Annotated in this window: 411 protein-coding genes, 2 pseudogenes and 1 riboswitch (1 of these 414 running past the window's edge); of the genes and pseudogenes, 204 read left to right on the top strand and 209 right to left on the bottom strand. The window is 71.9% G+C overall.

What is annotated here, in order from left to right:
* The first annotated feature begins 22 nt into the window (after positions 1-22).
* The 4 genes from BLQ63_RS03465 to BLQ63_RS03450 all read left to right on the top strand — a co-directional run bounded on the left by BLQ63_RS03465 (position 23) and on the right by BLQ63_RS03450 (position 4828).
* Positions 23-1387, top strand: a complete 1365-nt coding sequence (locus tag BLQ63_RS03465) for an Hsp70 family protein (RefSeq protein WP_091028366.1) — start codon at positions 23-25, stop codon at positions 1385-1387.
* Positions 1388-1499: 112 nt separating this feature from the next.
* The gene (locus BLQ63_RS03460; protein WP_091028362.1) at positions 1500-1910 is read left to right on the top strand and encodes a VOC family protein; all 411 of its coding nucleotides are present in this window, start codon (positions 1500-1502) and stop codon (positions 1908-1910) included.
* A gap of 24 nt (positions 1911-1934) precedes the next feature.
* On the top strand, positions 1935-4301 hold the full coding sequence (locus BLQ63_RS03455) for an excinuclease ABC subunit UvrA (protein WP_091028358.1): 2367 nt from the start codon (positions 1935-1937) through the stop codon (positions 4299-4301).
* Between the two features lie 95 nt (positions 4302-4396).
* The gene (locus BLQ63_RS03450; RefSeq protein ID WP_091028355.1) at positions 4397-4828 is read left to right on the top strand and encodes a helix-turn-helix transcriptional regulator; all 432 of its coding nucleotides are present in this window, start codon (positions 4397-4399) and stop codon (positions 4826-4828) included.
* A gap of 4 nt (positions 4829-4832) precedes the next feature.
* Here the strand turns inward: BLQ63_RS03450 and BLQ63_RS03445 are convergent, their stop codons facing one another.
* Positions 4833-5402: a TetR/AcrR family transcriptional regulator gene (locus BLQ63_RS03445; RefSeq protein WP_091028352.1), complete on the bottom strand. Its 570-nt coding sequence runs from the start codon at positions 5400-5402 to the stop codon at positions 4833-4835.
* Between the two features lie 102 nt (positions 5403-5504).
* On the opposite strand from BLQ63_RS03445, the gene BLQ63_RS03440 reads away from it, so the two are divergent.
* Entirely contained in the window at positions 5505-6005 is a 501-nt protein-coding gene (locus BLQ63_RS03440) for an anthrone oxygenase family protein (RefSeq protein WP_091028348.1), read from the top strand.
* A 33-nt stretch (positions 6006-6038) separates the two neighbouring features.
* Here BLQ63_RS03440 and BLQ63_RS03435 read toward each other — a convergent pair whose 3' ends face one another.
* Complete coding sequence (locus BLQ63_RS03435) at positions 6039-8006, bottom strand: ATP-binding cassette domain-containing protein (RefSeq protein WP_091028344.1); 1968 nt, start codon at positions 8004-8006, stop codon at positions 6039-6041.
* 91 nt (positions 8007-8097) lie between these two features.
* Positions 8098-9282, bottom strand: a complete 1185-nt coding sequence (locus BLQ63_RS28225) for a hypothetical protein (protein WP_177154763.1) — start codon at positions 9280-9282, stop codon at positions 8098-8100.
* 204 nt (positions 9283-9486) lie between these two features.
* On the opposite strand from BLQ63_RS28225, the gene BLQ63_RS03425 reads away from it, so the two are divergent.
* From BLQ63_RS03425 to BLQ63_RS03405, 5 genes are all read left to right on the top strand, one after another.
* A complete protein-coding gene (locus BLQ63_RS03425) occupies positions 9487-10671 on the top strand; it encodes an LLM class flavin-dependent oxidoreductase (protein WP_091028337.1) in 1185 nt (394 codons plus the stop codon).
* A 2-nt stretch (positions 10672-10673) separates the two neighbouring features.
* Positions 10674-11162 carry a MarR family winged helix-turn-helix transcriptional regulator gene (locus tag BLQ63_RS03420; RefSeq protein WP_091028333.1) on the top strand — a complete coding sequence of 163 codons (489 nt, stop codon included), beginning with the start codon at positions 10674-10676 and terminating at the stop codon, positions 11160-11162.
* A complete protein-coding gene (locus BLQ63_RS03415; protein WP_091028329.1) occupies positions 11159-11866 on the top strand; it encodes a CE1759 family FMN reductase in 708 nt (235 codons plus the stop codon). The genes BLQ63_RS03420 and BLQ63_RS03415 overlap by 4 nt, the downstream gene beginning before the upstream one ends.
* A 126-nt stretch (positions 11867-11992) precedes the next feature.
* Positions 11993-12181, top strand: a complete 189-nt coding sequence (locus BLQ63_RS03410; RefSeq protein ID WP_091028326.1) for a hypothetical protein — start codon at positions 11993-11995, stop codon at positions 12179-12181.
* 33 nt (positions 12182-12214) lie between these two features.
* Positions 12215-13087, top strand: coding sequence for an alpha/beta fold hydrolase (locus tag BLQ63_RS03405; protein ID WP_091028323.1), 873 nt, complete (start codon positions 12215-12217; stop codon positions 13085-13087).
* Positions 13088-13124: 37 nt separating this feature from the next.
* Here BLQ63_RS03405 and BLQ63_RS03400 read toward each other — a convergent pair whose 3' ends face one another.
* Entirely contained in the window at positions 13125-14081 is a 957-nt protein-coding gene (locus tag BLQ63_RS03400) for an NAD(P)/FAD-dependent oxidoreductase (RefSeq protein ID WP_091028319.1), read from the bottom strand.
* 79 nt (positions 14082-14160) lie between these two features.
* Between BLQ63_RS03400 and BLQ63_RS03395 the strand changes: the two genes are divergently transcribed.
* Complete coding sequence (locus BLQ63_RS03395; protein ID WP_091028688.1) at positions 14161-14748, top strand: helix-turn-helix domain-containing protein; 588 nt, start codon at positions 14161-14163, stop codon at positions 14746-14748.
* 16 nt (positions 14749-14764) lie between these two features.
* Here BLQ63_RS03395 and BLQ63_RS03390 read toward each other — a convergent pair whose 3' ends face one another.
* From BLQ63_RS03390 to BLQ63_RS29540, 18 genes are all read right to left on the bottom strand, one after another.
* Positions 14765-15703 carry an SDR family NAD(P)-dependent oxidoreductase gene (locus BLQ63_RS03390; protein WP_091028316.1) on the bottom strand — a complete coding sequence of 313 codons (939 nt, stop codon included), beginning with the start codon at positions 15701-15703 and terminating at the stop codon, positions 14765-14767.
* Positions 15704-15781: 78 nt separating this feature from the next.
* Entirely contained in the window at positions 15782-16510 is a 729-nt protein-coding gene (locus tag BLQ63_RS03385; RefSeq protein WP_091028313.1) for an HAD family hydrolase, read from the bottom strand.
* A gap of 216 nt (positions 16511-16726) precedes the next feature.
* Positions 16727-17428: a hypothetical protein gene (locus tag BLQ63_RS03380; protein WP_091028309.1), complete on the bottom strand. Its 702-nt coding sequence runs from the start codon at positions 17426-17428 to the stop codon at positions 16727-16729.
* A 116-nt stretch (positions 17429-17544) separates the two neighbouring features.
* Positions 17545-18078, bottom strand: coding sequence for a rhodanese-like domain-containing protein (locus tag BLQ63_RS03375; RefSeq protein ID WP_091028306.1), 534 nt, complete (start codon positions 18076-18078; stop codon positions 17545-17547).
* A gap of 114 nt (positions 18079-18192) precedes the next feature.
* Positions 18193-19176, bottom strand: a complete 984-nt coding sequence (locus BLQ63_RS03370; RefSeq protein ID WP_091028303.1) for an ABC transporter substrate-binding protein — start codon at positions 19174-19176, stop codon at positions 18193-18195.
* Between the two features lie 32 nt (positions 19177-19208).
* The gene (locus tag BLQ63_RS03365; RefSeq protein WP_091028299.1) at positions 19209-21524 is read right to left on the bottom strand and encodes an arylsulfatase; all 2316 of its coding nucleotides are present in this window, start codon (positions 21522-21524) and stop codon (positions 19209-19211) included.
* A gap of 19 nt (positions 21525-21543) precedes the next feature.
* On the bottom strand, positions 21544-22284 hold the full coding sequence (locus tag BLQ63_RS03360) for an ABC transporter ATP-binding protein (protein WP_091028296.1): 741 nt from the start codon (positions 22282-22284) through the stop codon (positions 21544-21546).
* Entirely contained in the window at positions 22257-23078 is an 822-nt protein-coding gene (locus BLQ63_RS03355) for an ABC transporter permease (protein WP_218125032.1), read from the bottom strand. The genes BLQ63_RS03360 and BLQ63_RS03355 overlap by 28 nt, the downstream gene beginning before the upstream one ends.
* Positions 23079-23169: 91 nt before the next feature.
* Positions 23170-24057 carry an ABC transporter permease gene (locus BLQ63_RS03350; protein WP_091028289.1) on the bottom strand — a complete coding sequence of 296 codons (888 nt, stop codon included), beginning with the start codon at positions 24055-24057 and terminating at the stop codon, positions 23170-23172.
* Positions 24047-24838 carry an ABC transporter ATP-binding protein gene (locus BLQ63_RS03345; protein WP_091028286.1) on the bottom strand — a complete coding sequence of 264 codons (792 nt, stop codon included), beginning with the start codon at positions 24836-24838 and terminating at the stop codon, positions 24047-24049. Before BLQ63_RS03345 ends, BLQ63_RS03350 begins: the two co-directional genes overlap by 11 nt.
* Positions 24835-25914, bottom strand: coding sequence for an ABC transporter substrate-binding protein (locus BLQ63_RS03340; RefSeq protein WP_091028282.1), 1080 nt, complete (start codon positions 25912-25914; stop codon positions 24835-24837). Before BLQ63_RS03340 ends, BLQ63_RS03345 begins: the two co-directional genes overlap by 4 nt.
* A gap of 231 nt (positions 25915-26145) precedes the next feature.
* Positions 26146-27531: an LLM class flavin-dependent oxidoreductase gene (locus BLQ63_RS03335; protein WP_091028280.1), complete on the bottom strand. Its 1386-nt coding sequence runs from the start codon at positions 27529-27531 to the stop codon at positions 26146-26148.
* Positions 27528-28301, bottom strand: coding sequence for an ABC transporter ATP-binding protein (locus tag BLQ63_RS03330; protein ID WP_091028276.1), 774 nt, complete (start codon positions 28299-28301; stop codon positions 27528-27530). Before BLQ63_RS03330 ends, BLQ63_RS03335 begins: the two co-directional genes overlap by 4 nt.
* Positions 28277-29140, bottom strand: coding sequence for an ABC transporter permease (locus BLQ63_RS03325; protein ID WP_091028273.1), 864 nt, complete (start codon positions 29138-29140; stop codon positions 28277-28279). Before BLQ63_RS03325 ends, BLQ63_RS03330 begins: the two co-directional genes overlap by 25 nt.
* Positions 29137-30201, bottom strand: coding sequence for an ABC transporter substrate-binding protein (locus tag BLQ63_RS03320; RefSeq protein ID WP_091028271.1), 1065 nt, complete (start codon positions 30199-30201; stop codon positions 29137-29139). Before BLQ63_RS03320 ends, BLQ63_RS03325 begins: the two co-directional genes overlap by 4 nt.
* 35 nt (positions 30202-30236) lie before the next feature.
* The gene (locus tag BLQ63_RS03315) at positions 30237-30746 is read right to left on the bottom strand and encodes a flavin reductase family protein (protein WP_091028267.1); all 510 of its coding nucleotides are present in this window, start codon (positions 30744-30746) and stop codon (positions 30237-30239) included.
* Positions 30743-31282, bottom strand: a complete 540-nt coding sequence (locus tag BLQ63_RS03310) for an NADPH-dependent FMN reductase (RefSeq protein WP_218125031.1) — start codon at positions 31280-31282, stop codon at positions 30743-30745. Before BLQ63_RS03310 ends, BLQ63_RS03315 begins: the two co-directional genes overlap by 4 nt.
* A gap of 321 nt (positions 31283-31603) precedes the next feature.
* Positions 31604-32164, bottom strand: coding sequence for a winged helix-turn-helix domain-containing protein (locus BLQ63_RS29540; protein ID WP_091028263.1), 561 nt, complete (start codon positions 32162-32164; stop codon positions 31604-31606).
* A 297-nt stretch (positions 32165-32461) separates the two neighbouring features.
* Between BLQ63_RS29540 and BLQ63_RS03300 the strand changes: the two genes are divergently transcribed.
* From BLQ63_RS03300 to BLQ63_RS03290, 3 genes are all read left to right on the top strand, one after another.
* Positions 32462-32917 (top strand): RrF2 family transcriptional regulator, encoded by a 456-nt coding sequence (locus tag BLQ63_RS03300; protein WP_091028257.1) that lies wholly within the window; start codon positions 32462-32464, stop codon positions 32915-32917.
* A 77-nt stretch (positions 32918-32994) separates the two neighbouring features.
* Entirely contained in the window at positions 32995-34245 is a 1251-nt protein-coding gene (gene egtA / locus BLQ63_RS03295) for an ergothioneine biosynthesis glutamate--cysteine ligase EgtA (protein WP_091028254.1), read from the top strand.
* 107 nt (positions 34246-34352) lie between these two features.
* The gene (locus tag BLQ63_RS03290) at positions 34353-36791 is read left to right on the top strand and encodes a polysaccharide lyase 8 family protein (RefSeq protein WP_091028251.1); all 2439 of its coding nucleotides are present in this window, start codon (positions 34353-34355) and stop codon (positions 36789-36791) included.
* 25 nt (positions 36792-36816) lie between these two features.
* Here BLQ63_RS03290 and BLQ63_RS03285 read toward each other — a convergent pair whose 3' ends face one another.
* The 3 genes from BLQ63_RS03285 to BLQ63_RS03275 all read right to left on the bottom strand — a co-directional run bounded on the left by BLQ63_RS03285 (position 36817) and on the right by BLQ63_RS03275 (position 41305).
* On the bottom strand, positions 36817-37491 hold the full coding sequence (locus BLQ63_RS03285; RefSeq protein ID WP_091028249.1) for a response regulator: 675 nt from the start codon (positions 37489-37491) through the stop codon (positions 36817-36819).
* The gene (locus tag BLQ63_RS03280) at positions 37488-40034 is read right to left on the bottom strand and encodes a sensor histidine kinase (RefSeq protein ID WP_091028246.1); all 2547 of its coding nucleotides are present in this window, start codon (positions 40032-40034) and stop codon (positions 37488-37490) included. The genes BLQ63_RS03285 and BLQ63_RS03280 overlap by 4 nt, the downstream gene beginning before the upstream one ends.
* 89 nt (positions 40035-40123) lie before the next feature.
* Positions 40124-41305, bottom strand: a complete 1182-nt coding sequence (locus tag BLQ63_RS03275; RefSeq protein WP_091028244.1) for an ROK family transcriptional regulator — start codon at positions 41303-41305, stop codon at positions 40124-40126.
* Positions 41306-41571: 266 nt separating this feature from the next.
* Between BLQ63_RS03275 and BLQ63_RS03270 the strand changes: the two genes are divergently transcribed.
* From BLQ63_RS03270 to BLQ63_RS03255, 4 genes are all read left to right on the top strand, one after another.
* Complete coding sequence (locus BLQ63_RS03270) at positions 41572-42987, top strand: ABC transporter substrate-binding protein (RefSeq protein WP_091028241.1); 1416 nt, start codon at positions 41572-41574, stop codon at positions 42985-42987.
* Between the two features lie 140 nt (positions 42988-43127).
* Positions 43128-44108, top strand: a complete 981-nt coding sequence (locus tag BLQ63_RS03265; RefSeq protein ID WP_091028238.1) for a carbohydrate ABC transporter permease — start codon at positions 43128-43130, stop codon at positions 44106-44108.
* Positions 44105-45178, top strand: coding sequence for a carbohydrate ABC transporter permease (locus BLQ63_RS03260; RefSeq protein WP_218125030.1), 1074 nt, complete (start codon positions 44105-44107; stop codon positions 45176-45178). The genes BLQ63_RS03265 and BLQ63_RS03260 overlap by 4 nt, the downstream gene beginning before the upstream one ends.
* Before the next feature lie 67 nt (positions 45179-45245).
* Complete coding sequence (locus BLQ63_RS03255) at positions 45246-46604, top strand: GH1 family beta-glucosidase (RefSeq protein WP_091028234.1); 1359 nt, start codon at positions 45246-45248, stop codon at positions 46602-46604.
* A 10-nt stretch (positions 46605-46614) separates the two neighbouring features.
* Here BLQ63_RS03255 and BLQ63_RS03250 read toward each other — a convergent pair whose 3' ends face one another.
* Positions 46615-47664 carry a LacI family DNA-binding transcriptional regulator gene (locus tag BLQ63_RS03250; protein ID WP_091028230.1) on the bottom strand — a complete coding sequence of 350 codons (1050 nt, stop codon included), beginning with the start codon at positions 47662-47664 and terminating at the stop codon, positions 46615-46617.
* Positions 47665-47869: 205 nt separating this feature from the next.
* Between BLQ63_RS03250 and BLQ63_RS03245 the strand changes: the two genes are divergently transcribed.
* The 5 genes from BLQ63_RS03245 (at position 47870) to BLQ63_RS03225 (ending at position 54308) form a co-directional block, all read left to right on the top strand.
* Positions 47870-49522, top strand: coding sequence for a glycoside hydrolase family 13 protein (locus BLQ63_RS03245; RefSeq protein ID WP_091028226.1), 1653 nt, complete (start codon positions 47870-47872; stop codon positions 49520-49522).
* Between the two features lie 47 nt (positions 49523-49569).
* A complete protein-coding gene (locus tag BLQ63_RS03240) occupies positions 49570-50922 on the top strand; it encodes an ABC transporter substrate-binding protein (RefSeq protein ID WP_091028681.1) in 1353 nt (450 codons plus the stop codon).
* 12 nt (positions 50923-50934) lie between these two features.
* Positions 50935-51903, top strand: coding sequence for a carbohydrate ABC transporter permease (locus BLQ63_RS03235; protein ID WP_091028222.1), 969 nt, complete (start codon positions 50935-50937; stop codon positions 51901-51903).
* Complete coding sequence (locus tag BLQ63_RS03230) at positions 51903-52805, top strand: carbohydrate ABC transporter permease (RefSeq protein ID WP_091028218.1); 903 nt, start codon at positions 51903-51905, stop codon at positions 52803-52805. The genes BLQ63_RS03235 and BLQ63_RS03230 overlap by 1 nt, the downstream gene beginning before the upstream one ends.
* 297 nt (positions 52806-53102) lie before the next feature.
* Positions 53103-54308, top strand: coding sequence for a ricin-type beta-trefoil lectin domain protein (locus BLQ63_RS03225; RefSeq protein ID WP_091028214.1), 1206 nt, complete (start codon positions 53103-53105; stop codon positions 54306-54308).
* 82 nt (positions 54309-54390) lie between these two features.
* Here the strand turns inward: BLQ63_RS03225 and BLQ63_RS03220 are convergent, their stop codons facing one another.
* From BLQ63_RS03220 to kdpF, 4 genes are read right to left on the bottom strand one after another with little or no spacing between them, the layout of a single operon-like run.
* A complete protein-coding gene (locus tag BLQ63_RS03220; protein ID WP_091028210.1) occupies positions 54391-55311 on the bottom strand; it encodes a potassium-transporting ATPase subunit C in 921 nt (306 codons plus the stop codon).
* A complete protein-coding gene (kdpB, locus tag BLQ63_RS03215; RefSeq protein ID WP_245680827.1) occupies positions 55312-57441 on the bottom strand; it encodes a potassium-transporting ATPase subunit KdpB in 2130 nt (709 codons plus the stop codon).
* A 22-nt stretch (positions 57442-57463) separates the two neighbouring features.
* A complete protein-coding gene (gene kdpA, locus BLQ63_RS03210; RefSeq protein WP_091028201.1) occupies positions 57464-59125 on the bottom strand; it encodes a potassium-transporting ATPase subunit KdpA in 1662 nt (553 codons plus the stop codon).
* On the bottom strand, positions 59125-59214 hold the full coding sequence (kdpF, locus tag BLQ63_RS27615) for a K(+)-transporting ATPase subunit F (RefSeq protein ID WP_143014744.1): 90 nt from the start codon (positions 59212-59214) through the stop codon (positions 59125-59127). The genes kdpA and kdpF overlap by 1 nt, the downstream gene beginning before the upstream one ends.
* A 657-nt stretch (positions 59215-59871) precedes the next feature.
* Here kdpF and BLQ63_RS03200 point away from each other — a divergent pair.
* Complete coding sequence (locus tag BLQ63_RS03200) at positions 59872-60705, top strand: undecaprenyl-diphosphate phosphatase (RefSeq protein ID WP_091028678.1); 834 nt, start codon at positions 59872-59874, stop codon at positions 60703-60705.
* 63 nt (positions 60706-60768) lie between these two features.
* Here the strand turns inward: BLQ63_RS03200 and BLQ63_RS03195 are convergent, their stop codons facing one another.
* From BLQ63_RS03195 to BLQ63_RS03180, 4 genes are all read right to left on the bottom strand, one after another.
* On the bottom strand, positions 60769-61743 hold the full coding sequence (locus tag BLQ63_RS03195; RefSeq protein WP_091028193.1) for a DMT family transporter: 975 nt from the start codon (positions 61741-61743) through the stop codon (positions 60769-60771).
* A gap of 174 nt (positions 61744-61917) precedes the next feature.
* The gene (locus tag BLQ63_RS03190) at positions 61918-63078 is read right to left on the bottom strand and encodes a pyridoxal phosphate-dependent aminotransferase (protein ID WP_091028189.1); all 1161 of its coding nucleotides are present in this window, start codon (positions 63076-63078) and stop codon (positions 61918-61920) included.
* Between the two features lie 65 nt (positions 63079-63143).
* Positions 63144-63488, bottom strand: a complete 345-nt coding sequence (locus BLQ63_RS03185) for a YdeI/OmpD-associated family protein (protein WP_091028185.1) — start codon at positions 63486-63488, stop codon at positions 63144-63146.
* Complete coding sequence (locus BLQ63_RS03180; protein WP_091028182.1) at positions 63485-63889, bottom strand: VOC family protein; 405 nt, start codon at positions 63887-63889, stop codon at positions 63485-63487. The genes BLQ63_RS03185 and BLQ63_RS03180 overlap by 4 nt, the downstream gene beginning before the upstream one ends.
* An 85-nt stretch (positions 63890-63974) precedes the next feature.
* Here BLQ63_RS03180 and BLQ63_RS03175 point away from each other — a divergent pair, with 85 nt between their 5' ends.
* Complete coding sequence (locus tag BLQ63_RS03175; RefSeq protein ID WP_091028179.1) at positions 63975-64934, top strand: helix-turn-helix transcriptional regulator; 960 nt, start codon at positions 63975-63977, stop codon at positions 64932-64934.
* Position 64935: 1 nt separating this feature from the next.
* Here the strand turns inward: BLQ63_RS03175 and BLQ63_RS03170 are convergent, their stop codons facing one another.
* Positions 64936-65370, bottom strand: coding sequence for a hypothetical protein (locus tag BLQ63_RS03170; protein ID WP_143014743.1), 435 nt, complete (start codon positions 65368-65370; stop codon positions 64936-64938).
* A 201-nt stretch (positions 65371-65571) separates the two neighbouring features.
* On the opposite strand from BLQ63_RS03170, the gene BLQ63_RS03165 reads away from it, so the two are divergent.
* On the top strand, positions 65572-66429 hold the full coding sequence (locus BLQ63_RS03165; protein WP_091028174.1) for an NAD(P)H-binding protein: 858 nt from the start codon (positions 65572-65574) through the stop codon (positions 66427-66429).
* A gap of 21 nt (positions 66430-66450) precedes the next feature.
* Here BLQ63_RS03165 and BLQ63_RS03160 read toward each other — a convergent pair whose 3' ends face one another.
* Entirely contained in the window at positions 66451-66828 is a 378-nt protein-coding gene (locus BLQ63_RS03160) for a MerR family transcriptional regulator (protein WP_091028170.1), read from the bottom strand.
* Positions 66829-66893: 65 nt separating this feature from the next.
* Here BLQ63_RS03160 and BLQ63_RS03155 point away from each other — a divergent pair, with 65 nt between their 5' ends.
* Positions 66894-68099, top strand: coding sequence for an MFS transporter (locus BLQ63_RS03155; RefSeq protein ID WP_091028165.1), 1206 nt, complete (start codon positions 66894-66896; stop codon positions 68097-68099).
* 50 nt (positions 68100-68149) lie between these two features.
* Here the strand turns inward: BLQ63_RS03155 and BLQ63_RS03150 are convergent, their stop codons facing one another.
* A complete protein-coding gene (locus BLQ63_RS03150; RefSeq protein ID WP_143014742.1) occupies positions 68150-68785 on the bottom strand; it encodes a hypothetical protein in 636 nt (211 codons plus the stop codon).
* A 257-nt stretch (positions 68786-69042) separates the two neighbouring features.
* Here BLQ63_RS03150 and BLQ63_RS03145 point away from each other — a divergent pair, with 257 nt between their 5' ends.
* A complete protein-coding gene (locus BLQ63_RS03145; protein ID WP_091028158.1) occupies positions 69043-71478 on the top strand; it encodes a S8 family serine peptidase in 2436 nt (811 codons plus the stop codon).
* Here the strand turns inward: BLQ63_RS03145 and BLQ63_RS03140 are convergent.
* Genes BLQ63_RS03140 through BLQ63_RS03130 form a run of 3 tightly spaced genes read right to left on the bottom strand, consistent with a single transcriptional unit; the run spans position 71475 to position 73646 of the window.
* Positions 71475-71792 (bottom strand): hypothetical protein, encoded by a 318-nt coding sequence (locus BLQ63_RS03140; RefSeq protein WP_218125028.1) that lies wholly within the window; start codon positions 71790-71792, stop codon positions 71475-71477. The two genes, BLQ63_RS03145 and BLQ63_RS03140, sit on opposite strands and share 4 nt — an antisense overlap.
* Before the next feature lie 43 nt (positions 71793-71835).
* Positions 71836-72495: a response regulator transcription factor gene (locus tag BLQ63_RS03135; RefSeq protein WP_091028154.1), complete on the bottom strand. Its 660-nt coding sequence runs from the start codon at positions 72493-72495 to the stop codon at positions 71836-71838.
* Complete coding sequence (locus BLQ63_RS03130; RefSeq protein ID WP_143014741.1) at positions 72492-73646, bottom strand: sensor histidine kinase; 1155 nt, start codon at positions 73644-73646, stop codon at positions 72492-72494. The genes BLQ63_RS03135 and BLQ63_RS03130 overlap by 4 nt, the downstream gene beginning before the upstream one ends.
* 127 nt (positions 73647-73773) lie before the next feature.
* Here BLQ63_RS03130 and BLQ63_RS03125 point away from each other — a divergent pair, with 127 nt between their 5' ends.
* From BLQ63_RS03125 to BLQ63_RS03110, 4 genes are all read left to right on the top strand, one after another.
* Entirely contained in the window at positions 73774-74871 is a 1098-nt protein-coding gene (locus BLQ63_RS03125; protein WP_091028147.1) for a hypothetical protein, read from the top strand.
* Positions 74872-74954: 83 nt separating this feature from the next.
* Positions 74955-75488: a DEAD/DEAH box helicase family protein gene (locus tag BLQ63_RS03120; protein ID WP_091028145.1), complete on the top strand. Its 534-nt coding sequence runs from the start codon at positions 74955-74957 to the stop codon at positions 75486-75488.
* Between the two features lie 106 nt (positions 75489-75594).
* Positions 75595-76260: a hypothetical protein gene (locus BLQ63_RS03115; protein ID WP_091028138.1), complete on the top strand. Its 666-nt coding sequence runs from the start codon at positions 75595-75597 to the stop codon at positions 76258-76260.
* A gap of 29 nt (positions 76261-76289) precedes the next feature.
* Positions 76290-77144, top strand: a complete 855-nt coding sequence (locus BLQ63_RS03110; protein ID WP_091028132.1) for a serine hydrolase — start codon at positions 76290-76292, stop codon at positions 77142-77144.
* On the opposite strand, the gene BLQ63_RS29535 is transcribed toward BLQ63_RS03110, so the two are convergent.
* Complete coding sequence (locus BLQ63_RS29535) at positions 77138-77437, bottom strand: LysR family transcriptional regulator (protein ID WP_177154774.1); 300 nt, start codon at positions 77435-77437, stop codon at positions 77138-77140. The two genes, BLQ63_RS03110 and BLQ63_RS29535, sit on opposite strands and share 7 nt — an antisense overlap.
* Before the next feature lie 92 nt (positions 77438-77529).
* Here BLQ63_RS29535 and BLQ63_RS03100 point away from each other — a divergent pair, with 92 nt between their 5' ends.
* Both BLQ63_RS03100 and BLQ63_RS03095 read left to right on the top strand, forming a co-directional pair.
* On the top strand, positions 77530-78477 hold the full coding sequence (locus BLQ63_RS03100; RefSeq protein ID WP_091028125.1) for an MBL fold metallo-hydrolase: 948 nt from the start codon (positions 77530-77532) through the stop codon (positions 78475-78477).
* Entirely contained in the window at positions 78467-79300 is an 834-nt protein-coding gene (locus BLQ63_RS03095; RefSeq protein ID WP_091028123.1) for an MBL fold metallo-hydrolase, read from the top strand. The genes BLQ63_RS03100 and BLQ63_RS03095 overlap by 11 nt, the downstream gene beginning before the upstream one ends.
* A 29-nt stretch (positions 79301-79329) precedes the next feature.
* Here the strand turns inward: BLQ63_RS03095 and BLQ63_RS03090 are convergent, their stop codons facing one another.
* A complete protein-coding gene (locus BLQ63_RS03090) occupies positions 79330-80589 on the bottom strand; it encodes a sensor histidine kinase (RefSeq protein ID WP_091028118.1) in 1260 nt (419 codons plus the stop codon).
* A gap of 332 nt (positions 80590-80921) precedes the next feature.
* Between BLQ63_RS03090 and BLQ63_RS03085 the strand changes: the two genes are divergently transcribed.
* The 3 genes from BLQ63_RS03085 to BLQ63_RS03075 all read left to right on the top strand — a co-directional run bounded on the left by BLQ63_RS03085 (position 80922) and on the right by BLQ63_RS03075 (position 100018).
* Complete coding sequence (locus BLQ63_RS03085) at positions 80922-88637, top strand: SpvB/TcaC N-terminal domain-containing protein (RefSeq protein ID WP_342673905.1); 7716 nt, start codon at positions 80922-80924, stop codon at positions 88635-88637.
* Positions 88638-88718: 81 nt separating this feature from the next.
* Positions 88719-98345 carry a Tc toxin subunit A-related protein gene (locus BLQ63_RS03080; RefSeq protein WP_091028113.1) on the top strand — a complete coding sequence of 3209 codons (9627 nt, stop codon included), beginning with the start codon at positions 88719-88721 and terminating at the stop codon, positions 98343-98345.
* 449 nt (positions 98346-98794) lie between these two features.
* A complete protein-coding gene (locus BLQ63_RS03075) occupies positions 98795-100018 on the top strand; it encodes a sulfotransferase family protein (RefSeq protein ID WP_177154762.1) in 1224 nt (407 codons plus the stop codon).
* A 4-nt stretch (positions 100019-100022) separates the two neighbouring features.
* On the opposite strand, the gene BLQ63_RS03070 is transcribed toward BLQ63_RS03075, so the two are convergent.
* Positions 100023-101108: a winged helix DNA-binding domain-containing protein gene (locus BLQ63_RS03070; RefSeq protein ID WP_091028106.1), complete on the bottom strand. Its 1086-nt coding sequence runs from the start codon at positions 101106-101108 to the stop codon at positions 100023-100025.
* A gap of 146 nt (positions 101109-101254) precedes the next feature.
* Between BLQ63_RS03070 and BLQ63_RS03065 the strand changes: the two genes are divergently transcribed.
* On the top strand, positions 101255-101686 hold the full coding sequence (locus BLQ63_RS03065) for a DoxX family protein (protein WP_091028103.1): 432 nt from the start codon (positions 101255-101257) through the stop codon (positions 101684-101686).
* Between the two features lie 168 nt (positions 101687-101854).
* Here the strand turns inward: BLQ63_RS03065 and BLQ63_RS03060 are convergent, their stop codons facing one another.
* Positions 101855-103225, bottom strand: coding sequence for an HtaA domain-containing protein (locus tag BLQ63_RS03060; RefSeq protein ID WP_091028100.1), 1371 nt, complete (start codon positions 103223-103225; stop codon positions 101855-101857).
* The gene (locus tag BLQ63_RS03055) at positions 103222-104655 is read right to left on the bottom strand and encodes an HtaA domain-containing protein (RefSeq protein WP_091028095.1); all 1434 of its coding nucleotides are present in this window, start codon (positions 104653-104655) and stop codon (positions 103222-103224) included. Before BLQ63_RS03055 ends, BLQ63_RS03060 begins: the two co-directional genes overlap by 4 nt.
* Positions 104656-104757: 102 nt before the next feature.
* Here BLQ63_RS03055 and BLQ63_RS03050 point away from each other — a divergent pair, with 102 nt between their 5' ends.
* The 5 genes from BLQ63_RS03050 to leuE all read left to right on the top strand — a co-directional run bounded on the left by BLQ63_RS03050 (position 104758) and on the right by leuE (position 109778).
* Positions 104758-105786 (top strand): heme/hemin ABC transporter substrate-binding protein, encoded by a 1029-nt coding sequence (locus BLQ63_RS03050; protein ID WP_091028092.1) that lies wholly within the window; start codon positions 104758-104760, stop codon positions 105784-105786.
* 67 nt (positions 105787-105853) lie between these two features.
* Complete coding sequence (locus BLQ63_RS03045) at positions 105854-106948, top strand: FecCD family ABC transporter permease (RefSeq protein ID WP_091028090.1); 1095 nt, start codon at positions 105854-105856, stop codon at positions 106946-106948.
* Positions 106948-107811 carry a heme ABC transporter ATP-binding protein gene (locus BLQ63_RS03040; protein ID WP_091028087.1) on the top strand — a complete coding sequence of 288 codons (864 nt, stop codon included), beginning with the start codon at positions 106948-106950 and terminating at the stop codon, positions 107809-107811. Before BLQ63_RS03045 ends, BLQ63_RS03040 begins: the two co-directional genes overlap by 1 nt.
* Positions 107804-108862, top strand: a complete 1059-nt coding sequence (locus BLQ63_RS03035; protein ID WP_091028084.1) for an AI-2E family transporter — start codon at positions 107804-107806, stop codon at positions 108860-108862. Before BLQ63_RS03040 ends, BLQ63_RS03035 begins: the two co-directional genes overlap by 8 nt.
* Positions 108863-109127: 265 nt before the next feature.
* On the top strand, positions 109128-109778 hold the full coding sequence (gene leuE, locus BLQ63_RS03030) for a leucine efflux protein LeuE (protein WP_091028080.1): 651 nt from the start codon (positions 109128-109130) through the stop codon (positions 109776-109778).
* 7 nt (positions 109779-109785) lie between these two features.
* Here the strand turns inward: leuE and BLQ63_RS03025 are convergent, their stop codons facing one another.
* On the bottom strand, positions 109786-110469 hold the full coding sequence (locus BLQ63_RS03025; RefSeq protein ID WP_091028077.1) for a TetR/AcrR family transcriptional regulator: 684 nt from the start codon (positions 110467-110469) through the stop codon (positions 109786-109788).
* A gap of 125 nt (positions 110470-110594) precedes the next feature.
* On the opposite strand from BLQ63_RS03025, the gene BLQ63_RS03020 reads away from it, so the two are divergent.
* The 3 genes from BLQ63_RS03020 to BLQ63_RS03010 all read left to right on the top strand — a co-directional run bounded on the left by BLQ63_RS03020 (position 110595) and on the right by BLQ63_RS03010 (position 114572).
* A complete protein-coding gene (locus BLQ63_RS03020) occupies positions 110595-110966 on the top strand; it encodes a DoxX family protein (RefSeq protein ID WP_091028072.1) in 372 nt (123 codons plus the stop codon).
* 194 nt (positions 110967-111160) lie between these two features.
* Positions 111161-112228, top strand: a complete 1068-nt coding sequence (locus tag BLQ63_RS03015; RefSeq protein ID WP_091028069.1) for a patatin-like phospholipase family protein — start codon at positions 111161-111163, stop codon at positions 112226-112228.
* 25 nt (positions 112229-112253) lie between these two features.
* On the top strand, positions 112254-114572 hold the full coding sequence (locus BLQ63_RS03010) for a protein kinase domain-containing protein (RefSeq protein WP_091028066.1): 2319 nt from the start codon (positions 112254-112256) through the stop codon (positions 114570-114572).
* Between the two features lie 22 nt (positions 114573-114594).
* On the opposite strand, the gene BLQ63_RS03005 is transcribed toward BLQ63_RS03010, so the two are convergent.
* The 3 genes from BLQ63_RS03005 to BLQ63_RS02995 all read right to left on the bottom strand — a co-directional run bounded on the left by BLQ63_RS03005 (position 114595) and on the right by BLQ63_RS02995 (position 118947).
* On the bottom strand, positions 114595-115731 hold the full coding sequence (locus tag BLQ63_RS03005; protein ID WP_091028064.1) for a glycoside hydrolase family 53 protein: 1137 nt from the start codon (positions 115729-115731) through the stop codon (positions 114595-114597).
* Positions 115732-115818: 87 nt separating this feature from the next.
* The gene (locus BLQ63_RS03000) at positions 115819-116928 is read right to left on the bottom strand and encodes a glycoside hydrolase family 53 protein (protein ID WP_091028061.1); all 1110 of its coding nucleotides are present in this window, start codon (positions 116926-116928) and stop codon (positions 115819-115821) included.
* Positions 116929-116994: 66 nt separating this feature from the next.
* A complete protein-coding gene (locus tag BLQ63_RS02995) occupies positions 116995-118947 on the bottom strand; it encodes a beta-galactosidase (protein WP_091028058.1) in 1953 nt (650 codons plus the stop codon).
* Between the two features lie 264 nt (positions 118948-119211).
* On the opposite strand from BLQ63_RS02995, the gene BLQ63_RS02990 reads away from it, so the two are divergent.
* From BLQ63_RS02990 to BLQ63_RS02970, 5 genes are all read left to right on the top strand, one after another.
* Entirely contained in the window at positions 119212-120567 is a 1356-nt protein-coding gene (locus BLQ63_RS02990; RefSeq protein ID WP_091028055.1) for an extracellular solute-binding protein, read from the top strand.
* Between the two features lie 16 nt (positions 120568-120583).
* On the top strand, positions 120584-121957 hold the full coding sequence (locus tag BLQ63_RS02985) for a carbohydrate ABC transporter permease (protein WP_091028052.1): 1374 nt from the start codon (positions 120584-120586) through the stop codon (positions 121955-121957).
* A gap of 4 nt (positions 121958-121961) precedes the next feature.
* Positions 121962-122864: a sugar ABC transporter permease gene (locus BLQ63_RS02980; RefSeq protein ID WP_091028048.1), complete on the top strand. Its 903-nt coding sequence runs from the start codon at positions 121962-121964 to the stop codon at positions 122862-122864.
* 7 nt (positions 122865-122871) lie between these two features.
* Positions 122872-124014, top strand: coding sequence for a glycoside hydrolase family 53 protein (locus BLQ63_RS02975; RefSeq protein ID WP_091028044.1), 1143 nt, complete (start codon positions 122872-122874; stop codon positions 124012-124014).
* Positions 124015-124144: 130 nt separating this feature from the next.
* The gene (locus tag BLQ63_RS02970) at positions 124145-125146 is read left to right on the top strand and encodes a LacI family DNA-binding transcriptional regulator (protein WP_218125026.1); all 1002 of its coding nucleotides are present in this window, start codon (positions 124145-124147) and stop codon (positions 125144-125146) included.
* Between the two features lie 54 nt (positions 125147-125200).
* On the opposite strand, the gene BLQ63_RS02965 is transcribed toward BLQ63_RS02970, so the two are convergent.
* Entirely contained in the window at positions 125201-125650 is a 450-nt protein-coding gene (locus tag BLQ63_RS02965) for a hypothetical protein (RefSeq protein ID WP_091028041.1), read from the bottom strand.
* A gap of 260 nt (positions 125651-125910) precedes the next feature.
* Here BLQ63_RS02965 and BLQ63_RS02960 point away from each other — a divergent pair, with 260 nt between their 5' ends.
* Entirely contained in the window at positions 125911-126546 is a 636-nt protein-coding gene (locus BLQ63_RS02960) for a hypothetical protein (protein WP_091028038.1), read from the top strand.
* Positions 126547-126588: 42 nt separating this feature from the next.
* Here the strand turns inward: BLQ63_RS02960 and BLQ63_RS02955 are convergent, their stop codons facing one another.
* From BLQ63_RS02955 to macS, 5 genes are all read right to left on the bottom strand, one after another.
* A complete protein-coding gene (locus BLQ63_RS02955) occupies positions 126589-127170 on the bottom strand; it encodes a 3'-5' exonuclease (protein WP_177154761.1) in 582 nt (193 codons plus the stop codon).
* A 63-nt stretch (positions 127171-127233) separates the two neighbouring features.
* Entirely contained in the window at positions 127234-128076 is an 843-nt protein-coding gene (locus BLQ63_RS02950) for a DUF6999 family protein (protein WP_091028031.1), read from the bottom strand.
* Positions 128069-129910, bottom strand: a complete 1842-nt coding sequence (locus BLQ63_RS02945) for a 3-oxoacyl-[acyl-carrier-protein] synthase III C-terminal domain-containing protein (protein ID WP_091028029.1) — start codon at positions 129908-129910, stop codon at positions 128069-128071. Before BLQ63_RS02945 ends, BLQ63_RS02950 begins: the two co-directional genes overlap by 8 nt.
* Positions 129911-129993: 83 nt before the next feature.
* Positions 129994-130629: a response regulator gene (locus BLQ63_RS02940; RefSeq protein ID WP_091028026.1), complete on the bottom strand. Its 636-nt coding sequence runs from the start codon at positions 130627-130629 to the stop codon at positions 129994-129996.
* A 1-nt stretch (position 130630) separates the two neighbouring features.
* On the bottom strand, positions 130631-131743 hold the full coding sequence (gene macS / locus BLQ63_RS02935) for a MacS family sensor histidine kinase (protein WP_091028024.1): 1113 nt from the start codon (positions 131741-131743) through the stop codon (positions 130631-130633).
* A gap of 95 nt (positions 131744-131838) precedes the next feature.
* On the opposite strand from macS, the gene BLQ63_RS02930 reads away from it, so the two are divergent.
* Positions 131839-134358: an Hsp70 family protein gene (locus BLQ63_RS02930; protein ID WP_091028021.1), complete on the top strand. Its 2520-nt coding sequence runs from the start codon at positions 131839-131841 to the stop codon at positions 134356-134358.
* Between the two features lie 52 nt (positions 134359-134410).
* Here the strand turns inward: BLQ63_RS02930 and BLQ63_RS02925 are convergent, their stop codons facing one another.
* Entirely contained in the window at positions 134411-135001 is a 591-nt protein-coding gene (locus BLQ63_RS02925; protein WP_091028017.1) for a dihydrofolate reductase family protein, read from the bottom strand.
* Positions 135002-135104: 103 nt separating this feature from the next.
* Positions 135105-136016 carry a DUF4349 domain-containing protein gene (locus BLQ63_RS02920; protein WP_218125025.1) on the bottom strand — a complete coding sequence of 304 codons (912 nt, stop codon included), beginning with the start codon at positions 136014-136016 and terminating at the stop codon, positions 135105-135107.
* A gap of 250 nt (positions 136017-136266) precedes the next feature.
* Here BLQ63_RS02920 and def point away from each other — a divergent pair, with 250 nt between their 5' ends.
* From def to BLQ63_RS28220, 4 genes are all read left to right on the top strand, one after another.
* Positions 136267-136809 (top strand): peptide deformylase, encoded by a 543-nt coding sequence (def, locus tag BLQ63_RS02915; RefSeq protein ID WP_245680825.1) that lies wholly within the window; start codon positions 136267-136269, stop codon positions 136807-136809.
* 42 nt (positions 136810-136851) lie between these two features.
* Entirely contained in the window at positions 136852-137463 is a 612-nt protein-coding gene (locus BLQ63_RS02910; RefSeq protein WP_245680824.1) for a class I SAM-dependent methyltransferase, read from the top strand.
* A gap of 92 nt (positions 137464-137555) precedes the next feature.
* A complete protein-coding gene (locus BLQ63_RS02905; protein ID WP_091028007.1) occupies positions 137556-138092 on the top strand; it encodes a tetratricopeptide repeat protein in 537 nt (178 codons plus the stop codon).
* Between the two features lie 23 nt (positions 138093-138115).
* On the top strand, positions 138116-139282 hold the full coding sequence (locus tag BLQ63_RS28220) for an NUDIX domain-containing protein (RefSeq protein ID WP_218125024.1): 1167 nt from the start codon (positions 138116-138118) through the stop codon (positions 139280-139282).
* Between the two features lie 58 nt (positions 139283-139340).
* Here BLQ63_RS28220 and BLQ63_RS02895 read toward each other — a convergent pair whose 3' ends face one another.
* From BLQ63_RS02895 to BLQ63_RS02885, 3 genes are all read right to left on the bottom strand, one after another.
* Entirely contained in the window at positions 139341-139892 is a 552-nt protein-coding gene (locus BLQ63_RS02895; RefSeq protein WP_091028005.1) for a hypothetical protein, read from the bottom strand.
* Positions 139893-140109: 217 nt separating this feature from the next.
* Positions 140110-140898, bottom strand: coding sequence for an oxidoreductase (locus BLQ63_RS02890; RefSeq protein WP_091028003.1), 789 nt, complete (start codon positions 140896-140898; stop codon positions 140110-140112).
* Positions 140899-140980: 82 nt separating this feature from the next.
* Positions 140981-141571, bottom strand: a complete 591-nt coding sequence (locus BLQ63_RS02885; protein ID WP_091028001.1) for a TetR/AcrR family transcriptional regulator — start codon at positions 141569-141571, stop codon at positions 140981-140983.
* 169 nt (positions 141572-141740) lie between these two features.
* On the opposite strand from BLQ63_RS02885, the gene BLQ63_RS02880 reads away from it, so the two are divergent.
* The 4 genes from BLQ63_RS02880 (at position 141741) to BLQ63_RS02865 (ending at position 147203) form a co-directional block, all read left to right on the top strand.
* Positions 141741-142571, top strand: a complete 831-nt coding sequence (locus tag BLQ63_RS02880) for an HAD family hydrolase (RefSeq protein WP_177154759.1) — start codon at positions 141741-141743, stop codon at positions 142569-142571.
* Positions 142572-142777: 206 nt separating this feature from the next.
* Positions 142778-144769 (top strand): elongation factor G, encoded by a 1992-nt coding sequence (locus tag BLQ63_RS02875; RefSeq protein WP_091027997.1) that lies wholly within the window; start codon positions 142778-142780, stop codon positions 144767-144769.
* A 141-nt stretch (positions 144770-144910) separates the two neighbouring features.
* The gene (locus BLQ63_RS02870; protein WP_091027995.1) at positions 144911-146245 is read left to right on the top strand and encodes a M14 family zinc carboxypeptidase; all 1335 of its coding nucleotides are present in this window, start codon (positions 144911-144913) and stop codon (positions 146243-146245) included.
* Positions 146246-146372: 127 nt separating this feature from the next.
* The gene (locus tag BLQ63_RS02865) at positions 146373-147203 is read left to right on the top strand and encodes an HAD family hydrolase (RefSeq protein WP_177154758.1); all 831 of its coding nucleotides are present in this window, start codon (positions 146373-146375) and stop codon (positions 147201-147203) included.
* A 31-nt stretch (positions 147204-147234) separates the two neighbouring features.
* Here the strand turns inward: BLQ63_RS02865 and BLQ63_RS02860 are convergent, their stop codons facing one another.
* The gene (locus BLQ63_RS02860) at positions 147235-148017 is read right to left on the bottom strand and encodes a class I SAM-dependent methyltransferase (protein WP_177154757.1); all 783 of its coding nucleotides are present in this window, start codon (positions 148015-148017) and stop codon (positions 147235-147237) included.
* 229 nt (positions 148018-148246) lie between these two features.
* On the opposite strand from BLQ63_RS02860, the gene BLQ63_RS02855 reads away from it, so the two are divergent.
* The gene (locus tag BLQ63_RS02855; RefSeq protein WP_091027991.1) at positions 148247-148924 is read left to right on the top strand and encodes an NAD(P)H-binding protein; all 678 of its coding nucleotides are present in this window, start codon (positions 148247-148249) and stop codon (positions 148922-148924) included.
* A gap of 94 nt (positions 148925-149018) precedes the next feature.
* Positions 149019-149933, top strand: coding sequence for an aminoglycoside phosphotransferase family protein (locus BLQ63_RS02850; protein WP_177154756.1), 915 nt, complete (start codon positions 149019-149021; stop codon positions 149931-149933).
* A 142-nt stretch (positions 149934-150075) separates the two neighbouring features.
* On the opposite strand, the gene BLQ63_RS02845 is transcribed toward BLQ63_RS02850, so the two are convergent.
* Positions 150076-150324 carry an SCO4848 family membrane protein gene (locus tag BLQ63_RS02845; protein WP_091027987.1) on the bottom strand — a complete coding sequence of 83 codons (249 nt, stop codon included), beginning with the start codon at positions 150322-150324 and terminating at the stop codon, positions 150076-150078.
* A 229-nt stretch (positions 150325-150553) separates the two neighbouring features.
* On the opposite strand from BLQ63_RS02845, the gene BLQ63_RS02840 reads away from it, so the two are divergent.
* Positions 150554-150856 (top strand): hypothetical protein, encoded by a 303-nt coding sequence (locus tag BLQ63_RS02840; protein WP_091027985.1) that lies wholly within the window; start codon positions 150554-150556, stop codon positions 150854-150856.
* 27 nt (positions 150857-150883) lie between these two features.
* Here BLQ63_RS02840 and BLQ63_RS02835 read toward each other — a convergent pair whose 3' ends face one another.
* Positions 150884-151333: a MarR family winged helix-turn-helix transcriptional regulator gene (locus BLQ63_RS02835; RefSeq protein ID WP_091027984.1), complete on the bottom strand. Its 450-nt coding sequence runs from the start codon at positions 151331-151333 to the stop codon at positions 150884-150886.
* 142 nt (positions 151334-151475) lie between these two features.
* On the opposite strand from BLQ63_RS02835, the gene BLQ63_RS02830 reads away from it, so the two are divergent.
* A complete protein-coding gene (locus tag BLQ63_RS02830; protein WP_091027981.1) occupies positions 151476-152351 on the top strand; it encodes an NAD(P)-dependent oxidoreductase in 876 nt (291 codons plus the stop codon).
* 127 nt (positions 152352-152478) lie between these two features.
* Positions 152479-153558, top strand: a complete 1080-nt coding sequence (locus BLQ63_RS02825; RefSeq protein WP_091027979.1) for an NADH:flavin oxidoreductase/NADH oxidase — start codon at positions 152479-152481, stop codon at positions 153556-153558.
* Between the two features lie 107 nt (positions 153559-153665).
* Here BLQ63_RS02825 and BLQ63_RS02820 read toward each other — a convergent pair whose 3' ends face one another.
* On the bottom strand, positions 153666-154883 hold the full coding sequence (locus BLQ63_RS02820) for an ROK family protein (RefSeq protein WP_218125023.1): 1218 nt from the start codon (positions 154881-154883) through the stop codon (positions 153666-153668).
* A gap of 158 nt (positions 154884-155041) precedes the next feature.
* Between BLQ63_RS02820 and BLQ63_RS02815 the strand changes: the two genes are divergently transcribed.
* Positions 155042-156706 carry a glycoside hydrolase family 13 protein gene (locus tag BLQ63_RS02815; protein WP_091027977.1) on the top strand — a complete coding sequence of 555 codons (1665 nt, stop codon included), beginning with the start codon at positions 155042-155044 and terminating at the stop codon, positions 156704-156706.
* Between the two features lie 222 nt (positions 156707-156928).
* The gene (locus tag BLQ63_RS02810) at positions 156929-157267 is read left to right on the top strand and encodes a hypothetical protein (protein ID WP_143014739.1); all 339 of its coding nucleotides are present in this window, start codon (positions 156929-156931) and stop codon (positions 157265-157267) included.
* Between the two features lie 52 nt (positions 157268-157319).
* Here BLQ63_RS02810 and BLQ63_RS02805 read toward each other — a convergent pair whose 3' ends face one another.
* Positions 157320-159395 (bottom strand): MDR family MFS transporter, encoded by a 2076-nt coding sequence (locus tag BLQ63_RS02805; protein WP_091027971.1) that lies wholly within the window; start codon positions 159393-159395, stop codon positions 157320-157322.
* A gap of 106 nt (positions 159396-159501) precedes the next feature.
* Between BLQ63_RS02805 and BLQ63_RS02800 the strand changes: the two genes are divergently transcribed.
* Both BLQ63_RS02800 and BLQ63_RS02795 read left to right on the top strand, forming a co-directional pair.
* Positions 159502-161088 (top strand): cation:proton antiporter, encoded by a 1587-nt coding sequence (locus BLQ63_RS02800; protein ID WP_177154755.1) that lies wholly within the window; start codon positions 159502-159504, stop codon positions 161086-161088.
* A 72-nt stretch (positions 161089-161160) separates the two neighbouring features.
* Positions 161161-161904, top strand: a complete 744-nt coding sequence (locus BLQ63_RS02795) for a copper chaperone PCu(A)C domain-containing protein (RefSeq protein ID WP_091027964.1) — start codon at positions 161161-161163, stop codon at positions 161902-161904.
* A 55-nt stretch (positions 161905-161959) separates the two neighbouring features.
* Here the strand turns inward: BLQ63_RS02795 and BLQ63_RS02790 are convergent, their stop codons facing one another.
* Positions 161960-163126: a PP2C family protein-serine/threonine phosphatase gene (locus BLQ63_RS02790; RefSeq protein WP_091027960.1), complete on the bottom strand. Its 1167-nt coding sequence runs from the start codon at positions 163124-163126 to the stop codon at positions 161960-161962.
* A gap of 96 nt (positions 163127-163222) precedes the next feature.
* Positions 163223-163723 carry a DUF1269 domain-containing protein gene (locus BLQ63_RS02785; RefSeq protein WP_091027957.1) on the bottom strand — a complete coding sequence of 167 codons (501 nt, stop codon included), beginning with the start codon at positions 163721-163723 and terminating at the stop codon, positions 163223-163225.
* A gap of 256 nt (positions 163724-163979) precedes the next feature.
* On the opposite strand from BLQ63_RS02785, the gene BLQ63_RS02780 reads away from it, so the two are divergent.
* From BLQ63_RS02780 to BLQ63_RS02765, 4 genes are all read left to right on the top strand, one after another.
* On the top strand, positions 163980-164918 hold the full coding sequence (locus BLQ63_RS02780; protein ID WP_091027953.1) for a sulfite exporter TauE/SafE family protein: 939 nt from the start codon (positions 163980-163982) through the stop codon (positions 164916-164918).
* A gap of 156 nt (positions 164919-165074) precedes the next feature.
* The gene (locus tag BLQ63_RS02775; RefSeq protein ID WP_091027951.1) at positions 165075-167006 is read left to right on the top strand and encodes a hypothetical protein; all 1932 of its coding nucleotides are present in this window, start codon (positions 165075-165077) and stop codon (positions 167004-167006) included.
* Between the two features lie 96 nt (positions 167007-167102).
* Positions 167103-167291 carry a hypothetical protein gene (locus tag BLQ63_RS02770; RefSeq protein ID WP_091027947.1) on the top strand — a complete coding sequence of 63 codons (189 nt, stop codon included), beginning with the start codon at positions 167103-167105 and terminating at the stop codon, positions 167289-167291.
* A gap of 2 nt (positions 167292-167293) precedes the next feature.
* The gene (locus BLQ63_RS02765; protein ID WP_091027945.1) at positions 167294-167932 is read left to right on the top strand and encodes a class I SAM-dependent methyltransferase; all 639 of its coding nucleotides are present in this window, start codon (positions 167294-167296) and stop codon (positions 167930-167932) included.
* 80 nt (positions 167933-168012) lie between these two features.
* Here BLQ63_RS02765 and BLQ63_RS02760 read toward each other — a convergent pair whose 3' ends face one another.
* Positions 168013-168888, bottom strand: coding sequence for a hypothetical protein (locus tag BLQ63_RS02760; RefSeq protein WP_091027938.1), 876 nt, complete (start codon positions 168886-168888; stop codon positions 168013-168015).
* 70 nt (positions 168889-168958) lie between these two features.
* Positions 168959-169465: an O-acetyl-ADP-ribose deacetylase gene (locus tag BLQ63_RS02755; protein WP_091027936.1), complete on the bottom strand. Its 507-nt coding sequence runs from the start codon at positions 169463-169465 to the stop codon at positions 168959-168961.
* 166 nt (positions 169466-169631) lie between these two features.
* Between BLQ63_RS02755 and BLQ63_RS02750 the strand changes: the two genes are divergently transcribed.
* The 5 genes from BLQ63_RS02750 to BLQ63_RS02735 all read left to right on the top strand — a co-directional run bounded on the left by BLQ63_RS02750 (position 169632) and on the right by BLQ63_RS02735 (position 175075).
* Positions 169632-170837 (top strand): ROK family transcriptional regulator, encoded by a 1206-nt coding sequence (locus tag BLQ63_RS02750; protein ID WP_091027933.1) that lies wholly within the window; start codon positions 169632-169634, stop codon positions 170835-170837.
* A 338-nt stretch (positions 170838-171175) separates the two neighbouring features.
* Entirely contained in the window at positions 171176-172468 is a 1293-nt protein-coding gene (locus BLQ63_RS28215; protein WP_177154754.1) for an ABC transporter substrate-binding protein, read from the top strand.
* 9 nt (positions 172469-172477) lie between these two features.
* Positions 172478-173446: a carbohydrate ABC transporter permease gene (locus BLQ63_RS28210; RefSeq protein WP_218125022.1), complete on the top strand. Its 969-nt coding sequence runs from the start codon at positions 172478-172480 to the stop codon at positions 173444-173446.
* 5 nt (positions 173447-173451) lie between these two features.
* Positions 173452-174327, top strand: a complete 876-nt coding sequence (locus tag BLQ63_RS02740; RefSeq protein ID WP_091028657.1) for a carbohydrate ABC transporter permease — start codon at positions 173452-173454, stop codon at positions 174325-174327.
* A gap of 232 nt (positions 174328-174559) precedes the next feature.
* Positions 174560-175075 (top strand): adenine phosphoribosyltransferase, encoded by a 516-nt coding sequence (locus BLQ63_RS02735; protein ID WP_091027930.1) that lies wholly within the window; start codon positions 174560-174562, stop codon positions 175073-175075.
* Between the two features lie 4 nt (positions 175076-175079).
* Here the strand turns inward: BLQ63_RS02735 and BLQ63_RS02730 are convergent, their stop codons facing one another.
* Entirely contained in the window at positions 175080-175679 is a 600-nt protein-coding gene (locus tag BLQ63_RS02730; RefSeq protein WP_245680823.1) for a bifunctional 4-hydroxy-2-oxoglutarate aldolase/2-dehydro-3-deoxy-phosphogluconate aldolase, read from the bottom strand.
* A complete protein-coding gene (locus tag BLQ63_RS02725) occupies positions 175676-176590 on the bottom strand; it encodes a sugar kinase (RefSeq protein WP_091027927.1) in 915 nt (304 codons plus the stop codon). Before BLQ63_RS02725 ends, BLQ63_RS02730 begins: the two co-directional genes overlap by 4 nt.
* Positions 176591-176760: 170 nt before the next feature.
* Here BLQ63_RS02725 and BLQ63_RS02720 point away from each other — a divergent pair, with 170 nt between their 5' ends.
* From BLQ63_RS02720 to BLQ63_RS02710, 3 genes are all read left to right on the top strand, one after another.
* On the top strand, positions 176761-177165 hold the full coding sequence (locus BLQ63_RS02720) for a hypothetical protein (protein WP_091027923.1): 405 nt from the start codon (positions 176761-176763) through the stop codon (positions 177163-177165).
* A 363-nt stretch (positions 177166-177528) separates the two neighbouring features.
* Positions 177529-179433 (top strand): DEAD/DEAH box helicase, encoded by a 1905-nt coding sequence (locus BLQ63_RS02715; RefSeq protein ID WP_218125020.1) that lies wholly within the window; start codon positions 177529-177531, stop codon positions 179431-179433.
* Positions 179430-180002: an SWIM zinc finger family protein gene (locus BLQ63_RS02710; protein WP_091027921.1), complete on the top strand. Its 573-nt coding sequence runs from the start codon at positions 179430-179432 to the stop codon at positions 180000-180002. Before BLQ63_RS02715 ends, BLQ63_RS02710 begins: the two co-directional genes overlap by 4 nt.
* Positions 180003-180068: 66 nt before the next feature.
* On the opposite strand, the gene BLQ63_RS02705 is transcribed toward BLQ63_RS02710, so the two are convergent.
* Together BLQ63_RS02705 and BLQ63_RS02700 are read right to left on the bottom strand one after the other, a co-directional pair.
* Positions 180069-180761, bottom strand: coding sequence for a glycoside hydrolase family 11 protein (locus BLQ63_RS02705; protein ID WP_091027918.1), 693 nt, complete (start codon positions 180759-180761; stop codon positions 180069-180071).
* A gap of 479 nt (positions 180762-181240) precedes the next feature.
* Positions 181241-181891 (bottom strand): HAD-IA family hydrolase, encoded by a 651-nt coding sequence (locus BLQ63_RS02700; protein WP_177154753.1) that lies wholly within the window; start codon positions 181889-181891, stop codon positions 181241-181243.
* A gap of 151 nt (positions 181892-182042) precedes the next feature.
* On the opposite strand from BLQ63_RS02700, the gene BLQ63_RS02695 reads away from it, so the two are divergent.
* A complete protein-coding gene (locus BLQ63_RS02695) occupies positions 182043-182597 on the top strand; it encodes a GNAT family N-acetyltransferase (protein WP_091027915.1) in 555 nt (184 codons plus the stop codon).
* Positions 182598-182629: 32 nt separating this feature from the next.
* Positions 182630-183397 (top strand): class I SAM-dependent methyltransferase, encoded by a 768-nt coding sequence (locus tag BLQ63_RS02690; RefSeq protein ID WP_091027911.1) that lies wholly within the window; start codon positions 182630-182632, stop codon positions 183395-183397.
* Positions 183398-183453: 56 nt separating this feature from the next.
* Here BLQ63_RS02690 and BLQ63_RS02685 read toward each other — a convergent pair whose 3' ends face one another.
* The 5 genes from BLQ63_RS02685 to BLQ63_RS02665 form a co-directional block, all read right to left on the bottom strand.
* Positions 183454-184128, bottom strand: a complete 675-nt coding sequence (locus BLQ63_RS02685) for a response regulator (RefSeq protein WP_091027908.1) — start codon at positions 184126-184128, stop codon at positions 183454-183456.
* On the bottom strand, positions 184125-185333 hold the full coding sequence (locus BLQ63_RS02680; protein ID WP_091027902.1) for a sensor histidine kinase: 1209 nt from the start codon (positions 185331-185333) through the stop codon (positions 184125-184127). Before BLQ63_RS02680 ends, BLQ63_RS02685 begins: the two co-directional genes overlap by 4 nt.
* Positions 185334-185406: 73 nt before the next feature.
* Positions 185407-186228: an ABC transporter permease subunit gene (locus BLQ63_RS02675; RefSeq protein WP_091027896.1), complete on the bottom strand. Its 822-nt coding sequence runs from the start codon at positions 186226-186228 to the stop codon at positions 185407-185409.
* On the bottom strand, positions 186225-187145 hold the full coding sequence (locus BLQ63_RS02670; protein ID WP_091028642.1) for an ABC transporter ATP-binding protein: 921 nt from the start codon (positions 187143-187145) through the stop codon (positions 186225-186227). Before BLQ63_RS02670 ends, BLQ63_RS02675 begins: the two co-directional genes overlap by 4 nt.
* Before the next feature lie 124 nt (positions 187146-187269).
* Positions 187270-188865 carry a bifunctional 3'-5' exonuclease/DNA polymerase gene (locus tag BLQ63_RS02665; RefSeq protein ID WP_218125019.1) on the bottom strand — a complete coding sequence of 532 codons (1596 nt, stop codon included), beginning with the start codon at positions 188863-188865 and terminating at the stop codon, positions 187270-187272.
* Positions 188866-189101: 236 nt separating this feature from the next.
* On the opposite strand from BLQ63_RS02665, the gene BLQ63_RS28205 reads away from it, so the two are divergent.
* Positions 189102-189245 carry a GPGG-motif small membrane protein gene (locus BLQ63_RS28205; RefSeq protein ID WP_166659595.1) on the top strand — a complete coding sequence of 48 codons (144 nt, stop codon included), beginning with the start codon at positions 189102-189104 and terminating at the stop codon, positions 189243-189245.
* 173 nt (positions 189246-189418) lie between these two features.
* Here the strand turns inward: BLQ63_RS28205 and BLQ63_RS02660 are convergent, their stop codons facing one another.
* The 4 genes from BLQ63_RS02660 to BLQ63_RS02645 all read right to left on the bottom strand — a co-directional run bounded on the left by BLQ63_RS02660 (position 189419) and on the right by BLQ63_RS02645 (position 194286).
* Positions 189419-190705, bottom strand: a complete 1287-nt coding sequence (locus tag BLQ63_RS02660; RefSeq protein ID WP_091027890.1) for a M20 metallopeptidase family protein — start codon at positions 190703-190705, stop codon at positions 189419-189421.
* Between the two features lie 189 nt (positions 190706-190894).
* Positions 190895-191902, bottom strand: coding sequence for a LacI family DNA-binding transcriptional regulator (locus BLQ63_RS02655; protein ID WP_218125018.1), 1008 nt, complete (start codon positions 191900-191902; stop codon positions 190895-190897).
* 260 nt (positions 191903-192162) lie between these two features.
* Positions 192163-193605: a glycoside hydrolase family 16 protein gene (locus BLQ63_RS02650; protein ID WP_091027884.1), complete on the bottom strand. Its 1443-nt coding sequence runs from the start codon at positions 193603-193605 to the stop codon at positions 192163-192165.
* Positions 193606-193827: 222 nt separating this feature from the next.
* Positions 193828-194286 carry a hypothetical protein gene (locus tag BLQ63_RS02645; RefSeq protein WP_091027878.1) on the bottom strand — a complete coding sequence of 153 codons (459 nt, stop codon included), beginning with the start codon at positions 194284-194286 and terminating at the stop codon, positions 193828-193830.
* Positions 194287-194390: 104 nt separating this feature from the next.
* Here BLQ63_RS02645 and BLQ63_RS02640 point away from each other — a divergent pair, with 104 nt between their 5' ends.
* Positions 194391-195122: a M50 family metallopeptidase gene (locus BLQ63_RS02640; protein WP_218125017.1), complete on the top strand. Its 732-nt coding sequence runs from the start codon at positions 194391-194393 to the stop codon at positions 195120-195122.
* Here the strand turns inward: BLQ63_RS02640 and hrpB are convergent.
* From hrpB to msrB, 3 genes are all read right to left on the bottom strand, one after another.
* On the bottom strand, positions 195119-197671 hold the full coding sequence (gene hrpB / locus BLQ63_RS02635) for an ATP-dependent helicase HrpB (protein ID WP_218125016.1): 2553 nt from the start codon (positions 197669-197671) through the stop codon (positions 195119-195121). The genes BLQ63_RS02640 and hrpB overlap by 4 nt on opposite strands.
* 300 nt (positions 197672-197971) lie before the next feature.
* Positions 197972-199552: a serine/threonine-protein kinase gene (locus tag BLQ63_RS02630; RefSeq protein ID WP_143014738.1), complete on the bottom strand. Its 1581-nt coding sequence runs from the start codon at positions 199550-199552 to the stop codon at positions 197972-197974.
* A gap of 81 nt (positions 199553-199633) precedes the next feature.
* The gene (gene msrB / locus BLQ63_RS02625; RefSeq protein WP_091027869.1) at positions 199634-200050 is read right to left on the bottom strand and encodes a peptide-methionine (R)-S-oxide reductase MsrB; all 417 of its coding nucleotides are present in this window, start codon (positions 200048-200050) and stop codon (positions 199634-199636) included.
* Positions 200051-200111: 61 nt separating this feature from the next.
* Between msrB and BLQ63_RS02620 the strand changes: the two genes are divergently transcribed.
* From BLQ63_RS02620 to BLQ63_RS02605, 4 genes are all read left to right on the top strand, one after another.
* The gene (locus BLQ63_RS02620) at positions 200112-201140 is read left to right on the top strand and encodes a lactonase family protein (RefSeq protein WP_091027867.1); all 1029 of its coding nucleotides are present in this window, start codon (positions 200112-200114) and stop codon (positions 201138-201140) included.
* Between the two features lie 72 nt (positions 201141-201212).
* Positions 201213-201827: a TetR/AcrR family transcriptional regulator gene (locus tag BLQ63_RS02615; protein ID WP_091027864.1), complete on the top strand. Its 615-nt coding sequence runs from the start codon at positions 201213-201215 to the stop codon at positions 201825-201827.
* 165 nt (positions 201828-201992) lie between these two features.
* The gene (locus tag BLQ63_RS02610) at positions 201993-204233 is read left to right on the top strand and encodes an MMPL family transporter (protein ID WP_091027861.1); all 2241 of its coding nucleotides are present in this window, start codon (positions 201993-201995) and stop codon (positions 204231-204233) included.
* A gap of 70 nt (positions 204234-204303) precedes the next feature.
* Positions 204304-205053 (top strand): DedA family protein, encoded by a 750-nt coding sequence (locus BLQ63_RS02605; protein ID WP_091027857.1) that lies wholly within the window; start codon positions 204304-204306, stop codon positions 205051-205053.
* Between the two features lie 48 nt (positions 205054-205101).
* Here BLQ63_RS02605 and BLQ63_RS02600 read toward each other — a convergent pair whose 3' ends face one another.
* A complete protein-coding gene (locus tag BLQ63_RS02600; RefSeq protein ID WP_091027854.1) occupies positions 205102-206130 on the bottom strand; it encodes a pirin family protein in 1029 nt (342 codons plus the stop codon).
* Positions 206131-206227: 97 nt separating this feature from the next.
* Between BLQ63_RS02600 and BLQ63_RS02595 the strand changes: the two genes are divergently transcribed.
* The gene (locus BLQ63_RS02595; RefSeq protein WP_177154752.1) at positions 206228-206806 is read left to right on the top strand and encodes a MarR family winged helix-turn-helix transcriptional regulator; all 579 of its coding nucleotides are present in this window, start codon (positions 206228-206230) and stop codon (positions 206804-206806) included.
* A gap of 184 nt (positions 206807-206990) precedes the next feature.
* Positions 206991-207593, top strand: a complete 603-nt coding sequence (locus BLQ63_RS02590) for a response regulator transcription factor (RefSeq protein WP_143014737.1) — start codon at positions 206991-206993, stop codon at positions 207591-207593.
* On the opposite strand, the gene BLQ63_RS02585 is transcribed toward BLQ63_RS02590, so the two are convergent.
* The 4 genes from BLQ63_RS02585 to lanKC all read right to left on the bottom strand — a co-directional run bounded on the left by BLQ63_RS02585 (position 207572) and on the right by lanKC (position 214022).
* Complete coding sequence (locus tag BLQ63_RS02585; RefSeq protein WP_091027845.1) at positions 207572-209281, bottom strand: ATP-binding cassette domain-containing protein; 1710 nt, start codon at positions 209279-209281, stop codon at positions 207572-207574. The genes BLQ63_RS02590 and BLQ63_RS02585 overlap by 22 nt on opposite strands.
* Before the next feature lie 145 nt (positions 209282-209426).
* The gene (locus BLQ63_RS02580) at positions 209427-211106 is read right to left on the bottom strand and encodes an ATP-binding cassette domain-containing protein (protein WP_218125015.1); all 1680 of its coding nucleotides are present in this window, start codon (positions 211104-211106) and stop codon (positions 209427-209429) included.
* Between the two features lie 161 nt (positions 211107-211267).
* Positions 211268-211414, bottom strand: coding sequence for a SapB/AmfS family lanthipeptide (locus BLQ63_RS02575; protein ID WP_091027838.1), 147 nt, complete (start codon positions 211412-211414; stop codon positions 211268-211270).
* 22 nt (positions 211415-211436) lie between these two features.
* Positions 211437-214022 carry a class III lanthionine synthetase LanKC gene (gene lanKC, locus BLQ63_RS02570; RefSeq protein ID WP_091028631.1) on the bottom strand — a complete coding sequence of 862 codons (2586 nt, stop codon included), beginning with the start codon at positions 214020-214022 and terminating at the stop codon, positions 211437-211439.
* A 180-nt stretch (positions 214023-214202) separates the two neighbouring features.
* Between lanKC and BLQ63_RS02565 the strand changes: the two genes are divergently transcribed.
* The 11 genes from BLQ63_RS02565 to BLQ63_RS02515 all read left to right on the top strand — a co-directional run bounded on the left by BLQ63_RS02565 (position 214203) and on the right by BLQ63_RS02515 (position 228769).
* Positions 214203-215990 (top strand): CRISPR-associated endonuclease Cas3'', encoded by a 1788-nt coding sequence (locus BLQ63_RS02565; protein ID WP_091027835.1) that lies wholly within the window; start codon positions 214203-214205, stop codon positions 215988-215990.
* A gap of 90 nt (positions 215991-216080) precedes the next feature.
* Entirely contained in the window at positions 216081-217712 is a 1632-nt protein-coding gene (gene casA, locus BLQ63_RS02560; RefSeq protein WP_177154751.1) for a type I-E CRISPR-associated protein Cse1/CasA, read from the top strand.
* A complete protein-coding gene (casB, locus tag BLQ63_RS28200) occupies positions 217709-218266 on the top strand; it encodes a type I-E CRISPR-associated protein Cse2/CasB (RefSeq protein ID WP_177154750.1) in 558 nt (185 codons plus the stop codon). The genes casA and casB overlap by 4 nt, the downstream gene beginning before the upstream one ends.
* A gap of 11 nt (positions 218267-218277) precedes the next feature.
* A complete protein-coding gene (cas7e, locus tag BLQ63_RS02550) occupies positions 218278-219612 on the top strand; it encodes a type I-E CRISPR-associated protein Cas7/Cse4/CasC (protein WP_177154749.1) in 1335 nt (444 codons plus the stop codon).
* Positions 219609-220418, top strand: a complete 810-nt coding sequence (cas5e, locus tag BLQ63_RS02545) for a type I-E CRISPR-associated protein Cas5/CasD (protein WP_091027824.1) — start codon at positions 219609-219611, stop codon at positions 220416-220418. The genes cas7e and cas5e overlap by 4 nt, the downstream gene beginning before the upstream one ends.
* Positions 220384-221184 carry a type I-E CRISPR-associated protein Cas6/Cse3/CasE gene (gene cas6e / locus BLQ63_RS02540; protein ID WP_091027821.1) on the top strand — a complete coding sequence of 267 codons (801 nt, stop codon included), beginning with the start codon at positions 220384-220386 and terminating at the stop codon, positions 221182-221184. Before cas5e ends, cas6e begins: the two co-directional genes overlap by 35 nt.
* Positions 221185-223546: 2362 nt before the next feature.
* A complete protein-coding gene (locus BLQ63_RS02535) occupies positions 223547-225112 on the top strand; it encodes a DUF2264 domain-containing protein (RefSeq protein ID WP_177154748.1) in 1566 nt (521 codons plus the stop codon).
* A gap of 152 nt (positions 225113-225264) precedes the next feature.
* Entirely contained in the window at positions 225265-226149 is an 885-nt protein-coding gene (locus BLQ63_RS02530; protein ID WP_218125014.1) for a sigma-70 family RNA polymerase sigma factor, read from the top strand.
* Between the two features lie 25 nt (positions 226150-226174).
* Positions 226175-226840, top strand: coding sequence for an NAD(P)-dependent oxidoreductase (locus BLQ63_RS02525; RefSeq protein ID WP_091027816.1), 666 nt, complete (start codon positions 226175-226177; stop codon positions 226838-226840).
* Between the two features lie 19 nt (positions 226841-226859).
* Entirely contained in the window at positions 226860-227216 is a 357-nt protein-coding gene (locus BLQ63_RS02520) for a DoxX family protein (protein WP_091027811.1), read from the top strand.
* A gap of 86 nt (positions 227217-227302) precedes the next feature.
* The gene (locus BLQ63_RS02515) at positions 227303-228769 is read left to right on the top strand and encodes an amidase (RefSeq protein WP_091027807.1); all 1467 of its coding nucleotides are present in this window, start codon (positions 227303-227305) and stop codon (positions 228767-228769) included.
* 15 nt (positions 228770-228784) lie between these two features.
* Here the strand turns inward: BLQ63_RS02515 and BLQ63_RS02510 are convergent, their stop codons facing one another.
* The 4 genes from BLQ63_RS02510 to BLQ63_RS02495 all read right to left on the bottom strand — a co-directional run bounded on the left by BLQ63_RS02510 (position 228785) and on the right by BLQ63_RS02495 (position 232007).
* Positions 228785-229339: a dihydrofolate reductase family protein gene (locus tag BLQ63_RS02510; protein WP_091027803.1), complete on the bottom strand. Its 555-nt coding sequence runs from the start codon at positions 229337-229339 to the stop codon at positions 228785-228787.
* A gap of 38 nt (positions 229340-229377) precedes the next feature.
* Complete coding sequence (locus BLQ63_RS02505) at positions 229378-229821, bottom strand: hypothetical protein (RefSeq protein ID WP_091027800.1); 444 nt, start codon at positions 229819-229821, stop codon at positions 229378-229380.
* Between the two features lie 209 nt (positions 229822-230030).
* Positions 230031-230981: an aminoglycoside phosphotransferase family protein gene (locus BLQ63_RS02500; RefSeq protein WP_091027797.1), complete on the bottom strand. Its 951-nt coding sequence runs from the start codon at positions 230979-230981 to the stop codon at positions 230031-230033.
* A 105-nt stretch (positions 230982-231086) separates the two neighbouring features.
* On the bottom strand, positions 231087-232007 hold the full coding sequence (locus BLQ63_RS02495) for an alpha/beta fold hydrolase (RefSeq protein ID WP_091027793.1): 921 nt from the start codon (positions 232005-232007) through the stop codon (positions 231087-231089).
* Positions 232008-232089: 82 nt separating this feature from the next.
* Here BLQ63_RS02495 and BLQ63_RS02490 point away from each other — a divergent pair, with 82 nt between their 5' ends.
* The gene (locus tag BLQ63_RS02490; protein ID WP_091027791.1) at positions 232090-232758 is read left to right on the top strand and encodes a TetR/AcrR family transcriptional regulator; all 669 of its coding nucleotides are present in this window, start codon (positions 232090-232092) and stop codon (positions 232756-232758) included.
* Between the two features lie 229 nt (positions 232759-232987).
* Entirely contained in the window at positions 232988-233458 is a 471-nt protein-coding gene (locus BLQ63_RS02485) for a hypothetical protein (protein ID WP_091027788.1), read from the top strand.
* Here BLQ63_RS02485 and BLQ63_RS02480 read toward each other — a convergent pair.
* On the bottom strand, positions 233445-233780 hold the full coding sequence (locus tag BLQ63_RS02480; RefSeq protein ID WP_091027785.1) for a DUF397 domain-containing protein: 336 nt from the start codon (positions 233778-233780) through the stop codon (positions 233445-233447). The genes BLQ63_RS02485 and BLQ63_RS02480 overlap by 14 nt on opposite strands.
* Positions 233767-234597 (bottom strand): DUF5753 domain-containing protein, encoded by an 831-nt coding sequence (locus BLQ63_RS02475; RefSeq protein WP_143014734.1) that lies wholly within the window; start codon positions 234595-234597, stop codon positions 233767-233769. The genes BLQ63_RS02480 and BLQ63_RS02475 overlap by 14 nt, the downstream gene beginning before the upstream one ends.
* A 222-nt stretch (positions 234598-234819) precedes the next feature.
* Between BLQ63_RS02475 and BLQ63_RS02470 the strand changes: the two genes are divergently transcribed.
* Positions 234820-235176: a hypothetical protein gene (locus tag BLQ63_RS02470; protein WP_143014733.1), complete on the top strand. Its 357-nt coding sequence runs from the start codon at positions 234820-234822 to the stop codon at positions 235174-235176.
* The gene (locus BLQ63_RS02465; protein ID WP_091027774.1) at positions 235169-235474 is read left to right on the top strand and encodes a hypothetical protein; all 306 of its coding nucleotides are present in this window, start codon (positions 235169-235171) and stop codon (positions 235472-235474) included. Before BLQ63_RS02470 ends, BLQ63_RS02465 begins: the two co-directional genes overlap by 8 nt.
* A gap of 167 nt (positions 235475-235641) precedes the next feature.
* Here the strand turns inward: BLQ63_RS02465 and BLQ63_RS02460 are convergent, their stop codons facing one another.
* The 3 genes from BLQ63_RS02460 to BLQ63_RS02450 form a co-directional block, all read right to left on the bottom strand.
* On the bottom strand, positions 235642-236097 hold the full coding sequence (locus BLQ63_RS02460) for a hypothetical protein (protein ID WP_091027771.1): 456 nt from the start codon (positions 236095-236097) through the stop codon (positions 235642-235644).
* A 166-nt stretch (positions 236098-236263) separates the two neighbouring features.
* Positions 236264-236713 carry a hypothetical protein gene (locus BLQ63_RS02455; RefSeq protein ID WP_091028621.1) on the bottom strand — a complete coding sequence of 150 codons (450 nt, stop codon included), beginning with the start codon at positions 236711-236713 and terminating at the stop codon, positions 236264-236266.
* Between the two features lie 5 nt (positions 236714-236718).
* Positions 236719-237330: a TetR/AcrR family transcriptional regulator gene (locus tag BLQ63_RS02450; RefSeq protein ID WP_091027767.1), complete on the bottom strand. Its 612-nt coding sequence runs from the start codon at positions 237328-237330 to the stop codon at positions 236719-236721.
* 147 nt (positions 237331-237477) lie between these two features.
* On the opposite strand from BLQ63_RS02450, the gene BLQ63_RS02445 reads away from it, so the two are divergent.
* Positions 237478-238059, top strand: coding sequence for a hypothetical protein (locus BLQ63_RS02445; protein WP_143014732.1), 582 nt, complete (start codon positions 237478-237480; stop codon positions 238057-238059).
* A 6-nt stretch (positions 238060-238065) separates the two neighbouring features.
* On the opposite strand, the gene BLQ63_RS02440 is transcribed toward BLQ63_RS02445, so the two are convergent.
* Both BLQ63_RS02440 and BLQ63_RS02435 read right to left on the bottom strand, forming a co-directional pair.
* A complete protein-coding gene (locus tag BLQ63_RS02440) occupies positions 238066-238704 on the bottom strand; it encodes a hypothetical protein (protein ID WP_091027760.1) in 639 nt (212 codons plus the stop codon).
* A gap of 129 nt (positions 238705-238833) precedes the next feature.
* Positions 238834-239475, bottom strand: a complete 642-nt coding sequence (locus BLQ63_RS02435) for a TetR/AcrR family transcriptional regulator (protein WP_091027756.1) — start codon at positions 239473-239475, stop codon at positions 238834-238836.
* 85 nt (positions 239476-239560) lie between these two features.
* Here BLQ63_RS02435 and BLQ63_RS02430 point away from each other — a divergent pair, with 85 nt between their 5' ends.
* The 10 genes from BLQ63_RS02430 (at position 239561) to BLQ63_RS02385 (ending at position 253231) form a co-directional block, all read left to right on the top strand.
* Positions 239561-241069 (top strand): serine hydrolase domain-containing protein, encoded by a 1509-nt coding sequence (locus BLQ63_RS02430; RefSeq protein WP_091027754.1) that lies wholly within the window; start codon positions 239561-239563, stop codon positions 241067-241069.
* Positions 241070-241414: 345 nt separating this feature from the next.
* Positions 241415-242695 (top strand): urea ABC transporter substrate-binding protein, encoded by a 1281-nt coding sequence (gene urtA / locus BLQ63_RS02425; RefSeq protein ID WP_091027750.1) that lies wholly within the window; start codon positions 241415-241417, stop codon positions 242693-242695.
* A gap of 28 nt (positions 242696-242723) precedes the next feature.
* Positions 242724-243608, top strand: coding sequence for an urea ABC transporter permease subunit UrtB (gene urtB / locus BLQ63_RS02420; RefSeq protein ID WP_091027746.1), 885 nt, complete (start codon positions 242724-242726; stop codon positions 243606-243608).
* A 65-nt stretch (positions 243609-243673) separates the two neighbouring features.
* Positions 243674-244750 (top strand): urea ABC transporter permease subunit UrtC, encoded by a 1077-nt coding sequence (urtC, locus tag BLQ63_RS02415; protein ID WP_091027743.1) that lies wholly within the window; start codon positions 243674-243676, stop codon positions 244748-244750.
* 76 nt (positions 244751-244826) lie between these two features.
* The gene (urtD, locus tag BLQ63_RS02410; RefSeq protein ID WP_091027741.1) at positions 244827-245582 is read left to right on the top strand and encodes an urea ABC transporter ATP-binding protein UrtD; all 756 of its coding nucleotides are present in this window, start codon (positions 244827-244829) and stop codon (positions 245580-245582) included.
* Complete coding sequence (gene urtE, locus BLQ63_RS02405) at positions 245566-246258, top strand: urea ABC transporter ATP-binding subunit UrtE (protein WP_091027738.1); 693 nt, start codon at positions 245566-245568, stop codon at positions 246256-246258. Before urtD ends, urtE begins: the two co-directional genes overlap by 17 nt.
* Positions 246259-246316: 58 nt before the next feature.
* The gene (locus BLQ63_RS02400; protein WP_091027734.1) at positions 246317-247027 is read left to right on the top strand and encodes a GntR family transcriptional regulator; all 711 of its coding nucleotides are present in this window, start codon (positions 246317-246319) and stop codon (positions 247025-247027) included.
* Between the two features lie 31 nt (positions 247028-247058).
* Entirely contained in the window at positions 247059-250634 is a 3576-nt protein-coding gene (uca, locus tag BLQ63_RS02395) for an urea carboxylase (protein WP_091027729.1), read from the top strand.
* A 149-nt stretch (positions 250635-250783) separates the two neighbouring features.
* Positions 250784-252412 carry an allophanate hydrolase gene (atzF, locus tag BLQ63_RS02390; RefSeq protein ID WP_419774923.1) on the top strand — a complete coding sequence of 543 codons (1629 nt, stop codon included), beginning with the start codon at positions 250784-250786 and terminating at the stop codon, positions 252410-252412.
* Between the two features lie 66 nt (positions 252413-252478).
* Positions 252479-253231 carry a maleylpyruvate isomerase family mycothiol-dependent enzyme gene (locus tag BLQ63_RS02385; RefSeq protein WP_091027725.1) on the top strand — a complete coding sequence of 251 codons (753 nt, stop codon included), beginning with the start codon at positions 252479-252481 and terminating at the stop codon, positions 253229-253231.
* Positions 253232-253370: 139 nt separating this feature from the next.
* On the opposite strand, the gene BLQ63_RS02380 is transcribed toward BLQ63_RS02385, so the two are convergent.
* Together BLQ63_RS02380 and BLQ63_RS02375 are read right to left on the bottom strand one after the other, a co-directional pair.
* On the bottom strand, positions 253371-253964 hold the full coding sequence (locus BLQ63_RS02380; RefSeq protein WP_091027722.1) for a hypothetical protein: 594 nt from the start codon (positions 253962-253964) through the stop codon (positions 253371-253373).
* Positions 253961-254575 carry a DedA family protein gene (locus BLQ63_RS02375; RefSeq protein WP_091027718.1) on the bottom strand — a complete coding sequence of 205 codons (615 nt, stop codon included), beginning with the start codon at positions 254573-254575 and terminating at the stop codon, positions 253961-253963. The genes BLQ63_RS02380 and BLQ63_RS02375 overlap by 4 nt, the downstream gene beginning before the upstream one ends.
* A 108-nt stretch (positions 254576-254683) precedes the next feature.
* On the opposite strand from BLQ63_RS02375, the gene BLQ63_RS02370 reads away from it, so the two are divergent.
* From BLQ63_RS02370 to BLQ63_RS02360, 3 genes are all read left to right on the top strand, one after another.
* On the top strand, positions 254684-256156 hold the full coding sequence (locus BLQ63_RS02370) for a sensor histidine kinase (RefSeq protein WP_143014731.1): 1473 nt from the start codon (positions 254684-254686) through the stop codon (positions 256154-256156).
* Entirely contained in the window at positions 256149-256850 is a 702-nt protein-coding gene (locus tag BLQ63_RS02365) for a response regulator (protein WP_091027709.1), read from the top strand. The genes BLQ63_RS02370 and BLQ63_RS02365 overlap by 8 nt, the downstream gene beginning before the upstream one ends.
* Positions 256851-257091: 241 nt before the next feature.
* Positions 257092-258165: a 3-deoxy-7-phosphoheptulonate synthase gene (locus BLQ63_RS02360; protein ID WP_091027706.1), complete on the top strand. Its 1074-nt coding sequence runs from the start codon at positions 257092-257094 to the stop codon at positions 258163-258165.
* 43 nt (positions 258166-258208) lie between these two features.
* Here BLQ63_RS02360 and BLQ63_RS02355 read toward each other — a convergent pair whose 3' ends face one another.
* The 4 genes from BLQ63_RS02355 to BLQ63_RS02340 form a co-directional block, all read right to left on the bottom strand.
* Complete coding sequence (locus tag BLQ63_RS02355; protein ID WP_091027703.1) at positions 258209-258685, bottom strand: hypothetical protein; 477 nt, start codon at positions 258683-258685, stop codon at positions 258209-258211.
* 5 nt (positions 258686-258690) lie between these two features.
* Entirely contained in the window at positions 258691-259491 is an 801-nt protein-coding gene (locus BLQ63_RS27605; RefSeq protein ID WP_143014730.1) for a CdiA C-terminal domain-containing protein, read from the bottom strand.
* Between the two features lie 182 nt (positions 259492-259673).
* On the bottom strand, positions 259674-261179 hold the full coding sequence (gene arfA, locus BLQ63_RS02345) for an arabinosylfuranosidase ArfA (protein WP_091028614.1): 1506 nt from the start codon (positions 261177-261179) through the stop codon (positions 259674-259676).
* An 88-nt stretch (positions 261180-261267) separates the two neighbouring features.
* A complete protein-coding gene (locus tag BLQ63_RS02340; RefSeq protein ID WP_218125046.1) occupies positions 261268-262287 on the bottom strand; it encodes a LacI family DNA-binding transcriptional regulator in 1020 nt (339 codons plus the stop codon).
* 300 nt (positions 262288-262587) lie between these two features.
* Here BLQ63_RS02340 and BLQ63_RS02335 point away from each other — a divergent pair, with 300 nt between their 5' ends.
* From BLQ63_RS02335 to BLQ63_RS02250, 18 genes are all read left to right on the top strand, one after another.
* On the top strand, positions 262588-262956 hold the full coding sequence (locus BLQ63_RS02335) for an L-rhamnose mutarotase (RefSeq protein WP_218125012.1): 369 nt from the start codon (positions 262588-262590) through the stop codon (positions 262954-262956).
* Positions 262953-264122, top strand: coding sequence for an L-rhamnose isomerase (gene rhaI / locus BLQ63_RS02330; protein WP_091027688.1), 1170 nt, complete (start codon positions 262953-262955; stop codon positions 264120-264122). The genes BLQ63_RS02335 and rhaI overlap by 4 nt, the downstream gene beginning before the upstream one ends.
* Positions 264123-266156 carry a bifunctional aldolase/short-chain dehydrogenase gene (locus tag BLQ63_RS02325; protein ID WP_091027685.1) on the top strand — a complete coding sequence of 678 codons (2034 nt, stop codon included), beginning with the start codon at positions 264123-264125 and terminating at the stop codon, positions 266154-266156.
* On the top strand, positions 266153-267616 hold the full coding sequence (locus tag BLQ63_RS02320; RefSeq protein ID WP_218125011.1) for a rhamnulokinase: 1464 nt from the start codon (positions 266153-266155) through the stop codon (positions 267614-267616). The genes BLQ63_RS02325 and BLQ63_RS02320 overlap by 4 nt, the downstream gene beginning before the upstream one ends.
* Positions 267617-267673: 57 nt before the next feature.
* Positions 267674-268972 carry an ABC transporter substrate-binding protein gene (locus tag BLQ63_RS02315; RefSeq protein WP_091027675.1) on the top strand — a complete coding sequence of 433 codons (1299 nt, stop codon included), beginning with the start codon at positions 267674-267676 and terminating at the stop codon, positions 268970-268972.
* Between the two features lie 23 nt (positions 268973-268995).
* Positions 268996-269985: a carbohydrate ABC transporter permease gene (locus BLQ63_RS02310; RefSeq protein ID WP_218125010.1), complete on the top strand. Its 990-nt coding sequence runs from the start codon at positions 268996-268998 to the stop codon at positions 269983-269985.
* 67 nt (positions 269986-270052) lie between these two features.
* On the top strand, positions 270053-270937 hold the full coding sequence (locus BLQ63_RS02305; protein ID WP_091027672.1) for a carbohydrate ABC transporter permease: 885 nt from the start codon (positions 270053-270055) through the stop codon (positions 270935-270937).
* A 10-nt stretch (positions 270938-270947) separates the two neighbouring features.
* A complete protein-coding gene (locus BLQ63_RS02300; RefSeq protein WP_177154747.1) occupies positions 270948-271553 on the top strand; it encodes a DUF624 domain-containing protein in 606 nt (201 codons plus the stop codon).
* Between the two features lie 156 nt (positions 271554-271709).
* Positions 271710-272348 carry a hypothetical protein gene (locus tag BLQ63_RS02295; protein WP_091027666.1) on the top strand — a complete coding sequence of 213 codons (639 nt, stop codon included), beginning with the start codon at positions 271710-271712 and terminating at the stop codon, positions 272346-272348.
* A gap of 348 nt (positions 272349-272696) precedes the next feature.
* Positions 272697-273311 (top strand): CDP-alcohol phosphatidyltransferase family protein, encoded by a 615-nt coding sequence (locus BLQ63_RS02290; RefSeq protein WP_245680822.1) that lies wholly within the window; start codon positions 272697-272699, stop codon positions 273309-273311.
* A gap of 123 nt (positions 273312-273434) precedes the next feature.
* A complete protein-coding gene (gene gcvH / locus BLQ63_RS02285; protein ID WP_091027660.1) occupies positions 273435-273815 on the top strand; it encodes a glycine cleavage system protein GcvH in 381 nt (126 codons plus the stop codon).
* Positions 273816-273849: 34 nt separating this feature from the next.
* Positions 273850-274287, top strand: a complete 438-nt coding sequence (locus BLQ63_RS02280) for an FHA domain-containing protein (RefSeq protein ID WP_091027656.1) — start codon at positions 273850-273852, stop codon at positions 274285-274287.
* A 125-nt stretch (positions 274288-274412) separates the two neighbouring features.
* On the top strand, positions 274413-274883 hold the full coding sequence (locus BLQ63_RS02275) for a bifunctional nuclease family protein (RefSeq protein WP_091027652.1): 471 nt from the start codon (positions 274413-274415) through the stop codon (positions 274881-274883).
* 121 nt (positions 274884-275004) lie between these two features.
* Entirely contained in the window at positions 275005-275544 is a 540-nt protein-coding gene (locus BLQ63_RS02270; protein ID WP_091027648.1) for a MerR family transcriptional regulator, read from the top strand.
* Positions 275545-275565: 21 nt separating this feature from the next.
* A riboswitch (glycine riboswitch) is annotated at positions 275566-275666 on the top strand.
* Between the two features lie 76 nt (positions 275667-275742).
* Positions 275743-278562, top strand: coding sequence for an aminomethyl-transferring glycine dehydrogenase (gene gcvP / locus BLQ63_RS02265; RefSeq protein WP_091027645.1), 2820 nt, complete (start codon positions 275743-275745; stop codon positions 278560-278562).
* 90 nt (positions 278563-278652) lie between these two features.
* Entirely contained in the window at positions 278653-280317 is a 1665-nt protein-coding gene (locus BLQ63_RS02260) for a vWA domain-containing protein (protein WP_143014729.1), read from the top strand.
* Between the two features lie 84 nt (positions 280318-280401).
* Positions 280402-281538 (top strand): chorismate-binding protein, encoded by a 1137-nt coding sequence (locus BLQ63_RS02255; protein ID WP_091027640.1) that lies wholly within the window; start codon positions 280402-280404, stop codon positions 281536-281538.
* A 531-nt stretch (positions 281539-282069) separates the two neighbouring features.
* Entirely contained in the window at positions 282070-282450 is a 381-nt protein-coding gene (locus tag BLQ63_RS02250; protein WP_419774922.1) for an ankyrin repeat domain-containing protein, read from the top strand.
* A gap of 23 nt (positions 282451-282473) precedes the next feature.
* On the opposite strand, the gene BLQ63_RS02245 is transcribed toward BLQ63_RS02250, so the two are convergent.
* Positions 282474-283400 (bottom strand): LysR family transcriptional regulator, encoded by a 927-nt coding sequence (locus BLQ63_RS02245; protein WP_091028607.1) that lies wholly within the window; start codon positions 283398-283400, stop codon positions 282474-282476.
* 77 nt (positions 283401-283477) lie between these two features.
* Between BLQ63_RS02245 and BLQ63_RS02240 the strand changes: the two genes are divergently transcribed.
* From BLQ63_RS02240 to uppS, 4 genes are all read left to right on the top strand, one after another.
* Positions 283478-284215, top strand: a complete 738-nt coding sequence (locus BLQ63_RS02240; RefSeq protein WP_218125009.1) for a succinate dehydrogenase cytochrome b subunit — start codon at positions 283478-283480, stop codon at positions 284213-284215.
* 1 nt (position 284216) lies between these two features.
* Positions 284217-286154 carry a fumarate reductase/succinate dehydrogenase flavoprotein subunit gene (locus BLQ63_RS02235; protein ID WP_091027634.1) on the top strand — a complete coding sequence of 646 codons (1938 nt, stop codon included), beginning with the start codon at positions 284217-284219 and terminating at the stop codon, positions 286152-286154.
* Entirely contained in the window at positions 286151-286897 is a 747-nt protein-coding gene (locus BLQ63_RS02230) for a succinate dehydrogenase/fumarate reductase iron-sulfur subunit (protein WP_091027631.1), read from the top strand. Before BLQ63_RS02235 ends, BLQ63_RS02230 begins: the two co-directional genes overlap by 4 nt.
* A 227-nt stretch (positions 286898-287124) precedes the next feature.
* Positions 287125-287892, top strand: a complete 768-nt coding sequence (gene uppS / locus BLQ63_RS02225; RefSeq protein ID WP_091027628.1) for a polyprenyl diphosphate synthase — start codon at positions 287125-287127, stop codon at positions 287890-287892.
* On the opposite strand, the gene BLQ63_RS02220 is transcribed toward uppS, so the two are convergent.
* Entirely contained in the window at positions 287887-288459 is a 573-nt protein-coding gene (locus BLQ63_RS02220; RefSeq protein ID WP_143014728.1) for a hypothetical protein, read from the bottom strand. The two genes, uppS and BLQ63_RS02220, sit on opposite strands and share 6 nt — an antisense overlap.
* A gap of 349 nt (positions 288460-288808) precedes the next feature.
* On the opposite strand from BLQ63_RS02220, the gene BLQ63_RS02215 reads away from it, so the two are divergent.
* Entirely contained in the window at positions 288809-290203 is a 1395-nt protein-coding gene (locus tag BLQ63_RS02215) for a serine hydrolase domain-containing protein (RefSeq protein WP_177154743.1), read from the top strand.
* A 1-nt stretch (position 290204) separates the two neighbouring features.
* Here the strand turns inward: BLQ63_RS02215 and BLQ63_RS02210 are convergent, their stop codons facing one another.
* Positions 290205-290582: a cupin domain-containing protein gene (locus tag BLQ63_RS02210; protein ID WP_177154742.1), complete on the bottom strand. Its 378-nt coding sequence runs from the start codon at positions 290580-290582 to the stop codon at positions 290205-290207.
* Positions 290583-290641: 59 nt separating this feature from the next.
* Between BLQ63_RS02210 and BLQ63_RS02205 the strand changes: the two genes are divergently transcribed.
* Entirely contained in the window at positions 290642-291115 is a 474-nt protein-coding gene (locus BLQ63_RS02205; protein ID WP_177154770.1) for a MarR family winged helix-turn-helix transcriptional regulator, read from the top strand.
* 31 nt (positions 291116-291146) lie between these two features.
* On the opposite strand, the gene BLQ63_RS02200 is transcribed toward BLQ63_RS02205, so the two are convergent.
* From BLQ63_RS02200 to BLQ63_RS02155, 10 genes are all read right to left on the bottom strand, one after another.
* Positions 291147-291377, bottom strand: coding sequence for a hypothetical protein (locus BLQ63_RS02200; RefSeq protein ID WP_091027614.1), 231 nt, complete (start codon positions 291375-291377; stop codon positions 291147-291149).
* Entirely contained in the window at positions 291331-292698 is a 1368-nt protein-coding gene (locus BLQ63_RS02195; protein WP_091027610.1) for a hypothetical protein, read from the bottom strand. The genes BLQ63_RS02200 and BLQ63_RS02195 overlap by 47 nt, the downstream gene beginning before the upstream one ends.
* A 112-nt stretch (positions 292699-292810) precedes the next feature.
* Positions 292811-293935 (bottom strand): type III PLP-dependent enzyme domain-containing protein, encoded by a 1125-nt coding sequence (locus tag BLQ63_RS02190; protein ID WP_091027606.1) that lies wholly within the window; start codon positions 293933-293935, stop codon positions 292811-292813.
* Positions 293932-295446, bottom strand: coding sequence for an IucA/IucC family protein (locus BLQ63_RS02185; protein ID WP_143014727.1), 1515 nt, complete (start codon positions 295444-295446; stop codon positions 293932-293934). Before BLQ63_RS02185 ends, BLQ63_RS02190 begins: the two co-directional genes overlap by 4 nt.
* Complete coding sequence (locus tag BLQ63_RS02180) at positions 295443-296834, bottom strand: IucA/IucC family protein (protein WP_091027598.1); 1392 nt, start codon at positions 296832-296834, stop codon at positions 295443-295445. Before BLQ63_RS02180 ends, BLQ63_RS02185 begins: the two co-directional genes overlap by 4 nt.
* Positions 296835-296910: 76 nt before the next feature.
* Positions 296911-298176 (bottom strand): J domain-containing protein, encoded by a 1266-nt coding sequence (locus BLQ63_RS02175; RefSeq protein WP_177154741.1) that lies wholly within the window; start codon positions 298174-298176, stop codon positions 296911-296913.
* Positions 298177-298690: 514 nt separating this feature from the next.
* Positions 298691-299185 carry a hypothetical protein gene (locus BLQ63_RS02170; RefSeq protein ID WP_091027594.1) on the bottom strand — a complete coding sequence of 165 codons (495 nt, stop codon included), beginning with the start codon at positions 299183-299185 and terminating at the stop codon, positions 298691-298693.
* Complete coding sequence (locus BLQ63_RS02165; protein WP_091027592.1) at positions 299178-301088, bottom strand: GTPase; 1911 nt, start codon at positions 301086-301088, stop codon at positions 299178-299180. Before BLQ63_RS02165 ends, BLQ63_RS02170 begins: the two co-directional genes overlap by 8 nt.
* On the bottom strand, positions 301085-301663 hold the full coding sequence (locus tag BLQ63_RS28755) for a nucleotide exchange factor GrpE (protein ID WP_218125007.1): 579 nt from the start codon (positions 301661-301663) through the stop codon (positions 301085-301087). The genes BLQ63_RS02165 and BLQ63_RS28755 overlap by 4 nt, the downstream gene beginning before the upstream one ends.
* 35 nt (positions 301664-301698) lie before the next feature.
* Positions 301699-303189 carry a dynamin family protein gene (locus tag BLQ63_RS02155; protein WP_091027591.1) on the bottom strand — a complete coding sequence of 497 codons (1491 nt, stop codon included), beginning with the start codon at positions 303187-303189 and terminating at the stop codon, positions 301699-301701.
* 174 nt (positions 303190-303363) lie between these two features.
* Here BLQ63_RS02155 and BLQ63_RS29530 point away from each other — a divergent pair, with 174 nt between their 5' ends.
* Both BLQ63_RS29530 and BLQ63_RS02145 read left to right on the top strand, forming a co-directional pair.
* Positions 303364-305796, top strand: a complete 2433-nt coding sequence (locus tag BLQ63_RS29530) for a helix-turn-helix domain-containing protein (protein ID WP_218125006.1) — start codon at positions 303364-303366, stop codon at positions 305794-305796.
* The gene (locus BLQ63_RS02145) at positions 305796-306308 is read left to right on the top strand and encodes a hypothetical protein (RefSeq protein ID WP_091027588.1); all 513 of its coding nucleotides are present in this window, start codon (positions 305796-305798) and stop codon (positions 306306-306308) included. Before BLQ63_RS29530 ends, BLQ63_RS02145 begins: the two co-directional genes overlap by 1 nt.
* A 239-nt stretch (positions 306309-306547) precedes the next feature.
* Here the strand turns inward: BLQ63_RS02145 and BLQ63_RS02140 are convergent, their stop codons facing one another.
* A complete protein-coding gene (locus BLQ63_RS02140) occupies positions 306548-307252 on the bottom strand; it encodes a hypothetical protein (protein ID WP_091027586.1) in 705 nt (234 codons plus the stop codon).
* A 274-nt stretch (positions 307253-307526) separates the two neighbouring features.
* On the opposite strand from BLQ63_RS02140, the gene BLQ63_RS02135 reads away from it, so the two are divergent.
* A complete protein-coding gene (locus BLQ63_RS02135) occupies positions 307527-308666 on the top strand; it encodes a glycosyltransferase family 4 protein (RefSeq protein ID WP_091027584.1) in 1140 nt (379 codons plus the stop codon).
* Here BLQ63_RS02135 and BLQ63_RS02130 read toward each other — a convergent pair.
* Positions 308596-309111: a hypothetical protein gene (locus BLQ63_RS02130; RefSeq protein WP_091027582.1), complete on the bottom strand. Its 516-nt coding sequence runs from the start codon at positions 309109-309111 to the stop codon at positions 308596-308598. The two genes, BLQ63_RS02135 and BLQ63_RS02130, sit on opposite strands and share 71 nt — an antisense overlap.
* Positions 309112-309189: 78 nt before the next feature.
* Positions 309190-310389, bottom strand: a complete 1200-nt coding sequence (locus tag BLQ63_RS02125; protein ID WP_281187479.1) for a cation:proton antiporter — start codon at positions 310387-310389, stop codon at positions 309190-309192.
* Between the two features lie 166 nt (positions 310390-310555).
* Here BLQ63_RS02125 and trhA point away from each other — a divergent pair, with 166 nt between their 5' ends.
* Positions 310556-311212: a PAQR family membrane homeostasis protein TrhA gene (trhA, locus tag BLQ63_RS02120; RefSeq protein WP_091027579.1), complete on the top strand. Its 657-nt coding sequence runs from the start codon at positions 310556-310558 to the stop codon at positions 311210-311212.
* Between the two features lie 43 nt (positions 311213-311255).
* Complete coding sequence (locus BLQ63_RS02115) at positions 311256-311642, top strand: DnaJ family domain-containing protein (protein WP_091027577.1); 387 nt, start codon at positions 311256-311258, stop codon at positions 311640-311642.
* Between the two features lie 73 nt (positions 311643-311715).
* Here BLQ63_RS02115 and BLQ63_RS02110 read toward each other — a convergent pair whose 3' ends face one another.
* Positions 311716-312528, bottom strand: coding sequence for an SAM-dependent methyltransferase (locus tag BLQ63_RS02110; RefSeq protein WP_245680835.1), 813 nt, complete (start codon positions 312526-312528; stop codon positions 311716-311718).
* Here BLQ63_RS02110 and BLQ63_RS02105 point away from each other — a divergent pair.
* Both BLQ63_RS02105 and BLQ63_RS02100 read left to right on the top strand, forming a co-directional pair.
* Positions 312527-312826 (top strand): putative quinol monooxygenase, encoded by a 300-nt coding sequence (locus BLQ63_RS02105; RefSeq protein ID WP_091027575.1) that lies wholly within the window; start codon positions 312527-312529, stop codon positions 312824-312826. The two genes, BLQ63_RS02110 and BLQ63_RS02105, sit on opposite strands and share 2 nt — an antisense overlap.
* 29 nt (positions 312827-312855) lie before the next feature.
* Positions 312856-313440 carry a DinB family protein gene (locus BLQ63_RS02100; protein ID WP_091027573.1) on the top strand — a complete coding sequence of 195 codons (585 nt, stop codon included), beginning with the start codon at positions 312856-312858 and terminating at the stop codon, positions 313438-313440.
* 87 nt (positions 313441-313527) lie between these two features.
* Here BLQ63_RS02100 and BLQ63_RS28195 read toward each other — a convergent pair whose 3' ends face one another.
* A complete protein-coding gene (locus BLQ63_RS28195; RefSeq protein WP_177154740.1) occupies positions 313528-314619 on the bottom strand; it encodes a coiled-coil domain-containing protein in 1092 nt (363 codons plus the stop codon).
* Positions 314620-314988: 369 nt separating this feature from the next.
* Here BLQ63_RS28195 and BLQ63_RS02090 point away from each other — a divergent pair, with 369 nt between their 5' ends.
* The gene (locus BLQ63_RS02090) at positions 314989-315393 is read left to right on the top strand and encodes a VOC family protein (RefSeq protein WP_091027571.1); all 405 of its coding nucleotides are present in this window, start codon (positions 314989-314991) and stop codon (positions 315391-315393) included.
* Positions 315394-315458: 65 nt separating this feature from the next.
* On the opposite strand, the gene BLQ63_RS02085 is transcribed toward BLQ63_RS02090, so the two are convergent.
* The 6 genes from BLQ63_RS02085 to BLQ63_RS02060 all read right to left on the bottom strand — a co-directional run bounded on the left by BLQ63_RS02085 (position 315459) and on the right by BLQ63_RS02060 (position 319949).
* The gene (locus tag BLQ63_RS02085; RefSeq protein WP_091027569.1) at positions 315459-316451 is read right to left on the bottom strand and encodes an ABC transporter permease subunit; all 993 of its coding nucleotides are present in this window, start codon (positions 316449-316451) and stop codon (positions 315459-315461) included.
* On the bottom strand, positions 316448-317341 hold the full coding sequence (locus tag BLQ63_RS02080) for an ABC transporter ATP-binding protein (RefSeq protein ID WP_091027567.1): 894 nt from the start codon (positions 317339-317341) through the stop codon (positions 316448-316450). The genes BLQ63_RS02085 and BLQ63_RS02080 overlap by 4 nt, the downstream gene beginning before the upstream one ends.
* 4 nt (positions 317342-317345) lie before the next feature.
* A complete protein-coding gene (locus BLQ63_RS02075; RefSeq protein WP_091027566.1) occupies positions 317346-317726 on the bottom strand; it encodes a GntR family transcriptional regulator in 381 nt (126 codons plus the stop codon).
* Positions 317727-317818: 92 nt separating this feature from the next.
* Positions 317819-318040: a hypothetical protein gene (locus tag BLQ63_RS02070; protein ID WP_091027564.1), complete on the bottom strand. Its 222-nt coding sequence runs from the start codon at positions 318038-318040 to the stop codon at positions 317819-317821.
* Positions 318037-318630 carry a rhomboid family intramembrane serine protease gene (locus BLQ63_RS29525; RefSeq protein WP_091027563.1) on the bottom strand — a complete coding sequence of 198 codons (594 nt, stop codon included), beginning with the start codon at positions 318628-318630 and terminating at the stop codon, positions 318037-318039. Before BLQ63_RS29525 ends, BLQ63_RS02070 begins: the two co-directional genes overlap by 4 nt.
* A complete protein-coding gene (locus BLQ63_RS02060) occupies positions 318627-319949 on the bottom strand; it encodes an APC family permease (protein WP_091027558.1) in 1323 nt (440 codons plus the stop codon). The genes BLQ63_RS29525 and BLQ63_RS02060 overlap by 4 nt, the downstream gene beginning before the upstream one ends.
* A gap of 80 nt (positions 319950-320029) precedes the next feature.
* Here BLQ63_RS02060 and BLQ63_RS02055 point away from each other — a divergent pair, with 80 nt between their 5' ends.
* A complete protein-coding gene (locus BLQ63_RS02055) occupies positions 320030-320494 on the top strand; it encodes an Lrp/AsnC family transcriptional regulator (RefSeq protein WP_091027556.1) in 465 nt (154 codons plus the stop codon).
* 69 nt (positions 320495-320563) lie between these two features.
* Positions 320564-321226 (top strand): NAD(P)-dependent oxidoreductase, encoded by a 663-nt coding sequence (locus BLQ63_RS02050; protein ID WP_091027554.1) that lies wholly within the window; start codon positions 320564-320566, stop codon positions 321224-321226.
* Here the strand turns inward: BLQ63_RS02050 and BLQ63_RS02045 are convergent.
* Positions 321220-321684, bottom strand: a complete 465-nt coding sequence (locus tag BLQ63_RS02045; protein WP_091027553.1) for a MarR family winged helix-turn-helix transcriptional regulator — start codon at positions 321682-321684, stop codon at positions 321220-321222. The genes BLQ63_RS02050 and BLQ63_RS02045 overlap by 7 nt on opposite strands.
* A 136-nt stretch (positions 321685-321820) precedes the next feature.
* Between BLQ63_RS02045 and BLQ63_RS02040 the strand changes: the two genes are divergently transcribed.
* On the top strand, positions 321821-322312 hold the full coding sequence (locus BLQ63_RS02040) for an FKBP-type peptidyl-prolyl cis-trans isomerase (RefSeq protein WP_245680833.1): 492 nt from the start codon (positions 321821-321823) through the stop codon (positions 322310-322312).
* Positions 322313-322369: 57 nt separating this feature from the next.
* Here the strand turns inward: BLQ63_RS02040 and BLQ63_RS02035 are convergent, their stop codons facing one another.
* The 3 genes from BLQ63_RS02035 to BLQ63_RS02025 all read right to left on the bottom strand — a co-directional run bounded on the left by BLQ63_RS02035 (position 322370) and on the right by BLQ63_RS02025 (position 324397).
* Positions 322370-322648, bottom strand: a complete 279-nt coding sequence (locus BLQ63_RS02035) for a ubiquitin-like small modifier protein 1 (protein ID WP_245680821.1) — start codon at positions 322646-322648, stop codon at positions 322370-322372.
* Positions 322648-323796, bottom strand: coding sequence for a WD40/YVTN/BNR-like repeat-containing protein (locus tag BLQ63_RS02030; RefSeq protein ID WP_091027551.1), 1149 nt, complete (start codon positions 323794-323796; stop codon positions 322648-322650). Before BLQ63_RS02030 ends, BLQ63_RS02035 begins: the two co-directional genes overlap by 1 nt.
* An 82-nt stretch (positions 323797-323878) precedes the next feature.
* Positions 323879-324397, bottom strand: coding sequence for an AAA family ATPase (locus tag BLQ63_RS02025; RefSeq protein ID WP_091027549.1), 519 nt, complete (start codon positions 324395-324397; stop codon positions 323879-323881).
* A gap of 119 nt (positions 324398-324516) precedes the next feature.
* Between BLQ63_RS02025 and BLQ63_RS02020 the strand changes: the two genes are divergently transcribed.
* Together BLQ63_RS02020 and BLQ63_RS02015 are read left to right on the top strand one after the other, a co-directional pair.
* Positions 324517-325221: an HNH endonuclease family protein gene (locus tag BLQ63_RS02020; protein ID WP_091027547.1), complete on the top strand. Its 705-nt coding sequence runs from the start codon at positions 324517-324519 to the stop codon at positions 325219-325221.
* 192 nt (positions 325222-325413) lie between these two features.
* The gene (locus BLQ63_RS02015) at positions 325414-325914 is read left to right on the top strand and encodes a tetratricopeptide repeat protein (protein WP_091027545.1); all 501 of its coding nucleotides are present in this window, start codon (positions 325414-325416) and stop codon (positions 325912-325914) included.
* An 18-nt stretch (positions 325915-325932) separates the two neighbouring features.
* Here the strand turns inward: BLQ63_RS02015 and BLQ63_RS02010 are convergent, their stop codons facing one another.
* The 4 genes from BLQ63_RS02010 to BLQ63_RS01995 are packed head-to-tail and all read right to left on the bottom strand — an operon-like array spanning position 325933 to position 328544.
* The gene (locus BLQ63_RS02010; protein ID WP_091027542.1) at positions 325933-326802 is read right to left on the bottom strand and encodes an aminoglycoside phosphotransferase family protein; all 870 of its coding nucleotides are present in this window, start codon (positions 326800-326802) and stop codon (positions 325933-325935) included.
* Entirely contained in the window at positions 326795-327346 is a 552-nt protein-coding gene (locus tag BLQ63_RS02005; protein WP_091027541.1) for an AAA family ATPase, read from the bottom strand. Before BLQ63_RS02005 ends, BLQ63_RS02010 begins: the two co-directional genes overlap by 8 nt.
* A 12-nt stretch (positions 327347-327358) precedes the next feature.
* A complete protein-coding gene (locus BLQ63_RS02000; RefSeq protein ID WP_091027538.1) occupies positions 327359-328108 on the bottom strand; it encodes a nucleotidyltransferase domain-containing protein in 750 nt (249 codons plus the stop codon).
* Between the two features lie 58 nt (positions 328109-328166).
* A complete protein-coding gene (locus tag BLQ63_RS01995; protein ID WP_218125003.1) occupies positions 328167-328544 on the bottom strand; it encodes a MerR family transcriptional regulator in 378 nt (125 codons plus the stop codon).
* 132 nt (positions 328545-328676) lie between these two features.
* Here BLQ63_RS01995 and BLQ63_RS01990 point away from each other — a divergent pair, with 132 nt between their 5' ends.
* Positions 328677-329627: an aldo/keto reductase gene (locus tag BLQ63_RS01990; protein WP_245680820.1), complete on the top strand. Its 951-nt coding sequence runs from the start codon at positions 328677-328679 to the stop codon at positions 329625-329627.
* Positions 329628-329630: 3 nt separating this feature from the next.
* Here BLQ63_RS01990 and BLQ63_RS01985 read toward each other — a convergent pair whose 3' ends face one another.
* On the bottom strand, positions 329631-330050 hold the full coding sequence (locus tag BLQ63_RS01985) for a secondary thiamine-phosphate synthase enzyme YjbQ (RefSeq protein ID WP_091027535.1): 420 nt from the start codon (positions 330048-330050) through the stop codon (positions 329631-329633).
* A 167-nt stretch (positions 330051-330217) separates the two neighbouring features.
* Between BLQ63_RS01985 and BLQ63_RS01980 the strand changes: the two genes are divergently transcribed.
* Genes BLQ63_RS01980 through BLQ63_RS01970 form a run of 3 tightly spaced genes read left to right on the top strand, consistent with a single transcriptional unit; the run spans position 330218 to position 333218 of the window.
* Positions 330218-331192, top strand: a complete 975-nt coding sequence (locus tag BLQ63_RS01980; protein WP_091027533.1) for a tyrosine-type recombinase/integrase — start codon at positions 330218-330220, stop codon at positions 331190-331192.
* A 50-nt stretch (positions 331193-331242) separates the two neighbouring features.
* Positions 331243-332733 (top strand): DNA-3-methyladenine glycosylase 2 family protein, encoded by a 1491-nt coding sequence (locus BLQ63_RS01975; RefSeq protein WP_091027532.1) that lies wholly within the window; start codon positions 331243-331245, stop codon positions 332731-332733.
* Positions 332733-333218: a methylated-DNA--[protein]-cysteine S-methyltransferase gene (locus tag BLQ63_RS01970; RefSeq protein WP_091027530.1), complete on the top strand. Its 486-nt coding sequence runs from the start codon at positions 332733-332735 to the stop codon at positions 333216-333218. Before BLQ63_RS01975 ends, BLQ63_RS01970 begins: the two co-directional genes overlap by 1 nt.
* Before the next feature lie 51 nt (positions 333219-333269).
* Here BLQ63_RS01970 and BLQ63_RS28190 read toward each other — a convergent pair whose 3' ends face one another.
* The 5 genes from BLQ63_RS28190 to BLQ63_RS01945 are packed head-to-tail and all read right to left on the bottom strand — an operon-like array spanning position 333270 to position 338538.
* A complete protein-coding gene (locus tag BLQ63_RS28190; RefSeq protein WP_091027528.1) occupies positions 333270-333713 on the bottom strand; it encodes a hypothetical protein in 444 nt (147 codons plus the stop codon).
* A gap of 56 nt (positions 333714-333769) precedes the next feature.
* Entirely contained in the window at positions 333770-334402 is a 633-nt protein-coding gene (locus BLQ63_RS01960; RefSeq protein WP_091027526.1) for a maleylpyruvate isomerase N-terminal domain-containing protein, read from the bottom strand.
* Positions 334403-334416: 14 nt separating this feature from the next.
* Positions 334417-335379, bottom strand: a complete 963-nt coding sequence (locus tag BLQ63_RS01955) for a VldE C-terminal domain-containing protein (RefSeq protein WP_091027525.1) — start codon at positions 335377-335379, stop codon at positions 334417-334419.
* 54 nt (positions 335380-335433) lie between these two features.
* Complete coding sequence (locus tag BLQ63_RS01950; RefSeq protein ID WP_091027522.1) at positions 335434-336213, bottom strand: exodeoxyribonuclease III; 780 nt, start codon at positions 336211-336213, stop codon at positions 335434-335436.
* Between the two features lie 24 nt (positions 336214-336237).
* The gene (locus tag BLQ63_RS01945; protein WP_143014724.1) at positions 336238-338538 is read right to left on the bottom strand and encodes a hypothetical protein; all 2301 of its coding nucleotides are present in this window, start codon (positions 338536-338538) and stop codon (positions 336238-336240) included.
* A gap of 101 nt (positions 338539-338639) precedes the next feature.
* Here BLQ63_RS01945 and BLQ63_RS01940 point away from each other — a divergent pair, with 101 nt between their 5' ends.
* The 4 genes from BLQ63_RS01940 (at position 338640) to arfB (ending at position 343575) form a co-directional block, all read left to right on the top strand.
* Positions 338640-339455 carry an exodeoxyribonuclease III gene (locus BLQ63_RS01940; RefSeq protein ID WP_091027518.1) on the top strand — a complete coding sequence of 272 codons (816 nt, stop codon included), beginning with the start codon at positions 338640-338642 and terminating at the stop codon, positions 339453-339455.
* 46 nt (positions 339456-339501) lie between these two features.
* Positions 339502-342000: a DEAD/DEAH box helicase gene (locus BLQ63_RS01935; protein WP_091027516.1), complete on the top strand. Its 2499-nt coding sequence runs from the start codon at positions 339502-339504 to the stop codon at positions 341998-342000.
* Positions 342001-342104: 104 nt separating this feature from the next.
* Positions 342105-343145 (top strand): aminoglycoside phosphotransferase/kinase family protein, encoded by a 1041-nt coding sequence (locus tag BLQ63_RS01930; protein WP_091027515.1) that lies wholly within the window; start codon positions 342105-342107, stop codon positions 343143-343145.
* Between the two features lie 10 nt (positions 343146-343155).
* A complete protein-coding gene (gene arfB / locus BLQ63_RS01925; protein ID WP_091027513.1) occupies positions 343156-343575 on the top strand; it encodes an alternative ribosome rescue aminoacyl-tRNA hydrolase ArfB in 420 nt (139 codons plus the stop codon).
* Between the two features lie 10 nt (positions 343576-343585).
* Here the strand turns inward: arfB and BLQ63_RS01920 are convergent, their stop codons facing one another.
* From BLQ63_RS01920 to BLQ63_RS01895, 6 genes are all read right to left on the bottom strand, one after another.
* Complete coding sequence (locus BLQ63_RS01920) at positions 343586-344575, bottom strand: NAD(P)-dependent alcohol dehydrogenase (protein ID WP_091027511.1); 990 nt, start codon at positions 344573-344575, stop codon at positions 343586-343588.
* Positions 344576-344664: 89 nt separating this feature from the next.
* Positions 344665-345609 (bottom strand): glycoside hydrolase family 43 protein, encoded by a 945-nt coding sequence (locus BLQ63_RS01915; protein ID WP_218125001.1) that lies wholly within the window; start codon positions 345607-345609, stop codon positions 344665-344667.
* A gap of 13 nt (positions 345610-345622) precedes the next feature.
* Positions 345623-346276: an IMPACT family protein gene (locus tag BLQ63_RS01910; protein WP_218125000.1), complete on the bottom strand. Its 654-nt coding sequence runs from the start codon at positions 346274-346276 to the stop codon at positions 345623-345625.
* A gap of 19 nt (positions 346277-346295) precedes the next feature.
* A complete protein-coding gene (locus BLQ63_RS01905) occupies positions 346296-346943 on the bottom strand; it encodes a response regulator (RefSeq protein ID WP_091027500.1) in 648 nt (215 codons plus the stop codon).
* A 40-nt stretch (positions 346944-346983) separates the two neighbouring features.
* Entirely contained in the window at positions 346984-347400 is a 417-nt protein-coding gene (locus BLQ63_RS28185; RefSeq protein ID WP_091027498.1) for a CBU_0592 family membrane protein, read from the bottom strand.
* Between the two features lie 98 nt (positions 347401-347498).
* The gene (locus tag BLQ63_RS01895) at positions 347499-347651 is read right to left on the bottom strand and encodes a hypothetical protein (RefSeq protein WP_218124999.1); all 153 of its coding nucleotides are present in this window, start codon (positions 347649-347651) and stop codon (positions 347499-347501) included.
* A 238-nt stretch (positions 347652-347889) separates the two neighbouring features.
* Here BLQ63_RS01895 and BLQ63_RS01890 point away from each other — a divergent pair, with 238 nt between their 5' ends.
* From BLQ63_RS01890 to BLQ63_RS01875, 4 genes are all read left to right on the top strand, one after another.
* Entirely contained in the window at positions 347890-348822 is a 933-nt protein-coding gene (locus tag BLQ63_RS01890; protein ID WP_091027489.1) for a LysR family transcriptional regulator, read from the top strand.
* 99 nt (positions 348823-348921) lie between these two features.
* Complete coding sequence (locus BLQ63_RS01885; protein WP_091027487.1) at positions 348922-350268, top strand: UDP-N-acetylglucosamine 1-carboxyvinyltransferase; 1347 nt, start codon at positions 348922-348924, stop codon at positions 350266-350268.
* 47 nt (positions 350269-350315) lie between these two features.
* Complete coding sequence (locus BLQ63_RS01880; RefSeq protein WP_091027485.1) at positions 350316-350879, top strand: hypothetical protein; 564 nt, start codon at positions 350316-350318, stop codon at positions 350877-350879.
* Between the two features lie 182 nt (positions 350880-351061).
* Complete coding sequence (locus BLQ63_RS01875; protein WP_091027483.1) at positions 351062-351625, top strand: PadR family transcriptional regulator; 564 nt, start codon at positions 351062-351064, stop codon at positions 351623-351625.
* Between the two features lie 15 nt (positions 351626-351640).
* Here the strand turns inward: BLQ63_RS01875 and BLQ63_RS01870 are convergent, their stop codons facing one another.
* On the bottom strand, positions 351641-352153 hold the full coding sequence (locus BLQ63_RS01870) for a GNAT family N-acetyltransferase (RefSeq protein ID WP_091027482.1): 513 nt from the start codon (positions 352151-352153) through the stop codon (positions 351641-351643).
* Positions 352154-352284: 131 nt separating this feature from the next.
* On the opposite strand from BLQ63_RS01870, the gene BLQ63_RS01865 reads away from it, so the two are divergent.
* The 3 genes from BLQ63_RS01865 (at position 352285) to BLQ63_RS01855 (ending at position 357186) form a co-directional block, all read left to right on the top strand.
* Complete coding sequence (locus BLQ63_RS01865; protein ID WP_091027480.1) at positions 352285-354333, top strand: potassium transporter Kup; 2049 nt, start codon at positions 352285-352287, stop codon at positions 354331-354333.
* Positions 354334-354498: 165 nt separating this feature from the next.
* On the top strand, positions 354499-356028 hold the full coding sequence (locus tag BLQ63_RS29520) for an alpha-N-arabinofuranosidase (protein WP_091027479.1): 1530 nt from the start codon (positions 354499-354501) through the stop codon (positions 356026-356028).
* Between the two features lie 156 nt (positions 356029-356184).
* Complete coding sequence (locus BLQ63_RS01855; protein WP_218124997.1) at positions 356185-357186, top strand: LacI family DNA-binding transcriptional regulator; 1002 nt, start codon at positions 356185-356187, stop codon at positions 357184-357186.
* Here the strand turns inward: BLQ63_RS01855 and BLQ63_RS01850 are convergent, their stop codons facing one another.
* The 3 genes from BLQ63_RS01850 to BLQ63_RS01840 form a co-directional block, all read right to left on the bottom strand.
* A complete protein-coding gene (locus tag BLQ63_RS01850; RefSeq protein WP_091027475.1) occupies positions 357187-358179 on the bottom strand; it encodes a zinc-dependent alcohol dehydrogenase family protein in 993 nt (330 codons plus the stop codon).
* A gap of 143 nt (positions 358180-358322) precedes the next feature.
* Positions 358323-360389, bottom strand: coding sequence for a cellulase family glycosylhydrolase (locus BLQ63_RS01845; RefSeq protein ID WP_091027473.1), 2067 nt, complete (start codon positions 360387-360389; stop codon positions 358323-358325).
* A gap of 136 nt (positions 360390-360525) precedes the next feature.
* Positions 360526-361140 (bottom strand): LysE/ArgO family amino acid transporter, encoded by a 615-nt coding sequence (locus BLQ63_RS01840; RefSeq protein ID WP_218124996.1) that lies wholly within the window; start codon positions 361138-361140, stop codon positions 360526-360528.
* Positions 361141-361369: 229 nt separating this feature from the next.
* Here BLQ63_RS01840 and BLQ63_RS01835 point away from each other — a divergent pair, with 229 nt between their 5' ends.
* The 3 genes from BLQ63_RS01835 to BLQ63_RS01825 all read left to right on the top strand — a co-directional run bounded on the left by BLQ63_RS01835 (position 361370) and on the right by BLQ63_RS01825 (position 365080).
* Positions 361370-362971, top strand: a complete 1602-nt coding sequence (locus tag BLQ63_RS01835; protein WP_091027461.1) for a carbohydrate-binding protein — start codon at positions 361370-361372, stop codon at positions 362969-362971.
* Between the two features lie 289 nt (positions 362972-363260).
* Positions 363261-364349 carry a methyltransferase gene (locus tag BLQ63_RS01830; RefSeq protein ID WP_091027459.1) on the top strand — a complete coding sequence of 363 codons (1089 nt, stop codon included), beginning with the start codon at positions 363261-363263 and terminating at the stop codon, positions 364347-364349.
* Positions 364346-365080: a hypothetical protein gene (locus BLQ63_RS01825; RefSeq protein ID WP_091027458.1), complete on the top strand. Its 735-nt coding sequence runs from the start codon at positions 364346-364348 to the stop codon at positions 365078-365080. Before BLQ63_RS01830 ends, BLQ63_RS01825 begins: the two co-directional genes overlap by 4 nt.
* A gap of 41 nt (positions 365081-365121) precedes the next feature.
* Here BLQ63_RS01825 and BLQ63_RS01820 read toward each other — a convergent pair whose 3' ends face one another.
* The 3 genes from BLQ63_RS01820 to BLQ63_RS01810 form a co-directional block, all read right to left on the bottom strand.
* Positions 365122-366624: a pectinesterase family protein gene (locus BLQ63_RS01820; RefSeq protein WP_091027457.1), complete on the bottom strand. Its 1503-nt coding sequence runs from the start codon at positions 366622-366624 to the stop codon at positions 365122-365124.
* A gap of 162 nt (positions 366625-366786) precedes the next feature.
* Positions 366787-367644, bottom strand: coding sequence for a LamG domain-containing protein (locus BLQ63_RS01815; protein ID WP_218124995.1), 858 nt, complete (start codon positions 367642-367644; stop codon positions 366787-366789).
* A gap of 134 nt (positions 367645-367778) precedes the next feature.
* The gene (locus BLQ63_RS01810; protein WP_091027456.1) at positions 367779-368363 is read right to left on the bottom strand and encodes a hypothetical protein; all 585 of its coding nucleotides are present in this window, start codon (positions 368361-368363) and stop codon (positions 367779-367781) included.
* A gap of 135 nt (positions 368364-368498) precedes the next feature.
* On the opposite strand from BLQ63_RS01810, the gene BLQ63_RS01805 reads away from it, so the two are divergent.
* Entirely contained in the window at positions 368499-369461 is a 963-nt protein-coding gene (locus BLQ63_RS01805) for a GlxA family transcriptional regulator (protein ID WP_091028578.1), read from the top strand.
* Between the two features lie 12 nt (positions 369462-369473).
* On the opposite strand, the gene BLQ63_RS01800 is transcribed toward BLQ63_RS01805, so the two are convergent.
* Positions 369474-369803 (bottom strand): hypothetical protein, encoded by a 330-nt coding sequence (locus BLQ63_RS01800; RefSeq protein WP_091027454.1) that lies wholly within the window; start codon positions 369801-369803, stop codon positions 369474-369476.
* 144 nt (positions 369804-369947) lie between these two features.
* On the opposite strand from BLQ63_RS01800, the gene BLQ63_RS01795 reads away from it, so the two are divergent.
* A complete protein-coding gene (locus BLQ63_RS01795; protein WP_218124994.1) occupies positions 369948-371444 on the top strand; it encodes an ATP-binding protein in 1497 nt (498 codons plus the stop codon).
* Between the two features lie 91 nt (positions 371445-371535).
* On the opposite strand, the gene BLQ63_RS01790 is transcribed toward BLQ63_RS01795, so the two are convergent.
* From BLQ63_RS01790 to BLQ63_RS01770, 6 genes are all read right to left on the bottom strand, one after another.
* Positions 371536-372459 carry a GNAT family N-acetyltransferase gene (locus BLQ63_RS01790; RefSeq protein WP_091027439.1) on the bottom strand — a complete coding sequence of 308 codons (924 nt, stop codon included), beginning with the start codon at positions 372457-372459 and terminating at the stop codon, positions 371536-371538.
* A gap of 217 nt (positions 372460-372676) precedes the next feature.
* Positions 372677-373948, bottom strand: a complete 1272-nt coding sequence (locus tag BLQ63_RS01785; protein ID WP_091027438.1) for an MFS transporter — start codon at positions 373946-373948, stop codon at positions 372677-372679.
* A gap of 3 nt (positions 373949-373951) precedes the next feature.
* Positions 373952-375313, bottom strand: coding sequence for a GH1 family beta-glucosidase (locus BLQ63_RS01780; RefSeq protein WP_091027436.1), 1362 nt, complete (start codon positions 375311-375313; stop codon positions 373952-373954).
* 117 nt (positions 375314-375430) lie between these two features.
* Positions 375431-375604 (bottom strand): hypothetical protein, encoded by a 174-nt coding sequence (locus tag BLQ63_RS28180; protein WP_177154739.1) that lies wholly within the window; start codon positions 375602-375604, stop codon positions 375431-375433.
* Between the two features lie 10 nt (positions 375605-375614).
* Positions 375615-377498, bottom strand: coding sequence for a sugar phosphate isomerase/epimerase and 4-hydroxyphenylpyruvate domain-containing protein (locus tag BLQ63_RS01775; RefSeq protein ID WP_091027434.1), 1884 nt, complete (start codon positions 377496-377498; stop codon positions 375615-375617).
* Between the two features lie 4 nt (positions 377499-377502).
* The gene (locus BLQ63_RS01770; protein WP_091027431.1) at positions 377503-378387 is read right to left on the bottom strand and encodes a shikimate dehydrogenase; all 885 of its coding nucleotides are present in this window, start codon (positions 378385-378387) and stop codon (positions 377503-377505) included.
* A gap of 204 nt (positions 378388-378591) precedes the next feature.
* On the opposite strand from BLQ63_RS01770, the gene BLQ63_RS01765 reads away from it, so the two are divergent.
* The 5 genes from BLQ63_RS01765 (at position 378592) to BLQ63_RS01745 (ending at position 386533) form a co-directional block, all read left to right on the top strand.
* On the top strand, positions 378592-379260 hold the full coding sequence (locus BLQ63_RS01765) for a TetR/AcrR family transcriptional regulator (RefSeq protein WP_245680819.1): 669 nt from the start codon (positions 378592-378594) through the stop codon (positions 379258-379260).
* Between the two features lie 233 nt (positions 379261-379493).
* Entirely contained in the window at positions 379494-380843 is a 1350-nt protein-coding gene (locus BLQ63_RS01760) for an MFS transporter (RefSeq protein ID WP_091027430.1), read from the top strand.
* Positions 380844-381208: 365 nt separating this feature from the next.
* Positions 381209-381985 carry a hypothetical protein gene (locus BLQ63_RS01755; protein ID WP_091027429.1) on the top strand — a complete coding sequence of 259 codons (777 nt, stop codon included), beginning with the start codon at positions 381209-381211 and terminating at the stop codon, positions 381983-381985.
* Positions 381982-383370: a DNA polymerase Y family protein gene (locus BLQ63_RS01750; protein WP_091027428.1), complete on the top strand. Its 1389-nt coding sequence runs from the start codon at positions 381982-381984 to the stop codon at positions 383368-383370. The genes BLQ63_RS01755 and BLQ63_RS01750 overlap by 4 nt, the downstream gene beginning before the upstream one ends.
* Positions 383363-386533 (top strand): error-prone DNA polymerase, encoded by a 3171-nt coding sequence (locus tag BLQ63_RS01745; RefSeq protein ID WP_091027423.1) that lies wholly within the window; start codon positions 383363-383365, stop codon positions 386531-386533. The genes BLQ63_RS01750 and BLQ63_RS01745 overlap by 8 nt, the downstream gene beginning before the upstream one ends.
* A gap of 59 nt (positions 386534-386592) precedes the next feature.
* On the opposite strand, the gene BLQ63_RS01740 is transcribed toward BLQ63_RS01745, so the two are convergent.
* On the bottom strand, positions 386593-388110 hold the full coding sequence (locus BLQ63_RS01740) for an MDR family MFS transporter (protein WP_091027420.1): 1518 nt from the start codon (positions 388108-388110) through the stop codon (positions 386593-386595).
* 131 nt (positions 388111-388241) lie between these two features.
* On the opposite strand from BLQ63_RS01740, the gene BLQ63_RS01735 reads away from it, so the two are divergent.
* The 3 genes from BLQ63_RS01735 to BLQ63_RS01725 all read left to right on the top strand — a co-directional run bounded on the left by BLQ63_RS01735 (position 388242) and on the right by BLQ63_RS01725 (position 390821).
* Positions 388242-388844: a TetR/AcrR family transcriptional regulator gene (locus BLQ63_RS01735; RefSeq protein ID WP_091027418.1), complete on the top strand. Its 603-nt coding sequence runs from the start codon at positions 388242-388244 to the stop codon at positions 388842-388844.
* Between the two features lie 112 nt (positions 388845-388956).
* Positions 388957-390282, top strand: coding sequence for a chloride channel protein (locus BLQ63_RS01730; RefSeq protein WP_091027417.1), 1326 nt, complete (start codon positions 388957-388959; stop codon positions 390280-390282).
* 8 nt (positions 390283-390290) lie between these two features.
* Positions 390291-390821 (top strand): potassium channel family protein, encoded by a 531-nt coding sequence (locus BLQ63_RS01725; protein WP_218124992.1) that lies wholly within the window; start codon positions 390291-390293, stop codon positions 390819-390821.
* A gap of 57 nt (positions 390822-390878) precedes the next feature.
* Here the strand turns inward: BLQ63_RS01725 and BLQ63_RS01720 are convergent, their stop codons facing one another.
* From BLQ63_RS01720 to BLQ63_RS01705, 4 genes are all read right to left on the bottom strand, one after another.
* The gene (locus BLQ63_RS01720; RefSeq protein WP_091027416.1) at positions 390879-392033 is read right to left on the bottom strand and encodes a Cmx/CmrA family chloramphenicol efflux MFS transporter; all 1155 of its coding nucleotides are present in this window, start codon (positions 392031-392033) and stop codon (positions 390879-390881) included.
* Positions 392034-392458: 425 nt separating this feature from the next.
* Complete coding sequence (locus tag BLQ63_RS01715) at positions 392459-393505, bottom strand: type III polyketide synthase (RefSeq protein WP_218124991.1); 1047 nt, start codon at positions 393503-393505, stop codon at positions 392459-392461.
* The gene (locus BLQ63_RS01710; protein ID WP_091027415.1) at positions 393499-394686 is read right to left on the bottom strand and encodes an acyl-CoA dehydrogenase family protein; all 1188 of its coding nucleotides are present in this window, start codon (positions 394684-394686) and stop codon (positions 393499-393501) included. Before BLQ63_RS01710 ends, BLQ63_RS01715 begins: the two co-directional genes overlap by 7 nt.
* A gap of 121 nt (positions 394687-394807) precedes the next feature.
* On the bottom strand, positions 394808-395626 hold the full coding sequence (locus BLQ63_RS01705) for a UbiA family prenyltransferase (protein WP_218124990.1): 819 nt from the start codon (positions 395624-395626) through the stop codon (positions 394808-394810).
* A gap of 44 nt (positions 395627-395670) precedes the next feature.
* Here BLQ63_RS01705 and BLQ63_RS01700 point away from each other — a divergent pair, with 44 nt between their 5' ends.
* Complete coding sequence (locus BLQ63_RS01700) at positions 395671-396393, top strand: methyltransferase domain-containing protein (protein ID WP_091027413.1); 723 nt, start codon at positions 395671-395673, stop codon at positions 396391-396393.
* A gap of 53 nt (positions 396394-396446) precedes the next feature.
* Here BLQ63_RS01700 and BLQ63_RS01695 read toward each other — a convergent pair whose 3' ends face one another.
* Together BLQ63_RS01695 and BLQ63_RS01690 are read right to left on the bottom strand one after the other, a co-directional pair.
* Positions 396447-396710 (bottom strand): GlsB/YeaQ/YmgE family stress response membrane protein, encoded by a 264-nt coding sequence (locus BLQ63_RS01695; RefSeq protein WP_091027411.1) that lies wholly within the window; start codon positions 396708-396710, stop codon positions 396447-396449.
* A gap of 114 nt (positions 396711-396824) precedes the next feature.
* Positions 396825-398777: an Hsp70 family protein gene (locus BLQ63_RS01690; RefSeq protein WP_091027409.1), complete on the bottom strand. Its 1953-nt coding sequence runs from the start codon at positions 398775-398777 to the stop codon at positions 396825-396827.
* 189 nt (positions 398778-398966) lie between these two features.
* On the opposite strand from BLQ63_RS01690, the gene BLQ63_RS01685 reads away from it, so the two are divergent.
* The 3 genes from BLQ63_RS01685 to BLQ63_RS01675 are packed head-to-tail and all read left to right on the top strand — an operon-like array spanning position 398967 to position 402080.
* Positions 398967-400205 (top strand): MFS transporter, encoded by a 1239-nt coding sequence (locus BLQ63_RS01685; RefSeq protein WP_091027407.1) that lies wholly within the window; start codon positions 398967-398969, stop codon positions 400203-400205.
* Positions 400206-400255: 50 nt separating this feature from the next.
* Complete coding sequence (locus BLQ63_RS01680) at positions 400256-401149, top strand: DUF1838 family protein (RefSeq protein ID WP_091027405.1); 894 nt, start codon at positions 400256-400258, stop codon at positions 401147-401149.
* 40 nt (positions 401150-401189) lie between these two features.
* A complete protein-coding gene (locus tag BLQ63_RS01675) occupies positions 401190-402080 on the top strand; it encodes a phosphotransferase (protein WP_091027404.1) in 891 nt (296 codons plus the stop codon).
* A 15-nt stretch (positions 402081-402095) separates the two neighbouring features.
* Here BLQ63_RS01675 and BLQ63_RS01670 read toward each other — a convergent pair.
* Positions 402096-402998: pseudogene (locus tag BLQ63_RS01670) on the bottom strand (GlxA family transcriptional regulator); the annotation flags it as partial.
* A 19-nt stretch (positions 402999-403017) separates the two neighbouring features.
* Entirely contained in the window at positions 403018-403602 is a 585-nt protein-coding gene (locus tag BLQ63_RS01665) for a cysteine hydrolase family protein (protein WP_091027403.1), read from the bottom strand.
* Positions 403603-403738: 136 nt separating this feature from the next.
* Between BLQ63_RS01665 and BLQ63_RS01660 the strand changes: the two genes are divergently transcribed.
* Both BLQ63_RS01660 and BLQ63_RS01655 read left to right on the top strand, forming a co-directional pair.
* Complete coding sequence (locus BLQ63_RS01660) at positions 403739-404239, top strand: hypothetical protein (RefSeq protein WP_091027402.1); 501 nt, start codon at positions 403739-403741, stop codon at positions 404237-404239.
* A gap of 102 nt (positions 404240-404341) precedes the next feature.
* Positions 404342-405262, top strand: a complete 921-nt coding sequence (locus BLQ63_RS01655; RefSeq protein ID WP_091027401.1) for an ROK family protein — start codon at positions 404342-404344, stop codon at positions 405260-405262.
* A gap of 121 nt (positions 405263-405383) precedes the next feature.
* On the opposite strand, the gene BLQ63_RS01650 is transcribed toward BLQ63_RS01655, so the two are convergent.
* The gene (locus tag BLQ63_RS01650; RefSeq protein WP_091027400.1) at positions 405384-406118 is read right to left on the bottom strand and encodes a FadR/GntR family transcriptional regulator; all 735 of its coding nucleotides are present in this window, start codon (positions 406116-406118) and stop codon (positions 405384-405386) included.
* Between the two features lie 200 nt (positions 406119-406318).
* On the opposite strand from BLQ63_RS01650, the gene BLQ63_RS01645 reads away from it, so the two are divergent.
* The 10 genes from BLQ63_RS01645 to BLQ63_RS01600 all read left to right on the top strand — a co-directional run bounded on the left by BLQ63_RS01645 (position 406319) and on the right by BLQ63_RS01600 (position 416538).
* On the top strand, positions 406319-407689 hold the full coding sequence (locus BLQ63_RS01645; RefSeq protein WP_177154738.1) for an MFS transporter: 1371 nt from the start codon (positions 406319-406321) through the stop codon (positions 407687-407689).
* On the top strand, positions 407686-409413 hold the full coding sequence (locus tag BLQ63_RS01640; protein ID WP_091027398.1) for a dihydroxyacetone kinase family protein: 1728 nt from the start codon (positions 407686-407688) through the stop codon (positions 409411-409413). The genes BLQ63_RS01645 and BLQ63_RS01640 overlap by 4 nt, the downstream gene beginning before the upstream one ends.
* 1 nt (position 409414) lies before the next feature.
* Complete coding sequence (locus tag BLQ63_RS01635; protein ID WP_091027397.1) at positions 409415-409885, top strand: ribose-5-phosphate isomerase; 471 nt, start codon at positions 409415-409417, stop codon at positions 409883-409885.
* Positions 409885-410655, top strand: coding sequence for a triose-phosphate isomerase family protein (locus BLQ63_RS01630; protein ID WP_091028562.1), 771 nt, complete (start codon positions 409885-409887; stop codon positions 410653-410655). Before BLQ63_RS01635 ends, BLQ63_RS01630 begins: the two co-directional genes overlap by 1 nt.
* A complete protein-coding gene (locus BLQ63_RS01625; protein WP_091027396.1) occupies positions 410652-411446 on the top strand; it encodes a sugar phosphate isomerase/epimerase family protein in 795 nt (264 codons plus the stop codon). The genes BLQ63_RS01630 and BLQ63_RS01625 overlap by 4 nt, the downstream gene beginning before the upstream one ends.
* Positions 411443-412306, top strand: a complete 864-nt coding sequence (locus BLQ63_RS01620) for a phosphogluconate dehydrogenase C-terminal domain-containing protein (RefSeq protein WP_091027395.1) — start codon at positions 411443-411445, stop codon at positions 412304-412306. The genes BLQ63_RS01625 and BLQ63_RS01620 overlap by 4 nt, the downstream gene beginning before the upstream one ends.
* Before the next feature lie 102 nt (positions 412307-412408).
* A complete protein-coding gene (locus BLQ63_RS01615; RefSeq protein WP_091027394.1) occupies positions 412409-413143 on the top strand; it encodes a GntR family transcriptional regulator in 735 nt (244 codons plus the stop codon).
* Complete coding sequence (locus tag BLQ63_RS01610; protein ID WP_091027393.1) at positions 413140-414156, top strand: ADP-ribosylglycohydrolase family protein; 1017 nt, start codon at positions 413140-413142, stop codon at positions 414154-414156. The genes BLQ63_RS01615 and BLQ63_RS01610 overlap by 4 nt, the downstream gene beginning before the upstream one ends.
* Positions 414157-414196: 40 nt before the next feature.
* Positions 414197-415603: a purine-cytosine permease family protein gene (locus BLQ63_RS01605; RefSeq protein WP_091027392.1), complete on the top strand. Its 1407-nt coding sequence runs from the start codon at positions 414197-414199 to the stop codon at positions 415601-415603.
* The gene (locus BLQ63_RS01600; RefSeq protein WP_091027391.1) at positions 415600-416538 is read left to right on the top strand and encodes a PfkB family carbohydrate kinase; all 939 of its coding nucleotides are present in this window, start codon (positions 415600-415602) and stop codon (positions 416536-416538) included. The genes BLQ63_RS01605 and BLQ63_RS01600 overlap by 4 nt, the downstream gene beginning before the upstream one ends.
* Positions 416539-416606: 68 nt before the next feature.
* Here BLQ63_RS01600 and BLQ63_RS01595 read toward each other — a convergent pair whose 3' ends face one another.
* The 5 genes from BLQ63_RS01595 to BLQ63_RS01575 form a co-directional block, all read right to left on the bottom strand.
* The gene (locus BLQ63_RS01595) at positions 416607-418856 is read right to left on the bottom strand and encodes a heavy metal translocating P-type ATPase (protein WP_091027390.1); all 2250 of its coding nucleotides are present in this window, start codon (positions 418854-418856) and stop codon (positions 416607-416609) included.
* A gap of 29 nt (positions 418857-418885) precedes the next feature.
* Positions 418886-419908 (bottom strand): heavy metal-binding domain-containing protein, encoded by a 1023-nt coding sequence (locus tag BLQ63_RS01590; RefSeq protein ID WP_091027389.1) that lies wholly within the window; start codon positions 419906-419908, stop codon positions 418886-418888.
* Positions 419908-420129 (bottom strand): heavy-metal-associated domain-containing protein, encoded by a 222-nt coding sequence (locus BLQ63_RS01585; protein ID WP_091027388.1) that lies wholly within the window; start codon positions 420127-420129, stop codon positions 419908-419910. The genes BLQ63_RS01590 and BLQ63_RS01585 overlap by 1 nt, the downstream gene beginning before the upstream one ends.
* A 176-nt stretch (positions 420130-420305) precedes the next feature.
* Positions 420306-420662: a hypothetical protein gene (locus BLQ63_RS01580; RefSeq protein WP_091027387.1), complete on the bottom strand. Its 357-nt coding sequence runs from the start codon at positions 420660-420662 to the stop codon at positions 420306-420308.
* A 178-nt stretch (positions 420663-420840) separates the two neighbouring features.
* Entirely contained in the window at positions 420841-422535 is a 1695-nt protein-coding gene (locus tag BLQ63_RS01575) for a DUF2264 domain-containing protein (RefSeq protein ID WP_177154737.1), read from the bottom strand.
* A 189-nt stretch (positions 422536-422724) separates the two neighbouring features.
* Here BLQ63_RS01575 and BLQ63_RS01570 point away from each other — a divergent pair, with 189 nt between their 5' ends.
* Positions 422725-424242, top strand: a complete 1518-nt coding sequence (locus BLQ63_RS01570) for an alpha/beta fold hydrolase (protein ID WP_091027385.1) — start codon at positions 422725-422727, stop codon at positions 424240-424242.
* Positions 424243-424303: 61 nt separating this feature from the next.
* Here BLQ63_RS01570 and BLQ63_RS01565 read toward each other — a convergent pair whose 3' ends face one another.
* The 14 genes and pseudogenes from BLQ63_RS01565 to BLQ63_RS01500 form a co-directional block, all read right to left on the bottom strand.
* Positions 424304-425872 (bottom strand): phytoene desaturase family protein, encoded by a 1569-nt coding sequence (locus BLQ63_RS01565; RefSeq protein ID WP_091027384.1) that lies wholly within the window; start codon positions 425870-425872, stop codon positions 424304-424306.
* Positions 425873-425892: 20 nt separating this feature from the next.
* Positions 425893-426684, bottom strand: a complete 792-nt coding sequence (locus BLQ63_RS01560) for a DUF1684 domain-containing protein (RefSeq protein WP_091027383.1) — start codon at positions 426682-426684, stop codon at positions 425893-425895.
* Positions 426681-427778, bottom strand: a complete 1098-nt coding sequence (locus BLQ63_RS01555; protein WP_091027382.1) for an LLM class flavin-dependent oxidoreductase — start codon at positions 427776-427778, stop codon at positions 426681-426683. The genes BLQ63_RS01560 and BLQ63_RS01555 overlap by 4 nt, the downstream gene beginning before the upstream one ends.
* A 1-nt stretch (position 427779) precedes the next feature.
* Positions 427780-428802: an aldo/keto reductase gene (locus BLQ63_RS01550; RefSeq protein WP_091027381.1), complete on the bottom strand. Its 1023-nt coding sequence runs from the start codon at positions 428800-428802 to the stop codon at positions 427780-427782.
* A gap of 36 nt (positions 428803-428838) precedes the next feature.
* Positions 428839-430032 carry an acyl-CoA dehydrogenase family protein gene (locus BLQ63_RS01545; protein WP_091027380.1) on the bottom strand — a complete coding sequence of 398 codons (1194 nt, stop codon included), beginning with the start codon at positions 430030-430032 and terminating at the stop codon, positions 428839-428841.
* A 310-nt stretch (positions 430033-430342) separates the two neighbouring features.
* Positions 430343-431278, bottom strand: coding sequence for an LLM class flavin-dependent oxidoreductase (locus BLQ63_RS01540; RefSeq protein ID WP_091028559.1), 936 nt, complete (start codon positions 431276-431278; stop codon positions 430343-430345).
* Positions 431275-432666 carry an LLM class flavin-dependent oxidoreductase gene (locus BLQ63_RS01535; protein ID WP_218124988.1) on the bottom strand — a complete coding sequence of 464 codons (1392 nt, stop codon included), beginning with the start codon at positions 432664-432666 and terminating at the stop codon, positions 431275-431277. Before BLQ63_RS01535 ends, BLQ63_RS01540 begins: the two co-directional genes overlap by 4 nt.
* Positions 432667-432685: 19 nt before the next feature.
* Positions 432686-434371, bottom strand: a pseudogene (locus tag BLQ63_RS01530) (dipeptide ABC transporter ATP-binding protein); the annotation flags it as partial.
* Positions 434368-435207, bottom strand: coding sequence for an ABC transporter permease (locus BLQ63_RS01525; RefSeq protein ID WP_091027379.1), 840 nt, complete (start codon positions 435205-435207; stop codon positions 434368-434370). The gene BLQ63_RS01525 and the pseudogene BLQ63_RS01530, both read right to left, overlap by 4 nt.
* A 10-nt stretch (positions 435208-435217) precedes the next feature.
* Complete coding sequence (locus BLQ63_RS01520; RefSeq protein WP_091027378.1) at positions 435218-436168, bottom strand: ABC transporter permease; 951 nt, start codon at positions 436166-436168, stop codon at positions 435218-435220.
* A 57-nt stretch (positions 436169-436225) separates the two neighbouring features.
* The gene (locus tag BLQ63_RS01515; protein ID WP_091027377.1) at positions 436226-437944 is read right to left on the bottom strand and encodes an ABC transporter substrate-binding protein; all 1719 of its coding nucleotides are present in this window, start codon (positions 437942-437944) and stop codon (positions 436226-436228) included.
* Between the two features lie 225 nt (positions 437945-438169).
* Positions 438170-439216: an NAD(P)-dependent alcohol dehydrogenase gene (locus tag BLQ63_RS01510; RefSeq protein ID WP_091027376.1), complete on the bottom strand. Its 1047-nt coding sequence runs from the start codon at positions 439214-439216 to the stop codon at positions 438170-438172.
* 273 nt (positions 439217-439489) lie between these two features.
* Positions 439490-440989: a hypothetical protein gene (locus BLQ63_RS01505; protein ID WP_091027375.1), complete on the bottom strand. Its 1500-nt coding sequence runs from the start codon at positions 440987-440989 to the stop codon at positions 439490-439492.
* A gap of 14 nt (positions 440990-441003) precedes the next feature.
* Positions 441004-441516 carry a SigE family RNA polymerase sigma factor gene (locus tag BLQ63_RS01500; RefSeq protein ID WP_091027374.1) on the bottom strand — a complete coding sequence of 171 codons (513 nt, stop codon included), beginning with the start codon at positions 441514-441516 and terminating at the stop codon, positions 441004-441006.
* 210 nt (positions 441517-441726) lie between these two features.
* On the opposite strand from BLQ63_RS01500, the gene BLQ63_RS01495 reads away from it, so the two are divergent.
* Positions 441727-443571, top strand: a complete 1845-nt coding sequence (locus BLQ63_RS01495; RefSeq protein WP_143014723.1) for a hypothetical protein — start codon at positions 441727-441729, stop codon at positions 443569-443571.
* A 57-nt stretch (positions 443572-443628) separates the two neighbouring features.
* On the opposite strand, the gene BLQ63_RS01490 is transcribed toward BLQ63_RS01495, so the two are convergent.
* The 15 genes from BLQ63_RS01490 to BLQ63_RS01420 form a co-directional block, all read right to left on the bottom strand.
* Positions 443629-444936, bottom strand: a complete 1308-nt coding sequence (locus tag BLQ63_RS01490; protein ID WP_218124987.1) for a CocE/NonD family hydrolase — start codon at positions 444934-444936, stop codon at positions 443629-443631.
* Positions 444937-445021: 85 nt separating this feature from the next.
* Entirely contained in the window at positions 445022-445807 is a 786-nt protein-coding gene (locus BLQ63_RS01485) for an HpcH/HpaI aldolase/citrate lyase family protein (RefSeq protein ID WP_091027372.1), read from the bottom strand.
* Entirely contained in the window at positions 445804-446991 is a 1188-nt protein-coding gene (locus BLQ63_RS01480) for a CaiB/BaiF CoA transferase family protein (protein WP_091027371.1), read from the bottom strand. Before BLQ63_RS01480 ends, BLQ63_RS01485 begins: the two co-directional genes overlap by 4 nt.
* Positions 446988-449009, bottom strand: coding sequence for an SUMF1/EgtB/PvdO family nonheme iron enzyme (locus tag BLQ63_RS01475; RefSeq protein ID WP_091027370.1), 2022 nt, complete (start codon positions 449007-449009; stop codon positions 446988-446990). Before BLQ63_RS01475 ends, BLQ63_RS01480 begins: the two co-directional genes overlap by 4 nt.
* Entirely contained in the window at positions 449006-449944 is a 939-nt protein-coding gene (locus BLQ63_RS01470; protein WP_091027369.1) for a ribokinase, read from the bottom strand. The genes BLQ63_RS01475 and BLQ63_RS01470 overlap by 4 nt, the downstream gene beginning before the upstream one ends.
* Before the next feature lie 537 nt (positions 449945-450481).
* Positions 450482-451834: an ADP-ribosylglycohydrolase family protein gene (locus tag BLQ63_RS01465; protein WP_091027368.1), complete on the bottom strand. Its 1353-nt coding sequence runs from the start codon at positions 451832-451834 to the stop codon at positions 450482-450484.
* Positions 451831-452988 carry an ADP-ribosylglycohydrolase family protein gene (locus BLQ63_RS01460; protein WP_091027367.1) on the bottom strand — a complete coding sequence of 386 codons (1158 nt, stop codon included), beginning with the start codon at positions 452986-452988 and terminating at the stop codon, positions 451831-451833. The genes BLQ63_RS01465 and BLQ63_RS01460 overlap by 4 nt, the downstream gene beginning before the upstream one ends.
* Positions 452989-453083: 95 nt before the next feature.
* Positions 453084-454364 (bottom strand): ABC transporter substrate-binding protein, encoded by a 1281-nt coding sequence (locus BLQ63_RS01455; RefSeq protein WP_091027366.1) that lies wholly within the window; start codon positions 454362-454364, stop codon positions 453084-453086.
* Between the two features lie 33 nt (positions 454365-454397).
* Positions 454398-455243: a carbohydrate ABC transporter permease gene (locus BLQ63_RS01450; protein WP_091028553.1), complete on the bottom strand. Its 846-nt coding sequence runs from the start codon at positions 455241-455243 to the stop codon at positions 454398-454400.
* Positions 455244-455248: 5 nt separating this feature from the next.
* A complete protein-coding gene (locus BLQ63_RS01445) occupies positions 455249-456166 on the bottom strand; it encodes a carbohydrate ABC transporter permease (protein WP_091027365.1) in 918 nt (305 codons plus the stop codon).
* A complete protein-coding gene (locus BLQ63_RS01440) occupies positions 456163-457176 on the bottom strand; it encodes a LacI family DNA-binding transcriptional regulator (protein ID WP_091027364.1) in 1014 nt (337 codons plus the stop codon). The genes BLQ63_RS01445 and BLQ63_RS01440 overlap by 4 nt, the downstream gene beginning before the upstream one ends.
* A 182-nt stretch (positions 457177-457358) precedes the next feature.
* Positions 457359-458009 carry an HD domain-containing protein gene (locus tag BLQ63_RS28175; RefSeq protein ID WP_177154736.1) on the bottom strand — a complete coding sequence of 217 codons (651 nt, stop codon included), beginning with the start codon at positions 458007-458009 and terminating at the stop codon, positions 457359-457361.
* A 143-nt stretch (positions 458010-458152) separates the two neighbouring features.
* Positions 458153-459664, bottom strand: a complete 1512-nt coding sequence (locus tag BLQ63_RS01430) for a serine/threonine-protein kinase (protein ID WP_091027363.1) — start codon at positions 459662-459664, stop codon at positions 458153-458155.
* An 81-nt stretch (positions 459665-459745) separates the two neighbouring features.
* A complete protein-coding gene (locus tag BLQ63_RS01425) occupies positions 459746-461020 on the bottom strand; it encodes an MFS transporter (RefSeq protein WP_091027362.1) in 1275 nt (424 codons plus the stop codon).
* Positions 461017-461373, bottom strand: the end of a protein-coding gene (locus tag BLQ63_RS01420) for a substrate-binding periplasmic protein (RefSeq protein WP_091027361.1). The gene runs 468 nt beyond the window's last position; only the last 357 of its 825 coding nucleotides appear in the window; its start codon lies off the right edge, out of view; the stop codon is at positions 461017-461019. The genes BLQ63_RS01425 and BLQ63_RS01420 overlap by 4 nt, the downstream gene beginning before the upstream one ends.

Genomic DNA, 461373 nt, shown 5'->3' with positions numbered 1-461373 from the left:
GTCGCCGAGAGGGAGTTCTCACATGCACGTGCTTGGAATCGACTTCGGAACCTCGAACACCGTTGCGGTTCTGCGTTCGGCCGACGGACGCGTACGCCCCCTGCTGTTCGACGGCGCTCCGATCCTGCCCTCGGCGGTCTACTACAACTCCGACGGCCGCATGCTCGTCGGCCGCGACGCCGAGCGCAACGCCCGCATGGACCCGTCCCGGTTCGAACCGAACCCGAAGCGCCGCATCGACGACGGGTCCCTGTTCCTGGGCACCTCCGAGATCCCGGTGCCACAGGTCTTCGCGTACGTCCTCCAGCAGGTCGCCCTCGAGGCCCAGCGGCAGGCCGGCCAGATGCCCGGCCAGGTCCGGCTGACCCACCCCGCGCGCTGGGGCGAGCGCCGCCGCGCCATCCTCGTCGACTCCGCGCGCCTCGCGGGCCTGCCGACGCCCCAGCTCATCCCCGAGCCGGTCGCGGCCGCCTCCTACTTCACCTCCGTGCTCGGCACCGCCGTCCCGCCCGGACGCTCCCTGGCCATCTACGACCTCGGCGGCGGCACCTTCGACGCCACGGTCGTGCGCCGCACCCAGACCGGGTTCGAGGTCCTCGCCGAAGAGGGCGTCGGCGACATCGGCGGCCTCGACTTCGACCACGGCATCGTCGAGCACCTCGGCAAGACCTACGGCGCCTCGCACCCGGCCGACTGGCAGCGGCTCCTCACCCCCTCCGACGACCGCGACCGCCGCTACCGGCGGATGCTCTACGAGGACGTCCGCGGCGCCAAGGAGACGCTCTCGCGCACCGCGAGCGCCGACATCCACCTGCCCGCGCTGGAGGTCGACGCGCACCTCACGCGCGCCGAGTTCGAGGACATCTCGCGCCCGCCCCTGGAGCGGACCGTCGACTGCCTCCAGCGGGCCATCAGCGCCGCCCGCATGAACCCGGCCGACCTCGTGGGCATCTTCCTGGTCGGCGGCTCCTCCCGCATCCCGGCGATCTCCCAGCTCATCCACTCCAAGCTGGGCGTGCCGCCGCAGACGTTCGAGCAGCCCGAGACCGTCGTGGTCGAGGGCGCCGTCCGCGCCGCCTCGGGCCCGGCCCCGAACGAGCCGCCGATGACCCGCCCGACCTCGGGCGGACCGGTCTCGCCGGCCGGGCACATGTCGGCCCCGCGCCCGCCCGTGCAGGCCCCGCCGACCCAGGCGCCGCAGATGCTGCCGCCCCAGACGAACTACCAGGCCGCGCCGTCCCAGCAGCAGGGCTACCCGCAGCAGCAGCAGCGCCAGCAGCCCGGCGGCAAGCGCCCGCTGCACCAGGAGCCGGCGGTCCTGGTCACCGGCGCCGCGGTGATCATCCTGTTCGTGGTCTTCTTCGTGATCCTGTCGACGATCATCTAGCGCGGCGCGCCCCCCGCCGCGTCGCGCACGCTGCGGGGGAGCGTCCGGGCGGGCCCCGAAGCGATCAGGAATCGAGAAGCACGCGTCGGTGGCCCGTATTAAAGTTCCCACCATGAACATCAGCATCCACGCGACCTTCCTCCCGCACGACGATCCCGAGGCCTCGCTCGCGTTCTACCGCGACGTCCTCGGCTTCGAGGTCAGGAACGACGTCGGCTACGAGGGGATGCGGTGGATCACCGTCGGCCCCGGCGACCAGCCCGGCGTCAACGTGGTGCTCTACCCGCCCGGCTCCGACCCGGGCGTCAGCGACGACGAGCGCCGCACCATCACCGAGATGATGGCCAAGGGCACCTTCGCGAGCCTCGTCCTCTCCACCGCCGACGTCGACGCGGCCTTCGAGCAGATCGCAGGCGCGAACGCCGACGTCGTCCAGGAGCCGATCGACCAGCCCTACGGCGTCCGCGACTGCGCCTTCCGCGACCCCGCGGGCAACCAGATCCGCATCCAGCAGCAGCACTGAGCACCCCAGCGGCACGGAGACACGATGAGCAAGCCTAAGCGGCACGACGCCGACACCCACGACCTCATCCGGGTGCACGGCGCTCGCGAGAACAACCTCAAGGACGTCAGCGTCGAGATCCCCAAGCGCCGCCTGACGGTGTTCACCGGGGTCTCGGGATCGGGCAAGAGCTCGCTGGTGTTCGCGACGATCGCGGCCGAGTCCCAGCGGCTCATCAACGAGACCTACAGCGCGTTCCTCCAGGGCTTCATGCCCTCGCTCGGGCGGCCCGAGGTCGACCACCTCGAAGGGCTCACCACCGCGATCATCGTCGACCAGGAGCGGATGGGCGCCAACCCCCGCTCCACCGTCGGCACCGCCACCGACGCGAACGCGATGCTGCGCATCCTCTTCTCGAGACTCGGCACGCCGCACATCGGCTCGCCGAACGCCTACTCGTTCAACGTCCCCTCGGTGAAGGCCAGCGGCGCCATCACCATCGAGAAGGGCGGCAAGACCAAGGCCGAGAAGGCCACGTTCAACCAGCTCGGCGGCATGTGCCCGCGCTGCGAGGGCATGGGCCGCGTCCAGGACTTCGACCTCGCCGCGCTCTTCGACGGCGCGTTGTCGCTCGGCGAGGGCGCGATCACCATCCCCGGCTACTCCAACGACGGCTGGTTCGGCCGCATCTTCTCCGGCTCGGGCTACTTCGACATGGACAAGCCCGTGGGCAAGTTCAACAAGCGCGAGATGCACGACCTGCTCTACCGCGAGCCCACCAAGATCAAGGTGGAGGGCATCAACCTCACCTACGAGGGCCTCATCCCCAAGATCGAGAAGTCGATGCTGTCCAAGGACGTCGAGGCCATGCAGCCCCACATCCGCGCGTTCGTCGAGCGGGCCGTGACCTTCACGTCCTGCCCCGAATGCGAGGGCACCCGCCTCGCCCCCGAGGCCCGCTCCTCCAAGATCAAGGGCAAGAACATCGCCGACGTCTGCTCGATGCAGATCTCGGACCTCGCCGACTGGGTCCGCGACCTCGACGAGCCCTCCGTCGCCCCGCTCCTGGCCGGACTCCAGCACCTCCTGGACTCCTTCGCCGACATCGGCCTGGGCTACCTCTCGCTCGACCGGCCCGCCGGCACCCTCTCCGGCGGCGAGGCCCAGCGCACCAAGATGATCCGCCACCTCGGCTCCTCCCTCACCGACGTCACCTACGTCTTCGACGAACCCACGATCGGCCTGCACCCGCACGACATCGAACGGATGAACGACCTCCTGCTGCGCCTGCGCGACAAGGGCAACACGGTCCTGGTGGTCGAACACAAGCCCGAGGCCATCGCCATCGCCGACCACGTGGTCGACCTCGGCCCCGGCGCGGGCACCGCCGGCGGGACCGTCTGCTACGAAGGCGACCTCGCCGGGCTGCGCGCCAGCGACACCGTCACCGGCCGCCACCTCGACGACCGCGCCGCCATCAAGGAGACCGTGCGCAAGCCCACCGGGCGGCTCGAGATCCGCGGCGCCGCGGAGAACAACCTCCAGAACGTCGACGTCGACGTCCCCCTGGGCGTCCTCACCGTCGTCACCGGCGTGGCCGGCTCCGGCAAGAGCTCCCTCATCCACGGGTCCGTCGCCGGCGGCGACGGCGTCGTCTCCATCGACCAGGGCGCGATCCGCGGCTCCCGGCGCTCCAACCCGGCGACCTACACCGGCCTGCTCGACCCGATCCGCAAGGCCTTCGCCAAGGCCAACGGCGTCAAGCCCGCCCTGTTCAGCGCCAACTCCGAAGGCGCCTGCCCGACCTGCAAGGGCGCGGGCGTCATCTACACCGACCTGGGCGTCATGGCGACCGTCGAGTCCACCTGCGAGGAATGCGAGGGGAAGCGGTTCCAGGCCGCGGTCCTCGAATACACCCTCGGCGGACGCAACATCGCCGAAGTCCTCGCGATGCCGGTCGACGAGGCCGAGCGGTTCTTCTCAGCAGGGGACTCCCGCGTCCCGGCCGCCCACAAGATCCTCGACCGCCTCACCGACGTCGGACTCGGCTACATCACCCTCGGCCAGCCGCTCACCACCCTCTCCGGCGGCGAGCGCCAGCGGCTCAAGCTGGCCGTGCACATGGGCGAGAACGGCGGGACCTACGTCCTCGACGAGCCGACCACCGGCCTCCACCTCGCCGACGTCGAACAGCTCCTCGCGCTCCTCGACCGGCTCGTGGACTCCGGCAAGTCCGTCATCGTCATCGAGCACCACCAGGCGGTCATGGCGCACGCCGACTGGATCATCGACCTCGGCCCCGGCGCCGGCCACGACGGCGGCAGGATCGTCTTCGAGGGCACGCCCGCCGACCTCGTGTCCTCCCGCGCCACCCTCACCGGCGAGCACCTCGCCGACTACGTGGGCGCCTGACCTGTGCCGAGCGCCGGCGGCGAGGGCCCTCACGAGTCCGCACCGCCGGCGCTCGCCGCGCCCCCGTCCGCCGGAGGTATGCCATGATGGCGACTATGACCAGCGATCCCGTCGAGACCCAGCGCCTGCGCGACCTCGCGCTGCTGCGCCGCGTCCGCGACCGGATCGACCGCGAGTACGCCCAGCCGCTCGACGTCGAGGCGCTGGCGCGCGGCGTGCACCTGTCGGCCGGGCACCTTAGCCGCGAGTTCAAGCGCGCCTACGGCGAATCGCCGTACTCGTACCTGATGACGCGGCGCATCGAGCGCGCGATGTCGCTGCTGCGGCGCGGCGACCTGAGCGTCACCGAGGTCTGCTTCACCGTCGGCTGCCAGTCCCTGGGGACCTTCAGCACGCGCTTCACCGAGCTGGTCGGCGTGCCGCCGAGCGTCTACCGGGCCGACGCGCAGACGACCGCGGGCGTGCCCACCGTGGTGACCAAGTACGCGATCCGCCCGGTCCGCCGGAAGCCGACCCCGGCCGCCTGACCGCTCAGTCCCCGGGGACCACCCGCTCCACGAGCGCGGTGATGAGCGGGTCGACGGTCTCGGGCCCGAGGAAGTCCGGGAGCGTCAACCGCTCGACGATGAGCCCGGCCAGCGCGAGGTAGAGCAGCGTCATCGCCTGCTCGTCGCCGGGCAACCCGGCCTTGCGGTGGAGGTCGAGGTCCTTCTGGAAGTGGCCGCGGATCTGCCCGGTGAGCACCTCGCGCAGCTCGGGCCTGCGGGTCGACTCCAGGCGCAGCTCCAGCACGGCGAGATAGCCGGACGGGTAGGCGGTGATCCGCTCGACCATGGCGTGCATCGCCCTGTCGACGCTCTCGCGGGTGCGGGGGAGGTCCGCGGGCATCGGGGCCGTGTTCGGGTCGAGCTTCTCGAAGACGCGCTCGCCGGCCTGCACCAGGAGGGCGTCGCGGCTGGCGAAGTAGTTCGAGGCGGTGCCGATCGGCACGCCCGCCTGCTGGTCGACGGCGCGGAAGGTCAGTCCGCGCGCGCCTTGGGCCGCGAGCACTTCGATGGCGGCGTCGATCAGGGCCGTCCGGCGTTCAGGGTTCTGGCGCATCTCCCGCACTTCCTCGTTGACACCACTGCGAGTGTAGTGGTAAGTTCAAACCACTTCAATCATAGTACTTCAAACAGAGTAAGTCTCTGAAAGGCCGGTCCCGTGCAACTCCTCCAACTGCTCGCCCTCCTCGCCTCCCTCATCAGCGCCGGCATGATGGCCGGGCTCTTCACCGGGTTCTCCTACGCGGTCATGCCCGGCATCAAGATCCTCGACGACAAGGCCTGGGTCGCGACGATGCAGCAGATCAACAAGGTCATCATCAACGGCTGGTTCATGCCCGCGTTCCTGGGCTCGGTGCTCTTCACCGCCGCCGCCACCGCGCTGACCTGGGCCTCGTCGAACCGCGCGGCCCTGCCGTGGGCCGTCGTCGCGCTGGCGCTCGCCCTGGTCATGTTCATCGGCACCATGGCGGTCAACGTGCCGCTCAACGACCGACTCGCCGACGCGGGCGACCCGGACGCGATCGTGGACATCGCCGCCCTGCGCGAGCGCGTCGAGGCCAAGTGGATCGCCTGGAACACCGTCCGCGGCGTGGCCTCGCTCGGTTCGCTCCTGGCCCTCGGATGGGCCCTGTTCGTCCACGGCCGCGCCGCGGGGTGAGGCGACCGACCGGATCGGCTCCCGGCGCGGAACCTATTCGGCCACATACGATCGCGATTGCAGCTCGAACAGCTCGGCATAGGCGCCGCCCGCCGCGAGGAGGGCGGCGTGGCCGTCCAGTTCGGTGAGGCGGCCCTCCTCCAGGACCGCGATCTGGTCGGCGTGCACCACCCCTTGCAGGCGGTGCGAGATGATGACCGTCGTCGCCCGGCCCGAGCGGCCCCGCAAGGTCGCGAACAGGGCCGCCTCCGCCTTCGCGTCCAGGGCCGCCGACGGCTCGTCGCAGATGAGCAGGCCGCCCTCGTCGCGGTACAGGCCCCTGGCCGAGGCGAGGCGCTGCCACTGGCCGCCGCTGAGGTCGGTGCCCTCCTTGAACATCCGGTCGAGCAGCTGCCGGTAGCCGTTGTCGAAGCCGGTGATCATTTCGTGCGCGCCGGCGGCCTTCGCGGCCGATTCGATCCGGTCGCGGTCGACCGGTGCCGAGGCCCGCCCGAGCCGGATCGCGATCTCCGCGGTGAACGGCCACCGCATGACCTGCTGGGACACCATCGAGATGTGGGTGCGCCACAGCGCGGGGTCGACCTCGCCGATGTCGACGCCGTCCCACAGGATGCGGCCCGACGTGGGCCGGTACAGGCCCGCCAGCAGGTGCGCGAGGGTGGACTTCCCCGATCCGTTCTCGCCCACCAGCGCCGTGGTCTCGCCCCTGCGGACCGTCAGGCACACGTCGGTGAGGGCGTCGACGTCCTTGCCCGGGTAGCGGAACGAGACGCCCTCGACTTCGATCGTCTCGGGCGCTGGGAGCGCCGCGGTCCGCGCCTCGACCGGCGCGGGGGCCGTCAGGTGCGGCTGGTCGGCGATGCGCTCCTTCGCCATCTCCAGGAACTCGGCATGGTCGGAGACGTACAGCCCGTCGTCGTACGTCTGGTTCACGGCCACGAGCAGGTTCGCCATCGCGCCGCTGCCCTGCTGGAGCGCCACGACCGCCGCCGCGGCGATCCCCAGCGGGACCACGCCCTCGATGAGCATCCACAGCAGGACCGCGTACACGCCGGCGACGGCCACTCCCGAAGCGGTCTGGCCGACGGCCCTGGTGAGGGTCTGGCGGCGGATCACCTCGAAGTCGGCGCGGGTCTCGGCGTCGACCATCGCCGCGTGCTGGCCGCGCAGCCACGGGGCCGCCTCGTGCAGCCGCAGGTCGGCGGCCGAGTACCGGTCGGCCATGTGCATCTCCAGCATCCACAGGCGCCGCCGCCGCGACACCCGGGACCGGTTCGAGACGTACTGGAGCCGCGCCGACCGGACCGCCGCCCAGCCGGTCGGGAGCGCGGCGGCGAACAGCAGCGGCAGCAGCGCCGGGTGGATCACCGCGAGCGCCGCACCGACCGCGATGACGGTGACCAGGCCGGTCACCAGGTCCACGACGTCGGTCACGAGCATGACGACCGAGCGCATGCCGCGGTTGCGGGAGGCCTCGATGCGGTCGGCGAACGCGTCGTCGTCGAACGCCGACCGCGGGACCTGCGTCGTGAGCCGGAAGAATTCGGCCTCGGTCCTGTTGTGCACCAGCGGTTCCAGCCGCTGCTGCGCCCAACCCGCGACGAGGCCCAGGCCCGACCGCGTTCCGGCCGCGACCGCCAGGACGAGCAGCGCGGGCCCGGCGTCGACCACGCGGTCCCAGGTGGCGCCCGGGGCGAACAGGGCCATGGTCACGTCGGTGACCGCCAGGAGCGCGGTCGTGGTGGCGACGCCCGCGACCACGTTGAGCGCCAAGGCGGTCACCGTCATCGCCGGGGCCGCCGCCCACGCGACGCGGAACGCCTGGCCCATCAGGCCCGGCAGCCGCCTCGCCATCCGCCAGAACGAGGCGTTCTCGGCCTGCTCGGCGTGCGAGTACCACGCCAGGTCCTCCAGTTCGGGCAGCTCCTCCCGCTTCAGCCGCCCGCTCGTGCTCCGCTGCCGTGGTATGAACGCCCGCAATCGCCGCAAGTACCGCCGCATCCGCCCGCCTTCCGCTCCGGTCGTTCCCGCGGCATCATCGCAGGGAGGACCGACATGCCGCCACCGCTAAAACGCGGCGGCGCCGGCGGGGCTACCCCTGGAGGTAGTCCTGCGCGTCGTCGAGGTGCCCCTGCATCTTCTCCTGCCAGGCGACGATGTCGGTCTCCAGCGGCTGGTAGGCCTCGACCAGTATCGCGGCCCAGCCCTGCACGATCGCCTCGCGCAGTCCGCTCTCCCGGCCGCAGGCCGCGAAGTCGACCGCCATGGCGCGTTCGAGCTCCAGCACGCCCATGAAGTCTCCCGGGATCTCCTCAGGCGCCTCTGGGACTTCGAGCCCCTCCTCGCCGTACTGCTCGAAGTAGGCCGGGTCGTACATCGACCCGAAGTACTCCCACAGCGGCGGATAGAAGCTGTCGCCGAGTTCCCAGCCCTCGTAGCCGCTGTCGATGAGGCAGGTCTCGAAGGCCACGTCCTCGCCGTCGAGGCGCGCCAGCAGATTTCCGTAGTCCTCGAAGTCCTCGATCTCGGCTACGGGACTCGGCTCGTGCGTGGCCGTGTACGACTCGTCGTCCTCCTCCACGCCGTCGCCGTCGCTGTCGCCCTCGCCTCCGATGTCCACGGTGTAAGGCTCGCCGTAGATGGTCTCGACCATCTCCAGTTCGCAGCCGCCCATGGGCGCCGCGAAATCGGGCTCAGGGCCCTTCACATCGCTGGGGATCGCGGGCGACCCGGTGTAGGCCTCGATCCATTCCGACTGGTACTCCTCGCCTTCGGCGTCCCATTCGCTCTCGTCGGGCGCCTCGTAGTCCCCCTCGGGCATGTTGAAGGCCGCCCGCGCCTCGGGCGTGAGCAGCTCTTCGGCCAGCTCCTCGTTTCCGGGATTCCCGACGAACTCGGTCCAGACCCCGAACCCCCACTCCTCGGCGGCCTCCGGGGTCGGCACGGCCCGGACGGGCGCGTCGGTGAGAAAGCCCGCCGTCCCATAGGAGCTGAAGTCCGTCTCCTGGAAGACGGCGGGGTCGTGGACCTGGAACCCGGCGTCCTCCATGCAGCGCTTGGCGACCCGCAGCTCGATCGTGAGCAGCTCGTCCTCGATGGCCCAGCTCTCGTTGAGGATCTGGTAGAGCCGCTCCGCCTCGGCCACGGCGTCCGAGCCGGGCTCGGACGCCGCGCCGCCCTCCTCGGCGGCCCCGCCGCTGCAGGCGCCGGCCGCGAACACCGCGGAGATCGCCGCGACCGCGGCCGCGCCGCGCACTCGCCTAGTCCTGTATCGCACGCTCTGTGCCTCTTTCCGTCGTCCGGTGGTCGATGCGCTTGATACGTGCGCCGCGGACGAGCCGTTGTCAAAGCCGCGCCGGCAGTCGACGCCGGTGGGGCTCGTCACGGCCCCGCACGGGGAATAGGACCCGCCGAGGCATGGTTGAGGTAGATGCAAACGCATGAACTTTGAGCCGCCGCGGCGGGGAGAGCAGGAAATCCGATGCAGTTCGGGATCTTCTCAGTCAGTGACATCACGCGCGACCCCGTCTCGGGGAAGACCCCGAGCGAGGCCGAGCGGATCGACGCGATCCTCAAGATCGCCGTCAAGGCCGAAGAGGTCGGCCTGGACGCCTTCGCGATCGGCGAGCACCACAACCCGCCGTTCTTCTCCTCCTCCCCGACCACGCTGCTGGCCCACATCGCCGCCCTCACCGAGCGGCTCGTGCTCACCACCGCGACCACCCTCATCACCACCAACGACCCGGTGCGCATCGCCGAGGAGTACGCGATGCTCCAGCACCTCTCCAAGGGCCGCATGGACCTCATGCTCGGGCGCGGCAACACCGCGCCGGTCTACCCGTGGTTCGGCCAGGACATCCGCCAGGGCCTGGCGATCGCACTGGAGAACTACAACCTCCTGCACCGCCTGTGGCGCGAGGACGTCGTGGACTGGGAGGGCCAGTTCCGCACCGCGCTCCAGGGCTTCACCTCCACGCCCCGGCCGCTGGACGACGTGCCCCCGTTCGTGTGGCACGGCTCGATCCGCACGCCCGAGATCGCCGAGCAGGCCGCCTTCTACGGCAACGGGTTCTTCGCCAACCACATCTTCTGGCCCACCTCGCACTCCAAGCGCCTCATCGACTTCTACCGCCAGCGCTTCGAGCACTACGGGCACGGCACGAAGAAGCAGGCCATCGTCGGCGTCGGCGGCCAGGCCTACATCGCCAAGCGCTCGCAGGACGCGGTCAAGGAGTTCCGCCCCTACTTCGACGAGGCCCCCGTCTACGGCCACGGCCCGACCCTGGAGGAGTTCACCAAGGGCACCCCGCTCACCGTCGGCAGCCCGCAGGAGGTCATCGACAAGACCCTGACCTTCCACGACGCGTTCGGCGACTACCAGCGCCAGATGTTCCTCGTCGACCACGCGGGCATGCCGCTGAACATGGTCCTCGACCAGCTCGAACTGCTCGGCGGCGAAGTCGTCCCGGTGCTGCGCAAGGAGCTCGCCTCCCGGCGCGACCCCGAGTCGGCCGACGCCCCGACGCACGCCGGGCGCGTGGCGGCCAAGTACGGCGACGGCCCGGCCCGCCAACCGCGCCCGAACGCCAACCGCGGCGACAACGTCACGGGCGCCTCGCCCTACCAGGACAGCGACGCCTCCGCCGAGTACCCGGGCCTGGGCTAGCCATGACCCGCAGCAGGAGCCGCCGGGCGAACGAGGCGTGGGAGTCGCTGCTCACCGCGCACGCGTCGCTCATGAAGCGGTTCAACGCCGAACCGATCTGGGGCGAGGTGTCCATGCGCGAGTACGACGTGCTCTACACCCTGTCCAAACACGACGGTCCGATGCGGCTCTACGAACTCGGCCGGGGCGTGCTGCTCAGCCAGCCCGCCCTGTCGCGGCTCGTGGAGCGCCTCGCCGATCGGGGCCTGGTCGAGCGCGCCGCCGACCCGGCCGACGGGCGCGGCGTCCGGCTCGCGCTCACCGCGGCCGGGCGCGAGCAGCAGCGCCGCGTCGGCGGACGCCACGCCGTGGACGTCGCCCGCGCCGTCACCGCCGCCCTCACCGACGAGGAGATGCGCCAGCTCGAGGCCATCGGCCGCAAGCTCGCCGCGCAGGGCGAACCGTTTCCGCCCGCCCAGCCCCACCCGAACCGACAGGAGGCCACCCTGTGAACGACCAGCAGACTTCCGGCGCCGAGCCGTTCCGGCTCGTCGTCGTCAGCGGCGGCACCAGCGACCCGTCCTCGACGCGGATGCTCGCCGACCGCATCGCGAACCGCATCGGCGCCCGCGCCGAGGAGCGCGGCGAATCGGTGCGCACCGACGTCGTCGACCTGCGCTCCCTCGCCACCGAGATCACGACCGCCATCGTCTCGCAGCTCATGGGCCCCAAGATGACCCGCGCGATCGAACTGCTCGGCCGCGCCGACGCCGTGGTCGCCAGCGCCCCGGTCTACAAGGCCGCCCCCAGCGGCCTGTTCAGCTCGTTCTTCCACGTCCTCGACAACGACCTGCTCATCGCCAAGCCGGTGGTGCTGGCCGCGACCGCCGGGACCGCGCGGCACGCGCTGGTGGTGGACGAGCAGATGCGCTCGCTGTTCGCCTACCTGCGCACGATGACCGTGCCGACCTCGGTCTTCGCCGCGAGCGAGGACTGGAACTCGCGCGAGCTGGGGGAGCGGATCGACCGCGCCGCGATCGAGGCCCTGCTGCTCATGGAGTCCGGCTTCGCCGAGCAGGTCCGCAGCGAGTCGTGGAACCACTACCAGCACGAGTTCGGCAGCGCCGGAGGCACGGAGCTCGAGGTCGACCTGAGCACCGACCTGATGCGCCTGGCCACCGGCGGCTCGGCCCTGCCGCGCCAGCAGCGGGACTGACCGAATCCGGGCGAAGCGGCCGCGATCCCCCGGATCGCGGCCGCTTTCCGTGCGGGACCGGCGGCGGACCCCGGCGGCCGCCGCGCGGAGGTACCGTTGAGCGACAGGCGAACGAGGGAGGTCCCGTTGAGCGACCGTGATTTCATCAGCACCGGCGAGTTCGTCGTCTACCCGAACGAGGGCCCCGTCGAGGTCATCGAGACCGCCTTGATCGTTCCCGGCGACGACGATGCGGCGCCCGGCGAATCCGCGGAGCCCGGGCCCGAACGCATCTCACTGACCTGGAACGGGACCGACGACGACCCCGGCGAGTGAGCGCCGTTGCGCTGCGGGCCTTAGAATCGGCTGATGGCGACGGTGTCGGTCAACAGGGTCCGGATCGGCTACGACGAGGCCGGAGACGGGCCCGTCGTGGTCTTCGTCCACGGCGGCCTGCTCGACCGCCGCTCGTGGGACCACCAGTTCGCCGACCTCGCGAGCGACCACCGCGTCGTCCGCTACGACCACCGCGAGTACGGCGAATCCGAAAGCGGCACAGGCGATTTCGCCTACCACGAGGACCTGCTCGCGTTCATGGACGCGCTGCGGATCGAACGGGCGACCCTCGTGGGGAACTCGATGGGCGGCGGCCACGCCGTACAGGCGGCGCTGGTCGCACCGGACCGCGTCGAACGCCTGGTGCTGGTGGCCTCCGGCCTCGACGGGCACGCCTGGCCGCAGACCTTCGTGGAGCAGGCGATCGCCCGCGTCCGGAACTCGGTTCCCGACGAGCGGCGCGAGCGCTACCGCGTCGGGAACGGTACCGGCGTCCCCGAATTCGAGGCCGATCTCGCCGCCTACGTCGAAGCCCACCTCCGCTGGATGATCGCCGGGCCCGACCGCACCGAACACGATCTGCCCGAAGGGGTCTGGGTCCGGGCGAAGGACATGTTCCGCGGCTACGTGCGGCGCCGCTGGACCGAGCCGGGCCCGACCGAGCGGGAGCCGGCGGTCGCGACCGAGGACCTCCTCCAGGCGGTCCGCGCGCCCGCCCTCGTGGTCAACGGCCTCGCCGACGTGCCCGAACTCCAGGTGATCTCGGACCTGCTCACCGACCCCGCGTCCGGCATTCCCGGCGCGCGGCGCCTCGACCTGCCCGACACCGCGCACGCCCCGCAGATGGAGCGTCCCGCCGAGGTCACGGCCGCGATCCGGGCCTTCCTCAAGACGACGGCTTTGTAGGCGGGGACGCGGCGGCCCCGAGGCCGCCGCGCCGTCGTCACTTCGCCCGGTACGCCTCGATCGCCGCGGCCGTCTCCTCGGTGACCAGGTCCGCGTTGATCTGCGCCCCCGCCATCGCGCCCGCCGCCGCGGCGTTGCCGACCTGAGCCGCCAGGTCGGTCACGTTGCCCGCCGCCCACACGCCCTCGACGTCCGTGCGGCCGAAGGGGTCCGCATTGAGGTGCACGCCCATGCCGGACGCGTGCTCCACCGGGGTCAGTCCCAGGTCCTCCAGGAATCCGGCCCGGGCCTCCATCCGGGAGCCCGCCGCGAGCACCGCGCGCTCCACGAGCTCGCCGCTCGCGAGCCGCACGCCCGCGATGCGGTCGCCCTCGACCTCGACCCGCTCGATCACGCCGTCGACGATCCGGACGCCGCGCGCCTCCAGCTTCTCCAGCTCTTCGGCGCTCGGACGCGGCTGGTCGTGCGTGAACAGCACCAGGTCCGCGGTCCACTGCCGGAACAGCAGCGCCCCGTGCACCGACATCGGGCCCGTCGCCACGACGCCGATCGCCTGGTCGCGGACCTCCCAGCCGTGGCAGTACGGGCAGTGCACGACGTCCTTGCCCCAGCGCTCGCGCAGGCCCTCGATCTCGGGCAGCCGGTCCACCAGGCCGGTGGTCACGAGCAGCCTGCGGGCGGCGACCTCGCGCCCGTCCCCGATCGAGACGGTGAAGCCCTCCTCCGAGCGCTTCGCGCCGCCGACGGTTCCCGAGACGACGTGCCCGCCGTACTGGCGCACCTCCGCCCGCCCGAGTTCCAGCAGCTCAGAGGGCGGCATGCCCTCGCGGCCGAGCAGGCCGTGGACGCCCGCGGCGGGGGCGTTGCGCGGCTCGCCCGCGTCGATCACCGCGACGGAGCGCCGGGCCCGGGCGAGCATGAGCGCGCCGTTCAAACCGGCCGCGCCGCCGCCGATCACTACGACGTCGTATCGGTCCTTCAGTTCATCGGTCATATCGGTTACCTCCGCGTCGACCGTAGAACGAGGCCCGCGAAACTGGCAAACTTTCTTGCCGATATGGCAAAATATGACCATGGACGAGGACACGGACCAGACGCTCGACACGGTCGGGCCGCGGCTGCGGGCGCTGCGCAAGGAGCGGGACGCGACGCTCGCCGACCTCTCGGCCCGCACCGGGATCTCGGTGAGCACGCTCTCGCGCCTGGAGTCGGGCGCGCGCAAACCGACCCTGGAACTCCTGCTGCCGCTGGCGAAGGCCCACGGCGTGACCCTCGACGACCTCGTCGGCGCCCCGCCCACCGGCGACCCCCGCATCCACATGCGCCCGGTCACCCGCCACGGCATGATCCACCTGCCGCTCACCCGCCACCCCGGCGGCGTCCAGGCGTACAAGCTCATCATCCCGGCCGGCCCCCGGCAGGAGCCGAACCCGCAGACCCACGAGGGCTACGAGTGGATGTACGTCCTCAACGGACGGCTGCGGGTCGTCCTGGGGGAGCACGACTTCGTCATGAAGCCCGGCGAGGCCGCCGAGTTCGACACCCGCACGCCCCACTGGTTCGGGCGCGCGGGCGACGAGCCGGTCGAATTCCTCAGCCTCTTCGGCAGCCAGGGCGAACGGGCCCACTTGCGCGCCAAGCCCAAAGGCCGGAACTCATGACCCGTTCGCCGGTACCTCAGGCGAAGGCGCTCACTCCGGTGAGCTCGGCCGAATAGGCCCACAGCCGCTCGGCCTCGGCCGCGTCGACCGCGTACGCCCTGACGCCCGGCCCCTCGGCGGACACCTCGGCGATCTCGCAGTCCTCCAGGTAGACCCCGCCGAGCCCGTCGAGCTGCGGCGACGTGGCCGCCCAGGTCTGCGTGGCCGCGCCCTGCTCGGTGTTCTTGAAGTAGTCCGGCGGGTTGCCGTCCTCGTCCATCCAGCCCATCTCCCGCTGCTCGGCCTCGGGGATGTGGCGTTGCAGCGGGGTGAGGATCGCCCCGGGGTGCAGCGCGAACGCCCGCAGCCCGGAGGACTGCCCGAGCCGGTCGAGTTCGACGGCGAAGAGCACGTTCGCCGTCTTCGACTGGCCGTAAGCGAGCCAGCGGTCGTAGCCCTGCTCGAAGTGCGGGTCGTCCCAGCGGATCGGGGAGTTGCCGTGCCCGCCGGAGGAGACCGAGACGACGCGGGCGCCGTCGAGGACGGGCCGCAGGCGGTTGACCAGCGCGAAGTGGCCGAGGTGGTTGGTCGCGAACTGGAGCTCCCAGCCCGGGCCGGTGCGCGTCTCCGGGCAGGCCATGACCCCGGCGCTGTTGACGAGGACGTCGATGTGCTCGCCGGTGGCGAGCCAGCGGTCGGCGAAGGCGCGCACGCTGTCGAGGTCGGACAGGTCGAGGTCGTCCGCTTCGGCGCCGTCGATGCCGGCGAGGTTCGCGGCGGCCAGTTCGGGCCGCCGCGCCGGGACGACGACGCGGGCGCCCGCTCGCGCGAGGGCGCGCGTCGTCTCGAGGCCGATGCCCGAGTAGCCGCCCGTCACGACGGCCGTGCGTCCCTTGAGGTCGATGCCCTCGACGACTTCGGTTGCGGTGGAACGGGCGTTGAAGCCCGAGTTGATCGGGTGCTGGAGTTCGCTCATGACCCGAGGCTAGGACTTGGAGTGCACTCCAGGTCAAGTCTTCGTCCGAAGCGGTCCCGACTCGGTCGGGCCCGTGCCTCAGTCGAGGAAGCCGAGGACGTGCGCGAGGCCGCGCTCGCCGGTCCGGGCCTCGCCGGGGAGGATGTAGGCGCGCAGGCCGCAGGCGGCGCCGCCGCCGTCCTTGGCCGGGTTGTCGCCGACCATGAGGGTGCGGCGCGGGTCGACGCCGAGCTCGTCGCACGCGGCGCGGAACAGGACGGGGTCGGGCTTCTCGGTCCCGTACTGGTAGGAGACGACGCGCACGTCGATGAGGTCGGCGAGGCCGAAGTGCTCCATGTGGACGCCGACGTCCCAGGGGAAGTCGGAGACGATCCCGGTCTTGATCCCGCGGCGGCGCAGTTCGCGCAGGAGCGGCTCGGTGTCGGGGTAGGGCACCCACGCGTCGGGGGCCGCGATGAGGTCGTACGCGGCGCCCTCGGCGCCCTGGAGGTAGTCGACGTGGCGGAACCACTCGAACAGGGCGGTCCGGTGCTTCTCGGCCGACTCGTCGCGCCCGATCTGGGCCTGGGCGACCTCGGGGATGCGGTAGGCCTCGCCGAGCTGCTCGGCGGTCTTCTCCAGGAGTTCGCCGTCGAGCGGGCGGCCGGTGGCCGATTCGACGCGGCGCAGCCAGGTGGCGACGTCGATGAGCTTGAAGATGGTGTTGCTGAAGTCGAACAGGACCGCTTCGACCGGCGGGACCGGCTCGGCCTGCTCGGCCTCGGTCGGCCGGTAGGCGACGGTGGAGTCGAACAGGCTGTAGATCACGGCGGCCCTCTCGTTCAGCGGCTTGCGGTGGCGCCCCGCGGCGCCGCCGCAACCCTAACGTGACCCGTGTGAACAGGCGAGGAATACGGTCCGACCTCACAGCCGACGCGGCGTGAACGCCGCGGCCCGGCGGCCCGGACAGCGGTGCCCGACGGCCGCGACCCGTACACGACGCTCCACATCCAGTGCCGCAACGAGCACCGGTGACGGCCCTGTTCAGGCCGCGAGACGTCGACCGAGCCGGCCGAGTCCGGCGCTCACGGCATCGACGATCGTGCCGTCGTCGACGAGGAAGAGCCGGGCGGCGACGCCGCCGGAGAGGAACAGCACCGAGAGCAGCACGAAGCTCAGGCCTTCGGCGGCACTCGGATCGCCGAAGTCCGGGTCGACCCGGCCGAGCGGGTCGAAGACCACGATCCGGACCTCGCTCAGCTCCAGCTGCTCGTCGCGGTCGGTGTCGATCGACACCGGCTCCTGGCCGCGGCACAGGAGGTCGTGGGCGGTCATCGGCTCCTCCTCGCCGTCGATCGTCTTGACGAAGTCGTGCTTCGCGGTGACCACGCACTCGGTGTCGACGCCGTGGTGCACGAGGGCGAATCGCTCGAACGCCGGTACGAGCACGATGGCACCGACGATGATCGCGACGGGGAAGACGACGGCGGCCTTCCAGAGTCGACGCGACCGGCCGAGGAAGCACATCGCGATCGAGCCGATGACGGACACGGCCAAGGCGGCGACGGCGGCGAGGACGATGACGCCCGCCCATGCGGGCAGCGGGTCCCAGAAGTAGACGAGGCCGAAAACGGCCGCCGTAGCGGTCCCCGCGACGGCGGGAGGGAGGATCGAGAGGGCGGCCTCGCGGCGGAGGTCGAAGGGGGCGGCATCCGGTCTGCGGCGACGCTTGGTGTTGCGGGGCATAGGGGTTTCCGGTCTCAAGTCGTGCGGGCACCACGACGGCGGCTCGGGGAGGGACCCGGCCGTCGTCGGCGGAGTATGAGTTTAGACCGGAACCGGCCGGGTCGGTGTTCCCGTGGTCAGGCCGCGCGGCGGTTCCAAGGCAGGAACGCCAGCACCCGTGCCATGGCGCAGGTGTTCGACACGGCCGCGAAGACCAGGCCCGCGCCGATCAATGCGCCGAGCCACTTCAGCGGCTCCCACGCGAGGCTCAGCGCCACGAAGGCGATGACGAGGCTTCCCGCCGCCAACCGGACCTGGCGTTCCATGCCCCAGACCCTGCGCCCGGAGGACTCGACCGGGGCACCGGCCTGCTTCCAGGCGGTCAGGCCCCCTTCGAGGATGTGGACCGGCACGCCGCTCCCCTCGCCGAGGAGGTCCTTGGCCTGACCGGCGCGCACTCCGGAGGCGCACACCAGGACCACCGGGCTCCCGGCCTCGGCGAGCGCGCCCTGGGCGGCCCCGACCACGGACAGCGGGATGTTGCGCGAGCCCGCGACGCGCTCGGTCGCGAACTCGCCGGGCGTGCGGACGTCGACCAGGATCGCCTGGTGCTCCTCGACCAGCTGCCTGGCGGCCTCAGGGTCGACATAGGACTTCGATGCGACGGACATGATGACTCCTCAATGGATCTCTCGGGCGGTGGCGTCGGCGGCGGGGATCCCGCGAGCTGATCGGGAACCCCGCCGCCGACCGTCTATGGCGGTGACGCTTCGCGTCCCATGGCGCTACGCCTCGAAGGCGCCGCTGAAGGCGTCGTCGAACTGGTCGGCCGCGTCGAGTTCGCCGATGATGCCGAGCGCGGTGTACACGTCGACCTGGTCCTGCTGCTCGGCGATGACCTCCTCGGTGACCGGGCCGAGGGTGACGGGCGCGCGGTTCTCGGTGGTCTCGATGAGCCCGGTGTCCAGGCCGGTGAGCCCGGCGTAGATCTCGGACCATTCGCCGACGTTGTCGTAGCGCCACTGCTGGGCCCGGGCGTAGCGGTCGACGAAGTCGGTGAGCGCGTCGGTGTAGGCCTCGTCGTCGATGACGGCGGTGCGCGCCGACAGGAGGCTGTTGCCGGGGATGAATCCGGCGCCGGTGGCGATGAGCTCGGCGCCGGCGGCCTCGGCCTGGGTCCAGTAGATGCCGAGGGTCGCGACGGCGTCGACCTCCCCGTTGGTGAGCGCCGTGTTCGCGTCCACCACCGGCAGGTTGACCGGTTCGATGTCCTCGAGTGTGAGGCCGACCGATTCGAGGGCCTTGACCACGTGGTACTGCGTGATGGTGCCCTCCTGGAAGGACACCTTGCGGCCCTGGAGGTCCTCGACGGACGCGATGCCGGTGCCCGGCCCGGCGAGGATCGCGTTGCCCGAGGCCTCGGGGTCGGTCACCGTGGCGACGGCGATCGCCTTGAGGCCCACGCCGTTCGAGGCCGCGAAGATCAGCGGTGTGTCGGCGGTGAAGCCGACGTCCACGGCGTCGGCCCCCGCGGCCTCGATGTACTCGGGTCCGGCGTTGACGAACTGCTTCCATTCGATCGCGTAAGGCAGGTCCCGGTCGAGCCCGGCCGCCTTGAACAGCTCCTGGGTGACCGGGGCGGCGCCGAGCTCGCCGACCCGCAGGGTCGCCGAGCCTGCCGCGGCGCCGTCGCCGGTGCAGGCGGCCAGGCCGAGCGCGGCGAGCGGGGCGGCGGCGGTGACGCCGAGAAGGGTTCTGCGGGTGGTCATGTCGGTCGTGCCTTTCGGATCGGAGTGCAGGGTCAGTCGGCGGCCAGTTCGGCCTCGCGCTGGATCTCGCGGATCTCCTCGGGGCCGAACGCGAGCGGCCCCGGGGTGTAGGTGACGGCGGTCAGCTCGCCGTTGAACGGGAACAGGCCGCGGCGTTCGCGCAGGTCCCACAGGACCGGGCCGCGGGCGTCGCGGCCGATCGAGATGCCCGTCCACGGCGCCATGCCGACGAGCTGGAAGCGCCCGGGCAGCTCCGCGACGGGTGCGAGCGACGCGGCGTCGGCGCCGACCGAGACGGTGAAGTCCCAGCGCAGCCGCGGTGTCGCGGCGGCGTGGAGCCGGACCAGGCGCGTCCCGGCCGGGAGGTCGCCCGCGATCGTCGCGGGCCGTCCGAACTGGTTGAATCCGAAGTGGACCTGTCCGTCCTCGACGTAGAGGACGTAGCCGCCCTGGGGATCGCCGTGGGCCACCAGCACGCCGTCGCCGCCGTCGCCGGCCAGTTCCGCGTCCACGGTGAAGGACCGGTACTGGACGAGCTGCGCGGAGCGGTACCGCTCCAGGACCGGCGTGCCCGGCAGGATGCGGACCGGGCGCGACAGCCGCGCCTCGGAGGGCCGCCGCCTCGCGCCGAAGCCGTTCTGGAGCGGGAAGACCGTGTTGCGCCAGGCCGCCTCCTCCCACGCCGCGGCCAGTTCCTTCGCGGTCTCGGGGAACCGCGCCGCCACGTCGTGCAGCTCGGTCGGGTCCGTGCTCGTGTCGTACAGCTGCCACTCGCCGTCGGTGAACGGCGTCCCCGGCCGGTGGAGGGTGACGAGCTTCCAACCGTCCTTGTAGTAGCCGCGGTGGCCGCCGAACTCGGCGTACTGCTCGGTGTGCGGGCTCGCGAGGTCCTTCTTGCGCAGCACCTCCGCGAGGCTCACGCCGTCGCGCTCCTGGGCCTCGCGGCCGCCGCGGACCGCGGGCGCCTCGAGCCCGGCGAGGTCGAGCAGGGTCGCGAACACGTCGGTGACGTAGCCGTACTGGTGCCGCACCCCGTCGTCGTCCTCGTCGCGCCCGAGCCCGGCGGGCCAGGACACGAGGAACGGCACGCGCACCCCGCCCGCGAACGTCTGACCCTTGTAGAACCGGAACGGCGTGTTCGACGCCTGGCCCCAGCCTCTCGGGTAGTGCGTGCCGAGCCGCTCGGAGCCGATGAGCGCGGGGTCGTGGGCGACGTCGCGGTCCCAGTCGGAGGGCACGGGGTGGTGCACGAACTGCGAGAAGTAGGTCCGGGTCCCGACCGGCCCGCCCTCGGCGGTCCCGCCGTTGTCCGAAGTGAACACCACGATCGTGTCATCCAGTTCCCCCAGGGCCTCGACGGTGTCGAGGAGGCGCCCGATCGACTGGTCGACGTTGTCGACCATCGCCGCGTACACCTCCATGTAGCGGGCGTACCGGTCCTGCTCCTCCGCACTGAGCGAGTCCCATTCGGGGGCGTCGAACCCGGGCTCGGTGTTGCGCGGCGCGGCCTCGGTCCCCTCCGGGAAGATCCCCTCGGCCAGCTGCTTCGCGAAGCGCGCCTTGCGGACCGCGTCCCAGCCGTGCCCGTACTTTCCGCGGTACTTGGCGATGTCCTCGGCCTTGGCCTGGTGCGGGCCGTGCATCGCCACGTGCGCGAAGTACAGGAAGAACGGCTTGTCGCCGTCGTGCGCGCGCAGCGCCTTGATGTAGGAGACCGCCTGATCGGTGAGGTCGTCGGTCAGGTAGTACCCGTCCGGATACTCCTCCACTGTGGAGGCGTCGTTGTCGACGGTGATCTGGTTGGGGTGGAAGAACGAGTTCAGGCCCTCCAGGGACCCGTAGTAGCGGTCGAAGCCGCGCTGGAGCGGCCACGAGTCGCGGGTGCGCCCCGGCGCCAGGTTCGAATCGCGCGCCAGGTGCCATTTGCCGACCGCGTACGTCGCGTACCCGTTGGCGCGCAGCGCCTCCGGAAGGCTCAGCACGTCGTCGGCCAGCTCCAGGCGCAGCCCCGGGTAGCCCGGGTCCGAGTTCGCCACCGACCCGTACCCGGCCCGGTGCGGATTGAGCCCGGTCAGCAGCGCCGCGCGGGCGGGGGAGCAGACCGGCGTCGTGTGGTAGTTCGACAGCCGCACGCCCGTGGCGGCGAGGCGGTCCAGGTTCGGCGTGTCGATCTCGGACCCGAACGGCCCGATGTCGCTGTAGCCCATGTCGTCCAGCAGCACCACGATGATGTTCGGCGCCCCTGGGTTCGAGTGCTCGTCGGGCCACCACGGCGTCGACTCCGCGGAGGTGCGTCCGACGACGCCCTCGAAGCCCTCGTAACCGCGGGCGTGCTCGGGAATGCTCATGCTCTTGTGCCTGCCTTCGTCATCGTTCGGATTCGCCGACGCCCAGCTCGCCCAGGAGCCGGTCGCGCAGGTCCGCGAACTCCGGGGAGCGGCGCGGACGCTGCTCGGGCAGCTCGACGCGCGCGTCGAGCGAGATGCGGCCCTCGGTGAGCACCAGCACCCGGTCGGCCAGCACGATCGCCTCCTCGACGTCGTGCGTGACCAGCAGGACCGAGGGCCGGTGCACCGCGGTGAGCTTGCGCAGCAGCGCGTGCATCTTCAAGCGGGTCAAGGCGTCCAGGGCCCCGAACGGCTCGTCGAGCAGCAGCAGCTCCGGTTCGCGCACCAGCGCCCTCGCCAGCGCGGCCCGCTGGCCCTCGCCGCCCGAGAGCGTGTGCGGCCAGGCCTTCGCCTTGTCCGCCAGCCCGACCTCGTCCAAGGTCTCCAGGCCCTTCGCCCGGGCGGCCCTGCCGCGCTGGCCGAGCAGGACGTTGTCCAGGACCCGCTTCCACGGCAGCAGCCGCGCGTCCTGGAAGGCCACGGCGCGCCGCCGCGGGACGGCGGCCTCGCCGTCGAAGTCGGTGTCGAGCCCGGCGAGGACCCGCAGGAGCGTCGACTTGCCCGAGCCGGAGCGGCCCAGCAGCGCGACGAACTCGCCGGGGGCGATGCCGAGGTCCACACCCCGGAGCACGTGCTGCGCCCCGAAGGACTTGTCGAGTCCCCTGACCGCCACCGCGGTCGGGACCTCCAGGTCTACTGCGCTGCGAAGGTCCGTCGCCACGGCAGGACCCTCCCTTCGACGAGGCGGACGATCCGGTCCGAGACGAGGCCCAGGAGCCCGTAGACGACCAGGCCGACGACGATGACGTCGGTCTGCGCGAAGCTGCGGGCCTGGGTCATGAGGTAGCCGATGCCGCTGGTGGCGTTGATCTGCTCGGAGACGACCAGGACCAGCCAGGAGATGGCGGTGGCGAAGCGCAGGCCGGTGAAGAATCCCGGCAGGGCTCCGGGCAGGATCACCTTGCGCACCAAGGCGAAGCGGCCGAGCTCGACCGTGCGCGCCAGCTCCGCGAACCGCGGGTCCAGGCCCCGGATCGCGGCGTGCGTGTTCACGTACACCGGGAACGCGGTCGCGAAGACCACCAGGAAGACCTTCACCTCCTCGCCGATGCCGAACCACACGATCGCCAGGGGCACCAGGGCGAGCGCGGGAATGGCGCGGAGGATCTGCATGGGGCCGTCGATGAAGTCCTCGCCGAGGCGGAAGAGTCCGGCGACGACGGCCAGCACCGCGCCGAGCGTCACGCCGAGGGCGAGGCCGGTGGCGGCCCGGCCGAGGGACACCAGCAGGTGCTCCTGGAGGCGCCCGGCCTCGATGAGGTCGGCGCCGGCCGCGATCACCGTGGACGGCGCCGCGAGGGTCTGCTCCGGGACGAGCCCGGTCGCCGAGCCGATCTGCCACAGCGCGAGCAGGGCCACCGGTCCGATGAGGATGCGGAGCCGGTCGAGTCGCAGCCGCGCCGCGACCGCTCGAAAGTCTATCTGTCCTATGTTCTTAATAGGAATACTGGTCATGTGATGCCCCATGGGATTCGGGTGGGGATCCCCGCGCCGGCGAAGGTGCGACTGCGAACCGGCGCGGGGAAACTCTGGTGCGGTTGCGGGTCTAGCGCTCCTGGTTCAAACCCCAGGAACTGCGGATGCGGTTGTCGGCGGCCCTGAAGACCGAGTCCACCAGGATGCCGATGACCAGCACCGTGATGATCCAGGTCAGCACGCGGGCCGAGTCGTTGAACTCCCTGGCGCCCTGCATGAGCGCGCCCACCGAGCCCTGCCCGGCCACGATCACCAGCAGCTCGCCGGCCATGAGCGAGCGCCACGCGAACGCCCAGCCCTGCTTCAGGCCCGACACGAACGAGGGCAGCGTCGCGGGCAGGATCACGTGCCGGTACAGCTGGAGGCCCTTCATGCCCAGGACCGCGCCGACCCGCTTCCACGCCGGCGGCACGTAGTCGATCCCCGAGATGATCCCGTTGGCGATCGAGGGCACTGCACCCAGCACCACCACGAACAGGATCGCCGACTCCGAGATCTTGAACAGCAGGATCGCGAGCGGGAACCACATGATCGACGGCATCGTCTGGAGCCCGGTGATGAGCGACCCGATCGCCGCCCGCAGCGGCTTGAACCGCGCCACCGCGATGCCCAGCACCGAACCGACCAGCACCGACAGCGCGAACCCCGTCAGGGCCCGCTGCAAGGTGATGCCGATGGCCTGCAGGTAGTCCGGCGTCGCGGCGTACGCGGCCAGGTCCTGCCACACGGTCAGCGGCGAGGGCAGGACCCACGGCGCCTTCCACTCGCTCAGGAACAGGAGCTGCCAGGCGCCGATGACCAGCACCAGCGCCAGGATCTTCGGCCAGGTGCCCGCCCACAGCCGCGCGCCGAGGCGCCCCAGCCGCGTCTCGGTCACCGGGGTGCGCTCCAGCTCGTCGAGCCCCGACACCCACTTGCGGGAGGTGTCCTTCTCCTTCTTGGCCGCCTCAACCGGCATGGCGCGACACCTCCTCGCGCAGCGCGTCGGTGATCGAGGCCGCGAGGTTCGCGACCGGCGCCGAGTCGATCCGGCGGGGCCGGTCCATCTCGACGTCGTAGACGTTCAGGACGCGGCCCGGACGCGAGCTCAGCAGCACCACCCGGTCGCCCAGGCGCACCGCCTCGCGCACGTTGTGGGTCACGAACAGCACCGTCAGGGACCGCTCGCGCCAGATCCGCTCCAGCTCGTCGTGGAGGATGTCGCGGGTCATCGCGTCGAGCGCGCCGAAGGGCTCGTCCATGAGCAGCACCGAGGCGTCCTGCGCCAGCGCCCTGGCGAGCGCGACGCGCTGGCGCATGCCGCCCGACAGCTCGTGGGGCCGCTTGTGCGCGAACCCGGTGAGCCGCACCGTCTCCAACAGCTCCGCGGCCTTCTGGCGTCGTTCAGCCCGACCGACGCCCCTCACCCGCATGGCGATCTCGACGTTGCCCGCGACGGTGAGCCACGGGAACAGCGCCGACTCCTGGAACATCATGGCGACCGGCTGGTCGACGTGGTCGATCGAGCCGCCCGAGATGTCGTCGAGTCCGGCCACGAGCGAGAGCAGGGTGCTCTTGCCGCAGCCGGAGGCGCCGAGCAGGCAGGTGAAACTGCCGGGTTCGACGCTGAGCGAGACGCCGTCGAGTGCCGTGACGGCGCCCGGGCCCCGGCCGTAGCGCTTGACCACGTCGGTCAGCACCACGGCTCCGGGGGCCCGGGCGGTGTCGGCGACCCGCGCGGCGTGGCGGGTCTGGGTCATGCCAGGTCACCCGCCGAGACCTCGTCGTCGCCGCGGTCGGCGAGCACCTGGTTGAGGGCGTCGAGCGCGTAGATGCCCTTGAGGTCGACCTCTTCGAGCAGTCCGATCTCGACCGCGTGCTCCTTGCTGCCCTGGAGCGAGGACGCGATGGGGTCGGCGGTGAAGCTGAGGTTCTCGAAGGCCGCGGCGATCACGGCGTCGTCGAGGCGCTTGTCCGTCAGGGCCTCGATGCGGTCGTTGGAGACCGTCTGGGCCTCCTCGGGGTTCTCGGCGATGTAGTCCAGGGCGGCCAGGTGGCCTTCGAGGAACGCCTTGACCAGGGCCGGCTGCTCGTCGAGGAACGTCTTGGAGACGATGACGTGCGTGGTGACGAACTCGCCGCCCTCCCACAGCTCGCGCTCGTTGAGGAACTCGACCGCGCCGTGCTTGAGGATCAGGTCCGAGTAGCGCGGTTCGACGGCCCAGGCCGCCTCGACCGTGCCGTCGTCGAACGCGGCGGCGACCTCGGAGTTGTCGATCGGCGTGACGGAGACGTCGCCGCCGCCGTTCTCGTCGGTCGCGAAGCCCTGCTCCTGGAGCCAGTAGCGGGCCGCCACGTCCTGGGTGTTGCCCAGCTGCGGGGTCGCCAGGGCCTTGCCGCGGAGGTCTTCCACCTCGGTGATCTCGGGCTTGACCACGAGCCCGGCGCCGCCGGAGGTGGACCCGGCGATGATGTGGAGGGCCTGGCCGCCGGACTGGGCCCAGCCGTTGATGGCCGGGTTCGGTCCGATGTAGGAGATGTCGATGGCGTCGGCGAAGAGCGCCTCGATCGCGGAGGGGCCGGCGTTGAACACCGTCTCCTCGATCGTGACCTCTGCGGGCAGCGTGTCCTTGAAGACCTCGGCCTGGAGGCCTACGAGGGCGGGGGCGTGGGTGACGTTCCCGAAGTAGCCCAAGCGGATCGTGCCGCTGGCGGTCGAGCTGTCGGCGTCGGCGGCGGAGGAGGTGTCGTCGTCGCCGCAGGCGGCCAGCACCGGTGCGGCGGTGAGGGCCGCGCCCGCGGCTGCGATGACGCTGCGTCGTCTGACTGTGCTCATGGGAGTGGCTTTCTGCTTCGAGGGAAGTAATCCTAGTAGTTCGATTAATTCGACCAAACTGATGGGAATTCTAGGCACGCCCGAATGCTCCGAGCAAGCCTCATCTCATTTATTGGACGGTCGCGGTGCGTCCTGGCTCGCAAAACGCTTGCCGTCCCGCGAGCGTTCCGACTGGCGGGACGCAAACGGGGCGCACCGGTTGCATCACTGAAAAACCGGTACGCCCCGGGCTTATCTGGCGTGCGCGAGCACGCCCTTGACGGCCGCTTCGAGCGCCTCGCGCCGCCGCGGGTTCTCCGGCCGCGCCAGCCCGTAGTGGTCGCGCAGCGTCGTCCCGGTGTACTCGGTGCGGAAGCGCCCGCGCTCCTGGAGGATCGGCACCACCTGGTCCACGAAGGCCTCCAGCCCCGAGGGCAGCACGGCGGGCATGATGTTGAACCCGTCGGCCGCGAGGCCGTTCTCGTCGCCGTCGAACCACTCGAAGATCGCGTCGGCGACCTGCTCGGCGGTGCCGGAGAAGGTGCGGTGCCCGCGACCGCCGCCGAGGCGGCCGATGAGCTGGCGCACCGTCAGGCGCTCGCGCCGGGCGAGGTCCACGATGAGCGTGAAGCGGCTCTTGGCGCCCTCGATCTCGTCCTCGTGGGGCAGGTGCTCCGGCAGCTCCCGGTCCAGGTCCAGTTCGGACGGATCGAGCTTGAGCTGCTTCGCGAGGTTGTCGCGGGCGTACTCGGGGACGATGAGGCGGTCGAGTTCGGCCTCCAGCTCCAGCGCCTCGGCCTCGGTGTCGCCGAGCACCGGGACGATGCCGGGCAGGACGAGCACCCCGTCGGGGTCCCGCCCGGCCGCCTCGGCGCGCCGCTTGATGTCGGCGTAGAACGCCTGGGCCTCTTGGAGGGTCTGCTGCGCGGTGAAGATCGCCTCCGCGTGGAGCGCGGCGAACGCCTTGCCGTCCTCGGAGGACCCGGCCTGCACCAGCAGCGGGTGCCCCTGCGGCGACCGGGGCACGTTGAGCGCGCCCGCCACCTGGAAGTGCTCCCCGGAGTGGTCCGCCGGGTAGACGAGCCGCTCGTCGCCCCACCGCCCGGCCTCCTTGTCGCCCACGACGGCCGCGTCGTCCCACGAGTCCCACAGCTTCTTGGCGACCTGGAGGAACTCCTCGGCCCTGGCGTACCGCGCCGCGTGCGAGGGCAGCTCGTCCAGGTTGAAGTTCCGGGCCGCGTCGAGCGTGGCGGTGGTGACGATGTTCCAGCCCGCCCGGCCACCGGAGAGGTGGTCGATCGAGGCGAAGCGCCGCGCCAGGTTGTACGGCTCGTTGTAGGTCGTGGAAGCCGTGGCGATGAGTCCGATGTGCTCGGTCAGGGCCGCGATCGCGGCCAGGACCACCGTCGGCTCCAGCGAGCCCGAGGGACGGCGGCCGATGGCGCCCCACAGCGTCGGCGAGTCGGCGAAGAAGATCGAGTCGAGCCTGCCGCGCTCGGCGGTCTGCGCGAGCCGGATGTAGTGCGCGATCGACGTGGAGGAGTACTGGTCGGACTCGGGCAGTCGCCACGAGGCCTCGTGGTGGCCGGTGTTCATAAGGAACGCGTTGAGGTGCAACTGCCTCGGCTCGGTGCTCATGCGCCGGCCTCCTTGTCTTCGGTGCGGATCTCGGCCCCGCCGGCGAGGCCGAGCGCGGCGAGCAGGTCGGTGCGGATGGCCGCGAAGTGCGGGTCGGAGGGGTCGCGCCGGCCTTCGAGGTCGATGGTCCGCTCGGTCTCGACGTGCCCCTGGTCCAGCACGAGCACCCGGTCGGCCAGGACGATCGCCTCGTCGACGTCGTGGGTGACGAGCAGGACCGCGGGCTTGTGCCGCTCGTAGAGGGCCCGCAGCAGGCCGTGCATCTTGATGCGGGTCAACGCGTCCAGGGCGCCGAACGGCTCGTCGGCCAGGAGCAGTTCGGGTTCGCGCACCAGCGAGCGGGCCAGCGCCACGCGCTGCTGCTCGCCGCCGGACAGCTCCCGGGGCCAGGCCCGCTCGCGCCCGGCGAGCCCGACCTCCGCCAGCGCCTCCTTGCCGCGGGCCTTGGCCCCGGGCCCTTCGAGGCCCAGGACCACGTTGCGCAGGACCCGCTGCCACGGCAGCAGCCGCGAGTCCTGGAAGACCACCGAGACCTGCTCGGGCACGCTGATGTCGCCGGTGCCCGAGGCGTCCTGGTCGAGCCCGGCGAGCGCCCGCAGGAGCGTGGACTTGCCCGAGCCGGAGCGGCCCAGGAGCGCCACGAACTCGCCGGGCTCGATGTCGAGGTCGAGGCCCGACAGGACCGGCCGGTCGTCGGTGAAGGAGCGGTGAAGGTCGCGGATGCGCACCGCCGCGGTGGCAGTGGTCAGTCCTCCAGTGTGCGTCGCCATGTCAGGACCCTCCTTTGGATGACGCGGACGATGGTGTCGGAGATGAGCCCGAGCAGTGCGTAGAGGACCAGGCCGACGATGATGACGTCGGTCTGCCCGTAGGTCCCGGCCAGCAGCATCATGTAGCCGATGCCGCTGGTGGCGTTGACCTGTTCGACCACGACCAGCGACAGCCACGAGGAGGTCACGGCGAAGCGCATGCCCAGGAAGAACCCGGGGAGCGCGCCGGGCAGGACCACGCGGCCGACGAACGAGGCGGGCCGCAGCCGCAGCGTCTCGGAGAGCTCGGCGTAGCGCCCGTCGATGGAGCGCAGGCCGTTGTGGGTGTGGATGTAGATCGGGATGAGCACGCCGAGCGCGATCGTGATGATCTTCATGCGCTCGTCGATGCCGAACCACAGCAGCAGGAGCGGCAGCAGCGCGAGGTTGGGGATGGACCGCTTGATCTGCACCGGCCCGTCCACGACGGCCTCGCCCCAGCGGCTGAGCCCCGAGACGATCGCGAGCACCAGCCCGGCGAGCACGCCGAACGTCAGGCCGAGCGCGAAGCGCCGGGCCGACACCAGCAGGTCGGGGCCGAGCCGCCCGGTCTCCCACAGGTTCCACGCGGTCTCCACCACCGTCCACGGGGCCGTGAGGATCCGCGGGTCGATCCAGCCCTGCGCCGAACCCCAGACCCACACGCCCAGGAGCAGCAGCGGGCCGATGAGGTACCCGAACGGGATGGCCTTGCCCGGTCCCAGGCGCCGCTTGCCCCGCGGCCTGGAGGCGCGCCCGCTGGCGGCCTCGTCGTGCGGCGGCGCCGAGGCGCGGGCCGGCTCGGTCTCCACGGCGGTCATGACGCGCCCGCCTCGCCGTACTCGGCGATGCCCTCGGCCACCAGGGGCTCGAAGCGGCGGTCGTAGATCTCCTCGGCGTCGAAGACCTCGTTGCCGGTGCCCTCGGCGACGACCTCGATGGTCTCCTGGTGCCGTTCGATGGTCTCGTCCCAGGTCTCGGGGAAGTCCGGCTCGCCCTCGCGGTCGAACAGGTACTCGCCGTCCTCATAGGGCAGTCCCTCGTGGTCGACGTACCAGGCGTTGATCCACTCCTCGCGGTTCGCCCTCGTCCACAGCTTCGCGGCGCCCCACAGGCGCACGTACTGGGCGATCGCGGCGGCCTTGTCGGCGTCCTCCAGGACCTCGATGGGCGCGTAGAGGGTCCACGGGTCGTCGCGCAGGCCGTGCGGGATCGCGGTGGCCCCGTCCGAGGCGTACTTGTTGAGGTACGACTTCACCTGGGTGCCGCCGATCGGGGCGACGTCGACCTCGCCGCCGGCGAGGGCGTTGGAGTAGGTGTCGGCGGTGCTCGGCAGCTCCACCAGCTCCACGTCGTCCTGGCTCAATCCCGCCGCGTCCAGGACCCGCAGGATCAGCGCGCCCTGGGCCTGGCCGGGGGAGTACGCGATCTTCTTGCCCGCCAGGTCCTCCAGGCTCGCGACGTCCACGCCCGGGGCCACGCCGAGGTCGTAGATCGGGTGCTCCAGCGGGTCGATCCGGCCGGCCGCGGCCACGATCTTCACCGGGAGGTTCGTCCAGGTCGCGTGGATCGGCGGGATGTCGGCGACCGACGAGATGTCGAGCGACTTGGCGCGGAAGGCCTCCGCGGACTTCGGCCCGCCGGAGATGTTCGCCCACTCGTAGTCGAACGTCAACTGCCCCAGCAGACCTGACAGTTCGAAGGCGAGCTGCTGGGCCGGGTCGCCGATGACGAGCCTGGTGCCCTCGGGCACGGCCGTCGGCAGGTCGGCGTCGGCCGCGAGGACCGGGCCGCTCGGCTCCTCGGAGCACGCGGCGAGCGCCAGCGCGGCGACGGCGGGCGCGCCCGCGAGGAGTGTTCGTCGGGTTGCGTTGGATGACATGGGGACAGGCCTTTCGACAGGGGAGGAAGCAGCGGTCATTCGAGGGGAGCGGCGGCGCAGTAGCCGCCCGCGTGGTAGACCAGCGGCTCGTGGGAGCCGCCGGTCTCGGCGTCCACCACCAGGGCGAGGACCACGTGGTGGTCCCCGGCCTCGATGCGTTCGGTGACGACGGCCCGCAGGAACGCCGGGGCGTCGTCCAGCACCGGCTCGCCCGACTCCAGGCGCGACCACAGGGTCGGCGCGCCGAAGCGGTCGATGCCGCTGGTGGCGAAGCGGGTCGCGATCACGTGCTGTTCGGCCGACAGGAAGTTCACGGTCAGGCTCTGTGCGTCGCGGATCGTCGGCCACGCCGAGGAGGTCGAGGCGATCGCGAACGACACCAGCGGCGGGTCCAGGGACACCGAGGTGAGCGAGGTGGCGGTGAAGCCGGCCGGGCCGTCGCCGGCGTCGGCGCAGATCACCGTGACGCCCGCGGGGTGGGCCCGGAACAGGGCCCGGAACGACTCGGCGCCGACGCCGGGCTCGTAGTCGAGGCGGGCGCTCATACCGCCGCCCCGATCCGGCCGGGCGCGAGCGCGGCGGCGAGCGTCGGCAGGTGCGCGCCGGCCCAGGCGGTGACGTGCTCGTCGAGCTCGGCCAGTTCCTTCTCGCGCAAGGTGAGCGAGGGGACCGGGACGCTCGCGCCGAGCTCGGCCAGGACCGGCCGTAGCTGGAGGTCGGCGAGGAACCGGTGCTCCGCCGAGGCGGCGACCGTGACCGGCACGGCCACCGTCCCCTCGAGCGCCTTGGGCGGCAGCTGGTCCAGGAAGAGCTTGAGCAGGCCGGTGTAGCTGGCCTTGTACACCGGGGTGGCGATGACGAGCACGTCGCCGGCGCGGACCTGGCGCAGGGCGTGCTCGAACCCGTCGTGCGGGGGCTCGATCCCGTCCAGGTAGAGCTCGGCGAGGTCGATCGAGGTGGCGCGCGGCTCGGCGCCGAGGGCGTCGGCGATGGCCGCGGCCAGGGCCTCGGCGGTGGTGAGCGTGCGGGAGAGGCGCTTGGGATTGCCGACCACAGTGGTCACGGCGATGCTGTCGGTCACGATGGCGTCCTTCGTGGATGCGGAGGTGGGTAGCGTGCGTCGGCACGACCGGGGAGCGGGCGTGCGAAAGACGGACCCGATGGGGCCCAAGGTGATGTGGTGCTGTGCGGAGGGCACGGACGACGGTGTGCGGTCGGGCGCGCCGGTGGCCGCGAGCGGCACCGGGCGACCGACTAGCGCATTCGGCTCTGCTGGCCGGAACGACGCTGACAGAGGGCGCTGGCGGCGCGCATCTGATCGATTTCGCGCCGCCGCGTGAGGAAGGCGGCGGACGTCATGCCGACAACACTAACAGTATTCCTATAGAAATACTAGGAGTTCTTAGATGCTGAGAAGCCGGTCGTCGGCGGGCGAGGCCCCGGCGGTGCCGCGGTACTCCACGTCCCGGCTGCGCGTGAAGCGGTAGCCGACCCCGCGCACGGTCGCGACCAGCGCGTCGAACTCGGCGAGTTTGGCGCGCAGGCGCCGCACGTGGACGTCGACGGTGCGGCCCGGCAGCCCCGTGTCCGGTGCGTCCCAGACGTACTGGAGCAGTTCGGTCCGGGTGTGGACCATACCGGGGTAGCGCGCGAGGAACGCCAGGAGCTCGAACTCCAAGCGGGTCAAGGCGACCGCTTCGCCGTGGATGAGGACCTCGCGGCCGGGCACGTCGATGACGAGCGCGGGGCTGCGCTCGGGCGCGGCCGGCGCCTCGGCGAGCGCCGGGACGCCCTCGGCGGCCACCGCGACGCGGCCGCCGCCCTGGGCGAGCACGCCGAGCGCGGCGGTCAGGCGCCGCGCCAGGCGCGGGTCGTCGGTCGGGATCTCGACCGTGACGGTGATGGTCGCGGTGCCGGAGCGGCGGTGGACCGGGGGACGGGTGCGGGTCTGGACGGGAGTCATGGCAGCGCCTTCGCGTTCGGTGTCTGGTGGGATTCCGGAGTGGGCGGCGTGGTCGGATGCGCTGCCGAGCGCGTTCGATTGCCTTGTGGGCTCAGCGAACCGCGTCGGCACCGACGGCGTCGCCCGGGCGACACAGGGCCGAATCGCTGCGCGCGAAGTCGATGTGGCGCCGTCTGGTCCACCTCGGCATCGCTCGTTCGCAGGTGCGGTTCACCCCGAAAGCATATCCTATCTATCAAGTAGGATTCAAGGGCACGTATCCGCCAAGCCCCAGACTCATGAAGGGAGCCGGGCTCCATGCAGGTCTCCGCACGCGGCGAGTACGCCGTCCGCATCAGCGTCACCCTGGCCCACGGCCATCCGCGCACCATCTCCGCGAGCACCCTGGCCGCGGCGCAGGAGCTGCCGCGCAAGTTCGCCGAGGTGATCCTCGGCGACCTCCGCAGGGCCCATCTCGTCGACTCCGTGCGCGGGGTCGAGGGCGGCTACCGCCTCTCGCGCGCGCCCGAGGACATATCGGTGGGGGAGGTGCTGCGCGCCGTCGACGGCCCCCTGTCCGAGATCCGCGGGCGCCGTCCCGAGGAGACCAGTTACGAAGGCGCCGCTGTGAACCTGCCGCGGCTGTGGGTCGCGGCCCGCGCGGCCGTGCGCTCGGTCTTCGACGGCGTCTCCCTCGCCCAGGCCGCGACCGGCGAGTTCCCGCTCCGTGTCGCCGAATTGACAGCCGAGGAGGACGCCTGGATGCCGCGTTGAGCTTGCGCGCCGAGCACGCGGGCCGTAATATCTATATATCCTATTGATTAGATAGGAATATTGACTCGGAGGTCCGCATGCCCGACGCCTCGCTCCGCGACCGCACCGCCGTCCCCCTCACCGAGGACGCGGCCTTCGACCACATCGCCGCCGAAGGCTTCCGCCCCACCGCGCCCGCGCGCATCGGAGCCGAAGTCGAATGGCTGGTCACCGGCACCGCCGACCGCCGCCGCCGCATCGACCCCGAGTCGGTCAGGGCCGTCCTCGGCGTCCGGGACGCCCTGCCGCGATGTACCCGGCTCAGCTTCGAACCCGGCGGCGCCCTCGAACTGAGCACCCATCCCAGGGCCACCGTGCGCGAGTGCTTCGACGACCTCGAAGCCGACCGCGCCCGCGTCGCGGCGGCCCTCGGTCGCGAGGGCCTCGAACTCCTCGGCCTCGGCCTCGACCCGGTCCGCCTGCCCCGCAGGGTCCTGCGCAGCCCGCGCTACCAGGCCATGGAGGAGCTGTTCGACCAGGACGGCCGGGCCGGGCGCTGGATGATGGCCAACACCGCCTCCGTCCAGGTCTGCCTCGACACCGGGACCGACGGCCCCGGGCCCGGCGGCCTCGCCGAGCGCTGGGATCTCGCCCACCGCCTCGCCCCGGTCTTCATCGCCGCGTTCGCCAACTCCCCGCTGCGCCGCGGCGAGCCCGGCCTGTGGCGCTCGACCCGCCAGCACGTGTGGGCCGCGATCGACCACAGCCGCTCCCGCGCCGTGTCGCAGCGGCCCGACCCGCACGGGGACCCGCGCGCCGACTGGGCCCGGTACGCCCTCGACGCCCGCGTCATGGCCGTCCGCGGGCCCGGCCGCTGGACCGTCCCGCGCGGCCTGACGTTCCGCGCCTGGATCCGCGGCGCCGGCCCGCGCCCGCCCGTGCTCGACGACCTCGTCTACCACCTCTCGACCCTCTTCCCGCCCGTGCGGCCGCGCGGCGCCTACCTCGAACTGCGCATGATCGACGCCCAGCCCGGCCGCGACTGGGTCGCACCCGTCGCCGTCGCCAGGGCCCTCTTCGACGACCCGGCCGCGAACGCGGCCGCCCGAGAGGCCCTCGAACCCTTGTGGCGCAACGCGAGCACCCCCGACCTCTATCTCCGGGCCGCCACCGCGGCCCTCCACGACGCGCCGCTCGCCGAAGCGGCCGCGTCCTGCTTCACCGCCGCGCGGGACGCCCAGACCGACCCCGAGATCGCCGCCGTCGTGCACGAGTTCACCGAATCCTTCGTGACCCGCGGCCGCACCAGGGCCGACGACCTCGTCACCGGCGGGGCCCGCCGCGACTGACGGCGTCCCAGGGAGCCCCGCGTCACCGAGGCGCATTCATGTTCGGTCGCGCGCGTCGACCACGGCTACCATGAGCGCGACCCTGCCACCGCCTGATTTGGACACGGATGCCGCCTCGCACGACCGCCTTGACCCGGCGCCTGCTCATCGGCGGCGGCCTCGGACTGTCCGGAGCGGCCGTCGCCGCGGGCCTGCTCGCGATGAGCCGCGGGGAGACCAGCGGCACCCTGTCCCGCCCCGGCACCGGCGTCGCCTTCCCCTCCTTGATCGACCGCGCCCGCACGCTCATCACCGGCGGCGACGTCGACCCCGACGACGAGGACTACACCGCCTCCCTCACGTCCGTCTCCGCCGCGGCGGCCGGCTTCCTCGGCTCCATGGACCTCAGGGGAAGCCGCACGACCCTCTGGTCCGACCTCGGACCGGCCGCCGACCCCGCCGGCTTCAACACCGCCTACTCGCGGCTGTTCCGCCTCGCGCTGGCCTGGGCCACCCCCGGTGCCGACCAGTACGGGGACGAAGCGGTCGCCGGCGCCGTGACCGAGGCGCTCTCCTTCCTGTACCAGGAGGCCTTCAATGAGGACGCCGAGCAGTCCGGCAACTGGTACTGGTGGGAGATCGGCTCGCCCTGGTCGCTCATGCGCACCTGCGTGCTCCTGCGCGAGGAGATCCCCCCGGCGCACCTGAGGCACTACCTCGACACCGTCGACCGGTGGTGCCCCGACGCCTCCGTGCGCCTCACCGCCCCCGACGAGAGCGAGACCGGCGCGAACCGCGCCGACAAGGCCGCGATCCTCGCGCTGCGCGGCATCGTCGGCGAGGAGCCCGCCAAACTCCGCCTCGCCCGGGACGGCCTGTCCGACACCGAAGGCGACGGCGAGCACGGCCTGTTCCGCACCGTCGAGTCCGGCGACGGCTTCCACGCCGACGGCTCGTTCATCCAGCACGGCACCGTGGCCTACACCGGCGCCTACGGGACCACGCTCCTCGACTCGGCCGGGTTCGCGACCGCCCTGCTCGCCGGCTCGGTCGGCGAGGTCACCGACCCCGACCTGCCCGTCCTGCTCGACGCCGTGGAGCACGCCTTCGCGCCGTTCGTCGAAGACGGCCTCCTCATGGACTGCGTGCGCGGCCGCAGCATCGCCCGGCCCCGCCAGCAGGACTCCCACAGCGCCGTCGACCTCGTCGGCGCCGTGACGCAGCTGGCCGAGATCGCCCCGGACGACTACCGCAGCCGCTGGCACGCGCTCGTCAAAGGCTGGATCGAGCGCTCGGCGCAGGACCTGCCGTACTTCGAGACGGCCGGCGTCGCCGCCGTGCGGCGCGCCAAGACCGTGCTCGCCGACGACTCCCTCGAGGCCGCCCCCCGCCCCGACTACACGCGCGTGTTCGCCGGGATGGACCGCCTCGTGGTGCGCCGGCCCGGCTGGTCCTGGGCGCTGTCGATGTCCTCCAACCGCGTCGCGGCCTACGAGACGGGCAACGGCGAGAACCTGCGCGGCTGGTACACCGGCGACGGGATGGCGTACCTCTACCTGCCCGAGGACCCCGTGCAGTACAGCGACGCGTTCTGGCCCACCGCCGACCCCCACCGGCTGCCGGGCACCACCGTGGACACCCGCGCGCGAGAGCCCCGCGGCGCCGACGAGGACCCGTTCCACCTGCCCGCCAACGACGTCGCCGGCGGCGCGGTCCTGGGGGAGCGCCACGCCGTCGCCGCCATGGACCTCATCGCCGAAGGCTCCTCCCTGCGCGCCAAGAAATCCTGGTTCGTCGTCGGCGACGCGATCACCGCGCTCGGCGCCGGCATCACCGCCTACGACGGCCGTACCGTGCAGACCACGGTGGAGCACCGCAACCGGCACGGCGACGGCGACCGCCGCATCACCGTCGACGGCGTCGCCCCCTCCGGCGACGGCGACCTGACCACCGCGATCGAAGGCGCCCGCTGGGCCCACCTGCCCGGCGTGGCCGGGTACGTCTTCCCCTCGGGATCGACCGGCCTGACCGCCGCGCGCGAAGTGCGCACCGGGGCCTGGAACGACATCGAGCAGGGCGCCACGACCGGCGGCGGCGACCTCACGGCCCACACCCGCCGCTACGCCTCCCTCTGGTACGACCACGGCGTCTCGCCCGCCGACGCCGCCTACGCGTACACGCTGCTGCCCAAGGCGACCGAGGACGAGACCGCGGCCTGGGCCGAGGCGCCCGCCGTCGAAGTCCTCGCCAACACCACCACCGTGCAGGCGGTCGAGTCGCCGTCGGCCGGGCTGATCGCCGCCCACTTCTGGCAGGCCGGCGAGGCCGGGGGACTGGCCTGCGACGGGCCCGCCTCGGTGCTGGTCCGGCGCACCGGAGACGGCATCAACGTCTCGGTCGCCGACCCCGGCCGCACCGCCGAGACCGTCACCATCGAACTGCCTTACCCCGCAAGCGAACTGGTCGAATCCGACGACACCGTCACCGCCGAACCCGGCGACCGCCCGAAGCTGACGATCGCCGTCGGCGGCTCGCGCGGAGCCACCCACACCGCCCTGCTCCGCTGAAAGGGGTCATCGCCGCGACGCCGGCTCACGGCCGGAAGCGGTACCCCATGCCCGGCTCCGTCAGCAGATGCGCCGGCCGGGCCGGGTCCTCCTCCAGCTTCTTGCGCAACTGCGCCATGTACTGGCGCAGGTAGTTCGTCTCCCGGTCGTAGTTCGGGCCCCACACCCGGTGCAGCAGCTCGCGCTGGCCCACGAGCTTGCCCGGGTTGCGCAGCAGCACCTCCAGCAGCTGCCACTCCGTCGGCGTCAACCGGATCTCCTCGCCGCCCCGGTGCACCTCCCGCGCCGCCAGGTCCACAGTGGCGCCGCCGATCTCCGTCACCGGCGAGTCCGCCCCCGGGCCGCTGCGGCGCGTCGCCGCCCGCACCCTCGCCAGCAGCTCCCCGATGTCGAACGGCTTCGTCACGTAGTCGTCCGCGCCCGCGTCGAGCGCCGCGATCTTCTCCGCGCTCGCGGCCCGGCCCGACAAGACCAGGATCGGCGCCTTCGTCCAGCCCCGCAGCCCCGCGATCACCTCGGTGCCGTCCATGTCCGGCAGCCCCAGGTCCAGCACCACCAGGTCCGGGACGATCGCCGCCGCCGCCCTGAGCGCCTGCGCGCCGTCCGACGCCGTGCTCACCTCGTAGCCGTGCGCCGCCAGATTGATCCGCAGCGCCCGGGCGATCTGCGGCTCGTCGTCCACCACCAGCACCTTGATCACGCCTTCTCCTCCAGTTCCGCACCCGTTCGCGGCAGTGCCAGCACCATCGTCAGACCCCCGCCCGGCGTCGCCTCCGGATTCAGCGAACCGCCCATCGCCTCGGCCAGCCCCCGCGAGAGCGCCAGCCCCAGCCCCACCCCGGTGGTGTTGTCGCGATCCCCGAGACGCTGGAACGGCGTGAACATCGTCTCGCGGTCCTCATCGGGCACGCCCGGACCGCGGTCCACCACCCGCAGCTCCACCACCGGGCCGCGCGCCCCCGCCGTCACCCGCGGCGGCCGGCCCTCGGGGCTGAAGCGCAGCGCGTTCGCGATGACGTTCACCAGAATCCGCTGCAGCAGACCAGGATCGGCCGCGACCTCCGGCAGGTCCGGCGCCACGTCCAACCGCACGTCCGCCGCCGCCTCGCCGATCTCGTCGAGCGCGATCGGCACCGCCTCGTCCAGCGCGATCGGCACCGGGTTCGCGCCCAGCACCCCCGCCTGGAGCCGGCTCATGTCCAGCAGGTTGTCCACCAGCCCCGTCAACCGGGTCAGCGACAACTCGGCCGACTCCAGCAGCTCCGCCCGCTCCGCGGGCGTGAACAGCTCCCCGGTGGACCGCAGGCTCGTCACCGCCACCCGCACCGACGCCAGCGGCGTCCGCAGGTCGTGCGAGACCGCCGCCAGCAGCGCCGTCCGCATCTTGTCGGTGTCCGTCAGCCGCTGCACCGCCGCGGCCTGGCGCTCCAGCCGCTCCTGCTCCAGCGCCGCCGCCGCGTGCATCGCGAACGCCTGCGCGATGCGCCGGTCCGCCGCCCGCAGCGTGTGCCCCCGCAGCGCCAGCGCCAGGTCGTCGTTGATCGGCACGTCGTTCTCCGCAGCCCCCGGGCTCCCGCACGCCTCGCCCGCGCAGGCCACCGCCCGCCACACCTTCGCGTCGTGCCGCTCGGCCGGACCGGCCCCCGGCTCGGTCCGCTCCAGGAGCGTCACCGAGTCCAGCGCGAACGTCTCCCGCAGCTGCTCCAGCAGGTCCGCGAGGCGGTTGCCGCCGCGCAGCACGTTGCCCGCCAGCGTCGCCAGGGTCTGCGCCTCCGCGCTGGCCCGCGCCGCCAGCCGCGCCCGCGCCGCCGACACGTTCACCACGCTCGCCCCGCCCAGCGCGAGCGCCACGAAGATGACCAGCGCGATGAACTGCTCCTGGTCGTTGACCTTGAAGTGGTAGTACGGCTCGGTGAAGAAGTAGTTGAGCAGGAAGAACCCGATGAGCGCCGCCAGCAGCGCCGGCCACATGCCGCCGGTCAGCGTCAGGCCCATGACCGCCGTCAGGACGATGAGGATGATCGTCGTCAGCGACAGCTCCTCGTGGAACGGCTCCAGCGCCGCCACGAGCGCCGGGATCCCCACGAGCGCCAGGATCAGCCCGAGGCGGCGGCGCCCGGAGTCGATGACCCCGCGGCCCGAGCGGGTGCGCTTGACCGTGGCGACCCGCTCGTGGCTGACCAGGTGCACGTCGATCTTCCCCGACTGCGCCGTGGTCGTCACGCCGACGCCGCGCGAGAGCATCTGCGCGAACCGGCCCCGCCGGGAGGCCCCGAGCACCAGCTGGGTCGCGTTCACGCCCTGCGCGAACTCCAGCAGCGCCTCGGAGATCGAGTCGCCCACCACCTGGTGGTAGGACCCGCCGAGGTCTTCGACGAGGTTGCGCTGGCGGGCGAGGTTGCGGGCGGAGCGGGCGCTGGTGAGGCCGTCGCCCGAGGCGACGTAGACGGCCTTGAGGTCCGCGCCGCCGGAGCGGGCGGCGATGCGCGCGGCCCGGCGGATGAGCGTGTCGCCCTCGTCGCCGCCGGACAGCGCCACGACCACGCGCTCCTTGGACTCCCAGGTGGCGGTGATGTGCTGGTCCTCGCGGTACTGCTCCAGCTGGTCCTCGACCTTGTCGGCCAGCCACAGCAGCGCGATCTCGCGCAGCGCGGTCAGGTTGCCGACCCGGAAGTAGTTGGACAGGGCCGCGTCGACCTTCTCGGGCGGGTAGACGTTGCCGTGGACCATGCGCCGGCGCAGGGCCTCGGGGGTGATGTCGGCGAGTTCGACCTGGTCGGCGCGGCGCACGACCTCGTCGGGGACGGTCTCGCGCTGCGGCACGCCGGTGATCTGGGCGACGACGTCGTTGAGGGATTCGAGGTGCTGCACGTTGACCGTGGAGATGACGTCGATCCCGGCGTCGAGCAGCTCGTCGATGTCCTGCCAGCGCTTGTCGTTGCGCGAGCCGGGCACGTTGGTGTGCGCGAGCTCGTCCACCAGGGCGACCGCCGGCGCGCGCGCGATGACGGCGTCGACGTCGAACTCCTCGAACGCGGAGCCGCGGTACTCGATGGGGCGGCGCCGGACGACTTCGAGGTCGCCGACGAGGCCGGCCGTCGCGGGCCGCCCGTGGGTCTCGACGAAGCCGACCACGACGTCGGTGCCGCGCTCGGCCCGGCGGTGGGCCTCCTCGAGCGCGGCGAAGGTCTTGCCGACCCCGGGGGCGGCGCCGAGGTAGATCCGCAGTTGTCCACGTGGCACTGGACCATCATTCCCCGGTTTCGGGGCGGGGGCCGTCAAGAAATCGTCAAAGGTGACCTTCAGGACGCTCCGGGGTCGTCTCCCGCCCCCTAGGTGCGCAGGAACCGCTCGATGACGAGGGTCGCGGCGCCCTTGGCGACCGCGTCGGGTCCCAGGAGCCCGGGGGCGATCCGGGCGGTCGCGAACGGCTGGCCGAGCGAGTACCGCCCGGCGGCGGCCTTGATGTCGTCGAGCCTGCGGTGCGCGAGCAGGAGCCCGGCCCAGCCGCCGAGGACGATGAGTTCGGGGTTGAACAGGTTGAGCAGGTCGGCGAGGCCCGCGCCGAGGTATTCGACGGTCTCGTCGAGGACCGCGGCGGCCGCGGGGGAGCGGTCGTCGAGCAGCCGCTCCAGATCGGCCTCCTCGCCCTCGCCGGTGAGTTCGACGACGCCGGTCGCGGCGAGGTACCGGTCGAGGATGCCCTCGGCGCCCACATAGGCCTCCAGGCAGCCCTGGCCGCCGCACCGGCAGCGCCTCCCGGCGACGGCCATGGTGGTGTGGCCCCATTCGCCGGCGCTCGACCCGGCGCCCCGGTAGAGGGCGCCGCCGGCGACGATGCACGAGCCGACTCCGGAGCCGATGAGCGCGATGACGGCGTTGTCGGCCCCGCGCCCGGCGCCGAACCACATCTCGGCCTGGCCCATGGTCATCGCGCCGTTCTCGACGTGGACCGGCAGCGGGTCGAGGCGTTCCATGAGCATGCGGCCCAAGGGGACCGTGTCCCAGCCGAAGGCCTTGGCGTGGATGACGCCGTCGGGGCCGTACTCGACGATGCCGGGCATGCCGACGCCGACGCCGAGTACGGGGGCGCCTTCTGCCGCGGTCAGGACCTCCTTGACGCCCGCGACGATGTGCTCGATGACGGTGGCCGGGTCGTGGCGGCCGGGCGCGAGGGCGTAGCGGGCCTCGGCGCGCTCGGCGAGCTTGAGGTCCAGGAGTTCGACGCGCACCTGGGTCTCGCCGACGTCGACGCCGACGACCCGGGCGTGGCCGGGGTCGACCTCCAGGAGGATCTGCGGCCTGCCGCCGTCGGACTCGACCTTGCCGGCCTCGCGCAGCACCCCGTCGGCCAGCAGTTCGGCGGTCACGTTCGAGATCGTGGCGGTGCTGAGCTTCGTGGCGGGGGCCAGGTCGCGGCGGGTCAGGGGCCCGTCGAAGTAGAGGGCCCGCAGCAGGCGCATGCGGTTGCCGAGCTTGAGATCGCGCGTGGTCCTGTGCCTTGGGGCTTCCATCTGTCCACCAGCCGTTATCGCTCCGGGACCAGGCCGTTATGTCGGGGAGATTGACGGCATGAGTCCGAGTACTTAATCTAAGTCTTATCGGTAAGTCGTGTACGACTGCATCAGCCTACCTCCGGCCCACTCCTGGGGCCACACCGATTCGGCCACCGACGCGGCTCCGGCGCCCGCTTCCCGACCCCGACAAACCACAAAGGAACCTTCCCGATATCCCTCACGAGCTGCCGACCCTTGTCGGCGGCCGGACATAGGAGCATCCCATGAGGATCACACCTCCCCTCCGCGGACGCGGCTTCGCCGCCGCCCGCGCCATCGCCGTGGGCGGGGCCGCCGCCCTCCTCGCGACCGCCTGCCTGGACGGCGGCGGCGCCTCCAGCGCCTCCGACCGCGTCGAGATCCGCTGGTTCGTCGGGATGGGCGCGGGCTCCGACGCCCCCACCATCCCCGCCCAGGAGGCGATCGTCGAGGAGTTCAACGCCAGCCAGGACGAGATCGAACTGGTCCTGGAGATCGTGGACGCCGACCAGGCCCCCAATATCCTCTCCACCCAGATCTCCACCGGCGACGCCCCGGACATCGTGGGCCCCATGGGCATTCGCGGCCGCTCGACCTTCCCCGGCGCGTGGCTCGACCTCACCCCGCACATCGAGGAGAACGAGTACGACCTCACCGACTTCGACCCCGCCCTGGTCGACTTCTACCGGATCGAGGAAGAGGGCCAGATCGGCCTGCCGTTCGCGGTCTTCCCCTCCTTCATGTACATCAACCTCGACCTCTTCGACGAGGCCGGACTGCCCTACCCGCCCCAGGAGTACGGCGCGCCCTACATCGACGCCGAGGGCAACGAGAAGCCCTGGGACATCGCGACCATGACCGAGCTCGCCAAGCAGCTCACCGTCGACGCCGAAGGCAACGACGCCACCAGCCCCGACTTCGACGCGGGCAACATCGTCCAGTTCGGCTTCGGCAACGTCTTCGCCGACATCCGCGCCCAGTCCACCCTCTTCGGCGCCGGCAGCCTCGTGGACGCCGAGGGCAACGCCCAGATCCCCGAGCACTGGGCCGAGGCCCAGCAGTGGTACTACGACGGCATGTGGACCGACCACTTCATCCCCAACGGTCCCTACGGCGACTCCGACATGCTCAACGCCGGCTCGTGGTTCGAGTCCGGCAACCTCGGCATGGGCTACACCCACCTGTGGTACGCGACCTGCTGCATGGCCGGCTTCGAAGGCACCTGGGACACCGCGGTCGCCCCGGCCTACAACGGCGAGACCACCGCGAAGCTCCACGCCGACACGTTCTCCATCACCAAGGACACCGAGCACCCCGACGAGGCCTTCGAAGTCCTCACCCACCTCATCGGGGACGCCGCCGAAGAGCTGACCCAGACCTACGGCGGCATGCCCGCCCGCATCAGCCTCCAGGACGGCTACTTCGACCGCGTCGGCGACGCGAACTTCGAAGGCCAGGACATCAACTGGGACGTCGCCGTCGAAGGCATGTCCTACGTCGACAACCCCTCCCACGAGGGCGGCATGCCGAACTTCCTGGAGTCCGAGGCGGTCCTGGCCGAATACGCCACCCGCTTCAACCAGGAGGAGGGGCTCGACATCCCCACCGAACTCGCCTCGTTGCAGACGGACCTCCAAGCGGTCTTCGACGCCGCCGAATGAGGTAGCGCCCGACCAGGCCTGATCCTCCCGAAACACCAGTCAGGCCGACTCCCGCCGGGCGGGCGCCAGCGCCCGCCCGGCACTCCCTCACCGCCCTCTCCGCGGCGCCCCACGGCACCCCGAAAGGAACGTCCAACCCCATGTCGAACTTCACCGAGGCGGTGCTCGCCGCCCGCCGCAAGGGCGGGCGCGGCGGCCGGCCCGCCAGCCCGATGCAGCGCCGCGAGGCCCGCTGGGGCTACGCGTTCATCAGCCCCTGGATCATCGGCTTCATCCTCTTCTGGGCCGTGCCCATCGGCGCCTCACTCGTCTTCTCCACCCTCGACTTCCAGCTCACCGACCCCGGCGCGACCACCTTCGCCGGCGGCTCCAACTGGGAGCGGGCCCTGTCCGACCCCGACACGTGGACCGCGCTCGCGGCCACCTTCCGCTTCACCGTGCTGTTCCTGCCGCTGAGCCTCGTCGTCGCCCTCGGCCTGGCCCTGCTCCTGAACTCCAAGCACCTCAAGTTCACCGGCCTGTTCCGGCTCCTGTTCTTCATGCCCTCGATGATCCCGCTCGTCGCCGGCATCCTCATCTGGCAGCAGGTGCTCAACCCCCAGACCGGCTGGGTCAACCGGCTCATCGGCCTCTCCGGCGTCGACGCCACCGGCTCGGACGGCATCCGCTGGTTCGACAACCCCGTCCTGGTCCTGTTCGCCTTCAGCTTCATCGGCCTGTGGGGCATCGGCAACTCGATGATCGTCAACCTCGCCGGACTCCAGGGCATCCCCACCGAGCTGTACGAGGCCGCCGCCATCGACGGTGCCGGCTGGTGGCGGCGCCTGGGCAGCATCACCCTGCCCCTGCTCTCACCGGTCATGTTCTACAACCTGGTGATCGGCTCGGTGCTGGTCCTCCAGTACTTCGTCGTCCCGTGGGTCCTCTTCGGCGCCAGCGGCCGCCCCGGCGGCGCCAGCAAGTTCCTCCTCGTCCACTTCTACCAAGAGGCCTTCGTCTTCGGGAACATGGGCTACGGCGCGGCCCTGGCCTGGCTCATCTTCATCGTCGTAGCGATCCTCACCGGACTGCTGTTCGGCACCGCCCGCTACTGGGTCCATTACGGAACGGAGCGATCGTGACCACCGACGCCAAGTCCAGGAACACCGACGCCGCCCTGCGGCGCAAGCGGCGCAACCTGCTGCTCACCGGCTGCACCACCCTCGGCGCGCTCCTGCTCGCCGCGATCTTCCTCATGCCCCTCGGGTACGGGGCCGCCACCGCCCTCAAGGACAAGGACGGCGTCTCCGACCCCAACGCCTCCCTCCTCCCCGTCTCGGCCCTCACCTTCGCATATGAAGGGGAGGAGCTCGACGTCTACGCCGTGCCCATGCCCGACGGCGAGGTCCGCGAGCTCGCCCTCGTCGAACCCGGCCGCGAGTCGAGCGTCTTCGTCGACCCCGGCGACGCCGCCGCCGGCACGATCGACTGGGAAGGCCGCTGGCGCACCCTCGAACCGGTCACCGGACTCGCCCCCCAGTGGGGCAACTTCGAAGAGGCCTGGAGCACCATCGACTTCCTGCGCCTCATGGGCTGGACGCTCATGTACGCGCTGACCACGATGCTGTTCACCGTCGTGTCCTCCGCGGTGGTCGCCTACGGTTTCGCGCGCTTCCGCTTCCCGGGGCGCGGCATCCTCTTCGGACTCCTCATGGCGACGATCCTCCTGCCGCCCGCGGTCACCCTCGTCCCCAAGTACGCGGTGTTCCTCCAGATGGGCTGGGTCGGCACCTACCTGCCGCTCATCGTCCCGCAGCTGTTCGCCAACGCCTTCAACGTGTTCCTGCTGCGCCAGTACTTCATGACCATCCCCAGGGAGCTGGAGGAGGCCGCCCGCATCGACGGCGCCGGACCGATCCGCACCTTCCTGCGCGTGATCATCCCCCAGGCCCTCCCCGCCCTGACCGCGGTGAGCCTCTTCCACTTCTTCTACGCCTGGAACGACTTCTTCGAACCGCTGCTCTACCTGGCCGGGAACCGCGACATCGTCCCGATCGGCGTGGGCCTGAGCTACTTCAGCGGCGTCTACAACTCCGAGCCCCACCTCATCCTGGCCGCCTCGATCCTCGCGCTGGCCCTTCCGGTCGTGATCTTCCTCGCGGCCCAGCGGGTCTTCGTGCGGGGGATCGTCGTGACCGGCGTGGACAAGTAGCCGGCGCACCGAATCCGGCGGACCGGCCACCGGCCGCCCGAACCACCACAGCAAGGAGTACGACGCCATGACCGCCACCAGCCCGTTCCCGGAGGACTTCCTCTGGGGCGCTTCAACAGCGGCCTACCAGATCGAGGGCGCCGCCGACGAGGGCGGCCGCGGGCCGTCCATCTGGGACACCTTCTCGGCGACCCCGGGGAAGGTCCGCGACGGCGACACCGGCGCGGTCGCCTGCGACCACTACCACCGCTGGCGCGAGGACTTCGGCATCGCGGCCGAGCTGGGCCTGAAGGCCTACCGCCTGTCGGTCTCGTGGGCGCGCCTCCAGCCGCTCGGCCGCGGCGACCTCAATCCGGTCGCCGTCGCGTTCTACCGCGAGCAGCTGGCCGACCTGCGCGCCAAGGGCATCCGCTCGGCGGTGACCCTCTACCACTGGGACCTGCCGCAGGTGTTGGAGGACGAGGGCGGCTGGCCCGAGCGGGCGACGGCCGAGCGCTTCGCCGACTACGCGTCCCGCACCGCCGCGGCCCTGGGCGACCTCGTGGACGAGTGGATCCCGATCAACGAGGCGTGGTGCGCGGCCTTCCTCGGCTACCACGTGGGCGTCCACGCCCCCGGCCGCCGGGACCGCACCGCCGCCCTCCGCGCGGCCCACCACCTCAACCTCGCCCACGGGCTGGCGGTGGCCGCGATCCGCGAGATCGCGCCGAACTCGCGCGTCGGATCGGCGGTCATCATGACCGACATCGAGGCCGCCAGCGACAAGGCGGCCGACGTCGAGGCCGCGCGCCTGTCCGACGGCGGCGGCAACCGCCTGTTCCTCGACCCGCTCTTCCGCGGCGCCTACCCCGAGGACATGCTCCGCCACTTCGCGCCCACCGGCGCGTTCGACGCGGTGCTGCCGGGTGACATGGAGACCGTCGCCGCTCCCCTGGACTTCGTGGGCGTCAACCACTACCACCGCTTCGTCGTCGAGGCCGACCCGAACGACGCCCACCTCGGCAACCGGAGCCTGCCGCCCGAGAACCCGGTGACGGGCTTCGGCTGGGAGATCAACCCCGACAGCCTGCGCCGGGTCCTGGAGCGCGTCTCGGCCGAGTACACCGACCTGCCGGTGTACATCACCGAGAGCGGCGCGTCCTTCGAGGACGCGGTGGGCGCGGACGGCTCGGTGGACGATGCCGAGCGCGTCGACTACCTCGACGGCTACATGAAGGCCGCGGGTGCCGCCATCGACAAGGGCGTCGACCTGCGCGGCTACTTCGTGTGGTCCCTGCTCGACAACTTCGAGTGGGGCGAGGGCTACTCCAAGCGCTTCGGGCTCGTGCGCGTCGACTACGGCACGCAGCAGCGCACGCTCAAGCGCAGCGCCCACTGGTACCGGAACGTCATCGCCTCCAACGGCGCCTCCCTGACCTGGGGCTGAAGCACCCCGGTCACGCGGTCCCGGCCGCTCCCCCTCCTTGCCGGGCAGGGGGAGCGGCCGTACCGCGCTCGATGAGGCGCACGCCGAGCGTGGTGTGGTGCTCCGGCCGCGCCTTCCCCGCCAGGCGGTCCATAATGAGCCGCACCGTCTCCGCGGCCTTGTCCGGCAGGTCCTGCGCCACGGTGGTGAGCTTCGGGGTCACGTACACGGCCAGGTCCGAGTCGTCGTAGCCGATCACCGACACGTCCCCGGGCACCGACCTGCCTTCGGCCGCAAGGCCTTCGATGAGGCCTATGGCGAGGATGTCGGCCGTGGTGAACACCGCCGTCACGTCGGGCCGCTCGCGGGTGAGTCGCCGCCCGTAGGCCAGGCCGCCCGCGTGCGTGGTCTCCACATCGGCCACCAGCGACTGGTCGAACGCGATCCCGTTGGCCTCCAGGACGGTCCGGTAGCCCTCGAAGCGCTGGCGCACGACGCCCGTCGCAGAGAAGGCCGGCCCCGCGAACGCGATCCTCCGGTGCCCCAGGGCGACGAGGTGCGACACGGCCTGCTCGGCCCCGCCGAAGTCGTCCGAGCGGACGCCGAGCGCGAGCGGGTTCTCCGAATAGGAGTCCATCGCCACCAGGGCGACGTCGCCGACGACGCCCGCGGTGAGCCGGTCGATCTCGGGGTCGTTGAACCCCAGCAGGACCGCGCCGTCCAGCTGCCACGAGCGCAGCGCCTCGGTGATCTCGGCGCGGTGCGCGATGCCGCGCAGCATCAGGTGGTAGTCGAGCTGACGCAGCTCGCGTTCGAGCGTGCCGATTGCCTCGACGGTGTGGGGGCTGATGGTCAGGCTGGTCCGGTCCTCGGCGGGGACCAGGAGGCCCACCAGCCGCGAGGACTTCGCCGCGAGGCTCCGGGCCGAGGCGCTGGGCACGTAGCCGCGGTCCTTGACGATCCGCAGGATGCGCTCGCGGGTGGCCGCCGAGACCCGGGCCTGCTTCCCGTTGACGACATTGGACACGGTCATGAGACTGACGCCCGCCTCGGCGGCGATGTCCTTCAACGTGACGGCCAACAGGACCCCTCTCCAAGCGCGTCCGCCCATCGGGCAAACGCTGTCGCGACGGATGCCGGAAATCCGCCGTTGACAAGTGTGACATCCACGGTTTAAGCTTCCGAACTAGGTATAGCGCTAAACCTATCATGTGCTGGGGATTCACCATGTTCCGGCCCATACCAGCGTGGCCTTGCACAGCGAAACGACGAGGAACGGAGCGACATTGCACTCGGCACAGCGAACCGACAGCGCCGCCGAATGGTGGCGGAACGCGGTGATCTACCAGGTCTACCCGCGCAGTTTCGCGGACGCCGACGGCGACGGCACCGGCGACCTCGCGGGCGTCAGGCAGCACCTGCCCTACCTCGCCGAACTCGGCGTCGACGCGTTGTGGTTCACCCCCTGGTACCGCTCGCCGCAGGCCGACGGCGGCTACGACGTGGCCGACTACCGCATGATCGACCCCGCCTTCGGGACCCTCGAAGACGCGGAAGCGCTCATCGGCGACGCCCTCGCGCTCGGCATCCGCACCATCGTGGACGTCGTCCCCAACCACGTCTCGGATCAGCACGCCTGGTTCCAGGAAGCGCTCGCCGCCCCACCCGGCGATCCGGCCCGCGAGCGCTTCTGGTTCCGCGACGGCAAGGGCCCCGGCGGCGACGAGATGCCCACGCAGTGGACCTCCAGCTTCGCCGGGAACACGTGGACCCGGACCGAGGGCCCCGACGGCAAGCCCGGCCAGTGGTATCTCCACCTGTTCGCCCCCGAGCAGCCCGACCTCAACTGGAACCACCCCGACGTCGTCGCCGAGCACGAAGCGGTGCTCCGCTTCTGGTACGACCGCGGCGTCGCCGGCATCCGCATCGACTCCGCGGCCCTCATCGCCAAGGACCCCGAACTGCCCGAGGTCCAGGACCACCACGAGCCCGGCCGGCACCCCCACCTCGACCGCGACGAGCTCCACGACGTCTACCGCGGCTGGCGCAAGGTCGCCGACTCCTACGGGGACTCCAGGTTCCTCGTCGGCGAGGTCTGGCTGGCCGACACCGAGCGGTTCATGCTCTACCTGCGCGACGACGAGATGCACATGGCCTTCAACTTCGACTTCATGACCCGTCCCTGGGACGGGGCGTCGCTGGAGGAGTCCATCCGCACCACCATCGCCTCCCACGCCGGGGTGAGCGCCCCGCCCAGCTGGGTCCTCTCCAACCACGACGTGACCCGACCGGTCACCCGCTACGGCCGCGAGGACTCCTCGTTCGCGTTCCTCGCCAAGCGCTTCGGCACCCCCACCGACCTCGAACTCGGCGCCCGCCGCGCCCGCGCCGCGGCGCTGCTCACCGCGGCGCTCCCCGGCGTCCTCTACATCTACCAGGGCGACGAGCTCGGCCTGCCCGAAGTCGAGGACCTCCCCGAGGGCGTCCGCGAGGACCCGATGCACTTCCGCTCCGGCGGCGTCGACCCCGGCCGCGACGGCTGCCGGGTCCCCCTGCCCTGGACCGCGACCGGCCCGACCTTCGGGTTCAGCGGCGAGGCCGACACCGCCACGTGGCTGCCCCAGCCCCAGGACTGGGGCGCCCACGCCGCCGAGGCCCAGGAGTCCGACCCGGACTCCTTCCTCACCCTCTACCGCGAGGCGATCCGCCTGCGCCGCGGCGAACCCGCGCTGCGCGGCGACGCCTTCGCATGGGCCCAGACCGAATCCGGCGTCCTCGCCTTCCGGCGGGGCGAGGACGTCACCTGCGTCGTCAACTTCGCCGACGCGCCGGCGGACCTGCCCGCCCACACCGAGGTGCTGCTCGCCAGCGGCCCGCTCAAGGACGCCTCGGGCGGTGTCCGACTGCCGAAGGACACCGCGGTGTGGCTGCGGACCTGACCGCCGACCCCTCTCTCACCAGTAACCGCAACAAGGAGCAACCGATCATGACAACCTCTCGCGCAGCGGCCGCCGTCGCAGCGGCCGCCCTCACCGCCCTGGGCCTCGCCGCCTGCTCGGACGACGAACCCGACGACGGGCGCACCCACATCACCGTCACCATCGACGCCGGGCTCGAACAGGACGCCATCGACGCGTTCGACAAGCGCATCGAGCAGTTCGAGGAGGCCAACCCCGACATCGCCGTCGAGCGCCAGGAGTACACCTGGACCGCCGGGACCTTCACCGCCCAGCTCGCGGGCGGCACCCTCCCCGACGTCTTCGTCGTCCCCTTCACCGACGGACGCGGCCTCATCGAGCGCGGCCAGATCGCCGACATCGGCGACCTCACCGCCGAACTGCCCTACCGCGACTCGTACAACCCGAACATCGCCGCCGCCGGCGAGGACCCCGAAGGCGACATGTGGGCCATCCCCATCGCCGCCTACGGCCAAGGGCTGCACTACAACCGCACCCTCTTCGAGGCCGCCGGACTCGACCCCGACGCCCCGCCGACCACCTGGGCCGAGGTCCGCACCGCCGCCGACACCATCAGTGCCGAGACCGGCGAGGCCGGCTACGCGGTGATGACCAACGACAACACCGGCGGCTGGATCCTCACCACCGTCGTCAACGCCCTCGGCGGGCGCACCGACGACGGCGCCGGCACCGCCACCATCGACACGCCCGCCATGCGCCAGGCCCTGGAAGACCTCCAGGCCATGCGCTGGGAGGACGAGTCGATGGGCGACAACTTCCTCTACGACTGGGCCGGCATCAACCAGGACTTCGCCTCCGGCCGCATCGGCATGTACGTCTCCGGCGGCGGCAACTACGGGAACCTGTTCACCCAGAACGCCCTCAACCCCGACGACTACGGCCTCACCGTGCTCCCGCTGGCCGACGACCCGAACTCGGGCGTCCTCGGCGGCGGCACCCTCGCCGCCGTGAGCCCCGACGCCGAAGCCGACGAGGCGGCCGCCGCCGTCGAGTGGATCGACTTCTACTACATGGAGAAGCTCACCGTCCAGGAGGCCGCCGTCGCCGACGCCGAGGTCAAGGCCGAGACCGGCCAGCCCGTCGGCGCCCCGGAGCTCCCGGTGTTCGACAAGGCCACCTACGACGAGGTCCAGACCTGGATCGCCGAATACGTCAACGTGCCCGTCGAGCAGATGGCGCCCTACACCGGGCAGGTCTTCGACCAGCCCCTGCTCAACGAGCCGACCGTCGCCACCCAGGAGGTCTACGCCGTCCTCGACACGGTCGTCCAGACCGTGCTCACCGAAGAGGACGCCGACGTCGACGCCCTCCTGGAGACGGCGCAGACCGAAGCCCAGGCCGCGATCGACGCCGCCGCGTAGCGAAAGACCGACATGACCTCGATCGACACCCGCCCCGCCGGTGTCACCGGCGACCGGGCCAGGCCGCAGAACGCGGCCCGGCCCGGCCGCCGGGGCGGCCTGCTCGCCCGCGCCCGCGGCGGACTCCCCACACTGGTGTTCCTGGCGCCCATGCTCATCGTCTTCGGCGTGTTCTCCTGGCTCCCCATCGGACGCGCCGTCGTCATGAGCTTCCAGCGCACCAACCTCGTCGCCGACCCCGTCTTCGTCGGGGTCGCGAACTTCCAGCAGGTCTTCGCCGACCCGCAGCTGTGGACCGCCGTCCAGAACACCGGCTACTTCGCGCTCCTGGCGCTGCTCTTCGGCTACCCGATCCCGCTCGTGGCCGCCGTCCTCATGAGCGAGGTCCGCAAGATGCGCGGCCTGTTCAGCGCCCTCGCCTACCTCCCGGTCGTGGTGCCGCCCGTCGTCGCCGTCCTGCTGTGGAAGCTGTTCTACGACGCGGGCGAGGACGGCGTGTTCAACACGATCCTCGGCTGGGCCGGCCTCGGCCCCTTCGCATGGCTCCAGGACGCCGACATCGTCATGCCCTCGCTGGTGCTCGAGGCGACCTGGGCCGCCGCCGGCGGCACCGTCATCATCTACCTCGCCGCCCTCACCGGCGTCGACCCGAGCCTCTACGAGGCCGCCGAGATCGACGGCGGCGGCGTGTGGCGCAAGCTCTGGCACATCACGCTCCCGCAGATCCGCGGCATCCTGCTCATCACCTTCATCCTCCAGATCATCGGCACCGCGCAGGTCTTCCTCGAACCGTTCCTGTTCACCGACGGCGGACCGGCCAACCGGACCCTCACGCTGCTGCTGCTCATCTACCGGTACGCGTTTACCAACTCGCTCGGCGGCGACTACGGCGCCGCGGCCGCCCTGAGCCTCATGCTCGCCGTGGTCCTGACCGCCTTCTCCGTGCTGTACTTCCGTCTCACCCGATCCTGGAGCAGCTGATGGGATCCACTGGTCTGAAAAGCGCGGCCGACAGGGGCCTGCTCGCCCCCACCGACTGGAAGCGCCCCAGCGTCCGCTGGAGCACGCGCCTCGCCCACGGCGCGCTCCTGGCCGGCCTCGCCATCGCCGGACTCGGCCCGATGCTGTGGCTCGCCAAAGCGGCCGTCACGCCCACCCAGGACACGCTTCGCGAACCGATGGCGCTGTGGCCGAACGGCTTCGACTTCGCCAACCTCGCCGAGGCCTGGACCCGCGTCGAGATCGACAAGTACTTCCTCAACACGATCGCCCTCGCCGCCGGGTCCTGGGCCGTGCAGCTCCTCGTCGCCGCCACCGGCGGCTACGCGCTCGCGATCCTGCGCCCCCGCATCGGCAAGGTCATCTCCGGCGCGGTCCTCGCGACCCTGTTCGTGCCCAGCGTGGTCCTGCTCGTCCCGCTCTACCTCACGATCCTCGACCCGCCCGTGGTCGGCACCTCGATGCTCAACACCTTCTGGGCGGTCTGGCTCCCCGCCGGGGCCAACGCGTTCAACGTGCTGCTCATGCAGCGCTTCTTCGCGAACCTCCCCAGGGAGATATTCGAGGCGGCCAGAGTGGACGGCGCCGGACCCTACCGCGTGTTCTGGTCGATCGTGCTGCCCATGTCGCGCCCGATCATCGGCGTGGTCTCGGTCTTCGCCGTCATCGCCTCCTGGAAGGACTTCCTCTGGCCGATGCTGGTGCTGCCCGACCCGGAGCTCCAGCCGCTGTCGGTGCGCCTGCCGATCCTCCAGCAGTTCGTGGAACTGGACGTGTTCCTCGCGGCGCTGGCGATCTCCTCGCTCATCCCGATCGCGCTGTTCCTGATCTTCCAGCGCCTGTTCCTCAACGGAGCGAGCCTCGGCGGCGCCGTCAAGGGCTGATGGCGAAGGGCCGCACGGCACTGCGGCCTCCAGGGCCCGCCGGAGGACTCCCGATCCGGGAGTCCTCCGGCCGGTCCTCGCCCGAATTCATCCTATTGACAATGGTCTATCCCGGTGATAAAAAGATAAGACTATTTAGAGAGAGCGCTCTCTCGGTGTCCCGTCTTCATCGCCGAGCGTCACGCTCCCTCTCCCGCGGAACGAGAGGACGCCTCCGTGAGCACACCCCCAGACCCCGCAACGACCCGGCCGCGCCGCGGCCGGACCGTTCGCCTCCTCGCCCTGGCCGTCGCCGCGATGGCGGCCGCCGCGACCATCACCGTCAACCTCGACCGCGACGCCGACGCCCAGGACGTCGACGCCCAGGACGTGCAGGCCATGGCGCTGACCTGGAGCGACGAGTTCAACGCCGCCGCCGGCACCGGACCGAACTCGTCCAAGTGGCGCTTCGACACCGGCGGCGGAGGCTGGGGCAACAACGAGCACCAGTACTACACGAACTCCACGAGCAACGCCGCCCACGACGGCAACGGCAACATGGTCATCACCGCCCGCCGCGAGAACCCGTCCAACTACCAGTGCTGGTACGGCACCTGCACGTACACCTCGGCGCGCCTGCTCACCTCCGGCACCTTCACCCAGGCGTACGGACGGTTCGAGGCCCGCATCCAGATCCCGCGCGGCCAGGGCATCTGGCCCGCGTTCTGGATGCTCGGCGACGACCTCGGCTCGGTCGGCTGGCCGCAGAGCGGCGAGATCGACATCATGGAGAACGTCGGCTACGAGCCGAACACCGTCCACGGCACCCTCCACGGCCCCGGCTACTCCGGCGGCGCGGGCGTCGGCGGGGCCTACACGATCGGCGAGCCCTTCGCGAACGGCTTCCACACGTTCGCGGTCGACTGGTCGCCGAACTCGATCACCTGGTCGGTCGACGGCGTCAACTACCAGACCAAGTCCACCGCCGACATCGGCGGCAACGAGTGGGTCTTCGACCACCCGTTCTTCATGATCATGAACGTCGCGGTCGGCGGGAACTGGCCCGGCTACCCCGACGGCACCACGCAGTTCCCGCAGCAGATGAAGGTCGACTACGTCCGCGTCTACTCGGGGGCGACCAGCTCGGGCGGGACCATCACCGGCCTGGCCGGCAAGTGCCTCGACGTCGAAGGCTCCGGCACCGCCGACGGCACGCCGGCGCAGCTGTACCGCTGCAACGGCACCGCCGCCCAGCAGTGGACCTTCGCGAGTGACGGCTCCCTTCGCGCCCTGGGCAAGTGCCTGGACGTCGCCGGCGGCGGGACCGCCGACGGGACGGTGGTCCGCATGTGGACCTGCAACGGCTCCGCGGCCCAGAAGTGGGTCCTCTCCGGAGCGAACGACCTGGTGAACCCGCAGGCGAACAAGTGCCTCGACGTCCCATGGGCCAACTCCGCCGACGGGACGAACCTCCAGATCGTCACGTGCAGCGGCAACGCGGCGCAGAAGTGGTACCGGGCCTGATCCGGAAGAGATGAGGGCGGGGCGGACGCGACACGCATCGCGTCCGCCCCGATTTTCATGGGAGACCGGTCTTCTCGCGGCCCTACGCGAGCGGGTACGCCTCGTCGAGCGCGAGGTTCAACTCCACGACGTTCACCGCGGGCTCGCCCATGAAGCCGAGGAACCGGCCCGTGGTGTGCTCCTCGACCAGCGACTCGATCGCCCCGGCGTCCGCGCCCCGCTCGGCCGCGATCCGCTCGACCTGGAGGTCGGCGTACTCGGGGCTGATGTGCGGGTCCAGGCCCGAACCCGAGGCGGTCACCGCGTCGGCCGGGACGGCCGGCTCGCCGCTCCCGCCCTCGACCGGCGTGATGAGGGCCTTCGCGTAGTCCTCGCCGTACTCGGCGCATTCGACCTGCACGCCTTCGTATTCGGCGATGAACGGGGCCTCGACCGCGCCGCACGCCTCGTTGAGGCTCACCGCGCGCACGACCTCGCCCGTCGTGCCTTCGGAGTAGAACACCCCGAGGACCGCGCCGACGGCGCTTTCACCTGAGTCGGCGCAGTACGGCCTGGAGCCGTCCACGCCCTCGCGCTCGCCGACCGCGAACGACCGCTCGCACACCTGCGTGAGCAGGCTCTTGGCGGCGTTCTCGTCGCCGTCCCAGCCGAGTCCGGGGTCCGGCAGGACGTCGACCACGTTCTCGGGGCCCAGGTTCGAGGCGCCCGAGACGAGCGGGTCGTAGTCGCCGGCCTCGCCGGCGGCCATGGACGGGCGCGACTGGAAGTACGCCAGGAGCGCCTCGCCCTCGTCGTCGGTGAAGGACTGGCCCAGGAGCGAGGAGCCGACGACGGCGCCGTCCTCGGCGTAGACGAGCGATCCGTCGGCCCTGTCGTTCAGGCCGGGGAGTTGGGCGGCCGCGAGGACCGCCAGCGGGTAGAGGATGCCGGTGACCGCCGTCAGCACCAGCAGGGCCCGCAGGGCCGCGAGGTGCTGGGAGATCCAGCGAGGTAGACGTGCCATTTATCCGATCCCGGGAATGAGTGCGACCAGCAGGTCGATGAGTTTGATGCCGATGAACGGGGTGACGATCCCGCCGAGGCCGTAGACCAGCAGGTTCCTGCGCAGGAGCGCGGAGGCCGAGCCGGGCTTGTAGGCGACGCCCTTGAGCGCCAGCGGGACGAGCGCGATGATGACGAGCGCGTTGAAGATGATGGCCGAGATGATCGCCGACTCCGGGCTGTCGAGGCGCATGATGTTGAGCGCGTCGAGCCCGGGGTAGACCGCGGCGAAGATCGCCGGGATGATCGCGAAGTACTTGGCGATGTCGTTGGCGATGGAGAACGTCGTCAACGCCCCGCGGGTCATCAGGAGCTGCTTGCCGATGGCGACGATCTCGATGAGCTTGGTCGGGTCCGAGTCGAGGTCGACCATGTTCCCGGCCTCTTTGGCCGCCGAGGTGCCCGTGTTCATCGCGACGCCGACGTCGGCCGCCGCGAGGGCGGGCGCGTCGTTGGTGCCGTCGCCGGTCATGGCGACCATGCGCCCGGCGTCCTGCTCGCGCTTGATGAGGGCCATCTTGTCCTCGGGCTTGGCCTCGGCGAGGAAGTCGTCGACGCCGGCCTCGGCCGCGATGGCCTTCGCGGTGCGCGGGTTGTCGCCGGTGACCATGACGGTGCGGATGCCCATGGCGCGGAGCTTCGCGAAGCGCTCGGCCATGCCCTCCTTGACGACGTCCTTGAGGTAGATGACGCCCAGGACCCTCGCCTGCTCGCCCACCTGGTGTTCGGCCACGACCAGCGGCGTGCCGCCCTCGCGCGAGACCTGGTCCACCAGATCGTCGATGCGCGGGTTCGGGTCGCCGCCCTCGGTGCGGACCCACTCGATCACGGACGCCGCGGCGCCCTTGCGGATGCGGTGCACCGAGCCGTGCTCGTTCAGGTCCACACCGGACATGCGGGTCTGGGCGGTGAACTCGATCCACTCGGCGTGGGCCAGCTCGCCGCCGGTGCGCTCGCGCAGGCCGTAGGCCTCCTTGGCGTACACCACGATCGAGCGGCCCTCGGGGGTCTCGTCGGCGAGGCTGGAGAGCTGCGCGGCGTCCGCGAGCTCCTGCGCCTCGACGCCGGGAACGGCCAGGAACGAGCTCGCGCGGCGGTTGCCGTAGGTGACGGTGCCGGTCTTGTCCAGCAGCAGCGTGTCGACGTCGCCGGCGGCCTCGACGGCCCGCCCGGACATCGCCAGCACGTTGCGCTGCACGAGCCGGTCCATGCCCGCGATGCCGATGGCGCTCAGGAGCGCCCCGATGGTGGTCGGGATGAGGCACACCAGGAGCGAGACCATGACGATCCCGGTCACGCCGTTGCCGTCGAGCACCGCGGAGTCGGGCGCGGCGGCCATGTAGTCCTTGGCGAAGATCGCCGCGGGCTGCATGGTCACGACGGCCAGCAGGAAGATGATCGTCAGCGCCGCGAGCAGGATGTTCAGGGCGATCTCGTTGGGCGTCTTGCGACGCTCGGAGCCCTCGACGAGGGCGATCATGCGGTCCAGGAAGGACTTGCCGGGCTCCTGGGTGATCTTGACGACGACCCAGTCCGAGAGGACCTTGGTGCCGCCCATGACCGCGGACCGGTCGCCGCCGGATTCGCGGATGACGGGAGCGGACTCGCCGGTGATCGCCGACTCGTCCACACTCGCGATGCCGGTGACGACGTCGCCGTCCCCGGGGATGGTCTCGCCGGCCACGACCAGGACGTAGTCGCCGCGCTTCAACTCGGGCGCGGCGACCTCGACCGTCTCCACCTTCGGGGAGGCGATGTCGGGGTCCTGCACCGCGAGCTTGCGGGCGACGGTGTCGGTCTTGGCCTTGCGGAGGCTGTCGGCCTGGGCCTTGCCGCGGCCCTCGGCGATCGCCTCCGCGGCGTTGGCGAAGAGCACCGTGAGCCACAGCCAGACCGTGATGGTCCAGGCGAAGAGGGTCGGGTCGATGATCGCGAGGACGGTCGTGAAGACCGCCCCGATCTCGACGATGAACATGACAGGGTTGCGCCACATGACGCGGGGATCGAGCTTGCGGAAGGCCGCGGGCGTGGACTTGATCCATTGTTTCGGATCGAGCAGTCCGTTTCGGGTCTTCGGAGCCACAGTAGCCATTGAGGACATGTGCGGGAAACTCCTATTGCAGACCGTCGGCCAGCGGGCCGAGGGCGAGGACGGGCAGGAAGGTCAGCGCGACGAGAATGACGGTCACGCCGACGACCATGCCTACGAACAGCGGCTTGTGGGTGGGGAACGTGCCGGCGGTGGCCGGGACCGGCTTCTGCTTCGCCAGCGAGCCGGCGAGAGCGAGGACCAGGATGATCGGCAGGAACCGGCCGAACAGCATGCACAGCCCCAGCGCGGTGTTGAACCACGGCGTGTTCGCGCCGAAGCCGCCGAACGCGGAGCCGTTGTTGTTCGACGCGGAGGCGAAGGCGTACAGCATCTCCGAGAATCCGTGCGGGCCCGGGTCCTGCATGGAGTCCAGGTTGACCGGGAGGGCCAGCGAGGCGGCGACGCCCGAAAGGAGCAGCGCCGGGGTCACCAGGAAGTACAGGCTCGCGAGCTTGATCTCCCGGGCCCCGATCTTCTTGCCCAGGTACTCCGGGGTGCGCCCGACCATGAGCCCGGCGATGAACACGGTGATGGTGGCGAGCACGAGCATCCCGTAGAGGCCCGCGCCGACGCCGCCGGGTGCGACCTCGCCGAGCATCATGTTCAGGATCAGGACCCCGCCGCCGAACGACGTGTACGAGTCGTGGAACGAGTTCACCGAACCGGTCGAGGTCAGCGTGGTCGCGGCGGCGAAGAGCCCGGAGTCGGGCACGCCGAAGCGCACTTCCTTGCCTTCCATGGCGGCCGTGACCGCCTGCGGGACGGTGCCGTTCGCGAAGGACTCGAAACCGACGACCAGGCTCACCGAGACGAGCGCGATGATGCCCATGACGGCGGCGATGGCGTAGCCCTGGCGGTTCTGGCCGACCAGGCGCCCGAAGGTGCGCGGCAGCGAGAACGGGATCACCAGCAGCAGGTAGATGATGACGAAGTTCGTCCAGGTGGTCGGGTTCTCGAACGGGTGGGCCGCGTTCGCGTTGTAGTAGCCGCCGCCGTTCGTGCCGAGGTTCTTGATCGCCTCCTGGCCGGCGACGAGCCCGCCGGTGATGGTCTGGGTGTCCCCGGTGGAGGTGGTGGCGCTGGTGAAGTCGGTGAGGTTCTGGATCGCGCCCCCGGCGACCAGCACGATCGCGGCGACGAAGCTGATCGGCAGCAGCACCCACAGCGTGATGCGGGTGAGGTCGACCCAGAAGTTCCCGAGCTTGTCGGTGGCCTTGCGGGCGAAGCCTCGCACCAGGACCACGGCGACGGCGATGCCGACGGCGGCGGACACGAAGTTCTGCACGGCCAGTCCGGCGGCCTGGACGAAGACGCCCATGGTCGCCTCGCCGGAGTACGCCTGCCAGTTCGTGTTGGTCGTGAAGCTGACCGCGGTGTTCCAGGCCAGGCCCGGCTCGACCCCGGCGAAGCCGTTGCCGAACGGCAGCGAGCCCTGGACCCGCTGGAAGAGGTAGAGCACCGCGATGCTCACGGCCGAGAAGGCCAGCACGCTGCGGGCGTAGCCGACCCAGTTCTGCTCGGTGCCCGGGCGGGCGCCGATGAGGCGGTAGACGCCCCGCTCGACCTTGCGGTGGTGCTCGCGGGTCACGACCCGGTACATGTAGTCGCCGAGCGGCTTGTAGCTCGCGGCCAGCGCCGCGATCATCGCGGCGATGAAGACGACGCCTGCGGTGGTCTCGCTCATCAGAAGCGCTCCGGTTTCAGCAGCGCGATGACGAGGAAGACGCCGAGGAGGACGGCGAGGACGAGGCCGATGGCGTTGACGGCGCTCACAGCTTCTCCACCGCCTTGACGACGAGGGCGAGGACGATGAAACAGACCACCGTCAGTGCCAGATAGGCGAGATCGGGCATTGCTTCCTTCTTCTCTGCGTTCAGGGGGCGCGGCCCGTGGCCGCGCCGCCGGGTCGGGGGCGAGCACCCGGCGAATCCGAGTGAACGCCGAGCTGAGGCGGTTGCCTAGAGGACCTGACGGCTTCCCTACGCGGGCGGCGCCGTTCTTGACGGCCGTCTGACAACGATTCGCAAGAGCCTCGAAACACACCTAATCACTCAAATCACTGACAAGGCGGACTCCACGCTCGTACAGTGCGTTCATAACCGGGTTCGCTCCAGCGGGCCCGACGGCCGACCAGCTCAGTTCCTGCCATGCGACGCGATCTGGTCCCCGGTGGCGCCGACCGCGTTCGGGTCGGCGCCACCGGTCGTTCTCCACTCTCGACTCGACCCGGTCCCTCCGCGGACCCGGCACGTCTCACTCGCGGGTGTATGTGGGACGGTCACAGTCACGGATCTGGCAAGATGTCCCAGTCGCACTGGGTGCCACGAGACAACGGAAGCGACTCCTGACCGTCTAAGTGACGAAAGAAGCTCAAATGCACACTCCCCCCTGCCAGTCCCGTGCGCGGACGGAGGTCGCCCGATGGTCGACATGACCTGGTTCGAGGCCATCGTGCTCGGGATCGTCCAGGGCCTGACCGAGATGCTGCCGATCTCCTCCTCGGCGCACCTGCGCCTCACCTCGGCGCTGTTCTTCGAGGAGGACGCCGGCGCCTCCTTCACCGCGGTCACGCAGCTGGGCACCGAGACGGCGGTCCTGCTCTACTTCTGGAAGGACATCGTCCGCATCCTCGTCGCCTGGTGGAAGGGCCTGTTCGACAAGCGGCTGCGCGGCGAGACCGACTACCGGCTCGGCTGGTACGTCATCCTCGGAACCCTGCCGATCGTGTTCTTCGGGCTCGTCTTCAAGGACGCCATCCGCGAGGGCGCCCGCAACCTGTGGCTGGTCTCCTTCAGCCTCATCTTCTTCGGGCTCCTGCTCGCGCTGGCCGAACTCGTCGGCCGCAAGACCCGCTCCTGGGACGACTTCAGGCTCAAGGACGGCCTCATCCTCGGCTTCGCGCAGGCGGCCGCGCTCATCCCGGGCGTCTCGCGCTCGGGCGGCACCATCACCGCGGGCCTGTTCATCGGCCTCGACCGCTCGGTGGCGGCCAGATACTCGTTCCTACTGGCGATCCCGGCCGTCTTCGGCGCGGGCATCCTGAGCCTGGGCGACGTGTTCGACCCCGCCGCCGAAGGCTCGGTGCCCAGCGGCGCCCAGATGCTGGTGGCGACGATCATCGCGTTCTTCGTGGGCCTCGCGGCCGTGCACTGGATGCTCAAGTGGGTCGCGAAGCACAGCGTCTTCATCTTCGTCTGGTACCGCTGCATCCTCGGCGTCGCCGTGATCATCATGCTGGAGACGGGCTACCTCGCCGCCACCTGACCCCAACGCGCGCAAAGAGGGCCGGTCGTTCGACCGGCCCTCTTCCGCTGCGTCGGCGGCCCGCTACGTCCGGCGCGACTCGGCCGCGGCGAGCGACGCGATCGACCCGAGCAGGATCAGCGAACCCGCCCCGGTCGCGACCGTGAACGGCTCGCCGAGGAACGCGACCGCCAGGAACGCGGCCGTGACCGGCTCGATGAGCATCATGACCGAGGCCGTCGTCGCCCGCACCAGGGCGGTGCCCGCGAAGTAGAACGGGTACGCCAGCGCGGTGGTGAACGCCGCGAGGTAGGCCAGGATCAGCACCGTCCGCAACGCGCCGTCGCCCTGCGGCGCGAGCCCTTCGAGCCAGGCGGGCACCAGCAGCACGGCCGCGCCGATCCCGAAGGACCACATGGTGAGCGTGAACGGGTCCTCGCCGTCGCCGGAGCGCCCGGTGAGGCGGCCCAGGAGCGTCACCGCCGCGTACCCGGCGGCCGACACCAGCGAGAACGCGACGCCGGACGGCTCGACGACGCCGGGCGCGTTGCCGCCCACCAGGACGGCGAGTCCGGCGAGCGCCCCGGCCACGGCGACGAGCCCGCCGCGTCCGAGCCGCTCCCCGAGGAGGAGCCGGCTGCCGACGGCGGTGAGGATCGGACCGGACCCCAGCGTCAGCAGCGTGGCCGCCGCGACGCCGGTGGCCTCCACGGCCGCGAAGTAGGCGGTCTGGAAGACCGCCATGCCGACGCCCACGCAGATCAGCAGCGCGGCCCGGCGGGGGAGCGGCCTGGTCGAAGCGGCCTTCGCCGGTCGGTCCCGCCTCTTGCGCGGCCTGACCGCGGTGAAGGCCAGGAGCAGTGCGAGGCCGCCGAGGTGGCGCCAGAACGAGACGGCCGCGGGGCCGAGGTCCCCGGCGCGGTAGATGAGGTCGGCGGCGGCGCCGGTGGTGCCCCAGGCGAGCCCGGTGACGGTGAGGAAGGCGAGGCCGCGCCTGGCGGACCCGGCTGCGACCTCGCGCGCGGAGGGCGCGTCGAGGATCGGTCGGACGGTTGACATGAGTGCTCCAGAGGAGAGTCGAGGAAACAGTGCTCTCGTCTGCGGGCACGACCGTCACGCGCGCCGTCGTAAAGCGGCGCGCGGCAATGGAATCAGATGCCCGCCTTAAACGGCGGGCGGGGGAAGCTGCATGGTGGGCATGTGAAGCACCCTACCGTCCGCGGGCCCGTTCCCTCACATGCGTCCCAGCCCTCGGCGCAGCCGTTCGAGCCCGTCCTCGATGACCGCTTCGGGCTTGCAGAAGGTGAACCGGACTTCGGGGCGCGCCACCTGCCCGTCCGCGTAGAAGACCTGGTTCGGGACCGCGACGACGCCGCACTTCTCGGGCAGCGCGAGGCAAAACGCCATGCCGTCCTCGTAGCCGAACGCCTCGACGCCGGTGGTCACGAAGTAGGTGCCCTCGGGGCGGTGCACGGTGAAGCCCAGGTCCGCCAGGCCGTCGGCCAGCAGGTCGCGGCGGCGCTGGTAGCCCTCGAGCAGGTCGCGGTAGTACTCGTCCCCGGAGGCGAGCGCGGTGGCGATCCCGTACTGGAACGGCGTGCCCGACGCGAACGACAGGTACTGCTTCACGGCCTTGACCCGGTCGACCAGGTGCGCGGGCCCTGAGGCCCAGCCGATCTTCCAGCCCGTGAGCGAGAAGGTCTTCCCGCCCGAGCCGATGGTGACCGTCCGGTCCCACATGCCCGGCAGCGTCGCGAGCGGCACGTGCTCGCGGCCGTCGAACACCAGGTGCTCGTACACCTCGTCGGTCACCGCGACCAGGTCGTTCCCGACCGCGAGCGCCGCGACGGCCTCCAGCTCGGCGCGCGTGAACACGGTGCCGGTGGGGTTGTGCGGCGAGTTCACCAGGATCACGCGGGTTCGCGCGGTCACGGCCGCGCGGAGCCGTTCGCGGTCGGGCCGGTAGCCGGGCGCCTCCAGGCGCACCGGCACCAGGACGCCGCCGGCCATCTCGATGCACGCCTTGTAGGAGTCGTAGCACGGTTCGAACGCGATCACCTCGTCGCCGGGTTCGACCAGGGCCAGCATCGACGCCGCGATCGCCTCCGAGGCGCCGGCGGTGACCACGACGCCGTCGCCCGGGTCGGGCTCCAGTCCGTACCAGTGGCGCTGGTGCTCGCTGATCGCCTGGCGCAGTTCGGGAATGCCGGGCATCGGCGGGTACTGGTTGCGGCCCTCGCGCATGGCGGCCGCGGCCGCCTCGACGATGTGCGCGGGCCCGGACTCGTCGGGGAAGCCCTGCCCCAGGTTCACCGCGCCGTGCTCCTGCGCGAGCGCCGACATCAGCGTGAAGATCGTGGTCTGGGGCCGCCGGGCCTGGCCGGGTCCGTTCATGGTTCCTCCTCCGCGCGAACCCCGCCATCATCCCGGCAGCCCCCGCCCGGCCCGGGCCCGGCCCCTCAGGGCCACCGCCCGTCGTCCCGCGCCGCCGCGATCGCCGCGTGCCCGGGCGGGCGCATCCGCCCGGCCCCGACGAGCGCTTCGGCGATGCCCCGGTTGCGCGCCGACCACGGGCTGCGGGCCCGGCGCGGCGAGTACCGCTGGAGGAACGAGTCGCCGTCGAGCGCCTTGCGGTGCCCGTCGATCCACCCGAAGCACAGCGCCGACTCCAGCGCCGGGCCGATCCGCAGGCGCCCTGCCGGGGACGACTCCTTCCCGATCCGCAGCCAGGCCTCGCCCTCGCCGTGATGCTCCCGGAGCCAGGCCTCCCATGCGGCGGCGTCGGGGAAGTCGAGCACGGTCACGACGCCTCCCGCGCGGCGAGCACGTCCAGGTAGTGCTGGTTGTACATGAGGCCGAAGACGTTCCCGAACGGGTCCACGAAGGACGCGGTCACGAACCCGGGCCCGCGCACGGTCTTGGGCTCGTACTCCTCGGCTCCCAGGGCGGTCATCCGCTCGATCGCGGCGTCGAGGTCGTCCACGTGCCAGTTCGCGATCTCCCCGCCCGGCGCGGCGCCCATGTCGTGCGGCGCCCAGCTGCCCTTGACGATCCCCAGCTCATGCAGGTAGTCGCCGACGCGGAACTCGATGTACCCGTCCGCGACCTCGAAGTACGGCGGCAGGCCCAGGAGTTCGGTGTACCAGGCCTTGGCGGCCTCCAGGTCCTCGGCGAAGTAGGTGATGGTCGACAGTCCGCGAATCATGACGGCTCCTCGTTGCTCGTTGTCGATCCCAAGGTAGAGGCCATTGCGGAAGATTCGCTTCCGCAATAGGTGCGATGATTCGGGAATGTTGGAGACCTCCGCGCGGCTGCTGCGCGTCCTCGCCCTCTTGCAGGCGCAGCGCGAATGGACGGGCGCGGCGCTGGCCGAACGCCTGGACGTGACGACCCGGACCGTGCGCAGCGACGTCGACCGCCTGCGCCGCCTCGGATACCGGGTCGGTTCGACGCCCGGGGTCGCGGGCGGGTACCGCCTCGAAGCGGGGAACGCCGTGCCGCCCCTGCTGCTCGACGACGAGGAGGCGATCGCCGTCGCCGTGGGGCTGCGCGCGGCCGCCTCGGGCTCGGTGGCCGGGATCGAGGAGACCTCACTGCGGGCGCTGGTGAAGCTCGAGCAGACCATGCCCTCGCGCCTGCGCCGCCGCATCGACGTGCTGCGCTCGGCGACCGCCTCGGCCGCCGCGTCGGGACCGACCGTGCCCGCGGCGACCCTCACCGCTATCGCCGAGGCGATCCACCGCCGCGAGCAGCTGCGCTTCGACTACCTCGACCGGGCGGGGGAGGAGACGCGGCGGCGGGCCGAGCCGCACCGCCTGGTCTACACCGGACGGCGCTGGTACCTCCTCGCCTGGGACGTCGACCGCGGCGACTGGCGGACCTTCCGCGCCGACCGCATCGCGCCGCGGACCCCCAACGGCCCGGGGTTCGCCCCGAAGGACCCGCCCGAGGACGCGGTGGACCACGTCCTGCGGGGGATCGGCCGGGACGCCTGGAGGCACCGGGCGCGCATCCGGCTGCGGATGTCGGCCGAAGCCGCGGCCGAGGCGCTGCCGCCCGGCAGCGGCCTGCTCGAACCGGTGTCCGACGAGGAGTGCCTGCTGCGCACCGGCAGCGACTCCCTGCCGGACCTGGTGAACTACGTCAGCTCGCTCGACGTGCCCTTCACCGTCGAGAGCCCGCCGGAACTGCGCGACCTCCTGCGCCGCCTGGCCGAGCGCTACGCCGAAGCGGCCGGACCGCCGCCGTAGCTCAGCCGCCGGGGCAGCGGTTGTCGCCGCCGCTGCGCTCGATGCAGTAGCCGGGCCCCTCCTGCTCGACGGGCGCCTCGCCCTCCGGGAGGAACAGGTCCCGGACGCCGCTCTGCACGGCCAGCATGTACACGAGGAACAGCGCGACGACCGTGAAGACCGCCGCCGTCCTCCGGTGCCGGCCCAGCGCGGCGAGTGCGGCGATCGCGAGCGGGCCCGCGACGGCGACGATCGCGGCCGCGCGCATGTACCCGTCCGCCGCCGCCTGGTCGGCCGCGGTCGGCAGGTCCCCGGCGAAGCTCAGTCCCGCCTCCAGCCCGTGGCCGAAGAGGACCGGCACGGCGAACAGCCAGAGAACGGCCGCGAGCGCCACGAGGCCTCCGAAACGCCGGCGCCGCTCGGTCCGCTCCGACGGGTCCATTCCAGGGAACTCCATAGCGCCAGTGTCGCCGGTCGGTCAACCGCCGAACCGGGCGAATCGGGCCCGGTTCGTAGGGTCTCCACAACACCCGGACGACTTCCGGGGCGAATGCCCGGGATATTCCTCGCTTTCCTCCAAACGGTCGTAGACGATCGCGCATCCATCGTGGCGTCGCGGGGATGGGTTTCGAGTCCTTCATCGACTTGACTGGGGGACATGAGCATCGAAACCACCGGCACCATCCTCGTCACCGGCGCCACCGGCAAGGTCGGCCGCCGCCTCGTCCCGCTGCTGCAAGCGGCCGGGCACGACGTGCGCGCCGTCTCGCGCCGCACCCCGATCCCCTTCGACTGGCACGACGACTCGACCTGGGCCGCGGCCCTCGACGGCGTCGCCGCGGTCTACCTGATCCCGCCGGACGAGCCGTTCCCCGCCGACGCCTTCGCGGCCGCGGCCGCCGAGGCGGGCGTGCGCCGCCTGGTCTCCCAGTCGGGCCGGCGCATCCACGTCGTCACCGAGGCGGCGGGCGTCGGACCCGAAGCCGTCGGGATGCACGCCGCGCAGAACGCCGTGCAGGCCTCGGGCCTCGAATGGACCGTCTTGCAGGCCAACAACTTCAACCAGAACTTCAGCGAGGGCGACTACCGGGACGCGCTCCTGGCCGGAGACCTGGCGCTGCCCGTCGAAGGCGTCGTGGAGCCGTTCATCGACGTGGACGACATCGCCGCGGTCGCGGCCGCGGTCCTGACCGAGGACGGCCACCACGGCAGGGTCTACGAACTGAGCGGACCCGAGTCGCTGCCGTTCGCCGAGGCCATGGACGTCATCGCGAAGGCCTCCGGCAATGCCGTCGCCTTCCACACGGAGAGCCCCGAGGACCACGACGCCGCGATGCGGGCCATGGGCCTGCCCGCCGATCTCATCGCGTTCCTCAACGTCATGTTCCAGGTGATGCGCGAAGGCAAGATCGAGGACGTGGCCGACGGCGTCTCCCAGGTCCTCGGCCGCGAGCCGGTCGCCTTCGCCGACTGGGCCGCCCGCGCCGCCGCCGAAGGCGCCTGGTCCCGAGCGTGAGGGACCCGGCCGGGCCCGCGCTCAGTCGCGCGCGGGTTCGGCCGGACCGCGCACCCGGTCGAGGTACGCGGCTATCGCGTCGCGGTTCTTCAGCACGCACTCGGCCTTGCGGGTCATGCGGTCGCGCTGCTCCTCGAGCTGCGCGAGCAGCCCGGGGTCGGGCACGGGGAAGTGGATGTCCTCGCCTCCCGACAGGCACGGCAGGATCAGCTTGATGATCTTGATCGGGATGCCCGCCTCCAGCAGGTCCCGGACCCGGCCGACCCGCGCCACGTCGTCCTCGCCGAAATGGCGGTAGCCGTTCGGCGAGCGCTCGGCGGTGATGAGCCCGTGCTGCTCGTAGTAGCGCAGCAGCCGCGGCGACGCGCCGGTGCGCTCCGCCAGCTCGCCGATCCTCATGTGGGCCACCTCACCGCATTCGCCATGGACCTTGACATTAGTGTCAAGGTTCAACACTAGACCGCATGAGTCGAACGACCACCGCGACCACCGCGGACGCGCCCGCCCCGGCCCGCCTGCCCCTCTCCGGCCTCCTGGCGCTCTCCACGGCCGTGTTCATCACCGTCATCACCGAGGCCCTCCCCGCCGGCCTCCTCCCCGGGATGCGCGCCGACCTCGGCGTCAGCGCCTCCGCCATGGGCCAGGCCGTCACCGTCTACGCCGTCGGCACCGCGCTGACGGTGATCCCGCTGGCGACCCTCACCGCCGGATGGGGCCGCAGACCGGTGCTCCTGCTCGCCATGGGCGGCTTCCTCGCCGCCAACACCCTCACCGCCGTCTCCGACGACTACGCCCTGACCATGGCCGCGCGCTTCGTCGCCGGCACGGCCGCCGGACTCTCCTGGGCGATCATGGTCGGCTACGCCCGCCGCATGGCCCCGCCCGCCTTGCAGGGCAAGGCCATCGCCGTCGTCATGGCCGGCATCCCGCTCGCCCTCGCTCTCGGCGTCCCCGCCGGGACGTTCATGGGCGGCGCCATCGGGTGGAGGGCGTCCTTCGCGGTCATGTCCGCGCTCGCCCTCGCCGCGACGGCCTGGATCATCACCGTCGTCCCCGACTTCCCGGGCCGCCGCGCCGAGCACCGCACCCCGGTCCTGCGCGCGATCGCCCTCCCCGGCGTGCCCGCGATCCTGGCCGTCATCGCCCTCTACGTGATCGCCTACAACGTGCTCTACACCTATATCGCGACCTACCTCGAGCACCTCGGCATGGGCGGCGACATCGACACGGTCCTGCTGGTCTTCGGCGTCGCCTCGATCCTCGGCATCTGGGTCGTCGGCGCCCGCATCGACCGGCGGCTGCGCCACCTCGCCATCGCCGCCGCGGCCCTGGTCGCCCTGGCCGCCACCGGACTCGCCGTCCTGACCGACGACCCGCTCCTCGTCTACGCCGCGGTCGCCCTGTGGGGCCTGGGCCACGGCGGCGTCCCCACCCTCCTCCAGACCGCCGCCGGACTGGCCGGCGCGAAGGCCGCCGACGAGGTCCAGGCCGCCGTCGTGACCCTGTGGAACGCCGCCACCGCGGCCGGCGGCGCCCTCGGCGGCCTCCTCCTGGTCTGGCACGGCCCGATCGCGCTGCCCTGGACCGTGGCCGTCCTCGGCGTCCCGGTCCTCGTCCTGGTCGTCGCGGCCCGCCGCCGCGCCTTCCCGCTCGTCTACCGCACCGACTGACCCGCCGCGACCGCCGCCTGAACGGCGGACCGGGACGGCTCCAGAACCGCCTATCCGCGCCGGCGCCGCCTCGCCCACCACAGCAGCTGCAACGCCACGCCGATCAGGGGGATGCCGACGTACACGGCCGCGACCAGGTAGTCGTCGTTGAACGGGATGTCGGGGTGCTGCCCGGTCTCCGACCACAGCAGCCACTCGCGGAAGACCCCCAGCACCACGCAGGTGAGCGCCGCCGCGCCGTAGGCGATCCGCCTGGACGGCAGCGGGATCGCGGCCGCGACGAACGCGGCGGCCAGGAACAGGAACCAGACCAGGAGCTCGACCGGCGCCGTCTCCCCCGAGTTGTCGTAGCTGTAGGAGAACCCCGCGGCCCACATGGAGGCCGCGATGCACACGAGGAGCCCGGTCTCGGCGGTGACCGTGTCGCTCCTGCCGCGCGGCAGGAGCCACGACGCCAGGACGAGGGCGACCGCCGGCAGCGCCATGACCGCGAAGCCGACCACCGCCGCTGCGGTCCCCTCGCCTCCGCCGCCCATGCACAGCGTGGCGCCCCAGCTGAGGAACGCGACGTACCACGCGATCTGGCCGGCGGTCGGGCGCTCGGTCCTGAGGGCGAACACGACGGCGGCGACGGCCACGGCGAACACGGCGACCCGGGGCAGCGCCCATATCTCGAAAAGTTCCATGTCCACAGTCTGCGCACCCGCCGCCATCGCCCGACTACGGGCTTCGTGCCATCGTTGTCGCCCCTCCACGACAATGCGCGGCCGAACGCCCGATTCGCACCGAATCTTTCTCCGAACCCCACAAACGGTCACCGGCGCGTCGTCAACCGCTGACGCGTTGTACCGACGCGGGGCCGGTTCGCGCTTATCCTGAGGACACGGCCGCCTCCCAGCGCCCTCGCGAGACGACGGCCGCCCCTCCGGAAGAGAAGGCAGCCATGTCCAAACTCCTCGTCACGCTGCGGCGCTCCGACGACCGCGACGCGGTCCGCGACTCCGGCATGGAGATCCTCGCCGAGTACCCCGACTCACTCCTCGTCTCCGGCACCGGGCGCCAGGCGCTCGACCTCGCCGGGCGCGGCGTCGAGACCGCCCCGCTGCCCGAGCAGCCCGTCCAGACCGCCGGAGCGACCTTCGCGTTCGCCGCGGCCCTCGACGCCCAGGAAGCCGTCACCCTCGAACCCGAACCCGGCCGCACCGCCTACTACCTCGTCAAACTCATCGGACCGCCCACGGCCGCATGGCTCTCCGAACTCACCGACGCCGGCGCCGAGATCCACGGCAGCCTCTCGGGCTTCACGCTCCTCGTCGGCGTCCTCCCCGAACGGGTCGGCGCCGTCCGCGCCCTCTCGCGCGTCGAGGAGGTCACCCCCTACCGCCCCGCCATGAAGGTCTCCCCGAAACTCCAGCCCGCGCGCCGCCGCGAGCAGGGCGCCGACCAGCTCGCCGCCGTCGACGCCGCCGACTTCGAGGACGACGGCCTCCAGATGATCGAGGTCGCCGTCTTCCCCGGCGAGGACACCGCCGCGCTGGCCGAGCGCCTCCGCGCCGCGGGCGGCACCGTCCTGACGGTCCTGCCCAAGTCGCTCGTCGCGAGCGTCCCGCGCGCCGTCATCGCCGCACTCGCCGACGTCGAGGGCATCCAGTCGATCGGGCCGTACGCCTTCTCGCAGAGCAGCAACGACCGCGCCGCCACCGTCATGGGCGTCCCCGTCGACCACGTGTTCGCCGGGCTCACGCTCGCCGGCGCGGGCCAGATCGTCGCGATCGCCGACTCCGGCCTCGACAACGGCGACCCCGAGACCATCCACCCCGACGTGCGCGGCCGCATCGCCGGACTCACCTCCTGGCCCACGCGCAAAGTCCTGGCGCCGTTCACGAACGACCCGCCCGGCCACGACGACGGCCCCGCCGACATCGAATCCGGCCACGGCACCCACGTCGCCGGTTCGGTGCTCGGCTCCGGCGACGCCGCGCGCGACGCCGAGGCCGGGCCCGTCCCCACCGGCATCGCCCCCGAAGCCCAGGTCTTCTTCCAGGCGATCAGCCAGCGCATCCGCTGGAAGTCCCGCGCCGAACTCGCCGCCGCGGGCCTCCAGCCCTTCACGGCCCCCTGGCCGCCGCCCGAATCGGGCCTGTACGGCATCCCCGGCGACATCGGGGCGCTGTTCGCCGAGGCCTACGCGGCGGGCGCCCGCGTCCACACCAACTCCTGGGGCGCCTCGCTGGCGGGGGAGTACGGCCAGAACGCCCGCTCCGTCGACGAGTTCACGTGGAACCACCCCGACATGCTCGTGCTCTTCGCCGCCGGCAACGACGGCGAGGACACCGACGCCGACGGCCGGATCGACGCCGACTCCATGGGCTCGCCCGGGACCGCCAAGAACTGCCTCACCGTGGGCGCGACCGAGAACGACCGCCCCAGCGGCTCCGACCCCGCCCCCGGAATGGACCGCGATTGGAGCGACTGGAACTCCTACCCCAAGCTCGGCGCCGCCGGCCACGTCTCGGACGAACCCGACGGCATGGCCGCGTTCTCCTCCCGCGGGCCCACCGACGACCTGCGGATCAAACCCGACGTGGTCGCGCCCGGCACCAACGTCCTGTCCATGCTCTCCTCGGTGTACGACGGCGACGGCGAGCCCCTGTGGGGGCGCCTGCCCGAGGGCCACCCGCTGCGCGACCGCTACTGCTGGAGCGGCGGCACCAGCATGGCGACGCCGCTCGTCGCCGGCGCCGCGGCCCTGGTCCGCCAGCACCTCGCCGCCCTCGGACACGTCGAGGACGGCCGCCGCCCCTCCAGTGCGCTCCTCAAGGCGCTCTTGGTGAACGGCGCCGTCGCCATCCCCGGCCAGTACCCCGGTGAGGTCCCCGAAGGCCCCAACCCGGTCAGCGGCTTCGGCCGCATCGACGTCGCCCGCACCGTCGGCGCGGCCCCGGTGCACCGCACCCGCTTCGCCGACGCGCCGACCGAAGCGGTCGCGACCGGCGAGATCCGCCGCTACCGCATCGAGGCCGCCGACCCGGACCTGCCGCTCAAGATCACGCTCGTGTGGACGGACGCGCCCTCGCTCGAAGGCCTCGGCGGCCTCGTCAACGAGCTGTACCTGCAACTGGAGACGCCCTCGGGCGAGGTCGTGAACTGGGACGCCAACCCGGCCACCCGATCCACGAACAACGTCCAGCAGATCACCGTCGCCTCTCCTGAGGACGGCGTCTACACCGTCCGGGTGCGCGGCGTGTCGGTCACGCAGCACTCCCCGGGCGCGGCCCCCACCGGGGACCTGCGCCAGGACTTCGCGCTGGCCGCGTCCAACGCGATGGCCGAAGGAGTGGAGGACGGGGCGATCGCCGCGATGACCCCCGCCGACTAGGCGAGGCGGCGCATCGGCGGGCGGTCCAGGATCTCGACGTACACGATCCGCTCGTCGACCACGTCGAGGATGAGCATGCCCCGCTCGGGGTCGAGCACGACGTTGCGGTGCCCGGGCCCGTACGGGGCCCCCTCGGGGTGCTCGCTCGTGCGGATGCTCTGGCAGTAGTCGTCGCCGCAGCCGCACGCGGCGACGAGCCGGATGTCCCGCACGGCGATCGACAGCCACTGCTCGCCCGCGGACTCCAGCAGCCGGACCAGCTCGTCGACGAGGTCCGGATAGACCTCCCGCACGAGCGGGTACGCGTCCTCCATGAAGGCGAGCCTAAGGCGGCCGCACCGTGCGGGGCCGGGCGCCTCACCCGTGCGCCGGATTCGCAGGCATTTGCCCGGTCGACCAGGCCCAGGAGGCGACGCCGACCCGGTTGGGCACGCCGATCTTGCCGCGGATGTTCGCGAGGTGGTTCTTCACCGTTCCGGCGCTGATGAACAGCTCGGCGCCGATCTCGGCGTTGGTGAGCCCGTGCGCGACCAGCCGCGCGACCTCACGCTCCCTTTCGGACAACGCGGCGGCCGCGTTCGCGGCCGGTTCGGCCGGCATCATCCGGCGCAGCAGCTTCACCGTGATCTGCGGGCTGATGAGGGTGTCGCCGGACATGGCGGCCCGGATCGCCTCGATGAGCAGCGTCGGACCCGAGCGCTTGAGCAGGTAGCCGCAGGCGCCGTCGCGCAGCGCGGTGAAGACGTACTCGTCGAGGTCGAACGTGGTCACCACGATGACCCGCATCGGCTGGGCCGCTTCGGGTCCGGCGAGCGCCCGGGTCAGCTCGAGGCCGTCGAGGACGGGCATGCGGATGTCGGCGAGGACCACGTCGGGCCGCAGGTGCCGCGCCTGGTCCAGGGCACTGCGCCCGTCGGCCGCCTCGGCGACCACCGCCATGTCGGGCTGGGCGTCGAGGACCATGCGGAAGGCGTCACGGATGCCCTCCTGGTCGTCGGCGATGAGAATCCGGATCATGTGCTCGCTCCTTGCCCGAGGGGCAGTCTGACCGCCACCTGCCAGCCGCGCGGCTCGCGCGGTCCGGCCTCGACGATGCCGCCGAGGCGCTCCGCGCGCTCGGTGATGCCCGGCAGGCCCAGGCCCGCCGAGGCCCGCGACTTCGACCGCGGCGCACCGCGCCCGTCGTCGGCCACGGTCACCCGCAGCCAGCCGTCTTCCTCGGCCAGCACGATGGAGACCTTTGCGGCAGTGGGAGCATGGCGGCGCACATTGGTGAGCGCCTCCACCACGGCCCGGTACGCGACGGCGCCGTTCTCCCTGCCCGCCCCGCCCGGCAGCCGCCGGTCGACCACGACCGCGACGTCACCGGAGGCGGCGAACCGGCGCGCGAGCGCATCGATGTCGTCCAGTCCACCGACGGGATGGCGCGCGGTGTCCTGCTGGAGCGCGTGCACCGTGCGGTCCATCGACTCCAAGGCGCGGACGCCGGCCGTCTCGATCTGCTCCAGCAGCGTCGCCAGCTTCGGGTCGTCCCCGGCGAGGACCATCCTCCCCGCCTGGGCGCGCGCCACGATCTCGCTCACGTCATGGGCCACGAAGTCGTGGAGCTCCCCGGCGAGACTGAGCCGCTGGTCCTGGCGCGCCCGCTCCACGGTGCGCTCGCGCTCGGCCGCCGACCAGCGCAGATACCAGGCCGCCGCCCCGGCGACCAGCGCCGGGACCAGCCACAGGGCGCTCGCGGCCAGCAGCGACAGGAACGGCTCGCCGGTGAGCATGCGCTGCACGATCAGCGCCGTCGCCGTGCCCGCCGCCGCCGCGGACGCGATCGCGGCCCGAGGAGGCGACCACCGCACCGCCGCGTACACCAGGACCAGGAGCAGCGCGGGCTCCAGGAGAATCCACAGGCCGGTCGCCGCGTCCGGCTCCGTTCCCGGGTCGGCGATGGTCCGCAGCCACGCCGTCAACGCGATCGAGGCCGCGCCGGCGCCGATCGTCGCCGCCGGCGCCAGAGGCCCCGGCCGCGCCGGCCCGGTCGCGAGCACGACGGCGACCGCCAGGCCCGCGACGAGCGGGCCGATCATGAGCACGGCCGGATCGGCGGGCAGCCGCACCGCCCCGACGAGGAGCGCGAGCGTCCCCGCAGCCGCCACGAGCCGCAATCCGATCACACACCGAGCATAAGAGCGCCGCGCCGCGGACGTGATATGCCGTTCGGGCTAATCGATGCCCTCTCACACCGCAAAGCTCGCCGTTCGGCATATCGCCGCCCGGCCGCCCCGATTCCAGACTTGAACCATGAGAATCACATGGCACCAATGGATCGGCTATGCCACGGCCGTCTGGACCCTTGCATACGGCCTCCTCGGCCTCTACTGGACCTTCGGCGGCGGCGGCTTCCCCTTCGGCATCGGCGACGCCGAACTCATGGCCGAACGCGAGACGGCCCTCAAGTTCAACCTCCTCGGCGAGGCGACTCCCGAGACCGCCGGGCCGGTCATCGCCGCCCTCGGCCTCGCCGGGACCGCGGTCGCCGTCCTCATGGCCCGCGGCTACGCGAAGGGCCCGTTCCGGTGGCTCCTGCCGGCCTTCGCCTGGACGACGGCGATCGGGCTCACCGTGGCGATCCAGGATTACCGGACCCTCATCGTCGTCGCCTACACGCCGGTCATGCTCATCATGAAGCCCTTCACCGGCTGGGCCGACACCTTCGCCTGGGGCGACCTGTACCGCATGCCGCGACTGAACCTGCTGCTGTGCCTGCTCGCGGGCATCGCCTGGGCGCTCACGGCAGTCGCCTACCGGCGCAGGACGAGCGGCGGCTGCGAGCGCTGCGGGCGCGCCGACGACCGCCCGTCCTGGATCGACCGCGCAGGCAAGGCCGCCACCTGGACCGCCTTCGCGGCACCGCTGATCTACTGCGCGACCCGCTGGGCCTGGGCACTGGGCCTCAGCCTCGGCATCGACCCCGAGTTCTACCGCGAAGGCCAGGAGAGCGGCCTGTGGATCGCGGGTGCGGCGCTGGCGACTCTCGGCGGGCTCGGGGCCGTGCTCACCCTCGGGCTGATCCAGCGCTGGGGCGAGGTGTTCCCGCGCTGGATGATCGGCCTGCGCGGGAAGCGGGTGCCGCCGATGCTCGCCGTGGTCCCGGCGGTCCTGGTGTCGGTGCTGGTCATGTCGGCGGCGTGGATGTACGTGCGCGTCGTGGCCATCGACGGCGTCACCGCCGGCACCTGGCCCTTGACCCTGCCCGAGGTGTTCTGGGTCGTCTGGGGCGCGGCGCTGTTCGTCGCCGCCATCGCCTACCAGCGGCGCCGCCGGGGCGAGTGCGACGCCTGCGGCCGGGGCCGACCCGAGGCCCGCACCGGGTCGAAGCCCTCGGCACTCGCACGCTAGACCTTCCAGGGACCCACCACTTATGCAGTGGCCGAACCAGGTCGAGGCCGGTACGGTGGTGGGCCCCTGGACAGAGGAGCCCATTGAACGACGAGTGCGAAGTGCTCTTGATCGGCGGCAGATCCGGAGTCGGCAAGTCCACAGTGTCCTGGGAGGTGTCGAGCCGCCTCCGCGATCTCGGCGTCGCCCACTCCTTCCTCGAAGGCGACTTCCTCGACCAGGTGCACCCCGCACCCGAGGACGATCCGGCGCGGACGCGGATCACGGCCAGGAACCTGGCGGCGGTCTGGGGCAACTACCGCGAACTCGGCCAGACGCGCCTCGTCTACTGCAACACCGTCGCCGTCCTCGAACCCGACATGATCACGAAGGCCATGGGCGGCACCGTCACCCCCGTCGGCGTCCTCCTGACCGCCGGCGACGCCGCCGCCGAGGAACGCCTGCGCACCCGCGAGGTCGGCAGCTACCTGGAACCCCACCTCGAGCGCAGCGCGGGCCAAGCCCGCTACCTCGACGCCCACGCCCCCGACTGGGTTCACCGCGTCGCCACCGACGGCCGCACCGTCGCCGAGACCGCCGAAGCGGTCATCGCCCTGACCGGCTGGACCGCGCGGTGACCGACGGGCTCCGCGGGACCGGTCCCGGACGACCGGTGCGATCCTCGACCGAAGCCCGACCGTCGGGCCCCAGCCCCCGGCTGCCCGGTGCCGAAGGAGCCCGCCCATGCGCACCCGCCTGCTCGCGGCCGTCGCCTGCCTGTCCGCCCTCGCCGGCTGCGGCGGTGCCGAGGCCGAACCGCCCGACGTGATCGTCGAGTACTTCGACTCGAACGAAGTCGCGAACGACCCGTTCCCCACCGAGTCCTGCTGCGAGGACCGGCGGGCCCAGTTCGCCGCGATGGGCGGCCCCGACGCCGTCATCGGCGGCCTGCTCTCCGTCTACTCCTGCGAAGAGGACGGCGTCACCTCCTGCGAACTCGACGCCGCCCAGACCGAGACCGCGCGCGATTTCGCGGGCGACGACGGCGAACTCTTCGGCCGGCCGATCCTCGTCCAGTACGCCGACGGCGACCTCGAAGTGGTCGACCTGTACATCGTCCAGCGGTCCGACGGCGACACGCTCCTGATCGACCCGGACGGCCGGGGCTACGATGGCGGCCTGGACGACTTCCGATCCGGCAACGACCTCTTCGAGGCCGAGGACTGGATCGTCACGGCCGAGGACATCGCGGGCGTCGACGGCGGCGGCGGGTTCACCACCGTCAGCGCGAAGACCACGCCGGCCTGGGTCCCCTGGGCCATCGGCGCCGCGGCCGCCCTCGTCGCGCTGCTGCTGTGCCTGAAGATCATCGCCCGGCTGCGCGACCACCGGGAGCCGACCAGATCCTGACAGACCACGACCGGTGAGGCGGGCAGACCGTGATCGACGAGTTCTTCGAGCCGCTCGGGGCCCGCGCCTCCGCGCACCTGCGGGACCTCGGCGACGGCCGCGGCCTCGGCGTCCGCGAGCACGAACCGGTGATCCTCGTGTCCGTCGTCAAACTCTTCATCGCCTGGGAGTTCCGCCGCCAAGTCGAAGAAGGCCTGGTCGACCCCGCCGCCCTCGTGCGTGTCACCGCCGCCGACCGGCTCGGCGGCACCGGCACCGCGGGATTCCGCCACGACTCCCACATCAGCGTCTGGGACCTCGCCTCCCTCATGATGGAGGTCTCCGACAACACCGCCGCCGACCTCGTCGCCCGGCACATCGGCATCGGCTCGCTCCGCGGGCTCGCCGCCCGCGTCGGCCTCAAGGGCACCCGCCTCATCGGATCCCCCCGGGCCATCCTCGAAGAGGTCGCCCGCGACCTCGACGTCTCCGACCTCGAAGCCCTCGCCCACGTCCTCGCGAGCGGCTCCGTCTCCACCGAAGAGCTGCGCCGCACCAGCGCCTGGGACCCCGCCCGCACCAACGCCTCCACGCCCGCGGACCTCACCGCGTTCCTGCGCCACGTCTGGAACGGCCCTGCGCCGATCGCCGCCGACGTCAGGACCTGGATGGGCCGCCAGCTCACCGGCGGCAGGCTCTCGCGCCTCGCCCCCAGCGGCGTCGCCGTGTTCGGCCGGTCCGGGTCGCTGCCCGGCTGGCGCAACGAGATAGCCGTCTGGGAGTGGCCCGACGGGCGCCGCCACGCCATCGCGGTCTTCGCGCAGGTCACCCGCGACAACACCCGCGAAGTCGAACTCGCCATGAGCCGGGCCGCGCTGGCCCTCACCGACGCGTTCGGTCAGTAGAGCGAACTCCACGGCCGCGGCGGGTTCGCCGGGTCCGACTCGGCCGCCCGGAGCACCAGGCTGCGCAGCCGCTGATGCCGCTTCAGCAGCTCGGGCGCCTCCCGCATGAGCACGTGCCCGGCCGCCGTCAACGTCACCTGGCCCCCGCCGCGGTCGAACAGCTCCGCGCCGAGATCCTTCTCCAGGCGCCGGATCCGCTGACTCAGCGGCGGCTGCTCCATGCCGAGGCGCTCGGCGGCCCGGCCGAAGTGACGTTCTTCACCTACCGCCAGGAAACACTCCAAGTGCCGCATGATGTCCACGCGGCAACGATATCAACGCCCGCATCACCTCATAGCCGTGTTGATATTGGACGGAATCGACCGTTCCGGCTTGACTGTCGGGCATGACCAGAACGCCAGACCCGACACCCGCCGTGCGCCGCCGGGGCCTCCTCAAGGGCACCGGCGTCGCCGCCGTCGCGGCCACCGCCGCCGGCAGCGGCATCGCCGTCGCGCAGCAGGCCGACACGGCGGTGCGCCTGCGCTGGCTCGGCACGAACTCCTGGGAGTTCACCACCGAGACCGCGACCGTGCTCATCGACCCGTGGGTCAGCCGCTTCCCGACCGGGGCCTACACCCCGGAGGGGGCCGACCCCGAGACCGAGATCGAGGTCCACCAGGACGTCATCGACGAGCACCTGCCGAAGGCCGACACCATCCTCGTCACGCACGGGCACTGGGACCACATCGCCGACGTCCCCTACCTCGCCGAGAAGACCGGGGCGACGGTGCTCGGCACCGAGACGCACCTGAACCTGCTGCGCGCCATGGATGCTCCCGAGGAGCAGCTCTCGCAGGTCGGCGGCGGCGAGCTCTACCGGTTCGAGGGCGGCTACACCGTCGAGGTCTTCCGCGCCTCGCACTCCGCCGGCGGCGAGCACAAGCAGATCACCTTCGGCGGCACCCGCCCCGGCAAGGTCCCCAAGCGCCCCAAGAAGATCAAGGACCTCGTGGAGGGCGGCAGCCTCACGTACCTGATCGACTTCGGCACCGTCTCGTTCTTCAACGCCGGGTCGGCGAGCTTCCACGAGCGCGAGATCGACGGGATCCGCCCCACGGTGCTCTTCATCCAGCCCGGCGGCGGCTACACGCCCGACTACGTGGAGCGGCTGCTCGCCGCCACCGGATACCCGCCGTACGTGGTCGCGACCCACTGGGACGACTTCGACCGGCCGCTGACCGAGGGCGCCGAGATCGGCGCCGACTGGAAGCCCCTGCGCGACCGCGTGGCCGCCGCCAGCCCCGACTCCGAATTCCTGCTCATCGACCACCTGGAGCACCATGACTTCTGACGTGACCGTCCGCTGGCTGGGCACCAACGCCTGGGAGATCACCGGCGGCGGGGCCACCGTCCTGGTCGACCCGTACGTCTCCCGCACCTACACCGGCGCGACCAAGCCCGGCGAGTTCGATCCGGACACGCCGATCACCATCGACGAGACGGCGGTCGACGAGCACATCGGCGCCGCCGACTCGATCCTCATCACGCACGCCCACTTCGACCACATCGCCGACGTGCCGTACGTCGCCGAGAAGACCGGGGCGACGGTGCTCGGCACCGAGACGCACCTGAACCTGCTGCGCGCCATGGACGCTCCGGAAGCGCAGCTCTCGCAGGTCGGCGGCGGCGAGCTCTACCGGTTCGAGGGCTACACCGTGGAGGTCTTCCGCGCCTCCCACGGCGTCTCGGGGAAGCACAAGAGCCTGCTCTTCCCGGGCACGCGCCCCGGCGAGGCGCCGGAGCGGCCCGAGGCGATCAAGGACCTCGTGGAGGGCGGCAGCCTCGCCTACCTCGTGACCTTCGGATCGGTCTCGCTGTTCTTCAACGGGACGCCCGCGTTCCACGAGCGCGAGGTCGCCGGGATCCGCCCGACCGTGCTGTTCATGCAGGGGGCCAACCCGAACTACCCGGACTACGAGGAGCGGATGCTGGCCGCGACGGGCTTCCCGCCGTACGTGATCCCGACGCACTGGGACGACTACGAGGAGCCGCTCACCGACCCGGCGATCGACCTGTTCGGCGCGGCGGCGCTGGGGGAGCGGGTCGCCGAGGTCAGCCCGGACACGCAGTACGTGCTCCTGGACCACTTGGAGTCCTTCACCATCGAGGCCTGAACGGCCCGGTGCCGCGCGAGCGGCCCGCGTCAGGGCGCGGGCCGCCGCACCCGGAACTGAGCCGGGCGCTCGGCCCTGCGGCGCGGCTGGAGCGGGGCGCGGCGCCGCGGGGCGGGCGCCGCCGCGGTCGGCTTGGGGAGCGTGCCCTTGACGACGAAGCGGTCGTCCTCGTGCAGGTGCTCGACATTGCCACCGGCCTCGCCGAAGCGCCCGGCGAGCATCGAGAGGCCGTTGCCCGCCGCGCGCTCCGGCTTCGGGGCGCCGTCGTTGGTCACCGTCACGGTGATCTCGGCGTCGACCTCCACGATGGACACCCGGGCGGACGTGGGCTCGGCGTGGCGGATCAGGTTCGTGGTCGCCTCCCGGACCAGGAGGCCCAGCAGCTTCTCGGTGTCCTTGTCCAGGGTCGGGACCGCGTCGGGGACCGTGGCCTCGACCCCGGCCGACTTGAGGGTCCTCGCGGCGGCGTCGATCTCGTCGGACAGGGCCACCTTCCGGTAGCCGCCCACCACGGCCCGCATGTCCTTGAGCGTGTCCCGGGCCAGGTCCTCGATCGCCTGGACCTCGGCGGCGGCGCGTTCGGCGTCGGCCTCCATGAGGCGGCGGGCCACCTGCGCCTTCAGGGTGATCACGGTGAGGTTGCCGCCCTGGACGTCGTGCAGCTCCGCGGCGAAGCGCAGCCGCTCCTGCGCCACCGCGAGCTCGCCCGCGATCCCGCGGGCCTTCTCCAGCTCGCGCGCCACCTGGTAGTGCCACAGCTGGCAGACGATCCCGCCCCCGATGGACGGGACCAGGAGCACCGTCATGATCACCGACTCCCGGGCCATGAGCCCGGCCGCCGCCAGCCCGCTCGCCGCGGCCGTGACGGCGAGCATCCCGACGATCAGCGCGCGGGCCCGCCTGCCGGGCCTGGCCCAGAGGGCGGCCTCGGCCACGAGGAGTCCGGCCGGGGCGGCCCAGGCGTCGCCGATGGGGGTCGAGCGCGCCTCGGCGGCGACGCCCAGGACCAGCATGAGCACCGCGATGCCCCACAGGATCCGGCGGCGCCACCGGCTCTGGCCGTGCCAGTGGAGCGCCAGCGCGGCCGTGCACAGGACGACGGACACGGTGACCGCGCCCGCCGCGAGCGGCAGGGCGTCGGCCGGGATGTCCGACGCGGCCAGGAACGTGGCGGCGAGGAACAGCGTCACCGGGCCGGAGCCGATCACGGAGACGAACGTGTAGCGGCGCAGCCGGCGCAGGTCCCGCACGGGGGCCTCGGCGGTGCTCGATTCGCGGGTGGGGGACACCAGGAGATTCAATCATTCCGCGGGCCGGCGGAGGGTCCCGGATCTCGCCGGCCCGCACGCGGGGCGCCCCGCGATTCGTCGCCATTGCGCGACTCGCGGTAACAGTCCTATTCGGTGCATTCGTCGGTGCGGGCCCGGCATTCGGCGAATGCATCGGCATCGTACCGGTCGAGCTATGCCGGATTTGATCCGAATGCATTCACCGCGCCGCTCCATTCTCGCGCGGGATTCTAGCAAGATCCCCCTTTCCGCGGTGCACCCGGATTGGTCCTAAAGGGCCATTGTGCGACTGTTGCCGCAGGTCTACGCTCCGTAATCAGGCACTGGTCCGAGTGCCCACACCAGCCTCTTTCCGTCGCAAGGGAGCCGCGATCGTGGTCGAACAATGGGGTGGCGCCGATGCCGATCGCAATTCCGCCGGTTTCAACCGATCCGCATTCACCAATGGGTCCAGTGGTTCCAACGCCGCCCCGGGCGCCACTGCCGCACCCGCGCTCCCCACTGCGGGCAACCCGCCCGCGCGACTCGGCGAGACCTTTCAGACCAATCCGGTCACGGGTTCGGCCGCATTGTCGATCCCCCTGCCGTTCAGCGGCGGACGCGGCGCGCCCTCGCTCGCGGTGACCTATGACTCCTCGGGCCGCTCGGGCCTGTTCGGCTACGGCTGGGACCTGCCGGTGCCGCGAATCAGCCGTCGCACCGACCGCGGCGTCCCCCGCTACCGCGACGCCGAGGCCTCCGACGTCTTCCTCGCCGGCGGCGGCGAGGACCTCGTGCCCCTCGACGCGGACCCGGTCGTGCGCACGGTCGCCGGCGTCGCCTACCGCGTCGAGTGCTACCGGCCCCGGATCGACGACGGGGACACCCGCATCGAACGCTGGACCAGCACCGCCGACCGCGCCGACTGCAAGTGGCGCACCCTCTCCGGCGACAACGCCACCGCCTGGTTCGGCGAGACCCCCGCCAGCCGCATCGCGGACCCGGCCGACCCGACCCGGATCTTCGCGTGGCTCCTCAGCTTCAGCCACGACGACAAGGGCAACGCGGCGTCCTACGAGTACGCCGCCGAGGACTCGGTCGGCATCGACCCCGGCGCCGCCTGCGAGGCGAACCGGACCGACCTCGCCCGCACGGCCGGACGCCACCTCAAGCGCGTCCGCCACGGGAACGCCGCCCCGTACTACCCGGTCCTCGATCCCGAGGCCCCGCCGGTGCCCCGCCCCGAGTCGTGGCTCTTCACCCTCGTCGTCGACTACGGCGACCACGACCCCGCCGCACCCGGACTCGAACCCGACCGGCCCTGGACCGCCCGCCCCGACCCCTACGCCGACTGCCGCCCCGGCTTCGAAGTGCGCACCCACCGCCGCGGCGAACGCGCCCTCATGTTCCACGACCTGCCCGAACTCGGCGAGGAGCCCACACTCGTCCGTTCCGTCGAGTTCACCTACGCCCAAGCCGCCCACAGCGGCGACTCGCAGCTGACCGCCGCGCGCACCTGCGGCCATGCGCGCCAAGGCGACGGCTACCTCCGCGCCGAGACCCCGCCGCTGACCCTCCACTACGCCCCCGCCGAACTCGACCCCACCGTCCGGGACGTCCGCGCCGAGCACCTGCCCGCCGGACTCGACCTGACCGACCACACCTGGGTCGACCTCGACGGCGACGGCGTCGCCGGGGTCCTGGCCTCCCACCGCGGCGCCTGGTACTACATGCGCAACCGCAGTCCGCTGCTGCACGGCGACCCCGACGGCGTCGCGTTCGGCCCCGCCGAGCCCGTCTCGCCCCGTCCCGACACCGCCCGCACGACCATCGGCACCGACCTCCTCGTCGACCTCGCCGGGAAGGGCATGCCCGACCTGGTCCGCCTCCACGCGCCCGTCCCCGGATTCGCCGGACGCGACGAGGACGGCGCCTGGCGGGCCCTCGCCCCCTTCGAGCGGTTCCCCAACGTGGACGCCCGCGCCGCGCGCGTGCTCCTCGCCGACCTCACCGGCGACGGCCTCGCCGACCTCGTCCTCGCCGACGCCGCCGGCGAGCGCTGGTGCGAAGGACTGGGCCTCGAGGGCTTCGGCGAACCCCGACCCCTCGACGCCCCCGCATTCCCCGGTCCGGTCCTCCTCGACGCCTCCGCCACCGCCGCCGTCCAACTCGCCGACATGACCGGCGACGGCCTCCCCGACCTCGTCCGCATCGCCAACGGCGCCGTCGCCTACCGGCCCAACCTCGGCCACGGCCGATTCGGCCCGGCCGTCGCCATGGACCACGCGCCCCGGTTCGACGGCCCCGACCTGTTCGACCCCCGCCGCGTCCTCCTCGCCGACCTCGACGGCAACGGCAGGACCGACCTCGCCTACCTCGCCGCCGACGGTGTCCGCCTGTACGCCAACCGGAGCGGGAACGCGTGGGATGCGACCCGGCTCCTTCCCGGCGTGCCCGGCGGCGACAACCGCCGCTACGCCTCCGTCGTCGACCTGCGCGGCACCGGCACGGCCTGCCTCGTGTGGTCCACCGGCCTGCCCCACGGCACCGCCGCCGCCATGCGGTACATCGACCTGTTCGCCGCCGGGCGGCCCCACCTGCTCACCTCCCACGAGAACGGCACCGGCGGAGAGGTCCGCGTCGAATACAAGCCCTCGACCTTCTTCGCGCTGGCCGACGAGCAGGCCGGGCGGCCCTGGCCCTCGCGGCTGCCGTTCCCGGTCTCATGCGCCCACCGCGTGATCCGGACCGACCACATCAGAGCGACGGTCTTCACCGACACCACCAGCTATCACGACGGGTACTTCGATCCCGTCGAGCGGGAGTTCCGCGGCTTCGGGCGCGTCGAGACGATCGACACCGAGGCCTACGCGGTCCTGCCCGAAGGCGCGAACACGGCCGACGCCGACCTGCACCAGCCGCCCGTGCTCACCCGCACCTGGTTCCACACCGGTGCGGCGGCGGGCGCGGGGGAGCGGATGCTGCACGCGCGCCGCGACCAGTACTGGGAGAACCCGGCGGTGCCCGAGGCCGCCCTCCCCGAGCCGGGGACGCCCGCCGGCCTGAGCGACGAGGAGTACCGGCAGGCCTGCCGCGCCTTGAAGGGCGTCACGCTCCGCACCGAGGTCTACGGCCTGGACGAGACGCCCGAATCGGCGCTGCCGTACTCCGTCAGCGAATCCGCGTACGACGTCGTCCTGCGCCAACCCCTCGGGGACCGGCGGCACGCGGTCTTCCAGCTGCTGCCGACCGAGGCGGTGAGCTACGCCTACGACCGCCGCCCCGAGGACCCCCGCGTCTCCCACTCCCTCGTCCTGGAGACCGACGACCTCGGCCTGCCGCTGCGCACCGCCGCCGTCGCCTACGGCCGCGCCGTCGTCGACCTCGAACTGCCGCAGGTGATCCGCGACGCCCAGGCCCGGCCCCGCGGGGGCTACAGCGAGACCGAATACACCGCCGACGTCCTCGGCCCCGACACCAGGCGGCTGCGCCAGGTCTGCGAAACGCGCTCCTACGAACTGGCGGGCCTGCCCGCCGGACACCTCTCGAGATCCGAAGTGGACGCCATCGTGGCGGCGGCCGACCGCGCCCCCTATGAGACCGTGGACGAGGACGGCACCGTCCCCACTCCCGACGGCCCGGTGCTGCGCCTGATCGGACGCACTCAGTCGTTCTTCCGCTCCGACGACCTCGCCACCGCGCTCCCGCTCGGCGTCCACGAGAGCCTCGGCCTCGGCCACCACGGCAGGGGCCTCGTCCTCACCGACGGCCTCGTCGCCGGCTACTACGACGGCAGCGTCAGCGACGCCGAACTCCTCGCCGCCGGATACCAGCACTTCGATCAGGGCTGGTGGGCCCCTTCGGGAACCGTCCTCTACGCGAGCGACGCCGCCGACCACTTCTACCTGCCGGCCGGCGCGGCCGACCCGCTCGGCGTGACGGCGACGATCGCCCGCGACGCGCACGACCTCATGGTCGTCCTCGCCGTGGACGCCCTCGGCCGAGAGGTCCGCATCGAACCCGACTACCGGCTCCTGGCCCCCCGCGCCGTCACCGACCCCGCCGGGGTCCGCGCCGAGGCGGCCTTCGACGTCCTCGGCGCCACCGTCGCGACGGCCCTGGTCGGCAGGCCCGGCGAACCCGACATGGACACCCTCGACGACCCCACCGCCGAGACCGACTACGACCTCTTCGCCTGGATCAACGACGGCCTGCCGGTGTGGACGCGCACCCGCAGGCGCGAACGCCACGGCCCGTCCAACACCGCCTGGCAGGAGACGTACGCCTACTTCGACGGCGGCGGCGCGCCCGTCATGAACAAGAGCCGCGTCGCCCCCGGACCCGCGAAAGTCTGGGACCCCGACACCGACACCGTCTCCGAAGTGGAGGCCGACCCGCGCTGGGTCGGCAACGGCCGCACCGTCTTCAACAACAAGGGCCTGCCGGTCAAGCAGTACCAGCCGTACTTCTCGACCACCCACGGCTACGAGTCCGAGGCCGCGCTGGTCGAGACCGGCGTGACCGCGGTCCCCCGCTACGACCCGCTCGGCCGCGTCTTCCGCGTCGACTACCCCGACGGGACCCTGGCCCGCACCGAGACCGGCCCGTGGAAGTCCGTCGCCCACGACCCGGGCGACACCGTCCTGGACAGCGCCTGGTACGCCGAGCGCGGCAGCCCCGATCCGCTCGGGCCCGAACCGGCCGACCCGCAGGAGCGCGCGGCGTGGCTCACCGCGCAGCACGCCGAGACCCCGACCGCCCTCCACACGGACGTCCTGGGCCGCACCGTGCTCACCGTGGCCGACAACGGCGGCGGCGACCTGCGTTTCAGCCGCGGCGAATCCGACGCCTCCGGCGGCTTCGCCCGCGAGTTCGACACCCGCGGACGCGTGATCGGCGCCGGCGTCGCCGACCTCTCGGGCCGTGCCGTCCGCGGCGACTCGGCCGAGCGCGGCCGCCGCTGGAGCCTCACCGACATCGTCGGACGCCTGGTCCGCACCTGGGACGAGTACGGCCGGTCGTTCCGCGTCGCCTACGACGCCGTGCACCGCCCCGTCGCGACCTACGGCACCGAGCCGGGGGAGACCGAGACCATGCTCAGCCGCGTCGTCTACGGGGACGCGCATCCCGAAGCGGCCGAGCGGAACCTGACCGGGCGCACCCACATGGTCTTCGACTCCGGCGGCGCGGTCAGCTTCGACCGCTACGACCACCAGGGCAACCCGCTGCGGGTCCTGCGGCGGTTCTGCGCCGACTGGACCGCCGACCCCGACTGGTCGATCCTGGACGGGATCGAAGACCCCGAGCTGGTCATGGCCGCCGCCGCCCCGCTCCTCGAACCCCTTGCGGACCAGGTCGAGACCGGCGGCGCCTTCGACGCCCTGGGGCGCGCCACCACCGCCGTCCTCGCCGACGGCACCGTCATCACCCCCGCCTACGACGAGGCCAACCGGCTCGCCGAACTCGGCGCCCGGCTCGGCGGCACCGGGCCCGTCGCCACCTTCATGGCCGGGCAGGAGTACGACGCCCTCGGACGGCGCACCGTCGCCCGCTACGGCAACGGCCTCACCACGGACTACACCTACGATCCGCTGAACCTCAAGGTCACCGAGATCCGCACCGCCGCCGAGGGGTCGCCGGACGCCGCCCAGCACCTCCACTACGCCTACGAAGCGGCCGGGCACCTCGCCGAAGCCGAGGACACCGCCCAGCAGGCCCTGTTCTTCAACGGCGCGTTCGTCCCCGCCCGGATGCGCTTCCGCCACGACGCGCTCGGCCAACTGGTCCAGGCCTCCGGGCGCGAGCACGCCGGCATCCCCGCGGGCCAGCAGACCGGTCCCGCCGACGCCGTCGGCGCCCCGCTCCCGCACCCCAACGACACCGCCGCCGTCCGCCTCTACCGCCAGGAATACGAGTACGACGACCTCGGCAACCTCAAAGCCATGCGCCACATCGCGAACGGCGGCGCCTGGACCCGCCGCTACCGCTACGCGCACGACACCGACCCCCTCGACCGCCGCAACCGCCTCACCGCCACCAGCGTCCCCGCCGACGACCCCGACGGGCCCTACAGCCACGCCTACACCTACGACGACTACGGGAACCTCACCTCCGCCCCGCACCTCGCCCAGCTGCACTGGAACTGGAACGACCAGCTGCGCGAAGCCGACCTCGGCGGCGGAGGCACCGCCTACTACCGCCACACCGGCGGCGGCGGCCGCTCCCGCAAAGTCGTGCAGCACCTCGGCGGCCTGCGCACCGAACGGCGCTACCTCGGCGCCGTGGAGATCTACCGCGAGTGGATGAACGGCACCCTCCGCCTGGAGCGGCGCACCGTCCACCTCGCCGACGACGCCGGCCGGTTCGCGCAGGCGGACACGCTCGTCCTCGACACCGCCGGCGGCGACGGCGCGCCGCTGAACACACCCGTCGTCCGCTACCAGTACGGCAACCACATCGGTTCGGCCACATTGGAGACCGACGCCGGAGGCGCGGTCATCTCCTACGAGGAGTACCACCCCTACGGCTCCACGGCCTACCGCTCCGCCAGGCCCGGCACCGACCTCAGCCTCAAGCGCTACCGCTTCCACGGCAAGGAGCGCGACGACGAGACCGGCCTCTACGACTACGGCGCGCGCCTCTACGCGTCCTGGCTCGGCCGCTGGATCAGCGCCGACCCGATCGGGACGGGCGCGGGCCCGAACCTCTACGCCTACTGCTCCAACGACCCCTCCGGCCGGATCGACCCGAACGGCACCGACGACCATCCCCCCGCCGACGCGCGCCCCGTGGTCGTCCGGGAGACGCCGGTGACCGGCGCCGAGACCTTCGCGGAAGTCCAAGCGCTCGCCAACGGCATCCCCGGATACGAGTGGGACCCCAACGTCACCCCCCAGAACTACCAGAACTACTTCGTCAACGGCTCCTGGATGGTCGTCCGGCCGTCCGGCAGCACCGGAGAGGGCGACGGCGAAGGCGCCGAGGGAGCCGCGGGCGCGGAGGGCGCCACAGGGACCGGATCCGGGACCGGAACCGGAACCGGCGCCGCCGACAGCGGCGCCGGAGGCGACACCGAGACCGGCGAGGGCGACACCGGCGAGGGCGAGAGCTCCTCCTCGGGCCTGGGCACCGGCGCCTCAGGGCTCGGACGCGAGGGCTTCCGAGCCGGCCCCCCGGGGCCCACCCTCGAAGTCCCGGACAACTTCGACCCCGCCAAGATCAGGGCCTACAAGCAGCGCATCCAACTCGACCGCGGCGTGGGGATGCGCTCGGTCCGCCCCGGCGCCACCGGCAAAGGCGCGCGCACCGGGGACATCCGCGCCGCCAACGCGGGGCTCGCGGACGACTTCAACGTCCGCGGCGGCGGCCTGCGCTCCCGGGCGAACCAGGTCGACCACATGGTCGAACTCCAGCACATCATCCGGCGCGCGGGCGAGTTCGTCCGCCGGATCGACCACCGCTACTGGCCCCAGAGCATCAACGGCTCGCAGGGCACGAGCGCGAGGCACATCGACGACGCCGCCCGCGCCGCGGGAGCGCTCGAAGACGTTCCGGCCGGCGGCGTCGCGCGCACCGCCGACCTCACCCACTGGACCAACAGCCCCCGCCTGCGAACCGGGATGCGCTGGGGCGGCGGCGCGCTCATGTTCGCCGGACCCGCGCTGACCGCCTGGGGCGCATCGAGCATCGAGGACGACAGGGTCCGCAATGGCGCGTACGGCCTCGCCGCGACCGAGGCGCTCGCGGGAGCGAGCTACATCGGCGCCCGCGCCGCCCTCGCCAGACCGGCCCTGCACTCGCAGAACCTCGCCCGCTTCGCCGGGGTCGCCAGAGGCGTGGCCGGAGTCGCGGGCGGCGCGGCCCAAGCGCTCATCTCCGGCTACCTCGCCTACGAGGACTACCAGCGAGGGGACTGGACCTCCTTCGGGTTCAACGCGGCCGCCGCCGTCGGCGGGGTCGCGCTCGCCATCGGGTGCGTCGTCGGCTCGCCCGTGCTCATCGGGATCGGCATCGTCACGGGCGTCGCGGCCGGCGTCTACGGAGTGGGACGCATGTTCGAGTGGTGGTGACCGCGCCATCCATCAGGGAAGCGACCGCGCACGTCTTGCGAGATCCAATCAGGGACCGCCGCAGTACAGAAGGGACACAACATGAACCAGCCCAAGCGGCACATCGTTCAGAGGCTCTGGAGCCCCGAGGCCGTCCGCAAGCTCGTGCTGCCGGTCGAGACGACCGCGCCCCCGCCGCCCGGGACCGACCCCGACCTGACCACGGCGATCCGCCTGCCCCGCGAGGCCGAAGCGCCCACCGGCAAGCCCGTGGCCGCCCTCCAGGCCGCACTCGCCAAGCTGCGCCAGCAGATCGACCCCGGCGAAGTCGCCGCCTCCCGCTTCGGCCCCTCCACGAGGGACGCCGTGCGCCGCCTCCAGGCCACCGCCGGGCTCGTGCAGACCGGCGTGGTCACCCCCGAGACCGCCGGGCAGATCAAACGCGAACTGGAGCACCGCTACTTCACCGACGCGCCCCACCGGGCCGCCAAGATCCAGGGCCTCCTGACCTCCCTCGGCCACCGCATCGACGCCGACGAACTCGCCGGACGCAAAGTCGGCGCGACCACCGCCGCCGCACTCCAGCAGTTCCGCCAGCGCACCAAGACCCGCGGCGTCTCCTGGTGGGTCGACGAGGGCCTGTTCGAACGCCTCCGCTCCGAAGCGCTGAGCAACCGCCTCACCTCCCGCACCCAGTTCGGCAAGGCCCAGCGAACCCTCGTGCGCGCCTTGAAGATCGCGAGCCTCGACGTGCCCGTCAGCACCGAGGAGCTGAGCGCCCGCCGGCCCGGCCCCGGCACACTGGCGGCCCTGCGCGCCTTCCAGGCCAAGTACCGCCTCCCCGCCACGGGCCGCTTCGACCTCGCCACCATGGACAAGCTCGAGGCCGTCGCCGCCTCCAAACCGGTGCCCGCCAAACTCCTCAAGGTCAAGTCCCCCCTCGGCCTGACACCCCTCAAGCGCCAGACCAAGCTCAACATGCGCGGCGGCCACGTCGCCGCCGCCCAGCGCGCCCTCGCCGCCTTCGGACACGCCGTCCCGATGTCCGAGCACGGCGAGGCCCGCTACGGCAAGGCCACCCGCAAAGCCGTCCTCGCCTTCCAGGCCGACAAGGGACTGCCCGGCACCGGGCAGCTCGACGGGCCCACCCTCAAGGCCCTCAACGCCCAGATCCTTAGCGCCCAGCCCGCCGACAAGCGCCCCGCCCCGCGCCACCGCCTGCGCGGTTCCGTCCGCGACGAGCTGTGGCGCCCCGTCAAGGGCGCTCAAGTGCGCCTGAGCCTGCGCTCCCTCAAAGGCGAAGGCGAGCTCATCGCCACCCGCGTCACCGGCGAGACCGGCTTCTACGACATCCCCTACGAGCCGCCCCTGGACCCGGACACCGGCGCGGTCGCCAAACCCCTGCACCTCATCGCCACCTTCACCGGCCCCGACCAGACGCCCCTGGGCTCACGGGTCCTGTTCAACCCCACCCCGATCCAGTGGACCAACCAGACCATCGGCGACCGCCCCTACCGCGGCCCCTCCCTCTACGAGCGCCAGCGGGCCGCCCTCGACGCGATCCTCGGCGGCATGGGCGTGACCGACCTCGTCGAGGACGGCGACCGCAACGACGTCACCGTCGCCGCCCTCGAATCCGGCCTCACCCAGTACGAGGTGATGCGCCTGGTCCTGTCCGTCCGCGCCGCGAAGCACGTCGGCGACCCCGCCCTCGGCGCGGCCCTCTACTTCGGATTCCTCGCCCAGGGGCTCCCCTCGACCCTGCCCGAGGAACTGCTCACCGCCACCGACGAGTGGACCCGCATCGACGAGCTCACCGCGCTGGCCGCCTCCGGGATCCTCCTGCTCGGCCCCGAGCGCCAGGCGGCGGCCCTCGCCCGCGCCGCCGACGACAACCTCGTCCCCATCGCGCTCGTCCGCGACGAGGAGCACCTGCTGACCGTCCTCACCGGACGATCGGTCGGCGCGGTCCTCGACGCCCCGCCCCTCGGCGGCGACGCCTCCCTCAAGGTCCTCCTCGACTCCTCGAAACTCGAAGCGGGCCACTACGACACGGTCGCCTCCCTGCTGCTGCGGCACGGTGAGACCAACGAGGCCTTCTGGGCCGACCTCACCGGCGCCGCCGGGGACCTCGGCGGCGACGCGGTGGTCGCCGACGTGGCCGCCGCCATCGAGACCGCCGCGATCACCGCCGGGCACGCGCCCGCCGCGACGCACCTCAAGCAGCGCCTCGACGACCCCGACCTGGCCGGTCTCACCAGCCCGCGCCACCTCGCGGGCCTGTCCAGCGCCGAATGGGACGAGGTCGTCGCCGAGGCCGGCTTCCCCGCGGACACCCCCGGCGAGGACCCCGCCGAGCAGGCCGCCGTCTATGCGCGCCAACTGGAGTCGACCGCCGCCGCCCACTACCCGACCACCGCGCTCATCGCCGAGCTCGGCCGCACCGACGGCCACGGCCTCGTCCTGGTCGACCAGGCCGCCGCGTTCCTCGACGCCCACCCCGACCTCGAACTCAAGACCACCGGGCTCGACTCCTACGTCCACGCGCAGAGCCTCGCGATCGACGCCGACCTCCACGCCGAGATGCGCGTCCAGCAGCGGGCCGTGCGGCTCGCGCCCGACCACAAGGCCGCCGCCGCGCTCCTGACCGAGAAGCTCCACTCCTCCGCCCAGATCGCCACGCTCGACCGCGCCGAACTCGCCGCCAGGCTCTCGGGCCACGACGGGGTCGGCGACGCCGCGATCGGCTACATCTACTCCACCGCGCAGCTCTCCTACGCCCACATCCTGTCCCAGCTCGCCACGTTCCGGTCCGACACCGCCCCCGGCCAGTTCCAGGTCTTCTCGAACCAGACCATCACCCTCGCCGACGCCACCGGCGTCCTCGGCGACGTCCCCGACCTCGCCCTCCTGTTCGGCGGCCTCGACTACTGCGAGTGCAGCCACTGCGAATCGGTCTACGGGCCCTCCGCCTACCTCGCCGACCTGCTGCGCTTCCTCGGCACCCGGCCGGCCAAACCGGGCTCGGCGACGACCGTCCTCGAAGTCCTCCAGGCCCGGCGCCCCGACATCGACGACATCCTCCTCAACTGCCCCAACACGAACACGACCCTGCCCTACATCGACCTCGTCAACGAGCTGCTCGAACGCGCCGTCCCCGCCGGGGCCCCCGCCGCGCAGCCGCAGACCACCCGCACCACCGCCGAACTGCGCGCCGTCCCCGAACACCTCCGCGCGGCCGCCTACGAGACCGTGAAGGCCGCCCGCTTCCCCCTCCGCGGCGCCTTCAACGCCTGGCAGGAGGAGGCCCGGGTCATCCTCGCCCACCTCGGCGTCCCCCGCCACGAGCTCATGCGCCTCCTCGGCCCCGCCACCCCCGCCGCCCGCACCTCCGCCGCGGGCGAGTACTTCGGACTGTCCACACTCGATGTGCAGCTCGTCACGGTCGCCGCCCCCGCACCGGCCGCGCAGGACCAGATCTGGGGCCTGGACACCACCGAGGACGAAGTCGGCGTCCTGCCCTTCCTCCACCACGCCGGCATCGACTACACCGAGCTGCTCGACCTCCTCGACACCGAGTGGATCCACACCGGCGGCCCGATCGAACTCAGCCGCCCCGAAGGCACCTGCCGGCTCGAGGAGCAGTCCCTCACCGGACTCGACCCCACCCGCTACGACCGCCTCCACCGCTTCATCCGCCTGTGGCGCCACACCTCCTGGTCCCCGCGCCAACTCGACCGGCTCCTGCGCGCCCCCGGCCTCGCCGCCGGCGCCCTCGACGCCCAGGCCCTGCGCCGCCTCGCCGCCTTCGACGAACTCGCCGAGCGCCTGCGCCTGACCCCCGAGCAGGCCCTGGTCCTATACGCGCCCATCAGCACCGAACCGGGACCCGACGACACCCGCTCGCCCTACGCCGACCTGTTCGCCAACCCCAACCTCCTCGACCCCCTCGACCCCGCGTTCGCCCTCCCGCTGCCGGGCACCGAACCCATGGCCGCGCACCTCCCCGCGCTCGCCGCGGCCTGGCAGGTCGGGGACGCCGACCTCGCGCTCCTGCTCGCGCGCACCGGGCCCGACCTCACCGTCGCGGACCTGACCGTGCCGCTGCGGTACGTCACGCTCGCGAACGCCCTTCGCCTGCCCGTGAGCGAACTGCTCGCCCTCACCGACCTCACCGCCGACATCCCCGACCCGTTCGCCGAGCCCGGCGCCACCGGCCGGTTCGCCGACCGCCACGCCGAGGTCAAGGCCTCCGGCCTCACCGTGGGGGAGGTCGACTGGCTCCTCAACGACCGGCCCGACGCCCCGTTCGGCCAGCGCGCCGAGTCCATCGCCGAACAGCTCGGCGCCCTGCGCGAGTCCCTGCGGACCACCCCCGCCGAAGAGGTGAACGGGCAGATCGCGGCCACCGTCGCGGCCACGTTCTCCCTCCCGGACGAGCAGGCCGTCACGCTCCTGGACCTGCTGCGCCCCGCCGGGGCCCTGTGGGAGGTCTTCGCGAACCCCGACCTCATGGCCGCCGACGAGGAGGGCGCGTACGTCAACCTCCTCACCGAAGCCCTCTTCCCCGAGCTCTTCGAGGCCTGGCGGCTGCTGCACAAGTCCGCCTACCTGGTGCGGCGCATGCGAATCGACGCCCAGGACCTGCCGTGGCTGATGGAGCGCGCCGCCGAGTTCGGCTGGCTCCACCCGGGCTCGCTCCCCGTCAAGGCCGGCGACGCCGCGCTCCCGCTGGAGCTGTGGCGCGACCTCGCCTCCTGGCTCGGCCTGCGCTACCGCTACCCCAGGCCCGAGACCACCGGCTGGCCCGAGGTCTTCGACGCCGCCGCGGCGGGCGACCCCGTCGCGGACGTCCGCGACGCCGTCACGGCCCTGACCGGCTGGGCCGCAGCCGACCTCGCCGGCCTCGACGGCGACGACCCGGCCTTCTACACCGACGTGGACAACCTCGTCCGCGCCCGCGCGGCCGCCGACGCCCTGCGCCGCCTCGGCGTCCCCGCCGCCGACGCCCTCGAATGGGTCGACCGCGACGCCGACGCCGGGGGCGCCCAGCGCCTCGCGACCGAGCACCTGCGCCAGACCATGAAGGCCAAGTACGACACCGGCGCCTGGCTCGCGCTCATGCCCGACCTCCAGGACCCCCTGCGCGAGGCCCGCCGCGACGCCCTCACCGCCTACCTCGTCGAGCACTCCCTGCGCAACACCCCCGAGACGATCACCGCCGAGGGCCGCGAATGGGCGAACCCGAAGCACTGGAAGGACACCGCCGACCTCCAGCGCTGGTTCCTGCTCGACACCGAGATGATGCCCGTCCAGCAGACCTCGCGGATCAAGCAGGCCATCGGCGCCGTGCAGATGTTCGCCCAGCGCTGCCTGCTCAACCTCGAGCAGCCCCTGGTGCGCATCACCGCCGCCCAGACCGCCGACACCGCCTCCCTGGACTCGTGGAGCCAGTGGGAGTGGATGAGCGGCTACCGCCTCTGGGAGGCCAACCGGAAGGTCTTCCTCTACCCCGAGAACTGGATCGAGGCCGAACTGCGCGACGACAAGACCCCGTTCTTCAAGGAGATGGAGGACCAGCTCTCCCAAGGGGAGCTGACGGACGCGAACGCCGAGAAGGCCTACCGCGACTACCTGCGCAAGCTCGCCGAGGTCGCGCACATGAAGACCCTGGGGATCTACCACGAGCAGTCCGCTTCGTCCAACCGGCTCCACGTGGTCGCCCGCTCGGCCTCCCAGCCCGACCACTGCCACTACCGCAGCCTCGACGTGGCCTACGGGGAGTGGACCGGCTGGGAGCGCATCGACGTCGACATCGCCTCCGAGCAGGTCCAGCCCGTCGTCTACCGCGGCCGCCTCCACCTGTTCTGGCTCCAGTTCGAGGAGAAGACCCAGCAGCCCAAGCGCCAGCCCCCCGCGAAGCTCACCGACTCGCCCGCGACCACCTCCGATCCCTCCCGCACCCTGGAGATCGAACTGGCCTGGTCCGAGCGCACCCCCGACGGGTGGACCTCGCGGCGCACCAGCGGTGAGAAGCTCATCCACCCCTGGCAGCGCCCCCACTCCTCCTACACGCTCAAGCCGCGCCCGCGCGACAACCAGCTGTGGATGGACGTGTTCATCTCCTCCTCGCCGGAGTTCAACGACGCGCGCTTCTACGACGAGTTCTCCGACTCGCACGTGCGCCAGACCAAGCGCCACTACTCGATCCTGCACTGGCCGTGGCACTCCTCGTCGTTCGTGTTCACCGGCGAGGTCGTCGACCTCAAGATGAAGCCCATGTACGGCAACTACACGCGGCGCTCGGACGGGGAGCTGTTCTGGGCCGACTCGCACTGGCACGTGCAGACCAACTTCGGCGAGAAGGGCCGGGGCATCAAGGCCCTCACCACCGCCGAGCGCGCCCCGAAGCTGCGCAAGCCCGGGACGATGCGGTTCGCCAACGGCCGCCTCGCCGCGCAGGGCGCCGCGGTCGACGTCATGATCGGCTGGGAGGACACCAGGCACCTGCTCACCGCCGCCCGCATCCCCGCCGAGCTCGTCATGGCCCCGCACACCCGCCAGTACAACGACGACGCGGCCAGCCCGGTGATCTACCAGGACCGCCAGCGGGCCTACTGGCTCAAGCGCACCTCGCTCACCGTCACGGTCCCGTTCTGGTACTCGGGGAGCGGCGGTTCACAGCTGCTGCACGTCCCGATCACCACGATCGGGCACCGCTGGTACCCCTTCTGGCACCCGTACGCCGCGGACTTCCTCGCGGCCCTGGACACCAAGGGCGTCGACGGGCTCGTCACTCGCAAGCAGCAGAGCATCGCGCCGAACTCGGAGACCGCCTTCTCCTACGGCCCCGCCGCCGGCAACTGGATCGACCCGACCGCCCAGGGCGGCGTCGACTTCACCCGCGGCGGCGCGTACGCCGCCTACAACTGGGAGATCTTCTTCCACGCGCCCATGCTCATCGCCGCCAAGCTCACCGCCGAGCACCGCTTCGAGGAGGCGATGCGCTGGTACCACCGCATCTTCGACCCCACCAGCACCGACGGACCCGAAGCGCCGCAGCGCTACTGGATCACCCGGCCGTTCTTCGAGCACGACGGCGAGGACTACCGCCGGCAGCGCATCGAGTCGATCCTCGGCGACATCGGCGACCACCTGGAGGAGCTGCGGGCCTGGAAGAACCACCCGTTCTCCCCGCACACCGTCGCGCGCCACCGCCCGGTCGCCTACCAGAAGACGATCGTCATGAAGTACCTCGACAACCTCATCGGCTGGGCCGACCAGGAGTTCCGCCGCGACACCCTCGAGTCGATCAACCAGGCGGTGCTGCTGTACACCCTCGCCGCCGAACTCCTGGGCCGGCGCCCCGAGAAGGTCCCGCCCGCCGAGCGCGAGGACAAGAGCTACAGCCGGCTCACCGAGGACTCGGCGCTCGACCCGTTCGGCAACCAGGACGTGGCCGCGATCCTGGAGGGCTTCGCGCCGCCGCTCGACCTCACCGCCGAACCCGCCGAGCTCGAAGGCGAACCGCTGCCGCACCTGGAGGTCCAGTACTTCGGCATCCCGGTGAACGACAGGCTCCTCGGCTACTGGGACACCGTCGCCGACCGGCTGTTCAAGGTCCGCAACGGGATGAACATCGAAGGCGTGGTGCGCCGGCTCCCGCTCTTCGAGCCGCCCATCGACCCCGGGATGCTCGTCAAGGCCGCCGCCGCCGGCGCCGACCTCTCCAGCGTGCTGAGCCTGTTCACCGCCGTCGACACCCGCTACCGGTTCCCGGTGCTCGCCGCCCGCGCCGTCGAGCTGTGCGCGGAGCTGCGGGCCCTGGGCGAGAAGCTGCTGCGCATCCTGGAGAGCCGCGACGCCGAGGGGCTGGCGCTGCTGCGCGCGAGCCAGGAGGTCATCCTCAACCAGGCCATCGAGGCGGTGAGGGAACTCCAGGGGGAGGAGGCGGTCTCGTCCCGCGCCGCGCTCGAAGCGGGCCGGGAGTCCGTCAACACCCGCATCGCCCACCACGGGAGCATCCCGCGCATGAACGGCGAGGAGATCGCCGCGGTCGTCATGGAGAGCCTGGGCCTGGCCGGCAACGCCGTCAGCGCGGTCATGTCCGGCATCGCGGGCGGCACGAGCCTGATCCCCGACTTCAGCATCGGCATCGCCGGCGTCGGCGGCTCCCCGACGGTGAGCATGTCCATCGGCGGCTCCAACATCACGGGCTTCCTGTCCAACACCGCCGCGATGATCAACGGCTTCGCCGGGATGCTCCACACCGGCGCCGCCATGGCGCAGACGCAGGGCCGCTACACCCGCGAATTCGCCGACCACCAGTTCAACCGCGACCTGGCCCAGAACGACCTGTCGCAGCTGGAGGCCCAGATCCTGACCGCCGCGATCCGCGAGCGGATCGCGGCCGCCGAGCTGGAGAACCACCTCCAGATCATCGCCGACTCCGAGGCGGTCGAGGAGTACCTGCGCACCAAGTACACCAACCAGCAGCTGTACGACTGGATGCTCGCCCGGGTGTCCACGGTGTACTTCCAGGCCTACCAGATCGCCTTCGACACCGCGATGCTCGCCCAGCAGTCCTACCAGTTCGAGCTCGCCGAGCCGGACGCCTCGTTCATCCAGTTCGGGTACTGGGACTCCCTGCGCAAGGGCCTGCTCGCCCCCGAGCGGCTGACCAACGACATCCGCCGCATGGAATCGTCCTATATGGAGAAGAACCAGCGGAACCTGGAGATCGTCAAGCACGTCTCGCTCGCCCAGGTCGACCCGCTCGCCCTCCTCGCCCTCAAGCTCACCGGGCAGGCCCAGATCCAGCTGCCGGAGTGGATGTTCGACCTCGACTACCCCGGCCACATCCGCCGCCGCCTCAAGTCGGTGGCACTGTCGGTCCCGTGCGTCGTCGGCCCCTACACGTCGGTGAACTGCACGCTCTCGGTGACCAACAACGGGGTCCGGCTCGACGACTCGGTCGCAGGCGGCTACGGCGACCCGCTCGCCGGCGGCGACGCCCGCTTCTGGAAGAGCCCCGTGCCGACCCAGGCGATCGCCACCAGCCACGCCGTGAACGACCGCGGCATGTTCGAGCTGCGCTTCGACGACGACCGGTTCCTGCCGTTCGAGGGCGCCGGCGCCGTCAGCGAGTGGACCCTCTCGCTCCCCAAGGCGCACAACCAGTTCGATCTCGCCTCGATCACCGACGTGGTGCTCCACCTCGACTACACCGCCCGCGCGGGCGGGCCGGGCCTGATCGCCCTCGCCGAGGCCAACCTCGACGAGGTCCTGCCGACCTCGGGCGCGGCCCTGTTCGTCCTCGAGGAGCAGTTCGGCACCGCCTGGCACCGGATGCTCTTCCCCGACGGCGAGGGGGAGCAGGAGCTCGTGTTCGACCTGACGGCCGAGCACCTGCCGTTCTGGGCGAAGGTGCGGGCCGCGAGCGGACCGGTGACGGTCTCGGCCGCCGACCTCGTGCTCGACACCGTCCACACCGACGCGTTCACCGTCGACTGGCGCCTGCCCGGGCAGATGTCCGCCGCCGAGGCGCCCGGCGCGAACGACCCCGGTTTCGGCGGCGCCCCGCACTCCTCGATCGCGCCCACCCCGGCCCCGGCGATGCTGGGGGAGTGGCGCCTCCGACTGAAGCGGGCCGTGGCCGCCGATTACCGGTCGCTGCTGCCCGAAGATGTGCGCCGCGCCTACCTGTTGGTCCAATTCGACATCGGCTGAACAGCTGATTAACGAGATGCAAGGCCCGGACGCCTTGACCTACAAGCCGTCCGGGCCTTACACTTTGGGAGTCTCGGTGATACTTAAAGTTAGTGTATGTTGTGGACAAATAGTCTGTAGAAAGAAAAAGCGGTAGCAAAAGAAGGTCCTCGAGTCATTTATAAGGCTTTCGTCGTTTCGGTTCGTTGCGGTGGGGCCTTTTTTCTTGCCCGCGATTCGTCCCCGCCATCGACACCGGCCACGACTGCCCCTCGAACAACTCCGGCGCCCGCTCCCCAGATCCGGGGGAGCGGGCGCCGGCTTCGCCGCGCCCGTCGCCTTCGGCCCGTCCTGCGGCACAGGTGATGAAAAGGACGGTCAGACCTTCTCGCGCTGCGACAATTGCGCTACGGTACGTGGGACTCCCGCCCCCACTGGCGTCCGACGCCGACGGAGAGAGGACACCCCATATGCGCCGCACCACCACTCGCATGCGCCTCGTCAACGCGCTGACCGCCCCCGCCTCCCGCGCCAGACGCGATCCCGACAAGGTCTTCGACCGCCTCCTGGCCGCGCAGCGGTCCGATCCGGACGGCGCCGTGATCACCGAGGAGGACGAGCGCTCGCTGGAGCACCTGCGCGGCTTCCTCCACCACATCGCCGCGGTCGACTCCCTCAGCGGCGTCGGCTGGCTCTCGGTCCACGACATGGTCAAGACCCGCATCGGCAACCTGTTCCACGTGCGCCGCCTCCAGGCCCGGCATCCGGAGGCGCGCAACGAGCGGATCGAGGCGCCCGTCTTCGTGATCGGCCTGCCCCGCACCGCGACCACCCTGACCCACAAGATCCTCGCCAACGCCCAGGGCGGGCGCGGGCCCTACATGTGGGAGATGGACAACATCGGCCTCCCGCGGTCCGAAGCGGACGAGGAGCGGCTCCGCCGCCAGACGCAGCGCAAACTCGACCAGATCCTCACCCTCAGCCCCTCGTGGGGCCGCATCCACCCCGTGCGCGCCGACTGGGTCGAGGAGATCTACTTCCTGCTCAACCAGAGCCGCCTGCACAACACCATGGCGCCCATGCCGAAGTACATCGACTTCATGCGCGCCTACGACGCCCGGCCCGACTACCGGTTCGTGCGCGACGCGCTCCAGATCCTCCAGTACCGGCGCCCGACCCCGCGCTGGATGCTCAAGCATCCCGACTGCCTGGCGGAGACCGCCGCGATCCACCAGGTGTTCCCCGACGCGAAGTTCGTGTGGACCCACCGCGACCCGCACACCGTCATGGGCTCGATGTGCTCCATGGCCGAGTCCCTCGGCTACCTGCACAACCGGCCGAGCGCGGTCGACCCGCACCTGATCGGCCGGACCTGGCTCGAGATCCTGCCCGACATGGTCGAGCGGGCCCGCCGCGAGCGCATCAAGATGCCGCGCGAGGCCACGGTGGACGTGGCCTACCACGCGATGATGGCCGACCCGTTCCGCTACGTGCCGCAGCTGTTCGAGCAGCTCGACCTCAAGTGGACGGACCTCGACGAGCGCAATCTCGGCGACGCCCTCGACCGCCCGCGCGACCAGCGCGGCCACGAGTACTCCATGGTCCACTACGGACTGGACCCGGCCATGATCGACAAGGCCTTCGGCGACTACGGCCTGTTCGTGGACAACATGACCGCCAACATCAGGCGCTGACCGGTCACGGGGCCGCGTCCAGGCCCGCGAGCGCGACGCCCCGGAACGCCGCCAGGCGTTCGGCCTCGGCCTCGACGCGCTTGAGCTCGGCCGGCTTCCAGGTCCGCAGCGGTTCGACGGCGACGGTGAACCGCTTCCCGGACTTGCGCGGGCGCCACAGTCCCGCGATCGCCCCGTCGACGAGCACGGCGCCCGGCCTGCCGAGCACCGGCCACAGCCGCTTGGCGAGCGCCGGGTCGTCCACGAGCGTGCCGCGGTCCCGGGCCTGGAGGAACAGGTCGTACGGTCCGAGCAGTCGCGTCCCGGACGCGTCGGCGCCGCGCAGCGCCTCCTCGTCGGCGGCGAGGATCCAGCGCCGCTCGCCCGCGACGTCGACCTCGACCGCGTCCTCGGGCCAGTGCGCCTTGACCTCCTTGACCGGCGAGTCGACGTACTCGGCGACCTCCTTCACCGTGGCGGGCCCGCACAGGTGCAGGTAGGCGCGCACCGGGTCCAGTCGGTCGGGGAACGCATCGGCGGCCTCCAGGCCCGGCGCGGGCTCCAGCACCGGCGGCGAGGTGTGCGGGCGCAGCTCCAGTCCGGCGCGCATCGCGGCCAGGCGGAACGGCATCTCGTAGAGGTGCACGGCGTCGCAGGAGCGGCAGAACCGCTGGTACGGCTCGGGCATGACCTCGTGCAGGCGCCCTGACACCTCGCCCTTCGCCATCGGCCCGGTCACGATCGCCCGCATCTGCCCGGCGAGGGCGTCGAGCGCCTCGAGGACCGGTATCCCGGCGGCCTTGAGCGGCTTGGAGGCGTCGAAGATCCGCTTGGCGGCGTCGGCCTCCGACCACGGCGCCACCGTCGCGGCGACCTCGGCCGCCTCGGAGCGTCGGTAGGCGTGCGGGGCGCCGCGCAGCGTCCACAGCCACACCAGGTCGGCGTCCGCGGGCGCTTCGACGCCGCGGACCGCCAGCGCCCACAGCGCCCCGTCCGGGCCCGTCTCCTGGGCCCCGAGGTCGAGGACGGCGGTGTCGGCGAGATCCCCGCGTTCGCGGTCGAGCTGCTGCGCGCGCACGCGGTAGCGCGCGACCTGGAGGCGATCGATCATGCCTTGAAGATAACCGCGGCCACCGACGCCCGGGCCCGGTCGGCGCGGCCCGCCGCCGGGATTCCCGGCGCGCCGCGATGAATCCGCGGTGCGGGCCTCGTCTACACAGGCAAGAGCCCGAAACTCCTCGGAAGGTACGAACCACCATGAGCGCCAACGACTTCGCCCCTGAGACCGCTACCGCCCGCCGTCCCGGCCGCGCCCTGAACGTCACCCTCTGGGTCCTTCAGATTCTTCTTGCGATCTTCATCATCGCCGCCTCCGCCGCGCCGAAGCTGATCGGCCACGAGTCCGCCGCCGAGGGCTTCGACCTCATCGGCTGGGGCGACTGGTTCATGTACGCCATCGGTGCCGTCGAACTCGCCGGCGGCGTCGGCCTGCTCGTCCCGCGCCTGGCGGGCCCGGCCGCGATCGGCCTGAGCCTGCTCATGGTCGGCGCCGCGATCTTCAACGCCACCGTCCTCGACTACCCCGTGTACACGCCGCTGATCCTGCTGGTCCTGTTCGTCTTCATCGCCTGGGGACGCCGGGACCGGACGAGGCTCCTCTTCTCGCGGGGGTCCGCCGCGACCGCGTGAACCGCCCGATCGAGCAGGGCCGGCGGCATCGCCGCCAGCCCTTCGCGTGCCCGCCGCCGCATCGCCGACCCGGCCCGCGCGAGCGGGCCGACCCGTAACGCGGACAGGGAGAATGGAGGGGCCGCCCAGATTGCAGGCTGGGGCGGCCCCTCCGGTGGGGAGTGCTGTCTAGACGCCGTTCGCCAGTGCGCGGCGGCGGGCGAGGACCATGACCGCGACGCCCGCGACGAGCAGCGCCGCGGCGGCGGCCAGCACGTACGTCAGCGGCGAGCCGGTCACCGGCAGCTTCGGGGAGCCGGCGCCCGAGGTGTCGGCGGTGTTGTCGCCGCCGCCGTTGCCGCCGCCACCGGGGTTCCCGGTCGGTTCGCAGGCGGTGTCCGGCGCGTCGGCGAGCTCCACGGTGAAGCTGACGGGGTCGAGCGCGGTGCCCTCGGTGTAGAAGCCGCCGAAGAAGTCCACGCCGTCGGCCGCGACCGCGGCGCCCGCGCCGGCGACGCTGATCTGCCCGCCGCTGATCGCCAGTTCGGCGACGTCGACGTCCGCGATGCGCGTCTCGCCCGAGTAGAGGGCGAGTGCGCCGTCGGCGCTCTTGACGCTCAGGTCGGCGACGTCGAGGTCCATCTCGCCGCCGTGGCCGAAGAAGTTGACGCCGCCCTCGAAGGACGCGTCGAGCGCGCAGGTCTCGGCGGTGAAGGCGCCCGAGGCGTTCGGGAAGTGGAACGTCTCGTCGGAGTTCAGGGTGGCCGGGTCGACGACGGTGATCTCGCCGTCGGCGATGGGGCCCACCACGTAGTCGCGGTAGGACTCCTTGACGCCCCAGTCGGCGTCGCCGCCGGTGACCTCGTAGACCGTCGCCGGGGTGCCGGAGGGGTCCTCGCCGCCGGGGTCGTCGGAGGACGGGTCCTCGGAGGAGGGCTCCTCGCCGGGGTCGGTGTCGATCTCGACCGCGACGGTGACCGGGTCGAGCGCCTGTCCGGCCTCGTAGAAGCCGGCGAAGGCCTCGGCGCCGTCGGCGGTCAGGGTGACGGGGGCGTCGGTGAGGGTGGTGTACCCGTCGATCCAGGTCCAGGAGCCGCTCGCGTCGATGTCGCCGAAGTGGACGTCGTCGAAGAACACGCCGGAGGAGGTCACGTCGGCATAGAGCGCGCCGGTGTACGAGATCGTGTCGGTGACGGTCCGGACGTTCTCGATGAGCATGTCGAGTTGGCCGTGGTGGCCGGTGAAGTGGACGCCGCCGGTCGACTGCGCGTCGATCTCCTGGCCCGGCAGGTCGTTGACGCCGGTGACGCCTCCGAACGTGAAGGTGCCGTCGGTGTTCTGGACCGCGCCGTCTTCGACGGCGATGGCGCCGCCGGCGATCGGGCCGGTCACGTAGGACCGGAAGGACTCCTTGACGCCCCAGTCGATCGAGCCGTCGACGATGGGGTACTCGGTGGCGTCCTGCGCCTGGGCGGGAAGGGCGGCGAGGCCCGTGACCGCGCCGGCGCCCAGGGCGACCGCGGCGAGCGCCGCGAGGCGTCTGCGTGTGGGGGACTTCATGGGTGCTGTTGCTCCTTGTCGTTCTCCGGGCCCTCGGGGGAGGTCCCGGCGGGGCCGGCGCCGTCGGCGCCCTCCCCGTTCTCGATAGGGGTGTCCTCTTCGGAGGGTTCGGGCTCCGAACTCGCGTCCGAGCCGCCCTCGTCGGCAGTCTCGGTGGCGCGCTTGCGCTTGGCGCGCTGGATGATCGCGATGGTCGCGGCGGCGATGCCGAGGATCAGCGCGAGCACGGCCGGGAGGATCCAGACCAGCGGGTTCGTGCCCGTTTCGGCGGCGGCGGTGTCGGCGTCGACCTCCTCGGTCGCTTCGCTCGGGGACGGCTGCTCGGGCTCCGAGCCCAGGTCCGGGAGGGCCGGCAGCTCGGCCCCGGTGGCGATCGGGACCGCGATCGTCAACGGGTCCATGGGGTCCCCGGCCTGGTAGAACCCGCCGAAGACCGGCACGGCCGCTTCGGTGAGCACGGTCGGGACCGCTTCGGCCAGCAGCACGCCGCCCGCTTCGACCAGTTCGGCCTCGAAGGAGACCAGGTCCACGCGCGCCCCGGCGACCTCGGCGGACAGGACGCCGGCGCCGCCGGTCGCGGTCACGATCGGATCGGTCAGGTCCAGGTCCACATCGGTTCCGGTGAACCGGACGGTGCCCTGGTACGCGAGCGTGTAGTCCGCGGCGGTCGCGGTGCCCGCGCCCTCGGTGAACCGGAAGACCGCGCCGCCGTCGGCCGCGCCCGCCTCGACGGCCCACGCGCCCTGGGCGATGTCGCCCGAGACGTAGTCGCGCCACGAGGCCCGCACGCCCCAGTCGAGGATCGCGCCGCCCACCTGGTCGTCCGCGGTCTCGGCCGGCGCCGACTCGGTCGTCTCGGCCGGTTCTCGGGGCTCGGTCTCGGCCACGTCCGCGCTGAAGGACACGGGGTCGAGCTCCTGGCCCGCCTCGTAGTAGCCCGCGAACGCCTCGGCGCCGTTCGCGGTCAGGGTCGCCGAGGCGCCGCTGACCGCGAGGGTGGTGCCGGTGACCTCGAGCGAGGCGCCGCCGAGCGAGGCCATGTCGGTGCGGGATCCGTTGACGTAGACGTAGAGCGTGCCCGACGAGCCCGAGTACTCCACGGACGGATTCGCGAACGTCAGGTCGAGTTCGCCGTCGTGGCCCCAGAAGTAGACCCAGCCCTGGTAGTCGATCGCGGCGGTGCCGTCCTCGTAGGACCCGGAGGCGGAGTGGAACCGGTACGACCCGTCCACGGTGGACGCGCCGTCGCCGGTCTGCACTTCGCCCTGGGCGATCGGACCGGTGATGTAGGACCGGAACGACTCCTTGACGCCCCAGTCGAGCCGGCCGCCCGACAGGTCCTCGGCGCTCGCGGGAGCGGCCCACAGCAGGAGCGAGGCCGCCGTTGCGGCGACGAGCGCTCCCGACACCCGGGCGGTGGCTTGGGACATGGCGGGGGGACCTCCGTATGCAAGTTCAGTGGAGGTAAGGCTAACCTAAGTATCGCTCGATAAGCAAAGGGGGTGCTAACTTTTATTAGCCGAGCCTAACCTATGCTCGACCGGCCGCAATTCGCCTCGAACTGGAGAACGCCCGTGCGCAGACGCCGCCCCCGCTGGACCCCCGCCGTCGTCGCGGCGGCCGCACTTCTCGCCCTCTCCGCTTGCGGCGGAGGCGAAACCGACGGTGCGACGGTTGAAGCCGCCGTCGACCGCGTCGAGCCCGTCGCCGAGGACGTCGACCCGGCCCTGCCGGCCACCGTCACCGACGCCACCGGCGCCGAAGTCACGATCGCCTCGGCCGAGGCGATCGTGCCCCTGTCCGGCTCGCTCTCGGAGATCGTGTTCACCCTCGGCCTCGGCGACCGCGTCGTGGCCCGCGACATCACCGCCACCTTCGAGCAGGCCGCCGACCTCCCCGTCGTGAGCCACGGGCACGACATCTCCGCCGAAGGCGTCCTCTCCCTCCAGCCCGACCTGATCCTCGCCGAGACCGGCTCCGGCCCGCAGACCGCGCTCGACCAGATCGCCGCCGCCGGAGTGCCCATCGTGGTCTTCGACCCCGCCGACGGGATCGACTCGGCCTCGACGCGCATCGGCGCCGTCGCCGCGGCCCTCGGCGTCCAAGACCTCGGCGCCGAGCTCATCGAGCGCACCGAGGCGGGCATCGCCGCCGCGACCGAGGGCATGGACCTCTCCGACCCGCCCCGCGTGGCCTTCCTCTACCTGCGCGGATCGGCCTCGGTCTACATGATCGGCGCCCGCGACTCCGGCGCGACCTCGCTCATCGAGGCCGCGGGCGGCATCGACGCCGGCGCCGAAGCGCTCGAAGGCGACTTCCTCGAACTCACCCCCGAAGCGCTCGCGGCCGCCGCGCCCGACGTGATCCTGGTGATGGACAAGGGCCTCGACTCGGTCGGCGGCGTCGAAGGCCTGCTGGAGATCCCCGGCGTCGCCCAGACCCCGGCGGGGGAGCAGGAGCGGATCGCGCACCTGCCCGACGGCATCATGCTCAACTACGGCCCCCGCACCGGCGACGTCGTCGCCGACCTCGCCGAACAGCTCCACGGGACCGCCGAATGAGCCCCGGACGACCGCGGTCCGAGTACCGCGAACACCCTGCGGCGCCGCCGATCCGAGAGGACCCGGCATGACGGCCGCCGCCCCGCCGCAGGCCGCCTCGCAGCGGCCCGCCCCAGCACCCGCCCGCATCCGCCGCCCGGCCGTCCCGGCGATCCTCGCCGTCGTCCTCATCGGACTCCTCGCGCTCGGCGTGCTCGTCTCGGCCTCCAACGGCGCCTTCGCGATCCCCCTGGGCGACATCGTCGCCTCGATCGCCCACAAGCTCGGCCTCGGCGGCGCCCCCGTCGAAGGCACCGGCGAAGGCGTGCTGTGGAACATCCGCTTCCCCCGCGTCGTGCTCGGCCTCCTCGTCGGCGCGTGCCTCGCCTGCGCGGGCACCCTCATGCAGGGCATGTTCGGCAACCCGCTCGCCGAACCGGGCATCATCGGCGTCAGCTCCGGCGCGGCCGTCGGCGCGGTCGCCGCGATCGCCTTCGGCCTCACCTTCGCCGGCAACTGGACGATCTCCCTGTGCGCCTTCATCGCCGGACTCGCCACCGTCTCGGTCGTCTACCTCATGTCGCGCTCGGGCGGGCGCACCGAAGTGGTCACCCTGGTGCTCACCGGCGTGGCCGTGAACGGCCTGGCCGGGGCCCTCATCGGCCTGTTCATCTTCTACGCGGACAACGACGAGATCACCGCGATCACCTTCTGGCAGATGGGCAGCCTCTCGCAGGCGACCTGGCCGAAGATCCTCGCCGTCCTCCCCTTGGCCGCCGTCGGCCTCATGACCGCACCGCGCTACGCCCGCCGCCTCGACCTCCTCTCCCTGGGGGAGCGGTCCGCCCGCCACCTCGGCGTCGACGTCGAACGGCTGCGGCTCCACCTGATCGTGATCGTCGCCCTCCTCACCGGTGCGGCCGTGGCCGTCTCGGGCGTCATCGGCTTCATCGGCCTGGTCGTCCCGCATCTGCTGCGCATGGCCGCCGGACCCGGCCACCGGGCGCTCCTGCCGCTGTCCACCATGGGCGGCGCGGCCGTCATCGTCTGGGCCGACCTCGCCGCCCGCACCGTCGCCGCCCCCGCCGAGATCCCCCTCGGCATCCTCACCGCCCTCGTCGGCAGCCCGTTCTTCTTCTGGCTCCTGCGACGCACCCGACGACACCAAGGAGGCTGGGCCTGATGCGACTGCGCCGCCGCCACTCCGGCGATCCCGGACCCGTCCCCGACCTGCCCGCGGCGGTCTCGGGAGCCACCGTCCTCCTCGGCGGCACGGCGGTCTTGCGCGGCGTGGACCTCGACGTCCGCGCCGGGGAGGTCCTGGGCCTGGTCGGGCCCAACGGCGCCGGCAAGTCGACCCTCCTCGCCGCGCTCTCCGGCGACCAGGCCGCCGACGAAGGCCGCGTCTCGCTGTGGGGCCGACCCGTCGGCGAGTGGAGCACCGTCGACATCGCCCGCCGCCGCGCCGTCCTGCCGCAAGCGCATCGCGTCTCCTTCCCCTTCACCGTGCGCGACGTCGTCGAGATGGGCCGCGCCCCCTGGGCCGGAACCGCCCGGCGCGACGCCGACGACCGGCGCATCGCCGCCGCCCTCGCGCTCACCGAGGCCGAGCCCTTCGCGCAGCGCCCCTTCACCTCCCTCTCCGGCGGCGAGCAGGCCCGCGTCATGCTCGCCCGCGTCGTCGCCCAGGACGCCGGCCTGGTCCTGCTCGACGAGCCCACCGCCGCCCTCGACCTGCGCCACCAGGAGATGGTCGGACGGCTGTGCCGCTCACTGGCCGCCGAGGGCCGCGCCGTCGTGATCGTGCTCCACGACCTCGACCTCGCCGCCGCCTACTGCGACCGGACCGCGGTCCTCGCCGAGGGCCGCATCGTCGCCTGCGGACCGCCCGCCGACGTCTTCACCGCCGACCGGCTCACCGAGGTCTACCGCCAACCGGTCAAGGTGGACCTCGACCCCGACACCGGCAGCCCGCGCGTCACGCCGCTGCGGGGCGTGCCGAACCCCGGGCGCCGCAGCGGTCTGCTAGACATCTCCCATGGCTGACAAACCCGGACTGCCCCTGCGCAGAAGTCTCGCTGACACGCCGCCCCTCACCGCCGGCATATTCTTCGGCCTCGGACTCGCCGTCGTCACCGCGCTGGTCTGGGTGTTCCAGGAGCTCGGCACCGTGATCACCGTGCTGATCGTCTCCGCCTTCCTGGCGGTCGGCCTCGAACGCATCATCAGCTTGATGACCAAGCGCGGGATGCCGCGCTGGCTCGCCATGACCATCATGCTGGTCGGCACCGCCCTGGTCTTCTGCGGCGGCATCGCCGCGATCATCCCCTCCCTCGTCAACGAGGCCACCGACTTCGCCGCACAGGTCCCCGGCTACTACAACGACGCCATCAACAGCGACCTAGTCGAGCGTTTCGGCGGCCAGTCGGGCCTGCTCGAAAGCGCCGAAGGCGTCCTGACCCCCTCCAACATGACCCAGGCGCTCGGCGGCGTGGCCGGCGGCGTCGCCACCTTCTTCGGCGGCGTGGTCTGGACCGTCACCACGATCCTGCTGACGATCTTCATCCTCGCCTCCTACACCCAGCTGCGCCAGGGCGCCCTCCGCCTCTTCGCCGCCTCCCAGCGCGAGCAGACCGACCGCATCATCGAGGGCATCCTCCGCCAGATCGGCGCCTACCTCATCGGCGCGATCGCCATCGGCGTCTTCGCCGGCATCTGCTCGTGGATCTTCATGATCTTCGCCGACATCCCGTACGCGGGACTCCTGGCCGTCCTGGTCGCACTCCTGGACCTCATCCCGCAGATCGGCGCGACCATCGGCGCGGTCGTGGTCACCCTGGTCGCCCTCACGCAGTCGCCCATGACGGCCGTGGCCGCGGTGATCTTCTTCGTCGCCTACCAGCAGCTGGAGAACTGGGTCATCTACCCGACGGTGATGCGCAGTGCGGTGAAGGTCTCCAACCTCGCCGCCATCGTGGCGGTCCTGGTCGGCGGCACGCTGTTCGGCGTGATCGGCATCGTCCTGTCGGTCCCGGTCTACGCGGCGGTCCGCCTCATCGGCAAGGAGCTCGTCCTGCCGCGCCTCGACAACTCCTGACGCGAAGAAGGCCGGTGGCGCATACCCGCGCGCGCCACCGGCCCCGTCTCACCGCCCAGCATAGAGGGCCTCCGCCACGGGCACGGTCCGTCCGCGAGGACGTCGACGGCCGGCGTTCCGACCAGCGGGACGCCGGCCGAAACGGTTTGCCGGAGCGATCCGCGCGACCGTAGACTGGCAGCGTTTCGCCGCCTGAGAGCGACCCTCGCGTCCACCCCCGCGAACCCTCCCGGCGGCCGCATCCCCGCCCTGAGAGGACACGCCCGTGCTCGGCACCGTCGACCTGTGGACCTACGTCGCCGCCTCGGCCCTCATCATCCTGCTGCCGGGCCCCAACTCGCTGTACGTGCTCTCCGTGGCCTCCCGGCGCGGGCGCCGCGACGGCTTCAAGGCCGCGGCCGCCGTGTTCTGCGGCGACACGGTCATCATGGTCGCCACCGCCGCCGGACTCGCCTCGGTCTTCGCCACCTCGCCGCTCGTCTACAACCTCGTCCGCTGGGCCGGCGTCGCCTACCTCGCCTTCCTCGCGTTCGGCCTCATCCGCGGCGGCGTCAAGGCCTGGCGCGCCGCCCGCCGCGGTGACGCCCCCGAAGCGGCCCCGGCCCCCGCGTTCGCCGCGAACGAGCGGCCCTTCGCGCGCGCCTTCATCGCGAGCCTGCTCAACCCCAAGGCGATCCTGTTCTTCGTCTCGTTCTTCGTCCAGTTCGTGGACCCCGCCTACGCCTACCCGGTCCTCAGCTACGGCGTCCTCTTCGTGATCATCCAGGCCTTCTCGATGATCTACCTGACGACGCTCATCCTCGCCGGGGACGGCCTCGCCCAGACCTTCCGGCGCCGTCGCCGCCTCGCCGCAGTCGGGAACGGCCTCGTCGGCGCGGTCATGATCGGCTTCGCCGCCAAGCTCGCCACCGGCTGAGGCCGCCTCACGCCGACGCCGCGCCCGAGGCCCGGCGCCGCCGGACGATGCCGCGCAGCAGCCGCTTCGGACTCGGCGACGGCGGCAGGTCCCCGGACCCCTCGGCCGCGAACGCCCGGAGCATCTGGCCCACCAGCCGCCGCGAGGCCTCCGGCGCCGCGTCGCCCGCCGCGCCCAGCACGCCCGCGTTCGCCATCAGGAGGATCAGGAAGTCCTCCGGCGTGAAGTCCGCGCGCAGCCGCCCCGCGGCCTTGGCGCGGTCGATCAGCTCCAGGAACGCGTCGAACGCCTCCTGGCGCCGGCGCTCCAGGCCCTTCGCCGACCCGAAGTTCATCGTCAGCACCTCGGCGAAGCCCCGGTTCTCGGCCTGGAGCCCGCACACCGTCTCGATGTAGCCGCTGAACCCCTCCCAGGCGTCGGCCGCGCCGCGCGCCTCCACCGCCGCGGCCAGGTTCGCCTCCATGGCGTCCTCGAAGACCGCCGCCACCAGTTCGGACCGGTCGGGGAAGCGCCGGAACAGGGTCGCGATGCCGACCCCCGCGGTGCGGGCGATGTGGGCCATCGAGCCGCCGAGGCCCTCGCGCCGGTAGACCGCGCGGGCCGCCTCGACGATGCGCTCGCGGTTCTGTTCGGCGTCGCTGCGCAGGCGCCGGGCGCGCTCGCAGGAGGGGCTCTCCGGGCTCGGTTCCATCCCGCCATCCTAGCCAAGTGGAATGGGCTGTCCGGTTGTGTTGTTACACTCGACGTCCACAACCGGATAGGCGGCTCCACTTCGAGCCGCCGCCGACCCGCCCGTCTGTCAGGGAGACTGCCCCCGTGAACGTGTTCCTCTGGATCCTGCAAGGCCTGCTCGCCGCCGCCTTCCTCGCCGCCAGCGTGATGAAGTCGACCCAGCCCAAGGAGAAGCTTGCGCCCAACATGCCGTGGGTGAACGACTTCTCCTCCGGGACGGTCAAGCTCGTCGGCATCGTCGAGCTCGCCGCCGCCGTCGGCCTCATCCTGCCCGCCCTCACCGGCATCGCCGTGATCCTGACGCCGCTCGCCGCGGTCGGCCTCGTCGTGGTGATGATCCTGGCCGCGGTCTACCACGCCCGCAAGAAGGAGTACTCCGCGATCGGGATCAACGCGGTGCTGCTCGTCCTCGCCGCCATCGTCGCCTGGGGCCGCTTCGGCCCCTACGACTTCTAGGGAACGCGTCGGAGGGGCCCCCGGGCCCCGCCGCCGACCGCACTGTCCGATACCCGACACTTTGCACCGGCGAGGCGCCGTGACCAGGTAGGCAACCGATCGCCCTGCGGTGCACGGCGTTCGTGGACCGGCAGTGCAGGCCTCCGTAGGTAGCATGTGCACATTCCGCTACTGCTGCCAACCCCTCTGGTGAGATGCCCGTGCGCGACCTCTACGACCCGAACGCCGACGCCTACTGGAACGACGACCACCCCGTGCTCGAACTCATCCGGGCCCGGCGCACCGCCGGGACCGGCCCGGGCGAACACGGCGACGGACTCCGCCTCGGCCTGGCCGTCGAAGGCGGCGGGATGCGCGGCGTCATCTCCGCCGCGATGCTCACCGCGCTGGACGACGCCGGAATGCGCCCGGTGTTCGACGCCGTCTACAGCTGCTCGTCGGGCGCCGTCAACGCCTCCTACTTCACCGCCGGCGAGACCTGGTACCCGCTGACGATCTACTTCGACGACCTCTCCACCAAGCGGTTCGTCGACATGCGGCGCTTCCTCACCGGCCGGCCCGTCCTCAACCTCGAGTACGTGTTCGAGGAGGTCCTGGCCCGGGTCAAACCGCTCGACTACGAAGCGGTGCTCAAGAACCCGGTCTCCTTCCAGGTCGCGGTCACCCTCGTGGACGAACTGGAGACCCTCAGCGCCACCGGCTTCACCTCCGCGGACGACCTCAAGGAGGCCCTGCGCGCCAGCTGCTGGCTGCCGATGGCCGTCCCCGGCACCGGCACCTTCCGCGGAGCGCGCGCCGTCGACGGCGGCGTCCTCACCGCCCACCCCTACCTCCTGGCGCTCCAGGACGGCTGCACGCACGTGCTCTCCCTGAGCACCAAACCCCTGCGCCGGCCGCCGTCCAGGCCCTCCCAGGGCCGGCGGATCTCGGCGACCTACATGGAGCGCCTGCGCCCCGGACTCGGCAAGGGCTACATCGCCTCGCTCGACCGCTACCGCGGCCAGCGGCGCTGGCTCCAGGAGCGGATGGTCGACCCGGGCGAGGGCCCCCACGTCCTCGACCTCGCCCCGCTGCCGTGGATGCGCGAGGTCGACCGCCAGGAGCTCGCACTCGACAAGATCATGACCGGCGCCCGGCAGGCGCACGCGGTGATGGCCGCGGCGATCGAGGGCGTCCCGGCGGCGGACCTCCGCGACGGGCGGTTCGCCTCGCTGCCCCGGTTCGTGACCGTCAGGGAGAGCCGCACTGAACGCCAAGATTGAGTCGGTCACCGCCCTGGTCGGGGTGTTGACCGGCGCTGCCCGTGGCGGTCAGGAGCGGGAACTGTCCCGATGGGACCTCGAGGACTGGCGCGAGGCCCTGCTCGACATCCCGCTCGACGAGCAGGTCTACCGGGACCGGCTCCAGATCGACCGCCTCGACGAGATCGAGCGGCTGTGGAACTGGTGGTCCGACGAGGACCGCCCGCGCGACGACGTCACCGCGGCCACGGCCGGGTACCTCGGGTTCTTCCTGCTCACCCTCGTCGCCATGCACTGCTCCGACCAGGTGCGCTTCCAGGGGGCCGTCCCCCACAACGTCACCATCGCGGGCTGGGACCTGGACGACCTGTGCGGCCCGTTGGTCAAGGACCCCGCGGTGCGGCAGGTGATCGAGCGCCTCTACGCGCCCGCGGCCGCGGAGGGCGCGCCCGCCGCGGCGGGAGAGGAGGCGCCGGACCCGGTGGAGCACTGGGAGGACGTCGACTTCACGAGCCTGGAGTTCCACCGGACCGGGACGACCTCGATCATCCTCTCCGGATGGACGAAGCGGGAACTGGGCAACCGCAGGCTGAAGTTCGCGCTGAAGCTGCTGATCTTCCCCTACCAGGTGATCTCGGCGATCACCAGCGCCACCCGGGAGTACCGGGACCGCTACCGCCTCACCGTGGGCGAGGTCGGCGAGGTCTCGCACCTGGTGCCGGTGTGGGTGAGCCACGACAGCTGGGTCAAGATGGACTTCGTCGAGGGCTTCACCCTCGCCGAGGTCCTGGAGCGGGCGGCCGCGGCGAGCGGCCCGCCCCCCAAGCGCGAGATCCTGCGCCGCGTCGACCTGGAGCGCCTCGAACTGCTCGGCACCGCCCTGCTGGAGGCGATGGAGGAGCTGGAGCGGCACGACCGCCACCACGGCGACCTGTCGCCGTCGAACGTCATCGTCGAGCACCTCGACACCCGCGGCACGGTCCGGTTGCGGCTGATCGACCTCGGCGTCAACTACCTGTTCCGGCGCTCGGTCGGCGGCCTCCTCCAGGGCGACGCGGCCTACGTCGCCCCGGAGGTCCGCCTCGACGGCAAGAGCAGCCGCCTCTCGGACGTGTACTCCACTGGCATGCTGCTCACCGCGATCGCGGGCATCCCGCCGAACGCCGACGGCACGGTCCCCGACCAGTTCTACGCGGCCTCGGTCGGCCTCGCCCGGCTGATCGAGGACCTCACCGACGCCGACCCCGAACGCCGCCTGCTCGTCTCGGGCGTCAAGTCCGGCCCCCGGTGGATTCCCAGGATCAAGGAGCTCTTCGGCCGGGAGCTGGAAGTGGCCCAGGTCGCCAGCCGCACCGAGCGCGTCGAGGGGTTCCTCCAGGTGCTCAAGCGGCTGACCCCCGGCGAGGGCCAGGTCGCCCGGCAGCGGCAGATCATGGAGGTCCGGGCCAGGCAGGCGAAGGGCGACAGCAGGTCGTTCCACCTCCGGCAGTCCCGCTGGCTCAACCGCTGGGCGTGGGTCTCGTCGTGGTTCCTGTGGGCGACCTTCGCGCTCGTCGTCATGTGGTGGGCCCGCGACCTCGGGATCGACTGGCAGGCGAAGTTCGTCGAGATGCTCAACAACCTCCTGGGCCGCGACCAGGAGGGGATCGTGCTGCTCGACGACGTGCGCGCCGACGACTACCCGATCCCCGACCCGTGGGGGAACCTGGCGGTGCGGCTCATCGCGTTCACGTTCGTCCTCGCCGGCGCCAAGTGGTACCTCAACATCCTGGCCGAACTGTCGCCGCGCTCGCAGCTGCGGCGCCGCGGCAGGCGCCGGGCGCTCACGCTCACCTGCGAGATCGCGATCCGCGCGGCGGCGGTCCTGCCGTCGGTCTACGTCGCGGTCCCGACGCTCGTCCAGCGCGACTGGTGGCCGCTGTTCTCCGCCATCGGCATCACCACCCTCGCGGTCGTGAACGCCACGTGCCTGATGTTCGCCCGGGCCACCTTCCGCAGCGCCCGCGAGGAGCAGATGTCCACCGTCCCGGCGGGCGAGGTCTCCTCATTGGAGAAGTTCGCGCCCTGGGTGCCGACGAGCTGCATGTACGGCGCCTTCGTGTGGACGATCGGGACGCTGATCATGTTCGGCGTGCTCCAGGACGAGCTGCTGTACGCCTCCTCGGTGGCGTTCGTGAACATCGGGGTCTTCTACATCATCAAGTGCGGCACCGAGGCGCCGTACGTCCGCGTGGGACTGACCCGCGCGATCCTGGCCGCCGAACGCCTCGACCACCTCGAATCCCTGCACCGCAAGCAGATCCCGGTCGCGCGGGCGCCGGAGCGGGCGCCCGCCCGGAGCGAGTCCGGTCCTCGGACCGGTTGAACTCCGGGCGGGCGGCGCCGTGCTACAGGCGGCCCAGGGTCCGCAGGCCCGGCAGCGCCCTGCCGTCGAAGTCGAACAGGGCCTGGTTCTCCCAGCCGTTGCCGCTCGCGGGGTCGGCCGGGTCCCAGCCCGCGCCCTCGACGCCGGTCCAGGTCGCCTCCCACCAGAACACGCCCTTGCCCAGGCCGTCGGGCACGGCCCGCATCACCGCCGCGATCTGCTCGAGCCAGTACGTCTGGTTCTCGGGGCTCGAAGGGAACCCGGCGACCGGTTCGGGGTCGGTGATGATGTTCGCGAACCCGTCGGAGTCCTCGGTGGTGAACGGGTAGGCCGTCTCGACCAGGTACAGCGGCTTGCCGTAGCGGGTCGCGAGGTCGTTCAGGTTCGCCCCGAGCGCCGACAGCTCGCCGTGCCAGTACGGGTAGTACGAGGCCCCGACGGCCTCGAACGGGACGCCGTTCGCGACCGCGTTGTCGAAGAACCACCGGAACGCGCCGTTGTCGCCGCCCTCGGCCAGGTGCAGGATCGACTTGGCCGACGGCACCGTGTCGGCCACCGCCTCGCATCCGGCCGTGAGGAGTTCGGCCATCTGCTCCAATTGGTCCCAGCGCCCGTCGGGCCACAGCAGGCCGCCGTTGGTCTCGTTGCCGATCTGCACGAGGGTCGGCTTCACCCCGGCGCGCCGCAGCGCGGTCAGCACCTCCGCGGTGTGCTCGTACACCGCGGTCTTCAAGTCCGCGAACGACAGTGAGGCCCACGCGGCGGGCTTGTGCTGCTTGCCGGGGTCGGCCCAGGCGTCGGAGTAGTGGAAGTCGACCAGCAGGTCCATCCCGGCACGCTTGGCGCGCTTGCCGAGCGCGACGACCTGGTCCTTCGTGTTGTAGCCGTCGACCGGGTCGACCCACACCTTGGCGCGGATGCAGTTGACGCCGTTCTCGGCGAGGATCTCGACGGCGTCGCCCTTCCTGCCGTTCGCGCGGCGGTACACCGCGCCGTAGTCCTCGTTCTTGATCAGGCCCGAAATGTCCGCGCCGCGGACGAAGCGGTCCTTCCCGGGCCTGTCGCCGCGGCCGTCGACGACCTCGGCCAGTGCGGGGGTGGCCGCCGCCGCGGCGACGCCGAACGCGCCGGCCGCGATGAGTGCGTTTCTGCGCTTCATGTGTTCGCTTCCTTGATTCGAGGGGAGGGGGTTTCTGGGCCGGTCCCCTCTCGAGGAGACCGGCCCTTCCGGAGGGGAGCGATGCTCCTAAAGGGTCCCGAGCGTCTTCAGCGCGGGCGTGACCTTCCACGAGTAGTCGAACAGCGCCTGGTTCTCCCAGCCGTTGCCGCTGCTCGGGTCGGCCGGGTCCCAGCCGTTGCCTCTCACGGCGGTCCAGGTCGCCTCCCACCAGAACACGCCCGCGCCGCGGCCGTTCGGGACCGCCTTGACGACGTTCGCGACGGCCTTGAGCATGTTCGACTGGCCCGTGGTCGTGGCGGGGTAGCCGGACACCGGTGTGGACGACGAGACGATGTTGGCGAAGCCGTCGCCGTCGCCGGAGGTGAACGGGTAGGCGGTCTCGACCACGTACACCGGTTTGCCGTACCGGGACGCGATGTCGTTGAGGTTCGACTGGAGGCCCGAGAGCGATCCGTGCCAGTACGGGTAGTACGAGGCGCCGATCGCGTCGAACGGCACGCCGCGGCTGCGCATGGCGTCGAAGAACCACCGAAACACCGAGTTGTTGCCGCCCTCGGCCAGGTGCAGCATGACCTTGGCGCCGGGGGCCTTCGCGCGGACCGCGTCGGCGCCCGAGGTCATCAGCTGGCCGAGCTGGTCGAGCCTGTCGTATCGGCCGTCGGGCCACAGCATCCCGCCGTTGGTCTCGTTGCCGACCTGCACCATCTGCGGGGTCGCGCCCGCGGCGGCGAGCGCGCCGAGCACGTCCGCGGTGTGGTCGTAGACGGCCGTCCGCAGCTGCGAGAAGCCGTAGCCGCTCCAGGCCGCGGGCTTGGTCTGCTTGCCGGGGTCGGCCCAGGTGTCGGAGTAGTGGAAGTCGACGAGCACGTTGAGCCCCGCGGCCCGGGCGCGCCTGGCGACGTTGACGACGTGGGTCTTGTTGTTGTAGCCGTCGGCGGGGTTGACCCACACCTTCAGCCGGATCCAGTTGACGCCGCTCTTCTGGAGGATCCAGATCGGGTCCTCCCGGTAGCCGTCGGCCCACATGTAGGTGCCGCCGAGGGCCTCCGACTTGGCGAGGCTGGAGATGTCGGCGCCGCGCGCGAACGCGGTCTGCGCCGAGGCCGCGGTGCCGCTGCCGAGGACAGCGAGTGCCGGGGCGGCCACGGCGGCCGTGAGGGCGGTTCTTCTCTTCATTGAGACATCACTCCCTGATGGTGATTCTTAGGGGGCGGCCCCGCAGGGGCGCGGGGCCGCCGAAGGTCAGGCCAGGACGACGACCCCTCCGGCGGGGACCGCGACGCCGTCTTCATGGGCGTCGCCGGTGAGGACGTCGGTGCCCCGGAGGTCGGGGACGGTGGCGTCCTGATCGCCGTGGTTGATCAGGAAACTCAAGGAGCCGCGGCGCACGAGCTCGACGCGGTCGGGAAGGTTCGCGGGGCGCCGGACCCCGGCGGCGTCGAGGACGCCGGCGAGCAGTTCGCGCAGGCCCGTCTCGTGGTCCAGCGCGGTCGCGGCGTACCAGGCGCTGCCGGCGCCGACGCGGTGGCGGGTGAGGGCCGGGCGGCCGGCGTCGGGCCCGTCGGCGAAGGCCGCGACGGCCTCGGCGCCGTCGAGGCGCACGTGCTCGGACCAGATGCGGCCGGTCGCCCCCGAGGTGAGGGCGAGCCGGGCGCCCTCACGCACGGGGTGGAACTCCTCGACCCACAGGCCGAGGGTGTCGCGCAGCACCGAGGCGTGCCCTCCGGGGTGGACGGTGTCGTGTTCGTCGACGATCCCGGAGAAGTAGGAGACGAGCAGGTGCCCGCCGCCTTCGACGTAGCCGCGCAGGTTCTTCGCGGCCTCGGCCGTCAGGAGGTACGAGGAGGGGGCGACGACCGCCTTGTAGCGGCCGAGGTCGGCTTCGGGGTGGGCGAAGTCGACGGTGACGTGCTGCTTCCACAGCGACGAGTAGTAGGCCTCGACGCGTTCGCGGTACTCGAGTTCGACCGTGGGCCGCCATTCGAGCTCGAGGGCCCACCAGGACTCCCAGTCCCACAGGACCGCCACCTCCGCCGTCACGTCGGTGCCGACGACGGCGGCGAGCTTCTTCAGGTCGTCGCCGAGGGACACGACGTCGCGCCAGACCTGGGTGTCGGTGCCGCCGTGGGGGAGCATCGCGGAGTGGAACTTCTCGGCCCCGGCGCGGGAGGCGCGCCACTGGAAGAACATGAGGCCGTCGGCGCCGCGCGCGACGTGGGCGAGGGAGTTGCGGCGCATCTCGCCGGGGGTCTTGGCGATGTTGCGCGGCTGCCAGTTCACCGCGGAGGTGGAGTGCTCCATGATCATCCACGGGCCGCCCGCGACCGCGCGGGTGAGGTCGGCGCTCATGGACAGCTCGATCTCGTGCTCCTCGCGCTCGGCGATGAGGTAGTGGTTGTTGGAGACGACGTCCACTTCGGGCGCCCACCGGAAGTAGTCCATGTCCTTGCAGTTGGGGACCATGAAGTTCGTGGTCGCCGGGGCCGCCGAGTGGCGGGCGATGACGTCTCGCTGGAGCCGGTAGTTGCCGATGTGGGCGTCGTTGGAGAAGCGCATCCAGTCGAGCCGCAGCGCCGGGTTGACGCCGGGAGGGGCGGTCGCGGGGGCCTCGACCTCGTCGAAGCCGCGGTAGACCAGGCCCCAGAAGGCGGTGCCCCACGCCTCGTTGAGGCGGTCGACGTCGCCGTACTTGTCGGCGAGCCAGGCGCGGAAGGCCTCGGCGGAGACCTCGCAGTAGCACTGGACGTTGGCCCAGCCGTACTCGTTGTGCAGGTGCCACATCCGGACGGCGGGGTGCGATCCGTAGCGGGCGGCCAGCTGCTCCACGATGGACGCGCACGCCTCGGCGTACACGGGGTGGGAGGGGCACACGCCGTGGCGCGAGCCCGAGGCCAGTGCGCGGCCCTCGGCGTCCACGAGGCGGATCTCGGGGTGGGCCCGGCGCAGCCACGACGGCGGGGCCGAGGTGGGGGTGCCGAGGTCGACGCCGATGCCGCCCTCGTGCAGGAGCGCGATGACCGCGTCGAGCCCGCTCCAGTCGTACTCGCCGGGGGCGGGTTCGATGATGCCCCAGTTGAAGACCCCGAGGCTGACGAGGTTCACGCCCGCCTCGTTCATGAGGCGGACGTCCTCGCGCCAGACCTCCTCGGGCCACTGTTCGGGGTTGTAATCGCCTCCGTAGCGAATGGTCTGCACGCCGTCTCCTGTGAGGTTCCTTGCACAAATGCCTGTGAACGTGCACAGTACTCCACGAGCAGCACTCACGCAAGCTGAGGATCCAGCGCTCGCCGTTTCGAAATTGTGATCGTTTCATGAAGAATTATTGCCATGGAAGCGGACAATCGGTGTAAAACTTGGTTGCTAACTGAGGCCTGAGTCGCTAGATTCGTGTAAACGTTCACAGTCGGGTGGTGCCCATCACGACCCGACTCCCCTCATTCACCGAGACAAGGACTTGACATGCGCAGCAAAGGTGCTAACGCGGGACCCTCCATGAACCGGCGGAACCTCCTCGCCCTCGGCGGAGGCGTCGCCGCCGCCGGTACCCTCGCCGCCTGCGGCGGCCCCGAAGAGGAGACGGCCGAAGAAGGCGGCCTCGACTGGGACGCCGACGCACAGCAGTACGTCATCGAAGAGGAGATCGCCTCGGGCGAGGTCCCCCTCAAGCTCTGGTTCGAGAACGAAGACCTCGCCAACGCCCAGATCGCCGCGTTCAAGGAGGCGTTCAAGGACGTCTACCCCGACATCGCGTTCGAGTACGAGCTCGTCGCCCAGAACGACGCCGTCTCCGAGATGTCCCTCGCCGGCGAGGCCGGCAACGGCGGCGACGTCTTCATGAGCTTCTACGACCAGGTCGCCCGCGCGATCGAAGAGGGCACCGCCGCGCCCCTCGGCGAGTACGAGTCCGTCCTCAAGGACCGCATGGCCGAGAACTTCGTCAGCGCCGTCACCGGCGAGGACGGCCAGATGTACGCCGTCCCGGTCACCACCGAGTCGATCGCGCTCATGTACAACAAGACCCTCCTCAAGTCGATCACCGGCTCCGACGAGCCCGCGACCACCTGGGAGGACGTCCAGGCCGTCGCCGCCGACTACAACGACCCGGCGAGCAACCGGTGGACGATCCGCTGGGTCCCCGGCGAGATCTACTACTCCTACTCCGTGCTGTCCTCCATGGGCTGGCAGGCGTACCCGGGCGGCGACGTCAACGAGCCCGGCTTCGACGACCCGGCGCTGGCCGAGGCCCTCGAGTACTACAAGGGCCTGCGCGGCGTCTGGAACGTCCCCAGCGCCGACGCCACCCCCGAGACCGTCGAGGCCGAGTTCGCCGCCGGCAACACCCCCTACATCATCACCGGCCCCTGGGCCTTCAGCGCCTTCAACACCGGCGCCGCCGACAACGCCTTCGAGTACGGCGTCACGCCGATCCCGTCCGCCGCCTCCGGCGACCCGGCGTCCTCGTTCGCCGGCATGCACGTCATCGCCGTCTCGGCGTACACGAAGTACCCGGCCGCCGCGCGCGTCTTCGCGAACTTCCTCGCCTCCGACGCCGGCGCCGCCGCGCTCTACGCCACCACCGGCCAGATCCCGGCCCTCAACCCCGACCTGCTCACCGGCATCGCCGGGCTCGCCGAGGACCCGCACGTCGCCGGCATCGTGGCCCAGGGCGCGCAGGCCGACCTGTTCCCGCAGCTGCCCGAGTACTTCTGGTCCACCGCCAACGAGATGACCGTCGCCGTCTGGGACGACCTGTCGTCCGCATCGGACGCCGCCGCCGCGGCGGCCGCGGGCTACGACGAACTCGCCGGACTCTGAGGGAACGACGCCGCAGATGAGCACCGCTCAGCAGAGCAGCGGGCCACCCGCACCGGTGCCGGGCATTGCCTCGGCGCTGGTGTGGGGCTTCGGCCAGCTGATCAACCGCCAGGCCGGCAAGGCCGCCTTCTTCTTCGCCTTCTTCGCGGCCCTGATCGGCTGGGAGATGGGCACCGGCAACTACTACGCCGGCATGGAGTTCACGCCCCGGTCCAACGGCGGGTTCTTCGTCCGCGGACTGTGGGGCCTGTTCACGCTCGGGACCCAGCCGCGCCAGATGACCGTCACCGGCCTGACCGAGGGCGACAACTCGATCGTCCTCATGGCCAACGGCCTCATCAGTCTCCTGACCCTGGCCCTGCTGGCCATCGTCTGGATCTGGAGCATCCGCGACGCCCACTCCTACCGCAGGCGCCTGAACGCCGGAGCCGCCCCCGAGACCTCGCGCGCCTACTTCCGGCGCATCTGGGACGGCGCGTTCGCCTACATCGTGCTGTCGCCCGGCCTGATCCTGATCGTGTTCATGTCGGTCCTGCCGGTGCTCTTCGGCATCCTCGTCGCCTTCACCGACTACAACAGGGACAACCTCCCGCCGAAGAACCTCGTCCACTGGGTCGGCTTCGAGAACTTCGCGACCATCTTCGCCGTCCCCTCCTGGACCGCCACGTTCATCGGCGTCCTCGGCTGGACCTTCGTGTGGGCCATCATCGCCACCGCGACCACCTACGCCGCCGGATTCCTCCAAGCGGTCCTGCTCGCCAACAAGAAGGTCAGGTTCCCGCGTGTGTGGCGCTCGGTGTTCCTGCTGCCGTGGGCCGTCCCCGGCATCGTCTCCGCGCTGGTGTTCCGCTCGATGTTCAACGGACAGTTCGGGCCCGTCAGCCAGTGGCTGGTCGACATGGGCATCACCGACGAGCGCGTCTACTGGTTCACCGACCCCTCGCACCCGAACCTGGCCCGCGCCGTCGCGCTCCTGGTCAACCTGTGGCTCGGGTTCCCGTTCTTCATGGCCCTGGTCGGCGGAGTGCTCACCAACATCCCCGACAGCTACTACGAGGCCGCCCGCATGGACGGGGCCGGACCGCTCCAGCAGCTGCGGCACATCACCCTGCCGGTGGTCCACAAGACCGTCGCCCCGCTCCTGATCCTGGCGTTCGTGTCCAACTTCAACAACTTCGGGGTGATCTACTTCCTCACCCAGGGCGGCCCCGACAACGCCGACTACCGGTTCGCCGGCAGCACCGACCTACTCATCACCTGGCTGTTCAACCTCACGCTGGACAACCGGCTCTACAACATCGGCGCGGTCATGAGCATGTTGATCTTCGTCATCGTCGGCACCATCTCGGTAGTGAACCTCAACCGCTCCAAGGCGATTCGGGAGCTGTGAACCAATGAGCACACAACAGGCGCCCACCGCCGACCCGGCCCGCCGGGCCCGCGACGCCCGCAGGCGCCGCCACACCGCGCCCCGCGGCGAACGCATCGCCGCCGCGTTCCTCCACCTCGAACTCCTCGTCGTCGCCGTCATCGTCGTGTTCCCGCTGATGTGGATCGTCGGCGCGTCCTTCAGCCCGGGCACCGGCCTGGCCAACGCCAGCCCGATCCCGGCCGACGCGACGGTCGAGCACTACGTCTCGCTGTTCACCGAGACCGACTACGGCCGCTGGTACCTCAACTCGCTGTACGTCGCCACCCTCAACATGATCGGCTCGGTCGTGCTGTCGGCCCTGTGCGGCTACGTGTTCTCCCGCATCAGGTTCCGGGGCCGCAAGGCCGGGCTCCTGGGGATCCTCATCCTCCAGATGTTCCCGACCTTCCTCACCGCCATCGCGGTGTACATGCTGTTCCTCAACTTCGGGCTGCTCGACTCGCTCACCGGCCTGGCCCTGGTGAGCATCGCCGCCGCCCTGCCCTACAACACCTGGCTGATGAAGGGCTACACCGACGAACTGCCCGCGAGCCTCGACGAGGCCGCGGCGATCGACGGCGCGAGCCGCTGGACGGTCTTCGTCAAGATCATCCTGCCGCTCATGCGACCCATGCTCACCTTCGTGGCGATCACGCAGTTCACGATGCCGTGGATGGACTTCATCCTCCCCGCGCTGCTGCTCCAGAGCCCCGAGAAGCAGACCGTCGCACTCGGCCTGTTCGCGATGATCGAGGACGTCTACCAGAACGCGTTCACGACCTTCGCCGCCGGCGCGGTCATCCTCGCCGTCCCGATCACCATCCTCTACATCGTCCTCCAGCGCTACCTGGTGACCGGCGCGAGCGCCGGCGCCGAGAAAGGCTAGAACACTCATGCTGCCGCCCATCCGGGGTGCCGACGTCTCCATGACCGCCGAGATCGAAGAGCGCGGCGCGGTCTTCCGCTCGGGCGGAACCGAACGCGAACTGCTCGGCCTCCTCGCCGAGAACGGCGTCAACTGGATCCGCCTGCGCCTGTGGGTCGACCCGCGCGACGAGGACGGCAACCCGTACATGGGCGGCACCAACGACCTGGAGACCACGATCGCGCTGGCCCGCCGCGCCAAGGCCGCGGGCCAGCGCCTCCTGCTCGACCTGCACTACTCCGACTTCTGGACCGACCCGAAGAAGCAGTCCACCCCCAAGTCCTGGCGCCACCTCAAGGGCGCCGACCTTCAAGCGCGCGTGCACGACTGGACCGCCGAAGTCCTCGCCGCACTCGACGCGGCGGACGCGTACCCGGACATGGTGCAGGTCGGCAACGAGATCACCAACGGGATGCTCTGGCCCGAAGGCAGGACCCCGAAGTTCGACGACGGGGACCGGGCCTTCGAAGGCGAGGACGTGGCCGCGTTCGACCGCCTCGCCGGGCTGCTCAAGGCCGGCGCCGCCGCCGTCCGCGAGTCCGGGGACGCGACGGTGATGCTGCACCTCGACTTCGGCGGCGCGAACGAGCTGTACCGCGGCTGGTTCGACCAGGTGTCGGACACGTCCAGCGCCGCCCGCGGCGTGGACTTCGACGTCATCGGCCTGTCCTACTACCCGTACTGGCACGGCACCCTCAAGGACCTGGGCGAGAACCTCAACGACCTCGCCGGTCGCTACGGCAAGGACCTCCTGGTCGCCGAGACCGCCTACGCGTGGACCGGCGACGAGCCCGAGGGCCACCACCAGGTCTTCAAGCCCCCCATGGCCGAGACGGGCGGCTACGAGGCCTCGCCCGAGGGCCAGACGGCGTTCCTGCGCGACCTGTACGCCACGGTCGCCGCCGTTCCGGAGGGCCGCGGCCTGGGGATCGTCTACTGGGAGCCGGCATGGCTCCCGGTGCCGGGCACCACCTGGGCCTCGCGCGCCGGGATGGAGTACGGCGACGACGTCGTGGACGAGGCCGGCAACTCCTGGGCCAACCAGGCCCTCTTCGACTTCGACGGGAACGCCTTGCCGTCGCTGCGGGCGCTCGGCGGCGCCACCGGGTAGGAACCGCGCCGGGGCCGCCTCCCCCTTGGGCGGACCCGGCGCTCCCCGCCGCGCACGGGTCCGGGCGCTGGCCCGACCCGACTGGCGGCGGGGGCGATAATGAGTGAGACACAAGGGAGAACTGAGCATCTTGGCACGCAAACGACCGACGATCCACGACGTCGCCGAGGCCGCGGGGGTCTCGCGCGGCACGGTCTCGCGGGTCCTCAACGGCAAGTCGAACGTCTCGCTGTCGGCCGAGACGGCGGTCCGCCGGGCGGTCGCGGAGACCGGTTACGTCGTGAACCGGGCCGCGCGCAGCCTCGTGACCAGCCGCACGGGCTCGATCGTCATGGTGCTCTCCGAACCGCAGGAGCGCCTGTTCGAGGACCCGAACTTCTCGGTGCTCATGCGCGTGGCGACCAACCAGCTCGCCGACCGGGACATGTCCCTGGTGCTCATGATCGCCGGCGACGACGGCGGCCGCGAACGCGTCGCCCGCTACCTGCGCGGCGGCCACGCCGACGGCGCACTGCTCGCCTCCACGCACGCCGGCGACCCGCTGCTCGAGGAGATCGAGCGCGCGGGCATCCCGGCCGTCGCCTGCGGCGCGGTCCTCGGACGCGAATCGGTCATCCCGTACGCCGCCGCCGACGAGTACGGCGGCGCCCGCGTCATGACCGAATACCTCGTCGGGAAGGGCCGCCGCAAGATCGGCATGATCACCGGCCCGATGGACACCCCCGGCGGGTCCCTGCGCCTGGAGGGCTTCACGAGCGTGCTGGGCCGCAAGGCCGGCAAGCAGATGATCGTCCACGGCGACTACACGCAGGCCGGCGGCGAGACCGCGATGAAGCGGCTCCTCGCGGCCGTCCCCGACCTCGACGCGGTGTTCGTCGCCTCCGACCTCATGGCCGCCGGGGCGCTCCAGGCCCTGCACGACGCCGGGCGGCGCGTGCCCGCGGACGTGGCGGTCGGCGGCTTCGACGACTCGGCGATCGCCTCGGCGACCCGCCCGGCCCTGACCACCGTCCGCCAGCCCCTCGAGAAGGTGGCCGAGGAGACCGTCCGGCTCCTCATCGCCCTCCTCGAAGAAGCGGAGGTCGCACCCGTGATCCTCCCGACCGAGCTGGTCGTGCGCGACAGCGCCTGAGACCGGACGCGAAGGCGCCGTGGCCCCCACCGGGCGCCACGGCGCCGCACCTGCTCAACCGGCGCGCGACTCCGCCGGCTCGGGGACGTTCGCGGCCATCGCCGCCACGCACCCGGCCGCCAGGATCAGCAGGCCCGCCACCGCGACGATCTCGCCCGCGCCGTGGCCCGCCGACGGCAGGTCCTCGCTGATGACCAGGTCGCCGGCGTACAGCATCATCGTCCCGGCGAACCCGCCGAACGCCCAGGCCATCCGGGTCTCGTGGCAGCGCCACACGAAGAACAGCGCCGACCACAGCACCAGCAGCGGGATGAGCGTCAGCGACAGTCCGTAGACCCCCGCGTCCGCCCGGACGCCGTCGACCGATCCGAGGTGCCAGAAGTCGAGTCCGCCTCCGCCGGTGTCGACCCACGGCATGAACATCGAGCCGGCCACGAGCATCGAGCCGCCGAGAGCGGCCAGGCCGCCGGCGCGCGAGTACAAGGTCGAGGGCGTGCGCTCCATCTTCCACCTCCGGTTGTCGAACCGTTGAGGACTCAAGCGCACCACCGCCGCCGACCAGCGTCAACGTTCTTGACGCATTCTTGACATCGGAATGCTGAAGCGTCCAGAGGCGGCCGTGCGCCCCGGCCCCGCGAGACCGCGCGAAGCGCACCTGATTCTCCCGAGTTCCCGTGCCGCGCCGCCTCCGGCCATATAGTCCCTTGCGGACATCCAGTCGCGGCGGCGAACGACCGCCGCGCCGTACCAGGGAACGGAGCAGCATGACCATGACCGATGAGCGCAGCGCCACCGGCCGTACGACCGCACTTCGCCGCCGCACGCTCGCGGCGGCCGCAGCAGCGCCCCTCGCACTGCTCGCCGTCGGCGCCGTGCCGGCCGCGGCCGCGGAGGACCCGGCCAAGCCGGCGACCGACCGGCCGCAGACGATCAACGTCCCGATCGAAGCCGCCGGTGAGATCAGCATCGACGGCCGGACCTACGAGACCGGACCGCTCGAAGGGCAGGTCAACCTGCACCAGGAGCGGCAGAACGGCGCCTTCGCGTCGGACGGCGTCCTCTACAACCCGGTCGGCGAGGTCGGCGACCTCGGCCAGATCCGCGTCACCACCGTCGACCGGGAGAAGGCCCGGGCCGACAAGGACGACCCCGCCGCCTACCAGGAGATCGTGCTCTCGTTCGAGATCGAGCAGCTGGCGGGGGTCACGAGCGAAGGCCCGGTCGTGTTCGAGACCGCGCCCTTCGCGCTCGCTCCCGAAGAGGCCCTGGACGTCAAGGCGTTCCCGCCGGTGAACCAGCAGCTCAGCATTCCCGAGGGAGTCCACCTCGTGGAGCCGGGCACCGACTCGGCCGCCGGCCTGCTCGAAGCGTTCACGGTGACCGTCAACCCGTCCGAATAACGCGGAACACCCGGGCCGGGGGCACCCCGGCCCGGGTGCGGCTCAGCGCTTCCGGCAGCCCTCGTAGCCTTCACTGTGGAGGCGGCCCCAGCTCACCCGCGCCGAGGCCAGGAGCCCGTCGATCGACTCGACCCCGTGCTCGCGCCGCTCGGCCACCAGCACCTTCGCCGCCGCGCGCGCGTCGGCCTCGGCCCGGTGGTGGTCCCCGAAGACGATCCCGGCCGCCCGCGCCACCCGCGGCAGCGTGTACGAGTCCAACTGCCAGGTCTGCCGGGCGATGACCAGCGTGCACGCGTACCGCAGCGTCGGCGGGCGGATCCCCGCCGCGCTGTTCGCGCCGCGGATCACCGACGTGTCGAAGGCCGCGTTGTGCGCGACGACGGGGGAGTCGCCGATGAAGTCCCGCAGCTGCGACCACACCGCCGGCCACCGCGGGGCGCCCACCACGTCGGTGCGCCGGATCCCGTGGATCGCCGTGTTGCGCGCTTCGAACCGGTCGTGCCCGTCGGGCGGGCGGATCAGGGTCGCGTACGACTCCTTCTCCTCGTCACCGGAGAAGCGGACCACCGCGACCGAGCACGCGCTGGCCCTGCTGCCGTTGGCCGTCTCGAAGTCGATCGCCACCCATGAGTCCAACGGTCCGATCCCCTCTTCCGCCGTGCGACGCACGACGGTAGCACCGGGCGCTCACGCCGCCTCGCCCGCCGCCGCTCCCGCGGCGGCGGCCTCTGCCGCGAGCCTGCGCAGGTGCGCGTGCGCGTACTCGCAGACCACGGCGTGCCGGTAGACCGCGCGCGGCACGTCCGTGTTGGAGTCGGCCCGCACCGACAGGTCCCCGTTCTGCCAGCGCAGGAACGTCGGGTCGCCGGTGAGGTCGGCCAGGATCGCCAGGATCGAGTCGTCGAACCGCATCGAGTGGACGGCGCGCCGGTACTCGTCGGGGGTGAGGCACGCGGCGAACGGCAGGTTCATGAGGCACAGGGCCGTCTGGACGTCCAGCCGCATGAGCCGCCGCCGGCCCGGCTCGGGGTCCAGCGGCGGCATGTCGAGACCGGCGTAGTCGAGCGGGCCCGCCGGCGTCATGTCCAGGGCCGCGAGCACGACGTACACGTTGACGTCGTGCTCGATCACGGCCTTGTTCCCGAGCCCGGCGAGGTCGGTGGGGCGCAGCGCCACCGGGTCGATCGGGGTGGCGGTGTTGCGGACGATGAAGTTGAGCAGGTTCGTCTCGATCACGAAGTGCCTGATGAGCAGTTCGACCGCGAGCGGGGACACGAACCGGCGCAGGAACCAGATGCAGAGCCGGTCCATGAGCCGGTGCGTGGTCCACCGGATCGGCGTCAGGCGCTTGAGGACGACGATGACCACGGCGAGCACCCGCGACACGGGCCGGGCGACGGGGTAGAGCCAGGTGCGCGTCCACCGGCGCTGGTCGTCGGCGATCATGCGCACGGTCTCGCGGTCCAGCGGCACCGACGGGTCGGCGACCACGGCGTCCCACATGGGCGGGTCGTCGCGCAGCTCAGACATTGTCGAGTTCTTCCAGTTGGAGCGCGTACAGGCGGGCGACGATCTTGGCGGTCTTGACGATCGCGTCCGCGGCGGGCGCGTCGACGCGCGGGGAGGCGAGGATCGCCTGGAGCTTCGCGAAGTGGTCGTCGTCGGCCTCCCCGTGGTAGGCCAGGAAGCTGACCTGGTCGTCGCGCAGGTCCAGGAGCTTCTTGAACCGGGCGGCCCATCCGGCGGCCTTGCCGGTGCCCAGGCCCTCGATGATGAACATGGCCCCGAGCAGGCCGATCGGGTCGGGCTGGCTCGCGGTGTGGAACATGTACGCGGACAAGGCCTCCGAGCCGATGTTCTTCTCGCCGGCGCGGATGTCCTCGAGGGAGCCGCCGCAGGCCGCGTAGTTGCGCTCCAGCAGCATGAAGTCGCGGTGCTCCTCTTCGGCGTGGCCGATCGCGGCGCTGCGCAGGTCGAACAGGTCGACCGAGAAGTTGGAGGCGGCCCGGGAGATCCAGCGGGCGCCGTCGGCGACCTGCTGGCGCAGGTTGAACAGGAGCCGCCGGTAGTCCTCCATGGTGGCGGTGCCCTCTTCGAGGCGGGCCATGACCGGGACGGCGGCGAGGCGTTCCTCGAAGTCCTGCCACACCTCGTCCAGGCGCGCGAACACGCTCTCGGCGGGAGGCTCGGGCGCGGTGACCGGCTCCGGCGCGGGGGAGTACGTCGCGACGGGCGCGGCGGCGGACACGGAGCGTTCGGCGTCCACACAGGTCAGGTGCGCGAAGCCGAACTGGAAGCGCCCCGACTCGGGGACGGCCAGCAGGACCGTCTGGCCCGGTTCGAACCGCCCGGTCCGCCAGCACTCCTCCAGGGCGATGAAGATCGAGGCCGCGCCGGTGTTGCCGCGGGTCTCCAGGTTCGAGAACCACCGTCCGGTGTCGATGGACGCGCCGGTCTCGGCGAGGCGCTCGAACACGATGTCGCGGAAGGCGTTCGTCGAGTAGTGGCACAGGACGTGGTCGAGCCGCTTGAGGTCGATCAGGCCCTCTTTCGTCAGCGACTCGAACTCGCGCAGCCCCGCTTCGGCGAGCGCGCCGAGGGCGCTGGTGTCCTGGCGCAGCAGCATCATGCCGGCCTGTTCGGCCGCCGCGGCGCTGCCCATGTCCTGCCAGGTGCGCCCGGCCGCGGGGTCGGGCCCCTCGCCCATGCCCGCCCGCATGACCACGGCGTGCTCGTGGGCGAGCGAGACGGTGCGGACCCAGTCGACCCGCAGCGACGGCCGGTCGGGCCGGGGCTCGGCCTCGACCAGGACGGCGCCGGCGCCGTCGGAGAGCATCCACCGCAGGAAGTGCGCGTCGGCGTCCCCGCCGCCGTGGAACCTCGAGGCGCGCAGCCACCGGCTCGACAGCTCGGACCCGACCACGGCCGCGCGGCGCCGGTCGCCCAGGCGGACCTTCGCGACGGCCGCGTCCAGGGCCGCGAGGCTGGAAGCGCAGACGCCCGCGGCGGACAGGAGCTGCATCGGCCCGCCGCCGAGGCGCCCGTGGACCATCGACGCGAAGCCGGGCACGAGCAGGTCGCCCTGCGTGGTGGCGGTGGCGAGCATGTCGAGGTCGCGGGGGAGCGCGCCGCGGTCTTCCAGGACCGCCCGCAGCGCGGCGGCGGCGAGTTCCTCGTTGAGCTCGGTCGTGCGGCCCTGCGCGTCGAGCGCGTAGTGGCGCTCGGCGATGCCGTTGGCGGCGAGGATGCGGCGGCGGAGGCGGTCGCCGCGCTCGTCGACGCCGCCGAGGCGGGCCGCGATCTCGTCGTTGCCGACCGGGTCGCCGGGGAGGTACGCGCCGGCTGCGGTGATGTAGGCGTTCATGCCTCCATTGAGCAACGGGAAGGGTCCCGCGCGCAACGGCGGAACTACTCAAACCGCGGTGAGGAACTACTCATTCTCGCTGCTCAGTCGCCATCGATGCCCTGCTCGATGGCATACCGCACCAATTGGGCCCGATTGTGCAGCTGGAGTTTGGTGAGGATGTGCTGCACGTGGTTCTGCACCGTCCGCTGCGACAGGAACAGCCGCTCGGCGATCTCGCGGTAGTTGAGCCCCTTCGCGACCAGCCGCAGCACCTCGGTCTCCCGCTCCGACAGCTTCGGCTGCTCGGGTTCGTCCGCGTTCGCCAGGCGCCGGTACTCGCCGAGCACCAGGCCCGCCAGGCCCGGCGTGAAGACCGCGTCGCCCGCCGCCACCCGCTCCACCGCCTCGGAGAGCTCGGCGGCCGAGGCCGACTTCACCAGGTACCCGCGCGCCCCGGCCTTGATCGCCTCCAGCACATCGGAGGACTCGCCGCTGGCCGAGAGCACCAGGACCGCGGTGGGGCAGTCCTCGCCGAGGCTCTGGAGCACGGCCACCCCGGACAGGTCGGGCAGTTGCAGGTCGAGGATCGCCACGTCGGGCCGCAGGTCCCGGATCGCCTTGAGCGCCGCGCGCCCTTCGCCGAACGCGGCGAGCACCCGGTGCCCGGCCTCCTGGAGGTCCCGGCTGATCGCCTCGCGCCAGATCGGGTGGTCGTCGACCACGATGAGCGTCGCCATGTCAGCCCTCCTCGTTCGCGTTGCGCGGCAGGCGCAGTTCGATCTCGGTGCCCGCGCCGGGCGCCGAGACGACGGTCGCGGTGCCGCCGAGTTCCCTCATCCGTCCCTGGATCGACTGGGCCACACCGAGTCTGCCCTCGGCGGCGGCCTCGGCCAGCCGTCCGGGCGCCATGCCCGGGCCGTCGTCGCGGACCGTCACCTGCACCGCCTCGCCGTCGTCCTCCAGCAGCAGCCACACCCGCGTCCCCGCGGGGCAGTGCTCGCGCACATTGTCGATCGCGCTCGCCACGGCCGCCGCGACCTCGCGGGCGGTCGCGGTCGGCAGCGGCACCGGCGTGGCCGGGGCCGCGATCGTCACCGCCGGCCCGGCGTGCCGCCCGACCAGTTCACGCAGGTCGCGCCGCCCGTCGAGCGGGTGCCGGTAGGACTCGGAGACGATGAGCGCGCGCAGCGCCTCCTCCTGGCGGCCCGCCAGGCGCCCCAGTTCGGCGGCCTCGCCGCCGATCTCGTTGCCGCGCCGCTGGACCAGCGCGAGCACCTGGAGCACCGAGTCGTGGATGCCGCGGGCGAGGCGCTCGCGCTCGCGTGCGGCGGCGCTGCGCTCGGTCGCCCGGCGCGTGCGCTCCTCGGCCTCGACGCCGAGGCGCACCAGGTGCCCGAAGGTGAGGCCGGTCAGGACCAGCAGGGCCGCCTCGTTGACGGTGTTCTCGCTGATGCCGCCGCGAAAGACCATGCCGACCATGGCGATCACGCCGCCCGAGACCGCGCCGCTGCGCCGGCCCCACGCCGCGCCCCAACCGAGTACGGCCCCGGCCAGCCACGGCCCCAACGAGATCGGCACCGACCGGTCCGAGACCTCCAGCGCCCACGCCGAGGCCGCGACCGCCAGCGCCGTCACCGCGAGGTCCGCGTAGAGCACCCGCGGCTCGTACCCCCTTCGGGTGTACCGGTAGCTGACCGCACCGGTCCATCCGGCGAGCGCCGCGACCAGCAGGGCCGCCCAGACCGGATGCACCAGCGCGTCGAGCGAGATGACACCGAGCAGCACCGGATAGCCCAATGCGGCGAATCTGAACACCGCGACCGCGCGCCGCAACTGCGTCTGAATACCCACTGAGGAATTCTCGCAGCCGTCGCCGCCGCCCAAGGGCCCCAGTCGGAGGCGTCCCGCGGGCCCGGAAGCTGGAATCCGGTCACTAGAGTGGCGCCATGCCCTTCACCAACCCCCGGCCCGCCGCGATCAGCATCGATTTCGGTACCTCGCACACCGTCGCGACCATCCGCCGCGCCGACGGGCGGGTCCACCAGCAGCTGTTCGACGGCTCCCCGCAGCTGCCCTCCGCGGTGTTCATGGACGACGAGGGCGGCCCGGTCGTCGGCGCCGACGCGGTCCACTCCGGACGGCGCAAGCCCGACCGGTACGAGCCCAACCCCAAGCGGCGCATCGACGACGCCTCCATCCTCCTGGGCGAGACCGACATCCCCGTCACCAGCGTGATCGCCGCGGTCCTGTCCCGCGTCGCCCGCGAATGCGCCCACACCCTCGGCACCCTGGGCCCGGTCACCGTCACCGTGCCCGCCGCCTGGGGGCCCACGCGCCGCCACGTGGTCGCCGACGCCGCGACCGCGGCCGGACTCGGCGACGTCGACCTCGTCGCCGAACCGGTCGCCGCCGCGTCCTACTTCGTCGAGACCCTCGCCATCGACATCCCGCCCGGGTCCGGCGTGGTCGTCTACGACCTCGGCGGCGGCACCTTCGACGCGACCGTCCTGCGCCGGGCCACCACCGGTTTCGACGTCCTCGCCGTCGACGGCGCCCCCGACCTCGGCGGCCTCGACTTCGACCAGGCCCTCGCCGAACACCTCGCCGCGACGTTCCAGCCCGAGGACGAGCGCTGGGCCCGGCTCACCGCCCCCGAGACCCCGGCCGACCTGCGCCACCGGACCGCGTTCATGGACGAAGTCCGCCAGGCCAAGGAGCGCCTCTCCCGCTCGGCCTCGACCGAACTCACCATCCCCCTGCTCGACGCGGACGTCCACCTCACCCGCGACGAGGTCGAGCAGGTCTGCAAGCCGCTCGTGGAGCGCACCCTCCGCGTCACCCAGGGCGTCATCCGCGAATCCGGCCTCGCCAAGGAGCAGGTCGCCGCGCTGTTCCTCGTCGGCGCCGCCAGCCGGATGCCCCTGGTCGCCACCCTCCTGCACCGCGAACTCGGGATCGCCCCCGCCGCGATCGAGCAGCCAGAACTCGCCGTCTCCGAAGGCGGCCTGCTCGCCCAGCACACCGTCAGCACCCCTATCTCGGTGCCGAGCCCGGCCCTGCCGCCCCAGACCGCGCCCCCGCCGGCGGCGACCCCGGCCGCCGCTCCGGTCCCCGCCACGAACCAGACCATGCCGCTGCCGCACAACTCGGCGCCGCGCCCGCCCTCCCAGCCGACCCCGCAGGGCCTCGGGGCCATGCCCGGCCCGGTCACCCAGCCGCACATGGCGCCCCCGGTCCCGCCCGCCCACATGTCCGCGCCGACCGGCCCGTACCAGCAGCAGCCGCCGCCCGGGAAGGACGGCCCCTGGCTCAAGTCCAAACAGGGCATCACGGCCCTGTCGGTTGCCGCCGCGGTCGTGGTCCTCGCCCTCGCCGCGCTCGTGGCCTTCCAGTTCCTCCCGACCGGCGGCGACACCGGCGACATCACCGCCGACGGCAGCCAGACCGGGGACCCCGGCGACGACCCGAGCGCCGCCGACGACGAGGACGAGGAGGGCGACAGCGGCTCCGCGGCCTCCGGCGACGATGGCGCCTTCGTGCCCCTGTCCGAAGCCGTCCTCGGCGACCAGACCGCCGCCATGGACGCGGCCCACGTCGGCGCCGTCACCCAGGTGCGCACCGGCCAGGTCGACGGCGTCCCCGTCGCGGTCTCCGCCGGCGACGACAAGCTCGTCCGCGTCTGGGACCTCGAGACCGGCGCGGAGATCGGCGCCTTCCGCGGCCACAAGGACGTCATCGACCACCTCTCGGTCTTCGAGTACGAGGGCCGGTGGGTCGCCTTCTCGCGCGACGCCACCACCGAGGCCGTCTGGTACCTCGACGACCCCGAGAACCCGATCAACACCCGCGAGTCCACCTACGACACGATCTACTGGGCCGGCGTGCGGGACGACACGCCCGTCTACATCACCGACTACGAGGTCAAGCAGCTGTTCACCGGCGCGGTCCTCGGCGACGTGACCCTCGCCTACGGCGACTTCAACGTGCTGACCGGCATCGGCGGCGACCTGCACCAGGTAGGCGTCTCCGAGAACAGCGTCTTCGTGTCCGACCTCGCGACCGGCGAACCCGTCGGCGGCACGTTCGACCAGCTCACCATCGACGTCAGCGCCTTCACCGCCGGCACCGCCGCGGGCAGGGCCCTGGGGGTCACCGCGACCGGCGACGGCTCGATCCAGGCCTGGGACCTGACGACCGCCGAACCGTACGGCACCCCCGGCATGGAACTGCTCCAGCAGGTCTACGAGGTCGGGCTCACCGAACTCGACGGCAAGGCCGTCGCCGTGGTCCGCGGCAACCGGGGCATGAGCGTCTTCGACCTGGAGACCGGCGCCCAGATGGGCGAGGCCTTCGCGCCCCACACCGGCGCGGGAGAGGTGCTCACCGCCGCGATCGGCGCGGTCGACGGCCACCCGGTCGTCGTGATCGGCACCGGCGACGGCCTCGTCGAGGTCTGGAGCCTGTAAGCGCCGGACGGGCCGCGGCGGGACTCCCGCCGCGGCCCGCTCCGTATGCGCCTCAGGGCTTCTCGACCGGGTACATCAGGTGCAGGACCCGGTCGCCCTCGATCACCCGCGGATTCCCCAGCATCACCGGCACGTCCTCGAAACCGCCGAAGAACCGCTTCCCCGAACCGAACAGCACCGGCACCACGTTGCAGTGCAGCTCGTCGACCAGCCCGGCCCGGATCGCCTGGTCCCCGACCACTCCCGCCGACACCGACACGTCCGCGCCCTCGGCGAACGCCTTCGCCCGCGCCACCGCCTCCTCCACACCCTCGGTGACGAACGTGAACGGCGCCTTCCCGGCCCACGCCCACTCCTCCGGCGGCTCGTGCGTCACGACGAAGACGTGCTCGCCGGCGGGCGGCACGCCGCCCCAGCCGTCGGTGATGTCGAACAGGTGCCGCCCGCACACCATGGCCCGCGCCGGGGCGACCGCCGACTCCAGATAGTCCGCGCTGGCGGGCGTCACCCGGGACACGCGGCTCGGATCGCCCAGCACCACGGCCCGGTCGCCGTTGTTGTACCAGTCGAACAGCGGGCCGACGCCGTCGTGCCCGTCGGCGATGACACCGTCGCGTCCACGAAGACCTTGCCCATGCCGCACTCCTCATCCGCGGCCGCGTTCGCGGCCGTCGCGGATGAGGACTACCCGAAAGGCGCGGATTCATCGCTCCCACGGCTTTCGATCGCCGGCCCGACGGTCGCCGTCAGCGCCGCACGGGCGGCAGCGGCGAGCCCGCCGCCGGCGGCTCGGCCCCGGCCCGACCGGCGCGGCGCCTGCGCGCCCAGCGCATCGGCACGATGACGGCGGCGGCGCCGATCGCGGCGATCGGCAGGAACGGCAGCACCACGCCGAGTGCCACCGAGAGGCCCACCAGGAGCGCCACGGCGCCGGAGAAGCCGGCGGTCAGGCCGTCCCAGAAGCTGTCGGGCCCGGTGTAGCCCGCCTGCTCGCGAGGAGCGCTCGGGGTCGACACGGTGAAGTCGATGGTGGACAGGGCGACGCGGTCCTGCAGGTCCTCCAGCTGCGCCTCCAGCGAGGCCAGCTCGCCCTCGCGCCGGGCCAGTTCCGACTCCAGCTCCAGGATGGCGTCCACCGAGGCGGCGTCGGCGAGCAGCGCGCGGACGCGTTCGACGCTGGCGGTCTTGGAGGCGATGTGGGAGGCGAGGTCCACGGTGGCCTCGGTGACGTCCTCGGTGGTCACCGACCGCTGCGTCTCCTCCTCGGCGAGTGCGGCGAGGCCGTCCATGGCCTCGAGGAAGTGCTCGGAGGGGACGCGCAGCACCAGGTGCGCGGCGGCGTACTCGCCGCCGTCTCCGGCGCGGTCGCGCTGGTCGTCGGTGACGAAGCCGCCGAAGGACTCCGCCAGGTCCCAGGCCTCCTCGGCGACGCGCTCGGGATCGGCGTCGGTGACGCCGAGCGCGGCTTCGTAGATGACGGCGCGGTCGCCCGCGTCGAACTGCGCGTTCGCCGCGTCCTGCTCGCTGGCGGTGTCGGCGGCCTCGGGCTCGGCGAGGTCTTGGGCGACGCCGCCGCCGGCGTCCTCGCCGTCGGACGCGCACCCGAAGAGCAGCAGCGCGGCCGAGACGGCCACAATGGAGAGTGAATGAAGACGCACGGGTTGCCTCGCAAGGGGTCGTGAGGGGCCGGCGACCGGTCTTCGGCCGCTTCGTCCAATGCTCCGAGTCGCGGGTAACGACGCGGCTACGAGCCGCTATCGATCTAGGGCGCGCTTGGGAGTCCCCGGGGAGCGCGCCCTCGCGGGCACCGGCCCGGTTCGGGCGCCGCAGCGGTTGCGGCGGTTGCTGTTGCAATACAATTGCAACAAAGGGGCGGCGGGGTGCCGCGCGGAACCGAGGAGGGGCCAGTTGTCGGACGAGGCGGAAGCGACGAACCCGGGCGCGAGCGGCCGGGTGCACCCGATCGTGCAGTACGGCGATCCCGTGCTCCACCGGGCCTGCGCGCCGGTCGCGGCCTTCGACGCCGCGCTCGCGCGGCTCGTCGAGGACATGTTCGCCAGCATGTACGCCGCGAACGGGGTCGGCCTGGCGGCCAACCAGATCGGTGTCGACGCCCGGGTCTTCGTGCTCGACTGCGAGGACGCCGACGGGGTGCGCACCGTGGCCGCGGTCGTGAACCCGGTGCTCAGCCTGCCCGCCCCGCCGCGCGAACTCATGACCGGCGACGAGGGCTGCCTGTCGGTGCCCGGCTCGTACGAGGACACGGCCAGGTCGGCGACGGCCGTGGTCGAGGGCTTCGACGCCGCGGGCGAACCGGTCCGCATCGAGGGCACCGGCACGCTCGCGCGCTGCCTCCAGCACGAGTACGACCACCTCGAAGGCACGGTCTACGTGGACCGCCTGCCGCGCAAGGCCCGCAATCGGGCCCTCGCCGAGGCCGGCCTGCGCTGAGGGCCCGCCCCGATGTCGGACCCCGCGTGCATCATGGGCCCCATGGAATACGACGCCGTCAAGCAGGACCTGCGCCGCGCCTACGACGCCGAGGCGGACAAGCGCGAGCGGATGGACGACCGGTCGTGGAAGCCCGCCGAGCGGGCCCGCTTCGCCGCGCACCTGCGCGAGGGATCGCGCCTGCTGGAGATCGGTGCGGGCCACGGCGTCAGCGGCCGGTACTTCGCCGACGCGGGCCACATCGTCACCTGCGTCGACCTCTCGCCCGCGCTCGTCGGGCACTGCCTCGCCAAGGGCCTCGACGCGCACGTGATGGACTTCGCCGACCTCGCGTTCGCCGACGAGTCCTTCGACGCGGTCTTCGGCATGAACTGCCTGCTCCACGTCCCGCGCACCCACCTCGCGGGCGTCCTCGCCGAAGTCCGGCGCGTCCTCGTCCCCGGCGGGCGCTTCTACTGGGGCCAGTACGGCGGCCGGGACTCCGAGGGGGTCTGGGAGTCCGACGCGTGCGAGCCCAAGCGCTTCTTCTCGTTCCTCACCGCCGACCGCATCCGGTCGACCGCCGCCGGGCACTTCACCGTCCTCGACATGCACCGCGTCCCCCTGGACGGCTCGATCGAGGAGTACCAGGGGCTCATCCTCGAAAAGCCCTGACCGCCCGGGGCTGGGCAAGGACCGGTGCAGGGACATATCCTCGCGTGAGGCCTTCTCGCGGCCGCTCCTCGGTTGGGAATGAGGGACACGCCATGTCGGCAGCACTGCACCAGATCGCCGAGCTCATCGCCACCGGCAACGACGGCCGCATGTACGCGACCGAGCCGGACAAGCTCCGCCGCCTCGTCCACTTCGAACTCGCGCGCGAACCCCGGCTCTCGCAGTCCGAGCTGCGCCAGGCCGGGGTCGGCCTGATCGCCCTCGGCGACTACGGCCACGCGCAGCGCGTCCTCACTGAGGCCGTCGAGCGGGCCGCCACGGCGCGCGAGCGCGTCGCCGCCCTCGTCAACCTCGGCGACGCCCACCGCTACCCGGGCGATCTGGCGGCCGCCGAACCGCTCTACCAGCGGGCCATCGAGCTGGCCCAGGCCGAGTCGCCCGCCACCCTGCACTTCGCGCTGCAGCACTACGGCAAGCACCTCGTGGACGCGCGCCGGCCGCACCTCGCCGTGGACGTCCTCGCGGAGGTCCTGCGCATCCGCGAGCGGATCGGCGACCCGGCGCTCATCGCCTCGACGCGCGAGGCGCTGAGCGTCGCCCGCGCCGCGGTCGGGCAGCGTACGATCTGACCGCCGACGAGCAGAGGAGCGCCATGACGAATCCGCCCGCAGATCCCGACCACCGTGCGGCCGTAGGCCTCGCCCGACTGGTCGACGTCCTCCGCGCCGAGGCCGCCAACGGCCTGTACTGGGGTGCCGGACCCGACGAGGTCGCGCGGCTGCACCGGCTCCGGGAACTCTCCGCGGCCCTCCTCGCGGAGGTCGACCACCGCTCCGCCGAGGCGATCCTGGCGATCTTCGACCGCGACGCGAACCTGCGCACCCCCATGCCCGGCATCGAGTTCCGCGTCGACTGCGCCGACGGCGTCCGGCTCGTGCGCCGCGAGCGCCTGAATGACGCCGACGGGACGCTCGGCCGGCGCCTCGCGTCGACCGCCGCCCTCATCGGCACCGCGGCGCCGCAGGCGCCGGTGGCCATCGCCGACACCGACCTTGCGGGCCTGCCCTGCCCGCACACGTACCTGCTGGTCTACGAGCTGTCGACCGGTCTCGACGCCGCGGCGGCCGCGGCCGTGCTCCCTCCCGGGGAACCCGATCTCGACGGGGACCTGCCCGCCGTCGCGCCCGAATCCAGTGCAGCCGTGCCGGACCGCGAACCGCTCCCGGTCTCGCCCGCCGTCCGCGAGATCCTCGTCGCGATCGCCGGACTTGCCAAGGAATCCCTTGCGGCCGTGCAGAATCCATACGAGCGTGAACGCCAGCACCGCATCGCGGCCCTGTGCGAGCGCACCCGGCCGGCCGAGATCGACTATCCGACCGTCGACTGCGGGAACCTCGCCGCCCACTGCGTCTCCACGGGGGCCGACGCCGCGGTCTTCGACGACGAGGGGCGCCTGCTCGTCATCCGCCGCACCGACACCGGCCAGTGGGCCATGCCCGGCGGCGCGGCCGAGGTCGGCGAGCCCGTCGGCCTGGCCGCCGTCCGGGAGGCGGCCGAGGAGACCGGCCTCGACGTGGCGCTCACCGGCCTGTCCTGGGCGTTCGACAAGCGCGACACGAACCTCGGCGACAGCCGCATGCCCATGATCATGAGCTTCACCGCCCGCGGCATCGATCCGGCGCAGCCGATCCGGCTCGCCGAACTCGAAGCCTCGGACTCCCGCTGGGTCAACCGCGAGGAGGCCGGGCGGATGGACCTGTTCAGAGGCCATGAACTGCGCATCCCCGCGGCGTTCGACCACGACCGCGGCGAGCGCTGAGACGCGGCCGCCCGGAGCGGCGCCGCGCGCCGGTCCGGGCGGAGTCCGCCGCTACGGGTCAGAAGACCCAGGTCTGGCACGACTCCTGCAGGGCCGCTTCGGCCGTGGCCTCCTCGTCGGAGCCGATCGGCGCCGCGTAGTAGGCCTTCAGGTCGTCCAGGCAGGCCCGCATCGACTCGGCGTCGGCGGCCAGGGTCGCGTTCTCGTCGGCCTCCGCCTGCGCGGCCTCGACGTCCTCCTGGAGCTGCGCGATCTCGTCGTCGCGGTCGGTGAGCTTGGACTCGGCGTCGTCCAGGTCGCCGCTGGAGCGCAGCCACAGCGCCAGCGACAGGACCGCGCCGGCGAGGCTGATCACCATCGCGACCGCCAGGATCGGGATGAGCGGCGACCTCCGGGGCACCGGTGGCGGCGTCGGGAGCACCTGCGTGCCGTACGTCGGCTGCGGCGCACCGGGGTAGCCCTGGACCGGGGAGGTCTGCTGGGGCACGTACCCGGTCTCCATGGGCGGTTGGGGCGGCGGCTGCGACGAGTACGACGGCGGCACGCTCTGGGGCTGTTGCGGCTGCTCCGGCTGGCCGAAGTTGTAGTGCGGCGGCTGGTTGTAGGACATGATGGGCTCCTTCAACGGGCGGTGTCGTCGTCCAAGGTAGGACGGCGTTGCGAATCGGTCGGCGTTCCCAGTCTGACGAACCCGGATGGGACTCGGTTGCACACGTGATGCAACCGTGACACGGCGGACTGACATCCCGTTCCTCTCACACCCCGGCGGGGACCCCTCCCGGACACGGAGGCGGGCGCGGCGAATCGCCGCGCCCGCCTCCGATACCTTACGCGGCCTTGAGGGTTCCCCCGTCGATCACGTGATCGGCGCCGTGGATGTTCGCCGCCCGACCGGACAGCAGGAACGCCACCAGGTCCGCGACCTCCTCGGGCTCGCCGATGCGGCCCGAGGCGATCCCGAACTGGCCGGGCATGCCCTCCAGCAGGTCCGCGTGCGCCACCCCGAACGCCTCGGCGACCTTCGCGCCGAAGCCGTCCTCGGCGCGCCACAGCGACGAGCCGATGACCCCGGGCGACACCGTGTTCACCCGCACGCCCAGGGGCGCGACCTCCTCGCTGAGCCGCTTGGAGAACATCGTCAGCGCGGCCTTGGCCTCCGCGTAGGCGACCGGCGCGCCCGAGGGCGTGCGGCCGTTGATCGAGGAGAGGCTCACGATCGCGCCGCGGCGCTCGATGATCCCCGGCAGCGCCGCGTGCGTGGTCCAGACCGCGCTGAGCAGGTTGAGGTCGAGGATCGACTGCCACTGCTCGACCGGGATGTCGAGGAAGCCGCCGAGGGCCATCTTGTCGGCGTCGCCGCCGCCCACGTTGTTGACCAGCAGGTCGATGCCGCCGACCGCCTCGACGGCCTCGGTGACGATCCGGGTCGCGCCCTCGCGGGTCGAGAGGTCGGCGCTGACCACGGCCGCGGCGACCTTCTCCAGCTCGGGGGTGACGGTGCGGGCGGCGCCGACGACGCGCACCCCTTCGGCGGCGAGGGCCTGGGCGATCGCCAGGCCGATGCCGCGGCTGGCGCCGGTGACGAGTGCGGTCTTGCCGGTGAGTCCGAGTTCCATGGGAGTGCCCTTCGATCGATTATTCTTGAACTTGAGGTCAAAAATCGGAGCGGAAAAAACGCCCTCAGGCGAGGGCGGTGTGTCACCCGTGCGGCGGTAAGAACCCGGCCAGCGCGGTGTCGATGATCCCGCGCAGGGCCGGCCCGTCGTGGGTCTTGGCCATGACGCGCAGTCCGACGAGGGTGTTCATCAGGAAGTGGGCCTGGGCGTCCGGGTCGACCTCGGGTGCGACGTCGCCCTCGCGCTGGCCCTTGCGGAGCCGTTCGGCGAGCAGGCGGATCGTCTCGTCGGTCATTCGCGCGACGGCGCGGGTGGCCTCGTCGTCGCGACCGCCCAGTTCGAGTGCGGTGTTGGCCGCGAGACAGCCGCGCCGCGCCGGACTGGAGATGTCGGTCTCGACGAGGAACACCAGGTAGGCGCGGATGCGCTCCTTGGCGGTGCCCGGCTCGTTGAGGTATTCGTCGGTGAGTTCCGACCCGGCCGACCCGTACAGGTCGAGCGCCTTGCCGAACAGCTCGCGCTTGGAGCCGAACGCGTGGTACAGGCTCCCCTTGCCGACACCGGTGGCCTCGGCGAGGTCGGCGGGGGAGGTGCCCGCGTAACCGTTGGACCAGAACGCTTCCATCGCCCGTGCGACGGCGACGTCCGGTTCGAAGTTCTTCGGTCTGCCCATGGGACAACCCTACACCATTCTTGACCTAGAGGTCGACAATGGGGTCCTCTCGACGCCGCAATCACGAAACACATTGCCGCACAACATCATCGAACCGATCATGGACGCTTCTCCCAGCCTGCGGTGGTTGCGGTTGCCGGTGCTGGCGGAGGAAGGCAATACTGGAGCGGTGCTCAAACCCCTTGTGATCGCCTCTGATCTGGACGGGACCCTCCTCGCCCCCGGCGGGAACCTGTCGGATCGGACCCGTGAAGCCCTGGCCGCCGCCCGCGCCGGAGGCCTGGCCGTCGTAGCCGTCACCGCCCGCACCCCCTACGGCGTCGACATGCTGCCCGACCTCCTCCCGCACCTCGACGGCGCGGTCTGCGCCAACGGCGCCGTCGTCTACCAGCCCGCCACCGGCCGCATGCGCATCCTGCGCTCCATCCGGCTGGCCGCGGCGCGCAAGGCGGCCGCCCTGGTCGCCAAGCGCCTGCCCGACGCGATCTTCGCCGTCGAGACCGGTGACCGGATCGTCGGCGAAGACGCCTACCAGGCCCTCGTGGGCTCCTCGAACTGGGAGTTCGTCGACGGCCTCGACACCGTCTTCAAGCGCGCCCGGCGCGCGGTGAAGCTCAAGGTCTACTGCGCCGACCGCACCGGCGAGGAGATGGCCGAAGCCGTCGCGGACGTCGACCTCGGCGGCCTCACCATGTGCCACTGGGGCGACTTCGGCATGCTCGACTTCAACGCGCGCGGCGCCGACAAGGCCTCGGGCCTCGCCCACTGGTGCAAGGAGCGGCGCTTCGGCCCCGCCTCCGTGGTCGCCTTCGGCGACATGCCGAACGACGTCCCGATGCTCGCCTGGGCCGGCCGTTCCTACGCCATGGGCGACGCCCACCCCGAGGCGGTCGAGGCCGCCTCCGACCGGACCGCCACGAACGCCGAGGACGGCGTCGCCCAGGTCATCGAACGCCTCCTCGCCGAGGCCGAGGGCTCCGGCGCCACCGCCGCCGCCTGAGCGGCGGCCCTGCGAGCGCCCGGCCCCGCGGCCGGGCGCCGCTCCGCGCCCCCGCGAAAACCGATTGCGGCACCCGCCGCGCTCTGCTGGACTGGTCAGCGCACGCGGCACGTGAACCGTGCCTCCGACCGGCGAAAGGGCCACCATGCGTCAACAGCTCATGTTCATCGAGGAAGGCTTCCACGACGCAAAGGACATGACCGCTGTTGCGCACGCTCAATCTCGGGATCCTCGCCCATGTCGACGCCGGTAAGACCAGCCTGACCGAGCGGCTGCTCCAAGCCGCCGGGGTCATCGAGGAGGTCGGCAGCGTCGACGCGGGCAGCACCCGCACCGACACGCTCGACCTCGAACGCCGCCGCGGGATCACCATCAAATCGGCCGTGGTCTCCTTCGCGCTGGGCGACACCGCCGTCAACCTCATCGACACGCCCGGCCACCCCGACTTCATCGCCGAGGTCGAACGCGTCCTCGGCCTGCTCGACGGCGCGGTGCTCGTCGTCTCCGCCGTCGAGGGCGTCCAGGCCCAGACCCGGGTCCTGTTCCGCGCCCTGCGCCGCCTCGGCGTGCCGACACTGGTGTTCGTCAACAAGATCGACCGCTCCGGGGCCCGCGGCGCCCCGCTCCTGGCCGAACTCGCCGCCCGGCTCGACCCGGCGGTCATCGCCATGGACGCCCCCAGCGGCCTCGGCACTCCGGCCGCCTCCAGCGCCCCGCGCCCCCGCGACCGGCCCTACCTCGACGACCTCGTCGAGGCGCTGGCCGACCTGGACGAGGACCTCGTCCTCGACTACCTCGGCGCTCCCGCGGGCCTCGCGCCGGCGCTCGGGGGCCCGCGCCTGGACGCCGCCCTCGCCGCCCAGGTCGCCCGCGCCCGCGCGCACCCGGTCCACTTCGGCTCGGCGATCACCGGCGCCGGCGTCGAGGGTCTCATCGGCGGCATCCGGCGGTTCCTGCCCGGCTCGTCCGGCGACGCGGCCGGGCCGCTCTCGGGCACCGTGTTCAAGATCGAGCGCGGCCCGGCGGGTGAGCGGATCGCCTACGCCCGCCTGTTCTCCGGCTCGGTCGCCGTCCGCGACCGGATCGACGTCGGCGGCCGCGAAGCCAAGGTGACCGCACTCAGCGTCTTCGCGGACGGCGCCGACCGCCCCGGAGGGCGCGTCGAGGCCGGGCGGATCGCCCGGTTCTGGGGCCTGGGGGAGGTCCGCATCGGCGACCCGATCGGCCGCCCGCCCGGACGGCGCGTCGAGCGGTTCGCGCCGCCGACCCTGGAGACCGTGGTCGTCCCGGCCCGCGAGAGCGACCGCCCCGCGCTGCACGCCGCGCTCACCCAGCTCGCCGAGCAGGACCCGCTCATCGGCCTGCGCCAGGACGAGGAGCGCCGCGAACTGTCCGTCTCGCTCTACGGCGAGGTCCAGAAGGAGGTCATCGGCGCGACCCTCGCCGAGGAGCACGGGCTCGACGTCGCCTTCCGCGAGTCCACCGTCATCTGCGTCGAGCGCCCGATCGGCGCCGGCGCCGCGGCCGAGACCATCGCGAAGGCCCCGAACCCGTTCCTGGCCACCGTGGGCCTGCGGATAGAGCCGACCCCCGGGTCCGGCGTGGACTTCAGGCTCGGCGTCGAGCTCGGCTCGATGCCGCTCGCGTTCTTCAAGGCCGTCGAGGAGACCGTCCACGAGACCCTCGGCCAGGGACTGCACGGCTGGCAGGTCGAGGGCTGCGCGGTCACCATGACCCACTCGGGGTACTGGGCCCGACAGTCGAGCGCGCACGGCGGCTTCGACAAGGCCATGTCCAGCACCGCGGGGGACTTCCGCAGCCTCGTGCCGCTCGTGCTCGCCGAGGCGCTGCGCGAGGCCGGCACGGTCGTGTGCGAACCCCTGCACCGCTTCCGCATCGAACTGCCCGGCGCCGACCTCGGCGGCGTGCTCGCCGCCCTCGTGAAGCTGCGGGCCGTCCCCGGACCGCCCGAGCACCGCGGCGACCGCTGCGTGCTCGAAGGGACCGTCCCGGCCGCGGCCGTCCACGGACTCGGCCAGCGCCTCCCCGGCCTGACCAGCGGCGAGGGCGTCCTCGAGAGCGCCTTCGAACGCCACGAACCGGTGACCGGGCCGGTCCCGTCGCGGGCGCGAACGGACGCGAACCCGCTCGACCGCGAGGGGTATCTGCTGGCCCTGAGCCGCGCCGTGGGCCGCTGACGAGTCGATCCGCAATGGAATCCATTGTGTCCCAATACGTTGACGATTCGAGGGTTTGATGGCTAAATGTAGGATTAAGATCCCTTTAGCCCACCCCTTCGGTCGGCCGCACCCTTGGCGGGCCGAGAAAGGAACGGACACATGCACATGAAGCGAAGGCTCGCCACCGCGGGCATCGCGCTGGGACTCGTGGCGGCGGCCACCGGCGCCGCCACCCTCACCGCCCAGGCCGAACCCGCCGAACCCGCGGACTCCTCCGAGACCGTGACCTGGACCGTCGGCGACCTCACCGCCGACGAACTCGCCCGACTCGAGCAGCTCGGCTTCGACGTCGCCCACGAGCACGGCGGCGACGCCCACATCCTCGGCGACGAGGCCGTCGCCGAGGAGCTGCGCGCCCTGGGCCACGACCCCGAGTTCTTCGACACCGTGTACAAGGAGGTCGGCGCCACCGTCCAGCAGGAGGGCACCTACTACGGCGGGTACCGCACCGTCGACTCCTACGAGGCCGACCTCCAGGACGTCGCCGACGCCAACCCCGACCTCACCGTGCTCCACGACATCGGCGACTCCTGGCTCAAGACCGAAGGCCAAGGCGGCCATGACGTCTACGCGATCTGCGTGACCAAGCTCGCCGACGGCGACTGCCAGACCGCCCCCGACTCGACCAAGCCGCGGTTCTCGCTCATCGCCCAGATCCACGCCCGCGAGATCGCCACCGGCGAGATCGCCATGCGCTGGATCGACAAGCTCGTCGCCGGCTACGGCACCGACCCCGCGGTCACCGAACTGCTCGACACCACCGAGGTGTGGGTCGTGCCGATGGCCAACCCCGACGGCACCGACATCGTCGCCTCCGGCGGCGACGACCCGATCCTCCAGCGCAAGAACGCGAACGACTCCAACGGGAACTGCGGCGACAGCCTCGGCGTCGACCTCAACCGCAACTCGAGCTTCGAGTGGGGCGCCGACTCGACCAACCCGTGCGCGGAGACCTTCCAGGGGCCTTCGGCCGCATCCGAACCCGAGACGCAGGCCATCGAGGACTGGCTGCGGGCCCTGCACCCCGACCAGCGAGGCGAGAACCCCGACGACGCGGCCCCGGCCGACGCCCGCGACGTGTTCATCAGCTTGCACTCCTACGGGAACTACATCATCCTCCCGTGGGGCTACACCGACGACAAGGCGCCCAACGACGCCGCCCTGCGCGACCTGGGCGCCGCCATGGCCGAGTCCAACGGCTACTTCGTCGGCACCAACGACGACACCGTCGGCTACAGCACCAGCGGCACCACCGACGACTTCACCTACGGCGAGTTCGGCATCGCCAGCTACACCTTCGAGGTCGGCGAGGACTTCGGCGACTGCGGCGGGTTCTTCCCCGCCTACGAATGCGTCGACGACACCCTGTGGCCCGAGAACGAGGGCGCGCTCCTGACCGCGGCCCAGGCCGCCGCGGCGCCGTACGGCGGTTAACGGCGGTCCCGGCCGGAAGAAGCGGCCGGACCAAGGAACGGGTGCGGGGCCGGGGCCGAAAGGCGCTGGCCCTGCACCCGCGCGCAACCCGGTTGCCCCCGCACGCCCCGACCCCGATACTCATGTGGTGCCAGTGCCGAAGGTGATCGCCACCGACCTCGACGGAACCCTGCTCGACCGCCAGGGCCGACTCTCCGAACGCAACCAGAAGGCCCTCCAGGCCGCCCGCGAACACGGCCTCCTCACCGTCGCCGTGACCGCCCGCGCCCCCAGGTCCGTCTACCGGGTCCCCGGACTCGCCCCCGCCCTCGACGCCGCCCTCTGCTGCACCGGCGCGATCGTCTACGACACCGCCGCCAGGACCGCCGAGCTGCGCCACCCGATCCCGCTGCCGGTCGCCCGCGACCTCCACGACCGGCTCCGCGACGCCCTCCCCGGCGCCGTCTTCGCCGTCGAGACCGGCGACCGCCAGATCGCCCAGTCGCCCGACCTGCAGATCGGCGTCCACTACGCCGACCCCTGGACCTTCCTCGCACCCGGCGACGACCCCTTCGCCGTCCTCGACGCCGACACCGAAGGCGTCGCCGAGTTCATCGTCCGCGTCCCCGGGTCCACCGGCGAGGACATCGCGGCGCGCACCCGCCACATCGAGGCCCCCGGCGTGCGCCGGTGGCACTGGGGGAGCTTCCCCGAGCTCGAGTTCACCGCCGACGACGCCGCCAAGGGCACCGCGCTGGCGGCCTGGTGCGCCGAGCGCGGCATCGCCGCCGACGAGGTCGTCGCCTTCGGGGACATGCCGAACGACGTCTCGATGCTGGCCTGGGCCGGACGCTCCTTCGCGATGGCGGGCGCCCACGCCGAAGCCGTCGCGGTCGCGACCGACCGCACCGGCGAGGCCGCCGACGACGGCGTGGCCCGGGCGGTCGAGTCGATCCTCGAACTCGGACCGGCCTGGTGACGAAGGCCCGCCCCACGGCCTGACCGGCGCGTCAGCGGCAGCGGTAGAAGACCGTCGTCTTCGTGAAGTCGAACGTCGCGTGCTCGGCGAAGTGGCCGTCCAGTTCCCCGGCGGCCGCCTCCAGGAGCGCGTCGAAGGCCGCGTCCTCGCAGTCCGCCCACGAGCGCAGCGAAGCGAGGAAGGCCAGTACGGGACCCGGTTCGGGGACCGCGACGAGCCCTTTTCGCCTGAACTCCTCGACGGCGTCGAAGACCGCGTTCAGCGGCGCGGGAGCGCTCGCGGAGTCGAAGTTCTCGATGGCGGTGCCGAACGAGTAGGCGCCGGGCCCCACGGTCGCCCGCGCGGCCCGGTCCCACAGGGCCGCGACCTCGGCCATGTCGCCCGCGGCGTTGGTCGAGGCGAGGAGGGTCCCGCCGGGCTTGAGCACGCGCCGGAACTCGGCGACGGCCGCGGGGATGTCGGGCACGTGGTAGAGCATGTGCATCGCCAGGACCGCGTCGGCGCCGTCGTCGGGGTAGGGCAGGGCCTGCGCGTCGGCGACCATCGCGGGCGCCTCGACCTCGGTCAGCATCCCGGGGGACTTGTCGATCGCGACCACGGCGCACCCGGGATGCGCGGTGCGCAGGCGCCGCGTGTAGCGGCCGGTGCCGGCGCCGACGTCGAGCACGAGGCCCAGCCCGTCGTCCGGCAGCAGTTCGACGGCGAGGTCGACCGGATCGAACGCCGGCGACCGGTAGCGGTAGATGTCGATGCGGGACTTGAGGTTTCCGGTGCCGGTGTAGTTCGCCATCACGCGCTCGCCGTCGATCGCCATGCGTCTCCCCAAGGCGCCGTGCAGCGCCATAGCCTGGTGCGGTGGGCCTCTCGGCCCGCCGCGAACGGAGCCGCCCACGCTAGCGCACCCGTCCACAAGCGTCAAGAGACCGCTTTCCGCGCCCCGGTTCCCGTCCCCCGCCGCGCATCGCGCGAGCCCGCGTCCGCCGGTGCGGACGTCTGGCCGCAGAGCGGCCCGCGGGCGCGCCGTCCGGGTTATGGTGGGCCGTATGCATGTCGTCATCGCCGGAGGGCACGGACAGATCGCGCTGCGCCTCACCGAGATCCTGGCCGCCGAAGGGCATTCGGTCACCGGGCTCATCCGCAACCCCGACCACGCCGAGGACCTCACCGCGATCGGCGGGCGCCCCATCGTCCTCGACCTCGAGCAGGCCGACGCCGAACACCTCGCGGGGCTCCTCGCCTCCGAGATGTACGGCGAGGTCGACGCCGTCGTCTTCGCGGCGGGCGCCGGCCCCGGCAGCGGCGCCGCCCGGAAGGACACCGTCGACCGGGGCGCCGCGGTGCTCCTGGCCGAGGCCTCCGAGCGCGCCGGCGTGCGCCGCTTCCTCCAGATCTCCAGCATGGGCGCCGGACAGGCGGCCGATTCGGGCCGCGACGAGGTCTGGGCCGCCTACATCGACGCGAAGACCGCCGCCGAGGACGACCTGCGCGACAGGGACCTCGACTGGGTGATCCTGCGCCCCGGCCAGCTCACCGACGACCCGCCCACCGGGTCGGTCCTGCTCGGCGCGCCCCCGGTCGGGCGCGGCGCGGTCACCCGCTCCGATGTGGCCGCCGTGATCGCCGAACTCCTGTGCACCCCGGCCGTCGCGAAGGTCGTGCTCGAACTGCGCGGCGGCGACACGGCCGTGTCGGACGCCGTGGGCGCCTTGACAACCGACTGAATCCACCAGGGAATTCCAGACCGCTTGCCTCCCATGCGTATGCGGATTGCGTCGCCATAGGGCGGTGCTCGATACTGTACGGATGCGATTTGGTGTGGTTCCCTCCTCTGTCCGACGCGATGTCCTCACTTGGCACGGCGAGGCCGGGCGGACATGGCTCGACGCCCTCCCGCAGACGGTCTGGGCCCTGACGCGACAGTGGTCCCTGCGGATCGACGGCGCCCCCTTCGGCGGCGGCTCGCACTCCTACGTCGTCCCGGTCCGCCGCGACAACGGCGAGCGGGCGGTCCTCAAGGTCGTCTACGTCGACGAGGAGAACCGCGCCGAGCCCACCGCGCTGCGCGCCTACGCGGGCGACGGCGCGGTGCGCCTCCACGAGTACGACCCGGCGACCGGCGCGATGCTCATGGAGCACGCCGTCCCCGGCAACCGGCTCAAGTCGACCCGCTTCTTCGGGCACCGCACGCCCGAGGCGGCGTGGAAGCGCATCGGGATCGCGTGCGGGCTCTACCGGCGCCTGTGGCGGCCCGTCGAAGTGCCGCCCGGATTCCCCGAGCTGCCCAAGGCCACCGAGATGCTCGACGGCTGGCGCGCCCAGTTCGAGGACGCGACCGAGGAGACGCGCCGCCGCGTCGGCGACGACCGCCTGCGCCGCGCCCTCGAACGGTGCGACGCGCTCGCCGACCCGCCCGAGCTGGGCATCGGCAACCGCGACACCCACCTGGGCAACATCGTCTCGGCCGAACGGGAGCCGTGGCTGGTCATCGACCCCAAGCCCTACGCCGCCGAGCGCGCCTTCGACGGCGGCTACTTCCTGTTCAAGCAGCAGCTCCACGGCCCCCACAGCGGCACCGGCCTCCTGCGGGCCGTCGCCGAGGGCCTGGGCGCCGACGCCGACCGCGTCAAGTCCTGGGCGCTGCTGCGGTTCACCGACCACCTCGCCGACACCGAGACCGACAAGCACCGCGACGCCGCCGTGCAGGCGATGGAGGCGCTGGAGGCGGCCTGACGCCCCCGGCGGCACCGGCCGCGCGGCACCGGAGGTCTCCTGAGACACGACCGCCCCTCGAGTCCCGAACGGGTGAAAAGGCGCAGGTCGGATTTCCGACTCCCGGGCGAGTCGCCCAGTCGTCGAACCGTCCTTTCAGGAATCAGTCGCGGCCGGTGCCGCGGAGCGCGAGCAGGCCCCGCAGGCCGATCACGCCGATCGCGACGCCGAGCCCGAACGAGACCACCGCCAGTGTCAAGTGGACCCAGAAATAACCCGTCGGGTCCCCGGCGGCGTCGAACGCCAGCCCGCTGACGTCGGCGAACAGGTTCTTTACGAACGTCGACCAGACGAACACCGAGAACACGCCGAACGCGAGGAGGAACACCGAGACCGGGCGGCTGAGCTTCATGCCCCCAGTATCCGGCCCCCGCCCGCGGCCCGCGTTCCGGGCGCGCCGCGCCGGTCGCCGGTCACGCCGGGGCGCGACTCGCGCCCGCGGCGCTGTCGGCGCGCCGGTTGCGCCTACTATCCTGGGCATTGCAGACCCGGTGTCACTCTGTGCGGCACTTGCGTGCATACCGTGGTCTGCGATGATGGAGCCCGGATTGTCATCAATACATGGAATGGCTGGCCCGGATATGGACGGACCCGACGAAACCGCGATGCCCAGCGGATACCCCGACCCCGCGGTCCTGGGCTGGGTCAGGTCCGAGGACATCGAGTCCGCCGGGATCCACATCAGATTCACGGTCAATCCCGGCGACAAGATCGTCCAGATGTGGGAGCTGGTCGACGGCCGCCCCGCGCGCTGGCTCGGCAACGTCTACCGCGTCGACGCCCCGATCCCGAGCCTGTACCTCAACTACCACTACGAGAAGCGCTTCAAGCGCCTTCAGCGCGAAGCCCTCGCCCTGGCCGGCGCCAAGTTCTGGAAGTCCTGACCCGACCCGCCGCCGCGCCCGTCCTGCTCAGCGGTCGCCGATGCGCTCCAGCGCCTCGACCAGGGGCTTGAACTCGGGGTTCTGGCGCGCTTCGTCGAGCGCCTCGTGGAGGGCGCCGTCATGGGTCGGCCGGGCCGCGTCGAGCAGCCGGGCGCCCTCCTCGGTGACGTTCGTGTAGATGCCCCGCCGGTCGTCCTTGCAGATCGTGCGCGCCAGCAGGCCGCGGTCCTCCATGCGGGTGACCAGGCGCGTCGTGGCGCTCTGGCTCAGCACGATCGCCTCGGAGACCTGCCGCATCTGGAGGTGGCTCGTCTTGGTCTGGCGACTGAGGACGGTGAGCAGCGAGAACTCGCGGACGCTCAGGTCGTGCTCGGCCTCCAGCCTGCGCTCGACGTGGTCGGCGATGCGCTCGTGCAGTGCCGACAGCGCGCACCAGTGCTGCGCCAGTGCGGTCGTGGTGTCCGGGGTCGCGGTCACGGCGGTCCTCCTCGCTCTCGGAGATCCGGGCAAGCTTAGCGTACAGCGATATACCTAACACGACAATAACCATCGCTTGCAATTAGCCCGCGCTTGCAAGTAATGTGGGGTCGACCGTTCCGCACCGGCGAGAAGGAGCACCATGACCGAGAAGCTGACCGTGGCCGTCCTGGGCACCGGCATCATGGGCGCCGCGATGGCCCGCAACCTCGCCCGCGCCGGGCACGACGTGCGTGCCTGGAACCGCAGCCGCGGCAAGGCCGAACCCCTCGCCGCCGCCGGCGTCCGCATCGCCGACACCCCGGCCGCCGCCGTCGAGGGCGCCGACGCGATCGTGACCGTCCTCTACGACGGCCCCGCCGCACTCGAGGTCATGGCCCAGGCCGCACCCGCCCTGCGCCCGGGCGTGCGCTGGATCCAGTCCACGACCGCCGGGATCGAAGGGATCGCCGCGCTGGCCGCCTTCGCCGACGAGCACGGCCTGGTCTTCTTCGACGCGCCCGTGCTGGGCACCAAGGAGCCCGCCGAGGCCGGCGCGCTCACCGTGCTCGCCTCCGGCCCGAACGGCGACGCGACCGCGAACGCCGTCTTCGACGCGGTCGGCGCCAAGACCGTGTGGACCGGCCCGGACGGGGCCGACGGCAGCGCCTCGCGGCTCAAGCTCGTCGCCAACAGCTGGGTCCTGGCCTTGACCCACGGCATCGGCGAGGTCCTCGCCCTCGCCGAAGGCCTCCACGTGGACCCGCAGCGGTTCTTCGAACTCATCGACGGCGGCCCGCTCGACGCCGGGTACGCCCGCATCAAGGGCGGCCTCATCCTCGAAGGCCGCACCGACCAGGCGAGCTTCGGCCTCGACACCGCCGTGAAGGACGCCCGCCTCATCGTCGAGGCCGCCCGCGGCGCCGGCGTCCGGCTCGACCTGGCCGAGGCCGGAGCCGAGCGGTTCCGCCGCGCCGCGGCCCAGGGCCACGGCGGCGAGGACATGGCCGCCTCCTACTACGCGAGTTTCACGCAGTAGTCCGCAGCGGCCGCCGAAGCCCTGCTCAGGGTCATCGGATAGCGTCGCCGCACCCGCTCCGGCCGCGGCGACGCCGCCGCGGCCGACCACACCCACCGCAGTCCAGCGCCACCTCGAAGGAACCACCGTGACCAGCAACCTGTTCACCCCGCTCACCATCCGCGGCACCACCATCCCCAACCGGGCCTGGATGGCGCCGATGTGCCAGTACAGCGCCGACACCGAAGGGCCGGACACCGGCGCCCCGAACGACTGGCACGTCCAGCACTACGGCTCCCGCGCCGTCGGCGGCGCGGGCCTGATCCTCGTCGAGGCCACCGGCGTCACCGCCGAGGGGCGCATCAGCCCCGGCGACCTCGGCATCTGGAACGACGCCCAGGTCGCGGGCCACCGCCGCCTGACCGCGATCATGCGCGCCCACGGCACCGTCCCCGGCATCCAGCTCGCCCACGCCGGCCGCAAGGCCAGCACCGACCTCGAGTTCAACGGCGGCGCGTCCCTCAAGGACGGCGAAGGCGGCTGGAAGCCCGTGGGCCCCAGCGCGGTCGCCTTCAGCGACAAGCTCCAGGTCCCGCACGAGCTCACCGGCGAGGAGATCGAGGGCGTCGTCACCGCCTTCGCCGACGCGGCCCGCCGCGCCGTCGAAGCCGGATACGAGGTGGTCGAGATCCACTCCGCCCACGGCTACCTCCTCCACGAGTTCCTCTCGCCGATGTCCAACCGCCGCGAGGACGGGTACGGCGGCTCCTTCGACAACCGCACCCGCCTCGCCTTGGAGATCGTCGACGCCGTCCGCGCCGTCGTGGGGGAGCGGGCCCCGCTGATGTACCGCGTCTCGGCCACCGACTGGATCGAACCCGAAGGCTGGACCGCCGACGACAGCGTCCGCCTCGCCGCGCTCCTGCGCGAGCACGGCGTGGACCTCGTCGACGTGTCCTCCGGCGGCAACGTCCCGCGCGCCCCCATCCCGACCGCCCCCGGCTACCAGGTGCCCTTCGCCGCGAGGATCCGCCGCGAGACCGGGATGCCGACCGCCGCGGTCGGCCTCATCACCGAGGCCCGCCAGGCCGAGAAGATCCTCGCCGACGGCGAGGCCGACGCGGTCATGCTCGGGCGCGAACTCCTGCGCCGCCCGTACTGGCCGCACGAGGCCGCCGCCGAACTCGGCGACGAGCGCCCCCTCCCGGCCCCCTACGGCCGGGCCTGACCCACGGGACGTCCACGGGCTCCCGGCGCGGCCGACCGCCGTGAGCCCGTGGACACCTCATGGCGCACCGACGCCCCGGGACCCGCGTCCCGGGGCGTCGCTCTCGTTCAGACCGCCGCGCGCGGCGCCGGGACGAGCGCCATCGCGTTCGTCCGGACCAGCTCCACCGCCCTGGTGACCGCCCCGACGCACACCACGCCACCGCCCAGCGTCGACGCCGCCAGCTCCGGGGCCGGCGGGTGCGTCAGATCCCCGAGGCGTTCGGCCGCAAGGCGAAGCACCGGCGCGAGGGACGCGGCCACCGCGCCCGAGAAGACGATGCGCTCCACGTCGAGCAGGCCGCCCAGGACCGCGCAGATCCGCGCCAACCGCTCGGCCAGCCGCTCGACCAGCCCCAGCGCCACCGGGTCCCCCGCCTCCGCCGCCTTGAACACGACCTCGGCGCCGAGGCGCTCGGGCGCCGTCCGCATGAGCGGGCTCGTGTCCGCCGCCGTGCCCTCGGACCGGGCCGCGAGCGCCCACTGCCGCAGCAGCGCCCCGACGCCGTGCGTCGAGCCCACGCCCTCGACCAGCTTGAGCATCCGCAGCTCGCCGGCGCCGCCCCGGCGCCCGCGCACCAGGTGCCCGTCGACCACGTACCCCGCGCCGAACCGCTCCCCGGACACGAGCGTGACGTACGACGAGGCGCCCGCGCCGGCACCGACCGCGCCCTCGGCGAGCGCCGCCAGGTTCGCGTCGTTCTCGACCTCGGTGAGCCACCCGCGCTCGCGGAAATGCGCCGCGAAACCGGGGTTCATGCGCGACCAGAACTCGAACTCGCCTTCGGGGGAGTTGCCCTCGGCGTCGGTGGGGGCCGGCACGCCGACCGCGATGCACAGGACCGACGCGGTCGGCACGCCCGCCAGCGCGAGCGCCCGCTCGACGGTCGCGTCCGCGGCGGCCGTGCGTTGCACGGCGCCGTCGGGGTCGAGTTCGGTGTGAGTGCGGGCGAGTTCGCGCCCGCGCAGGTCCGCGACGGCGGCCGTGACGCAGTGCTCGCCCGCGTCGACGCCCACCACCGCCCCGGCGTCGGCGCGCAGCTCGTAGCGGCGGGCCGGGCGGCCCTTGCGGTACTCCCCGCCCGCGGCGCGCGCGTTCGGGAGCTCGGCGAACCAGCCCCGCTCCACGAACTCGTCGCACAGGGCGATCACCGTCGAGCGGGTCAGCCCGGTCGCGGCGATCACGTCGCTCGCGGTGAACGCCGACGCGTCCCACGCGCGGTCCAGCACGGTCGCCGCGTTCACTCCCCGCTGGGAGAACGCGGTCCTCTCATCGATCTCGGTCACGCCTCTTGACACCTCGCCTCCGGTGTATCAGTATGACGGTAGCGAATTGATTTTGAAATTAGATTTAATCATCGGATCAACGTGGCCGCAGCGCCGGGGCACACGACCCGCACTGCCGACCCGCCTGCGATCCGCCCACCGCAGAGAGGCACCCGCACATGACCGAGCCGATCACCGGCAACGGCACCGCGAAGGCCGCCGACGCCGCATGGTGGCGCCAGGCCGTCGTCTACCAGATCTACCCGCGCAGCTTCGCCGACGCGAACGGCGACGGCCTGGGCGACCTGCCGGGCATCACCTCCCGCGCCGACTACCTCGCCGACCTCGGCGTCGACGCCGTCTGGCTCAGCCCCTTCTACCCGTCCGCGCTCGCCGACGGCGGCTACGACGTGGACGACTACCGCGACGTGGACCCGCGACTGGGCACCCTGGACGACTTCGACGTCATGATCAAGGCCCTGCACGACAAGGGCATCAAGCTCATCGCCGACATCGTCCCCAACCACTCCTCGAACCGCCACGAGTGGTTCCGGGCGGCGCTGGCGGCCCCGAAGGGCTCGCCCGAGCGCGACCGGTACGTCTTCCGCGACGGCCTCGGCGAGCACGGCGAAGCGCCGCCCGCCGACTGGACCTGCATGTTCGGCGGGCCGGCCTGGACGGCCGTCGGCGACGGCCAGTGGTACCTGCACCTGTTCGCCCCCGAGCAGCCGGACCTCAACTGGCGGAGCGAAGAGGTGCGAGCGGACTTCCTGAAGACCCTGCGCTTCTGGTCCGACCGCGGCGTGGACGGCTTCCGCGTCGACGTCGCCCACGCCCTCGCCAAGCACCTGCCCCCGGACCTGCCCTCGGAGGCCGAGCTGGCCGCGATGGACCGCGCCACCGGCACCCACCTGCTGTGGGACCGCGACGAGGTCCACGACATCTACGCGGACTGGCGCCGGGTCTTCGACGAGTACGACCCGCCGCGCATCGCCGTCGCCGAGGCCTGGGTCGACCCGCCCGCCCGCCGCGCCCGCTACGCCAGCGCCGAGGGCCTGGGCCAGGCGTTCAACTTCGACCTCCTGGAGGCCGACTTCGCCGCGGACGCGTTCCGGCCCATCATCACCGACAACCTCGAGCAGGCCGCCGACTCGGGTTCGTCCACCACGTGGGTGTTCTCCAACCACGACGTGATCCGGCACGCGACCCGCTACGGCCTCCCGCCCAACGGCGACGAGCCGCGCAAGCACGGCCGCGCGTGGCTGCTCTCGGGCGGCACCGAACCCGAGCTCGACGTGGCCGCCGGCCTGCGCCGCGCCCGCGCCGCGACGCTGCTCATGCTGGCCCTGCCCGGCAGCGCCTACCTCTACCAGGGCGAAGAGCTCGGCCTCGGCGAGGTGGCGTCGATCCCGGACGCGGACCGCCAGGACCCGACGTTCTTCCGCAGCCCCGGTGTCGACGTGGGCCGCGACGGCTGCCGCGTGCCGATCCCGTGGGCGGCCGACGGCCCCTCCTTCGGGTTCGGCGACGGGGGCGCGCACCTGCCGCAGCCCGAATGGTTCGGGCGCTACGCGGCCGCGGTCCAGGCGGACGACCCGGCCTCGACGCTCGCGCTGTACCGCGAGGCCCTCGCGCTGCGCCGGGAGCTCCAGACCGCCGAGACGCTCGCCTGGATCCCCTCGGGCGCCGAGGTGCTGCACGTCCGCCGCGACAACGGGTGGGAGGCCGTGACCAACTTCGGCGCCGAACCGGTCGCGCTGCCGGAGGGCGACGTGCTCCTCTCGAGCGGCCCGCTGGACGGCAGGCAACTGCCGCCCGAGACCACGGTCTGGCTCCGCGCCTGAGCCGAGACTCCGCCCGCACCGCAAGCCGAAGGCGCCGGCCCTCGAACGAGGCCCGGCGCCTTCGGCGCTCCCCGGGGCCGGACCCGCCGCGCCCTGCGTGCACTGCGGGCTCACCGCACGAGCCGCCGCGTCGACCTGCGCCCGAACCCTTGCAGCCCTTACGAACGGTCGGCATGATCGCATCGTCCGTACTTCCGCGCGATGAGAAGGGGAGGACCACCGATGTCCTCGAAGACGCTTTACAGGATGGCCGTCGCGGTCGGCGCGGTCGGCGCGGCGCTGATCGTCGGCGCCGCCCCGGTCCAGGCCCACTCCGAGCCCGGTGCCGGGCACTCGGCCTCCCAGTCGGCTCTGTCCACCTTCACCGGAACGGTGGTGGCCACGGGCAACGGATGCCTGGAGCTGCGGACCGCGGACCGCGCCTACCCGCTGTTCGGCGCCGCCGCCTTCGGCTTCGTCGGACAGCGCGTCATCGTCGAAGGCACCCTCAGGCCCGTGATCGGCGTCATCCCCTGCGCCCGCGGGATGGTCCTCCTGGCCGAGGACGTCCGCCCGGCGTAGGCGCCTGCGCCACGGCGCCCGGGCTGCGGGCGGCGGCCGTATCGCCGAGCGCTCACGCGGCGCTCTCGACCTCGGTCGCCGCCTTCGGCTTCGGGTCCCCGTCCGCGAACGACTCCTGCTCGGCGATGTCCCTCGCCAGACGCTTGACCGCCCCGTTGAACACCGCCCGGTCCTGCGGATCGGTGATGTCCCAGTCGTCCAGGCGACGGTCCAGCCAGTGCTGCCAGGCCGTGATGAACCGCTCGAACTCCGCGATCCCACGCCCGGTCATCCGCAGCCGCCCCGACTCGACCTCCAGGTACCCGTCCTTGACCGCCTGCAAGAACACCGGCACCAGCACCTGCGGCGGCAGCCGGTGCGCCGCCGCGATCCGCGGCACCGTCGCCTCCGCGCCAGCGACCTGCCGCATGTAGACCTGCCGCAGCGCCCACGTCCCCGCCCGGTCGAGCGCCGACGCGCTCGCCGCCGACCGGTACACCTCGTCGTAGACCGTCCGGCGCTCGCGGTGCATCACGTCGGCGACCATGCGCGCCAACCGCTCCTGCGACGGCGCCGGGTCGGGGGCCGCGAAGCCCTCGCCCATGTCCGCGGCCCGGCCCCGTGCCGCGTCGTGGAGCGGGCGCTCCTTGAGGAACCACGCCACCAGGAACCCCAGCGCCGCGATCGGCACCGTCCAGAAGAACACGAAGTTGATCGAGTCCGCGTAGGCCTGCACGATCGGCGCGATCAACTCGTCCGGCAGCTCGTGCAGCGCACCGGGACTCGCCACCGCCGCCGGATCGATCCCCGTCTCGGCGTACGCCGCCGCCAGCAGCGGCGTCGAATGGTTGGTGAACAGCGTCCCGAAGATCGCCGTCCCGAACGTCGAGCCGACCGTCCTGAAGAACGTCACCCCCGAGGTCGCCGCGCCCAACTGCGCGTACGGGACCGTGTTCTGCACCGCGATCGTCAGCACCTGCATCGCCAGGCCCAGCCCGAGGCCGAAGACCAGCATGTACACCGACTCCAGCCAGACGCTCGTGCCCGAGCCCATCGTCGACATCAGGTACAGGCCCAGCGCCATCACCGCGGTGCCGCCGATCGGGAACGCCTTGTACCGCCCCGTCCTGCTCACCACCGAACCCGACAGGATCGAGGTGAACAGCATGCCCGCCACCATCGGCAGCGTCCGGTACCCCGACATCGTCGCCGAGTCCCCGTCCACGTACTGGAGATACGTCGGCAGGAACGTCATCGCACCGAGCATCGCGAAACCCACGATGAAGCTCAGGATCGAGCACACGGTGAACACCGGATTCGCGAACAGCCACATCGGCAGGATCGGCTCGGCCGCGCGCCGCTCCACGATCACGAACAGCGCCAGCGCGACCGCCGACCCGGCGAACATCCCCAGGATCGTCGGCGAGTCCCACGCGTAGTCGTCCCCGCCCCACTCCAGGGCGAGGATCAGCAGCGAGGTGCCGACCGCGACGAACACCAAGCCCATGTAGTCGATGACCGGCCGCACCGCCGACCGCACCTTCGGCACGAACGCCGCCGCCATCGCGATCATGACCACCGCGATCGGCACGTTCACGTAGAAGCACCACCGCCACGACAGGTGGTCGGTGAACAGGCCGCCCAGGGTCGGGCCGAGCACGGTCGTCACGCCGAACACCGCGCCCATCGCGCCCTGGTACTTGCCCCGCTCGCGCAACGGGATCACGTCGGCGATGAGCGCCATCGCCGTGACCATGAGCCCGCCCGCGCCCAGCCCCTGCACCGCGCGCGCGACGATCAGGAACACCATGTCGGTGCTGAACCCCGCCAGCGCCGAACCGCCCACGAACACGACCGCGCTGATCTGGAAGATCGACTTGCGCCCGAACATGTCGCCGAACTTGCCGACCACGGCCGACGCGATCGCCTCGGCGAGCAGGTACGACGTCACGACCCACGCCATGTGGCCCGCGCCGCCGAGGTCGGCCACGATCGTCGGCAGCGCCGTCGAGACGATCGTCTGGTCGAGCGCGGCCATGAGCATGCCGAGCAGGATCGTGGCGAACACGAGGTTGCGCCGGGACTTGCTCAGGACCGGCGGCGCGGGGTCGGCGACGTCCGGGGCCGCTGCGGTGTCGACAGTGCTCATAGGCGGAACGATAGCGGCAAAACGGTCATTCGGTGGCCGAGAGCGTCCGAACCGCACCGCCCTCCGCTTAGGATGGCCCCGACACCGCGGACCCCGGGGAGCGCGCATGGAACTGGTGGCGATCCTGTTCGCCCTCACCGTCGGCGGCCTGCTGCTCACCGCCGCCGCCGAGTGGATGCGCCTCCCCGCGCCGGTCCTCATCTGCCTCTACGGACTCGCGCTCGGACTCGTCCCCGGCATGCCCGTCCTCGAACTCGACCCCGAGCACCTGCTGCCGGTCCTGTTGCCGCCCTTGCTGTGGGCCGCGGCCCGCAAGTACTCCTGGCGCCACTTCGCCGCGAACTGGCGCCCGATCATCTTCCTCGCGGTCGTCCTCGTCTTCGTCACCGCCGCAGCGGTCGCCCTGGTCGCGGCCACGATCAGCCCGGCCCTGCCGGTCACCGCCGCCATCGTCCTCGGCGCGATCTGCGCCCCGCCCGACGCGGCCGCCGTCAGCGCCATCGCCGACCGGCTCGGCCTGCCCCGCCGACTGGTCACCATCCTCGAAGGCGAAGGCCTGTTCAACGACGTCACCGCACTGACCCTGTACAATGTCGCGGTCCTCGGCGTCGTCACCGGCTCGGTCTCGGCGATGTGGTCGGTCGGCCTGTTCGCCTACTCCGCGGCCTGCGCCGTCGTGATCGGACTCGCGGTCGGCTGGCTGCTCGTCAGACTCGGGTCCCTCGTGAACGACAGCCGCGTCAGCACCGCCCTCGGACTCACCGGCCCCTACATCGCCTACCTCCTGGCCGACGGCGTCAAGGCCTCCGGCGTCCTCGCCGTCATCTGCGCCGCCTTCTACCTCGTGGCCCGCTCGAACGACCCCGACGACTACGAGAGCCGCCTCGTCCAGGGCTCGGTGTGGGAGGTCTTCGAGACCGCCCTGAACGCCCTCACGTTCGCCCTGGTCGGCATGGAGCTCGTCGACATCATCCAGGCCGTCGGCGACGGCGTCGGCGACCTGCTGTGGAAGGCCCTCGCGGTGGCCGGCGCCGTGATCGGCGTCCGCGTCCTCTGGCTCGCCCTCGCGATCCTCCTGGGACGCACCGGCATCGGCTGGAAGCTGCTGGGGGAGCACCCCCGGCTCGCGGTCGTGACCGCCTGGGCCGGGATGCGCGGCGTCGTCACGATCGTGACCGCGCTGGCCCTGCCGATGACCACCGCCGACGGCTCGCCGTTCCCGGGGCGCGAGCAGATCCAGTTCCTGTCCGTGGTCGTGGTGATCGCGACCCTGCTCGCGCAGGGCCTGACGCTCCCGGGGCTCATCGAGTTCCTCGGCGTCAAGGCCGACACCGAGAAGGAGACCGAGACGCTGCGGTCGATCATGGGCGAGGCCGGCGCGGCCGCGACGAGCCGCCTGCGCGAACTGCGGCGGGAGGGCGAGGTCGACGACGAGGTCGCCGCGAGGCTCGAGCAGTGGTACGACCGCCGCGCCGCCCAGGTCACCTCGTTCGTCGAGGACCGCGAGGACCCCGAGACCGAGCGGATGGTCGAGAAGTTCGACGCGATGCAGCGCATCGAGGGCGAGATGCTGACGGCCTCGACCGCGAGACTGCTCCAGATGCGGTCCTCGCCCGGCAACGACCCCGCCCTCATCGACCGGGTCCTGGCCGCCCTCGACCACCGCGCGGTCGGACGGCGCCGGTCCGGATGAGCCGGCGCCGATTGCGCCCCGCCGGTATGTCGCGGCCGCCAGCGCCGCCCCCTCGCGCTTAAGGTGGCGCTTGTGGAGAGACGAGACGCGAGTGCCGAGGCGGGCCGCACCGGTGCGAGGAGCACCGCACGGGCCGCGGCGCGCTGGGCCGCGGCGCTGACGGCGGCGGGCCTGGCCCTGACCGGTTGCGGTGCGGGCCAGAACGCCCAGACCAGCGAGATGAAGCCGGCCATCGCCGGCGTGGACGTGAACGCGGGGTCGCTGGCCCTGCGCGACCTCCAGGTGGACTTCGGCGAGTCCGGAAGCTACCCGGAGGGCGGCGCGGCGCCGCTGCGGGTGTGGATCGCCAACGAGGGCGACCAGACCGTGGTCCTCGAGGCGGTCACCAGCCCCGACGCCGAGGCCGTCACCCTGGCCACCGAAGTGGTCGTGGCCGACCCGTCCGAGTCCCCCTCCGACGACGCGCCGGCCGGCGGGGACGAGTCAGCCTCGCCCGACGAGACCGCCTCCGAGACCCCCACCGGCGACGCCTCGCCGACCGCCGAAGCGACCGAGGGCGACGAGGGCTCCGCGGAACTCCTCGGCGAGCGCGTCTTCGCGATCGAGATCAAGCCGAAGTCCTACGTGCGCCTGGCCCCGGTCGGCGGCTCGTTCCTGATGCTCGAAGGCCTGAAGCAGGACGTGGGCCTCGGCTCGACCGTCGAGGTCGTCTTCACCTTCTCCGACGGCGCGACCGCGACCGCGCACCTGCCGGTGGGCCAGCCCGCGGTGGCCCCGTCCCGCTCGTACTACGGCGACCCGCACGAAGAGCACTAGCATCCGCACGACGGCGCCGCCCCGCCCGGGGCGGCGCCGTTCGCGTGTCGGCCCCTCACCGGTCCAGCGGCCCCGGGATCTGCATGATGAGGACGGTCAGGTCGTCGGTGCGCACGAACCCGCCGCCCTGGAAGTCGGCCTTGAGCTTGCGGTGCAGCGCGTCCGGGTCGCGGATGCCCGCCGCGACGTGCGCGTTGAGCATGGAGGTCAGCGGGAAGGTCTGCCCGTCGGCGTTGCGCGCCTCGATGATCCCGTCGCTGAAGGCCACGATGAGGTCGCCGGGCATGAGCGTCGCCTCCCGGACCCTGGCCTGCTCGAGCCCGTAGTCGAGGAGCCCGAGCGGCGGCATCGGCCTGGCACTGATCGGCGCCGCGCTGCCGCGCACCAGCAGCGGCGCGTGGTGTCCGCACAGGACGACGCGCACGGTGTCGTGGCGCGGCGTGATCTCGATGAGCGCGGCGGTCGCGAACGACTGCTCCCATTCGCCGCGGCCCCGGTTGTGCAGGCGCACCCGCCGCTCCATGCGGGCGGCCAGGACGCACAGGTCGGCATCGTCGAGCGCGCGCTCGCGGAAGGTCCCCAGGAGCGCGTCGGTGAGCTGCACGGTGCTCAGGTCGTGGCCCTGCACGTCGCCGACGACGGCCCTGACGCCGGCGTCGGTCTCCTGCACGTCGTAGAAGTCGCCGCCGACCAGGCCGGGGCTGTCCTCGGGGGTCCGGTAGGCCACGGCGACCCGCACGCCGCCGACGTGCGCGGGCAGGTCGGGGAGGATCGCCCCCTGGACGGTCTCGGCCACGAGCGTCATGTCGAGCAGGCGCATGACGATCCGGTTCCTGATCCAGGCGAGCACGGAGCAGACCAGGCCGACCGCCGCGATCGGCGGCAGGTCGCTGAAGACCGTCTCGGGCCAGGGGAGGAGCCCCAGGGCCCCGAGGCAGACGACCGCGAGGACGCCGACCGTGGCGAGCGCGGTCGCGACCGGACCGTTGACGAGCGCGGTGAACGCGGGCAGGAACACGAGCGCGTAGTTCGCGTACGGGATCAGGAGCGGGTCCAGGAACGCCAGCGGCACCGTGACCGCCAGCAGAATGAACGGCAGCAGCCGCAGGAGCAGGACCGAACCGGGGTGGCCGTTCGCGATGCGGCTCCAACCGGTCTCGGGCACCACATAGGACCGCATGTAGCCCTGCATGTCCTGCGCCACGCGCCCGGTCGCCTTCACGAGGCGAGCGTAAGCGGGCCGGGTGCTTCCGCGGCCCGGAAACGGCGAAAGCGGACGAGGGCCGCTCCCGTCCGCTTCCGTCTCGACCGCTCGCGGCTACGCGCCGCCGGTGTGGGCGTCGATGGCCTCGCGCAGGCGCTGCTCGTCCTCGGACGAGAGGTTCGTCTGGAGGAGCTTGCCCTGGTACTGGCCGCCGAGCTCGTCGAGGACCTTGTCCTCGGTCGCCGAGAGGACCAGCAGCACGAGTGCGGCGCTGCCCGGGTTGAGCTCGGCGCCGAGGTTCTTCATGAAGGAGTCGTCCACGCCGATGTCGGTCATGGCGCCCCCCGCGGCGCCGGCGGCCGCGCCCACGGCCATGCCGAGGAGCGGCGCGAAGAACAGCAGGCCGATGAGTCCGCCCCACAGGGCGCCGCCCGCGGCGCTGACGCCGGTCAGCGAGGTGGACTGGTGGAGCTTGACCTTGCCGTCCTGGCGGCGTTCGACGACGACGGCGTCGCCGAGCTTGATGAGCTCGCGCTTCTGCATGTCGGCGAGCTTGGCCAGGACCGTCTGCGCGGTGGGGACGTCCGGATAGGCCACGGCGATGAGTTGGCTCATGCGTCTTCCTCTCTGCGAGGCCGCCGGCGGCGGCGTCTCGCCCGATTGTGGGCCCCGCGGCGCCTCCACGTCCTGAATTCTGCGGTAAACCGCGGTTCGGGCGACCGGTCCCGGTTCGCCATGGTTCGTCGTCCCATCATCCGCCGCGGTTTCCCGCGTTCCGGGAACCGCGGTTGACGGCGGCGCCGCGGCAATCTATATTTCCCATAGATTTGGTAGAGTTATTCACCCGGATTCCGTCTCGGAAGGCTTCCTCGTGCGCACCCTCGTCCTCCTGGGCCTGGTCGGTCTGGCCGCCCAACTCGTCGACGGCAGCCTCGGCATGGCATACGGCGTCACCTCGACGACCCTCCTGCTCGCCATCGGCACCAACCCCGCCTCGGCCTCGGCCACCGTCCACCTGGCCGAGATCGGCACCACCCTCGCCTCCGGCGCCTCGCACTGGCGCTTCGGCAACGTCGACTGGAAGGTCGTCCTCAAGATCGGCATCCCGGGCGCGGTCGGCGCCTTCGCGGGCGCCACCTTCCTGTCCTGGCTCTCCACCGAGGTCGCCGCCCCGTTCATGTCCCTCGTCCTGCTCGCGCTCGGCGTCTACCTGCTCGTCCGCTTCACGCTGCGGGGCCTCGACAGCCGCAACCTCGGCAAGCCCCTGCGCAAGCGGTTCCTGACCCCCCTGGGCCTGGTCGGGGGCTTCCTCGACGCCTCGGGCGGCGGCGGCTGGGGACCGGTCGGCACGCCCGCGCTCCTGGCGAGCGGGCGCATCGAGCCGCGCAAGGTCATCGGCTCGATCGACACCTCCGAGTTCCTGGTGGCCGTCGCCGCCTCGCTCGGCTTCATCATCGGCATCGGCAGCGAGGGCGTCAACTTCGCCTGGGTCGGCGTCCTGTTCGCGGGCGGCCTCATCGCGGCGCCGATCGCCGCCTGGCTGGTCCGCCACATCCCGCCGCGCGTCCTCGGCTCGGCCGTCGGCGGCGTCATCATCCTGACCAACACGCGCACCCTGCTGCGCAGCGACTGGATCGCGGCCTCCGCGCCCGTCGCCTGGACCGTCTACATCGTCATCAGCGTCGTGTGGGTCGCGGCCGTCGTCTACTCGGTGCGCCGCCACCTCGCCGAGCGCGACGTCGGCGGGCCGGTCCTCGACAAGGCCAACAACCCCGCCCCGGCGGAGGAGCCCGCTCCCGAGACCACCTGAGCAAACCCGATTCGACAGGGCCCGCGGCGAGTTCGCCGCGGGCCCTTCGCATGTCCGCGATGGTCCGTCCCTATTGGATTTGGGGGACGACGGCGACGCCCGTCTCCAGTAGCATGTTGGCTCAACGCTGCCTTGTGCCGGACCGTTGGAGGCGCTGTGACCCAGTTCTACCAGGCATTGCTCCGCGACGGCGGCCAGCGGCTCGGCCCGCGGCTGCGGCGGTCGTTCGCCGCGTGGGCGGGCGTGTCCGACGACGGCTCGCCACGCCTCGACGTCGCGAAGGGCCGCAACCGCGTCGCCCTCGCCGACAACGAGGTCTGCGGCCGGTACCTCCTCGACGCCCCCGCCGCCGGCGGGCGCCTGCGCACCACCGCGACCTGGGCCGCGGCCCAAAGCGCCGCCAAGAGCTGGGTCCGCGTCACCGTCGAGGGCGACGCCGCCGAGGACGCCCCCGCCCGCGCCCCCGGGTTCGTGGCCGCCTTCCTCGCCACCGGGCGCGCCACCGACGGCGCCGTCCCGGTCGAGGCCGGCCCGCACCTGGTCGGCCCCGAGGAGGTCAAGGAGCTCACCGCCTGGCTCGCCAACCCCGACCGGGGCGTCCCGCTCATCGTCCTCACCGTCGACCGCACCGAACCCGGGCTCGTCACCGCCTGCGCCGACCACCTGTCCGCGGCCCTCGCGGGCGTCGCCGTCGTCGCGCGCCTCTACGACACCAGGACCCAGGACGAGCTCAACTCCTGGCTCGGCCCCGACCTCAGCGTCTTCGGCGGCGGCCTGCGCACCTACCTGCCGGGCGTGCGGCCCGGCGAGGAGACCTACGCGATGCGCCACCAGCCCCGCGGCGGCGGCGCCATCCGCGACCACGGGATACGCGCGCTCGGCGTCGTCATCGAAGGGGTCGCCGACCTCTCCGTGCACCGCCCGCTCCCGACCGACATACGCCAGGCCGAGCCGCGCGTCGCCCGCGTCCTGTCCGGCGCCCTCGCCCCCGAGGAGCTGCACGCCCCGCCGCCGAGCCCCGCCGCGATAGCCGTCCCCAGACCGCCGAGGGCGCCCAGACCGGCCGCACCCCCCAGGCCCGGGACCGCACCCCCGCCCGCACTGCCGACCCAGCCCGCCCCGCCCGCAGCGGAGACCCCCGAGCCCGAGCCCGCGCCGCCCGCCCCGGCCCCCGCCGCTCCCGAAACCGACGCCACCGCAGACGCCCCCGTCCCCGACGACCTCGCCGACCGCATCACCGCGCGGCTCGCCGACCGGCTCGACGACAGCGTCCTGGACGCCCTCGTCGACATGGCCCGCGGCGGCGACTCCGAGACCACCGGCCTCATCAAGACCATGTCCGCGCACCTCGACGCCCTCACCCGCGCCGTCGAGTCCTCCGGCCTCCTCGGCCCGGGCCCCCGCGGGCCCGGCCAGGAGCTCCGGCGGCTCCAGGAGCAGTACGACCAGCTCGAGTCCGACTACGTCGAACTCCAAGAGCACGAACGCAAGGCACAGGACCGCATCCGCTGGCTGGAGAGCCGCCTCGCCGAGCACGCCGACCCCGTCTACGGCGTCCAGGACGCCGACCTCGACGGGCCCTGGGAGGCCGAGAGCCTCATGGACGTCGTCCAGCGCGCCCGCAAGCAGCTGCGGCACCTCGACCTGCCCGACACCCTCGACACCGAGGTCTCCCGCCTCGACGTCATGTACCCGCGCCAGCGCCGCCGCTGGACCGGCAAGACCTGGGACGCCCTGCGCGCCCTCGACGCCTACGCCGAGGCCCGCGCCGAAGCCCGCTTCACCGGCGGCTTCTACGACTGGTGCACCCGGCCGCTGCACGGCGGGCCCATCATCACCCCGACCATGGTGTCCATGAAGGAGTCCGACTCGGTCTCGGGCAACCCCAAGTACTACCGGGCCCGGATCTTCCGCGTCCCCGCCGACATCGACGAGTCCGGCCGCGTCTTCATGCCCTCGCACATCAAACTCCAGGCCGTCGGCTCGCCCGCGCCCCGCATGCACTTCCTCGACGACGCCGGCGGCGCGACCGGCAAGATCTGGATCGGCTACCTCGGCGACCACCTGCCCAACACCCGCACGAACTGACCGGCCGGCCGCCGGGCGCGCCATCGCGCGCCGGACCGCGGACGGCGGACCGGGCGCGCCTCCCGTAGGCTCGGGGAGAACCCGGGAGGAGCGTCGATGGAATTCATGCGCCGCAACGCGCGCTGGATCGCCCTGGCGGCGATACTCGCGATCACGGCCCCGTTCCTCGCGCGGGGCCTCAACGCCCTGTTCGCGGTCGACACCTTCCTCGTGGCCGTGATCCTGTTGCTGGCCATCGTGATCGCCATCGTGATCCTGGCCCGGTCGCAGAACCCCGAGGAGTGAAGATGGGACGTAGGAGCCACCGCCTCTTCGCCCGCTGGTACCCCCAGGCCGCCGCCTCCCTTGAGGACCGCGGTCTCGGAGAGCAGCGGGCGCGGCTCCTGGCGGGCGTCGGCGGGCGCGTACTGGAAGTCGGCGCCGGACACGGAGCGAACTTCCCGCACTACCCCCAGGCCGTGACCGAACTGATCGCGGTCGAACCCGAAGAGCGACTTCGGGACCTCGCCCAGGAGAAGGCCGGGGACCTCGGCCTCAAGGCCACGGTCCTCGACGGCGAGGCCGAGCACCTGGCCTTCGAGAACGACTCGTTCGACGCGGTCGTGACCACGCTGGTGCTGTGCTCGGTCGCCGACCAGGACCGCGCGCTGGCCGAGATCCACCGGGTGCTCAAGCCCGGCGGCGAACTGGTCTGCCTGGAGCACGTGGCCTCGGCGAACCGGGCGATCCTGGTGGGGGAGAAGGTCTTCGACGCGGTGCTGTGGTCGCACGTGTTCGGCGGCTGCCACACCGCCAGGGACACCGGCGCGGCGATCGAGCGGGCCGGTTTCGACACCGAGGGCCTGGAGCCGCACCGGCTCCCGTACCTGCCGTTCCCGCTGAAGGTCAGCCCCCACCTGGTGGGCTCGGCCCGCAAACCCGCGTAGACGACGGTCCGGCCGCGCCTTCGCGGCGCGGCCGGACCGCGTTCGGCCCCTGGCCGCACACGACGCAGGCGCGGTTCCCGCTACGCGAGGCGCCCGTACGCCTTGAGGGTCCGCAGCGTCGCGAGCGTGAGGAAGCCGCCCCATTCGTGGACGACCACAGGGGTCCACATCTCGAAGTTGGGCGCCCAGCCGCCGTCCTTCTGCTGCGCATCGATGAGGACGTCCAGGTGCAGGTCGATCTCGTCGTCGCCGAACAGCCTGCGCGCCATCGACTCCGGCCCCGGCGCGAGGTCCAGCGGGGTGTGGACGTGCCCTTCGGCGTGCGGGTCGATCGCCGCCGCGGCCCGCAGCGACGGGCCGAGCCGCGCGAACTCGGCCTCGGCGCGCTCCCGGTCGGGGACGCGCTCGAGGAACGCCAGCACGCACATCGCGTCGTAGGCGCCGACTTCATCGAGTTCGGCGATCGTCCTCCAGCAGAACTCGGCCGCCGGGGCGATCCACGGGTGCTCCTCGCCGTGCGCGAGCAGCAGCCCGACGATCGGGGCGGTGGGGTTGAGCGCGGCCGGGGGCTTCTCGCCCTGGGGCTGCCACCAGGGTCCGCGCTCGTCGCCGACGACGCTCGGCAGCACCCACGGCACGCCGCCCTCGCCAGTGCTGTTGGCCTGGAGCCAGTCGCAGGCGGCCCGGACCGGCGAGAGGTCCCCGGGGCCGACGTCCTCGAGCATCCGGAACGCGACCTCGACGCCCTGCGGCTGGCTGCCCGCGCCCCGCAGGTCCGGCTCGATCGCGCTGCCGAAGCCGCCGTCCGCGTTCTGGTAGGCGAGCACGGCCGCGCGCACCGGCGCCGCGGGCCCGCCCTTGAACTCGCGCGCGAAGCGCAGCCGCTCGACCAGGCGGGCGTTGAGGACCAGGTACCGCTCGGCGGCGGCGAACGCGTCCTCGGTGAGCGTCTTCATGCGAACCCCTTCGTCCCGCGCGACCCCTCGGGCGCGCACAGGGTCCCGACCGTAGCCGAGGGGTCCGACATCACCCCGCGGCGCGCTCGAACGCCGCCAGGACCTCGTCGTTGAACAGGACGAACCTGATGTCCCCGACCGCGGTCGCGGTCGCCCGCACCGTCCTGACGGCGATGTCCGCGGCCGACTCGGCCGGCCAGCCGTAGACCCCGGCGGAGACGGCCGGGAACGCGATCGACGCGGCCCCCAGCTCGTCGGCGACCCGCAGCGACTCCCGGTAGCAGGAGGCCAGCAGCGCACTGCGGTCCTCCTCGGCGGAGTAGACCGGGCCGACGGTGTGGATGACCCAGCGGGCGTCCAGGCGCCCCGCGGTGGTCGCCACGGCCTGCCCGGTCGGCAGGCCCCGCCCGTAACGGCCGCGGCGCAGCTCCTGGCACGCGGCGAGGATCGCCCCGCCGCCCGCGCGGTGGATCGCCCCGTCCACGCCGCCCCCGCCCAGGAGCGAGGAGTTCGCGGCGTTGACGATCGCGTCCGCGCTCTGGTGGGTGATGTCGCCTTTGAGGATCGTGACGGCCATGCCCGCATTCAAGCACGCCCGCGATTCCGCCGGGCGCCGACGCATCGACGCGAGTGCATGACCGCTCCCCCAGGAGAGCGCATACACGCAGGTCACGGCCCCGTCCGAGAACGCACCCTTCATCTAACCCATTTACAAAGGGGCCCGGGCGTCGTAGCATGCAGCCATGAAGTCCACCTCGCGCGACATCCGCCTCCGCAACTGCTTCGCAGTGCTCCGGCACCTCATCGCGGACGCCCCCACCTCCCGGCAGATCCTCGCCCGCGAGACCGACCTCAGCGTCGCCACCGTCTCGAACCTGGTGACCGACCTGATCGAGCTCGGCGTCGTGGTGGAAGTCGGACGCGAGGACTCCGGAGGCGGACGGCCCCGGGCGCTGCTGGCGCCCAACGTCGGCGGCGGCGTCATGATCGGCGTCGACGTGGCCGAGACCTACGTCCACCTCGAGGTCTACGACCTGGCGCTGACGGTGGTCGACCGGGTGGACGAGCGCATGGAGCCCAGCGAGAACCGCCCCGACCAGGTCATCGAGCACATCGCCTCCGCCATGGACCAGGTGCGGTCGCGCCTGGGCGAGCGCGCGATCCTCGGCCTCGGCGTGAGCCTGCCGGGCCAGGTGGACGTGGCCTGGGGCGTCTCCGGCTTCGCCCCGAACTGGAACTGGCACGACGTGCCCTTCCGCAAGCTCCTCGGCGAGCGCCTGCGCCTGAGCGTCCCCATCTACCTCGACAACCCCCTCAAGACGATCACCGTGGGCGAGCTGTGGTTCGGCGACGGCCGCGGCGTCGAGCGCCTCGCCGTCCTCATCCTCGGCACCGGCGTCGGCGCCGGCCTCGCCTTCGGCGGCCAGCTGTACCGCGGCGCCACCAACTCGGCGGGGGAGTGGGGCCACACCACCATCAACCCCGGCGGACCCCAGTGCCGCTGCGGCGCCAAGGGATGCATCGAGGCCTATGTGGGCGCCCCCGCGATCCTGTGGCAGTGGTCCCAGCTCGACGGACGGGCCGGGGCCGCCTCGCAGACCGAGGCCATGGCCGCCCTCGCGGCGGCCTGGGAGGCCGGCGAGGTCTCGGCCGTGCGCACCGTCGAGACCGTCGCCGAGCACCTCGCCGCCGGCGTCGCCAACCTCCTCAACCTCGTCAACCCCGACCTGGTGGTCTTCGACGGCTGGGTCACCGGGGTCCTCGGCGACGCCCTCATCCCCGAGTTCGAGCGCCGCCTGCCCGCCCACGCCATGGAGGCCCCCCTCAAGGCCGCCCGGCTGCGCCGCAACAGGTACGACCGCAACATGGTCGCGCTCGGCGCCGCCGCGCTGGCCCTGGAAGGCCACCTCAACCGCCTCAACACGGTCGGCTCGCGCAGCCGCCGCTGACCGGCCCGGCCCCGACCGGACACGGCCCCAACCGCATACGAGCCCGATCGCGAACCGGGCGCCACAGCGGACCCTTCCGCCCCGCGCGCACACGCCGCCGGGGCGCGATGACCCCTGCACGCTGGCGGAACGCCTGTGGCGCATGGGATGAACGCTCCCAGTGGTGCCGAGCGCAAATCGTTACCACACTACTTACTCCAACCCATTGACAAAGTGACGTGCGATCGCAAGACTGAAAAGCGAATCGACACATGTCGAATTGCCGCAGCGACGTCGGCCAATGCCCCGACGCCGCACGGCAAACCCTTCCGACCTCTCGAAGTAGCGAGGAGCCAACCATGGTCGCCTTCCGCAACCACCGCCCTTCCCAGCTCTCCGCGCTGGCGCTGAACCGCCGCCGCATGCTCGCCCTCGGCGGCCTCGCCGCCGGAGCGGGCGCCCTCGGCGCCTGCGGCGGCAACACCGGCCGCGGCTCCGCCGACGGCGTCAACCTCTCGCAGTGGTACCACCAGTACGGCGAGCCCGGCACCCAACAGGCCGCCGAGAAGTACGCCGCCGCCTACGAGGACGCCACCGTCACCATCAACTGGATCCCCGGCGACTACGACACCGCCCTCTCCTCCGGCCTGCTCGCCGAGAAGCAGGGCGACTACCCGGACGTCTTCGAGGGCCACCTCAACCGGGCGATGGTCGAGAGCGGCCAGATCGTCCCGCTCGACGACATCCTCACGGACGTCCTCGACGACTACACCCCCGACGACCTGGCGCGCAACACGATCGACGGCAAGGTCTACGGCGTCCGCATGATCGACGACCCGCAGTTCCTGTACTACCGCCCCTCGCTCCTGGACGGCGCGGGCATCACGCCGCCGGCCACGTTCGAGGAGCTCATGGCGGCCGCCGCCGAACTGACCACCGGCGACGTCAAGGGCCTGTTCCTCGGCAACGACGACTCGGCCACCAAGCTGTTCCAGCCGATCGTCTTCTCCGCGGGCCAGACCCTCCTGACCGAGGACAACCAGATCGGCTTCGACAAGGACACCGTCATCGCCGGGGCCCTCCAGGCCAAGGAGCTGCACGAGTCCTCCTCGCTGCTCATCGGCGCGCCGACCGAGGCGTGGGACCCGTCCTCGATCATCCAGGAGCTGTGCGCGATCCAGTGGTGCGGCCTGTGGGCCCTGCCCCAGATCATCGAGGCGCACGGCGAGGACATCGCCGTCATCCCGTTCCCGGCCTTCGGCTCCGGCACGCCGACCGTGTTCAACGGCGGCTGGGACACCTTCGTCAACGCGGGCTCCGAGCACGTGGACGAGGCCAAGGCGTTCGTCAAGTGGCTGTGGGTCGACAACGAGGAGTTCATCCTCGACTGGAACCTGTCCTACGGCTTCCACATCCCGCCCCGCCTGTCGATGCGCGGCGGCGCCGAGCAGCTCGCCGACGGACCGGCCGCCGAGGCCGTGCGCATCTCCGAGGAGTTCGGCTGGGCCGAGAACCCCAACTGGACGCCCACCATGGAGACCGCGGTCGACGACATGATGACCCACATCGTCCTGGAGGGCAACGACCCCTCGACCGAGTTCGACAACGCCGTGGCGACGATCCAGGGCGAACTCGACGGCATCTTCGGCTAGGCGGCCGCCGTGGCAGTCTCAGCACCGGCCGCGGACACCGAACGGGCGGGCACCGGGGACCAGCGTCCCCGGCCCCGCCGCTCGGGCCGCCTGCGCACCTCGCTCGCCTTCTGGGCGTTCGTCGGGCCGTTCCTGGCCGGACTCATGGTCTTCACCCTCGTCCCGGTGGTCTGGAGCGCGTACCTGTCGCTGTTCGACGCGACCAACACCGTCACCCCGCTGCCCGAGGACTTCGTGGGCTTCGGCAACTACGCCGACATGCTCACCGACCGGGCGTTCCAGGACAGCCTGATCACGTTCTCGGTGTTCGCCGCGTTCATCGTGCCGCTCACCTTCGCGTGCTCGCTGGGCCTGGCGCTCATGCTCAACCAGCTCCGCTTCATGCGCGCGTTCTTCCGCTCGGTGTTCTTCCTGCCCTTCGCGTGCTCCTATGTGGTCGCCTCGCTGGTGTGGAAGATGTCGATCTTCAGCGGCGTGCGCTACGGCCTGATGAACTCGATCCTCGACCTGTTCGGGATCGAGGACGTCGCGTGGCTGTTCAGCCCCGACCCGCCGTGGTACTGGCTGGTCATCGTGTCCCTGCGCCTGTGGATCCAGTGCGGCTTCTACATGATCCTGTTCATCGCCGCGCTCCAGCAGATCCCCCAGCACCTCTACGAGGCCGCCTATGTGGACGGAGCGAAGCCCGGTCGGCAGACGTTCTGGCACATCACGCTGCCGCAGCTGCGCGCGACCGCGGTGGCGGTGCTCATGCTCATCCTCATCGCGGCCTATCAGGCCTTCGACGAGTTCGTGAACCTCATCGGGAACCAGGCGTACGCCAGGCCGCCGCTGGCCTACCTGTACTACACGGCCCTGGGCACGCAGCAGGACCTCGGCCGCGGTTCGGCCGGGGCCCTCATCCTGGCGCTGCTCATCGCGATCGTGACCCTCCTCCAGGGCAGGTTCCTCGGTTTCGGCAACAAGGAAGGTCGGTGAGCGGCATGGCGACCGCGACCCAGGTCAAGCGCCCGGCCGGGTACAAGCCCGGCGTCGGCACCAGGGGCGTCCGGACGGCGAATCTCGTCATCCTGTCCGTGCTGGCCGTGCTCTTCCTGATCCCGTTCTACCTCATCCTGCGCAACGCCCTCGCGACCGACGCCGAGATCACCGCGCCCGAGTGGATGTGGTTCCCCTCCTCGCCGAGCTGGGAGAACCTCCCGAACCTGTTCAACGACCCGGCGGTGCCGATGCTGCGGAGCCTCTTGAACTCCGCCATCGTCGCGGTCGCGACCACGGTCGGCACCCTGTTCCTGTGCACCACTGCGGGATACGGTCTCGCCCGCATTCCGTACCGCCACGCGGACAAGGTCTTCTACCTGGTCCTGGCGACGCTCATGATCCCCGGCGCGGTCACGTTCGTGCCGAGCTTCGTGATGGTCTCCAGCCTCGGGTGGATCTCCGACTTCCGCGGCCTGATCATCCCGACGCTGTTCAACGGCTTCGTGGCCTTCCTGTGCCGCCAGTACTTCCTGGGCTTCCCCAAGGAACTGGAGGAGGCCGCGCGCGTGGACGGGCTCGGCTACTGGGGCTCGTTCTGGCGGATCGTGGTCCCCAACTCCGGGAACTTCCTGGCCGCGATCGCCGTGATCACCTTCGTGGGGGCCTGGAACTCGTTCCTGTGGCCGCTGGTCATCGGCCGCTCGCCGGAGTCGTGGACGGTGCAGGTCGCGCTGTCGACGTTCCTGACCGCCCAGACCGTGAGCCTCTCGCAATTGTTCATGGCCGCACTCGTGGCGATCCTGCCATTGGTGTTCGTGTTCCTGTTCCTGCAGCGGTTCCTCGTCCAAGGCGTTGCGCAAACCGGACTAAAAGGCTGACCACAAGGATCGGACTCCCTCTAAAGGCGACAGCGGCCGATGCTAATGTGAGCCGCGCCTCGGATCGCCGGGGCGTCGCCGTCCAGGCACCCGACTTCATTCGATTCCCCGGTGCCCCCGGCCGTTCGCGGCCGGGGGCACCGTTGCGCGCGCACCGGGGCGGCCACGACGAAGCCCACAGCCGGCGCCGACACCGCCACTGCTCCACCCGCCGACCGCTAGTCTTGCCGCTGTGGACCTGACCGAATACGTGCCCGTCGTGCCCGACTTCCCCGAGCCGGGGGTCGGCTTCCGCGACATCACGCCGCTGCTGGCCGCCCCCGCGGCCTTCAAGGCCTCGATCGACCGGCTCCAGGAGGCCTGCGAGGCCTATCCGTACGACGCGATCGCCGCCTTCGACGCCCGCGGCTTCCTGTGGGCCGCGCCGCTGGCCGACCGCACGGGCAAGCCGCTGCTTCCGATCCGCAAGGCCGGGAAGCTCCCGCGCGAGGCGGCCGTGGAGTCCTACCGCGGCGAGTACGCCGAGGTCCGGGTCGAGCTGCACGCCGACGCGGTCCGCCAGGGCGACCGGGTGCTCCTGGTCGACGACGTCATCGCCACCGGCGAGTCCATGGCCGCCGGCGTGCGCCTGGTCGAAGGCCTCGGCGGCACCGTGGCCGCCTGCGCCGCGCTCCTGGAGATCGCCGCCCTCTCGGGCCGCGACCGCCTCGACGGCTACCCGGTCCTCTCGCTCCTCGGCAAGCTGTAGCCCCTCAGCCGAGCAGCTTCTCGATGTTCGCCGGGTCGGCCAGCGCCGAGCCCATGCCGATGACCGAGGCCCCGGCCTTGAGATAGGTGTCGACCGCGTCGGGGTCGATGCCGCCGGTCGCCACGAACCGCACGTCCGGGAACGGCCCGGCCATGGCCTTGAACCAGTCCGGGCCCAGCGCCGAGGCCGGGAAGACCTTCATCCACCGGCAGCCCAGGTCCCTCGCGAGGCCCACTTCGCTGGCGGTGGCGACGCCGGGCAGGTGCGGCATCCCGGCCGCGTGCGAGGCCTCCAGGACGGCGGGGTTCAGGCCCGGCGCGATCGTGTAGGCGGCGCCCGCGGCGGCGGCGCGCTCGACGTGCCCGAGGGAGACGACGGTGCCGGCGCCGACGGCGTGGCCGCGCGGCTCGGCCGCCTTGACGGCGGCGGCCAGGGCCGCCTCCTGGCCCGGCTGCCCGATCGGCACTTCGACCAGGTCCAGTCCGGCGTCCCAGAGCCGCTCGGACAGCTCGACCGTGTCGTCGGCGGGCAGTCCCCGCCAGATCGCCATGACGCGGTGTCCGTCGAAGAGGCGGTCGAAGTAGTCGCCTTGGTGCAGGGTCACTGGTCCTCCAGGAGGGCTCGGACGGTCTCGGGATCGGGCGGGGGCGCGAGGTCCCCGACGGTCTGGAGGGCCCCGGCGGCGAGCCGGTGGCCCAGGCGCATGGCGGCCGCGAGGGAGGCGCCCTGCAAGCGGCCGTAGAGGAATCCGGCCGCGAACGCGTCGCCGGCGCCGACCGGTTCGACGACCTCGACGGGCTCGGCGGGGGAGTAGCACCGCTCCTCGCCCTCGAACGCGGTGACGCCCTCGCCGCCGTCCTTGACCACGAGCACGCCCGCGTTCGGCAGGAGTTCTCGCACGTCGTCGGGGGTCTCGACGCCCCACAGGGTCTGGGCCTCGTCCAGGCCCACGAAGGCGATGTCGGCCAGGTCGGCCAGGCGCGCGAGCGCGGGCCCGGCCGCATCGACCGGCCACAGGGCGGGCCGGTAGTTGACGTCGAAGCTCACCAGCGCGGGGGCGAGCGCGCGGTCGGCCAGGAGCTCGTCCACGAGCGCCGCGCAGGTGTCGGACAGGACCGGGGTGATCCCCGACAGGTGCAGCAGGCGCGGCGGCGCGACCCGCGCGAGGTGCCCGGGCGCCATGGTGGAGGCGGCCGAGCCGCGCCGGTAGTAGTGGACGGTGGTGCCGTCGGGTCCGGGGTCCTTGAAGTAGACGCCGGTGGGCCGCTCGGGGTCGGTCCCGACGCCGGAGCAGTCGACGCCGGCGGCGGCCAGGACGTCGAGGATGCGCCGGCCGAACGGGTCGTCCCCGACCTTGCCGTACCAGGCGGTGTCCGCGCCCATGCCCGCGAGCGCGACCGCGACGTTCGACTCCGCCCCGGCCACGCCGGCCTGGAGGTCGACGGCGGTGCGGAGGGGGCCGGCGGCCGTGGGGGCGAGCACGATCATCGACTCGCCGAGGCACAGGACGTCCATGTGGCTCCTGATCCGTAGTGCTTCCGAGGGGGTGGGGACGTCTTAGCCTACCGATCGGAAAACGCATACACAAAACCGCCGCCGCCGCCGCATCGCGGCGAATCCGCACGCCCCTTCGCGGCACTGTCCCGCGTAGACTGGACAGTCAGGCCGACACCCTGGGGGCGGGCATGTTCGAGAGGCGGCTGCTCAAGCTCTTCGCCTGGACCATCGGCGTGCTCATCCTCCTGTGGATGCTCGCCGAGTGCCTCGGCGGCGCCGACGAGGCCGACCCGAGCCGCCAGGACCTCGACCGCGACACCGAGCAGTACGCCGCCGACTGCGACCGCGCCTGGGAGGCCCTCGACCGGGTGACCGAGGCGGACGGGCAGAACGTCGACGCGGTCGTGGACGAGATCGACGCGCTCGGCACCGAGATCGCCGACCAGACCCTCAAGTCCATGGTCGCCGGCTACGCCCAGGAGGCCCAGTCGATCGTGGCCGCCGAGCCCTCCGGCGAGGCCCTCGAGCAGGCCCGGTTCGACTTCCGCGACGCCGCCGCCCTGGACCTGTCGATGCGGTGCCCGATCCGCTGACCGGCCCGTCCGCGACGCGGACTCAGGTATTGACAGTGTTCAACATTACCGATAACTTCTACACGTTCGCGCATCCTTCTGTCCGAAGGATGCCCGGTCGACCTCATTGTGGAGGGTTCGCCGCGCCGCGCCGCCCATGGCGTCCGGGCCGGTACCGCTCCACTCGGACCTTGCTCTGGGGTTGACGGGGCGGGACCGACCGGAGGCGCACCACCGCGCGAAAACACGGTGATGCGGCCCGGAAGGCCCCGCCCCGTTTCGCAACGAATCGCCCGAAGAGGCACAGACCTTCTTTCTCCGTTTGGGTTCGGGCCCGCGCCTGTGGCAAAATGGCACGTCTGCCGTTGACCCGTAGGAGCCTCGTTGCCACCCAGCGAACTGCACGCCACCTTCTTGCCCGACCACGCCTCCCCGGCGGACGGTCGGCTGCTGTTCTTCGGCGGCGCGCACCCCCGGGCCGCGGTGGCCGAACTGGGCCTGCCGCCCGGCGACCCGGTGGACGCCGAGCTCTACCTCGACGGCGAGCTCCAGGAGGTCGAGGGCGTCGCCATGCCCGTCCGGCCCGTCCTCCCCGCCCTCACCCGCATCGCCTCGCGCCCCGACATCACCGAGTCGGTCGCGATCTGGGCCCGCATCGCCAACGCCGTCGACGACGACAAGTTCGACGACCTCGACCGCATCGCCGGCGAACTCCCCGCCGAAGGCCACTCGGTGCCGCACTCCGAAGGCCACGTGTGGACCGCGAAGGCCCTCGTCGGCGCGTTCGTCGAGTCCTTCACCGAGCTCCTGCGCTCCGACTCCGGGCTCAACCTGCGCCTGATCACCGCGCAGCACTCCGACCCGGGCCCGATCCGCGTCAACGCCGAACTGCGCCGCTACCAGGCCCACGGCATCGCCTGGCTCGAAGCGGCCGCGGAAGGCGGCGCCGGCGTCATCCTCGCCGACGACATGGGCCTGGGCAAGACCCTCCAGTCGATCGGCCTCCTCGTCCGCCGCGCCGGGAACGCCCCGCACCTGGTCGTGTGCCCGACCTCCCTGGTCGGCAACTGGCAGCGCGAGATCGCCCGCTTCGCCCCCCAGCTCACCGTCCACCTCCACCACGGGCCGAACCGCACCAGGCACCCCGCGCCGCTCCACGACGCCGACGTGATCGTCACCTCCTACTCGATCGCGCTGCGCGACGTCAAACTCCTGCGCAACATCGCCTTCGACACCATCGTCATCGACGAGGCCCAGGCGATCAAGAACCACCGCTCCCGCACCGCCGGAGCCGTCCGCGACCTCACCGGCCGCGTCCGCGTTGCCCTCACCGGCACGCCCGTGGAGAACCACCTGGCCGAGCTCTGGTCCATCTCCGAGTTCGTCAACCCGGGCCTGCTCGGCGGCCAGACCGACTTCAAGCGCCGCTTCGCCGACCCCATCGAGATCGGCCGCGACCCCGTGTCGGCCGCGACCCTCCGGGCCCGCATCGACCCGGTCGTGCTGCGCCGCATGAAAGAGGACGTCGCCGCCGACCTGCCCCCCAAGATCGAGGCCGTCGTCGCCTGCACCATGACCGACGAGCAGTCCGGCCTCTACAAGGAGGCCATCCGCGAGGCCTTCGACGAGGGCCTGGGAGACGGCATCACCCGCCGCGGCCGCGTCCTGAAGCTCCTGACCCGCCTCAAGCAGATCTGCAACCACCCCGCCCAGTACGTCGGCGAAGGCGACGGCGGACTCGCCGAGCGCTCCGGGAAGCTCGACCGCGTCACCGAGATGCTCGCCGAGGTCGTCGACGAGGGCGCCAAGGCCCTCATCTTCACCCAGTACCGCCAGATGGGCGAACTGCTCTCGCGCCACCTCCACGCCGAGCTGGGCGTCGCCGCGCCGTTCCTCCACGGCGGCCTCGACCAGCCCGCCCGCGACAAGCTCGTCGACGGCTTCCAGACCAGCGAGGGCCCCGACATCCTCCTGGTCTCCCTGCGCGCCGGCGGCACCGGCCTCAACCTCACCGGCGCCTCCCACGTCGTCCACTACGACCGTTGGTGGAACCCCGCCGTCGAGGACCAGGCCACCGACCGGGCCCACCGCATCGGCCAGACCCGCACCGTCCACGTCCACAAGCTCGTCACCGCCGGGTCCCTGGAGGAGCGCGTGGACGAACTGCTCGCCAGGAAGCGCGCCATCGCCGACGCCGTGGTCGGCTCCGGCGAGGACTGGCTCGGCGAACTCGACGACTCCCAGCTGCGCAAACTCATCGAACTCGACGACGCCGGAGGCCCCCTGTGAGCGACCCGTACGGCCGGACCTGGTGGGGCCGCAAATGGTGGCGCGCATTGGAGACCATCGGCCTCAACTACCCCGACCAGCGCATCGTCAAGGGCCGCACCCTCGCCGGGCACGCGGCCGTCACCGGACTGTCCATCGAGCCCGGCTCGGTGACCGGGCGCGTCTCCGACGGCAACGGGACCTTCGCCGCGGAGATCCGCATCCCCGTCTACAACTCCTCCGCCTGGGCCGCGGGGATGACCGCGTTGTCGCTCTCGCCCTCGTGCGTGGCCGGGCTCCTCGCCGGGCGGCTGCCCAAGCGCATCGACGACGTCCTCGCCGAGACCGGGATGCGCCTGCTGCCCAAGAAGTTCGTCACCGAGGACCACAACCGCATTACCACCTCCTGCCCGTGCGCCGACAACCGCGAGGTCTGCGCGCACATCATGGCGCTGGCGCTCGTCAGCGCCGCCAAGATGGACGACGACCCGTGGCTGGTCCTGCTCCTGCGCGGCGGCCCCACCCGCGACCTCGCCGGACGGCTGCGCGCGGCCCGGCTCGCGAGCATGGACGCCGCCCAGCCGGTCTGACCGGGACACGGCGAAGCCGGGCCGCCGCAGCGGCCCGGCTCGGACGCCCGTCTGTGGAGGCGGTCGTCAGCTCACGGTGATGTTCGAGCTCCCGCTGGACTGGTAGCCCTCGGTCGCCATGATCATGTAGTAGCTGAAGCTGCCGAGGTTCATGCCCGCCCGGGCCCACGCGTCGAAGTGCTCGCCGGTGTTGATGGTGCCGCTGCTGCGGAGGTTCTGGCGGACGCTCCAGTACTGCGGGAACGTCTTGGTCCCCTCCACCGACGGGGCGTTGTACCGCATGGAGTGGAGCAGGTTGTAGTTGCCGCTGCTGGTGCTGAGCGTGCCGCGGTTGGTGGCGCCGCTGCTGGGGTTGTACGGGCCGTGCGATTCGACGATGTAGTACTCCACCAGCGGGTTCGAGGTCCAGCCGTACAGGGCCAGGTAGCCGTTGCTGCCGTGGTTGACCCAGCCGTTGTAGTTCACGGTCCGGCGTCCGCCGTTGCGCCAGCCCTTGCCGCCGACCCAGTTGTTGGTGCCGTTCCACTGGGAGCTGTAGTTCCCTCCCGAGCCGAGGGTCATCGACACCGATCCCTGGGAGTCGGTCCAGAACGAGTAGTAGTAGCCGTTGTGCGTGCCCTCCTGGTTGGTGTTGATGACCTGCTGGGCGTTCGCGGTGCCGGGCGCCAGCAGCGCGGAGCCGCCCATCGCCAGGACGCTCGCGCCGCCGAGCAGGAGGCTTCTGCGGCTGAACGGGTTGACGGGTTTGTCGTCGGACATGATTCCTCCTTGAGCGGGCCGGCGGGTGGCCGACCGGTGCGGCGGGACCCGAGGGCCCGGCGGGCGGGGTCGCCCGCCGGCGTCGCGCGGCGCGGTGAGTTCGGTCGCCGTGCGGTCGACGCCCGGAAGACCAGGCCGCGCAAGGCGACTCGAATCGATGGACGTCGATGGCTACGACAGTGAAAGTATTATCGAACGCCATCGATTTGTCAAGAATTACCGGAAAGTTCTCGATAATCTCATTTGACCAAATTGGACTAACTGAAGCTGTTATGCCTGCATATAGGCTGTGTCCGAAGAGCAATCGGCGGGCCAGATCGATGAAGGTCGACTTCTCGGGCCCTCGTGCGAGGTCGGAGCGACCGAAACTTTCGGAAGACTTCCAGGTCGACATCCGGGCTTGGCGACGGCTCCCGGGCACGGCGAAACGGCCGGTCCGGCGCCGCATAAGCGGCGCCGGACCGGCCGTTCGCGAAGCCTTAGCCGACCGTGACCGTCAGGCGCGGTCCCTCCTGGTCGACGCGCACCGCCCGCATGTCCGCGGCGCGCGGCAGGTCCCGGGCCTCGGCACCCGCGTAGCCGCCGACGACCACCGTCGCCGCGCCGGCCGCGGCGGCCGAGACCAGGCCCGCAGGGGCGTCCTCGAAGGCGACCGCATCGGTCGCGTCGTAGCCGAGGGCCTTGGCCGCCATCAGGTACGGCTGCGGGTGCGGCTTCCCGTTCGTCACGTCGTCGGCCGCCACCAGCACCTTCGGCAGCGGCACCCCCACGGCCGCGAGGCGCCGCAGCGTCAGCGCCCGCGTCGCCGACGTCACCACCGCCCACCGCGACGGGTCGAGCGACCCCAGCAGCGCCGCCGCCCCCGGGATCTCGCTGATCCCGTCGGTGCGGTCGATCTCCTCGGCCTCGATCCGGTCGGTCTCCGCCCGCGCGTCCACCCCCGCGGGAGCGAACTGGGCCACGACCTCGATCGTCGGACGCCCGTGCGCCACCGCCAGGATCGCGGCCGCTTCCAGCCCGTGCCGGGCCGCGAACCGGGTCCACGCCCGCTCCACGGACGCCGTCGAGTCCACCAGCGTCCCGTCCATGTCGAACAGCAGCACCGAACCGGTGAGCATCGAACCGCCCATGCGTTCCTCCTCGAGTCGATCCGCAACGCTACCAACGGCAGATGTCCGCCACGCTACATTTCCCAGGCCCGTGCGCGAACGCACCGCACGTGCGATCCGGCGCGCCGAATAGCGGTTGCACCGAGCCGGTACGTCACTTAGCGTCGAAGCCGTGCCCGAACTCATCCTGCCGACCGCACGGCTCGGCCCCTCCTTCGCCGCGGCGATCCGCGAATTCCTCGCCGAGGGCCGCGGCGGCCCCGACGACCGCACACTCCTCGGCGACCTCATCCGACAGGCCGGACCACCGGAGGACACCGGCCCGTGGATCGCCCGGGTACTCGACTTCGAGCGCATGCTCACCGACGACCCGCCGGCCTCCTTCGTGCCCTGCACGACCTACTGGTGGACCGATGGCGACACCTACCTCGGCCGCATCAACCTGCGCCACCGGCTCAACGAGCACCTGCGCGAATACGGCGGCCACATCGGCTACGACATCCGCCCCACCGCCCGCAGGCGGGGCCACGCCACCGCCATGCTCGCCGCCGCGCTCCCGCACGCCGCGGCCCTCGGCATCGAGAAGGCGCTCATCACCTGCGACGACGACAACATCGCCTCCCGCAAGGTGATCGAAGCCAACAACGGGGTATTCGAAGACCAGCGCGGCACGAAACTGCGGTACCGGGTGCCGACCGCGCCCGGCGGAGGACCGCGGAGGGACTGACCGCGCGAGCACCGATCAGGTTGGGGGACAGGGTGGGACACAAGCGCGTCGACTACGACACGACACAGCACGCCGGATACGCCAAGGGCCGCAGGCTCCTGCCGGTCAGCCGCCGCACCTGGATGCGGGCCTTCCGCGAACTCTCCGGCGGCCGCCGCGTCACCGCCGCGGTCGACGTCGGCTCCGGCACCGGCCGCTTCACGCCCGTGCTGGCCGACGAGTTCGCCGCACCCGTCACCGGCGTCGAGCCCTCCGAGCGGATGCGGGAGGTCGCACTCGTCGAGTCCGCCCACCCGCTCGTCACCTACGTCCCCGGCCACGCCGCCGACCTGCCGATCGCGGACGGCGCCGCCGACCTGGCCCTGATGTTCCTCGTCTGGCACCACGTGCCCGACAAACCCGCCGCCGCAAGGGAACTCGCGCGCGTCCTCGCCCCCGGCACGCGGCTGCTCATCGCGACCACGTTCGCCGACCGGCCCAAAGACCTGCTCACCTACCGGTACTTCCCGCGCGCCCGCGAGATCGACCTGGAGGTCTTCCCGACCCTCGGCGACACCGCCGCACTGTTCGACGGCGCCGGATTCGACCGCGCCGCGCTCACCGAAGTCCACCACCGCTCGGCCGACAGCCTCGCCGAGTACACCCGGCGCCAGCGGATGCGGGCACTGTCGGTCTACGAGCATCTGAGCGACCGGGAGTACCGGGACGGCATGGCCGCCATGGAGGCCGACGCGGCCGCCGAGACCGAGCCGCGCCCCGTCGAATCCGGATGCGACCTGCTCGCCCTCACCCGCCGCTGACCAGGTCGCCTCCGGGAATCCCCGGAAAGCGGCCGCCCGGGATTCCGGAAGCCGCCCTAGCTCCCGTCGGGAGCGACCAGGCCCGTGTTGTAGGCGAAGATGACCGCCTGCACCCGGTCCCGCGCGCCGATCTTCGCCAGGATGCGGCCCACATGGGTCTTCACCGTCGACTCGGCCAGATGGAACCGCTCGGCGATCTCGGTGTTGTTCCAGCCCCGGCCGATCGCCGTGAGCACCTCGCGCTCCCGGTCGGTCAGCACCGCCAGCTGCTCGGCCGCCGCCGAGGCGTCCGCCTCGCCCTCGACCGGGAACTGGTCGGCGAACCGGTCCAGGAGCCGGCGCGTCAGCTTCGGCGCCACCACCGCGTCCCCGGCCGCGACGACCCGGATGCCCGTCAGCAGGTCCTCCGGCTGCGCGTCCTTGACCAGGAACCCGCTCGCCCCCGCCCGCAGCGCCGCGTACGCGTACTCGTCCAGGTCGAACGTCGTCAGCACCAGCACCCGGCTGCGCCCGCCCGCCGCGATGATCCGCCGCGTCGCCTCGATCCCGTCCACACCGGGCATGCGCACGTCCATCAGGACCACGTCCGGGCCCAGCTCCGTCGCCCGCCGCACCGCGTCCGCCCCGTTGTCGGCCTCACCGAGCACCACCAGGTCCGGCTGGCTCTCCACCAGCATGCGAAACCCCATGCGCTGCAAAGGATGGTCATCGACGATGAGCAAGGTGGTCACGTGCGTTCCTTCCCGTTCCTCGGCAGCCACAACGACACGCGCCAGCCGCCCAGGGCCTCAGGCCCGGCCACCATTGTGCCGCCGAACGCCGCCGCCCGCTCCGCCAGGCCCGCCAGACCCCGCGCCGTCCCCGCCGCGTCGACCCGGTCCCCGGTGTTGGACACCGTCACCGCCAGGCCGTTGTCGCGGTACTCGAGGGACGCCTCGGCCCGCTTGATGCCGCTCGCGTGCTTGAACACGTTCGTCAGCGACTCCTGGACCGTCCGGTACACCGCCAGCTGCTGGTTCTCCGACAGCTCCCAGTGCTCGCCCGAAGTCCGCACCGTCACCTGCAGGCCCGCCTCGCGCACCCGCTCGATGAGCACGTCCAGCTCGGCCAGGCCCGGCTGCGGCGCCAACTCGACGTCGTCGCCGTCCTCGGCCTTGAGCACCGACAGCACCCGCCGCAGCTCGCCCAGGGCCTCGCGGCTGGTCCGCCCGATCGCCTCCAGGGCCTCCTTCGCCTTCTGCGGCGACGCGGCCGCCGCATACGCGCCCCCGTCGGCCAGCGCGTTGATGACCGCCAGGTTGTGCCCGATGATGTCGTGCATCTCCCGCGCGATCCGGTTGCGCTCCTCGGCGACCGCCGCCTGCGCGGCCTGGTCGCGCGACGAGGTCAGGAACTCCCGCCGCGTGCGCACCAGCATCGCGATCGCGACGATGAATCCGAAGTAGATGATCGTGGGCGCGAAGAACGCCACGAAGCTCTCCGGCGTGTGGGGGTAGTTGACCAGCCAGTCCAGGACCGAGGGCACGATCGAGACCACCGACGCCCACCACAGCAGCCGCAGCGGGCGCCGCACCACCAGGTTGTACAGGACCACCGTGAACGCGATGGCCCCCGCGGCGCTGAGTATCCCCGAATCGACGTCGGTCAGGTTCAGCGGGATCACGACCGCGAGCGGCACCAGCTGGCTCAGCATGACCGCGAACGGGTAGCGGCGGCGCCAGACCGTCGGCACCATGTACGCCGCCGCCAGCACCACCTGCAGCACGGGGTACCGCATGTCGAGGCCGCCGGCGACCATGGCGACCAGGCCGCCGCAGAGGATGAACAGGTACAGGAAGGTCGGGAACAGATCCCAAAGCAGCGGATGCCGGGAGTCGAACTCCGACATCCGCTGCCACAGCCCGCGCTTGCGGGAGACGGTCACGGCATTCGCCACTAAGGGAACCTCACACGTCCCGGCGCCGGACACCTCCACATCAGTGGAGAGGACCGCGGCACTCGATCGACGATCATACGTCCCTGCGCTTGAGCAGCACGCCGGCCAGACCGTAGGCGACCACGAGCCAGATGCCCATCCACAGCCACGACTCGCCGACGCCCAGCGCCTGGCCGGCCGGGTCGACGTACGTGATCGTGTTCGACACGTTGCCCGGCGCGTACGGCGTCACGTCCTCGACCCATCCCCACGGCAGCAGCGTCGCCAGCTGCGGCAGGATCATGATGACGCCGATGTAGAAGCCGATCGAACCGGCCGAGTTGCGCAGGATCGCGCCGATCGCGACGGCCAGCAGCGTCAGGTAGACGATCATCGCGACGTACCCGAACAGGGCCCGCGTGACCCCTTCGTCGCCGAGCGAGACCCCGCCCAGCTCGGTGCCGTCCAGCAGCGCCTGCGAGATGAAGAACGTCGCGAACACCATGACGGTGAACAGGACCGCGACCACCGCGCCGAAGACGACGGCCTTCGACCACAGCACGCCCAGCCGCTTGGGAGCGGCCGACATCGTCGACCGGATCGAACCGGTCGAGTACTCGCCGGTGATCGTGAGGATGCCCAGCACGGCGACGAACACCGAGCTGAGCGCCACACCGGACATCGCGAACCCGACCGCGTTCTCGGCGCCGCCGATCTCCAGGTCGGCCGGCACGGTGCCGGAGACGAGCGCGCCCAGCCCGGCGGAGAACACCACCGCGCACAGCAGCACGATCCACGTCGAGCGCAGCGTCCAGAGCTTGGTCCACTCCGAGCGCAGCAGGCCCGTCGCGCTCAGCTTGTAGTTCGCCGGCGGCGCATACGCCGCGGGGCGTTCGGTCATCGCGGCGGCGGTCATCGGGTCGCCCCTTCCGTGGTCTGGCGGTACTCGACCGCGTCGGCGGTCAGCTGCATGAACGCGTCCTCGAGGGAGCCGCGGTCGGTCCGCAGCTCGTGCAGGACCAGGCCGTGGGCGGCGGCGGTCTGCCCCACCACGGCGGCCTCGGTCCCCGACACCTCCAGCACGCCCTTCTCGGGGCTGGCGATGGAGATGCCCGGGCCGGCCAGGTGCTCGGCCAGCCGCGCGGCGTCGGGCGAGACCACCCGCACGCGGGACTTCCCGTTGCCCGACACGAAGTCGTCCACCGTGGTGTCGGCCAGGAGCCGGCCCTGCCCGATCACGACGAGGTGCTCGGCGGTCTGCGCCAGCTCGCTCATCAGGTGCGAGGACAGGAACACGGTCCGCCCCTCGGCGGCCAGGCCCTTGAGCAGCACCCGGATCCACTTGACGCCGTCCGGGTCGAGGCCGTTGACCGGCTCGTCCAGGATCAGCACGGCCGGGTCGCCCAGCAGCGCCACGGCGATGCCCAGGCGCTGGCCCATGCCGAGGCTGAACCCGCCGACGCGCTTGCCGGCGACCTCGTGCAGGCCCACCAGGTCGATGACCTCCTGGACCCGCCGCTTGGGGATGCCGTGCGTGCGCGCCAGCGCCAGCAGGTGGTTGTGCGCGCTGCGCCCGGCGTGGACCGACTTGGCCTCCAGGAGCGCGCCGACCTCGGACAGCGGCGACTGGAACTCCGAGTAGTGCTTGCCGTTGACGCGGGCGAGTCCGCTCGTGGGGGCGTCCAGGCCCACGATGGCGCGCATGGTGGTGGACTTCCCGGCGCCGTTCGGCCCGAGGAACCCGGTCACGACGCCGGGCTTGACGTTGAACGTCAGATCGTCCACGGCGGTCTTCTTGCCGTAGCGCTTCGTCAGATGCTCGATCTCGATCATGATGACGACGGTACGGCGGCCGGAGCGGCCGTTCATCCGTTTCAAGAGCGAACTTTCGGGACGCGAGTGGTACCCGGGTACTACTACTTCCGGACTGCATGGCGGTGTGGCGCGGCGTTTCAGGCTACTTGGCGTCGGCGTAGCTGTCGATGATCTTGGGGCGCAGCGGGATGCGGACGGGCAGGTCCCCGAAGAGCGTGGCCGTGGCGCCCGCGGCGGCGCGTTCGATCGCGGCGGCGACCGCTTCGGCGTGCTCGGCCGGGCAGTGGACCATGACCTCGTCGTGCAGGAAGAACACCAGTTCGCCCAGGCCGCCGTCGTGGAGTTCGCGCCGCAGCAGCGCCAGCAGCACCAGGGCCCATTCGGCGGCGGTGCCCTGGACGATGAAGTTCCTGGTGAACCGGCCCCGCGAGGACGAGGTCTTCGTCCCGTCCTCGGAGTTGAGCGACCGCCACCACCGCTCAGAAGGGGCCGGGACGGTCCGGCCGAGCCAGGTGCGGACCAGGCCGCCCTTCTCGCCGGTGCGCGCGGCGGTCTCGACCCGGTCGAACGCGGCCGGGAAGCGGTCGCGCATGAGCTGCACGAGCTGCGCCGCGTCGCCGGCGGTGCCGCCGTACATGGCCGAGATGAGCGCGATCTTCGCCTTGGACCGCTCCCCGCCCAGGCGCGGGGCCAGCTCGGTGTACAGGTCGTCGGCGGCGGTCGCGGCGATCATGGCCTGGTCGCCGCTGATGGCCGCGAGCAGCCGCGGTTCGAGCTGGGCGGCGTCGGCCGCGACGAGCTTCCACCCCGGGTAGGCCCGGATGGCCTCGCGCACGGCGTGGGGGAGCTGGAGGGCGCCGCCGCCGTCCGAGCCCCAGCGGCCGGTGTCGGCGCCGCCGATGATGTACACCGGGTGGAACCGCCCCATGTCGCCTTCGGCGCCGTCGTCGTCGCCGACCCAGGCGTCGGCCCAGTTCCAGCCGAACCCGGTCCAGACCCGGGCGTGCTCGCGGTAGGTCTTCAGGGCCTCGACGGCCGGGTGGTCGATCGAGGAGAGCTCCCAGGAGTGGGTGGTCTTCACCTCGACGCCCGCGGCGTGGAAGGCGGCCAGGACCTGCTTGGTCGAGTCGGGGTTGAACTGGTGGCCGAAGGCCGCGGTCACCTTGTCGGCCAGGGCCTGGAGCTTCCTGGGGCGCATGCCCTTGGACGGGCGCGGGCCCAAGAGGTCGCGCAGGAGCCGGTCGTGGACGCCGCGGTCGAACGGGACGCCCGCGCGGCTCATCTCGGCCGCGACCAGGCCCCCGGCGGACTCGGCGGCGAGCAGGGTCGCGAGGCCGGGGAGTCCGGCCGCGCCGATGCGGCGGCGCTGGGCGAGCCAGTCGGCCTGGAGCCGGGTGAGGAGGGCGGGCCCGTCGACGGGCTCGGGCTCGCGTTCGAAGAGGGTGCCCGCGTCGGGGTCGGCGCTGACGACGTGGGCGGGCGGCTCGCGCCCCTCCACCCGGGCGAGGATGCGCTCGGAGAGCCGCAGGTCGCGGCACCGGTCGAGGCGGACCCCGGCTTCCAGCAGCGGCGGGTAGTCGCGTGCGGCCTCGGCCACGACCCAGCGGGGCGCTCCGGCGGGGTCGCCCTCGTACGCCGCGACGGCCGCCGCGAGGTCGCGGTGGTGCGCGGGGTCGCCGCCGGGCAGGGGCTTCGTCCAGCCCTCACCGCCCCGACCGGGCACCAATGCGACCTCCACGACCCAAGTGGAACACGCGGGTACGACATTCCCGCCCGTTCCGGGGCCCGCCGCACCCGATCCGGTCTCCCGCGGTCCGTTCACGCCCTGAAACCGCATTGCCGCCCCGTTGCGTGCGCGAACGCACGACACGCCGCCCGCCGCACGACCCGACGCGGTGTCGCCCACGGTCCTCTGTCTAGGACATCCGTGAAGACAGTAGACATACTTTTCGGCCGCACGGGTATACGTCTGCCATGGCATTGATTCTTTGGATCCTCGCGGTCATCCTCGTCGTCTACGGCATCTGGATGATCTTCCGAGGACAGCTGCTCCTGGGCATCGTCGTCATCATCGTCGGCCTGCTGGTCGGCCCCGGCGGGGTGAGCATCTTCACCTAGCCGGGCCGCTCACGGGACGGCCGCCGCGACAGCGGCGGCCCGTTTCGGAGAGCGGCCTCGACCAGGCGCGGGTGCCCCCCGCGCGAAGCATTCGGCCCGCCCGTGAGGGCCGGCCCGACACGACCCGCGGGAAGGCCCGCTCGCGCCGCGAGCGGGCCTTCCCCTCGTCCCGTTCAGGCCGCCGGCTCGATCCGCCCGGCGAGGTGGTCGACCGCGACGGTCGCGTGGAGCCTCGCCCCGATGGGCAGGACGGCGTCCTCGGCGTAGAACGCCGGATTGTGGTTGAAGACCATGCCGGGGCCGCCCGGGGCCGGTTCGACGCCCGTCGCCGTCAGCTCGACGCCCTGGCAGCCCAGGCCGACGTACAGGCCGCCGTACTTGTTGACGAACACCGAGACGTCGTCGTACCCGAGCCCCGGCTGCATGGTGATCAGGTGGTCCTCGCCCACCACGCGCTTGAGCGAGGGCAGTGCCGCCTGGACCCAGGCCGGCTCGTTGTGCACCGCCGGGACCTCGGCCGGGAAGTCCATCTCCATGGTCGTGCCGTGCGCCTGCGCGTAGCCGTCGGCCATGCGCCGCATCGCCTCCTTGAGGCCCGCCATGTCCGCTTCGACGGTGGAGCGGATCGTCCCCAGCAGGGTCACGCTCTCGCCGATGATGTTGAACCGGCCCACGTCCTCGACGTGGCCGATGGTCACCGTGAACGGGTCGGCCGCCGGGAACTGCCGGTACAACTGCCCGCAGCCGGAGATGATCTCCGCGGCCACCGGCAGCGGGTCGATCCCCTCCCACGGCGTCGAGCCGTGGACCTGCTTGCCGCGGATCAGGATCCGCACGGTGCACGAGGCCGCGTACTGGTTGCCCTCGTTGTAGGCGATGACCCCGACCGGCAGCGGGCCGACGTGGTGGCCGTAGACCATCGTGGGGGAGGGGTCCGCGAGCGCGCCCTCGGCCTCCATTCGGGCCGCTCCGCCGGCCTCGCCGATCGGCGGTCCCTCCTCGGCGGGCTGGAACACGAACAGGACCGTCCCCGGCAGGTCCGTCTTGAGCTGCGCGAGGACACTGGCGGCGCCCATGAGCATCGCGGTGTGGCAGTCGTGGCCGCACGCGTGCGCGACCGGGAACGGACCGCCCGGGTAGTCCTCGTCGACCACCGTCGAGGCGAAGTCGACCCCGGAGGTCTCCTTCACGGGGAGGGCGTCGAAGTCCGCGCGGAGCGCGATCACCCGGTCGCCCGGATTCGCGCCCTTGAGCACCCCGACCACGCCGTGCCCGGCGATGCCGGTGCGGACGTCGTCGAGTCCCAGGGATCGCAGGTGCGCGGTGATCTTCCGGGCGGTCTCGACCTCCCGGTTGGACAGCTCAGGATGTCGGTGCAGGTCGTGGCGCCAGTCCGTCATCCGGTCGCTCACCGCTGCGGTCAGCTCGTCGATCCGGTCGTAGATCGCGCTGTCGTTCATATCGGCTCCCCCGGTCGGCGCCCGGCGTGCCGGGCCGCACCACTCGACCGTACCGAGGCCGCGGAGGGTCCGGACGCTTTCAGTCGGGCGCCGGGCGCCCTCGCACCCGATCGGCGGGATCGGGCCCTCGTCCCGTTCGCCCGCTTCGGCACCGAGAAGGCCGCGGGCGGCCCGGGCGGACCCGCCCGCTCACGCCGATTCGCGGATCACCAGCTCGGTGGGCAGGACCTTCAGCGGTTCGACCTCCTGGCCCTCCAAGAGCCGCAGCATGGCCCGCGCCATGCTGCGGCCGATTTGGGCGATCGGCTGGCGCACCGTCGTCAGCGGCGGGTCGCAGAACAGGGCCAGGGCGATGTCGTCGAAGCCGATCACGGCCACGTCCTCGGGGACGCGCCGCCCGGCCTCCCGCAGCGCCTGGAGCGCGCCGTGGGCCATGAGGTCCGAGGCGACGAACACGGCGTCCAGGCCCGGCTCGTCGGCCAGCAGCTGGCGCATCGCCGCCTGCCCCGACTCGGCCGTGAAGTCGCCGACGGCGACGATCGCTCGCCGGTCCGCCGCCGCGAGCGCCTGGCGGTACCCGTCGAGGCGCTCCCGCCCGGCCACCATGTCCTGCGGGCCCGCCACCGTGGCGATCCGCGTGCGGCCCTGGGCGATCAAGTGCTCGATCGCGGCCCGCACGCCGCCGATGTGGTCCACGTCGATGCACGGCGCCGCCAGGTGCGGCAGCCCGTTGCACACCACCGGCACCCCGCGGCGCAGCATGAGCTCCGGCAGCAGGTCCGCGTCGTGCAGCGAGGCGAACATGACCCCGTCCACGTGCCCGCCCACGGCGTACCGCTCGGCGCGGAGTCGCGCCTCCGCGGAGCCGGTCGTCAAGAGCACCAGCAGTTTCCCGGCCGCGTCGAGTTCGCTCGCGACCCCGCGGATGACGCTGGGGAAGAACTGGTCGTCCGAGAAGACCCGGTTGGGCGACTCGGGCAGGATGAGCGCGACCGAGTCGGTCCGGTGCGTCACCAGCGACCGGGCCGCGGCGTGCGGCACGTAGCCGAGTTCGGCCGCGGCCGCCTCGACGGCCTCCCGCAGCTCCTCGGCCACCGTCGTCTGCCCGTTCACCACGCGCGACACCGTCGCCCGGGACACCCCGGCCCGCTCGGCGACCTCCTCCAGCGTCGGTCGACCCTGGCGGGGGCCCCTCACCGTTCCGCCCGGTCCCGCAACCGCTCGACGCATCTCGTCCGCCTCCGTAATCCTCGGCCGTCGGCCGCGCCCCGCATGACCGGGCGGATCTCGTACCCGCCCGAGAGCGCGGACACCGCCGGCAGAGGAAGCGTAGCCAGCACCGTCCCGTCCGTCACCGACGACCGGTCGGGGACGCCACCGCCGCCGAGCGGCGACCCGTCGTCACCGCTCGGCGAAAGGCGCCGCCGCGGGCGGCGCGAACGCCGCCCGCACCCCGGTCAGCGCCTGAACAGGAACTGGTCGACCGACACGAAGTCCTGCGACTGCCCCGAAGTGAACGTCAGGTACACGTCGTGGACGCCCGTCGTGGCCGCCACGTTCCCCGGCACGTCCCGCCACGAGGTCCACCCGCCGGTGTTCGCGACCGCGAACGAGCCGATCGGACTGGCCGTGGCCGAGCCGATGCGCACCTCCACCAGGCCGCTGACCCCGCCGCCGGCGCCCGAGGCCACCCGGGCCACGAAGTCCAGCGGCGCGCTCGAACCGAAGTTCACGTCGTCGAAGCGGACCCAGTCGCCGTTGCCCAGCGGCCCGATCGCACCCGACCCCGAAGGCAGGCCCGAGGAGGACCCGTCGAACGAGGTCGCCTCGATCGCCGCGTAAGCGTCGCGCTGGTCGCCCGGGGGGTCGGTCGGGTCGTCGGTGGTGGGCGGGTCGGTCGGCTCGCCGGTGCCGCCGCCCCCGGCGGTGTACACCCGCACGTAGTCCACGAGCATCGAGTGCCCCGGCTGCGTCGCCGCCGTCGGCGTGACCTGGCCCGAGACCCCGTCGGGGAAGGCCCCGCCCATCGCCAGGTTCAGCAGGACGAAGTACCCGGCGTGGTCGGTCATCTGCGCCCACGTGTCGGCGGGCAGGGCGCTCTCGTTCACGGTGTGGAACAACTGCCCGTCCGCGTACCAGCGCAGCTGGCCCGAGGCCCCCGACTCGTCCCACTCGAACGAGTAGGTGTGGAAGCCGCTGTGGCAGTCCCCGCCGCACTGGGTGGTGGCGCCGAGCCCGTTGAACTCGTTGCACGGCCCGCCGGGGGCGACGCCGCAGTGCAGGACGGCGTGGGTGTTGCTCTGGCCGTTGACGTTCTCCATGATGTCGAACTCGCCGACGCCCGGCCAGTTCCAGTAGTTCCCGCGGAACGGCGAGCCCAGGGCCCAGAACGCGGGCCAGTAGCCCAGGGCCGACTGCCCGGTCACCTGGGGCAGCTGGAGCCGCCCCTCGATGCGCAGCGTCCCGTCCTCGGGCGCCTTGAAGTCGGACTTGACGGTCTCGATGCGCGCGGAGGTCCACTGCCCGGCGCCGTCGCGCAGCGCGGTGATCTTGAGGTTCCCCGACCCGTCCGTGGAGACGTTCGCGGGGTTGTTCGTGTGGGCGGCGATCTCGCCGGTGCCCCAGTTGGCGGGCCCGCCGGGGTAGGCGTGCCCGAGGTCGATCTGCCAGTTCGCGGACGAGGGGAGCTGGCCCGCCGAGCCGTTGAACTCGTCGGACCAGACCAGGTTCCAGTCCTGGGCGGCCGAGACGTCCCCGGGTTCGGCGCCGGCGCTCACGATGGCGAGCCCGCCGGAGGCGATGAGCGCCGCGCCCGCCGAGACGGCGGCGAGCACGCGCACGAGCCGGCGCGGTGGCCGCCAGCGCAGCCGGGTGCGGTCGGAGGTCTGAACGTCAGCCATGACGACTCCTTTGCCGGGTAGTGAGAGACCGCTCTCTCGATGCTGATCTGCAATCAGGCTCGAGATGAGAGAGCGCTCTCTCAATTGGTCCAGACCTTCATTCCTACCGAACAAATCGGTACATGTCAATGGATCGTACGCAGAACTTATCGGCCGCCGCGCCCGAGCGGGCACGGCGGGGCCATGTAAGCCCTTGCGGCCCATGGTTATCGCTCACCCGCCTCAGCGGGGCCCGTCCTCGCCCTCGATCTGCGGGGGCGGCTGCCGCGCCTCGCGCGAGCGCCGCTGGAGCTCGTCCATGCGCGCCTGGCGCTCCTCCCGGAGCCGCTCCAGCCGGACCTGGCGGGCGCGCCGCTCCTCGGGGGAGTCGGTGCCGCCGAGCATCCGCTTCTCCAGCCACTCGATGTGCTCGGCGTGCGCGGCCGCGTTGATCGCCCGCACGTCCTGATAGGTGCCCCGCAGCGACTCCATCCGCTTGAGCGCGTCGTGGCACTGCGCCAGCAGGATCTCGATGTCGGCGTTCTCGGTCTCGTCGGCCCCGTCCCGGCGGGCCTCCAGCCACGCGATCCCCTCCCGCAGCCGCTCGCGGGCCTTGAGGTTGTGCATCGCCAGGTCCTCCACGAGCCTGTCGGTCATCTCGAGGAAGCTCAGATGCGGATCGGGGCGGTCGTCGGTGCCCATGGGGCGGTCCTTCCACGAGGAGGTGCCTCTTCCTCTCTACCATACGGCCGCGGCTAGGATCATCCTTCACCGCGCGTCCGATTCACCCCGAAACCCGAGGCCCAGTGGAACCCATCGAGACCGTCTTCGACACCCTCACCCAGACGCAGAGCGCCCCGCCGGTCTGGGTCATGCTCGTCTGCCTGGCCGCCGCGGCGGCCGCCGTGCTGTCGGCGCCGGTGTGGCGCTGGACCCGCGGCCTGGTCACGATCGCGCACGAGGGCGGCCACGCGCTCATGGCGGTCCTCATGCGCCGCCGCCTCACCGGCATCCGCCTCCACGCCGACACCTCGGGCCTGACGTTCTCGCGCGGGCGCCCCACCGGGTTCGGCGCGGCCATGACCCTCCTCGCCGGGTACCTCGCCCCGGCCGCGCTGGGCCTGCTCGCCGCGGCGCTCACCGGCGCGGGTCGGATCGTCCTGCTCCTGTGGATCACCTTGGTGCTCTTGGCGGTCATGCTCGTGTTCATCCGCAACTGGTACGGGGCCCTGGCGCTGATCGTGGTCGGCGCGGGCGTCTTCGCCGCGACCTGGTACGGCAACGCGATCGTCCAGACCGTCGCCGGCTACCTCGGGGCCTGGCTGCTCCTGCTCGGCGCGGTGAAGCCGGTGATGGAGCTCGGCTCGCGCCGGCGCGGCGGCCGCGGCTCGGGCCAGTCGGACGCCGACCAGCTCGCCGGGATCACGCCGCTGCCGGCCGGCTCGTGGATCTTCTTCTTCACGCTCGGCACGATCGCGGCCGCCGTCTGGGGCACGTTCATGCTCCTGCCGCTCAGCGAATGGCTCGACGCGCTTTAGCGCTTCGGCCGCGGCTTGACCCTCGCGGTCGCCGCGACCGAGTACGGGTCCTCGGGCCACGGGTGCCTGGGGTAGCGCCCGCGCATCTCCTTGCGCACCTGCTGGTACGGGCCCTCCCAGAACGAGCGCAGGTCCGCGGTGACCGCGAGCGGGCGCCCGGCGGGGCTGAGCAGGTGCAGCACGACCGGCACGCCCGCGATGCGCGGCCCGTCGTCCGCGCCGAACATCTCCTGGAGCTTGACGGCCAGGACAGGGGCCTCGCCCGAGTAGTCGACGCGGGCGCTGCGGCCGCTGGGCACCGCGAGCGACTCCGGCGCGGTCTCGTCGATCCCGGCCTGCCACGGCAGGAGGTTCCGCAGCGCCTGCCCGACCGGAATCCGCTCCACATCGGACCTGCGCTTGGACCGTGACCACCACGGCTCCAGCCAGTCGGTGCCCGAGGCCAGGGCCGCATCGGACACGTCGGCCCACGGCTCGCCGATCTGCCTGTGGCAGAACGCCATCCGATCGCGCAGCCGCCGCGACTCCTGCGACCAGGTCAGCAGGTCGAGCCCTTCGCGCCGCAGCCCCTCGGCGAGCGCCGCCGCCACCAGTGCCGGGTCGGGCCGGCCCAGCGGCTTGGACGACACCTCGATCGCTCCCAGCGACCGCACCGACCGAGCGCTGACGTCGCGCCGCTCGGCGTCCCACACGACGCGCTCGGACCACTCGTCGCCCACGAGTTCGCAGGCCAGCTCCCCGTCGATCGGCACGGCCGCCCTGATGACGGCCGCGGCCCGCCCGGGGGAGCGGTCGGCGTCGGCGATCGCGATCCACTCGCTGCCGCTCAATGCCGAGCCCTCGGCGGCGACCGCGCCGGTTCCGGCGACCGTGAGCCACTGGCGCGCGCTCGTCGCCCCGCCCGAGCGGTTCGCGGCGCTCGCCTTCGCCTGCACGGGGGCCGCGCCCCCTTGGCGTCTGGCGACGCGCTCGGGGAAGGCCAGGGCGATCACGGTGGCGGCGGCCTCGTCGTCGCCCACGTGCCGGCTCCGGTTCGGCACGCTGCGCCCGAGGCGCTTGACCTCGTTCTCCCACTGGCGGTCCCGGCTCTGGCGCAGTTGGCGCCACTGGGCGAGGAGGTCGTCGCCCCTCCCGCGCTTGTCGAGGCCGAGGAGCGCGGCGACCTCGGCGGCCTTGGCCGAGCCGACGCGTTCGGCGCCGTCCAGGAGCGCCCGCGCCAGGCGCGGGTGGAGGCCCACGGTGGCGAGGTGGCGGCCCCGGGCGGTGGCCGCGCCGTCCCCGTCGATCGCGCCGAGGGAGCGGAGCGTCGCCTCGGCGGCTTCGAGCGCGCCCGCGGGCGGGCGACCCGGCAGGACCAGGTCGTCCACGGGCGTGCCCCAGCAGGCGGCCTGGAGCCGGAAGGCGGTCAGGTCGGAGGTGGCGATGTCGGGTGCGGGCTGGGCGGTGCGGCGGGTGTGCTCGGCCTCGGTCCAGCAGCGCCAGACCGCGCCGGGGCCTTCGCGTCCGGCGCGGCCCGCGCGCTGGTCGGCGGCGGCGCGGGAGGCGAGCGTGGTGGTCAGGCCGGGCAGGCCCCGCGCGTGGTCGATGACGGGCCGGCGGGCGAGTCCGGCGTCGACCACGATGCGGACGCCGGGCACGGTGAGGCTCGACTCGGCGATGTCGGTGCTCAGCACGATCCGGCGCCGGCCCGGGGCGCTGGGGGCGAGGGCGCGGTCCTGCTCGGCCGACGACACCGAGCCGTGCAATTGATATATATCGACACCGAGGTGTTCGGCCCCTTGGTGGGCCAGCCGCTCGGCCACCCTGCGGATCTCGCCCGCGCCGGGAAGGAAGACCAGGACGTCGCCCTCGTCCTCATCGAGCGCCCGGTCGACGATGTGCGCGACGTGGGCGAGGAACCGGTGGTCGACGCGCATGCCGTCAGGGGCGGTGATGCGCTCTCGCGGCGGGGCCCAGTGCATCGCGACGGGGTGGCGCATCGGCTCGGAGGTGACGGCGGGGGCGGGGCGGTCGCCGTCCGCGAGGAGTGCGGTCCACAGGCCGATGTCGGCGGTCGCGGAGGCGGCGACGATCGCGAGTTCGGGGCGCAGGATCTGGCGGGTCTCGGCGAGGAACGCGAGGGCGGTGTCGGTCTCGAGGTGGCGTTCGTGGCATTCGTCGAGGACGACGAGGTCGACGCCGGGCAGCTCGGGGTCGGCCAGGAGCCGGTTGAGGAGGACGCCGGTGGTCACGACCTCGACGCGGGTGGCGGCGGAGCGGCGGGACTCGCCGCGGATCTGGTAGCCGACGCGCTCGCCGAGCTTGTCGCCGAGGATCGCGGCCATGCGGGTGGCGGCGGCGCGGGTGGCGAGGCGGCGGGGCTCGGCGACGAGGACGCGGCGCTGCGGGCCGGCGGTGCCGGGGTCGATGAGGCCGGCGAGGGCGAGCGGGGCGAGGGTGGTCTTGCCGGTGCCCGGCGGCGCGGCGAGCACGGCGGTCCCGGTCCGCTCGACGGCGTCGAGCAGCTCGGGCAGTGCGGCGCGGATCGGCAGTGCGGGCAGTTGCGGCATGCCGACCATTCTCGCCGAAGCGGCGGGATCGGGGGCGGCGGCCGCGGCGGGGGTGAACGTGAGCGGAGGTTCGCGGCAAATCGGGCGCACGAAGCGCCCCCGAATCAACGGTGCCCGGTGGGTGCGACAACCTGCGGGCGCCGCGGCCGGAACGGCCGTCGGAGCGGGCGTGTGGCAGGTCGCCGGTCGCCGGTCGCCGGTACGACCGCGGGCCGCGACCCGGGCCGGACCGTCATCGGTCTTCGGCTCGGACCGCGGCCCGCGTCTGTGTCGGTGCGGCGCAAGTGCGCTCTCCGGCGGTTACAGGCCGCAGCCTCCGCCGTCGTCCCAGTAGGACAGGGTGATCGGCTCGTCGGCGTAGTACGGGGCTCCCGTGTCGCCCTGCGGCGTCTGGGACTCGACCGTGCACGCCTCCGCGTCCTCGGGCACTTCCTCGCCCTCGGCGTTCGCGGTCTCCGTGCTCACATCGGTGAAGCCCTCGCCCTCGAGCTCCTCGATGGCGTCGAAGACCGAGTCGCCGGTGACGTCGGGGATCGAGATGACCTCCTCCTCGGTGGTCTCCTCGGACTCCTGCTCCTCGTCGTCCTGGCCCCCGCCCTCGTTGTTGTCCTCGCCCCCCGAGTCCTCTTCGGTGGTCTCCTCCTCGGTGGCCGCGGCCTCCTCGGAGGTCTCGGCGACGGACTCCCCGGTGGTCGCGTCGGCCGCCGTGTTCCGGCCGTCCTCGTCGTCGTTCCACGGCGACCACAGCAGGATCGCGATGAGCACCACCGCCAGGCCCGCCACGGTCACGAGGATCGGACCGGTCGGGCTGCGCTTGGGCTCCTCGGCGTCGCGCGGCGGCGGCAGGGACCGCTCGTTGGCGCCCCCGGTCCGGTACTGGCCCGTGCCCGCCCCGGCCCCGTACTGGCCGGTCACCGGGCTGCCGTACTCGTCGTGCTGGACCGGCTGCACCGAAGTGTGCGCGGCCACGCTGCCCGCGGCCATCCCCGCGGCGGCGGCGCCGGCCGCTCCCATCACCCGCGTCTGCGGCGACTGCGACGGCGGGGGAGAGGAGATGATCGCCGTCGTCCCGGCGCCCATGCCGCCCGCGCGGCACACCCGAGCCAGCTCGGCCGCCGAGGCGAACCGCTGGCGCGGGTCCTTCGCCAAGCAGCGCATGATGATCTGCGCGACCGGCCCCGGAACGTCAGGGGGCAGCGGCGGGGGCGGCATGGTGAGGTGCCCGGTGATCGCCGCGGTCGGCTCGTTCCCCGCGAACGGCGGCCGTCCCGCCAGGGCCTCGTAGCCGACGATGCCCAGCGAGTACACGTCGGTCGCACCGGTCAGCTGCGAGCCCTGGAGCTGCTCGGGGGACGCGTACGCGAGCGTGCCCATGACCGTGCCGGTCTCGGTCAGTCCGGCGCTCGCCTTGGACGCGGCGATGCCGAAGTCGACGATCTTCACACTGCCGTCGGTGTCGACCAGCAGGTTCCCCGGCTTGATGTCGCGGTGGATGATGTGGGCCTGGTGCGCCACGTCGAGCGCTTCGGCCGCGGAGGCCATGATCTTCAGCGTCTCGTTGGGGGACAGGCGACGCCGCTCCCGCAGCACATTGTCGAGCGCCTTCCCGCGCGCGAGCTCCATGATGAGGTAGGAGACGAGCCCCTCGGCGGCGTGCTCCTCGCCGTAGTCGTAGAGGCCGACGATCCCCGGCGACTGGAGCTGCGCGACCGCCTGCGCCTCCTGGTGGAACCGCGCCCGGAACCGGTCGTTGCCCGACAGTCCCGCGTGGAGGAGTTTGATGGCGACGACGCGGTTGAGCCGGGTGTCGGTGCCGCGCCACACCTCGCCCATGCCTCCTGCGGCGATGCGCTGCTCAAGGCGATAGCGGCCAGCGATCATGTTCCCGGGTTCCACCCTCGGCCTCACTTCGTTCTCGGGGAGAAGGGTCGAAGGTGAGCTTAGTGGGAGGGCGCGACCCTGCTACTCGGCGGCGTCGCCGCTCACGGGCTCCAGCGTCAGGCTGATCGAGTTGATGCAGAACCGGGCGTCCTCGGGGTTGTCCCAGCCCTCGCCGTAGAACACGTGGCCCAGGTGCGAATCGCAGTTCGCGCAGCGCACCTCGGTGCGCTTCATCCCGAGGCTGACGTCCTCCAGCAGCCGCACCTTCTCGCCGGCCATCGGCGTCCAGAACGAGGGCCAGCCGCAGTGCGAGTCGAACTTCGTGTCCGAGGCGAACAGCTCGGACCCGCAGGCCCGGCACCGGTAGACGCCGGTGCGCTTCTCGTCGACGTACTCGCCCTTCCACGGCGCCTCGGTGCCGCCCTCGCGCAGCACCCGGTACTCGTCGCGGGTGAGCTGCTCGCGCCACTGTTCGTCGCTCTTGCCATTCGGAGACATGGCACCAATAGTAAGAGCCCGAGGGCTCATCGTCCGCCGGGCGGGCGGCTAGGATCGGCCCATGCGGTACCTCCTTGGCGACTACACGACTGAAGGCGGCCCCGGTCTGGTCGTGGCCGGACCCGACGGGCTCGGCGACGCGGCGGCCGTGGTGAACCCCTCGTGGGTCCACGTCGGGCCCGAAGCGGTCTACACCCTCACCGAGACCGAGCCCGGCTTCGCCGCGGCCTGGCGCCTCGGCGCGGACTTCACGCTCGACCGCGTCGGCCAAGGCCAGTCCACCGGCGGCAACAACCCCTGCCACGCCACGGTCGACCCGAGCGGGCGCTGGCTCCTGGTCGCCAACTACGGCGCGAGCGACGGCGCCGGCGCGTCGGTCGCGGTGCTGCCCATCGGCGACGACGGGCAGCTCGGCCCGGCCGCCGACGTGTTCAAGCTCTCAGGGTCCGGTCCCGAGCCCGACCGCCAGTCCGGCCCGCACGCGCACCAGGTGGTGTGCCACAAGGGACGCGTCCTGGCCGTCGACCTCGGCAGCGACCGCGTCCACGCCTTCGACCTCGGCGAGGACGGCAAGCTCACCCCGGCCGCGACCACCGCGCTCGAACCCGGGTTCGGCCCGCGCCACCTGGCCTTCATCGGCGACCGCGCCGTCATCGCCGGCGAGCTGTCGAACGCCGTCGCCGTCGGCACGTTCGACGAGCGCTCGGCGACGTTCTCGTTCGGCCCCGCCGTGGCCCTGCCCGGCGACGGGGTCGCCGACTACGCGGCCCTGCCCGACATCGGCCTCGACGAGGGCGCGCCGCCCCCGGCCCCGGCCGCCGTCGTGGCCGACCCCGAGCGCGACCTGGTCTACATCACCGTCCGCGGCACCGACCAGCTCGTGGCCGTCGACCCGGCCGACGGCTCGCTCGTGCGCTCGGTTCCCGTGGGCGCGGCCTGGCCCCGCGACGCGGTGCTCACCGCCGACGGGACGCTGCTGGTGGCCTGCCAGCACACCGGCGCGGTCACCCGCGTCGACCCGACCGGGGAGACCGAACCGGTGATCGAGTGGTCCGTGCCCGGAGTCACTTGCGTGGCCCCCCTCTCCTGAAAAATGCATAGGCTGCAAAATTTCCGGTTGAGAATGTTGTAAACACCGGCAACCCCGATTAGGGTTGCCGTCATGACCGAACCGACCGGGCTCCGCGAACGCAAGAAGGCCGCCACCAAGGCGGCCCTCAGCGAAGCCGCGCTGCACCTGGCGGTCGCCAAGGGCGGACTCGACGTGGTCACCGCCGACGAGATCGCCGCCCACGCCGGCGTCTCGACCCGCACCTTCCACAACTACTTCACCTCCAAGGAAGCCGCGCTCCTCTACGACTTCCACGAGATCACCTCCAAGCTCCTCGCCGACCTCCGCGAGCGCGCCCAGCACCAGCCGATCTGGGACGCCCTCCGCGACGCCGCGATCGCCATGCACTTCGACGAGCGCTTCGACATCGAGATGATGCGCTGCCGCGAGCAGCTCGTCCACGCCTCGCCCGCGCTCATCAAGGAGCAGTCGGGCCAGTTCATGGAGCTGTTCGCCGAGGCGATCGACATCGTCGCCGCCTCCACCGGCTCGGGCCCCGACGACCTGCACCCGCGCCTGCTCCTCGGCGGCGCGCTGGTCACCATCAAGTCCTGCACCGAGCACTGGCTCGCCGACCCGACGGGCAGAGACCTCGCCGCGGTCATCACCGAGGGCTTCGCCGTCTTCGAACGCGGCATCACCCAGCCGCTCCCGTCCGGAGTCTGACCGACCCGGACCCCTTTTCCCACAACTGAACAGACGTACACCAGGAAACCCAGCGCCGTCAGCGTCGACGGCGGACACCACCCGACCGGACCCGCCGCACACCCACTGCGACCTTTCAGCGCAGGCTGGCGGGCCCGGCCAATCATCCGATTGGAGCACCCGACCGTGGCCACCTTCCTCTACCGTCTCGGCAGAGGGTCCTACCGCCTGCGATGGCTCGTCCTCGCCGTGTGGATCCTCATCGTCGGAGGCGTGGGCGCCGCAGCCGCCACCCTTCAGCAGGAGACGAACCCCGAGTTCGTACTCCCCGGCACCGAATCCCAGGAGGCCTTCGACCTCCTCGAAGAGCGCTTCCCCCAGGCGAACGCGGACGGCGGCAGCGCCCAGATCGTGTTCGAGTCCGAGAACGGGGAACCGCTCACCGCCGACTCCAACGCGGCCGTGATCGACGACCTCACCGCCGTCATGGAGGACTCGCCGGAGATCGCGAGCGTCACCAGCCCCTTCGCGACCGGCCCGAACGGCGAGCCGATCGGCATGCTCTCCGCCGAGGACCAGACCATCGGCGTCATGCAGGTGACCTACTCCGAACCGGGCATGGAGCTCGACGAGGAGACCATCACCTATCTCGAGGACGCGATCGCCGACACCGAGGACCAGGGCGTTCGCGTCGAGGTCAGCGGCGACGTGCTCCAGTCCATCCCCGAGACCGGCGCCACCGAGCTCATCGGCATCGGCGTGGCCCTCATCGTCCTGGTGGTCACCTTCGGCGCGCTCCTGGCCGCCGGACTGCCGATCATCACCGCGGTGCTCGGCGTCATGCTCACCACCGCCGGCATCCTCGCCGCGACCTCGTTCATGAACGTCAGCGAGTCGACCGGCACGCTCGCGTCGATGATCGGCCTCGCCGTCGGCATCGACTACGCGCTGTTCATCCTCTCGCGCTACCGCAACGAACTCGCCAAGGACGGGCGCGTCGAAGACCGGCAGGCCCGCTCCGAGGCCATGGGCCGCGCCGTCGGCACCGCCGGCTCGGCCGTGTTCTTCGCCGGCCTCACCGTCATCGTCGCGCTCCTGGGCCTGTCGGTCGTGAACATCCCGTTCCTCACCGAGATGGCCGTGGCCGCCGCCGTGACCGTCCTGATCGCCGTGCTCATCGCGGTGACCCTGCTGCCGGCCTTCGCCGGATTCGCCGGGAAGCGGATCTTCACCAAGCGCCAGCGCCGCCGCATCGACGAAGGCGTCCACAACGCCAAACCCAACGGCGGCAAGCGCTGGGGCGGGTTCGTCACCCGCCACCCGATCCTGGTCGCCCTCGTCGGCATCCTGGGCCTGGGCGCCCTGGCCTACCCGGCCACCGACCTCGAACTCGGCCTGCCCGACGGCGGCTCGATGTCCGAGGAATCGAGCCAGCGCCAGGCGTACGACCTCATCTCCGAGGGCTTCGGGGCGGGCTTCAACGGCCAGTTGATGATCGTCGGCGACCTCGAGGACGGCGTCGACCCGATCACGGCCGCGCAGAACATCACGACCGAACTGGGCGACATCGACGGCATCGCGGTGGTCGGCCAGGCCGTCCCGAACGAGGCCGGCGACACGGTGATGGTCACGGTCATCCCCGAGACCGCGCCCGCCGCCGAGGCCACCAACCAGCTGGTGCACGATATCCGCGGCGTCCTCGCCGACGACACCGACGCCGACTGGGCGGTGACCGGCGCGACCGCGCTGAACATCGACATCTCCGACAACCTCAACGACGCGCTGCTGCCGTACATGCTCATCGTCGTCGGGCTCGCCGCGCTGATCCTGCTGCTGGTGTTCCGCTCGATCCTGGTGCCGCTGACGGCGACCCTCGGGTTCATGCTGAGCGTGTTCGCCGCGCTGGGCGCCCTGGTGGCGGTCTTCCAGTGGGGTTGGGGCGCCGAGCTGTTCAACGTCGACCAGCCCGGACCGATCATGTCGATGATGCCGATCCTGATGATCGGCCTGGTCTTCGGACTCGCGATGGACTACCAGATCTTCCTGTTCACCCGCGTCCGCGAGGCCTATGTGCACGGCGCCGACCCCAAGCAGGCGATCGCCGAGGGCTACGGCCACTCGTCGCGCGTCGTGGTCGCCGCCGCGCTCATCATGATCAGCGTGTTCGCCGCGTTCATCTTCAGCCCGGAGTCGTTCATCGCCGCGATGGGCTTCGCGCTGGCCGCGGCGGTCATCTTCGACGCGTTCGTGGTCCGCATGGCGATCATCCCGGCGGTCATGGCCCTGCTGGGTCGCGCCGCCTGGTGGATCCCGAAGTGGCTGGACCGGATCCTGCCGAACGTGGACGTCGAGGGTGAGAAGCTCCAGCAGCACCTCGCCAAGGACGGCGCCGAGGACGAGCGCGAGCTCGTCGGAGCGTCCAAGTAGCCGATGCCGCAGGGGACCCGGACCGACCCCCGGTCCGGGTCCCCGAAGGTATCGGTGAACGGGGGACCCCATGGTCTTCTTCTGGGCGATGCTCATCCTGATCGGGATGGTGGTCGCTGACTTCTTCATCCCGATGCTGCCGAGTGCGACGCTGGTGACCGCGATGGTCGGCCTCGTGTTCGGCAACCCCCTCCTGGTCGGCGTGCTCATCATCGGCGCGGCCGGCTCTTCGTGGCTCGGCGAGTTCCTGGGCTACCGGGTGTTCCGCGCGGTGCGGGCCGGCATCCGCCGGCGCGGGCCGCACGTGGACGCCGCGACGGCGAGCCGCCTGGTGACGCGTACCGTGCTCAAGCTCGAAGGGCTGATACAGCGCACCGTCGTCGACCATCCCTATCGGACGACGATGGTCGCGCGGTTCCTGCCGGCCGGGCGGACCACGCTCGCGTGGGTCGCCGCGGGCGGCGGCCGTGCACCGTACGCGCGCATGGCGGCCCTCGGCGGGGCGCTGTGGGCGCTGTACACGGTCGGCCTCGGCCTGCTCATCGTGTGGATCGCCGGTCCGGGCTGGGAGTCGCTGATCGGCTCGGTCGTCACGGTCCTGGCCGTCGGCTTCGTGCTCGGCTGGTTCGCCAAGCGCTGGCAGCGCAACCGCGCCGCCGAGGGGACGCTCGCGGTGGTCGAACCGCTGGGTGCGACCGGTCCCGCGGCCGCGGAGGCCGGGACGGGAGGCCCCGACGCTCCGGACACCGTTCAGGCGGCCTTAACCGCTCTGAAGACGAAGGGGGCCCGACCGGTCGGTCGGGCCCCCTTCGCCGTGTAGAACGGTCGGGCCCGCCCCCACCGGGCGGGCCCGACCGGGCTCGTGCGCCTACAGCTGCTCGCAACCGCCCGGCACCTCGGGAACCCAGGGGTTCTCGGGGTCGGGGGCGAACTCGCGGCCCTGGCGTCCGGCCGGGATCTCGCCCATGCGGCCGGCCTGGAAGTCCTCGACGGCCTGGACGATCTCGGCCCGCGAGTTCATCACGAACGGGCCGTAGCGCGCCACGGGCTCGTTGATCGGCTCGCCGCCGAGCAGGAGCACTTCCATCGCGCCGGTCGAGTGCGGCTGCTCGGGTCCGGCCCCGACGGTGATGTAGTCGCCGCCGGAGGCGAACTGGACCAGTTGCGATTCCTTGAGCGGGCGCCGCTCGTCGCCGGCGTAGCCGTCGCCGTGGAGGGCGAACGCCATGGCCGAGAACGAGTGCTGCCAGGGGATCCGCACTTCCGCGCCCGGCGAGAGCGAGGCGTGGACGAGCGTGATCGGCGTGTAGGTGCGCCCGGGGCCGTCGTGCCCGGCGACCTGCCCGGCGATGACGCGCACGAGCGCGCCGCCGTCGTGGGAGGCCACCAGCGTCAGGCCCGGGCCGCGGATGTCCTGGTAGTTCGGCGGGTTCCACTTGGCGCGCTTGGGCAGGTTCACCCACAGCTGGACGCCGTCGAAGTCCCCGCCGGTCATGACGAGCTTCTCCGAGGGCAGCTCGTCGTGCAGCAGGCCCGAGCCGGCGGTCATCCACTGGGTGTCGCCGCCGCGGATCACGCCGCCTCCGCCGTGGGAGTCGGTGTGCACGAAGGTGCCGTCCATGAGGTAGGTGACGGTCTCGAAGCCGCGGTGCGGGTGCCAGGGCGCGCCCTTGGCCTCGTGCGGCTCGTAGGCGGCGACCATGTGGTCGAGCAGGAGGAACGGGTCGCCCGCGTCGGCGACGCTGGGCGTGGGGAAGGGCCTGCGGACGGGGAAGCCGCCGCCTTCGAGGGTGCGGATCGAGTCCGACACCTTGGCCGCCGCGCGGGGACGCGACTCCAGCGCGGGCGCGTCGAGGCGCGGCAGCGCGAGGATGTCGGGTGCGGTCACTGCGGGCATGGGAGGCCTCCTCCGGTCGTCCTGTCCGGCGTCACGCCGGAATCAGTTGGTCAGCCAACAATATCATTGGCCGACCAACTATTGCTACGCTCGGGGTATGGACGGCAGCCGCACCACCACCGGGGCACGCGAAAGCGACGCGCGCTACAGCGCCTTGAACGACAGTGCCGCGAGCGACGGCGCCTTGCGGGACAGCCCCTCCCGCAACGGCACCGCACTCGACGACGCCCCTTGCGACACCGCCTCGCGCGTCGGCGGGATCGGCCACGCCCTCTTCAGGGTCGGGCGCGCCCACCGGGTCGCCGCGGCCCGCCTCCTGCGCGAGATCGGCCTCTACCCGGGCCAGGAGATCATGCTCGGCCACCTCGCCGACCACGGCGAGACCCGCCAGTCGCGCCTGGTCGCCGAGATCGGCACCGACCCCTCCACCGTCACCAAGATGCTCCAGCGCCTCGAACGCGCCGGGTTCGTCGAGCGCCGACCCGACCCCGCCGACCGCCGCGTCTCGGTCGTCGCCCTCACCGCGCAGGGCCGCGACCTCCAAGGCCGCATCGAGGACTCCTGGCGCCGCCTCGACGCCATCACCTGCGACGGCTTCAGCGGCGCCGACCGCGAGCAGTTCGCCGTCCTGCTCGACCGCCTCGAACGCAACCTCGCCACGTGCCAGGAGGAATGAGGCCCACGATCATTCGACGGACCCCAAGATCATTTACCCCCGGTTTGTCAATGATCAGTCTTGTTCATATTGTTTAACGGCCTTTGGTACCGGTACCCTCGACAGGGTAGGGGGGCGACTACACAACCAGGCGAAGCGGTGGGGGCCTCGCCGGATGACCGTGCATCGCGATAGATGGGTAACGATGATCCGGGTTCTCCTCAAACACGACAAGAGCCTGTGGCGGACCGCGCTCGCGCGCGGCCTCGACAAGGCCCACGGCATCACAGTCGTCGCTGATCTCGACTGCGATGAGGACGTGATCGCGGCCGCTTCCAGAATGCGGCCGCACATACTCGTCCACGAGGCGGGCTTACTGCCCTCCGAGACCTTGACGGTGCTCTGCGAGGCGCTGCCGGAGACGGGCGTGCTGCTGCTCATCGACCCCGGACGCTCCGCCGGCGTCCTCCCCGACCTGACCTGGCTGGTGCCGCGCGTCGGCGTCATGACCACCGACGCGACCTTCGAGGGCTTCGTCGAGGCCATACACCGCCTCTCGCGCGGCGAGGCCGTCCTCGACGCCCGGGTCGCCGTGGCCGCACTGCGGGCCCGCGCCAACCCGCTCACCCCGCGCGAGCAGGAAGTGCTGGGCCTCATCCTCACCGGCGCGACCACACGCGACATCGCCGACAAGCTCTTCCTGGAGGTCGGAACGGTCCGCAACTACCTGTCGAACGCGATCCACAAGTCCGGCGCGCGCAGCCGCATCGACGCGGTCCGCATCGCTCAGGAGGCCGGCTGGATCTGAACCGGCTCCTCGCCCCAGTGCGCGAGGAACTCCCGGAACAGCTCCGACGCCTCCCGCAGGGACTCGCGGTCGCCCACGAGCGCGCTCTGGCCGTCCATCACCATGATCCGCTCGGCGCGCAGCGCCGACCCGGGCCGGTGCGCGATGACCACGAGCGCCCCGCGGGCGCGAAACGCCGCCTCGGCGCGACGTTCGGCCGCCGGGTCGAGGTGACTGGTGGCCTCGTCGAGGATCGCGATCGGCGCGGGTGACAGGTGCGCGCGGGCCAGTGCCACGAGCTGGCGCTCCCCGGCCGACAGCCGCCCCGGGTCCACTTCGGCGTCGAGCCCGCAGAGCCGATCCACCAGCGCCAGCGCTCCGACCGCCTCCGCCGAGGCCAGCACCGCCGCATCGTCGGCGTCGCGGCGTAGATACGCGAGGTTCGCGCGGACCGTACCGGTGAAGACGTAGGCCTCCTGCGGGATGAGCACCCGCCGCCGCGCCAGCTCCCTGGCCGAGAGCCCGGCGGCGTCGGCCCCGCCGTAGGCGACCGTCCCCGCGTCGGGCCGCAGCGTCCCGCACAGCAGCGCCGCGAGCGTGGACTTGCCGATCCCGCTGGGGCCGATGACCGCCAGATGGTCCCCGTCCATGACCGCCACGTCCAGATCCCGGACCGCAGGGGCGGCATGGGGGCCGTACGCGAACGTCAGACCCCGAGCCGACAGCACGGACCCCTCGCCGATCGATGCCGGCTTCGCCCCGCGCGCCGACGTGACCGGTTCGCGGGACAGGATGCGGCTCAAGGCGACGTACAGGCGCAGCCCGCTGCCGCCGAGCCCCGACACCAAGGCGGTCAGCGCGGGTTGGAGTCCGGTGAGCACATAGAACAGTGCGCCCGTGATCGCGCCGGCGCTCACGCCGCTGTCGGTCAGCGCGGGCGCGGCGGCCAGGATCGCCAGCAGCGGCAGCCAACCGCCGATCGCGAAGCACACCGACCGCAGCGCCGCCGCCCGCGCCAGCGCCCGCTCGGCGGCGGCCTGCGCCTCGATCGGCCGGGCCGCGAGCGAGGCGCCGTGCGCCTCGCCGCCGCAGGCCGCGAGGTCGCGGACCGCCCTGACGACCTCGCCGACCCGGTCGGTGAGCGCCGCATCGGCGACGGCGGCCTCGCGCTGGCGGTCGGCGGCGTATCCGAGCGTGCACGCGAACGCCAAGAGCCCCAGGCCGAACAGCGGCAGTACGAGGAGCGCGAGTCGTCCGTCGAGGGCGAGGAGCCCGATGGTGACGCCGACGGTGGCGACCAGGCAGCCGCGGATCGACAGGACCGCGCCCGCGTACGCGTCGCGGGCGATCTCGACCTGGCGGGTCAGCAGCGACAGCGCCCCGGCTTCGGGCCGCCCGGCGACGGCGGCGCCGACGGCGCGGCCGATCACGAGCCGCACGAGGCGGTCGCGGAACGGCTCGACCAGCGCGCCGAGCCCGGCGTAGACCTGCCGGGAGCCGACGGCGCCGACGGCGGCCGCGAGCAGGAGCCCGCCGAGCCAAGCGGCGCCGGTCCACGGGCGCCCGGCCAAGAACCCGTCGTCCACGGCCCGGGCGACCAGGAGCCCGAAGAGGGCGGTCGGCAGCGTCTCCAGGACCGACCAGGCGAGCAGGCGGGTGATCGCGCGGGGTCGCAGTCCCGATGCGGCATAACGCAGTTCACGTCTCACTGGGGGAGTCCCTCGCACTCTCGGATCGGCGGCCGGACGCGTGCAGGTCGGTTCGCGGCGTGCGGGCGGAGCCGGCGGGCCCCGCCCGGGCTCCACCGCGCCGGGCTCCCTGAGCGTCCGCGGCACGGCCGCGACCCTGCCGTGCTCATGAGGCGAACACCGCCCGGTAGTCCGGATCGGTCCACAGTGCTGCGTGCGCGCCGACGCCCCGCACCGTTCCCACCTCGAGCCAGACCACCAGATCCGCCCTCGCCGCCGCTGCGACATGGTGGGTCACGACCAGCCGGGTCCTCCCGCGCTCGGCCAACGCGTCCTCGATGAGCTGCTCACTGACCGCATCCAGACTCCCGGTCGCGTCGTCCAGCACCAGCACCCGCTCGGCCGGCCACGACCGCGCGAGCCCGATCCGCTGCGCCTCGCCGCCCGACATCGGCACGACCGCCAACTCCGTGTCGTACCCCTCCGGAAGCCGGACCGCGAACGCATGAGCGCCAAGCGCTCTCGCCGACGCCTCGACCTCAACGCGGCTCCGCCCCGGCCCCATCGCATCCGCCAGCGTCTCGCCCGCGAGCGCCGGCCGTTCGCTCGCGTGCCCGACCGCCCGCCGCAGCGCCTCCCGCGACAACTCCGGCAGCGGCACCCCGTCGAGCAGCACCACCCCACCCTCGGGATCGCGCAGCCGGGCCGCGACCTGCGCGAGCACCGACTTGCCCGACCCCGACGCCCCGACCACCGCCGCGACCGCGCCACCCGGCACGACGAACGACACCCCGTCGAGCAGTGGACCCGCGTCTCCCGCGACCGCGACTTCCCGGAATTCGAGTCGGCCGGCCTTGACCGATCGGCCGTTCAGCCCCCGCGTCTCCGACCCGCTCCCCGGGAGCTCCCGGCCCCCGAACGCCATGGGCGCCAGTTCATGCACCTCCGCGAGCCTCGCGACCGCCGCCCGCGCCCGGGCCGCCCCGGCGACCACGCCCGTCAGCGAGCCCAGCCCGGCGCCGATCATCGCGTACTGGCCCGCCGCCAGCAGTTCACCGGCGCTGATGCGCCCCAGGCTCAACATGAACCCGGCGGTGACCAGCACTCCGATCATCGCGAGCGGTCCGGCGATCGCGGCCCGCGCCCCGGCCGCCGACAGCGCCCGCCACGTCGCGCGCCCGTGCTCGGCCAAGGCCGGCAGGTCCCGCAGGATCCGCCGCGTCTCGGCACCCTTGGTGCCGGCCGCCGCGATCGTGCGCCCGCCCGCCAGCGCCTCCGACAACCGGGCCGCCATGCGGCCCTGCACCACCTGATAGTCCAATGCGGCCGCCGCGGTCTCCTTCGCGAACAGCCGCAGCACCATCCCGACCAGAGCGAGCCCGGCCAGGAACGCCACCGCGAGCGGCCAGTCCAGCCACGCCAGGAGCACCAGGCTCCCCAACGGCGGCACCAGGCCCGCGATGAGCGCGACCGCGCTGGGGCCCGCGTGCGCGGCGTCGGCGGCGCCCGCCGAGACCCGCGCGACCAGATCCCCCGAATCGAACCGGTCGGCCCGATGCGGCGCGCCCAGGACCCGGCGCACCAGCCCGGTCCGCAGCCACGCGGCGGCGTCGGCCGCGCACGCGGTCCCCGCGAAGGCGTCGACCAGGTCGCACGCCACGCCGAGCAGGATCAGGCCCGCGGCGACCGCGACCGGTACGCCCGCGCCGCGGCCGGCGACGATCGCGTCCACCGCCTGCGCCATCGCCAACGGCAGCGCCAGCATGCTCAGCGACCCGACCAGCGCCGACGCCCCGATGAGCGGCAGCCTGCCGCGGGAGCGCCGCACGACCGCCCCGAACGTCAACGCCTGCAACGCCTCGGCCCGCGCTCTCGCAGCGTTCGCCGCCTCGGCTCCCGCCGGCGCCCCCGCGGTCGCCGAGACCCCTGCTCCTTTGGCCATTCCGACTCCGTTCACGGATCGCGGCCCCGGACATCGGTGACTTGTCCGGGGCCGCGATCAGGCGACTAGTGGCAGAGCAGGATGCTCAGGCCGCTGGTGCCGCCGCAGAGGGCGGCGCTCAGGTTGCTCGGGCAGGAGTGGCCGCTGGAGCTGCTCCCGGTGTTGGACAGTTCGTCCTTGCCTTCCATGCCTTGCAGATCGAGGAGAGCCATGTCGTCTTCCTTTCGTCGTCGTTCACTCGGGTATTTCGTTCGCCCGCGCCGGTTGCGCGGGAGTCTGGGGTGCCCGTTCGGGCGTCAAGGGCAGGCCGACGGGCGCGGTGTGCATGGCCGCGCCGAGGGCGAGCAGGACGCCCGCACCGCCCGTGGCCAGGTCCATCGACAGGCGCAGCAACCCGGTCCCGGGGAAGGCCATGCCCTCCCCGAACGGCAGGGCGTGCCATGACAGCGCCCCGATCTGCCTGCGCACCAAGGGATCGGCGAGCGGGTGCGCGCTGCGCTGCGTCAAGTAGAGGAGGATTCCGGCGCGGCCGGTGAACAGGCCCGGCAGGATGTACATCGGCGAATGCGCCGCCAGGGCGACCCCTTCGGCCGCCGCGGCCAGGTCCGCATCGTCGCGGTAGGCGAGGAACCGGTCGAGCACCAGGCCGACGCCGACGCTCCCCGCGTCCAGGTACGGCATGGTCCGCCACCCCTCGTCGACCTCGACGGACCCGTTGTCGCGCACCACGGTCCGCCGCAGATCGGCCCGCAGCGCACTCGCGGCCGCGTCGAGATAGCCCTTGTCGCCGGTGGCGTCGTACGCCTCCATGAGCAGCAGCGCCCGCCCTGAACCGCCGCGCATCAGCCCGGCGAGGGGCTCGCGCCCGCCGCTGGTCTTCGCGGTGCCGGTCTCGGCCTCGAGCCGGTCGGCCACCAGCGCCGCGCACCGCAGGCCCGCCTCAGCGAGGCCCGACTCCCCGTGCGACCGTCCCAAATGGAGCAGATTCAAACCGATCCCGGCCAGGCCCCCGAACAGGTCCCCGCCCAAGGACTCCCAGTCCTCGCCGAGCACGATGTCCGCCACGTCCAGCGCCGCCTGCCCGTGCCCGAGCCGGTCGAGCGCGAACGCCGCGCCGTGCAGGCCGTCGTACAGCCCCAGGCGGGACCCGGGCGCGGGGTCGAGCGACCGCGTCCGCAGCCAGTCCTCGCCGACGTCGAACCGCCCGGCCCCGGTCGCCTCCAGCGCGTACAGCACGCCGGCCGCCCCGTACGCCAGTCCCAGCGCGCCCGACTCGAACTGCTGGACGTCGCCGGGGAAGAGCCGGTCCTCGCGCTCGGGGGTCGCGCTGGCGATGATCGCGGTGGCGATGGCGCTGCGCAGCGGCGGCCACGCCTCGGGCTCGGGTTCGGTCGTCGGCGCCTCGTAGTCGAACGGGGCGGGCGCGATCTGCTCCAGCGCGTCGTCGAGCCACCCCGCCGGGACGGGGAAGTGCGCCGTGATGATCTGCGCGAAGTGGCGGGCCTTCAAGCGGTGCAGCCCGAGCAGGTTCGTCATCGGCAGGAACAGGGCGAGCTTCATGCACGCGAGGGAGTACCGGTCGGCCGCGGCGCCGGTGACCGACCGGGGCGCGGCGAAGCCCTGGTTGCCCAGGCCCGCGCGCCGCTCGGCCCCGACCGGGCCGGCCACCTCGAAGTCGAGCAGGCTCGGCGACCCGTCGGGCCGCACGATCACGTTGAACAGGTGGAGGTCCCCGTAGGCGATGCCGCGGTCGTGGACGGCCGCCAGAATCGCGTCGAGGCGGTCATGGACACTGATGGCCCACTTGGTGAACGCCTCGTACTCCTCGGGCCCGGCGGTCGCGTCGATGAGCGGGTAGCGCGTGACCACCGCCTTCGACAGGACGTCGCCCTCGACGTACTCCATCGCCAGGAACCGGTGCTCGCCCAGCCAGAACAGGTCGAACACCTCCGGGATGCCCTCGATCCCCGCGAGCCGGACCAGCATCTCGTGCTCGCGCTCGACCCGCTGGACCGCGTCCTCGCCCCACGCGTCGAGCCCGGCGTGGGGGCGGCCCTCCTTCAGCACGACCTGCCGGCCGTCGCGATGGCGGGCCAGGTAGATGCCGCCGCCGTTGGAGAAGTGCAGGACCTTCTCGATCGCATAGGGGATGTCGGTGACGGTGACCTCGCCGCGCGCCTTCAGATGCGGCGCCAAGAACTCGGGCAGCTCGACCCATTCGGGCAGGTAGAAGACCGGGTCACGCCGGTCGGCGACGAGGTTCCCCTCCCCGTCCTCGAGCGCCGGCACCACGGCCCCGCTCGGGTCGGTCGTGAAGCGGTTCGTGAAGGCCCCGTAGCGCACGTGCAGCGGCCCGGTGCCCCAGCGCAGGTCGCTGAGGATGTACGGGCCCGCCGCGCCCTCCAGTTCGGCGCCCAGCTCGGTGAGGATCCGCTCGCACTCGGCGTCGTCGGCGGGATAGATCGTGACGAGCTTGCCGGAGAACCCCCGCGGCGCGTACTTCGACACCCGCGCCATGAACGCCGAGGGCGAGCGCAGGAACTTGAACTGGATGCCGCGCGGCACGCAGTACTCCCACACCGCCGCGAGGACCTCCTCTGCGCCGTCCAATGTGGCGGAAGAGTGGATCTTCCAACCCTGCAACGGCAGTGCGACGTCGTTGCGGCGGACCGTCAGCCAGTCGTCCTTCTCCGAGCACCGCCAACCCTCCGGGAGTTCGCGCCCCGCGACGGCGAACGAGGCGCCGGCCGTGGCCTCGGAGTGCATGGCGTCGTAGAACGACGGATCGGCCATGCAGAACGCCTCGTATCGATCTCCCACCAGCACTCCCCTTGCATCGCGGTCTTCGCTGCAATTCATCGTCCAAGAGTCGAGCGCTCCCAACCACCCTGCTTCGTCACCGATCGATCCGTGAATAACCCACGGTCCCGACCGGTCGTCCAGTCAGTTCCAGACCATTTGCGAGTTGCGTGAATGCGACTGGCGGGGTCCAATGTGCAGATGAGCGACGCCGCGACCGACCCCGCGAACACCGGCGGCACCAGCCTCCTCGAGATCGCGAGGGCGATGGCCGACGAACCCGAACGTCACCTGCTGCTCGCGCGACTTCAAGCAGTGCTCGGGAAGACGTTCAAGGCGTCGGGTGCCTTCCACCCGTACCCGCTGATCGTCCACCTCATCGACACCGCCCAGGTCGGGTCGCTGGTCTGGGACGCGTACCTTCCGCGCGGCCTCCGCGACGCCCTCGACCGCGCCAGCGCCGACCGAGGGCGGCAGTGCTTCATGTGGATCTGCGGGATGCACGACTGGGGCAAGGCCACGGTCGCGTTCAACCGGGGCGACGTCGGCGCCGTCGCCGCCCCCGAACTCGACGCCCAAGGCCTCCACGACGATCCGGCGGCCCCGCGCGGCAGCACGGACGTGCCCCATGCGGTGCTCACCAGGTTCCTGTTCAACCAGTACATCCGCGGTTCGGGCGACCCGTCGCTGCGCGGCGCCGACTGGCTGATCTACGTGCTCGAGGGCCACCACGGCGTGTTCTCCTCGCCCGCCCGCGACATCGCCCTCAACCCCGGAAGCGTCGGCGCGCCCGCCGGATGGGGCGCCTACCAGCGCGCCGTCCCGGAGGTCATGGCCCGGCTGACCGGGTTCGACTCGGCACTCGACGCCATGCCGCGCGGGCGGCTCACGACAGGGGAGCAGTACGCGCTGGCCGGATACGTGGCCGTGGCCGACAAGATCGCCAGCAGCCTGCTGGAGAACAAGATGATCTCGCAGAACCCTTGGCTCGCCGACCGCAACCTGGCCCTCGCCGAGCGCATCGATCACCTGACGCTGGCGGCGAACGAGCAGGCCGTCGACCGCATCTGGCACCTCAACGGCACCGACCGCTTCCCGGCCATGTGGACGAAGCTCACCGAGGGGCGCGGCCGGTCTGCACCTGACGCGCTGGCGGCCGCGGTTCGGGCACGCGACGAGCCCGCCCTGTTCCTGGTCGACGCGGCGCTCACCGCCGACTCGGTATGGGAGGCGGCGCGGACCTTGATCGAGCGCTTCGAGCTGGGCGGGTTCCACCTCGGCGTTCCCGACGAGCCGTCCCGCCTCACCTGGTCGAGCGCGATCGACGCGGAGCTGACCGCCGAGGGTCTCGACGGTTCGCTGGCGCCCTTGCTGTCGTACAAGGCGCAGCCGGCACTCGACGGCACCTGGTTCTACCAGTCCGCCGACCGCCGAACGCTCCTGCCGGCGACGGTCGACGTCAACCGGCAGCTGTGGGAGTCGGTGCAGCTCCCCGTCCCGAAGTCGCGGGAGAACCGGGACAAGGAAGCCAAGGGCTCGGTGGTGACGATCCAGTTCGCGGGCTTCGCGTCGAAGGCCATCGCCCTCACCGACGCTGCCGGATACTGCGCCTGCGAGCTGCGCTGCCTGGAGGAGGCGCTGATGTGGCTGGCGTCGGCCGGGGCGCCGGTGATCCTGGAAGTCGCCGGCCTGTCCCGTGAACACCGCCGCCGACTCGCGAGCGCGTACGCGAGAGGCATCGCCGAGACCTATCCCGTCGAGCTGCCCGCGAACTTCGACGGCCCCGCCGAGGTCACCGCCGTCTACGCCGTGGACGGCAGGCTCCGGATCGACACGACCGGAACGGCGACCGCCGCACCCCTGCGAACCCCCAAGGGCTGCACGGACGAGTGCCCGGGCGACGAGATCGAGTCGCGCCTCCTGAGCAGGCCCGGCCGAGGGTCCGGCGCCTGGCCGGTTCGAACACTCAAAGGCTTGTTCGAGCCGTAACCCAGAGTGACACCCGGGTCTCGATGCGCTCTGCTGCGGCATATGATGATTCCTCTCCTCAACCCCTAAGGACTGTCCAGATTGTTTAATTTGGCTGATTCCGCGTGGATTCCCGCTGTCCTCCAGAACGGCGAACACCGCGTGCGCGACAAGCTCTCGCTGCGGGACGCGCTGGTCCGCTCCGACCGCGTTCTCCGGCTCGACCTGCCGCTGGAGACCATGCTCCCCGCGCTCCTGCGGCACCTGTTCCTGCCCGTGGTCATGCGCGCGTCGGGCGCGCCGAAGGACGAACTCGACTGGGTCGCGCGATTTGAGGCCGGGCCGGAGACGAGCGGTCTCGCCGCAGCCGTTGACGGGTACCTCAAGCAATGGCATGAGCAGTTCGACCTGTTCGATCCCGAGCGGCCGTTCGCCCAGCTCGGAGCCGGGCGCCTGCCCGCCGCCGACCGGGCCGAGGGCCTGACGAAGCTCGTGACCACCCTGGCGACCGGCAACAACGTCCCGCTCTTCACCTCCACGGTCGAGGGCCAGGGCTACACGATGACGCCCGGCGACGCGGCGCTGTGGCTGATCCATACCTTGTGCTGGGACACCGGGGGACCGAAGCCGAGCCCGAAGGACGGCGTCGGCGCCGGACCCCTCGGCATCCTCGGTGTGGCAATCCCCGAGGGCCGCAACCTCTTCGAGACGATCATGCTCAACCTGCCGATCCTCGGCGGCGGGCTCGAACCCGACGACCTGCCCCACTGGGAGCTGCCGCCGCGCGCCTACGAAGGGCGCGTCAGGACCGACCTGCGACCGGGGCATCGCGTGCGGCTGTTCACGCAGCTGTCCCGAAGCATCCGCCTCGTCCCCGACGACGCGGACGATCCCCGGACCGTCGTGGGCGCGCTCGTCTTCCCCGGCATCGAATACTCGACCGTCCCCGAGTACGAGCCGCACACGGTGTGGGCCCGGAAGGGCAAGAAGGGGGAAGCGGGCACCTTCGTGGCGAAGCGACACCCCCACGACCACGGCACCTGGTGGGGGCTCCAATCGCTGCTCGCCCTCCCGCGAAAACTCGCCGTCTCGAAGAAGTTCGCCGACGACGAGGAGAGCGAACGCCTCGCCAGGCAGCTCCAAACCGTCGCCGAACTGGCGAAACTGCACCTCCCGATCGACTTCCCCCTGACGGTGAGCGTCTACGGCGCGAAGTACACCTCGCCTCCGGGCCGGTGCGAGGGCATCTTCCACGACCGCATCCCCGTGCCGGTCGCCGCGCTCATGACCGAGCGCGACTGGCCCGAACGCAACGCGATCGCCGCCGCCGCAGGACAGATCCACGACATGGCGAAGGCCCTCGACCAGGCCTGGGACCACTTGCGCAAGGCCGCCGGAGGCGACGGCGGCGGCGACAAGGGCCTCGACCCGACCGACCTCCTCCTCGACAGGATCGACCCGCTCGCGCGCCGGTACCTCCGCGCACTCCAGATCTGCCGCGGCGACGGCGAAGCAGTGCGGCTCGCGTCCTGGAACTGGGAACGCGGCCTGCGCGGCCACGCCCTGGACGTGTTCGAAGAACTCCTCGCGATCGTGGGACCCCGCGCCGTAGCGGGGCGAACCGTCACCGAGGAGAAGACCACGCGCGAATACAGCGCCGCCGCGGCCGAGACCGCGATCTGGGCCGCGGCCAAGACGCACCTGCGCCTCCAATCGGAGCACCCCGAAGGGACCACCACGTGAGCGACGACCGCGACACCGGCAAGTTCTGGAACCGCTTCGACCCCGACGCCTTCGAAGCCTCGGCGAAGACCGCCGCCTTGCGACGCGGCGCCGGCCACGAGCCCGGCGGCATCCCGGCCATGTGGGACTTCTACACCACCTGGGACCTGACCAAGGGCGGCGACGCGGCCGGCCGCTTCCGCGCCGAACACGAGACGTTGGTGCTCTTCGGCATCCACCAGCAGTCGACGGGCGCCAGGATGCACCGGCGCGGTATGGACGTCGGCCGGGCCGCAGCCCGGCTCCTGGCACAGGAATCGGTCGGGAAACAGGGCCTGGACGCCCTGATGAACCGGATCGGCGGCTCCACCAGCCAGACCGAACTCGTCGGCCACCTCCGCCGACTCGTGACGATGCTCAAGAACCACCGCATCGGCCTCGACTACGACCGCGTCTACGCCGCGGTCTGGGCCTGGGACGACCCCTCGCGCCGCGACGGACTGTGCCGCAACTGGGGCCGCCAGTACAAGCAGCCCGTCGACACCCCCTCCGAACCTTCCGCACCCGAACAATGAAAGGCCGCGATGTGACGAACCGTCTGTTCCTCGACCTCCACGTCCTCCAGACCATGCCGCCCTCCAATCTCAACCGCGACGACTCCGGCAGCCCCAAGGACGCCGTGTACGGCGGGGTGCGACGCGCACGCGTCTCCTCCCAGTCCTGGAAGCGGGCGACCCGCCGCCACCTCCTCGCCGAGGTGCGACCCGAGGACCGCTCGATGCGGACCGAACGGCTCCAGGACGCGATCGCCGAGAAGCTGTGCCTCGGTCACGAAGGGGACGAGGAGCACGCGGCGACCGCCGCGGTCCTGGCCCGCGGGGCCGTCGCGACCCTGACCGACAAGTGGAAGGCGTCCAACCGTACGCGCACCGCCTACACGTTCTTCCTGCAACGCAGCGGTGTCGAAGAGATCGCGGCAAAGTTGGCGCCGCGCTGGCCCGAGCTGGCGGAGACGGCGCGGGACGCCCGAACCGCGAGCGAACGCGAACTCCTCGAGGCGAAGCGCAAGAAGCTGAAGAACGAGAAGAAGGACCCCAAGGCCGTCGCCGACGCGACGCTCACCGCCGCGGAGCTCGCCAAGGCCGCCGACGCGGCCACCGCGGCGCTGGCGGAGGCCCTTGCGCCAGACGGACTGTGGGACTTCCTCGTCGGCCGGCCCTACCCGCCCGAGATCGCGCTGTTCGGCCGCATGGTCGCCGACCGGACCGAGTTCAATGTGGACGGATCGGTGCAGGTCGCGCACGCGCTGTCGACCCACGACACGAAGGTCGAGTTCGACTACTTCACCACCGTCGACGACTTCCGCACCGGCGGCAACGGCGACGTACTCGACTCGGGCCCCTCCAAAGGCGGACCCGCGACGATGCTCGGCACCGTCGAGTTCAACGCCGCCACGTACTACCGGTTCGCCACGATCGCGGTGCACCAGCTCTTCGACAACCTCGGCGCGGCCGAGGCCTCCGTGGACCCGACCGCGAAGGTCGCGAAGGACTTCATCAGGTCGTTCGCTCTGTCGATCCCCTCGGGACACCAGAACACGTTCGGCCACTCCACGCGCCCGCACCTGCTCGTGGTCTCGGCCCGGTCCGACGCCCCGGTCAACCTCGTGACCGCCTTCGAGCGGCCGATCTGGGAGACCGACGGCAGGGCGGCGGCCTCCATGGTCCGCCTCGCCGAAGAGCACGACGACGTCGAGGCCAACTGGGGCAGCCCCGCCGGGAAGGTCCTCGCGACCTACATCGAGCGGGGCGACAAGGCCCGCGGCCGGCTGGCCGAGTCGTTCGGCGCATCGGTCCCGCTGCCGGACCTGCTCGACCAGATCGAGGCGTACACGGCCGCGACGCTGCGCGGGGCGCCATGAGCGTCAGCGTCCTGCTGCTGCGCCTCGCCGGCCCGATGCAGTCGTGGGGCGACCGCCCGGCCATGGACACCCGCATGACCGGACGAGTGCCGACCAAGTCCGGCGTGATCGGCCTCCTAGGGGCCGCGTTGGGCTTGGAACGGGGCGCCGACCTGGAGAAGCTGCGCGAGCTGCGGATGGGCGTGCGCGTGGACCGGCGCGGCCGGCTGCTGCGCGACTTCCACACCGCGTCCAACTACGAATGGATCGGCCCGAAGGCATTGCAGCCCAAGAACCTCCCGAGATCCGAAGTCAACGCTGCGGGGATGCAGCAACTGCGAACCGGCAAGACCCCGATGACGACCGTCCAGACCTGGCGCTACTACCTCCAGGACGCCTCGTTCCTCGTGGGGCTGGAAGGCGAGCGGGAGTTCTTGGGCCGCTTGGACGAGGCGGTGCGGCGGCCGTGGTTCCCGCTGGCACTGGGCCGACGCTCGTGCCCGCCGGCTGGGCGGGTCTCGCTCGGGGTGAAGGAGGGCGAGTCGCTGGTCGGTGTGCTCCGGTCGGAGCCGTGGGCTCCGAGAACGAGGAAGGAGCGGTCCGAGGGGGACGAGATCGAGCTGGAGTTCGTGTGGGAGGACGAGGACGGCGAGGAACTGGTCCGTGATGTACCGGTGAGCTTCGCGCCGACGGAACGGGCGTGGAGGGAACGCGCGGTGACGCGAGATTCATTGCCGGTCAAGGTGGCCGGCAGTTCGGCGGCGGTGCCGGGGCCGCCCGCGAGCACTGTAGATGCTGAGCACGACCCGCTTTGGTGGACGGAGTGAGACGATGCCGTTTATTTCAAGACTGCCGCTCGACGTGGCTAGGCCTAGGACGCGGGAGCTGCTGCGCAACCCGCAGGAAATGAAGAACGAGGTACTCGGGGCGATTGACAGTGGAGGTGGGAAGGAGCGGTTCCTGTGGCGGGTCGATGTGGAACCGGGGAACCGGTTGGCGCTCTTCGCGGTGACGGAGAGGACCCGGCCGGAGTGGGGCGGGTTGTGGGAGGCGTGCGGCCGGGAGGAAGAGGCTGCGAGGTTGGCGGTGCGCGACTACGAGCCGATGTTGGACATGTTGGAGGCGGGCCAGGAGTACGCGTTCAAACTGACCGCGAGTCCGACGTATAGCGAACCGAGCCCGAGGGGGCCGGGTGTCGAGCCGGGCGCGGAGGCGGGAGCCGAGGGGGAGAAGCGGCAGCGGGGAACGCGGAGGCCGATCAAGAGCCGGGGAGAGCAGATGAACTGGCTGGTGAGGCGGAGCGCGGGCGCGGGCTTCAGGGTCGGGGAGGTCGAGTTGCCCAGTGGGTTCCTTGATGAGGAGCCGCAGAAGGTGCCTGATGTGTTGTTGTCGGGCACGGAAGTGAAGAGCTTCAAGAAGGCTGCGCTGGCGAAGCCGGGTGCGATGTCGACGGTGACGATTCGGAAGGTGACCTACACGGGGAGGCTGGTAGTGGAAGACGAAAAGCTGGTGAGGCAAGTACTCGTTTGCGGCCTGGGTTCCGCAAAGGCCTACGGTGCCGGGCTCATGACCCTGGCTCGTATGAGCCGGTGAGCGACAGAAACGGAATCTCGGAGAGGCAAAGCAGCAGTTCACGAAGGTAAGCCCCGCGCCCGCGGGGATGGTCCCATCAGGTGGTGGTGCGGCGGGTCTTCGGGGTGGTAAGCCCCGCGCCTGCGGGGATGGTCCGTTTCCGGCTAAGTCAACATCCTGAATCGCACGGTGAGCCCCGCACCTGCGGGGTGAACCGATGAAGGCGCTGTCGACTATCGCGACCGCTGTGAACGCCCTGCACTTGCGGGGTTACCCGGACATGCCCGGTGAATGGCCGCTGTCGGCGGAGCGCGCCCCGCCGACAGCGGGGATAGTCCCTTCGGTGTCGCCCATGGCATCGCCGGGCCCCTGTAAGCGCTGCACCCGAGGGGATGGTCCATAGCGAACCTCGGCGACACACGCCATCACGATGTGAGCCCCCTGCGGGGGTGAACCTCACGGCTATGGGGTCTGGGCCGACAATGTGGAGTAGGCCCCCGCACCCGCGGGGGTGGTCCGCCGCATACCTGGACGGTGGTGCCTCGGTATCCATTAGCCCCGCATCCGCGGGGGTGTTCCCTCGTGCGAGCCGGAGAGGCCGTTCGTGCACAGGTGAGCCCTTGCACTCGCGGGGATGGTTCGTAGAGATGGCGCATGGATGGGTCGGTCGCCCGGCGAGCCCTGCACCTGCGGGGTTCGACCGCCCTTCGCTACCGGTGAAGTCCTACGGTCACGTAAGCCCCGCACTCGCGGGGGTCATCCCGTGGGCTTCTGCTACACCGAAGCCGAGGAAATGCGAGCCTCGCATTTGCGGGGATGTTCCGATGATGTTCGCGGTGCTTCAGAGCGCCCCTATGTAAGTCCCGCATCTGCGGGGATGAGCCGCAGGGGACCTCCATACAGGTCTTGGCGACGCCGCAGGCCCCGCATCTGCGGGGATGAACCGGTTTCCTTGCCACGCTGCACGGTTGCGTGAGCGGATGCCCCGCACCCGCGGGGGTGATCCGTGATGAAGGGCGATGGTGCGGGCCTGGATGTTGTGCGCCCCGCACCTGCGGGGATGATCCGTCCAGGCCGGCTATTTGGGTTCGGTCCAGGCGATTAGCCCTGCAATCGCGGGGTGATCCGACAAAGGCGCTGTCGACCATCGCGATGGCCATGCAGACGCCCCGCGGATGCGGGGGTAGTCCGACGTTCCGGCAGACGGTCTCGAGGGTCTTTCCGTAAGCCCCGCAGATGCGGGGGTGGTCCGTTCCACGTTTATGCGAGCGCCTTCCCCGAGGTGCAAGCCCCGAGGATGCGGGGGTGGTCCACCGCCCACGTTCAGTTCAGCGGAGTTACGCAGGTAAGCCCCGCACCCGCGGGGGTGCGCCCGAGTGCTGCGACGGGCTCGCATGGGTCCGGCTGTTTGCCCTGCAATCGCGGGGATGGTCCCATGGACTTGAAGACGATTTCCGGGACAGCTGAGTAAGTCCCGCACCTGCGGGGATGGCCCGTACGTCGCTCCGGCCAATGGCGATGGCGCAACGCAAGCCCCGCAACCGCGGGGATAATCCATCGAGGCCGGTCATTTGGGTTCGGTCCAGGCTGCTGGCCCCGCAGCCGCGGGGGTGATCCAATGAAGGCGGAGTCGACTAGCGCGATGGCTGTAAACGCCCCGCACTTGCGGGGGTGGTCCGTCGTAGCTGGTGCCGGCGGTCAGGCCGGTCACATCAGCCCTGCACTTGCGGGGGTTACCTGGACATGCCCGGTGAGGGGCCGCTGCGGCGGGGCGCGCCCCGCATCGCGGGGGTGAGCCGTCGTAGATGTCGGCTACGATCCGGTCGTCGTCATGCGGCTTGCACCTGCGGGGTTGGACCGCCCTTCGCCAACGGCGAAGCCTTACGGATCACGTAAGCCTCGCACCCGCGGGGATGAACCAAAAAGCCTGACCGCCGCGCCGCCGCCGCTGGCGTAAGCCCCGCACCTGCGGGGGTGTTCCGCGCAGGACCTGAGGCGTTGTCGGTACACCACAGCAAGCCCCGCACTGCGGGGATGGTCCGGTCTTGCCCGCCCCGACCTCGTGGAACAGGCCGTACGCCCCGCATCCGCGGGGGTGTTCCCCGCGCGTAGTCGAGCGCCGGAGGCCGATAGTTGTAAGCCCCGCACCTGCGGGGATGTTCCGACATTGCGGAAGCGGACTGCGGGGCTGATGGCGCAAGCCCTGCAACCGCGGGGTTGGCGATTTGCGAGGTCATTGATAGCGTCTGCCAGTGTGACTTCTCCGCTTCGCACGTTCGGACCGCTGGAACCGACTTACACCGGATGGGCCTCGGCCGCTCTGCAGATTGGGCGGCCCGCCGCCGATCTTGCGGGGCTGGGGCCCGACGCCATGCCGGTCACCATGTCGAACCACTCCCACGCCGAGGACTGGTTCGAGCTTTTGACCCGGCCTCTCTGGGGCCTCGCCTCTGCCAAGGACTCCGTTCCCGACGAGGTTTGGGCCTCCCTTTCCGCCACCCTCGCCCGCGCCCTCGACCCCGCCGATGCCTGGTACGTCGGTGACGTCGCGGACGGCGGCCAGCGCATCGTCGAGTCCGCTTCAGTGGGCTGGGCCCTCGCGCTGGCCCCCGAGAAGCTGTGGGAGCCCCTCGGCCCCAAGGCGAAGGACAACGTCTCCGCCTGGCTCTCGGCCGCCTACCTCGGCCCCGTCGCCGACACCAACTGGCATTACTTCCCGGTCTTCGCCGGCCACGGCCTCAAGCGCCTCGGCATCGCGCACGATCCCGCCGTCGCGACCGCGCACCTGGAGCGCATGGGGGAGATGCTCCTGGGCGACTCGGTCTACGAGGACGGCCCCGGCGGGCGCGTCGACTACTACAACCCGTTCGCGTTTCACACCTACGCACTGCTCCACTTCAAGCTCTCGGGCGACGACCGGTACGTCGAGCACGCTGCGGCCTTCGCGCGCAAGTTCCGCTCCTGGTTCGCCGCCGACGGCTCGGCCGTCCCCTACGGCCGCAGCCTCGGCTACCGCTTCGCGCAGGGCTCCATGTGGGGCGCCCTCGCCGCCGCCGACGTCGAGGCCGTTCCCTGGGCCGAGGCCGCCGGCCTTGCGCGGCGGCATCTTTCCTGGTGGTGGGACCAGCCCATCCTCGATCCCTCGGGGCGTCTCACCGTCGGGTACCGCTATCCCAACAGCGCCTTGGTCGAGCAGTACCTCACCGCCGGGTCCCCTTGGTGGGCCACCAAGGTCTTCACCGGTCTCCTCGCACCCTCGAACCACGCGTTCTGGACCTCTGCGGCTTCGCCTGTCGGTCCGATCGTTGAGCCGCACAAGGCCGCCCGCGCCGTTCATGTCCGGGACCGCTCGGGGCATGTCACCCGCTTGAACGGCCAGGCCTGGCATCCCTGGGCCCGGGGCGGGCAGGCCTCCTACGGCAAGTTCGCGTACTCCTCCCTGGCCGCGTTCTCCCACGCCGCGCCCGGCCCCGGTCTGGAGTTCGCCGTCCCTGACGGTGCCCTCATGCTCTCTGAAGACGGGCGCCACTGGCGGGGCCGCGAGGATTCCGACGAGGGCTCGATCGACGAGAACGGCGTGCTCACCATCTCCTGGCAGCCCTGGGAGGACGTCACCATTACCACCTCTCTTGAAGCGGCCGTTGACGGTTGGCACGCGCGCGTCCACGTGATCGAGACCGAGCGGACCCTGCACACCGGCGAGGGCGGCTGGTGCGCACCCTTGTCCGGGCACCGCAGCGAGGTCGACGAGACGAAGGCTTCGGTGGTGAGCGGCGGCCTGCGTTCGGAGATCATCGACGGCACGGGAGATCGGGAGGCCTCAGTCATCGAGCCTATGCAGGGCACACATCTGTACTGGCCCGCAACGGTTCTCCCGGTGCTCAGGGGCGTCCTCGAACCCGGCAAGCACATCCTGAAATCTCTGATATATATCGGCACCGAGGTTTAGCACCTCTTCGAAACTGAAGAGCAAGAGCGAGCACGGCTGACGCCGCGCGCTCATCGAGAAACTGCGAGCCCGGTCACGATCGGGCTCGCAGTGTCACATCCGCGGCCCCCGTTCCGCTCTAGGAACGCGACACCGGAACGAGGAGGGCCGCCGTGACCGCACCACCTACGCCGCAAGCCGTGTTCGCCGAGCACCGCGAACTGCTGTTCGGCATCGTCTACGGGATGCTCGGCACCGTCGCCGACACCGAGGACGTCCTTCAGGACGCCTGGCTCGCATGGGAGGCGCGCTCGCACGGCGCGCCGATCGAGCATCCCCGCGCCTATCTGGTGCGCGTCGCGATCAACGCCGCCATCGCGCGCCAGGAGGCGGTCAAGCGCCGCCGCGAGACCTACATCGGGCCGTGGCTGCCCGAGCCCGTGCTCACCGAGGCCGTCCCGGACGGCTCCGAGCAGGTGCTGCGGACCGAGTCGGTCTCGTTGGCGCTCATGGTGGTCCTCGAATCGCTGACGCCGCACGAACGGGCCGTGTTCGTCCTCGCCGAGGTCTTCGGCTACGGCCACGCCGAGATCGCCGGGCTGCTCGGGCGCACGCCCGCCTCGGTCCGCCAGACCGCGCACCGCGCCAGGTCCCATGTGGAGTCCCGGCGGCCGAAGTACGCCGTCGACCCCGCCGTGCACCGGCAGGTGACCGAACGCTTCATGGCCGCCGTCGCGGGCGGCGACCTGGACGCGCTCATCGGCCTCATGTCGCCCGAGGTGGTCCTCACCTGCGACGGCGGCGGGATCGGACCCGCGGCCGGACCCCGGCCCATGCGCGGCGTCGAGCGCATCGCCGCACTCCTGCTGCGGCGCACGGTGTTCCGCTCCGAAGGCCTCGCGGTCGACTTCCGTCCCGTGAACGGCTCGCACTCGGCCCTGATGGTCCGCGAGGGCCGCACGGTCGGCGTCCTCATGCTCGACCTGACCCCGGACGGGGCCCGCGTCGCGGCCCTCTACGCCGTCACCAACCCCGAGAAGCTCACCACTTTGCGCTGAGGCGCAACACGATCAAGGAATCCATATGAGACTCACCGTCATCGCGGCGACGGGCGGGGTGGGCCGCGCCGTGCTCGCCCAAGCCCTCGACGCGGGCCACCACGTCACCGCCGTCGCCCGCGACCCCTCCCGACTCGACCGGCAGGTTCGCTCCTTCGCCGTGGACCTCGCCGACCCGGTCGCCGACCCGCTCATCACGGCCGTAGCCGGGGCCGACGCGGTCCTGTCCTGCCTCGGCCCGCGCTCCAAGGCCGAGACCGGCATCGTCGGCCCCGGCACCGCGCGCATCATCGCCGCGATGCAGGCGGCCGGGACGCGGCGGATCATCGCCGTCAGCGGCGTCGGCCTCTCGACCGTCGCAACCCCCAACCGCCCCAAGCCCCTCCGGCGCGAGCCGGGCGCGGGCCCGCTCATGAACCTGGTGACCCTGCGGATCGCCCGGGCCGTGATCGGCACCCACATGCGCGACGTCGCGGCCATGGAGGAGCTGCTCGCCGAGAGCGGCCTGGACTGGACCGCGCTGCGCCCGCCGTACCTTTCGGACGGTCCGCTCACCGGCCGCTACCAGGTCGCCTACGGCACCAGCCTGCCCCGGGCGCTGCGGCTCTCGCGGGCCGACGCCGCCCACTGCATGATCGCCGCGATCGGCGACCCCCGCGCCTCGCGCACCAATCTCACCGCCGCCTACTGAAACCCCAAGGAGTACAACGATGTCCACGCTCTATCTCGTCCTCGCACTCACCGCGGGCGCGCTCAACCTCGGCTCGGGGATCGGGTCCATCGCCCGGCTCAAGGTCATCTACCCGCTGCTGGACGGCGCGCACATCCCGCACTCGATGCTCGTCTTCCCGATCGGCACGCTCAAAGTCCTCGGCGGCGCGGGCCTGCTCATCGGCCTGGCCGTGCCGCCGATCGGCACCGCGGCCGCGGCGGGCCTGGTCCTGTTCTGGACCTGCGCGGTCCACTCGCACGTGCTCGCGAACTTCTGGCCCAAGGAGACCTTCCTGACCTTCACCTTCCTGGGCACCGCGATCGCGACGCTCGCCCTCGACCTGGCGCTCGCCTGAGGCACCCGCGTCGGCTCGAGACCCCTTTCCCCCTTGCGTAAATCAACATTTGGTGGCTCCGTTCGAGGGCCTATACGGTCGGTTTCATGGACTGGAATTTCTCGACGGCCGAAGAACTCGTGGCCGCCATGCGCGCCGGTGAAGTGACCTCGGTGGAGCTGACCGACGAGGCGATCGCCCGTATCGAGCGAGACGACAAGACGATCAACGCGGTCTGCGTGCCGGACTTCGACGGTGCGCGGGCCGCGGCACACCGCGCCGACCGGGCGCGCGCCCGCGGCGAGGACCGGCCGCTGCTCGGTGTCCCGGTGACGGTCAAGGAGTCCAACGACATCGCGGGCTTGCCCACGACCTGGGGCATGCCCGAACACCGCGACAATGTGCCGTCCGAGGACGGGATGCAGGTGTCGCGGCTCCGGGCCGCCGGCGCGGTGGTGCTCGGCAAGACCAATGTGCCCCTGGGTCTCCAGGACATCCAGAGCTTCAACGAGATTTACGGCACCACCAACAATCCTTGGGACCACGACCGCACGTCGGGCGGGTCCTCCGGCGGCTCGGCGGCGGCCCTGGCGTCCGGATTCGGCGCGCTGTCCATCGGCTCCGACCTCGCCGGCTCGCTGCGCACCCCCGCGCATTTCTGCGGCGTCTACGCGCACAAGCCGACAGTCGGGCTGGCGGCGACCCGCAGCATGGTCGCGCCGCCGCCTGCGGCTCCGCTCCCGGTCGACCTCGACCTCGCCGTCGTCGGCCCGATGGCGCGCACCGCCCGCGACCTCACGCTCCTGCTCGACATCATGGCCGGGCCGGACCCGCTGACGCACGGCAAGGCCTACAACTTGACGCTTCCGCCCGCACGCCACCAGCGGCTGAGCGACTTCCGGGTTCTGGTCCTCGACGAGCATCCGAACCTCGCGACCGGGACCGCCGTGCGGGCCGGCGTGAACCGGGTGGCCGACGCACTCATCGAGGGCGGCGCCCGGGTCGAGCGGCACAGTCCGCTGCTGCCCGATCTGGCCGAGGCGGCGACGCTCTACATGCACCTGCTGTTCTCGGGCTCCGTCGCGGTCTTCGCCGTCGAAGCGTACGAGCAGTTGCAGGCCCGCGCCGCCGAACTGAGCGAGGACGACCGGAGTCTCGACGCGGCGCGCCTGCGCGCGATGGTGTCCAGCCACCGCGACTGGATCCAGACGATCAACGATCGCGAGCTCCACCGCCACGGCTGGCGGCAGTTCTTCGCCGAGTTCGACGCCGTGGTCTGCCCGATCACGCCGACTCCCGCGTTCCCGCACGACCACGACCCCGATCTGCTGGGCCGCCGGATCGACATCGACGGCGTCGACTACCCGTACTTCGACCAGCTCGTCTGGGCCGGTCTGGCGACCATGCCCGGCCTGCCCGCCACCGCCATTCCAACGGGCCCCTCGCCCGAGGGCCTGCCGGTGGGAGTGCAGCTCATCGGCCCGATGTTCGAGGACCGCACCCCGCTGCGGCTGGCCGAACTGCTCGAGGAGAGCATCGGCGGCTTCCAGGCACCGAGGGGCGCGGGGATCTGAAGCGAGGGCTCCGGATCAGCGCTTCGGTTCGTAGCGTGCCACCACGGCACCGCAGGCGAGGTCGAACCGGGTGGTGGGGACGAGGTCGATGTGGGCGGTCAGGCCCGCGAAAGGGGCGGGGCCGCGGCCGGCGAGGCGTGGATGGATGACGAATTCGTATTCGTCGATGAGATCGAGTTCGGCGAGGGCGAGCGGAAGGGTCACGCCGCCGGTGTAGAGGCTGTCGTACTCGGATTTGAGGGCGCGGACGGCCTCCGCGAGGTCGCCTTCCACCAGCTGCGCGTTCCAGTCGGCGCTCTCGAGGGTGCTGGAGACGACGTACTTCGGCTTGGCGTCGATGGCCCGGGCGAACGGGACCATCCACGGCTCCATCCACTCCGGCGGCTCACCGGACTCGGGGAGGCGCCAGGCCCCCTCCATCATCCCGTAGACCACGCGCCCGAAGAGGAGCGCGTCCGCGCGCCCGATGGTCTCGGTCGAGTGCCGGTGCAGGGACTCGTCGGCGTTCACGGCCTCGTGGTCGCAGCAGCCGTCCAGTGTGGTGTTGATCGAGTATCGGAGAACTCCCATGACCTGAGCTTACGGCGGTGGACCGACACGACCCGGGCCTATTCGGCGTTCGCGCCGTCTTCGACGCGGTCGTAGGCGAGATCGAAGTCCTTGCGCCAGGTCTTCCCCTGGTCTTCGGACGCCTCCCAGCGCCCGACGATGCGGTCGGGCCCGATCTCGCCGATGAACCGCTGGTGGAAGTCGGGGTCCTCGCGCAGGAGCGTCCAGTTCGCGCCGTCGAACGTCATCGCGAAGACCCGGCAGACGCCGCGGTCGTCCTGGTACAGCGCCGTATAGGCGTCGTTCGCGTCGCTGCGCCCGAACACCATGGTCAGCTCGCCGTCGAGGTCGCACTTCATGACCAGGAACGCGTCACCGAGCCACTCGACGGTGGCGGTCCCCGGGACCTCGGTCCCGGCCGGTTCGAGGAACCAGGCGTCCGACAGCGTCAGCTTCCACGAGCCGACGAGCCCTTCGAGCAGCTCGAGTTTCGGATTGCGCATGATCGAGTCCTTCCGCGGTGGGTGTGTGCGGGCATCGCCCCGAATGAGTAGACGACGCCCGGGGCCGGAATTCACCGGTTTCCGGTCACCCGCGCACTCCGGCAGCTTGGATCTATGTGCATCGACTCCGAGTCAGTGGAACTCGGCTCCGGGGCAAGGCCGGAGGACCCGAACACGTGCCGAGAACCGATACCGCCCTTCGGACTCCTTCAAAGCAGTCGGGCCGCGACGGCGAGTTTGTCGTGGCCCCATGCCGCTCTGTGCTGGAGCGCGAAGACGCCCGTGGCCACCCGCGTGAGGTAGCCCCACTCCCACACCGCTCGTGGATCGGCGCCGGAGCCGTCCGCGAGCAGGGCGCACAGTTTGCGGGCGACGGGGAGCGCGTCGTGGCCGCCGAGGAGGTATTGCCGCCCTGCCGAGCGGTTGTCCCAGCCCGCGAGGATGACGCCGAGGTCGTAGGCGGGTTCGGCGGCCAGGCCGTCGGGGTCGATCAGGACGAACCCCGAAGCGGCGCCGGGGCGGGGCTCGGGCACTCGCAAGGCGTTGCCGGGGTGGGGATCGCCGTGGAGATGGACCGCTACGTCGTCGCGGTGCGCCCGCGCCCTGCTGTCGGCGAAGCGGAGGAAGCGGTCGACGACCGCCGCCGGGCAGGGCCGGTCGAGCTCCCGCCAGACCCGGGGGACCCACTCGGCCATGTGGAGCGCCTTTTCGCTGCCGGTGGTCAGGTCGGCTTCCAGCGGGAGCGTCCACGCCTCGCGCAGGGTGTCGCAGAGGGTCGTGATGAGCTGATCGGGCTCCAGGCCGCTGTCCGAAAGCGTGGGCCCCAGTCGTTCGAGGAGCATCGCGTGGCGGTCCCGGTCGGATTTCAGGAGCCGGACGTAGCCTCGGCCCTCGGCGCGCTCGATGGCGCTGAGCTGCCCGGTCCGCCACGGCATCGGAATGGTCAGTTTGAGGACGGCTCCGCGCCCGTCCGCGGTCCGGACCTCGGCGACGAACGCCTCCGTCGCTTCCTGGTTGGCCGGTCCCACCTCGATCGACCACTCGTGTTCGAGGTCGGCGATGAGTTCGGGCAGGTCGGTGAGCCAGCGGGTTCCGGCATCCCCGATTCCGTTCGCTTTGGCGCGCACCATCTCAGGGAGTTCGGTATTGAGGCTATGCATGTTCCGAGCCTGGCCGCTCGCCTCCGTCCGGGTCAACTCGATTGCGAGACCGCCGCGCAGAGGGCGCGGTCGACCGGTTCGGCGTGGTCCACCGAGCGATGGATTTCAACACCTTGACGCGGCGGCGTCGGCGTTCGCGCGGATCTCCTCGGCGTACCGGGGCCAGACGCCCGCGGGGATGTCGTGGCCGACGCCCGGGACGATGACCAGTCGAGCACCCGGAATGGACTCGGCGAGCTGATGCGCCGCGGAGAGTCGCATCAGCTGGTCCGAGTCGCCGTACAGGATCACGGCCGGGACGCGCAGCTGCGCGAGCCGCCCGCCGCTCCAATGCGCTCCGAGCTGACGGCCCATGGTGTTCGGGTCGCTGACTGAGCCGGACTCGTCCTTCTCGATGCGGGACAACGCCTCGGCCTCGTCGAACGGATACCCCGGCGACGCGAGCGCCCGCGAGACCGCGAGCGACATGGCGAGGTGCCCTTCGCGGGTGTCGGGGAAGCGAAGGCGCGCCATCTTCGCGACGGTGCCGAAGCGGATGTGGCGCAGCAGTTGCAGCCGGGTCGCGTCACTGGAGACCGCGGCGGAGACGGCGATGCTGCGCACCCGGTCCGGGTGGCGCAGGGCGATGCGCTGCACGTTGAGGCCGCCGTTGGAGTGGCCGAACAGATGCGCCGAGTCCCAGCCGACGGCGTCCATGACCGCCACGGCGTCGTCGGTGACGTCCTCGCCGGTGTAGGCGGGCGGCGTGCGCCGGAACAGCGCCGTCACGGGCCGGGCGGCCGCGGCCGGGAAGTGGGTCGACTGGCCCGAGTCCCGGTTGTCGAAGGAGACGACGTGGAAGCCCCGGTCGATCAGCTCCCGGACGAAGCCGGTCGGCCACCAGAACCTGGTCACGGACGCGCCCATGACGAGGAGCAGCGGTTCGCCGCCGACGCCGCCGAGGTCTTCGTAGGCGATGCGGACCTTGCCGTTCTTCGCGTAGCCGGTCGGCTGCGGGGCGGTCGATTGCTGCCGGGCCTGGTTCATGGCTCCTCCTCGGAGTTCGCGAACAGTGTTCCCGAAGTCTAGCCTTCGGGTACAGTGTTCGCAAACGGCAGGGGGAAGTGACATGGCCGACGACGCCGAACCGATCTGGCTGCGACCCGAACGTGCCGCAGCCGGCCGACCTGCCGTGCGCAGCCGCTCCGAGATCACCGCCGCCGCGCTCGCGGTCGCGGACGCGGGCGGGCTGGAGGCGGTGTCGATGCGCAACGTGGCGGTGGAACTGGGGACCGGCGCGGCATCGCTGTACCGCTATGTGGCCAGCCGCGACGACCTCCTGGACTTGATGGTCGACGCGACCGCCGGCGACATTCGGCTGGAACCGGTGACCGGGGATCAGTTGAGCGATCTTGTCGCGGTGGGGGAGGGGATGTACAGGGTCATGGCTCGGCACCGGTGGCTGCCCGAGTTGGTGCTGACCCGTCCGTCGCTCGGCCCGAACGCGGTCAAGGTCCTGGACCACGTGCTCGAGGTGCTCGAGGGCCATCCTGGGGACGGGCGGGCGAAGCTCGAGATCTTCGCCCTGCTCAACGCCGTTGTGGCCACATTCGCGCTGAACGAGCGCGCGAGCGCCGATCGGCCTCGGCTGGCGGTCGCCTACCTCGCGCATGTTGCGGAGAGCGGAGAGCGGCCTCGGATCGCCGCATTGATGGGGGATTTGGTCGCCTCAATGGCTGCGCCGGTCGATCGCCGTGTCGCGGCACTGACCAAGATGCTGTCGGGGCTGATCAACTGAGATCGCACAGTCTCGCCGGACATTCCAATCTCCTTGCGAGGCAGTGTTTCCGCTGTTCAATTAGTGAGACGCTGCCGGTGTAGCGTCTCGTGGCATGTTGATTTTCGCAACGGCGTGATGAGCCTATCGGCTCATTTTTGAACTAGTTCAAGAGTGCGTGTAACCTTCGGGCGGAAACGAGCGTGTTCAGAGTCGATCTGCTGAACGAGACCGCTCGGATGGAGCCACAATGAAAACCCTCGCCCGCCGCATCGCGTTCGCCGCTGGAGCCGTCTTCGCGGCGACTGCCTGCGGATTCTCCGCTCCCGTTCAAGACCCTCCCGAAGAGCCGGTCCCCTTTGACGAGGTGGTGGGGCTCTGGGAGAACGGTCACGGGGAGACGGTCGAGTTCTACGCGGACGGCACCTTCACGGCCGATCCCTCGTCCTTCAGTGAGCGCATTGGGTGGGAGGTGCCGGAGGGCAAGTTCGACGGAACCTGGCAGCTCTGTGAGAGCATCTACGTCACTCTGGACAACGGGGACCAGCATCGCGGCGCTGATTGCATCGAGTCCGACGAGGGCGAGTATGTCGAGACCGACTCCGAAGTCGCTGGGTTGGGCGGCACCCTGCTCTTCACCGAGGACGAGCAGATCGAGCTCTACCCCTACCAGCTCGAAGACCACACCCGCAGTGAGGACTACTACGTCAAGGTCGACTGAGTGCGAATGAGGGCCGGAAGCCATCGGCTTCCGGCCCTGGTTGCAGTCCGGTTCGCAGCGTGGGGCTGCGGGGTTGGGGAAGGGTCCCTAACTTGGCGACGGCAGTGAGGAAGCCGCGCCAGTCGGCGGGGGAGGCGTCAAGGATCGGCGAGGTCTCGCCGAGCTTGGTGTCACGGACCTGGACCACGCCAGCGTGGCCACGAACTTCGACGCAGTCCCCGCCGTTGTTGCCGCTGCGGGAGGACTTCTTCCAGCGGGCTTCGACGCAGTCGCCGCCTTCATTTCCGCTGCGGGAGGACTTCTTCCACTCACCTGTCAGCATCGGTATCTCTCCACTCTTCTAGCCCCAAGGCCACGGGGAGTGTGGCAGAAGAAAGCGTACGACACCGAGCAACTCTCTCCTTGTCCGCCTCGTAGTGGCTGCCGAAGAGGTTTTCCTGGTAGACCACATCCGGGTCCTTCTTGTCGGCGAAGGTCATGATGCGGTATGACCTGCCGTTCGAGGCGTGGCTAGTGCCGCTGGGCACGACGAAGATCTCGACACCTTCGATGCGATTTCGCTCCGCGAGATGCTCGACCTGCGGCTCGTAGATGTCGGTGCCCCGGAAGATGGTCAGTGCCCGCTCTGCGATGACCGCTTGGATCTGCGGCGGGCCTCCCGGGCGCGAGAACAACGATTCGCCGCGCTGGATTCGGAACCCGACCGCATCGCGGCGCAGTTCGGCGGTCATGTTCGGATTGGTCGCCACCACGGCATCGGCGTATGCAGGCGTTTGGAACAGCCCTGGGACAAAGGCGTCCTCGTGGATGAAGATCGTCTCGGCGATCAGTTCGATCTGGGTGAAGTGATCGAACCCTGATGGCGCCTGCTCCAGCCAGTTGGCCGGGTTGCCCTGGCGGATCCACTTCGCCTTCGCCTTGGCGTCGTCGATGGCAGCTTGGGGCGCGCCGAGGTCGCGCAGCCAGTCGCCGAGGATCCCAGGTTCGGGGTATTGGAGCTTGCCGCTCTCATAGCTGTCATAGATGGTCTTTGAGGTGCCGAGGAACCAGACCGCCTGCTCTTTGGTGAACCCTTTGAGCTTGCGGTACTTGCTGAGTACCCGGCCGAGTTCTCTTTGGAGGAAGTTTTCGCCTGCCATCGTCACATGGTGACACGAGGGTGTGACAGAACGGAACCCCAGTGAAGCGTCGGCATTCGCGCCCCAGGATTCCTGATGTCGATTTCACGACGCCGATTTCCCGGTGCGGGAATTCGAGTGCAGGCGATAGGGGGCGCGATAGAGGACATTGTGTCAGCCCTTGACCTGCACTTATGTTGTGTTCAGCTTGCGGAGACCGATCCGATCAGGAGGAGGCACAGCATGTCCGACACACTTCACCGCCAACCCGAACCGCGAGATCCATTGGTGCGCGGCGAGTTCAGCGATGGGCACACCAAGTTCGCGGTTCGCGCATCAACCAGTTCAGCCCCAGATTCGTTCCAGGTCAGTGCGGACGGCAACTGCGCCGATCTCGTCCTGATCGTCTCGGGACTCAACTCCGGGCACCTGCATGCCACTTGGGGCAACGGTTGGCGGACCTTCGCTCCAGACTGGAAGGTCTGGGTCGAGGACGCCGCTTTCAAGGTCTTCTACAACGGCCACGCCATCGACAACCGCACCAACCGCGACAACGGCCGCGAAGGCGGCCTGGGCACCGTGAGGTTCTGCGATGGCTGACAGCACCTCCACCAAAACCGAAACCGACCCGTGCGATGACGGCTGGCTCGGCTACTTCGAGCGGAGCCCAGCGGTCTTCTCGGTCTTCCGCGTCGGCGCCGAAGGAAGCACACACCCGCTCCTCCTGCCCGAGTACCGGATCGAGTGCAACGACGGCGCGGGCCCGCGCGAGATCTGCCGCTTCACGGTCGAACCCGAAGCGATCCCGGAATGGTTCGGCGCCTGGCGCAACGACGAATGGTGCCCCTGGATCCTCGAGAACGCCCACCGGCTGATCGCCGATCCCGAGAACACCTGAACCGTCCTCAAAGCCAGGGCGCGGCGGTGGGCCGTCGACACGTTCCCCCAGGGCGTGCGTCAGCGGCGGCCACGTTCTGACCGCCGCGTCTTCCCGGTGGGGCCGTTGCAGAACGGCCGCACCAAAACGGGCCGGTCGATCCCAGGTGGGGGGTCGACCGGCCCGTATCAGGGCGCTTCATGATCGGCGACCGGGGAGGCGTCGGTCAATCGCGCGCCGGCTAAGGAAACGGGCCCTGGGCTGGTAGAGGGCCAGTAGTACTCAACTCGTTGGCCGATCGGGCAGTAGCCGCGAATCGTCTGCCCGTTCGCGTCATACCAGCGGCTGCCGTGTATGCCGGACTGGCCGGTGCATTTCCATGAGAGTGCGAAGACGCTGGGGTTGCTGGGGACGCTATCCCTGCACTTGGCCCAGGCGAAGTGCTGGATCGCGTTGACGCCGACCCCGTTGACATGGACGGCGCTGGTGCCGCTCTCGCAGTAGATCGACTGCACACCGACCTCGTCCGCAGCGGCGGCCGTCGCGGTGCCGAAGACGGCCACCCCAGCCAGGGAACCGGCGATCGAGAACGCGGCCAGGCCCGTCAGACACTTCTTGAGCGTTCGTTTGAGAGTGATCAACATGGGGTGGTTCTCCAGTCCTCGCTGCGCGGTGAGGAGCTTCGGAAGGCTTCTCGCAGATCAGTATGGGTGCGGGAGGCCGTCGTCACCAGGCGGAAGACCGGCGGGAGAGCGGCAGGAAGCGCCGCCGGAAGGGCGGCGCTCCTGAATTCGGGTCCGGAATTCGGGTCTACGCTTCGGCCGGCTGCGGTGCCTTCGGCTTGGTGAACCAGCCGGCATAAGCCAGCAGCAGGCCCATGATCGCCAGGGCGGCGAAGAAGAGCCGGGCCGCGAGCGTCGCGCCTGACGAGTCCAGCGTCGCGTCGACGCCCGACTGCATCGCGTCAGGCGTCGCGATCAAGGCGACGCCGCGCAGGGCCACGAACCAGCCGAACAGCGAGATCGCGATGGCCAGGGGACCGCGCCAGCTGCGGTGGCCGGCGATGATGATCAACCCGCCCAGGAACATGAACGTTCCCAGCATCATGACCAGGGCGGGCGAGGAGAACAGCTCGTCGATGACCTCCATGCCCTCGCCCAGGCGTATCGCGTAAATGGTGGTGAAGGTGGCGATGTAGGGGCCGAGGACGCGGGCGAACGCCCGGGTCCGCAGCTGTGCTTCGATACTGGCGGTCTGCATGTCGATCACTCCTCGGTGGTCTTGGTCGTTGCGTTCTCGGGGCGGTAGCCGGCCTGGTGCAGGACGGCCCGCAGGAATCGCCCGGTCTCCTCTGCGGTGCAGGTGTCGGGCCGGGTGACCAGGTGCTGCCAGCCCGCACCGGTGAGCATGTCCAGCAGGACCTGGGGATCGGTGTCCGCAGGGAGTTCGCCGCGTTCCCTGGCTTGCTCGAACACCCGCATGCGGGCGTCGCTGCGCTGTGCGCCGAGCTGGTCTCTGTAGGCCTCGGCGATCTCGGGGAAGTCCTCGAACGAGCCGTAGAGACGCCGCAGGAGTCGGCGCTGGAACGGGTCGGCGAGGACGGAGGCCCATCCGGTGAGCAGGTGCTCGACGTCGCGGATCTCCGGGGTCGGCGGGGGATTGCCGTAGGCGGACTCGATCGTGGCGAGCAGGAGGCTGGTCTTGTCGGGGAAGCGCCGGTACACGGTGGCCCGGGTGACGCCGGCGCGGCGTGCGACCTGCTCGACGCTGGTCGCTTCGGCGCCGCGTTCGATGAGGAGTTCCAGGGAGGCGGCCAGGATCGCGGCGTCGGCTTCTCGGCTGCGCGGTCGGCCGGGAGTGCGGTCGTCAGTGCTCATGGTTTTACAATACAGTACAGCTCTGTATTGTAACTAATGATGCTGCGGACAGTGCCTCAACTGGTGCCCGTGTTCGTGTCTCGGCCGGAGCAGTAGCGCCTGCATCCGCCCATACCGGTCCTGGCGGAGTCCTCCTATGCTCTGCCGATGAGCGAACCGGATCGAAGTCGGGGACTGCTGGACTGGCTGCGGTATCTCGCGAGCCCTGTGCTGTTCGCGCTGGCAGGGGCGCTGTTCCTGGTCCTGCCGGTGGCGGAGGCGTCGTGCGGAGAAGAAGACATACTGGTCGAAGCGTGTCTCGACGGCGTCGGTGTGCTCATTGGTGAAGCCGATGTGGATTCGAACGAGGGCCGCGAATTCCCCTCGGTCATCCTGCGCGCGACCGAGCTGCCGGAATGGCTGACGGCCCTCGGGATCGGTGTGATGGTCTGCGCGGCGGGAGGCGTGGCGACCGCGTTCATCCGCGACAAGAGGCAGCGGGCGGTCTCGCGGCTGACCGCGGCGCTCGCCGGTCTCGTGCTGGCCGCGGCCACGTACTTCCTCGCTGCCGGGGCGCTCTACGCGGCGTTGGAGGTCCCCCGCATATTGTTCTCGACCACGGTCCACCCGAGCCTCGTCGACCAGGTAGGAGGCTCGATCATCGGCGTCGGGATCGTGCCGGCGCTCGGGCTGTTCACAGCGTTGGCGGCGGTCGAGGTGATCCGGCTCCGGCGCCTGCGGGCCGCCTGAGGGCGGTCAGTCCTCCTTGCGGAAGGGGGCGAGCTTCTCCTGGAGGTCGCGGATCTTCGCGTCCAGTTCGCGGGCGCCCTCGGGGTCGACGCGGCGCCAGAGCTCGTGGAGCTCCTGATCCGCCCGATCGCGGTTCTTTCCCCCGACTCCGGCGTCCCAGGCGAGGCGGTGGACCCGCTCTTCGTCCAAGGGGTGCCTGGCGAGGATCGTGCCGATGCGGTCGGGGTCGATCACGCGCCGGACGGTCCGCTGGGCCTCGCGCCGCCGGGCCGCTTGGGCCTTCTTGCCGCCGCTGGTGAGCTTGACCTGGATCCATGCGGCTCCGGTGATCACGATCTGGAGGGCCAGCAGGATGAGGGGTCCGGCACTGAGACCGAAGAGGGCCTTCATCCAGGTCGGGTCGTCGTTGGTGGCGAAGAGCATGAAGAAGGCGGAGCCGAGCGCGGCCGAGATGAGATACCACCAGTAGCCGAACCGCTCGACCACCTGGAACCAGGCGGGTTTGGCGCCGCCCCAGCCGGATTCGAGGCCTTCGAGCCGATCGATGGCCCCGGCGATCTCGGCTTCGGTCGCGGCCTTCTCGGGGGTGGTGACGTAGACGTTCTCCCTGTTCCGGCTCTCGCGGAGCCACTCGGCTGCGGGCATGGTGCTCCTTGCTTGCGACGGGGGCGGGTCCGGCCACCGTATCGCAGCGGCTCAGGGCAGGGTCGCGTCGACGTATCCGCTGCCGACCGGTCCGCGAGCGCCGCTTGTCGGGGCCGCACTCGCGCGGTCTCAGGCGTAGTGGCGGCACTCGCCGGGGAAGAGCGCCCTCAGGCGCGATTCGAGGACGGCCTGCGCGGCACCGTCCATCGTGCGCTCGCCGACGGGGGGCCCGGGTTCGCGGTAGAGGTCGTCGGCCAGGCCCTCGATGAGGGCCGCGAGTTCCACGGCCGCGAGTTCGGCATCGGTCCCCTTCTCGACCTCGCCGCACTCCTTCCCGTTCGCCACGGCCCGCGCGATCTGCGCCCGCACGACCGCGGCGGTCCGGCGGCCGACCTCGGCGATGGTGGGGTTGTCCAGCGCCCTGGCATGGAAGACGCGGCTGACGCGGTACTCGCCGCGGCGTGGCGCATCGAGGGGCCACAGCTGGGGCATGCAGCGCTTGAGGATCGCGCGGATCGGCTGCTGCGCGGCCTCGCCCTCCTCGACCAGGCGGGCGACCCTGCCGAGCTGGTCGGCGGTCATGCGCTCGTAGGCGAACAGCAGGAGGTCGTCCTTCGAGGTGAAGTAGTGCTGGACCAGGCCGACGGAGAACCCGGCCTCGCGGGCCACTGCCGCCATGGTCGCCGCGTCCAGGCCGTCGTGGGCGATGAGGCGGTGCACCGCCTCGGCCATCTGGGCGCGGCGGAGGTCGTGGTCTGCGGTCCTTGGCACTCCATAATCATACCGATGTATGGTTATGGCGTTGCCATACCGTCGTATGGTTATCGGACCACTTCCTCAACACCCATAGGAAGCCATGAACACTCCCACTGCCACCGCTCTGGCGGCCGCACTGGCCGCCCTCACGCCGCTCGCTTCGTTCACCCCGCCCACCGGACCGCTGCCCCAAGCGCCCGAAGACGAGACCCACCAGCGCATCGAGCGCTACCTCCACGACCGCTTCGAGGAGACCGGCGTCCCCGGCGCGTCGTACGCGATCATCGACCTCGAGGGCGACACGTACGCCTCGGCCTGGGGCGAGACCGGCGGCGCCGGCCCGGTCGACCTCGGCACGCCGTTCCTGTGGGGCTCGGTCGCCAAGCCCGTCACCGCGACCGCCGCGATGACCCTCGTCGAGGACGGCCTGCTCGACCTCGACGAGCCCGTGGCGGCCTACCTGCCCGACTTCGCGCTGGCCGACGAGGACCGCTCGGACCGGATCACTGTGCGCCACCTGCTCGAACAGAGCAGCGGCATTCCCGAGGGCACCGGGATCACCGACGACTTCGGGCACCGCGACGACCCCTACGGCGAGGCCGTCGCCGATCTCGCCGACGTCGAGCCGCTCGCCGACCCCGGCGAGGACTTCGCCTACGCGAGCGCGAACTACGTCGTCCTGGGCGCGGTCATCGAGGCCGTCGCGGGCGTTCCGTACGCGGATTACCTGCGCACGGCCGTGCTCGACCCGCTCGGGATGGACACGGTCGTGGCGACCGGGGACGAAGCGCGGCAGGTGCCCCGGGGCCACTCGGTGGTCTTCGGGCTGCCGCGTCCGATCAAGACCCGGTTCGACCAGACCGGTCCGAGCTACGGCTATCTCGGCGGCACGATCACCGACTTGCAGCGCTTCGCCGAGGCGATGCTGGACGAGGAGCGCCTCGCGGGCGTGGTCACCCCGGAGTCGGTGGCGCTCATGCAGACCGGTGCGGTCGAGGTGAACGACACCGTCGACTACGGGCTCGGCTGGCGTGTGGACGAGCGCAACGCGGACCTGGGGACGAGCACCGTGTGGCACACCGGGGGAGCGCCGGGGTTCACGGCCGGGGTGATCCTGCTGCCCGAGCTGGATCGCGCGGTCGTGGTGGCGCAGAACCGGTACGGGTACTTCCAGGACGCCGAACTGGTGGGCACGATGCTCGGCGCCGCCCGGATGCTCGCGGGCGGCGAGCCGGCCGAGACGGCGTCCGACCCGCTGTATCCCGTGCTGCTGGTGGGGCTGAGCCTGCTCATCGCCGCGTCGGCCTTCCTGGTGGTGCGCACCTTCATCCGCATGGGCAAGGCGCGCAAGGCGTCACCGGCGGCGCTGATCGTCGGGGCCGGGTGCTGGACGGTCGCGGGGCTCGCGGTGGCGTACGTGTCCTTCGTGGTGGTGCCGGGTCTCGCGCCGAGCCGGGCGGCGTTCACGGGCATGGCCCCCGACGTGGCCGGGCTGACGACCGCCCTCGGCGTGGCCGCGCTCATCGTTGCGGCCGTGAGGATCTGGAACGCGGTCGTGCGCATCCGGCCCTCCCGGACGAGGCGGCGATCGCGTCCGAGCCGCGCCTGACCGACCCCCTTGTGCCCGAGTCGCGCAAGTTCAACTCGGGCAACGCACCCGATTTCGAAGAGCCCCGGCGAGTGCCGGGGCTCTTCTCGCGTCGGCGCGATTGTGCGTTCTTGTTTACGCGTCGGCAACCGTAATTCATATGGCTGTGCTTGACGCGCATGGCGGTGAAACATCGCGACCTTAGTTTGAATCCAGTGCGGATACGACGCTGTATACGCGCCTGTACACCGCCCTGAACTGCGGCGGTGCCCATGCAGACCCGGCACCCCTACCGCGCTGACTTCGAATCCCGTCGATGTCGGCCGACCGCCGGGACGCTCCTCTGCGAAAGGTCTGACACTGCACATGCCTCACCGCTTCACCACCCTCCCCAGCCCCGCCCGCACGTTCGCCCGCACCCTCGCCGCCTCCGTGGCCATCACCGGCCTCGTCGCCACCGCCGCGTGCGGTTCGCGCGCCGGGGAGGAGACCGCCGCCGCCGAGTCCTGTGTCGACACCTCCGGCGATACCATCAAGGTCGGCGCCCTCAACTCCCTGTCCGGCACCATGTCCATCTCCGAGACCACGGTCCGCGACGCCATCTACCTGGCCGTGGACGAGATCAACGCCGCAGGCGGCGTGCAGGGCAAGGAGATCGAGATCGTCGCCGAGGACGGGGCCTCCGAGCCCACGGTCTTCGCCGAGAAGGCCGAGAAGCTCATCCGCGAGGACTGCGTCGCCGCGGTCTTCGGCGGCTGGACCTCCGCCTCGCGCAAGGCGATGCTGCCGGTCTTCGAGGACAACGACTCGCTGCTGTACTACCCCGTCCAGTACGAGGGCCTCGAGGCGTCGGAGAACATCTTCTACACCGGCGCGACCACCAACCAGCAGATCATCCCGGCCCTGGACTACCTCGCCGAGACCGGCGTGAAGTCGCTCTACCTGGTCGGGTCCGACTACGTCTTCCCGCGCACCGCGAACGCGATCATCAACGCGTACGCGGCCGACAAGGGCATCGAGATCCTCGGCGAGGACTACGCGCAGCTGGGCTCGGTCGAGTTCTCCACCATCGTCAACCAGGTCAGCGCCTCGGGCGCGGACGCGGTCTTCAACACCCTCAACGGGGACTCGAACGTCGCGTTCTTCCGCGAGTACGCCAACGTCGGCCTCACCGCCGAGGAGATGCCCGTCATGAGCGTCTCGATCGCCGAAGAGGAGGTCGGCGGCATCGGCGTGGAGAACATCGAGGGCCAGCTGGCGGCCTGGAACTACTACCAGACCGTCGAGTCCCCGGCGAACACCACGTTCGTGGAGGCGTTCAAGGCCGAGTACGGCGCCGACCGCGTCACCTCCGACCCGATGGAGGCCGCCTACAACTCGGTGTACCTCTGGGCCGCGACGGTGGAGAAGGCCGAGTCGTTCGCCGTCGAGGACATCCAGGCCAACGCCGACGGGGTCTCGTTCGACAGCCCTGAAGGGACGGTCGTGATCGACGGGGACAACCACCACGTCACCAAGACCGCCCGCATCGGCGAGATCAGCGCCGACGGCCTGCTCTACACCGTCTGGGAGTCGGAGGGCCCGATCGAGCCCGACCCGTTCCTCGAGGGCTACGACTGGGCCGCCGACCTCACCGTCACCGAATAGCACCGCAGGCGATCGGGAAGGAGACACCGTGGACCTCTTCATCGGGCAGCTGTTCACCGGCCTGAGCACCGGGTCGATCCTGCTGCTGGCCGCGCTGGGACTGTCGCTCACGTTCGGGCAGATGGGCGTCATCAACATGGCGCACGGCGAGTTCATCATGGCCGGCTGCTACACCGCGTACGTCACCCAGCAGGTCGTGGGGGACGCGGGCGTCTCCCTCCTGATCGCCCTCCCCATCGGCTTCCTCGTCGGGGGGATCATGGGCTGGGTCCTGGAGGCCCTGCTCATCCGCCACCTCTACCACCGGCCGCTCGACACGCTGCTCGTGACGTTCGGCGTCGGGCTGGTGCTCCAGCAGGTCGCCCGTGACGTCTTCGGCGCCCCCGCGGTGAACGTGACGGTCCCGGAGTTCCTGCGCGGCGGCGTCGACCTGCTCGGGACCACGGTCCCCAAGACGCGCCTGTTCATCATGGGGCTCGCGATCGTGGCGGTCACCGCGGTGACGCTGGTCCTGCGGTTCACCCCGGCGGGGCGGCGCATCCGCGCGGTCGTGGGCAACCGCGACCTCGCCGAGACCGCCGGGATCTCCTCGCGAACCGTCGACGCCGGGACGTTCTTCATCGGCTCGGGCCTCGCCGGCGTCGCAGGCGTGGCGCTCACGCTGATCGGCTCCACGAGTCCGACGACCGGCCAGTCCTATCTGGTCGACGCGTTCCTCGTCGTGGTCGCCGGCGGCCTGGGCCGCATCAAGGGCGCGGTCGTCGCCGCGATCGCGCTCGGCACGTTCCAGGCGGTGTTCGAGACCTACTCGACGGCCTCGCTCGCGAAGGTCGGGGTCTTCGTCGTCATCGTCGTCTTCCTGCAACTGCGCCCCCAGGGCCTGTTCACGCTGCGGACCAGGAGCCTCGCATGAGCCCACACCCGTCACCCCACCCAGCCGCTCGCTTCGCTCGCTTCCCCGAATCGGAGTAAACGCTGATGCGCAATTTCTTCGCAACACGCCTCGGCACGTGGACCGGGTTCGCCGCCGCCGCGCTCGTCCTGTTCGGACTCGCCCCGCTGGTCCTGTCCGGGTTCCGGCTCGGACTGCTCGCCCAGTTCACCTGCTACGCGATCGTCGCGGTCGGCATCGGCCTGGCCTGGGGGCGCGGCGGGATGCTCACCCTCGGCCAGGGCGTGTTCTTCGGCATGGGCGCCTACCTCATGGCCATGCACCTGAAGATGGCCGACGCCGAGTTCAGGAACGGCCCCGGCGCCGTCCCCGACTTCATGGAACTGGCCGGGATCAGGGAACTGCCCGCCTACTGGGCCCCGTTCAGCTCGCCGGTCTTCACGATCGCGGCGATCCTCGTCCTGCCCACCGCGTTCGCGGTCGTGCTCGGCCTCGCGGTCTTCAAGCGCCGCGTCAAGGGCGCCTACTTCGCGATCCTGTCGCAGGCCCTCGCCGGCGCGTTCGCGATCCTCCTCATCGGACAGCAGTCCCTCGGCGGGTTCAACGGGCTCTCCCGGTTCCGGTACTTCTTCGGGTACAACCTCGACGACCCGGTCAACCAGCAGATGCTCTACTTCATCGCCGCCGGGGTGCTCCTGGTCGTCGTCGCCATCGCACTCCAGTTGCGCCGCAGCCGGTACGGGGAACTCCTCGTCGCCGTCCGCGACGCCGAAGAGCGCGTCCGGTTCCTCGGCTACGACGCCGCGAACATCAAAGTGGTCGCCTACGCCACCGCCGCCCTGTTCGCGTCGGTCGCCGGAGCGATCTTCGTGCCCGTCGTCGGGATCATCTCCCCGGCGAGCATCGGCATCGTCCCCTCGATCATGTTCATCCTCGGCGTCGCCATCGGCGGCCGCGCGAGCCTGGTCGGCCCCGTCGTCGGCGCCCTCGCCGTCGCCTGGGCCCAGACCGCCCTGTCCGAGCAGTTCCCCTCCGCGTGGACCTACGCCCAAGGGCTCCTGTTCATCCTCGTCATCGCCCTGCTCCCCGGCGGGATCGCCTCGGTCGCCGCCCTCACGAAACGGTTCCAGCGCACACCGGCACCAGTGGAGGCCGCAGCATGACCACCGCACTGGCCCGCACCCGTCGCCCCGCCCTCCGGCTCGCTTCGCTCGCCTTCCCCGAAACGGAGTAAACGCTGTGCTCATCTGCAAGAACATCGAAGTCGACTTCGACGGGTTCAAAGCCGTCAACGGCGTCGACCTCACACTCGACCGCGGCGAGGTCCACTTCCTCATCGGCCCCAACGGCGCCGGGAAGACCACCCTCGTGGACGCCGTCACCGGCCTCGCGAAGTACTCCGGCTCGGTCGTCAAAGACGGTGAAGAGCTGCGCGGCAAGAAGGTCCACCACATCGCCCGCAAGGGCATCGGCCGCACCTTCCAGACCGCCACCGTCTTCGAGGACCTCACCGTCGCCCAGAACCTCGACATCGCCGCCGGCGCCGGACGCTCCCCGTGGGCGCTCCTGCGCCGTCGCAAGCACCTGCCCGCCAACGTGGTCGAGACCATGGACCGCATCGGCCTCGGCAAGGAGGCCGACACCCCGGCGGGCATCCTCGCGCACGGGCAGAAGCAGTGGCTGGAGATCGGGATGCTCCTGGTCGGCGACGCCGACGTGCTCCTGCTGGACGAGCCGATCGCCGGCATGGGCCACGAAGAGCGCGACACCACCGGGCGCCTGCTCCACGACATCGCCGCCGACCGCGCCGTGGCCGTGGTCGAACACGACATGGACTTCATGCGGGCCTTCGCCGACCGCGTCACCGTCCTCCACGCCGGGGCCGTGCTCGCCTCCGGCTCGGTGGACGAAGTCTCGGGCGACCCGCGCGTCCAGGCGGTCTACCTCGGCACCGCGACCGACGAGAAGGAGCCCGCCGATGCTGCGACTGCATGACCTCACCTGCGGCTACGGCCGCTCCGCCGTCGTCCACGGCATCGACCTCGAGATCGGCGCCGACCAGGTCGTCTCCGTCATGGGCCACAACGGCGCCGGGAAGACCACCCTCCTGAGGGCCATCGTCGGCCTCATCCCGGCCATGTCCGGCACCATCGAGTTCGACGGCGCAGACGTGACCGCCAAGGCCACGAACAAGCGCGTCAAAGCCGGCATGGCCTACGTTCCCCAAGGGCAGCAATGCTTCGCGCACCTGACCGCGGGGGAGAACCTGCGCCTGGTCGCCGACGGCCGCAAGAACGCCAAGGCCCTCATCGACGCGCAACTCGACCTCTTCCCCGCCCTGCGCCCCCTCCTCGGACGCCAGGCCGGACTGCTCTCCGGCGGCCAGCGCCAGCAGCTGGCGATCGCGCGGGCGCTCATCACCGAGCCGCGGCTGCTGATCCTGGACGAGCCGACCGAGGGCATCCAGCCGAACGTGGTGGCCGAGATCGAGTCGACCATCGTGGACCTGGCCGCGCGCGGCGGACTCTCGGTGCTGCTGGTGGAACAGCACCTCGGCTTCGCACTCCAGGCGGCGAGCCGGTACCACGTGCTGCGTTCGGGCCGGGTCGCCTCCTCGGGTGAGACGGGCGCGGAGGCGGAGTCGCGGGTGCGTGAGGCGATGTCGATATGACCCGCGCCCCTCGCCCTTCCCGTCCCGATCGCTTCTCCCCGAACCGGAGTGAACGCTCATGACCGACTTCTCTGCGCTTCCCGACTCGGAGGAGCCGCTCGCCGCGCGCGTCTACATGGCGTTGCGCGCCGACCTGATGGCCGGCAAGTACGAGCCGGGCAAGCGCCTCGGCGAGGAGCGCCTGGCCGGGAACTACGGCGTGTCGCGCACGCCGGTGCGGGAGGCGCTGAGCCGCCTCGCGGCCGACGGCCTCGTCTCTCGCGAGGTCGACGGGCTGTACCCGTACCGGCCGCGGATCGACCAGCTCAACGACCTGTATGAGGTCCGGTTGACCCTCGAGCTGCGGGGCCTGGCCCGTGCCGCGGCCGATCCGGAGGTGTTGCACGACCGGGACCTGCTCGGTCCCGAGCTCGACCGGTGGTACCGGCTGCGGGCCTCGCCGCCCGACCCCAGTGCCGGTTTCGTGGAGTCCGACGAGCGCTATCACCTCACGCTCCTGGCCTCCTCGGGGAACGCGCAGCTCGCGGAGGCGCTGCGGGTGGTGAACAACCGGATCAGGCCGGCGCGGATGTTCGACTACTTCACCGAGGAGCGGATGGCGGCGACGATCGACGAGCACATCGCGATCGCCGAGGGCGCCATCGAGGGCCGGTACGAGCAGGCGACCGCGATCCTGACGCGCCATATCGAGACGTCGCGGTCCATCGTGGTCGGCCGTGCGGAGGCGGCCTTGACCTGGGCGCATCTGGCGAACGCCGTCCGTCCCTGAACCCCTTCCCTTCTTGAGAGCGAGGCCTGTCGTGTTCGACCGCATCCTGATCGCCAACCGTGGCGAGATCTCCCGCCGGATCACCGCGACGGCGCACCGGCTCGGCATCGAGACGGTGGCCGTGTACTCGGAGGCCGATGCGGCGTCGCTGCACGTGCGGGACGCCGACGTGGCGGTGTGCGTGGGTCCGGCCGCGCCGTCCGAGTCGTATCTGAACGTGGACGCGATCCTGTCGGCGGCGAAGGACACCGGCGCTCAAGCGGTGCACCCCGGTTACGGGTTCCTGGCCGAGAACGCGGAGTTCGCGCGGCGCGTCGCCGAAGCCGGGCTCGTGTTCATCGGGCCGACCCCGGAGCACCTGGAGCTGTTCGGCGACAAGGTGACCGCGCGCGAAGTCGCGACCATCGCGGGGGTGCCCCTCGCGGCGGGTACGGCGGCGCTGGCCTCGGTCGAGGAAGCGGTCGCCGCCGCAGAGGGCATCGGCTTCCCGGTGATCGTGAAGGCCTCGGCCGGCGGCGGCGGGATCGGGATGCGCGTGGCCGACTCCAGTGCCGAACTGGCCGAGGTGTTCGCGACGGTGAAGCGCCTGGCGGCCGACAACTTCGGCGACGACGCGGTCTACCTCGAACGGTACGTGCGCCGCGCCCGCCACGTCGAGGTGCAGGTCTTCGGCGACGGGCTCGGCCGGGTGGTGAGCCTGTCGGACCGGGACTGCTCGTTGCAGCGGCGCCACCAGAAAGTCATCGAGGAGGCCCCCGCCCCCGGGCTTCCCGCGACGGTCCGCACCGCGATGCACGCGGCGGCGCGGGCGCTGGCCGGTTCGGCCGCGTACCGGTCGGCGGGGACGGTCGAGTTCATCTACGACGCCGAACGCGAGGAGGCGTCGTTCCTGGAGTTCAACACGCGCCTGCAGGTCGAGCACCCGGTGACCGAGCGGATTCTGGGGATCGACCTGGTGGAGTGGATGATCCGCGCCGCCTCCGGCGACACGGGCTTCCTGGACAAGGTGCCCGACGCGGGCCCGCCGGTGACCGGCGCGGCGGTGGAGGCGCGCGTGTACGCCGAGGACCCCGTCCGCGACCACCTGCCCTCCGCGGGCCTCCTGACGTGCGTCGACTTCCCCGAATCGGCCCGGGTGGACACGTGGATCGAGCGGGGCGTGGAGGTCCCGGCGACCTACGACCCGATGCTCGCGAAGATCATCACCGCCGGCACGACCCGGACCGAAGCCTGGCAAGCCCTCTCCGACGCTTTGGCGGACACCAGGATCGAAGGCGTCCACACCAACCTCGGGCAGCTGCGGGCCGCGAGCGCGGACGCGCGCGTCGCGGCCGTCCGGCACGACACGGGCACGATCGCCTCCATCACTGACACGTCCCCGCGCATCGACGTGGTCAGCGCCGGAGTACTGACCACGGTGCAGGACTTCCCGGGCCGCATCGGGTACTGGCAGGTCGGGGTGCCGCCGTCGGGGCCGATGGACGACTACTCCTTCCGGCTCGGCAACCGCGCCTTGGGCAACGATGAAGGCGTACCCGGTTTGGAGTGCACGATCGCGGGCCCGACGCTGCGGTTCGGCGTGGCCGTGACGGTGTGCGTGACCGGCGCTCCCGCACCGGTGACCCTCGACGGCGAACCCGTCGAGCAGTGGGTGCCCGTCGCCGTCCCCGCCGGCGGCGTGCTCGCGGTCGGGCAGATCGCCGACGCCGGAGCCCGCGCCTACATCCTGTTCCGCGGGGGCCTCGACGTGCCGGTGTTCCTGGGTTCGGCCTCGACGTTCCCGCCCGGTCGCATCGGCGGCTACACCGGCGACCAACTGCGCGCAGGCGACCGCCTCGTCCCCGCCGAACCCGGCGACGCCCTGCCCGTCCCCGTTCCGGTCGAAGAGCGTCCCACGTTCAGCCACGACTGGGCCCTCGCCGTCACGCCCGGGCCGCAACCGGCCCCGCACTACTTCACGTTCGAGGACATGGAGCGCCTCTACGACGCCACCTGGTCGGTCCAGGTCCACGCCGGACGCTCCGGGGTCCGCCTGGACGGGCCGCGCCCGCAGTGGGCGCGCACCGACGGCGGCGAAGCCGGGCTCCACCCCTCGAACCTCCACGACAACCCCTATTCGGTCGGCACCGTCAACTTCACCGGCGACACGCCCGCACTGCTGGGCCCGGACGGGCCCAGCCTGGGCGGGTTCGCGTGCCCGTTCACCGTCACCACCTCCGACCGGTGGAAGCTCGGGCAGCTGCGACCCGGCGACACCGTCACGTTCGTGCCCGTCGCCGAGGCCGAAGCCGACCGCCTGCGCGCCGACCCGGTCGCGGCCCCCGTCCCGCTCATCGGCGCGAAGGACGACACCGCGACCCTCGCCGAGGTCGAGGGCACCGGCGACCGCCCCGCCGTCGCCTACCGCCGCGCCGGCGACGACGCGATCCTCCTCGAATACGGCCCCATGCACCTCGACCTGGGCCTGCGCATGAGGGTCGGCGCCCTCATGGACGCCCTCGCCGCGGCGAGCCCGGCCGGGATCATCGACACCACCCCCGGCGTCCGGTCCCTGCACCTGCACGTCGACCCCGACGTGCTCCCCATCCGGACCCTCACCGGGCTCCTGGTCGAACTCGAACAGGACCTGCCCGACATCGCCGACATGGTCGTGCCCTCCCGCGAAGTGCGCCTGCCGATCTCCTGGAACGACGCCGTCGTCGACGAGGCCATCGCCCGCTACTCGACCAACGTTCGCGACGACGCCCTGTTCAACCCCTCCAACATCGAGTTCATCCGCCGCATCAACGGCCTCGACGCGATCGGGGACGTCGCCGACATCGCCACCGCCGCCGAATGGCTCGTCCTGGGCCTGGGCGACGTCTACCTCGGCGCACCCGCCGCCGTCCCCGTCGACCCCCGCCACCGCCTCGTCACCACCAAGTACAACCCGGCCCGCACCTGGACGGCCGAAGGCACCGTCGGCATCGGCGGCTCCTACATGTGCATCTACGGCATGGACTCGCCCGGCGGCTACCAGCTCGTCGGCCGCACCGCCCCCATCTGGGCGGGCCTGCGAGACCTCGCGTCCTTCAAAGACGGCCTGCCGTGGCTGCTGCGCTTCTTCGACCGCGTCGTCTTCGAACGCGTCACCGAAGAAGAACTGGCCGAGACGCGGCGCGAACTCGCCGCCGGGCGCGCCGAGATCGACATCCGCCCCGGCACGTTCGCCTACGCCGACTACCGGCGCCTCCTCGCCGACAACCGCGACTCCATCACCGCGTTCCAGACCCGCCAGGCCGCCGCGTTCGACGCCGAACGCCAGCGGTGGGCCGACGCGGGCGAATTCGACCGCGACCACACCGAACCCGCCCCCGCCGGCACGGACGCCATCGACCTCGCCCCCGGTGAGATCCTCATCGAAGCGCCCATGGCCGCGAGCGTGTGGCGCGTCGACATCGCCGAAGGCGACCGGGTCGAGGCCGGGGACACCGTCGTGGTCCTGGAGGCGATGAAATTGGAGATGCCCGTGGCGTCCACCGTCACCGGCACCGTCGCGCGCCTCCTGGCCCGACCCGGCGACCAGGCCGCGCCCGGCGCGCCACTGCTCGTGATCGCAACGCAGTAGGCCACGCGGACAACAAGACAGGGGAAGCCGTGAATCACAACTCCATCGACGCCGCCCACGGGACCGCCGCAGCGGGCACCTCGCCGGCCGCAGGCCCCGGCGCCCGCCGGCCCGCCGTCGCGGCGCGCGTCGAGGCCGCCTACCGCCGCATCGCCGAAGTCGACCGGCCCGAAATCTGGATCGCACTGCGCGACAAGGACCATGCGCTGGCCGAGGCCGAAGCCGTCGAATCCCGCCTCGCCGCCGGGGAGGACCTGCCGCTGGCCGGGAGACTCGTCGCCGTCAAGGACAACATCGACGTCGCCGCCCTGCCCACCACCGCCGCGTGCCCGTCCTTCGCCTACACGCCCGACCGCGACGCCACCGCCGTCGCACGCCTGCGCGCGGCCGGCGCGATCGTGCTCGGCAAGACCAACCTCGACCAGTTCGCCACCGGCCTGGTCGGCACCCGCAGCCCCTACGGGCCCGTTCGCTCCGCCGCCGACCCCGCGCTGATCTCCGGCGGGTCCTCGTCCGGATCGGCCGTCGCGGTCGCCCTCGGCATCACCGACCTCGCCCTCGGCACCGACACCGCCGGATCCGGGCGCGTCCCGGCCGCCCTCAACGGCCTCATCGGCATCAAGGCGAGCCTCGGCCTCATCCCCGTCGACGGCGTCGTCCCCGCCTGCCCCTCCTACGACTGCCTCACCGTCTTCGCCCCCGACCTGGGCGCCGCGACCGAAGCCATGCGGATCATGTCCGGGCCCTGCGAGACCGACCCCGCCTCACGGCCCTGGCCCACCGATCTCCCGCTCGCCGCACCGCCGAACGCCCGAGTCGCCGTCCCCCGGGCCGCGGCTCTGGCCGGACTCGACCCCGACTTCCTGCCCCTGTGGGAGGCCGCGCTCGCGACGTTCCGCACCGCCGGGGTCGAACTCGTCCCCATCGACGTCCAACCGCTCCTGGACGCCGCGCTCCTGCTCTACGAAGGCGCCCTCATCGCCGAACGCCACGCCGCGTTCGGCGCCCACATCGACGCCTGGCCCGCCGACGCCGACCCCACCGTCGCCCAGATCGTCGCGGGCGCCGGCAAGTTCACCGCCGCCGACCTCGTCGCCGACCAGCAGGCCCTGCGCGCCGCACAGCAGCACGCCGCGGTCCTCCTGACGGGCTTCGACGCGCTCGTACTGCCCACGGCGCCACTGCATCCGACCCTCGCCGACGTCGCCGCCGACCCCATCGGCGTCAACGCCGCCATGGGCACGTACACGAACTTCGTGAACCTCCTCGACATGGCCGCCGTCGCCCTCCCCGCCGGAAACGCCGGCACCAAGGGCTTCGGCATCAGCGTCATCGTCCCGGCCTTCCACGACCAGATCGCGATCGACCTCGCCGCCAGGGCCGCGGGCGAGCCGCCCGCGCTGTTCGCCCCGGCCGAGGCCGAACTCGTCGTCTTCGGCGCCCACCTGACCGGCTTCCCCCTCAACCACCAGCTCACCGACCTCGGCGCGAGACTCGCAGGCGAGGTCGCCACCGCCCCGGCCTACCGCATGTACGAACTCGCCACCGAACCCCCGAAACCCCTGGTCGTCAGAAGCGGCGACGGCGCGAGCCTCCCAGGGGAACGCTGGCTCCTCAGCCCGGCCGCCCTCGGCCGCTTCCTCGCGGCCCTCCCGGCCCCGATGACCCTCGGCAAGGTCGAACTCGCCGACGGCACCTGGGCCACCGGCTTCGTCGCCAACGAACCCGCAGGCGAGGACATCACCGCAGTAGGCGGCTGGAGGGCCCGCCGAGCCTGAACCGGCCGAGGCGGCCCGGCTCCGAGCCGGGCCGCCGCTGTCGCATGCCCGTGCGAGGATCTGCGCATGGATTTCCCCGCCCTCCAAGCCCACCTGACCACCGAAGCCGCCCGGCTCAAGGCCGCCGTGCTCGCCGCCGGGCCCGACGCGCCCGTCCCCTCCTGTCCTGAGTGGACCGCCGCCGACCTCCTCGACCACGTCGCCGAGACCTACGACCACAAGATCCAGTCGATGCGGCTCATGCGCTCCCCCGGGGAGGACTTCCGCATCGAGCGGCCCGGCGGCCCGGCAGAGCAGTTCGAGGGCGCGCTGGCCGACCTGACGGCCGAGTTCGACGCCCGCGGCCCCGACACCCTCGCCTACACCTGGTACGGGCCCGACCAGACCGTCGGATTCTGGATCCGGCGCATGGCCCACGAGACCGTCGTCCACCGCGCCGACGCCGAACTCGCCGCCGGGCGCGAACCGGGACCGGTCGACGACGCGCTGGCGCTCGACGGCATCGACGAGATGCTCACGATCATGCTCGAGTGGGGCAGCCGCGCCTACCGCGACTATGCCGCCGACGCGCTCAAGGCCAACGACGGCCTGACGGTCGGACTCGACGCCGGGTCGCGCTCCTGGACCGTGCGGATTCACGACGGCGCGGTGAGCGTGTCCGACGGCATCCACGCGGACACGCGCACGGACGTCCACGGCAGCCCCGGCGACGTCCTCCTGTGGCTGTGGCGGCGACTGCCGGTCGCAGCGCTCACGGCCAAGGGCGACGCGGCGAAGGCCGCCGCACTCTACGACCTGATCGCCGAGTTCGCCCAGTAGACCGCCGCGAGCACGGCAGCGACAAGCGGATGCGTCTGCCATGCCAGGAGCGCCGCGATGAGCGCGAACCGGACCGCGGCGACCAGATCGGGGACCGTCCTCCACGTCGATCGCCGCCGCGTCGACCGTTCCACCCGGCTCACGCGCGCCTTCGCGCTCCGTCCACAAAGCCTCCGCTGCCCGACCGGGCCCCCTTGAACCACCAGCCGAGGGCGACGCTGAGCGCGGCGACGGCGGTCGCGGTCGTGGCCGCCGACAGCAGCCCCGCACCGAAGACCCAGCCGACGAGCAGCCCGACGCCGACCGTGCAGGAGGCCCACGCGCCCGCGGCGAGGGCCGACATCCGCGCATGCGGGTAGTCCGGGGTGGCCACGGCCACCCAGGCGAGCGCGGTCCTGCCCGCCGGCAGGAACCGGGCGATCACGGTCGTCCCGCGCGGGTGGTCCCTGAGCGTCGCCCGCAGCTTGATCTCCAGGCGGGTGACCTTGGCCGAGCTGAAGATCGGCCTGCGCATCCTCGCGCGAACATGACGCAGGACGCGGTAGCCCAGTACGTCCCCGAGCCAGGACACCGAAGCGGCCCAAGCGATCAGCGCCGCGATGAGGAAGGCGTCGCCGACGAGGAACCCGGCCAGCGCCGCGATCATGGTGGCGCTGGGGAGCATCGGGACGAAGAAATCGGCGATGATCAGCGCGGCCACGATCACGGCCGCGACCGGCAGGCTGACACTCACCGCGACGCCGCCCGCCTGCGCACCACACGCGCGGTGACGACCGCCGCCACGACGATCGCGACGCTGATCAGCACCGGGACCGTCGCGCGGTCGGCGACCTCGATGAAGGCCGTCCCCAGTGCGGCGCCGCCGAGGACCCACAGCAGCGACCACGCCAGGGCCGCCGCGGCGGTGGCGGCCGCGAAACGCCGGTAGCGCATGCGCGAGGCGCCGGCCGCCGCGGCGATCAGGGTGCGGATGCCCGGCAGCAGGCGGGCAACGACGATGACCGCGATGCCGCGACGTTCGACGAAGCCGGTCGCCTCGTCCCACCGCCGCACGCCGATCCGCCGCACCGCGCGGGTCTGGGCGATCCGCGGCCCGAGCCTCCTGCCGAGCGCGAACCCGAGATGGTCGCCGGCGAAGGCGCCCGCGGCGGCCGCCGCCACGGCGGCGATCAGCAGCGGGCTGCCGGCGAGGACGAGCGCGGCGAGGACGAGGGCGGACTCGGCGGGCACGAGCGCGCCCAGACCGAAGGCCGCCTCGACCGCGGACACGACGAAGACGAACGCGATCACCGCCGGGCCGTGTCCGGCGGCGACGTCGAGGAACTGGGTGAACTGGTCGAGCATGCGGCCAACGCTATGAGGGCTGGGGCGGTGCCCGGCAGTGCTGAAAGCGAGGCGGGGGACTGACGAAAGTGAGTGTGCGTCGCGCCCGGCCCTCCTTATGTTGGAAGGGTGTTCGACAACGATGCGCTCCCTTCGAGCAGGAGGGCCCTTACCGCGGCGACCGTGACGGCCGCGCTCGCGGGCGTGGCCTTCACCTTCGCCATGCACTGGCTCGAGCAGCTGGGAACCGTGGAGATCTCCGGCTGGGCCATGTTCGACGCGGGCGAACTCGCGGTGATCGCGGCCGCGACGGCGACGGGCATCCTGATCGGATGGGCGAAGGCGCCGCTGCCGCTCGTCGCCGCGGGTGCGGGGACCGCGCTGCTCGCCTCGACGCTGCTGGGGCAGTGGACGCGGTCCGATCCCGTCCTCGGGTTCCTGCTCGGCGTCGCCTACACCTCCTGCCTGCTCCTGGCCATACTGGCCGTCGCCGTGCCGCGCGCCCGTCGCAGCCATGTGCGCCGCGGCTGGGACCTGGCCTTCGCCGAGGCGCGGGAGCACGAGGTCCGCGTCGAGCAGGCGGTGACACGCGAACGCGAGGCGATGGCCGGTGAGATCCACGACGGACTGGGGCACCGCTTGACGCTCATCGCGGTCCAGGCCTCCAGGCTCTCCCTCGACGAGACGCTGCCGGATCGCGCCAGAGCCGAACTGCAGCGCATCCGAGAAAACGCCGCAGCCGCATCCGAGGAGCTCGGCGAGACCGTCGCGCTGCTGTCCGAAAGGCAGTCCGGGGCCACGGCGTCGCTCAGCGGCCTCGGCATCGGCGACGTGATCGAACGCGCCCGCGCCTCCGGCGTCACCGTGCACGGCACCATCGCACCGGAGGCGGCGGACCGCACCAACGACCACACGCACGCGGCGCTGATGCGGGCGCTTCAGGAAGGCCTGACCAACGCGGCCAAGCACGCGCCGGGCGCGGCCGTGCATCTCGCGATCGATTTCGTCGGTGACGAGGTGGTGCTGGAGATGCGCAACGCGACGTCGCCGGTCCCGCCGTCCGGGCGGGGCGGACACGGCATCGTCGCGCTGCGGCACCGGATCGAGATCCTCGGCGGCACCTTGGACGTGGCGTCGAACGAGGACTTCACCGTCACCGTCCGGCTCCCGCGCGCGGCGGTGCCGTCGACGACCGCCGCCGACTTCGGGCCTTCGCGGCTGCACGTGCTCACCGAGGAGGCCGCCGACGCCGAACGCCGCAGGCGCCGGGTCAACCGGCAGACCTGGCTGGCGCCGCTCGGCGTGCTCGCCGTGCTCGTCCTGGTCGCGACCGGGTATTCCGTGTACAACTCCGTCGCCTCGGTGCTGCCGCCCGAGCGCTTCGCGGCCATCGAGGTCGGCGACTCCCGCAGCGAGACCGAGCGCCTGCTGCCGCCGACGGACATGCCCGACTCCCCGAGCCCGGCCCTGCCCGAACCTCCCGGTGCGACCTGCCATTTCTACGAGGCGTCCGTCAGCTTCGCCGAACGCGTCGACGTCTACCGGATCTGCTTCGCCGACGACCGGGTCGTCGCCGCTGATACGATCCCGTCCGATGGCTGAGCCGCTCCCCGAACTCCCGACGCCCGATCGGGACGGCCCGGTGCGCGTGCTCCTGGCCGACGACGACCGTCTCGTGCGCGCGGGCATCGCCGGGATCCTCGCCACCGCCGACGGCATCGAGGTCACCGCCGAGGCCGGCGACGGGGCCGAAGCGCTCGACCTGGCCCGCGGGCGGCTGCTCGACGTCATCCTGCTCGACGTCCAGATGCCGCGCCTCGACGGCATCCGCACCCTCGAACGGCTCCAGCAGACCGGGACGGGAACCCCGGTGGCGATGCTGACGACCTTCTCCGACGAGCACTACATCGCCGAGGCCATCCGGCTCGGCGCCCTCGGCTTCTTCCTCAAATCCGACGACCCGCACCACCTCATCGCGGGCGTGCGGGCTTTGGCCGGCGGCGGCGCCGCGTTCTCCCCGCGCGTGGGCCGCTGGCTCATCCGGCGCCAGTCCCGTACCCGGGTCGACCGGTCCCTGCGGGCGCAGGCGCTCGTGCAGGGCCTCACCACCCGGCAGCGCGAGGTGCTCGCCGGTGTCGGGCAGGGCCTGTCGAACGCGCAGATCGCGGCCTCGCTCCAGTTGGCGGAAGGCACCGTGAAGCAGTACCTCAGCTCGCTGTTCACCGCCCTGGGCACCGAGAACCGGGTGCAGGCGGCCCTCATCGCCTACGAGGCCGGCCTCGGCCCCGACCGGTGAGGCGCACCTCCCGGGCCCAGGCGCCGTCCGCCTCCTGTGCTACGGTTCGAGCCATGGCAGTTCGTTCCTATCAGCGCTTTATGCTGGCTCCGGGTGGAGCCGGTAGTCGCCTGCGCTGACTAGACGAACACCCGGAGCCAACAAGGCAGAGACTCGGTCTCTGCCTTTCGTCGTTCACGGCGGGCCCCGGGTATCACACCGCGCGCGGCCCGCATCGCACCGAAGATGGGAATCCTGCTCGATGACTACGCCAGCCGACAGCTCACCGCAGACCCGCGACCTGCGCGTTCTCGAATTCGAGTCGCTGCTCTCCCCGGCCGAACTGCTCGGCGACCTGCCCCTGGGCGCCGACCGCGCCGCCCTCGTGGAGCAGAGCCGCCAGGCCGTCAAGGACGTCCTGAACGGCGCGGACGACCGGCTCCTGCTGGTCGTCGGCCCCTGCTCGGTCCACGACCCGGCCGCCGCGGTCGACTACGCCCGCCGCCTCGCCGCCGCTGCCGCGCCGCTGAGCGCCGACCTCCTCGTGGTCATGCGCGTCTACTTCGAGAAGCCCCGCACCACCGTCGGCTGGAAGGGCCTGATCAACGACCCGCACCTCGACGGCACGCACGACGTCGCCCTCGGCCTGCGACTGGCCAGGAAGGTCCTGCTCGACGTCCTCGACGCCGGCCTGCCCGTCGGCTGCGAGTTCCTGGAGCCCATCAGCCCGCAGTACATCGCCGACGCCGTCTCCTGGGGCGCGATCGGCGCCCGCACCACCGAGAGCCAGGTCCACCGCCAGCTCGCGTCGGGCCTGTCGATGCCCGTCGGGTTCAAGAACACCACCGACGGCGACGTCACCTCCGCGATCGACGGCGTCCGCGCCTCGGCCGGCGACCACGTCTTCTTCGGCATCGACGAATCCGGCCGGGCCTCGATCGTCTCCACCAGCGGCAACCCCGACTGCCACGTCATCCTGCGCGGCGGGCGCACCGGCCCCAACTTCGACGCGGCCTCCGTGGGCGACGCCCTCGCGCTGCTGGCCAAGCACGGCCGGACCGAGCGGCTCGTCGTGGACGCCAGCCACGCCAACTCCGGCAAGGACCACGTCCGCCAGGCCGAAGTCGTCCGCGAGATCGCCGAGCGCATCGGCGCGGGGGAGCGGGGCATCGCCGGACTCATGATCGAGAGCTTCATCGAACCGGGCCGCCAGGAACCCGGCCCGCTCGACACCCTCGCCTACGGCCAGTCCGTGACCGACGCCTGCGTCGGCTGGGACCAGACCGAAGCGCTCCTGACCGAACTCGCCGCCGCCGTCCGCGCCAGCCGCGCATAGCGAAAGGGCGGCACCCGATCGGGTGCCGCCCTTTCGCTCCGCCTCAGCCGAGATCGTCGAGCGGCGCGACAGCGGCGCGGGACAGGACCGGGGCGAGGTGATCGCCGAAGTTGTAGTCGCCGGGGTCGGCGAGACTGGGGGCCAGCATCGTCAGCCCACCGGTCGAGCGTTCGATCAGGACCTTCTCGTCGCCGTGCACCAGCATTCCGGTGAGCTTCGGCGTGCTGTTGAGCTGGTCCACGACGGCGCCGAAGAGGTCGAGGTGCGCTCGGTGGTACTCGTCCTCAACCAGGTTCTTCCCGATTTCGAAGGTGATGATCAACAGCTCGTCGGTGCCGATCCGGGCGGCTTCCCCGCTCCAGTCCTCATCCGGCGTGAAAGTGTCGACCCACCATCGGTCGCCTTGCAGGGGAAACGGCTGCTCTTCCACGGACCGGACCAGACCCAGCCGCTCAGCGAAGTAGGCCGAGAGCTCCTGCTCGTCGGCGGCAGGACGATAATAGGTGTACGGGGTCGACATCCTGCTCAACCTCCCAGATCGACGTCGTGGACGCGATCGTCTCTGATGATCTTAAGTTCTTCGAGCCCCGAGACGGGCTTTCTCCGGAGGAGTCGTTCGACCTCGCCGGGACCGATCGGGGTTCGCCGTCCGGCGGCGACGGCGTCGAGGTTCAAGATGATGCGGCCGGTCTGCGGTCGTCCGTTCTTCGGATCGACCTTGCTCTTGATCGACTTGCGGACCCGTTCGACGTTGCCGGTGCTGGGGAGCACGGTGTAGCAGTCCCAGTAGTCGCCCTCGATCGCATAGTCCGGCCTTCTGCCGTCGGGCTTGGGCGGAGGGTTCTGCCTGACGCGGTACCCGCTGTGGGCCAGGACGATCGCCGCGTCGTTCTCACCCTTGATGCCCGCCTGGGTGATCCCCGACGATCCCCGCTCCACCTTCGTCGGAGCGCCTGCCGGCTTGCGGGCCGGGTCGGGAGGAAGCGAGGGACGCGTCAGCGGGCGGGCGTTCGCATCAGCGCCGCTCCCGGAGCGGGGTAAACCGATTCCGGCGGTGCCGCCGAGGAGCGTCCCGGCGATGTACTGCTCCCAAGCGCGGTTCCCGCCGGCGAGGAGCGCGTCGGTCTCCGTGAGTTTCTCAACGGCCTGCCGCCATTGGCTCCGGCCTATTTCTATGAGCGCACTGCTCGAGTCCTGGGTGGCGTCGGAAGCGAGGTGCAGCGCGTTGCGCGTGCGATCCTGGGCGTGACGGACCTGCGACCGGGCCTCGTGAACGTGCTCGACCAATGCACGAAGACGAGTGATCAGCTCGCTGAGCGTCGACACGATGGTCCACCACCCGAAATCGAAGTGAGCGCGTGACGCTGAGTCTATGTGATCGCTTCGAAATTGTCAGGACGGCGAACTTCGAGTGCTTTCGTCCGGTGGTCCGTGGGGCCGGCCGCTGTGCGGGCGGCGGCAGCGCGAAGGGCGGCACCCCATCTCGGGGTGCCGCCCTCCTTGCGGCACTAGGCGATGCGGATCGTGTTCCAGCTCATCGCCGGCAGTTCGACCGTGATCGTGCCGTCCTTGACGGCTACGGACCCGTTCGCGACCGGGGCCACGCGGGTCTGGTCCTCGAACGTGTTCTTCGCGTGCGGGTCGGCATCGGTCAGCGTCGAGCACGTGACCTCGCCGACGCCCGGCAGCGAGGACGCGTCGATCTCGAGCGTCAGCGGCGATTCCAGGTCGCGGTTGACCGCGAAGACCGTGGTCGAGCCGTCCTCGTTCGCCACCGCGACCGAGTGCAGCGCCGACACCTCGCCGAACTTCGCCGTGTCGATCCCCGGTGCGGAGGCGTTGACGTTCAGGACCGTCCCGCGCCCGAACTTCGAGGCCTCGGCGAACGGGAAGAACGTCGTCTGGCGCCAGGCGGCGCCGCCCGGCTCGGTCATGATCGGGGCGATCACGTTCACCAGCTGGGCCAGGCACGCGGCCGTGACCCGGTCGCACCGGCGCAGCAGCGTGATCAGCAGCGAACCGAACACGACCGCGTCCATCGCCGAGTACACGTCCTCGAGCTGGCGCGGGGCCACCGCCCACGGCTCGGGGCGCTCACCGGTCGGCGCCGTCTGGTACCACACGTTCCACTCGTCGAAGGAGATGTTGATCTTCTTGTCGGACTTGAGCTTCGCGCCCACCGCGTCGGCCGTGGCGATGACCCCGTCGATGAACAGCTCCATGTCCTGCGCCGAGGCCATGAAGCTCACGAAGTCGCCCTCGCGCGGGTGGTAGTAGGCGTGCGCCGAGATGTAGTCGACCGACTCGTACGACTGGGCCAGCACCTCGGCCTCCCAGGCGCCGAACTCCGGCATGGCCCGGGAGGAGGACCCGCACGCGACGAGGTCGAGCTCGGGGTCGATGTAGCGCATGGAGCGGGCGACCTGGTCGGCGGTGCGGCCGTACTCGTGGGCGGTCTTCTGGCCGATCTGCCAGGGCCCGTCCATCTCGTTGCCCAGGCACCACAGCTTGATGCCGTACGGCTCCTCGTCGCCGTGGGAGCGGCGCAGGTCCGACCAGTAGGTGCCGCCGGGGTGGTTGGCGTACTCGAGGACGTCCAGCGCCTCCTGGAGTCCGCGGGTGCCGAGGTTGACGGCCATGTTCGGCTCCACGCCGACGGTGCGGCAGAACTTCATGAACTCGCCGAGCCCGAACTGGTTGGTCTCGGTGACGCCCCAGGCGAGGTCCAGGCGGCGCGGCCGGTCGGCCTTGGGGCCCACCCCGTCCTCCCACCGGTAGCCGGAGACGAAGTTCCCGCCCGGGTAGCGGACCATCGTCGGGCCCAGCTCGCGGATGAGGTCCAGGACGTCCTGCCTGAGGCCGTCCTCGTTCGCGGTGGGGTGCTCGGGCTCGTAGATGCCGGTGTAGACGCACCGGCCCAGGTGCTCCACGAAGGACCCGAACAGCCGCTCGGGCACCTCGGCGACGGTGAAACGCGGATCGAACTCGATGCGCGCTCGTGGGGAATCGGCCATGATCGCCTCCCGGAAGGGTTGGTTGTTATCGCTCACCAGGACCCTCGCGGGTCGGTTGCCGAGACGCTACCAGAGCCTTACTTTACCGTTACATCGGCGGTTCGAGGTCCATCGCCGTCGAGGCCCGGGCGATCAATTCGGGCTGGAAGACCACGTTGCGGTGGGTGTGGTCGGCGCCCTCGGCGATCTCGTCGAACAAGAGCTGCGCGGCGGTGCGGCCCAGCTGGGACCGCGGCTGGCGCACCGAGGAGAGCGGGACGGCCGCGGCGGCGGCGAAGTCGATGTCGTCGTAGCCGATGATCGCGCACTCCTGGGGGACCTTCACCCCGTGCATCGTCAAGGACTGCAAGGCTCCCAGTGCGACGAGGTCGTTGGCGCAGAAGACGGCCGTGGGACGGTCGGCGCGTCCGAGCATCTGCTCGACCGCCTCGCGCCCGGCCGCGAAGTTCAGGCCGGGAGTGTCGAACACGTCCAGGGCCACGCCCGCCTCCTCGCACACCTCCTGGCACCCGGCCAGGCGGTCGGCGATCTGCGGGATCGAGGCCGGGCCGCCGATGAAGGCGATCCGCTCGTGCCCGGCGTCGACCAGGTGGCGCGCGGCCAGGCGCCCGCCGTGCACGTCGTCGACGGCCACCGAGCAGTGCGGGTGGCGCCCCGCGCCGCGGTCGACCAGGACCACCGGGATGTCATGCCCCGACAACCGCTCGATCCACGACGCCGACGAGTCGTCCACCGGCGTGATGAGCAGGCCCAGCACCCGCTGCTCCTCGAGGATCTCCAGGTGGCGCCGCTCGCGGCGCACGTCCTCGCCCGAGTCGCACACCGTCACCACGGCGCCGGCGGTCTCGATGAGCGGCTCGGCCCCGCGGACCACGTCGGTGAAGAACGGGTTCGCCACGTCCAGCACCACGACCGCGACCGTGCGGCTGCGCCCGGCCCGGAGCTGCCTCGCCGAGTCGTTGCGGACGTACCCCAGGTCGCTGATCGCGGCCAGCACGCGCGAGCGGGTCTCCTCGGCCACGGCCTCGGGCCGGTTGAGCACGTTGGAGACCGTCCCGACCGACACGCCGGCGGCGCGCGCGACGTCCTTCATGCTGGTAGTGGTCATGGTCACCTCAAGGAGTCTATCGGGGGGCAAGGGGCCGGGCCGGACACGAGAGGGCGGGCGCGCCGCGCCCGCGGACCGTATCGGCGGTCGTCGCTGCCCACCGTATCGCCGCGCCGCATTTGAAACGGTTCAACGAAGAACGGTGAGCGTGAGGAGCATATACCGAACCGTGTTCAAAGTTTTCCCCGGCAAACGCTTGACAACAAGGGTCTCCGCGTTCTAGCTTATCGACAACCCCTGATGAAACGATTCAAAAAGACCGCGTTCATCGACAGTGCCGTCCCCAGGAGGAAAACCCCTGTGACACAACGAGTGTGCTTCACCCTCCGCGTCAGACCCGAGCGCATGGCCGAGTACCGCGAACGCCATGCCGCGGTCTGGCCCGACATGCTCCGCGCCCTCGCGCAGACCGGCTGGACGAACTACTCGCTGTTCCTCGCGCCCGACGGCCTCCTCGTGGGCTACCTGGAGACCGAGGACTTCGACGCCGCCCGCGCCCGCATGGCCGACACCGAGGTCAACGCGCGCTGGCAGGCCGAGATGGCCCCCTTCTTCGAAGGCACCGACGGCGCCGCGGCCGACGACTCGTTCAACGTCCTGACCGAAGTGTTCAACCTGGAGACCCAGCTGGCCGCCCTCTCGGCCCAGGGTGAAGGAGCCGGCAAATGAGCGACCGCACCACCTACGCCAAGCAGGTGCTGACCAGCCAGAACATCGAACTGCCCTCGTGGGCGTTCGGCAACTCCGGCACCCGCTTCAAGGTCTTCGCCCAGCAGGGCGTCCCCCGCGACCCCTTCGAGAAGATCAGCGACGCCGCCCAGGTCCACCGCCACACCGGCACCGCAGGGTCCGTCGCCCTCCACATCCCCTGGGACAAGGTCGAGGACTACGCCGCGCTCGCCGCCCACGCCGCCGAACAGGGCGTGCGCATCGGCACCATCAACTCCAACACCTTCCAAGACGACGACTACATGCTCGGCTCGGTCTGCCACCCCGACGCGGGCGTCCGCCGCAAGGCCACCGACCACCTGCTCGAATGCGTCGACATCATGGACGCCACCGGCTCGAACGACCTGAAGCTCTGGTTCGCCGACGGCACCAACTACCCCGGCCAGGACTCCATCGCCGACCGCCAGGACCGCCTCGCCGAAGTCCTCGCCGAGGTCTACGCGCGCCTCGGCGACGACCAGCGCCTGCTCCTGGAGTACAAGCTGTTCGAGCCCTCGTTCTACACCACCGACGTCCCCGACTGGGGGACCGCGTACGCGCACTGCCTCAAGCTCGGCCCCAAGGCGCAGGTCGTGATCGACACCGGCCACCACGCGCCGGGCACGAACATCGAGTTCATCGTGGCGATCCTGCTGCGCGAGGGCAAGCTCGGCGGGTTCGACTTCAACTCGCGCTTCTACGCCGACGACGACCTGATGGTCGGCTCGGCCGACCCGTTCCAGCTGTTCCGCATCCTGCACGAGCTCGTCTCGAAGGACGTCCTGGGCCCCGAATCGGGGATCGCGTACATGCTCGACCAGTGCCACAACATCGAGGCGAAGATCCCCGGCCAGATCCGGTCGGTGATGAACGTGCAGGAGGCGACCGCGAAGGCGCTCCTGATCGACCGCGAGGCCCTGGCCGCGGCGCAGGCCGCCGGCGACGTGCTCGCCGCGAACGCGGTGCTGATGGACGCGTACAACACCGACGTGCGCCCGCTCCTGGCGGAGCTGCGCGTCGAGCAGGGCCTGGACGCCGACCCGATGGCCGCGTACGCGGCGACCGGGTACGGGGCCGGGATCATCGCCGCCCGCAAGGACGGCCAGGCCGCGGGTTGGGGGGCCTAGATGGGTGAGGCGGTCGCCGCGCTCATCGCCCGGTCGAATCGGCTGGGCGCGGACAAGCGCAACACGAACTACGCCGGCGGGAACACCTCCGCGAAGGGCACCGAGACGGACCCGGTGACGGGCGACGACGTGGAACTGCTGTGGGTCAAGGGCTCCGGCGGGGACCTCGGCACGCTCAAGGAGTCCGGGCTCGCGGTGCTGCGCCTGGACCGACTGCGGGCCATGGCCGGGACGTATCCGGGCCTGGACCGCGAGGACGAGATGGTCGGGCGGTTCGACTACTGCCTGCACGGTCGCGGCGGCGCCGCGCCGAGCATCGACACGGCCATGCACGGCCTGGTCGACGCCGCGCATGTGGACCACCTCCACCCCGACTCCGGCATCGCGTTCGCGACCGCCGCCGACGGCCCGGCATTGACCAAGGAGTGCTTCGGCGACCGCGTGGTCTGGGTCCCATGGCGTCGCCCCGGCTTCCAACTCGGGCTCGACATCGCCGCGATCAAGGAAGCGAACCCGCAGGCCATCGGGTGCATTCTCGGCGGCCACGGCATCACCGCCTGGGGCGCCACCTCCGAAGAGTGCGAGCAGCACTCGCTCGAGATCATCCGGGGCTGCGAGGCGTTCATCGCCGAGCGCGGCACCGCGAACCCGTTCGGCGCCACCGTCCCTGAGCGCGCGCCGCTCGACGCCGAGGCCCGCCGGGCCCGTGCCGCCGCGCTCGCGCCGGTCATCCGCGGCCTCGCCTCCACCGACCGCCGCCAGGTCGGGCACTTCAACGACGACCCCGAAGTCCTCGACTTCCTCGCCTCGGAGCGGCTGTTCGAACTCGCCGCGCTCGGCACGTCGTGCCCGGACCACTTCCTGCGCACCAAGGTCCGGCCCCTGGTCCTGGGGACCGAGCCGGGTCAGGACCTTGCGGAGGTCATCGCTCACCTCCAAGAGGCGCACGCGGCCTACCGGGCCGACTACGCCGCCTACTACGAGCGGTACGCCGAGTCGCATTCGCCTGCGATGCGCGGCGCCGACCCCGCGATCGTGCTCGTCCCCGGCGTCGGCATGTTCTCCTTCGGACAGAACAAGCAGACCGCGCGCGTCGCGGGGGAGTTCTACGTCAACGCGATCAACGTGATGCGCGGCGCCGAGGCCCTCTCCACCTACGCGCCGATCGACGAGTCCGAGAAGTTCCGCATCGAGTACTGGTCGCTCGAAGAGGCCAAGCTCCAGCGCCTGCCCAAGCCCAAGCCCCTGGCGGGGCGCGTCGCGTTCGTGACCGGCGCGGCCGGCGGCATCGGCAAGGCCACGGCCGAGCGCCTCGCCGCCGAGGGCGCGTGCGTCGTCATCGCCGACCTCGACCAGGCCAAGGCCGCCGGCGCGGCCGCGGACATCGGCAACGCGGACGCGGCCGTGGGCGTGGCGTGCAACGTGACCGACGAGGCCGCGATCACCGCGGCGCTCGACGCCGCGGCCCTCGCCTTCGGCGGGGTCGACCTGGTCGTCAACAACGCCGGGCTCTCGCTGTCGAAGCCGCTGCTGGACACCACGGCCGCGGACTGGGACCTCCAGCACGACGTCATGGCCAAGGGCTCCTTCCTCGTCTCGCGCGAGGCCGCGCGGATCATGATCGCCCAGGGCCTGGGCGGGGACATCGTCTACATCGCGTCGAAGAACTCGGTGTTCGCCGGCCCCAACAACATCGCCTACTCCGCGACGAAGGCCGACCAGGCCCACCAGGTGCGCCTGCTCGCGGCCGAACTCGGCGAGCACGGCATCCGCGTCAACGGCGTCAACCCCGACGGGGTCGTGCGCGGCTCGGGGATCTTCGCCTCCGGCTGGGGCGCCGAGCGCGCCGCCGTCTACGGCGTCGAGGAGTCCGAGCTGGGCAAGTACTACGCGGGCCGGACCCTGCTCAAGCGCGAGGTCCTGCCCTCCTCGGTGGCCGACGCGGTGTACGCGCTGGTCGGCCCCGACCTGGGCCTGACCACCGGTGTGCACGTGCCGGTCGACTCGGGTAACCCGCAGGGATTCTTGCGGTGAAGGTCCTCGCCGCGGTCGACCTCGGCGCGTCCTCGGGGCGCGTCATCGCCGCCCGCGTCCACGACGGCCGCCTCGACCTGTCCGAAGTCTCGCGGTTTCCCAACCGCTCGGTCGCCGTGCGCGGGCGCCTGTACTGGGACGTGCTCGGCCTGTGGGCGAGCGTCCTGGACGGGTTGCGCCCGCTCGGCGACGCGGCCGCGATCGGGGTCGACTCCTGGGCGGTCGACTACGGCCTGATCGACGCCGCAGGGCACCTGATCGGCAACCCCGTCTGCTACCGCGACGCCCGCAACGCCCCCGCGAGGGACCGCCTCCTGGCCGGGACGGACCCCGCGGACCTGTTCGCGCGCACCGGCATCCAGCACCAGCCGTTCAACACCGTGTTCCAGCTCGCGGCCGAGGACCCCTCGCGCCTCGCCGCGGCCGAACGGCTCCTGCTCGTGCCCGACCTGCTCGGATACTGGCTCACCGGGACCATGGCCTGCGAGGCGACGAACGCCTCCACCACCGGCCTGGTCGACCTCGCCACCGGCACGTGGGACGCGGACCTGTGCCGGGCCGCCGGCGTCGACCCCGCGCTCCTGGGTTCGATCACGCCCACCGGCACCGTCCTCGGAGGCCTCCTTCCCGAAGTCGCCGCCGCGACCGGCCTGACCTCCGGTACACGAGTGGTCGCGACCGCCAGCCACGACACGGCCGCCGCGGTCGCCGCCGTCCCCTACGAAGGCGACGGCGCGGCCTACATCTCCTGCGGCACCTGGTCGCTCGTCGGCGTCGAACGCGACACCCCCGTCACCACCGGCGCCGCACTCGAGGCCGGGTTCACGAACGAACGCGGCACGGACGGCTCGATCCGCTTCCTGCGCAACGTCGCCGGACTGTGGCTGCTCAACGAGTCCCTCGCCGCCTGGCGCCGCGACGGCCTCGACATCGACCTCGCCGCACTGCTCGAGGACGCCGCCGCGGCCCCGCGCCTGCGCAGCGTCGTCGACCCCGACGACCCGCGCTTCGCCGAACCCGGCGACATGCCCGGCCGCATCCGCGCCTACTGCGACGAGACCGGCCAGCCCGTACCCCAGAGCCCCGCCCAGGTCGCCGCCTGCGTCCTGGACTCCCTCGCCCTCGCCCACCGCCGCGCCATCGACGCGCTCGAAGCCCTCACCGGCGAAGCGGTCCAGACGATCCACATCGTCGGCGGCGGCGCCAACAACACCCCGCTGTGCCAGTGGACCGCCGACGCCACCGGGCGCACGGTGCTCGCCGGACCCGACGAGGCCACCGCCCTGGGCAACGCCCTCGTCCAGGCCCAGGCCCTCGGCCTCATCGCACCCGGCCCGGCCGCGCGCCGCGCAGCCGCGGCCGCCTCGGCCCGGCCCCGCCGCCACACCCCCCAAGGGTCCACGCGCCCTTGGGAAGACGCCGCCTCGCGGCTCCAGACCCTCCCCGTTGGGAGCAACTGAATAGATCCCGAAGGCCCGCTCCGGCGGGACCCCTCTTATAAGAAGGAGCAATCAACGATGATCCGCGACCCTTACCGCCTCCGGCGCCGATCCCTCCTCACCGGCGCCGCGGCGGCCGCGACCCTCGCGGCCGCGGCCGCCTGCGGCGACGACGACGGGCCCGCCGGCACCGCCGACGACCCCATCGAGATCAGCTTCGAATGGTGGGGCGACGACGTCCGCGCCGAAATCACCAAGGAGGCCATCGCCCTCTTCGAGTCCAAGAACGAAGGCATCACGGTCCAGACGAACTTCGCGGACTTCCCGACCTACTGGGAGGGCCTCGCCGGCCGCATGGCCTCCAGGGACCTGCCCGACGTCTTCCAGATGGACTACTCGCGACTGCGCCAGTTCGGCTCCAGCGGGATGCTCCTGCCCCTCGAAGGCGTCGTCAAGACCGACGACTTCCGCGAAGGGTTCCTCGACACCGCCAAACTCGACGGGCAGCTCCTGGCCGTCCCGATCGCCGGCAACACCCTCGGGCTGATCTACCGCGCCGACTGGTTCGAAGCCCACGGCGTCGCCACCCCGGCCCCCGGCTACAGCTGGGACCAGTACGGGACCGACATCGCCACCGTCACCGCCGGACTCGGCGACGGCAAATGGGGCGGCGGCGACTGGGCCGGCCAGTACCACTTCATGGAGCTGTGGCTGCGCCAGCAGGGCGGCAGCTTCTACACCGAAGACGGCAAGGCCCTCAACTTCGAGACCGCCAAGCTCGTCGAATGGTGGGCCACCAGCGCCGCCCTGTACGCCGCCGGGGACGTCCCGCCGGTCGAGACCACCATCGAATGGGTCGAAGGCGGCCTCGTCCAGGACCTCCTCGCCTCCGAGATCGGCTGGGACAACTTCATGCCGGCGTACACGCCCACCGTCGAGGCCAACGGCGGCACGCTCGCGCTCGCCGCGCCCCCGTCGCTGGACCCGGCGAACCTGGGCCTGTACCTCAAGCCGTCGATGCAGCTGGTCATCTCCGGCACCTCTGAAGCGGCCGAGGCGTCGGCGAAGCTCGTCGACTTCCTCCTCGGGGACCCCGAGGCCATCGCGATCCTCGGCACCAACCGCGGCATCCCGGCCACCAACACCGGCCTGGAGAACGTCGAGATCGACCCTGCGACCCAGGGCGTGCTCGACTACGAGGCCTCCGTCGCCCAGTACCTGACCACCCCGCCGCCGGCCCCGCCGTCGGCGACCGGCGCCATCGAGGTCAAGTTCGCGGAGATCTACCAGCAGGTCCAGTACGGCGAAATGACCGGGCAGGAGGCCGCCGACCTGTTCTTCACCGAGGCCGAGACCCTCCTGGCCGCCGAGCAGTAACCGACAACCGAGGAAACGTCACCGTGTCAGCTTCTCCTTCCGCCACCGCCGCGCCCGCGGCGAGTGAGGCCGGAGCGCCGACCGCGAGCAGGAAGCGGGGGGCGGCCAAGCGCCGCACCCCGCCCTCGCGCCGCGGCGAGCGCCTCGTCGGCTACACCTTCATGACCCCTTGGATCATCGGTTCGCTGGTGTTCACCGTGGGTCCCATGCTCTGGTCGCTGTACCTGTCGTTCACCGACTACCACCTCGTCCTCGGCGGGGACTTCATCGGCCTGGAGAACTACACGGCGATGTTCGCCGACCCGATGTTCGCCCGCGCCGTCAAGGTCACGCTCCTGTACGTGCTGCTGGCGGTGCCGCTGAAACTCGTCGCCTCCCTGGCGGTGGCGATGCTGCTGACCCAGTCGCGGCGCGGCATCGGCTTCTACCGGGCGGCGTTCTACATGCCCTCGCTCATCGCCATGAGCGTCGGCATCGCCATCGTCTGGAAGGCCCTGTTCGCCGCCGGCGGCCCCCAGGACCAGTTCATGTCCTGGTTCGGCTGGGACGGCGGCGGGTTCATCGGCAACCCCGACGTGTCCATCCTCATGCTCGTCCTGCTCAGCGTGTGGACGTTCGGCGCGCCGATGGTCATCTTCATGGCCGGGCTCCTCCAAGTCCCCGGCGAACTCCACGAAGCCGCCGAAATGGACGGCGCCGGCAAATGGCACCGGTTCGTGCACATCACGATCCCGATGCTCTCGCCGGTCATCTTCTTCAACGTGCTCATGGAGACCGTCCACGCCTTCCAGCTGTTCGGCCCCGCGTTCATCATCGGCGGCACCGCCGGCGGACCGGCCTGGTCGACCCTGTTCTACACCGTCCGCATCTACGCCCTCGCGTTCGTGGACCTGCGCATGGGCTACGCCTCGGCCTGGGCGTGGATGCTCGTCCTCGCCGTCGGCGTCGTCACCCTGATCATGTTCCGCGCCGCGAAGAACCTCGTCTACTACGCAGGGGAGGACAACAAATGACCCGCACCCGTCGCCCCGCCCAACCGGCTCGCTGCGCTCGCCTTTCCCCGAATCGGAGTGAACGCTGATGAGTACCACCGCAGCGCCGCGCGTGATCGAACGCAAGAAGCGCACGGCCGGCGCGAAGGCCAAGTCCGTCGTCTGGCACCTCGCGCTCCTGGCCGTCCTCGTCGTCGTCCTCTACCCCGCCTTCTGGGTCCTGACCGCCTCGGTCAAAGAGAACTCCGACATCCTCACCAACATCTCCCCGATCCCCACCTCGATCACCTGGGAGAACTTCGCCAGCGCCTTCGACGGCATGGCCGGAGTGCCGCTGTGGCGGTTCTTCTGGAACTCGTTCGTGATCGCCGCCCTGTCGGTGGTCGGCATCCTCGCGTCGTGCTCGATCACCGCCTACGCCCTGGGGCGCCTGGAGTTCCCCGGCCGCAAGACCATGTTCGCCGTGGTCATCGCGACCCTGCTGCTGCCCGGCCAGGTCATGCTCATCCCGCAGTACCTGATCTTCTCCGAGATGGACGTGGTCAACACCATCTTCCCGCTCGTCATCGGGAAGTTCCTGGGCCTGGACGCGTTCTTCGTGTTCATGTACGTGCAGTTCCTGCGGGGCATCCCGCGCGAACTCGACCAGGCGGCGACGATCGACGGGGCCGGGCACTTCCGGATCTTCTTCTCGATCATGCTGCCGCTATTGCGACCGGCGATCGTGACGTCGTCGATCTTCACGTTCATCTGGTCGTGGAACGACTTCATGGGGCCCCTGATCTACCTGCACGAGATCGAGAAGTTCCCCCTGCCGCGACTGCTCCAGTCCTACAACAACACCGAGGCCGTCTCCAACTACGGGGGCATGATGGCGATGACACTGCTGTCGCTGATCCCGGTGGTGCTGTTCTTCCTGGTCTTCCAGAAGTTCCTCATCAAGGGCATCGCCACCTCCGGAGTCAAGGGCTAGCGTGGCGACCGTGGCCAAGACGAGGCGCCGCCCGCTCGGGCGGCGCGGGCAGGCGTTCGGCGAAGGGTTCGCGCTCTTCGCCGAATGCCTGCTGACCGGACTGTGGTTTTGCATCGCGGCGCTGCCGGTCGTGACCATCCCGGCCGCACTCGCGGCCGGGTCGCGGCACGTGGCCGCGTTCGCCGCGGGCGAGACGTCGACGCTCGCCACGTTCTGGACCGACTTCCGCACCGCCTGGCGCGAATCGTGGCGGGTCGGCCTGGCCATGTGCGCCGTCGCCCTCGTGCTCCTGGCGAACCTGTTCGTCCTCGCCCAAGAAGGCGTCCCGGGCCGCTCGGCCCTGGCCGCGGCGACGTTCCTGGTCGCCGGACTGGCCGCCACCGTCCTGCTGCGCGCCTGCGCCGCATGGGAACCCCGGGAGCGGTGGCGAAGCCTCTTCCGGGCCGCCCTGGAACGCACCCGGGACGACGCCTCCGGCACCGGCATCCTCCTGGGCGGCACCGCCGTCCTGGCGGTCTGCGTATGGGCCCTGTGGCTGCTGGTCGTGCCGATGAGCGGGTGCCTGGTGGGCGCGGCGGTGGCCGTGCACCGCCGGCGCCTCGCCCGAGAGGAGTAGCGCGAGGACCCTTCTTGTAGTGCTTGCGAAGGACGGGTATTCCTTCCAACGATGGTCGTCGATGCTTGCTAGCGTGGGTGTGACAGCCCCGCTGCTTTCCGTTGGGCAGCGGCACAGCCGTCACGGTCGCGACCGTGAACCCGCACGGAGGAACCCATGTCCATCCCGCCCGCACCGCCCGCCCCCGAACCCCAGCCGCCCGCCGCCAGGACCCGACCCGGATCGGTCACCACCGCGGTGTGGCTCCAGATCCTGCTCGCCCTCTTCCTCATCGCCCAGTCGGTCGCCGGGATCCTCTACGGCGCCGACGCCCAGGCCGCGGCCGAAGACGAACTCGCCGCCCAGGGCCACGCCATGTCCGACCTGCCCCAGGGCACCACCTTCGAGTCGACCGGCGCCACCGCGTACGCCCCGATCGGCATCGCGGTGCTCATCATCGTGCTGGCACTGCTCAACGGCGCCGGCAAACGCCCCGCACGCGTCATCACCTGGGTCGTCCAGCCCATCGTGCTCGTATGCGGCGGCTTCATCGCCGTCTCGCAGCTGTTCATCGCCCAGTTCCTCGAAGCCGGCATCGAAGCCGAAGGCGGCCTCGACGGCCTCGACGTCCAAGCGCTCGTGGACGCCGTCGCCGGCGCCTACCCCGCGTGGACCGACATCGCCTCCTACGGCGCCCTCGCGCTGGCGACCCTCGGCTCGATCGCGGTCATCATCCTCCTCGCCGTCCCCTCGGCGAACGCGTATTTCCGCAAGGAGGAGCCGCAGACGTTCATCCCCGGCGCCCCGCCGGTCTAGCGCCTTGCGCGGCTTATGCGCCGTCCCGGGCCGGTCACAGACGCCGGCCCGGGTTGTTTCCTGTCACTTTTCACCGCCGCCGCGACTCCCGTCCAGGGCCCGCGACCTCCAGTGAGGACCGACCGCACTCGCCCCCATCTCGCGGTTCCCCGCACGAGGCGTTCGCGCGCCTGATCGGGTCCGCCGATTTCCGGGATACGGATGTCGGCGTCTACGGCTAGAATCTCGGGTACACCCACCGCAACGACCATTCTTGACCTTGGAGACCGCTCGCCGCACCGGCGGGCGAGAGGAGACCGACCCAGGGCCCAGCCTCCCCACGAGACCGGGCCCGCCGAGAGGACCGCCTTGAGCAAGCCAGCAGCAGCGTCGCCCCCTCCCGCCGGATGGGGCGTGTGGACGTGGCCCAACCTGGTCACCGCCGTCCGCCTGCTCGGCATCCCGCTGTTCTGCTACCTCCTGCTGGCCACCCAGTACTACTGGCAGGCCGCAGTGGTCCTGGCCGTGGGCGGCGGCACCGACTGGGTCGACGGGCAGCTCGCCCGCCACCTCAACCAGGTCTCCAAGCTCGGGCGGCTCCTCGACCCGTTCGTCGACCGCCTCTACATCCTCAGCTCCCTGCTGGTCCTGACGTTCATCGGCCTCCTGCCGTGGCTGTTCACCCTCGCGGTCCTGCTGCGCGAAGCGGTCATGGTGTCGCTGGTGGTGGTGCTGCGCTGGCACGGGTTCGCCCCACCGCAAGTGCACTTCCTCGGGAAGTGCGCCACCACGGTGGTGTTCATGTCCTTCCCCGTGCTCGTACTGGCCGGACTGGTCGCCGAGGCCGCCGCGTGGGCCAAGCCCCTGGGCTGGGCGCTCGCCTGGTGGGGCCTGGGCCTGTACTGGCTGGCCGCGGCCGTCTACCTGCGCCAGGCCGCCGGACTCATCCGGTCGGGGCGCCCCGAGGCGTCCGTCCCGGCCTGAGCGCCCATCGGGGCGTTTCGATCACGCTGCGCGGCCCCGGCGCGAGGCGCATCGGGCCGGGCGATAGGTTCATGTGCGTCCGACCCGCTCGATGCAGCGGGGTTTCTCAGAGGGGAGCGCCAGGTGATTCCGGAGCAACTGCGTTACACCGCGGAGCACGAGTGGGTCGAAGAGCGCGGCGAGGGTCTCGTCGTCCGCATCGGCATCACCGACTTCGCGCAGAGCGCGCTCGGCGACGTCGTATACGTCCAGCTCCCGGAGGCAGGAACCCAGGTTCGGGCCGGTGACGTGGTCGGCGAAGTCGAGTCGACCAAGAGCGTCTCCGACGTGTACGCTCCGTTGACCGGTAAGATTCTTGCACGCAATGACGAATTGTCGGAATCCCCGGAATTGGTGAACAGCGACCCCTATGCGGCGGGCTGGATGTTCGACATCGAGGTCGAGGATGCAGGCTCGCTCACTGCTTTGCTCGACGCCGGTGCGTATGCGAAGCTTACGGAGTGACCAGAGGGTCCAGACTTGTAGAAGGTGGCAATCCATGACGCGTTCGAATGACGAGTTCCCTCCGCCGGATGTGACGGCCACGATGAACCTGTCCGCCCTTCAGGAGGGCGGCGAGGTCGACGCGGAGCTGAACTCCGCCCGTCTGGCCGACTCGCTGCCGGCGGGCACTGCGCTGCTGGTCGTCCGCCGTGGACCGAACGCCGGCGCGCGTTTTCTGCTCAACACCGAGGTGACGACTTCGGGGAGGCACCCCGACTCCGATATCTTTCTCGACGATGTGACCGTTTCGCGGCGCCACGCCGAGTTCCACCGGGACGCGGCCGGTTTCACCGTCCGCGACGTGGGCAGCCTCAACGGCACGTATGTCAACCGCGAGCGGGTGGAGACCGCGGGATTGGGCAACGGCGACGAAGTCCAGATCGGCAAGTTCCGCCTGGTGTTCATCTCCGGCCCCAAGCCGGCCGCCGCTTAGGCGTCCCCCGGCCGCACGGCGCGCCCCGCGCGCCGTCGGCGAGTAGGCTGACAGTCTCTGGACCCGCCCCGGGATTCCCGCGGCGGGTCCGGCATCAACGACGGCGACCCGTTGGAGGCGTACCGGTGCGGATGATGACCGTAGTCGGGGTCCGCGTGGAACTCCCGAGCAACCAACCGGTAGTCCTGCTCAAGGAGACCGACGGCCACCGGTACCTGCCGATCTGGATCGGCACCGTCGAGGCCGCGGCCATCGCCTACCAGCAGCAGGACGTGCAGCTGTCGCGCCCGCTCACCCACGACCTCATCAGGGACGTCCTCGACGCCCTCGACGTCACCCTCACCTCCGTGGAGATCACGGAACTGCGCGACACCGTCTACTACGCCGAGCTCGTCCTCGACGGGCGCACCCGCGTCTCCTCGCGCTCCTCCGACGCCATCGCCATCGCACTGCGCACCGAGGCCCCCATCTGGTGCGCCGACGCGGTCCTCGACGAGGCCGGCGTCGTCCTGCCGGACACGCAGGAGGACGAAGTGGAGAAGTTCCGCGAGTTCCTCGAAGAGGTCACGCCGGAGGACTTCGGCGAAGGCCAATAGGCCCCGCGACCTGCCCGAGCATTTCTAACGTTCAGCCCATGGTGGAGGGACGGCCGGTTACGCTCACCTTCGAACTCACTTACGGTGCGCGGAGGTCGCAATGGACGCCCACAATGAACCCATGGCCGGACGGCCGGCCGTCCCGCCCAGCCAGATCCGCGGCTGGCGGGGCGCCGCCGCGTGCCGGGTCGTCGGCATCACCTACCGCCAGCTCGACTACTGGGCGCGCACCGGACTGGTCGAGCCGAGCATCCGCCGCGCCTCCGGGTCGGGCTCCAACCGCCTCTACTCCTTCCGCGACATCATCGTCCTCAAGGTCATCAAGCGCCTCCTGGACGCCGGGGTCTCCCTCCAGAACATCCGCAAGGCCGTCGAGGCGCTCCGCTCGCGGGGCGTGAAGGACCTCGCCGAGATCACCCTCATGTCCGACGGGTCCACCGTCTACGAATGCCGCTCCGCCGGCGAGGTCATCGACCTCCTGCGCGGGGGCCAGGGCGTCTTCGGCATCGCCGTGCGCACCACCGTCACCGAGGTCATGGGACGCCTGGCGACCCTCCCGGGGGAAGCCCCGGTCAAAGCCCCCACGCAGCTGCACGCCCCCGAGCAGCCGGGCGCGCGCCACACCGGCGACGTGCCCGGTCGACGACAGTCCGCCTCCTGACCTACCATGGCGACAGAGCCGGAAAACCGGGCGGGAGAGATCGTGGGCCACATGCGCTCCACGGCACCGAAGGGGCAAGTCCCTCACTTCAAACTCTCAGGTACCAGGACCGCCCGGAATTGGCCGCTCTGAAGCCGGCCCGAACCGGTGACAGACGAGGGGACCGCTACAGCCGTCGACTGTCACCGGAGAGACCCCATGACCGACCGTTCCTTCGCCGACCGCCACATCGGGACCAGCGCCGCCGACCAGGACGCCATGCTCAAAGCCGTCGGGTACCCCAGCCTCGAGGCGCTCATGGACGCCTGCATGCCCGACCTCATCCGCTCATCGGACACCCTGGCCCTGCCCCCGGCCGTCTCCGAGACCCGGGCGCAGGCCGAACTCGCCGACCTCGCCGCCCAGAACGACGCGAAGCGCTCCATGATCGGCCTGGGCTACTACGGCACCCACACCCCGGCCGTGATCCGCCGCAACGTCTTGGAGAACCCCTCCTGGTACACCGCCTACACGCCCTACCAGGCCGAGATCTCCCAAGGCCGCCTCGAAGCGCTCCTGAACTTCCAGACCATGGTCGGCGACCTCACCGGACTGCCCGTCGCCGGAGCGAGCCTCCTCGACGAGGCCACCGCCGCCGCCGAGGCGATGCTCCTGGCCCGCCGGGCCGCCAAACGCGACGCCGGCGAGGTCTTCGCCGTGGACGCCCGCGTCCTGCCCCAGACCCTCGCGGTCCTCAAGACCCGGGCCGAACCGGTCGGCATCGACCTCGTCGTCGCCGACCTCGCCGACCCCGCGAGCCTCCCCGCGGGCGCCTTCGGCGTCCTGCTCCAGTACCCGGGCGCCGACGGCGCCCTCATCGACTGGACCGCCACCACCGAGGCCGCCCACGCGGCCGGGGCCACCGTCGCGGTCGCCGCCGACCTCCTCGCCCTCGCCCTGGTCACCGCGCCCGGCGAATTCGGCGCCGACATCGCGATCGGCTCCACCCAGCGCCTGGGCATGCCCATGGGCTTCGGCGGACCCCACGCCGGCTACATGGCCGTGCGCGAGTCCCTGCAGCGCCAGCTGCCCGGGCGCCTGGTCGGCGTTTCCCGCGACTCGGCCGACCAGCCGGCCCTGCGACTGGCCCTGCAGGCGCGCGAGCAGCACATCCGCCGTGAGAAGGCCACCAGCAACATCTGCACCGCCCAAGTCCTGCCCGCCGTCATCGCCGCCTCGTACGCCGTCTGGCACGGGCCGGCCGGCCTGCGCCGGATCGCCGAGCACGCCGCCGGCGCGGCCGCCCGCCTGGCCGCGTCCCTGACCGCGGCCGGCATCGACACCGGCGAGGCGCCGTTCTTCGACACCGTCACCGCCGGCGTCCCCGGCCGGGCCGACGCCGTGGTCGCCGCCGCGGCCGAGGCCGGCGTCAACGTGCGCCGCGTCGACGTCGGGACCGTCGCCGTCTCCTGCGACGAGACCACCACCGACGCCGACCTGGCAGCGGTCTGCGGCGCCTTCGGCGCCGACCTCGGCGCACCGGTCGAGGCGGCGCTGCCGGTGGCGCTGCGCCGCGAGAGCGCCTACCTGACCCACCCGGTGTTCTCCGCGCACCACTCCGAGACCGCGATGATGCGCTACCTCAAGCGCCTCGCCGACGTCGACTACGGCCTCGACCGCGGCATGATCCCGCTGGGCTCGTGCACCATGAAGCTCAACGCCGCCGCCGAGATGGAACCGATCTCCTGGCCCGCGTTCGCCGACGTGCACCCGCTCGCGCCCGCCGACCAGACCCGCGGCTGGCGGGCCCTCATCGACCAGCTCGAAGGCTGGCTCGCCGACGTGTGCGGGTACGCGGCCGTGTCCGTCCAGCCCAACGCCGGCTCCCAGGGCGAACTCGCCGGGCTCCTGGCCATCCGCGCCTGGCAGCACGACCGCGGCGAGACCGGCCGCGACGTGTGCCTCATCCCCGCCAGCGCCCACGGCACCAACGCCGCCTCCGCCGTCCTGGCGGGCATGCGGGTGGTCGTCGTCGCCTGCGACGAGGCCGGGAACGTCGACCTCGCCGACCTGGACGCGAAGATCGCCGCCCACGCCGACCGCCTGGCGGCCCTGATGGTCACCTACCCGTCGACGCACGGGGTGTACGAGTCGACGATCGTGGAGGTGTGCGCGCGCGTCCACGACGCGGGCGGGCAGGTCTACGTCGACGGCGCGAACCTCAACGCGCTGCTGGGCTGGGCGAAGCCGGGCCGGTTCGGCGCCGACGTGTCGCACCTGAACCTGCACAAGACGTTCTGCATCCCGCACGGCGGCGGCGGGCCCGGCGTCGGCCCGGTCGCGGTGGCCGAGCACCTGGTGCCGTTCCTGCCCTCCGACCCCCTCGAGGCGACCGGTCCGGTCGGCCCGGTGTCCCAGGCCCGGTGGGGTTCGGCCGGGATCCTCCAGATCCCGTGGATGTACCTGCGGATGATGGGCCCCGAGGGCGTGACCGCGGCGACCGCTTCGGCGGTCCTGGCCGCGAACTACGTCGCCGCGCGGCTGGGGGAGCACTTCCCGGTGCTGTACGCCGGCGAGCACGGCCTCGTCGCGCACGAGTGCATCCTGGACCTGCGCGAGCTGACGAAGCGCTCCGGCGTCACCGTCGAGGACGTCGCGAAGCGGCTCATCGACTACGGCTTCCACGCCCCGACGATGTCGTTCCCGGTGGCCGGGACGCTCATGGTCGAGCCGACCGAGTCGGAGGACCTGGCCGAACTCGACCGGTTCTGCGCGGCGATGATCGGCATCCGGGCCGAGATCGAAGCGGTCGCCTCCGGCGCGGTCGGCGTGGAGGCCTCGGCGCTGCGCGCGGCCCCGCACACCGCCGCGGTCGTGACCGCCGACGACTGGGACCGGGCGTACACGCGGACCGAAGCCGCCCACCCCGCCGGGGTCAGCACCGCCAAATACTGGCCGCCGGTCGGCCGCATCGACAACGCGTGGGGGGACCGCAACCTGGCGTGCACGTGCCCGCCGATCGAGGCGTTCGGGGAGTAGCGGTAGGGAAGGTCCGCTCACTACTGTGGGCGGGCCTTTCACATGCGGGCCTTACACTGGCTGCCGACGACCCCCCCAGGAGTGAAGCGCATGGTTTTCGGTATTGAGCACAAGGTGAAGTCGCACCGGACCGGTCGGCGCCGCAAGAAGGGCGGCGCGAAGATGCAGGTCGCGCCGTGGATTGTGATCACCTTGGTGTGCGTCCTGGTGGCGTCGAGTCTGACCTGGGGTTTCGTGACGCTCCTGCGGTCGGGCTGCTCCGGCGACGTGTTCCGGGTGACCGTCGCGGCGGCGCCGAGCGTGTTCTCCTCGCTCGACGACGCGGCCCAGGAGTGGGAGTCGACGCAGCCCGAGGTCGACGGCCGGTGCGTGGGCGTGGAGATCACCGAGGTGTCCTCGGCCGAGGCGGCGCGGGGGATCACCGGCACCTGGGACGCGAAGTCGCTGGGGCCGCGCCCGATCGCGTGGGTCCCCGACTCGCAGGCGTGGGCCTCCTGGGTGGCCTCCAGCGAGTCGTCCGCCGGGTACGTGACCGCCGAGCCGCTCGTGCTCGGCCAGGCCTCGTCGGTCCTGGCGGTGCCCGAGTCGACCGCGACGTCACTGGACTGGCTGGGGGGCCAGCCGCCGACGTGGGCGGACGTGCTCGCCCTGGCCACGGACGGGACCCTGAACCTCGCCGCGGCCAACCCGCGGACCTCGACCGAGGGCCTGGTGTCGATGCTCAACGCGACCTCGGACGGGGCCGGGGGGTTCTCCGAGGACGCCATGGCCGCCTACTCCGCGGCCGTGGAGGCCGGGTCGGTCACCGACGACGTCGCCGAGCAGTTCGCCGCCTCCGCCGAGGCGCCCGACCCGGCGACGGTGTTCACCGCCCTGGACTACCAGGTCGAGACGTTCAACGCGACCGCCGCACCCGCCGACCCGCTCGTGCCGGTCACGCCCTCGGGCTCGGCCGTGAGCGCGGTCGCCTCCTACATGGTCCTGGACGGCGCCACCGGGTGGGTCTCGGAGTCGGACGCGGGCATCGCGTCGCGGTTCGGCGACTTCCTGGCGTCCTCGGGCTTCACCGACGCCGACTTGAAACCGGTCGACGATCCCGCAGCGGCCCTCGCCCAGACCACCCCCGAAGCGGTCGGGCAGGCCGTCAGGTCCTGGCAGTCCGACCGCCAGGACCTCAACATCCTGTTCCTGGTCGACCGGTCGATCGCCGCGGTCGAGGAGTCGGTCACCTACGACGGCGAGGACCTCACCTCCTCGGACGCGACGATCCGCATGGCCGTGGAGATGGTCGAGCAGATGGAGTCGACCTACCGGGCCGGACTGTGGGAGTACGGGGTCGGCGCGGACGACGGCGCGAACTGGCGGTCGGTCACCGACATCGCCGAGATGTCCGACGAGAACCGCGAGACCCTGAGCTCCGACCTGTACGACATCTCCGACGACGAAGCCTACGAAGGCGGATCGCCGCTGTACGACTCGCTCGTGGCCGCGTACGAGTACATGAGCGAGAACGCCTCCGAGGGCGAGCTGAACGTCGTAGTGGTCCTGACCAACTCGGGGGAGGACACCGCGAGCCTCCCGACCGTGGACGAGACGGCCGCCTCGCTGACCGCGCTGGACAGTTCGGTCAAGGCCTACACGGTCGGGTTCGGCTCGGCCAACGCCGACAATCTGACACAACTCGCGGAGGCGACCGGCGGCTCCTACATCGAGGCCCCCGCCGAAGGCAACGTGCTCTCCAGCATCGGCGGGTAGGCCCCGCGGCACCACGACGCGCGGGGCCCGTGAGGTGGGCCACTCGGCGCGGGCGCCCGCCCGCGCCTGGGCGACACTTGATCAATGTCGATGTTCCGAGCCGTCCCCGCGTCCCCCGCGGGCGCGCCGGCCGCCTGCCGCGACCGCCTGGTCGAGGTCGAGCGGCTCGAATGGCGCGTGGGCGACGGCGGCGACCCCGCCGCGATCGCCGAGGACTTCGCCCGGCGCCACGACCGCCCGCACGGCGAAGGCGGCGCGTGCGGCGTGGCCCTGCTGGTGTCGGCCGCGGCCGGGGCGGTCATGGTCGGCGGCGCGACCGGCGCGCCCAGTCCCGCACCGGCCGTACCCGACCTGGCCCTGGTCGCCTACGAGCACGGACCCCGCCGCGAGGCGCCCGTTCCCGGGCCGTTCGCGGTCGGACCGTGGCGCCCGTCGTGGACCGGCGCCGACCACGCCAAAGCCGTCGTCGCCGTCCAGGAGGCCATCGCCCGCGGCCAGGTCTACGTCGCGAACGTCGTCGGGCACCGCTCCGCCCCGTGGTCGGGCGACCCCGCCGCGGCGGCCGCCGCGGTCGCGGGCGTCGCCGGCGCGACCTGGGGCGGCGTCCTCTCCGGCGAGGACTGGCTGGTCGCCTCCGGGTCGCCCGAGTGCTTCCTCACCGTCGAAGGGCCGAACGCGGCCGCCTACCCGATCAAGGGCACCGCGCCCGCGACGGCGCGGGGCCGGCGCGAGCTCATCGCCTCGGTCAAGGAACGGGCCGAGCACGTCATGATCGTCGACCTGGGCCGCAACGACCTCGCCCAAGTCGCCGTCCCCGGCACCGTGGCCGTGCAGGACCTGTTCGCGCTGCGCCGCTGGGCCGACCTGTGGCAGGCCGAATCGACCGTCACCGCGCGCCTGGAGCCCGGCACCGGCCTGGCGGCGGTGCTGCGGGCCATGTGCCCGCCCGGGTCGGTCACCGGCACCCCGAAACTCGCGATGCTCGACCTCGTCGGCGCCCTCGAACCGGTAGGCCGGGGACCGGCCATGGGCGCGTTCGGGTTCGTGCAGGGCGACCGCATCCGCCTGGGCGTCACCATCCGGACCCTCGCCCTGGACGCCACGCACGCTCACCTGTGGGCCGGCGGCGGCATCACCTGGCGCTCGGAGGCCGAGGACGAAGTCGCCGAAGCCGAGACGAAGGCCGCGGCCATCGCCCGCGCCCTCGAAGCCGCCGCATGAGCGGCGACATCACCGGGGCGACCGCCCACTGTCGGATGAACGACCCCGCCGGGTCCTAAACCACGGGACGCCCGCCAGATGGCGAGCGTCTGCTCCTTCGCCGCCTCCCTGAGGTCGTCGGGCCACTCGGCCCGGTACAGGCGCAGGCGCGGCGTCGAGGAGTCGAGCTCGACCACGCAGCCCAACGCCATGGGCGGATCGGGATGGACACGCTGGAGCCACACCGTCCCGGCACTGCCGTCGTCGCCGCTCACTTGAATAGTGCGATGCTCCAATTGGAACTGCCCTAGGATTTTCGGCTCGCTCATGCCCGAGTCCTCACCGTTCTTGTCCCACCATTGAGGGCACACGGCGTTTTCGTGTCAGCGTCGCCGCCGCGGGCCCGCATCAATCTTTCCCACCTCGGCGCAGCCGTGTCAATACCCGACCCGACACCTGCCCGGGTGAACCCGCACCCGACCGGTCCACAGCGGAGCGCGCAGCGCACCCCGCCGCGAACGTCCCACGACGGCGTGCGGGTGTGTCAAGCTGGTGTGCGTGAGCGATGACGAGGAATTCCGCAGTATTGCCGAAGCCGCCTTCGACCTGGCCCGCGCCGGCGAGACCGAACGGCTCCTCCGCTTCGTCGAGACCGGCCTGCCGGTCGACCTGGCGAACGGATCGGGCGACTCGCTGCTGATGCTGGCCGCCTACCACGGCCACGCCGCCACCGTCCGCGCCCTCGTCAAAGCCGGAGCCGATGTGGACAAACGCAACGACCGCGACCAGACGCCCCTGGCCGGCGCCGTCTTCAAAGACTACGGCGACGTCGCGGCCGCGCTCCTCGAACACGGCGCCGACCCCGACGCCGGAACCCCCTCGGCCCGCCAGATCGCCGCCATGTTCGACCGCGACACCTTCAAGACCGACTAGGCCCCGGCAAGACCGACCAGGGCCTAGACCGACCGCATCCCCTCGGGCAGGCGACCCCAGGCGTGCAGATCCGTCAGATGCGCCTCCAACGCCGCCGCGAAACTGCCCGCCGCCTTCGTCAGCGGCGACTCGCGGCGCGAGGCCAGGGCGATGGTGCGACTGGCCCCCGGCGGCGCCAGCGGCGTCGCCCGCAGCCCCGGATGCCCCGCCGCGATCATCGCCGGCAGCAACGCGATGCCCAACCCGGCCTCCACCAGCGAAGCCACCGCATCGGTCGCCCCGCCGTCGACGCCGGTGCGCGGCGTGAACCCCGCGGCCTCGCACGTCGTGATCGTCAAGTCCCGCAAGTCGTAGCCGTGCGCCGGCAGCACGAACGCCTGCTCGCGCAACTGCGCCAGCCCGATGTACGCCTGACGCGTCAACGGCGGCAGATGCGCGGCCGAAGCGACCACGAGCGCCTCCGACAACAGCGGGCGCACCGTCAACCCCGTCGCATCCGCCTTGTCCCCGATCGTGAACGCCAGATCCAGGTCCCCGGCGGTCAACCGCTCCGTCAACGGCCCCGAACCGTCCTCGGTCAACGTCACCGTCACCCCCGGATGCACCTCCAGGTACCGCGTCAGCAGCGGCGCGATCAGCCACGAGCACAGACTCGGCGTCGCCCCGAGCCGCAGATGCCCCGCCCGCACGGCGAGGACGTCGTCGATGTCGGCCCGCGCCGCCGCATGGGCCGCGGTGATCCGCCGCGCGTGCGGCAGCAACGTCTGCCCCGCGTCCGTCAACTCGATCCGACCCCGCGAACGCGTCAGCAGCGGCGCGCCCAGCTCCGTTTCGAGCGTACGGATCTGCTTACTCAATGACGGTTGTGTCACACCGAGTTCTTCGGCCGCATGAGTGAAATGTCGTGTTTTCGCGACGGCCAGGAACGCCAGGAGTTGCTGCGAGCGCATCTCCATAACGTATCGGCATGAAACAGGGCACGACCATGAATTGGACCCGTGACGCCTGTCGCGTCTAGCCTCTGGACGTGTCTACGGATTTGCAATCGCGCACCGCCGCGCCCCCGGTCAAACGGGCCCGCGCGCCCTGGAAGCCGTGGCGGTCGAACATCGGCCTCAAGATCGCCATGGCCGTCTCCGGCGTCCTGATGGTCCTGTTCATCATCGTCCACATGGCGGGCAACCTCCACATCTTCGAAGGCCGCGAGGAGATGAACGCCTACGCGGCCGGCCTGCGCTCCTTCGGCGAGCCGATCCTGCCGCACGAGAGCCTCCTGTGGGTCCTGCGCATCGGCCTGGTCGCCTCGATCGCCGTCCACATCTGGACGGGCATCGTCCTGTCCGTGCGCTCCCACCACGCCCGCCCCGTCAAGTACGCCCACCGCCACAAGAACAAGGGCGAATCGCCCAACGCCTATTTCGTCATGCGCCTGGGCGGGATCGTCATCTTCCTGTTCGTCGTCTGGCACCTGCTGGACCTCACCTGGCGGACGGTCAACCCCGTCAAGGAGGCCCACGACGCCTACGGCGCCGTGGTCGCCACGTTCAGCCCCGAGCGCTGGCCGGTCACCGTGTTCTACCTCCTGGCCCTCGTCGCCCTGGGCTTCCACCTGCGGCACGGCATCTGGTCGGCCGTGCAGACCATCGCCGGGCCCGGCGCGAAGTGGCGCCGGCGCACGCAGGCGATCGCACTCGCGGTCGCCGTCCTCATCGTGGCCGGGTTCGCCGTCGTGCCCCTGGCCGTCACTTTCGGGCTGGTGAGCTGACATGAGCACTGACTTCTACCGCGAGGGTTCCCCCGTCGCGGACACCAAGGCCCCCGCGGGCCCCATCGCCGAACGCTGGGAGCAGCGCCGCTTCTCGGGGCGCCTGGTCAACCCCGCGAACCGCCGCAAGCTCCGCGTCATCGTCGTGGGCACCGGCCTGGCCGGCGCCAGCGCGGCCGCCACCCTCGGCGAGCTCGGCTACCGGGTCGCGAACTACTGCTTCCAGGACTCGGCGCGCCGGGCCCACTCGATCGCGGCGCAGGGCGGCATCAACGCCGCCAAGAACTACCGCAACGACGGCGACAGCGTGCACCGCCTGTTCTACGACACGGTCAAGGGCGGCGACTTCCGCTCGCGCGAGTCGAACGTGCACCGCCTGGCGGAGGTCTCGACCGAGATCATCGACCAGTGCGTGGCCCAGGGCGTGCCCTTCGCCCGCGAGTACGGGGGACTGCTCGACAACCGGTCCTTCGGCGGCGCGCAGGTCTCGCGGACGTTCTACGCCCGCGGCCAGACCGGCCAGCAGCTGCTCCTGGGCGCCTACCAGGCCCTCCAGCGGCAGGTCGCGGCCGGGACGGTGGACCTGCACACCCGCCACGAGATGCTCGAGCTGGTCATCGCCGACGGCAAGGCGCGCGGGATCATCGTGCGCGACCTGGTCACCGGGGAGATCTCCACGGAGCTGGCCGACGCGGTGGTCCTGGCGACCGGCGGGTACGGCAACGTGTTCTTCCTGTCGACGAACGCCAAGGGCTGCAACGTGACCGCCTCGTGGCGGGCGCATCGCAAGGGCGCGTACTTCGCGAACCCCTGCTACACGCAGATCCACCCGACGTGCATCCCGCAGTCGGGGGACCACCAGTCGAAGCTGACGCTCATGTCCGAGAGCCTGCGCAACGACGGGCGCGTGTGGGTGCCCAAGGAGCGCGGCGACGACCGCCACCCGGCGGACATCCCGGAGGACGAGCGCGACTACTACCTGGAGCGCCGCTACCCGGCGTTCGGGAACCTGGTGCCCCGCGACATCGCCTCGCGCGCCGCGAAGATCGTGTGCGACGAGGGCCACGGGGTCGGCCCCGGCGGGCTCGGCGTCTACCTCGACTTCGCCGACGCGATCGGGCGCCTGGGGAAGCAGGCCGTGGAGGCCAAGTACGGGAACCTGTTCGACATGTACGAGCGGATCACCGGCGAGAACCCGTACGAGCGCCCGATGCGGATCTACCCGGCGGTGCACTACACGATGGGCGGCCTGTGGGTCGACTACGACCTGTCGTCGAACATCCCGGGCCTGTTCGTGACCGGCGAGGCGAACTTCTCCGACCACGGCGCGAACCGCCTGGGCGCCTCGGCGCTCATGCAGGGCCTGTCGGACGGGTACTTCGTGCTGCCGAACACGATCTCGGACTACCTCGCGGACGGGCCGTTCGAGGCCCTGGACGAGGGCCACGAGGCCGTCGTGGCCGCCCGCAAGGAGGTCGACGACCGCATCGCGTTCTTCCTGGGCAACGACGGCGACCGCACCGTGGACTCCTTCCACCGCGAACTGGGCAAGATCATGTGGGAGTACTGCGGCATGGAGCGCACCGAGGAGGGCCTGCACAAGGCCATCGGGCTCATCCGCGACCTCAAGGCCGAGTTCTACAAGCGCGTCAAGGTCACCGGTAAGGCCGAGGAGCTCAACCAGCAGCTGGAGAAGGCCGGGCGCGTCGCGGACTTCTTCGAACTGGGCGAGCTGATGTGCATCGACGCCCTGCACCGCACCGAGTCGTGCGGCGGCCACTTCCGCGCCGAGTCCCAGACCGAGGACGGCGAGGCCAAGCGCGACGACGAGAACTTCTCGTACGTCGCGGCATGGGAGTTCGGGGGCGACGAGCCCATCCTCCACAAAGAAGCGCTCGAGTTCGAGTACGTGCACCCCACCCAACGGAGCTACAAGTGAAGCTGTCTCTGCGAATCTGGCGACAGAGCGACGCCGCCGCCAAGGGCAAGATGGTGTCCTACGAGATCGACGAGGTCTCCGAGGACGCCTCGTTCCTGGAGATGCTGGACGTGCTCAACGAGCGGCTCATCTCCGAGGGCCAGGACCCGGTCGCGTTCGACCACGACTGCCGCGAGGGCATCTGCGGGGCCTGCTCGCTCGTCATCGACGGGCAGCCGCACGGCCCGCAGGCCGCGACGACGACCTGCCAGCTGCACATGCGCAAGTTCAAGGACGGCGACTCGATCGACATCGAGCCGTGGCGGGCCGGGGCGTTCCCGGTCGTCAAGGACCTCGTGGTCGACCGCGGCGCCTTCGACCGGATCATCCAGGCCGGCGGGTACATCTCGGCGCCGACCGGGACCGCGCCGGACGCGCACGCCGTGCCGATCCCCAAGCAGGACGCGGACGCCGCGTTCAGCGCGGCCGCGTGCATCGGGTGCGGCGCCTGCGTCGCGGCCTGCCCGAACGGGTCGGGGATGCTCTTCATGGGCGCCAAGGTCACCCACCTCGCGCTGACCCCGCAGGGGCAGCCCGAGCGGGCCACGCGCGTGCTCGGCATGGTCGCGGCCCACGACGAGGCCGGCTTCGGCGGGTGCACGAACACCGGCGAGTGCGCCGCCGCGTGCCCCAAGGAGATCGGGCTGGACGTCATCGCCCAGCTCAACCGCGATTTCCGCAAGGCCGCCGTTCGCGCCGCCTGACACGGTATGAAGCCCCCCGGCCGTCGGCCGGGGGGCTTCGTGTTTCTCCTGCCCCGCGTGAGCGGGGAGACCCCAGGGGAATGTCGCCCCACGTGAGTGGGTAATGCCGCCCCATGTAAACAACGAGCCGGGGGCCGCTTGGTCGCGCCGCTTGACGGTGACGCGTGTCTCTCTTTGCCCGCGGATGTATGAACACCCCGTGGCACTCACCCCGTAGGCTCGTCGGCATGGGCGCGCCTCGAATCCTGTACCGGCTCTACGCGAAGCGCCTGCGGCGCGAGCTCCGGCCCGACCTGCTGCCACGGCATGTCGCGGTCGCCATGGACGGGAACCGGCGATGGGCCCGCCAGCAGGGCTTCGCCGACGCCGGGGTCGGCCACCGGTACGGCGCCGAGCACCTCGACGACCTCCTCGGCTGGTGCGCGCAGATCGGCATCGACCACGTCACCGTCTACGTCGCCTCGGTCGACAACCTGACCAAGCGCGACGGCGGCGAGGTCGCCCACCTCATGGACATGATCGAGGCGGTCATCGCCGACCGGCTCATGCGACCGGGCAACCGGTGGCGCCTGCACATCGCCGGGCAGCTCGACCGCCTCCCCGACGCCACGGCCGCGGCGCTCAAGACCGCCGTCGAGGCGACCGCCGACCGCGCCGGCGGGCACCTGACCATCGCGATCGGCTACGACGGGCAGACCGAGATCGTCGACGCCGTCCGCTCCCTCCTGGAACACGAAGCGGCCCAAGGCGGCACGATCGGCGACCTCGCCGACCGGTTGAGCCCGGCCGACATCGGACTGCACCGCTACACGCCGGACCTGCCGGCGGCCGACCTCATCATCCGCACCTCGGGCGAACGGCGGCTCTCCAGCTTCCTGCTGTGGCAGTCGGCGGGCGCCGAGCTGTACTTCTGCGACGTGTACTGGCCGGGCTTTCGCCACGTCGACTTCCTGCGCGCCCTGCGGGACTACGCGCGCCGCCGCGCCCGCTCATAGAACGCCCCGGCCGCCGTCCTCGTCGAGCGACCATCGGCGGACGGGCTCGTGCGCCGCGAGGCGCGGGTCGTGCCGGACCGCGTCCCGGGCGAACTCGCGGCGAAGGCTCCCGATGTGATCGGCGAGGTCGCGGCGTCCGGTGGTGGTCACGGGGCGCTCGGTGACGTGGTGCGGCAGCGGGTCCTGCGTCTCGAGCCCCAGCGCTTCGGTCCAGGGCACCCGGAAGAGCCGAACGGGGTCGGCGGCGTCGAAGACGAGGTACTCGGCCGCGTCGGATCCCGGGTAGAACTCGATGACGCCCGCCCGGTGCGCGGCCAGGGCTTCGAGGACCGCGTCCGAGCACTCGAAGAATTCGACGATGTCCGTGTAGTCCAGAGTCGGCTCGCGATCGGGGAACCCGATGATCCGGGCCATGACGTAGCGCGTCTCCAGGAGCCGAGCGGCGCACACCAGTGTGGCGAACTCGTAGGGCCCGTCGATGTCGACCGATGCCTGGAGTTCCCCGTACAGTTCGTCGATCTCGGTCCGCGGCTTCGGTTCACGGGCGGTCCACTCGATCTTGAACACGGTTCCTCCCCTCACGTTCGACGGCATGACACTCGGAGTTGATACAAGATATATCGACTCCGAGGCAGTGAGCCCCTTTGTCAGTCAACGCAATCCGCCGGTCTACAAGTCACGAGCACGGGCTTCGCCCGCGCACTCACCGATAAGAAAAGCCCTGGTGGGAGCCGAGAAATCGAGGTTTCGAGCCGTATGGGCGCCGCTCGGTCGAGCGGTCAGCGCAGCAGATCCTCGACCACGGCCACGAACGACCGGTTCGCCCACGCCAGGGCCTTCATGGGGGCACCCTATCGTTCCGCTCTCGCGTTTAGGCTACTGGCAAGGTTCCGTTCCCTCTCACATGGAGGCGTCCATGCTCTCGATCGATCGTGTCCGGTCGGATCTTCGCGACCATCTCGCAAGGGTGCTGTTGCGGTACGGCATCGCGGGGGCGTCCGTCGCGGTCGCGGTCGGCGACGAGACCGCGGAGGCCGCGGCCGGGGTGGTGAACTTGCGGACCAAGGTGCCGGCGACCGCCGGATCGGTGTTCCAGATCCAGTCGATCACGAAGGTCTGGACCGCGACCCTGGTCATGCAGTTGGTCGATGAGGGTCTGGTCGGCCTCGACGATCCAGTCGCCGATCACCTGCCGGGGTTTCGCACCGCCGATGCGGCCGCGAGCGCCCGGATCACCGTGCGGCACCTGCTGACGCACACCGGCGGGTTCGAAGGCGACCTGTGGGAGGCCACCACCAGCGGCGACGACGCGTTGCAGCGGCTGGTGGAGGACCATGTGCCGACGCTGGCGCAGCGGGAGGCGCCCGGGTCGCGGTACTCCTATTGCAGCGCCGGCATGGCCGTGCTCGGGCGGCTGGTGGAGGTCAAACGGGGTCTGCCGTTCGCCGCGGCGACGCGGGACCATCTGGCCGGTCCGCTCGGGATCAGTGAGATCGCGTTCAACGCCGATGAGGCCCTGGGCTTCAACACCGCCATCGGGCACCTTGACACCGGATCGGGGAAGGGTCCGCTGCCGGTGTGGGCGACCATGCCCGAGTCGAATCCGGCGGCGGGGAACCAGTTGGCGATGTCCGCGCGGGCGCTGTGCGCCTTCGGGCGGATGCACGCGGCGGACGGGCTGGGGCCGGACGGGACGCGCCTGCTGTCGCCGGCTTCGGCGGCGTTGATGCGGGAGGCGGGTCCCGCGTTGCCCGCGTTCGCAGTGCCGCGGTCGGTCGGGCTGGGTTGGGAGGTCGTCGGCGACGGCGCGCTCGTCCAGCACGGCGGCGGGGCCATCGGGGTGCAGTCGGTCCTGCTGGTCGTTCCCTCGCGGCGCGTGGTGGTCGCCGTCCTGGTCAACGACAGCGCCTACCTCGGGTTGATGCGCGACCTGGTCGACCCGTGGATCGCCGAGGCCGCGGGCGTGGTCCCCGATCCGGCGCCGGTGCTGTCGGGCCCGGAGGCGTCGCTCGCCGGCGTCGAGCGGTACACCGGCGTCTACGCCGATCGCAACCAGCGCATCGCGGTCGCGGTGCGCGAGGGCCGGATCGAGCGGACGTACACGCCGCTCGGGGGAGCGCGGTCGATGATGGTGCGGGCGGGTCTGCCTCCCGAGCCGTTCACCGATGAGATCCGCCGGGTCGCGGGCGACCTGTTCGCCACCCGCAACCCGGACGGGACCGCGGGCGGTTACACGCAGTTCCTCGACGTCGAGGACGGGCGGGCCCGGTTCATGCACTCCGGTCGGCGGTCGGTGCCGCGGCAGGGGTGACTCACGCGGCCCATGGCAGCGGGTTCTTGGCGTCGGCGGCACCGGGCATGTAGGCGTGCATGGCGCCGGGGCCGGTGACGACGGCGGCGAAGCCGTCCGGTCCGGGGATGAACTGCCGCGGGAGGTCGGCGGGGATGACGATGGTGTCGCCGGCGGCCAGGTCTGCGCGTTCGGTCTCGACGGTCACGGTGGCGGCGCCTTCGAGGAGGGTCCAGACCTGTTCGGCGTCGATGCAGTGCAGGGGTCCGGCCTGTCCGGCGCCGGCTTCGACTCGCCAGAGGGGGTTGGCGGCCGCGCCGAGGGCGGGGGAGGCGAGGGTGGTCATGACGGCGGACGCGGTGGCGGTGCGCCGGGTCTGGGTGCTGCGGACGATGCGCATGGGTGCGCCTCCTAGAATGGGCAACATGGTTGACCATATAGTAAATCTGGTTGTCTATCATGGGTGAGCGGGCCCCCGGCTACGAACTGCCGCTGCTGCTGTTCGCGGCCTTCCGCGACGCCATCGACCGCGCCCACGCCGACCTGGCCGAACACGGCCACCCCGACGTGCGGCCCATGCACGGCTTCGTCTTCCAGGCCATCGGCACCCACGGCACCACCGCCGTCGAACTCGCCGCGCGCCTGGGCGTCACCAAGCAGGCCGCGGGCAAGACCATCACCGCCCTCGAACGCCAGGGCTACCTCGAACGCGCCGCCGACCCCCGCGACGCCCGCGCCAAGAAGGTGCGCCTGACCGCCCGCGGCATCGAAGTCCTGGAACTGTCGGAGCGCGCCTTCGACGCCGTCCAGGCGCAATGGGCCCAGGCCGTCGGCGAACAGCGCCTCGCCGACCTGCGCGAGGACCTGCGCACCCTCGCACCCGGCGAACTGTTCCGCCTCGACGCCCCCGGCTGGTTCGGAACGGGCCGCTAAGCGGCACGCACGGCAAGCCCTCAGGGCCCGGCTAGGCCCGCCAGGACCGGCGCGGCCGCAGCTCGAGATCGGGCACCACCGACGGGTACGGCGGGTACCGCACGACGAGGTCCGCCCAGACCTCCTGGGGGATCGCGAGCCCCGCATCGATCATCGCCGCCCCGTGCCACAACCCGATCCCCTTGAGGGCCTTCGCGGTGGCGCGGCAGATCTCCTCACTGAGGAACTCGAACCGCTCCTCGGCCGCGTCCCGCTCCGCCACCTCCGACGGATCGGTGGCGTCCAACAGCCGGTCCAGCACCTCGCCGACCCGCTGGTACTCCTCCATCAGCGCCAGCGTCGGCCCGAAACCCGCGGCGATCTCCCCATCGGTCAACACGTTCCCACTTCACCTCTTTTCGAGAGGACTCTAACCGCCCCCGCAGCGGGTCGGTGTTCGCCCTGACGTACCGGGTCGCGGCGACGATGAGCGGCTCGTGGTCGGCCGCGGCGTGCCTGGTGTGCAGCCGATCGCACAGGTCCGCCAGCGCCGTGGCCAGGTCCGCGGTGATGGGGCCGCGTTCGCCGGTCACGGTCAGCGCCAGGAGTGTCGCGAGCCAGGACGGTCCGTGGTCGCGGAAGTTCAGGTGGAGGTTGCGTTCGGCCTGGCGGTCGGCGGCGGTGAGGAGGTAGTGGACTTCGGTGGCGATGCGCCATGCGAGTGCGGGGTGGGGTCGGGCGCGGGCGAAGAGGTCGACGGCCTGTTCGCAGGCGTGGAGTGCGACGGCGGCGAGTCCGAGGTCGCAGCGTGCGGAGATGGTGGGGGCGGCGTGGCGTCCGGCGGGGTCGGGGCAGAGTCGGTCGATGAGGGCGGGGTCGGCGAAGGCGCCGGCGCGGACGGCGGTCTGCAGTGCGCCGCGGAAGGTCAGTGGTGGTTTGGCGGCGACGGGTTCGACGTCGGGGAATCGTTTGGCGAGGAGGTCGGCGGCGCTGCGTGCGACGGTGGTGCGTCCGGCGGCGGCGTGGAGGCCGGCGGCGAGGCGGAGGCTGTCGCGGAGGAGTTCGCCGCCGGCGTCGACGGCGATGAGCATGCGGGTGGCCTGGTCGGCGGCGCCGACGGCGAGGTCGGGGTCGGCGGCTCGGTGGAAGACGCGGGCGGCGCGGGCGAGGGCGTTGGCGAGGTCGGCGAAGCCGGGGCCGTGGGGGTCGGTGGGGTCGGTTTCGTCGAGGAGGCTGACGGCGGCGTCGGCTTCGGTTGCGGCGGTCATGTATCGGCCGACGCGGGCGGCGGCTTCGGCGAGGTCGAGGCGGGCGAGTGACCGGTCACCTGCGGGTGTGTCGAGGGCGGTGATGATGGTGACGCGTTCGTGTTGGGCGGCGTAGGCTTCGGCGGTTTCGCCGACGGCGGTGTGGGAGGTGGCGCGGTCGGCGAGGAGTTCGGCGAAGTCGGCTCGTGTGGCGAGGTCGCCGGGGTGGACGGCGAGGCAGCCGCGGTATTCGGCGGCGGCGCTGGCGTAGACGGCGAGCGCGCCTTGGTGGTTGCCGGCGGCGGCGAGTCTCGTGGCGTCTCGGTGGGTGCGTCGAGCGTGGCGCCGATTGGGCATTCGGGCTCCTCAATGAGGGAATCGAGGCTGATGCGAGCCGAGTCGGGACGGACCGGGCACTCGCGTCAGGCCCTTCATCGTAAACGGTCGCCGGATTCGGGGTATCCGCCGTTCAGATGATGAGGGTTTGGGGGGCGGGGTGGTGGAGGAATCGGTCGTGGGAGATCTCCCAGCCGTAGGCGCCGGCGTTGGCGAAGACGAGGCGGTCGCCGACGGCGATGTGTGGGGTGGGTTGGCCGGTGTTGAGGATGTCTCTGGGGGTGCAGAGTTCGCCGCACACGCGGAGGTCCACATTGGTCCAGGGGGGTTCGTGTCGTGGGCCCGGCACGAGGTGGAAGGGGTGGGAGTAGCCCCAGGCGGCGGGGAGGCGGAAGTGGTGGGTGCCGCCGCGTACCAGTGCGAACGCCTGGCCTTGGACGGTTTTGAGGTCGAGGACTTCGGCGGTGTACCAGCCTGCGGGGGCGGCGAGGTAGCGGCCGGGTTCGAAGACGAGTTCGGCGCCTGCGGTGTCGATGCCTTTGAGTCCTCGGGCGAGGGCGGCGAGGTCGATCTGGTCGCCGCGGGGGTCGGCGCCGAGGCCGCCGCCGACGTTGACGTAGCGCAGGTCGAACCGGGTCGCGGCGGTGCGCGACCATGCGAGGGCGTCGTGGACGTGGGCGGTGTAGGCGTGGGCGTCGAGGCAGTTGGAGACGGCGTGGAGGTGGAATCCGGTGAGGTCCAGGCCGTGGGCGAGGGCGCGGTCGACGGCGGCGGGGACGTCGGCTTCGTCGATGCCGAAGGGGGTGGGCGCTCCGGTCATCTGGTGGGTGCCGGGCAGGGCCCGTCCGCGGTTGACGCGCAGGGCGACCGGGCCGGTGTATCCGGCTGCGGCGAGGCCGTCGAGTTCGCGCATGCTTTCGGCGTGCATCCACAGGGGGGTTGTGGTGCGGGTGGCGGCGGTGAGGTCGGCGGGGGTCTTGGCGGGGCCGGAGAAGGCCAGGCGGGTGGCGGCGGCGGCCGTTGCGGCGCGCAGTTCGCCGCCGGAGGCGCATTCGATGCCGTCGGCCAGTGCTGCGGCGGTGGCGACGATGGCGGGGTTGGCGCAGGCTTTCATCGCGTACAGGATCGTGTGGCCTCCCAGGGCCTCCCGCAGGCGTCCTAGGCGGCCGGCGAGGACCGCGGGGTCGTAGATCCAGGCGCTGGAGGGCGAGGGCAGGGCGGCGACGGCTGCGGTGACGTTGGCGGGCAGTGGGTTCACGGGCGGGCCATGGGGTTGTCGACGCGGGTCTCGATCTCGTCGCCGGGGTGCAGGCGCATGGTCAGGAGCGCTTTGGTCGGCTGCTGTGGCGCCAGGTAGTGGTCGCGGTCGGCCGCGGGCAGGTCGAGGCCTGCTATCCGGTCGGCGAGGTCGGCCCAGTAGGCGGCGGCGTCGATCCCGCAGTCGCGTTCGAGGACGGCGGCGAGGGCCGCCAGGTGGTTGTGGAACAGCGTGTACGCCACTTTGGACCTGACCTGGTCCATCGAGGCGGCGTTCACGGGACTGCCCTCAGGCAAATCGATTGCGAACGGGACACTCGGCACGTGCAGTCGCGCCCCGCCCAGGTCGCGGGTGAGGGCGGCGACCGGCTCGTGCCCGCGCATGGCGACGAGGCTGTTCTGCAGGTGCGCTTCGAGTCCGATGCCCATGGCGGCCTTGGCCAGGACCGGGGGGACGAACAGGTTCGTGTAGGAGCGCAGCCACGCGTCGGGGTCGCCCGACCAGTCGGCGTACTCGGCCGCCAGGCTGCGGCCGGTGACCGGCGAGGGGGCCGCCAGCGCGGTGGAGGGCACGCATACGGTCCCCGCGGGGACGGCGGCGGCGAGTGGGGCGCGGGCGATGGCGGTGAGGTCGCGCGAGTGCGGCAGCCAGGTGCCGGCGGTGTCGGCGACGAACCGGTGCGTCTCGTCCAGGTCGGCGAGGTGTTCGCTGAGGTAGGGGGCGAGCATCGCGGTGGCGGGGGAGATGTCGCGTCTGGTGGAGGTGATGTGGATGCCCAGGGCGAGTTTGAGGAAGCCGGGGGCGCGGTGGCCGGCGAGGGTGCGGATCGCGGCGGTGGGCCAGGCCGGGACGGTCTGGTCCAGTACGGCCAGGCGGCCGGTGGTGAACAGGTCGCGGTGGGCGGTCAGGACGCGGTGTTCGAGTTGCCAGGGGTGGACGGGTACGACGGGGTCGGGCAGGTCGAGGTCCTTGAGCATGGGGTGGTCGCGGAAGTCGGTGCCGGAGCGGGCGAGGACGCCGGATCGGTCGGCGACGAGCCGGATGCGGATGGGGCGGGTCGTCTCCAGGTCGTAGCGTTCGAGGTCGCGCGGGTTCCAGCCGAGGCGGGTGCGCGCGCACGGGTGGAGCTGGTGGCCGTCGGTGGCGAGGGTTTCCAGCAATCGTGCGGTCGTGTCCGCGTCGCGCGTGCACGCGGCGACGAGTTCGGCGAGGCTCCCGGTACCGGTGCGGGCCGCGTAGGCGGCGATGTGGCGATTGCGGGTCTCGGCGCGGGCGCGGGCGTAGGCGAGTCCTGTGCGGGCGGAGGCGAGTTCGGCGGCGAGGTGCTCGGGGACGGGTGCGCCGAGGATCGCCTCGAGGGTTTTGACGGGGTCTTCGTCGGTGCCCGGGTCGGGGTCGAGCTGGTTGAACGCGCCCTGACCGGCGGGGGCGGGCCCGGTGCGGAAGCCGTTGAGGTCTTCGCGCCATGCGGCGGCCGTGACCTGCGCCGACAGGCTCGGCCCGGGTTTCACGCGGCCGCCAGCGGGTTGTCGACGCTCGCCCAGATGTCGTCGGTCGCATGGTCGGCCAGGCGCATCGCGGTGGTGGCCTTGACGGGCCAGGGGTCTCGCAGGACGGCCGCGGCGATCCACTGGTCCAGTGCGAGGTCGCGCACCGCGGCCGCGACGGTCGACCACCACGTGCCGGGGTCGGTCCCCGTCCACTCGGCGAGCGCTTGGACCAGTGCGGTGAGCGTGGTGGGGAACAGTGCGGCCAGGAGTTTCGCCAGCCGCTTGGCCGGGTCGGGCTCGGGCAGGTCCCCGGTGAGGGCGGGCCAGTCCTCGGTCGGGACGCGGATGCCGCCGAAGTCCCGGTACACCAGGCTCGCGGGCCGGTTCCCGGTGAACGAGGCGAGGGTGTTCTGCCCGTGCGCTTCGAGGGCGACGCCGGTGGTCGCGAACAGGCGCACCGGTGCCAGTGCCACTGCGACGAGTGCGGTCCACCACTGTTCGAGGTCGTTGCCGGCGAGGGCGGCGCCGATCGGGCGGCCGGTCGCGGGGTCGGGTTCGGCCAGCGCCGCGAGCGGCACGGCCCGCGGGTGTCCGAGGGTGTGCGGGGCGGGGCGGACGATGGCGGCCAGGCCCGTGTCGGGGCCTGCGGGGCTCCAGGTGTAGTCGGGGCCGAGGGGGCGGCTGATGGCGCCCCGCTCGGGTACGAGGGTGATGCCCAGGTCGGCCGCGGGGCGTTCGAGTCGGTGCCAGACCTGCCAGCCGTTGCTGACGGCGGCCGCGGAGACGTGCCGCACGGCCGAGGTCAACTGGAGGTCGACGGCGGTCTTGACGTGTCGGTCGCCGACTGAGACGGTGCGCAGGCTCATCAGCGGCGCCGCACCGGTCCAGGTCGATTCGGGAGCGGTGAGGCCGCGGCGCCGGGCCTGCCACGGGTGGACCGGCAACCGCACCGGGAGCAGCTGCTCCCGGTCCTCGGCGACGCGCCATCCCTCCCAGACGGTCAGGCCCGGGACCTGGTAGCGGCCCAGGTCGAACCGGGCCCGGTGCTCGGGTGCGAACGCGCGGATCTCATCGTCGGTCAGCTCCCCGCGCGAGCGCGCCAGCGGATGGGTGGGGTGTCCGAGCAGCACGGCCTGTTCGAACCACACGCTCGGGTCCAGGTGGGCCGCCTCTGCGGCGGCCCACAGGTCGTGCGGGTGGGGCCGGGCCGCCTCCAGCGCGAGGGCGGTGCCGCGCACGGCCGAGGCGATCTCGCCGGCGAACCGCTCCGCGTGCACCGAACCGGCGGCGAGGGACCGCGCCAGGTCGACCGCGGTGTCGCCTTCGGCCTTGCCGGGCAGCGGTTCGCGGTCGGCGGCGGCCCTCAGTCGGTCGGCGACGATCGCGTCGGCGCGGGCGGTGGCGTCCATGGCCTGCACTGTACTGGCGAAACGGGCGCCTGTGGAGGGTGCGTTTTCTCACGCCCTCGTTGCGGCGAGCGGGGATTCAGGCCCTGACGACCGGTGAGCGGTCCTGCGTGCGCGGGACCGGGATCGCGGCCAGGCGCATTCGCAGCGATTGCAGGACCGGCAGGTCGTAGACCGCGCCGGCCGCGGCGAGCCACAGGCCGATGTCGGCGGCGGCCTGGCCCACGGCCACGTCGTGGACCGCGGCGCTCTCGCCCGCGCGGGCCGTCTCGGGCAGGGTCGGCCACAGCACCCAGCCCTGGACGTGCGCGTCCGGCAGTGCCGCGTCGAGGGCCTTGACCGCTTCGGGCAGGTTCACCGAGTCCACATCGGCGCTGTCGCGTCCGACGGGGGCGCACAGCAGTGCGATCCGGTCCCCGCAGACGATCGCGTGCGGCACGCGGGTGCCGTCGGTCGCGGGGAGGGCGACGAACAGTCTCGCGGCGGGCAGGTTCGTCAGGACCTCCCGCAGGAGCTTCCCGGTGGGCCGGTCGGCCCTGGGGCGGGTCCCGGCCGGGCCGAACGCGTTGAACTGGCGCAGTGCCGCGCCCACGGAGGAGCGCAGGGCCAGGGTCCAGCGCAGGCGGCGTACGGTCCAGGCCAGGCCGGCGCCGGCGACGACGAACACGCCCAGGTACCAGCCCCAGGCCGTGCCCGGTCCGGCCAGCCACACCGAGGCGGCCGCGAACAGGAACGCGAGGACGAGCCGCCCGGTCGGGGGGCTGGGGGAGCGGTCGGGGCGCGAGCGCAGGGCCCGGCTGGTCTGGACGAACACGATCATGACCACCGCGAGGGCGGCGGGGATCGACAGGGCCCGCAGGAACAGGGAGGCGTCGGCGGACAGGGCCGCGGCGCAGAACCACAGTCCCGCACCGGCCCACAGGGCGAACGCGGCGCTGCTGCCGGCGGCGGCGACCCATGTGGAGGGGCGCTGGACGGGGCGGACGCGGCGCAGGCGGGCGTGCCAGGGGACGGCCACGAGCGCGCCTTCGGTCGACAGGGACTGCGCCCTCGGTTCGGCGGCGGGGGCGACGTTCCAGCCGCGGACTTTGCGGTGCGAGGGTTTGGCGGCGGCCTTGCCGTAGCGGCGGGCGGCGCGGCGTCCGAAGCGCAGCAGGTCGTATTCGCGGCGCAGCCCGGGGTGGGAGAGGGTCTCCCAGGACTGCTGGACGAGGTGGAACTCGGCTTCGTCGCCGCCGCGGTCGGGATGGGTATCGCGCAGGCGGCGGCGGTAGGCGGCCTGGATCTCGGATCTGGGTGCCTGCGGGCTCACCCCGAGGACGCGGTAGTGGTCTGGTTCGTTCACCACGCGGCTCCCGGTCGGTCGGTCGTGCGGGGACGGGCCGGTGCCCGGCGAGGGGGAATCGGGCGTCGGTCTCGACGGTAATGGAGCCAATCTACCGCCGGTTCGCCCCTTTCGGTGTCGCCAGGTCCGAGTTTTTCACTTCATCGTCACCCGAGTGCCACCACACGATACGGCGGCGGTGACACTGTGGAGTGAGGCGGCGGCGATCCGGGCGGTACTCGCGGGCGCTGCGGCCTGCGCAAATCCTCCACGGCCACGGGCGTAATCGGCGTTCGCGGCGGTTCGTGCGACCACCGCGCATTCGATGCGCCATTGCCGCACTGCGCGCGGTGAGGCGACTTCGGACAGTGCAAGACCGGGACGGTCACCATTGCCGATGCGAACTGCCTCGACAAGTACCATCCGGCACCATCCGGTCCCGCACCCGCGCATACCGTCCGGGCGAGGGCGCGACGCGCCTACTGCGGGTCCACTCGCGCGGGCGGCGTGCCGGGGCCGGCCTGCGGGGTGCGGGTCAGGACTGCCAGAACCGCGCGAGCGCGGAGGCGGCCGGGTCGTCGATGTCGGCGATCGCGTACTCGGAGGCCTCGACCGAGTTCACCCACGGCTCGGCCTCGACCTGCCCGAGGGCGTCCAGGTCGACCCACGGGTAGCCGTCGACCGGCTCGGGCACGTCCAGGTCCAACTCGGGCGGGAACGACGGCGGGTTGTCGGCCTCGTCCAGCAGCAGGTCCTCATAGGTCGCCGCGTACGGCGCCTCGTCCCCGGCCGCCTCGGCCTCCACGCCGTCCTCCACGTCGGTGTCGTCGTATTCGGCGAACTCGCCGTCGAGGTCGTCCACGTCGTCGAGACCGGCCTCGCCGTCGAAGGCGAACCCTTCGAGGTCGTCCTCGCCGGGAACCTCGCCGTCGTCGAAGTCGTCCAAGCCGGGGGCGTCCGCATCGTCCAGATCGGCGCCCTCGAAGTCAGGGGTGTTCGACTCGGGGTCGAACGGATCGTACTCATCCATCGACTACCTCCTCGCCTGGGACGAGCGTGCGAGCCTTCGCGAGCACCTCGTCGAGCTGTTTGACCTTGGAGGCCATGGAGTCGCGGCGCTGCTTGAGCGCGGCCTGCTTCTTCGCCCGGGCGGCCTGGTCGGCCTTCTGGGCGTTCTCGGCCGCGGAGATGCGCGCGTCGAACTCGGCGGCCCGGCGCTCCAAGGCGTCGTCGAGCGTGGAGTTGAAGACGAACTCGACCTCGGTGAACCGGAAGCTGATCTCCTCGTTGAGGTTCGCCCGCGCCTCGGCGACGATCCGCTGGATCCACTGCTTGGCCGCCTGGCGGTTGCCCTGGATCTTGCGCCGGTACAACAGGAACGCCGCCGCCGCCAACCCGACGCCGATACCGGAGGCCGACAGGGCGACCGCGCCGATCCCCCCGAGCGCACCCAGGCCGATCGCGCCCGCACCCATGGTCACCGCGCGACCGGCCATCATGGCCACACCCGCCGACGACGCCATCAGCAGCGCCCCGTCCGAGGAGGCGTCGCGCCTCGCCCGCCCCGAGGCGGCCGTGCGCAGGCCCGCGGAGATCGAGTTCGTCGCCCCGCGCAGCTCGTCGTCGTTGAACACCTGGCGCAGCACGCGCTCGGCCAACAGCACGAACCGCTGATGCAACTCGCCCGACAACCGCGCCGCGATGCCCTGCAAGGCGATGTCCACGCGCTGGGGCAGCGATTCGAGCGCGGCCTTGTTCGCCTTCTCGACCTCGTCCAACAGGGCCTCTTCGAGCTCGGCCAGGTGCGTGCGCAACCGCCCCTGCACCTCGATCTTGGCCCGCTGCGTCTCCACGCGCAAGGCCAGGTTCGCCTTCTTCGTCTCGGTGCGCCGCAACGCCAAAGCCTGCTTCTTCTCCTCCTTCAACCGGTTGGCGGCCTCAGGATCGGGGTCGTAGGCCTTCATGTCCTCGGCCGCGGAGACGGCCAGGCGCTGGAACTCGGTGCGCACCGCGCGCACCACGTTCGCCGCGACCAGCGCCTTCCCGGCCGTGGCGACCTTGACCAGGGCCCGCTGCATCTTCCCGATGCCCGACTCCCGGGCCAGAGCGACCCGCGTGGGCCCCTGGGAGTTCAACGCGTGCTCGGCGAGCATCGCCGACACGGGGTACATCGGCGCATGACGGAACCGCGGCGCGTGCGCCTCGATGAGCGAGCGGTTCTCCTCCATGACCGTGCGCCAACCCGGATACGTGTCCGTCTTCGTCAAGGCGAAGACGACGAAGTTGACCCGCTTGGAGGCCTCGGTGAGGAAGTCCAGCTCCGTCTTCGCCATCGGCGACGACGCGTCGGTGACCATGATCAGGCACGTCGCCCGCGCGACCGCCTCGAGCGCGATCTGCGCGTGGTCGGGATCCAGACCACCCGTACCGGGCGTGTCCACCACCGACATGTGCTTGAGCAGCGCCGAAGGGTGCCCCACCAGCATCCGCCGCGGCGGCACCATCCCCGGGGGCATGGTGCCCAACCGGGTCGCCCAGTTGCGCAGGTCGCCCACGCCCAACAGCATCGGGTCGGCCGCACCGGGCTGCCAGGCGCGCACCGACGCCTGGTCGGCCCACGCGAACTCCAGGTACGCCGTCGTGGCGACCTGCGCGTCCACCGGCGACAACCCCGGCATCCCCAACAGGGCGTTCACCAGCGACGACTTGCCGCGCTTGGTCTCGCCCACGACCACGGCCACCGGCTTGTCCGGCTGCCAGCGCGTGACCTCGTCGACCTCCGCCGCCGCACGCGCGTCAACGGTGCGCAGCGACGCGTTGCCGGCCTTGGCGGCCTTGACGCACAACTTGTGGATCTGCTGCGCCGGGTTCGGCTTCGCCGCGGCCTTCTTCGCCGGCGCCTGACTCTGCGCCGGAGTAGCGGTGTCGGTCATGCCCGCACCTGCCCGCGAAAGACCGTCACGATCGGGTGGCGCAGCAGACGGCCCCGGTCGATGTACCCGGGCGTCTCGGTGCGCGCGATGATGCCGTCCTCGGCCGGCGTGGAGGCCGCGATGACCGACCCCGCCTCGTGCACGGCCGGATCGAACCGCTGCCCGGTCGCATCGACCTGGGCCACACCGACCTTCGTGAACGCGCCGTCGAGGTGCTGGGCCAGCGCCGGGGACGTCGCGCGGTCCCGCATCCAGATGCACGCCTCGACCAGGACCGTCCGGTCGGCCGAGTTCTGCGCCGAGCGGGCGCCGTCGGCGAGCTGCCCGACCGGAATGGGACCCGAGGCCCCGCCCGTACCGGGCGCCGGCGCGAACGGGACCGCGGCGGCGGGGGCCGCCGACGTGATCGACCGGCCGGCGAGGGCGGCGACGACGGCGGTGACCAGGACCGATCCGGCCCCGATGGCCAAGGTGCGCGCATCGAACCCGTCGACGGTGAGGAACACCGCGCCCAGGCCCGCGGCGGCGAGGCCGGCGAGGGCCCCTACCAGCGGTCCGCCGAGTCGATTCGTCACTGTGCTCTCCTTCGGTCGTTCAAGGCGGTGGCCGGTCATCCGAGCCGCTGCGCCAGCAGATGAAACCCACGATGCACCACGTTCGCCACCCGCGCCTGGGACGGGGTGGCCCCGCCGTTGGCGAACGCCCGCCAGCGCGCGGCCGCCTCGATGGCGGCGCGGCGCAGCTGCGGGCGCGCCTCACCGGGCAGGCCCAGGACGACGCCGGCGTCGTCGGTGAGCGCCAGGCGGGCGACTTCGGCTTCCATGGCCTCGGGCAGGGCGACCTGCCCGGTGGTGACCTGCGCGGCCGCTTCCAGCAGCGGCAGGCGGTGGTATTCGGGGCGGGCGACGATCGACTCGACCGCGCCCCGCAGCAGGTCGCGGTCGGCGGCCGGGCCCGAGGCCGCGGCGGCGTCCAGGCGCCCCAGGGCCCACCCGGCCTTGATGACGTCGGCACGGACCCCGAAGATCTGGTGCAGCGTCGTGCGCAGGCGCGGGAACCCCGAGGCCGCGAACAGCAGCCGCACGAGCTCCCCGGTCGCCAGGTGCGGGTTCGCGCCCAGGTGGGCGATCGCGAAGTGGATGCCGTACAGGTCGAGGCGCTCGAGCAGGCGCTGGCGCTGGTGCTGGTCGACGGGCCCCTCGGTGTTGAGGAACAGCCCCGCGGAGGCGAGCATGAGGGCCCGCTTGTCCTCGTCGAGGCCGGCGAGGGTGCGCAGGGCCTCGCAGTCGGCGGCCGTCAGCAGTCCCGCCTCGGCCGTCTCGGCCAGCAGGCCCACGACGGGGACGACGTCGCACACCGCGCGGCGCAGGACCGCGGCCTGGTCGCCGGCGATCGGCCCGGCGATCGGCCAGGGGTCCTGCCCGGGCCCGGGAGCGAGCTTGTCGGCCTTGTTGTACAGGCCCAACGCGTTCATGGGGGAGGACGACAGCTGCTGGGAGGCCTTGGAGAACGCCTCGAGCGCTTCGACGTCGTCGGCCCTGACCTGCTGGGTGAAGACGTAGATGATCGCCTCGGCCGATTCGACGGCGGCCCGGGAGTCGTCGTCGACGTCGTCGGCGATCGGGGCGGCGAAGAGCATCTCGCGGGCGGCCTCGGAGATGTCGGTGTTGACCGACTGGAGGCCGGGCGTGTCGACCACCGTCAGATCGCGCAGGCGGTCCGAGGACAACTGCACGTCGATCATCGCGGCCTCATCGGCCGGGATCGGCAACGAAGTGGGGATCATCCCCGAAGCGTCGAGGGGCACGGCGTGCTTGGTGCCGTTGCGGGCGATCACGTCGACCCGGTCGGCGGGCCCGTACCGGAACTGGGTGACCACCCGGGTGCACTCCCCGGCGGCGGTCGGCGCGACCCGCCGCCCGATCAACGCGTTGACGAGCGTGGACTTTCCCGCTTTGAGGCGCCCGGCGACCGCGACGCGCAGCGGCTGCCCGAGCCGGGAGGCCACGTCCTCGACCACGGGGCGAGAGGCGGCGCTGACCTTGCCGGCCAGTTCCTCGCACATGCCCGCCACACTCGTGGTGAGTTGCCCTGCCACCATGCCCCCGCGTCCACCCTCTCCATCGTCTCGGCGCTCCAGCCGCCGACGCCGGTCTGCGGCATCGAAGCATCCGCAATATCATGAGAGGCGTCGGCGAACCGTCGACAAGACGACGATACAAACTGCAGCCCTATAACCGCCTCCCCCATTCGTGCCACAGCGTAAGGAGCCCCCTTGGCCGCCCCGCCGCCCACCACCGGACTGGCCCCGTCCCGTCCCGCCGCCACGCCCCCGCCCGGGGGCCCCGGCGACCGCGACGATGCGTTGCGCGCCATGGCGGGCGCACTGGCCGGCCCGGGCCTGGTGGTCGTGACCGGCCCGCCCGGTTCGGGGCGCACGCGCCTGCTGGAGCGCCTCGCACGCGCCTCCAAGCGCCCCGTGCACGCCGGCGGGGGACTCGCGACGCTCTCGGGCGCCCCCGCGCTCGCCCTGGAGCGGGCCACGCGGGCGCGCATGCCCGCCGACGACCTCCCCCTGCTGGCCGAAGCGGTCTACTCGCGCACCCGCGGGGGCCTGCTGGTCATCGACGACCTCCAATGGTGCGACGCGGCCACCCTCGCCGTCCTGCCCGTCCTGGCCCAGCGCCTGCCCGTCGCCGCCGCCCTGCGCACGCCCAACCGGCTCGGCGAGGACGCCCTCGCCCGCCTCCTGGAAGGCGCCACCGTCATCTCCGTGCCGCCCCTGACCGACCTCGAAGCCGTGCAACTGGTGGCCGAAGCCGCACCCGCGCTCGCGCCGACCCGCGTCGCGGCCCTCGCCGCCCGCGCCGGCGGGAACCCGCTCGCGCTCACCGCGCTCGCCAAACGGGCCGCGCACCAAGAACCCGACGACGTCGACCTCGCCGACCCCGGCGACCCCGCCTCCGCGGCGGCCGCCGCGATCGCCGACCTGCCCCGGGCCGGGCGCACCGCCCTGGCCGCCCTGGGCCTGCTCGGACGCCCCGCCCACCCCACCCTCCTCGGCGAAGGCGCACCGATCCTCCTCGACGCCGGCCTGGCCGTCGCCGAAGGCGCGCACCTGCGCCCGGCGAGCCCGTGGATGGCCGAGATCGCCGCGGGCATCCTCGAACCCGACGCGCGCCGGTCCATGCACGAGCACCTCGCCGAAGCGACCGTCGGCGTCGAATCGGCCCGCCACGCCCACGCCGCCGGCCTCCCCGGCCCCGCCCTGACCGCCGCGCTGGCCGCCGCCGAGAACACCAGCCCCCAGATCCGGGCCGAAGCGCTGCTCCTGGCGGCCGAACTCGACCCCGCCCACGCCGTCGCGGCCGCCCGCGCCGCCCTCGAAGCCGGACGCACCCGCGCGGCCCTGCACGTCCTCGACCGCGCCCCCACAGGCGGCGACGCCGCCCTCGCCCGCGCCTGGGCGCTGCTGGCCATCGGCGAGACCCCCCGCGCCCGCACCGCCCTCGACGACGCCCCACCGGGCCCCGAAACCGACCAGCTGCGCCTGCTGTGCGCCCGGGGCGACGAACGGGACGCCCTCGCCGCCGCGATCCTCACCGACCGGCCCCACATCGACCACCCCGGGCTCGCCGCCGCCCTCGCCGGCGACGACCCCGACGCGCTCGCGATCGCCGAAGCACTCGCCCGCGACGCCGGCGACGCGACGACCGCATCATGGTGCGCGTGGTCGCGCGTCATCGCCCTCGCCGACGCCGCCCGCCTGGTCGAAGCCGAAGCCGTCGCCCACGAAGCCGCCGACCGCGCCGGCGCCGCGGGCGCCTACTCGTGGCAGACCCGCTTCCTGGCCGCCGCCGCCTGGTGCCTGGTCCTGTCCGGCACCGGCCTCGACAACGTCATCGCCGCCGCCCAATCCCTCGCCGACCACGCCCTCCCGGCGGTCGCCGACACGCTCATCGACGCCGCGATCGCCCTCGCCGAAGCCGACACCGGCGCCCTGGGCGCCGCCCGCGCCCGACTCGCGCGCCTCCACGACGCCCCCGCGGCCCTCGACGGCCTCGTCTCCTGGCTCGAACACGAGACCGCCTGGCTCGACGGCCAACCCGGACCCGAAGCCCCCCAAGCCCGCCCGGGCCTGGTCGGCGGCCTCGCCCACATCACCGGCCGGTGGATCGCCTACGACACCGGCACCGACCCCGTCGCCGCCGACCACACCCCCTGGCCCGCCCCCGTCGCCACGACCCTCAACGCCTGGGACAAGGCCGCACCCGGCCCCTTCGCGCAGGCCGCGACCGCCTGGGACGGCCTGGCCGCCCGCGAACAGGTCCGCTGCCTCCTCGCCCTGGCCGTCCACTCCGGCGACCCCCGCGCCGCCGTCGCCGCCCTCGAAGCGGCCGAACGCATCGCCGACGAACACGGCCTCATCGTCCTGGCCGGACGGGCCCGCCGCGGCCTGCGCAAACACGACATCCGCCGCGACCGGCGCTCCGCCCGCGGCGGCGGGGGCCTGACCGACCGCGAAACCGAAGTCCTGCGCCACGTCGCCGCCGGACACCCCTCCCGGCGCATCGCCGAGATCCTCGGCATCACCGCCGAGACCGTGGAGACCCACATCCGCTCGGGCATGCGCAAACTCGGCGCCAAGACCCGCACCGAAGCGGCCGTGCTCCTGGACGCGGCGATCGACGAAGGCAGTGAGGCGTGATGGGCGAGCAGGTGCCGCTGCACGTGGTCGGAGCCGGAGCCGACGCGGACGCCATCGTGCGCCGCTGCGCGGCCGCCGGATGGGCGGCCCACCGCGGCTTCGCACTCCTGGAACCGGCCTGGGACCTCGCCGAGCGGCGCCTGGTGTGCCACGGCGCCGTCGGCGACGACCACACCGCCTCCCAAGCGGTCCTGGCCGCCGCACGCGGCGCCGGCATCGTCGCGGTCGCCTCCGGCGCGCTCGCGCTCGCGCTGGCCGCCGACCTGCGCCGCGTCGGACCCCTCGGCGTCACCCCCGGCAAAGCCGAGGCCGCCGACGGCCTCGACCTCGACGCCGAGCAGCGCGCGCTCTTGGGGCGCCTCGCGGCGGGCTCGACCATCGCGGCCGCCGCCGAAGCCGAGTTCGTGTCGCTGCGCACCGCCAACCGCCGCATCGCCGCGGCCCGACAGTCCCTGGGCGTCAAGACCACCCGCGAAGCGGTCATGATCTACATCAAACACGCCCGCGACTAGCGCCCCTGAACACGGGAGCGACACCGCGCCGGCCTGCCGGACCCCACAGGCGCGCCCGCAACCGGGGGACTCGGCGAACCGACACCCCCGACCCCCGGGGGTGCGCCCGACCGTCGGACCCACCCGGCGCCCTCGCCGCCCCCTGCCCCACACCCCCCGGAGGAACCGACCCCGAACACGCCAACGGGCCCGGCCGCCCACCGGCGACCGGGCCCGCCGGCCCTGCTACGGCAACACCGCTACTTCAACTCCGCCAACCGCGCCTCGGCCTCGTCGAGCTGGCGACGCAACCGCGCCGCCTCCTCAGCCGCCTCAGAGCGGATCTTCTCCACCACCTCCGAGACGACCTCGGCAACCTCGTCCGAACCCGACGACTGGCACATCGCCAGCGCGTTCGTATGGGCGACCTTGGCGCCCTTGACGACCGTGCGGGCACCGCGCGCGGCCGCGATCGACCACTCGCCGTCCTCATACGTCAACGTCACGGTCAACTCCGGCGACTTCGCCGCGGCGCGAGGCCGGGCCGCCTTCTTCTTGACCGGGACCGGCTCGGCCTGCTGTGGCACTTCAGGTGCGCTCACGGGTTTCCTCTCACTCGCGGTGACGGGCTTGGGCTTGGGTTCAAGCTCGGACTCGGGCTCATCGGGCAGCAGCCCCGGCCCCGAAGGGGCGAGGGGCGCAGCCGGCGCACCGGCCCGCTGCCGGGGAGCGCGGCGCGCGCCCTCGCCCGGGGCGGGCAGGCGCAGCTCGCCGGCGGCGAACGCCAGCTCGTCGGATCCGAAAGCGACGGTCACGAAATCGTCGACACCCGAGGGGTCGAGCGCGACGACCTTACCGGACCTGCCGGCGACCTGCCCTGCGGCGTCAGTGAACACCACCTTCGGCTTCTTCCCTTGCGCCAGCACCGCTTCCAGATGGGCGATGTCGGCACTCGACAGTGACATCGGGGGCTCCTTCACATGATCGCTGAGGCTTGGCCGCGCCCTGCGCGGGCGACGGGGCGCGCGCCGGCACCGGCCAGTGCGTGCATCCTCCAATACCTACACCGCGGGTACGACACTGCCCCGACCCGAAGTCGCGCGCCTCGCGAGCCACACGCGCACGCACCGTACCCGACACCCCCGCCCCCAGCACTACGGCGATGAATATCGGCTGCGGTTCAAACCCCCGCCATGTCGGGTTACCCCCACCGCCCACCTGGGCCTTTACGCTCCGACCATGAGAGTCGCACTCGTCACCGAATCGTTCCCGCCGCAAATGAACGGCGTCGCCCGCTCCGTCGCGCGGGCCGCGGAGCACCTCGCCGCCCGCGGCATCGAACCGGTCGTCATCGCCCCCGCCCCCGGACCCGGACCACGCCCCGTCTTCGACTGGCCCGTCGTCCACGTGCCCTCCATCCGCGTCCCCGCCTACCGTGACTTCCGCGCCGGACTCGCCACCCGCGCCCTCGACGACGCCCTCGACGCCCACCGCCCCGACATCGTCCACCTCGCCAGCCCCTTCGGCTACACCGCCCGCGCCGCCGCCTGGGCCGAACGCCGCCACATCCCCACCGTCGCCGTCTGGCAGACCGACCTCCCCGCCTACACCCGCGCCTACCACCTCACCGCATTCGAACAACTCGTATGGCACCGCCTGCGCTCCATCCACTCCCGCGCCCGCGTCAACCTCGCCCTGTCCGCCTGCACCGCCCGCGCCCTCGCCGAACAAGGCATCGGCAACGTCGCCGTCCTACCCCACGGCGTCGACACCGAACGATTCCACCCCCGATACAAGGACCGCACCCTCCACGACGCCCTCGCCCCCGACGGCGAACTCGTCGTCGGCTACATCGGACGCCTCGCCCGCGAAAAACAACTCCACTGGCTCGCCGACCTCGCCGCCGAACCGGGCGTGCGCCTGGTCATCGTCGGCGACGGACCCCGCCGCCGCGCCCTCGAACGCCTCCTGCCCCAAGCCTCATTCCTCGGCGCCCTCCACGGCGACGACCTCTCACGCCTCTACGCCTCCCTGGACCTGTTCGTCCACACCGGCCCGTTCGAAACGTTCGGCCAGACCATCCAGGAAGCCCACGCCTCCGGCGTCCCCGTCGTCGCCGTCGACGCCGGCGGCGCCGCCGAACTGGTCGACCCCGGCGTCGACGGCACCCACTTCCCGCCCGGCGACGGCCCCGCGCTGGCCGGGATCGTGCGCACGCTCGCCGCCCGCCCCGAACTGCTGCGCCAGTGGGGCGGACGCGGCCGCCTCAAAGTCGAGACCCGCACCTGGGAGGCCGAAGGCGACGCGCTCATCGCGCACTACGAGCGGGCACTCGCGCTCGGGCCGGCGCGCCCGCGCCTCGCCGTCCCCACGGCTTGACATACGACAGGACCGTCGCCCCCAGGTACACGACCGAGGACACGACCGGCCCGTACATGATGTCGCCGTCCAACACCTGCAGGCGCAGCGGATCGGCACCCGCGGCGACCTCGGCCAGGCCCGGGCGCAGCACCAGCACCGTGAGCGCGAACGTGATCACCGTGGCGACCAACTTGACCAGCACCCACGTGTAGGCGATCGACCAGCGCGTCCCCAACATCAGCCACACGCCGGTGACCAGCGCCGTCGCCCCGATCGGCACGGCGATGGTCCCGGCCAGCCGCGACGAGGCCGCGACCGCCGCATACTGCGACGCCGCATCCGACGTGGTGGCCGCCCAAGCGGCCAGGACCAGCAGGCACAGGCTCAACCCGAGCCAGGCGACCGACGATGCGACATGGACGACGACCAGGGCCCGGTACGCGGGGCGGCGGAGCTTTCTCATACCCGCAACACTCGCCGCCGCCCCCGCACCGCCACATCCGCGAACGAACGTATTCGCCGCTACGCCCCAGCGCTGACCCTAGATCGGCTCCGCCGCCACAGCCGCAGTGTCCTTCCCCGCCCACCGCAACCCCACGAGCGGGAACACCAGCACCGACACCATCGCCGCCCCCACCATCGCCGCGGCCACCGACGCCGACACCAGGCCCCGATCGGCGGCCGTCGCCGAAGCGATCACCACGATCGGCAACTGCGTCGCCGCGAACGCCCCCAACGCCCGCCTCGACCCACCCGCCAGCACCCGCCCGGCGAACACGAACGTCACCACCCCACGCACCAGAACGAACGCCCCCAAGAACACCGGGATCAACGCCAACGCCACCGGCGAGGACACCAGAGCGTCCAGATCGAACGTCACCCCCGTGTAGACGAAGAACACCGGGACGACCGCACCGAACCCGATCCCGTCCAGCTTCGACCGCACCAACTCCTCCTCGCGCTCGCTCAACGCCGCCAACAGCACATGCATCACCACACCCGCCGCGAACGCCCCCAACGCGATGTCCACCCCGATCTCCGCGGCCAACAGCACCGACGCCAACAACACCAGCACCGACAACCGCACCGCCAACTGCGCACTCGTCCCCATCGTCGCCGACAGCAACCGCGACACCCGCGCCGAACGGCGCAGCGACCCGAACGCCGCCGCCGCGACGGCGAGGCCCACCAAAGCGATCACCAGCGTCGTCCGCCCCGAATGATGACCCTCCGAATAGAACAACGCCAGCAAAGCGATCGGCGCGAACTCGCCCACCGCCCCCACCGCCATCAGATGCGGACCCACCGGCCCCGCCAACAACCCCGAATCCCGCGCGATCGGCAAAATCGTCCCCAACGCCGTCGAACACAACCCGATCGCCACGATCAACACCGCCGACCCCGCACCCGCCAGCGCCAACACCCCCGCCGCCACAGCGAACGAGACCAACCACCCCGCACCCGCCACGGCGATCGGCCGACCCCGCACCGCACGGAAATCGATCTCATACCCCGCCAAGAAGAACAGCATCGCCATACCCAGCTGCGACACCGTCTCCAACAGCACACCCGTACCCACCAGACCCAGCACCTGCGGCCCGATCACGATCCCCAGCACGACCTCGACCACCACACTCGGCAGCCGCACCCACCGCTCCAAGCGATCCACCAGCAGCGGCGCCGCCACCGCCGCCAGCGCCAACACCACCAACTGCACCGACATGTCGTCGCTGATCACCATGTCCACGGCCGGAGCCTAACGGCCCAAACCACCCAGCCACGCCACTTCGGACGCAACCGCCCGCCCCAAGGACACGACCAGACACCGCGAACACCCCCTAACCCCACCACCAACCGGGGGACCAGCGACACTACCAACCAGTAACCCCCGCACGTACGCTCGAACCATGGCACTGGCACCCACCATCACCGACACCCGACCCCGCCTCCGCGGCTGGCTCCACCTCGGCGCCTTCCCCACCGCCATCCTCGCCGGACTCCTCCTCGTCGCCACCGCACCCACCCCCACCGCCCGCCTCACCACCGCCGTCTACATCGCCGCCTCCGCCGCACTCTTCGGCATCTCCGCCCTCTACCACCGCACCCACCTGAACCCCAAAGCCACCACCCGACTCAAACGCCTCGACCACGCCAACATCTACCTCATCATCGCCGGCACCTACACACCCATCGCCGCCCTCGCCCTCGACGGCACCGCCCGCACCGCACTCCTGACCGTCGTGTGGACCGGCGCCGCCGCCGGCATCGCCTTCCGCACCCTCTGGGTGAGCGCCCCGCGCTGGCTGTACACGCCGCTGTACATCATCTTGGGCTGGGCCGCGGTCTTCGTGATGCCCCAGCTCATCGCCGGGGCCGGGGTCTGGGCGACGGCGCTGATCATCACCGGCGGGGTGCTCTACACGATCGGCGGCGTCGTCTACGCCCTCAAGCGCCCGAATCCCTCGGTGCAGTGGTTCGGCTTCCACGAGGTCTTCCACGCGTTCACGCTCGCGGCCTACGCCGTGCAGTTCGCCGCGGTCGCACTCGTCGTCCACGCCGCCTGACCGATACCATGGGCCCCAGGACCCGACACCCATGGAGGACCCCATGAGCGACCGGCAACTGCGCGGGGTCGACCGCCAGATCCACGAGGCCGAGGCCCGCGGCGAGTTCAAGAACCTCCCCGGCGCTGGCAAGCCCCTGCCGGGCATCGGGCGGCCCCTGGCCGAGGACTGGTGGCTCCACCAGCAGGCGACCCGTGAGAACCTGGGCCTGGACGCCCTGCCTCCGGCGCTGCGCCTGGCCCGCGAAGTCGAGGAGCTGCCCGGCGTGCTCGACCGCCACCGGACCGAGGAAGCCGTGCGCGAGACTGTCGCGGCCCTCAACGTCCGCATCAGGAAAGCCCTCATCGGCCCCATCGACGGCCCGCCGCTGCGCTTCGGCCTGCGCAACGTCGACGACGAGGTCGCCGCCTGGCGCGAACGCCGCGCCTGAGACCGGGGGAGGGGCCCCGGGCACGACGAAAGGCCCCGAACCCCGCCAAGGGCCCAGGGCCTTCCGCACACCGTCAATCGACCGGGCGACCCAGCGTCAGATACGCGAACCCGAGCACCCCGCGGTGGCCGCGCAGCCACCAGTCCCGGTGCCGGTCGGCCGCCTCGCGAACCTCCGCGGCCTTCGGATGACCGGGGTTGGCCAGCAGCCAGACCTCCTTGTCCGCCAGGTACTGCGACTCGAAATCGTCCCACTCGGACTGCTCGATCGCCTCCACCCGCAGCGGCCGGAACCCCACCGCGACCGCGACGTCCACCAGATCCGGCAGCAGCCGCCACTCGTCGACCGTCGTCTCCGGCCACATGGCCGCCAGATCCGCCTCGGTCGGCACCCGGTTCCAGATCCCGTCCCCGAACAGCAGCCGCCCGCCGGGCTCGACGAGCTTGAACAGCTCCCGCAGCGCGTCCTCACTGGTACCGAACGCATGCGGCGCACCGATGGACAGCACCAGATCCGCCGGCTCGGTCCAGTCCTCGCCCCGGTACTCCACGAACTCGACCCGGTCGGCGATCCCGCGCGCGGCCGCCCCCGCCCGGCCCCGCTCCAGCAGCTCCACATCCGAATCGATCCCGTGCGCCCGCGCCCCCGGCACCCGGGCCGCGACGCGCTGCAGCAGCTCACCCCACCCGCACCCGATGTCGACGATGGACCGCGGCGACGAAGCCGCACACTCCTCCACCTGGCGTTCGAACCGCCACGAGGCGATGGGGGAGTTGCAATCGAGATGGCCGAATCGAACCGGCCCGTCATGAGAAGTCATCGCGCGCCACGCTAACAACACCCAACCGCTCCCGCAACCCGATTGCACCGCTACCGTGAACGACATGATCACCGTCCACGCCTACCTGCACGCCCTCCCCGAGCACCGCGAGGCCTACCTCGACGGCCTCCGCGCCCTCCAGGCCGCCACCCTCGAACACGACACCGGCTGCCTCGCCTACCGCTTCTGGGAAGCCCTCGACGAACCCAACACCTTCATCTGCGTCGAAGCCTGGGCCGACATCGCCGCCCTCAACGCCCACCTCGACGCACCCCACCACACCGAGATCGCCGCCCACCTCGACCCCTACCGCGCCGCCCCCGCCGACGTCCAAGTATTCGAATCGACACCCATCAGCCTCTGATGTCACACCCCGATGACACACTCCAACCCATGACCGACCCGAAAACCCACCTGCACCGATACCTCACGACCGCCCGCGACGCCGTCCTGTGGAAACTCGAAGGCCTGGGGGAGTACGACCTCCGCCGACCCCTCACCCCCACCGGCACCAACCTCCTCGGCCTGGTCAAACACCTCTCCTGCGTCAGCGCCGACTACTTCGGGTCCGTATTCGACCGCCCCTTCCCCGAAACCCACCCCTGGTTCGACCCCGACGCCGAAGCCAACGCCGACATGTGGGCCACCCCCGAAGAATCCACCGCCGACCTCCTCGCCCTCTACGCCCGCGTCTGGGACCACGCCGACGCCACCATCAGTGCACTCGACCTCGACGCCACCGGCCACGTCCCCTGGTGGCCCGAAGAACGCGCCACCGTCACCCTCCACCAGATCCTCATCCACATGATCGCCGAACTCAACCGCCACGCCGGACACGCCGACATCGTCCGCGAAACCATCGACGGCGCCGCCGGCCTGCGCGACGGCGCCGACAACCTCCCCGAAGGCGACCAGGCCTGGTGGACCGCCTACCACGACAAGGTCGAACAGGCCGCCCGCCAAGCCGCCGGCATCTGAAGGCGCCCGGGCCCCGACGGACGACCGCCGGGGCCCGAACCCAAGAACCAGACAAAACACGCAACCCCCGGCACGGGGGAGCAGGACCTAACCCTCCCGGCGCTCCAACGCCGCCAACCGCGCCTCGGCCGCCAACGCCCGCTCACGCCACGACGCCGCCTCACCCCGCAACTCGACACCGGCGGCCTCCGCCGCCTCCAACCGCGACGCCGACACCCGCAGATCACCGACCACACCGGCCAGATCCGCCTGCACCGCACGCAACGCCGACTCCCGCTCCACCGCCAGGCCACCCGCCTGCTCCGCATCACGGCGCGCCACCGCCACCTCCGCCACCAGCGACTCCACCCGCGACCGCTCCGCATCACGCTCAGCCCCGACCGCCCGCACCCGCGCCTCGGCCCGCTCCAACGCCGCCTCACCGGCCCGCAACGCCTCAGCCGCCTCCGCCGCGACCTCCTCAGCACGCGACCGCTCCAACACCGCCTCGCCCCGAGCCGCCGCCGCCACCTGCTCGGACTCTGCCCGCGCGGCCACCGCCGCCTCGCGCTCGGCCACCGCCACCCGCGCCGACTCACGAGCCGCACCCGCCGCCTCCTCAGCCTCCGCGCGCAAACGCCCGGCCTCACCCGCCGCCGCCAACGCCTGCGCCGCCTCCTCACGGGCACCCTCAGCGGCACGAACCGCCTCCAGTCGCGCCGACACCGCCTCCTTCGCCCGCACCCCGGCCGCCTCCAACGCCGCCGCCGCCCGCTCAGCCTCCGCATGAGCGGCCGCCAACTCCTCACGCAGCGACGACGCCCGAGCGGCCACCTCATCGCGCTCCGCCCGCGCCGCCGCCACCGCACCCGCCGCATCCGACCGCACCTCCGCGAGCCGCGCCTCGACCTGGGCCGGATCCGTCTCGGCCCGCAACGCCTCAGCGAGCGGCGCCAGCGCCGAGGCCATCGACTGCTCGATCTGCTCGTACAGCTCCTCGGCCCGCGCCAGCGCACCCTCCAATCCCGGCGTGGCCCGGCGCAGCTCGCGCTGGCGTTTGGCCTGGGCGGCGCAGTCGCCCTCGGCGCAGTACAGGCGCGGGCGCCCGCGCCCGGGCTGCTGCGGGATCGGCGTCCCGCACCGCTTGCACAGCGTCGCGGTCTTGGCGGCGGTCGTCACGGTCGTACCTGTTTTCGTCATGCCCACATCATAACATTATTTAATTCCGGTTTTAATATTTAAATAATAGAAAAACAAGCGTGTCGCCTCCCGATATATAACTCACGAGAAGTGCCGTTCCCGCAAGTTATGACATCTGGGGGGCCGAACCCGAGTGGCCGGACGCCCCGGCCGCCGTGGGCCCGTCGCGGTCGATCCGGGCGCTCTGGGGGCCGGTGGTTGGTCGGGCGACCCGACCATTGACCACATGGGTGCGATGTCGGCGCCTCGGCCGCCGGGTCCGCGAAAATCCGTTCGGGCAGTGCGGGGGTCGTTGCCGATTCGCGTGTGCGCCTCGGCCGCGCTTGCGAGGATGGCGGTGTATCGCTTCGACGACGAAGGGAGTCTGCGATGGGTTCGATCCTCAATCCGTACGTGGCGTTCAACGGGGACGCACGTGAGGCCATGGAGTTCTACCAGGGCGTGCTCGGCGGCGAGTTGAAGGTGAACACGTTCGGCGAGTCCGGGATGCCCGGTGAGGACGCGGACAAGGTCATGCACGCCCAGCTCACCTCGAGCGCCGGGTTCACGCTGATGGCCTCGGACACGCCTCCGGGCATGGACTACAAGCCCGGTGAGAACATCTCGATCAGCCTCTCGGGCGAGGATGCGGACGAGCTGCGCGGCTATTTCCAGGGCCTGAGCGAGGGCGGCTCGGTGAACATCCCCCTGGAGAAGCAGATGTGGGGCGACGAGTTCGGCGCCCTGGTGGACCGGTTCGGCATCGGCTGGATGGTCAACATCACCGGCGCGTAGGCGCTCGGCGACGCAAGTAATGGTGGGTGGGGCCTAGGCCCCACCCACCATCACTTGCGGGAATCTCAGTTGATGCCGCGGGGGATGCGCCAGAACGCGACGCCCAGGAGCACCGCCGACAGCGCGAGCGCGCCGCCGAGCTCGATCCACTGGAACGTCCAGTACCGGTCGGCGGGGTGATAGGTCACGTCGAAGGTGGCGTCCATGGCGCGCAGGCACTCGTCGGGGGTGGTGGCGCCTTGGGCGTCGCAGGTGTCGAGGTCGGACTCGTCGAACGCGGTCCCGTCGCCCTTGTAGACGGTGATGAGGTCGTCGAGGACCCAGGCGCCTTGGATCTGGTATTCCTGGATGCCCGCGCCTTCGGAGCCGATGCCGAACGCGTCGATCTGCCCGACGGTGTTGGCGTCGGCCCAGGTGATGGTCTCGGTGACCGGCTCGGTGAAGTGGGGCCTGAGGACGTTCGCCATGAGCAGCTGGAAGACCACGAACGCGACCAGGGTGAGGGCCATGGCCGCGAGCGTCTTGCGGACGAGCACGCCGATCACGAGCCCGAGGGTGAAGGCCAGGATCGCGTACCCGAACGGGGCGAGGTCTCTCGCGGCGAACGTCAGCGGTTCGAAGCGGCTGTCCACGAGCTTGTCGTAGGGGCCGGCGGCCCAGGTCAGCAGCAGGCTGAGGGTGCCGGTGAACAGGACGCTCACTCCCCCGACGATCACGAGTTTCACGGCGAGCCATCTGGTGCGGGTGACCGACTGGTTCCACACGAGGCGGTGGGTGCCGGTCTCGAGTTCGCGGGTGATGAGGGGGGCGCCCCAGAAGGCGCCGATGAGGGCGGGTCCGGCGAGCAGGAGCAGGCCGAGCATGAGCAGGCCGGAGCCGAACTCGTCGCCGAAGAGGTGGGCGGCTTCGTCGCAGGCGGTGGTGCACTCGGTGACGTTGACGCGGTAGGACTCGCGGACGGCGGCGGCCAGGTAGAGCAGGTAGGCGCCGATTGCGGCCAGGACACCGGCGGTCCAGAGGGTCTGGGCGCGCATCTGACGCCAGGTCAGCCAGATCATGAGCGGGTCTCCTGGAGGGTCGGGACGCCGATGCCTTCGGCGCGGTGGAGGTAGGTCAGGACCATGTCTTCGAGGCCGACGGTTTCGGCGCCGGGGAGGTCGAGGGGTCGTCCGGTGGTGTTGTGGACGATGAGGGTGGTCTGGCGGTCGGTGTGGTCGGCTGCGATGACGTCGACGCCCTCGGGGAGGGCGTCGAGGGTGCCGCGGGGGCCGACGACGCGGTGGTGCGCCCCGGTGAGGTCGTCGATGTCGCCGGCGACCTGGACGCGGGATTCGGCGAGGACGACGAGGTGGTCGCAGACGCGTTCGACGTCGCCGAGGAGGTGCGAGGAGAGGATGACGGAGACGTCCATGTCGGCGACGAACTCCATGAGGTTCTGGAGGAAGGCCCTGCGTGCGAGGGGGTCGAGGGCGGCGACTGGTTCGTCGAAGACGAGCAGTTCGGGGCGTTTGGCGGCGGCGAGGGTGAGGGCCAGTTGGGCTTTCTGGCCGCCGGAGAGGCGCCCGGCCTTCTTCTTGGGGTCGAGCCCGACTTGTTCGACGCGCTGGCGGGCGAGTTGCTTGTCCCAGTGCGGGTTGAGCTTCTCCCCCAGTGTGAGGTGGTCGGCGACGCTGAGGCCGGCGTAGACGGGGGTGTCCTGGGCGACGAAGCCGACGCGGGCGAGCTGGGCGGCGTCGGCGGCGGGGCGGCGGCCGAGGACTTCGATGGTGCCGCTGGTGGGCCGGACGAGTCCGGCGGCGAGGGCGAGGAGGGTGGACTTGCCGGCGCCGTTGGGGCCGACGAGGCCGACGATGCGCCCGGCGGGGATGTCGAGGGTGGCTTCGGTGAGGGCGGACTGGGTGCCGTAGCGCTTGGTGAGCAGGTGCGTGGTCAGGACTGGGGTGGTCATGGGTTCACCGTGGTTCCTTCCGGATGGTGGTGTCGAAGAGTGCTCGGATGGCCGCGTCGTCGAGTCCGGCGCTTCGGGCTTTGGTGATCCATTGCTGGAGGTCGGTTTTGAGGTCGGCGTGGGCGTCGAGGTGGTCGTCGGCGAGGGTGGCGGTGATGAAGGTGCCGCGTCCGGGTTTGGGCGCGACGAGTCCTTGGCGTTCGAGTTCGCGGTAGGCCTTGAGGACGGTGTTGGGGTTGATGGCGATCTTGGCGACCACTTGTTTGACCGTGGGCAGCTGGTCCCCCACGTCGAGCATGCCCAGTCGCAGGGCTTGCTGGACTTGGTGGACGAGCTGCATGTAGGGGGCCACGCCGGAGCGCGGTTCGAGGTGGAAGTCGATCACAACTTTCTCTATTTCACTAGGATGTTAGCACTATAGTGCTATGGGTGTGGCACTGTCGATCTCGGGGCCCCACTCCCCCGGCGCGGGGGCTGTTATCGCTGGTTGCGGGGGTGTTGGCGGGCGGTGCGCTCGTTGCCGAACTTGTAGGCGCCCGTCCACCGGGCGCACACGTGCTGGGGGTCCCCGGCGGCGATCTCGTCGAGGAACTTGGCGGCGCGGGCCCCGCGCAGCGTGGCGGCGGCGCGGCCGCGGTGGACGATGCGAACGGTGCCGTCGCTCCGCTCGGTCCAGGTGAAGCCGGCCGGAGCGCTCACGCGCCGACCGGGGCGGCGCGGCGCGGGCGGGTGGCGATGGCGGCCGCGGCGCCGCCGAGGAACCCGAACAGGTGGGCCTGCCAGGAGATGTGCGGCTGGGAGGGGAAGACGCCCCAGATCATCGACCCGTAGACGGCGATGACGAGCAGGGCGATGAGGAAGTCGCCGACCCTGCGGGTGACGACCCCGCGCGCCAGGAGGTAGCCGAAGAGGCCGAAGACGATCCCCGAGGCGCCCACGGTCACCGAGTTCGCCGGGGAGAACAGCCACACGCCCAGCCCCGAGGCCACGAGGGTCACCGCCAGCGCGGTCCACATGCCGCGCCAGTCCCTGAGTGCGGCGATGGTGCCCATGACGGCGAGCGGGACCATGTTGGACACGAGGTGTCCGGTGCTGCCGTGGAGGAAGGGTGCGGCGAGGGCGCCGGGGAGGAGGCCTTCGAGGGTGCGGGGGGTGATGCCCCAGGCGGTGAGGTGGGCCGGGAGGATCCAGTCGGCGATGAGCAGGGCCCACATGAGGGCGATGAGGGCGCCCCAGAGGGTGAGGGCGCGCCGGAGCGGGTGGAGGGGGGTGGGTGGCGCGGTGGTCATGGGGCTCCTTGTGCGAGCGGGGGCGCTGGGGCGCGTTCCGGTTCGGTGTCTTGAAGGGTATCCGGCCGGGGCTTGCCTTGGTGGAGGTGCAGGTAGGTGAGGGCGGCGGCGCCGACGAGGGCGGGGATGAGGAGGTACCAGGCGAGGGCGGTGCTGATGGCGGCGGTGACGGTGGTGGCGGTGAGGGCGGTGGCGCGGGCGCGTCCGTGGAGGAGGCGGACGGCGGCGGCGCAGGCGAGGGTGGTGACGGCGGCGAGGCTGGCGGAGGTGGCTCTCATGAGTTGGTCGAGGTCGAGTTGCCAGGTGACGGCTGCGGTGAGGACGATGGCGGTGAGGGTGGCGAGGAGGGCGAGGCTGCGGTGGGGGGTGCGGCCTGGTTGGTGGCCTTTGGCGAGGGGTGCGGGCATGGCGCCGTCGCGGGCGAGGGCGGCGCCGAGGCGTGAGGCGCCGGCGATGAAGGTGTTCACGGCGCCGAGGCAGAGGACGGCGGCTGCGGCGGCGGTGATGGTGCGTGCGTTGGGGCCGAAGCCGTAGGCGAGGAGGTCGGCGAGGGGTGTGGGGCGGGTGGCGGCGTCTGGTCCGAGGACGGCGGTGGTGGTGGTGGCGAGGCCGAGGTAGATGGCGGCGACGATGGCGAGGGCGAGGGCGGTGACGCGTGGGAGTTGGCGCTTGGGGTTGGTGAATTCGCCGGAGAGGTGGCTGGCGGCTTCCCAGCCGGAGAAGGCGAAGAGGAGGACGGCGGCTGCGGAGAGGATGCCGGTGGTGCCGTGGGGGGCGAAGGGGGTGAGGTTGGCGGTGTGGGCGTGTGGGGCGGCGGTGGTGATGGCGGTGGTGAGGAGGGCGATGAGGAGTGCCATGAGGATGAGTTGGGCGGTGCCGGAGAGGCGGAGGCCGATGTGGTTGGCGGCGAAGGCGGTGGTGATGAGTGCGGCGGCGATGGTGAGGGTGGCGGTGTGGCCGAGTCCTGCGGGTGCGGCGATGTAGGCGGCGCCGACGAGGGCGGCGGCTGCGGCGCCGATGGGGATGACGGAGTAGAACCACCAGCCGCAGGCGGCGGCGGCGCGGTCGCCGAAGGCGGCGCGGGTGAAGGTGGCGACGCCGCCGGCGTCGGGCCAGCGGGTGGCGAGGGCGGCGAAGGTTGCGGCGACGGGGATGGCGAGGGCGAGGAGTCCGGTCCAGGCGATGATGGCGGCGGGTCCTGCGGCGGCGGCGGCGAGGTGTGGGAGGGCGAGGACGCCGGGTCCGAGGACGGCGCCGAGGTAGAGGGCGGTGCCGCGTGCGGTGCCGAGGGTGCCGGGGGTGTTCGTTCGGGTGGTCATGTGGGGTGATGTTAGGCGGTTGTTCGGTCTTCTCGGGGTGAGATTGGACGTGTGGTTGGTTTTCGGTGGATAATCCGTGTGTGGATGAGCTTGAGGTGGGGATTGTGCGGTTGTTGCAGTCGGATGCGCGGTTGTCGCATCGGGAGTTGGCGCGGCGTCTGGAGGTGGCGCCGTCGACGGTGCAGGATCGGGTGCGGTCGTTGACGCGGCGCGGGGTGATTCGGGGGTATCACGCGGCGGTGGATCTGGGGGCGTTGGGTCGGGGTGCGGAGGCGCTGGTGTCGGTGCATCTGCGTCATCATCAGCGCGGTTCGTATGAGGCGTTCCGGTCGGCGGTGGGGTCGTGGCCGGAGGTGTTGCGGTTGTTCGTGGTGTCGGGTGAGGGGGACATCGTGTTGCATGTGGCGGTGCAGAACACGGAGCGGTTGCACGCTTTTCTGGTGGATCGGTTGGCGACGCGGCCGGAGGTGGCGCGGTTTCAGACGTCGATGGTGTTCCAGCGTGAGGAGAACCGGGTGTTGGAGGTGTTGTCGGAGGTGGGGTGATCCGCACCCTATTTTATATGAGTGGCAGATGTTATGGTGCTCGTATTATTTCTGGGTGAGGAGTACCTGATGAAGCTGACGCTGGTGGCCGCGACCGGTGCGACCGGGCGGCTCGTGCTCGAACAGGCATCGGCCGCCGGGCACGAGGTCACCGCCGTGGTTCGCAGCCCCGGCAAGCTCCCTTCCGGGGTCGGTGCGGTGCGGGCGGACCTGTCGAGGCCGGACCCGGGCGTTCTGGCTTCGGCGGTGGCCGGAGCGGACGCGGTGGTCTCGGCGCTGGGGGCGACGTCGAAGGCCGAGGCGGGCGTCGCGGCCACCGGGACGCGGGCGCTCATCGCCGCGATGCGGGCTGCGGGGACGCGGCGCCTGGTGGTGCTGTCGGCCGCGCCGATCGGCACCGTGCCCACCGCGGCGCGGCCCGACAAGCCCCGGCACGACCCCGGTGACGGTTTCCTGCTGCGGCGCCTGACCCCGATCGTCAAGCGGGCCTTGGCCGCGCACTACGCCGACCTCGCGGCGATGGAGGACGCGGTCGTGGATTCGGGACTGGACTGGACGATCGTGCGCCCGCCTCAGTTGACCGACAAGCCCGCCGCGGGCCGGTGGCGCACCCAGGTCGGGCACAATCCCAGGAACGGGTTCACGATCGCCCGGGCGGACCTGGCCGCGGCGATGCTCGCGGCCGTGTCCGATCCGGCGGCGGTGCGCCGGGTCCTCGGCGTCGCCTACTGACCGGCCGTCAGATCGTCGGTCGCGGCCCGTCCGGCCGCACCGGCCCGGTCGAGGAACCGTGCGATCACCGCCAGCTGCGCGGGCTCGAACCCGGCGCAGATCTCCCCTATCGCCGAACGCAGCGGCTCGTACAGGCGCAGGACTTCCCGGCCCCGCGCCTCGTCGGCGACCAGGTGCACCGCCCGGCGGTCGGCGGGGACCTTCTCGCGCCGGATCCACCCGCCCTTCTCGAGCCGGTCGGCCACGCCCGTGACCGTCGCCGGGTGCAGGTCCGCGGCCCGCGCCAGCGCCGAGGGGGTCAGGGGTCCGGTGCGGGAGATGAGGTCGAGGCATTCGAGGTCGACGTCTTGGAGCCCGATGCGGTCGGAGACCTGGTGGTTGAGCAGGCGCAGTTGGACGGTGAGGCGGCGCAGGAGCTCGGTGACGTCGGTGGCGGTGTCGCCGGGGCCTTGGGTCATGCGGTGCTCCTGCGGTTCGGTTCGGGGTCAAGGATAGGCGAGGTCGGTGCGGGCGGGCGGCGGGTGGTAGGTTCCCTCGGTGGACTCAAGGCTTGTGAGTCGTTTTTGGGTGCCGGTGGCGGTCGCGTTGAGCGCGGTGCTGCTGGCCGGCTGCGGCGCCGGTGGCGCCGACGGCAGTGCAGATGAAGGGGATGCGAACGTGGTGCAGATCAGTGACGGTGTCGAGGTCTCGGTGTCTGAGGACACGGGGTCGAAGCCGGTCGTGTCGGTGCCGGACGTCGCGGCGCCCGCGGGCCTGTTCACCGCTGACGTGGTCGAGGGCTCGGGTGTCGAGGCGAAGGCCGGGGACGCGGTCGCGGTGCAGTATGCGGGGTTCAACTGGTCGAACGGCAAGGAGTTCGACGCTTCGTGGAACCGCGGGGCGCAGCCGTTCGAGGTGTCGCCGCTGGGTTCGGCGCCGGTGATCCAGGGCTGGAACGACGGCCTGATCGGGTCGCAGGTCGGCGACCGGCGCCTGATCGTGATCCCGCCGGAGCTCGGTTACGGCTCGCAGGGCGCGGGCGGGGTCATCGGCCCGAACGAGACGCTGGTGTTCGTGGTGGACGTGGTGTCGATCAACGGCAGGTAGATCGGTTTTCGGGAGGGGCCGCCGCGCTGCTGCGCGGTGGCCCCTTTCGGTGTGGTGTCAGCCTCCGGCGATGGAGGGCAGGATCTGGATGTCGCGGCCTTCGACGGGGGTGGCGAGGCCTTGGAGGCGGCGGTTCTCGTCGTCGCCGATGTAGATGTTGACGTAGCGGCGCAGTTTCCCCGATTCGTCGCGCAGGCGCCGGGCCAGGCGCGGGTGGGTGGTCGCGATGGCGTCGAGGACGTCGGCGAGGGTGGCGTCGTCGGGCAGGTCGACGTGGAGGTGGCGCTGGCCGGCGCATTCGGAGGCGAGTGCGGCCGGGAGTTTGACGTCGACCATCAGCGGGTCTCGATCGCTCGCACGCACAGGACGTCGGGGAGGTGGGCGGCGACCAGGTGCCAGGTGGCGTCCGCGTCGCCGGCGGCCCACACGTCGCCGCAGCGGGTGCCGAAGTACCAGCCGGGGTCGGGTGCGCCGTCGGTGCAGGCGCCGTCGCGCATGACGTTGGCGAAGTAGGGCTCGGCGGGCAGGCCGGTGCTCCACTCGTGCCAGGTGTCGCCGTGGTCGGTGGTGCGCCAGGCGGCGATGCGGTGGCCGGGCGGGAAGCGGTCCATGGCGGCCTGGACGGGCCAGACCATGGCGGTGCCCGCCTCGGTGGGGTGGGCGACGACGGCGAAGCCGAACTCGGAGGGCAGGGTCGCCGAGACGTTGGTCCACCCGGAGCCGGGTTCGTCGGTGCGCCAGACGGGGCCGTGGCTCTGGGCGATCCAGGTGCCGTCGGCGGTGCGGGCGACTTTGTGGATGCAGTGGCCCGATTCGGGTTCGGGGTCGGGGCCGTAGTCGACGGTGATGCCCTTGGTGACCCCTTCCCAGGTGTCGCCGTCGTCGCGGGTCTCGTAGATGCCGCCCGAGGACATGGCGATCATGACGTGGGCGGGGTCGTCGTCGTCGGTGACGATGGTGTGGACGGCGGCGCCGCCGCCGCCGGAGGCCCAGGTGGTGTGCTGGGGGTGGTCCCACAGGGACCGGTTGAACGTGAAGGTGCGTCCGCCGTCGTCGGAGCGCCACAGGCTGGTGGGTTCGACGCCGGCCCACACGCGCCCTTCCTGGGGGCCGAAGGCGAGCTGCCAGACGCGTTTGACGGTGTTGGACTGGTCGGCGTCGGGCTGGTCGATGCCGGCGGTCTCGGAGAAGTCCAGGGGCCGGTAGGGCAGGTCCTGGGGGAAGGCCATGGGTGCGGCGTCGGGTTCGTGCCAGGTGGCGCCGAGGTCGTCGGAGCGCCAGACGGAGGGGCCGAAGTGGGGCGAGTCGGCCGCGACGAGGATCCGGCCGGTGGCGGGGTCGGCGGCGGTCGCGTAGATCTCGGAGACGGCGGTGTAGCCGTCGGGGTCGAGTCCGTGGGGGCCCTTGAGGACCCATTGCTCGCGGTCGTCGCTGGTGGCGGTGAACAGGCCCTTGCGGGTGCCGATGAGGACGAGGTAGGCCATGGCGGGCTCCTTTGCCGGTCGTGTTGGCGGTCTCGTTCTCATCGTCGCGCCCGGGTACGACGTTTTCAGGCGGTTCGGTGTTTCAGGCGCGCGCGGCGGCGACGATTTCGGCGCAGGCGTCCTCGGGGGTGCGGTCGGTGGTGTCGATGAGGGTCGTCTCGGCCCGCATCCACTGTCCGAGGGCCTGCTCGTAGGCGTCGCGGTGGTCCAGGCGCCATTGGAGGGCGGTGGGTTCGGCGGTGTCGGTGCGCACGCGCCGCTCGAACGTGTCGCGCTCGGCGTGGAGGGTGAACGCCGTGACGGGGATGTCGTGCTTCGCGAAGCCGTCCATGAGCTCGGTCCAGTACTGGTGCTGGAGGACCGATTGCGGGATGACGAGGGTGCCGCCGACGAAGTCGAGGACCTGGCGGGCGGTCTCGATCGTCAGGCCCCGCCAGGGCGCCCAGTCCTTGAAGTCGGCGTGCGGGACGTCCCCGATGACGCCCCGCAGGAGGTATCCGATGTGCTCGGCGTCGAAGACCCGCGCCGGGAGGGCGGCTTCGAGCAGGCGCGCGGTGGTGGTCTTGCCGGCGCCGAAGGTGCCGTTGAGCCATACGATCATTCGGGGGAATCTAGCAGGAGTGGACCTGTCGCGGTGGCCGCGTGTGTGTTACGTTGCGAACACCCCGGTCGCGATGACGCGCCCCCTGCCCACTTTTGTCCCGTTAGGACGATGCTGTGATGCGCGCTCCCCGTCTCGTGCTGCTCTTGCCCCTCACTCTCCTGGCCGCCGGCTGCCAGGACGTGGCCGACCTGGTCGAGGACCCCACCGGACCCGGCGGGACCGGCACCGGCTCCCAGGTCTCCGAGGAGTTCAGCGACACCGCCCCGTTCACCGTCACCGTCGACCCCGCCGCGCTCACCGCGGCGATCCAGGCCCTGACCGTGGCCGAGGAGACCGACGACGGCTACGACCGGTCCCTGTTCCCCCACTGGAGGGACGAGGACGGCAACGGGTGCGACGCCCGCGACGACGTACTGGTCGCCCAGGACCGGTCGGGGAACCTCACCGAGGCCGACTGCGACGCGGGCATGACCGGCGAATGGGTCTCGATGTACGACGCCGAGACCGTCACCGACTCCTCCGAGATCGACATCGACCACTTCGTGCCCCTCAAGGAGGCCTGGGGTTCGGGCGCGGCCGACTGGACGACCGAGGACCGCCAGGCGTACGCGAACTTCCAGGGCAACGCCTGGCACCTGATCGCGGTCACCGCCTCCTCGAACCGGTCCAAGTCCGACCAGGACCCCGCCGAGTGGATGCCCGTCGACGAGACGGTCTGGTGCGCCTACGTGTGGGCGTGGGTCGAGGTCAAGACCGAATGGGACCTGGCCGTGGACGAGGCCGAGCAGGGCGCGCTGCTGGACTACGCCGCGGCCTGCTAGCCCAGGGCCGGCCAGACGGTCCCGGACGCTTCCGCAAGGGCCCGTTCGGCACCGGCGAACGACTCGCTCCCCCGGCCTTCGCGGCTGCGACGGCGGCGCCGACCCGGACGCCGCCGACCGCGGCCGTGACCGGTCACCGGGCGCCCGGCCGTGCCGCGCCGGCGCCGCACGCGTTGGCGTAGGTTGCCGGTCATGACAGCTGAGGATTGGGAAGCGCGCGTCGCCGCATTGTGGGAGCGCCTGGACGCGATGGGCCGCGAGGACTTCGTCGAGGCGATGAAGGCCCTGGCGGCCGAACGCGGCGAGGACGACCCGGACGCGCTGTTCGAGGTCGGCGGCGCGCACGATTCGACCGGGTATACCGAGGCGGCCGTGGGCTACTACGAGCGGGCCGTCGGGGCCGGACTGTCGGGGGTGCGGCGCCGGCGGGTGTCGATCCAGATGGCGTCGTCGCTGCGCGAGACCGGGCACCCCGACCGGGCCCTGGCGATGATCGAGGAAGAAAAGTCGCGCGGCTCGGACGAGTACGACGACGCCCTGGCGATGTGCGAGGCGCTGACCCTCGCGAAACTCGGCCGCGACCGCGAGGGCCTGTCGGTCGCCCTGACCGCCCTGGCCCCGCACCTGCCCCGGTACCAGCGCTCGACGGTCAACTACGCGCGGGGCCTGGTCGGGAAGGACCCGATCCGGTAACAGCGGCCCGCGCGCCGCTCAGACGATCGGGTCGGCCAGGACCTGTTCGAGATTGCGGCGCTGGACGCCCTCGCGGTCGGAGCCCGACACGCCGGCCATGGTGATGAGCGCCTTCCACAGCGCCCAGCCGCGGGCCCGGCGCCACTCGTCGTCGGTCAGGGCCACCGCCTCGCGAAAACGCCGCCGGGACTCCCCGCTGAAGTACGTCCAGGCGATCTGGAGATCACTGGCGGGGTCGCCCACACCGCACGTGCCGAAGTCGATGAGCGCCGACAGGCGGCCGCCGGTGACCAGCAGGTTCCCCGGCGAGACGTCCCCGTGGAACCACGACGGGCGCGCCCCCCACACCGTGGCGCACGCCTCGGCCCACACCTGCCGGCAGGCGTCGGCGTCGACATCGTCGAGGACGTCGAGGGCGGCCTGCACCTCGTCGCCGTAGACGCTGGGGTGGCAGCCGCGAAAGAACGAATGCCGTCCCGCCGCCGGACCCCCGCCGGCGGGCGCCTCGAACAGGTCGGTGAGGACACTGCCGAGGTCGGCGGCGAGCCGGACGCGGTCGAGGCCGGCCGCCGCTTCGACCGTGTCGCCCTCCAGCCAGCGCCGGACCGACCACGGATGCGGATACTGCGGCGAGGGGCGCCCCAGGGCCACCGGCTCGGGGATCGCGATGGGCAGGTGCTCGGCGAGGACCGGCAGGCAGCGGTCTTCCTCCTCGACGGCCGCCGCATAGCCCGCCGCGGAGGGCAGCCGCACGGACAGGTCGGTGCCGAGCCGGAAGGTGCGGTTGTCCCACCCCTGGCGCGGCACCGGTGCCACGGGCAGGTGGGCCCAGTGCGGGAACTGGTCGGCGACCAGGCGCCGGGCGAGGTCGGCGGTGATCTCAGGCATGGGACTCCCTGCAGGTCAGCTGATGGAGCAGCGCGGCACGGGCCCGGGGCGGTGCCGCGGGTATGCGTTCGACGGTGAAGCCGTGCTCGGTGTAGGCCTGCACGTGGACGTCTTCGAAGCGCTGGGCCTGGGCGAGGTCGACGCGGCGCACGGCGGTGGGGACCACGAAGCCGAGCAGGTCGAGCATGAGCACGCGCGGGCGGTAGACGCGTTCGGTGCGGATGCGGTCGAGTTCGGCGGCCAGGGCGGGTCCGACGGGCTGGTTCGTGAAGCGGGCCAAGGCGAGCGTGCACACCGGGGACCGGTCGAAGTACTGGACCGGCCCCGGTAGGGCGTCGGCGGCGATCTGGCGGTCCCTTTGGAGGGCGGCGATCGCCTCGCAGAACGCGGCCTGCTCCCAGGGGGCGTCCTGCCCGTCGGCCTGGGCCGCTTCGATGAGGTCGGTGGCGGCCTCGGCGACGACGGTGTGCCCGGCTGCGGCCAGCAGGCGCGCGGTGGTGGTCTTGCCGGCGCCGGGGGCGCCGGTGAGGATGTAGCGGTCCACGGATCCCCTCTTTCAGGTTCGGGCGGCGCGGTCGCAGGCGGTGTCGACGACGGCGCGCGCTTCGGTGTCGAGGTGGCGGGCGAGGCGGTCGGCCGCGATCCGGTACAGGGCCAGGGCTCCGCGGCATCCGGCTTCGTGGCCTTCGCCGGTGACGCCGGCCGCGGCGTCCCAGGCGCGGGCCCAGGCGGGGCCTTCGGCATCGGCGAGGGCGTCCCACAGGTCGTTCTCGGAGTCGACGATGATCCGGTGCGCGGCGCCGAGCGGGGCGGCGAGGTGCAGGGCGAGGATCAGTCGGTTCGCGGCGGCGCCGCGCGAGCGGCCCAGGGCGAGCATCCCGCAGACCTTGTGGACTTCCTCGGCGAGGCCGACGAGTTCGGCTGCGGCCCACCGGTCGGCTTCGGCGCCGATCGCGTCCCAGGTCCACGAGGTCGCCGCCGCCTGCAGTGCGGCCATGCGCCCTTCGGGGTCGTGGAGGACGACCGCGTACCGCCAGGCGCCGGCGGCCGCACCGGCCTCCCACGGGTGGGTGAGTGCCGCGGCCAGCGCTTCGGGGCTCTTGCGGGTGAGGGTGACCATGCGGCCCTCGACCTGGCGGACGTCGACGCGTTCGGGGCCGTGGGCGGCGATGACGAGGTCGATGTCGGAGTCGGGGTGGTCGGTGCCGTTGGCGACCGACCCGAGCAGGGCGATCCCGGTCGCGGCGGGTGCGAGTTCGGCCGCCAGGCGGGCGGCGAGGCGGCGGGCGTGCGAGGAGTGGTCCACGCCGGCGAGTATGGACGACGCCGAGGCGCCGGGTCGAGCCCTTTTCGGGGCCCTGGCGCTACTGGAGTCCTTGGTAGTAGGCGATCTTGCCCGAGATGTAGTCGCGTTTGGCGTCCAGGTCGGCGATGCGCTCGTTCACGGCCTCGCGGTGGACCTGGAGCAGCTCGATCCGCTCGGGCACGGTGGCGTCCCCGTCGCGCACGAGCCGCGCGAAGCGGCACATCTGCTCGACGGGCATCCCGGTGTCGCGCAGGCATTTGAGGGTGCCGAGCCATTCGAGGTGGGCGTCGCTGAAGCGGCGCTGGCCGGTGGCGGTGCGGTCCACGTCGTCGATGAGGCCGACGCGCTCGTAGTAGCGGAGGGTGTCCATCGAGAACCCGGAGCGGCGGGCGCACTCGCCGATCGTGTAGCCGGTCTGCATCGGGGTGGAGGTCATGGGACCCGATCCTACCCGTTTTGGGACGGAAGCCGCCTGCCTGCGGGTTTGCATTGGAGTCCACTCCAAGTCCTAGCGTCGGCGATGACAGCGAACAACGTTCGAAAGGGGACCGCTGTGGAGCGGATCGCATTGGGTGACGACAATATCGGCGTTTCCAGGCTGTGCCTGGGGGCGATGGCCCTGGGCGCGGTCCAGGACGAGGCGACGAGCTTCGCGATCTTGGACCGGTTCGTCGAACTGGGCGGCAACTTCATCGACACCGCCAACTGCTACATGTTCTGGGTCGACGGCGGCACCGGGGACGAGTCGGAGCTCCTGCTGGGGCGCTGGCTGGCCGACCGGGGGATCCGCGACGACCTCGTGATCGCCACGAAGGTGGGCCGGCGGCCGTCCTTCCCCGGCGGGGGCCTGGACCATTCCGAGCCGCTGACGCCCGCGCGGATCGGCGCCGGAGTGGACGAGTCCCTGGAGCGCCTGGGCATCGACCACGTGGACCTGCTGTGGTCGCACCGCGACGACCGCGACACGCCCTTGGAGGCGACCGTCGCCGGGTTCGACGCGGTCGTGCGGTCGGGGAAGGCGCGCCTGGTCGGCGCGTCGAACCACGCCGCGTGGCGCGTGGAGCGGGCCCGGGCCCTCAGCCGCAAGACCGGGGCCGCCGCCTATACGGCGATGCAGAACCGGTACTCGTACCTGCAGCCGCGCCCGGGCGCGGCCCTGCCCGAGGGCGGGCACGTGCACGCCACGGACGGGGACCTCGACTTCGTGGCGAACACGCCCGGGACGGCGCTGCTGACGTACTCCGCGCTCCTGTCGGGGGCGTACACCAACCCCGGCAAGGCCCTGGGCGGGCACTACGAGCACCCCGGGACGCGGTCGCGCCTCGCGGCGCTGGACGCGGTCGCGGCCGAGACGGGCGCGACGCGCAACCAGGTCGTCCTGGCGTGGCTGACCGGGCACGCGGCGCCTCTCGTCCCGCTCGTGGGCGTCTCCTCGGTCGCGCAGCTCGAGGAGGTCGCGGCCGGGATCGACCTGAAGCTCGACCCCGGGCAGTGGCGCCGCCTCAGCGACGCCGCCTGAGGCCTACCCGTAGAAGGACAGGCGGACCGTCCGGTCGGGGTTGTCGCGGTTGGTGTCCACCAGCAGCACCGACTGCCACGTCCCCAGGGCGAGGCGGCCGGCGACGACCGGGAGCGTGGCGTGGGGGGCGACCAGTGCGGGCAGCACATGGTCCCTCCCGTGCCCGGTCGAGCCGTGCTGGTGGCGCCACCGGTCGGTGCGCGGCAGCAGGTCGCCCAGCGCGTCGAGCAGGTCCTCGTCGCTGCCGGCGCCGGTCTCGATGACGGCGACCCCGGCCGTGGCGTGCGGGACGAACACGTTCAGCAGGCCCTCGCGGGCACCGGATTCGGCCAGGAACGCCTCGCAGGCGCCGGTGAGGTTGTGGACGGTCTCGCGTCGTCCGGTGTGGACGGCGATGGTGGTGGTGCGGAAGGCCGGGCTCATAACCGCCGATCTTGCCACGCCAGGGCGCCCGGCGGTGTCACCCCGTGGCGGCAGGGCCCGGCCGAGACCCACGGGGCGCGGCATCGGGCGAGCGCTTGGCCCGATCGCGTGAGCGGCCGCGGCGTAGCAGCCGGACCGATTGCGCGACTTCGACTATCGTGGCACACATGTCCGCAGAGATCACCGGAGTCGACTGGTCCGACCGCACCGTCACCGTCGCCCCCGGCGCCGACCCCTACCGGGCCTACCTCGACTCGCTCGGGTCGGCCGAGTCGCGCAGGACCATGCGCGGATGCCTCGACCGCATCGCCCAGCTCCTGTCGGGCGACCCCGAGACCACCGGTGAAGGCCAGCCCTGGCACCTGCTGCGCTACGAGCACACCTCCCGCCTGCGCGCGGCCATGATCGACTCGGGCTGGTCGGGCGCCTACGTCAACAAGCACCTCGCGGCCCTGCGCCGCGTCCTCAAAGAAGCCTGGCGCCTCGACCTGATCCCCGCCGACGACTACCAGCGGGCCTGCGACCTCGCCCCGGTCAAGGCCGTGCGCCTGCCCGTCGGCCAGGCCGTCGACGCCGACGCCCTCGGCGCCGCCCTCTACGCCTGCGACGCCGACCCCGGGCCCGCCGGCGCCCGCGACGGCGCCGTCCTGGCCACCCTCTACACCACCGGGTGCCGCCGAAGCGAGATCGCCTCCATGCGCCTCGCCGACTACGACCCGAAAGAACGCTCCATCCGCATCGTCGGCAAGGGCAACAAGGAACGCGCCGTGTACGTCACCGAAGCGGCCCAGTCCCGCATCGACCGGTGGACGGCCGTGCGCGGCACGACCCCCGGGGCCCTGTTCTGCCCCATCAACAAGGCCGGGAAGCTGCGCCGCTCGGGCAACCAGCTCGCCGGCATGACCGGCCAGGCCGTCGCCGACCTGCTCACCAAGCGCCTGGTCGAAGCCGGCCAGCGCCGCCACACCCCCCACGACTTCCGCCGCACCTTCATCGGCGAGCTCCTCGACGCCGGCGTCGACCTGGCCATCACCCAGTCCCTGGTCGGCCACGCCTCCCCGGCCACCACCGCCCGCTACGACCGGCGCCCGGCCCGGCGCTCGCGCGAGGCCGTCGACCGCCTCCAGCTCCCCGAAGCGTGATGTCGCATTCTGGCTAGCCGTTGTCGCATCCGGGGAGCACGCTTGGGTACATGGAAGCGACCCGGGTCCACTCGTTCAACGAGACACAGCTGCAAGCCGCCGTCGCCGGCCGCGACGCACGCTTCGACGGCTGGGTGTTCCTGGCCGTCACCACCACCCGCATCTACTGCCGCCCCTCGTGCCCGGCCGTCAAACCCAAACGCGAGCACCAGCGGTTCTACGCCTCCGCGGCCGCCGCCCAGGACGCCGGCTACCGGGCGTGCAAACGCTGCCGCCCCGACGCCTCACCGGGGTCACCGGCGTGGGACTGGCGCACCGACGTGTGCGCCCGGGCCATGCGCTTGATCGGCGAAGGCGTCGTCGACCGCGACGGCGCCGCGGGCCTGGCGTCGCGCCTGGGCTACTCCCTGCGCCAGCTCGAACGGCTCCTCATCAGTGAAGTCGGCGCCGGACCCGCGGCCCTGGCCCGCGCCCAGCGGGCCCAATGCGCCCGCACCCTCATCGAATCGACCGACCTGCCCATGGGCCAGGTCGCCTTCGCCGCCGGGTTCGCGTCCATCCGGGCGTTCAACCGCGTCGTCGCCGAGGTCTTCGCCTGCTCCCCCACCGAGCTGCGCGCCAAGGCGAAAGGCCCCGCCTCCGGCGGCGGCGCCATCACGCTGCGCCTGGCCTACCGCGAACCGTTCGAACCGTCGAACCTGTTCGGCCACCTGGCCGCCGCGGCCGCCCCCGGCGTCGAGGAATGGCGCGACGGCGCCTACCGGCGGACCCTGCGGCTGCCCCACGGGCCCGGCATCGCGGCCCTGGGGCCCGGGCCGGGGTACGTCGAGTGCCGGCTGCGCGTCGCGGACCTGCGCGACGTCACCGCCGCCGTCGCCCGCTGCCGGCGGGCCCTGGACCTCGACAACGACCCCCACGCGCCCATGGAGGCCCTGGCCGCCGACCCGGCCTTGGCGCCGCTGGTCGCCAAGACCCCCGGCCGGCGCGTCCCGCGCAAGGCCGACGGCCCCGAGTACGCGATCCGGGCCGTGATCGGCCAGCAGATCGCCACCGCCTCCGCCGCCACGATCGCATCGCGGCTGGCCGAACGGTACGGTGAGGCGGTCGAGGACCCCGACGGGGGCCTGAGCCGCCTGTTCCCCTCCCCGGCGGCGCTGGCCGAGGCCGACCCCGAGCACCTGCCGATGCCCGCCTCGCGCAAGCGGACCGTCCTCGCTTTGGCCGGGGCCCTGGCGGACGGGTCGGTGGAGGTGGGTCCGGGTGCGGACTGGGCGCAGGCGCGGGCCGCTCTGGCGCAGGTGCCGGGCGTGGGGCCGTGGACGATCGAGATGATCGCCATGCGGGCCCTGGGCGACCCCGACGCGTTCCCGGTCAAGGACCTGGGGGTGATCAAGGGCGCCGCCGAGTTGGGCTTGGGGGCGAACCGGGCCTTGGAGTCGCGGTCGCAGGCGTGGCGGCCGTGGCGGTCCTACGCGGTCCAGTACCTGTGGGCCTCGAGTGAGCATCCGACCAATCATGTTCCAGAGAAGGTGAATCCGTGATGAGTGCGAGGCATCTGAAGATGCAGTCCCCGATCGGGCTGCTGGCGGTCTCGGCCGTCGACGAGGGCCTGACCTATGTCCACATGGGTGTGGAGGAGGTCAAGGACGCGTGGGGCCCCGAGGAGGCCACGCCGGTCCTGGAGGCGGCCGTGGACCAGTTGGAGGCGTATTTCGCCGGGGACCTCAAGGAGTTCGACGTGCCCTTGGCCGCGGCCGGGACGCCGTTCCAGCAGCGGGTGTGGGCCGAGCTGGTGAAGATCCCCTACGGCCAGACGTGCTCCTACCTCGACGTGGCGAACCGGTTGGGCGACCCGAAGGCGGTGCGGGCGGTGGGGTTGGCGAACGGGCGCAACCCGATCGCGATCATCGTGCCGTGCCACCGGGTGATCGGCGCGAACGGGAAGCTCACGGGATACGCGGGCGGGTTGTGGCGCAAGGAGCGGCTGCTGTCGCTCGAGCGCGGCGAGCCGGCCCTGTTCGCCTGAGCCGTGTGACGTGCCGGCGGGCCCCTGCGGGGGCCTGCCGGCACTTTTTTGTCAGAGGAGGGTGACGGCGAGGTCGACTTGGACGGCGTCGTCGGTGACGACGATGGTCGCGGCCCAGCAGGCGTCGGTGCCGCACCCGGAGGGGATGATCCCCGAGGCGGTCCCGGCCGGGGTGGTGCCGGCGATCAGGGGCGCGTCCATGTCGTTGTCGTCGAGGAAGTCGCCGAACGCTTCGGAGGGGATGTCGACGGTGACTTCGGCGCGGTCCCCGGGGGTCGGCGACTGCATCTGGGACAGGTCGGCGTCGACGACGTCGGTCCCGTCGGGGAAGGCCAGGTGGGTGGCCTGGGCGACGGTGGCGACGCTGGGCTGGGGTCCGCCCTGGAGCGCCCACCCGACGCCCCAGACCGCGGCGAGCAGTCCGGCGAGGACGACGGCGAGCCAGACCGCGGCGATGAGCGCGCGGCGGACGGTGGGGGCCGGCGGGGAGACCATGGCCGCGACCCTACCCGAGGCCGGTGCGTGCCCGACTCGTATACGGCGCCGGTGTCCTACAGGCCGCTGATGGTCGTCGGGGCGCGCTCGGAGCGGGCCAGGGCCCGCACCAGTGCGGCCTGGCCGTGGCGTCGGGCCGCCAGGCGCGTCAAGATGACGCCGGCGATCTCGAAGGGGCCCTCGTCGAAGTCGGGCGTCGCCACGCGCACCGAGACGGCGAGGTCGTCGGCGTGGACGACCAGTTCGAGGATGCGGGTGCGCAGGAGGTTGCTCAGCGCCATGGCGTACGGCCAGCGCGCGTGGCCCGAGAGGGTGCCGGGCGGGCGTGCGGGCAGGGCCGCGGTGAGGGTCGCGAAGGCGGTGGCGGCGTCGGCGAGGACGGCCGCGTGCCCGGCCTCGGCGCCCTGTTCGCCGCCGGCGCGGATGGCGGTGTTGTAGTCGTCGTCGATGTCGGTTCCCAGCCAGGCGGCGCGGTCGTAGTGCGCGAACAGTTCGACGACTTCCTTGCCGGCGTGGTCGGCGTCCAGTGCGGCGGCGACGGTGGTGATCTGCTGCGCGAGGTGGGCCGCGAGGCCGCCGACGGTGAAGCCCTCCAGGGCGGAGGGTTCGGTCCAGGAGGCGGCGACGGCGTCGTGGGCGAGCAGGTCGAGGCCGGTGCGGGCGGCGCTGAGGTAGTGGGTGCGGATCATGCCGGCGTCCCTGCCTATTGGACGGAGACGTGGACGTGGTTGGTGTGGTCGCCGGCGGGGGTGCCGTTGACGCCGGAGTAGGAGCGCCAGCCCGATCCGGCCGACCAGAACTGGCGGTACCAGATGACGTATTCGATGTTGAGGGCGTCGGCGTTGTTGACGTACCAGGCGGCGAGCTGGTCGCCGTAGGCCTTGTCGTCGCCTTCGGCGTCGACGTCTTGGAACCCGGAGGCGTCCGCGGCCCAGTCGCAGGCGCGGCCGAGGGGGTGTTCGCCGCCGCCGCCGGAGCGGTAGCAGGACACGTAGTGGTCGAAGCCGGCTTCTTTGGTCTCGTTGTAGACGTGCAGGGTGGCCGGGGTGAGGCATCCGGAGGTGGTGGGGTCGTCCTCGGTGCACCCGCCGCCGGAGCCGGGGCCGCCCTCGGCGGCGGGGGCGCCGCCGTCGGATCCGGGCCCGGCGGCCTCTTCGGCGCGCAGCTCCTCGAGCTGCTCTTCGAGGTCCTCTTGGGCTTTCTCGGCGTCTTTGAGCGCTTCGGCCGCGTCGGCGACTTCGGCGGCGTGGGATTCGCGTTCGGCTTCGAGCTGGTCGAGGAGGTCGCCGGCGTCGGCGACGAGCGCGGCGCGTTCTTCGGCGAGGAACCCGGTGTAGGTGAGGGTGTCGATGAGCTGCTGGCCGTTGTCGGCCGACAGGATCGCGTTGGTGGTCTGGAGGTCGCCTTCGGTGTGGAGGTAGAGGGCGTAGGCGTTGAGGTCGGCGGTCAGGCCGTCGAACAGGGCCTGGGTCTCGCCGATCTGCGTTTCGAGGTCGGCGGCGCGCGCTTCGGCGGCGTCCACCTGGTCCTGCGCGTCGTTGACGGCGCTGATGGCGTCGGCGAGGTCGGCTTCGAGGGTCTCCTCGTCGGGTTCGGCCGCGGCCGGCACGGGGAAGAACGCCACGAGCGCGGCGAGGACGACGACGGAGAGGATCTTGTTGCGCACGGTTGGAGGTGGTGCCTTCCGGACGGGAGGGCCCCGGGAGTGGGGCCGGGTCGTTTACAGGTCGAGGTCGATCACGAGGGGGGCGTGGTCGGAGGCGCCTTTGCCTTTGCGTTCGTTGCGGTCGACGTAGGCGTCGGTGACGGCCGCGGCGAAGGCGGGGTTGGCCAGCGCCAGGTCGATGCGCAGTCCCCGGTTCTTGGGGAAGTCGAGGTTGCGGTAGTCCCAGAACGTGAACGGCTGGTCGTATTTGAGGGCCCGGGGGTGGACGTCGGCGAGGCCGGCGGCTTTGACGGCGTCGAGGGCGTCGCGTTCGTCCTGTGTGATGTGGGTGGTGCCGGCCCATTCGTCGACGTCCCAGATGTCGTCGTCGGTCGGGCAGATGTTGTAGTCGCCGACCGCGGCGAAGGGCACCGTCCCGGCCGCGTCCGCGGCGGCGTCGGCGGCGAGGGCCTTGAGGAACGCGAGCTTGTACGCGAAGTGCGGGTCGGCGACGTCGCGGCCGTTGGGAATATAGAGCGACTGGACTCTGACGGGCCCGCAGGTGGCGGTGATCGCGCGCGCTTCGGTCTGGTCGGCGAAGTCGGGCTGGCCGGCGATGCCGGTGCGCACGTCGCTGATGCCGACCCGGGAGAGGATCGCGACGCCGTTCCAGCGGCCCGACCCGGACGCGGCGGTCTCGTAGCCGGCCGCGGCGATGGCGTCGACGGGGACGTCGGCGGTGGCGCATTTGAGCTCTTGGACGCACACCACGTCCGGTTCGGCGGTCTCGAGCCAGGCCAGGAGCCGGTCGAGTCGCGCTTTGAGCGAGTTGATGTTCCACGTGGCCACGCGCATGGGCCTCACCCTACCCGCCCGGTGTCAGCTCGTCGCCGGACCGGGGGTGCGCGGGCGGGCGGCCGCACGGTCGAGGTCGGGGACGGCCGGGGCGGTGCGGGCGGGGCCGACGGTGATGGCGAGGAGCCCGAATCCGAGGGCGATGGTGAACCCGGGGATGGCGATGCCGGAGTCGTTGACCAGGGCGCCGATGAGGGCGACCGCGGTCAGGCCGATGACGGCGGCGCCGACGGCGTCGGTGCGCACGGGCGCCCTCTTGCGCCAGATGATGATCGCGCCGATGACCGCGGCGAGGGAGATCCACGTCAGCGAGTTCCCGATGGTGCCGATGGCGGCGTCGGCCTTGCGGATGAGGATCTGGGTGGCCGACCCGTCCAGGACGGAGGCGACGAACCGCCCCAGGTGCGTCTGGTCGGCTTCGGGCCGCAGGTAGTCGAGGAATCCGGCGACGGCGAACACGCCGAGGGCGATCCCGCCGGCGGCGCCGATCGCGCCGATCGACAGTCGCCGGCCCCACAGTTTCAGGCAGGTGAGGATCCCGGCGGCGACGAGGGTGAGGGTGCCGCCCATGTCGCGGCCGAGGTTGGGGGCGCCGACGATGACCACGGCGCACACGCCGATGGCGATGGGCCCCCAGATGCGGGCCCGGCCCCGCCAGGGCACGAACGCGACCAGGAGGATCACGGCGGCGGCGAACACGCTGAACGCGTAGTTCCCCAGTCCGGTGAAGCGCGCCCCGGCCTGGGCGGTGTAGCCCATGGGGGTGTGCAGGGGCCAGGTCGCGCCCGAGACCTGGTCGATGGCGATCAACGCGGCGGCCAGTCCTGCGACCAGGAGGGTGGGGCGCACGCCGTGGCGCGTCCACGGCAGTGAGGCGGCGACGGTGATGACCGCGACGCCGGCGACGATGAGCGCCCAGAACACGAGGGTCGGCTGCTCGGATCGCCACCAGGGGGGGATGCCGGCGGCGACGCCGGCGACGGGCATGGCCGCGACCGCGACGCAGACCGTGCGCGCCAGGGTCCGGTGGCGGTCGCCTCCGCACAGCAGCCAGACGGCGGCGGCGACCATGAGGCAGCCCACGGCCGAGAGCGTCACGTAGAACGGCCAGGACACGTCGGCGACGGCACTGGAGGCGGCGGTCTCGTCGATGCCGGTCGCGACCGCGCCCGCACTGGTGTGCTCGGCGTCGGGCAGGACGCTCACGGGCGCTCCGGCGACGGTGCCGGGCAGGTCGGCGCCGACGACGGCCAGCGCGGTGGCGGTGAGGTCGACCAGTTGCACGTACCCGTCGCGGCCGGTCGTGGAGGAGGTCAGGCCGCCCGCTTCGATGCCGGCGCCGGAGTAGATGACCGGGTGCAGGGCCGAGGGCGCCGAGGCGTCGGCAATGCCGGCGACCATGAGCCGCCACCCGTCGGGGAGCTGCTCGTTGACGTCGCCGACGGCCGTGTCGGCCGCCTGCGCGGCGGCGGCGCGGACGGGGTCGGCCTCGGGGGCGATCTCGCCGGGCTCCTCGTCCTCGGCCCCGGAGGTCTCCTCGGTGCCCACTTCGGTGTCGTCTTCGCCGAGCTGGTCGTAGTCGGTGGCGGTGTCGGGGGCGTTGTCGGCCGTGTCGCCGATGACCACGCCGGGGTCGACGATGACGATGTCGCAGGTGTCCATGGCGGCGGGGAGGGCGTCGAGCCCCGGCGCCCAGAACGTGATGCGCCCTTCGGTGTCGGCGGCCGCGAGCGCGGCGCCGTCGCCGATCCCGGCCACGCACGAGCCGGCCTCGACCTCCAGGGCGGGCTCGCCGTTCGCTTCGGCCTCAGCGGCGGCGGCCTCCTGCTCGGCGGCCATGACCGCGACCGCGTCCGCGAGCGAACCCAGGCGCGCCCCGTAGTTGAACGCGGTGTTGGCCTCGACCAGGTCGGGCCAGGCCGGGACCGACCAGGCCCCGTCGTCGCCCACCGGCGCCTGCAGCTGCGACTGGGCCTCGCATTGGGCGTCGCGCGGTGCGGCCCCCCCGGCCCGCTCGCCCGCGCCCAGACTCACCCAGGCCGCCTCGGGACACGTCCACGAGCCGATGGTGCGCGCGCTCATCGCCGCCGAGGCGCCCTCGCCGGCCAGCTCCCACAGGTTCGGGGTGACCTGCTCGTCGATGTCCGACCACGCCAGGCCCGGGACGCCGACGACGATGATCCCCTCGGCTTCGGGCTCGGGGGCCGCCTGCGCGGGACCGGGCAGCGCCAGGGCGCCCCCGCACGCGGCCAGGGCCGCCACCGCGGCCAGGCGAAGGCGTGAACGGCCCCAGGGCACTCGCGCCCGAGGCGCCACCGTTGTCATGCCACGTAGTCTATGGGGTCCTCGCGTCCGGCCCCGGTCCCTCCCGAACCGGCCCCGCGCCGCACCCGCCCAAGGCCCCCCTCGCGCGTTAGGGTGGGCCCATGCGCACCATCGCCACCGCCAACGTCAACGGCATCCGCGCCGCCTCCAAGAAGGGGATCATCCCCTGGCTGAACACCGTCGCCGCCGACGTGGTGCTCCTCCAGGAGGTCCGCGCCGACGAGCACCAGATCCCGCCCGAGGCCCTGGAGGCCGGCGGCTGGCACTGGGTGATCGCCCCCTCCCTCGCGGCGAAGGGCCGCGCGGGCGTGGCCGTCCTCACCCGCGAAGAGCCCCAGGCCGCCCGCATCGGCTTCGGCGGCCTCGTCGCCGCCGCCAAGGAGTTCGACACGCACGGGCGCTACGCCGAAGTCGACCTGCCCGGCCTGACCGTCGCCAGCCTCTACCTGCCCTCGGGGGAGACCGACACGCCCCGCCAGGCCGAGAAGGAGCGGTTCATGGCCGCGTTCGCCGACTACCTCACCGCCGCCGCCGCGCGCGCCAAGGAAGGCGGGCGCGAACTGCTGGTGTGCGGGGACTGGAACATCGCCCACGCCGAAGCCGACCTGAAGAACTGGAAGGCCAACAAGAAGACCGCCGGGTTCCTCCCCGAGGAGCGCGACTGGCTCACCGGCCTGTACGGCACGGGCGAGTTCGTCGACGTCGTGCGCGCCCTGCACCCGGGCGTCGAGGGCCCCTACTCGTGGTGGTCCTACCGGGGCCGCGCCTTCGACAACGACGCGGGCTGGCGCATCGACCTGCACGTGGCCACCCCCGCGCTGGCCGCGACCGCGACCAAGGCCTGGGTCGACCGCGCGCCCGCGCACGACGCCCGCTGGTCCGACCACGCGCCCGTCCTGGTGACGTACGACCACTAGACACACCCAGACCCCACTGGCCGACCGGCCGGTCGAGCGGGCACCATTGAACCTCGTGAGCCTCATCGACTACCTGCCCGCGAGCGACAAGCCCGAACCCGACGACGTCTACACCGCGTTCGCCCAATGGGCCGAGGACGCGGGGATCGTCCTGTACGAACACCAGGAAGAGGCACTGCTGGCCATCTGCACCGGCCAGAACGCGATCGTCGCCACCCCCACCGGGTCGGGCAAGTCCCTCATCGCCGCCGCCGCGCACTTCAACGCGCTGGCCAACCAGCGCACCTCCTTCTACACCGCGCCGATCAAGGCGCTGGTGTCGGAGAAGTTCTTCGAGCTGTGCGAGCAGTTCGGGCACGAGAACGTCGGGATGCTCACCGGCGACGCGGCCGTCAACCCCGACGCGCCCCTGATCTGCTGCACCGCCGAGATCCTCGCCAACCTCGCCCTGCGCGAAGGCGACAACCTGGACTGCGACTCGGTCGTGGCCGACGAGTTCCACTTCTACGCCGAGCCGGACCGCGGCTGGGCCTGGCAGGTCCCCCTGCTGGAGCTGCACCGCGCCCAGTTCACCTTGATGTCGGCGACGCTGGGCGACACCGAGTTCTTCGAGAAGGACCTCACCCGCCGCACCGGCCGCGAGACGGCCCTGGTCGCCTCGGTGACCCGGCCCGTGCCGCTGCACTACGAGTACCGCAAGACCCCCTTGCACGAGACGGTGGAGAACCTCGTCGACGCCGGCCGGGCGCCCGCCTACATCGTGCACTTCACGCAGGCCGCCGCCCTCGACACCGCCCAGGCCCTGTCCAGTCTCCACCTGGTCGACAAGGACGCCAAGGCCCGCATCAGCGCCGCGTTGGGGGGCTTCCGGTTCACCACCAAGTTCGGGCAGACCCTCGCGCGCCTGGTCCGCTCGGGGATCGGCGTCCACCACGCCGGGATGCTCCCCAAGTACCGGCGGTTGGTCGAACGCCTCGCCCAGCAGGGCCTGCTGAAGATCATCTGCGGCACCGACACCCTCGGCGTGGGCATCAACGTGCCGATCCGCACCGTCGTGTTCACCGGCCTGACCAAGTACGACGGCCGCCGCACGCGGCGCCTGCGGGCGCGCGAGTTCCACCAGATCGCCGGCCGCGCCGGACGGGCCGGCTACGACACCGAGGGCTTCGTGGTCTGCCAGGCCCCCGACCACGTCATCGAGAACGAGAAGGCGATGAACAAGTTCGGGCTCGACCCGAAGAAGCGCAAGAAGATGGCCAAGAAGAAGCCCCCCGAGGGGTTCATCGGCTGGTCCGATGAGACGTTCACGGCCCTGTGCGCGGCCGATCCCGAGCCCCTCCACTCGCGCATGCGCATGACCCACGCCATGCTCATCAACCTCCTGGGCCGCGGCGGCGACACGTTCAACCACGTCCGCACCCTCATCGAGGACTCCCACGCCGACCGGCCCACCCAGCTGAAGATGGCCCGCACCGCCCTGACCATCGCCCGGACCCTGCGGGACGCCGGCATCATCGTCATCGACGGCGCCCACGTCACCCTCACCGTCGACCTGCCCGACCACTTCGCGCTCAACCAGCCCCTCGCCCCGTTCGCCCTGGCGGCGCTGGAGCTGCTGGACGAGGAGTCGGACACCTACCCGATGGACGTCGTCTCGATCGTGGAGGCGACCTTGGAGGGGCCGGGGCAGATCCTCGCCGCGCAGCGCTCCAAGGCCAAGGGCGCCGCGATCGAGGCGATGAAGGCCGACGGCCTGGACTACTACGACCGCATGAACCAGCTCGAGGACGCCGAGGTCGACTACCCCAAGCCCCTGGCCGAGCTCCTCGACGAGGCGTTCGGGGCGTACCGGACCAGCCACCCGTGGGCCGCGGACTACCAGTTGGAGCCCAAGTCGATCCTCCGCGAGATCTGGGAGGGGCGCTTGAGCTTCGGGGAGTACATCGGACTGTACGGCCTCAACCGGTCCGAGGGACTGCTGCTGCGCTACCTCTCCAGCGCGTACAAGGCGCTGATCCAGACGCTCCCGGAGGACACCGGCGGCCCCGAGGTCGACGACCTGTCGGCGTGGCTGGGCGAGACGATCCGCCAGACCGACTCCTCGCTGATCAACGAGTGGGAGCAGCTGACCAACCCCGCCGAGGAGGAGGACCTCGACACCGGGCGCCCGGCGCGCGCGTTCACCGACAACGAGCGGGCGTTCACCATCGCGGTGCGCAACGCCGCGTTCCGCCACGTCGAACTGGCCGCCGCCGACCGCGTCGAAGCCCTGGTGGCCTTGGAGACCGGCTGGCCCGCCTCCAAATGGGACACCGCATTGGAGGCGTACTTCGCCGCCCACGACGACATCGGCACCACCGGCGACGCCCGCGGCGGATCCTTCCTCGACGTCGACAAGACCGGCCGCACCTGGACGGTCCGTCAGACCATCGACGACCCCGCCGGCGACCGCGACTGGTCCATGCGGTTCACCGTCGACCTCGACGCTTCCGACGAGAGCGGCACCGTCGTCATGTCCGTACAGGACTTCTCCGACCAGCACTGAACCGCAAGGGAACCGGGGGAGTCGGCAGCACCACCGGGTGCCCCGACTCCTCACCGGCCCGTAAAGGCCGTGCGGCCCCCTGCGGCGACTGGCACAATCGTCCGGTGCTCACCGACCCGCTCCACTCCCCCATCGGCACCCCCGCCCAGCGGGGCGAGGCCCTGGTCCACAACACCGGGAACCAGGCCACCGGCGGGATCTGGCGCCTCACCGGCCCCGGCGGCGACGCGATCCTCAAACACCTCACCCCCGCCGGCACCGGCCACGCCCACTTCCCCGCCTCCACCGACCCCCGGCACTGGAACTACTGGCGGCGCGAACACCTCGCCTACACCACCGGCTTCGCCGCCGCCTACGGACGCGACGCCGGCATCGGCGCCCCGGCACTGCTCGCGAGCGGCGAACGCCCCGACGGCAGCCTCGAACTGTGGCTCCAAGCCCTCGACGGCGTCCCCGGCCGGGACTGGACGATCCCCATGCTCACCGACTTCACCCACCGCCTCGGCACGATCCAAGCCCGGCCCCGGCCCGAGGCGCCATGGCATTCGCGCCGCTTCCTGCGCCAATACGCCGGCGCCCGCACCTTCCCCGCCGTCCCCTGGGACCACCCCGTCGCCGCCGCCCACTGGCCCGACGACCTCCGCCAGGGCCTGCGCGCCCTGTGGGAGCGGCGCAACGACCTGTTCGACCTCGCCGAAGCGGCCCCCCAGACGATCTGCCACCTCGACGTGTGGCCCATGAACCTCATCGAACACCACGGCGCCCCGGCCCTGCTCGACTGGTCCTTCACCGGCACCGGCGCCATCGGCGAAGACCTCGCCAACCTCATCGCCGACACGTTCCTCGACGGACTCCAACCCGCAGACCACCTCGCCGACGCCGAAACCGCCCTCACCGGCGCCTACCTCACCGGCCTCGCCGAAGCCGGCCACCGCGACCAGGCCGCGGTGCGCAAAGCCGTCGCGGCCACCGGCGCGGTCAAGTACTGTTGGCTCGCCCCGGCGATGCTCACCGGCCTCGCCGCCGGCAAGCAGATCGCCAGCGCCAACTACGACCCCGCCTCCGACGACGCCGCCGTCCTGGAACGGCGCCGCCCGATCTTCACGATGCTGGTCCGCTGGGCCGCCGCCGCACTCGAGTCCTGAAAGCCTGACCATGCCTGTCCCGATCACCGACGACCTCGCCATCCCCGACGCCGAACTGCGCTGGCGGTTCTCGCGATCCTCGGGCCCCGGCGGGCAGGGCGTCAACACCACCGACTCGCGCGTGGAACTCGTGTTCGACCTGGCCGGAACGAAAGCGCTCCCGCCGGCTCTAGTCGAACGGGCCCTCGCACGACTGGGCACGCGCGCCACCGACGGCACCGTGGTCATCGCGGCCTCGGAATTCCGCTCCCAGCTGCGCAACCGGGAAGCCGCCCTCGAGCGCCTCGCCGAACTGCTGCGCCGGGCCATCGCCGCACCCCCGCCCTCCCGCCGCCCCACCAAACCCTCCAAAGGGCAGAAGCGCCGGCGCCTGGAGGACAAGAAGCGCCGCGGCACGGTCAAACGACTGCGCCGCGACACCACCGACTGACGCCCGGCCTTCAGGGGCGCATGCTGATCACGATGTTCCCCCGCGCATGATGGCCCAGCATGTGCGCCACCGCCGCAGGGGTCTCCTCGAGCGCGTAGACCCGGTCGACGACCGGCGCGACCGCACCCGAATCCAGCAGCCCCGCCAATGCGGTCAGCCGCTCCAGTGTCGCCTCGCCCGCGGCCGTGCGCACCCGGGCCCTCCCGAGCCGGCCCAGGAGCGAGGCCCTCGCGAACCGCCCCAGGCCCGCCAGCAGGCCCCCCGAGATCCCCACACTGTTGGGAATGAACACCCCGTCAGGCGCCAAGACCCGAAACGACCGGCTCGGCGGATGGTTCAACACGTTGTCCAGGATCGTGTCGTACCGCTCGATCCCGGCCGTGAAATCCACCGCCGTGTAGTCGATCGCGACGTCGGCACCCAACTCGCGCACCAGATCGACGTTCTTCGGCCCGCACACGCCCGTCACGTGAGCGCCGTAGTGCTTGGCGATCTGGACCGCGAACGTCCCCACCCCGCCGGAGGCGCCGTTGACCAGCACGCGCTGGCCCGGCCGGACAGGGGCGGACTCGGTGAACGCGACCAGGGCCGTCAGGCCGGACATGACCGATGCGGCGGCGTCCTCGAAGGTCACCGACGCGGGTTTGGGAACGAGCAGCGCGGCCGGGGCGACGGTGTACTCGGCGAACGTCCCGGCGCGGGTCATCTTGGAGGCCCACACGGACCCGAAGACCGCGTCGCCGACCGCGAAGCCCGTGACCCCGTCGCCGAGGGCGGCGACCTCGCCGGCGACGTCGGTGCCGCGGATCGCCCCGGCTGGACGCGGCCCCAGGCGCAGCACATAGGGGACGCCGGCGACGGCGATCCAGTCGGGCGTGTTGACACTGGTGGCCCGCAGCCGCACCAGGACCTCCCCGGGGCCCGGTTCGGGCCGCGGGGCCTCGCCGACGGTCAGGACTTGTGCAGGGTCGCCGTAGCGCTGCTGGATGACGGCCTTCATGGACGCTCCTCAAAGGGGTGGGTTGCCCCTCACCGTAGCGACATCGCAAGAGCGCCCGCATCAGCCAAGTGGCCGACCAGGCCCCCGCGTCAGTTTTCGGGCAGGGGCCGCCCGAAGTCGGGGGTGCCGTCCTCGGCCCAGCCGAAGGGCTGGACGCGGCAGTGCCGGTCGGGGTTGTCCAGCGGGTCGCCCTCGATCTCGGCGTAGGCGCGGGCGTGGAAGACCAGGAGGTCGCGCCCGTCCTCGTCGACGGTGAACGCGTTGTGGCCCGGCCCGAAGACGCCCGCCTCCGCACTGGTGGCGAACACCGGCACCGGGCTCTTGGCCCAGGAGGCCGCATCGAGCAGGTCGGCATCCTCGTCGGCGCTCAACAGCCCCACGCAGTACTCCGCGCCGGTCCCGGCGGCCGAGTAGGTGATGAAGACCTTCCCGTTGCGCACGATCGCATACGGGCCCTCGTTGACCGCGAACCGCACCGTCTCCCAGTCCAGCTCCGGCCGCGACAGCTCCACCGGCTCGGTCGCGAGCGTCCACGGGTCGGCCAGCTCGGCCAGGTACAGGCTCGTGTTCGTCCCCGGCAGCGCCGGATTGTGCTGCGCCCAGCACAGGTACCGGCGCCCGCGGTGCGCGAACGTCGTCGCGTCCAGCGAGAACGAGTCGATCGGCGTGCGGACCTGCCCCTTCTCGACCCACCCGCCCGAAAGCGGGTCGGGGCCGCGGTGCTCCAGCACGTACATGCGGATGCGCCACACGTCCGCGGTCGCCGACTCGGCCTCGCCCGCGGCGAAGTACACGTACCAGGCCCCGTCGATCCAGTGCAGCTCCGGCGCCCAGATGTGCGAGCCCATCGCCCCCTCGGGATGGCGGACCCAGACGGTGGTCTCGGCCGCGTCCCGCAGGCCCTCGAGGGAATCGGCGCCGCGCAGCACGATCCGGTCATACGAGGGGACCGTGGCCGTGAAGTAGTAGCGCCCGTCCACATGCCGGGTGATCTGCGGGTCGGCCCGCTCCAGGATGAACGGGTTCGGCAACACGCCACCACCGTTGTTATCGGTCACAACCTGCTGGGTCATCATCGCATCCCTTCCACTCAGCGCCCTGGAACGATAACAGCTCCACCCGCCACACCCCCGCCGGCACGACCTCAGCCGCCCCCGCCGTCTGCGACGCCAACCAATCCACCAGGATCTCCGCATCCGCACACGCCACATCGAACACCACCTCAGGACCGAACACGACCTCGATCAAACGCACATCCTCACGCAACCGCAACAACCCCTCCAAACTCCCCGCAGCCCCATAACCCACCCGCACCGAAAGCCGCGGCCATCGCGCCAACACCACCGTCCCGACCGCATCCACCGCCGCGGCAACCGCCCCGCCGTACGCCCGCACCAGACCACCCGCACCCAACTTCACCCCGCCGAAATAACGGGTCACCACCGCCAGCACATCAGTCAGATCCCGCCCGCGCAGCACCTCCAACATCGGCACCCCCGCAGTCCCCGCCGGCTCACCGTCATCATTCGAACCCGCCGACCGCCCCTCACCGACCACATACGCCGTGCAATTGTGCGACGCCTCCCAGAACGCACGCCGATGCACACCGATCCGCTCCCGCGCCTCAGCCTCCGAAGCCACCCGATACAACGTGCACACGAACCGCGAACGGCTCACCACCGTCTCGACGACCGACTCCACCGACGCAACGGACCGCAACTCAGCCCACGACCCCGTGCTCCCACGCCCACGCCGCGATCTCCACCCGATTGCGCGCCGGCAACTTCGCCCGCACCGCCTCCAAATGCGTCTTCACCGTCGACACCGACACGAACAACGACCCCGCGATCTCCGCATTCGTCCGCCCCCGCGCCACCAACTCCACCACGTCCAACTCACGCTCGGTCAAAATCTCGACCGCCTTCACACCCGCGGACACCGGCTCACTCAACCGCTCCAACAACCGCACCGTCACCGACGGCGACACCAACGACTCACCACTCGCCGCCGCCCGCACCGCCTCCACCAGCAACGTCGGACCCGAATCCTTCAACAAGAACCCCGTCGCACCCGAACGCAACGCCCCGTACACATACTCATCCGTATCGAACGTCGTCACCACCACGATCCGCGGACCCGAACCATTCCCACCCGCAAGCAGCATCCGCGTCGCCTCAAGACCATCCAGCCTCGGCATCCGAATATCGAACAAGCACACATCCGGCTTCAACCGCCGCGCCTCCGCGACCGCCACCACCCCGTCGGGCGCATCCGCCACGACCTCCATATCCGCCTGAGCATCGATGATGGCCCGGAAACCAGCCCGGACCATCTCCTGGTCGTCTGCGATCAGCACTCGGATAGCCACGCCACGAGCCTAACCGCCCCCGACCCGCACCCACCCGGGACTAGGCCGCCGCAGCCAACTCCAACTCACGCGCCACCGGCCGCTCCAACGCCACCGTCTCCACGAACGCCGCCTCCGACACCACCCGCCCGGAAACCGCCCGCTCAGCCGCCACGACCCGAACCGGCACCGCCGACGCCAGAGCCTCACGCTCCAGCACCGCACGCCGCGCCGCCGAACGCTGCCGCACCGCGATCGTCACACTCCCCATCACCAACCACGTCCCCTCCAACAGGATCAGACCCCAGTCCCGACCGATGATCGCCGACGTCAACAGGATCGAGCACGCCGTGAGCACCACGCCCAGCGACACCGGACTGGTCGCCTTGATCCGATGGGTCTGCACGAGCAGGTAGTTGGTGATGGCCAGAACCGCACCGCAGATCTGGAACACGATGCGGATGTCGAAGTCGTGCATGGGAAATCCTCGAAGATAGTCGCGCTGGCAGGCAGGAGTCAGCCCGCGCCCTGAGGGCGCGGAGCTTTGAGAAGTGGAGCAGAGGGGAACCCTGGGGGTTACGCGGTGGCGGCCGTGTGGCCGACCGGTCTGCTGCGCGCGCAGACGACCGTCGCGGCGCCGTCGCGCACGCGGGTCTGGAGCGAGCCGCAGATGCACCGGGTCCACACCGTCGTACCGGTGGAGCCGCGGTGACGGGACACGGTCGTCACCGGATCATCGTCAGGCCAACCACAAAACGGGCAGCATCGCATACCGTGTCCTCCTCACAAGGCCATCGGGGTTCTTCAGGAGCGAGCGTTCGGCGACGAAGCCCGCAAAGGGGCCCGCGCAATGATTTTTACGCTCACGATCGAGGTTAAGGTCCCATTCGTACGGGCTACAAGACCTCGGTGACGCTAGTTTGCGAAACTCATCGTGAAGCAATCGCTAAAGGGAGGGAGGCCACACATGATCGATCTTCGGCGCCTGCACGTCCTGCGGGCCATCGCCCACCACGGCACCGTCTCCGGCGCCGCGAAAGCCCTGCACATGTCCACCTCCGCCGCCTCCCAGCAGATACGGCTGCTGTCCAAGGACCTCGGCGTCCCGCTCCTGGAGCCGGTCGGGCGCGGCGTGCGCCTCTCCTCGGCCGCCCAGGTCCTCATCGCCCACATCGACGCCATCGAGGCCATGTGGCGCCTCGCCGAGGCCGAACTCCAGGCCACCGAGGGCGAACCGTCCGGGATGCTGCGCCTGTGCGGCTTCCCCACCGCCATCGCGACCCTGCTGGCGCCGCTGGTCGACGCCGCCCGCCAGAAGTACCCCTCGCTGCACCTGCGCCTGCGCGAGGCCGAGGCCATCGAGAGCTTCGACCTCCTGTTCGCCGGCGAGGCCGACCTCGCGCTCGTGGAGGCCACGCCCGACAACCCGCCGCCCGAGGACATCCGCTTCGACGCGCAGACGGTCTTCAACGACCCGTTCGACCTCGTCGTGCCCGGCGGCCACTGGTGCGCCGGCGCCGAGGGCGTGGACCTGCGCGACCTCGAACGCGAACCGTGGGTCCTGGGCGTGCCCGGCTCGATGCACCGGCGCCACGTCCTCACCGCGTGCTCCAACGCGGGATTCCGGCCCACCGTCACCGGCGAGGCCCGCGAATGGCTGGTCATCGCCGTGATGGTCGCCCACCACATGGGCGTGGCGCTCATCCCCCGGCTCGTCGACCTCCCGCACCACCTCGACCTCATCCGCGTGCCGGTGACCGCGCCGTTCACGCCGTTCCGCCACTTCCAGGCCGTGACCCTTCGCGGGGGCTCGCGCCGCCCCGCCGTCGCCGCCGTCATGGAACTGTTGGACGAACAAGTGCGGGCCGCGGAGGGCATCGGCCCGGTCCCCGAAATGTGAACCGCACCCGCACAACGCCCCCGCGCACCCGTCCTGAGCAGCGGACACGGGACCTTCCGATCGCCCCTACTGGACACTGAACTCCGTTACGCTGTCCGCATGTTCGACTACGACGGCGACACCGGGCGCGCGCGGGCCCCGCAGCACCTGCGGGTCCGCGGCGGCGCCATGCTCTCGGGCTCGATCGACGTCAAGACCTCGAAGAACGCCGGGGTCGCACTCCTGTGCGCCAGCCTCCTCAACCGCGGCACCACCACCCTCAGGCGCGTCGCGCGCATCGAAGAGGTCAACCGCATCCTGCGGGTGCTCGCCTCCATGGGCGTCCACTACGAGTGGCTCGGCGACGACGGCGACCTGCGCCTGACCCCGCCCGAACGGCTCGACCTCACCCGGATCGACGCCGACGCCGCCCGCCGCACCCGGTCGATCATCATGTTCCTCGGCCCGCTCCTGCACGACTACACCGAGTTCGAGCTGCCGTTCGCCGGCGGCTGCGAGCTCGGCGACCGCACCGTCGAACCCCACATGGTGGCCCTGCGCCGCTTCGGCCTCGCCGTCGAGACCTCCCAGGGCGTCTACCGCGCCACCGTCAAGGACCACATCGACCCGCCCGGCGCCATCGTCTTGACCGAACGCGGCGACACCGTCACCGAGAACGCGATCATGGCCGCCGCCCGCCACCCCGTGCCCACCGTCATCCGCAACGCCTCGTGCAACTACATGGTCCAGGACCTGTGCTTCTTCCTCGAACGCCTCGGCGTCCGCGTCGACGGCGTCGGCACCACCACCATCACCGTCCACGGCCGCGAGGAGATCGACGTCGCCGTCGACTACGCGCCCTCGGAGGACCCGATCGAGGCCTGGAGCCTCCTGGCCGCCGCGATCGTCACCGAATCCGAGATCACCGTCCGCCGCGTCCCCATCGAGTTCGTCGAGATCGAACTCGCGCTGACCGAGGAGATGGGCCTGGTCTACACCAGGAGCGGCGAGTACCTGGCCGCGAACGGGCGCACCCGCCTGACCGACCTGACGGTCTTCCCCTCGCCGCTGCGCGCGCCGATGGACAAGATCCACCCGATGCCCTTCCCCGGGCTCAACATCGACAACCTGCCGTTCTTCGCGCTCATCGCCTCGTGCGCCGAGGGCTCGACGATGATCCACGACTGGGTCTACGAGAACCGCGCGATCTACCTGACCGAGCTCAACCGGCTCGGCGCCCGCGTGCGCCTGCTCGACCCGCACCGGATCTACGTGGACGGGCCCGTCCACTGGACCGGCGCCGAGGTCGTGTGCCCGCCCGCGCTGCGCCCGGCCGTGGTGCTGCTGCTGGGGATGCTTCGGGCCCGCGGGGTCTCGGAACTGCGCCACATCAACGTGATCCACCGCGGGTACGAGCAGCTCGCCGAACGGCTCCAGCGCCTCGGCGCCGAGATCGAGCCGTTCTGAGCAGTCGACACTCGCACCACCGGCAACCGTATGTGACACTTCCACTCATGAACATGCCGTCGGACGTGCCCCCGCAGACCTATGCGCTCCTGAGTCTCGTCCAGGCGCACCTGCGGCACCTCGACAAGGTCGAGGGCGAGACCCTGCCCAGCCCGCAGTGGGAGGCGACCGTGGAGTCGACGCGGACGGTCGCGGCCGTCAAGTCCCCGGGACTGGAGGTCACGGCCGAGGACATTCCGATGATCGTCGGCACCGGCTCCCCCGACCGCAAGCGGCGCCTGTACGCCACGATGCCCGTCAGCGCCCAGGTGGCGGCCCTCGCCGACGACTCCGAGGTGGCCCTGTTCGCGTACAACCGGCGCGGCAGGCTGCAGCCGGCCAACCGCACCGCCGCCCAGACCCAGTCGCGGGCCTGGTACCCGCCGGCGAAGGTCCTCGCCCCGATGCGCATCATCGACGAGGCCGTGTGGGAGCCGGTCGCCGCGGCGACCGGCGACGCGGGCCGCCCGGGCGTCTTCGAGGCCGCGGCGGGCTGGCTCGTCCTACTGGTCCTCATCGCCCTGATCGCAGGAGCGGCCTACTTCGCCCTCTGGTACTTCGACGTCCTCTAGTCCCCACTCGACTCAGGCCTCTGAGAACCCCGTCCGACCAGGGGTTCTCAGAGGCTCGTCACTTTTGGTGAGTGCTCGGGCGAAGCCCGTGCTCGTTCTTTTTGTTCTTGATTTTGTTGGGTGACAACGAGGCTTTCTGCCTCGGAGTCGATATATCTTGTAGATAGTGCCATAATGGACGCATGCTGAAGATGGCCATACTCGGATTCCTGCGGGACTTCTCCCTGCACGGCTACGACCTCAAGAACCGGGTCGCGAGCCTCGCCGGGCACGTCCGCCCCGTCGCGGACGGGACCCTCTACCCGACGATCAAGAAACTCGAAGAGGCCCAATGCCTCACGCGGCGCACCGCCCCCGGGTCGGTCGCCGCGCCGCGCCACATGCTGGAGATCACCCAGACCGGCACCGACCAGCTGCGCCGCTGGCTGCGCGACCCCGAACAGGGCTTCATCACCGACGACAACAAGTGGTACGTGCTGCTCGCATTCCTCCACCACCTGGAGAACCCGCGCGAGCAGGCGCTCGTGCTCGCGCGCCGGCGCGAATTCCTCGACCAGCCCACACAGCTGTTCTTCGACGAGCACGGCGCGCCGATCCCGCCCGAACTGCTCGACTCGCCGTTCCGCAAGGGCCTGATGCAGATCCACCGGTCCACCAACCTCACCGAGATCGAATGGCTCGACCGCCAGATCGGCGACCTCAACCGCAGGGCCGGCTTCGCCGTCCGCCAGCGCGGCGCCGAATAGCGTCCGCTGCGGCGGCTAGTGCGGCTCGGGCAGGGAGCGGCGCATGGCGATGCGGGGCCAGCGGTCGAGGCCGTGGGCGGCCTCCTCGGCGACGATCTTGCGCAGGCCCGGGGTCAGGTCGCGCTCGGGGATCGGCGCGAAGCCGCAGCGGGCGTAGTAGGGCGCGTTCCACGGCACTTCGGTGAACGTGGTGAGGGTCAGCGCGGTGAGGCCGTGGGCGCGGGCGGCCGCGTGCTCGATGAGGGAGCGCCCGATGCGGCGGCGGGCCCAGTCGGGGTGGACGGAGACCTGCTCGATGTGGAGGGCGCCGTCGACCGGTTCGGCGATCAGGTAGGCCACGGGCGCGTCGTCGGGGTCGGCGGCGGTCCAGGCGAGGCCGGTGCGCCGGTAGTCGGCGAGTTCTTTGATGCTGAGCGGTTCGTCGTCGGCGACCGCGGCCATGCCGATGCCGCGGAAGCACTCGCCGGCCGCTCGTTCGATGTCCTGGAGGGTCGGGAGGTCGGCGATGGTGACGGCCCTGATGCGCATGATGCCAGTGTGCGGCCCCGGGTCGCGGTCCGCAAGAGGGTTCGCTCCGGCCGGCCGGAGGGGTGGCGGGTCGGCGGCGTGTCAAGAAAACGTCAAGACCGGCGGCCGCGGCGTCAAGATGCCGTATGGATATGTCCGATCCGGTCGCAGCGTGTTTCCCGCGCGCCTCGGGCACGTTAGGGTCCGGCTCCGAAGGGAGCTCACCCGTGACCGCTCAAACCGATACAGGCACCCCCGCCCCGGGCCTGGAACCGCCGCTCGACACCCCGCGAGGCCCGAGCCTCGGCGGCACCGTGCGACTCGCCCTCGTCGTGGGAGCGCTCGGTGTCGTCTTCGGCGACATCGGCACCAGCCCCATCTACGCGCTCCAGACGATCTTCAACCCCGGCGACCCGCACCCCGTGCCGGTCAACAGCGCGAACGTCTACGGAGTCGTGTCGCTCATCTTCTGGTCGGTCACGATCATCGTGACGGTCTTCTACGTGGGCCTGGCGATGCGCGCCGACAACGACGGCGAGGGCGGCATCATGGCCCTCATCACGCTGGTGCGCCGACACCCGGTCGGGCGCGGGCGCAAGGCGGCGCTCACGCTCGCCGCGCTCGGGATCTTCGGCGCCGCGCTGTTCCTGGGCGACAGCATGATCACGCCCGCGATCTCGGTCCTGTCGGCCGTGGAGGGCGTCAAGACCGTCAGCTCGGGCCTCGAGGCCGTCATCATCCCGGCCACGGTCGTGATCATCGTGCTGCTGTTCGCCGTGCAGAAGCGCGGCACCGCGGTCATCGGCGGCTGGTTCGGGCCGATCATGTGCGTGTGGTTCGGCGCCCTGGCGGTCCTGGGCATCGGCGGGATCGCCCGCAACCCGGGCATCCTGCGGGCCCTGTCCCCCACGTACGCGATCGACTTCGTGTTCGGCCACTTCGGCATCGCGTTCTTCGCCCTAGCGGCGGTGGTCCTGGCGTTCACCGGCGCCGAGGCGCTGTACGCCGACATGGGCCACTTCGGGCGCAAGCCGATCTCGCGCGCCTGGCTGTTCATCGTCTTCCCCTCGGTCCTGCTCAACTACATGGGCCAGGGCGCGATGATCCTGGAGGACAGCGCGAACGTCTCCGGTTCGTTCTTCCTGCTCGCGCCCGAGCTGCTGCGCATCCCGCTGCTCGTGCTCGCCACGGCGGCCACGGTGATCGCGGCGCAGGCGGTCATCAGCGGCGCGTTCTCGGTCGCGGCGCAGGCCTCGGAGCTGGGCTACCTGCCGCGGCTGCGCATCGCGCACACCTCGGCGCAGCACTTCGGGCAGATCTACGTGCCGTGGATCAACTGGCTGCTCATGGCGTCGGTGCTGGTCCTGGTGTTCGCGTTCCGCACCTCGGAGGCGCTGGCGTTCGCGTACGGGATGGCCGTCATCGGGACCATCACGATCGTGTCGCTGCTGTTCCTGTACGTGGCCCGGATCCGGTGGGGGACGCCGAAGTGGGTCCTGGCGCTCGGCGGGGGCCTGCTGCTGGGCATCGACCTGTTGTTCCTGGCGGCGAGTTCGACGAAGATCGTCCACGGCGCGTGGCTGCCGCTGCTCATCGGCCTCATCGCGTTCACGGTGATGGTGACGTGGCAGCACGGCCGGGCGGTCGTCACCGAGGAGCGCCAGCGCCGCGAGGGGCCCCTTCAGGCGTTCGTGGACGGGCTGCGCGAGAGCAAGCGCAAGGCCGCGAGCGTGCCGGGCACGGCGGTGTTCCTGGGGCGGGGCAAGGACACCGCGCCGCTGGCGCTGCGGTCGATCCTGGAGCACACGTGCGTGCGGCACTCGCAGATCGTGATCCTGTCGGTGGAGACGCAGCCGGTGCCGCGCGTGCCCGATGAGGAGCGGCTCGTCGTGGACGCCCTGGTGCACGACCGGGACGCGATCATCCACGTCACGGCCCGCTTCGGGTACATGGAGACGCCGGACGTGCCGACCGCGCTGCGGGCGGTGGAGCCGGAGCAGTCCGAGGGCCGCGAGCTGGATCTGGACCGGGCGGTGTACTACCTCTCGGCGATCCAACTGCGGGTGGGCAGGGCGCCGACGATGGCCGCGTGGCGCAAGCACCTGTTCATCGCGACCTCGCACATCACCGCGGACGCGGCCGAGCACTTCAAGCTGCCGCGCGACCGCACGGTCATCGTCGGCTCCCACATCGAGGTGTAGCGGCTCGCCGGTGTTCGGGGAGGGGCGCGGCGAGGCGCCGGCCCCTCCTGATGCGCTCGCCCACGGGCGCGGGTGGGGGTCGGTACTTGACAGGGAGGGCCGGGAGCCGGGTAGAGTGAAGCCGCTTTACCGATAAACATCTCTCGTCGCCGCAGGAAGGCACCCATGACCGACACCGCCGTCAACGCCGTCATCAACGTCGACATCGAAGGCCCGCAGATCAACCGCCACGTGTACGGGCACTTCGCCGAGCACCTGGGCCGGTGCATCTACGGCGGGTTCTACGTCGGCGAGGACTCCGACATCCCCAACGAGGGCGGGATCCGCCTCGACGTGGTCGAGGCCCTCAAGGCCCTCGACATCCCCAACCTCCGCTGGCCCGGCGGCTGCTTCGCCGACGAGTACCACTGGCGGGACGGCATCGGCCCCAAAGAGGACCGCCCCGTCATGATCAACACCCACTGGGGCGGCGTCGAGGAGAACAACCACTTCGGCACCCACGAGTTCATGGCCCTGTGCGAACTGCTCGAGACCGAGCCGTACATCTCCGGCAACGTCGGGTCCGGCACCGTCCAGGAGATGAGCGAGTGGGTCGAGTACCTGACCCGCGACGGCGACTCCCCCGCCGTGCGCCAGCGCAAGGCCAACGGGCGCGAGGAGCCCTGGAAGGTCAAGTACTTCGGCCTGGGCAACGAGACCTGGGGCTGCGGCGGCAACATGTCCGCCGAGCAGTACGCGCTCGAAGCGCGCCGGTACGCCACCTACTGCCGCGACTACGGCGACAACAAGCTCTACCGCATCGCCGCCGGCGCCTCCGACTTCAGCTACGGGTGGACCGAGACGCTCATGAAGCAGCTCTCCCACCTCGGCTGCCAGCGGGTCGAGCGCCCGCTCTACCAGGCGGTCTCGGTGCACTACTACACCGTCGCGGGCACCTGGGCCGACAAGGGCGCCGCCACCGTGTTCACCGAGGACGAGTACTACACGACCATGGCCAAGGCCGCCCGCACCGACGAGCTGCTCACCGGCCACGGCAACGTCATGGACCTGTACGACCCCCAGAAGGAGATCGGGATCGTCCTGGACGAGTGGGGCACCTGGTGGAACGTCGAGCCCGGCACCAACCCCGGGTTCCTGTACCAGCAGAACACCATGCGCGACGCCCTCGTCGCGAGCGTGCACTTCGACATCTTCCACAAGCACGCCGACCGCCTCGTCATGGCCAACATCGCGCAGACGGTCAACGTGCTCCAGGCGATGATCCTCACCGACCCCGACACCAAGGCCCTGGTGCTCACGCCGACCTACCACGTGTTCCGGATGAACAAGGGGCACCAGGACGCCGCGTCCCTGAGGGTCGACACCCTCGGCGAGACCCCCTCGCGCGAGGTCGACGGCGCCTCGCTGGAGACCGTGTCGATCTCGGCCAGCCGCAAGGACGGGCGCCTGCTCGTGTCGCTGTCGAACCTGGACGCCGAGGCGGCGCAGGACGTCGAGATCGACCTGCGCGGCGGCGCCGTGGCCGAGGTCGAGTCGCTCATCCTGACCGCCGGCGCGCTCCAGGACCACAACACGCCCCAGACCCCCGAGACCGTGGCGCCGCGGCCCCACGAGGGCGTCTCGGTCTCGGGCGGGAAGCTGCGCGTGCACCTGCCGGCGCACTCGTTCGTGACCGTCGCGGGCGCGCTCGCCTGAAGCGGAGCCGGCCCGGCCCCTTGTGGACCCGCTCGTCGCGGGCGCCGCAGGGGCCGGCCCGGCACTCCCGCCGCGGCCGTCGTGAACGGCCGTGGCGGGCCCGAACCGGTGGTGGGAGCATAGACCGGTGGTCGCAGCGGAAGGACAGGACGAGACATGGTGACGATGAGCGACGTGGCGCGGCTGGCCGGGGTCTCCAAGATGACCGTGTCCAACGTGGTCAACGGCCGCCCCGGGGTCTCAGAGCCCGTGCGACAGCGCGTCCTCGATGCGATCCAGCGGTCGGGCTACCGGCTCAACGTCAACGCCCGCACGCTCAAGGCCGGGCGCACCGGCGTCATCGGCCTCGCCGTGCCCGGCATCGACCAGCCTTATTTCGGGATGCTCGCCGGGCACGTGATCACGGCGGCGAAGGCGCGCGGGTTCCATGTCGCGATCGAGCAGACCGGCGCTGCCGCCGAGGGCGAGGCCGACGCGATCGCGCAGTCGCACAAGCTCCAGTTCGACGGGCTCATCCTCAGTGCGGTGGCGCTGGACCCGCGCGACCACGAGAGCAGCACCACCTGGGGCGACTTCCCGCTGGTCATGCTCGGCGAGAGGGACTTCGGGGCGAGCATCGACCACGTCGGGATGGCCAACGAGGCGGGCACGCGGGCGGCCACCGAGCACCTGATCGAACGCGGGTGCCGCAGGATCGCCGCGGTCACCGGCTGGTCCCTCGACGGCGTCCACGCGGCCTCCAGGCGCCACCGGGGCTACGCCGAGGCGCTGGAGGCGGCAGGGCTTCGGGCCGACCCCGCACTCGTGCACCTGTCGGGCATGAGCATGGAGGACGGCCGGAGCGCCGTCCACGACCTGCGCAAGGCCGGCGTGGACTTCGACGGGATCGTCGCGGTCACCGACACGGTCGCGCACGGCGTGCTGCGGGGCCTGGCCGACGTGGGCCTGCGCTGCCCCGAGGACGTGCGCGTGATCGGCTTCGACGACATCCCCGCCTCCGCCTACCTCACCCCGTCGCTGTCGAGCGTCGCGCCCGACCACCGCTGGATGGCCGAGAAGGCGGTCGCGCTCATCGCCGCCCGCCTGGAGGACCCCGCGCGGGGCCCCGAGGAGCACACCGCGCCCTTCACCGTGGCCGCGCGCGAGTCCACGCGCTGATCAGACGGTGGCGACGATCTTCCCGATCTGGTTCCCCCGCTCCAGGTAGCGGTGGGCCTCGGCGATGTCGTCGAGCGCGAAGGTGCGGTCGACCTTGGGGGTGAAGGCGCCCGAACGCAGCCCCGAGGCGATGAAGGCCTCGGCCTCGCGCAGGCGCCGGGGCGAGCGCGTGGTCTCGTGGACCAGGAACGTCCGCATGCTCACCGCGGGCATCCCGAGCTCGAAGAGCGGGAACGGGGTCGGTTTGCCCGACAGCGACCCGTACAGGAACACCGTGGCGCCGGGGGCGCTGGCGCGGACCAGGTCGGCGACGCCGGGGCCGGCGACGGCGTCGAAGGCGAACCGGGCGCCGCGTCCGCCGGTCAGGTCGAGGACGGCCTCGGCGAGGTCGACTTCCTCGCTCGCGATCACATGGGCCGCACCGGCTTCCAGGAGCGCGTCCTTCTTGGCGGAGGTGCGGGTGACGGCGATCGGGACGGCGCCGAGGCGGTTGGCGATCTGGATCGCGGCCAGGCCGACCGAGCTGGAGGCGGCGGTCAGGACCGCGGTGTCGCCGGGGCGCATCCCGCCGACCTGGACGAGCGCGCCGTAGGCGGTGAGGTACGGCATCCACACGGCCGCGCCGGTGACGGCGTCGACGCCCTCGGGCCGGTCCAGGACCGCCGAGGCCGGGACCACGGCCCGCTCGGCGTAGACGGCGTAGTCGTTCTGCGAGAACGAGGGGATGACGCTGACGGACTGGCCTTCGGTGAGACCGGTGACGCCCTCCCCCAGCGCCTCCACGGTCCCGGCCGCCTCGGCGCCGAGCCCGGCCGGGAACGCCCGGGCCTTCTCGATGTAGTGCCCGGCGCGGTAGAGCGCCTCGGCGCGGTTGAGGCCGACGGCCTCGATGCGCACCAGCACCTCCCCCGGGCCCGGCTCGCCGACCGGGACGTCCTCGACCGTGAGGACCTCGGGGCCGCCGTACTCGTGGAACCGCACTGTCTTCGCCATGGGAGCCATCCGTTCTCGAGTGGAAGTTCGACCATGATCATACTTCGATCGCTGTCGTACGAATGGCGTTGCCGTCGCAGAAGCCAGGAGACGGGGCGGCCCCGGCGCGACGCGCCGGGGCCGCCCTTTCAGCGGGGACTCGGTCAGGTCAGCGAGCCGGTGACGTTGCCGCCGGACTCGGTGACGTAGTAGGTCACGGTCTTCCCGCTCCAGAAGTGGAACGTGAGCGTGACCTTCTGGCCGTCGTTGACCTCGGCCCAGAACGCCGTCGGCAGGCTGACCGTGCCGGCGGTGTAGTCGGGGCTGAAGGCCCGCGCGAACTCCTTGTAGGAGGTCCAGTTCTGCGGGCCGGCCGGGGTGCCGTCGGCGTACTTCGCCTCCATGGTCGCCAGCTGGTCGCCCTTGAACTGGGTCGGGATCGCGAAGGTGCCCGAGGCGCCCGACGCGGCCGACATCGTGGGCTGGTCGTAGGAGATGACGCTGATCCGCCACGGCGCCCCTTGCGAGAACACCGCCTGGAGGTTGGCCTTGACCCCGTAGTTGCGGTCGCCCAGCAGCGCGGTCAGCCTGCTCGCCTTGATCGTGAGCGTCGAGCCCGAGATCGTGTAGTCGGTGCCCTGGACGAGGTTGGTCGACCCCAGCCGCAGGTTCTGGAACGTGGTGCCGTTGAGGTTGAGCTGGAGCGACACGTCGGCGACGGCGGCGGTCTTCGCCACGTACACCTGGTCGGTCGACGCCGTGCCCGACCGGCTCGACCAGCTGGCCTGGAGCATCGAGAACAGCTCCGGGTCCTTCCACTGGAAGCCGGTCCGGTCGAAGTGCTGGCCGTTGTCCCACAGCTGGAGCGTCAGGCCCTTCTGGCTCGCGTAGTGGCCCACGTACTCGAAGAACTTCAGCTTCTCGCCCTGCTCGACGGTGCCGGTGTGGGCGTCGAAGCCCAGCAGGCCCCACTCGCCGACGATGACCGGGATGTCGTTGGCGACGAACTCGTCGTAGGCGCGGTCGAAGTACCCCTCGATGTCGGCCTGGACCTCGGCGTTGAACTTCGTGTAGCCCGCGATGTTCACGCTGAAGGGCCAGAAGCCGTAGTAGTGGACCGTGGCGGCCAGGTTCGGGTCGTTCAGCGAGTCGATCGTCGCGCTCAGCGCGTCGAGGTGGGCCTGGTCGGCGCTGGTGTGCAGCGTCGGCAGGACGAGCACGCGGGTCGCGTTGCCGCCGCCGGAGCCGCGCACGATCTCGTGGAAGGAGACGTTGAGGTCCTCCAGGAGGGCCTCGGCGGTCGCGTCGTCCACATTGTTGAACTGCGGCTCGTTCACGCTCTCGAACAGCAGCTCCGGCGGGGCGTCGCGGAAGCGGTCGGCGAGCTCGTTCCAGATCGCCTCGTAGCGGGCCTCCACGACCGTGCGGTTGGTGTTCATGTCCGCCATCCAGATCCACGAGTCGTGGTGGATGTTGATGAGGACGTACAGGTCGGCGTCGAGCGCCCAGCCGACGACCTCTTCGACGCGGTCGAGGTAGGCGTCCTCGACGGCGTAGTCGCCCGACTTGGACTGGTGGTTGTCCCACGTGACGGGGATGCGGATGCTGTTGAAGCCCTGATCAGCCACGTTCTGGATCAGCGACTGCGTGATGCGCGGGTTGCCCCAGGCGGTCTCGTCGGCGCCGACCGCGTCGAGGGAGTTGCCGAGGTTCCAGCCCGGCTCCATCGCCGCGACGGTCTCCATCGCGCTGATGCCGCCGGTCGGCGGCGGGGTGGTCGTGGGCTCGGTGGTGGGGTCGACGACGCCGCCGGTGCAGACGGTGCCGTTGAGCGTGAAGGTGGTCGGGACGGCGTTGGTGCCCGACCAGGAGCCGTTGAAGCCGAAGGAGACCGAGCCGTTGCTCGCGATCGAGCCGTTGTAGCTCATGCTCTTCGCGGTGACCTGGTCGCCCACGTTCGTGGTGGTCGCGTTCCAGGCCTGGGAGATGCGCTGGCCGTTCGGGAAGTTCCAGACCAGGGTCCAGCCGTTGACGGCCGAGCCGAGGTTGGTGATCTTCACGTCGCCGGTGAAGCCGCCGCCCCACTGGCTGGCGACCTTGTAGTCCACCTTGCAGCCCTCGTCCGCGTAGGCGGCGGAGGGCGCGAGAATGCCCAGGCCCGCCGCCAGGGTGGCGACCGCCGTCACCGCCAGCACTGTCCAGCGGCGGGTTCGTCTCTTGACGCCTTGCATGGCACTCCTTCTGTACACGTGATCTGCCGGGAAGGACGCGGGGCCGAGGGGTGTCAGCACAGCCCATCGAAGGTCCTCAATGCAAGAGTAAGTTGGGTGACCCAACTTTGTCAATCGCTCCCAAGCCCCGTTCCGGTCAGCGCAGGACCTGGACGAACTCGACGGCGAGCCAGACCGCGAAGACCAGCAGGATCACGCCCGAGACCCGGTCGAACCAGACCAGGCGCGCCTTGGTCATGACCCGCCGCATCGCGGTGGCCGCTCCGGCCAGGAGCAGGAACCACATCCACGAGGCGCTCACCGCGCCCGCGGCGAAGGCGGGGCGGGCCGCGGCCGCCTGGGCGGTGATCGCCGCGCCGAGGACGCCGACGGTGTCGAGGATGGCGTGCGGGTTGAGCAGCGAGACGGCCGCGGTGCGGCGCATCGTCAGGGCCGGCGACCAGTCCCCGGACTGGTCCTCGATCGCGGCCGGGGTGGCGCGCAGGGAGCGGATGCCGAGGTAGGCCAGGAACAGCGCCCCGGCGGCGAGCATCGCCGGGCGCAGGCCCGGCACCGAGTCGAGCAGGGCCGAGGCGCCCGTGGCGCCCAGGACGATGAGGAGGGTGTCGCACAGTCCGGCGCCCAGGACCGCCCACAGCGCCCGCGGCATTCCCAGGGCGACGCCCTGGCCGAACACGAACACGTTCTGGGCTCCGATGGGGACGATGAGGGCGAAGCCGAGCGCGAGGCCGGTGAGAAAGGCCGCGGTCACGCGCGCCCCACCGGAGCCCCTGCGCCGCAGCCGTCCCCGCAATGGGTCGATGGCATCGGTCGATCCTAACGGGATGGTCCGATCGGGCCGCGCGGGCTTGACAGAGGAAAACGCCTTCCTTACGCTCATGGCAACCGCTTGAATTCAAGGATTTCCATATCTCAAGATTCTGCGGCGGCATCTCCTCCCTGCCTCCGGGCAGCACAACGCAGTGGTGAAGGGAAGCAACATGTCCTCTCGAAGAAGGGTCCGCGCGGCGGTGGTCGCCGGGCTCACCGGCCTGGTCGCCGTCGCCGCGACACTGGTCGCGATGAACGCGGCCTCCGCGGCGCCGGTCCGCCACGAGGCCGAGACCTCGCCGGCCACGTGCGCCGGAACGATCGACTCCAACCACGCCGGATACTCCGGCGGCGGATTCTGCAACAGCGACAACGCCGTCGGCGCGGCCGTGCAGTTCACGGTCAACGCCGCCTCGGCCGGCTCGGCCACCCTTGGCATCCGGTACGCCAACGGCGGCACGGCCGACCGACCCGCCGACATCACCGTCAACGGCTCGGTCGCGCAGTCCGCCGGGTCGTTCCCGACGGGCAGCTGGACCGGCTGGACCACCAAGACCCTCACCGTCCCGGTCGTCGCCGGGTCCAACACGATCCGCGTCGCGGCGACCACCGCGAACGGCCTCGCCAACATCGACTACCTCGACTTCGAGGTCGGCGGCTCGACCGAACCGACCACCCCGCCGACCGGCTCGGCGATCTACGTGGCCCCGGGCGGCACCGACGGCGCCGCGGGCACCATCTCGGCACCGACCACGCTGACCTCGGCGATCAGCCGCGTCACCGCCGGCGGCACCATCTACATGAGGGGCGGCACCTACAACTACTCCTCCACCGTGGTCATCCCCGAGACGAAGGACGGCACCTCCTCCGCGCGCATCGCGCTCGCCGCCTACGGCAGCGAAGTCCCTGTCCTGAACTTCTCGGCCCAGTCCGAGGCCTCGACCAACCGCGGCCTCGCCGTCTACGCCGACTACTGGCACGTCAAGGGCCTCATCGTGGAGCGCGCCGGCGACAACGGGATCTTCGTGTCCGGCAGCGGCAACATCTTCGAGCGCACGATCACCCGCTACAACCGCGACTCGGGCCTCCAGCTCTCGCGCCAGACCTCGACCAGCACGACCGCGTCGTGGCCGAGGAACAACCTGGTCATCAGCGCCGAGTCGCACGACAACGCCGACTCCGACGGCGAGGACGCCGACGGCTTCGCGGCCAAGCTCACCGTGGGCTCGGGCAACGTGTTCCGGTACGCGGTGGCGCACAACAACGCCGACGACGGATGGGACCTCTACACCTACTCCGACTACGACCCGATCGGCACTGTGACCATCGAGTACTCGCTGTCGTACCGCAACGGCACCCTCTCCAACGGGACGGTCTTCGCCAACGGCGACCGCAACGGCTACAAGCTCGGCGGCGAGGACGTCCCGATCAACCACACCGTCAGGTACTCGATCGCCTTCGACAACGGCCAGCACGGGTTCACGTACAACTCCAACCCCGGCTCGATGACCATCTCGAACAACCTCGGCATCGACAGCACCGAGCGGAACTTCAACTTCGACGCCGGGTCGTCGACGTTCCGCAACAACACCTCGTGCTTCTTCTCCGGAGCCACGAACGACCGCGTCATCGGCAACTCGGACAGCTCGAACCAGTTCTACTCGGGCTCCAACGGGTCGCGCTGCTCCAACTACAGCGGCGCCCTCGGGTGGTCCTTCGCCGGTGACGGCAGGCTCGTCGTCACCCTCGGCGGGAGGACCGTGAGCCTCTGACCCCCTGAGCCCCTCCGAAGCGGCGGCCCGTCCGGAACCGGACGGGCCGCCGTGCCGTTTCGCGGAATTCGGTTGCCGTGCGGGGACCCGCCCGTTTAGGTTGGCGGCGATGACGAAGTAGCAGCAGGATCGCAGCGGCAGCGCGCCGCGCGGTGAGGCCGGACCGGCCCCCCGCGGCCGCCGCCGCGCCGTGCCACCGTCCCGGCGCCGACGCGCCGCGAGGACTCCCCCGCCCTGAGGCCAGGGCGGACCCGCGATTCCCGCCGCACGCTTCGAAAGGGCTGCCTCCATGGCCCCTGTCCGTCATCTCCCACGTCCCGCCCGGCCGCGCATGGTCGAGGCGACCTTCCTGCCCGGACTCGGGCGCTTCCTCGCCGACGAGATCCAGGGCCTGCTCCCGCAGGTCCGGCCCCGGCCGGTGCCGGGCCGCGACGACGCGCTCCGCTTCCCCTACGCCGGGCCCCTGTCGCGGCTGCGGTCGCTGCGCACCGCCGTCGCGGTCTTCACCGTGCTCGGCTTCGGCGTCGCCCGCCCCGGCTCGCTCCTGCACGCCGACCACCTGCGGCGCATCGCGACCGCCGTCGAAGAGGCGGCCGACCGGGACCGCCCGGCCCGGTCGCTGCGGATCGAGGCGGCCGGGCGCGACTCGATCGCGTTCCGCCGACTCGGCGCCGAACTCGCCCGCGTCACCGGTCTGGCGTTCGACCCGGCCGGTGGCGACCTGGTGCTCCGGTTCCACCGGTCGCCGACCGCCGAGGCCGGATGGGACGTGCTGGTGCGCGCCTCGACCAGGCCGCTGTCGGCGCGGCCGTGGCGGGTGGCCGACTACCCGGGGGCGGTCAACGCCACCATCGCCGCCGCGATGGCGCGACTGGTCCCGGCCCGGTCGGGCGACCGCGTCCTCAACCTCATGTGCGGCTCGGGGACGCTCCTGATCGAACGGCTCCTGGCGGGCCCCGCGCGGATCGCCGTGGGCGTCGACGTCGCCGATGCGGCGCTCGCGGCGTGCCGGGCGAACCTGGACGCGGCCGGCGTGCGCGCCGACCTGCTGCGCGCCGACGTCGCCGCGCCGGACCTGCTGGCGCGGCGGCGCTTCGAGGTGATCCTGGCCGACCCGCCGTGGGGCACCAGGTGCGGCGACCACGGCTCCAACGAGGCCGTCTACGACGCGATGCTGCGCACGGCCGGGCGCCTGGTGACGCCGGCCGGCCGGTTCGCGGTCCTGACCCACGAGGTCAAGCTGATGGAGCGGCTCCTGGTCCGGCACGAGCGGCGCTGGCACGCCGGATCGGTGCACCGCGTGTTCCAGAAGGGACACCATCCGAGGATCTACCTGCTCGAGCCCGTCAACGACCGCACCCGAGGAGACCGACCATGACCGAACCGACGCTCACCTACGACGACTTCCACGACCTCGCCGCCGCCGACCCGGCGGTGGTCGGGCTCGTGCTCATCGGCTCGCAGGCCCACGAGGGCCTGGTCACCGACCGCTCGGACCACGACCTGTGGGTCGTCCTCGCCGACGGGGCCGCGAGCGGCCTCGAACGCTTCCGCGACCACCGCACCGCCCTGCTCGACCTGGTCCTGGTGACGCTCACGCAGTTCCGCGAGGCGGGCATGCCCGGGTTCTGCCGCTACGCCGTCGCGCGCGGCCGCGTCGTGCTCGACCGCCTCGACGGGGAGATCGCCGCGATCGTCGAGGCCAAGCAGCGGCTCGAACCCGAAGCGGCGTCGGCGAAGGCCGCCGAGGACCTCGACGACTACGCGAACTCGCTCTACCGATCGCTCAAGAACGGCCGCGACGGCTTCGGCCTCGCCTCGCGCCTCGACGCCGCCGACAGCCTGGGGTCGCTCTTCGAACTGCTCTTCGCGATGGACCGGCGCCCGCGGCCGTACAACAAGTACCTGGAATGGGAACTCGCGCACCACCCGCTCCCGGACTGGGAGACGGGCGCACTGCTCGAAACGGTCGGGCGGATCGCCGCGACGGCCGACCCGGCGGTGCAGCGGCGGCTGTTCGCCGACGTGGAGGCGAAGGCGCGCAAGGCGGGGCACGGCGCCGTGCTCGACGCGTGGGGCGCCGACCTCGACCTCCTGCGCCCGCAGTAGGAACGCCGCGGCCGGGGGCGCCCCCGGCCGCGGCGCGTCGGTCAGATGATCGGGTTCCAGCCGTCGCCGCCCGCAAGATAGCGCTGCGGCGTGTGGTTCGCCGCCTCGCCGGAGGACATCTGCGGCCGGTTGTCGTTCACCGTCGCACCGGGTCCGGTGTTCTGGTACTCGCGCAGTCGCGCGTCCTCCCAGGCCAGGCCGGACATGTCCGACCACGGCTCGACGGTGCGGATGTGCGCGCCGATGGTGCACTCGCGGTACAGGACCTGGCCGCGCGCGGTGGTCGAGCCGCCGGCGGGCCAGGGCCGGCCGAGGTACACCGAGTTGTTCGGCGCGTTGCTCGTCAGCGTCGACTGGTAGAACAGCAGCCCGTACGGGTTGGTGATCTCGGTGCTCGCGGCCGTGATGTAGCCGTTGTTGGTGGTGGAGCCGCGGTTGAGCGCGTGGATGGTGCACTGGTCGAACACGGCGGTGCCGCGCCCGAAGATGAAGTCGACGTCGCCCTCCACATAGCAGTCGTGGTAGTACTGGCGCGACACCGTTGCGGCGCTGGGCGAGTCGGTGAGCAGGGTGTCCTGGTTGCCGAGGAACCGCACGTTGTCGAAGACCATCCGGTCGCCCTGGACCTTGACCGCCACGGCCTGGCTGGCGCCGTTCGCCGCCTCGTCGTAGGTGTTGGCGAAGGTCAGGTCCTCGGCGGTGAAGTTCGCGCCTTGGAGGAGGACGCTCGCGCTGCCGCTGGTCCCCCACGTGCCGCCCGAGCCGTTGTCGCAGGCGGCGCAGCGGTTCTCGTGAATGACGACGTCGCGGGCGTTGCCGGTCCCGCCGATGAAGCTGATGCCGGTCTTGGAGGAGGGCACGGTCACGGCGCCCTTGTAGTTGCCGGCCTTGATGAGAATGGTCGTCCCCGACGCGGCGGCGTTCACCGCGGCCTGCACGGTGGTGTAGTCGCCCGAGCCGTCGGCCGCGACCACGAGATCGGCGTCGATCTCCCCGCCGGCCTTGACGAGCTTCCACTGCTGGTTGACGCCGCCGGTGGGCGTGTACTGGGAGACCCTGGCGCCCTTGACGGTCGACCACTCCCAGAGGTCGAGGGCCTTGCCGGTGGCGCGGTTGACGAACGTGGCGTAGCCGCCGCTCTCGGTGACGCGCCACTGCTGGTTCGTGGAGTTCGCGTCGCCCCACTGCTGGACCAGCGCGCCGTCGGCGGTGCTGCCGGAGGCGACGTCGACGACCTTATTCGAGTGCCGGGCCTGAATACGGTAGTAGCCGTCGCCTGAGTCGAGGAAGCGGAACTGCTGGTCGGTGGAGCCGTTCGCGTTCCATTGGACGAGTTCGGCGCCGTTGGCGGTCGAGGCGGCCCGGATGCCGAGCACCAGGCCCGAGTGGCGGGACTCGATGTTGTACCAGACGCCGGTCTCGACCGCCTGCGCGCTGGAGGTGGCGAAGAGGGCCCCGGTGGCGGCGAGGACCGCACCCAGGAGCAGGGACAGCAGCGCCGCGAGGCGGCGGCCGCGCGGACGCGTGAGGGTATTCGATGGCATGACGACTCCATGGTGAAGCGCCAGGTCGCTGGGACATGCCGGGAGTTCCCCCAACGAGCAAGGCAATTATGTATGTCCATGAAACAATATAGAGCAGGGATCGGCCGAAGTCGATCCCCCGCAGCGGAAGGCAAGGGGCGGGCGCGTGCCGCCGCTCGCGCTTCAGCCGTTGTTGGTGCGGCCCACGTAGACGTTCTGGGCCTTGAAGAGGGTGTCCGAGGTCGGGCCCGAGCCGCCCGAGGAGCCCTCCATCTGGAGGTTGACGATCACGTTCATCGCCTTGCCGACGAAGTTCGATCCGGTGTGGGCGCCCTTCCAGACGTCGTCGAGGTAGTAGTGGATCTGCACGTCGGTGCCGCTGGTCTTGGTCATCCAGATCCGGTACTCGTGCCAGCTGCCGGGCGAGGAGACCGACACGAGCGTGTTCTCCCAGGCGCCGTCGTAGGTGTTGAACCAGTTCCGGTTGTCGCCCTTGTACTCCAGGATGTCGCTCTCGGGCGGCCACGAGTTGGCGCCGGTGATCCAGAAGGCCGGCCAGGTGCCCGGAGCGGACGGCGCCTGGAACTCGCCGCGGATCTCGTAGTCGGGGTACCGGTCGCTGACCAGGACCTGGCGCTTGGCGTGGATGGCGGCCGAGTGGTAGCGGATGGGCAGGTACGGGTCCTTCGAGCTGTTGCCCTCGTTCCAGGTGATGCGCGTGGCCTTGATGTTGAGGACCCCGCTGGGCGAGAGGTACAGGTGGTTCGTGTCGGTCGGGCTCGCGTACATGCGGGCGGTGCCGTTGTGGTCCGATCCCCACGGGTACAGGTAGTTCCAGGAGGATTCGAGAGCGGCGCGGCTCGCGAACGAACCGTCGACGAGCGTCTCCCAGGCCGCCGCGCCGATCCGGTCCGCGGCCGCGTCGGCCGCCCTCGCGGGGTCGAGCGGGCCGAGGAGCGGCGCGGCGGCCGCGGCGGCCGCCACCGCCCCGATCCGCCGCAGGGCGGTGCGCCGGGAGCTGCCCTTGGGGGTGTTCGTCATGATGACCGCCTTCGCGTCGGGGCGCCGATGCGACCGCGAGGGAAGGTTCGCGGTCACATCGACCCTTTTCAATATATGGTCCGCATCGGACGTTCATTTGTCAACGATTTCCGACGATTTCCAACGCTTTGCCCTCAGCCGTTGAGCGCCACGACCACCATCGCGACGGCGATCAGGGTGTCGAGCACGAAGCAGAACTCGGCCATCGAGCGCACGACCACGCGGCCGGTGCGGTGGTGGTGCACGTCCCAGGCGGCGTGGCCGAGCAGTCCGGCGGCCACCAGGTAGGCGCCGAAGTCGCCGCCGACCAGCATCACGACCGCCGCGGCCCCGCCGAAGACCGCCATGCCGATCGCCTGGAGCGGCAGGCCCTCGGCCGGGCGGGCGGCGCCGCGCAGCAGTCCGTAGACGGTGAACGGCACCGCGAGAGCGATGAGGACCCACGTGGGCGCGTCCGGCCAGGGCGTGAAGTCGGCGGCGCCGATGACCACGAAGGTCACCGCGAACACCGGCCAGGCGGCCCCGCGCTTCTGGAGCGCCGCCGCGCCGAGGTAGACGAGGCCGGAGGCGGTGAGGATCGGCGCGAGCTCGGCGCCCGAGGCGAGGCCGTAGCTCACGAAGGCGGCGAAGGCGGCGCCGAAGACGGCGGGCCAGCGCCGCAGGACCGCGCGGACGGGGTGGCCCGTGCGGGCCGGGCTGTCGGGGGTCGCGGTGGTCATGAGGTGCTCCTCGTATACCTAGAGGGGGTATCTGACCTGTTCCACGATCCGCCCCGGGCGCGGGGTGGTCAAGCGTGCGGGACCGGCAGGTCCGAAATCTTGGGATCCTGGTCTTTCGGACCTATGGTGGAGGGCATGGAACGACATCGGGTGCTGGTCGTCGGCTACGACGACGCCGAACTGCTCGACATCGCCTGCGTGACCACGACGCTCGACGCGGTGCGCGTGATCGATCCCGGGCTCGGCTACGACCTCACGCTGGCGACGCCGGGCGGGCGGGCGATCACGTGCTCCTCGGGTCTGGTGCTCAACGCGCAGGCGGCGCTCGAGCGTGTGCGGGGGCCGATCGGGACGCTGGTCGTCTCGGGCGGGCTGGGGCACCAGGACGCGTCGCGGGACGAGCGCCTGGTCGGCCACGTGCGGCGCCTGGCGCGCGAGAGCGAGCGGGTGGCCTCGCTGTGCACGGGGGCGAGCGTCCTCGCGGCGGCGGGCCTGCTCGACGGGAGGCGGGCGACCACGCACTGGCATTTCGCGCAGCGGCTGGCCGAGGAGTACGAGAAGGTCACCGTGGATCCGCGGCCGATCTGGGTGCAGGACGGGAACGTCTACACCGCCGCGGGGGTCACGAGCGCCCTGGACCTGTCGCTGTCGTTCATCGAGGCGGACTTCGGGGGCGACGTGGCCCGCTGGGTCTCGCGGGCGATGGTCACGTACCTGCACCGGCCGGGCAATCAAGCGCAGATGAGCGTGTTCACGGCCGCGCCGGCGGCCGATCACCTGGTGCGCAAGGTGACCGACCATGTGGCCGAGCGGTTGGACGGGGACTTGTCGACGGTGGCGCTGGCAAGGCTGGCGCGGGTCAGTCCGCGGCACCTCACGCGGCTGTTCCGGGCGGAGCTGCGGCAGACGCCGGGGCGGTACGTCAGGAGCGCGCGGCTCGCGGCGGCGGCGCAGCTCTTGTCGGCCTCGGATCTGCCGGTGTCGCGGGTGGCGGCGCGGTGCGGTTTCGCCTCGGCGGAGGCGCTGCGGCAGGCGTTCGCGCGCGAGTACGGGATCGCGCCCTCGCAGTACCGGTCGGTGTCGTCGACGACCGCGTGAGGTGCGGCGGGGTCAGTCCCAGTCGTAGGACTCCGGTTCGCGGCCGTGCAGGCCGGTGAAGGCGCGGACGAGTTCGGCTTCGGCGACGCCGTCGCCGGCGGCGAGCCGCTCGAGGTACGGGAGGAGCCAGGTCCCTTCGGCCTTGTCGAAGCGGGCGCGCCATTCCGGCTTCAGGGCCTCCTCGACCGTGAACCGGCCGCCTGAGGCGCCGTGGGCGACGCCTTCGGCGATGGCGACCGCGGGTTCGGGTCCTGAGACGCTCACGTCGATCCAGTAGGGCCAGGTGAAGGGGTCGCCCTCGGCTCGGTCGAGCCAGTTCGACGCGAGTCGCAGGAAGCGCATGCCTCATCATAGGAGCGGCCTCGGTGCCTCCAGTCCCGTGCATCTGGAACTACACGAATATCGTGTAGTCACAACTACACGATATTCGTGTAGTCTGGATGACACGAGTGCGGTCCGCCGGGGGCCGCGGCAGTGGAGGCGCGCGTGGACAAGCCCGATTCGATCATCGGCCGGGACCTCGAGTGGCAGGTGCTGGAGCGGTTCCTGGGCTCGGGCGGCGACGGCGCGCTCCGGATCGGCATCGTCTCCGGGCGCCGCCGCGCGGGCAAGACGCACCTGCTCGCCGCGGCCGCGGGCGCCGTGGGCGGGCTCTACCACGCGTGCGTCCAGGAGGAGGGCGACCTCGCGGCCCGCGCCCGGTTCGCGACCGCCGTCAGTGCGCACGGCGGCATCACCGGAGGCGCCGCGGCCGACTGGGAGTCCCTGCTCGTGACCGCGCTCGACGTCGCCGCCCGCACCGCCCCGGCGGGCCGGGCGCCCCTGCTGGTGATCGACGAGTTCCCGTACGCGATGGCCAAGGCCCCGCAGCTGCCCGGCATCCTCCAGCTGCTGTTCGACCGGGCGCAGCGCGGCGAGGGCCCCGGCGGGCGCGTCATCCTCTGCGGGTCCGCCCTCAGCGTCATGCGCGAGCTCCTGTCGGGCACCAGGCCGCTGCGCGGCCGGGCCATGGTGGACCTCCAGCTCGGCCCGCTGGACTACCGCCAGACCGCCGACCTCTGGGGCATCGCCGACCCCGAGACGAACCTGAAGGTCCACGCGTGCGTCGGCGGCTACCCCGGCTACCGGCAGCTCATCGACCGCACCCCGCAGAGCCCCGCCGAGTTCGAGCAGTGGGTGCCCGACACGCTGCTGAGCAAGGGCCTGGGCGTGTTCACCACCGCCGAGGTGGACTACCTGCTGCGCGAGGACCCGCGGATCTCCGACCGGTCGGCGTACTACGACGTGCTCGGCGCGATCAGCCGAGGCTCCACGTCGCTGGCGAAGATCGGGGCCGAGACCGGCCGCAGCAAGGACGCGGTCCGCCCGCTCCTGCGGACCCTGGAGTCGACCGGGTACGTGGCCCGGCGCGCCGACCTGGTGCGCGGGCGCTCCTCGATCAGCGTGCGCGACCCGGTCATCCGCTTCGACCGGCTCATCACCGCCCCGCGGCTCGGGCAGCTCGACCTGGGCCGGTCCGAGCAGGTGTGGGGGGCCATGCGGGACACGTTCCGGTCCCAGATCCTCGGCCCGCACTTCGAGGAGCTGGCCCGGGAGTGGGTGCACCGCTTCGCGCCCGAGGACCTCGGGCGGCCCGAGGGGTTCGGCGAGGTCGGCACCGCGAACGTGCACGACAACGCGGGTCGGGCCAAGTACGAGGTCGACGTCCTCGCGCTCCAGGGGAAGGCGGTGACCTTCATCGGGGAGGCGAAGGCGACCGGGCAGCGCCAGGGCACCGGCGCGCTGGAGCGGCTGCGGGACATCGCGGGGATGCTGACCGGCATGGGGTACCGCACCGAGCACGCGGTCTTCGGGGTGTTCTCGCTGACCGGGTTCACGTCCGAACTGGGCGCCGCCGCCGACCGCGATCCCCGTGTGGCCCTGCTGGACCTGGACCGCCTCTACGGCGTGCGGCGCCGTCCTGATCCACAGGACAGGCCCTAGTACTGCTGCGGCGCTTGGGAGCCGAGGCCGGTCAGCCTGGGAAAACACGCTCGGCCGGTGCGCGCGAGGGCCGCGGACGGGGCCACCGGGTTCAGCTGTCCGCCAGGTGGATCCAGTCCCGGCTGGTCCGCGTCAGTTCGCGGAAGCCGACCCGGTGCAGGAACTCCAAGCCGTCCTTCTCATCGGGCGTGGCGTAGCCCAGGAGCCGGTCGATCCGACCCAGGCGCAGCCACTCCGCGGCCTGGCCAACCAGCCAGGTCGCCACCCCGCGGCGGCGATAGGCCTGGTCGACTTCGAGGTTGCCCACGTCCGCCCACCCGCCCAGGCGCACCAGCCGACCGGCCTCGGCCAGGCCGGTGTCCACCTCGATCCACCCGATCTCCTCATCCCCGAGCCAGGCGGCCAGCCGAGTCCCGTTCACCCCGAGCGTGCGGCGCAGCCGCAGTGTCTCCAGCGGTGCCGTGCCCGGGGTCGGGATCTCGTCGACCGCGGCGAGCAGCAGGACTTCAGTGCGTCCCTGGTCGGCGAACCCGGCGCGCTCGTACAGGCCGCGGATGTGCGGCCACTGCTGGGGCACTCCGTACACGCCAGGGGCCGGCAGGGACCCGTCCGCGTACCGGCGCGAGACGCCCCAACGGCGCATCTGGGCGAGGCAGGCGGCGATGAGGGCCTCGGCAGCGAGTGCGGAGTCGGGCCAGTACGACGCAGCGGGCCAGTGCACCAGCCACCGGATCTCGCCGGCGTCGCGATAGAAATCCCCGACCTCCTCGCCGGCACCGTACCGCAGGAGGTGCGCGGCGGCCACGACACGCGCACGCTGCTCGGCCACCAAGCTCACTCGATCCGTGACCCACGGGTCGGTGATGAACTCCCCGGCTTCTCGTTCAAGCGCACTCAAGACGGTGTTGACCGGCACCGACAAGCCCGGGACGACCGCGCGAACATGGGCGTTGACCAGATCGGTGAGCTGCTCGCGGTCGCTGCGGCGAAAGGGGCGCACATGAATATCGGGCATTGAAGACCTCCACGAGGACAGCGCGTGAGCGCAAGGATGCTGGAGGCCGCCACCGGTGCGGTACGTCGCCGAGCATAGCAGGAGCCGGATACCGCCCCGCCCTCCTGACCAGGCGCTGCTCCACCTGCGAACCGGCCACGCCGCTCCGAGCGACATCCACGTCCGCCGCTGGGCAGCGGCCGGCCTCAGCGACGACAACGCCAAGTGCCGCAGAGTACTAGGGGACGGACTTGATCTTCCAGACCAGGACGCCGCCCAGGAGCGTGACGACGGTGGCGAGCGCGTAGAGCGTGCCGTAGCCGCCGAAGTGGGCGACGACGGGTGCCGCGAGGGCCGGGCCGAGGACCTGCGGTGCGGTGCTGGCGATGTTGATGATGCCGAGGTCCTTGGCGCGGTCGGTGGCCGCGGGCAGGACCTGGGTGATGAGGGCCTGGTCGACCGACAGGTACACGCCGAAGCCCGCGCCCATGATCGCGGCGGCGGCGATGGCCGCGGGCCACGTGTGCCAGAACGTCAGCAGGAGCGCCGCGAACGCCATGACCGCGCAGGACGCGGCGACCAGGGCCTTGCGGCGCCCGATCCGGTCGGAGACGACGCCGCCGACGACCGAGGTGGCGACCACGCCGGCGGTGTAGAGCACCACGAGGATCAGCACGCCCTCGTCGGCGCTGCGCCCGGGGAACAGCCGCTCGTAGCCGACCGCGTCCTGGAGGAAGAACAGCAGGTAGAGGGTGCCGATCGCGTTGCCGAGCATGACGAGGAAGCGGGTGAACCAGGCCCAGGCGAAGTCGGGGTGGGCGCGCGGCGAGACCCAGAAGGCGCCCAGCAGCGCGCGCCACGAGAAGGGCGGGCGGGCGCGGCGCGGCAGCGGCGGATCCGGTGTGGACAGCACGAACGGGAGTGCCAGCGCGACGGCGGCGAGGCCGATCACGAGGTAGCCGGCGGCGAGGTCGGTGACGAGCACGGTCACCACGACCGCGCCGAGGACGAGCCCGAGCGCCTGGGGGAAGCCGATCCAGCCGGAGACGACGGCCCGCTGGCGGACCGGCACGTGGTCGGGGATGCCGGCGTTGACGCTGGCGTATCCGGCGTTGAGGGCGGCCTGGGCGAGGCACCAGCACACGAGCACGCCCAGGACGGTGGACTGGTGGCCCAGGAGGGCGAGGGCGGCGGCGCCGATGAGGACGCCGCCGAGGGTCCAGGGGTGGCGGCGGCCGAAGCGCCCGGTGGTGCGGTCGGACAGGGCCCCGGCGAGGGGGTTGGCGATGACGGCGACGAGGGCGCCGACGCCGGTGACCAGGCCGAAGGCGGCGACCTTGCCGTCCTCGTCGATGGCGGCGAGCTGGAGCGGGAGCAGCACCTGGATCGGGGTGAAGAAGGCCATGTAGAGGCCGAGGACGGCGCTGGTGATGCCGCCGATCCAGACGGGGCCGACGTTGCGCCGGGGTTCGGTGAGGGCGGCGGGCGGGGCTTGAGGGGTGGTGGTCATCGGTCAGGCCTGGTCGGCGATGAGGGACCGGTACCAGTGGTAGGAGGCCTTGGGGGTGCGGTCCTGCGTCTGCTCGTCGACGTCGACGAGGCCGAACTTCTGGTGGCGGCCCTCGGCCCATTCGAAGTTGTCGAGCAGGCTCCAGACGAGGTAGCCGCGGACGTCGGCGCCCTGGTCGAGGGCGTCGGCGAGGGCCCTCACGTGGGCGTCGAGGAAGTCGATGCGCTGGTGGTCGTCGATGGCGCCGTCGGGGCCGGGGGCGACGTCGTAGGAGCAGCCGTTCTCGGTGACCCACAGGGGCGGCAGGGCCTCGCCGTAGTCGCGGGTGAGGTCGACGAGGGTCTGGGTGAGGCCCGAGGGGATGACGGGCCAGTCGAAGTCGGTGGTCGGGGCGTGGTCGAACTCGGCGATGTCGAAGGGGAACACGGTCTCCGGTGCGGGGGCGGCGAGGCGGGTGGGGTTGTAGTAGTTGACGCCGAGGCCGTCGAGGGGCTGGGCGATGGCGGCGAGGTCGCCGTCCTTGACGAAGGGCAGTGCGGAGGGGTCGGCGGCGGTGTCGCCGAGGCCGTAGGCGGACAGGTCGGGGTAGCGGCCCAGGAGCACGGGGTCGGTGAAGACGCCGCGGTGGAGGGCGTCGTAGGCGCTGGCGGCGGCGAGGTCGGATTCGTTGCCGCTGAAGGGGACCGCGGGCGTGTAGCTGTTGGTGAGCATGACGTGCCCGGCGCCGGCGGCGCGGAGGGCGGCGGTCGCGAGGCCGTGGCCCAGGAGCTGGTGGTGGGCGGCGGGGAGGGCGTCGAGGAGGAGGGTGCGGCCGGGGGCGTGCTCGCCGAGCGCGTAGCCCAGGGCCATGTGCTCGAACGGCTCGTTGAGGGTGATCCAGTGGTCGACGCGGTCGCCGAGGCGCTCGGCGACGAGCCGCGCGTACTCGGCGAAGCGGTGGGCGGTGTCGCGGTCGAGCCAGCCGCCGGGGCCGTCGGCGTCGTCTTCGAGGGCCAGCGGGAGGTCCCAGTGGTAGAGGGTGGCCATCGGTTTGACGCCGGCTTCGAGGAGGGCGTCGACGAGCCGCTCGTAGAAGTCGAGGCCGGGGGCGTTGGCCGGGCCGGTCCCGGTGGGCTGGACGCGGGGCCAGCTGACGGAGAAGCGGTAGTAGTCGACGCCGAGGTCCTTCATGAGGGCGACGTCCTCGGGGTAGCGGCGGTAGTGGTCGCACGCGGTGCGGGCGGTGTGGCCGTCGCGGATCTTCCCGGGCGTGTCGACGAAGGCGTCCCACACGGACGGGCCCCGGCCGTCCTCGTCCGGGGCGCCTTCGATCTGGAAGGCCGAGGTGGCGACCCCCCACGCGAATCCTTCGGGCAGGCGCGGCATTGCGACCACAGGAACCTCCGAGAGTGACGTGGATAACTTTCGTGAAGATACCAGTCGTGGAACCCGCGGGTAACCCCTGAACAGCCGGGTTCCCGCCGCCCGGACGGGGGCGGTCGCCTACCCGGTGAAGTTCGCGTTGCTGTCCGACGAGGTCTTCGCCGAGTAGGTGACCCGGCCCTCGCGGCGCAGTCGCCGCATCCTCCGGCCGAGAAGGAAGAAGACGAGCGCGAACAGGGCCAGTGCGCCACTGGGAATGGCGATCGCCAACAGGATGACGGACGGTGCGCTCACCATGCCGATGCTAGTGCGTGTCAGGTGCCGGGGCGCGCCTGGACCGCTGGAGGCGCGCGCGGCGGTGGGCGGCCATGCGGACCGGGGCGTTCGACGCCCCGTAGCCGCGGTAGCCGCCGATGCGGTGCACGACCTCGAAGAAGACGCGCGAACCGAGCACCGGCGTGTAGCAGTGCAGGAATGCGCCGTGCTCGTCCCGGTCGTACATGAGCGAGTGCTCCCGCATGGACGCCAGGCGGTCCGAAGGGAGCGCGAGCCTCGCGTCGAGGTCGTCGTAGTAGTTGTCCGGGATCGCCAGCAGCAGGCCGCGCTCGCGCAGCCGCCGGGCCACCTGCTCGACGTCGTCGGTCGCGAAGGCCACGTGCTGCGGGTGCGGCACCCCCGGGGCCCAGTCGCCGCGGCGCACCGCCGCGACGCTCAGGGCGATCCGGACCCGCTGCGCCGCATCGGTCATCGACAGGCTCCGCACCAGCCCGAAGGGGGCGGCGACCTCGGCGGGGACTTCGGGGTGGAGGCCGAAGACGGTGCGGTAGAACAGGGCCGCGCCGTCGAAGTCGTCGGTCTGCTGGGTCAGCGCCACGTGGTCGACCGCGGTCGGGCCGACGTCGGCGGCCGCCGGTCGCCCCGTCGGCGCGAAGTCGGCCGTCCAGCCTTCGGCGGCTTCGGTGCGGCAGAAGAAGACCGAGGTGCCGTCCGGGGCCGCGACGGCCGCCAGGTCGGCCTCGCCCGCGCGGTGCTCGCGCGGCAGGATCGGCGCGTGCAGCCGTTCGGCCCGCCGGGCGGACGCGGCCGGGTCGGGGCTCTCGACGGCGATCGCGGCCACCATGGTGGCGCCCGGGTCCTCGACGCCGCCGTTCACCAGCACGCGCGCACTCCCCCGCTGCCACAACGCGACCGGCTTCGACCGGTGCTGGCCGGTGCGCGCCAGGCCGAGCGCGTCCAGCGCGGCGGCGACCTGGGGCTCGGCCTCGCGCCCGGCGCCGATCTCGACGAACGCGAACCCCTCCACGGGCGGCGTCGACGGCAGTCCGCCGACCGAGGCGCGGGCGCGGTCGGATCCTTCTCGCGCGACCGATTCCTGGAGGCTCAGCAGGGACCGCAGGGCGTCCACCGCGGCCACGCGCGGGTCGGCCTGGCGGAACACGTCGTTGAAGACCTCCAGCGACAAGGGGCCGGTGTACCCGGTCGCGAGCACCAGGTCGAGGAAGCCGGTGAGGTCGAACGCGCCCTGGCCGGGGAACAGGCGGTGGTGGCGGCTCCAACTGAGCACGTCCATGTGCAGGCGCGGGGCGTCGGCGAGTTGGAGGAAGAACAGCTTCTCGGCGGGGATGACGCGGATCGCGGCGGTGTCGGTGCCCCGGGAGAGGATGTGGAAGCTGTCGAGGCACAGGCCCAGGGCCGGGTGGTCGGCGCGGCGCACGATCCGCCACGAGTGGTCGTAGGTGCTCACGTGCCGGCCCCAGGCCAGGGCCTCGTAGGCGATGCGGATGCCGTGGTCGGCGGCGCGTTCGGCGAGGCGGTGCAGCTGCTCGGCCGCGAGGTCGTCGTCGTCCACCGAGTCCGGGGACACGGTGGAGCAGACCAGGATCGTGTCGGCGCCCAGGCGCTCCATGACGTCGAACTTGTGCTCCGCGCGGCGCAGGTTCGCCTCATGGAGGTCGGGCGGGACGGCCTCGAAGTCACGGAAGGGCTGGTAGAGGTCGATGGCAAGGCCGAGGTCGGCGCAGCGGGCGCGGACCTGCTCGGGGGTGAGCGCGGCGGCGACGAAGTCGTTCTCGAAGATCTCGACGCCGTCGAAGCCGGCGGCCGCGGCGGCGTCCAGCTTGTCCTCCAGGGTGCCGGAGAGGCAGACGGTCGCGATGCCGAGGCGGGGGCGGTGTGCCGGTGCGGTCATGGGGTCAGCCCTCCCGCCGGGCGGCGAGGCCGTCGAAGTGACGGAGCATCCGGTCGGCGTCGGGTTCGACGCCGGTGAAGAGCCGGAAGGAGTCCACGGCCTGGTAGACGGCCATCCGGCCGCCGTCGAGGACCCGGCAGCCCGCCGCGCGGGCGGCGGCGAGCAGGGCGGTCTCCAGCGGGAAGTAGACGACTTCGGCGACCCACAGGTCGGGTCGCAGGAACGCGGGCGGGACCGCGGTGCCGGGGTGTTCGCGCATCCCGGTGGGGGTGGCGTGGACGAGGCCGTCGGCGTCGCGGATCGCGGCCTCGAGGCCGCCGGTCGCCCCGGCGCGGATGCGGTCGCGTCCGAAGTGGGCGCCGAGCCGGTCGACCAGGCGGGCGGTGCGGTCGGCGTCGAGGTCGAAGACGCGGACCGTTCCGGCGCCGATGCCCAGCAGCGCGTGGGCGACCGCGGCCCCGGCGCCGCCGGCGCCGAGCAGGACGACCCGGTCCAGGGCCGCGTCGGCGAGGCCGGTCATGGCGCTGCGGGCGAAGCCGGAGGCGTCGGTGTTGTAGCCGACGGACTTGCCGCCCGTGAACAGGACGGTGTTGACCGCGCCGAGCACGGCGGCCTCTTCGGAGAGGGTGTCGAGGTGGGCGGCGGCGATCTGCTTGACGGGGTGGGTGAGGTTGAGTCCGGTGTAGCCGGTGAGCCGGGCGGCCTCGACGAGGTCGCCGACGCGCTCGGGCGGCAGGTCGAGGTCGAGGAGGTCGAGGCGCCGGTACTGGTAGCGCAGGCCGAGTTCGTCGGCCTCGCGCTCGTGCATCGCCGGGCTGAGGGAGGGCCCGATCCCGGCGCCGATGAGCCCGACGAGGGTGGCGTCGGGGGGTGTGGGAGTGGTCGGCACGTGGTCTCCTCGGAGGTCAGACCTAATGTACGAACTAGATACTTCAAACTATCAACGTTCGGGTGCTTTGTGAAGAGGCGCAGCGGGACGAGCGGACCGGTGCGTACGCCGACCGGATGCGGCGCACCGGGAAGGGCCGCCGTGCCGGCGGGGCGGCGCGAGTTAGAGTTGCAACGCCCCCGTCACCGTCCTCGAAGGGATCGCTTGATCACGCCGCCGCCTCCCACCGCCCCGGCCGACGCCGCGGGCGGCGAGCGCGCACGCGATCCCCAGCGCACCCGGGCCGAGATCCTCGACGTGGCCACGACCGAGTTCGCCGCCAGCGGCTACGCCGGCGCGAGGGTCGACGAGATCGCCGCCAAGACCCGCACCACCAAGCGGATGATCTACTACTACTTCGAGAGCAAAGAGGGCCTGTACCTGGCGGCCCTGGAGCGCGCCTACGCGGGCATCCGCTCCCTGGAGCAGGAGGTCGACGTCGAGCACCTCGACCCGGTCGCCGCACTGCGCCAGCTCGCCGAGCTCACCTTCGACCACCACGAGTCGCACCCGGACTTCATCCGGCTGGTGAGCATCGAGAACATCCACGGCGCCAGGCACCTGCGCCAGTCCGAGGCGCTGCCGGGCCTGTCGATGCCGGTGCGCGAGGTGATCGGCAGGATCCTCGAGCGCGGCTGGGCCGCGAAGGTCTTCCGCGAGGACGTGGACGCCCTCGACGTCCACATGCTCATCAGCTCCTACTGCGTCTTCCGGATCGCCAACCGGCACACGTTCGACGCGATCTTCCACCGCGACCTCCTCGACCCCGGGCTGCGCAAGCACTACCGCAGGATGATCGGCGACCTCGTCGTCGAGTACCTCACCGCCCGCTGAGCCGAGTCCCCCGCCCCCCTGCCGCCACTTCCGCAACATTGATGCAGGCCGATGCATCTTGCGCTCCCAGCTGCACCACTCCCGTACCCGCGCCCTCTTGACAGGCGCGCGCGCCTGGCGAATGATCGGTGATTAACCAAGCAGTACATAACTATCCAGTACGTTCATCGTCCTCGGATGGGAAGACTGCGTCTCGCTGCCCATGCAATGGCGCACCGCCAGAGGAGATCACCGTGTCAGACCACCCCACCCCTCCGGGCTTCAGCTCCCGGGGCGCACCGAGGAAGACGGCCGTCGCCGCCTGGATCGGCAGCGCCCTGGAGTACTACGACTTCTTCATCTACGGCACCGCCGCCGCGCTCGTGTTCGGGAAGGTCTTCTTCCCCTCGGAGCACCCCGCCACCGGGACCCTGCTCGCCCTGGGCACCTTCGGCGTCGGCTACGCGGCCCGCCCGCTCGGGGCGATCATCCTCGGCCACGTCGGCGACCGGTTCGGGCGCAAGCGGGTCCTGGTCTTCACGCTCCTGCTCATGGGCGCCTCGACCTTCCTCGTCGGCTGCCTGCCCGGCTACGACGCCATCGGCGTCACGGCGCCGATCCTGCTCGTGACCCTGCGCCTGCTGCAGGGCCTGTCGGCCGCGGGCGAGCAGGCCAGCGCGAACTCGATGAGCCTGGAACACGCGCCGGCGCACCGGCGGGCGTTCTTCACCAGCTGGACGCTCAGCGGCACGCAGGCCGGGCAGCTCATCGCGACGGCGGCGTTCCTGCCGGTGGCGGCGCTGCCGGAGGAGGACCTGCTCAGCTGGGGTTGGCGCATCCCGTTCTGGGCCAGCGTGATCATGGTGGTGGTCGGGTACCTGATCCGGCGCCGGCTGGAGGAGACGCCGGTGTTCGAGGAAGAGGCGAAGGCCGGGAACACGGTCCGCCTGCCGCTGGCGGTGCTGCTGCGCGACCACTGGGCGGACGTGCTGCGGGTCGTCTGCGCGGCGCTCATCGCGTCGGTCTCGACGATCTTCACGGTGTGGGCGCTCAACTACGCAGTCAACACGATCGAGTTGGAGCGCACGCCGATGCTGTGGGTCGGGGTGGTGGCGAACATCCTGGCGGTGGCGACGATCCCGTTGTGGGGCACGGCGGCCGACCGCTTCGGGCGCAAGCCGGTGTTCCTGGCCGGGTCGCTGGGCTGCGCGGTGCTGATCTTCCCGTACCTGTGGGCGATCTCGATCGGCAGCTGGGCGTTGATCTTCACGATCGGCATCCTCATGTTCGGCCTGGTGTACCAGGCGGCGAACGCGACGTGGCCCTCGTTCTACGGGGAGATGTTCACCGCTCGGGTGCGGTTGTCGGGCATGGCGATCGGGACGCAGATCGGGTTCGCGATCAGCGGGTTCCTGCCGACGGTGGCGGTGGCGATCGCCGGGGACGACAAGGGCGCGTGGCTGGGGGTCGCGGCGTTCACCGCGGTCCTGTGCCTGGTCAACGCGGTGGCGGTGTTCACCGGGAGGGAGACCTACCGGGTGCCGACGGAGCGGCTGGGCCTGAAGGAGGACGAGGCGAGGCCGCCGGTGCGCGTGGCGGACTGATGCCCGCCGGGACCCGTGAGCGGAACGGGCCGGTCGCCGGACGACCTCCGGCGGCCGGCCCGTTCCCGTTCGACGGAGCGCTGAGAGCGCGGCGCGGACGCGCGGCGCGAAGGACTGGAGGCCGTGGGGACCTTAGGTAGGGGAACCGTCCCAAACCCCCACCCACCCGGGGACCGTATCGGCGATCCTTGCTCGCGGGTGCGACAGGAATCGGGGACCGCGGCGGCATTGTCACCCGGACGAGTGCCATGGCGTCGACCACACCGGGCGCGCGAGATTTATCGAACACCAGTTTGAGCTTGCACTCGCCCCGCAGTTCGGTAAGTTGATCTTGATACACATGTTCGACACACACGGGGGTTCTGGTGGCGACAACGGTCGCGGCCGCGTTGGCCGCTGAGCTCGGGCTGCGCACCGGCGCGGACCTCCGGCCCGCCATCGCGGCACGCCCTGCGGCCGAGCCCGCCGAGGCCCCGACACGCCCGGCCGAGGTGCCGGGCACGATGCGACCCCCGAGGGCCATCCTCCCGGTCACCTCCGACATTTCCGCGCTCCTCCCCCACGCCGGACTCGCAACAGTGACCGCAATCACCGCCACCCGGCGGGGCGCCACCTCCCTGCTGTGGCGCCTCCTGGCCGGCCCGACCACGGCCGGCGCCTGGTGCGCCCTGGTCGGGATGCCGCACCTCTACCCGCCCGCGGCGGTCGCCGCCGGGGTCGACCTCGGCCGGATCGCACTGGTCGACCCCGGGACGCTCGTCGCCGAAGCCGCCGGAACGCTCGCCGAAGGCGTCGCCGCCGTGGTGGTGCCCAGCGAAGGCCTCACCCCGGCGCAGACACGCCGCCTGACCGCCCGCGCCCGCAGGAGCGGCACCGCGATCGTCTGGTGGGAGACCCGCCTCGTGGCCGGCGCCGACGCCCGCCTCGACGTGGCCCGGGCCCACTGGAAGGGCCTGCGCGAGAACGCCGGACGCCGCTGGGGCGCCGGGCGGCTCGACGCCTGCGAGCTGGAGGTGTCCGCCCGCTGGCGCAGCGGCGGCACCCGCCGCGCCCGGATCTGGCCCTACGGCGGCGACGCCGGCGACGTCGTCGACCTGCGGTCCCGCCCCGCCGCGGAGCTGCGGAGGGGCGAACCACGGTGAGCGCGCAGGTCCGCCGCGCCCCGAGCCGAATCCTGGTCATGCGCCTCGTGGACTGGAACGGCGAGGACGCGGCCGCGTTCGAACCGGTCCTGGAGGCCCTCGACCTCCTCACCCCCTACGTCGAAGTGCTCGAACCGGGCTGCGCGGCCGTCCCGCTGCGCGCCGGGGCCGGCGACGAGGCGGCGTTCTGCGAACGGCTCATCGACACCGTCGCCGCCCTCGTGGACCAGGACTGCCTCACCGGCGTCGCCGACGGCCTGTTCGCCGCGGTCCTGGCCGCCCGCGAGGGCCGGATCGTCCCGGCCGGACGCGACGCGGCCTTCCTCGCCGGACGCGACATCGGCGACCTCCTCGCCACCGGACTGGTCGAGGCCGAGACCTGCGAGACCCTGCGCCACCTGGGCATCGAAACGCTCGGAGCCTTCCGCGCGCTGCCGGGACAGGCGGTCGCCGAGCGGTTCGGCGCGCCCGTGCGCCGGGCCCAGCTCCTCGCCGCCGGGCGGCTCGCCCGCCCGCTCGCGCCCCGCCCGGTCGCCCCGGAGCTGGCGGTGACCGAGGTCCCCGAGACCCCGTACGCCACGGTCGAGCAGGCCGTCCTCGCCGCCCGGCCCCTGGCCGAGCGGCTGCTCGCGACGCTGGACGGGCGCAACCTCGCGTGCACCCGCGTCACCGTCACCGCCCGCACCGGCAGCGGCCTGGAGCGGCGCCGCACCTGGCAGATCGACCCCGCCATCACCGCCGCCGAGCTGTCCCGGCGGGTGCGCTGGCAGTTCGAGGGCTGGCTCACCGCCGCCGCGGCCTCCGGCGGCACCGAGGACGAGGCCGCGAACGCCGTCACCATGCTCGAACTCGCCCCCGGCGGGCTCATCGGCCTGGTCGCGGCCGGGCGGGGCCTGTGGGGGGCCAAGGGCGCCGCCCTCGTGCGGGCCGAGGCCGCCCTGCGGCACGCCCAGAGCCTGTTCGGCCCCGACGCGGTCCGCGTCCCCGCCGTCACCGACGGCCGCGGCCTCGAGGAGCGGTCCGGCAGCGCCGCCTGGGAAGTGGAACCCGCGCCCCCGCCGCCCTCGGGGCCGTGGCCGGGCAGGATGCCCGACCCGCTCCCGGCGCTCATCGGCACCGGCGAGGCCCTCGCGGTCCTCGACGCGGCCGGATCGCCCGTCGTCGCCCTGGCCCGCGGCGACCTCTCGGCCGCCCCGGCGCTGGTGGCCTTGGGCGGCAAGCGGATCCGGATCACCGCCTGGGCCGGCCCGTGGCCGGTGTCCGAGCGCTGGTGGAGCGAGGAGGCCCGCCGCTACGCCCGCCTCCAGGTCGAACTCGCCGACGGCAGCGCCGCGCTCCTGGCCTGCGAGGGCGGTCGGTGGAGGGCGGTCGGCTGGTATGACTGACTACGCCGAGCTGCACGCCCACTCCCACTACTCGTTCGCCGACGGCGCCGACTCCCCCGCCGATCTGGCGGCCGAGGCGCACCGGCTGGGCCTGACCGGGCTTGCCGTCACCGACCACGACGGCCTCTACGGGGTCTCCGAGTTCGCCGCCGCCGCAGGCGGTCTCGGCCTCCCCACCGTCTTCGGCGCCGAACTCAACCTCGGCATGCAGCGGCCCCGGCGCGGCCAGGCCGACCCGGCCGGCGAGCACCTGGTGGTCCTGGCCCGCTCGCCGATCGGCTACCGGCGCCTCTCCCGGGCCATCACCGAGGCCAAACTGGCGACCGACGAGAAGGACCTGCCCCGCTACGACCTCGCCGCGCTCGCCGAGCAGGCCCGGCGCGGGCACTGGACCGTGCTCACCGGCTGCCGGAAGGGGCCGCTCAACCGGGCCCTGGACGCGGGCGGGGACGCCGCGGCCGAGACGCGGCTGCGCGAACTGGTCGACGCCTTCGGGCGCGACCACCTCGCCGTCGAGCTGACCTGCCACGACCTGCCCGGCGACACCGGGCGCATCGAGACGCTCGCGCGCCTGGCCGACCGCTGCCGCGTCCAGGTCGTCGCCACCAACAACGCCCACTACGCCGCACCCCGCCGGGCCCGGGTCGCCGCGGCGCTCGCCGCGATCCGGTCGCAGCGCCCGCTGACCGCCGCCGACCCGCACCTGGGCGCGAACACCGCGGCGCACCTGCGCGGCGGCGCGGAGATGGCGCTGCGGTTCGCCGACGTCCCCGGGGCGGTCGCGCGCGCGGCGGAGCTGGCGAAGGAGATCGCCTTCGACCTCAACCTCCTGAAGCCGCGGCTGCCGCGGTTCCCCGTGCGGGAGGGCTCCGACGACTTCTCCTACCTCGCCGAGCTCATCGTCGAGGGCGCGCAGGAGCGCTACGGGCCGCGGGCGACCGAGCGCGTCACCGGCGCCTGGAAGCAGCTCGAACACGAGCTGCGCGTCGTCAAGGCCCTGGGGTTCGAGGGCTACTTCCTCATCGTCGCCGACATCGTGAAGTTCTGCAAGGACAACGACATCTATTGCCAGGGCAGGGGATCGGCGGCCAACAGCGCGGTCTGCTACGCCCTGGGGATCACCAATGTGGAGCCGATCGGGTTCGGGCTCCTGTTCGAGCGGTTCCTCTCGGCCGAACGCGACGGGCCCCCGGACATCGACGTCGACATCGAGTCGGGCCGCCGCGAGGAGGTCATCCAGTACGTCTACGGCAAGTACGGGCGCGACCGGGCCGCCCTGGTCGCCAACGTGGTCACCTACCGGCCCCGCTCGGCGGTCCGCGACGCGGCCAAGGCCCTCGGGCACTCCCACGACCAGGCGACGGCCTGGTCCAAGCGGCTGCACCGCTGGAGCGGCCTCGACCCCGACGAGGCCGGCGCCGTGCCCGCGGCGGTGCAGGAGCTCGCGAAGGAGCTGGCCGACCTGCCCCAGCACCTGGGCATCCACCCCGGCGGCATGGTGCTCACCGAGCAGCCGGTCGCCGAGATCGTCCCGGTCGAGCCGGCGCGCATGAAGGACCGCACGGTCCTCCAGTGGGACAAGGAGGCCTGCGCCGACGCCGGACTCGTCAAGTTCGACCTGCTGGGCCTGGGGATGCTGGAGGCGCTCCACCGCATGGTCGACCTCGTCGCGGACTTCCACGGCGACACGGTCGACATCGCCATGCTCCCGCCGCAGGACAAGGCCGTGTACGACATGCTGTGCCGGGCCGACACGGTCGGCGTCTTCCAGGTCGAGTCGCGGGCGCAGATGGCGACGCTGCCGCGGCTGCGCCCCAAGAAGTTCGCCGATCTCGTCGCCGAGGTGGCGCTCATCCGCCCCGGCCCGATCCAGGGCGGCGCGGTCCACCCGTACCTGCGCCGCCGCCACGGGGAGCCGTGGCGCCACCTCGTCCCCGAGGTCCTCCACCGCACACTGGAGAAGACCTACGGGGTGCCGCTGTTCCAGGAGCAGCTGATGCGCATCGCCATCGACGCGGCCGGGTTCAACGGGGGCGAGGCCGACCAACTGCGCAGGGCCATGGGCGCCAAGCGGTCCGCCGAGCGGATGGAGCGGCTGCGCGAGCGGCTGTACGCGGGCATGGCCGAGCGGGACATCACCGGCGCGCAGGCCGACCAGATCTACGAGCAGCTGAAGTCGTTCGCGGACTTCGGCTTCCCCGAGTCGCACGCCGCGAGCTTCGCGCACCTGGTGTACGCCTCGGCGTGGCTCAAATGCCACTACCCGGCCGCGTTCTACGCCGGCCTCCTGGCGAGCCAGCCGATGGGCTTCTACTCCCCCGCCTCGCTGATCGCCGACGCGCAGCGCCACGGGCTCACCGCCCTGGCCCCGGACGTCAACGCCAGCGAGGAGGTCGCCTCGCTCGTCCCGACCGATCGGCCGTGCGAGCCGCCGCTGCTGGGGGTCGCCGACCTGCGGCTGGGCCTCGACAACGTCAAGGGGCTGGGGGCTCCCGCGGGCGAGCGCATCGTCGCCGCGCGCGGGGCGGACGGGCCCTTCCAGAGCCTCGCCGACCTGGCGCGCCGGGCCGGGCTGGACAAGGAGCGGCTGGAGAAGCTCGCCGTCGCCGGGGCCCTGGGCAGCCTCGAACCGGACCGCCGCAAGGCGCTGTGGACGGCCGGGACCGTGGACGAGCGGCCCGGCACGATCCCCGGCACCGGCCCGGCCGCGCCGCCGCCGACCCTGCCGGGGATGAGCGCGGCCGAACTCGCCCGGGCCGACTACACGGGCCTGGGCCTGTCGGTCGAGACCCACCCGATGGAGCTGGTCCGCGCCTCGCTCGACGCGGCCGGGGTCCTCCCCCACGACCGGCTCCCGTTCGCCGAGGACGGCGAGCGCATCGAGATCGCCGGGATCGTGACGCACCGCCAGCGCCCCTCGACCGCGAAGGGCGTGACGTTCCTGAGCCTGGAGGACGAGACGGGGATCGCGAACGTCGTGTGCTCGCAGGGGCTGTGGAAGCGGTGGCAGGACGTCGCGACGGTGGCGAGGGCAATGCGGATCAGGGGGACGGTCGAGAAGCCGCACGATGCGCTCGGGGACACGATGCCGATGGTCGTCGCGGACAAGCTCACGGTCCTGGACCTGAACAGCCCGTCGGCGCCGTCGAGGGACTTCCGGTAGGGCGGTGAACGCGGACCGCCCGGCCTCCTTTCGAAGGCCGGGCGGTGTGCTCGTGCGCTCTAGTGCGACATGATGGCGTCGCCTTCGGCGGGGGCGTTCTCGGGCTTCTTGACGAGGAACGCGGCGGCGACGGCGACGAGGGCCATGCCGGTGCCCCACAGGAAGGCCAGGTGGACGCCCGCGGCCTCGGCGGCGACCTGGGTGGATCCCTCGTCGAGGCTGGCGGCGGTGCCGGTGGTCATCAGGGTGATGAACACGGCGGTGCCGGCGGCCCCGGCGACCTGCTGGAGGGTGCTGAGGATGGCGCTGCCGTGCGAGTACAGCTCCACTCGCAGCGATCCGAGCGAGGAGGTCATGAGCGGGGTCATGAGCAGGCTCAGGCCGAGGCTCATGATGACGTGGATGACCACGACGAACCAGGTCGGGCTGTCCTGGTCGAGCAGCGTCAGGAGGGCGAGCGCGCCCGCGACGCCGAAGGACCCGGGGATGACCAGCGGCCGGGGGCCGAGGCGGTCGAAGAGGCGTCCGACGATCGGGCCGGACAGGCCCATGGCGAGGCCGCCGGGCAGGACCACCAGGCCGGTCTGGAGCGTGGTGAGGCCCAGGACGTTCTGGAGGTAGATCGGCAGCAGGATGAGCGAGCCGAACAGGGCCGCCATGGAGATCAGCAGCATGATGACGCCGACGGTGAACGAGCGGGACAGGAAGGGCCGCAGGTCCAGCAGGGCGGAGTCGGTGCGCTGGAGCCGCAGCTGGCGCAGGACGAACAGGATCATGGAGACGGCGCCGGCGCTGATCGCGGCGTAGGGCGGGACGGGGGTGTCGGCCCCGGCCGCGGCTTCGCCGAGGCTGCTGAGGCCGTAGATGATCCCGCCGAACGCGACGGCGGACAGGAGCGCGGAGAGCGGGTCGAACTTGACGGCCCGCGGTTCGGCGAGGTTCTTGATGAGGGCCGCGCCGAGGATGAGGCCGAGCACCGCGATGGGGATGACGGACAGGAACATCCAGTGCCAGCTGAGCTGGGAGAGGATGAATCCGGAGAAGGTCGGGCCGATCGCGGGGGCGACGGCGATGACGATGGTGATGAGGCCGATGGTGCGTCCGCGGCGGTCGGCCGGGACGTAGGTCATGACCGTGGTCATCAGGAGCGGCAGCATGACCGCGGTGCCGCTGGCCTGGATGACGCGGGCGGCGACGAGCACGGGGAAGACCGGTGCGGACGCGGCCAGGATGGTGCCGGCGGTGAAGAGCGCCAGTGAGGCGATGAAGACCGTTCGGGTGGTGAAGCGCTGGAGGATGAGCCCGGTCATGGGGATGACCACGGCCATGGTGAGCATGAACCCGGTGGTGAGCCACTGGACGGTGGCCGCGGTGACGCTGAACTGCTCCATGAGCTGGGGCAGGGCCACGCCCATGACGGTCTCGTTGAGGATCATGACGAACGCGGCGACGAGGAGCACGCCCAGCACGAGTTTGATCTGACGCGGGATGCCCTGTTCGGCCGGGGTGTCGGCCGTCGTCTCGGGGGCCGCGTCGGGCGCCTCGGGGGTGTCGGGGGGTCGCTGGTCAACGGTCATTCGGGGAGGTTCCTTCGGTGGTGGTGTTCCTTGGCGACCTCGGACCCGCTCGGTGCGCCCGGGTGTGGGGCGGGCGGGTCTTCAGTATGTGTCAGTGACTGTCAATCATTGCAGTTGCTACCATCCGGGTCATGGCCGCCGGTGGGAGTCTGCGAGAAGTGTCACGTCGGGCCGTGCAATCGCGGATTGCACGGACCGCCGAGTCGCTGTTCGTGGACAAGGGCTTCGAGGAGACGACGGTCGATGAGATCGCGGCCGCGGTCGGCATGTCGCAGCGCAGTTTCTTCCGTTATTTCGCCTCCAAGGACGAGGTGGTGCTCGACAGCCTCGCGCGGTTGGGCGAGGAGATGGCCGAGCGGCTCACGGCACGTCCGCCCGAGGAGTCCGAGTGGGACTCGCTGCGCCGGTCGTTCGATCCGATCGTTGAACGCTACGCCGATCCGGGCTGCCGCGAGCACGACGCGGCGCTCCAGCGGATCGTCGACTGCAGTCCGCGGCTGTTCGCGGCGTATCTGGGCAGACTCGACCGGCTGCAGCGGACGCTGGCCGAGATGCTGCTGCACCGGGCGGCGTGCCGTCCGGGCCGGGCGACGGACGTGCTGGTGCTGCGCGCGACCGTGGGCGGGGCGTTCGCGTGCCTGCACGCGACGATGACGCATGTCATGGCCGAGCCGGAGGCGTTCGCGCCGTGCCTGGACCGGACGATGGCGGCGCTGCGGCCCGCCGCGGTCTGAGCCGCGGGCGGGCGCGTTCCTTCCGATTGCCCGGCGACCGGGGCCGCGGCGTAGGAGGATCCACAGTGCAGCGTGCGGCGACCGCACGGTCCGGTGGGAGGAGGTGGGCGCGATGGAGCCGACGCCGGCTGGGGATCGGCTCGAGCAGCTCGCGCGCACCCGCGGGTACTTGGGGCTGCTGGGAGCGGCCGGGCTCGTCGGCGTACCGGTGTCGGTGGCGGCCTTCGCGTTCCTGGCGCTGCTGCACTGGCTGACGGACCTGGTGTGGGTGGAGCTGCCGCACCAGTGGGGGCTCGACCCGGTCCCTTGGTGGTGGCCGGCGCCGTGGCTGGCGGCCGGCGGTCTCATCGTGGCGCTCGCGATCACGCGGCTGCCCGGCGCCGGCGGGCACGTGCCGATCGACGGCCTGGGCGCCGGAGCGGTCGCGCCCTCGCATCTGCCGGGGGTGCTGCTCGCGGCGGTCGGCGGCCTGCCGCTCGGCGTCGTGCTCGGCCCCGAGGCGCCGCTCATGGCCGTGGGCGCCGGTCTGGCCGTGCTGCTGTCGCGGCGCTGGGGTCCGGCGGAGGGGACGCCCGCGAGCGGGATGATCGGCGTCGCCGGTTCGGCGGCCGCGGTCGCGGTCATCTTCGGCAGTCCGTTGATCGCGGCGGTGTTCATCCTGGAAGCGGTGGGTTTCTCGGGTCCGCGGCTCACGCGGGTGGTGCTGCCGTGCCTGCTGTCGGCGGGCGTGGGCGCGCTCGTCTTCACCGGCATGGGCGCCTGGACGGGCCTGCCGGTGGCGTCGCTGACGCTGCCGGGCCTGGAGAGCCCGGCCCGGCCCGACCTCGCCGATCTGCTGTGGACGGTCCCCGCGGCGGTGCTCGTGGCCGCCGGGATCAGTCAGGTGCACCGGCTCGGGCACGCGCTCGCACCGCGGGCCGCGGCGCGTCCGGCGCTCCTGGCCCTGGTCGCGGTCGCGGTCACCGCCGTCGGCGCCGCGGCGTACGCGCTGCTGACCGGGCGCAGCCCGGTCGAGGTGCTCCTGTCGGGTCAGGACACGCTCGGGGTCCTCACCGCGGGCGGCGACGTGCCGGGCGCGTGGGCGCTCGTGGCGCTGCTGGTCTGCAAGGGCCTGGCGTACGCGGTCTCGCTCGCCGCGCTGCGCGGCGGCCCGATCTTCCCGGCGCTGTTCATGGGCGCGGCCGTCGGCGTCCTGCTCGGCGCGCTGCCCGGATACGGGACGGCGCCGGCGATGGCCGCGGGCATGGCCGCCGCCACGGCCGCGGTCCTGCCGCTGCCGGTCTCGTCGGCCGTGCTCGTGACGCTGCTGCTGGGATCGGACGCCACGGGCATGACGCCGGTCGTGCTCGTCGCCGTCGTGATCGCGTTCGTGACCGGGCGGCTCCTCGAACGGCCGCGGGCCGCCGGGGACGCGGCCCCCGAACCGGCCGAGGCTTAGGAGGCGCCGTGGAGGAGCACCGAACGCCGCGGCGGCTGCCGCCCGCGGTGCGCTACCTGCTCGCGTGCGCCGCGCTCGTGGTCGCGTACGCGGTCGTGCCGGTCCGCGCCGACGCCGGCGCGGCCGCACTGGTCCTGCGGGGGGCGTTGACGCTGGCGCTGCTCGTCCTGATCGCCCTGGTGATCGGGCGCCAGGCGGTGCGGCAGCTGCGCGAACCGGACGCGCCCCTGGGGACGCTGGTCGTGGGGATCGTCGCCGGGCTCCTGGTGTTCGCGCTCGTCGACTACGGCGTCGCGGTGCACCGGCCCGAGGAGTTCTCCGGCCTGCGCACGCGGGTGGACGCCCTGTACTTCGCGCTCAGCACGCTCTTGACCGTGGGGTTCGGCGACGTCTCGGCGCAGGGGCAGGTCGCCCGGGTGGTGATGTGCGTGCAGATGGCGTTCAACTTCACCGCGATCGCCGGGTCGGCGTCGCTGGTGGCCCGGAACTTCGCCGCGCGCGCCGCCAAGGCCGCCCGCTGGCCGCGGCCGAAGCCCTAGCCGATCCGGTAGGCGGTCGCGACGACCGGCGGGACCCCTTCTCGCCGGTCGCTTCGTCTACGAGAGCGCTTGCGGGCGCCGGGCCTTGCGCGCCGCGGCGGTGAGGACCGCGGCGAGCACGAGGCCCGCGCCCGCCAGCGGCGGGCCGAGCGGTCCGAAGGCGTCGTAGCCGATGCCGGCGAGGGCGGGGCCGAGCATCGCGCCGACGTTGAGCGCGGCGGTCGCATAGGACCCGCTCATCGTCGGCGCGCCGTGGGCGGCGGCCATGGTCCGGCCGATGAGCGTGGCGCCCACGGCGAACGACAGTGCCCCGAGGGCGAACGCGAACGCGTGCAGGGCGACCGGATTTCCGGCACTGGACGCGAGCAGGATCCAGCCCAGGAGCAGGAGCGGCGTGCCCGCGGCCAGGAGGGTCCGCCAGTGCCGGTCGGCCAGGCGCCCGGCCGTCCACACTCCGGTGAAGGCGCCGAGGCCGAACAGCGCCAGCACGACCGGGACCGAGGGGGCCCCGAGCCCGGCGGCGTCGGTGGCCAGCGGCGCGAGGAACGTGAAGCCGCCGAAGGTCGCGCCGTTGACCAGGACGGCCAGGACCAGGACGAGTCGCAGCGAGGGCCGGGCGAGGACCGCCAGTTCGGCCCGCAGCACCGGCCGCGGGCCGGTCGCGTCGGTCCGGGCGGGGACGGCGGCGAGCACGGCGAGCAGGGCCGCGGCCGCGACGATCGCGACGGCCCACAGGGACGAGCGCCAGCCGAAGGCGTCGCCGAGCAGTGCCCCGGCGGGGGCCCCGGCGACGAGCGCGAGCGTCGTGCCGCCCAGGACCGTTGCGAGCGCCCGGCCCCTGGCGTGCGCGGGGACGAGGGCGGCGACGGTGGAGAGGGCGACGGCCAGGAAGCCCGCGTTGGCCATGGCGGCGACGGCGCGGGTGGCGAGCAGCAGCCCGAATCGGTCGGTGAGCGCGCCGACGACGTGGGCGGCGATGAACAGGGCCAGGAACCCGGCGAGGGCCCCTCGGGGCGACCACCGGCGCCCGAGCGCGGCCATGACCGGCGCGCCGATCACCATGCCGGCGGCGAACGCCGAGGTGAGCAGGCCCGCCTGGGCGACGGTGACGCCGAGGTCGGCGCTGACGTCGGGCAGCAGCCCGGCGAACATGAACTCCGAGCAGCCCTGCGCGAACACGGCGACGGCGAGCATGTGGAGAAGGAACGGCATTGCGAAGACTCCGATGCGTGGAAGGAATGGACGGGTGGGGCCACGCCGAGGACTCCGGGCGAGGCGCTATCCGAGTCCATTTGTTCGCTCGCAAGGCGGAAGGCTTCCCAGATACCGGTGTTGTATCTGGGAAGCCGACAACGCGGCGAGCGGGCGAATGGGCCGGATAGCGCCCGGCAGGGGTCCTCGGCGCGGCCCTGAAGGCCGTCGGAGCCTTGCGGACGCGCGGAGAGAGAGCAGCCTTGATCGAGGCTGCGGGCATCCCGATGGACCCGGGGACCGGGTCGGGTGCGGCGTCGCGGGCTACCGGCGGACCGGCAGCCCCCGTCTGGACGCTTCGGGAGCGGACATGGGCGGCAACCTATCACGGGCGGCCGCGGCGGCGCAGCACGATTTTCGGGCGGCGCGGTTCGGGCGGCGCCGGTTCAGGCGGTGACCTCCATCAGGACCGCGTACAGGGTCAGGCCGGGTCCGAAGGCCAGGGCGACGAGCGGGCCCGGCGGCAGCCCGCGGTCCATGAGTTCGCGCAGCACCAGGAGCACCGTGGCCGAGGAGCAGTTGCCGTGCTCGGCGAGGACCCGCCGCGGCACGTCCAGGGCGGTCGGGTCGAGGCCGAGGCCTTCCTCGATCGCGTCGACCACGCGCGGCCCGCCGGGGTGCACGGCCCAGGAGCGGACCTCGGACGGGTCGAGGCCGTGCCGCCCGAGGAGGTCCTTCACCAGGGGTCCCACGTGCTCGGCGAGCGCGTCGGGCACCTGCGGGGACAGGCCCATCTTGAAGCCGAGGTCGGTCACGCGCCAGGTCATGTACGCGTTCTTGGCCGTGTCGGTCCGGGCGGCGACGTCCACGACCCGCAGGCCCGGCAGGCCCTCGCCGGGGCGCAGGACCACCGCGGCGGCGGCGTCGCTGAACAGCGCGTGCGTGACCGCCTGGTCGATGTCGGTCGAACCGGGCTGGAGGTGGAGCGAGGTCAGCTCGAGGCACAGCAGGACGGCGGGCCGGTCGTGGGCCGCGACGTAGTCGCTCACCGCGCCGAGCGCGGGCAGCGCCGCATGGCAGCCCATGTGGCCCACCAGGAGCCGCCTGGCGTCGGATCGCAGCGGCAGGGCGGCGGCCAGTTCGATGTCGGTGCCGGGGGTGCCGTAGCCGGTGCACGAGGCGACGGCGAGCAGCCCGATCTCCTCGGCGCCGACGCCGGCGTCGGCCAGGGCCTCGCGGACGGCGCGCAGGCCCAGGGCCGGGGCCCGGTCGGCGTAGCGGCGCATGCGCGCCTCGGTGGACCAGGCCGCGACGTCCGCGAACTCGTAGGGGGCCGTGGCCGAGTGGCGGCGCTCGACGCCGGCGCTCTCGAACATGCGCCGCGCGATCCGGCTGCCGTTGAAGTGCCTGCGGAACGCGTTGTCCCACAGCCATTCCTGCGTGTACTCCGGGGGCAGGGCGGTGCCGATCCCGGTGATGGAGGCGTTCACCACCGCGGCGTCCCGGTGCCGTGGTCGGGGTCGGCGCCCAGTGCGGCGGCGCCGAGCCAGTCGGCGCACACGTCGGAGGTCGCCGGTTGCAGTGCGCCGCAGCGGGCGTCGCGGTAGAGCCGCTCCAGGGGGTGGCCGCGGCGCGAGGCCGAGGTCCCGGCGGCCTCCAGCAGCGAGGACGCGACCTGGAAGGCCGTGTCGCCGGCGATGAGCTTCGCGCGCCACACCCACCGGTTGGTGTCGTCTTCGCCGGGGTTCGCGTCGATGCGCGCGGCGGCCTCGGCGACGACGAGTTCGGCCGCGGCGACGGCGGCCTCGGCGCGGCCCAGGCGGGCGCGCACGGACGCGAGGCCGTCGAGCCCGCGGGAGCGGACGTGGTCGGCCGCGGCGTCCACGGCGGCCCGCGCGACCCCGGCGTACACCGCGGAGTAGGAGGCGACCAGCCACTGCGGCATGGCTTCGGCGAGGACGAGCGCGAGCCCTTCGATGCCGCCCAGGAGTGCTTCGGCGGGCACTTCTGTGTCGAGGTGGAGGTCGTGGCTGCCGGTGGCCCTCATGCCGAGCGAGTTCCAGGTCTCTTCGACGCGCAGGCCCTCGCCGGCGGGCACCAGGAAGTGCGAGACCTGCGGGTCCTCGTTCTCGCCGTCGCGGGCGGTCACGAGGTAGGCGTCGGCGTGCCCGGCGCCGGAGACGAACGCCTTGGCGCCGGTGATGCGGTAGCCGCCTTCGGTGCGGCGGTAGGCGGTCGTGGTGCGCGACAGGCGGGAGCCGCCGCCGCGCTCGCTCATGGCGACCGCGTACAGCGCGCCGTCGGCGGCGGCCGCGAGCGCCTTGTCGCGGGCCGCGAAGGAGCTTTCGGGGGCGCCGAGCGCCCGGATGAGGTGGTCGGGGGTCTGCGCCAGGGCGCCGGTCACCGACGCGTGCATGTTGAAGATCAGCGCCGTCGAACCCGCGCCGCGCGCCAGTTCCCTTGCCACGGCGGCGTACTGGGCGAACGTGGCGCCGTGCCCGCCGAGCCGGGCGGGCACCATCAGGCCCAGCAGTCCGGCCTCGCGCAGGTCGGCGAAGTCCGCTTCGGGGAACCGGCCCCGCTCGTCGTGGGCCCCGGCGCGGTCGGCGAAGCGCGGCGCGAGTTCGCGGGCCAGCGCCACCGCCGGATGGTCGTCGGGGGTTCCGGTCGTCACAGGCGCTCACTCCTCGGGTCGGGGCGGTCCCGGTCGCGCGGGGAGGCGCGCCGGCCGTCCCGCGATCAGTGCCCCGTTGGCCCGCTTGCGAAACCGGGCCCGCGCATCGATCCGGCCGGCCTCAACCGGCGGAGACCCCAGTATGGAGGAGGAGCACGACATCGACAAGGGCCACCAGGAGCACGGCGCGGAACGCGGCCCGCGAGCCGGGCTTGCGGCCCAGGACCAGTCCGACCGCGAGGACGGCCGCGGCGAAGGGCACGGAGGCGAGGACGAGGGTCGAGGGCGGGCCGGGCGGGGCGAACGCCAGGAGCGCCGAGGCGGTCAGGACGAGGGCGGCGGCGGCGAGCTTGGTGGCCAAGGGGCCCAGGCGGTGCGGCAGGCCGCGGACGCCGGTGGCGGCGTCGTCGGCGAGGTCGGGCAGGACGTTGACGAAGTGGGCCGCGCAGCCGAGTGCGGCGGCGGCCGCCATGAGCCACGGCGGCGGCCAGGGCGCGCCGGGCTCGCCGAGGGAGACGATCGCCGGGAGCAGTCCGAAGGAGATCGCGAAGGGCGCCACGGAGAACGGGGTGCCCTTGACGCCGAGGTCGTAGGCCCACGCGGACAGGAGCGCGGCGAGGTGCGCGAGTGCGGCCGGGACGCCGGAGAGCAGTGTCAGGAGCACGGCCGCGGGTGCGGCGAGGGCGATGGCCATGGAGACGATCGCGGGGTGGATCTCCCCCGCGGCCAGGGGTTTCCCGGCGCGGCCGGCCTGGGCGTCGCGGGGTGCGTCGACGAGGTCGTTGAGCCAGCCGACGGAGAGCTGGCCGGCGAGTATCGCTGTGGCGACGGCGATCACGCCCGAGAGCGGCCGGTCGGTGGTGAGGGCGAGTCCGGCGGCGACGAGCGTGACCGCCAGTGCCGGAAGCGGATGGGACGCGAGGAGGAGTGCCTTCGTCATCGCCGCAGCCGATTTCATGTCCGACAGTGTGCCACTCTGGCGGTATGCGACGCCAGAGCGAGTCTTCGCCCCGACGGCCCGTGCCGAACGATCCGGGACTCTACGAGCGGCTCGCCGGCGAGTGGTGGCGCCCGCGGGGCGTCTTCGCGATGCTGCACTGGCTCGCGGCGGCCCGCGCCGAGCTGATCCCTCCGGCGCGGGGTGCGGTGCTGGTCGACCTCGGGTGCGGTGCCGGGCTGCTGGCGCCGCATCTGGAGGGCAGGGGGTACGCGCATGTGGGGGTGGACCGTTCGGCGGCGGCGCTGCGGCAGGCCGCCTCGCACGGCGTCCACAGTGTCCTCGGTGACGTGTGCGCGGTGCCGCTGGCCGACGGGTGCGCGGACGTGGTGGTGGCCGGGGAGATCCTGGAGCACGTTCCGGATCTGGCGGGCGCGGTGGCGGAGGCGTGCCGGTTGCTGCGCCCCGGGGGGCTGCTGGTGGTCGACACGCTCGCGGCGACAATGCTGTGCCGGTGGCTGGCGATCGGGTTGGCCGAGCGGATTCCGCGCTATGCGGTGCGGGGCGTGCACGATCCGGCGCTGCTGGTGGACCGCGACGCCCTGGTGGCCGAGTGCGCGCGCCACGGCGTGGAGTTGACGCTGCGGGGCATCCGGCCGTCGGTGGCGGACTTCCTGCGGTGGGCGGCCGGGCGCGGGGAGTCGGTGCGGATGCTGCCGGTGGCGACGACGGCGGTGCTGTTCCAGGCGTGGGGCCGCAAGCGGGTGTAGGCGCGCGGTCGCGGGGCCGGCCCCGAAAGGCCGGCCCCGCGGTGATGTCGCTGCTAGTGGGCGGTCTTGTGGCGGCTCGAGGCGATGCTCTCGGCGACGCCGATGAGCAGGATCGAGGCGATCACGGCCACGACGAAGCCGAGGACGTTCAGCTCCCAGATGTCACCGGTGCCGAGCAGGTTCGCGATGGTGCCGCCGATTACCGAGCCGACGAGGCCCAGCAGGAGCGTGGCGAGGATGCCGAGGCGCTGTTTGCCGGGCTTGATGAGGCGCGCGAGTGCGCCGATGACGAGCCCCGCGACGATGAAACCGATCATGTGGACCTCCTTGGTGCTGTCTGGGCGGGGTACCCGCTCGGGAGCGGGCGCAATCCCATGTGTGCAGCGTATGTCCGCGGAGGGCCCGGCGGGCCGAGTCGGTGGACTCCGGCCCTAGAGGTCCTCGAAGCAGATCACCCCGGAGACGAGGTCGCGCCATTCCATGGACCACGGGTAGCTCGAGGATTCGGGGCAGCCGCCGAGCCGGCCTTGGATCTCCTCCTCCGTCATGGCCGCGGGCGGGTCGATCACCTCGGCGTCCGTGACGCGGTAGAGGGCGCCTTCGGAGGCGCAGTCCACGGTGGTCCACTCCTCGTCGTCGTCGAAGCAGTCGCCCACGCCGGGGACCACCGGGAGGCGCCCCTGCTCGTCGGCGACCCGGATCGCCTGGAGGCAGAAGAACTGGTCGGTCAGGCCGGTCGCGGTGTCGTAGATGTAGTTGTAGTCGGTCCACAGCTCCCCGGGGGTGCGGAAGCCGACGCGCGCGCCGCAGATGGCCTCGGCCTGGGTGTAGTCGGCGACGGAGGCGTCCACGATCGTCACGGGGTTCTCGGAGTCGGTCTTGACGACGCTCCAGAACGCCGCCGGGTCGTCGCAGTCGACGGTCCACTTCTCGCCGAGGTCGGTCTCCTCGTACATGCACTCGCCCACCGCGACCCAGTCCTCGGGGATCGAGGACCCGGCGGTGGTCGTCGGATCGGCGGTCGCGGGCGTCTCCTCCACCGTCGCGCCGGTCTCGAGGGCCTCGATGGTGCCGGTCTCGGCCCGGTCCAGGAGCTTGACGGCGACCGCGGTGCCGACCACCATCACCAGGGCCGTCGCGGCCGCGACGATCAGGGATCGGCGTCGCCGCGGAGGCCCGTTCGGCGCCGCGGGCAGCGGGCCGGTGGCCTGGGGTGCGGTCGCGTGCGGGACGAACGGCGTCGTCGCCAGTGCGGCCGTCTGCGGCGGCAGTCCCGGGCTGGGGACCGGTGCGGGCGGCGAGGAGGCCAGCGCGGGCGCGATCAGTCCGCCTTCGGAGACGGCCAGTTCGGGCTGCTCGATCGCGGCGGGGGCGATGCCGAGTTCGCGGTGCAGGAGGGTGGCGGCCAGGGGCATGCGGCTGGCGGCGCCGACCAGGAACAGGCCGGCGACCTGGCGCGTCTCGAGCCCGGATTCGCGGATGACGCCCTGGGTGATGCGGACGGTGCGGCGCAGGAGGGGTCCGGCGACGCGTTCGAGCTCGTCGCGGGTGAGGTGGACGTCGAAGTCGAGGAGGGGGACGGTGAGGTCGGTGGCGGCGATGCGCGAGAGGCGCTCCTTCGCGAGGCGGACCTCTTCGAGGAGGGCGGCGCGGTGGCGCTGGTCGGCCGGGGTCTGGGGTGCGGTGAGGCGGGGCCAGCGGTCGTCGCCGGGCTGGACGGTGGCGGCGAGGTGTTCGAGGAGGGCCTGGTCGAAGTCGAGGCCGCCGAGGTCGTCGGCGCCGTCGACGGCGAGGACGTCGAAGCCGGTCGGGGTGCGGCGCAGGACGGTGGCGTCGAAGGTGCCGCCGCCGAGGTCGTAGACGACGACGCCGGAGCCGACGGGGATGTCGCTGCCGAGGGCTTCGGCGAAGTAGCTCGCGGCGGCGACCGGTTCGGGCACGAGGTCGACGCGGCCGAGTCCGGCGGCGAGGGCGGCGTCGGCGATCACGTGGCGGCGGGTAGGCCCCCAGGCGGCGGGGACGGTGACGGTGACCGAGCCGAGGCCGCCGACGGTGCGGCGGCATTCGTTCGCGACGCGGGACAGGACGGCGGCGATGACCTTGGTGACCTCGAGTTCCTGGTCGCCGAGGAGGAGCGTGCCGTCGTCGATGCGGCGCTTGGGGTTCGGTTCGAACCGCTCGGGTTGGCGGCGGCCGTGGTGGAGGGCGTCGGCGCCGGTGACGGGGGCGCCCTGCTCGCCGAGGAACACCGCGGAGGGCAGTTGCGGGGAGCCGTCGAACAGCTGCTGGTGCACGCGGCCGTCGGCGCGGCGGATGGAGGCCACCGTGTGCGAGGTGCCGAAGTCCACGCTGATCGACGCGGATCGGGGGTGGAAGCGCGACATGTCCTCCAATGTAACGAACTCGTCCGCGGAATCCTCGGGACCGGTCCCGAGCGCGGGCCGGTATGCGCGCCGGAGCGCGGATTCGCCGCCGCGTACGGATCGAATCCGTTTGTCGAACGGCCGGGCGAGGGGCAAGCTGGTCCGGTGCCCGATCCCGGGTCCGTGCCCGTACCGTCCGATTGGACCGCCGTGACCAACTCCGCTCTGCGCGAGCGCACCGATCCCGCCCTGATCCGCTGGCGCAACGCGGTGTTCGCCGTGTTCGCGCTGTCGGGCTTCGTGTTCGCCAACTGGGCGGCGCGCATCCCCAACATCCGCGACATCCTGGGCGCCTCGACGCAGGAGATGGGCGTCCTCATCCTGGGGATGGCCGCGGGCGCGATCCTGGGGCTCCTGACCTCCAGCCACGTCGTCGCGCACATGGGCGCGTCGCGGGCGATCAGCTGGTGCCTGGGGACCACCGCGGTCGGGTTGACCGCCGCGGGCCTCATCGCGGGGCTGACGCCGAACTTCTGGGCGCTGTTCGCGGCGCTCATGGTGCTGGGCGCGGGGAACTCGGTGCTGGACGTGGCGATGAACCTGTCCGGTGCGGCGAACGAGCGGCGCATCCGCAAGACCCTCATGCCGATGTTCCACGCCGGGTTCAGCCTCGGCACGATGCTCGGGGCGGGCCTGGGCGCCCTGACCGAGCAACTCGGCGTCCCGGTCCTGGTGCACCTGGTGTCCATCGGCGTGCTCGTGATCGCGGCGGACCTGTACGTGGTGCGGTTCCTCCAGCCGGCGCAGGAGCCGGCCGAGGCCGCCGCGGCCTCGGCCGCGGGGTGGCGCACCCGCCTGAGCGTGTGGACCGATCCGCGGATCCTGCTGATCGGGCTGATCATCCTGGGCATGGGCTTCACCGAGGGCACCGCGAACGACTGGCTGGGCCTGGCGATGGTGGACGGCTACGGGCTGTCGAACCCCGGCGGTGCGGCGGTCTTCGCCGTGTTCGTGACCGCGATGACGGCCGGGCGCATCGGCGGCGGGTACATGCTCGACCGGTTCGGTCGGGTGCCGGTGCTGGCCGGGTCGGCGTTCCTGGCGTTCGGCGGCCTGCTGCTGGTGATCTTGGGTCCGACGGCGCCGTTCGCGATCGTCGGGACGGTCCTGTGGGGCGTGGGCGCGTCGCTGGGGTTCCCCGTGGGCATGTCGGCGGCCGCCGACGACCCGCGCAAGGCGACGGCGAGCGTCGCGGCGGTGGCGACGATCGGCTACTTCGCGTTCCTCATCGGCCCGCCGCTCATCGGGCTCCTGGGCGAGCAGTGGGGGCTGCGCAACGCGTTCTACGTGGTGCTGGTCCTGGTGGGCGTCGCGCTGCTGTGCTCCCCCGCGGCGAGGCCGCCGAAGACGGGCGCCGCGCCGGAGCAGATGTCCGAAACCGGCCGTTGACAGCCGGTTCGGGCCGGGCGACACTGGTGCGGCCGCGCTGAGGAGGCCCCATGCCGCACCCTGAACCGACCGATCCCGGTCCGCTCTACTCGCTCGTGGAGGACCCGCTCGGGCGGGCCTATCTGCGGCTGCTGGGCAGGCCCGACGGCGCCGACATGGTGTACCGGATCTCCGGGGCCGTCAGCGCCGACGTGCCCGGGGACGCGCTCGCGCCCGGGCTTCGCCACGGCGCCAAGCTGTTCGGGTTCGAGGGCTTCAACATCCGGCGCCTCTACCGGGAGCCGGAGACCAACCGGCTGCACCTGCTCACGCGGGAGCTGGTGTTCTACACCGACCCGTCGGAGCCGACCCGGATCCTGCGCGAGTGGAGGAACCCGCTCGACGGGCGCACGTATCCGGTGGTGCCGGTCAACAACGACCCGGTGAACCAGGGGCCGTTCCCGATCACGGCGGGCTTCGCGGGGCCGCCGCCCCGGGAGGTCCACGGCCGGCTGGTCTGGTCGCTGGACATCCCGCCGCGCACGGATCTGGGCGCGACCCTCGGGGAGGGCTTCGGCCTGCCCGGCGGGGTCTACACGACCTGGGAGCTGTTCGACTTCAGCATCGACGCGGACGCGGTGGAGGCGGGCGGGCGCGTGCCGCGCGGGGCGCTGCCGGTGGTGTGCCTGTGGAGCCGGGTCGGGCCGTGGCCGCCGTTCACGGGCCTGAGCGAGGCCGCCACGAACGGCGCGGGCGTGGTCTACCACGCCCGCAGCTGGACCCTCGGCGGCTTCGGGGAGCTCGAACCGTGGCTCAGGGCGGCCGTGGAGGCGGACTACCCGGCCTACGCGGCCGCGCCTCGGGAGCCGGGGCCGAGCCAGACCTCGTGGAGTTCCTTCTGGGCGAACCAACTCGGTGAAGGGTCGCTGACCTGGGCCCAGTGGTGCGAGGCGAACGGGCGCTAGCGCGGCCGGACTCTTGGAACGCGATTCCTACACTGCTGCGATGGCCGAGCGATGGGACGCCTCCTTGACGGCGCTGCTGCGGGAGCGGTTCGCGCTGCGCGTCGAGGCGGCGGCACCGGTGCGCGGCCTGGGCGACGAGTGCGCGATCTGGAGGACCACGGCCCCCGCCGGGTACGCCGTCCGGATCAGCCCCGTGCGGCGCTCCGCCGCCGACCTGGAGTGGGTCTACCGCGTCGCGGCGCGGTTCGCCGCCGTGGTCCCCGAAGCGGTGGCGCCGCTGCGCGGTACGGACGGCCGGGCGGTCGCGGTCTGGGAGGGGCGGCCGGTCGCGGTCTGGCCGTGGATCGCGGGCGACCAGCTCGACCGGGAGGACCGGTGGGCGCGCCGGGCCGCCGCCGAACTGCTCGCCCGGCTGCACGCGGCCGCCTCCGCGATCGACCCGGTAGGGCCCCGGCCCGATCCGGTCCGGCGGTGCGCGCACTGCAGGCACTGGAGCGACCTGCGCGATCCGGCGCTCGACGCCGATCTGGCCGCATGGGAGCGGCGCACGCGAGCGGTCCCCGTGGCGCTGCACGGCGACTTCTACCGCCGCAACCTCATCTGCGCCGGCGGGACGATCGCGGGCCTCCTGGACTGGGACGAGCTGCGCGTGGACTATCCCGAACGCGAACTCGCCTGGGCCGCGTGGGAGCTGTCGAAGAACGACGCCGGCGACGGGCTGCTGGCCGCCCGGGCCCGGGAGTTCCTCGACGTCTACGCCCGAGGAGCCGCGGGGGTGTGGGACCGGCGCATGATCGTGCCGCTGATCCGGGAGGGGCTGCGCGCGGAGGTCTGCCGCAACCGGACCGGCCGCGGACCCCGGCTCGGCGACGACCCCTACACGGCCGCGGAGGTCCGCGCGTTCGGGGCGCTGCGCGGCACCGCCCTCTAAACCCGGCGGCTCCCCCGCGGCCGCTCGGAGGCGCCGGAGCATTCTGGCGTCGGCGAAGCCGACCGCCCTGGCCGCGGCCTCGACCGTGTCGCCCCGGGCGATGAGGTGCTCGGCGCGTTCGAGGCGCAGCACGGACTGGTAGCGCAGGGGCGTCATGCCCGTGGCGCCGTTGAACAGCCGCGTCAGGGTGCGATCGGAGACCCCGGCGTCGGCGGCGAGGTCGGCCAGGGGCAGCGGTTCGGTGAAGCGGGCGTCGATGACGTCCTGGACGCGGTGCACGGCGTCGGACAGGTGCGAGCGGTGGCGCAGCATCGCGCTCTCCTGGGACGCCTCGCCGCCGCGGCGGGCGTAGACGACCATGCCGCGCGCGATGCGGGCCGCGACGGCCGGGCCGTGGCGGACCGCGATCAGGTGCAGGGCCAGGTCGATGCCGCTGGCGATTCCCGCGGAGGTCACGACGCGGCCCTCGGTGACGAACAGGCGGTCGCGCAGGACCGTCGCGGCCGGGAACCGCTGCGCCAGTTCGTCCTGCAGCTCGTGGTGGGTCGTGCAGCGGCGCCCGTCCAGCAGTCCGGCCTGGCCGAGCGCGAACGCGCCCGAGCAGACGCTGCCGACGGTGCCGCCCCGGTCGTGGTGCTCGACCAGCCGCCGCGCCTGGTCGGCCGACAGGCGCGGCCCGCCCGCCGAACCCGGTGAGCGCCAGCCCGGCACGAGCACCAGGTCCTTCGGGCCGAGGTCGGGCCAGGCGGTGGCGGCGCGGAGCGGGAGGCCCTGCGCGGTGGCCACGTCCTCGGTCTCGGCCGTGTAGTGCGGCTCGTAGCCCAGGCCGAGGTCGGCGGCCGTGGAGAACACCTGGGCCGGGCCGGCGAGGTCGAGCAGGTGCAGCCGCTGCACGAGGACGAAGACGACGCGGGTCATGCGGGACCTCCCGATCCGGTCAGCTCGCCGTTACCTCGTCAACGGTACTGATCGTCGCGAAGCGGCGTGCCAGCGCGTACTCGGTCCGGGCGATGACCGCGTCGGTGCCGAGGGTCAGCGGGTCGGCCAGGATCTCCTCGATGGTGCGGTCGGGGGCCGCGTCGCGGTGCTCGATGGGGTGCGTGGCGGTCGCGTCGATGACGAAGGTGACGTCGAAGCCGAGGTCGGAGGCGACGCGGGCGGTGGTCTCGCAGCACTGCTCGGTGCGGATGCCGCTGATGAGGACTTCCCGCACGCCCCGCTGGGTGAGGATCTGCTGGAGGTTGGTGGTGGTGAAGGCGTTGTGGGAGGTCTTGACCAGTTCGATCTCGCCGGTCTCGGGCTCCAGACCGTCGATGTAGTGGACGAAGCCTTCGGCGGGGTCGAAGACGTTGCCGGATCCGGGTTCGGCGTGGAGGACCCAGACGACGAGGTCGCCGGTGGCGCGGGCGTGCTGGACGAGGCGGTCGACCTTGGCGACGATGCCCGGGTCGGAGACGGCGGCCCAGTTGGGGCGGCGGCGGAAGGACTCTTGGACGTCGATGACGATCAGTGCGCGTTGCATGGGTCAATCCTGGCGCCCGGAGGGCACGTCGGACAGGCACGATCGCGGCCGGAGGCGGAACGATCCGGTCACCGTCGCGCGGTGCGCTGGCGCGGCGGGTCTAGCATCGGGGCGGGATCGAGGCACGGAGGACGCGATGCGCGATATCGACACGCGGGTGGACGTGGTGCTCGGGCACCTCAAGGACCGGAAGTACCTGTTCTTCGGCATCGGGTTTCGCGAGACGATCCGCTATGACACGTTCGGCGTCTCGTCCGCCCGGCCCGAGAGCGACCGCATCCTCGTCGAGGTGCGTTGCCCCGCTTGCGATCAGGAGCTGCTGCTGCGCGTCGACAGCGTGGAGCGGACGCGGGTCAAGCGGCGCCTGCGGTTGTCGATCGCGCTGGTCGCGGCCGCGGTGGCGGTCGTCGGCGTCGTCGTGAGCCTGGGCGCGGAGTACCTGGCCGAGCCGATCCCGCTGTCGACGCCGCTGGGGACGGGCCTGCTGCTGGGGTTCCTGCTCGGCGGCCTGGTGGCCGGGGTGGCGGGGTTCTTCTGGTGGGAGCAGGACGGTGTGCACCTGTACATCGAGGCGGCCGCCTCGGACGACGTCCACTGGCGCCTGGACTCGTGGCGGGCGCAGCGCAACACGGTGTGAGAGCGCCTCACGCCGCCCCGGAGGGGCCAGGGGGTGTCTGGTGATGCCGGGCGGCCTGCATCACCAGACACCCCCCAAGTCACGCTCGGTACAGTCTCGGGCATGACAGTGGCTCTGGCTATCGACCTCGGCGGCACCAAAGTGGAGGCGGCACTGGTAAGCGGCGACGGCCGGGTCCTAGAGCACACGCGCACGCGCGCGGCCACGGGCGCGAGCGCCGCGGCCGACCGGGCGGTGGCCGAGGCGGCGATCGCGGCGGCGGTGCGCGGGTGCACGGCGGCCCCCGAGTGGAGTGAGGTCGCGGCGGCCGGGATCGGGTCGGCGGGTCCGGTGGACCTGGCCAAGGGCACGATCGCGCCGATCAACCTGCCGTCGCTGCAGGGCTTCGGGATCACCGAGTTCGTGCGCGAGGCGACGGGCCTGGACGAGGTGGCGCTGCGGCTCGACGGGACGTGCATCGCACTGGCGGAGTCGTGGCTGGGGGCCGCGCGAGGGGTGCGGAACGCGCTGGTCATGGTGGTCTCGACGGGCGTGGGCGGCGGCGTGATCGCCGACGGGCGCCTGGTGTCCGGGGCCGGCGGGAACGCCGGGCACCTCGGCCAGGTCGTGGTCGACCGGATCGAGGGCGCGGTCGAGGCGGCCACGGTCGAGGGGATCGCCTCGGGGCCGCGGACCGTGGCGTGGGCGCGTTCGCGGGGCTGGCGGGGCGAGACGGGCGAGGACCTGGCCCGGGGCTACCGGGAGGGGGACCCGGTCGCGGTCGCGGCGGTCGAGCGGTCGGCCCGCGCGGTGGGCCTGGGGCTGGTGAACGCCTCGACCCTGCTCGACCTGGAGCTGGCGGTGATCGGCGGCGGGTTCGCGGCGGTCGCCGACGACTACCCGGCGCTGGTGGCGGCCGCGATCGGCGAGGGCGCGGTGAACGCGTACGCGGCCGAGATCGCGGTGGTGCGGGCCGAGCTCGGCGGTGACGCGTCACTGGTCGGCGCCGCGGCCCTGGTGCACCGGCCCGACCTGCTGGGCTGAGCCCGCCCGGGGGTTCGTCGGCGGCGAACGGCCGCGTGCGGCTCGCGAGCTTCGCCCGCGCCGACGGCGCGGCGAGCGGGCGAACGGACCGCAACGGCCGCCCGGGACTCCCGGACTCGCCCTAGGCGTCTTCGGCGGCGAGGCGGACCGAGGCGGTGGCCATGTGGACGGCCATGGCGGAGGCGGCGGCGTCCGCGTCCCCGGCGGCGACGGCGCGCAGGATCGCGTCGTGCTCCTCGATCGCGGTGCGCGCCTTGTCCTCGTCGGCCACGGCGCGGTCGGCGTAGACCTGGAGCAGGGATCGGACCACGTCGAGCAGGTCGATGAGGACCGCGTTGCCCGCGGCCTGGGCGAGGGCGTTGTGGAAGTCGCGGTCGGCCTCGGCGAAGCGCGGCAGGTCGGCCACCGAGTCCGCCATGATCGCCAGGCGCCCGCCGAGCAGGTCGAGGTCGGTCTCGTCGGCGCCCGCGGCGGCGAGGCGGGCCACGTAGATCTCCAGGCCCGAACGCAGTTCGAGGAGTTCGGCGGTCTTGCGCCGTCCGATGAGGAGCCCCCATCGGAGGGTCTGCGGGAGCAGTTCGGAGGCGGTGCCCCGCAGGTAGGTGCCCGAGCCGGGGCGGACGTCGACGATGCCGAGGAGTTCGAGCGCGGCGAGGGCCTCGCGGACCGCCGAGCGGCCGACGCCGAGGGTCGTGGCGAGCTGCCGTTCGGCGGGCAGTCGCGTCCCGGGTTCGATGGATCCGCCGGTGAAGAGGTCGAGCAGCTGCCGGGCGACCTCCGAGACGGGGGTGCTGCTGGGCAGCGCGCCGAGCGAGGCCGTGATCTCGGCGGCTTGGTCTCCTGGGTAGGCGGGCATGGAAGCTGAGTGTACCGGCGGCCCGCCGTACCGGCCAGCATTCCCGCAGGGGGACCCGGCCGCGCCCGGGGTCGCGATCGGCATGGCGCGCAATGCAAGACGGTGAACACCACGAAAACATGTCCTAACATATGAGACAATGGTTTGCAATTGGTCAACCGGTTCGCCAAACTGGGCGCGTAACGATGGCATCAGAGTCGATGACAGGAGTCCCCGTGTCCCGGTCCCCCGCCCCGGCCCCGCCGGTCGCGCAGAGCGCGATCCGCAAGGTCGCCGTGCGCCTCGTCCCCTTCGTGGCGCTCATGTTCTTCATCAACTACCTCGACCGCACCGCGATCGGGTTCGCCTCCCCCAACGGCATGAACGACGACCTCGCCCTCAGCGCGGCGCAGTTCGGCTTCGCCTCGGGCGTGTTCTTCGTCGGCTACATCCTCCTGGAAGTGCCCTCCAACCTGGCCCTGCACAAGTTCGGCGCCCGCAAGTGGCTCGCGCGGATCATGATCAGCTGGGGCATCGTGGCGCTCCTGTTCACGTGGGTGCAGAACTTCGAGCAGCTGGTCGCCCTCCGGTTCCTGCTCGGCGTCGCCGAGGCCGGGTTCTTCCCCGGCGCGATCCTGTTCCTGAGCATGTGGGTCCCCGCGGCCCACCGCGGCCGCATCCTCATGCTCTTCTACCTCGCCCAGCCGCTCACCACCGTGATCGGCGCGCCGCTCGCCGGGGCGCTCATCCAGCAGCACGGCGTGTTCTTCGGCCTCGAAGGCTGGCGGTTCATGTTCATGGGCGTCGCGATCCCCGCGATCGTCGTCGGCGTCATCGCCTGGTTCTACCTCAAGGACAAGCCCGCCGACGCCAAGTGGCTCACCCCCGAGGAGCAGGCCTGGCTCACGAACGCCCTGGAGGCCGAGAAGACCGAGACCGAGGCCGCCCAGGGCCACGCCTCGATCCGCAACGCCTTCGGCAGCGGCCGCGTGTGGGCGCTCTCGTTCGTCTACTTCGGCTTCATCTACGGGCTGTACGCGCTGGCGTTCTTCCTGCCCACGATCATCGACGGCTTCCAGGCCGCGGCCGGGACCGAGTTCGACGTGTTCGAGAAGGGCCTGATCACCGCGATCCCGTACCTGCCGGCCGCCATCGCGATGTACTTCTGGTCGCGCGACGCCTCCAAGCGGGGCCTCAAGACCTGGCACATCGCCCTCCCGGCCCTGCTCGGCGCGGTCTCGATCCCGCTCGCCCTGTACGCGGGCTCGCCCGTCGCGACCATCGCGGTCATCACCGTCACCGCCTGCGCGATCTTCGCGGCCCTGCCGAACTTCTGGACGCTGCCGACCCGGTTCCTGACCGGCGCCGCCGCAGCCGCGGGCGTCGCGCTCATCAACACGATCGGCAACCTCGCGGGCTTCAGCGCCCCGTACGTGACCGGCGCCGTCCACGACTGGACCGGCGGCTACGAGGTTCCGATGATGATCGTCGGCGCCTTCATGCTGCTGTCGTCCGTGCTCATGGTGGCGCTCGCCCGCCGCGGGAACACCGCGCCGGCGCCCGCCGAATCGAAGGAGGCCGTGGGCCGATGACGCGGCTGTGGAACGACCCCGCGGACTTCGCGGACGAGATGATCGAGGGCTTCTGCGCCGCCAACGCCCGCCAGGTGCGGCGCGTGCCCGGCGGGGTCGTCCGCAGCACGGCCTCGCCGCGCGGCCAGGTGGCCGTGGTCGTGGGCGGCGGCTCGGGCCACTACCCCGCGTTCGGCGGGCTGGTCGGCCAGGGCCTGGCCCACGGCGCGGCCATGGGCAACCTGTTCGCGTCCCCTTCTGCGCAGCAGGTGGTCTCGGTGGCGCGGGCCGCCGAGAACGGCGGCGGGGTGCTCCTGGCCTACGGCAACTACGCCGGTGACGTGCTCAACTTCGATGCGGCGCAGGACAAGCTGCGGGCCGAGGGGATCGCGTGCGAGAGCGTCGCCGTCACCGACGACCTCGCCTCGGCGGGCGCCGGGGAGCGCGGCAAGCGCCGCGGCATCGCCGGCGACCTGGCGGTGTTCCGTATCGCCGCGGCCGCCGCCGAGGCCGGGTACGGCCTCGGCGAGGTCGCCCGGGCCGCGCGGCTCGCCAACGACCGCACGCGGTCGTTCGGGGTGGCCTTCTCCGGGTGCACGCTGCCGGGCGCCGAGGCGCCGCTGTTCACCGTCCCCGAGGGCCGCATGGCGCTCGGCCTGGGCATCCACGGCGAGCCCGGCATCGGCGAGGAGGCGGTCCCGACCGCCGACGGCCTGGCCGAACTGCTGGTCACGAGCCTGCTCACCGAGCTTCCCGAGGGCGTCGCACCGCAGGGCGCGCGGGTCGTGCCGATCCTCAACGGGCTCGGCTCGCTCAAGTACGAGGAGATGTTCGTCGTCTACCGGCGCGTCGCCCGGCTCCTGGAGGACGCGGGCCTGGTCGCGGTCGACCCGCACGTGGGCGAGTACTGCACCAGCTTCGACATGGCCGGGACCTCGCTCACGCTCTTCTGGCCCGACGAGGAGCTGGAGCGGCTGTGGGAGACGCCCGTGGACGCGCCGGGCTACCGGCGGGGCGCGGTCGCCCCGGCCCCTGAGCGGACCGACGTGCCGCGAGCGAGCGCCTCCGCGGCGGAGGTGCCGGTCGCGGACGAGGCCTCGCGTGCCGCCGCCGCGACCGTGCGCGCGTCCTTGGCGGCCGTGGCAGCGGTGATCGAACGCCACGCGGACGCGTTGGGCCGCATGGACGCGGTCGCGGGCGACGGCGACCACGGCATCGGCATGCGCCGCGGCTCCCGTGCCGCGCTCGAGGCCGCCGCCGCCGCGCACGGGGCCGGGGCGGGCGCCGCCACGACCCTCGCCAGGGCCGCCGACGCCTGGTCCGACCGGGCGGGCGGCACCTCGGGAGCCCTGTGGGGCGTCATCCTCGCCAGCGTCGCCGAACGGCTCGGCGACCAGGGGAGGCCCGAGGCGCGCGCCGTCGCCGCGGGGATCAGCGCCGCCGTCGAGGGCGTCCAGGCCTACGGCAAGGCCGAGGTCGGCGACAAGACCCTCGTGGACGCCTTGGCGCCCTTCGGCACCGAACTCGCCCGCGCCGTCGCGGAGGGCGCCGCGCTGCCCGAGGCCTGGGCCGCGGCGGCCGAGGCCGCGACCGGCGCGGCCGCCGCCACCGCCGGCCTGCTCCCCCGCATGGGCCGCGCCCGGCCCCACGCCCACAAGAGCGTCGGCACGCCCGACCCGGGCGCCCACTCGCTCGCCCTCATCACCGAAGCCGTCGCGAACGTCTTGCGACACGAGAGGAACTGACATGACCGAGCCCTTCCGCATCGTCGTCGGCAGCGACGACGCCGGGTACGACTACAAGGAGATCCTCAAGAAGGACCTCCAGGGCCACCCGGGCGTCGCCTCCGTCGTGGACGTCGGGGTCGGCGCCGACGGCCACACGGCCTACCCCACGGTCGCGATCGAGGCCGCGCAGCGCGTCGCCGGCGGCGAGGCCGACCGCGCCCTGCTCATCTGCGGCACCGGCCTGGGCGTCGCCATCGCCGCCAACAAGGTCCCCGGGATCAGGGCCGCGACCGCGCACGACAGCTTCTCGGTCGAACGCAGCGTCCTGTCCAACGACGCCCAGGTCCTCACCATGGGCCAGCGCGTGATCGGCATCGAGCTCGCCCGCCGCCTGGTGCGCGAATGGCTGGACTACCGCTTCGACCCGACCTCGGCCTCCGCGGGCAAGGTCGCGGTGATCGGCGAGTACGAGTCGAAGGGTTCGTGCTGATGGCCGCCCCGGTACTGGTGGGGGTGAGCCTGAAGATGTACTTCGGGCACGCCCGCGCGCTCCGGTGGTTCGACGCCGTGGCCGAGCGGGTGCGCGAGCACCCGGCCGTGGCCTCGGGGGACGTCGCGGTGTTCGTGATCCCCACGTTCGTGCAGCTGCTGCCGGCGGTCGCGGCGTTCGCCGGGACGCGGGTGCGCGTGGGCGCGCAGGACGTCGCGACCGCCGACGCCGGCGCTTACACCGGCGAGGTCAGCGCGGTCGAGCTCGCGGAGGTCGGCGTGGGCCTGGCCGAGATCGGGCACGCCGAGCGCCGCCGCCTGTTCGGCGAGACCGACGACGTGGTGGCGCGCAAGGCCGCCGCCGCCCTGCGCAACGGGCTGACGCCCGTGCTGTGCGTGGGCGAGGCCGACCGGCTCGGACGCGACGCGTCGATCGCGGCCGCCGTGGACCAGTTGCGGCGCGACCTCGACGGCGCCCCGGCGGGCCCGGTGATCGCGGCGTACGAACCGGTGTGGGCGATCGGCGCGGCCGAGCCGGCCCCGGTGTCGCACACGATCGCGGTGACGCGGGCGCTGCGCGAGGCCCTCGACGCGATGCCCGGCCGGGAGGGCTCGGCGGTCGTCTACGGCGGCTCGGCGGGACCGGGCCTGCTCGCGGCGCTGGACGGCGCGGTCGACGGACTGTTCTTGGGGCGCTTCGCCCACGACGTCGACGCCCTGGTCCAGGTCATCGACGAGGCCGCCGCCCTCGCCGCGGAGGCGGTCGCATGATCGGCCTGGGCACCTACGCGTTCTTCTGGCAGCACTCCGAGCGCGTGGACGAGCCGCTGTCGCTGACCGGCGCCTTCGAGGCCACGCGCGCGCTCGGCGTGGACCTCTTCCAGATCTGCGACTTCGCCCCGCTCCAGCGGATGGGCGGGGGCGAGCTGCGCGAGGCCGCGGCCGCCGCCCGCGATCTGGGGCTCGCGATCGAACTGGGCACCAGGGGGATCGAGCCGGAGCACCTGTCGATGTTCCTGGATCTGGCCGAGGTCTTCGAGGCGAGGTTGGTGCGCAGCATGGTCTACGGCGACCGTTCGCGCCCGGCCCTGCCCGAGGCCGAGCGGTGGCTGCGCAAGTCCTTGCCCGGCTTCGAGTCCGCGGGTGTGACGATCGCGCTGGAGACCTATGAGCAGGTCGCGACCGCCGATCTCGTGGACCTCGTGTCCGCGTGCGGCAGCGACCGGCTGGGCGTCTGCCTCGACCCCGGGAACGTCGTGGCGCGTCTGGAGCGCCCGCGCGAGGCCGTTGCGGCCACCGCCCACCTGGTGGCGAACGTGCACGCGAAGGACTTCGCGTTCACCCGCGAGGCGGGCTGGGTCGGCTTCACCTACAGCGGCGTGCCGCTGGGCACCGGCCTGCACGACTACCCGCACCTGCTGGAGACGGTCCGCCCGCGCGAGCGGGGCGTCAACGAGATCGTCGAGCACTGGCTGCCCTGGCAGGGCGACGCGCGGGCCACCGTCCGAGCCGAGCGGGAGTGGACCCGCACGGCGATCGAATATCTGAGGAGCACCGCATGACACCCGAGACCGAGACCTATCGCATCGCCGTGATCGGCGCGGGCGGGAAGATGGGGATGCGCGTCTCCGACAACCTCGCCCGGACCGGCCACACCGTCGCGTACGTCGAGAACGCCCCCGCCGGGCGCCGGCGCACGATCGACGCCGGCCGCGAGCTGACCGAGGCGCCCGAGGCCGTGGCCGACGCCGACATCGTCGTGTTCGCCGTCCCCGACCTCGCGCTTCAGTCCGTCACCGGCGACCTCGTGCCGCGGATGAAGGCCGGGTCGATCGCGCTGACGCTCGACCCGGCCGCCGCCTACGCCGGGCTCCTGGCCGGGCGCGAGGACGTCGTGCAGGCCGTCGCGCACCCGTGCCACCCCTCGATCTTCTTGCAGCGCACCACGCCCGAGGAGTACGCCGACACCTTCGGCGGGATCGCCGCGCCGCAGGACGCGATCGCGGCCGTCGAGTCCGACGACCCGGCGCACCGGGCCACCGTCGAGGCCACGGTCAGGGCGATCTACGCGCCCGTGGTCGACGTGCACTGGGTGACCGTCAAGCAGCTCGCCCAGTTGGAGCCGACGCTGGTGGAGACCATCGCGTGCATGGTCGGCGACCTCCTGCGCGAGGCCCTCGACGAGGCCGTGACGACCATGGGCGTGCCCGAGGCCGCGGCCCGCAGCATCCTGCTGGGCCACACGCAGGTGGCCCTCGCCAACGGGCTGCGCGGGGACAACCCGTTCAGCGACGCGTGCCTGATCGCGATGGACTACGGGCGCGAGAGCATCGTCAAGGAGGACTGGAAGAAGATCTTCCGCGACGACGAGCTGGACAAGAACCTGGCCAAGATGCTGCACCTCGACAAGATCGAGCGCTGATCGGATGAGAAGTGTGCGCCCGGTGCCCCGTTCGGCACCGGGCGCACTGGCGTTACCGGCCGAAAATTTGCTGTACAGGGACTGTACAGGTACAGTACATATATGGCTTCTCATGATGAGGCGGCGGCGCGGCCGCCCAAGAAGAGCACGATCGTCGCCCAATCCCTGCGCGCGGCCATCCTCGCCGGCCGCTACCGCGACGGCGAGCTCCTGCCCGGCGAGCAGGACCTCGCCCAGCGCTACGACGTCAGCCGCGGCACCATCCGCAAGGTCCTCGCCCGACTCGCCGAGGAATCCCTCATCAACACCCGCACCGGCGTCGGCTCCTTCGTCAGCTTCGGCGGCCAGGCCCTCGACCAGCGCATCGGCTGGGGCCGGGCCCTCGCCCGCGGCGGCGCCGCACTCCAGACCACGATCCTGCGCGCCGAACTGGTCGACGACCCCGACCTCGCCGTGAGCGCCGACGCCGCGACCTCCCGCTTCCTCGCCCTCGACCGGGTCCGCGCCCTGCCCGACGGCACGCCCGTCTCCCTCGAACGCAGCCGCACCCCCGCCCTCGGCGCCCTGGCCGCCGTCCCCGAACAGGGCCTGGTCGACGGCTCGCTCACCGCGACCCTGCGGGAGGCGGGCCTCAACCCCGCCTCGGGCGAGCAGTGGGTCAGCGTCGCCGGACTCGACCTCGAGGACGCCGCCCACCTCCAGCGCCCCGTCGCCACCCCCTTCCTGCACAGCACCCGCCTCGTACGCGACGCCGAAGGCGCCTTCGTCGAGAAGGTCGTCTCCTGGCTCGACCCCGTCCACTTCCGCGTCCACATCAGCTTCGGGGAGCGCTCATGACCATCGAAGACCGGACATCGGCCGACAAGGCGCTGGGCGCGTTCGCCGGGCTCGCGCTCGGCGACGCCCTCGGCATGCCGACCCAGTCCATGTCCCGGCAGGAGATCGCCGAGGACTACGGCCCCATCGGCGGGTTCGTACCCGCCGGACCCCGCCAGAAGATCGCCGCCGGAATGCCCGCCGGAAGCGTCACCGACGACACCGAACAGGCCGTGCTCCTGGCCGAACTGCTCATCGAGCACGACGGCGCCCTGCCCGCGGACGAGTTCGCCCGCCGCCTCCTGGCCTGGGAGCGCGACATGATCGCCAAGGACTCCCTCGACCTGCTCGGCCCCTCCACCAAGGCCGCCCTCCAGCGCCTCCAGGACGGCGAAGACCCCGGCGTCACCGGCCGCGGCGGCAGCACCAACGGCGCCGCCATGCGCATCGCACCCGTCGCCATCGCCGTCCCGGTCAACCCGCGGGTCCCGTTCCTGGACGCCGTCCAGGACTCGGCCCGCATCACGCACAACTCCAGCATCGGCCTCGCCGCCGCAGCCGCCGTCGGCGCCGCCGTCAGCGCCGGCATCGACGGGGCCGGGATCGCCGACGCGATCGCGACCGCCGCCGACTACGCCGACCTCGCCGAACGCCGCGCCCACTGGGTCGCGGGCGGACGCATCGGCCCCCGCGTCCGCTGGGCCGCCGCACTCCTGCAAGGCAGCGACCCCGCCGACCACGCCCGGATCGCCACCGACCTCATCGGCACCTCCGTCGCGGCACAGGAATCGGTCGTCGCCGCCCTCGCCCTCGCCGCCGTCAGCACCGACCCCTGGCAGACCCTGCGCACCGCCGCCGGACTCGGCGGCGACACCGACACCGTCGCGGCCATGGCCGGAGCCGTGCTCGGCGCCGTCCACGGCACCGCCGCCTGGCCCGCCCGCGCGATCACCGAAGTCCAGCAACGCAACGGCCTCGCACTCGCCGACCTGTGCACCGGCCTCCTCGCCATCCGCGCCAGGCACCGCGCCTGACCTCCCCGCCCATCCACTCAACGAAGACTGGAGCCCGACCATGACCACCACCACCGACACCGTCCCCGGCGGCACGCTCACCGCGATCGAACAGCGCGGCATCGAACCGGTGCCCGACGACGAACGCAACGGCAACCCCTTCCAGCTGTTCTGGGTCTGGTTCGCCGCCAACATCTCCGTCCTCGGCCTGCCCCTCGGCGCGACCCTGGTCGCCCTGGGCCTCAACATCTGGCAGGCCGTCATCGTCGCGCTCATCGGCGCGTTCGGATCCTTCGCCCTCGTCGGCATCGTCTCGGTCGCCGGCCGGCGCGGCGGCGCCCCCAGCATGACGCTCTCGCGCGCGATCTTCGGCGTCCGCGGCAACGCCGGTCCCACCCTGGTCTCGCTCCTGTCCCGCCTGGGCTGGGAGACCGTCAACACCACCACGGCCGCGTTCGTGCTCCTGTCGCTGTTCTCCCTCATCGCCGGCGACCCGATCGCCGCCAAGGACTCACCGGTCCTCACCCTCGTGGCCATCGCCGTGTTCGTCGTGTGCACCCTGCTCGTCTCCGGACTCGGCCACGCCGCCATCCTGGTCATCCAACGCTGGGCCACCTGGATCTTCGGCGCCCTCAACGTCGTCGTCGGCGCCTTCCTCGTCGCCACCGTCGACTGGGACGCCGTCACCGCGACCCCCGCCGGCTCCTGGAGCGCCGTCCTGCTCGGCATCGGCACCATCGCCGCCGGCACCGGCATCGGCTGGGCCAACGCCGGCGCCGACATGGCCCGCTACCAGAAGACCACCGCCAAGGCCGCGCACCTCATCGCCTCCAGCGCCGCCGGCGCGGGCATCCCGCTGCTGCTGCTCATCGCGCTCGGCTCGCTCCTGACCGCCGGCAGCCCCGACCTCGCCCACGCCCCCGACCCGGTCGCGGCCATCCGCCAGATGCTCCCCGCCGGCATGGCCGTCCCCTACCTCATCGCCGCGTTCGGCGGACTGCTCCTGTCCAACCACCTGTCGGTCTACTCCGCGGGCCTGACCACGCTCACGCTCGGCATCCGCGTCAAACGCGTCTACGCCGTCACCCTCGACGTCGTCGTCACCTTCGCGGGCGCCATCTACTTCATGCTCATCGCCGGCGACTTCTACGGCCCGTTCATCACCTTCATCTCACTGCTCGCCATCCCCATCACCGCCTGGCTCGGCGTGTTCCTCGTCGACATGCTGAAGCGCCGCACCTACGACCCCGCGGCCCTCATGGACGTGCGCCGCACCAGCGCCTACTGGTACCGCGGCGGCATCGAATGGCGCGCCGTCGGCAGCTGGATCATCGCCATCGCCCTCGGCTACACCATGCGCGGCATGGGCCAGGACGGCACGGCGTGGATCGCCACCTTCATCGCCGCCGCCGTGCTGTACTTCGCCCTGGGCGGCGCCAGGCCGGCCCAGAAGGAGACCGACGCATGAGCGGCCGCATCGTCTACACCGGCAACGTGATCGTCGACATCGGCCTCGCCGTCGAAGCGATCCCCGAACCCGGCGGCGACACCATCGCCACCGCCTCCGAGATCACCGCCGGCGGCGGCTACAACGTCATGACCGCCGCGGTCCGCGACGGCGCGACCGTCACCTACGCCGGCCAGTACGGCACCGGGTTCTTCGGCACGATCGTGCGCGACGCACTCGCCGCCGGCGGCTTCGACACCGCCCAACCGGGCCTGCCCGACCTCGACAGCGGCTACAGCGTCGCCCTGGTCGACGCGAGCACCGAACGGACCTTCATCACCCACGTCGGCGCCGAAGGACGCCTCGCCTACGAAGACCTCGTTCGCGTCCAGGTCGACCCCGACGACCTCGTCATCGTCTCCGGCTACGGCCTCGCCCACCCGGTCAACGGGGCCGCACTCGCCCGGTGGCTGCCGGGCCTGCCCGAGGCGACCACCGTCGTCCTCGACCCCTCGCCACTGGTGGCCGGACTGCCCGCACCGGTGCTGGACGCCGCGCTGGCGCGCACGGACGTCCTCAGCGCCAACGCGAGAGAGGCGCGGCTGATGACACCGGACGCCGAGAAGGCGTACCTGGGCGAACGGGCGCAGGCGCTGCGGGGGCGCCTGCGACCCGGCGGGATCGTGATCGTCCGCGACGGCGGACACGGCGCGTGGATCGCCGACGACCACGGCGTGCGACTCGTGCCCGGCTTCGACGTCGCGGCCGTGGACACCACCGGCGCGGGCGACGCCCACGTGGGCGTGTTCACCGCGGCCCTGACCAGGGGCGAAGACCTGGACGCGGCCGTGCGGCGCGCCAACGCCGCCGCCGCGCTCGCCGTCACCAGGCGCGGCCCGGCGACGGCGCCCGAGCGCGCCGAGACCGACCGACTCCTGCGAGAGCAGAACGCCTGAGACGAACCGAACGGCATCGGCCCGCTTCGCTTTCGCGAGGCGGGCCGATGCCGTTCAGGGCCCCGGTCTCAGGCCGCGTCCTTGACGCGGCTCTTGAAGGAGCGCAGGCGCAGCGAGTTCCCGACCACGAACACGCTCGAGAACGCCATCGCCGCACCGGCGAGCATCGGGTTCAGCAGCCCCAGGGCCGCCAGCGGGATCGCCGCCACGTTGTAGGCGAACGCCCAGAACAGGTTCCCCTTGATCGTGCCCAGCGTCCGGCGCGAAAGCCGGATCGCGTCGGCCGCGGCGCGCAGGTCCCCGCGCACCAGCGTCAGGTCCGCGGCCTCGATCGCCACGTCCGTACCCGTGCCCATCGCCAACCCCAGGTCCGCGGTCGCGAGCGCGGCGGCGTCGTTGACCCCGTCGCCGACCATCGCGACCACCTTCCCCTCGGCTTGCAGCCGGGCCACGGCCGCGACCTTGTCCTCGGGCATGACCTCGGCGATCACCTCGTCGATCCCGACCTCGGCCGCGATCCGCTCGGCCACGACCCGGTTGTCCCCGGTCAGCAGCACCGGCGTCAGCCCCAGGGCCTTGAACTGCGCGACGGCCTCGGCACTGGTCGGCTTGACCGCGTCGGCCACCACCAGGACACCGCGGGCCTCGCCGTCCCAGGCGACCGCCACGGCGGTCTTCCCCTCGCGTTCGGCGGCCGACTTCGCCTCGGCCAGTTCGGAACCGAGCTCCAGCTTCCAGTCGCCGAGCAGGCTCTCGCGGCCCACGACCACGTAGTGGCCCTCGACGATCCCCTGCACGCCCTTGCCTTCGACGTTCTGGAAGTCCTCGACCTCCGGCAGGACCCCGGCCTCGGCCGCGCCCTTGGCGATCGCCTGCGCGACCGGGTGCTCGGAGGCGTGCTCCAACGCACCGGCCAGTCGCAGCAGCTCGTCCTCCGCGACGCCCTCGGCGGCGACGACCCCGGTGAGGGTCATCTTGCCGGTGGTGACGGTGCCGGTCTTGTCGAGCACGATCGTGTCGACCCGCCGGGTCGACTCCAGGACCTCAGGGCCCTTGATGAGGATCCCCATCTGCGCACCCCGGCCGGTGCCGACCAGCAGCGCCGTCGGCGTCGCGAGCCCGAGGGCGCACGGGCAGGCGATGATGAGGACCGCCACGGCCGCGGTGAACGCCGCCGTCGCACCGAACCCGGCGCCGAGCCAGAACCCGAGCGTGCCGACCGCGATCGCGATGACCACGGGCACGAAGATCCCCGAGACCTTGTCGGCCAGGCGCTGGACCTCGGCCTTCCCCGACTGGGCCTGCTCGACGAGCCTCGCCATCTGGGCGAGCTGCGTGTCGCCCCCTACGGCGGTGGCGCGCACGACCAGCCGCCCGCCGGCGTTCACGGTGGCCCCGGTGACGGCGTCACCCTCGGCGACCTCCACGGGCACCGACTCGCCGGTGAGCATCGAGGCGTCGACCGCGGAAGTGCCCGAGACGATCACGCCGTCGGCGGCGATCTTCTCCCCCGGGCGCACCACGAACTCGTCCCCGACCCTGAGGTCGGCGACCGGGACGCGGGTCTCGGCGCCGCCGCGGATGACGGCGACGTCCTTGGCGCCCATCTCCAGCAGCGCCCGCAGCGCCGCGCCGGCCTGGCGCTTGGACCGCTTCTCGAAGTAGCGGCCGGCCAGTACGAACATGGTCACGCCCGCGGCGACCTCGAGGTAGAGGTTCCCCGCGCCCTCGGAGGGTTCGACGGTGAACTCGAACGGGTGGGTCATGCCCACCTCGCCGGCGGTCCCGAAGAACAGCGCGTACAGCGACCACGCGAACGCCGCGAGCACGCCGACCGACACGAGCGTGTCCATCGTGGCCGCGCCGTGGCGCAGGTTGGTCCAGGCGGCCTTGTGGAACGGCCAGGCCGACCAGACGATCACCGGCCACGCCAGCGCGAGCGAGGCCCACTGCCAGTAGTCGAACTGGAAGGCCGGGACCATCGACATGGCGATGACCGGCACCGACAGGACGACGGCGCCGATGAGGCGCTGGCGCAGCGAGGTGAGTTCGGGGTCGGGCCGGTCCGCTTCGGCCGCTTCGGGTTCGGGCGGCGCCGGGAGGGCGGCGGTGTAGCCGGTCTTCTCCACGACGGCGATGAGCTCGGCCGGGTCGGTGCCTTCGGGGGCCTCGATCCGGGCCTTCTCGGTGGCGTAGTTGACGCTGGCGGTGACGCCGTCGAGCTTGTTGAGCTTCTTCTCGATCCGCATGGCGCAGGAGGCGCAGGTCATGCCGCCGATCTCGAGTTCGATGCGGTCGGCGGCGGGGGCCGATGCCATGGGACTTCCCTTCCTTCGGTCGGTGTCGCTCAATTGTCGTCGTGCGAGGGCTCGGTGCCGTCGTGCCCGTGCGGGGACTCGGACTCGGTCGCCTCGCTGTCGGAGGCGGGACTGTCGGTCGCGTCGCCGGGTTCGGTGGGGCCTGCGCCTTCGGTGTCGAGGACGAAGGGCGCGGTGTGGACCTGGCCGTCGACTTGGAAGTCGAGGTAGAGCAGGTACCGGCCCTCGGTCGGCGCCGCGGTGGCGAAGGTGATCGCGGGGCCGGAGGTGGTTCCGGGCTCGGGGTCGTCGCCTTCGGGGTGGACGTGCAGGTAGCCGAGGTCGCCTTCGCGCAGCGCCACGAGGTGGCCCCAGGCGCCGAGGTAGGGCTCGAGGGCGGTGACCGGTTCGCCGTCGCGGGTGATCTCGACGGTGAGTTCGGTGGTGGCGCCCGCGGCGAGGTCGCCGGTGAGGGTCGCTTCGAAGCCGTCGACGCTCGCGGTGCGGGTGACGGGGTTCTCCGGTCGGGGCGCGTAGTCGCCGGTGACTTCGACGGTGCGCGAGAGCGTCACGTCGAGTTCCTCGTCCGCGTCCCCAGGGACGAAGTCGGCGAAGACGCGGTAGGTGCCCGGCTGGTCCCAGGACCAGGGCAGGGACCAGGTCTCGCCGTCGAATTCGGGGTGGACGTGCCGGAACTCGGCCCCGTCGGCGCGGACGACGATGAGGTGGAGTTCCTTCTCGTGGGACTCGGTGTAGCGGGTGAGGGCCGTGCCGTCGGGAGCGGTGATGTCGAAGGCGAGCGTGCCTTCGGCGCCCACGGTCGTGGGGGCGGCGACCTCGCTGAGGAGGTAGCCGTCCTGCTCGATGGCGAGGCCGCGGACCGGGTCGGCTTCGTGGCCGCCGTGGTCTTCCGTGTCGGTCTCCATGCCCATGTCCTCGTGTTCGGGTGCGGCCTCGTCCTTCCAGTCGTCGACCGCGGAGGCGGGGACGACGGCGCCGGAGACGAGGTAGGCGCCCGCGAAGAGCGCGGCGAGTCCGGCGGCGTAGAGGCCGAGGCGAGCCGGTGTGTTCATCAGATCCTCACCGCCTGGTAGCCGGCCTCGTCGACGGCGGCCAGTACGGCGGCGTCGTCGACGGGGGTTTCGGCGGTGACGGTGAGGCGGCCGGTGGCGGCGCTGACGTCGATGCGCTTGACGGGCGCGATCTTGCCGACCTCTTCGCGGACGCTGGTCTCGCAGTGGCCGCAGCTCATGCCGGTGACCGCGTACTCGGTGGTGATTTCGACGCTGCTCATGACGGCTCCTTCATCTTCATGATACCCCCTGAGGGTATCTCCTCTTGTGAAATTTATACCCCTGGGGGGTATCAGTGTCAAGCGTGGGGGCCGGAAAAACCGGACGAGTTCGGGGTCACACGAAGGCGGGCCGGGCGACCACCTGGTCACCCGGCCCGCCTTCGCAGGTCGTGGAGTTAGCCGATGACGTCGCAGTACGGCTTGACGGTCTCGACGATCGTGGGGCCCTCGGCCTCCTCGACGCCGAAGAGCGAGGCGGCGTCGCGGGCGAGCTGCTCCTCGTCGGCGCCGTCGGCGGCCGACTGGCACAGCTCCCTGGAGTGGTCCAGGACCTCACCGGGGGCGACGTCGGGCGCGATCTCCTGAAGCTCGGCCCCCAGGTCGGTCGGCAGGTCCGGGGCCAACTCCTCCAGGGACTCCTGGAAATCGGGGATCGAGGGCGCGTCGACGGGGATCTCCTCCTCACCGCAGGCGGTGAGGGCGAAGGCGGTGCCGAGCGCGAGAGCGAGCGCGGCGATGGTACGTCGTGCCATGGGTGTGACTCCTTCGAAGATGTCCGGCCACGGTATCAGCGCATTCGGGCATCACTTCGACAATTCCGGATGCGATGACTCACAGCAACTCTCGTCGCATGAATTCTCACCCGGCGCAACCAGAGGATGCCTTCAGTCGCTGCCGAGACCACGGTCCGGCCTTGCGCCGGCGTCGGCTTCAAGAAACATCGCGTCCGATATATATCTCTGATTCCAGTCGATGGCGGCCCGGCTCGAGGACGCCGGTGAGCACCGGCAGGACCGTCATCGGCCAGTACAGGTGCGTGCCGGGCATCGGCGCGATCACCTCGGCCGTGCGCGAGCCGCCCTTGTCGGCGATCGTGCTGCGGAGCCCTCGGGAGACCGCGGCGGCGCTGCCGTCGGCCGCTTCGTCCACGCCGCCGTGCGGGACGCACCAGCCGCCTTCGCCGGTGTGGAGCGTCCGGCCGGTCTCGATCTCGTGGACGCGCACGTGCCGGCCGTCGACGGTGCCCGAGAGGGTGGTGGTCACCGTGACGTCGGCCCAGGGCCGCCAGGTCACGGTCACGGTGCCGTCCTCGGCGACGCGGCCGTGCTCGGGGTCTTCGCGGCCGCGCCAGTGCAGGCCGTCCTCCGAGAGCGCCAGCGTCCCGTCGGGCGCGAAGCACTCCAGGCCGAGGCCGTCGACCGCGCGCGAGAAGCCGGCGACCGAGGAGTACGCGAACTTCGCGTAGGCGTCGCGGCCGCCGCGCATCTTCGGATGCCGCGCCTGGCCGTTCAGGCGCGTCACGTGCCCCTGCCGGTCGCGGACGTGGACCGCGCGGGCGGCCGGGTGCGGCTCGACCAGCGGGCCGGGGACCGCCGCCTCGGCGGTCCAGAAGGGATGATCGGCGGGGGCGGCCAGGCCCAGGAAGGCCTTGTTCGCCCACCACGGGGAGCCGGCCGTGAGGTACTGCTCCACCGCGCCGTCGTTCGGGTAGAGGTAGCCGACGGTGAGCCGGTGCGCGGGGTCGAGGATCGGCTTGTCCCACCACCATGCGAGGTGGCGGCGGGCGTGCCCGGCGGCCTCGGCCCACGGCACCGCCTCGACGTCCGCGGCCGCCAGCGCGCCCCACAGCGAGGACTGGGCGAAGCGGTAGCCCAGGCTGCGGCCGTAGGGGACGCCCGCGCCGTCGGCGGCGAACCAGGAGCCGAAGCGGCGCGCGAAGGAGGCGGCGTGCTCGACGTACCGGTCGTCGCCCGAGTGCCGGTAGTGCAGGAGGGCGTAGGTGTGGAAGGCGAAGGGGTTGTAGTAGTCGACGCGGCCGGTCGGGCCGTCGGCGAAGGCGCCCTCGCCCAGCAGCAGCTCCCCGATCCGGTCCAGGTGCGCGGCGGCCGCGGCCGGGTCGCGGGCGACGCCGACGCGGTCGAGGCCGTGCCCGGCGAAGACCGGGAAGTAGTGCCAGTTGTTGTCGACCACGCCGGTGGCGTAGGCGCGGGAGAGCCAGGCGGCGACGTGGTCCTTGTCCTTGGGCGCCAGGGGTTCCCAGAGTTGCTCCGGGACGGTGGCGAGGGCGTGTCCGACGGCGGCGGCCTCCACGCAGCGCTGGCTGGCGTGGGTGACGTCGCCGACATACCAGGCGTCGGTGGGGTCGAGGGCGCGGGCGAGGGTCCGGGCGAGGACGGGCCAGAGGTCGTCGGCGGCGGGGCCGGTGACGCCGGTGAGGCCCCAGAGCGGGCGGGTGAGCAGTTCGAACCAGTTCTCGGCGTGGGAGTGGTTCGACATGGTCACCGGCATCTCTTCGGGCCCTTGCGAAGCGAGGTCGACGGCGGGCCGGCTCAGCGCGACGGCGGCGGCCTCCCAGCCGTCGCGGTCCGGTTCGAGGGGCCCGAAGGCGCGCAGCGGGGAAGTCATGTTGGTAAACGCTATCAACACGGGGGCCGGGATCGCAACACCGGCGCGCAGCGGCCGGGCGCGAGTGTGAATAAAACAGGCATTGCTCGGAACCCCTGCGGGGCCGGACATTTCATAGAATCTCAGGTGGAAACGAACACTCGGATCGCCGTGCGGCGATCCGGGTCCCCTTCAGCAGGAAGGACTCCCGTGCGCACCACCCGCACCATCACCGCCGCGACCGCCGCGGCGCTCCTCGCCGTCACCCTCCTGGCGGCCGCCCCCGCGGCCGCCGGCAGCGGCGGCGCCCGCCACGGCATCGACTGGCAGCCCTGTCCCGATCTCGAACCGGGACAAGTGGTCGAATGCGCCACCATCACCGTGCCGCTCGACTACGACCGCCCGCGGGGCGAGCAGATCGAGATCGGCCTCGCCCGCCGCGAGGCGACGAACCCGGACGAGAGGCTCGGCACGATCCTCATGGACCCGGGCGGGCCCGGCGGCTCGGGCGTCGACTACGTCATGGGCGGCAACCCCCTGACCGCCGCCGCGGCCGAGCGCTTCGACATCGTGGGCTTCGACCCCCGCGGCGTCAACACCAGCACGCAGGTCCTCTGCGGTGAAGCGGCACTGGCCGCCGTCGAGGCGATCGGCATCCCGACCGACCAGGACTCGTTCGGGGCCTTGGAGGACGCCAACGCCGCCCTCACCGCAGACTGCAAGGACCGCACCGGGAGCCTCTTCGACCACGTCTCGAACCTGGAGACCGTCGAGGACATGGAGCGCATCCGCCGCGCCCTGGGCGAAGGCGACCTCAACTACCTCGGCTACTCCTACGGCACCATCATGGGCCAGCAGTACGCCGAGGCGTACCCGCGCCACATCCGCACGATGGTCCTGGACGGCAACATGGACCACAGCCTGGAATCGGTGTGGGACTTCATGAGCACCGAGACCGCCCCGCTCGAGGAGAACTTCGCGGCCTTCGCCGAGTGGTGCGGGTCCGCGCCGGAGTGCGCGCTCCACGGCGAGGACGTCGAGTCCGTCTACGCCGGCCTGAAGGCCGCCGCGCGGGCCGGCGAGCTCATCGACCCGTACACCGGTGAGCCGCTGGACTTCTACGGCCTCGCCGGCGACTTCACGTTCGGCGTGAACTTCCCGCAGTTCTGGTCCTACGTGGCCCTCGACTACCAGGCGATGCGCGACGGCACCCCGCTCTCGGGAGCCCGGGCCTACCAGGACGAGATCGAGGTCGAGTCCCTCTCCTACCCGGCGTGGTGCCAGGACTTCAACTTCGCGGTCGAGGACTACGCGGAGTTCGCCGCGCTCACCGGCAAGCTGTCCGCGGAGTACCCGGTCGTGGAGTGGACCCCGTACAACGCCTTCGCGATGCAGTGCGTCGGGTCGGGCATCGAGCAGACCAACGGGGCCGCAGAGCTGGACGTCCACCGCAGCGCGCCGCCGCTGGTGTTCCTGGGCAACCTGCACGACTACGCCACCGTCTACTCGTGGACCGAGGCCTCCTCGGAGCAGGCCGACGGCCACCTGGTCACGTACGAGGGCTACGGGCACACGATCTACGGCGGCCCTTCGGCGTGCGTCAACGCCCCGGTGGACGCCTACTTCATCGACCGCGAGGTCCCGCAGGAGGGCTTGAGCTGCCCGAACCTGGACTTCCCGGAGGTCGAGTCGCTGACCGACCGCCGGACCCCGGCGGGCCGGTACTGAGAGGACGGTGACGGCGGCCGGGCCTTCGCCCGGCCGCCGTTTCGCTTGCGGCCCAGGGGGCCTACTCCCCCGCCTCCAGGACGGCCATGGCCGCGTTGCGGCCGGGGATGCCGCTCACGCCGCCGCCGCGCACGGCTCCGGCCCCGCACAGCAGGACGTTCGCATGGGCGGTCTCCACGCCCCAGCGGCCGTCGGCTTCGGCGGTCCGGAAGGGCCACGAGAGGTCGCGGTGGAAGATGTTGCCGCCCGGGAGCCTGAGGTCGTGTTCGAGGTCGACGGGCGTCTTGGCCTCGATGCACGGGTCGCCGTTCACGTCCTCGGCGAGGCAGTCGGCGAGGGGCTCGTCGAGGTACGCGTCGAGCTGCGCGATCGTCGCCGCCAGCAGGCGGGCCTTGGCGTCCCCGTTCGCGTCCGGGCCGCCCGCGAAGAGCCGCGCGGGCGTGTGCAGCCCGAAGAGGGTCAGCGTCTGGTACCCGCGGCGCACCAGGTCGTCCCCGAGGATGGTCGGGTCGGACAGGGAGTGGCAGTAGATCTCCGAGGGCGGCGCGGTCGGAAGACGGCCCTCGGCCGCTTCGGCGTACGCGGTTTCGAGCTGCGCGAAGGACTCGGCGACGTGGAAGGTCCCGGCGAAGGCCTCGCGCGGGTCGGCGCCGCGGTCTCGCAGGCGCGGCAGTCGCTTGAGGAGCATGTTCACCTTCAGCTGCGCGCCTTCGGCTTTCGCGGGGCCCGGTTCGCCGAGGAGAGCGGCGAGGGCTTCCGGGGAGGCGTTGACGAGCACGTGCCGGGCGTCGACCGCGGCGGTCCCGTCCCCTTCGGTGTAGGTCACCTCGGCGCGGGACCCGTCCGTCGCCACGCCGGTGACCTCGCGGCCCGTGAGGATCTCGGCGCCCGCCGAGCGCGCGGACTCCGCCAGCGCGTCGGTGAGGGCGCCCATGCCGCCCACGGGCACGTCCCAGTCGCCGGTGCCGCCGCCGATGACGTGGTAGAGGAAGCAGCGGTTCTGCCGCAGGTCCTCGGCCCGGGCGGAGCTGAAGGTGCCGATGAGGCCGTCGGTGAGGACGACGCCGCGGACGAGGTCGTCGGCGAACGCGGCCTCCACGGTCGCACCGAGCGGGGTTTCGAAGAACTGGTCCCAGATGCGGTCGTCGCCGATGCGGCGGCGCAGGTCGGCGCGGTCGGGCAGGGGTTCGGTGAGGGTCGGGAAGACCTTCTGGGCGACGTGGGCGGCGTCGCCGTAGAACGCCTGCCAGGCGTCGAATTCGGTGTCGGAGCCGGTGAGGCGCCGGAAGGACTCGCGGGTGCGGGCCGGGTCCCGGGTGACGAGGAGCCCGGTCGGGCGGCCGCCGCGTTCGGTGGGCGTGTAGGAGGAGACGCCGCGTTTGCGCACCTGGAAGCGCAGGCCGAGGTCGTCGATGATCTGCTGCGGGAGCAGGCTGACGAGGTAGGAGTACCGCGAGAGGCGGGCCTCGACGCCGGGGAACGCGGGCGCGGAGACCGCCGCGCCGCCGGTGCGCCCCAGTCGTTCGAGGACGAGGACGCTCTTGCCGGCGCGGGCGAGGTAGGCCGCCGCGACGAGGCCGTTGTGCCCGCCGCCGACGATGACGGCGTCGTAGGACTTGCGCTGAACCATGCCCATTCCTAACACGGGGTTCAGCCCGGCGGGTGCGGTCGCCGTTCGCCGGCGGTGACGGCCGCGGTGACGGTGTTGGGGCCGGGCGGGAGCGGGCAGGTGCCGTGGTCGGTGAAGACGCACGGCATGTTGAGGGCGCGGTTGAAGTCGAGGGCGACGGTCCCGTCGGCGCCGGGGGCGCCGGGGGCGCCGGTGGTCAGCTGCCGCCAGGCGGCGGTCGTGCGCCCGTTGGTGGCGTCGCGGAAGAGCAGGCTCAGGCGCCCGTCGCCGGCGCCGGTCGCGACGAGTTCCCGCCGCTCGCCGTCGAGGTCGAAGCGGACCTGGCCGATGGCCTGCAGGGTGTGTTCGAGGCCGGGCCGGGCGGCGCCGACGCGGACCGGTTCGGGCGCGTCGTAGGCGGTGAATGTTGCGGGCAGGACCCATGCGGGGTCGGGTTCGAACGCGGGGACGCCGGTGAAGCCGGTGCGGGTGGGGGCCTGGGGGTCGCGGACGCGCAGGGCCAGGCGCCCCTGGCGTGCGGCGATCTCGATCTTCCTGTCGCCCAGGTCGATCCAGCGCGGGCCTGCGGAGACGGTGAGCGAGGTCGCGCCGTCGATCGGGGTCCCGTCGGTGGTGAGGCCGTCCTCGGCGGAGGCGGTGAGGCGGACGGTGTCTGCGGCCGCGCTCCACAGGCCCGGGAGGCCTTCGAGTCGCGCGGGTTCGGCGTCGAGCCAGTGGAAGGCGGTGAGGCTGAGCCAGCCGTGGGGCGCGAGCAGCGCCGCTTCGCGCTCGGCGTGCCAGTCCCGCCACTCGCGGGCGAAGTCGTCGGTCATGCCGGTGCTCCTTGTGTCGCGGTGCTGTCGGTCGGGGTCGTCGTGCCGGGTGCGGGGCGCCAGCCGAGGCTCGGGGCCAGTTCCGTTGCGGTGGCGGTGAGGAGGCGGACGTGCTCGTCGAAGTCGGGCACGCCGGGGACGAAGCTCACGAGCAGGTCGGTGGCGTGGCGCAGCGCGGGGTCGGCCGCCAGGGCGGCGGCCGAGTCGTCCGGCGGTCCGTAGAGGGCGTCGTCCCCCGTCAGGTACTCCTCTACGGACAATCCGGCGACTTCGCGCTTGGCGGAGAGCCACTGCTGCCAGCGGCACACGCCCGGGGTGAGGAGCCGGAGCGCTTCGGCCCGCTGCGGGTGCGGGTAGACGGCGCGGGAGACCTGCACGCGGGGCGGATGGCCGTGGGTCCAGGCTTCGCGGTAGGCGTCGATCCACTCGGCTTGCAGCCGGTGGGCCTGCGGCACGTCGGCGCCGCGCCAGGCGTTGGCGCGGGAGAGCTGGAGCCCGTCCCCGGCCCGTGCGGCGTCGACCGCCGCCGCACGGGCCAGGTCCGCGTTGGAGGTGGTGGCCTGCCACAGGCGGCGGCGCACGCCCGCGCCGGGCGGGTGGAGGGCTTCGCCGAGGCTGTTGAGCGCCTTGCCTTCCAGGACGTCGTGGAGGCGATCGACGGCGGCGTTGAAGAGCCGGTTGCGGTCCTCGAGGTCCTTGCCGAACGCCTCCCAGGCGCCGGGGAACGGGCCGGAGCCGATGCCGAGTTCGAGCCTTCCGCCGCTCAGGGCGTCGAGGGTGGCGGCGTCCTCGGCGACCTTCAGCGGGTCTTCGAGCGGGAGCACGAGGACGCCGGTGCCGAGGCGGATCCGGCTGGTGCGCTGGCTGATCGCGGCGAGCAGCACGAGGGGCGCCGAGACGTGCTCGTTGCCCTGGCGGAAGTGCCGCTGGACGACCCAGCCCGAGTCGTACCCGAGACGTTCGGCGGTCTCGAACAGCGCGATCGCGTCCCGGTAGGCCTGTTCGGGCCGGTCGTCGCGGTCGAGGTGCAGGAGGAAGCCCAGGCGGAAGGGCCGGCCGTCCGGGACGCCGGCGCCGATCGTGTTCGCGCCCATGTCAGCGTCGCAGTGCGGACGGCTGGAGGGACGGGGTCTCGCGGCCGGTGTCGCGCTCGATGAAGTGCGTGCCGGGGGCGACGATGGCGTCGACGCGGTCGAGGACGTCGTCGCCCAGGCTGACGTCGGCGGCCTTGAGGTAGGCGTCGAGGTGTTCCTGGGTGCGGGGGCCGATGATGACGCTGGAGATCGCGGGATGGTTGAGCGCGAAGGCGATCGCGAGGTCGACGAGGGTGAGCCCGTGCTCCTCCGCGAGGCCGGCGAGGGCGTCGGCGGCGGCGAGTTTGCGCGCGTTCTCGGGGGCGGCGACGTCGAAGCGGCCGGGGATGAGGCCGGACCTGGCCGATGCGGGCTGGTCGCCGCCGACGCGGTACTTCCCGGAGAGCCAGCCCGCCGCGAGCGGGCCGTAGCTGATGACGCCTACGCCGTACTTCTGGACGACGGGGAAGACCTCGCGTTCGACGGTGCGGATGAGCAGGGAGTACGGCAGCTGCTCGGTGTGGGGGGCGACCAGGCCGTGCTTCTCGGCGAGCCAGTGCGCCTCGACCAGCTGGTGCGCGGGGAAGACGGAGGTGCCGTAGTAGCGGATCTTCCCCTCGCGGATGAGGTCGTCGAGGGCCTGGAGGGTCTCCAGGAGGTCGGTGTGCGGGTCGGGCCGGTGGGCCTGGTACAGGTCGATGTGGTCGGTGCCGAGGCGGCGCAGGCTGTCCTCGACGGCCCGGCGGATCCAGCGGCGCGAGTTGCCCTTGTGGAGCGGGTTGTCGCCGATCTGGCCGTGGAACTTGGTGGCGAGGAAGAGGTCGTCGCGGCGGTCCTTGATCGCCTTGCCGACGACCTCTTCGGAGCGGCCCTGCGTGTAGACGTCGGCGGTGTCGATCGCGTTGATCCCGGCGTCGAGGGCGGCGTGGATGATGCGGATGCTCTCGCCCTCCTCCTGGGCGCCGCCGAAGTTCATGGCGCCGAGGGTGAACGGGGTGAGCGGGACGCCGGTGCGCCCGAGGACGCGGGTCGGTTCGAGGGTCATGTCCTGGCCTTTCGTCGGTGCTGCGGCGGTGCTGGTTCAGAAGAGCCCGGTGGTGGGCGGTTCCTCGCCGGTGATGCGGTAGGCCCCGGCGACGGCGGCCTTCCACTGGCGCGGGTTGTGGTTGGCGACGGTGCGGGCGTTGCGCCAGTGCCGGTCGAAGCCGAGGGCGCGGTCGGTGATGGACCCTCCCGCGACGTCGAACAGCAGTTCCGATGCGCGCAAAGCGGATTCGATCGCTATCACGCCGGTCTGGGCGACGGCGACCGAGGCTTCGGCGCCGGCCGACCGCGCTTCGGCCCCGGTGAGGTCGCGGGTCGCCTCGAGCGCTTCGGCGGCCACGAGCACCACCGAGCGGGCCGCGTGGGCGCGGGCGGCGATCTCGCCGACGGTGGCTCGCACGTAGGGGTCGTCGCTGGAGCGGGTCGCGCTGGAGTGCTTGATGGGCCGGGCCCGCTCGCGGGCGAACCGGGCCGCGTCGTCGAGCGCGGCCGCGGCGATCCCGGCCTCGATCGCGGCGAGGTAGAGCTGCGCGAACGACCCGAGCCAGGGGCTGTCGAGCCGCGAGGTGTCGCGCACGACCACCTCGTCGTCGCCCACGCGCACGCCGTGCAGGCGGGTGGTGCCGCTGGCGGTGAGGCGCTGCCCGACCGCGTCGAAGTCGTCGAGGCGCTCGACGCCCTCGCGGTCGACCGGGACGGTGAATCCGTACACGGCACCATCTTCGCCCTTGGCGGACCCGGTGAACCAGTCGGCGTAGAGACCGCCGGTCGAGTAGTACTTCTCGCCGTCGACGGTCCACCCGTCGTCGGAAGGACTGCCGCGGCGGATCACGGTGCCGACCGAGCCGCTCGCGCCGCCGGTCCGCTCGTTCGCGGTCCCGGCGAACAGGTCGCCGTCGCGCAGCCGGCGCAGCGTGGTCTCGCGGTGGGGCAGGTCGGGGCGGGAGGCGACCTGGTTGGCGGTGAGGAAGCTCGACCGCAGCGCCTGGGCCACGTTGGAGTCGGCGCGGGCGATGGCGATGACGAGGTCGGCGACGTCGCGCACGGCGCCGCCCGCGCCGCCGTCGGCCTCGGCGATCCCGGTGAGCGTGATGCGCTCGGCCGCAAGGGCCTTGACCTCCTCGAAGGCGTACTCGCGTTCGCGTTCGCGCTGGGCCGCGCCCTCGCGCAGGCGCTCCAGGACCGGGGCGATCGCAGTGCGGATGCCGGCCACGGTGTATTCGGAGGTCATGATGCGATCGCCTTCTTCTCGTTGCGGACCACGCGCCGATGCGGGGAGGGCTCGATGCCGCCGGTTCGGCGCTGAGGCCGCGGTCGGTGGTTGCCTGGACGGCGAGCCGCCGCGGTTCGCGGCGAACTGGGTGCCACACCGCCTCTCGCGGGCCGAGCGCGGCCCGCAGGTCGGCGCGCGGCCGCGTGCAGATGCGAGGCGGGTCCAATGGCGGCGGTCCCGACCGGGAGTGCGGGTCGGGACGCACTTGGCCGGTCCGGGTCGACGCCGGGACGTGCCCCGCGCGCGGTCGCCGCGGGTTGCCCGGGGCTCATGGCGCCACCGCCTGGCGCAGGCCGAAGACGGCCCGCAGGGTCGTGGCCAGGGCCGGGGCCGGGTCGATGAGGAGTGGGACCAGCTCACGCGAGACCGCCGAGACCGCTTCGAGGTCCCCGGCGGCGACCAGTTCGAAGCCGTCGAGCCGGTCGGCTTCGGCCCAGGCGCGCAGTTCGGCGGCGAGGCCGGCGGGATCGGCGAGGTCGCCGACCGCGACGCGCCCGATCAGGGCCGTCTCGGAGCGGGGCAGTCCGGTGGCGCGGAGCGCGTCCGCCAGGGCCGCATCGGCTCCCGGGGTCCGGTCGCGGTCGACCACGACCGCGTCGGCGTGCGTCGCGGCGGCGTCGAAGCCGAGCCCGTCGAGGTCGGCGACGATCACCGGTCGGCCCTGGACCGACGACGGCCCGTCGAGCGGCCCGGCGACCCGGTAGTAGGGGCCGTCGTGGCCGATGGGGCGGATGCGGGCGTCGTCGGCGACGATCCCGGCGTCCTGGTCGCCCCGGAGTGCGGTGCGCGGGAACGACTCCCACAGGCGGGTCAGGACGTCGGCGTACTCGCCCCAGCGCTCGGCGGGGTCGTTCGCGGGCGGCTCGCCCGCGTCGGTCACCTCGTCCCCCGCGCCCGGCAGGAGCGCGACGCCGAGGCGGCCGCCGGTGGCGCGGTCGATCGACAGGAGCCGCCGCGCCGCGTTGTAGGGGGCGTTGCCGCTCGTGGAGAGTTCGGGGACGAACGCGATGCGGTGCGCCCCTGCGAGGTACGCGGCGGCGACCGTCGGTTCGAGGGCCGGGCCCGCCGCCGTCCGGTCGCGCAGCCGGATCGCCGCGACGCCGGCCCGGTCGGCGAGCGCCGCGGCGGCACCGGCGTCGGCGAGGCTCAAGGCGCCCGCGGCGCGATCGCCGACCGCGAAGGCCAGTTGGACGAACGTGCTCATGATGCGACCTCCGAGGTCGGGGCGGGGACGTGCGGGGCCGAAGCGGGCGGCGCGGCCTCGCTCGGCGTCCGAGCGGACGGCTCGGAAACGGTCGGCGGCTCCGGCACCGAACCGGACGGTTCCGAAGCGGGCGGCGCGGGCTCGGCAGGTGCCGGAGCGAACAGGGCCCGGACCGAACCGGCCTCCGGCGCCGCGGGCAGGCCGAGGCCGAGGTGCGCCCTCAAGGTCGCCCCCTCGTACTCGCGCCGGAACAGGCCGCGCCGCTGCAGTTCGGGGACCACGTGGTCGGCGAAGTCGTCGAATCCGGACGGGAGCACGTCGGGCATCACGTTGAACCCGTCGGCCGCGCCCGAGCGGAACCACAGCTCGACGTCGTCGGCGATCTGCTCGGGCGTGCCGACGACGATCCGGTGCCCCGCCCCGCCGGAGAGCGTCCGCAGCAGCTGCCGGAGGGTCGGGTCGTCGCGGTCCACGATCGCCTTCACCACCCGGTAGAACGACTGCGAGCCGCCCGCCTCGTCCGGGTCCACCAGCAGCTCCGCGGGGATCGGCTCGTCGTCGGCGAGCCCGTCCACCGAGAACCCGAGCTGCGCCGACAGGCGTGACCGCGCATACGAGTCCGGGAGCAGGTCGTCCAGGAGCTCCCTGCGGGCCTTCGCCTCCGCCTCGGTCGAGCCGATCACCGTCGACAGGCCCGGCAGGACCACCAGGTCCTCCGGACGGCGCCCGAATCCGGCCGCGCCCGTGCGCAACCCCGCGCGAAACGCCCGCGCATGGTCCAGGTCCTGGTCGGCGGAGAACACGACCTCGGCGACGCGGGAGGCGAGCTTGCGGCCGTCGCTGGAGCCGCCCGCCTGGACCACCACCGGGCGCCCCTGCGGGGAGACGAGGCGGGTCCGGGCGGCCCACGAGGCGACCACGTGCTCGGTGAACTCGGCCGCCCGCGCGTAGCGGGCGGCGTGCTCCGGCTCGCCCGAGCGCCCGAAGTTGCGGGCCGCGACCGGGCCGGCCGTGGTGACCACGTTCCAGCCGAACCGGCCCCCGCTGGCGAAGTCGAGGTCGCCCAGGCGCCGCGCGAGTTCGTCGGGGTCGTTGTAGGAGGACGAGAGGGTCCCGATGAGCCCGATCCGCTCGGTCTGCGCCGCGATGCGGGCCAGCACTGTGGACGGTTCGAGGCTGTTGCCGGTGCGGTGGCGGATCGAGGGGTCGAGCAGCGGGCCGTCGGCGAGGAACACCGCGTCGAGCTTCGCGGCCTCGGCCTTCTTCGCGATCGACGTGTAGTGCTCGATCCCGTAGCTCGCCAGGGCGTCGGTGCCCGGCAGCCGCCACGAGCCGCCGAAGACGCCAGCGTTGAGGATGTTCACGTTGAGGTGCAGATGGTCTGACACGGCGTACTCCTAATCGGACGCTTGCTGGGGCGAGCCGGGCCCCGGGGACCGCGGCGAGCAGTTCCCGGGTGTAGTCCTGGGCGGGGGCCTCGAAGACCGTCGCGGCCGGGCCGGACTCGACCGCGGCGCCGTCCTTCATCACCGTCACGTCGTCGGCGATGAGGCGGACCACCCCGAGGTCGTGGGTCACGAACACGTACGCGAGGCCGAACTCGGCCTGGAGGTCCACCAGCAGCTGGAGGATCTGGGCCTGGACCGAGACGTCGAGGGCGCTCACGGCCTCGTCCAGGACGAGCACGTCCGGGTTGAGCGCGAGCGCCCGCGCGATGGCCACGCGCTGGCGCTGGCCGCCCGAGAGCGCCGCGGGGAGGCGGCCGAGGAAGTCCGCGTCGAGCGCGACCGCTTCGAGGAGCCGCACGACACGGGCCCGGTGGTCGCCCGGAATCTTGAACGCGCGCAACGGCTCGGCGACGATCTTCTCGACGGTGAAGCGCGGGTCGAGCGAGGTGAACGGGTTCTGGAACACGAACTGGAGGTCACGGCGGACTTCGCGGAGCGCCTTGTGCCCCAGTCCGGTGAGTTCGCGGCCGTCCAGGTGCACGGTTCCGGCGTCGGGGGCGTCGAAGCCCACGAGGATGCGCGCGAGGGTCGACTTGCCCGCGCCGGACTCGCCGACGATCGCGTGGGTGGTGCCCCGGCGGACTTCCAGGTCGACGCCGGCGAGGGCGCGCAGTTCGCGGCGCCCCCGGCCGCGGAGCCGGTAGGTCTTCTCGATGCCCTCGGCGTGCAGCACGACCGGGGCGCCGTCGGGGACGGTGCGGGAGGCGGCGGGCTCGAGGCGGCCCGTGCGGCGCGCCGGGGCGGCGTCCAGGAGGCGGCGCGTGTACGGGTCGGCGGCGCGCGCGATGAGGTCGGCGACCGGCCCCTCCTCCCTGATCACGCCGTCCTGCATGACGGCGATGCGGTCGGACCGGTCGAGTGCGACCCCGAGGTCGTGGGTGACCAGGAGGATGCCGATGCCCAATGCCTCTCGGAGCCCGGCGAGGTGGTCGAGAAGTCGCTTCTGGACGGTGACGTCGAGGGCGCTCGTGGGCTCGTCGGCGAGGATGAGCTTCGGCCTGCCCGCCAGGGCGATGGCGATGAGCACGCGCTGCTTCATGCCGCCGGACAGCTCGTGGGGGTACTGGGCGAAGACGCGTTCGGCGTCGGCGAGGCCCGCGGTCCGCAGGCTCTCCAGGGCGGCCTCGCGCCAGACCCCCGCGCCGCCCCGGTTCTGCCTCTTCTGGTTGCCGTGCTCGCTTTCATTGCCGTGCTTGCTCTCATTGCTGTGCTTGCTCTCATTGAAATGCACGGCCTCCACGACCTGCTGCCCGATCTTCTTGACCGGGTTGAGCGAGGTGTTCGGGTCCTGCGGGATGAAGCCGACGTAGTTGCCGCGCACCAGCGTCATGCGCCGGTCGCTCCAGCCGGTGACGTCCACGTCGGAGTAGTGGACGGTCCCGGTGCGGTGTCGCGCCGAAGGCGGGAGCAGCCCGAGCGCGGCCTGGACGAGCGTGGTCTTCCCGGAGCCGGACTCGCCGACGAGGGAGACGAACTCGCCGGGGTCGACGTGCAGGCTCGCGCCGCGGACCGCGGGCTCCCAGCGGCGGCCGGTCCGGTAGTCGACGGTGAGGTCGTCGATGCGCAGCAGCGGTTCATCGGTCATCGGCGGGGGTCCTTCCTGAGCGAGGTGCTGATGCGGTGCGCGGCGATCACGACGAGCGCGAGCGCGGCGCCGGGCAGGACCGCGGTCCACGGGTGGACCGCGACGTAGTCGCGGCCCTCGGCGACCAGGAGCCCCCATTCGGGCTCGGGCGGCGGGGAGCCGTAGCCGAGGAACCCCAGCGAGGCCACGGCGAGCACGGCCGTGCCGACCTCCAAGGCCGCCAGGGCGATCACGGAGCTGAGCGAGTTGGGGACCACATGGCGGGCCATCACGGCGAAGCGGCCCGCGCCGGAGCCGTAGGCGGCCTTCACGTAGTCCTGGCCGACCACGGCGATGACCTCCGAGCGCATGACGCGCGCGAACGAGGCGATCGAGGAGATGCCCACGGCGAGCGCGATGTTGTTGGCGGAGTAGCCGAGCACGGAGACCACGACCATGGCGAGCAGGAGACTGGGGATGGCGAGGAAGACGTCCACGACGCGCATGATCGCGTTGTCCCAGAGCTTCCCGAAGTACCCGGCGACGAGCCCGATGACGGTGCCGACGCCGAAGGCGATGAGCACGGCCAGGAGGGTCGCGGTGAGGGTGGTGCGGGCGCCGTAGACGCAGCGGGCGTACAGGTCGCGGCCGAGGCGGTCGGTGCCGAACCAGTGCTCGGCGCTCGGCGGCGCGAAGCTCGCGCCGGAGTCGCCGATGTAGGGGCTGTAGGAGGTGAACAGCTGCGGGAGCAGGGCCCAGCCGACGGCCAGGAGCACGACGGCCCAGGCCGCGACGAGGACCGGGCGGCGGGCGAGTCCGCCGAGGCGGAGGGCGGGCGGGGCGGCGAGTGCGGTCATCGGGTCCTCCTCACGCCGCCGCGGCCGCGAGCGAGGCCCGCAGTCGCGGGTCCAGCAGCGGGTAGACGAGGTCGACGGCGAGGTTGATGAGCGCGAAGCTCGCGGCCACGAGCACCACGATGCCCTGCACGAGCGGAACGTCGAGCGTGTTGATCGCGGTCTGCGTGAGCCGGCCGATGCCTTCGCGGGCGAACACGGTCTCGGTGATCACCGACCCGGCAATGAGGTTCCCGAAGGTGATGCCGGTGATGGTGAGCGCCGGGAGGCTCGCGTTGCGGAACACGTCGCCTCTGATGATCTGGTCGCGGGTGGCGCCCTTGGCGCGGCTGGTGGTCACGTACCCGGATTCGATCTCGGCGCTGAAGCGGCGCACCAGAAGTTGCGCGATCGGGCCCGACACGGGCACGGCGAGCGTGACGAGCGGGAGCACGAGGCTCGCGGGGCCGTCGTCGCCGAACGCGGGGAACCAGCCGAGCCGGAACGCGAAGATCTGCAGGAGCAGGATGCCGGACAGGAAGACCGGCACCGAGACGGCCGCGGACGGGAGCGATTCGACGAGGTTGCGCAGCCAGGCTCGCCGCGTCGCGGTCGCGGTGAGCGCGATGGCGAAGGCGATGAGCGCGGCCAGCGCGAGCGCCCCGGCCGAGAGGAGGAGGGTGCCCGGGAGGACGCCGAGGACCGCGTCGGTGACGGACTTGCCGGACTGGACCGAGTTGCCGAAGTCCCCGGCGAGCGCGCGGCCGAGGCGTTCGAAGTACTGCACGAGGACGGGCTCGTCGAAGCCGTAGTTGGCGGCGACCTGCGCCCTGACCTCCTCGGGGACGGTGTTGAGCTCGGCGGGGTCGAACAGGAGGTCCTCGGGGTTCGCCGGGAGCACGAACAGCAGGACGAAGGTGAGGGTGAAGGCGGCCCAGACCACGAACAGGGCCCGGCCGGTCTTCAAGGCGGCGTACTGGAGCACGGAATCTCCTCCTTTCAGGATGGTCGCGGCGGCCGGTCCCCCGGCCGCCGCGGACCGTCACTCGCCGTTGCTCTTCCAGGCGTCCACGAAGTGGTTGCGGGACTGGGCGTCGAAGACGATGCCGTGCACGTAGTCGGCCTGCGCGATCACCTGCGAGGGGTTGTAGACCGGGCTGACCAGCGCGTACTGCTCCAGCAGGAGGTCTTGGGCGGCCTCGGCGTACTCCTCGCGCAGGGCCGGGTCGAGGGTGGTCTCGAGTCGGCCGAGGACCTCGGTGACCTCGGCGGCGTCGATGCCCGGGGAGTCCTCGGTGATGGAGGCGGCGTTGCCGAGCGCGGGGCTGTAGGCGAGGTTGAGGACGGCGGGGTCGTTGCGGGAGCGGTTGGCGGCCACCACGTTCCAGTCGGTGGCGGCGCTGGCGAACGCGGCCGTGTAGTCGGGGATGGGGACCACGGTGAGCTGGAGGTCGATGCCGATCTCCTTGAGGTCCTGCTGGATCGACTCGTAGGCGGGCTTGTTGGCGACGAGGTTGGAGATGCCGAGGAGCTTCACTTCGAGGCGCCGGCCGTCCTTGGTGCGGATGCCGTCGTCGCCGGGCGTCCATCCGGCCTCGTCGAGGAGCCGGGAGGCCTCGTCGGGGTCGTATCGCAGCACGGTGTCGCTGTAGTCGGCGTGGCCCTGGACGGAGTCGGCGAGCACGGAGTCGGCGATGGAGTAGGAGTCGGTCAGGACGGTCCGCTCGACGGCCTCGCGGTCCCAGCCGAGCTGGATGGCCTTGCGCACGTTGATGTCGTTGGTGGGGAACAGCTGCGAGTTGAGGTTGAAGAAGATCGAGGTGCCCGAGACGCCGCGGCTGATGATGTCGAAACCCTGGTCGCGCAGGGGCTGCTCGTCGGTGGTGCCGACGTCGAGGGTCGCGTCGATCTCGCCCGAGACGAGCGAGCCGGTGCGCACGCTCGCTTCGGGGATGGTGTTGAACACGACGCGGTCGAGGTGGGCCTCGCCGTCGTGGCCGAGGGCGGGCGGGGACCAGTCGTAGCCGTCGCGTTTGACCAGGACCGTTTTGACCTGCTCTTCCCAGGACTCGTAGACGAACGGGCCGGTGCCGATGATCTTGGCGGGGTCGGTGCGCTCCTCGGCGCTGAGCGCGAGTGTGGAGAGCGAGAGGAATCCGGGCTGGGCGTTGGCGGTGAAGGAGCTGGCCTGGAGGAAGCTCGCGAGCGGGCGCTCGAAGCGGACGACGGCGGTGTGCTCGTCGGGGGTGAGGGTCTCGATGTAGCCGGGCAGGAGCTGGGCGCCGTTGGGGTTGATGCCCAGGGCCTGGTCGCCGTGCACGTACTGGTCGAAGTTGGCCTTCACGACCGCCGAGTCGAAGGGCGAGCCGTCGCTGAAGGTGACGTCGTCCCTGAGGTGGAAGGTGAACTCGGTGAGGTCGTCGGTGTACTCCCAGGACTCGGCCAGCCACGGGGTGATCTCGCCGGTGTCGGGGTCCTGCCAGGTGAGCTTGTCGGTGATGTTGTTGCCGATCGTGGATTCGGCGTAGTTGGTGCCCCACTGCGGGTCGGGGCTGCGCTGGTAGTCGATGAGCGCGAATTCGAGGGTGCCGCCGCGGACGGGGTCGCCCGCTTCCCCGGAGGCGGGCTCACCGCCGCGGTCGGCGCCGATCCAGGCGCCGGCGGAGAGGACGACGACGAGGGCGGCCGCTGCGGCGACCCAGGGCCAGCGCTGCTTGCGGGCCTGCTCGGCGGTTTCGATGGACTTGCTGAGTGCTGACATGGAGGTGCTCCGTCGGTGCTGCTGGATGGGCGGTTCGGGGGGCGGTCAGGCCCGACACAGCGCACCGGCGATGAGCGCGAGGTCGATCTCGCGCCGGGAGTACAGGAACAGCTCTCGCATAACTCATACTATATCGATAGGATTACTCAAGAATCAAGAGTGAGTTGGGTCATACGAAGAACGGCCGCTCCCGGGCGGACCCGGGAGCGGCCGTTCGTTACGCGGTCAGGCGCCGATGGTGGCGGCGTCGATGACGAACCGGTAGCGGACGTCGGAGGCGAGCACGCGTTCCCAGGCCTCGTTGACCCGGTCGGCGCTGATGACCTCGACCTCGGGGGCGATGCCGTGCTCGGCGCAGAAGTCGAGCATCTCCTGGGTCTCACTGATGCCGCCGATGGCCGAGCCGGCGAACGACCGGCGGGCCAGGAGCAGGCTGAACACGTTCACCGGCAGCGGCTCCGACGGGGCGCCGACGTTGACGAGGGCGCCGTCGACGGCCACCAGGCCGAGGTAGGCGCTGATGTCGATCCCGGCGCTGACGGTGTTGACGATCAGGTCGAACCTGCCCGCGAGCGCCGCGAACGTGTCCGGGTCGCTCGTGGCGTGGTAGTGGTCCGCGCCCATGGCGAGGCCGTCCTCGCGCTTCTTGAGCGACTGCGACAGGACGGTGACCTCGGCGCCCAGGGCGTGGGCGAACTTGACGGCCATGTGGCCCAGGCCGCCGAGCCCCACGACCGCGACCTTCTTGCCGGGCCCGGCGTTCCAGTGGCGCAGCGGCGAATAGGTGGTGATGCCCGCGCACAGCAGCGGCGCGGCCTTCTCGAACGGGATCGACTCGGGGACGCGCAGCACGTAGCGCTCGTCGACCACGACGTTCGTCGAGTAGCCGCCCTGGGTGACCGTGCCGTCCCGGTCGATCGCGTTGTAGGTGCCGGTCATGCCCTTGCGGCAGTACTGCTCGTTGCCGGCGAGGCAGTGCTCGCACTCGCGGCACGAGTCGACGATGCAGCCCACGCCGACCCGGTCGCCGACCTTGTGGCGGGTGACCTCGGACCCGACCGCGGCGACGAACCCGGCGATCTCGTGCCCGACGGTGATCGGGTAGGGCACCGCGCCCCAGTCGCCGCGCACGGTGTGGATGTCGGAGTGGCAGATGCCGGCCCATGCGATGTCGATCAGGACGTCGTTCGGGCCGACCTCGCGGCGCTCGATCGTGCCGGGAACGAGCGGGCCGGAAGCGGAGGTCGCAACGTATGCATTGGCGAGTGTCATCGAAATCCTCGGCTGGTTGGTGCGAAAGAGGCGGGCCGGTCGGCCCTTGCCTCGACCAAGTGAATCCGCTTCGACCGGTGCATGGGAGGCCCGCTCAGTGCCCCCCAGCCCCGGAATGTCGCCACGCCGGGCCGCGGAGGCTCCGCGATGAGCTTCGGGCCGCCGCGCCGCTGGACGATCCCGTGGCCGTCCACGGCGGGCGCACCCTCCGCCCCGTCCGCCGCTGCGCGGCCGGGCGTCGGTGGAGGACACGCCCGTCCCGCGGGGAGGCCGTCAGTCGCGCTCGTAGGCGGCGGCGTCGTAGACCGGCGCGGGGAGTCCGGCGGCGAGGTCGACGATGTCCTCGAAGGCGAAGCCGTCGATGTCCCCGGTGAAGCTGGTCTCGAAGGCGACCGCCCACCCGGCCGGGTCGTAGACGACCACCCAGTAGGAGTGCGAGTCCACGATGCCGAAGGTGCGGGTGGCGACGGTGCGGCCGTCCACTTCGAACTCTTCGCAGGTGTCGTCCTTGTCGGTCTCCGAGCAGTCGATGAGGTACGGCTCGGCGCTGGTCCCCTCCGGCGCGAGACCCGGGAGCCACCCGCCGGGCAGGTGGTAGTAGAGCGAGAAGTACACCGGGATGCCGTCGGCGTCGCTGAAGGGCATGTGGAGGCCGGCCCCGTAGGAGCGGCGGACGGACCCGTCGCCGGTCTCCCCCTGGGTCGGCTGGGCGCTGTCCAGATCGGGGTCGCCGTAGACCTCGCCGATCGCTCCGGCGGCCGCCTCGATGCTGGCCTGGGCGTCGGCGGCCGCGTCGGTCTCCCAAGCCGCGTCATAGGCCCAGCCGGCCGGGACGTCGAGCAGGTCGTCGACGGGCGCGAGTTCGCTCGTGTCGTGGTCGATCTGCGGCATCGCCAGCATCGCGGCGGTCAGGTCCTCCAGGTCCATGTCGCGGCCCTGGCCCTCGCAGTCGAGGTCCCAGGACGAGCGCAGTGCCGACCCGTTGGGGTAGACGACGGCGGCTTCGAGTGCGCAGCCGTGGTCGGCGGTCATGAGCGTGCGTCCGTCGTCGAGGGTCTCGGTCGCGAAGTCGGGGGCCCGGTCGGTCCAGGTCGCCTCGTCGCCGATGAGGTGCTGAGGGAAGGCGGCGCCGCCGGTCGGGCCGGGGTCGGCGGTCCACCCGCCGGGGGCCAGCGCGGTGATGGAGAACGAGGACTGATCCGCCTCCTCGTCGGCGTCGCCGGCGACGTAGCCGCGCAGGTACACCTGGCCGCCGTTGCCCGGCGACTCCCAGGGGCCGAACAGGAGCGGCAGGCCGCGGTAGCCCAGGTCGGACAGTGCGGCGTAGTAGTCGAGGTCGTGCTCCGCCATCGCCTCCGCGATCGCCTCGTCCGAGGGCCGCTCGTAGTCGAGGTCGTCCTCGTCCACGAACCCGGCGTCGGCGGCCAGGTCGCCGAACGCGTCGAGGACCGCGTCGTTGAGGGCGTCGCCGGCGGGGTCGGCGTCGTCGTACACGGCCGCGCCGGGGTACCCGGCGAGGGCGGGGTCGAAGTCGAAGCCGTCGCCCGCCGGGAACCGCTGCTCGGGGGTGCCCGGGGTGCCGGTCAGCGACAGTGCGAGCACGGCGGCGACGGCGGCCGCGCCCGCGCCCGCGGCGGTGCCGACGGCCGCGCGGCGGCGGCGCCGGGCGCGGTAGCCCTCGCGCATGACCCGCTTGATGTCCACTGAAGACGGCGGCGGCGTGGCGTCGGGCCGCGCCTGGACGAACACGGACGCGTCGTCGTACGGGTTCACTTGACTTCCCTTCATCATGCCCGGGCCAGAACGACGGTTCCGGCCATCAACTGGCGCAGTTTGCCCAGCCCCCTTGAGGACTGGCTCTTGACGGTGCCCGCCGAGCAGCCCATCGCCGCCGCGGTCTCGTCCACCGACAGCTGCTCCCAGTACCGCAGCACGAGCGTCACGCGCTCGCGCGCCGTGAGCCGGGCCAGCGCGTCGGCGACGGCCAGGCGCAGGTCGACCTCTTCCTGCGGCCGCTCCAGGGCGCGGACGGGCAGCTCCTCGGTGGTCCGTTCGCGGCGCACCCAGGCGAGCCGGCGGTGGGAGAGGTAGACGTTGGTGACGATCCGGCGCGCGTACGCCGGAGCGCCCTCGGGGTCGACGCGGTCCCAGGCGGAGAACAGCTTGGTGAGCGCCTTCTGGACGATGTCGTCGGCCTCGTACCAGTCCCCGCACAGGTAGTACGCGTACCGCCGCAGTCCGGCGCGGTACGCCTGGTCGAAGGACTCGAATGCGGCCTCGCGCTGCTCCTTGACGTTCACTGGGCCTCTTTCGGGTGGCGGAGGTGGGGCCGGCGCGCCCACGGGGGTGGTCGCGGCCCGGCGAAGTACATACGCCGCGGCGCCCGGCCGCGTTGTCAGGTGCGCGCGGGGAATTTTCGTGTGCTTTCGCGCCTTCCGGTCTGCCAACGGCCGCAGCGGTGGCGCGCGTATTGACCGCCGTCAGACGATGCCGACGGGTTTGGAGAGTTCATGCGAGCGAGATTGTTGGGCGCGGCGGCGGTCATGGCCGCGGCGGGGCTGGTCCCCGGTGCCGCAGCGGCGGAGCCGGCGGAGGAGGCGGTGTCGGACCTCGGTTCGGCGGAGGCCGCGTCGCCCGCCGGCGTGGGCGTCGGCGAGGACGGGATGCTGACGTCCGACGGGTCGGGGCCGGGATTCTCGGTGTCGCGCAACGCGGACGGCGACCGCATCGCGGTGCCGCTGGACGCGGTCGACAAGGTCGCGTCCGGCAGCCTCGACCTGGCGGAGTTCAATGTGGACGACCCGGGTTGGGAGCCGGCGGATCCCGGCCTCTCCGGAACGGCGGTCACGGTCACCGGCGAGTGGCTCGACGGGTCGGCGCCCGATGTGCTGGGCGTGTCCTGGGTCGACCTGGACACCGGCGAGTCGGGCGGCCCCGAGTACTTCGAGGGCGCCACCGGGACGCTCGACCTCGAACCGGGCGGCTACCACCTGGTGGCGATGCTCAACGACTACCTCGACGAGGAGACGTACGAGTCCGTCTTCGCCGTCCAGGAGGTCGTGGTGGGCGATCAGCCGACCGCCACCGTGGTCGACGGCACCAAGGCCGTGCCGGTCGGTTTCGACCTCGACCGCGACGTGGTCGCCGACAGCGTCATGTTCGACGCCTTCAGCTACGCCCCCGGCACCCAGGAGGGGGCCTGGGCCTCCATGTGGGCGTTCCCCGGAGGCGACGTCTACGCGGTCCCGACCGGGGAGCTGTCGGGCGGGCGCGACGTCGGATTCGTCATGCGCGCGGGATACATGAACCCCGAAGGCGCCTCAGAGGCCTACAGCTACAACCTGTTCCGGGCCGGCACCGACGGCATCCCGGGCGACATGGTCGAGACGGTCCACGACGAGGACCTCGCCAGGCTCGACGCCGAGTACCGGACGCTCGGCGCCGACTCCGTCTTCTCCCGCATGGACATGGCCGTGCACCCGGTGTACGACCCGTACGCCTTCACCTCGACCGGCGAGATCGGTCTGCCGTCGGCCCGCACCGAGTTCTACACCGCGGACGAGGACCTCTTCTGGGAGCAGCGCGGCGTCTTCCCCTACGAGGAGATCGCCACGCTCTCGGACTGGGTGTACCGCGACGCGGGCGTCCTCGAACCCGGGTCGGCGACCGCGGCCGTCTGGAACGACGCCCCGGTGTCGGTGGGCCTGGAGAACTGGGGCCAGGACTTCCTTCCGGCGATGTTCTACCGCTGGGACGAGCAGGAGCTCCTGTACTTCTCACCGTGGATGTTCTCGACCTCGAGCGGCGACGAGGCGGTGCAGACCGAGTACCTGCCCGGCGAGATGACCCTCGCCCGCGACGGGACGCTCGTGGCCACGAGCGACGAGATGGGCCTGGCCGTCGAGCAGTCCGAGGTCGGCGCGGGCCGGTTGAAGGTGACCGCCGCGTTCGACCGCGAGACGCCGTGGACCCCGCTGGGGAGCCGGTCCGCGGCGTCTTGGGACTTCGACTACGACCCTGAGGCGAACGCGGCGCTGCCGGTCTCGGTGGTCGAGTTCGCCGCGTCCGGCATCGCGAACGGGTACGCCCAGGCCGGCGCGGTCCAGGACTTCACGCTCGAATTCGCCCAGCAGCCCGGCGCCGACGACCAGGACTGCGCCGCGATGACCTTCGAGGTGTCCTTCGACGACGGCGCGACCTGGACGGCCGTCCCGATCGACCGCGAGGGCGACACCGCGACCGCGAGCGTCCGATTGCCGCAGGACGCCGCGTTCGCGTCGGTGCGCTTCACCGCCGCCGACGCGGCGGGCAACACCGTCGAGCACGAGACCATCCGCTCGTACGGCATCCGATAGGCCGGTGCGGGCCCGGCCGAGCAGGCCGGGCCCGCCTCGTCGGGGCCGCGGCCCGGTTCAGGCGGCGGGGCGGATCGGCAGGGTGATGGTCGAAGGATGGTCGCCGCCGCAGTGGACCTCCTGGTCGGCCGCATCGAGGTCGGCGCCCCGGCCGTGGCGGTCCGGCACGTCACCGCTCGACACCTGGACCCGGATGCGGTGGCCCGTCGCGAAGCGGTACGCCGTGGGCCACAGGTCGACGGGGACCGTCTGCGCTTCGGTCGCCTCGGTGACGCGGGTCAGGCCGTCGCACACGTTCCAGGAGCGGCCCAGCGGGTCCACGTCGCACAGCCGCACGAAGACGTTCGCGGTCGGCCGGGTGGAGCGGAACCGGATCGCGGCGTTCACGTGGCCGACGACCTCGAAGTCCCTGGTGAGGACGTCGGTGGTGAAGGTGAGGACGTCGGGCCGGGCCTCGAGCCAGATGTTGTCGGCCTTGCCGGCGCGGTCGATGCCGTGGCCGCCGAGGGTCGGGGTGGGGTCGTCCGGGTCGTAGCGGAAGCCGACCGTGCCTTCCCGGTGCTTCACCGACAGCGAGCCGTCGGCGCCGAGGAGGACGCGTTTCTCCTTGTAGCCCTGGGGAGGCCAGGAGTCGAAGTCCCGCCAGGCCTCCTCCCCCATCACGTAGAGGCGCACCGCGGCGCGCTCGGCGGGAATGCGGCCGAGGGCCAGCGGGAGGGCGAAATCGAGGGTCTCGGCGACGGCGGCGCGGGCCGTGTCGTCGTGGGCCCACGGCCCGATGGTCAACCGCGGGTGCCGGCCGGCGGCCTGGAGCGCGGCGAAGTCGCGCACCTGGCCGGGCAGGAACGCGTCGTACCAGCCGCCGACCAGCGAGGCCGGGACCGAGAAGTCGGGGAGTACGTCGGCCGCCATCGAGGCGGCCGCCGGCACCATGGCCTTGACCTGGGGCGGGGCGTCGGCGGCGACGGCCCACTGGGCGCCGCCGAGGTGGTTCGGGCCCGCCGGCACGAGGGACCCGCCGAACCAGGGCTGGGCGATGATCCAGGCGATGACGTCGAGGCCGTCCTCGTACTCCTTGCGGAGCGGATCCGCGGCGCCGCCCGCGCCCGCCCGCATGGCCACGCTGATCACCTGGAAGCCGCGTTCGGCCAGGGGCCGGGCGATCGTCCTGTCGTGGAGGCCGCGGTGCTCGTACGGGGTGCGCACGAGCGCGGTCGGCAGCCCTTCGGGTCCGCGCCTGGGAGCCCAGCGGTCGGCGAGGAGCCGGGTGCCGTCGCGCATGGGGACGGGCAGGTCGCGTTCGGTCCTGATGCTGCGGGTCGTGGGGGCGGGGAGCTTGCGGTAGTGCTGGACGGCATGGCTCATGAGGCTCATCGTCACTCCCCCGCGATCGTCGCCTGTCGCGAGTTTAGCGACGATCGGTGAGGTCAGGCCCGGGTTGCGGCAAAGCTCAACCGTGTTCCAGGAGCCTGCGGGCGCGGCCGAGCATCGCCGGGTCGACCATCTGGCCGTCGGCGAGGGTGGCGACGCCGCCGCCTTCGAGCGCGTCGACCACCTCCCGGGCCCAGGCGCGCTCCTCCTCGTCGGGGGCGAAGACCTCCTTGATGACGGCGAGCTGCTTGGGGTGGACGGCGACGCGGCCGCGCAGGCCGAGGGCCCTGCCGCGCTCGGTGTCGGCGCGCAGACCGTCGAGGTCACCGATGGCGGGGTAGGCCGACAGCATCGGCGCGGGGAGTCCGGCGGCGCGGGCGGCGACGAGGAGCCGGACGCGGAGCTGGTCGCGCACGAGCGGGTCGGCGCTGCCGAGGTCGCTGGCGAGGTCGGCCTCGCCGAGGGCGACCTCGTGGACGGCCGGGTGGGCGGCGATGGCGGCGGCGGCCTCGATGCCGCGGGCCGACTCGATGAGCGCGGTGAGCGGCAGGCCGCCTGCGAGCACGGCGACGGCGTCGAGCCTGCGGGGGTCCTCCACTTTGGGGATGCGCAGCCCGACGGCCGCGCCGGTCGCGCGCACGGCGCGGATCTCATGGGCCGCACGCTCGTTGACGCGGACCTGGATCGAGACCTCCGCCGGCGGCGAGGCGAGCCATTCCACGACGTTGGCGAGGGCGTCGGCCTTGGACCGGTCGGGCACGGCGTCCTCGAGGTCGAGGATCACCACGTCGGCGCCGGAGGCGACGGCCTTCTCGAAGCGTTCGGGCCGGTCCCCGGGTACGTAGAGGGCGGTGAGCGGGCTCAAATGATTCCCTTCTCGCGCAGCAGGTCCAGTTGTTCGCGGGTCACGCCGGCCTCGGCGAGCACCGCGTCGGTGTCCTGGCCGTGGCGTCGTCCGGTCCACCGGATCGCGCCGGGGGTCTCGGAGAGGCGGAAGAGCACGTTCTGCATCTTCACGGGCCCGAGCTCCTCGTCCTCGACGGTCTGGACGGTGCCGATGTGGCGGTACTGCGGGTCGGCGAGGACCCCGCGCACGTCGTAGACCGGGGCGATCGCGGCCTGGGCGCCTTCGAACGCGGCGATCACGGCCGCGGTGGACCGGTCGCCGATCCACGCCGAGACGGCCTCGTCGAGTTCGTCGGCGTGCTCGGCGCGGGAGTGCCCGGAGGCGAACCAGGGCTCGGCCACGAGATCGCCGCGCCCGACCAGGCGCATGACGCGCTCGGCGATCGACTGGGAGCTGGTCGAGACGGCCACCCAGTCGCCGTCGCCGGTGCGGTAGACGTTGCGCGGGGCGTTGTTGACCGAGCGGTTCCCGCTGCGCGGCTGGAGGAGGCCGAGCTGGTCGTAGGCGGTGATCTGCCCGCCCAGGAGCATGAGGATCGGCTCGATGATGGCGAGGTCGATGACCTGGCCGTGATCGTCGCGGTCGGCGGCGCGCAGCGCGGTCATGACGGCGAAGGCGGTCGCCAGGGCCGCGACGCCGTCGGCGAGGCCGAACGGGGGCAGGGTGGGCGGGCCGTCGGGCTGCCCGGTGAGGGCCGCGAAGCCGCTCATGGCCTCGGCGAGGCTGCCGAAGCCGGGCCGGGACGAGTACGGCCCGGTCTGGCCGAAGGCGGTCACGCGGGCGACCACCAGGCGCGGGTTGGCCTCGTGGAGCACGCCCGGTCCCAGGCCCCAGCGTTCGAGGGTGCCGGGGCGGAAGTTCTCGATGAGCACGTCCGCTTCGGCGGCCAGGCGCAGGAGCAGCTCGGCGCCCTCGGGGGTACCGAGGTTGATGGTGACGGTGCGCTTGTTGCGCCCCAAGGTCTTCCACCACAGGTTGACGCCGTCCTTCGCGGGCCCGTGGCCCCGCGACGCGTCGGGCTTGGCCGGATGCTCCACTTTGATCACGTCGGCGCCGTAGTCGCCGAGGAAGGTCGCGGCGATGGGCCCGGCGAAGAGCGTGGAGACGTCGAGGACGCGGAGTCCTTCGAGCGGCGCGGTCATGCCGTGTCCCCCAGATCGCGGGCGATGCGGAAGCCGATGCTGCTGGAGCGCTCGACGCCCAGCCCGGGCAGCAGGAACTTCAGGCTGAACGTCGCGTCCTTGACGCCGCCGTCGGTGTACCAGTCCGAGCCTTCGGAGCGGTGTTCGCTGCCGCCCTTGAGCATCGCGAAGCGGGTGACGCCGTCGGAGTGCTCGCTCTCGGTCCAGTTCCAGACCGCGGGCGTGCGCCGCACGAAGCCCGGTTGCGCGGCGGCGAGCTGCCATTCGAACTCGTCGGGCAGCCGCGCGCCGACCCAGGACGCGTAGGCGCGGGCGTCCGCGAGGGACACCCCGGTCACCGGGAGGTGGTCGGCGGCCTCGTCAGTGCCGCACAGGAACCGGTGCTCCACCTGCGGGCGGTAGCCGGTCGCGACGAGGAAGACCTGGTAGGCGTTGAGGGTGACCTCCCGCGCGGCGACGGACACCGGCCCGCGGACGTCGACCTCGACGGTCTCCTCGCGGTCGTCGTGCAGGCGCGGCGGCAAAGGCTTCCACTCCTCGACGTACGGCGCGCCCTGGTAGAAGCCGGTCTCGCGGCGCCGGTACGTGACGTTCAGGCGATGCCGGCCCGGTTCGACGCGCACCGCCACGCCCGGGGCGAACCGCGACTCGGAGACGTCCGGGACGACCCGGACCGCTTCGCGCGCGGGGAAGGCGGCGTCGTCCGAGCCGGGGTCCGCGGCGGCGGCCTTGAGCAGGTCGGCGAGCCACATCGGCTCCTCGGCGCCGGGGGCGAGTTCGAGGACGCCCGCGACGGAGCGACCGGGGACGGTCACCGCGGCGGGGTCGATCGCACCCGCGGTGACGTCGAAGCGCCTGCCGCCCTGCGGAAGCGGCGCTGCGAGTGGGTCGCCGGTCCAGGCGTCTTCGGCCCGGTTGACGATCGTCCACAAGGTTGCGCCGCCCGACGTCCAGCGGGACACGTACACGCCGGCCGAGATCGCCTCGGCGGTCGCACCGTCCAGTGGGGACCACTCCCCCGCGGTGAGGAGGGCGTGCGCGGCGCGCTGCACGCGCAGCATCCGCCGCAGCGTGGCCTCGTCTCGCCGGTTCCAGCCGACCCAGACGCCGAACACGGTGTCCCACACGAGGATGCCGGTGCCGTTCATCCACGCGGACTGGAGCTCCCCGCTGTGGTCGCGGTTCCAGCGGCGGATCGAGTGCATCATGTGGCGGCGCTCGTACCAGTGGGCGCGCTGCACGCCGGGCGCCTCGGAGTCGGCGAACCACTGGGCCCAGCTCAGCAGGTGGTCCTCGACCCGCTGGTTGGGGACGCGGGACTCGCCTTCGAGGACCTGCGGCGGCGTCGCCTCGGACAGGGCGCGCGTCAGGTTCGCGTCGCCCTCCTTGAGGGTGTCGAGGAAGACCCCGTCGACGCCGTACTCGGTGACCAGCGCGGCCAGTTCCTCGGCGTCGGTGCGGCCGGTGCGGCGCGTCCCGGTGTCCCAGGGGTTGTAGTCGAAGAAGACGCGCAGGCCGCGGTCCTGGAAGTCCCGCACCAGGTCCGCGAGGCCGGGGACGCCGCGGTAGAAGTCGAACTGGTTGCGGTCGTCGATCCCGATGATCGGGTAGGCGTGCCACAGGACGAGCCCGTCGAGGCCGCCCTGGCCGGCGATCGACTCGAGGAAGGCGTCCACGGTGAACCGCTGCCGGGCGTGGTCGAACAGCCGCTCGTCCCACAGCCACACCTGGGCGACGGCGTAGGCGCTTGCGGCCCAGCGAGTTTCGGGTCGCTCGTAGGCCGCGCCGCTGTAGCGCAGGCGCTTGCGGGCCTCGTCGCGCCAGGCGGTCAGGTCCTCGCGCCAGGCGGGCCAGTCGGCGGGGTCTTCGGGTGCGGCGAAGATCTTGGCGACGTCACCGGCCTCGGCGTCGATGCGGCCGCCGGGCGGCAGCGTCGTGGGACGGTCGATGGGCCTGGGCACCAGGGGGTTGAACGCGTTGGTGGCGGCCTCGTCGGGGTCGGCGGGAGTGTTCGTCACGACTGGTGCCTTTCACGACTGCGCCCCTTGCGGAAGCGCTCGACTTCTTCAAGGGTCGGAATGGACGGGACGGCGCCTTTGCGCTGCACGGCGATCGCGGCGGCCGCGGTCGCGAATTCCGTTGCGGCGACCAGGGACGCGAGGTCGGTCGAGCGGGTGCCGCGGTCGAGGGCGGCGGCGAAGGCGCCCACGAAGGTGTCGCCCGCGCCGGTGGTGTCCTTGGCGTCCACTTTCACCGCCGGGACCTTGACGGGGTCCTGGCCGGGGACGCCGACGAGGGCGCCGTCCGAGCCGAGCGTGACGATGACGGCGCAGCCGTGCCCGGTGAGCACCGACAGAAGCGAGCGCTCGCCGGTGCCGTCGGGTTCGCCCGCGAGTTCGGCGGCCTCGTGCTCGTTGACCACGAGCACGTCGACCGCGCGGAGGAGTTCGGCGGGGACGGCCGCGCTGGGCGCGGCGTTGAGGATCACGGTGGTGGCGGCCGCGCGCGCGGCGGTCACCGCGGCGCCGACGGTGGCGATCGGCGTCTCCAGTTGCAGTACGAGGAGGTCGGCGGCGGCGATGTCGGCGAGTTCGCCCATCGTGGGGTCCACGAGTGCGGCGTTCGCGCCGGAGTTGACGACGATGGAGTTCTCGGCGTGCTGGTCCACGAAGATCACCGCCGAGCCGGTCGGGGCGTCCACGCGGCGCGCCTGGAGCGTGATGCCCGCCCGGCGTGCCTCGTCGGCGAGCCGGTCGCCCGCCGCGTCGCGCCCGAGCGCGACGATGAACCGCACGTCGGCGCCGGCGCGCGCGGTCGCGATGGCCTGGTTGTTGCCCTTGCCGCCGGGGAAGGCCTCGAAGCCCCGGGACAGGACGGTCTCGCCGGGGGCGGGGATGCGCTCGACCTCGTAGACGAGATCGAGGTTGGCGCTGCCGAGCACGACGACGGTCATCGGGTCACCTCCATGATTGCAATCGCCGGACCGGCACTCCTCGCCGCGGCCACTGGAACGGCTCGCGCGGCCGAGCGGAGGCAGTCACCGACCGGAAAGGCCATGCCCAGCGGCAGTGCCCGCAAAGCGCGGCCAAGGTTGGCGACGACTGGTGCGTTCGGGCTCAACGAGACCGCTTGCGCAACCCGGCCAAGGCCGCCGCTGCCCGGAGCGGCCGCGGCCATCGAGATGGCTCGCGCGGTCGAGCGGAACCTCACGCGGGCTGGAACCGCCGCGCCAGACGACACCGCCGGCGCGGCCCGGTCGAGGCCGGGGATTGTCGGAACGGCCGCGCCTTTCGGGGCGGTCCGAACCGCTCGCACGACCGAGCCGGGACCGGGGCTCGCAAGAACGACCGCGCTCATCGCGTCACCTCCGCGATCCGCATCGCCACCGCCGAACCGAGACCGGCGACGGTCGCAATAGCAGCGCCTTTCGGGGCGGCCCGAACCATTCGCGCGACCGGGCGGAGCCCGGCGCTGTTCAGCATCGATCCGCTCATCGGGACACCTCCACGGTGCGGATCGCCAGCGCGGTGAACCTCGCGCCGTCGAAGCCGGGGACCGAGGTCGCCAGTCGGTCGTCCAGCGGGTCGATCCAGTTGCGCGGCAGGTGCTTCGCCCCTGCCAGTGCCCCCGTGAGCGCCCCCGCGGTCGCACCGACCGAGTCGGTGTCCCAGCCGCCGGAGACGGCCAGCGTGATCGTGCGCTCGAAGTCGCCCGCGCCCCTCGCCAGCGCGAACCCGAGCAGCGCCGCGTTGTTCAGTACATGCACCCAGTGGAGGTGCCCGTATTCCTCGTGCAGAGCGTCGATGGCGCTCTCGTCGTCCAGTTCGCCGCGACCGAGTTCCATGCCCCGCCGCACCGCACCGGCGTAGCGGCTCCGCGCGGGCACCACCGCGAGCCCGGTCTCCAGGACCGCGTCGACCGATGCGCCCGCCACGGCCGCGGCACTCGCGGCCGCGGCGAACATGGCGCCGTAGATCCCGTTGCGGCCGTGGCTCAATCGCGCGTCGGTCCAGGCGAGCCGGGCGGCGTCGAGCGGATCGCCGGGCGCGGTCCAGCCGTACAGGTCGGTGCGGATCTGCGCGCCGATCCAGTCCTGGAACGGGTTGCGCACCTTCCCGGCTTGTTCGGGCTCGTAGCCGTCGAGCAGGTTCCGGTAGGTGATCCGCTCGGCGGTGAAGACGCGCCCGCCCGGCAGCAGGTCGAGCCAGGCCTGCGCGACGTCGCCGGTGGTGAAGCCGCGCCCGGTGCCCTCCAGGAGGTGCAGGGCGATGAGCGGGAAGTTGAGGTCGTCGTCCTCGGGCATCCCGTCGATGTTCTCGGCCAGGCTGGTGGGCCTGCTGCGGCGGTTCCACGGGTGGGCGGCGGCCAGGGCCGGGTCGAGGCCGACCTCGGTGAAGTAGCCGGCGAGCGGCCAGTTCCCGGTGTCGCGGGCGATGGCGCGGATGGCGTGCAGGGGCAGCTTCTCGACGGGTTTGCCGAGGAGGCATCCGGCGGCGCGGCCGAGCCAGGCGCCGTGCACGCGGTCGGCGTAGGCGGCGTCGGCGATGTCCGGCAGTGCGGGTGCGGCGGCGCCTTCCAGGATCGCGTCGAGGTCGTCCGGTTCGTCCAGGATCAGGTTGGGCGGGTCGGGGAGTTCGTCGAGTTCGGTGAGGAGTTCCCTTGCGAGCGTGCGCAGGTGCTCGGGCGCGGGTTGGGGGGAGGCGCCGGAGACGACCGGTTCGGGCGAGCCTCCGGCGTCGGTCCAGCGGCGGCGGGCGCCTGCGGCGTCGCGGCCGTCGAGGTCGGCCGCGACGAGGGCGTGCGGCAGGAGGTCTTCGGGTTGGGTCCAGCTCAGTCGCATCATCGCGCCCCCGCGTAGGCGCCGCGGACTTCGGCGACGGCGGCGGCGCGGGCGGCGTCGGCGGCCCACACGTCGCGGGCGACGGAGGCGATGACGGACCCGGTGGTGGTGATGTCCATGCGGCTGCCTTCGCTGACGCCGGCGACCCATTCCTCGGGGACGGCCGCGAGGCCGCCGAGGGCGCCGGTGATGGATCCGGCCATGACGGCGATGGAGTCGGAGTCGCGCCCGTAGTTGACGGCGCCGAGGACCGCCTCGCGGTACTCGCCCTGCGCGGCGATGACCATGCCGAGGGCGATGGGGAGTTCCTCGATGGACTTGGTGCGGCTGGGGATGCGGGCGTCCATGGCCGGGGCGCGGTAGTCCGGGCCGACGGTGTCGAAGGGTTCGACGGCGCGGCGCAGGTCGGCGAGGCCGTCTCTCCAGTCGCTCACGCGGGAGGCGGCGTCGGCGACCGCTTCGATGGCGGGCCGGGTGCCGTCCTTGGCGAGGCGGACGGCGGTGTCGACGACGGAGTCGACGTCGGCGCCGGGGCGCATGGCCTCGGCCACGGCCGCGGCGAAGACCCCGGCGGCTTCGCGGCCGTAGCTGGACTGGTGGGCTCCGGCGACGTCGATGGCCTCAGCGTAGGCGGCCTCGGGCGATCCGGCGTTGACAATGCCGATCGGGGCGACGTACATGGTGGCGCCGCAGTTGACGATGTTGCCGACGCCGGCGATGCGCGGGTCGATGTGCCCGTAGTGCAGTCTCGCAACCAACCACTTCTCGGCGAGGAACACGCGGTGCAGGAGCAGTGCCTCGGACTCCAGTTCGGGGATCCAGCGCTTGTCGCCGATGAGGAGTGGCACGAGGTGCTCGGCGATGGCGTGGGCGTCGAGGTGGTCGCGGACGGTGTCGTAGACGTCGACGAGCGCCGAGGTCATGAGCGTGTCGTCGGTGATGTGCCCGTCGCCCTTGTGGTAGGGGGCGATGGGCCTGGCGTTGCGCCAGTCCTCCAGGAACGGGGGCACGATGCCCTCGATGAATCCGCCGTAGCGCTGCTGGATCGCCTCGGGCGTGTTCCCTTCGGCGGCGCCGCCGAGCGCGTCGCCCACCGCCGCTCCTGCGAGCGCTCCGGTGGCCTTCGACTCGAGCGTGTCCTTCAGCGGCAGGGTCATCGTGTCTCCTTGCAATCGGGTGTTCGGTGGCGTCCGCCGGGGCGGGCCCGGGGCGGGCGGGCCCCGGCGGACGCGTGTCGTGTGCGTTGCGGCGGTCAGCCCAGTTCGGACCAGCCGTCGGTGAGCTGCTGCCGGAGCTGCTCGGCGGTGATCTCGTCGGCCAGGTACTGCTGGAGCGCGGGCGTGGCGAACTGGTCCTTCCACTGCGGGTAGTTCACGGCCGCCTGGAACGGTGCGGCGGTCAGGCCTTCGCCGGAGGCGAGGATGGCCTCCCAGCCGTTCTCGCCTGCGGTCTGCTCGGCGACGAGGTCGCGGGCCTCGTTCGAGGACGGGATCAGCCAGTCGCCCTGGGCGAGCGCGGCCTGGTGCTCGGCCTGCATGAAGAAGTCGATGAAGGCCGCCGAGCCTTCGACGTTGTCGGATTCGGCGGACACGGACATGGTCTGCGGGTTGGCGGCCTGGACGGGTCCGGCCGGGCCGGCGAGCGGGGGCAGGACGGCCCAGTTGAAGCCCTCGGGCGCGGATTCGGTGATCTGCTGGGCGACGTAGTTGCCCGCGACGTACATGGCGTACTTGCCGTCGAAGAAGCCCGGCAGGACGTCGGAGCCCGACTGGGTGAGCGAGACGGGGTCGAGCGATTGGTCCTCGTAGGCCATCGCGTGGATGCGTTCGGGGACGGCGAGTTCGTTGTCGCCCACTTCGATCGAGGCCGCGTCGCCTTCGCCGGAGAAGAAGGTCCCGTCGAAGCCCAGGGCCAGGTTCATGACGGCGGCGGTCGGCTGCTGGAGGCCCCAGCCCACGCCGTAGGCGCCGTCGGCGGTGAGCTGGGTCGCGAGGGCCTGGAAGTCGTCCCAGGCGAGGGTCTCGCCGGCGGGGATCTCCACGCCGGCGTCGGCGAACGCGTCCGTATTGACGAATACCACATAGGACTGGAGCAGAGTCGGGGCGGCGACGACCGCGCCGTCCCCGGCCGTCACGGACTGCCACACGTCGTCGGAGACCGCGCCGGTCGTCTCGTCGCTGAGGTGCGGGCCCAGGTCCGCCAGGTAGCCCTGCTCGGCGAAGCCCATGATGTCGGCCGACTCGTCGTGGATGACGTCGGGCGCGGTGCCGCCCTGGAACTGGGTCACGAGCTGGTCGTGGACGTTGTCCCAGGAGCCCTGCACGAGTTCGACCTGCGTGTCCGGGTTCTCCTCGTTCCAGGCGTCCACGATCGACTGCGTCGCGGCGATCGTGGTGTCCTGGAAGGCGAGCGACTGGAACGTGATGGTGCTCGATTCGCCTTCGTCGTCGCCGACCCCGAAGGCCGAGCAGCCGGTGAGCGCGACGAGGGGTAGAGCCAGTAGGCCCGCGACGGCGCTGTTGCGAGTGCGCATTGGTGTCTCTCTTTCGATAGTGAACGGCATCGGTCAGCCCTTGACCGCGCCGCTGAGGAGTCCGGCGGTGAGCCGTTTCTGGATGAGCAGGAAGAAGACGAGGCTCGGGATGCAGGCCAGGAGCGCGGCCGCGGCGAGCTGGCCGAGCTGGACCTGCCCCTCGGCGCCGACGAAGCGGGCCAGCGCGAGCGGCAGGGTCTGCATGTCCGGGTCCTGGATGAGCACGAGCGCGAAGAAGAACTCGTTCCAGGAGTTGATGAACGTGAACAGGCTGGTGGCGACCAGGCCGGGGGCGAGCAGCGGCAGGACGACCTTCCAGAGGGTCTTGAGGCGCCCGGCGCCGTCGACGGCACTGGCCTCCTCGAGTTCGACCGGGATCGCGGCGACGTAGCCCTGGAGCATCCACAGCGAGAACGGGAGCGACCAGACCGCGTACACGAGCACGAGCCCCAGGAGGGTGTTGACCAGTCCGATGTCCTTGAGCAGCAGGAACAGCGGGATGATGATGAGGATGAACGGGAAGACCTGGCTGAGGAGGATCCAGCCGGTGGCGACCGCGCGCATCCTGGTGCGGAAGCGGACGAGCGCGTAGGCGGCGGGCAGGGCCACGGCGGTGACGATGAGGGTGGTCGTGACCGCCACGAGGAGGCTGTTGCCGGCGGCGGTGTACAGGTTCGCCTTGTCGATCGCCGCGGTGAAGTTGTCGAGGTTGAGCTGCTGGGGCAGGAGCCCGGCGTCGGGCGACTGGAGTTCGCGGGGCGTCTTGAACGCGGTGGTGAGCAGGAACAGCAGCGGGAACGCCAGGAAGCACATGTAGGCGAGCAGCGCCAGGTACTGGAGCGGCCGGGCGTAGGGGCTGCGTCCCACGGTCTTGGGCATGGTCGTCACTGGAGGCGCCTCCGCATCTGGCCGCGCAGGTAGAAGAGCAGGAACGCGCCGATCAGGATCACCATGACGTTGCCCATGGCCGCGGCGTAGCCGAAGTTGCCGTAGCGGAAGGCCTCGTTGTAGGCGAACAGGCTCGGGAGCATGGTGGTGCCGCCGGGGCCGCCCGCGGTGAGCACGAAGACGAGCGCGAAGGAGTTGAAGTTCCAGATCAGGTCGAGGGTGGTGATCGCGATGACGATGGGCCGCAGGGCGGGGAGCGTGACGTGCCAGAAGCGGCGCCAGGTGCTCGCCCCGTCGATGGCGGCGGCTTCGTTGAGTTCCGCGGGGACGGACTGGAGTCCGGCGAGGAGGGTGACGGTGGTCTGGGGCATGCCGGCCCAGACGCCCACGATGATGACCACGGGCAGGGCGATGGAGGCCTCGCCGAGCCAGTTGACGTCGCTGGGGAGGCCGACGGCGTCGAGCATCCGGTTGACGGGCCCGTAGCCGGGGTTGAGCATGAGCTGCCACATGATCGCGATGATGACCGGCGGCATGGCCCACGGGATGAGCGCGAGGGTGCGGGCGAGCCAGCGCAGCCGCAGGTCGAGGTTGAGCAGGAGCGCGAGGCCGAGGGAGGCGAGGAACTGGAGGATCGTGACGGAGAAGGCCCAGACGAGGCCGATCCTGAACGATTCCCAGAACAGGCCGTTGCCGGCGAGCTCGACGTAGTTGTCGAGGCCGTTGAAGTGGGTCTCGGCGTTGAGTCCGGCTTCGGCGTCGGTGAAGCCGAGGAGCACGCCGTACACGAGCGGGTAGACGCTGAAGAGCATCACCGGCAGGAGGGCGGGCAGGACCAGGAGCCAGGCGTCGCGGCCGTCGGTGCCGCGGCGGCGCTTGCGGCGCGGGGCGGCGGCTTCGAGGGCGGCGGTCACGCGGCCTCCTGTGTGGATTCGCGCACGGAGAGGCTCGGGGCGATGACGAGCCGCTGGACGGGGGCGTCCGGGTCCTGGATGCGGCGGATGAGGAGTTTCGCGGCGGCCTTGGCGCGCTTGGCGGAGCCGAGGTCGACGCTGGTCAGGGACGGGGTGGCGAGTTCGGCGGCGTCGGTGTCGTCCATGCCGACGACGGCGACGTCCGCGGGGACGCGGGCGCCGGCGGCGGCGAGTTCCTTGAGGGCGGCGACGGCGAGGAGGTCGTTGGCGCACACGATGGCGTCGGGGCTGGACTGGCCGAGGAGCTGCGCGGTGGCGCGCCGTCCGGCCCGGTAGGTGAATCCGGTGGCGGTGACCTGGAGTTCGCTGCTGGTGGTGAGGCCGAAGCGTTCGACGGCAGCGAGGTAGCCGGCGAGTCGGGCGGCGCCGGGGACGGTGTCGACCGGGCCGTTGACGAGCGCGATGCGGCGCCGGTCCTGGGCCACGAGGTGTTCGACGGCGAGGCCGATGCCGGTGGCGGAGTCGGCGCGGACGTTGTCGAGTTCGACGTCGGCCGGGAGGGTGCCGATGACGACGATGGGGAGGCGGCTGCCGCGCATGGCGGCGATGAGGTCGGCGGTAATGCGCAGGGGGCTGAGGAGGAGGCCGTCGGCGTAGCCGCGGTTGAGGCTGGAGAGCAGGTCGATCTGGTCGGCGGGGTCCGAGCCGGTGGAGGAGACGACGAGGCGGTAGCCGGCCTTGCCGACGATGCTGGTGACGGTGCGCATCATCTGGACGTAGACGGGGTTGCCGACGTCGGCGACGGCGAGCGCGATCTGGTCGGTGCGGCCGGTGCGGAGGGTTCGGGCGCTGGTGTCGGGCACGTAGCCCAGTGCCTCGGCGGCCTCGCGGACGCGCCGGGTCATCTCCTCGGAGGCGCCGCCTCCGTTGAGGACCCGCGACACCGACGCCACGGAGACACCGGCCCGCGCGGCGACCAGCGCGAGGTTGGACTTCTTCGTCTCGGCCATGCGCAGCCCCTGTTTTCGTCGTTGAAAACGTTCTTAAGAACGATTTCAGCGAACGTATCAGAGGTTTTCCCACCTGTCACGCGGGCAACGGGGGCGAGACGTGTTGCCTGAGCCGGAAGCGTTGGGCCCCAGGCGAAGTGCCGAAGGTTACAGCTTGATAACCGCGGTGTAGGAGTGGCCGTTCAGCCCCGGCCGTCCTCGCCGTCCCATTCGGCCATGAACTCGTTCACGAACGCGACCAGGACGCCGTGCCGGTGCTCGGCCCGCCGGGCCCCGGCGTCGGTGGACATGCGGCCTTTGAGCAGCAGGAGCTTCTCGTGGAAGTGCGCGATGGTGGAGCCCTTGGCGCTGCGGTACTCGGTCTCGGTGGCGTGCAGGCGCGGCGCCTCCTCGGGGTCCCACATGGCCCGCCGGTGGAGGCCGCCGTACGCGAAGGCGCGGCCGATGCCGATCGCGCCCATGGCGTCGAGCCGGTCGGCGTCCCTCACGCAGCGCCCTTCGAGGCTCAAGGGCGCGTCGGGGACGCCCGCGCCCTTGTAGGAGAGGTCGGCGACGATCCCGGCGACGTGATCGGTGTCCTCCGCGGACAGGCCCTGCTCGGTGCAGAAGCGCCGGGCGGCCTCCTCCCCCGCGGTGAGCGAGCCCGAGAGCTTGAAGTCGCCGATGTCGTGGAGCAGCGCGGCGAGTTCGGTGAGGAAGCGGTCGGCGTCCTCCTCGCGGGCGAGTTCGACGGCGAGGTTGCGGACGCGGTGCACGTGCCACCAGTCGTGGCCGCCGGAGTCCCCGCCGAGTTCGGCGCGGGCGTAGGCCTCGGCGGCCTCGAGGACCTTCACGGTGCGGGGCGAGTCCTGGGTGTCGATGATGCGCTCCTTCGGTTGCGGACGAGCGAGCGTACCGGACCGCGGGCCCGGGCGGGCGCACCACACGCGCCGGTCCGCGGTTCGACTGGTCCGCAGCGGTACCCGGCGCCCGAGGCTCAGCAGGTGTTGTCGTTGATCTCGAGGTAGGTGATGGTGACCAGCTCGTCGTAGTGGGTGGGGGTGCCGCCCTCGGGATCGGTGTAGAGCACGCTGCAGTCGGTCGCGCCGTTCTCGGGATCGACCGTGCTCCGCTCGAGCTTGAGGTTCTCCCAGCCCGCCTCGTATAGCTCGTTCCAGGCGTCGGTGTACCAGATGCCCCACACGTCGGGGAGGTTCGCCGCGCCGCCGTCGACGGAGCCGGCGTCGTCGGACTCCTCCTCGGTGGCCTCGCCGCCACCGCCGCCGGTGTCCTCGTCGTCCTCCCCCGCCTCGGTGGTCGGGCCGCCCTCGCCGTGCTCGGTCTCCTCGGCCGAGGTGGCGTCCGAAGTGGAAGGCGCGGCGCTCGAAGGGCTCTCGGAGTCCATCGCCTCGGCGCCGCTGTTGCTCCGCCAGTCCAGGGCGCCGAACGTGCCCTGCTCGCCGATGACGCCCTCGGCCATGCCGAACCACGGCGAGAACATCAGTGCGACCGCCAGGCCCGCGATCGCGAGCACCGTGCCGACGAGAGCGATCGCCGTGCCGCGCCTGGTTTTGCGCAGCCCGGCGTTCGGCGAGGTCGGTGCCTCGGGTCCGGGCGGGGTGACGTGCGTCGCCGGGCTCGGCACGTGGGCGTACACGTGCGAGGGCAGCGGCTGCGCCGCGAACGGGTTCGCGATCGCCTCGCCGCTCGCCTCGGCGAGCGCGGCCGCGCTGGGCCAGCGCTGGTCCGGTCGCTTGGCGAGGGCCCGGAAGACGGTCGCGGCGGGCGCGGGCGGGACGGTCTCGGGCAGTTGCGGGGGCGGCTGGTTCAGGTGTCCGTTGAGGATGGTCCCGGCGGTGTCGCCGGTGAACGGCGGGTTCCCGGCGAGGCATTCGTAGGTGACGGCGCCGAGCGAGTAGATGTCGGTGGCGAAGTTCAGCTCGCGGCCTTCGAGCTGCTCGGGCGAGGCGTAGTAGAGGGTGCCCAGGAGCATCCCGGTCTCGGTGATGGCGGTGCGCCCGGCCGAGAGCGCGATGCCGAAGTCGACCAGGACGGCGCGGCCGCGGTTGTCGAGGATGATGTTGGCGGGCTTGACGTCCCGGTGGATGATCCCGGCCTCGTGGGCGCACTGGAGCGCTTCGGCGACTTGCGCGCACAGGCGCATGGCCTCGGCCGGGGCCATGGGCCCGTCGAGGAGGCGCGCGGTCAGGGAGCGGCCCTCGATGAGCTCCATGACCAGGTAGGACAGGAACGCGCCCGTCTCGTCCTGCATCTCGCTGTAGTCGTAGAGCGCGGCGATGCCGGTGTGGCGCAGGGCGGCCACGGACTGGGCCTCGTGCTCGAAGCGGGCGCGGGCGACGTCGTCGTCCTCGAAGCCGGTCTTGAGGATCTTGATCGCCACGGCCCGTTTGAGGCGCAGGTCGAAGCCGCGCCAGACGGTGCCCATGCCGCCGGAGGCGATCGTCTCGTCGAGCCGGTAGCGGTCGGCGATGAGCGTTCCGGGTTCCACGGCGGTACCTCGCGGTCGTCAAGGGGTGAACAAAGGGGTGGAACGACAATCCTAAAGGACCGGTGCTCCCGGTCGGGCCGGTCAGTCCTCTTCGACCGGTCGCGGTGCGATGAGGAGTCCGTAGACGGTGACCGCCAGTGCGGCGGTGGCGTAGAGCGAGATGGCGGCCGTGGTCTGGAAGGCGTCGAACAGGAGGATCGCGACGATGGGCGCGAGGGCGCCGCCGAAGACGCCCGCGACCTGGTAGCCGAGCGAGGTGCCGGAGTAGCGGACCTCGGTGGGGAACAGCTCGGCGATGAAGGCGGCCTGGGGTCCGTACATGGCGGCGTGGAAGACCAGCGCGCCGGTGACGGCGAGGACGACCATGAGGGTCGATCCGGTGTCGAGCATCGGGAAGAACGCCCAGGACCAGGCGGCGGCGAGGGCCGCCCCGGCGATGGCGATGCCCCTGCGGCCGTGGAGGTCGGAGAGGCGCCCGAACCAGGGCACCAGGAACAGCTGGACGCCGGAGGCGATCACGACGGCGAGGAGTCCGGTGCTGCTGGGCAGGCCGACCTCGTCGGCGAGGTAGGTCAGCAGGTGGAGGGTGAAGATGTAGAAGGCGACGTCGACGCCGATGCGGACGAGGAAGGACGCGACCAGTGCGGGGCGGTGGCGGGCGAGGACTTCGAGCAGGGGGTTGTCGGTCCGGGGCGGGAGTTCGGCGAACATGGGCGATTCGGCGACGCGGTGGCGGATCCACAGGCCCACCAGGGCGAGTGCGGCGGAGACGAGGAACGGCAGCCGCCAGCCCCAGGTCGCGAAGTCGGACTGGTCGAGCACGGCGTTGGCGGCCGCGAGGATGCCGACGGCGAGGATGTTGCCGGCGGGGACGCCGAACTGGACCCAGGCGGCGGCGAGGCCCCACTCGCTGCGGCGGGTGTGCTCGATGGACAGCAGGACGGCGCCGCCCCATTCGCCGCCGAGGCTCAGGCCCTGGGCGAAGCGCAGGAGCATGAGCAGGACCGGCGCGGTGGTGCCGATGGAGGCGTGGGTGGGCAGGATGCCGATGAGGAAGGTGGCCATGCCCATGAGCAGCAGCGTCACCGACAGGACGTTGCGGCGGCCGATGCGGTCGCCGAGGTAGCCGAAGGCGACGCTGCCGATGGGCCGGGCCACGAAGCCGACGCCGTAGGTCGCGAAGGCCAGCAGCGTGCCGGTGGCGGCGTCGGAGCCGGGGAAGAACAGCGGCCGGAACACGAGTGCGGCGGCGGTGCCGTAGAGGAAGAAGTCGTACCATTCCAGGGAGGTGCCGACGGCGCAGGCGGCGATGACCTGGCGCGGGGTGCGGGCGCGTACGGGCGCGGCGGTGCTCATGCGCATCCTTCGAACTGCGGGATGGGCGGGTTCGCGACGTCGAGCCCGGCCTGGCCGAACCATTCCTGGAGGTAGCGCTCCATGGTCCCGGTGTTGTACATCTCGGTGATGGCGCGGTTGAGGGCCTCGCATCCGGCGGTGTCGCCCGGCTGCATGCCGATCCCGATGCGTTCGCTGGAGAAGCGGATGTCGAGGATCTCCAGGCCGAGTTCGGGTCGGCTGTCGAGGAGTCCGGCGAGGATGAACTCGTCGGTGGCGACGGCGTCGAACTCGCCCGCGGCGAGGCCGTCGAGGCAGGTCGAGTAGGTGTCGACCTCTTCGCGCTCCACGTTGACGCCGTGCTCGACCTTGAT

The sequence above is a fragment of the Glycomyces harbinensis genome (genome assembly GCF_900101745.1).
GTDB lineage: Bacteria > Actinomycetota > Actinomycetes > Mycobacteriales > Micromonosporaceae > Glycomyces > Glycomyces harbinensis.
Note: the sequence above shows the minus strand (reverse complement) of the source record. Positions and strands in the feature narration are given on the sequence as shown.

Bases quoted from the DNA above. Each gene is read 5' to 3' on its own strand.
- BLQ63_RS03060 (WP_091028100.1), bottom strand. From the start codon at position 103,225: ATGAAGTCCCCCACACGCAGACGCCTCGCGGCGCTCGCCGCGGTCGCC.
- BLQ63_RS01745 (WP_091027423.1), top strand. From the start codon at position 383,363: ATGACTGACTACGCCGAGCTGCACGCCCACTCCCACTACTCGTTCGCC.
- BLQ63_RS02700 (WP_177154753.1), bottom strand. From the start codon at position 181,891: ATGGGCGGTTCGATGCTCACCGGTTCGGTGCTGCTGTTCGACATGGAC.
- BLQ63_RS01940 (WP_091027518.1), top strand. From the start codon at position 338,640: ATGCGCACCATCGCCACCGCCAACGTCAACGGCATCCGCGCCGCCTCC.
- BLQ63_RS02470 (WP_143014733.1), top strand. From the start codon at position 234,820: ATGTCCGACACACTTCACCGCCAACCCGAACCGCGAGATCCATTGGTG.
- BLQ63_RS03300 (WP_091028257.1), top strand. From the start codon at position 32,462: ATGCAGGTCTCCGCACGCGGCGAGTACGCCGTCCGCATCAGCGTCACC.
- BLQ63_RS01780 (WP_091027436.1), bottom strand. From the start codon at position 375,313: ATGCCGCGCCTGCCCGAAGGATTCGCGTGGGGGGTCGCCACCTCGGCC.
- BLQ63_RS02490 (WP_091027791.1), top strand. From the start codon at position 232,090: ATGGCCGACGACGCCGAACCGATCTGGCTGCGACCCGAACGTGCCGCA.
- BLQ63_RS02130 (WP_091027582.1), bottom strand. From the start codon at position 309,111: ATGAGAAAGCTCCGCCGCCCCGCGTACCGGGCCCTGGTCGTCGTCCAT.
- BLQ63_RS02195 (WP_091027610.1), bottom strand. From the start codon at position 292,698: ATGCCCAATCGGCGCCACGCTCGACGCACCCACCGAGACGCCACGAGA.
- BLQ63_RS02510 (WP_091027803.1), bottom strand. From the start codon at position 229,339: ATGGGAGTTCTCCGATACTCGATCAACACCACACTGGACGGCTGCTGC.
- urtC (WP_091027743.1), top strand. From the start codon at position 243,674: ATGCGCAATTTCTTCGCAACACGCCTCGGCACGTGGACCGGGTTCGCC.
- BLQ63_RS01815 (WP_218124995.1), bottom strand. From the start codon at position 367,644: ATGACGAACACCCCCAAGGGCAGCTCCCGGCGCACCGCCCTGCGGCGG.
- hrpB (WP_218125016.1), bottom strand. From the start codon at position 197,671: ATGCCGCAACTGCCCGCACTGCCGATCCGCGCCGCACTGCCCGAGCTG.
- BLQ63_RS02595 (WP_177154752.1), top strand. From the start codon at position 206,228: ATGGACGGCAGCCGCACCACCACCGGGGCACGCGAAAGCGACGCGCGC.
- BLQ63_RS03095 (WP_091028123.1), top strand. From the start codon at position 78,467: ATGACTTCTGACGTGACCGTCCGCTGGCTGGGCACCAACGCCTGGGAG.
- BLQ63_RS02090 (WP_091027571.1), top strand. From the start codon at position 314,989: ATGGGTTCGATCCTCAATCCGTACGTGGCGTTCAACGGGGACGCACGT.
- BLQ63_RS01555 (WP_091027382.1), bottom strand. From the start codon at position 427,778: ATGGGCGCGAACACGATCGGCGCCGGCGTCCCGGACGGCCGGCCCTTC.
- BLQ63_RS01515 (WP_091027377.1), bottom strand. From the start codon at position 437,944: ATGTCAGCACTCAGCAAGTCCATCGAAACCGCCGAGCAGGCCCGCAAG.
- egtA (WP_091028254.1), top strand. From the start codon at position 32,995: ATGCCCGACGCCTCGCTCCGCGACCGCACCGCCGTCCCCCTCACCGAG.
- BLQ63_RS01695 (WP_091027411.1), bottom strand. From the start codon at position 396,710: ATGATCGGTTTCATCGTCGCGGGGCTCGTCATCGGCGCACTCGCGCGC.
- BLQ63_RS01425 (WP_091027362.1), bottom strand. From the start codon at position 461,020: ATGAGCACCGCCGCGCCCGTACGCGCCCGCACCCCGCGCCAGGTCATC.
- BLQ63_RS01525 (WP_091027379.1), bottom strand. From the start codon at position 435,207: ATGACCGCACTCGCCGCCCCGCCCGCCCTCCGCCTCGGCGGACTCGCC.
- BLQ63_RS01600 (WP_091027391.1), top strand. From the start codon at position 415,600: ATGAGCGGCCGCATCGTCTACACCGGCAACGTGATCGTCGACATCGGC.
- BLQ63_RS02805 (WP_091027971.1), bottom strand. From the start codon at position 159,395: ATGAGCACTGTCGACACCGCAGCGGCCCCGGACGTCGCCGACCCCGCG.
- BLQ63_RS29535 (WP_177154774.1), bottom strand. From the start codon at position 77,437: ATGCGGCACTTGGAGTGTTTCCTGGCGGTAGGTGAAGAACGTCACTTC.
- BLQ63_RS03355 (WP_218125032.1), bottom strand. From the start codon at position 23,078: ATGACCAGTATTCCTATTAAGAACATAGGACAGATAGACTTTCGAGCG.
- BLQ63_RS03155 (WP_091028165.1), top strand. From the start codon at position 66,894: ATGAGTCGAACGACCACCGCGACCACCGCGGACGCGCCCGCCCCGGCC.
- BLQ63_RS02030 (WP_091027551.1), bottom strand. From the start codon at position 323,796: ATGGCCTACCTCGTCCTCATCGGCACCCGCAAGGGCCTGTTCACCGCC.
- BLQ63_RS01645 (WP_177154738.1), top strand. From the start codon at position 406,319: ATGACAGGAGTCCCCGTGTCCCGGTCCCCCGCCCCGGCCCCGCCGGTC.
- BLQ63_RS01825 (WP_091027458.1), top strand. From the start codon at position 364,346: ATGACCGAACCGACGCTCACCTACGACGACTTCCACGACCTCGCCGCC.
- arfA (WP_091028614.1), bottom strand. From the start codon at position 261,179: ATGGCCGATTCCCCACGAGCGCGCATCGAGTTCGATCCGCGTTTCACC.
- BLQ63_RS28185 (WP_091027498.1), bottom strand. From the start codon at position 347,400: ATGCACGACTTCGACATCCGCATCGTGTTCCAGATCTGCGGTGCGGTT.
- BLQ63_RS03400 (WP_091028319.1), bottom strand. From the start codon at position 14,081: ATGACCGATGAACTGAAGGACCGATACGACGTCGTAGTGATCGGCGGC.
- BLQ63_RS28205 (WP_166659595.1), top strand. From the start codon at position 189,102: ATGGCATTGATTCTTTGGATCCTCGCGGTCATCCTCGTCGTCTACGGC.
- BLQ63_RS02960 (WP_091028038.1), top strand. From the start codon at position 125,911: ATGACCATGACCGATGAGCGCAGCGCCACCGGCCGTACGACCGCACTT.
- BLQ63_RS01490 (WP_218124987.1), bottom strand. From the start codon at position 444,936: ATGAGCCATGCCGTCCAGCACTACCGCAAGCTCCCCGCCCCCACGACC.
- BLQ63_RS02630 (WP_143014738.1), bottom strand. From the start codon at position 199,552: ATGATCGCTGGCCGCTATCGCCTTGAGCAGCGCATCGCCGCAGGAGGC.
- BLQ63_RS02705 (WP_091027918.1), bottom strand. From the start codon at position 180,761: ATGTCCGACGACAAACCCGTCAACCCGTTCAGCCGCAGAAGCCTCCTG.
- BLQ63_RS01945 (WP_143014724.1), bottom strand. From the start codon at position 338,538: ATGACAACGGTGGCGCCTCGGGCGCGAGTGCCCTGGGGCCGTTCACGC.
- gcvP (WP_091027645.1), top strand. From the start codon at position 275,743: ATGACCGACCGTTCCTTCGCCGACCGCCACATCGGGACCAGCGCCGCC.
- BLQ63_RS01660 (WP_091027402.1), top strand. From the start codon at position 403,739: ATGCGCGATATCGACACGCGGGTGGACGTGGTGCTCGGGCACCTCAAG.
- BLQ63_RS03180 (WP_091028182.1), bottom strand. From the start codon at position 63,889: ATGATTCGCGGACTGTCGACCATCACCTACTTCGCCGAGGACCTGGAG.
- BLQ63_RS01625 (WP_091027396.1), top strand. From the start codon at position 410,652: ATGATCGGCCTGGGCACCTACGCGTTCTTCTGGCAGCACTCCGAGCGC.
- BLQ63_RS02940 (WP_091028026.1), bottom strand. From the start codon at position 130,629: ATGGCGACGCTCATCGTGGTCGACGACCACCCGATCTGGCGCGAGGCG.
- BLQ63_RS02305 (WP_091027672.1), top strand. From the start codon at position 270,053: ATGAGTACCACCGCAGCGCCGCGCGTGATCGAACGCAAGAAGCGCACG.
- BLQ63_RS02760 (WP_091027938.1), bottom strand. From the start codon at position 168,888: ATGAAGACGCTCACCGAGGACGCGTTCGCCGCCGCCGAGCGGTACCTG.
- BLQ63_RS02755 (WP_091027936.1), bottom strand. From the start codon at position 169,465: ATGGCCGTCACGATCCTCAAAGGCGACATCACCCACCAGAGCGCGGAC.
- BLQ63_RS02010 (WP_091027542.1), bottom strand. From the start codon at position 326,802: ATGCCTGAGATCACCGCCGACCTCGCCCGGCGCCTGGTCGCCGACCAG.
- BLQ63_RS03380 (WP_091028309.1), bottom strand. From the start codon at position 17,428: ATGCCCCGCAACACCAAGCGTCGCCGCAGACCGGATGCCGCCCCCTTC.
- BLQ63_RS03320 (WP_091028271.1), bottom strand. From the start codon at position 30,201: ATGTCATCCAACGCAACCCGACGAACACTCCTCGCGGGCGCGCCCGCC.
- BLQ63_RS03150 (WP_143014742.1), bottom strand. From the start codon at position 68,785: ATGGAACTTTTCGAGATATGGGCGCTGCCCCGGGTCGCCGTGTTCGCC.
- BLQ63_RS01800 (WP_091027454.1), bottom strand. From the start codon at position 369,803: ATGCGCTTCCTGCGACTCGCGTCGAACTGGCTCGACCGAGCCGAGGGC.
- BLQ63_RS03115 (WP_091028138.1), top strand. From the start codon at position 75,595: ATGCGCACCCGCCTGCTCGCGGCCGTCGCCTGCCTGTCCGCCCTCGCC.
- BLQ63_RS02750 (WP_091027933.1), top strand. From the start codon at position 169,632: ATGAAGTCCACCTCGCGCGACATCCGCCTCCGCAACTGCTTCGCAGTG.
- BLQ63_RS01545 (WP_091027380.1), bottom strand. From the start codon at position 430,032: ATGACCTCCGAATACACCGTGGCCGGCATCCGCACTGCGATCGCCCCG.
- kdpB (WP_245680827.1), bottom strand. From the start codon at position 57,441: ATGGCTACTGTGGCTCCGAAGACCCGAAACGGACTGCTCGATCCGAAA.
- BLQ63_RS02135 (WP_091027584.1), top strand. From the start codon at position 307,527: ATGAGAGTCGCACTCGTCACCGAATCGTTCCCGCCGCAAATGAACGGC.
- BLQ63_RS28195 (WP_177154740.1), bottom strand. From the start codon at position 314,619: ATGACGAAAACAGGTACGACCGTGACGACCGCCGCCAAGACCGCGACG.
- BLQ63_RS02770 (WP_091027947.1), top strand. From the start codon at position 167,103: ATGGAATTCATGCGCCGCAACGCGCGCTGGATCGCCCTGGCGGCGATA.
- BLQ63_RS03015 (WP_091028069.1), top strand. From the start codon at position 111,161: ATGCCCGTGCGCGACCTCTACGACCCGAACGCCGACGCCTACTGGAAC.
- BLQ63_RS03225 (WP_091028214.1), top strand. From the start codon at position 53,103: ATGGCGGCCGCCGCGACCATCACCGTCAACCTCGACCGCGACGCCGAC.
- BLQ63_RS01960 (WP_091027526.1), bottom strand. From the start codon at position 334,402: ATGATCCGCACCCACTACCTCAGCGCCGCCCGCACCGGCCTCGACCTG.
- BLQ63_RS02460 (WP_091027771.1), bottom strand. From the start codon at position 236,097: ATGTTGATCACTCTCAAACGAACGCTCAAGAAGTGTCTGACGGGCCTG.
- BLQ63_RS01985 (WP_091027535.1), bottom strand. From the start codon at position 330,050: ATGAGCCCGGCCTTCCGCACCACCACCATCGCCGTCCACACCGGACGA.
- BLQ63_RS02515 (WP_091027807.1), top strand. From the start codon at position 227,303: ATGGACTGGAATTTCTCGACGGCCGAAGAACTCGTGGCCGCCATGCGC.
- BLQ63_RS02605 (WP_091027857.1), top strand. From the start codon at position 204,304: ATGGTCTTCTTCTGGGCGATGCTCATCCTGATCGGGATGGTGGTCGCT.
- BLQ63_RS29525 (WP_091027563.1), bottom strand. From the start codon at position 318,630: ATGACCACCGCGCCACCCACCCCCCTCCACCCGCTCCGGCGCGCCCTC.
- BLQ63_RS02660 (WP_091027890.1), bottom strand. From the start codon at position 190,705: ATGAACGACAGCGCGATCTACGACCGGATCGACGAGCTGACCGCAGCG.
- BLQ63_RS02885 (WP_091028001.1), bottom strand. From the start codon at position 141,571: ATGGGCAGACCGAAGAACTTCGAACCGGACGTCGCCGTCGCACGGGCG.
- BLQ63_RS03140 (WP_218125028.1), bottom strand. From the start codon at position 71,792: ATGGAGGACGCGTACCCGCTCGTGCGGGAGGTCTATCCGGACCTCGTC.
- BLQ63_RS02180 (WP_091027598.1), bottom strand. From the start codon at position 296,834: ATGGACGCCACCGCCCGCGCCGACGCGATCGTCGCCGACCGACTGAGG.
- BLQ63_RS01810 (WP_091027456.1), bottom strand. From the start codon at position 368,363: ATGACCACCGCGACCCCCGACAGCCCGGCCCGCACGGGCCACCCCGTC.
- BLQ63_RS03325 (WP_091028273.1), bottom strand. From the start codon at position 29,140: ATGACCGCCGTGGAGACCGAGCCGGCCCGCGCCTCGGCGCCGCCGCAC.
- BLQ63_RS01560 (WP_091027383.1), bottom strand. From the start codon at position 426,684: ATGACCGACGACTTCGCCCGCGAGTGGCGGGACTGGCACGCCGAGCGC.
- BLQ63_RS01585 (WP_091027388.1), bottom strand. From the start codon at position 420,129: ATGAGCAGCGTCGAAATCACCACCGAGTACGCGGTCACCGGCATGAGC.
- BLQ63_RS02360 (WP_091027706.1), top strand. From the start codon at position 257,092: ATGACTACGCCAGCCGACAGCTCACCGCAGACCCGCGACCTGCGCGTT.
- BLQ63_RS02740 (WP_091028657.1), top strand. From the start codon at position 173,452: ATGGCGACCGCGACCCAGGTCAAGCGCCCGGCCGGGTACAAGCCCGGC.
- BLQ63_RS02860 (WP_177154757.1), bottom strand. From the start codon at position 148,017: ATGGCGATCGACGGCGAGCGCGTGATGGCGAACTACACCGGCACCGGA.
- BLQ63_RS02400 (WP_091027734.1), top strand. From the start codon at position 246,317: ATGACCGACTTCTCTGCGCTTCCCGACTCGGAGGAGCCGCTCGCCGCG.
- BLQ63_RS02895 (WP_091028005.1), bottom strand. From the start codon at position 139,892: ATGTCCTACAACCAGCCGCCGCACTACAACTTCGGCCAGCCGGAGCAG.
- BLQ63_RS01465 (WP_091027368.1), bottom strand. From the start codon at position 451,834: ATGATGCGACTGAGCTGGACCCAACCCGAAGACCTCCTGCCGCACGCC.
- BLQ63_RS01690 (WP_091027409.1), bottom strand. From the start codon at position 398,777: ATGTCGCGCTTCCACCCCCGATCCGCGTCGATCAGCGTGGACTTCGGC.
- BLQ63_RS01620 (WP_091027395.1), top strand. From the start codon at position 411,443: ATGACACCCGAGACCGAGACCTATCGCATCGCCGTGATCGGCGCGGGC.
- BLQ63_RS02210 (WP_177154742.1), bottom strand. From the start codon at position 290,582: ATGCGCATCGTCCGCAGCACCCAGACCCGGCGCACCGCCACCGCGTCC.
- BLQ63_RS03435 (WP_091028344.1), bottom strand. From the start codon at position 8,006: ATGCGGCGGTACTTGCGGCGATTGCGGGCGTTCATACCACGGCAGCGG.
- BLQ63_RS02485 (WP_091027788.1), top strand. From the start codon at position 232,988: ATGAAAACCCTCGCCCGCCGCATCGCGTTCGCCGCTGGAGCCGTCTTC.
- BLQ63_RS01635 (WP_091027397.1), top strand. From the start codon at position 409,415: ATGACCGAGCCCTTCCGCATCGTCGTCGGCAGCGACGACGCCGGGTAC.
- BLQ63_RS03220 (WP_091028210.1), bottom strand. From the start codon at position 55,311: ATGGCACGTCTACCTCGCTGGATCTCCCAGCACCTCGCGGCCCTGCGG.
- BLQ63_RS01850 (WP_091027475.1), bottom strand. From the start codon at position 358,179: ATGGCGAAGACAGTGCGGTTCCACGAGTACGGCGGCCCCGAGGTCCTC.
- BLQ63_RS28215 (WP_177154754.1), top strand. From the start codon at position 171,176: ATGGTCGCCTTCCGCAACCACCGCCCTTCCCAGCTCTCCGCGCTGGCG.
- BLQ63_RS02845 (WP_091027987.1), bottom strand. From the start codon at position 150,324: ATGAAGCTCAGCCGCCCGGTCTCGGTGTTCCTCCTCGCGTTCGGCGTG.
- BLQ63_RS01855 (WP_218124997.1), top strand. From the start codon at position 356,185: ATGGTGACGATGAGCGACGTGGCGCGGCTGGCCGGGGTCTCCAAGATG.
- BLQ63_RS03195 (WP_091028193.1), bottom strand. From the start codon at position 61,743: ATGTCAACCGTCCGACCGATCCTCGACGCGCCCTCCGCGCGCGAGGTC.
- BLQ63_RS01920 (WP_091027511.1), bottom strand. From the start codon at position 344,575: ATGAAGGCCGTCATCCAGCAGCGCTACGGCGACCCTGCACAAGTCCTG.
- BLQ63_RS02565 (WP_091027835.1), top strand. From the start codon at position 214,203: ATGAGCGACGCCGCGACCGACCCCGCGAACACCGGCGGCACCAGCCTC.
- BLQ63_RS03165 (WP_091028174.1), top strand. From the start codon at position 65,572: ATGAGCATCGAAACCACCGGCACCATCCTCGTCACCGGCGCCACCGGC.
- BLQ63_RS01875 (WP_091027483.1), top strand. From the start codon at position 351,062: ATGCTGAAGATGGCCATACTCGGATTCCTGCGGGACTTCTCCCTGCAC.
- arfB (WP_091027513.1), top strand. From the start codon at position 343,156: ATGCCTGTCCCGATCACCGACGACCTCGCCATCCCCGACGCCGAACTG.
- BLQ63_RS01740 (WP_091027420.1), bottom strand. From the start codon at position 388,110: ATGACCGTTGACCAGCGACCCCCCGACACCCCCGAGGCGCCCGACGCG.
- BLQ63_RS01575 (WP_177154737.1), bottom strand. From the start codon at position 422,535: ATGACTTCCCCGCTGCGCGCCTTCGGGCCCCTCGAACCGGACCGCGAC.
- BLQ63_RS01830 (WP_091027459.1), top strand. From the start codon at position 363,261: ATGGCCCCTGTCCGTCATCTCCCACGTCCCGCCCGGCCGCGCATGGTC.
- BLQ63_RS01655 (WP_091027401.1), top strand. From the start codon at position 404,342: ATGACAGTGGCTCTGGCTATCGACCTCGGCGGCACCAAAGTGGAGGCG.
- BLQ63_RS03065 (WP_091028103.1), top strand. From the start codon at position 101,255: ATGAGCGCCAACGACTTCGCCCCTGAGACCGCTACCGCCCGCCGTCCC.
- BLQ63_RS02085 (WP_091027569.1), bottom strand. From the start codon at position 316,451: ATGATCTGGCTGACCTGGCGTCAGATGCGCGCCCAGACCCTCTGGACC.
- BLQ63_RS02495 (WP_091027793.1), bottom strand. From the start codon at position 232,007: ATGAACCAGGCCCGGCAGCAATCGACCGCCCCGCAGCCGACCGGCTAC.
- BLQ63_RS02475 (WP_143014734.1), bottom strand. From the start codon at position 234,597: ATGGCAGGCGAAAACTTCCTCCAAAGAGAACTCGGCCGGGTACTCAGC.
- BLQ63_RS03125 (WP_091028147.1), top strand. From the start codon at position 73,774: ATGAGAATCACATGGCACCAATGGATCGGCTATGCCACGGCCGTCTGG.
- BLQ63_RS01970 (WP_091027530.1), top strand. From the start codon at position 332,733: ATGAGTGCGAGGCATCTGAAGATGCAGTCCCCGATCGGGCTGCTGGCG.
- BLQ63_RS03350 (WP_091028289.1), bottom strand. From the start codon at position 24,057: ATGCCGGTTGAGGCGGCCAAGAAGGAGAAGGACACCTCCCGCAAGTGG.
- BLQ63_RS02445 (WP_143014732.1), top strand. From the start codon at position 237,478: ATGAGCGAACCGGATCGAAGTCGGGGACTGCTGGACTGGCTGCGGTAT.
- BLQ63_RS02870 (WP_091027995.1), top strand. From the start codon at position 144,911: ATGCACATGAAGCGAAGGCTCGCCACCGCGGGCATCGCGCTGGGACTC.
- BLQ63_RS01595 (WP_091027390.1), bottom strand. From the start codon at position 418,856: ATGGCATCGGCCCCCGCCGCCGACCGCATCGAACTCGAGATCGGCGGC.
- BLQ63_RS28190 (WP_091027528.1), bottom strand. From the start codon at position 333,713: ATGGTCTCCCCGCCGGCCCCCACCGTCCGCCGCGCGCTCATCGCCGCG.
- BLQ63_RS02450 (WP_091027767.1), bottom strand. From the start codon at position 237,330: ATGAGCACTGACGACCGCACTCCCGGCCGACCGCGCAGCCGAGAAGCC.
- BLQ63_RS03465 (WP_091028366.1), top strand. From the start codon at position 23: ATGCACGTGCTTGGAATCGACTTCGGAACCTCGAACACCGTTGCGGTT.
- BLQ63_RS01450 (WP_091028553.1), bottom strand. From the start codon at position 455,243: ATGCCCAAGACCGTGGGACGCAGCCCCTACGCCCGGCCGCTCCAGTAC.
- BLQ63_RS03390 (WP_091028316.1), bottom strand. From the start codon at position 15,703: ATGAGCGAACTCCAGCACCCGATCAACTCGGGCTTCAACGCCCGTTCC.
- BLQ63_RS01705 (WP_218124990.1), bottom strand. From the start codon at position 395,626: ATGACGAAGGCACTCCTCCTCGCGTCCCATCCGCTTCCGGCACTGGCG.
- BLQ63_RS03160 (WP_091028170.1), bottom strand. From the start codon at position 66,828: ATGAGGATCGGCGAGCTGGCGGAGCGCACCGGCGCGTCGCCGCGGCTG.
- BLQ63_RS02930 (WP_091028021.1), top strand. From the start codon at position 131,839: ATGCCCTTCACCAACCCCCGGCCCGCCGCGATCAGCATCGATTTCGGT.
- BLQ63_RS02985 (WP_091028052.1), top strand. From the start codon at position 120,584: ATGAGCACCGCTCAGCAGAGCAGCGGGCCACCCGCACCGGTGCCGGGC.
- BLQ63_RS03045 (WP_091028090.1), top strand. From the start codon at position 105,854: ATGACGGCCGCCGCCCCGCCGCAGGCCGCCTCGCAGCGGCCCGCCCCA.
- BLQ63_RS03370 (WP_091028303.1), bottom strand. From the start codon at position 19,176: ATGACCACCCGCAGAACCCTTCTCGGCGTCACCGCCGCCGCCCCGCTC.
- BLQ63_RS02465 (WP_091027774.1), top strand. From the start codon at position 235,169: ATGGCTGACAGCACCTCCACCAAAACCGAAACCGACCCGTGCGATGAC.
- BLQ63_RS02975 (WP_091028044.1), top strand. From the start codon at position 122,872: ATGCTGCCGCCCATCCGGGGTGCCGACGTCTCCATGACCGCCGAGATC.
- BLQ63_RS03005 (WP_091028064.1), bottom strand. From the start codon at position 115,731: ATGAAGCGCAGAAACGCACTCATCGCGGCCGGCGCGTTCGGCGTCGCC.
- BLQ63_RS02155 (WP_091027591.1), bottom strand. From the start codon at position 303,189: ATGGTGGCAGGGCAACTCACCACGAGTGTGGCGGGCATGTGCGAGGAA.
- BLQ63_RS02990 (WP_091028055.1), top strand. From the start codon at position 119,212: ATGCGCAGCAAAGGTGCTAACGCGGGACCCTCCATGAACCGGCGGAAC.
- BLQ63_RS03040 (WP_091028087.1), top strand. From the start codon at position 106,948: ATGCGACTGCGCCGCCGCCACTCCGGCGATCCCGGACCCGTCCCCGAC.
- BLQ63_RS02965 (WP_091028041.1), bottom strand. From the start codon at position 125,650: ATGGAGCGCACGCCCTCGACCTTGTACTCGCGCGCCGGCGGCCTGGCC.
- BLQ63_RS03230 (WP_091028218.1), top strand. From the start codon at position 51,903: ATGGGATCCACTGGTCTGAAAAGCGCGGCCGACAGGGGCCTGCTCGCC.
- BLQ63_RS01480 (WP_091027371.1), bottom strand. From the start codon at position 446,991: ATGACCGCGCCGCTCGAAGGACTCCGCGTCCTCGACGTCTCCACGCTC.
- BLQ63_RS03460 (WP_091028362.1), top strand. From the start codon at position 1,500: ATGAACATCAGCATCCACGCGACCTTCCTCCCGCACGACGATCCCGAG.
- BLQ63_RS03175 (WP_091028179.1), top strand. From the start codon at position 63,975: ATGTTGGAGACCTCCGCGCGGCTGCTGCGCGTCCTCGCCCTCTTGCAG.
- BLQ63_RS01650 (WP_091027400.1), bottom strand. From the start codon at position 406,118: ATGCCCGCCTACCCAGGAGACCAAGCCGCCGAGATCACGGCCTCGCTC.
- BLQ63_RS02045 (WP_091027553.1), bottom strand. From the start codon at position 321,684: ATGACCCAAGGCCCCGGCGACACCGCCACCGACGTCACCGAGCTCCTG.
- BLQ63_RS01995 (WP_218125003.1), bottom strand. From the start codon at position 328,544: ATGACCTCCACCCCGATGCAGACCGGCTACACGATCGGCGAGTGCGCC.
- BLQ63_RS01640 (WP_091027398.1), top strand. From the start codon at position 407,686: ATGACGCGGCTGTGGAACGACCCCGCGGACTTCGCGGACGAGATGATC.
- BLQ63_RS01735 (WP_091027418.1), top strand. From the start codon at position 388,242: ATGGCCGCCGGTGGGAGTCTGCGAGAAGTGTCACGTCGGGCCGTGCAA.
- BLQ63_RS01775 (WP_091027434.1), bottom strand. From the start codon at position 377,498: ATGACCGCACCGGCACACCGCCCCCGCCTCGGCATCGCGACCGTCTGC.
- BLQ63_RS02785 (WP_091027957.1), bottom strand. From the start codon at position 163,723: ATGAGCCAACTCATCGCCGTGGCCTATCCGGACGTCCCCACCGCGCAG.
- BLQ63_RS02025 (WP_091027549.1), bottom strand. From the start codon at position 324,397: ATGATCGTATGGCTCAACGGCACCTTCGGCGCCGGCAAGACCACCACC.
- BLQ63_RS02145 (WP_091027588.1), top strand. From the start codon at position 305,796: ATGGGCGAGCAGGTGCCGCTGCACGTGGTCGGAGCCGGAGCCGACGCG.
- BLQ63_RS02980 (WP_091028048.1), top strand. From the start codon at position 121,962: ATGAGCACACAACAGGCGCCCACCGCCGACCCGGCCCGCCGGGCCCGC.
- BLQ63_RS02855 (WP_091027991.1), top strand. From the start codon at position 148,247: ATGCATGTCGTCATCGCCGGAGGGCACGGACAGATCGCGCTGCGCCTC.
- BLQ63_RS01630 (WP_091028562.1), top strand. From the start codon at position 409,885: ATGGCCGCCCCGGTACTGGTGGGGGTGAGCCTGAAGATGTACTTCGGG.
- BLQ63_RS01580 (WP_091027387.1), bottom strand. From the start codon at position 420,662: ATGGCACGACGTACCATCGCCGCGCTCGCTCTCGCGCTCGGCACCGCC.
- BLQ63_RS01785 (WP_091027438.1), bottom strand. From the start codon at position 373,948: ATGACCACCACCCCTCAAGCCCCGCCCGCCGCCCTCACCGAACCCCGG.
- BLQ63_RS02500 (WP_091027797.1), bottom strand. From the start codon at position 230,981: ATGCATAGCCTCAATACCGAACTCCCTGAGATGGTGCGCGCCAAAGCG.
- BLQ63_RS02015 (WP_091027545.1), top strand. From the start codon at position 325,414: ATGACAGCTGAGGATTGGGAAGCGCGCGTCGCCGCATTGTGGGAGCGC.
- BLQ63_RS02110 (WP_245680835.1), bottom strand. From the start codon at position 312,528: ATGTCGTTCACGGTAGCGGTGCAATCGGGTTGCGGGAGCGGTTGGGTG.
- BLQ63_RS01865 (WP_091027480.1), top strand. From the start codon at position 352,285: ATGTCCGATCCGGTCGCAGCGTGTTTCCCGCGCGCCTCGGGCACGTTA.
- BLQ63_RS02295 (WP_091027666.1), top strand. From the start codon at position 271,710: ATGTCCATCCCGCCCGCACCGCCCGCCCCCGAACCCCAGCCGCCCGCC.
- BLQ63_RS01440 (WP_091027364.1), bottom strand. From the start codon at position 457,176: ATGGCCGAGACGAAGAAGTCCAACCTCGCGCTGGTCGCCGCGCGGGCC.
- BLQ63_RS01790 (WP_091027439.1), bottom strand. From the start codon at position 372,459: ATGCCCGATATTCATGTGCGCCCCTTTCGCCGCAGCGACCGCGAGCAG.
- BLQ63_RS28220 (WP_218125024.1), top strand. From the start codon at position 138,116: ATGACGAATCCGCCCGCAGATCCCGACCACCGTGCGGCCGTAGGCCTC.
- BLQ63_RS03075 (WP_177154762.1), top strand. From the start codon at position 98,795: ATGCGCCGCACCACCACTCGCATGCGCCTCGTCAACGCGCTGACCGCC.
- BLQ63_RS02280 (WP_091027656.1), top strand. From the start codon at position 273,850: ATGACGCGTTCGAATGACGAGTTCCCTCCGCCGGATGTGACGGCCACG.
- BLQ63_RS02890 (WP_091028003.1), bottom strand. From the start codon at position 140,898: ATGGAACTCGGACTCACCGGCAAGACCGCACTCGTCACCGGCGCCAGC.
- BLQ63_RS03200 (WP_091028678.1), top strand. From the start codon at position 59,872: ATGACCTGGTTCGAGGCCATCGTGCTCGGGATCGTCCAGGGCCTGACC.
- BLQ63_RS02035 (WP_245680821.1), bottom strand. From the start codon at position 322,648: ATGGTCGACGTCAAACTCCCGGCCGCACTCGCCTCCGAATGCGCCGGC.
- uppS (WP_091027628.1), top strand. From the start codon at position 287,125: ATGGGCGCGCCTCGAATCCTGTACCGGCTCTACGCGAAGCGCCTGCGG.
- BLQ63_RS03420 (WP_091028333.1), top strand. From the start codon at position 10,674: ATGACCCGCAGCAGGAGCCGCCGGGCGAACGAGGCGTGGGAGTCGCTG.
- BLQ63_RS02365 (WP_091027709.1), top strand. From the start codon at position 256,149: ATGGCTGAGCCGCTCCCCGAACTCCCGACGCCCGATCGGGACGGCCCG.
- BLQ63_RS03100 (WP_091028125.1), top strand. From the start codon at position 77,530: ATGACCAGAACGCCAGACCCGACACCCGCCGTGCGCCGCCGGGGCCTC.
- BLQ63_RS02620 (WP_091027867.1), top strand. From the start codon at position 200,112: ATGCGGTACCTCCTTGGCGACTACACGACTGAAGGCGGCCCCGGTCTG.
- BLQ63_RS03365 (WP_091028299.1), bottom strand. From the start codon at position 21,524: ATGAGCATTCCCGAGCACGCCCGCGGTTACGAGGGCTTCGAGGGCGTC.
- BLQ63_RS03240 (WP_091028681.1), top strand. From the start codon at position 49,570: ATGACAACCTCTCGCGCAGCGGCCGCCGTCGCAGCGGCCGCCCTCACC.
- BLQ63_RS03190 (WP_091028189.1), bottom strand. From the start codon at position 63,078: ATGAACGGACCCGGCCAGGCCCGGCGGCCCCAGACCACGATCTTCACG.
- BLQ63_RS02645 (WP_091027878.1), bottom strand. From the start codon at position 194,286: ATGGGCACCGACGACCGCCCCGATCCGCATCTGAGCTTCCTCGAGATG.
- urtA (WP_091027750.1), top strand. From the start codon at position 241,415: ATGCCTCACCGCTTCACCACCCTCCCCAGCCCCGCCCGCACGTTCGCC.
- BLQ63_RS02455 (WP_091028621.1), bottom strand. From the start codon at position 236,713: ATGCAGACCGCCAGTATCGAAGCACAGCTGCGGACCCGGGCGTTCGCC.
- BLQ63_RS02840 (WP_091027985.1), top strand. From the start codon at position 150,554: ATGGACGGACCCGACGAAACCGCGATGCCCAGCGGATACCCCGACCCC.
- BLQ63_RS02520 (WP_091027811.1), top strand. From the start codon at position 226,860: ATGTCCACGCTCTATCTCGTCCTCGCACTCACCGCGGGCGCGCTCAAC.
- BLQ63_RS01845 (WP_091027473.1), bottom strand. From the start codon at position 360,389: ATGCAAGGCGTCAAGAGACGAACCCGCCGCTGGACAGTGCTGGCGGTG.
- BLQ63_RS01590 (WP_091027389.1), bottom strand. From the start codon at position 419,908: ATGAACACACCGGCTCGCCTCGGCCTCTACGCCGCCGGACTCGCCGCG.
- cas5e (WP_091027824.1), top strand. From the start codon at position 219,609: ATGAGCGTCAGCGTCCTGCTGCTGCGCCTCGCCGGCCCGATGCAGTCG.
- BLQ63_RS02205 (WP_177154770.1), top strand. From the start codon at position 290,642: ATGGGTGAGCGGGCCCCCGGCTACGAACTGCCGCTGCTGCTGTTCGCG.
- BLQ63_RS02165 (WP_091027592.1), bottom strand. From the start codon at position 301,088: ATGACCGACACCGCTACTCCGGCGCAGAGTCAGGCGCCGGCGAAGAAG.
- BLQ63_RS01550 (WP_091027381.1), bottom strand. From the start codon at position 428,802: ATGACCCTCGAACCGACCCGCGTCCTCGGGCGCACCGGCGTCCCGCTC.
- BLQ63_RS01460 (WP_091027367.1), bottom strand. From the start codon at position 452,988: ATGACCCTGCCGCTGAAGGACACGCTCGAGTCGAAGGCCACCGGAGCG.
- BLQ63_RS02115 (WP_091027577.1), top strand. From the start codon at position 311,256: ATGAGCGACCGGCAACTGCGCGGGGTCGACCGCCAGATCCACGAGGCC.
- BLQ63_RS03265 (WP_091028238.1), top strand. From the start codon at position 43,128: ATGTCGAACTTCACCGAGGCGGTGCTCGCCGCCCGCCGCAAGGGCGGG.
- BLQ63_RS03035 (WP_091028084.1), top strand. From the start codon at position 107,804: ATGGCTGACAAACCCGGACTGCCCCTGCGCAGAAGTCTCGCTGACACG.
- BLQ63_RS02125 (WP_281187479.1), bottom strand. From the start codon at position 310,389: ATGGTGATCAGCGACGACATGTCGGTGCAGTTGGTGGTGTTGGCGCTG.
- BLQ63_RS02315 (WP_091027675.1), top strand. From the start codon at position 267,674: ATGATCCGCGACCCTTACCGCCTCCGGCGCCGATCCCTCCTCACCGGC.
- BLQ63_RS01565 (WP_091027384.1), bottom strand. From the start codon at position 425,872: ATGGTTCAGCGCAAGTCCTACGACGCCGTCATCGTCGGCGGCGGGCAC.
- BLQ63_RS02270 (WP_091027648.1), top strand. From the start codon at position 275,005: ATGGCCGGACGGCCGGCCGTCCCGCCCAGCCAGATCCGCGGCTGGCGG.
- BLQ63_RS01730 (WP_091027417.1), top strand. From the start codon at position 388,957: ATGGAGCCGACGCCGGCTGGGGATCGGCTCGAGCAGCTCGCGCGCACC.
- BLQ63_RS02170 (WP_091027594.1), bottom strand. From the start codon at position 299,185: ATGGATGAGTACGATCCGTTCGACCCCGAGTCGAACACCCCTGACTTC.
- BLQ63_RS03145 (WP_091028158.1), top strand. From the start codon at position 69,043: ATGTCCAAACTCCTCGTCACGCTGCGGCGCTCCGACGACCGCGACGCG.
- BLQ63_RS02575 (WP_091027838.1), bottom strand. From the start codon at position 211,414: ATGGCTCTCCTCGATCTGCAAGGCATGGAAGGCAAGGACGAACTGTCC.
- BLQ63_RS01700 (WP_091027413.1), top strand. From the start codon at position 395,671: ATGCGACGCCAGAGCGAGTCTTCGCCCCGACGGCCCGTGCCGAACGAT.
- BLQ63_RS03135 (WP_091028154.1), bottom strand. From the start codon at position 72,495: ATGATCCGGATTCTCATCGCCGACGACCAGGAGGGCATCCGTGACGCC.
- BLQ63_RS01805 (WP_091028578.1), top strand. From the start codon at position 368,499: ATGGAACGACATCGGGTGCTGGTCGTCGGCTACGACGACGCCGAACTG.
- BLQ63_RS02675 (WP_091027896.1), bottom strand. From the start codon at position 186,228: ATGACCGCCGCCGCGATGACCGAACGCCCCGCGGCGTATGCGCCGCCG.
- BLQ63_RS01510 (WP_091027376.1), bottom strand. From the start codon at position 439,216: ATGACACTCGCCAATGCATACGTTGCGACCTCCGCTTCCGGCCCGCTC.
- urtE (WP_091027738.1), top strand. From the start codon at position 245,566: ATGCTGCGACTGCATGACCTCACCTGCGGCTACGGCCGCTCCGCCGTC.
- BLQ63_RS02590 (WP_143014737.1), top strand. From the start codon at position 206,991: ATGATCCGGGTTCTCCTCAAACACGACAAGAGCCTGTGGCGGACCGCG.
- BLQ63_RS02245 (WP_091028607.1), bottom strand. From the start codon at position 283,400: ATGCGCTCGCAGCAACTCCTGGCGTTCCTGGCCGTCGCGAAAACACGA.
- BLQ63_RS03275 (WP_091028244.1), bottom strand. From the start codon at position 41,305: ATGGAAGCCCCAAGGCACAGGACCACGCGCGATCTCAAGCTCGGCAAC.
- BLQ63_RS03270 (WP_091028241.1), top strand. From the start codon at position 41,572: ATGAGGATCACACCTCCCCTCCGCGGACGCGGCTTCGCCGCCGCCCGC.
- BLQ63_RS03375 (WP_091028306.1), bottom strand. From the start codon at position 18,078: ATGTCCGTCGCATCGAAGTCCTATGTCGACCCTGAGGCCGCCAGGCAG.
- BLQ63_RS03170 (WP_143014743.1), bottom strand. From the start codon at position 65,370: ATGGAGTTCCCTGGAATGGACCCGTCGGAGCGGACCGAGCGGCGCCGG.
- kdpA (WP_091028201.1), bottom strand. From the start codon at position 59,125: ATGAGCGAGACCACCGCAGGCGTCGTCTTCATCGCCGCGATGATCGCG.
- BLQ63_RS03345 (WP_091028286.1), bottom strand. From the start codon at position 24,838: ATGACCCAGACCCGCCACGCCGCGCGGGTCGCCGACACCGCCCGGGCC.
- BLQ63_RS03340 (WP_091028282.1), bottom strand. From the start codon at position 25,914: ATGAGCACAGTCAGACGACGCAGCGTCATCGCAGCCGCGGGCGCGGCC.
- BLQ63_RS01950 (WP_091027522.1), bottom strand. From the start codon at position 336,213: ATGCGCGTGGCCACGTGGAACATCAACTCGCTCAAAGCGCGACTCGAC.
- BLQ63_RS01680 (WP_091027405.1), top strand. From the start codon at position 400,256: ATGCCGCACCCTGAACCGACCGATCCCGGTCCGCTCTACTCGCTCGTG.
- BLQ63_RS01885 (WP_091027487.1), top strand. From the start codon at position 348,922: ATGTTCGACTACGACGGCGACACCGGGCGCGCGCGGGCCCCGCAGCAC.
- BLQ63_RS03425 (WP_091028337.1), top strand. From the start codon at position 9,487: ATGCAGTTCGGGATCTTCTCAGTCAGTGACATCACGCGCGACCCCGTC.
- BLQ63_RS02235 (WP_091027634.1), top strand. From the start codon at position 284,217: ATGAGCACTGACTTCTACCGCGAGGGTTCCCCCGTCGCGGACACCAAG.
- BLQ63_RS01980 (WP_091027533.1), top strand. From the start codon at position 330,218: ATGTCCGCAGAGATCACCGGAGTCGACTGGTCCGACCGCACCGTCACC.
- BLQ63_RS01665 (WP_091027403.1), bottom strand. From the start codon at position 403,602: ATGCAACGCGCACTGATCGTCATCGACGTCCAAGAGTCCTTCCGCCGC.
- BLQ63_RS03290 (WP_091028251.1), top strand. From the start codon at position 34,353: ATGCCGCCTCGCACGACCGCCTTGACCCGGCGCCTGCTCATCGGCGGC.
- BLQ63_RS02215 (WP_177154743.1), top strand. From the start codon at position 288,809: ATGCTCTCGATCGATCGTGTCCGGTCGGATCTTCGCGACCATCTCGCA.
- BLQ63_RS02340 (WP_218125046.1), bottom strand. From the start codon at position 262,287: ATGACCACTACCAGCATGAAGGACGTCGCGCGCGCCGCCGGCGTGTCG.
- cas6e (WP_091027821.1), top strand. From the start codon at position 220,384: ATGCTGAGCACGACCCGCTTTGGTGGACGGAGTGAGACGATGCCGTTT.
- BLQ63_RS02600 (WP_091027854.1), bottom strand. From the start codon at position 206,130: ATGCCCGCAGTGACCGCACCCGACATCCTCGCGCTGCCGCGCCTCGAC.
- BLQ63_RS02385 (WP_091027725.1), top strand. From the start codon at position 252,479: ATGGATTTCCCCGCCCTCCAAGCCCACCTGACCACCGAAGCCGCCCGG.
- rhaI (WP_091027688.1), top strand. From the start codon at position 262,953: ATGAGCGACCGCACCACCTACGCCAAGCAGGTGCTGACCAGCCAGAAC.
- BLQ63_RS03445 (WP_091028352.1), bottom strand. From the start codon at position 5,402: ATGCGCCAGAACCCTGAACGCCGGACGGCCCTGATCGACGCCGCCATC.
- BLQ63_RS01720 (WP_091027416.1), bottom strand. From the start codon at position 392,033: ATGCCGTTCCTTCTCCACATGCTCGCCGTCGCCGTGTTCGCGCAGGGC.
- BLQ63_RS02525 (WP_091027816.1), top strand. From the start codon at position 226,175: ATGAGACTCACCGTCATCGCGGCGACGGGCGGGGTGGGCCGCGCCGTG.
- BLQ63_RS02100 (WP_091027573.1), top strand. From the start codon at position 312,856: ATGACCGACCCGAAAACCCACCTGCACCGATACCTCACGACCGCCCGC.
- BLQ63_RS02810 (WP_143014739.1), top strand. From the start codon at position 156,929: ATGTCCTCGAAGACGCTTTACAGGATGGCCGTCGCGGTCGGCGCGGTC.
- BLQ63_RS01615 (WP_091027394.1), top strand. From the start codon at position 412,409: ATGGCTTCTCATGATGAGGCGGCGGCGCGGCCGCCCAAGAAGAGCACG.
- BLQ63_RS03255 (WP_091028234.1), top strand. From the start codon at position 45,246: ATGACCGCCACCAGCCCGTTCCCGGAGGACTTCCTCTGGGGCGCTTCA.
- msrB (WP_091027869.1), bottom strand. From the start codon at position 200,050: ATGTCTCCGAATGGCAAGAGCGACGAACAGTGGCGCGAGCAGCTCACC.
- BLQ63_RS01605 (WP_091027392.1), top strand. From the start codon at position 414,197: ATGACCACCACCACCGACACCGTCCCCGGCGGCACGCTCACCGCGATC.
- BLQ63_RS02355 (WP_091027703.1), bottom strand. From the start codon at position 258,685: ATGTCGACCCCGTACACCTATTATCGTCCTGCCGCCGACGAGCAGGAG.
- BLQ63_RS03330 (WP_091028276.1), bottom strand. From the start codon at position 28,301: ATGGCGACGCACACTGGAGGACTGACCACTGCCACCGCGGCGGTGCGC.
- BLQ63_RS01890 (WP_091027489.1), top strand. From the start codon at position 347,890: ATGATCGATCTTCGGCGCCTGCACGTCCTGCGGGCCATCGCCCACCAC.
- BLQ63_RS02050 (WP_091027554.1), top strand. From the start codon at position 320,564: ATGAAGCTGACGCTGGTGGCCGCGACCGGTGCGACCGGGCGGCTCGTG.
- BLQ63_RS02020 (WP_091027547.1), top strand. From the start codon at position 324,517: ATGCGCGCTCCCCGTCTCGTGCTGCTCTTGCCCCTCACTCTCCTGGCC.
- BLQ63_RS03455 (WP_091028358.1), top strand. From the start codon at position 1,935: ATGAGCAAGCCTAAGCGGCACGACGCCGACACCCACGACCTCATCCGG.
- BLQ63_RS03450 (WP_091028355.1), top strand. From the start codon at position 4,397: ATGACCAGCGATCCCGTCGAGACCCAGCGCCTGCGCGACCTCGCGCTG.
- trhA (WP_091027579.1), top strand. From the start codon at position 310,556: ATGGCACTGGCACCCACCATCACCGACACCCGACCCCGCCTCCGCGGC.
- BLQ63_RS02950 (WP_091028031.1), bottom strand. From the start codon at position 128,076: ATGTCTGAGCTGCGCGACGACCCGCCCATGTGGGACGCCGTGGTCGCC.
- BLQ63_RS03055 (WP_091028095.1), bottom strand. From the start codon at position 104,655: ATGTCCCAAGCCACCGCCCGGGTGTCGGGAGCGCTCGTCGCCGCAACG.
- BLQ63_RS02260 (WP_143014729.1), top strand. From the start codon at position 278,653: ATGGTTTTCGGTATTGAGCACAAGGTGAAGTCGCACCGGACCGGTCGG.
- BLQ63_RS03025 (WP_091028077.1), bottom strand. From the start codon at position 110,469: ATGGAACCGAGCCCGGAGAGCCCCTCCTGCGAGCGCGCCCGGCGCCTG.
- BLQ63_RS01975 (WP_091027532.1), top strand. From the start codon at position 331,243: ATGGAAGCGACCCGGGTCCACTCGTTCAACGAGACACAGCTGCAAGCC.
- BLQ63_RS03080 (WP_091028113.1), top strand. From the start codon at position 88,719: ATGAACCAGCCCAAGCGGCACATCGTTCAGAGGCTCTGGAGCCCCGAG.
- BLQ63_RS02430 (WP_091027754.1), top strand. From the start codon at position 239,561: ATGAACACTCCCACTGCCACCGCTCTGGCGGCCGCACTGGCCGCCCTC.
- BLQ63_RS03395 (WP_091028688.1), top strand. From the start codon at position 14,161: ATGGACGAGGACACGGACCAGACGCTCGACACGGTCGGGCCGCGGCTG.
- BLQ63_RS02910 (WP_245680824.1), top strand. From the start codon at position 136,852: ATGGAATACGACGCCGTCAAGCAGGACCTGCGCCGCGCCTACGACGCC.
- BLQ63_RS02945 (WP_091028029.1), bottom strand. From the start codon at position 129,910: ATGAACGCCTACATCACCGCAGCCGGCGCGTACCTCCCCGGCGACCCG.
- BLQ63_RS02060 (WP_091027558.1), bottom strand. From the start codon at position 319,949: ATGACCACCCGAACGAACACCCCCGGCACCCTCGGCACCGCACGCGGC.
- BLQ63_RS02080 (WP_091027567.1), bottom strand. From the start codon at position 317,341: ATGACCACCCCAGTCCTGACCACGCACCTGCTCACCAAGCGCTACGGC.
- BLQ63_RS02670 (WP_091028642.1), bottom strand. From the start codon at position 187,145: ATGATCGAGATCGAGCATCTGACGAAGCGCTACGGCAAGAAGACCGCC.
- BLQ63_RS01675 (WP_091027404.1), top strand. From the start codon at position 401,190: ATGGCCGAGCGATGGGACGCCTCCTTGACGGCGCTGCTGCGGGAGCGG.
- BLQ63_RS03070 (WP_091028106.1), bottom strand. From the start codon at position 101,108: ATGATCGATCGCCTCCAGGTCGCGCGCTACCGCGTGCGCGCGCAGCAG.
- BLQ63_RS03235 (WP_091028222.1), top strand. From the start codon at position 50,935: ATGACCTCGATCGACACCCGCCCCGCCGGTGTCACCGGCGACCGGGCC.
- BLQ63_RS01835 (WP_091027461.1), top strand. From the start codon at position 361,370: ATGTCCTCTCGAAGAAGGGTCCGCGCGGCGGTGGTCGCCGGGCTCACC.
- BLQ63_RS29540 (WP_091028263.1), bottom strand. From the start codon at position 32,164: ATGACTCCCGTCCAGACCCGCACCCGTCCCCCGGTCCACCGCCGCTCC.
- BLQ63_RS03315 (WP_091028267.1), bottom strand. From the start codon at position 30,746: ATGAGCGCCCGCCTCGACTACGAGCCCGGCGTCGGCGCCGAGTCGTTC.
- BLQ63_RS02440 (WP_091027760.1), bottom strand. From the start codon at position 238,704: ATGCCCGCAGCCGAGTGGCTCCGCGAGAGCCGGAACAGGGAGAACGTC.
- BLQ63_RS02505 (WP_091027800.1), bottom strand. From the start codon at position 229,821: ATGCGCAATCCGAAACTCGAGCTGCTCGAAGGGCTCGTCGGCTCGTGG.
- BLQ63_RS01870 (WP_091027482.1), bottom strand. From the start codon at position 352,153: ATGCGCATCAGGGCCGTCACCATCGCCGACCTCCCGACCCTCCAGGAC.
- BLQ63_RS02720 (WP_091027923.1), top strand. From the start codon at position 176,761: ATGTTCGAGAGGCGGCTGCTCAAGCTCTTCGCCTGGACCATCGGCGTG.
- BLQ63_RS01820 (WP_091027457.1), bottom strand. From the start codon at position 366,624: ATGCCATCGAATACCCTCACGCGTCCGCGCGGCCGCCGCCTCGCGGCG.
- BLQ63_RS01610 (WP_091027393.1), top strand. From the start codon at position 413,140: ATGACCATCGAAGACCGGACATCGGCCGACAAGGCGCTGGGCGCGTTC.
- BLQ63_RS02615 (WP_091027864.1), top strand. From the start codon at position 201,213: ATGACCGAACCGACCGGGCTCCGCGAACGCAAGAAGGCCGCCACCAAG.
- BLQ63_RS02765 (WP_091027945.1), top strand. From the start codon at position 167,294: ATGGGACGTAGGAGCCACCGCCTCTTCGCCCGCTGGTACCCCCAGGCC.
- BLQ63_RS02830 (WP_091027981.1), top strand. From the start codon at position 151,476: ATGACCGAGAAGCTGACCGTGGCCGTCCTGGGCACCGGCATCATGGGC.
- BLQ63_RS02650 (WP_091027884.1), bottom strand. From the start codon at position 193,605: ATGGCTGACGTTCAGACCTCCGACCGCACCCGGCTGCGCTGGCGGCCA.
- BLQ63_RS29520 (WP_091027479.1), top strand. From the start codon at position 354,499: ATGACCGACACCGCCGTCAACGCCGTCATCAACGTCGACATCGAAGGC.
- BLQ63_RS02535 (WP_177154748.1), top strand. From the start codon at position 223,547: ATGTCGAACCACTCCCACGCCGAGGACTGGTTCGAGCTTTTGACCCGG.
- BLQ63_RS03335 (WP_091028280.1), bottom strand. From the start codon at position 27,531: ATGAGCACCGAGCCGAGGCAGTTGCACCTCAACGCGTTCCTTATGAAC.
- BLQ63_RS01495 (WP_143014723.1), top strand. From the start codon at position 441,727: ATGCGAGCGAGATTGTTGGGCGCGGCGGCGGTCATGGCCGCGGCGGGG.
- BLQ63_RS03000 (WP_091028061.1), bottom strand. From the start codon at position 116,928: ATGAAGAGAAGAACCGCCCTCACGGCCGCCGTGGCCGCCCCGGCACTC.
- BLQ63_RS02480 (WP_091027785.1), bottom strand. From the start codon at position 233,780: ATGCTGACAGGTGAGTGGAAGAAGTCCTCCCGCAGCGGAAATGAAGGC.
- BLQ63_RS03050 (WP_091028092.1), top strand. From the start codon at position 104,758: ATGCTCGACCGGCCGCAATTCGCCTCGAACTGGAGAACGCCCGTGCGC.
- BLQ63_RS02800 (WP_177154755.1), top strand. From the start codon at position 159,502: ATGGAACTGGTGGCGATCCTGTTCGCCCTCACCGTCGGCGGCCTGCTG.
- BLQ63_RS02325 (WP_091027685.1), top strand. From the start codon at position 264,123: ATGGGTGAGGCGGTCGCCGCGCTCATCGCCCGGTCGAATCGGCTGGGC.
- BLQ63_RS02725 (WP_091027927.1), bottom strand. From the start codon at position 176,590: ATGGACGTCCTGTGCCTCGGCGAGTCGATGATCGTGCTCGCCCCCACG.
- BLQ63_RS02375 (WP_091027718.1), bottom strand. From the start codon at position 254,575: ATGCTCGACCAGTTCACCCAGTTCCTCGACGTCGCCGCCGGACACGGC.
- BLQ63_RS02105 (WP_091027575.1), top strand. From the start codon at position 312,527: ATGATCACCGTCCACGCCTACCTGCACGCCCTCCCCGAGCACCGCGAG.
- BLQ63_RS01455 (WP_091027366.1), bottom strand. From the start codon at position 454,364: ATGCGCACTCGCAACAGCGCCGTCGCGGGCCTACTGGCTCTACCCCTC.
- BLQ63_RS01540 (WP_091028559.1), bottom strand. From the start codon at position 431,278: ATGAGCACGTTCGTCCAACTGGCCTTCGCGGTCGGCGATCGCGCCGCG.
- BLQ63_RS02255 (WP_091027640.1), top strand. From the start codon at position 280,402: ATGTCGATGTTCCGAGCCGTCCCCGCGTCCCCCGCGGGCGCGCCGGCC.
- BLQ63_RS02140 (WP_091027586.1), bottom strand. From the start codon at position 307,252: ATGTCACTGTCGAGTGCCGACATCGCCCATCTGGAAGCGGTGCTGGCG.
- BLQ63_RS02905 (WP_091028007.1), top strand. From the start codon at position 137,556: ATGTCGGCAGCACTGCACCAGATCGCCGAGCTCATCGCCACCGGCAAC.
- BLQ63_RS03405 (WP_091028323.1), top strand. From the start codon at position 12,215: ATGGCGACGGTGTCGGTCAACAGGGTCCGGATCGGCTACGACGAGGCC.
- BLQ63_RS02815 (WP_091027977.1), top strand. From the start codon at position 155,042: ATGACCGAGCCGATCACCGGCAACGGCACCGCGAAGGCCGCCGACGCC.
- BLQ63_RS01880 (WP_091027485.1), top strand. From the start codon at position 350,316: ATGAACATGCCGTCGGACGTGCCCCCGCAGACCTATGCGCTCCTGAGT.
- BLQ63_RS01470 (WP_091027369.1), bottom strand. From the start codon at position 449,944: ATGACCGTCGTCGTGCTCGGCAGCGCCAACCTCGATCTCGTCTACGAG.